Consider the following 356,132-nt stretch of genomic DNA (forward strand, 5'->3'; position numbering starts at 1 on the left):
GACTTTGCTTTGTATCCTTATGCTGTTCATAATGGTTGATATGCTGTTTATTGCCTTGCTAGAGTCATTCTTTGCAAAAAACTCTTGGAGTTCACCGATAATATATCTATTTTTGTTCATGGCTAAAGGGTGCTATATCGTTTGTTTGGCGACATTAATATAGTGATAATCATCGAATTATCAAACTCTTTAGCCTTTTTTATTACATTATTTGAGTACTTGCGAAACTTGAATATACAATAAATATATGAGTAGAATAAAAATTAAAAATTTCGGTCCGATAAAAGAGCCAAAGTCCGTAAAGGACGAATGGATAGATATAAAAAAAGTAACTGTATTTACCGGCAATCAAGGTAGCGGTAAAAGTACAGTTGCCAAATTAATTTCCACCTTTACATGGATGGAGAAGGTTTTAACACGAGGTGATTTCAAAGAAAAAGAATTTACTACCACCAAGTTTAAGAATAAATATTGTGGCTACCATCGTATTTCAAATTACTTTATAAAGGAACGTACTGAGATTATCTATGAAGGAAATGCATACAAATTTACTTACACTAAACAAGGTGAATTTATCATTGAAAAAAGAACAGATACATTTAACAGATATGTACTTCCACAAATTATGTATGTACCAGCTGAGAGAAATTTCATCAGTATGGTTAATAGACCTAATTTGATTAAAGACTTGCCAGATGCTTTACTGGTCTTCTTAACGGAATACAACAATGCCAAGCAACGTATTAAAGGAGGTCTTGAACTTCCTATAAATAATGCACAACTTGAATACAACAAACAAAATGATATAGTATCTGTAAAAGGAGAAGGTTACAAAGTTAAGCTCATGGAGGCATCCAGTGGGTTCCAATCAATCGTACCGCTGTATTTGGTTTCCTTGCATTTATCAGAGTCTGTAAAAAGTCAGGCAAATAATGCTCAAAAAATGAGTAGCGATGAAGCGAAACGGTTTGAAGCAGAAGTTGCTAATATATGGAATATGCCAAACTTGACAGACGAACAACGAAGAATAGCCCTTTCAGCTGTATCAGCCAGATTCAACAAATCAGCATTCATAAATATAGTAGAAGAACCTGAGCAAAATCTTTATCCGGAGTCTCAATGGATGATTATGAAACACCTGTTAGCATTTAACAATTCATTGGATGCCAACAAGTTGATTGTTACTACACATAGTCCATATCTTATTAACGGTTTGACTATCGCTATCAAAGCAGGGCTACTATTGAAAGATCATTCGCTATCAGACGAAATACGGGAAAAGATAGATTCTGTTTTCCCTATTAAGTCAGCTATACAGCCTGATGAAATAGCTATTTATGAATTCAATGAGGTGGAAGGAACAGTAGAAATATTAGATACATATAATGGACTTCCTTCAGATGATAATTTTCTCAACAATATGTTGGAAAGGACTAACGAAGATTTTGCTAATTTATTGGAAATACAACAGGAGTTATGATAAATTTTTTCCCTAAAGAACATATTACTTCATCGAGTAAACGTAAATTTGGTATATGCGACCGTCCGGCTCCTGCTGCTGAAAAGGCTTATATTGCTGAGAAGCAGGGGCAGGACTGGATTGCGGCTGTAGATAATTATCCTCAAATAAAAGTAAATTTCGTACCAGTTGACCATTGTATTGAATTGCGCAGAGCGGATGGAAATATGGACAATCGCTGTGACGGCTTTCTGTTTTATAAAGATACAATCATATTTGTGGAATTGAAACAGAGGAAGCTCAAGGGTAGTCAATGGATAAAGGATGGCGAGCAGCAATTACGATCTACAATTGGTTATTTTGAGCAACAGAAGGAGGCACAGAATTTTTCCATAAAGAAAGCCTACATAGCCAATAGCGAGAAGCCATATTTTCGAACAGGGCAAGCCGCACGTATGGATCGTTTCTTTTCAGATACGAATTATATCTTACGAATAGAAAACAGAATACCAATAGAATAATCGGTAGATCTTGCAATGATTTTGTCAAAACATAGAAATTAGATGCAGAAATTACCGCTTCTATTTATATTGTTAGTAATATCACGGTTTGCAGTACTGTAAGGATTTAGAAACTAAAGTACATGAAAAAAATCATAACTCAATAAAAGTGTTGTAATCTTTCATTATAGTTTTGGCATGACGGAGAATATTCAATTCTAAAATATTTATTGGGGAGTTTGAAGTTGATTGCTTATGTGATATATACAAGAAAAAGAAAATAAGTCTCTCAGACAATGAAAGGCAGCATACTTGGGGGGCGTTCTTTATTTATAACGGGAACAGAAAAAAAAGGAAAATCCGTAACACGACAGGGAAAGGCTGTACGTGCTACGGATTTTCTCTTTTCATCTGACCGTATATCCGGTTATCTGCCGCTGAGGAGGTATTGCAGTTCGGGGTCGGACTGTATGCGCTGCAACTCGTCGGCGACAATCTGCCGGACCTCGGCACGGATACGGTTGTAGTTATCCTGGATCATCTCCTTCATGCGGTCGTTGCCGCCGGCATCGGTAAAGTCGGTGATGACGGGTATGGGCCGGTAAGCCTGTTCCTCACGCTTCACTTTCTCGGCATCGACCACAATCTCGCAATGGAAAATCTTCTGTTCGATGCGCTCGTCGTAGTTGTCGGCGACGGCTCCCACGAACATGCCCTGCGTGAGCGTGGAAATCTTGCTTGCCGGAATCAGGCTCTCCATCTGCGTATTGATGGAAGTGGACTTGTCCTCGCGGTTGATGGTGATACTCTGCCGCCTCTGGAGAATCTTGCCGAAACGCTCGGAAAGGGTCTTGGCGGTCTCGCCCACGACCTGACCAGAAAAGATGTTGCCGACGGTGTTCATGACTACGGCGGCCTCCTTGTCGCCGTAGTCACGCTTGAGCTGGGAAAAGTCCTGAAAACCCAGCAGGGTGGAAACCTTGTTGCTTCGGGCGGTGGCAATCAGGTTGTCCAGCCCCTTGAAGTAAATCGTGGGCAGCTCGTCGATGATGATGGAGGACTTGAGCCTGCCCTTCCTGTTGACGAGCTTGACGATGCGCGAGTTGTACAGCCCCAACGCCGCCCCGTAGATATTCTGGCGGTCGGGATTGTTGCCGACACAGAGAATCTTCGGCTCGTCGGGGTTGTTGATGTCAAGCGTGAACTCACTGTCGGACATGACCCAGTAGAGTTGCGGGGAAATCATGCGCGAGAGCGGAATCTTTGCCGAGGCTATCTGACCGGCAAGCTGTTCCATCGCCCCGCCCTGCCAGGCGTCCATGAACGGGGAAAGGTAGTTCTCCAGTTCGGGATAGCTGGTGAGAATCGGGAACAGGTCCTCGTAACGGCGGTTGAGCAGCTCGATGGCATGGGGAAAGGTGCAGTATTTCCCGTCCTGATAGATGCGGAGGAACCATATCACGGCGGCGAACAGGATAATCGGAGACTCGACAAAGAAGTCGCCCTGCTTCTGCACCCAGGTCTTGTTCAAATTGAGCATTATCGTATAGGCACTCTCGTAGGCATCGGTGATGTCCTCCATGAAATCCGGATGGATGGGATTGCAGCGGTGCGAGCGCCGCGGATCGTCGAAGTTGATGACGTAGAACTTCGGCCTGACCCTGTATGCGTCCATGTGGTTCAGCAGGTGGTTGTAGGCGATGGTGGAAAGGTCGCTGAACTTGAAGTCGTAGATGTACATGGCAAAGCCCTTCTCAATCTGCTGTTTGATGAAGCTGTTCACCACGGCATAGGATTTTCCGCTGCCCGGCGTACCCAGTACGATGGTGGCACGGAAGGGGTTTACCACATTGATATAGCCATTGTTCCACTTCTTCCTATAATAGAAACGTGTGGGCAGATTGACGGAATACCCGTTCTCCATGAGGCGGGTTTCCTGCATGAAGCTCTCGTTCTCGACATTGAACACGTCTTCCATGAAGTTTGTACGCAAAAGACGGCTCATCCATGTGCCCGCCATGAGCAGGCAGACATAGCCTGCCGCCATCGAAGCGGTGTAGAGACCCGCAACCGCCTCCACCGTAAGCGGCAGGGAGAGCACCCACCAGTTGCCGAAGAACAGCACCAGCCCCGCGGCAAGTACCGCCCAGATCCGGCGCCAGGTGATTTTCTCCTCCTTGACACCCTTCGTGCCGAGGCACGAGAGCGCGAGCAGAAGAAGGGCAAAGAGCTTCGTGTAGAGAATGTGATGGAACAGCCCGGCGGTACGGTCGAAGTTCATCAGTACCCGGTCCACGACACCTATGCCGATGCCCCATAGCCTTACGGCTTCGTAACAATACCAGTAGAGGTGGATGACCACCAGAATAATGTTACGGCACGGAGAAAATCCATGATTTTCGCCAGTGCCCTCAAATCGTCTTCCTGTTGTGACATAATCTGTTTCTGTTTTCAAGTGAATGACTGAATTATAATCCCTGTCCCTTGCGGCGTTTTTTTCGCTTGCGCCTGAGGTCGCGCTCGAAGGCGGCTTCCTCGGCCTGTGCGCCCGAAGCGTCGCCGCCGAGCAAGCCCAAGCCGGAGGAATACCCCTCGTCGTATTCCACGGCGGGACGGGTGTCGGGCTGCTGCCCGTCCACGGCGATGGTGAACGGTATGGGCGGAGTGCCGGCATACGGCAGGGTGAAATGCTCCTGCAGGGCATTGGCGGAAAACTCCCTGCCCAAGCGCGAGCCGTTGAGCACACAGCCCGTGCGGTGGTCAATGAAGGTCGCCCCGTAGATGCGCCCTTCGTCGGTATGGCGGAACACCACATCCACACCTTTCGCTTTGAGCAGGGCGACAAACTCCTCGCGGCGGTATGTCCGGGCAAGCACAGCAGCGACGGTCTTGCGGGTTATCTCCGCCAGACGTTTATCCCGAATTTGTCCTTTGGAAAATTCAAACCTGCGCTGTACGGCTTCGTAGCCGACAGACTTGCCGATGCGGGAAGCCTTGAAGGGAGTGCCGGTCCTGTTGCCGGCATCGCCGGTGGCGGACGGGTTGCTGAACGATAGCGAAAAATAGACCAGTCCGTGGTACTTGCGCCCGTTCACGATGCCGTGGGCTTCCTCCACGGTGACGTTGTAAAGCGAGAGAAGGGCACGGTATTCGCCCATCGTCTGGAACCTGTAGCCTGCCATGACCGCCTTGACGACATTCGATACCTGCCGCCTGACATCGCCCTGCGATGTGTCCACCGGGCGGAGCGGATTGTCGGTACGGTGCTGCCGGCGGTCTGCCGGGTGCAGTCCGTATTTCTTTTCCAGCTCGGAGGTGATGCGCCTGCTGCGGCGGTGGATGAAATCGCGGTTGAGCCGCCGTCCCTGCCCGTCCACATTGACGGAGACGATGTGCAGGTGGTGGCGGCTGATGTCCTCGTGCTTGAACACGAGGTAAGGCTGGTCGCCGTAGCCCAGCCTGTCGAGATACTCGCGTGCGAGCTGTTCCAGCTCCACGTCGGTCAGGCGGTCGTCGGGGTGCGGATTGAGCGAAATATGGATGACCTTATTCCGAGTGCGCACCTGCTCCGGCATGAAGCGCATGAAGTCCTGCTCGGCACGGGCTATGTCCACATGTCCGCTGCCGTCGTCAAAAATCCGGTTTACGGCAAGGAGCCTGCCTTCGCCTTCGTTCACCTTCTGCCCGTTGTAGGCAAGCGCACCGTACAGTGACGTGCCTACGGTAATTTTCGCTATCATGACTTTTCCTCCTTTTCCGACAGCTTCTGCCGGAACTCGCGAGACAGTTCCATGACCTGCTGCGTCAGGGCGGCCAGCTCCCCGGTACACTTCTCCAGACGGTAGAGCAATGCCATCGCCTTCTTCTCCGAAAAATGACAGCGCAGCTCCCTGACCACCTGGTTGTAGTTGTTGCCTACCATGCGGTACTGCGCATGGAAAGCGGAGAGCTTCGTACAGTAATCCAGCAGCGTCCTGTCCGTGACCAGTACCCGGAAGGGCTGCCTGAAAAAATGTGCCTTGAGAAACACCGCCCTTGCATATACGCCGGACTTCTCGTGCATGGAGAGGAACTTCAGCCATTCCTCATTGTCGAAACGCACCATCACGCAGTGCGACTTGCGGCTTTCCTTGGGATGCCGCCCCCATTTGGAGCCTTCCGCTCCGTTTCCTTTACCATTTCTGTTCATCTTACATAAGGATTTAGTGGTTTGTATAAAAATGTGCCGGACGGCAGCATCCGCAGACACGGCGCAGCCGGGAGACAGGCTTCCCGACTTCGGAGAGGAAGCCCCTCCCCGCATGGGGCAAGGTCGTTTCCGGGAGTAACCGGAAACCCTTTGAGTTACTCAAAGGACACCTTGCTATTAGCGGTTGCTAATAAGAATCCGTCCGCGACGGATTGGAAAGCCAACCTGCCATCACCCACGGGACAGGGTACCGGCCAACCGGTACCCCGGAGCTGCCCAAAAGAGAAAACGGAAGCCCGGCATACACCAGAGGCGTCAGTCTGCCGTCGTGGGTGCAAAGTTAGGGTGCGGGACAGAGCCGCGGAACCGCCGGAAAAAGCCACAGACTTCCACATCGGCGCCAAATGCTGCCACGAAGACCCGAAGTGATACAGATACGGGAAAATGCCCCTTCCTTTGCGGACAGGAAAACCGGCACGCCCACCAGCCGGCACGCCGCATTGTCCGCCACACTGCCAGTATGCCTGCCTGCCGGCACGCAGGCATACCGGCGGGAACACGGACAGGCAGACCGGGGAACCGGCACGCCGGCAATGGTACACACAGGCTGACGGGCATGGAGACAGCCCGGCGTGCGCAAGGGCCGGCATCCCTGCCGCCAAGCGGACACGCCAGTGCGGACGCAGGGACGCCTGCCGGGAAAACAAACTGAAGTATAACGTACAAAAAGACAAGGAAGCATGAAGAAAGAACCCCTGTTCATCGCCTTCTCCACCCAGAAGGGAGGAGCCGGCAAAACGACACTCACCGTGCTGATGGCGAGTTACCTGTATTATGTGAAGGGATACGACGTGGCAGTCGTGGACTGCGACTATCCCCAGTTCAGCCTGAAAGACATGCGCGAGCGTGACCTGAAGAACATCGAACGCAACCCGCACCTGCGCAGGGCTGCCTACGAGCAGTTCAAACGCCTGGGCAAACGTGCGTACCCGATAGTCGGGAGCCGTCCGGACCATGCGGTGGAAGCGGCAAGGCCGTTTGTGGAATCGGAGACACCGCCCGACTTTGTATTCTTCGACCTGACGGGTACGGTAAACAACATGGGACTGATAAAGACGGTGGCGACGATGGACTACATATTCTGTCCCATAGCCGCCGACCGCTTTATCATGGAAAGCTCGCTGAAATATGCGGGCATACTGAACGACACGCTGGTGACGACGGGAAAGTCGAACATAAAGGGCATCCGCCTGCTGTGGAACATGGTGGACCGGCGCGAGAAGACCGACCTGTACGACATCTACGAGAAGGTAATCGCCGGAATGGGGCTTGAGGTGCTGAAGACGAGCCTGCCGGACAGCAAGCGTTTCCGCAAGGAAGGTGCCGAGGAAGGCGACCGCCCGCTGTTCCGCTCGACGCTGCTGCCTCCGGACAGGACACTGGCAAAGGGCAGCGGCATAGACGCGCTGGCGGAAGAGATACTGGAAATAGTAAACCGCTGAACGGATGGCAAAGAAACTCGATGTCGATATTGATCCCGGCAAGTTTCTGGACTCGTTCCGTCCGGAGATGCCCGCGTCCGCCCCCGAGGTGGAGGACAAGGCAGAAGCAAATGCAGGCGGAAAACCCGCAGCAGAGAGGACAAAGGCTCCACAGAAGACCCCAAGGACCGGAAAGGGAAAGGAAGAGGAATATCTGGAACGCTTCCTGAACGCCCCGAAAATTCCGGTATGCTCCGGCAAGACAGCCTATATACGCAAGAGCTACCACGAGCGGATACAGCGCATCGTGCAGGTCATTGGCAAGAACGGGCTTACCCTGTCGGTCTATGTGGACCGCGTACTGGAAGAGCACTTCCGCGAGTATGAGGAAGTGATACGCAAGCTCTACAAAAAGAGCTATGAGGACATTTACTGATTATTCATCCAAAAAGAAAGGAAAAGACAATGGGAAGATTTTTCAAGACAAACAGGAAAAAGGAGACACACGGCAGGCTCACGCTCCCCGTGCGTGCCCTGACCGGTGACGGCAGCACCACTGGCGGACAGAGAGGGAACATACCGGAAGAACACCCGCAGACATCCGGGGACGGGACCGCCTCCCTGATGTGCCGGGAAAAACCGCAACCGCTTTAGCTTATGGCGACACTGCTGATAGTGCTGCTGATGGCCTTCAACATGTGGATGGTCATCTACCTGACCTGGGAACGCAGGACGGGAGACACAACCCGAGAGAAGAACGGAAAGGACGGCGGGAACAGGACGGCGGCTTCCGAGATCGTGGGCAGAAGCCGCTTCAGGATGCCGGAAACGAAGCCACAGACTGCCACACCTGCGCCAAATGCCGCCACGGAAATACGAAGCGAAGAGGTGGACGAGAAGGACGTTACCTTTGCCGACGAAGCACAGGAGGACGGCACGGACGCACACCGCCGCCGGATACCGGACGAGGAGCTGGACGAGGTGTTTACGGACAGACGGGTGTCGGACATAGCCGGATATGACGGGGACGAAGAGCCGGATGCGGAACCGGATACTGCCGAAGGGTTCACGTTTGAGGACATCGACCTCGCCGTACGCACGGCGAAGAAAGCGGACGCCACTGGAGATGAACGGCGCCATGCAGGAATGGTATTCTGCGAAATGAAGGGCAACGAGCTGTTTGCCCTGATAGAACGCAGCTCGGAGGCGACACGCAGGAGACTGGACGAACTGATGGACTACTATCTGGACTCGATACCTGCCCCACCTGCCGCATCAACGGCAAGTGCCGCACTGAGAAGGCCGCCTGCCATGCCGGAGAGATTCGAGGATTTCAATATCCGCGACTATGTATAACAATGCAAAAAAACGTAACGAAGATGCGAAAAAAGAAAATTGACTACGGCTGAATCATCGGCTTGCCACCGAATCCACTAAATCCAGAAGCCGGCTTTATCCGAAGCCGCAAAAATTAAAGAAAAGTATCAACCGCCGAAGGGAATATCCCGCCCGGAGGCATAAAAACAAGAAAAGATTATGACAGAAACATCGAAGAAAAAACAAATCATTCTGGCAGTCCTTCTGACGGCTGCAAACATTTCCGCCTTTGCACAGGGCAACGGCATGGCGGGCATCACGGAGGCAACCAATCTTGTGACCTCGTATTTCGACCCGGCGACAAAGCTCATCTATGCCATCGGTGCGGTAGTGGGACTCATAGGAGGCATCAAGGTCTATGGCAAGTTCTCGTCCGGTGATCCGGACACGAGCAAGACCGCCGCAAGCTGGTTCGGAGCCTGTATCTTCCTGATTGTAAGCGCAACCATCCTGCGCTCGTTCTTCCTCTAAACAGGCGTTTCCCATATATAATAAGATAAAAGGACAATGGCTGAATACCCGGTAAACAAGGGCATCGGTCGTCCGGTGGAGTTCAAGGGACTGAAGGCGCAGTACCTGTTCGTGTTTGCGGGCGGGCTGCTTGCCGCCTTCCTCCTGTTTGTCATCCTGTACATGGCGGGCGTGAGCCAGTGGGTCTGCATCGGCCTGGGAGTCACGGCGGCTTCCGCCGTGGTATGGCTCACGTTCCGGCTGAACGCAAAGTACGGCCAGCACGGACTGATGAAGCTGGGCGCTGCACGGATGCGCCCGCGCTACCTGCTCCACCGCAGACGGGTGTCCCATCTGTTGAGACGAAAAAGGAAAGGAAGGAAAGAATGAGAAACGTAATGAAAGCCACCACACTGGAGAGCCGGTTCCCGCTGCTGGCGGTGGAACACGGGTGCATCATCTCGAAGGATGCCGACATCACCGCAGCCTTCGAAGTGGAGCTGCCGGAGGTCTATACCGTAACGGCGGAAGAATACGAGAGTATCCATGCCACGTGGTGCAAGGCAATCAAGGTACTGCCCGACCACTCGGTACTGCACAAGCAGGACTGGTATATAAAGGAGCTGTACCGCCCCGACTGGGAGAAGGAAGGTACGGGCTTCCTGGCACGGAGCAACGGGATGCACTTCAACGAGCGCCCGTATCTGAGCCACAGGAGCTACCTGTTCCTGACCAAGACGACGAAGGAACGCATGAGGCGGCAGAGCAACTGGAGCACGCTGTGCCGCGGACATATCATCCCGAAGGAGATACAGGACAGGGAGACGGCGCTGAAGTTCATGGAGGCGGTGGAACATTCGCCCGCATCCTGAACGATTCGGGACACGTCCGCCTGCGCCGCCTGAGGGACGATGAGATTACGGGAACGGAAAAGGAAACGGGTATCATAGGCAGATACCTGGCACTGACGACGGAGGATACGGCGTGTCTGGAAGACATCGCCATGAGCGCGGAAGAGATGCGCATCGGCGACAAGCGCCTGTGCCTGCACACGCTGTCGGACACGGAAGACCTGCCGGCTGCGGTAGCCACGGACAGCCGTTACGAACGGCTCTCGACCGACCGCTCGGACTGCCGCCTGTCGTTTGCCGCCCCGCTGGGACTGCTGCTTCCCTGCAACCATATCTACAACCAGTATGTGTTTGTCGGCAACAGCGACGAGGAGCTGCGCCGCTTCGAGAAGTCGGCAAGGAACATGCAATCGCTCTCGCGCTACAGCCGCCAGAACGCCATCAACTGCGAGTGGATAGAGGAATATCTGAACGAAGCCCACTCACAGGGGCTGAAGTCCGTCCGTGCCCACTTCAACGTGATGGCGTGGAGCGACGACACGGAGGAGCTGAAACGGATAAGGAACGACGTGGGGAGCCAGCTGGCTTCGATGGGATGCGTGCCCCGCCACAACACGACGGACTGCCCGACGCTGTTCTGGGCGGGCATACCGGGCAATGCGGCGGACTTCCCGGCAGAGGAATCGTTCCACACGTTTGTCGAGCAGGCAGTATGCCTGTTCGCCGGAGAGACCAACTACCGGGACTCGCCCTCGGCTTTCGGCATCCGCATGGCAGACCGTATCAGCGGCAAGCCGCTGCATATCGACATATCCGACCTGCCGATGAAGCGCGGCATCACGACCAACCGCAACAAGTTCGTGCTGGGACCGAGCGGAAGCGGCAAGTCGTTCTTCATGAACCACTTGGTCAGACAGTATTACGAGCAGGGCACGCACGTGGTACTGGTGGACACGGGAAACTCCTATCAGGGACTGTGCGAGATGATACACCGCCGCACGCACGGAAAGGACGGCATCTACTTCACCTATACGGAGGAGAAGCCCATCTCGTTCAACCCGTTCTATACGGATGACGGGGTGTTCGACGTGGAGAAAAAGGACAGCATCAAGACGCTGCTGCTGACGCTGTGGAAAAGCGAGAACGAACCCGCCACGAAAACGGAATCGGCGGAGCTGGGAAGCGCGGTGAACGCCTATATCCAGCTGCTCGGCCGGGACAAGGGCATCGTGCCGTCGTTCAACTCGTTCTACGAATACATGCGGGACGTGTACCGCAAGGAAATGGAGGAACGCTACATCAAGGTGGAGAAGTCGGACTTCAACATCGACAATTTCCTGACCACCCTGAGGCAGTACTACCGGGGCGGACGCTACGACTTCCTGCTCAACTCGGCGGAGAACATCGACCTGCTGCACAAGCGGTTCGTGGTTTTCGAGATTGACTCGATAAAGGACAATGCCGAGCTGTTTCCGGTGGTGACCATCATCATCATGGAGGCGTTCATCAACAAGATGCGCCGGTTGAAAGGCGTAAGGAAACAGCTGATTGTGGAAGAGGCATGGAAAGCCCTTTCATCGGCAAACATGGCTGACTACCTGCGCTACATGTACAAGACGGTGAGAAAGTATTTCGGGGAGGCGATTGTGGTGACACAGGAAGTGGACGACATCATCAGCTCGCCCATCGTGAAGGAAAGCATCATCAACAACTCGGACTGCAAAATCCTGCTGGACCAGCGCAAGTACATGAACAAGTTCGACCAGATACAGTCGCTGCTGGGTCTGACGGAAAAGGAGAAGTCGCAGATACTCTCGATCAACCAGTCCAACGACCCGTCGAGGCGGTACAAGGAGGTGTGGATAGGACTTGGGGGCACGCATTCGGCGGTATATGCCACGGAGGTGTCGATGCAAGAGTATCTCGCCTATACGACGGAGGAGACGGAGAAGATGGAAGTACGCGAACTGGCGGAGAAACTGGGAGGCGACATGGAAGCTGCCATCCGTCAGGTGGCGGAGCGACGGCTGGAGGAACGGACGGGACAGTGAACCGGCAGGAAATATACAGTAAATGAAAAATAAAAAATGATTTATGAACCAACAGACTGACAACATGTACATTGATGACCGATACAGCGATGAAGCGCTGCGGAAACGGGAGGAAATCCGGGAGCATATCTCATGGTTCCGTGAGTTCCTGACATTCGGGACTTCGCTACCGGAACATATCAGAAGGCGATACGGACTGGAAGAGGACTACCAGCGGTACAAGAAACTGGAAATACAGGTTCACCGGATGCCTGCTGAACCGGACTGCAGGGGATATGGGAAGGAGCAGCGCATGAAAGAACTGTGCGAGGCAGGAAGAGCCAAGGGAAAAATCACTCTTGCGGTGGAAAAGGCTTACGAAAGCATCTGCCCCGCTCCGGCACGGGACTATCTGGAAGAAAAATATCAGGAACTGCTCTATCTGAGAGGTATGGTGTACCGGAAAGACTATGACGACCCGATGTGGTACAAGCCGGAAATCCTGAACAAATACGGCATTGACCACAAGGGACCGCGCGAAACGGTACTCAAGCAGGTGGAAAAGGCATACCGGGAACTGGATGCCCGATTCTGCCGGATGACGGGCAAGAAGCCGGATGCGGACGAACTGTTCGGCAAACCCGCAGTACGGCAGTCGGTACCTGCACAGAAGGAGGCGCCGGAGAATGGCGCAAGGGAAAACCGCATGTGCAGGCGTAAAGGCAGAAGACCGGGATTCTGACGGAAAAGGAAACCGGGCGGACTCCGGATACGGAAAAGACGAAAAGAAAAAAGGATTGAAAAAAATGAAAGAACGAAACTTAAAGAAGACAAGAAAATGAACATCAAACTGACAAAGACCGAAAGGCTGCTGCTGTGCGGCGGTCTGATAGGCATGGCATCGCTGATGCTGCAAGCCTGTGATATAATGGCAAAAGAAGACAGCGACACCCGTGACAGAATCTGCGGAAACTGGGAAAACGCGGAAGCCGGTCCCGACATACTGGTGTACAGGGAGGGAGAATCATATAAGGTGACACTGTTCAGACGCAAGGGCGTACGCCGCGTACTGAGACCGGAAACCTATCTGCTGCAGAGGGAGGAGAACGGCAACCTGTATATGAACACGGGGTTCCGCATTGACGTGGCATACAACGATGAGACGGATGTGCTGACATTTTCGCCGGGCGGTGACTATGTCCGGGTGAACACGGATGCAGGTGACGGCGAAAGGACAAAGGAGAAAGAGAATATGCAATAGCAATTTAACGAACCACTAAATCCAAAAAAAGAATGAGACAGAAACTGAAAATACCGCTGATTGCGGTCTGCCTGTGCCTTGCGGGGACAGGCGGGGCAAATGCCCAATGGGTGGTGTCCGACCCCGGAAACCTTGCGCAGAGCATCATCAACTCCGCCAAGGAGATGGTAGAGACAGCCGGGACGAAGGCAAACACCCTGAACGGCTTTCTGGAAACGAAGAAGGTGTTCGAGCAGGGAAAGGCGTATTATGACGCACTGAAATCAGTGCACGACGTGGTAAAGGGCGGCGCGAAGGTGGCGAAAAGCATCTCTCTGGTAATGGAAATATCGGAAATCTATGTGGACAACTACCAGAAGATGCTCTCGGACGAGAACTACACGCCGGAGGAGCTTGCCGCCATCTCGTCGGGCTATGCGATGCTGATAGACGAAAGCTCGGACGTGCTGCAGGACCTGAAGAATGTGGTGAACGTGACGGGCATGTCACTGACGGATGCGGAAAGGCTCGCCATCATAGACAATGCCTACCGCAGCCTGATGAACTACCGCAACCTCGTGCGCTACTACACGAACAAGACCATATCGGTGTCGTACCTGCGGGCGAGAAAAAAGAACGACATGGACCGGGTGATGGCACTCTACGGGAACTCCAACGAAAAATACTGGTAGCCTATGGGAGAGTTTGACAACCTGCACCAGATACTCCTCTCGCTGTATGAGGAGATGATGCCGCTCTGCTCGGACATGGCAGGAGTGGCAAAGGGGCTTGCCGGACTGGGCGCCCTGTTCTATGTGGCGGTGCGCGTGTGGCAGTCGCTCGCCCGTGCCGAGGCGATAGATGTGTACCCGCTGCTGCGGCCGTTTGCCATCGGACTGTGCATCCTCTTCTTCCCGACCATCGTGCTGGGAACGATGAACTCCGTTCTGGGAGTAATCGTACAGGGGACGCACTCGATACTGGAGGAACAGACCTTTGACATGGAGAAGTACAGGGAACAGAAAGACAAGCTGGAATATGAGGCGATGATGCGCAACCCGGAGACCGCCTATCTCGCCTCGGACGAGGAGTTCGACCGCCAGATAGACGAGCTGGGCTGGTCGCCGTCGGACATGATCACCATGACGGGCATGTACATGGACCGTGCGGCGTACAACATCAAGAAGAGCGTGCGTGACTGGTTCCGCGAACTGCTGGAGCTGATGTTCGCAGCTGCCGCCCTTGTCATCGACACGCTCAGGACGTTCTTCCTGGTGGTGCTGTCGATACTGGGACCCGTCGCCTTCGCCTTCTCGGTATGGGACGGATTCCACTCCACACTTTCGGCATGGTTCAGCCGCTACATACAGATTTACCTGTGGCTGCCCGTCTCCGACCTGTTCAGCACGATACTGGCGAAGATACAGATACTGATGCTCCAGAATGACATCGAGGCGATGCAGGCAGACCCGAACTTCTCGGTAGAGGCGAGCAACGGGGTGTACATCGTGTTCCTCGTTATCGGCATCGTGGGATACTTCACCATCCCGACGGTAGCCGGATGGATAATCCAGGCCGGTGGCGGAGTGGGCAGCTACAACAAGAACATCGGCACTGCGGGCGCCCTTGGCGGCAGTCTGGCGGGTGCGGCAGCCGGGAACGTGGCGGGACGCACGGGCAAGTTTATCAGAAAACAGGCCGGACGGCTGCTGAAAAGGTAACAGCCGGAGAACCGGAAAATGATTTAACAAACCATAAAAAACAGAAAGAATGGAGTTCAAGAGCCTGAATAACATAGAAACGAGTTTCCGGCAGATACGTCTGTTCGGAATCATCTACACGGCGGTATGTGCCGCCATCGTCCTCTGCTCGGTGGTATGCGCCTTCCGCTTCGCCGAAGCGCAGAGGCAGAAGATATACGTACTTGACGGGGGAAAGAGCCTGATGCTCGCCCTCTCGCAGGACCTGTCGCAGAACCGCCCGGCGGAAGCAAGGGAGCATGTGCGCCGCTTCCACGAGCTGTTCTTCACCCTCTCGCCGGAGAAAAGCGCAATCGAGCACAACGTGAAGCGTGCGCTGCTGCTGGCGGACAGAAGCGCGTACAACTACTACGCCGATTTTGCGGAAAAGGGATTCTACAACCGCATCATCGCGGGGAACATCAACCAGGTGCTCCAGGTGGACAGCGTGGTCTGCAATTTCGACCGCTACCCCTACGAGGCACGCACCTACGCAAGGCAGATGATCATCAGGGAAAGCAACGTGACGGAGCGCACGCTGGTAACGACCTGCCGGCTGCTCAACGCGAGCCGCTCGGACGACAATCCGAACGGGTTCACCATAGAGGGATTCACGATACTGGAGAACAAGGACATCAGAAGCATGGAGAGATAGGCGTATGGGAAAGATGAATATTCTGACGGGAAAATGCGCTGTCGTTCTCAGGGAAAAACTGCACAGGAGACTGGACGCACTGTCGCCGAAGGCAAGGCTGGCGACGATGGCAGTGATGTCCGCCGCCTTTGCCGCAGGCTGTCTGTACATGACCGCCACCGCCATTGCCGGCTTCGGAAAAGGAAACGGGACGATGGAGATACGGCACATGAAGAAACCGGAACTGCCGCAAAAAGCGGATTTGCAGGAAGCGTATGAACATTATCATAAAAACAGGATGTATGGAAAAGGAACAGAAAAGGAATGAGACAAAAGAGAAAAGACCGCTGACGGAAGAACAGCGCCAGCGGAGAAAGAAGATGTTGGTCTATCCGCTGATGGTGCTGACCTTTCTGGGGTGCATGTGGCTCATCTTTGCCCCCTCGCAGAAGGACGGCGGAAAGGAACGGCAGGGACTGGGATTCAACACGGACATGCCCCTGCCGGAAAACTCCGGAATCATCGGCGACAAGGCGAAGGCATACGAACAGCAGCAGCTGGAGAACAGGAAGAAGGAACGCCGGGGCATGGTGGGCGACCTGTCCGCATTCTGGAACGACAGGACGGAAGGAACGGACACGGCAGACGGAACGGACGACTGCCGCCTGGCACAACCGGAAACATCGCCGAAGACGGGCGGAAGCGGAATACAGACAGGCATCCGCTCCTCGGCTGCCGCCAACGAGCGGCTGAACACCTCGCTGGGTACGTTCTATGAGCCGCCGAAGGAGGACGCCGAGAAGAAGGAGCTCAGGCAGCGCATCGACGAACTGGAACGCATGGTCATGGAACAGGAGAAACAGCCCGCAAGGATGGAGGAACAGGTCGCCCTGCTGGAGAAGTCGTACGAGCTGGCGGCGAAGTACCAGAACGGAGGAAACAATGCCGGGCAGACCACACGGACCGATGGGACGGAAATGAGGGAAAGCAATGCCGGCGAAAAGAAAATGAAGGCGGAACCAGTGAGCGGCGTGCGCCCGTCAACGGTGTCCGCCCTGCCGCAGCCCCTGACAGATTCCGCCTTTATAGCGGACTACGGGGGCGAAAGGAACTACGGGTTCCACACTGCCATCGGCAGTACGGAGGCACCGGGAAAGAACACCATAGCAGCCTGCGTGCAGGGCGACCAGACGGTAACGGACGGACAGACGGTAAGGCTGCGGCTGCTGGAGCCGATGCGGGTGTCTGGACGGACAATACCAAGGAATACGACCCTTGTGGGGACGGCACGCCTGCAGGGTGAGCGTCTGGAGATAGGCATCGGCTCGCTGGAACATCAGGGAAACATCATCCCGGTGGAACTGGCGGTGTACGATAGCGACGGACAGGCGGGCATCTTTGTGCCCGGCTCGATGGAAACGGACGCGGCAAAGGAAATCGGGGCGAACATGGGCAGTTCGCTCGGCAGCAGCATCAACATCTCGACCGATGCGGGGGCGCAGCTCGCCTCCGATCTGGGAAAGGGAGTGATACAGGGAGTCTCGCAGTATATATCGAAGAGGATGCGCACGGTAAGGGTGCATCTGAAATCGGGATACAGGGTGTTGCTGTATCAGGAAAAATAGACAGCAAGAGACGAAAGGAAAAAGAACATTCAAATTTTATCAACCACTAAATCCAACGTAAAAATGAGTATCAGAAAAGTAATGATGATGTTTGCCCTTATGACGGGCATTGTCTGTGCAGGACACGCACAGGAAGTGAAAAACGACAGCACCGCCACCACGAAGGCGGAGGAGCTGAAACTGGTAAAGGACGTCTATCCGCAGACGGAGGAGGACGGCGACCTGTATCACGGACTGACCAGAAAACTGATGTTTGACCGCATGATACCGCCGCACGGTCTGGAGGTCACGTATGACAAGACGGTGCATATCCTGTTTCCCTCGGCAGTGCGCTATGTGGACTTGGGCTCGCCCAACCTCATAGCGGGCAAGGCTGACGGTGCGGAGAACGTCATCCGCGTGAAGGCGACGGTAAGGAACTTCCGCACGGAGACGAACATGAGCGTCATCACGGAGGACGGGTCCTACTATTCGTTCAACGTGAAATACGCCGACGAACCGCTGCTGCTCAACGTGGAGATGAAGGACTTCATCCATGACGGCAGCACGGTGAACCGCCCAAACAACGCGCAGGAAATCTATCTGAAGGAACTGGGAAGCGAAAGCCCCATGCTGGTGCATCTCATCATGAAGTCGCTGCACAAGGAGAACAAGCGCAAGGTGAAGCACATCGGCTGCAAGCGTTTCGGCATCCAGTATCTGCTGAAAGGGATATATGTCCACAACGACCTGCTGTACCTGCACACGGAGATAAAGAACCAGAGCAACGTGCCGTTTGACGTGGACTACATCACGTTCAAGATTGTGGACAAGAAGGTGGCGAAACGAACCGCCATCCAGGAACAGGTGCTGTTTCCGCTCCGCGCGTACAACTATGCGGTGCGTGTGGCCGGGAAAAAGTCCGAGCGCACGGTGTTCTGCCTGCAGAAGTTCACCATCCCCGACGGCAAGCAGCTGGTGGTGGAAATGAACGAGAAGAACGGCGGGCGTCACCAGACGTTCACCGTGGAGAACGAAGACCTGGTACAGGCTGAAACCATCAACGAACTGCGTGTACGATGAAAGGCAAGGCGGTGTTTTTAGCAATGCTTCTGTCCGTCCTTCTTGCAGGACGGGCGGAAGCCCAGCGATGCCTGCCGAAGATGCGGGGCATTGAGATGAAAGCCGGGATGACCGGGGCGGACGGCTACTGGCTGGGAGCTGCACTGTCAAGCTATGCAAGGGGCGGCAACAAATGGGTGTACGGAGCAGAATACCTGCAGACCAATCATCCGTACAGGAGCGTGAATGTTCCCGTGGTACAGTTCACGGCGGAAGGCGGTTTCTACTACAACTTCCTGTCGGATGTGAAAAAGACGGTGTTCTTCTACGCGGGGGCGTCAGCCCTTGCCGGATACGAGACGGTAAACTGGGGAGAAAGGACGCTGTATGACGGAGCAAGGCTGAACAACAGGGCCGGCTTCGTCTATGGCTGCGCCGCTACGCTGGACATGGAGCTGTATCTTGCGGACTTCATCGCACTGACGGCTTCGGTAAGGGAGCGTTTCCTATGGGGCGGCAGTACGGGTGTGTGCCGCACGGAGTACGGGATAGGTATAAAGTTCATTATCAACTGACGGCAATCATGAAAAGGGAAGCGATAAAAAAGGAATGGCATGTACCGGAGAAGTACCATGCCCAGGTACGGGAAAAGCCGGAGACTTTCTATAACGTTCCGCACGAATACCGCAGCCCGCAGCTTTGTCTGGAGGCGGTGCGCGGATGGGGATACAATCTGGGAATAGTGCCGGAAGAAATGAAGACACGCGAGATGTGCCGGGAAGCGTTCAACGCCAATCCCGACCTCGATTACGGGCATTGCGCCATCATCGGCTTCATGCCTTTTGCGGACGTGGTACTCGAATGCCTGAAAGACTCCGCCGGAGGAACGGACATGACGGATCTTGCGGCAACTGTCCGTCCGGAAGTCATGGACAGGGAGATTGCCGGTTTTCTTGTCGGGAAGGACGGGCACTGCCTGCAGTATGTACCCGTGCACCTGCAGACGGAAGAGCTTGCGCTGATGGCAGTCAGGACATCGGGGAATGCGGTGCTGCTGCACCGCAGCGTACGTGAGGACATCAAAACGGAAAAGGTCTATATGGCAGGTATGGAAGAAGGCTGTTTCCAGTCGTTCCTGCATATCCCGCCGGACAGACGCACGCCGGAAATATGCCTCGTGGCGGAAAAGCTGTATCCGGACGTGGTACGGGCAAGGCCGGACTCCATACCGGAGGCGGTCAGGAACGGATGCAACATATATACGCTGGGGAATCTGCTGGAAAAGGCCTGCGGTGAGAGATTCGATGCAGGTACGGTAAAGCGGGTCTATGAAGGCAAGCCGCTGCGGGTGAAGCAGTTCACCACACCGACAGGAGTGATGAATGATACGGTTATCCGCTTCTCGAAGGAGAACAGCCGGTTCCAGTATGACCAGCCTCATAAGAACAGGATGATAAAACGGGGGATGAAGCCATGAGTACGGAAACGGAAATAGACAGAATGAAGAGGATACCGATTGAGGAGTTCCTCGCACGGCTGGGTCATTCGCCCGTGCAGCGCAGGACAAACGCGCTGTGGTACAAGGCTCCGTACAGGGAGGAACGCACGGCGTCGTTCAAGGTGAACATGGAGCGAAACCTGTGGTATGACTACGGGCTGGGCAAGGGCGGCAATATCTTCGCCCTTGCCGGGGAGTTCATCCATTGTGCCGATTTCCTCTCGCAGGTAAGGTATGTGGCGGAAGTGGCGGGTATGCCGCTGCCGGAAAAGAAGGTGTACCACCCATGCGAAGTGAGGCAGCCGGTAGAGCCGTCCTTCGAGGACGTGGAGCTGATGCCGCTCCAGAACCGGGCGCTGCTCAGCTACATGCAGGAAAGGGGCATATCGTCGGGGGTGGCCATCGGCGGATGCAGGGAGATACACTACACCACACACGGGAAGCGGTATTTTGCCGTGGCATTCGGTAACGGAGGGGGCGGCTATGAGATACGCAACCGCTTCTTCAAGGGATGCCTGCCGCCCAAGGATGTGACACTGCTGGCTTACGGTTCTGCAAGCTGCAACCTGTACGAGGGGTTCATGGACTATCTGTCGGCACGTGTGCTTGGAATTGGAAACGGTGAAGACCACCTCGTGCTGAACTCGGTGTCGAACCTGACGAAGGCATACAGGCATCTGGACGGTTACGGGAAGCTGCAATGTCACTTTGACAATGATGAAGCCGGACGGAGGACGCTGGAAGCCCTGCGTACACGGTACGGCGGAAAGGTGACGGACTGCTCCGGACTGTACGGCGGCTGCAAGGACCTGAACGACTATCTGCAAAAGACGCTTGCCGAAAGGCAGACATGGCGGGAAAACGAAAAGAAAGGAAAAAACAACGGAATAAAATTATAATGATTATGGACATGAACAGACTTAAAGATGGAATAAGAGAAAAGGTAAATACAGTAAAAATGCTGGCAGTCTTCTGCGCCGGACTGCTTTCTATCGGCATGACGGCCTGCGATGATGGGCTGGACGTGACGCAGGCTTATCCGTTTACGGTGGAAACGATGCCCGTACCGAAGGAGCTGGCAAAGGGTGAAACGGCGGAAATCCGCTGCGAACTGGTGCGTGAGGGCGAGTTTGACGGGGCGGTCTATACCATCCGATATTTCCAGTTTGACGGCAAAGGTACGCTGAAGCTCGACAACGGGCTGGTGTTCCAGCCCAACGACCGTTATCTGCTGGAGAACGAGAAGTTCCGCCTGTACTACACATCGGAGTGTGACGAGTCACAGAGCCTGACCATTACGGTGGAGGACAATTTCGGGAACTCTTTTGAATGGGAAACGGACTTCAACAACGATTCGGATGCGGAAGAGGCTCCCTCCGGAAACGATACGCTGAATACGGTGAAAGGAGGTGTCTATCAGTAAGGGGGTAATGAAAAGGCTGCTTGCCCCGGCGGTGCTGGCGGTTGCATTTTCCGCCAGCCTGCCGGCGCAGAATACGGGTACGGTTGGGACACCCGCCTCGTTCAAAGATGAAGCGAAGGCCGGGTTAGCCGTCGAGCTGATTAAGAAATACGAGGGACTCCATGACCGTTCTGATTATCCGTACTACGGTTACGGACATTGTAAACTTCCGGGAGAGGAACTGTCCTATGATATGACGGAGGCGGAAGCGGAAAAACTGCTGATAAGGGATTTGGAGAAGCGTTACAGGTTGTTCAGCAAGTATGGGAAAGATGCCCTGATCCTGACCGTACTCAGCTACAATGTGGGTCACGGAACTCTGCTCGGATATGGGAAACACCCGAAAAGCCGTCTGCTGAAAAAGCTGGAAGCCGGTGACAGGGACATCTATAAGGAGTATATATCCTACTGCCACTACAAGGGGCGGAAAATCCGCTCGATAGAGCGGCGACGGAAAATGGAGTTTTTGCTGCTGTATGAGAGATGAAAAAAGAAAGAATGACAGAGATTAAGCGTTTCTCTGTCGCTTTTTTCATATCTTTACGCCTTAAAAGAATATAAAATCAAAATCTATTTATAAATAATCAAAATGAACAATATTGTTAAACCATTTGAAGAAACATTCAAAAGTAAAGATGCATATGATTTAGTTGCTGATGCTGGAGATATAGCTATGGATGCTATTATTGATGATGGTGTATTAGATGGTGTACCTATAATAGGGGCAATAAAAGGACTGTACAAGGTAACTAAAAACTATCAAACTTTTCGGCTTATGAAAAAAATTCATAGGTTTATTTTTATTACTCATGATACCACTATAGAAGAGCGTATGAACTTCATATCTGAATATACTGAAAAAAATAAAGAAGATGGTTGTGAAGTATTATTAGCCTTATTAGACCGATTAGATAATACTAATAAAGTTAATATTTTAACTAATTTAATGAAAGCGAAAATTAAGGAAGAAATAAGTATAGAAGATTTTATTCGTTTATGTGCTGTGTTAGAGCGTATTCCATTTTCTGACATAAATGAACTGCAAAAATATAAAGAGGATTATTATGAAAATGGTTCTACTGATATTTTATTAAGTGCAGGTGTGTTATCTAACACTGTTATAGATGCCAATGATACAAATAAATATCGTCTTAATTCTTTGGGAGTTATGTTACTTAAACATGGATTGCAACAGGACGTTGATGTTGAGATTAAAGATTCAACTCATTTGTCCGATTTCGATTGGCATGAAATGTAAAAACAAATGCTATTCGAGAATATGGAACAGCGGTTTCTTTGCTACTTTCTTTGTCCGCCTTCTGCTCACCGAAAGAAAGTAGGGCGGCTCTCGCCGCCTCTGCCTAAAGTCGGGTGTAAAGTCCCGTTACATCCGTGAAAATCTGCTGGAGCATATCAAAGTACACTCCCTCGTATTTGGCTATCTCCTTGACCCTGATGTCCGCATACTTCGTCAGTGTCTGACGATAGAAATACATGGTGTATGTATCCGTGTCCTCATCCAATATGATTTTCAGTCTGTTGGCTGACGTCTTGTTCCTTGCAAGGCTCATTTGTAGTCCGTTGCCCAAATTGATATAGTTACGGCTTCCCGTCATGACGGTAAATCCATGACCGCCCAACTGCTGTAAGATTGTATTCGCTATCATCTGTATATGAATTTAAGTTATTGTCAATGGGTGGCTTTTGCCACCCGATTTTTTTATACGTTCATGCTCTGCCTTATATGTTCCAATGTGCGCTCGGCAATGGGTCGTGTTTCCTCCGTCCAAAGGTCATAGTCATGTACGGATATTCCCACACTCTGCAAGTCACGTATATAGCCGGACACATAATCTCCCGTAGGGAGGTAAACGAACTGCATCCATGTGTCCCTGCTGTCTGTCAATATAAAATAGTATTTCATGCTCTTTCTGTTTTATGGATTATCTGTTTCGGGTGCGGGCGGTATTGTGTACCGCCACACCTTTAGTATTCTTTCATTTCGGCAATGGGGGTATATTTTCTGAGCCATTCCACCACATGCACCATGTTGTATTCGGAAGTGATGACTGCCGTATGTTCGTTTATCGGGGTCATTCTTGTACTTTCGTAGCTCTCTATCCATTCCTTTAATGTTGCCACATCACAAGTATCGGTACACATCATATCCAAAATTCTGATAGGGTCGCTGAATGTCACAATCAAAGTATCATAGTATGCTGTCATAATCTGTCCTCCTTTCCTTTTATCCATTCGTCACGCAAGTGTCTGCACTCCTCCAATGTTGGTCTCACGCAGGAGAAAAGTTCTCCGTCCGTGTGTCGGTAGTCATACTGGAAAAGGGGTGTTCTTTTCCGTCTGATAATCGTTTGGTACTTTTCGTACTTTTCAGTACCTGCCGTCTGGCAGGTACTCACTCCGTTGATGGTCATTCTTGTTGTCATGGTAGTCATTTATTAAAATTCAACAATCAGCAGTCGGTTCTCCATTACCTTTTCGGGGTCGGTTATCATCCTTTGGGCTACCCAAAGGTGATGCGCTCCGAAGCCGTAGGCGAACAGCCTTCCGAAGTTCTCGTTTTCTGAAAGTTTCGCCATTGAATTGCGGATTTCCTTTTCACTGAAACTCAAGGACAAGGTGTTTATCAGACTGACAAAGATGTCGGTTACTTTCTCGTCCCATAATATCAGTATGTTTTCTATCTTTATTTCCATATCATGTATATTTTGAAGTCTATAAATCAAGCACTCATCCGCTTGCGGATAAGTTCGGCATTGCTCTCTACAAGGCTGATGATGCGGTCGTGGTATTCGGTATTGGAATTGCATACACCTCTGCTCTGTACCACCTTGAATGTTGTCAGTGAAACCTCCACCGTTTCAATGCGTTTGCCGTCAATGGTTGCAGATAGGATAAGAGAGTCTGTCCTCTTGTGATAGCTTCCCACACAATGGTGCATCAGTTTTCCTTCAAGTTGCATTTCTGCCACACTCTCAATGACCTTTACAAGAATAAGGTTGTCGGTAAACACAAGTCCGAAGAACTTGCCTTTGGACTTCAGATAATTTTTTTCGTCCTTGACCAACTGCTCCTTGCGTTGCTCAGCTCTTTCCCTTTCAATCTGTTCTTCGCGTTTTCTCACAAGTCGGTCATGTGCCTTTTTCAAGTCTGTCGGACAAACATATTTTGGGCAGTGGGTGTCTTTCCCGAAATGTCGGAGCAGTCTTACAAGGTCACACCACATGGAGGCATCTGCAATATGATAGCCGTTTCGGATACAGATTTTTATGGAGTTCCAATATTCATGTAAATTGATATTTGAAATGACGGCATATCTGAACATTTCTGTCTGTCCCACTTTAAGCAATGTTTCCTTTTTGCTGTCCGTCAGAATGGCGGTAAAAAATTCGTATGGGGTCAGTTCGTGGAATGCTCCCTTGAAGCCGTTTCGCCTTAATTCGGGAATGATGCGCATTGCCGGATAAGTCTTGTATGCGTCTATGTTGTATGCTTTCAGCATCTTGTTGCTGCGTAAATCCATATCGCTCCATTCAGTCCAAAGGTCATAGTACATCGTGTGCATGGCTCTCAGTCGGGCAATAACTTCAGTCTTTCCGTTTGGGGCAATCCACCATTGCACCACCTCCCGAATGGAATACTCTGCCTTCTGTCCCACCTTGTATGTTGCTCCTACCATAAAGTAGCGCAACACTTGATAGCCTTTTCGGGTCGTAATGATTTCATAATATGCGCTGTCCCTGAAAACTCTCTTTCGGGTATCAAGTATTTCAAGTTCCTTTCCGCAATGGGGACAGCTACAGCCACATATAGTTTCCGCAAGAGTGTGTCCGCCTTTCCAGCGGTGTCCACATTCCGAACAAGTGATAGTTCCGCCTTTTGTGCGGTAGGCATGATGCTTGAAGCAATGTTCAAAAGCGTATGCTTTCTGCTTGTCTGTCAGTTCGGGCAGTCCGCTTGACAAACGGACTACCTCTTTCTGTATGCGTGTTCTCGGTTTCATATCAAAAATCAAATAATGAGGGTTGGACTTGTGTTTCTTTTTTTGCTGTCGGCTTGTTGCGGTTCTGTAGCTTTTGGAGTTCCATCTGCTGATATTGGGCAACCGCCTTTCTCCTTGCTTCCTGCTTTTCCTCTTCTGTCAGTTCCACCACATGGTTTACAACTACTTGACATTGTATAGGCTTGCCTACTTCAATCTCGTTTTCATCGTAATAGTGAATGGCTTGTCCGTAAATCTCTCCGTCTGAAAAGCCGTTGCAACCGCTTTTCTGCACATAGTTCAGAATGTATGTGACACAATCGTCTATGTTCTTGGCTGGGTTGCGGTAGCTTTTGGAGAATAGTTCATCTTCCGCTGCTCTCTGCTCCAAAAACATCTGTATGGTTCGTTTGAAATGGTCTGTTCCTTTCATCATAATCTCAAATTTTAGTCGGGTTGTCGCTCAAATAAAGTATCTCGCAATCTTCCACTTCTGTGGGAAGTCCGAAAAGGGGATAATGGGTGAAATAAGGCTGTGCGTTCCCTTTTTCATCTGTGAGGGGTGAAACATCTTGTACTTGCCATTGCTTCATCCATCTGTCTATTGTTAGAACTTCATCGTCTGTGAGTGCGGTTGCATCGCCATTGATGATATAGGCTAAACTCCATGTGGGTATCTTTTCCGTTGTCCTGTTCATCTCCGTTTCTTTATGGGGTCAGACAATCTCTTGTAAAATCTCCGTGTGGTATTGTGGAGGGCATTCCACCAAAAGAAAACCGATAAAGTCCTTTCTCGCTTCCTTGTTGAGTTCGTGGTATAGCCTTCTTAGGGTTGAATGGTTGCCGTTGATGTAGGTTTCCACCATATACTCAAAGATGTTGTCCACCTCGTAAAACCTGCATTGCTGCGCTGCTGTCTTGCTGTATCGTTTCATGATGTTATACTTTATAAAGGTTGATAAATTCGATGTTGAGTTGCTCTGCCTGCCTTGCCGTATAGTACGTTCCACCTTTCAGCTCTCCGTCCCAGTAGGCTATAATCTTGTCAGACCGTTTAATCATGTAGTCATTTCTGCGGAAGAAACAACCTTTGAAGTAATTGTCAGAAATGAGTACCACTTCATCAGCCTTTTTCAGAAAATCTCTGTAAATGGCCTTGTCTGCTTCATCGTATCTTTCCGCCTGTTTCCTAAATGAGATAACTGCAATTAACTTGATGTCCTTGAAGTACCGTTTGACCGTCAAAACCGCTTCTGCTGCCATGAGGGCGCCCCCGTTTGCCATGCCATTGTAAAAGACCTTATAGCCTTGTGCGGAAAGGAGGGTTATATGAGCAATAATGTCAAGTCTGATTTGGCGAATGTCGCTTGTCTTGATGATGCGTTCTTTTCTGTGTCCCGAAAAGGATGCTGCGAGTTGTTTTTCTGTCTTGGTCATATCTTCAAAGTTTTTAGAGTGTGAACAGCCAAAGAAGGAACATAAGGAATACAATGAGGGTTAAAATGGCGCAAATGATGCTTAACGCTATCTGAACCACTCCCAGTACGATTTCACCTGTAAAACCTACAAGAAGTCCGCCTATACTTAATGCTATATTCAGAATTACCCTGAATACCGCCTTTACCATGTTTGCCAATTTTGTTTTCATATCCTTTTGTTTTTTGTTTTCGATGGGTGGCTGGTTCTTTCTTTTTTCGCCTCTCATCTGTCAACGCTATTATGCACCTTTCCTGGTTGCATCTGTCGTTTCGTTTCAGGGGCTTTTCAAAGGTTAGGGAGTAGGCATCAGAAAATTTTTTGAAATAAATACTACCCGAAGGCGTGGAGATTTTTTCAACAAAAATTTTCGTTCCTAATCCCGTCATTACCTTTGCTCCTGTAACGTAAACGATAGTCTGATGCAGCACCTGAAAGGTGTATAACGGCGACAGTTATGAGAGTGCGGAAAAGAAAGCAGGCTGACACTTGCGTGTCATAAGGTTAATAAAGTATTAGGATTTATAAATGAATGATGAAGAAGGAACTAAATTTGTCATGTATGGTTTATCTAGTGTGATTTGCAGATAAGTCTCATTTACTGTTTCTTATATGGATAAGTATATTGTATTTATGCTATATGAAATAAAAGTAGTATCTTTGTCAATTAAGAATAAGGTATAATTGGGGTGAAAGTCATTGAGTAAATATGGAGTACAAAATCTTAAGAAGTGATTCATACTTTCACTTGTTTTTCGATTGTATCGTATTTGAAAAGTAATTTGTTGTATGAATAGATATTCATACTTCGCATTTATGTAAAATACCGTTTTTAAATCTGTTTAATGGAACATAAAAATTAATTCTTAAATAATAAGTGTAAGATTTATTATGAAAATCAATTATAGAACTCTTCTAAATAAAAATATAGCTGATATTCTTATAGTAACAGCAACAGACATAGAAACTGAAATGCTTCACAAAGCTTTAGAACCTGTATGTACAGAAGGATTGCTTGAAATAGAAGATGAAGGACATTGTTATTTTGCAGGTATTCTTGGAGGTTATAATATAATTCATTGTCAGTGTGAGAAAATGGGAACTCAAGAAAAAGGTTCTTCTATACTTACAACGACTACAGCTCTTAAGACTTGGCCTTGTATAAAAGCTGTGATAATGTTAGGTATTGCTTTTGGAATGTATGAAAATGAAGGAGAAACTCCTCAACATTTTTCAGATGTACTTGTTGCTTGCAAAATTTTTCCTTATGAAAACCAACGTTTCAATCATGACGGAAGTGTAACTTACCGTGGGAAGGAGCATTGTGCTTCAATTCCTTTTATTGATGCTTTTACAGTTATAGCCCGAAATTGGCAATGGGAAAATGTTAAAGGAGAATCTACTCGGATAGAAATTTGTCCATTGCTCTCAGGAGAAAAACTAGTAGATGATATTACCAAACGTAATGAGCTAAAGTCCTATTTTAAAGAATATAGAGGTGGAGAAATGGAAGGTATTGGTCTTGCTGCTGTTTGTGAAGAACATGGAAAACCATGGATTCTACTAAAAGCTATTTGTGATTTTGCAGATGGAAATAAAGGATTAGATAAGAAGGAAAAACAAGCCGATGCGGCTAAAGCTGCTGTCCATGCTTGTACTCAAGCACTTCAGACTATTAATGTAAGTTCTCTTATAGATAATAAAACAAATTATTGGTATCGTCCTTCGGAACTTGATCTTAGTAAAGTCTTTTTTGTGCATTATGATACTGATTGTTCACCATATTATCTTGAGCGTAACGTAGATGTTGAGCTACAACCTTTTATAATGACAAAAAGTTGTTGGGTCTATGGAAATTCCGGAATGGGTAAATCTGAATTGCTAACAAGAACACTTATTCATAATAATGTAGAATATATTTATATAGATTTGTCTTTATGTTCTAAGAATAATGTATTGGATACTTTTGATACAATTTATGAATCCATATGTGCAAAGTTAAATAAGGAAACAGAAGAAATATCTTGTTTTGAAGATTATGTAAAAGAAATTTGTAAAATCTTAAATTCGGAAATTGTAACAAAACATATGTATTTGTTGATCGATGAGATTCCGTTTGAGCACAAAAGTATGATTTTTAGAGAATTTGTTGATAAGTTTTGTTCTATGATGAATTATTGCAGTAGAAACATAAAAGGTAAAACAATTCTTTTCATGGTATCATCTATAGCATCTCCATTAGAAGCAATAGATTCTGATGATTACAGAAATAAAATAGCTCAATATATAAAATTTCTAGAATTGAAAGATTGGACAATGGAAGAATGCACAAAATTGATAGATTTATTGACCAAAGTGGTATATTTAGACTGGAGCGACTTTAAAATAGAGGATTTCATAGAAAAATTTAAGTATTCACCGCGTCTAATAAAAAATGCATTAAAAGAATCTTGTTCATTGGGATATAGAAAAATTGATGATATTGTTATTAATCGGATAATAGTTGGATAAATATGACAAGAACAATAAATTCATCAGCACAAGTTCCTCGTGAAATGTATGTTGAGCGAGCCGCTGATATGCAAATAAAACGCATAATAGCAGAAATGGCACGTCCTGGTTATGTTCTGGTTGCAAGACAAATGGGAAAAACGAATTTGTTATTACATACAAAGGATTTGTTGCAAGACAATAAAAATATTTTTGTATATATAGATTTTTCTATAATGTCTAATTATACAGAAAGAGAATGTTTAAACACGCTTATAGATACAGCTATAGAAGTTAATTATGAATTATTCAATGAAGCAGAGGCTCAAATAGAGCAGATTCGTGAGAAATCTACCTACAATGCTTTGCGAATGTTTAATCGTGAATTACGTATTTTGTTAAAATATGTAGATAAAATAGTTTTCATTCTTGATGAAATAGACGCTTTACTTCGCACTGAATATTCTGATAGAATATTTTCTCTTATACGTGGACATTATTATGCTAATGCTAATTTCCCTGAATTAAAAAGAGCGACGTATATTATGTCTGGAGTAGTAGAGCCTAAGGATATTATAAAAGATCCCAATATTTCACCATTTAATATTGGTGAAAAGATTTACATGACGGATTTTACATATGAGGAATTTCTTTGTTTAACTAAAAAATCTGACTATCTATGTCATATTGATAGGAATATTATAGAAAGATTATATTATTGGACTAAAGGACAACCTCGTATGTCTTGGGATTTATGTGCCTCTGCAGAGCAACAACGAGTAACAAGCATAGAAGAAATAGACGATTTGGTAAAGAAGATGTATTTAACTACTTATGATCGAGCTCCTATAGATTCTATCCGGGAAAAAGTTAAATTAGATTCAGAATTATGTGATGCCTTAATACAATTATCAATTGACAAGGGTGATTCTCTATCTGATGATGTAAAAAGTAAATTATATCTAGCTGGTATTATCGATTATAAACAAACTATTCCTGAATTTAAAAATCCAATATTAGCCAAAAGTCTTACCTATGATTGGTTGTTAGCTATACATGACCAAGAATTAAATTATCTTTCTGTTGCAGATAAAAGTATACATTTAGAGCGTGATTATAAAAAAGCAATTGCCCATCTTAAAAAATTTTTTGATTCTAATCCAACAGATTTGGATGATATTGATAAAGCAAACTTCTTAATGGGAGAAGCTTATTTTAGAACTTATCGCACAGATGACTCTTTGAAATATCTTAATGAAATTATAAAAAGAGGAACAAAAACGAAATTCCATCATAGGAGTATGTTACTAAGGGGATATACTTTGGCTTCTGATGAGAATTTTAAAGAAGCTGAAAAATGTTTTCGTGATCTATTGCAAGATAATACAATCAGAAACACAGAGGTATATTTTAAAGCGATACTAGGTTTAGTAGATGTTTTAGTTTCACAAGATGATACAGCTCTGTGGAAAGAAGCGGAAGTATTGCTTAATGAACAAATTGAAAAGTCACAAATGGAATTGCTAAAGCAACATTTATTGGCAACTGTATTTTATTATTTAGCCTGTATAGAAGAGAAAAGAAAGAATAAAGATTTATGCGTCAGCTATATAGAAAGTGCGTTACAGTCATCACAACTTAATGAACGTCCTCAATTACTGTATATGAAATTGAGAAATGTTAAAAAAGAAACAAGGGATAGTACTGCTTATGAGTTATATAATAGCCTAGAAACAATCAAAGCTCGCCCTGAGCCAGAAGATTTTGATAATACGTTAGGATTTAATTTATTTTATGCGAGTCAAATTTTAGCATTGCTGATGTTAGAATATCCTCAATATGATATAACTAAATATTTGCGTTTTTTTCTATATGAGTCAAAGGAAAATGCTGTTATTTATATATATGAATTATTAGTTAAAAATGAAGATGAAAAAGCTAGTGATTTCTTTAAATTAATAGTGAAACTAGTACATACCCAAGAATGGTTATTTGATCTTTCTCAACGTTGTAAAATTGCATTACATCAATTAAGAGAATATAATAATCCAGATGAATGTTTGGATATTATTTTAAATTTAAATAACAGTCAGTTGTTGCAAGACTTTATTTGCGAGTTATTTTCAACATCAATATATTACTTTATAAGAAAAAGGGCCATCAGGGAGGCGGATCAGATAATAAAAAAATACCGATCTGTTGAGCGATATTTTGTAAGTAAACAATATGATAAGGATATTTTAATAGATTATTATGAGTGTTTTGTTTTATTCATTCGTAAGGATTATGCTGTTTTTTCAAAAAAGGGAGCTTTGTTACTTGAAAAAATGATTTCTTACAATAACCAAAAAGAGAATTTTAAAGAAGAACAACTCTCTATCAATGAGGTAAAAAGTATAACTGAAAATTTGAAGAAATGGCTACAAGCAACAGAGGAAACACTTCGAAAGATGGGGATTAAAGAAAAGAACACGACTTTAAGCAGAAATTCTAAAATTATAGTTCGTTATATTTCAAACAACAAAGAAATAGAAGGTAAATACAAACAGTTAGAAGCAGATCTGAATATGGGATTATGTATTGTTGTAAAGATAACCAAACTATAGATAGAATTATATGTCAGCAATAACTAAAGTCGGTCGATTTTAGGCACTATAAAAGATTTTGTGTAAATGGAAAATACGGGATTCAAGTTTGAGTCTCGTATTTTTTATTTTATAGATTTGCAAAATGAAGAAGATTATGAAAGAAAAGAATCAAGTAGTGCCCGATGAGGTGTTAAGCAAGGAGTTCCTTAGCCAGTTCAAGACAGAAGCTGATGTGAGCAAGTTTCTGAAACAGTTGCATGCCCTGGTGCTGGAGAAGATGCTTGAAGGCGAAATGGATGTCCATTTGGGTTATGAGAAGAATTCTGTGGCAGGAAACAACACCGGCAATTCACGTAACGGTAACTATCCGAAGAAAATCCAAACCGAACATGGGGAATCTGTCATTTCCATTCCGCGTGACCGTAACGGCCAGTTTGAACCGATAGCAGTGCCCAAACATGAAAGCCGTGGACTTTCAATAGAAAAGCTTGTTATCTCCCTATATGCCAAAGGAATGAGCGTTTCCGATATAGAGGAGGAGATGCGTGAAATTTATGAAATAGAGCTCTCGACATCAGCCATCTCCATCATTACAAACAAGGTAAATCAGGCAGCCTAGGAGTGGCAGAACCGCCCTTTAGATCCTGTTTATCTGATAGTCTGGTGGACGGTATCATCTTCAAGGTACGGATAACGGCAAAATCATAAACAAGACCGTTTATCTTTTCGTCAACCTGAAACAAAACGGTCTGAAGGAAGTCCTTGACATGTGGGTAGGCAAATCGGAAAGTTCTTCTTTCTGGATGGGTATACTGACTGATTTAAAGGTGCGTGGAGTACAGGATATACTGATTACCTGTACTGATAACCTGAATGGATTTACGGATACTATCCGCACCGTATTCCCTCAGTCATCCACTCAAATCTGTGTGGTGTATCAGATCAGAAACTCCAGTAAATATGTCGTTTATAAGGACAAGAAAGAGTTTACAGCGGATATGAAGAATATCTATAATGCACCCAACAAAGAAGTAGCAGCCACAGAACTTGACAATCTGGAAAAGAAATGGGGAGGAAATATCCTTATGCCATACTTTCATGGAGAAACAACTGGGATGATTTGACTGTTTTCTTCCAGTTCCCGCTGGAAATCAGAAAAATAATCTATACCACAAATCTCATTGAAAACCTGAACGGGAAAATCAGAAAGTACACGAAATCAAAGCTTTCATTCCCTTCGGATGATGCCGTCAAAAAGACCGTCTATCTTTCACTTATGGAGATTGAAAAGAAATGGACTATGCCTATTTCAAACTGGGGCTTGATTATGAACCAGTTTATGCTTATTTTTGAAAACAGAATCCAGATATAAGAAGAACTTACAACTGAATCCTGTTTCCATTTACATAAAATTTCGGACAGTGTCTTTAATATCGCCCTCTTGATCTTCTTAAAAATTTTAAATTATTATTATACGAACTTTTAGTACCACGATTAATTCTATTCTTTTTTAAAGAAATCATTCTGCAAAAATCTTTGCTAAGAAAAATGTTTCTTAATTCGTTTTCGTCAATAGATTTTGGCAATCCTAACTTATAAGAGTGGTCTTTAGTGAAATTAATATCAAAATGATACTGTGGATGTACGATGGATTTTTCCCCTTTAGCAGCCTGTTTATCGTAGTCATATCTGATATATGCAGGTTCCTCAAATAATAAATATTCGAACAAATGCTTTCCTTCTTCACTTGGGATATTCTCTAAATCATCAAATACTATATCATTGTATAATCCTGTCTTCTCTTGTGTTACTTGATTTAATATAGCAATGGCATCAGATATGTGCTTGGCATTAATTTCAATTTTTTTTGTATTTCCACTATCACTGTCGTCCTTTTTTATCAATATGAAGGCATCTATCTTATTTAGCTTTGCTTTTATTTTAAGGCCGAATCCAAAACTTATTATTTTATTGTTACTTTCAACAAATATCCGATGCAATTCATAATCTTCTACACACATATACGGAAATTTGCACATTTCCTGCTCATGACATCCATTCCATTGTGTTATTAGAAGTTCTAAGGCTGTAAGTTTCAGTTTAATGAAATCATAGACATTAGTGACTTCCGAAAACATATTCTCACGTCCTTTCGCATCTGTTAAGTTAATATAGAAATCATGCTTTGACATTTGTTTATTCTCCATATATTAGTATGAAAGAATCAAGTTTCTTTTGTAATTCATCTTCATCAAGATCCTGCCAGCCCATTCCAAGTGCAGTTTCTACCATTTTGTCAATCAGTTTTCCTTCTACACCCTTATTTTTCAGATAATCACGTATTTCATCTGCCAATGGTCGTCTATTTTTCAATTTCTTAAACCGAGTTTCTACCTGTTTTTGTTGTTCAATTGATAGTTTGTTAAACTTTAAAGCTTTTAATTCATTTATTACATCATAGTTATGTCTCAATTTTGTTGCATTTTCAGCTTGCTCTTCTGATATGATAAGGTAAGATTTTATGAAAGAACGAGTAAGCATTGTGTACAATGAATTTCTATAAGATTCACGTGGAACTAGTCCTTTTGTGATGCATATAACAAAGGGGAATTCCAATCCTTTCACATTATTTCTATTGCTTAATAGCAACCTGTCTTTAATGACTGTTTTTGTTTCATAAGCCTTATTGACTTCCCATCCCAGACGGACACTTATTTCATGTTCTATTTGATTTGCCCAGTTATAAATATAGTTATCATCATCCAGTAGAATAATACACAAATCATTGATTGATACATCTGAATTTTCACTTTGTATATCATTTATAACTTCCAATGTTGCGGAAGCAACATCTTCCTCCTTAAAGGTTCTGATTTCAATACTTTTGTAATCATCTTCCACATCAGAAAACCTTCTGACAGGTTCGCGTGTTAATGATATTTTACCATTATCTTCTGTATATATATATCCGCAAGCTTCCCAATCCTCCTTTCTTAGCCACCTTAGCTTTCGTTTTTCAAATAATCCTAAGCCTAAAGCATGTGCGAACATAAGAGTTCTTGGATCTGTTCGATAACATTTTGTAAGGAAATAATCTGCAGAATAATCTGAAATGACATGTTCTTCAAAAATACTTTGGAAAATATCGCCAGCTATGTATAACTTCTGAGACGTAACTTCTTCGCATAATTTAAAGAAACTTTCAGGAAAATCCTGACATTCATCAACTAATATATAGTCTAATGCATATTTTTTATCTGCTATTCCACGGATTTGGGATAACGCATTTTGGCATACATCATCAAATGATGTATATTTCCCGTAACTATGGTATACAATACCATAAAAATCACAAATGTATCTATATAAACCTGAATTTTCATCCCCGTATCTACCCCAAGCATTAGTACACCATAACCGTTCGTTCCAAGCAATCTGTTCTGATACCCTCATCAAATTAAAGAACGTTGGAATTTTCTTTGATAAAGAATCTGCTAATATCTTATTGTGGCATGTTACAAAAATCTTAGGTTTGCTATAGCTCGTATATAATTCTTTTAGTTTGTGAAGCAGTAACTCAGTCTTTCCTGTACCTGAAAGTCCCTGAATTTTCACCCTCTTGCTTTCGCCTTTATTTTGATAAATAAATCGAGTTTGGTCTGCATCAAACAATTGTATTTTCTGTTTCACTTTGTCAAGCAAGGTTATAGGCACTTCTGCCTTAACTCTTTCTATGTCATTGATGCTTCCTGTGCATAAAGAAATTATTATTGTTGCCCATTTATTATATTTAGGGTCTGCAATTCTAAGTCTGCGGAACAAGTCAGAGACATCAGATAAATCCCGTTTAGTCATAGAGAAATCTACGACATGGCTCCAGATAGTTTTAAAACGTCCTAATACTTTCTCATATTCATACGTTTTATACAAATGTGACACAGACATCTCTATATCATATTTATAATCATCAAATATATGGGTATCTGCTTCTAAATTAACTAGAGCTATTTTGTATCCAGGAGATAAAATCATAACACTTTGATAAGTAGTTTCTTCATTATCTCCTTTAGGTGTACGCAACAAATATATAGAGTGTTTGTTTTCACTAGCGAACCGTGATAACACATTCTCAATATCTCCCAAGTTAAGACTATCTGAATAAAAATATGATGTTTCCATATTCAATAGTTCGTTAAATATTCAATAAACAAAAATAAAACAAATCCTCTCTATATATTAAATGTTTCCTACATCTTTTTTAATGCTGATGAATAGAAACGAATTTGACTAATATATTGCGATAATAAACACCGTATTGCTTAATCGATGGTAAAGATAAACAAATAGTATGAGATATTTATGCTTGGAGTGCTACTTTATCTAAGTTCCCAAACGAATTATTTCTCTAGTTGCATCCTCGCGTATCGGTAATCTGCTTTGTTTAGTGGTGGTGGGATAGTCGAAAAAAGGATCTCTGGTATTGGAATCATTGATATGAGTTTTCATTTGGAGGCTATTTAAATGCTGCCAGCAAAAATATAATTCGGAATGAAGTATACTTTGATAATCTGATATTGGATAAACTAATTTTCTATTTTTGTTACATTACCCAATATCAATACAACAAAAACTCTGGAAAAGGGATTGTATTTTTAATAGCATCAGAAAAGTATTGTATCACAACATTTTTTCTCATGTAACGATTTATTTCCATTTCAAAAATTAAGCCTAACGAAGAAAATAAGCCAAAGCTATGGAAAGAATGGTCTGAAATTTGAGACTATTACTGCATGAGTGTTAATTTAATGTTTAACGAAATATTATTTTTATTCAATGAAGAATTTGTTATCTTTGTAACGTAATGTCTGAGCATAGACAAGCGAAAGTCTATGAGTGACACAAAAAGACGGTTTTCAGTTACTAAATCGTTACACTTGAAAAATTGAACTGAATTAAAACGATGATTTACATGGATTTAAGAGAGAAAGGTTCATAATCCTGTCTCTCCGCTGATAAAGGATGTAAATCAAGTAATTACGAGATTTACATCCTTTTTTTTATATCCAAGTTCAGTGATAATTAAGTATGATTATTCCTGATTCATTCATTTTTCAGAGAAAGCAGAGGAATAATGTACGACATTGTGTACATTATTCAGGCCATTGGGCTTCAGTTCGATGACCTGACGATATTCTGGAGATACGTCAAACGGGCACTCTATGTGGTGTTCTATTGTTTTGTAATAGCCGAATCGGGGATAATAGTCTTTGTGACCAAGCAGGACGGCTGGTTCATATCCAAGGATAGCAGCTCTTTGATGAGCCTCTTTCAGCAGAGTTTCTCCTATGCTTTTCTGTTGGAATTCCGGAAGTAAGTCAAGGGTGCTATAGCCAAAGAAGTTGTAACTCCATTTTCGGATACGATTTCTACTTTGGTCAGTAGATGAAAACCTGTAACAGGCTCTTACAATACGGCATTGAACAGGTATCCTAAGAAGATAATGAACAAGGTTATCAGACCGAAGAAGATACAGATTAGCCGCCAAGTCATGACTTTTTTCAATAATGTGGCTTCCGGTAGCGAAAGCCCTACGACTGCCATCATGAAGGAAATGGCCGTTCCTATTGGAATTCCTTTTGCTACAAAGACTTCTATCACCGGAACGATTCCGGCAGCATTGGCATACATCGGTACAGCAAGAATGACAGAAAGCGGAACAGCGAACCAGTTGTCCGTGGCCATATATTGTTCGAAAAAACCTTCCGGAACGTAGCCGTGCATCAATGCCCCTATGCCTATTCCGATGAGGATGTATAGTAATACTCCCCGGACAATGTTCCATGCCTCATGGATAATCTTGGGGAGGCGTTTGATGAAGGGGGTATTTCCGGTTTCCCATTTATCGGATTCGGCGGATGAGTGTTGTTGTATCTGTTGTACCCATCCGCTCAGATAAGGTTCCAGCTTCATTTTTCCCAAGACAAATCCACCTGCCATGCCCAGCAGGATACCGCTGATAACGTAGATGGCAGTTATACGGAGTCCGAAGGTTCCGATGAACATAGCCACTGCGACTTCATTCACCAAAGGTGAAGTAATCAGATAAGCAAAGGTTACGCCCAAGGGAATGCCACCTTTTACAAACCCGATGAACAGAGGGATGGAGGAGCAGGAACAGAATGGGGTAATAGCCCCAAACAGCGCAGCGAAGAAGTATTGTAATCCATACAGTTTACGCGAAGTCAGATAATTGCGTAAACGCTCTATCGGAAAATAGGCATTGATGATACCCATTATCAGACTGATAAAGAACAGTAGAACCAGAATCTTTATCGAATCATATAAGAAGAAGTTCACGGCTTCTCCGATAGGGGTAGTATCCTTCAGGCCGAAGATGTCATACACCAGCCAGTCCGCAAATTTTTGTATCATGATCTTGTCTAGTCTTGTTAGTTGTTGGTAGGCATACAGATAACCGCCAGGAAATCTTATCTGTAAGTTGAGTATTCCTATTGTTGCTGTTCCTTTATTTCAGTGAGATAAAATTTCGTGAATTCGTTCCTTATTTCATTGCGTACCCTGATAAATTCATTTCTGATGAATCCGGCTGTTCCTTTGGCTTCCGAGGGGTCATCGAATCCGATGTGTAACCGTTTCCAGACGTTGCCTGTAAAGGTGGGGCAGGTCTCTTGTGCGTTGTTGCATACGGTTATCACATAATCCCATGTTTTATCCAGATAGGTGTTTACATCGGTGGGGGTATGTCTGCTGATGTCTATGCCAATTTCTGCCATGACTTCAACAGCCAAAGGATTGACGTTGGGAGCCGGATGTGTTCCGGCAGAGAAGACTTGTATATCCTCGTCTAAGGATTGGAGGAAACCGTGCGCCATCTGGCTGCGGCAACTGTTCCCTGTACATAAAATCAGGATTTTCATACGGTTTCAGCCTATTGTTTGAAGAAATACTTCTTTCACTTCCTTAGCGGAAAGTTTGCCTTTTGCCACTACTTTACCGTCGATGACAAGGGTCGGAAGTGTCATTACATTGTATTCCATGATTTTCATCAGATCTTCTTCTTTGAGTACTACAGCTTCCAGACCTAATTCTTTGACTACTTGTCCCACTGTTTCATACAAGGCTCTGCAGCCGTCACAGCCTGTTCCTAATACTTTAATTTCCATTGTGGTTGGTTTTTATAGTTAAACGTATTTCGTAAAATAACGAACATTAAGGGTGAAAAATATTAAATGTTTCTTCCATCATCCGGAACGGTCTTAAAAGCCATTTGATTAACAGCATGTTCCTGACTGGCAGACACATTGGTTGAAGAAATCGTTGAAGAGCCTGCGGGCCAATTCCCAATTTTTACGGTTGATGCAATACTTTACTTTGGGAGTTTCTACTTCTCCTTGTATCAGTCCTGCATCTTTCAGCTCTTTCAAATGCTGGGATACAGTGGCCTTGGCAATAGGAAGCTCTTCATGAATGTCTCCGAAATAGCAGGTTGTCTGTTTGGCCAGAAAGTGCATAATGGCGATTCGGGCGGGATGGCCCAACGCTTTGGCAAATCTGGCCAACTGTTCCTGTGTAACCGTATATTCTTTCTTTTCTTCCATAATCTTGAATATTGTTCGCAAATATACGAACAACATTGGTGGTTGCCAACTATTTCATCAGGAATTTCATTGGATACATGGTTTTACCGGAGTCTTATCAGATCATTGCAGAAAGAAAGGCCAAAGATTCCATGTGAAAGACTTGTTCATCTCATAAAAATGCAGTACCTCTGAACCCGAAATCCAAGAAGGTGGCCCTCGCTCGGATACTGGAGTATCATGAGGCCTGGTTGTCTTTTCAAAGCCTTGCAGATGAGTCTGTTGGCTGACAAAGGTCAGAATAGTGCTTTCTTGTGGTTTGTTTTTTACTTGCAGAAAGGAGTATGAATGTATGGAAGATAAAAATAGGATAATTCGTGACCGGTATGCAAAATCGGTCGTAGTCATGAATTTTACCGGAGTGTATGATTATGAGTCTTTCCTCCGTAACCCGAAAATCAAATGGCTGGACTGCAGACATCTGAACGGAACAGAATGTTATTGCGATGAGGAAGGGGCATCGGCTTTGAAGCGGTTGATAAACGGTTATTCTCCCCAGGGAATCCATTTCATCGATTCGGGCGATTATCATTACGTTACAAAATTTTGGACGGATAAGTTGGATGTTCCGTTTGCCCTGATGGTTTTCGACCATCATCCCGATATGCAACCTCCGTTGTTCGAGCATATCTTGTCATGCGGAAGTTGGGTGAAAGATGTTCTTGATACCAATGTGAATTGTCGGAAGGTGATTGTTGTCGGCGCTTCAGACCGTCTGGTGCAGGAAGTGCCGGAGGAATATGGCAGCCGTGTCCGTTTCTACAGTGAATCTTCCTTCAATCAGGAGGCCGGTTGGAAGGCTTTTGCTGCCGAGCATGTTAGTGAACCGGTCTACATCTCCATTGACAAGGATGTGTTGAACCCGTCTTCGGCGGTCACCAACTGGGACCAAGGTTCCCTTAGTCTGCCTGAACTCGAACAGTTGCTGGCTGTGGTGCTCCGGCAGGAGCAGGTGATAGGGGTGGATATCTGTGGAGAATGTTCGGCTACTCTAGATCTGTTTGAAGAAGAGCGGGAAGCGGAGATTGACAATCGGGCCAATGGAGAGCTTTTGCGCTTCTTCTGTTCGTTCGAGGCGAAAGCTGAATGAGGTTTTATTAACAGTTTACAACCGCGCCGTATGCAGGACAATCTATGCGGCAGTACGAAAAATTGTAAAACGAGAGTAGGAAGAAAACCGTTTGTTTTCCTCCTACTCGATTCAACAGGTGTTATTTAAAATTGCTAGAGATAAGCCTGTCTTTACATAGGCATTCCATCAGATCAGTCAGAAAGCATAGCAGAATCCCAGTGTAGCCTCACGCAGCAGGCTGATGGTAAAAGATTTGCTTCCGGAATTATATCCCAATGAACCTAACGCGGTGATAAGGTACATTCTGTTGGAAAGAGAAATTGCCAGTTCGGGCGTATATCCGAAGGTAAAGGTAAATGTTTTTTCTAATACACCGAATCCCATGCCGACGGTATTCATCATCCCGATTGTTCTGTTGAACGGTACATAATAGCCTCCACTAGGTCCGATGGTAAACAGACTTGCCCCTCCCGGTGCTACAGACAATCCCAATCCTCCACCGATATACCAGTTGTCTGTAAGCATGTAGTTGATGGCGGGAGTAAGCGAAAAAGTCACGTCAACATCCGTACTGTTGGAAACGACTCCCCAACCGTTTACACTTTCCGATGAGCCGATGTCCAGTGTCAGACCGATGTTTCCTCCTATCAATAAATCACCTTTGCGCAGTTGTGCATTGGCTGTCGATACCATAACCAACAGGCCGATGAGCCACATAATCATTCGTTTCATAAGTCATTATTATTTAAGGGTTAAACAATTTTTATTCATTTCTTCTCCATCGGCATCACCGCAGCAGCTGCATCTCCTGATACTCGATGGTCGACCCGATGTTGGGATTGAAGAAATAGCTGTCCGACGAGAGGATGGTACTTGCGTCCGAGGTGCTCCACACCTGCGTGCCGCTGCCGATGGGTACGTCCACCACCGTTCCGTCGCTGCTCACGTACGGGTTCACTTCCCGTATGGCTTCGCTGTGCAGCTGTGTCACGCGGTCCTGCATGGCACTGGTACTCTCGTACATGGACATCTGTATGTCGCTGATTTCGGCGGCATTCTGCCGGATCTGCTCGCTGATGCGGGCGGCCTGCTGCTGGTTACGGATGATGCCCGCCCGCACATGCTGCTTGATTTGCTCGATTCTTCCCTGCTGCATGGAAACGATGGCTTGCGAATACTGGGGATTGAGCTGAATTGACCCTTTCATGCGTGCTGCCTCGCTACCGGCCAGGTCCAGGCTCTTTTCGTCGGTAGCGGTAAAAGTGGTCAGTTCAAGTACGTTCCACAGACGGCGGTCGATGGTGCGCATTGTGCCGTAAGGCATCCTCACGTCGAGGATGAAGAAGCAGGCCGTCGCCACGTGGTACACCTCCTTGCCATCTTCCAGCTTGATGACACAGACAATGGCCGCCGCATCTGCTTTGGCACCGCGTATCTGGGTAAAGCTACTGCCCATCACCGAGTTGGCCAGACCCTGTTGGAAATTCCGCAGGAGTATTTGGCCGTATTTGTCAGCGTATTGTCTCATCGCGTCCGGCAGTTTGTCATAAGTCTGCACCTCCTTCAGTTCGACGGACTGTGCATGGGGAAACTGTGTCCTTACCACATATTGCAGATAGTCCTCGGCAGTGGTGTAGGGCCGCTTCATGCTGCGCAGCAGAGGATGACGCTGCCCGGTGGCCACACCGTCGTTCTCGTCGTAGTAAGAGCGGATCGCCTCGGAGTAGAAGCCCAGCTTCCTCGCCCCGTCGCTCCCCTTGATTTGGGTGTTGACCGACCCGTTCGCCTGCTGGAACTCCTCCAAGTCCACCCGCCCCACCAGCTGCCAGCCGGGCAGGCAGTCGATGGTAAGCACTTGGGCATTCTGCATGTAGGGATCGTACAGGCTGACCTTCCTTGTTTCATCGTACACGGTGGCAGTGGGCTTGCGCTCGTCCGTCCCTGCCGGGGTCGTCCCCTCGGCAGCGCTTTCGCTTCCTCCTGCCCTTCCGCACCCGGCGGACAGGCAGGTGGCTAATATGAGTGTTGTATACATGATGCTTTTCATTCTGGTTAAGAGTTTAAAGGATAGTAAATGAGTTCTGTGTCAGCCTAACGGGTTCTCTTTACGTTTGTTCGGGTTCATTTTCTGATTCTGTTTGTACTCCATAGCTGCATCCTCCTGTTCTTTTAGTTAGACTTCGGTTAATTGGCTGTCCTCCATATTGTCCTTCATCAGTTATCCCTTCCAGAGGACTTCGGGATATGGTGATTTTTTTAGTTCTGGTGACTTAAAGATAGTGGATAAGTTTTTAATTTACAATAGGTTGTGAGTGTGCTTTACACGAATACCCCTACCGTTTACACGAACGGAGGACTGGCGTACATGAACGGGTGTTTTTTTGTAAGGGCTTGTAGGAGGATTGGAATAGTCGGCGGAAAAGAATATATTTGCAAGCAAAGCCTTTATAAATGTCCCATCCAGCATGAATACGAAACGTTACATTTTGCTTTGTCTGTTCGTCGTGTTGGCGTTCTTGATGCAGGATCGTTCCGTGACTGCTGCAGAGCCTGTCGCTGTCACTTCGGAATACGCTCATCGCCATTACACCACACAGGACGGTCTTCCTCAGATGCTCACCGAGTACATCTGGCAGGATGCGAAGGGCTATATTTGGATTGGCACACTGAGTGGATTCGTGCGCTATGACGGATTCGAGTTCACACCTTATCTGAAAGGAAAGCAGGAAAACATTCTTTCTTTCTGTCCAGGAGTGGATGGTAGTGTGTGGGCGCTTGGTTTCCGGCGTAAGCATGTGGTGGATAAGGAGGGTACGATACGGACGATACCGCTCACAAAGAGGGGACTGCTGCTGAACAACCTCAACACTTACTCGTTACCGCCAGGACTGGTTTTATTGGAAGATGAGCAGGAGCGTGGGCGTGAAATCTGCCGTCTGACCACCGAAGGGGTTGAAACTGTATTGAAATCGTCCGTACTGGACAGCATGGACTTTTGCCGTAGGGTCTATCTGGACAGCGTTTCGCAGACATTCTACATTCCCACCGCCAGCCATCTTTGTCGGATAAAGGCTGATGGTACCGTTCTGTCACCCATCCAGGTGACTGAACCTTATTCGCTTTTGAGAAACGGAACACAGCTTTTTCTTTTCGGAGCCGAAGGCATCTATGAAATAAACGGTGACAGTACACGCCTCGTGGCCCCCTGTCGCTTTCTGGCACCGGATTACGGTGTATCCGCCTGTGCCGACCGCAAGGGGAACATCTTCATACACGATGCCCATAACCTGTACCGCTTTTCGAAGGACGGCAGTGTCAGACGTATTGTAGACGGTATCAACCTCATCCGCCAGATGTGCATCGACCGTGAAGGAAACCTCTGGCTGGCCACTTACCAGGGTGTCTACAACTTCTTCCAGCTGAATTTCATGAATCACCGTTTGAACGACCGCAACGATATCTTGCGAGCCATTGACGAAGATGCGGAAGGAAGGCTATTGGCAGGTACTCTGAACGGATGCCTGCTGTGTGGACCAAATGCTGACGAACTGTGTCCCATTTCTTATCCTCGTGAGAAAGGCAACTATTTTTTGCCTCGCACGGCCCGAATAGGTCATACTAGCTATCTGCTGGGAATGGGTGACGTATTGGCCTGTAACGGTAATGAACGCCGTTGGCTGGGGTTACCGTGGCTCAATTACCAGTTTCTGGACGGCCATGACGATAGTCTGCTTGTGGCTACCCGCCAGGCACTTTACGTTACCGATGCCCGTGGACGCATTCTTCAGACTTACGAAGGTCTGCGCGGCGTCTTCTGCGCTTGCTCCGACGGGGACGGCAACCTTTACGTGGGTACTGCCTATGGTGCAATACGTTTACGTGGCGAAGAACGCCACGACATTGTTCAGCCGGATAGCAGCATCTCCTGTACGGCTATGACCGTTAATTCCTATGGTGAAATTTTCTTCGCCTCGGGCGAAAATCTTTACACCGTACGCAACGACTCCGCTGTGCTGGTTCAGAATTACGGCAGTCCGATACGTTCAGTTCACCAGACACGCGACAATTTTCTCATCGTAGCTGTTATCGATGGGCTTTACATCACCGACAACAAACTGCTGCAGACTATGTTCTTCAATCAGTATAACGGTTTTACAGGTATTGAGCCGTTAGCTGCCCATATTGCCGAGACGGATGACGGTACTGTCTGGATTCCTTGTGTGGATCAGACCGTCTCTTTTCATCCTCATGAGCTGGTCTATCAATACACCAGACCCAAGCTGGAACTCCTGTCTGTGCAGGCCTCGGCAGACAACGTCAACTGGCAGCGCGCCACGGCCGGCGCCGACGGGGTCATCCGCCTGGAACACGGCCTGCCCAACCTGCGCTTCTCCTACATCGCCATCTCCCACTCCGCCACCGACAACGTGCGCTACCGCTACCGCCTGAAAGGCTTCCAGGAGCAGTGGTCGCAGCCGCAGACGGGCCGCGAGGTGCAGTTCAGCAACCTGCCCCCCGGACGCTACCGGCTGGAGGTGTCGGCCCTGCTGGGCAACATCTCGTCGGACACCATCGGGGTGGACATCCTGCTCAAGCCCGCCTTCTGGCAGCACACGTGGTTCTGGCTGGCGGTCGCACTGGTGCTGGCCGGCGGCATCTGGACATTGGCCTACACCTACTACAAGCGGCGTGACCGCCGGAAGATGGACGAGCTGCAGCGCGAAATCAAGCTGAATAACCTGCTGGTGAAGTCCATCCGCCTGAAGTCCATCCCTCACTTCAATGCCAATGTGCTGGCGGGTATCGAATACTTCATCCTGAACCATTCTGTGGAGGAGGCCAACAAGTATCTCGCCCTGTACTCCCGCTTCACCAACTCTACGTTACTGGACGTAGACAAGCCATCACGCTCCCTTGAAAAGGAGCTGGAATACATTCGTCTTTACCTCTCGTTGGAGCAACTGCGTTATGGTGAAAGTCTTTCCTACCGCATCTGTGTGTCGCCTGATGTGGATACCCACATTCAAGTGCCGAACATGATATTGCATACTTACTGCGAGAATGCTGTAAAGCACGGGCTGCGTAACAAATCGGGGAACGGGCATATAGACATTGAAGTCACCGTCCGTTCCGGCGGTATCAATATTGCCGTTACCGACGATGGTGTAGGACGCGAAGCTGCCGCCACTTTCTCCACTTCCTCCACCAAGCAGGGACTCAGCATCATGGAACAGCAGATTGAACTGTATAACCAGCGTAACAACGTACCTATCGTGCAGACTGTGACAGACCTCAGGACACCGGAAGGCCGAGCATGCGGCACCCGTTTCGAGTTGTTTGTTCCCAGTCGTTATAACTATTTCTGATTTTACTTATCGCTTATGAAGAACTTCCGTGCCATTATTGTTGAAGACGAGCGGTTGCCACGCCTCTCGCTTCTCCAGAAATTGAAAACCTACCACCCCGACATTGAGGTGGTGGACTGTTGTGAATCTTACGAAGCTTCCCTTACCACCATTCTGCGCCACAGACCGGATATTCTTTTCCTCGATATTCAGTTGCAGGGACATACCAGCTTGGAATTGTTGCATGAACTGAAGGAAGCCATCCCTTTGCCTCACATCATCTTTACGACAGCATATAGTAACTCGGAGTATCTGTTGGAGGCTATTCGTTTCGCTGCCGCCGACTACTTGTTGAAACCTGTGGATGTATCGGACCTGGCAAAGGCCATCCGCCGCATTGAGGAGCGCGACGCGACGACTCCATCCTCAGCCTCACAGTCCCAAGCACAGTCAGGCAAGTTTACTTTCCGTACCCTCAACGGTACGCTCTATGTAAGCAAGGATGAGGTGGTCTACGTGCGTGCCAGTGGTAATTATTCCTACATCATGTTGGCCGAAGGTGAAGAAATCATACTGGAAAGACTTGGGATTATTGAAGGTAAATTGGGTAACAGTCACTTTATCCGTGCCGGACGTAATCTTCTGCTCAATCGTGATTTGATTTTTAAGGTTGACCGCAAGCACAAGTGCTGCATCTTGCGTACTCCTGCCGGGCGGGAGTACAGTGTGGAGCTGTCTGCCGGCGGGATGGAGGCAGTTGAGAAGCAGTGATTATCTGTTTTAAGTTCACGACTTTTGTGTGGATGCTTGGTATGATTCTACAGTGGATGGGCTTTGTTAAATTCCCTGACTTTATCGCTTAGTCATTTTGACTGAATACATAAACTGGCAAGAATTACGACAGGAAATCAGTGTGCAGTGGTGTCTTCCTTACCGCAGCCACTCCCAACGCTATCAGTTCTTTCCCCTTATCGAACTGAAAAATCGTAAACGGACGGGTTTCCGAGCGTATCACCATGTCGGGATGAAAACGGGCGATGGTGTGACTGATATTCTTCTGGACCAGAATGGTGGTAGGCTGGCTCATGAAGAAGTACCGGTCTGGTTTCAGTAAAAACGGTTTGTCATTGCTGTGTAGGCTATAGGCTACGGAAGCTACCAGCAGGTCATCTGCTTCCCTGTGTACATATTCTAGGGGTAGAGGAGCCGACAATCCTCCATCTACGAGAAAACTTCCGTTCCATTTGAAAGGTTGAAAGAGGTTCGGTAAGGAAATGGAGGCACGTACAGCGTCCAGCAGTTTCCCTTTACGGAACACTACTTCCTGCTCTGTCTGCAGGTCTGTAGCTACTGCGGTGAAGGGAATCTTCAGCTCTTCGATGCGTACATCGGGAATGATTTCAGCGATTCTCCGCATCAGTTTGTTGCCCTTTAGAAATCCGCTTCGGGATACGGTGATATCCATCAGTTTCAAGAGGGACGGTTTGTTCAGTGACAGAAGGGCTTCTTTGCAGGCCTGCAACCTTCCGGTAGCGTACGCCGCACCAATCAACGCTCCCATCGAACAACCGGCGATGGAAGTAATGTGATATCCTTGGCGTTCCAGTTCCTCGATAACACCGATGTGGGCAATTCCTCTGGCTCCCCCTGTGGAGAGTACCAAGGCTATGTTCTTTTTCTTATCCATGTCTGTATTGTTGGTTGGGAAGATACTGAATAGTCGTTGTTTCGTATTATATATCGTTTTTCTGCAGTCGTTGTTTACGTTCTTAATCCCCCGGATTTACGTTCCTGCAAGGCAGAACCTATGTCTTTCGTCGGAAGACCGTAGGTTCTGCGGATGGAGAGCAGTCTGTTCTTCTGCAGGTGACAAGGATTATTCGCAGGGGCGAGGGGAAATTTATCCGTTCTTGTCGGTATTCAGCGGGGTACTCCGCAACCGGATGGGGCGTTTGCTGGCTCTTTCTTCCCACATGTGTGCAGGAAGAATGGCTTTCAGGGTATCGAGAACAGCATTGACAGCCCGCTCACGGATGAAATCATCTTTAATCAGCAGGGAGACACAACGCTGTGCCGGTGGGTTGGTCTGTAGCGGCAGAACATTCTTTTTCTGGCTGTCTGTCAGGAAACCGATGTGCAGTTCCGGAATGATGGTATAACCTCCGTTCCGGTCGACGATACGTATCAGGGTTTCGATGCTGCCGGCTTCGTAGATGTGGTTTCCGATTTCCTTGTTCTTGCAGAAGTTGAGCGAACCGTTCGGTACGCAGTGCCCTTCTTTCAGAATCCACATCTGTTCGGCTGGCAGATTGTCGGTGGTAATCGCCCGGCAAGTCTGGTCACATTTCTCAGAGAAATAGGCTACAAAACGTTCGGTATAGACCGGTATCTCCAGCAGGTTTTTGGAATCTTCCGGAGGCGTAGTCAGTACGATATCCAGATTCCCGTACTCCAGTTCCTGAATCAGGGCCTTGTTGGCCCGTTCGTCGATGAAGAGACTGACGCCCGGATAAGTTTTCCGGAAATGATGGATGAAGTCCGGAACCAGGTACGGGGCGATGGTGGGCAGTACACCGATACGCAGGCTGCCGGTCATACTGCCGGTTTCGTCGGCCACCAGCTCTTTGATGCGTTGGGTCTCGTTCAGGGCTATCTGTGCCTGACGGATAATCTTTTCGCCGATGGGGGTGGGGGTGATGTTCTTCCGGTCGCGGTTGAATACTTTTACATCGAGTTCTTCTTCCAGTTTCTGAATCATGGCGCTCAGGGTAGGCTGAGTAACTCCGCATGCCTCGGCTGCCAGTACAAAGTGGCGGTACTTGTCCAGTGCCACGATATATTCCATTTGTTGCAGATTCATACCTTGATAGATTTTATCTATACGAAGATAGGAAAAATCTGTTGTACAACCCATCGGTTGGTACTACTTTTGTATCAGAAACCTAAAAACAGAAGCTATGGGTAATTTGTTGAATAATTGGGATATCTCCAGATGGATACGTCTAGTATCGGGAGTAGGGGTTACCTCTTACGGTTTGTATGCAGGCGATTATTTCCTGCTTATGCTGGGAATCTTATTTGCCGGATTGGCTGTCCTGAATAAAGGATGCTGTTGCGGCGGATGCAGTACTACTACAGAAACAAAGGCTATCTATAAGGATTTTGTAAAGCCTTATCAAGATAAAAAGAATTAAACAATAACATTAAAAAAGACATAGAAGATTATGAAAGCAACTCATTTGACCAAAGCGGATTTCTTGACTAAAGTAGCAAATTATGAAACCAACCCCAACGAATGGAAATTCTTGGGCGAACGTCCGGCACTGATTGATTTCTACGCTACCTGGTGTGGACCGTGCAAGATGCTGGCTCCTGTACTGGACGAACTGGCAGGCGAATATGAAGGCAAAGTGGACATCTATAAGATTGATGTGGATGCTGAAGAGGAATTGGCAGCCCTGTTTGGAATCCGTAGTGTTCCTTCGCTGCTGTTCGTTCCGATGGCAGGCGCTCCGCAGATGGCACAGGGGGCCATGCCTAAGTATGCGCTGAAAGACGCTATCCAGAAGGTACTGTTGAATGCATGATAGAACGGCTTCCGGTTTTCAGGACCGGAAGTCAACAAGAAAGACCGGTGAACTTGTGACAAGGGCATCCGGTCTTTTTTTGTCACTGTTTCCGGCTTTTTCGGGCGCATTCACTACAGATGCCTTTTACTACATAACTGACTTTTTTGGCAACGAATCCCTCCGGTAGTCGGATGGGAGGAATGCTGTCTTTATCCAGACAGTAAGTCTTCTGGCAGTGTTCGCAGTAAAAGTGACAATGTGCTTCTTCATTCAGGCAATGACCATGGTTGTGACAAAGACAGTATTTGTGTGATCCGCTTCCATCGTCTACTCCATGAATAAGATGGTGTTCATGGAAAAGTGTCAGTGTACGGAAGATGACCGACTTGTCTATGCTGGGAAGTAAATCTTCCAGGTTGCCTAAACTGAATGTATCGGTCAGTCCGGCAATGGTTCCGTAGATGAGCAATCGGGTGGCAGTAGGGCGGATACCTACTTCTTCAAGTATGATGCTGTATTGTTCTGTATGCATGGCACGCAAGGTTGGAAATTCTGATATGCAAAGGTAAATATCTGTTTCTGCAATTGGGTTGTAAATGTTTCCTTTTATTTGCGCTACAGCAAAAAAAAATCCCCCTGCACGATGCAGAGGGATTTCCGGATAGGTTATCAATGATGAAAATTAATGGATTTCAATCTGACGGCTTACTTTAGCCTTTTCTTCCGGTTGGCGTTTCGGCAGATCGATTGTCAGTACACCTTCAGAAACACTGGCACTGATATTGTCTTTTTCTACATCTTCCGGCAGGATGAGTGCCTGCTGGAATTTGGTATAAGAAAATTCGCGGCGCAAGTATTTCTTGTTTTCTTTGTCTTCTTCCTGATTTTCATTCTTCTTTTCCATCGTGATGACCAATTCGTTGTCTTCACTCAAATGGATGTTGAAATCATCTTTGGTCATACCTGGAGCAGCCACTTCTACCTTGTAGTCTTTTTCGCTCTCAATTACATTGATAGCCGGAGCGGTAGCATTAGTCTTTACCATCCAGTTGTTGTCGAAGAAATCATTGAAGATGCTTGGTAACCAATTCTGATTGTTGTATTTTCTAACAGGTATCATAGTAAAACCTCCTATTGATTAAATTATTATTTTCAATTTTAATTCCTTTGAGCCCCCCGCCTTTCGGTGGTCGGTTCGCTTAAGAATCTGCAAAGTATGTGCCTTCAGCCACACTGCCGCATGAAAGCGGCAGGCCGTTTAAACTTGTGCAAACCTTTTTAAAGGACAACCGGAGGTTTTTAAGGTATGTGAACCCAAATTTTCATTATCTGCCTCGGTTCTAGTGACAGAATGACAAAATACGGGACTTTCTGTCAGACTGTATATTTTTGGAGGATTGTAACATACGTGACAGAATATGTGGGTGGATTTACCGAACTTTGCATCATCGGAAAAAGAAAGTATCACTTATAAAAGACATATCGCTTTATGGAAAAGAAACAATGGAATGAGAATTGGGAGGTTGGTCAGATTGTAGCCACTGATTATGCGACAGCACGTGTATTTGCCGGTTACGGCATTGACTTCTGCTGTCACGGTGAGGTAGCGTTGGAAAAGGCTTGTGAGCAGGCCGGTGTCTCTGTAGCTGAGGTGCTGAAGGCACTGGATGCCCTTGAACCGAATAAGGAGGTTGCCGGTGGGTTTGCTGCCTGGCCGCTGGACCTGCTGATAGATTATGTCTTGAAAATCCATCACCGCTACATCCGTCGTCAAGGTCCGGCGACGCTGGCGCTGCTGGAGAAAGTGGAGGCTGTGCATGTAGAGGCACATCCGGAACTGCATGAGCTGCATGCGTTGTTTGTAGAATCGCTGCAGGAACTGGAAATGCATTTGCAGAAAGAGGAGAATGTATTGTTCCCTTACCTGCTGGAACTGTTCGACGCTTCCGAACAGGGCCGCTACATCGAACAGATGCATTGCGGAACGGTAGCGAATCCGATTCGGGTGATGCGGATGGAACACGAGGGCGAAGGAAACCGTTATCACCGTATCGCTGAACTGACCAACGGATTTACAGCTCCGGCAGACGGATGCAACAGCTATCGCCTGCTGATGCAGGAACTTGAAGACTTTGTACGTCACCTGTATGAGCACATTCACCTGGAAAACAACCTGATTTTTCCGATGGCGGTAGAGCTGGAAGAAAAGTGGGTGAGATAATAACCTCTGTCGTAGAAACAAAAAAAATGACTGTATGTCCTGATTTCAGGTTCATACAGTCATTTTTTTTATCATTTGATTTCGAACTCTTCCTTCATGTCGATTTCCTCGCCGAATACGTCGTAGAACTTGTATTGGAGGAAAGCCAGGTTCTGGTTCGGAATCACCTTGATACCGAATCCGTATTTCATCTGCCATTTCCGTTTCAGGGAAACGATTCCCTGATTGACATAAGCGGCTACATACGGATGTATATGCAAGGTAAATCTCTTCATCTTTAACTTGTTGACCAGGTAGTCAATCTTACTTTCCAGTGTATCTGTAAAAAGGATGGAAGGTTTAATCTTCCCTTTCCCGAAACAGGTCGGACAATCTTCATCGGTTGTGACGTCCATGGCCGGTCGTACCCGTTGGCGGGTAATCTGCATCAGACCGAATTTACTGAGTGGCAATATGTTATGCTTGGCACGGTCTTTCTGCATGTTTTGGCACATGCGTTCGTAAAGCTTCTGGCGGTTCTCAGCCAGGTTCATGTCGATGAAGTCCACTACGATGATACCTCCCATATCACGCAGGCGGAGCTGTCTGGCCAGCTCGTCGGCAGCACCTAAATTCACATCCAGCGCGTTGGCTTCCTGTCCGTTGCTTGCTTTGGAACGGTTTCCACTGTTCACATCGACCACATGCAGCGCTTCTGTGTGTTCGATGATGAGATAAGCACCGCTTTTGTAGGAAACGGTTTTCCCGAACGAGGATTTGATCTGTTTGGTGATACCGAAATTGTCGAAGATGGGAAGCTGACCCTTGTAGAACTTGACAATCTCCGTCCGTTCGGGAGCTATCAGTGCCACGTAATCTTTTACTTCGTTGTAAACGGTCGTATCGTTTACATAAATATTTTCATAAGAGGGGTTGAACAGGTCGCGCAGCATGGCTACTGTACGGCTGGTTTCCTCGTAGACCAATGAAGGCAGTTTGGTGGCCTTCTGTACTTTGGTGATGGTCTCTTCCCAATGTTTCAACAGGACTTTAAGCTCTGCGTCGAGTTCGGCGACCCGTTTCCCTTCGGCTACGGTGCGTACGATGACGCCGAAATTTTTCGGCTTGATACTCTGTAGCAGTTGTTTCAGACGGGCACGCTCTTCACTGGACTTGATTTTCTGGGAAACCGAAACCTTGTCATTGAAAGGTATCAGGACCAGATAACGTCCGGCAAATGAAAGTTCGCACGTCAGACGCGGTCCTTTGGTGGAGATGGGTTCCTTGACAATCTGTACGATGACCTCCTGTCCCTGCTGGAGCACATTCGAGATGGTGCCGTCCTTTTCGATGTCGGGAAGCATGGAAGCTTTCGAGATAGGATAGAGCTTTTTACGGTCGCTTAAAACCTGTTTCAGATACTTCTGATAAGAATGAAACTGTGGGCCTAAGTCTAAGTAATGAAGAAAAGCGTCTTTCTCGAAGCCTACATCTACGAAGCAGGCATTGAGTCCGGGCATCAGTTTTCTGACTTTGCCCACGTACATGTTCCCTACAGCGAACGAAAGGTTCCGTTCCTCTTTCTGAAATTCCACGAGATTCTTGTCTTCCAACAAGGCGATGGAGATTTCTTTGGGCTGTACATCTACTACTAATTCGCTTGTCACTTGTTACTTGTATGTTTAGACGTTTGGTTTATTCTTTTTATACCTCAATTTACAGAAAGAACAAACTTGGAAGACCATACAGTATCGCAAGTTTGTTCTTTCTAAAGTCAGACAGACTATTTATTTTTTGCTTTTATGTCTGTTCTTTCTCAATCTTTTTTTACGCTTGTGAGTAGACATTTTATGTCTTTTTCTTTTCTTTCCGCTTGGCATAGCTTCAAAATTTTATAGGGTTAATACTAATGTTAATTATTTTTTTACTGAAAGAGTAAAAGTTTTCGCTGGCTTGAAGGCCGGAATATTGTGTTCCGGGATAATGATTGTAGTATTCTTAGAGATGTTGCGTGCGGTCTTCTGCGCTCTCTTCTTTACAATAAAACTACCGAAACCTCTCAGGTAAACGTTTTCGTCATTCGACAAAGATTCCTTCACTGAATCCATAAAAGCCTCAACGGTAGTCAACACGGTCTGCTTGTCGATACCCGTATTCTTGGCTATTTCGTTTACGATATCTGCTTTAGTCATTTCACTGTTGGATTATAGTTATACGTTGTCTTAATTTTTTGGATTGCAAATATATACCTTTTCTTGTTTTTATAGAAATATATTCGCTATAAATTTTAGAAAAAGTGTGTTCGACACCTGTAAAAACCCTATTTTTGCGGAAAATTTGCTAGTTTGAAGTTCAAAGAAATAGAATTTTTATGAATCGGTTCGCTGAAAAATTGATTACATGGTACGAGGTGAATCAACGTAATTTGCCGTGGCGTGAGACGAAAGACCCTTATAAAATATGGATATCCGAAATCATTCTGCAACAGACCCGTGTGGCCCAGGGATATGACTACTATTGTCGTTTTATCCAACGGTTTCCGGATGTGTTTTCTTTGGCTGAGGCAGATGAGGATGAAGTGATGAAATACTGGCAAGGATTGGGGTACTATTCGCGGGCACGCAATCTGCACGCGGCTGCCCGTTCCATAGCAGGGATGGGAAAATTCCCGGAAACCTATGAGGAGGTCCGGAAACTGAAGGGGGTAGGCGATTATACGGCCGCCGCCATCTGTTCGTTTGCCTATGACTTGCCGTGTGCGGTAGTAGATGGAAACGTGTATCGGGTACTGTCGCGCTGGATGGGGATAGACGAACCGATAGACAGTACGAAGGGAAAGAAACTCTTTGCCGGATTGGCGGATGAATTGTTGGATAAGAAGCGTCCTGCGCTTTATAACCAGGCAATTATGGATTTTGGAGCGATACAGTGTGTCCCGTCTTCACCTTCGTGCCTGTTTTGTCCGTTGAACGACAGTTGTGTGGCACTGCAGACCGGAAAGGTGGATGCCCTTCCCTGTAAGCAGCATAAAACAAAAGTGATTCCCCGTTATTTTCATTATATATATGTACGTGCGGGAGAATATACTTATCTCCGGAAGAGACCGGCAGGTGATATCTGGCAGAACTTGTATGAATTTCCGTTGATTGAGACTTCGGAAGCGATGGAAGAGGAAAAATTATTCGCTTCGGATGATTTTTCTGCATTGTTGCAGGGAAATCCGATAAAAAACGTGCGTTTGATAGAGAAGAACGTGAAACATGTCTTGTCTCATCGGGTAATTCATGCCAATTGTTACGAGGTGACGCTGGAAGCCGATGGCTGTGAACTTCCAGGTTACCTGCGGGTCCGGGTCGATGATTTGCACAAATTTCCGGTGTCACGCTTGGTATCTCGTTTTTTTTCTCTAATTTTGAACCAAAATCGTTAGAATCATGTCATTGAATAAAGTACAGTTGATAGGTAATGTAGGGAGAGACCCCGAAGTACGTTACCTGGACAGCGGTGTAGCGGTAGCCACATTTCCTTTGGCTACTACCGACCGTGGATATACATTGGCCAATGGTACGCAGGTGCCTGAACGTACCGAATGGCACAACATCGTCTTGTGGAGAGGGCTTGCCGAAGTGGCAGAGAAATATGTCCGCAAGGGCGATAAACTTTACATAGAAGGAAAAATCAGAAGCCGTTCGTATGACGACCAGAATGGGGTGAAACGGTATGTGGTGGAAATCTTCGGCGATAATATGGAGATGCTGACCCGTGCGGTACAGCAACCTGCCGGTCAGCCGGTCGCTCCACAGCCGGCAGCAACTCAGCCGTCTGCTGCCCAGCCCCAGCCTGCAACATCCGAATCGGACGATTTGCCTTTTTAAGAAACACATGTTTAACTAAAATCATTTTCCTTGGACCCGGACTCGTATTTATGCCGCTTGGCGGATTTATGTGACGGAGTAACCGTCATGTCTCCTTCTATGGGGGCCATCATTGCATTGTGTTTGGTAGTAGTTCTGCTTTACGCTTCTGGATTTGTGTCTGCTTCGGAGATTGCTTTCTTTTCACTTTCTCCGTCTGACCTTAATTCCATCGAGGAGGAAGAACATCGTTCCGATAAGAAAATCAAAGCGTTGCTGAATGATTCGGAACGGTTGTTGGCTACCATCCTTATTTCAAATAATTTTGTGAATGTGACCATTATCATGCTCTGTAACTACTTCTTCGAAGAAGTGGTTGATTTTGGCTCTGCACAGATTCTGGAATTTCTGGTCATTACTGTCCTGCTTACTTTCTTGCTGTTGCTTTTCGGTGAGATTATGCCAAAAATCTTTTCAGCCCAGCACACGCTGGCTTTCTGTAGGAAGTCGGCGCCGGTCATTTATGTACTGCGCTCTGTTTTCCGCCCTGTTTCTTCATTATTGATGAAGTCTGGTTTCATTGTCAACAAATTGGCTCAACGGAAAAAGAAAGTTTCCAATATTTCCGTCGATGAGTTGTCTCATGCTTTGGAACTGACCGATAAGAATGAAATATCAGAGGAAAGCAACATGCTGGAAGGAATCATCCGTTTCGGTGGCGAGACAGCCAAAGAGGTGATGACTTCCCGACTGGATATGGTTGACCTGCCGATAGATACTACGTATCCGGATGTATTGAAGTGTATCGTAGAGAATGCGTATTCCCGTATTCCGGTATATGAAGATTCACGCGACAATATCAAAGGTATTCTTTATATCAAGGACTTGTTGCCATATCTGGATAAAGGACCCGATTTCAAATGGCAGAACCTTATCCGACCGGCATTCTTTGTTCCGGAAACTAAAATGATAGATGACCTGCTTCGGGATTTCCAGACCAATAAAGTGCATATCGCCATTGTGGTCGATGAATTTGGAGGTACTTCCGGTATGATTACCATGGAAGACATCATTGAGGAGATAGTAGGTGAAATCAATGATGAATATGATGATGAGGAACGGATGTATGTACGCTTGTCTGAGAATACTTACGTGTTTGAGGCCAAGACACTGCTGTCTGACTTCTATAAAATTATGAAGATTGATCCGGATGACTTCTCCGAAGCTGCCGGAGATGCTGATACGCTTGCGGGTCTGTTGCTGGAACTGAAAGGTGAGTTCCCTGCTTTGCATGAGGTGCTTACGTATGGAGATTATCGTTTCGAAGTATTGGAGATGGACGCACGCCGTATCTTGAAGATAAAGGTTATTGTAGTTCCTGTGGAATCGCTTCCGGTGGTAGAAGCAAAGAAAGAACCGTAATCATGCCTCTTTGGAAACAATGGTCGGCCGGAGGAGCCGTATGGGGAATCTGGAAAGTCACTGAATCGCCTTCAGAGCTTCGTGCTATGCTGGTGGAGCAGTTACCTTATGAGACTGAACTTGGCTCCTTGAAATCACCTTCTCGTAAACTGGAATATCTGGTGGTACGTGTGCTGCTGAAGGCTTTGGCAGGTGAGGAGTTTGACATTGCTCATTTACCGTCGGGGCAGCCTTATCTGAAACATGATTCTCGACGGATTACCATTTCACATACCAAGGGATATGTTGCTGTGGGAATTCATCCTTCCGCTTTGCCGGGTATCGATATCGAACAGGTAGCGGAAAGGGTGTTGAAAGTGACTTCCCGTTTCATCAGGTCCGATGAGTTTCCCGAAAAGGAACAACTTCCTGCTGAACTTCAGTTGAAAGGAGCTTTATTGCATTGGTCGGGAAAAGAAACGCTGTTCAAATTATTGGAAACTGACGGAGTTGATTTCCTGTCACATTTACAGATTTTCCCATTCGTGCCTCAAGAGTCCGGTACGATGGTGGCCCGAGAGTATCGGACCGGCACGGACCAACGTTTTATCTTATCATATCTGGTTACTTCTGATTTTGTCTGCACATGGGGAGTGAAATGAGGAAACCCTGTTTCAGGCTTCCTTATGCTTCTGAAGGGTGAAGATAAATTCCAGTCCTCCTTGTGGAGCTTTTTTGGCGAAGATGGTTCCTCCATGGAACAGAACAGCGTTCTTCACAATGGCCAGTCCCAATCCTGTACCTCCTAATTTGCGGGAACGTCCCTTGTCGACTCGGTAGAAGCGTTCGAACAAGCGGTTCAAATGGGTCTCCGCTACTCCGACTCCGTTGTCTGAGTAACTGAAATAATAGTATTTGTCATCTTCGCGGAAACAGTTGATGGTAATCTGTACTCCGGTTCCGGCATAGGCAATGGTATTGTCGGTCAGGTTTCGGAAGATGGAATAGACCAGTGAGTGGTTTCCCACCAGTATCAGGCGTGGAGGTAATAGGTTGATGACACGAATCTGTTTTTCTTCGAGTCCTAAAGCTACCTCGTTCAGCATGTCCTTTACGATCTTGCTGAGGTCAATGCTTTCCCGTTCCACCATATCAGGAGCTTCGTCCATACGGGTCAGTACGGAAATATCCCGAAGTAGTGTTGTCAACCGGTTGCTCTGTGCATAACTTCTTTCCAGGAAGGTATGCATGTTCTCCGGTGAAATATTCGGATTGCTGAGTATGGTTTCCAGGTATCCCTGAATACTGCTGACCGGGGTCTTCAGTTCGTGAGCAATATTTTGAGTCAATTGACGTTTCAGTCGCGCCTGTTCTTCTTCCTGGGTTACATCGTTGATGGAAATTTCAAAAGAAAGGTCTTGAAACAGGATGCATTCCAAAGAAAAGACTCTTCCGTTCTTGCTGATATGCAAGGATGTCCGCTTTTCCTCCTTGCTGTAATTGCTTTGATTCTTTTGCAGGAAATCAACAAACGGCTTGATTTCCGGAATAGAGAATATGTCGTTGGTCGAACGCAGATTCTGGTCGGATATGTTATTGAAATATTGGGTAAACAAGTCGTTTACCAGAATTTCTTTCCGTTCTTGGGTAAAGACCCCTAACCCTTCATGAGAGGTGCGCAAGTGAGATATCAATTTTTCGCGTTCGATATAAAGGGCTTCTTTGGCTCTATGTAGTCTTTTATAGATTTTAATGATGTGCTGTGAGATTTCCCCCAGCTCATTTTTGGGGAAAGTCTGTAGAATCTCCATGTCTATCGGTTCGTTCCGGTCTGCTTTCATGGCAAACTGTTGCAGCTTGGTGATGGACATTCCCAGCTTGTTGGTGAAACGGTAGAAGATGACTGCCAGTATCAGACTGACCACTAAGGTAAACCAGATGTAGTTGGAATCGGCTTTCAGATGCTCGGTCAGACTGAGGTTGTAAGGAAGGGCAGAACGGATAATCAGCCGATGGGAGGGGAAATAATGGGCCGAATAGAAATATTCCTCCCCTTGAATACTTTCCGAACGGCGGCTGATGGCATAGCCGCTTCCTTGCATCAAGGCATTCTGTATCTCTTTTCGGGAAGCATGGTTGGGAAATTGTTCCCACTTGTCGCTGGAATTGTCATAGATGACTTTTCCGTCCGGTTGGATGATGGTGACACGTAAGTTGGGAATCAAGTGTCTTTCCACATATTTCTGAAGCGAATCCATGTCCAGTCTTCCGCTGTCAGTCAGATAGTCATACAACTGGATGTTGTAATTCTGTAGCTGGGTATTGAGCAGTTCTGTCTTGAATGACTTTTCCCGTTGGTATTGGAAAATCATGAAACATACGGCAAAAGCGATGAACAGCAGAATGACAGAGATGAACAGCCGTTGGCTGAACGACAGGATGCGGAAGGTCAGTTTGGTCATGGTACAGTTCTCCTTCTTTATTCACATTCGAAACAGTAGCCATATCCCAGGCGGGTAACGATGTACTTTCCGTAATTGCCGATTTTCTTACGCAGACGGGTGATGTTGACATCGATGGTACGGTCGAGTACATAGACTTCATCGTGCCATACCTTGGTAAGGATGTCTTCGCGGGAGAATACACGTCCCTGATTCTGCAAGAGAAGCAGCAGAATTTCAAATTCCTTTTTGGTAAGCGGAACTTCGGTATCATCGATGGTAACCTTCTTCTTGGGAATATCGATGACTAATCCTCTGTATTGTAGTTGTTCGGGCTCTTTCTGTACAGTGCTGGTGCGGCGGAGAACAGCTTTTACCCGCACGATGACTTCACGCAGTGAAAACGGTTTGGAGATATAATCGTCTGCTCCCAGATTAAAGCCGGTGACAGTGTCGTTCTCTGTATCTTTGGCTGTAATGAAAATAATGGGGATTCCTGCCGTATCTTTGTTCTTCTTCAGCATGCTGGCCATCTTGAACCCGGATATTTCACCCATCATGACATCCAGTAACAACAGATTGTAGGAGGTCAGGTCCAACTTCAACGCTTCTTCTGCCGAGTTGGCCGTATCTACTGTATAGCCTTCCATCTCCAGATTGAATTTCAGAATCTCGCACAGATCTTCTTCATCATCTACCACTAAAATACGATAATCATTCATACTCATCCTTTTTATTAGTTACAAAAGTAACAGATTTATTTTCTTTCTGCAAAGGTGAGCATCGTTTGTTTCTCTCTTATGAAATAGATGTTACAATGACGTTACAATTCAGGACGTGTAAATTCTCCAGCCAGACAACGGGCCATTTCATTACGTACTTCGCGGGTCGTAAGTTTGTGGCCTAACAGGAACATCAGTTTGGTAAGTACACTTTCTACCGTAGCGTCGTAACCGCTGATGACTCCCGCATCCAGCAGGTGAAGTCCGGTTTCGTAACGGGCCATTTCCACCATACCGGTCTGACACTGGGAAATGTTGATGATGACGATACCCCGAGAGGTTGCGTCTTTCAGGAGTTGGATAAACCAAGGTTTCTGAGGAGCGTTACCAGAACCGTAGGTTTTCAGTACGACAGCTTTCAGTCCGGGTGTTTCCAATACATTGCGGATGATATTCTCCTGGATGCCAGGAAACAAGGTAAGAATGATGACATTCGTATCAAAGACATAATGGGCATGCAACGGCAGTTTAGGGTCAACCTTCCGGATACGGTCATATTCGTATTTGATGTGAATGCCAGCTGTAGCCAAAGCCGGATAATTGTAGGAACGGAATGCATTGAAATTCTCAGCATTGATTTTTGTAGTGCGGTTGCCACGTAGCAGGTGATTCTCAAAAAAGATGCAGACCTCTGGTACAACCGCTGTTCCGTCCGGATGTCTGGCAGCAGCTATTTCAATGGAAGTGATCAGGTTTTCCTTTCCGTCAGTTCTCAATACTCCGATAGGAAGTTGGCTTCCGGTCAGGATGACGGGTTTGGCCAGATTCTCCAGCATGAAACTCAGGGCAGAGGCCGTATAAGCCATGGTATCTGTTCCATGAAGGATGACGAAACCATCGAAACTGTCATAATTGTATTGGATGATTTTCACCAGTTTCGACCATAGAGCTGGTTCCATATCGGAGGAATCAATCGGTGAGCTGAACTGGTAGACCGAAATCCGGCAGTTGAAACGTTTCAGTTCGGGTACATTTTCTTGCAGCTGATTGAAATTAAATGCCTCTAAGGCACCTGTTTCTGGGTTTTCAATCATACCGATGGTTCCTCCGGTATATATCAATAGAACGGAAGGATAGTCTGATTTTATCATATTGTCTCTCGAGTTTTGCCACAAAGATAGTAATCTTCGCTCTTATATGCAATTCGGGCCCTGTTAAAATGACAAAATGGTTATTTTAAGGCTTCCAGAAGTCTGTCTACCGCCTTTCCGGCATCTCCTTGTTCTTCTTCCAATAAGGTAACGAACTTGCTTCCGATAATGCATCCGGCTGCGTGCGATACTGCGGCTTCGTATGTCTGTCGGTTGGAGATACCGAAACCGATCATTCGCGGATGCTGCAGATTCATGGCTTCGATACGTTTGAAATAAGCTTGTTTCTGTTCGTTGAAGTCTTTCTGGGCTCCCGTGATGGCTGCCGAAGAAACCATATAGATGAAGCCATCCGTGTGCCGGTCGATTTGCCGGATTCGTTCTTCGCTGGTTTCTGGAGTGATTAACATGATGACTTTGATATCGTATTTTTCGGCAATCGGACGATATTCCTGCTGATAGTCTTTGAACGGCAGGTCAGGGATAATCACGCCATCAATTCCACATGTTTGACAATCCTGACAGAAGCGTTCGAATCCGTATTGCATGATTGGATTCAGGTAACCCATGAACACCAATGGAATCCGGACGTCTTTACGGATATCTTTCAGCTGGCTCATCAGCAGTTTCAGCGTCATACCGTTTCGGAGGGCTTTGGTGGCCGCATCTTGGATGACGGGACCGTCTGCCATCGGGTCACTGAACGGGATTCCGATTTCTATCATATCGATGCCTTTCTTTTCCAGGGTCCGGATAACATCGGCAGTTCCGTTCAGGACCGGTGTTCCGGCACAAAAATACAAGGAGAGGACAGGTGTTTTCTTTTCGTTGAATAATTGGTTGATACGGTTCATAGTTGTAGCGTTTTGAATTGTTCGATAAATGTTTTTAGTGCAGCGGTATTCTTGCAGGCAGGTGCTGTTTCGAATTGGCTGTTCAGGTCGATACCTGCCCATGCCGGATGGTGGAAGGAGGCCAGTGCTTCCAGACTGTCTGGTCCGATTCCTCCACTTAACAGGAAAGGAGTCTTTCCCTGATAGTGCTGGAGCAGGTTCCAGTCAAAACTTTTTCCGGATCCTCCGTAGCCAATACAAGGTGTATCGAAGAGGAAATAGTCGCATGTGCCGGTATATGCTGCTGTCTGTTTTAAATCGTTGAGAGAACGGATGGCAAAGGCTTTGACAATTTCTACACCCAGTTGTTTCAGTTTCAGACAGGTTTCCGGTGATTCAGTCCCGTGCAGTTGGACGAGATGCAGTCCGAATTCCTGTATCTTTTCTGTCATGGTCTTGAAATCAGCGTCGACAAATACACCGACACGGCGGGCATGTACAGGCAGGTATTCCGGTCGGTCGGTTACGTTCCGGGCAGAGGGAGCGAAAAAGATGAATCCCATCCAGTCTGTCCCGCAGGCTTCCACTTCACGGATATTGTTGGCATCCCGCATGCCACATACTTTTATAAGCATACTTTCAGTTCATGAATGAAGTGAGACAATGTTTCTCCCGGTCGGGAATTTTTCATGAAAGCTTCTCCCATCAGGAATCCCCGGAATCCGGCTGTACGGAGACTGATGACTGTTTCCGGTCGGGAGATACCGCTTTCGGACACCAACAGGTAGTTATCCGGAAGTTTTTCTGCCAGGCGGAACGAATTTTCTACATCGGTATGGAAAGTACCTAGGTTACGGTTGTTGACTCCTACCATATCTATATAGTCATTTACATAAGCCAATTCAGCTTCCGTATGAATTTCCAATAGAACTTCCAGCTTCAGTTCATGGGCTGTACGGGCCAGGGACATACATTGTTGAGGTGTCAAGCAGGCAGCAATCAGCAGGATGGCATCCGCACCTATCAGCTTTGCCTGATACAACTGATATTCGCTGATGATAAAGTCTTTTCTAAGAATCGGTAGATTCACCAGAGGACGGGCAGTACGGATGTCTTTCAGTGTTCCGCCGAAGAAAGTTTCATCGGTCAGGATGGAAAGGGCAGAAGCTCCGTTAGTCTCGTAACTGGCAGGGATGATAGCGGCGTCGGCTTCAGCGTTTATCCAGCCTTTTGAAGGGGATTTCCGTTTGAATTCGGCGATGATTCCGTAGGGTGAAGAAGCCAATGAAGCCTTCATGCTGATACCGTCCGATGGGGTATCCAGTTGCTGGACAAGATGTGCCATGGGTACGGCCTCTTCCTGTGCTGCCAGTTCTATCCGTTTATGGGCGATGATGGTTTGCAGAATATCTTCTTTCATGGTGATTGACTTGTGTAAAGGTGATTAACTGTTCAGTTCAATGAATTTCCGGAAGGTAGCCAGTGCTTTTCCGCTTTCCAAGGTCTCGCGGGCTGTACCGATACAAGTTTCGATAGGCATCATCGGATTGATGGCCTGGATGGCAAAAGCGGCATTGATGATCACACAGTCTGTCTGGGCTTGGGTAGCCTGGTTGGTAAGGACATCATCGAATATTCGTGACGCCTCTTCCGGTGTATTTCCGCCGGAAAGAGCTTCCTGCGAGGCTATCTGTAATCCCAGTTTTTCCGGATAGTAGATGGTTTCGTAGTGGTTGGTCATGACCTTGAATTCATTGGTCAGTGAAATCTCGTCGTAACCGTCCAGGCTGTTGACTACTGCGAATCCGATACCCAGCTTCTGTAGGGTATTGGTGTAAAGACGCATTTGTTGCAAGTCGGCTACTCCCAACAACTGATAGGCCGGTAAGCAAGGATTCACCAGCGGTCCCAGCAGATTGAAGATGGTTCGTATCTGCAAGGCTTTCCGTACCGGAGCGACACTTTTCATGGCCGGATTGAAGAGGGGTGCGTGCATGTAGACCATGTTACACTCTTCCATGGAACGAATCAATTTGTCCGGGTCATTCGTGAATTTTACTCCGTGGGCTTCCATAACGTTGCTGGCACCACTGATGGACGTTGCTCCATAATTGCCGTGTTTGGCTACATGATATCCGGCTCCGGCTACGATGAAGCAGGCACAAGTGGAAATGTTGAACGTGTTTTTGCCGTCTCCTCCTGTTCCTACGATGTCAATCGGCTGATAAGCGCTCAGGTCTACTGGCAGGCGGGTGGACAGTAATGCGTCGCGGAAGCCGATGAGTTCATCTACTTTGATACCGCGCATCTGGAATACAGTGAGCAGGGAGGCTATCTGGATATCGCTGTAGCATCCACGGGTTATATTCTGTAACAAGTTACAGGCTTCTTCTCGGGTCAACTCTTCGTGGTTGAAGAGTCTTTTCAATATATCTTTCATATCGTTCTGTCTTTTCATACGTGATTCAACCAGTTGCTGATAATCTTTTTTCCGTCGGGAGTTAAGACCGATTCCGGATGGAACTGGATACCCTGTACATCGAAGTCCTTGTGCCGAAGTGCCATGATGTAACCTTCCTGGCTGACGGCCGTTATTTCCAGGGCATCGGGAAAGTTTTCCCGGTCTATTACCCATGAATGGTAACGGCCGACTAGTATTTCTTCGGGAAGCCCTTCGAACAGGTAGTTGGAGGCTGTGATACGGATAGGGCTCTGAATACCGTGATAAACTTCGCTCAGATTGGTAAGTTTTCCCCCGAATACTTCTCCAATAGCCTGTTCGCCCAAGCACACTCCAAAGATAGGTTTCTTTCCGGCGTAAGTACGGATGACTTCCAGCAATAAGCCGGCTTCTTTAGGAATACCTGGCCCGGGGGAGAGCAGAATCTTGTCGTATGTTTCCAGTTCTTCTATTGGGAAGCTGTCGTTGCGCAATACGGTGACTTCTGCACCTAGTTCCTTGACCAGGTGACTCAGGTTGTAGGTAAATGAGTCGTAATTATCAATGATGACTATTTTCATGATTGTAGCTTTTGTTAAAGTTGTTCGGCCAGGGTAATGGCTTTTTTCAGGGCACCCAGCTTGTTGTTGACTTCCTGTAATTCGTTCTCTTCATTGCTTTTGGCGACGATACCGCCTCCAGCCTGGAACCAAAGTTCATTGTTGCGGCTGACGAATGTACGGATGGTGATGGCTTGGTTTAGCGTACCGTTCAGTCCGATGAATCCGATGCAACCCCCGTAAGCGCCCCGGTTGTGAGGCTCATATTCGCTGATGAGCTGCATGGCTCTGACTTTCGGAGCGCCGCTTAATGTTCCGGCAGGGAACGTGTCGATGAATGTTTTGATGGGGTTGCTTCCGGCATTGAGTTTACCGCTGACACGGCTGACCAAGTGAATCACGTGACTGTAATATTGTGGTTCCTTGTAGAATTCTACTTTTACGTCGTGGCAGTTGCGGCTTAAATCATTGCGTGCCAGGTCGACGAGCATGACATGTTCCGCATTTTCTTTCGGGTCGGCCAACAGGGCGGCCGTCAGCTGGGCATCGGTTTCCTTGTTCCCGCTGCGTCGGGTAGTTCCGGCTATCGGGTCGATGGTGGCTCGCCCGTCTTCTATCTTGCAATGGGTTTCGGGTGAGGAACCGAAGATGCGGAAACCACCGAAATCGAAATAGAAAAGATAAGGCGACGGATTGATGCTTCTCAATGCCCGGTAAAGTTTGAAATCATCTCCCTGGTAGCGCTGGATGAAACGTCGTGAAAGGACAATCTGGAAAACATCCCCCCGCAGGCAATGGGCAATTCCCTTACGGATGTTGGCTTTATGTTCCTCGTCGGTCAGCGTGCTGACGGTGGGGCCTACTGCCCGAAAGTCAAAGGTCGTATAGTTCCGGTTACAGATGGCTTTTTCCACTTCGTCGATGTGGCTGGGTTCGTCGTCACTCTGCATTTCCAGCAAAACCATTTCGTGCTTGAAGTCATGGAAGACAATCAGGTATTTGTACAGGATATACAGCATGTCCGGTGCGTCATTGATGGTACTGATACTGTCTTTTACGGGAATGTGTTCAAAATAACGTACCGCATTGAAGGTGGTATAACCGTATAGGCCGCAATAGTGGGCATATTCGCCTTCTACTTGAAAGCGGGTCAGGAAATCGCTGATGGCCTGGTCTACCCGGTAGTGGTCATCGATGTCTCGGACTTCCTGGGTCCCGTCCGGAAATTTGGCAGTAGCTTTACCGTGACTGATGGAGATACTGGCTATCGGATTCAGTCCGATGAAGGAACGGTTGTTTTCTACTCCGTGATAATCCGAACTTTCCATCAGGACACTTTGCGGGAACAGGTCACGTACCTTCAGGTAAGTTGTTACCGGAGTGTGCAAATCACCTAACAGGGTTTTGTAGGCGGTGGTATAGGTATATTGTTTCATATTTTTCTGTTTTGAAGGTCAGTCCTGATACGGGTTATGGCTCAGGTAGGTATCGATGTCTTTGTCTCCCCGTCCGGAAACGGTCAGTACCACGATATCTGTCGGTCGGAAGGCCACCTTGGGTAATGCTCCCAAAGCATGTGCGGATTCTAAGGCCGGAATGATACCTTCCAGCAGTGTCAGTTCGTAGGCAGCCCGGATGGCTTCATCGTCGTTGATGGCCAGAACGGTGGCACGGTGTTCGTGGGCCAGGTTGGCATGCATGGGACCGATGCCGGGATAGTCCAGCCCTGCCGAAATGGAGTAAGGTTCCTGAATCTGTCCGTCTTCGTCCTGCATGACCAGGGTCTTTGAACCATGTATGATGCCCAGTTTCCCGAGGTGGATGGTAGCGGCCGACAGGTTGGTATCTATTCCCTTACCGCCGGCTTCTGCCAGAATGATTTTCACCCGTTCGTCGTCAATATAATGATAGATGGTTCCGGCGGCATTGCTTCCGCCACCCACACAAGCCATCAGATAATCCGGATAATCTCGTCCTTCGTGTTCCTGCAGCTGTTTCTTGATTTCTTCGCTGATGACCGATTGCAGGCGGGCTACCATATCGGGATATGGATGAGGTCCCACTGTGGAACCAATCACGTAATAGGTGTCGGCAGGGTGGCAGCACCAGTCTCGGATGGCTTCGTTGGTAGCGTCTTTCAGTGTCATGTTCCCTGAAGTGACAGCCACAACCTTGGCTCCTAACATCTTCATCCGTTCCACGTTGACGTGCTGGCGTTCCACATCAGTCTTTCCCATGTAGACTACGCATTCCATGTTCATCAAGGCACAGACAGTGGCTGTAGCTACTCCGTGTTGTCCTGCTCCGGTTTCGGCGATGATGCGTTTTTTCCCCATGCGTTTGGCAAGTAGTACCTGGCCGATGGCATTGTTGATTTTGTGGGCACCGGTGTGGTTCAGGTCTTCCCGTTTCAGGTAAATCTTGCAGCCGTATTTTTCGGAAAGGCGTTTGGCCAGGTAAAGAGGGGAGGGGCGTCCTACATAGTCGCGTAGCAGTTGGGCGAACTCCTCCTGGAAGTCCTGACTTTCCAATACCTTCAGATAGGCTTCTTTCAGTTCGGTGACACATCGGTGAAGGATTTCCGGGATATAGGCTCCTCCGAAATTACCATAATACCCTTCTTCGTTTACTTGATAAGTTTTCATATCGATAGCTGTTTTTTTGATTGTGATTAATTGCTGTTTTCGGAAATGAACAAAAAAAAGGCTGTCGTAAAGTACGACAGCCTTTCACGGTTATATCTTTTCTATGCAGGTATATACACACGACTGAGTTCCCTTACGACTTTTGGAGTTGTAAGAGGCGCCACCAGAAGAATGTATATGCCATAGATTGTTTCATTGTTGTTCTATATTTTTCTTGTTTCGTTGCAAATGTAACGATAAATTTGATAAGTGCAAGCAATTTGGCCGTTAAAAATAAAAATTAACATTTAGAACCGGAAACGGTCTGCTTACAGCATACCTTTGCTGGAAGGTACTTCATAGTGATAGACATCTCTCCGCACTGCCATTTTGAGGCTGCGTGCCAGAGCCTTGAAGATACCTTCTATCTTGTGATGTTCGTTCTGCCCTTCCGCCTTGATGTTCAGATTCATGCGGGCCGAGTCACTCAGCGACTTGAAGAAGTGCAGGAACATCTCGGTAGGCATGTCGCCAATCTTTTCGCGGTGGAAGTCTGCATCCCAAACCAGCCAGGGACGTCCTCCGAAGTCTAGGGCGACAGAACAGAGGCAATCATCCATAGGTAGACAGAAACCGTACCGTTCGATACCTCGCTTGTCGCCTAAGGCCTGACGGATACAGTCACCCAGAGCAATGGCGGTATCTTCGATGGTGTGGTGTTCGTCCACTTGCAGGTCTCCTTTTACCTGGATGGTCAGGTCGATGCCTCCGTGCTTGCCGATTTGTTCCAACATGTGGTCGAAGAATCCCAGTCCGGTATGGATGTCACAGGTCCCGTTGCCATCCAGGTCCAAACGGATATAGATATCGGTTTCGTTGGTCGTACGCCGCACTTCGGCAGTCCGCTCTCCGGCAAACAGGAATTCAGCGATACGGTCCCAGTCTGTCGTGGCCAATACGCAGGTCTCTTTCAATTCTTCCGTCAGTGAGGAACGGTCTGGTTGCAGCAGGATGGCTTTGCAGCCCAAGTTTCTGGCCAGTTCCACATCCGTTGCCCGGTCGCCGATGACGAAACTTCCCGTCAGGTCATATTCCGGGTTGTTCAGGTAGCGGGTCAACATGCCGGTCCGGGGCTTGCGGGTAGGTGCATTGTCCTCAGGAAAGCTCCGGTCGATGCAGATGTCATCGAAAACGATGCCTTCATTTTCAAAACTTTTCAGCATCAGGTTATGTACCGGCCAGAAGGTATCTTCCGGAAAGCTGTCGGTTCCCAGTCCGTCCTGGTTGGTGACCATGACAAATTCGAAATTCAGCTTCTGGCGGATGAAGTGCAGGTTTCGGAACACTTTCGGATAGAACTCCAGTTTTTCGAAAGCATCCAACTGATAATCGACAGGTGGCTCGATGACCAGTGTCCCGTCGCGGTCGATGAATAAAACTTTTTTCTTCATGGTGTTCATCCTTCAAAGTCCTTTAATGCTTCCAGCAGCATATCATTTTCCGGGCGGGTACCAATGGTGATACGCAGGCAGTCTTTACAGAGCGTCACGTTGGTTCGGTTGCGGACAATGATACCTTTACCGACCAGGTAATTGTATATTTTCTTTGCATCGGTCATACGGGTCAGGAAGAAGTTGGCATCCGACGGATAGATGTGTTTGCAGCACGGAAGTTTGCTGAATTCTTTCATCAGGTGTCCCCGTTCCTCCAGCAGAGATTCTACCCACCGCTGTATCTGATAATATTTCTGCATCATCTGGATGGCTTCCTGCTGGGTAAGCCGGTTCACATTGTATGGATATTTGATTTTGCTCAGCAGGCCGATGATTTCCGGTGAGGCGAATGCCATACCCAAGCGGATGGCGGCGCATCCCCACGCTTTGGAGAAGGTCTGGAGGACAATCAGGTTCGGATAACTATCCAGTTTCCGCAGGAAAGAGGGAGCCGAAGAGAAGTCTGAATAGGCTTCGTCCACGATTACGAGTCCCGGAAACTCCTGCAGCAGCTTTTCGATTTCCGGATGAGAAAGGTTGTTGCCGGTCGGGTTGTTGGGCGAGCAGAGGAAGATCAGTTTGGTGTTATCGTCCGATGCCTTCAACAAGTCATCGGCCTTGAACTGAAAGTCTGCATCCAGTACGACCTTGCGGTATTCCACATCGTTTACGTCGGCACATACCTGATACATGCCGTAGGTAGGTTCGATGGCCACTACATTATCGATTCCCGGTCGGCAGAAGGCACGATAAACCAGGTCGATGGCTTCATCGCTTCCGTTACCCAGAAAAATCTGTTCGCTTCTTACTTTCTTGATGGGAGCAATCAAATTCTTCAGTTCCCGTTGGAGCGGATCCGGATAACGGTTGTTCGGCTGGTTGTAGGGATTTTCGTTGGCATCCAGGAAGACGGATGCTTCCGCTCCGTTATATTCGTCGCGGGCCGAAGAGTAGGGTTTCAAGGCCCAGATGTTCGGCCGCGTAAGTTCTTGCAAAGGTTTCATATCAGCAAAGGGTTAAAGTTACATTTTCAGACGTACACTTACGGCGTTCTTGTGTGCGTCCAGGTATTCGTTGGCTGCCATGACTTCGATAGCCGGGCCGATGGTGGCGATACCTTCTTTGGTTATTTCCTGGAATGTGATTTTCCGGATGAAGCTGTCCAGGCTTACACCGCTGTAGGCTTTGGCATAACCGTTGGTCGGCAGGGTGTGGTTGGTTCCCGAGGCATAATCGCCCGCACTTTCCGGAGAATAGACTCCCAGGAATACCGAGCCGGCATTGACAATCTTCTCAGCCAGTTCGTGGTAGTTTTTGGTCTCGATAATCAGGTGTTCCGGTGCATAACGGTTCATCATCTCTACAGCCAGTTCCATGTTGTCTATCAGAATCAGTTTGCTGTGTTCCAGTGAGCGGGCTGCAATCTCCTTGCGGGGTAACTCTTCCAGCTGGCGTTCCACTTCTTCAGTTACGGCACGTATCAAGGTGGCCGAGGTGGTAATCAGCATGGACTGGCTGTCTACACCATGCTCTGCCTGTGAAAGCAGGTCGGATGCTACGAAGATAGGATTTGCCGTTTCATCGGCCAGTACGGCTACTTCCGAAGGACCTGCCGGCATGTCGATGGCGACATCGTGTAGAGACACTTCCTGTTTGGCAGCCATGACGTATTGGTTACCCGGACCGAATATCTTGTATACTTTGGGTACGCTGCTGGTGCCGTAGGCCATGGCGCCGATAGCTTGTACACCTCCGGCTTTGAATACCCGGCTTACACCGGCAATCTTGGCGGCATACAGAATAGCCGGATGGATTTTTCCTTCACGGTTAGGAGGGGTACAGAGTACAATCTCTTTGCATCCCGCAATCTGAGCCGGAGTAGCAAGCATCAGTACGGTGGAGAAAAGGGGAGCAGTTCCTCCCGGTACATACAGGCCGACTTTCTCGATGGCTACGGCTTTCTGCCAGCAGGTAACTCCCGGCAGGGTATTCACCGGTTTGCTTTCGAACTTCTGTGCTTCGTGAAATTTCTTGATGTTGTTGAAAGCCAGCATGATGGCAGCTTTCAGCTCGATGCTGACAGCCTTTTCTGCTTCGGCAAATTCCTCTTCAGACACGGTCAGGCTATCCAGGTGTACATGGTCGAATTTTTCTTCGTATTCGATGACGGCCTTGTCTCCTTCCGTGCGGACACGTTCCAACACTTCGAGGACGGTTTCACGCAAGGTTGCGGTATTGAGGGTGGGACGGCGCAGCAGGTCGTTCCATTGAGAACGTTCGGGGTAGGTGATAATGTTCATGGTTGTTCGGTTTTAAGGGTAAAACATGGATGCGACCGGTGGGTTTCAGAGAATCATTTTTTCAATCGGTAATACTAGGATACCTTGAGCACCGATGGCTTTCAGTTTCCCGATGATTTCCCAAAAACATTTCTGGTCGAGTACGGTGTGGATGCTGCTCCATCCTTCGGTAGCCAGTGGCATGATGGTCGGACTCTTGATACCTGGCAGGACTTCGATGATATCCTTGATTTTGTCCGTCGGTACGTTCATCAGCACGTATTTCTTGTCTTCTGCGGCTTTTACGGCATTCAGACGGAACAGAAGTTCCAGCAGCACTTCCTTCTTTTCGGCTGTCATATTCTTGTTGCCGATAAGCAAGGCTTCGCTTTTCATGATGACTTCCACTTCCTTCAGGTTGTTGCTGATGAGGGTAGAGCCGGAACTTACGATATCGAAGATGGCATCGGCCAGTCCGATACCCGGAGCAATTTCCACCGAACCGGTGATGACGTGGATGTCTGCCTGGATACCTTTTTCCTTGAGGAACCGTTTCAGGATACCCGGATAAGAAGTGGCGATCTTACGTCCGTTGAACCATTCCAGTCCGGGATAGTCGATTTCTTTGTGTATGGCGAGTGACAGCCGGCATTTGCTGAATCCCAAACGGTATACGACTTCTGCGTCTTCGTTCCGTTCTGCAAATTCGTTTTCTCCTACGATTCCCAGATCGGCTACACCGCTGGCTACACATTGGGGGATATCGTCGTCACGCAGGAACAGTACTTCCACCGGGAAGTTGGACGATTGAGTCAGCAGGGTACGTTTCGAAGTGGGCAATTTGATGTCGGCTTCAGCAAGCAAGGCCATGGTGTCTTCGAACAGACGGCCTTTGGATTGTACGGCAATTCTAAGCATAATGGTTATCGTTTTTAAATTTTTATTGTCTGAATGAATGAAAAAAGGCTTACCGTTGTACGGCAAGCCTTCCTATGGGGTGACCACACGACCATCCAGCCTACCGTCATTTACGTAGGTAATGATGAGGATGGTGATGTGCAGCTGTGTAAATCATATTCTGTTCTTTATTCTGTGGCAAAAATAAAGTGTGTGATTCAGAATTCCAAATAAATATCAGATTATTTTTCGTTTTCTGTGCAAATCGTCATCAGAATTCGTAATCTGTGCACGCACGTCCTTCCTTGGCGTCTTTCAGAAGGCCTGCCGCAGCCAGGTGTGCCGGATGCGTAGCGTATGCTTTCATATCTTCCAGGTTATCAAACTCGCTGTCCAGACAGATGTCCCATTGCTCTGCCGGATTGACATTGAATCCTACATGGATGTGACGGATGGTGGAAATGGTAGCCGGCAATGCCTCGATGGCAGCCTTGAAGCGGTTCATTACGTCTTGTTTCTCTGTAGCGCTGAGGCTTTCTTTCAGTTTGAATAAAACAATGTGTTTCAACATGGTTGTTTATTTTATGAATTATCGTATTTTTGTATGTACGATGCAAAAGTATAATTAATTATTGAATAAACGATATGATTATCATTGGAATTGCCGGAGGTACAGGCTCCGGAAAGACTACAGTAGTGAAAAGAATCATCGAAAGCCTTTCTGCCGATGAGGCAGCGGTACTCCCCTTGGATTCTTATTACAAGGACAGTAGCATGGTGCCGGTAGAAGAGCGCCAGAACATTAACTTCGATCATCCGAATGCTTTCGACTGGGAATTGTTGTCGAAACACATTGCCATGTTACGGAAAGGGCAGCCTATCGAACAGCCTGTCTATTCGTATCTTACCTGTACCCGTCAGAAGGAGACAGTACATGTTGAACCCCGGAAAGTGGTCATCATCGAAGGTATCTTGGCTTTGAGTGACCGGAAACTTTGCAAGCAGATGGACTTGCGTATCTTTGTGGATGCCGACCCCGATGAACGTCTGATTCGGGTGATTCAGCGTGATGTCCTGGAACGCGGACGTACTGCCGAAGCGGTTATGGAGCGTTATGTCAAGGTTTTGAAGCCGATGCATCTGGAATTTATCGAACCGGCCAAACGGGTGGCCGACCTGATTATCCCTCAGGGAGGACATAACGAAAAGGCCATTGAAATTCTGAAGATGTACATCGAAAAAATTGTCGGGCGATGAAACTCCGTCATCTCATCTGTTTCTGTCTGTTGCTTTGTGTCGGATTGTTTGCCTGCAAATCAAAGGGGGAACAGGCGGATGAGGCGGTTGCACACATTGATTTGCCTCAGATACAGGAGCAGGGGAAGTTGGTGGTGCTTACCATCAACAGTTCTACTTCGTACTTCAACTATCGGGGAGAGCCGATGGGATTCCAATATGAACTTGCCCAGCAGTTTGCCAAATCATTGGGACTGGAACTTGAAGTGAAGACAGCCAAGGATGAGGCGGAGCTGGTCCGGATGCTGCTGGATGGAGAAGGAGACCTGATTGCCTATAACCTGGCTGTTACGAATCATCGGAAGGACAGTCTGATTTATTGCGGTGAAGAAAACATTACGCATCAGGTTATCGTACAGCGGAAGGGGCGCGGAGCCTTGAAGGATGTGACGGAACTGGTGGGGAAGGAAGTCTACGTGAACCGTGGAAAATACCGGACCCGCCTGCAGAATCTGGACGAGGAACTGGGAGGTGGTATTCACATCCACGAAATAGATGCAGACAGTGTTTCGGCCGAGGATCTGATTACATGGGTCGCCGAAGGGAAAATCAATTATACGGTAGCTACCAACGAAGTGGCACGTATCAACCGTACCTATTACCCTAATCTGGACATCAGTCTGGAAATCAGTTTCGACCAACGTTCTTCGTGGGCGGTGCGGAAGACTTCTCCGCTGTTGGCCAAGGCTGCCGATTCCTGGCATCGGGAGAACATCAATTCGGCGGCTTTCAGGGCGAGTGCCCAACGTTACTTCGAACTGGAGAAACATACGGTCCATAGTGATTTTCTGTCGCTGAAGGACGGAAAGATTTCACACTTTGACGACCTCTTCCGGAAATATGCCAAAGAAATCGGCTGGGACTGGCGTCTGTTGGCTTCCCTGGCATATACGGAGTCTAATTTTGATCCGACGGTCGTATCGTGGGCGGGAGCCAAGGGATTGATGCAGCTGATGCCGGCTACAGCACGTGCTTTAGGAGTACCGGCCGGAAAGGAGCAGGATCCGGAAGAGAGTGTGAAGGCGGCTACCAAATACATTTCTAACCTGAAACAGATTTTCTCGAAGGTTGCGGATGCCGATGAACAGGTGAAGTTCGTATTGGCGGCATACAATGCAGGGGTCGGACATGTGACCGATGCCATGGCTTTGGCCGAGAAATACGGACATGACAAGTACCGATGGGAGCATCATGTGGCTCATTACATGTTACTGAAGAGCCATGAGGAATATTATCAGGATCCAGTCTGTAAGAACGGGTATTTCCGAGGCATGGAAACCTATAAGTTCGTGAATGAAGTCGTGGATCGGGCCAAGGCTTATCAGGAAAAGGTCCGGAAATGAACGGTTTCGTTTCATCGTTTGGGGCAGGCAAAGTCTTTGAATGATGGCTGGAAACTTTTCGTTCCTGATGGCAGAAACATACGTTCCCCAGATGAAGGAGATAGGTCCTTTGTCCGGGGAACGTATGTTTTGTGCAGGGAGGATGTGCTTTGTCCGGGTTGGCTTGGCTGAATCTGTGAGTAGCAGGAATTTGGCTTGTGCCCGTTTGGTAAATGTATGTAGCATAAAAAAAGACTGCTTCACGTTACAGAAAGCAGTCTTTTCAAGGATGTTATAAAAACAAATTATTTCTTGGCTGAACTTGGGTTGTAGCGTGCATTCAAGCCTTCTACAATTTCCTGAGTGATGTTATAAGCCGTATCAGCATACAGCAGGTTATCGAAACCGGTATTGCTGATGATGAGGCTATAGCCTTTTGTCTTGTTGTAGATTTTCAGGAAAGAGTTGATAGAGTCACGCAGCTGCAGGCTGTTCTTCTGGTTCTCAGTCTGCAAGTCGGCAGCCAGTTTTTCCTGCAACTGCTGCAGGTCACGCTGTTTCTGTGACAGACGCAGGTTTTCCTGTTCAGCACGTTCGCGGGTAGCAAAACCGTTGTTTTCCAGTTTACGCTGGAATTCTCTCATTTCTCTATCCAGTTCCTTGGCTTTTTCATTCAGTGTAGTACGGATGTTCTCTTCTTTCTGAATCATCAGTTCGTTCAGGTCGTTCCAGAAACGGTATTTTGTCAGCAGGGAATCGATTTCTACGTATGCAATTTTCATGTTGGTAGAACCGCCGACTGCTGTCGGAGTGGCTGTTTGAGAAGGGGTACTCTGGTTGTTGCTGCACTGAGCGAACAGCAGAATCATAGCCAGTGCCAAAAATCCATTCAGGATATACTTCATTTTTTTCATAATAGTTTGAATATCATATTTATAGTTAATTATTTTCCTCTTCTGTCAGACTCCTGCGTTCCGGTATGGCGTGTGGATTGGCCACTTGTGCTTCACGGTCCTGTGACTGTACACAACCGATACCCCGCTGGCGCATCGCTTTGCTTCCGCTTACATGGGTATTCGGGAAGCGTCCGTTTTTCTTGAACAGAATCTTTACAGATAATAGTGCTATGCAGATAGCAACTATTAACACTGTTATAAGGAGAGTCTTAAGCATTTCTTATTATTTTTGTGGTGCAAAGATATAGTTTTTGTTCCTATTCCGCTTTATTTTGAACCGAAAAAAGTGTTTATAAGGAAGTAAGCGAATGTATTTAACGAATTTTTGCAGGTAAAAATCAATCACTAAGAACAACGAACAATTATGGAAAAGAACGATTTGAAACCGGCTTCGGTTTTTCATTTTTTCGAAGAAGTGTGTCAAGTTCCTCGTCCGTCGAAGAAGGAGGAGAAAATCAGAGCCTTTCTCATTGGGTTCGCTCAGGAACGTGGTTTGGAGTATAAGACCGACGAGGCAGGGAACCTGCTGATCATGAAACCGGCAACTCCGGGGAAAGAAAATTTGAAGAAGGTCGTATTGCAGTCGCACATGGATATGGTGTGTGAAAAGAACAAGACAACCGAACATAATTTCGATACAGACCCGATCCGCACCTATGTAGACGGGGAGTGGCTGAAAGCTCAGGGGACAACATTGGGGGCCGACAACGGTATCGGTATCGCTACCGAACTGGCCGTACTCGACGCGAAGGATATCGCACATGGTCCGATAGAATGTCTGTTTACCGTAGACGAAGAAACCGGATTGACCGGTGCCTTCGCTTTGAAGGATGGTTTCATGAGCGGGGATATTCTGATCAACCTTGATTCGGAAGATGAAGGTGAACTCTTCATCGGATGTGCCGGTGGAGCTGGTACTACGGCCCAGTTCCCCTGTCCGATGGAAGCGGCTCCGGCTGGGTACTTCTTCTTCCGGGTAGCCGTGAAAGGATTGACTGGCGGGCATTCAGGTGATGATATCAATAAGGGACGTGCCAATGCCAACAAGGTGTTGAACCGTTATCTGGTACAGTTGATGAACCGCTATGACCTGCGTCTGTGCGAGATAGATGGAGGGAATCTGCATAATGCCATTCCGCGTGAAGCGCATGCCGTATGTGCCGTACCGATGGAATACAAAGAAGCTGTACGGGTAGACTTGAATGTCTTCCTGGCCGAAGTGGAGAATGAATATGCGGTTACTGAACCGAAACTGACGATGGAACTGGAATCGGAAACTCCTTGTGCGGAAGTGATGGAGAAGGAAGCCATGAAACGTTTCCTTTTGTCCATTTATGCAGTCCACAACGGGGTTTATGCCATGAGTCAGGATATGCCGGGACTGGTGGAGACATCGTCCAATCTGGCATCTATCAAGATGCGCGACGGGAAGATTATCGTAGGAACCAGTCAGCGCAGTTCCATCCTTTCTTCACGCAAGGATATGTCGCAGATGATCCGTGCCGCTTTCGAACTGGGTGGAGCGGAAACTACTACCGGCGACGGTTATCCGGGTTGGAAGCCGAATCCGTCGTCTGAAATATTGGGTGTAGCGGTAGAAAGTTACAAGCGCCTGTTCGGTGTAGAACCGAAAATCAAGGCTATCCATGCCGGATTGGAATGTGGTCTGTTCCTGGAGAAATACCCGTCGTTGGATATGGTCTCTTTCGGACCGACTTTGCGTGGGGTTCATTCTCCCGACGAACGGATGTTGATTCCTACCGTCGATAAGTTCTGGCGTCATTTGTTGGATGTATTGGCTTATATTCCGGTAAAGGCATGAAAGGTATAAAGTATAGATTCTGGGCGTTTCTTCTGGCTGCCGGTTGCTCGTTGGCTCCGGCTGTTGCTCAACAGAAATTCCGCGTGATGGAATACAATGTCGAAAATCTGTTCGACTGTGAGCATGATTCGCTGAAAAACGATTACGAGTTTTTGCCGGATAATCCCAAAGGATGGAGCCTGCCTCGTTTCTACGACAAGTTGAATAAGATAGGCAAGGTGATTCTGGCTGCCGGTGAGGACCAGGTACCCGACTTGGTCGGCTTGTGTGAAGTGGAGAACGAACACTGTGTCCAGCAGCTGGTGTCCAATTCGCCGTTGCGCGAAGCGGGTTACCAATATGCGATGACCGAATCGCCGGATGAGCGGGGAATCGATGTCGTCTTGCTGTATCAGCCGGAAACGTTCCGTCACCTCGGTACACAGACGGTCCGCATTCCTTCCGAAAAAATAGACAGAAAACCAACCCGTGATATCCTGCATGTGAGTGGTAAGGTGGTTTCCGGTGATACATTGGATGTTTTTGTCTGCCACATGCCTTCGCGTTCGGGAGGTGAAGCGAAGAGTGAGCCTTATCGCCTGTTTACAGCGGAGTATCTGCGGAAAACGGCCGATTCAGTCATGGCTGTCCGTCGTCGTCCGCATGTCATTATTATGGGCGATTTCAATGATTATCCGACCAACCGTTCCATAGCCGAGGTGCTGGGAGCTGTCAAGCCGGGTAAGAAGGTTCAGAAGGATAAGCTGTATAACCTGATGGATGGCCGTACGGACGGTACTTACCGTTATCGGGGAGAATGGGGGATACTCGACCAGATGATTGTAAACGGTTTTATGCTGAAGGGCAGCAAGAAGATCCGTGCCCGTTATGACAAGGTGGATATCCTGAAATTCCCGTTCCTGATGGAGGAAGACGACCGTTACGGAGGAGATACTCCTTTTCGTACGTATTGGGGCAAACGTTACCACGGCGGGTATAGTGATCACTTGCCGGTGCTGATGGAACTTGAAATCAAAGAATAGCCTGTTAAAGTGTCATTTCAGACTTCTTTTTGTGTCGTTCTAGACTAGTATACTGTCGACTTTGTGGATGCTTTTGGGATTCCCGTTTGAGAGGGAAATGACAATTCTTTTACTTTGGATGTGTAAATGTTACATTTTAGATGTGTGTATTGAAATGTTAGGACGGATGAATGAAAACAGATTTGTTTTTTATTCATCCGTCTAGATTTTTTATTGACTTAAAAATTATTTTTCAAATCTATTTGATTTGTTGTAGGATACTCGGGTCTTTTATCTTGTCATCCTGTGCAAAGAAGAGTACTTTGGTCAGTATCTCCGCTGTCTTGGGGTCTTCGTCCACAAAGGGCAGGAACAGGCGGCCACGGCTTTGTGAATGTACCGGCAAGACGGCAATCTGCGCACCACCTTCCTGATGGATTACACCACTACCCAAATGAATGTTGTAGTTGCCTAATTTGCCTGTGATGTGGGCAAAGTTACCCTTTACTGTTACGTTATTCAGGCGGAACAGCGGCAAAGTGAACTGTAGCAGAGCTGTGCGCATTTCGATAGTGGAGTGGCTGGTTTCGGGGTCAACACCTCCTGCATGAGCTATGCTGACAGCTAGGTCCACGTCGCGCATTACTTCCGAAAAGATGATGGGCGGTACTTCGTCAACTTTCATGGCTCGGTAGTCCTTGCGGCTATAGAAGCAGACATACTCCAGCGTGGGTGCTTCAATATCGGCTGGCGAGAACCAGTCGGCCATAGCATAGATGGTGGCAATAACATTTTCTTTGTAATAGACTTTTTGCAGGCCATCCTCATAGTCTGCCACCCAGCGGCGTTTCTTCAGTATGGCCACGGTCTTCTGCGGCTGAATTTGGTTGCCGGCATAACGCAGGGATTGAGTCGTTTCTCGTTCCTCTTCGGTGGGCACGTATAGTTCTCGGAACACTTGCTTGAAAGGTTGGCGGATAGCTTTGTCAAACAGGACTTTCTGGAAGGCATGCCATTGTCCGCTGTTGTACAAGTCTACAGGGTGGGCAATGCGCAGCAAGTCGTTGCTGGCTAAAGGTGATGAAAGGCTTTCGGCACCGAACAATGTGCTGTCGGCATAAAAGCCTATACGGGTGTTGTTGCTGTCCGTAAACACTAGTTTTTTGAGTAGGGGCCAGATGACAGGATTCTGCATTAAACGGTGCAGTTCTTGTTCTTCAAAGGTGGTACCGTCTTCCATGGCTTGTTCCAGCATGAAGCGTGAGCGGGTGTACTGGTCTTTCAGTTGTTTGTGCACCTCTTTCAGTTCTTCTACATACGGGTGTTTCTTCAGCTTGGCAGGAATGCTGTTTAGGTCTTTGCCTGCTTTACGTTGGTGTATTTCGGACTTGCCTTCGCCATTGATTTCCACCCACAACTCAACGCCTTCCACGTCGTGTGGCGTGAGGTAGGGCAGCAGACCTTTGATGAGTTCGGTTTCCATGTTCCAGGTCAGGCGGGTCACATCGCCGTAACCTGAGTTGCTTGCTAGGTTTTGTAGGGCAATGTTCACAGCCGCTTTCTCGCTGGTTTGGCGTTGAGCACCGAATTCTTTGCTTTCTTTCAGAAACTGTTGCAGGTAACAGTAACGTTCCAGCAGGTCCTTGTCCTTGTTTCGTCCCAAAGGGATTAGGCTATATGCCATCAGCAGGTCTTTGTTACGTTTGGCTATGATTTCTTTTTTTGTGTCGGCTACCTTGAACTTGCCGTTTGTTGCATCGGCAAATTTTCTCGCCCGGGTGTGTCCGTTACTAGACGAAATATACTTCGCGGCATCATACACCACTTCAAAGCGGGTTTTCCCTATGGTCTTGTAGGCTTCCTTGAACCAGTTGATGTCGAAAGCGCCTTCATGTAATTGTTCCGGATCAATGGGGGTATAGCGTGCGATGATGGCTTTCTCGCGGTCGTCGTAACTCTCGCTGGTATGGGCGCGGAAGTACCAGGCTGTGCTGGTCAGCCCTTTCCAGCCAATCGCTTTTTCTACCAGTTCCAACCATTGCGAGGCAAACATGGCGGCGGTCACCAGACGCTCGTCCTTGAGTCCGGCTTCTTTGGCCAGTTTCTTCAGCAGGGCAGGGGTGTCTTGGCGTAGCGGATGGCAGTTTTTCAGCAGGTAACTGAGTGTATCACGTTTGCTGCTGTCGTTGCGGTTCCAGCCATAGCCGTCGCGCACGAAAGCGTCTTTGCCAAAGGCTTGCAGGATGCGTATCAATACCTTTACTCCGTAAATGCGTCGCAGGCTGTTGGCTAGATCGGTTACTTCGGTGGCACTGTCGCCGCGATGCAGTTCGATTTCCAGAATGCGGTCTACGATACGTTGTGCCACGGGCTTGAAGGCGGAGAAGTCGAAACCTTCTAGGTCGGTGAACTCGTCGCGTTCTCGGGGATTACGGTAGCCGTTATACATCACCATTGTGATGCCTTCGATGCGGGCGTGCGAAGTGAGTCTTCCCATCATCTCGCGGTACACTTCGCCTTCGGGTATGAGTCCCAGCATCCAGGCACGGACAAAGTCCATGCTGCGTATGCATGGCTCGGCGCTTTCCAAAGGTGGTGTGTGTTCCATGTAGTTGGCCAGTTGGTAGAGGCGGTAACGAGTGAGGAAATATCGGGTGAAGAGAGTATCGTTAATGGGTTTACGGGGGGTGTCTAGCCAAAACTGTAGGTAATCGTCCTCGTGAATGGAGATATAGACAGTACCGTCTCCGTATCGCTGTTCCCCTATTAGCCAAGTGTTTTTCTTCTGTTGGCTGCAGACGATATTTTCCGGTGTAAGGTGGGGTAACAAGCGTTCCAATAGGGTAGCGGAAATGTGCTGGTACAGGGTATCGTCCCTATATTCGCTTTCCAGTGCCTCAACGATAGAGTTTATCTGTGCGGAGTAGGTCATATTCTTGATGCTACGTTGTAGACCACGGTAGGGAATGCCTTCGTACATGAGGTCGAAGAGGGGATAGAAACTGTTGGATTTGTCTTTCTCTTCTTTGTTGTTGTCTTCGGGAACACCCCGACTTTTCAGCATGAAACACATCATGAGCAGGTGGCTGTAGTTGCATATCTCCTGTTCGTAGAAGGCTGTCCACAGTTCGGGCAGTCCTAGTCGGTTAAGAGGGGAGCCGTCGTTGCGCCAGCCTTTTCTGACATTGTTACCTACCAGGCATACATTACCGTAGTCATCCTTGAATTCGTCGTCTTTGTGCAGGCTGATGTGGTCGTTCAGTTTCTCAAACACTTTCAGTGCTTCGCCTGAAGTGATAAAGGAGAACACCTGTCCGATGTTGACATTCGTGTCGGGTGGGATGGCGGGAAGTTCGAACGTAAGTGCAGGATTGTACAGTCCGAAGCCGTTGGTCTTGCTATACCGCTGCTCGGTATTGTCTTTGTCTGTAAGGGCGTCTATCATGATCTGTTCTTTGCCAGAAGGACGGACTATCTGCTGCACTAGTGGCAGCGTTTCGGCATACAAAGCTGCATAGCGTGGCTCGCGCTGTAATTTTTGCATGATGTCTAGTCCTGCCAGGCGGCGTTCAGCCACTTTGTCGGTGAGTAGGTGTTGCAAGCTAACCGACAGTGAGTCGTCTGTCTGCTTCATCAACACTTTGATGATTCCTACACGCACTTCACTGTACTTTAGGCGGAGCATTTCTTCCAGTGTACGGGTCTGTTCGGGCGTGAGAACCATTTTCTCCAATGTGTTGAGAGCAGCATTTCGTGTATCAATGGAGCGGTCGGCGAGCGATTGCAGTACAAATGCTTCCTGTCGTGGCGTGGACGGATGACCGATGACGCGAGTCAGGAAACTGTCGCGCGAGTAGCTGTCCAGCATACTTGGCACAAGGTCACAGAGGTCGTCCAGCAGGGCAGTGTCGTTCAGCATCCAGGCAATGAGTATCATTTTGTCTACTACATGCGATCGGGTCAGGATGCAGTAATCCCATGGGAAGATGAATGGCTCAAAACGTTTTTCTGTAGGCATGGACTGGCTGAGGGCTTTCAGCCACTTGTATTGTTGCCGGGCTTCTTCAGGACTGGCAAAGTGGTCTTCCCAACGGGGAACGTCCTGTTGGTAGTAATATCGGTTGTAGCTCAGTTTACTAAGATAAGAGGAAAGCAGGGCGGCCATGACAGATAGGTCGTCGTGCCAGTGTTCTAAGCCAAGGTTGCAGAGCCGTTGTGTTAGTAGGGGCGACTGGATGTTCCCAAGGTAGTAGAAAAGCGTTTGTGCCTGGTGGCGTTGTCCGTGGGTTATGATGTTGGACACTAGTGTTTCTATTTCATCAGTGTTGTAGAAGCCATTGCACCACAAGCCCATGTACAGTTCCACGCTATCTATGCTTTGCAGGGCTTTGCGAGCTAGGGCGCGGTCGTTCAGGAAGGTGTACATTTGCAGGACTATTTTGTCAAACACCCTGTTCTGTGTATTCATTTCGCCCATGCCTGTCCACACGGCGATGGCACGCTTTACGGAGGCAAAGCGCAGTAGGTTGTTGTTTATGATAATGGAAAGCATGTACAGATGGTTCTTGGCCGTACCTTCGTCAACGGTCTCCAGAATGGCCTGCCGCAATCCTTCTTGGAGTCGGGCGGCAAGGAGAAGTTTGCCTTCCAGTTCCAGAAGCTCGCAGTTGCCGCTTCGGGCAATGGCACCCAAGTGACAGCGTTGCAAGCGGTGGCTGTTGTCTTCGCAGGTCAGGGCCTTGCGGATGGCGTTTATCACTGACTCCGTACCGGCTGCTACATGGGCGGCCATCCATTCGGTACGGTCCATCTGCCAGTTATCCTTGAAAGCTTCCTGTAGTAGGGGGGTGCTTCCTCCTTCTGCAATTTCTTGGGTGGTGAGCCCTAGGGCGGCGAAACGCAGGAAGCGGGTCAGTACGTCGTCTATGTGGTCGAGGTGTAGGAAGACATTGGCTGAGCGCTGTGAGCGGCGATAGTATCCGCAGGTATAAGTACACTGTGCCTCCTGTTTCAAGTACTCGTTAAACAGCCGGGCGTTGACACTGCCAAGAAGGTAAGTTATCAACTTGTTGAGACGGGGACTTTCCATCATCTTCGCTGTGTCGGTGATTCCGTCTTCCTGAAGGATACGGCAGAAGGCAGGCCTCAGTTTGCCGTCCCGTACCTCCAGGCCGCCCGTGCCGCAGTGGTAGTCCATGAAGTCGGCACAAAGCTGTGCTGTTTCTTTGTCAAGGTTTTTTCCCATGTAGTCACAAATGCTTTGCAGGTAGCTGTTTGCCAGCTTGTTGAGCTCTTTTTGGGAGAATAGTGTTTTCATGGTTTTGTATGCAGTTTTTGATGATGTATAAAAATATGTTACTTACCACAGCCTGCCCGAAAGCATGGTTAAACGGACAAACGTCAGCCTGTCTCCTTCTTTTAGTGCGAGGGGACTGTCGGAAGCTCCGGCTTCTTCATCATTGATAAAAAGGCGGAAAATGCCGTCCTCGTACGATTGCAGAGCGTTTTTTACGGCTGCTTCTGCAGAGGCTTTTTTCCCGTTGTAGTTTACTCCAAAGCCCACCTTACCAGATTCGGCTCGGTTGTCTAAATCCTCTCGTGTGAGGTATTTCAACAATTCGTTCTCATCAGGACGTGCGTTGTACTCTTCTACTTGTCGGCGGACAATAGCGGTAATGAGACTTTGTACATTGTGGGGAATTTCACCTGTCAGCTCCACAGGCATGGGCTCAATAGTACATTTACGCTTACTCAGTTGCTTGAGTTGAATAGATAGTTTCATAGTAGATTTAATAAATGTTTGAGGGTAAAATTAAGAAAAAGGTGATAAGAGTTATGCTGTCCCATGAATTTTTTTAATGGCAGTATGTTGTATCTTCGATATTGCTACAAATAATGTCCTTGCCGGAAAATGGATTGTTTATAGGGGAATCATACAACAGTTATAAATTGTTCCATAAGTTTTTCAATCAACGGAACATAATACTCCTGTACCTCTTTTGGCGTGGGGGTGTGAGCGCCGGGAAAATGAAATACCTGGGAATAATGCTCCCGGAACAGCGGTTCATAATGGGCCAGGTGGTCGTTTTCGCCAAACAGTCCCCAGATCCGGTTTTGATTGGCGGGTGAACAGGCATCCCACTGATGAAGCTGGAGTCCGGTAAATTCGTCTATCAAGGCCGGGGTGATAGTGAATTGCTGATTGCCGTCTGCCCGTAGCGATTTATACGTGTGGGTGCCGATACGTTCGGACAGGAAACGTGTCATTTCAAAATGTGGATTTCCAAGGAGGGCAGGTAGTCCGCAAGCCGAAGCTGCCATCTGTGCCAGAAAGGAACCGTTGCTGTTTCCTACCAGTACATCCGGCCGTTCCTGTTCGCAGATTCGGTGGATGAATGCGAGGGCTTCTTGAGGATGTAGCGGCAGGTCGGGAGTCAGTACCTCGGCTTTACCTTCGAAACTTTGTTTCAAGGTGCAGGCCGGAATACATGCGCCTGAAGCGAAGAATCCGTGCAGGAAAAGGATTTTCTTTGTCATACGGTGAGGTTTAGGATGAAGAATAAGTCCATTGGTTTCAGCAACCGCTTCCATCCAGATTGCAGGTCGCTCCCTCACTGATGGGGCGTGACTGTAGTCCGGCTTCTTCGGGTGTCAATGTAACGGTACCGTCTTCCAATACGAAACAAGGAATACCGGCTGCTCCGCATCGCTTGGCTTCGTCGAATACCGGGTTATTGTCCCTGAGTTTCAGAAAGGCCTTGAGGTTCTTTACATGCAGGCCGATGTCGATGATTTCATAATTGTCGTTTCCTTTTACCTGCTCTTCTACATACGTGCAGTCGGGGCACGTTTCCATTCCGTATATCTTGATCATGATAAAGAGTTTTGATTGCTTTATCAGCGAAGGTAGGAAAAAATCGTTGTATGGACGAGTTTTCTTTCTTAACTTTGGCAGAAAAAGAAGACTTTCATGCCTATCATCGAAATAACATCTTTGGAATACCCCGGAGTGGAAATGTTCGGAACCTTGACAGATGCCCAGTTGCGTAACCGGATAAATGCTGAAAAAGGAATCTTGTGTTATGGCAGATTTGTAATCTGCCATGTATCTCCGTATATCTGCATACTTCCGTAGCTTATCATACCGCAGATTACAAATCTGCGGTAACGTAGGTCCGTATTCCGATGCACTACGGTGTCGATTCCTTGAATGTGGCAGCCGCTTCGGCGGTGGCGTTTTGGGAATTGCGATACAGAAAATAAAAAATCCCGGCTTTCCTTCATATTGTTTGGGAAAGACCGGGATGTGCAGTTTTGATACTGAAGTTAACTGAATAGTTTTCCGATTGCGTTCAGTAGATTAGTCACACTTTCCTTGTCCGGAACCGGAATGCGCAGCGTAGTCTGTCCGGTTTCTTTGTCTTCTTCAATCAGACTGTCTACCAGTTCACGGGTAGCCTTGGGCGATTGAAGTGTTTTGGCCAGTCCGCTGAGGAAAGAGACTCCTTGCTGGATGAGCTGTGCCGGAGCGGGCTTTTCCGATGAAACACAGGTGTCGGATATTCCTCCCATTTCTTCCAGGATTCCTTCATGTAGTTCTTCTTCTGTCTGGGGTTTTTCTTCCAGGGTGGCCTTTCTTTCTGACTCACTTTCTGTTTTTTCTTCTTCCGCTTCATTGGGAGAGTCGGTGGGTGCGGAGGTCTTTGGTTTTATCTCTTCCTGGTCGCCCGTCAAGATGACAGTTCCATCCTCTTTGTTCTTTTCTTTCGGCGTTGCGAACGACGAGGCGATGTTTTCCATAATCTTGTCGAGCTTGCTGCCTTCCAAGAAGATGCTGTCTTCACCGTTATCCAGAATACCTTCGAAAAGCGAAGTCTTGAAATTGAGGGTAGAAAGTATGCGTTCTTCCAATGACGACGGGGCAACTAGGTTGATGATCTGTATGTTCCGTTGCTGTCCGATGCGGTAGATGCGGGCGATGCGTTGTTCCAGAATGGCCGGGTTCCACGGCAGGTCGATGTTGATGAGGATGGAGGCCACCTGCAGGTTCAGTCCGGTACTTCCGGCATCAGTAGAAATGAATACACGGCTTTCAGGCAGCTCGGTGAAATTCTCCATCAGGACTTTCCGTTTTTCGGAAGGGACACCTCCGTGGAGGTATTCATATCGGATGCCCAGCTTATCCAGTTCGGCAGCGATGAGGCGGGTCATACGTTCCCATTGGCTGAAGATTACAACTTTTTCATCACTGCTTTCGAACACATTGTTCAGGATGTTCATCACTTCGTCTACCTTGGTATCGTAGCGGCTTTTCTGGTCCAGAATATAGGTACTGTCGCACACCATGCGCATCTGGCTCAGAAGCAGTAAAAGGCGTTTCTGGTCTTTCTCGCTCAGAAAGCGTTGGCGGTTCCATTTCATGACCAGTTGGGCAACGATACTTTGGCATTCGTCGTGCATGGCTTGTTGCTGTTCCGTCATGGGGACAAACAATATCTTGTCCATCCGTTCGGGGAGTTGCAATGCTACGTCCTTTTTACGGCGTCGGAGCAGAATATCATGCAGTTGCTCGCCTACGGCATTTAGACCCTTGTAACCGATTGTCTTGCCGGTATCCGATTTGATGATGGTCTGGTCTACGAACTGGTAATAAGGTCCTAAGGCATACTGGTCTACGAACTGGACAACCGAATACAGTTCCTCCAGTTTGTTTTCCAGGGGAGTACCTGAAAGTACGACGGCATACGCAGATTCGATGTGTCGGGCAGCTTTGGCTATCTGGGTGTTCCAGTTCTTGAGCCGTTGTACTTCGTCCATGATGAGCAAATCGGTGGTGAGTGAACGCATGACCTGGATATCCTTGCAGGCACTGTTGTAGGAAACAATCTTGTAGAATTCCTCCGCCTTGTACAGTTCTTTCCGTTTCAGGTGGTTGCCTTCTATCACGATGGCATCCGCATCGGTGAACTTTTCGATTTCCTTTTTCCATTGATATTTCAAGGAGGTAGGGCAGAGTATCAGTGCGGAAGAAACCAGTCCCTGTTTCCGCATCAGTTCGGCGGTTCCGATGGCTTGGATAGTCTTACCGAGACCCATTTCATCGGCTATAATGGATTTGCCTGCCCGGTAAGCGAAACGGATTCCTTCTTTCTGATAGGGGAATAGACGGGTCTTGAGCAGAGAATCGAAGATGGCATCGGTATTTTCTTCTTCCAGGAACTTTTCCCGGTTACGTTTGTCCCGTTTTTCGGCGATGAAGTCCCAGGCATCGTTGTACCATCGGAAACTGTTGTTCAGTTGGAAGGCCTTATGAAGAAATTCCGAAATCGTATCGAGGCTTTCCGGACGCATATCTCCTTCCGGAGTGAAGTAGGGTTGTGCCAGTTGACGGAACTCCTCGGCATTGTCTGTACCGATACGTAGGCAGACTTTCCGTTCCTTCCGGTAGGAGAGGTAGACCGATGTATAGGATGGTTGTTCCCGATGGATTCTTTTCCGTTTTTCGACTATCCATAGTTTTACGGCTTCCAGGTGTTTACAGGTTCCTAGCTGGCTGGTCTTGAAATCCATGCACGAGCAATAGTTCCATGGGCTTTCGTGGCCTCGGAACACCACTCGGTATTCATTGTGTGAAACCGGATTGGCTACCCGGTAATAACCGGGATATTCTTTCGCGTTCATTTCGCTGATGGCGAAATTCTCTTTCTGGGCGGCTTGCTGCCGCAAAGCAATCTGCCATTGTTCCAGTGTCAGGTTATCCGGTTTATAGTGGTAAGAAACTTTGGGTGGAGCCTTCTTGGTCTTTTTCGATTTTTGTTTCGGCTTAGATTTTGATGTCTTTTCCATAGTGCTTGACTTTAGTCCGGTAAAGTAAACGATAATTTTTTGTTTTTCAAAAAACTGTTTGTTTTTATCATTCAGATTTCAGTAATCAATGATGAAAAAGGATAGAGATATTCTTAAAGACTTTTAGGAGAATGAATACGTTTTACATTCTTTGCCTTCGAAACATAGGTTTTTAGGATGCGGAACGTATATTCTGCGAATGGAAGATATACGTTTTTCGCCTGAAGAATGTAGAAAACATCTCGATGGAAATTACAATTGCAGAAGTTTGTAAGGCTAAAAAAAACGGATGTCTGTTCCGTTTGAAACAAACACCCGTTCCGGATAAGATGGAAACGCTTCAAGAAGCATCTTCCTGAAATGTTACGGTTTTATATGACCGGTCATTTGCTGAATTCTTTGTGGAACTCTACCACCGCCTCGATACCTTTCCGGAAAATATCCAACCGGAAGTTTTCGTTCGGTGAATGGATGGCATCGCTCTCCAAGCCGAATCCCATCAGCACGGTCTTAATGCCCAGAATCTGTTCGAAATCGCTGATGATGGGGATGCTTCCTCCGCGGCGTACAGCCAGCGGTTTCTTACCGAAGGCCTTCTCGAAACCTTTCTCGGCTGCCTGATAGGCCGGCAAGGTAATGGGGCATACGTACCCTTCGCCTCCGTGCATCGGCGTAACTTTTACTTGCACGTATTCCGGAGCGATGGCACGGATGTAATCGATGAACAGCTGGGATATCTTTTCGTGCTGTTGGTGGGGAACCAGACGGCACGAAACCTTGGCGTAGGCTTTCGACGGGAGAACGGTTTTCGAACCCTCTCCGGTGTAACCGCCCCAGATGCCGCAGACATCAAACGATGGACGGCAGCTGTTACGTTCCAGGGTAGAGTAGCCTTTTTCTCCTTTCAGAGCTTTCACACCGATGGCATCCATGTATTGCTGTTCGTCGAAAGGAATGTGCGCTATCATGTCGCGTTCGGCAGCAGGAACTTCTTCTACGTCATCATAGAAATGCGGGATGGTGATGCGTCCGTCGGTATCGATCACCTGTGCCAGCAGGCTACACAAGGTATTGATGGGATTGGCTACCGCTCCGCCGAAATGGCCGGAATGAAGGTCGCGGTTCGGACCCGTCACTTCGATTTCCCAGTAGGCCAGTCCTCTCAGACCGGTGGTGAGGGAAGGCAGGTCGGCACCCAGCATGCTGGTGTCTGAAACCAGGATGACATCGGCCTTCAGCAGCTCCTTGTGCTCTTTCAGAAAAGCGTTCAGACTGGGCGAACCGATTTCTTCTTCTCCTTCGAAAATGAACTTCACGTTGTGTTTCAACAGGCCCTCACGTACCAGGTACTCGAAGGCTTTGGCCTGAATCATGGCTTGCCCCTTGTCGTCGTCGGCACCCCGGGCCCAAATACGGCCGTCACGGATTTCCGGTTCGAACGGTTGGCTTTTCCAAAGCTCCAGGGGTTCGGCCGGCATGACATCGTAATGAGCATAAACCAGTACAGTGGGGGCTTGCGGGTCTACTTGTTTCTCGGCATAAACCAACGGATTTCCCTGCGAAGGCATAATATAGGCTTCGTCGGCTCCGGCTTCCAGCAGCAGCTGACGCCAGCGTTCGGCGCAGGCCAGCATGTCTTCCTTGTGTTGTGGAAGGGCACTGATACTGGGAATCCGGATGAGGCTGAACAGTTCTTCCAGGAACCGGCCTTCATTTTCCTGTATGTATTGTCTGATTTCCATAATCTTGGGCTTGAATGGTTAAGGTTGCGTTTTTATAGGTGGCTGGCTTTGTCCAGCAGGTAATAGTCAAGAATCGTCATGGCAGCCATGGCTTCTACGATGGGGACTGCACGGGGTAATACACAAGGGTCGTGACGGCCTTTGGCTTTCAGTACCGTATCGTTTCCGTGGATGTCGACGGTAGGCTGTTCCATCAGAATGGTAGCTACCGGTTTGAAGGCCACCTTGAAATAGATGTCCTGGCCGTTGCTGATTCCACCCTGAATACCACCAGAACGGTTGGTACGGGTCTGGATGGTTCCGTTGTCGTTGTAGAAAATATCATTCTGCTGGCTTCCTTTCAGATTCATGCTACCAAAGCCTTGTCCGTATTCGAATCCTTTCACGGCATTGATGCTCAGCATGGCATTACCCAGGGCAGCATGCAGTTTCCCGAATACCGGTTGTCCCAGTCCGACAGGACAGCCTTTGATGACGCAGGAGATGACACCTCCGATGGTATCGCCTTCGCCTTTGATGTTGAAGATGTACTCTTCCATGACTTTGGCAAGTTCCATATCCGGACAACGGACCGGATTCTTTTCGATGTTGCCCAAATCGTATTGGGTGTAGTCTTTATCCAGCTGATAGATACCTACCTGCGAAGTAAAGGCAGTCACGCTGATACCGAGTTGTTTCAAGGCCAGTTTGGCCAGGGCGCCACCCACTACGCGGGCGATGGTCTCACGGGCAGAGGAGCGGCCGCCTCCCCGATGGTCGCGGAGTCCGTATTTCTGCGTATAGGTGTAATCGGCGTGTGAAGGACGGTAGATATCCTTCATGTTGTCGTAATCTGACGAATGCTGGTTGGTGTTCCACACCACGAAGCCGATGGGGCAACCGGTGGAAACACCTTCGTAGATGCCGGAAAGAAATTCTACGGCATCGGCTTCCTTGCGGGACGTGGTGATGGACGACTGTCCCGGCCGACGCCGGTTCAGTTCCTGTTGGATAAAGTCTTCGTCGATGTTGATTCCGGCCGGAAAACCGTCGATGACACCACCGATGGCTTTCCCGTGCGATTCACCGAAGCTGGTCAGACGGAAAATGTTTCCGAATGTATTGTTGTACATAAAGTCTGTTGCTGTTTTGAGATTAAACAATAAGTGATAGGGTGCGTCAGAATTTGCTTCCGGCACCTCCGCCTCCGAAGCTGCCTCCGCCGAAACTACCCCCGCTGAAGCCACCGCCTCCACCGCCGAAACCTCCGCCTCCCATGAAGATACCTCCACCTCCACGGTCGTTGAAGTCGTTTTCATGTACTTTGCGGATGCGTCTGCGGGTATGTCCGCAGTTGGTACAGCAGTCTACAATTTCTTCTGTGCGGATGCCGCCTATCCGGGATACGACACGGGTAGACAGTGTCTTCAACGTGTGTTTGTGGCACTTCGGACATTTGATGAGTCTTCTGTGACGAATCCATAGAAGGAGAGGCACACCGATGAAGCAACCTCCCAAAATCAGGAGGACAACTCCGAGGTTTTCTTCTTCGGAGTCACTGCCTTCGTTCTGCATGGAACCGTCCAGTTGTCGGCGCACGGCTTCTACACCGGCTACCATCCCTTCATTCCAGTTGTTTTCACGGAAATACGGATTCATATACCGTTCCTGGATGCGTTTGCAGATGGCGTCGGGCAGACTTCCTTCCAGTCCGTAGCCGGTGGCGAACTGGATGCACCGTTCGCCGGTGACCAACAGAATCACCAGTCCGTTGTCACGACCTTTCTGGCCGACCCCGTTTTCCTGTCCCAACTGGAAGGCGAAGTCGAAACAGTCGCCTCCTTCAATCTGTTCCACAGCGACCACCAATGTCTGGATGCCGGTCTGTCTTTCGAGGGCAAAGAGGGTAGTATCCATGACAGCTACCGCTTCGGGCGACAAGATACCGTCCGGATTGCTGACATACCTTCTGGCATCCTGCAGATGGACCAGCGGAATGTCTTTTACCTGGTATTCCTTTGCCTGCAAGGAAACGGTCAGCAGACAGCCCAGCAGCAGGCAAAGGGATAAGATTCGTTTCATGGAGCGTTAGAATTTTACTTCCGGCGCTTTTTCAGCACCTTCCTGTGCTTCGAAGTACGGACGCTTCTCGAAACCGAACATACCGGCTACCATCGAAGCCGGGAAGCGGCGGATTTTCGTATTATAAGTACGGGCAGCCTCGTTGAAGTTACGACGTTCTACACTGATGCGGTTTTCTGTACCTTCCAGCTGAGCCTGCAGCTCTTTGAAGTTTTCGTTGGCTTTCAGATCCGGATAGTTTTCTGTTACGGCCAGCAGACGGCTCAATGCGCTACCCACTTCACCTTGTGCACGCTGGTAAGCCTGCATCTTCTCCGGAGTCAGGTCGTCGATGCTGATGGTAGTCTGCGTAGCTTTGGCACGGGCGTCAACCACGGCCTGGAAAGTTTCCTTTTCATGGGCAGCATAGCCTTTCACGGTATTCACCAGGTTCGGAATCAAATCAGAACGGCGTTGATACTGGTTCTCTACGTTACTCCAGGCTGTTCCTACAGCCTCTTCCTGTGTTACCAGAGAGTTATAAGTTGACACACACCAGATCACCAATACGGCTACAATGGCAAGGATGATAATCCAAGTTTTTTTCATACGTTGTAAATGATTAAAAATGATTAGTTGTTTTATTTTGTTCTTTTTGCTTGACATTTTTGCTTCTTTTCGCAAGAATAAGCTGTTGCCTGACAGTTTTTTCAGTCGGAAAGGTACAAAGATGCCCGCTGATTGCAAATGTAGAATGAAATGGGGAGTGTGCCAAACTTTTGGGTAGAAATCTTTGGGGAAGGCTTCGGGTCAGCCTATCAGTTTATAGCCGATACCTCTTACGTTGACGATGCGGATACTTTCATCTTTGGCCAGTTTGTGGCGCAGTTTGGTGATGAATACATGCAGGCTGCGCTGGTTGAAGAAGGAATCGTCTCCCCAAAGGTCGAGCAGGATGTCTTGGGTATTCACTACGCAGTTCCGGTTCTGGCAGAGACGGTGGAGGATGGCGGTTTCCCGGTAGGAGAGTTCTTGGGTAATGCCGTTGTACAGGAGCACTTGTCGGCGGACATCCAGTTGATAGTTCCCGATTTCATAGAGGGATTGCTCCTCCTGAACGGGAGAGGTATACGAACAGGCACGACCTACTAGGGCTTTGATGCGCACAATCAGTTCCTGCATGCCGAAGGGTTTCTTCAGGTAGTCGTTGGCACCCAACTCGAATCCTTCCACTACATCGTTAACGGCTGAACGGGCTGTCAGGAAAAGAACGGGTGTCCGTTGGTCGGTCTGTCGGATACGTCGTACCATCTCGAAGCCGTTCATACGAGGCATCATTACATCGGCCACCAGTACGTCCGGACGGATGTCGAAGAAAAGGCGCAGTCCTTCTTCTCCGTTGGAAGCCGTATGGATGTTGAAGTCTTGTCCCTCCAGGGTGTCTTTGATGATGAGGGCGAGGTTGGTTTCATCCTCTACCAGTAATACGTTGATTCGTTCCATGGTCATGCTTTTTTGAATTGTAGGGTGAACCGGCTGCCTTTTCCCGGTTCGCTGGTCACATGTATTGTGCCTCCGTGCTTTTCAATCATCGTCTTTACATAAAACAGGCCCAGTCCATAACCTTTCACTTCGTGCCGGTTTCCTGTAGGTACCCGGTAGAATTTATCAAAGATGTGTGGCAGGCACTCACGGGCGATTCCAATACCGCAGTCGCTGACACAGATTTCGGTGTATGTTTCTTCATTTTCCTGACAGAGCCGGCAGGACACAGCGATGTCTGCGTGTTCAAGGGAATATTTCACAGCATTATCCAGCAGGTTGCTGAGCATGTTTGTCAGGTGGGTACGGTCGGCTGTGACGGTCAATTCTTCAGGAGTTATCTGCAAGGAAATACGGACCGGTTTGTCGGCTTTCAGTTTGTGCTGTTCGATGAGGGGAGGCAATATCTCTTTCAGTCGGACTTCTTCCAAGTGAAGCCGGAAGGTTTTACGGCGTTCCATGCTCATGGACAGAATCTGTTCCACCAGTCCGCTGAGGTGTTGAAGCTGTTCCTGGCAGATACGCAGGTAACGTTCGCGTTTCGTCGGGTTATCGGCCTGGTGAAAATTGAGCAAGGCATCGGTAGCCGCGTATGCCACGGCAATGGGAGTCTTCAGTTCATGGGTGATGTTGTTGGTGAAATCGCTTTTCATTTCTTCCAGTGTCTTTTGACGGAGAATGGTACGGATGAGGTACTAGAAAGAGAAGCCCAGAATCAGCAGGATAATCAGTGAGGTGGTTAATATACCCGCCATTTGCCGGAGGACGATACCGCCTAATGGTTCGGTAGTAAGTCGGTAGATTTCGTGTTTGGAGGCAGAAAACTCATATTGGTAGCTGACGGCATCGGAGGTAGGCACATAGCCAGATGTCCCGCCTGTAGCCACAGTATCGGTGTACTGCCAGCGGTCGTGGATGTCGTATCCCTCATGGAGGTATTGCAACCGGTAACGGATGGGAATATTCATTTCGAGCAGACGGGCATGAAGCAGACTGTCGTACACGGTGAACGAGGGATTCATCAGAATGTCCAGTCCTGAATGTAGTCCACGTTGCAGGTAAATGGCCATCCCAGCCATGGTGCTTTGGTTGCGGAGCAGCATATCGAGTCCTTCGCTTGCATGAAGCATGGCGTCGGGTTGTACGGTGTCTGTTTCTATTTTTCGGAAGGTGTCGTTTTGGGCGGTGAAACCTTGTAAGGTCGTGTCGGAAACCTGATGGAGTACGGTGCTGCTCTGTACGAACTGTTTGCCTTCGTCGTTGAATCCGGTGGAAATGGAGACTTCGCCGTGTTCTCTGTTTCTGTGTTGCAGACGTTCGATGCGTACTAGCATCTCGTTGTAGTCGCTGATACGCATGGCTTCTGTGATGTTTCGTTCCAGGTCGGTACGCATGGTGCGGTAGAGTCCTGTCAGCCAATAAGCCTGATAGCCGAAGATACCTGCCAATGAAAGGATGACAAGCAGGGCGATGTATTTTGAAGGCAGTTTCATGGTCTGAATTGTTTTTCGGGTACAAAGATAGAATCTTCTTCCGAAGGGGACGGATATGGTAAGACTAAATAACACTTCTTGTATGGAACGCTGGCTATTTTGCTTTACACACTCGATTGGATGTATTATCTTTGTCCTCGAATCAGAACCGTTGAATTATGAAACATATCATTGATGTAGAGACTTGGAGCCGGCGTGACAATTTCCGTTTTTTTGAAACTTTCGTCAGTTCATGGTATGCCGTGACGACCGAGATAGACTGTACCGAGGCCCGTGCGGCGGCCAAAGAACGGGGACAGTCCTTTTTCTTGTACTACCTTTATGCTGTGGTGCGTGCGGCTAATGAGGTGGATGAGCTTCGTTACCGGATTGACAAGCAGAAACAGGTGGTGTTTCACGACCGGGTGGACATTATTACCCCCATTGCCGTTCCGGGTCGTACCTTTTTTACCTTGCGCATCCCTTATCACGAAGATTTCATCCGTTTCTACGAAGAAGCTCACCGTATGATTACTCATATTCCGTCCGATGGCGACCCGTACGGTGCCGAGAAGACGCTGATGAGTCAGGGCGACTACGATGTGGTGCATCTGAGTGCCGTTCCCGGTATGTATTTTACATCCATCACCTATACATTGGCCGAAGCGGGTAACGCCTGCAACTACCCGTTGATGACCGCCGGAAAGGCCGTTGTTCGTGAAGGGCGTCTGGTGATGCCGTTGTCTATTTATGTGAACCATGCTTTTGTGGATGGCTCTCATCTGTCGGCATTCTTCCGGAAGGTCGAGCAGTATTTGAAGGAAATATCTGTAGGAAAGTGAGGTCCTGCTTCTGAAAAAAATTGTCTTTGATAACATTGGATAAGACTTCGTAAGCCTGCGGTAACGCGGGCTTTTTTCGTAACTGCTTACCTTTGCGGAGGTATGGGAAAGAACTCGTTTTAGGTTCCTTCCTTTGTAGAACGATATGAAAGTAAAACAACGAAGATGAAACGACATGCATGGTTATGGATGGGCTGTCTGTTCGGCGCTTTGCCGCTTCCTGCCCAAGAGAATGTGAAAGAAGAACATGTAGAGACCTTATCGGCCGATAGTCTGATTACGGGAGATGCCCGGATGGATAGCCTGTATCGGAATCTGCCCGAGGTGCTGGTGGTGGGTGAACGTCCTGTGGTCAAGGCTTCGGCAGGCAAGCTGGAATATGACCTGCCGCGGATGATTCGGGACCGCCCTGTGGATAATGTCTTTGAAGCGTTGAAGGAACTGCCTGGCGTGGTGGAACAGGACGGAGCGTTGACGCTGGGGATGCAAGGCGTTACCGTGGTATTGGACGGTAAGGTGACGAACATGAGTACCCAACAGCTTTATGCCTTGTTGAAGTCCTTGCCTGCAGACCGAATCGAGCGCGTGGAGGTGATGTATAATGCACCGGCCCGTTATCAGGTACGCGGAGCGATGATTAATGTTCGTTTGCGTCACCGTATCGGTGACCCCGGGGTAGTTCAGGGGGAACTTTATGGAAAGTATAACCAGGACCATGAAGCCTCGTTCGAAGAGCGTGCTTCCTTGCTGTACAACGGGAATAAGTTTTCTACCGACTTCCTGTATGTCCATACGCATGGAGACAGTTTCAATACGACCGATAAGGAAGCCCGCCACTGGCAGCAGGCCGACGGTTCGACGCATCTTGTCGACAATTACGAGGAGATGCGCGGGCGAAGCCATACGCATACTTTCCGTTTGGGTACGGATTATCATCTGGCAGAGAATCATTCATTGAGTTTCGTTTACAACGGTTCGTATATGACCGGCCACAACACACAGCACACGACGGGAACACAGACAGCCGACAGTCGGACCGACCAGACTTCGTGGTTGCACAACGGTCGTTTTGACTATCAGACACCTTTCGGATTGAAGGCCGGTGCAGAGTTTACGTGGTACAATGCGCCTGACAAGCAGTGGCTGGACAGTCGTATGGGGGAACAGTGTCTCGATTTCTATACCGAAGCCGGACAGCGCATCAATGCCTGGAAATTTTACCTTTCACAGGAACATTCGTTGAAGAACGGTTGGGGATTGAACTACGGAACGGTGTACACCACAAGTATAGACCATTCGTATCAGATGTATTACGGGAATGAAGAGCGAGAAATAGAACGTGAAGAATTACCGGATGATGTCCGGTCACGCCGTCGCGAGCAGACACTCAATCTGTATGCCGGATTCAGCAAATCATTCGGGAAAAAACTGATGACCGACTTCTCGTTGGCTGTGGAGCGTTACAAGACTCCCGTGTGGGACGAGTGGGATGTTTATCCAGTTCTCAACCTCACGTACTTGCCTGCTGACGGACACATCTTTCAGCTCAACTTCAGTAGCGACAAAAGCTATCCCGGTTATTGGGCCGTACAGGATGTCGTGTCCTATCTGGGTGGGGGGTATAGTGAGATTCAAGGTAATCCGTTCCTGAAACCAGAAATTGATTATTCAGCTTCGTTGACTTATATATTGAAATCGAAGTATGTTTTCCGTGCCTGGTTCAACCATACCAAGGACCGTGCCTTGCAGACATTGTATCAATCGTCCGATGAACTGTTGGAACTGTACAGGTATCTGAATTTTGACTTTGAGCAGCAGGCGGGTCTTCAGGCTTCCGTTCCTTTCAAGGCGGGGAGTTGGCTCAACTCGCGGCTTACCCTGATTGGAATGTGGATGCGTCAGAAAGATAGCGATTTTTACGACCTTCCCTTTGACCGACACCGGTTGTTGGGAATCGCTGTCTTGAACAATACCTTTACCTTGAGTCGCAAACCCGACTTGCGTTTAACCGTAGATGGACGTCTGCAAGGGCGTGCCATCCAGGGAATCTACGACATTCCTTCGTGTGGTGACCTGTCGGCTACACTCCGTTATACCTTCCTTGGTGGAAATGCCTTACTCACTGCCTGGTGTAGGGACATCCTCGAAACATCGATGCCCTGCCCGCAGATACGTTACGAGCATCAGTGGGTGACAAACGAGTATTCCAGTTTCCGCAGTGTAGGGCTTTCTTTCGCCTGGAAGTTCGGCGGTTATAAGGAAAAGAAGCGGGAAGCGGTGGATACCTCACGATTCAAATAATCGAGTGTAGTCTTGTAAGAGATTTTTGAGGTATATGGAGAATCTGTCCGGTGAGTAAGGTGTACGGTTTGGAAGACCTTACTTACCGGTAATTGTTTTCCATTCTCCGATGGTTCCGGTTTCAGAAGAGAAAACGGCGCCTATACGGAAGAGTTTTCGGAAATCAGTTGCATATTCCCGTGCATAGCCTTTGTCTTCAATTTGTTTTAAGGCTTCATCAGCCGTACCGTCCAGCTTGAATTCGAAGATGTAGATATATTGGGGCGTTTCCACGATACAGTCTACTCGCCCCTGGCTCTGTACCTTTTCCACATATGCTGTATAGACACTGATTAGCCGCATAATGAGGTAGAAAGTATACTGGAAGTAGCGTTCCTTCTCCGTTTCGTTCTCTTTACGGCGCATGGTGTAAGGGATGCTGGCTAGGAATGCGGTAAAGAGTGTGCATAAAGAGTCCGTTTCTCCAGCCTCCAATGCATCCACTACATCGTCAATCCAGTTGGAAAGTTGCTTCTTGGGTTGCAGGTATGACGCAACCAATGCGGTCAGAAAGCCGTTCTTGACTTCGTTGTTCGGAAAATCCAGCAGGAATCTGTTCCGTCGCATGTCGTAGTCCTTGATGGTCAGGTAACCGCTCTGGTAAATCATCGGCAATGGCCGTTCCACATCGGCCTTGTAGTCAATGAACTCTTCCGGTGGGTAATATTTGCCGGTGAGTTCATTCATGTTCTCCTTGAAGTGGGCAAGTAGGCGAATCAGATAGGTAGGTGTACCTGAACTGAACCAGTAATTCCTTACATCTGTACTGTCCAATGCATTGAGCAGGCTGAACGGATTGTATATGTCGGTCATCTTTTTGCTGAAATGGTAGCCGTCATATTGGAGTTTCAAACTTTGTCGCATCTCTTCCGGCGTACATTGGTTGGTTGCGGCCATTTCGGCTATTGGTCCGGCAAAGTAACTGTCCAGTTCTTCCTGTGTAATTCCACAGAGAGTTTCATACCGGGCATCCATACTGATGTCCTTGGGCTGGTTGAATCCGCTGAATACACTTACCTGTGAGAACTTGGTGACTCCTGTCAACAATACAAACTGCAGGTGAGCATCTGCTACCTTAAAGGCGGAATAGAAAGCTTTCAGTACGTTCCGGTGGCGGTCTTCCAATGTACTGTCCATATCCAGCACATCCAGTATCGGTTTGTCATACTCGTCGATAAGTACGACAGCTCTGCGTCCTGTTTGTTTATGGGCTGCTTCCAGTACATCCCGAAAGCGGAATCCGATTCCTAGGTCTTCATTCGTAGCCAATCCATATTCCTTCTCCCATCTTTCCATATATTCTTTCAAAGCGCCTTCCAGTTCGCTTGCATTCGTGAAGTTTCCTCCGTTGAAATCCACGTGGAATATGGGATGTACATTCCATTCCTTCTCCAGTTTTTCTATGGCCAGTCCCTTGAACAGTTCCTTGTGCCCCTGGTAATAGTTCTTTAAAGTGGATACCAGCAGACTCTTTCCGAACCGGCGCGGGCGGCTCAGGAAATAGATTTTACCTTCGTGTGTAAGACGATAAACCAGGTCAGTCTTATCGATGTAGATATAGCCGTCTTCGACAATCTGTTCGAAGCTCTGTATTCCGATGGGGTATTTCATGACACTTCAAGTTTTACTGTTCATAACTTATGCAGGGGATTGTCTGATGGTATGTGAGTGATGTAGACCCTGTATCTGCAAAGATAAGAAATATGTCGGGAGATTGATGCCAAAACTTTGTTTAATCATCATTCATAGAGCTGAAAAACATTTGATGATTGCTTAATAAACAGATTCACTCGCTGGTGGTAAGATGTATTTTTACCAGCGAGTGAATATTTATAGAAGATTGTTCCAATTTTTGTCCTTTTATTTCTTTCGGGCTGCGATGGCCAGTATGACACCTAATACGACTCCCAACAAGGCAGCGAACAAGACACGCGATTCACCCGGAAGCAGGAAGGTGATGGTATGGGCAGGATACCAGAAGAAGGGGATGGTCTTCTTGAAGACGAAGTTCCACTGTACATGCCAGTTCATGTTCTGCATGATGTCTCCCATCGGGATAGGAGTGAACAGCCCTCGGAGTGTACCTCCGGTAGCCAGGATATGCGTATCGGTTATCTTATGGAAAGTCATGAAGACCGGAGCGAAGATGCTGTTCAGACAGACTGAAATGGCCAGTGCCAGCAGGACTTTGGACAGGCAGACGGGACCGGCCATGATGCCGGCCGGGTCAGCTACACCCAGGTAAGCGGCAACAGCGGGAACACCTGTAGAGAAAATGATGAAGGCCATGTTGATACCCATACCGAAGATACCCCATACCACAGCCCGGGGAAGCACACCGAAGCCTGTACGGTAATAGTTTCCGGTACTGATGCGGAGTCCCAGCAGTTCCCCCAACGTAGAGAGGATGGCAAACTTGATAAAGCTCATGATCATGCCATGTTCGGCATTGAATGACTGGTAACCGGCGTAAAGGCTCTCGGATAAAAAGAATGGCGCGAACAATGCCACGACAATCAGCATGAAATAGAAATCTGTGCGTTTCATAGACAGGTTGTATTTGTAGTGTTTTTCATGGCGCGCAATGTAGTAATTAAATCGATTGAAACAAACTGTTTGTCACTGAAAATGCAGTTGTGAGAGAAAAAAGTGTGTTTTTCTATCCGATTCGTAAATTTTAGATGCACTTTTCCGTATAGATTAGGCCTATCTGTAGGGGGATAAAAGACAGCCTCCTGTTTCTTCATTTAGATATAATGAAACGGGAGGCTGTGTCTGTTATTTCAGATACTTTCTGAAGAAATCGGTAATCTTGTCGAAAGGAATCACATCCGTCCGGTCGTAGAGGTCGGTGTGGTTGGCTCCGGGGATAATCAGCAGTTCTTTGTTATTTCCTTTCAGCTTCTTGAACGCGTCTTCGCTGAAGTAGCGTGAGTGAGCTTTCTCGCCGTGGACGATAAGGACAGCCGAACGGATTTCATTGGCATAGGTCAGTAGCGGCATGTTCATGAACGATAGGGAAGAGGTAGCGTTCCAGGCTCCGTTGGAATTGATGGAACGTACATGAAAACCGCGGGAAGTCTTGTAATAGTTGAAGTAATCCTTGACGAATTGCGGCTCGTTTCCTTGCAGGCTGTCGGGTAATCCTCCTTGAGCGGGAGCGATGCTACCGGTTTTGGCATCTTGGGTACGCTGTGCGTTCAGTTGCTTGCGGAGTTCGTAGCGGGCGTCTGCATCCATGGCGTCGAAATAGCCGTTGGCATTCACCCGGCTCATGTCGTACATGGTTGAAGTGACTGTTGCCTTGATGCGTGTATCCATGGCTGCGGCATTCAGTCCCATACCGCCGAACCCACAGATACCGAGGATTCCGATGCGTTCACTGTCTACCTGGTCGAGGGTGCTCAGGAAATCTACGGCAGCACTGAAATCTTCGGTGTTGATGTCCGGTGAGGCAACGTGTCTCGGTTCACCGCTACTTTCTCCGGTGTAGGAGGGGTCGAAAGCCAGAGTCAGGAATCCTCGTTCTGCCAGGGTCTGGGCATACAGTCCTGATGCCTGTTCCTTGACGGCACCAAAGGGTCCGCTTACAGCGATGGCAGCCAGTTTTCCGTCGGCTGCGTTTCGGGGAATGTACATATCGGCAGCCAGGGTAAGGCCATAGCGGTTGGTAAAGGTGACTTTCCGGTGGTCTACCTTGTCACTTTGTGGGAAGATTTTGTCCCATTCATTGGTCAGTTTCATTGTTTCCATGTTTTCGTTAGAAATTATAGGGTTGTTTTCATGGTTTTTATAGCCTGTACAGGCTATGAAGTTCAGCGCTGCGGCCAGTGCTGTCAGTCTGAGGGCGATTCTTCGTGTCTGCATACGGGTTATCGGTTTGTTTTCTGGTGGCAAAGGTAAACGAAAAGCCCCACAGACGCATTGCTGTGAGGCTCAAAGGGTGTTTCTCAGAAGTTCATCGGAATATTTTACGATAGGGCGGCTGTGGGAGGAATGCCGTATTGTTTCTTGAAGGCGGTGGAGAAATGCGACGGATTCTTGAAACCGACTTCCGCATAGACATCCGCCACTTTCCTGCCTCCTTCCTTCATCAGTGAGTAGGCCACTTCCAGCCGTTTCCGTATCAGCCATTTCTCCGGGGTAAGTTCACTGATTTTCTTGAAATCTCGCTTGAAGGTGGCCAGGCTCCGTCCGGTGTAATGAGCCAATTCCTCCATCGTAAACTCATACATGTAGTTCCGGTTCATGAACTCCAGAATATCGATTTTCCACGGTTCGTTGAAATCGAACAATGCTGTGGCGAAGCGCGGGTCGATGTGCAGCAGAGCCAGCAAACCTTCCTGTAGCTTCAGGTCCATGAAATCGGCCTGTGGTTTGACTTCCGGGTCAAAGTAGGGTGTCATGGAAGCGAACAGGCTGGTGAGTTCCGCTGTTTTCGGCAGTTTGAGGACTCCCGGCGACCAGTTCGGCACTTGGGTCTGTTGCCTGTATTTATTGGTTTTCGTATACATTTCGCGCAGGAAGCTTCGGGTGAACATCAGAAAGATGCCACAATAGCGTTCACCGTTGCAGGGCCTTTTGTATAAGGTGATACGATGGTCTCGGGGTATGAAGACGCATTCTCCTTTTCCGACGTGAATTTCCTCCGAACCGTTGTCGAGCACCATTTCGCCGGAGTAGACATAATTCATGGCATACTCGTGTGAACGGTGGGTACAACTTTCTGTATCATCGTAGAAGAAGCTGAAAAATACATCGTTGTAGTTGAATATGACTTTCATCGGGTCAGTCTGTCTGTCGGTATGTTCTTTTCTCATAGTGATAGTCTGGATAGATTGTTTGTCGATTATTGGGTGGTTCCTTTCACTTCGGCGGCCATCCATATCTGATTATCGTCTTCCTTCAAGCGGTTTTGGGCCTTACTGACGCTTTTCCAGCAAATATACGGACAAACCGTAAGTTGACAAATTAAAATCCATTGATTATTTCTAAGAAGACACAGTTTGGGCTTCCATCTTCCGACATATTTCTTAACTTTGCAGATACAGGAACTTATGTCACAGGGAAAGTTCCTGTACAGATTATGAATCATCCAATTTGAAGTGCCATGAAATACCCCATCGGAATACAGAGCTTTGAACGCATCATCGAAGACGGCTATGTCTACGTTGACAAGACCCACTTGATTTACGACCTTACCCATTCAGGAAGTATCTATTTTCTGAGCCGTCCGCGCCGGTTCGGAAAGAGTCTGCTGGTATCTACCTTGGAAAACTATTACTTGGGGCATAAGGAACTGTTCAAAGGATTGGCCATGGAAAAGCTGGAGAAGGAATGGAATGTACATCCTGTATTCCATGTCGACTTTAACGGAGCGAATTTTACAAAGGAAGGTGTGCTGGAAACGATGCTGGAGGATTATGTAAATAAATGGGAAAAGCAATACGGACTGCATACAAACCGGGAACTTGAAACAGGACTTCGTTTCCGTGATGTCCTCAAGTCAGCCCATGAACAGACGGGCCACAGAGCTGTGGTACTCATCGACGAGTATGACAAGCCGATATTGGATGTGTTGGATATGGACAATGAATTGGAGGACCGTCACCGGAACGTACTGAAGGCTTTCTATTCCATATTCAAGGTAGCAGATGCCCATTTACAGTTTGTCTTGCTGACAGGAGTCACCAAGTTTTCGCAGGTAAGCGTATTCAGTGGATTCAACCAGCCCAAGGATATCAGTATGGATACCCGTTATGAAACGCTCTGCGGAATTACGCAAGAAGAGCTGGATCGTTATTTTGCCGAACCGATATCGGCCATGGCCATCAAATATCGTTGCTCTACAGAAGAGATGAAATCACTCTTACAGCAGAAATACGACGGATACCATTTCAGCGAATCTCTGACCGATGTGTACAACCCGTTCAGCCTGCTCAATGCACTGGACAGTCTTCAGATTCGTGATTACTGGTTCAGTTCGGGTACGCCGACTTATTTGATTCGCCTGCTTGCCCATTTCAAGGAGAACATGAACGAACTGACAGGAAAATATTACCCACCGGAAGAATTCATCGACTACAAGGCCGATGTGGAACGACCATTGCCGATGATTTACCAGAGCGGTTACCTGACCATCAAGGACTACGATATGGAATTCAATACTTTCCTGCTGGATTTCCCGAACAACGAAGTGAAAAACGGTTTCTTGACTGTATTAGCTGGTTCGTATCTAAGGCCATCGGAAGAAACGGGAGCATGGATACGTGATGTGATACGCACCCTGAGGGCGGGGGACACTGAAAAACTAGGTGCCTTGTTTACTGCTTTCTTGGCCAGTATTCCCTATACCATGCGCCGCAAAGAGAACGAGGCGGAAAAGGAACGTTATTTCCAGTATACCTTCTACCTCATCATGCGGCTAATCAGTGTCTATACGGTATATGTAGAAAAAGTACAGAGCCAGGGACGGGTGGACTGCATCGTAGAAACACCCCAATATATCTACATCTTCGAATTCAAGCTGGACGGAACTGCCGATGAAGCCCTGCAACAGATTGAGGACAAAGGTTATGCCCGGGAATATGTAGCCGATTCACGGAAACTCTTCCGGATAGGTGCCGTCTTCTCTTCGGAAACGGGCACTATCGGAGAATGGAAAACAAGATGACCGTATTGCCCGGAGCTTTATCGTTTCATAGGATTAGGTAGAAAAAAGAGAGGCGAAGCGCTTCCGGAACAGGTTCCGGGAAAGTCGCTTCGCTTGGAAACAATCAGAGTCTTCTTTTCGCAAAGAAGAGAGTATGGTCGGTTTATTCAGCGTTTTCGGACGGAATGTTTTTCCGGTGCTTCAACACCTGTGCATCGATGTAGAAGACCGTTTCTTCGGACAGGTTGTTGATATGGTCGCCGGCGCGTTCCAGCTTGCGGAAGATACCGGCAACTTCCAGACACAGACGGATGGATTCCGGGTGCTCGCTGGCGTATGCCGCCAAGGCATCCAGGGCGTTCTGGTTAAGCTGGTCGAGGGTCTCGTCTTTGTCGAATACCGATTTGGCCAGTCCGATGTCGTGTTTCTGGAGCGATTCGTACGTCGTGTTCAGCATGGACAGTACCATGTCGAACATTTCCTGAATCTGAAGTTCGTTGAAGAGTACCTTGTCCTCACTGTTCAATTTGGTGCGGATGACAAAGCGTGCGATACTGTCCGCATAGTCGCCGATACGTTCCAGGTTGTTGTTGATTTTAAGCATGGCCAGAGCGAAGCGCAGGTCGATGGCCACAGGGTTGTATAGGGCGATGAAATCTTCGATGTCACTGTCTATCTTCAGTTCGAAGGCGTTGACCCGTTTTTCACGAGCTACCACTTTATCGGCTAGACTTTGGTCCGCGTTCAGTACCGAGCGGTAAGCGTTTTCCAGTTGCTGGTAGACCAGTGTCCACATGTCGTTGATTTCCGTGCGTATAGTCTGAAGTTCGTTTTCTACAAATTTTACCATGATGATATTCGTTTGATGATTCTGGTGGATAAAGATAAGGATAGTATCGCAATCAGCCGAAACGTCCGGTGATGTAATTCTGGGTCGCTTCCTTGTCGGGATGCGTGAAGATTTTCTTGGTCGAATCGAATTCAATCATCTCTCCCAGGTAGAAGAAAGCCGTCTTGTGGCTTACGCGGGCCGCCTGCTGCATGCTGTGTGTCACGATGATGACCGTGGTCTGGTTGCTCAGTTCGCAGATAAGCTCTTCAATTTTGGCGGTCGAAATCGGGTCGAGGGCCGAAGCCGGTTCGTCCATCAGCAGGACAGAAGGTTCTACTGCCATGGCGCGGGCGATGCAGAGGCGTTGCTGCTGACCGCCGGAGAGGGCGTAGGCCGATTCTTTCAGCTTGTTCTTCACTTCTTCCCACAGGGCGGCACCTTTCAGGGCTGTTTCCACCCGGTGGCTGATGAATTCCTTGTCCTTGATGCCGTTCACCCGCAGGCCGTACGCCACATTTTCAAAAATACTTTTCGGGAACGGATTGGGGCGTTGGAATACCATGCCCACATTCTTTCTCAGCAGGTCTACATCCACCGACTTGTCGTAGATGTTTTTTCCGTCGATGTTGATTTCTCCGGTAAGCCGGGTACCCGGAATCAGGTCGTTCATGCGGTTGAAGAGACGCAGGAAAGTAGACTTTCCGCATCCTGAGGGGCCGATGAAGGCAACCACTTCATTCTGGGGAATGTTGATGCTGATGTTCTTCAATGCGTGAAAATTGCCGTAGTAGAAATCTACGTTCTTGGCTTCAATCTTATTCATGGATTTGTGAGAATTATTTCTGTTTCAGTTTGTTTTCAAAATATTTGCGGATGCCGTTGGCCAGCAGGTTCATGAAGAGTACGATGAGTATCAGCACGAAAGCGGTTCCGTAGGCTATCGGCATCTGGGCTTCGATGTCGGTACCGCTGGTAGCCACCACGTAAAGGTGGTAAGGAAGCGCCATGCACTGGTCGAAGATACTTTCCGGAAGCCGGGGCAGGAAGTAGGCCGCACAGGTGAAGAGGATAGGGGCAGTTTCGCCGGACACTCTTCCCAACGAAAGAATCAGACCGGTAATGATGCGGGGCATGGCCATGGGAAGCAGCACCTTCCAGATGGTCTGTACCTTGGTGGCTCCCAAAGCCAGACTTCCTTCACGGTACGAATTCGGAATATCCTTGAACGCCTCTTCGGTGGTGCGGATGACAATGGGCATGGACAGCAGACCCAAGGTGAACGAACCGGCCAGAATGCTGTCGCCGAAACTGAGGTAGTTGACGAAGAAAGCCATACCGAACAGACCGAACACGATGGACGGAATACCGGCCAGATTATTGGTCATCATGCGGATGAAACGGACCATTTTGCCTTGCGGGGCGTATTCGTTCATGTAGATGCCGCTCATCACACCGAGCGGGAAAGAGATGACGGCACTGCCTATCATCAGGTAGAAGGTACCTACGATGGCGGGGAAGATACCGCCGCTTGTCATACCGTCTTTCGGCGATTCGGTCAGGAATTCCCAGTTGATGACTCCGGCTCCTTTCACGATGATGAAGCCCAGAATGAAGAAGAGCAGCAGGGCTACGCTGTAGCTGAGCAGGCGGAAGCAGCCGAACATGAGCCGCTGCAAGGTGCGCTTGCGCTGCATATAGGCGGGATTGGTTTCGATAGCCATAACTTATTTCTTGAATTTGTTGCGGGCAGAGACGAACTCTACACACGAGTTGATGAATAAGGTGATGAAGAAGAGGATGACGCCCAGCAGGAACAGTGACTGATAGTGGGCACCTCCGGCCGGAGCTTCTCCCAGTTCGGCGGCGATGGTGGCCGGAATGGTACGCAGCGGTTCCAGGATGCTGGTGGGCAGTACGGCGGCATTTCCGGTAACCATGAGCACGGCCATGGTTTCACCCACGGCACGTCCGATACCCAGTACGACTCCCGAGGTGATACCCGAGATGGAGAACGGAATCACCACTTTGTAGATGGTCTGCCACTGGGTGGCTCCCAGGGCCAGGCTGGCCTCGCGCATGGAGCGGGGACAACTGCGTAACGCGTCTTCCGCTACGGTGATGATGGTGGGCAGAGCCATGATGGCCAGTACCAGACTTCCGGCCAGACCGGATTCACCGACAGGCAGGTGGAAGGTCTGTTGCAGGAAAGGTACGATGACAGCCAGACCAAAGAAACCGTAGACCACGGAAGGAATCCCGTTCAGCAGCTCGATGATGGGTTTCATGTATTTCCGTACGTTGGGACTCGCTACTTCGGCCAGGTAGATGGATACGGCCATTCCGAAAGGAAGGGCTATCAGGATGGCAAAGAAGCTTACCCACAATGTGCCGCCGATGAGGGGCAGAATACCGAATATCGGTGAGGGAGTAGCGGTAGGGAACCATTCGGTACCCAGCAGGACATCCTTCATGGGAATGGTACGGTCTGCTATCCGGTGGATGCCTTTCTCCTTTTCGATGAGTACTTCCGGTACGAAGGCTATCATGCCGGGATTGGCCTGAATCTGTTCGGCTATTTTCTGTCCGGCATGTTCGTATTCGGCTCCCAGCTCTTCTTCGGTATAAAGGTTATCCAGATCTTCCAGACGGAACACTTTGACCGGCTGCTCATTGCCGCCTACCTCTTTCCAGTTGTCGATTTCTTCATCGAACAGTTCTTTTATCTGATAAGCGCTCAGTTCCTTCACCGGATTGTCAGGATGGAGGGCGAGTACATAACCCTTGTCCACAATCGGATTACTGAACAGTCCGACGGCTTCCTTGAACAGGAAACCGATGATGAGCAGAATGACGATGCTGGTAGTAAAGCCGCTTACCGTAAAGATGCGTGCGGCGATTCTATCAATCCATTTTTTCATATTCTCTTGAAACTAGTTGGTTACGGATTAGCGGGGGATGAATCCTAAATCAAGGGTCTTTTCCCGTGCTTGAGGGGTATCAAGGTATTCCAGAAACGGCTGGACGGCCTTTTCGTTTGCCTTGTCGTAATAATAATAGAGCGGACGCACTACAGGGTATTCTTTCCGGATGGCACTCTCTATCGAGGGAGTGACGAATTTCTTGCCTCCGTCGTACGAAACGGCTACGGCCTTGACGTAGGGATTGAGGTATGCCAGTCCCACATACCCGATGGCGCCTTTGGTCTGGCGGACCGACTGGATGATGGCACCGGTGGCCGGCATGGAGAGGATACTGCTCATGTAGTTCTTGTTGTGCAGGACACTTTCCTTGAAGAATTCGTAGGTACCGGATGAGGTTTCGCGGGAGTAGACCACGATTTTGGCGTCTTCTCCACCCACTTCCTTCCAGTTGGTGATTTTTCCACGGAAAATGCCTTCCAGTTGTTCCCGGGTCAGGCGGTTGACCGGATTTTCCGGATTGACGATGACTGCCAGGGCATCGTAGGCTACCACGACTTCTTCGGGCTGGTGCTTGGCTTGTTTCATCTTCATCTTCTCGCTGAATTTGATGCGGCGGGAAGCCATGGCCAGGTCGGTCGTTCCTTCCATCAGGGCAGAGATACCTACGCCGCTTCCTCCACCGGTTACTGTGACGGATGCGGACGGATGTTCGTTCATGTACATTTCCGATAATGCCTGTGTGAGGGGAAGAACGGTATCACTTCCTTTGATTCGCTGGGCGTCTGCATAGGTGCATCCTAGCAGGGCCAGCAGGGGGAGCAAAAGCTTCTTCATACTTCTTTTCTACTGTTTTTTTAATGCTTAGTTTTCGTGGCGTAAAGATACGCTGAGCCGTTTGATAAAAGCGTTACAAAACTGTTACATCTCTGCGACAATCCGGGTACAAAAAACGAACGGACATTTTAATCAAAACGAACGGACGTTTTAATCAGAACGAACGGACGTTTGAAGTGAAACGAACGTTTGTTTTGAAAGTATCAGTATCTACCCGTGATGGTTGCCACCGGAAGGTAGGACAAACCTTTTTTCCCGGCTGAATTTGCGTAACCGCTTTTTTTGCTACTTTTGCAGGACGTAAAACAAACTATTCATGGAAGAATTCAGTCAAATGATAGCAGCTGCCATGAAGCTGCCTGTCCATCGCATTGAGAATACCCTCAAGTTATTAATAGGAGGAGCTACGATTCCTTTCATCAGCCGTTACCGCAAAGAAGCTACCGGAGAACTGGATGAAGTGCGGATCGGCGAAATCCAGTCCCGTTATGAAAAACTGTGTGAATTGTCCAAGCGGAAAGAAACCATTCTTTCCACCATCAGTGAACAGGGAAAACTGACGGAAGCTCTGAAGCAACGTATTGCCCAGTGTTGGGACAGTACCGAACTGGAAGATATCTACCTCCCCTTTAAACCGAAACGGAAGACCCGTGCTGAAGTGGCCCGACAAAAAGGGCTCGAACCGTTGGCTGTCCTGTTGATGATGCAGCAGGAGAATCACTTGGAGCAGCGTGTCCGTTCCTTCGTGAAGGGAGAAGTCAAGGATGAGGAGGATGCCTTGAAAGGGGCGCGTGATATCATAGCCGAGCAAGTGAACGAAGACGAACGGTCCCGTAACCAGGTCCGCAACCAGTTCTCCCGCCAGGCCATCATCACCGCCAAGGTTGTCAAGGGAAAGGAATCTGATGAGGCAGCCGCCAAATACCGCGATTATTTCGATTTCAGTGAACCCCTCAAGAAATGTACTTCTCACCGTCTGCTGGCTATCCGCCGTGGTGAATCGGAAGGCATTCTGAAAGTCAGCATTACTCCGGAAGACGACGGCCTCTGCACCGAACGGTTGGAGCGGCTGTATGTACGTGGAAACAATGCCTGTTCCGCTCAGGTGGCCGAAGCTGTGAACGATGCCTACAAGCGGTTGCTGAAACCGGCCATTGAAACCGAGTTTTCGGCCATGAGCAAGGATAAGGCAGACGAGGAAGCCATTCGGGTATTTGCCGAGAACTTACATCAGCTGTTGTTGGCTCCCCCTTTGGGACAGAAACGTGTGATGGGTATCGATCCGGGGTTCCGGACGGGCTGTAAGGTGGTCTGCCTCGATGCCCAGGGGGCCTTGCTTCACAACGAGGCTATTTATCCGCATCCGCCCAAATCGGAATACCAGCAGGCAGCCCGGAAGCTGACCAAGCTGGTGGAGCAGTATCAGATTGAGGCCATTGCCATCGGAAACGGTACAGCCAGTCGGGAAACGGAGCAGTTCGTCACTTCCCAGCGTTACGACCGGAATGTACAGGTATTCGTGGTCAGCGAAGACGGGGCTTCCATTTATTCGGCTTCGAAGACCGCACGCGAGGAATTCCCCGATTACGATGTGACTGTGCGTGGAGCGGTTTCCATCGGCCGGCGCCTCATGGACCCGCTGGCTGAGCTGGTAAAGATTGATGCCAAATCCATCGGTGTAGGCCAGTACCAACACGATGTGGACCAGACGAAACTGAAGGCTTCTCTGGACCAGACCGTGGAAAGTTGTGTCAACCTGGTAGGTGTCAATGTCAATACGGCCAGCAAGCACTTGTTGACATACGTTTCCGGATTGGGACCGACACTGGCTCAGAACATCGTGGATTACCGTACTGCCAACGGTCCGTTCCACTCTCGCAAGGAACTGCTGAAAGTTCCCCGGATGGGAGCCAAGGCTTTCGAACAGTGTGCCGGTTTCTTACGGATTCCCCAGGCGGAAAATCCGTTGGACAATTCTGCCGTGCATCCGGAAAGTTATCCGCTGGTCGAGAAGATGGCAAAAGACCTGCATTGTTCGGTAGCCGATCTGATTAAGCAAAAGGAACTTCGTAACCAGATTCAACTTCAACGCTATGTAACCGAGACGGTGGGGTTGCCTACGCTGACTGATATCCTTCAGGAACTGGACAAGCCAGGCCGGGACCCTCGCCAGCAGATACAGGTCTTTTCGTTCGATCCGAATATCCGTACGTTGGACGATTTGAAGGAAGGCATGGAGCTGCCGGGCATCGTTACCAACATTACCAATTTCGGTTGCTTTGTAGACATCGGTATCAAAGAAAACGGGCTGGTACACATCTCGCAACTGGCCGATAAGTTTGTCAGCGATCCGACTACCGTGGTGAGCATTCATCAGCATGTGCGGGTCAGAGTCCTGGGAGTTGACCATGAGCGGAAGCGGGTACAGCTTACCATGAAGGGACTGAACAAATAATTTGAAGAAAAAACTGATATACAGAACGTGATATGAAAAACGAACAGCAAATATCCGCCTGGTTTGTTTTTAACAGTGGACAGGTCCTGATAGAAAAACAAGCCGACGGTTATCACATACCCTATGGCACGGAGCCGCCTGTTCCGGTGCCAATAGGAAGTACCGTACACCTTTTAGGAGAACTGAACGGGCATCCGGCCAAAGCCTATGCCATCCACATGCCGGTATGTGGTAATGAAGACTCACCACGCATGATGAAGGATTTACGTGCTTCGTGGGATATACTTCCTTTGGAGGAATACAAATGGGCAGGGAAAGCTTCACAGATTCTGAATTGGGACAAGAACAGCCGGTATTGTCCCATGTGCGGGGTACCCACCGTGCAGATTTCACCGATAGCCAAGCAGTGTCCGGAATGCCGTCAGGAAATCTATCCGCGCATTTCGCCGGCCATTATTGTTCTCATCCGGAAAGGGGACAGCATTCTGCTGGTACATGCCCGTAATTTCCGGGGAACTTTCAAAGGACTTGTAGCCGGATTCCTGGAACCGGGAGAAACATTGGAGGAGTGTGTACACCGCGAGGTGATGGAAGAAACCGGACTGACCATCAAGAACCTGAAGTATTTCGGAAGTCAACCCTGGCCTTATCCCAGCGGTATCATGATAGGCTACACCGCGGAATACGAAAGCGGTACCATCAAGTTACAGGACGAAGAACTGAGTGCAGGCGCTTTCTACAGTCGGGACCACCTGCCGGAAATACCCAAGAAATTGAGTATTGCTCGTAAAATGATTGATGCCTGGTTGGCGGGAGAACTGCCTGATTAAAAAAATCCGGCCTCTGTTTCGATATTGTTTTGAAACGGAGGCCGGAATTTTTTCTGTCAATAAAAAGTAAAAGTGTCGTGGAAGATTAATGCCGGTAGAAATGCAGTTCATCTTCCAGCCGATGGACTTGTCTTTGTAAATTCTCCATACGTGTAAGCAGGTGACGGATGGCGTCGATACCTGCAACGTTGATGGAAAGGTCGTAATACAGATGAGCATAACGCTCTAGTTCAGCCAATTGGGACGCAGGGAAGCAGTTGGCATTGTTTCTCACTTCAATATCGATGAGTCCGTCTTCCCCCAACATCAGGACAAAGTCCGGCTCGATGTTGCAATGGCTGCAAAAATCGTTGAGGATAATTAGTTCGTTCTGCATAATCGTATGTTTAGGATGCTGCCTGCAACTGGCGGAAGAGTTCTTTCTGCTTTTCTGTCAGTTGGGTAGGAAGAGTTACCTGATAAGTTATAATCAAATCGCCGAAACTGCCTTCCTGTTTGTAGACCGGAAAGCCTTTTCCTTTCAGACGGGCCTTGTCGCCGTTCTGTGTACCCGGACGTACTTTCAGTTTTACTTGACCGTCCAAGGTATTGATGGTGGTTTCTCCACCCAGTACAGCGGTGTACAAGTCAATGTGTATATCGGCATACAAGTCATTGTCTTTCCGCTTGAATTGCGGGTCGTCGGCAATGACAAAGGTAATGTACAAGTCACCGTTCGGAGCTCCTTCGGCACCTTTACCGCCATGGCCGGCCAGTTTGATGACCTGTCCGTTGGCAACACCGGCCGGGACTGTTATCCGGAGATTCTCACCATTTATGCTGAAGGTTTGTTTATGGGTAGTGGCTGCTTCACGCAAGGTCAGAGGAAGTTCCGCCTGAATATCCTGTCCACGGAACGGACTTCTTCCTCTTCGGTTTCCGGTTCCCCGATGTCCGAAAAGTTCTTCGAAGAAATCAGAAAAACCTTCTGCATTTCCGGAGAATCCTTGTCCGTCACCGAAGTTACCGGTGAAGTGTTCACCGTCGGTAGAATACCAGTAAGTCTGCTGCCCGTTGGCTCCTTGCCGTGCCCGGTAGGCCTGCTGCTGGGCTTCGAACTCATCGGCATGTTTCCAGTGCTCGCCGTAAGCATCGTACTTCTTTCGTTTCTCCGGGTCACTCAATACCTCGTTGGCCTCGTTCAGCTGTTGGAATCGTTCCTTGGCCGAAGGGTCGTTCGGATTCAGGTCCGGATGATACTTTCTGGCTAGCTTACGGTATGCTTTCTTGATGTCGTCCTGGGTAGCGTTCTTGTCTACCCCAAGTACTTTGTAATAGTCTATGTAAGCCATATTGTCTGTTAGTTTTATTTACCGTTTATAACGCAAAGAATGTACCATCGGTTGGGTAGAGGACCTCTATTTTGTGTTCTTTTTATACTATTTTATTTTTCGAAATCATTCTTGAAACCCAAACTTCTTGTATCTTTGTCAAAGACCATATCTGCTTGGCTCTTTTAAATGGTTTGACACGTAAATAAACTAGCAAACTGGCAGATGGAAGGGGAGTATAGGTCTTCCGGCTATAACGGAGACTGTCAGATTGACCTGTATCTGTCTTAATATTTTTGTAATATCAAATCTTATGAAAAAAATTTTTTGTCTGCTGGCTATGGCCGGCCTGGTATGTATGCCTACCCATGCGGCGCCCGGAAAGGAAGTGACCCTGAAACTTCTTGAAACCAGTGATGTACACGGATGCTATTTCCCGTATGACTTCATCAAGCGTAAACCGATGCGGGGAAGTCTGGCCCGTGTCAGTTCTTTTGTCAAGGAACAGCGTGCAACGTATGGCGACCATCTTATCCTGATGGACAACGGGGATATTCTGCAAGGCCAACCTGTGGCTTATTATTACAATTTCATTGATACGGCTTCGGTACACGTGAATGCGGCTATGCTGAATTACATGGGGTATGACTTGGCTACCATCGGAAATCATGATGTGGAGACCGGTCACGATGTGTATGACCGTTGGATTGGCCAGTGTCAGTTCCCGATGTTGGGAGCAAACGTGGTTGATACACGGATAGATGAACCTTATCTGAAGCCTTATACGGTCATCGAACGGGATGGAGTGAAGGTTGCTGTGTTGGGAATGATTACTCCGGCTATCCCTTCGTGGCTTCCCGAACAGCTTTGGAAGAACCTCCGTTTTGAGGATATGGAAGCCTGCGCCCGCAAATGGGTGGAAGTTATCCGGGAGAAAGAACAGCCGGATGTCCTGGTGGGATTGTTCCATGCCGGTCCCGAAGGGAATATGCTGGATAATACGGTAGAGAACGGTTCGGCCAATGTGGCCAAGAACATCCCGGGATTCGATGTCGTTTTCATGGGGCATGACCACACACGCTATTGCGAGAAGATTGTGAATGTGGCCGGAGATTCGGTCCTGCTGATTAATCCCGCCAACATGGCCCGTGCGGTAGCCGATGTAACGGTGAAGGTAACCAAGAACGACGGAAAACTGGTGGGAAAATCTGTCAGTGGACAACTGACGGATATGGATGCTTATCCGGTGGATGAGGCATTTATGCAGACATTCGACAGCCAGTATCAGGCTACCCGTGAATTCGTTTCACGGAAAATAGGCAGTATCGACCGGACCATTACCACCAAAGATGCTTATTTTGGCCCTTCGGCCTTCATAGACTTGATTCATCAGTTGCAGCTGGATATTACAGGAGCGGATGTATCGTTCTGTGCGCCGTTGTCATTTGCCGCCGAAATCAAGGAAGGTGATATCTATATGAGTGATATGTTCAATCTTTATAAGTATGAGAACATGTTGTATGTGATGAGCCTTTCGGGGCAGGAAATCAAGGACTTTCTGGAAATGTCATACGCCATCTGGACCAACCAGATGAAATCGCCTGAAGACCACTTGTTGTTGCTGAATGAGAAGAATAACGGATTCGGTTATTTCAAGAACCCCAGTTTCAATTTCGATTCGGCTGCAGGAATCATTTATACGGTGGATGTGACGAAGCCGCAAGGGGAGAAGATAACCATCCAGTCGATGGCCGACGGTACTCCTTTCGACTTGCAGAAGCGGTATAAGGTGGCTGTCAATTCTTATCGTGGAAACGGCGGTGGTGACCTGTTGACCAAAGGGGCTGGTATACCGAAGGAGGAACTTTCCAAACGTATCCTGTCATCCACCGAAAAGGATTTGCGGTACTACCTGATGCAGCGGATAGAAGAAGTGAAGGTGCTGCATCCGCAACCGTTGAACCAATGGAAATTTATTCCAGAAGAATGGACGGTTCCGGCAGCAGCACGTGATTACCGCTTCCTGTTCGAGCGCAGCAAAGAGTAAAAATAGAAGAAGGAGCTGGCGATGATTACCGAACGTACCGATCTACGAAGGCTTTTACTTTTCGGGTATAAGTTTCTCGTTCATGCAGGTATGAGGTGGCATGGTCGGCTCCTTCCACAATCCAAAGTTGTTTGGGCTGTGGTTTGGCATTGTAGAGCTGATAGACCATCCAGGTTGGCACGAAGTCGTCCTTGTCGCCGTGGATGAAGAACATGGGTTGGTGGCAGCGGGCCACTTGTTTCAGGGCAGAGGCTTCTTGGAAGTTCCATCCGTTCTGCAACTGGCAAAGCCAACTGGCGGTGTACAGCAGTGGGAAAGCCGGAAGTCCGAACTGGCTTTTCAACTCTTTCTTGAACTGATCCCATACGCTGGTATAGCCGCAGTCTTCTACAAAACAGTCGATGTACGGAGGTAGCTGTTCGCCTGATACCATCATGGTAGTGGCTGCTCCCATGGAAATGCCATGAACTACCGCTTGCAGGGAGTCTCCGAAAAGGGCAGGTGCAGTATGTATCCATTGGATGACATCTTTCCGGTCCAGCCATCCCATCTGGAAAGCATCGCCTTCCGTCAGTCCGCTGTAACGGAGGTCGGGCAACAGAATGTTGAAATCCAGGTCCCGGTTGTATAAATAACCGATGTGCAGCATTCGGATGGCATTATCTGTATAGCCGTGAACGATGATGGCGGTTTTTCGGGTCGGATGGGAAGCGCGGGCGTAATAGGCGTGCATCCGGATGCCGTCAGGAGCCGTAATGAAGGTGTCACGCAAGGCATGCTGCTGTTGCAGGCTGTCCAGCCACGGACACAGGTGCGGATAGCGGGACCGCATGAATTCAAACGAAGTTTCCAGGTTCTTGCCCCGGTTTTCGGGACGTAACGAATAGTCTAGCATGTACAGGCTTCCGCCTATAAGGCTGGCTATCAGTATCAGCACGGCAATGCTGATACTGAGGGTCAGTTTCTTTTTCATAAACAGTAAGGAGATATTAGGAATGCAAATAATCAGCGGTTCCAGATGTCCCAGGCACCGAAGGCCTGCAGCAGAAGCATTTCCAGACCATTCTTGACAATGGCTCCATGATCGCTTCCTTTTTTCATGAACAGGGTCGTATTCGGGTTATACAGGAGATCGTACAACAGGTGTTCAGGGGTCAGGCATTCATAAGGGATGCGCGGGGCTTCATCGGCTTTCGGATACATGCCTACCGGTGTACAGTTGACGATGACTTTATACTCCTTCATGATTTCCGGTGTCAGGTCATCGTAAGTGATGGTGTTGTCGTTGCTTCGGGAACGTGATACGAACAGAGATTCCAGTCCCAATTGTTGCAATCCGTAGTGGATGGCTTTCGATGCTCCTCCTGTTCCCAGAATCAGCGCTTTCTTGTGATGAGGCTCCAGTAACGATTCGATGGATTGGGTAAAACCTATGACGTCGGAATTGTAACCGACGAGTCGGGTTTTTCCATGGTTGCGTTCGATACGGATGACGTTGACTGCCCCGATAGCAGCAGCTGCTTCATCCAGTTCGTCCAGGTATGAAATGACTTGTTCTTTGTAAGGGATGGTGACGTTCAGGCCCACCAGGTTCGGGTTGCCTGCAACGATACCGGGTAAATCGGAAATGTGGGGGATTTCGAAATTCACGTATTCGGCGTCAATGCCTTCGGAATGGAACTTTTCGTTGAAGTAGTTTTTGGAGAACGAGTGTCCGAGCGGATAACCGATTAAGCCATATTTTTTCATACCAGTCTTTAGTTTTATTATTTAGTTGCGAAATAAAGTGTACAGATGCCTAGAGTCAGACGTCTGAACTGTACCTGGCTGAATCCGGCCTTCCGGATGATGCCTTGCATGACTTCACCTTGCGGGAAAGCTTTGATGGATTGGGGCAGGTAGGTGTAGGCACTGCGGTCTTTAGAGAGCAATTTTCCCAATGTAGGAATGACCATTTTGGAATAAATCGCATAAAGTTGTTTCATGGGGAAGCTTTCCGGTTCGGAAAGTTCCAGAATAACCAGATGTCCTCCCGGAACCAGTACCCGGTACATTTCTTTCAGCCCCTTGTCCAAGTCTTCAAAATTCCGTATGCCGAATGCTACGGTAATGGCATCGAAGCTATTGTCGGGAAAGCTCAGGTAGGTGCAGTCTTCTTTGGCAAACGAGACCTGTTTGTCCAGTCCGGCTGCCTTCACTTTTTCGCGTCCTACATTCATCATCCCTTCCGAGATATCTATACCGATCAGTGCTTGGGGTTGGAGGGTCCGACAGGCTTGGATGGCGAAATCACCAGTTCCGGTAGCTACGTCCATCATGCGTTGCGGATGGAACGGTTTCAGGCAATGGATGGCTTTTTTCCGCCAACTTTTGTCGATGCCGAGCGAGAGCAAATGGTTCAGGTTGTCGTAGGAAGGAGCGATGTTGTCGAACATTTCTTCTACCTGTTTGGCTTTGCTTTCTTCGGTGTTATAGGGCTTGATGTTTTCTTGCGGATAGCGGGTCATAGATTGATGGGAGGTGTTTCCTGCAGGCAAAGGTTGAAAGCATCCTTCGAAAGAATGCTTTCAACCTTTGCCTGCTATGTTCAGAATTATTTTGTCAGGTAGTCTGTTACGTTCTTTTCGATACGTTCAGCGATGTGGTCTGTGTCGGCTTTTACGAAAGACTCACCGGTGATGTGTTCGAAGAGTTCGATGTAGCGGTCGCTGATGGAGTTGACGATTTCAGGAGTCATTTCCGGAACTGTCTGTCCTTCTTTACCCTGGAAACCATTAGCCATCAACCATTCGCGTACAAATTCTTTAGACAACTGTTTCTGAGGTTCTTCTTTTTCGAAGCGTTCCTGATAACCTTCTGCATAGAAATAACGGCTTGAGTCAGGTGTATGGATTTCGTCCATCAGGTAAATCTGACCGTTGTGCTTACCGAATTCGTATTTGGTGTCAACCAGAATCAGGCCACGTTCTGCAGCCATCTGAGTACCGCGTTCGAAGAGAGCCAATGTATATTTTTCGAGTGTCGCATATTCTTCCGGAGTAGCCAGACCTTTCGCCAGGATTTCTTCTTTCGAGATATCCTCGTCATGCATACCCATTTCAGCTTTCGTCGTCGGAGTGATGATCGGAGCAGGGAACTTTTCGTTTTCACGCATTCCTTCCGGCAGGCGTACACCACAGATTTCTCGTACACCGCTCTTATAGGCACGCCATGCACTTCCGCACAGGTAGCCGCGTACAATCATTTCTACGGGGAAACCTTCGCACATGACGCCTACAGTAACCATCGGGTCCGGAGTAGCCAGTTTCCAGTTGGGGCAAATGTCTGTAGTTGCATCCAGGAACTTGGCAGCAATCTGGTTCAGCATCTGTCCTTTGTAAGGGATTCCTTCAGGAAGTACAACATCGAATGCCGAGATTCGGTCTGTAGCGACCATGACCAGTTTTTCATCGTTGATGTTGTAAACATCACGTACTTTACCGTGGTACACGCTTTTCTGACCCGGAAAGTGATAGTCTGTTTTTGTTAATGCTTTACTCATTTTCGTTATGTTTTAAGAATGAATAGGTTTGTCTTGAGTTTCCGATTGTTCCTTGTCTGTCTTGTTCGTTCGGCGGGTCGCTCTTTTTTCCGTCTGTTCAGCCTTTTCTTTCTCTTCGTATTTTTCGTAGGCCTCTACGATGCGGGTGACCAGTTTATGGCGGACAATGTCTTTCTTGTTGAGTTCGATAAAACTGATGCCTTTGATACCTTTCAGAATCCGCATGGCCTGTATCAGGCCGGATGTCTGCGAGGCAGGAAGGTCTATCTGGGTCATATCGCCTGTGACAATCATTTTGGTATTCATACCCATACGGGTAAGGAACATCTTGATCTGTTGTGTAGTGGTATTCTGCGCTTCATCCAGAATGACGACCGCATCGTTCAGCGTACGTCCGCGCATGAAGGCCAACGGGGCTATCTGGATGATGTTCAGTTCCATGTATTCTTTCAGCTTGGCGGCAGGTATCATGTCCTGAAGTGCATCGTAAAGCGGCTGCAGGTAAGGATCTATCTTATCTTTCATGTCTCCCGGGAGGAAACCGAGTTTTTCGCCGGCTTCTACAGCCGGACGGCTCAGAATGATTTTCTTGATTTCTTTGTTCTTCAGAGCCTGTACAGCCAAGGCGATGGCCGTATAGGTCTTTCCGGTTCCTGCCGGACCGATGGCGAAAATCATATCGTTTTTCCGGAATTCCTGTACCAGTTTCCGTTGGTTCTCACTGCGTGGAAGAATGGGCTTGCCTGTCACACTGAAGACAATGGCTTCCCCCGTAGCTTCGGTGGCCGGACGGTTCCCTTTGACAATATCAAGTATGGATTCTTCGTTGAGTGAGTTGAACTGTGCACAGTGTTTCTCCAAAGCAATTATAGCATCTTCGAAAGCGCACATTTCTTCTTCGTCTCCCATGACCTTGATGACATTTCCTCGCGCCACAATTCTCAGTTTGGGAAACAGAGCTTTGATCATTTGTATATTGGTGTTGTTTACACCATAAAAGATGACCGGATCAATATCTTCTAAAACAATATGTTTTTCTATCATTCAGCTTAGTCGGATACACGATTTTTCTTATATTTTCTGCAAAAATAATCATTCCTTTTGATAGTAAGTGTACAGATACGAAAAAAACCGAGGATGGTCTTTCTAAAAAACCGAACTTTTCGTGTAATGTTACGTTGAGAAACCTGTGGAAAGTCTGTTTCTTTGAAGCGATGGTGAAGAGAACAGAAAGGATGGACCCTGTTTGAGGGGACTGAAAGTCGAACTCGTGTCTGATGGATAACATACGTTCGTTCAGAAAAGAACAAACTCATGTTTGAAGGAAAACGAACGTTTGTTTTCGATGGATGTTTCGAACGTCCGAAAAAAAGTGATTAGACTGTTGCTTGCATCCGGAAGGAAGTGGTTGTTTCGATTTTCCAGACAAAAGAATTTTAAACCGGAAATATGTTCCTCTTTTTGTCAGAATTTTCTATCTTTGCCCAAAGAATCTTTAAATTGTAAATGAAATGGAATCTTCTGCGAAACTTTATGCTTTGAAGTATACCAATGTGAATACCTATTTGTTCGCATTGTTGTTTATAGTCGGAAACATTCTGTTGCCGCAAGTGTGCCACTTGGCTTACTTGGGAGGACCTACCTGGCTCCCCATTTATTTCTTTACGCTGATTGGAGCCTATAAGTATGGTATGCGCGTAGGACTGCTTACAGCTCTTCTTTCGCCGGTCATCAACAGTTGGCTGTTTGGTATGCCTGCTTTGGCTGTGTTACCGGCTATTCTGGTGAAGTCTGTCTTGTTGGCTTTGGCGGCTGGTTTTATGGCACAACGTCTTAAACGTGTCACTTTGTGGTCGTTGCTTGCGGTTGTGTTGTCTTATCAGGTGGTAGGAAGCCTTGTAGAATGGGGGTTGGTACACGACTTTGTGGCAGCCATGCAGGATTTCAGAATCGGAATACCGGGTATGCTGCTTCAGGTATTCGGAGGCTATGGCCTGTTTAAGTGGATGGCAAAGAAGAATTGGTAATCAGAGGAGGTTGATGTAGCTTATGAATACTATATTATTGTTTATGGGAGTCGGAATGCAGGAACTGTTGTTCATCGTACTGATCGTATTGCTTCTGTTCGGTGGCAAGAAGATTCCGGAATTGATGAAAGGCCTAGGGAAAGGGGTGAAAAGTTTCAAGGACGGAATGAACGGGATAGAAGAGGAGACGGATTCCAAACCGAAGGAAGATAAAGATCCGACGAAGTGAAGGCAGATAGTGGAAATACACAGCTGACATTCTGGGACCATTTGGATGAGCTGCGTGGCGTGTTGGTACGTTGCATTATCCTGTTGGTACTCCTCACTTTGGTTGCATTTTGTTTCCGTGAGGAACTTTTCGGTATTGTTCTGGCACCGAAAAACCCTGATTTCTGTATTTACGGGCTTTTCTGTCGGATAGCAGAATGGATTCAGTTGCCTTCGTTGTGTCCGGATACTTTTTATGTCCGGCTTATCAATACCGAACTGGCAGGACAATTCCTGACCCACATGAGTGTGGCTTTTTATGCAGGATTGTTGTTGGCTTCTCCTTATATATTATACCAGCTTTTCCGCTTTGTCTCTCCGGCATTGTACGAGGATGAGCGGAAGTATTCCCTGCGCGTTGTAGTGTGGGGATATGTATTGTTTATGCTGGGTGTTTTGTTGAATTATTTCTTGATTTTCCCCTTGACGTTCCGCTTCCTGGCTTTGTATCAGGTGAGTGCGGAGGTAGAGAATACCATTGTCCTGACTTCGTACATCGATATGCTGATGATGCTGAGCCTGATGATGGGTATCGTGTTCGAAATACCCATCTTATGCTGGTTGTTCGCCCAATTGGGATTGTTGACGGCTTCGTTCATGCGTACCTACCGGAAGCATGCCATTGTTGTGGTACTGGTGATTGCGGCTGTCATTACGCCGACTTCGGATGTGTTTACCTTACTGATGGTGGCTTTCCCTATGGTCTTGCTGTATGAAGCAAGCATTCTGGTCGTTCGTCGGGTGGAGAAGAACAAACTGAAAACTGAAAGACAATCATGATAAGAAAAATGATAGGGCTGGTGCTGTCTCTGGTCATGGGGACCGGTATACAGGCTCAGCAGGTAGATGAAAATATATTTCGTTCCCCGTTTGATTTCCCGTTGCTGTTGAGTGCCAACTTCGGGGAACTCCGTCCGAACCATTTTCATAACGGTTTGGACATTAAGACACAGGGAGTGACCGGTAAGCCTATCCGTTGCATTGCCGACGGTTATGTTTCCCGGGTAATGGTACTTCACGGAGGATACGGGCAAGCCATTTTTGTGACTCATCCCAATGGATTGACTTCGGTGTATGGACATGTGGTTTCGTTTGCACCGGAAGTTCAGAAGTATGTCCGGGCGTATCAGTATGAGCATCAGACGTTCACATGCGATTTGAACTTCGAACCCGGTCAGTTCCCGATGAAACAGGGACAGTTGTTGGCGCTGAGCGGTAACGAGGGGGCTTCTGCCGGTCCTCATCTTCATCTGGAACTTCGGAAGACCGATACGGGAGAATATATTGATCCGATGCCGTATTTCAAGTCGATGTTGAAGGATACTAAGGCACCCGTAGCCAGTTTGGTAGGTTTTTATCCGGTACCGGGCGAAGGCGGGGTAGCCGGTTCTGTCCGGAAGAAACTGGTAGGGGTACAGGCTTTGAAACAGAAAGTGGCTGCTTGGGGTAAAATTTATACCGGTATCAGTGCCCGCGATTACATGGACGGGACTTCCAATTTTTATGGTGTACATTCTGTGACGTTGTTTGTCGATTCTGTACAGGTGTTCCGAAGTGTGACAGATAAAGTGGCACCCGAAGAAAACCGGATGATCAACGGATTTACGGATTACGATGAATTACGGCGGACCAAGCGCCTGATTATGCGTTCGTACATTGCACCCGGAAACCGGTTGCGTATCTTGCAGGCGGATACGGCACGTGGAGTTGTCCTTATAGACGAAGAACGTGATTATCGCTTCCGCTATGTACTGGAAGATAATTTCGGGAATAAGCGTACTTATTCCTTTGTTGTACAGGGGAAGAAAGAAAATATACCCGCTTATCAGCACAAAGGTAACCGGATGCTGTATTGGAACCGGACAAATGTAATTCAAGCTCCCGGGCTGGAATTTGTCGTACCTAAATATTATGTGTACGAAGATACCGGGTTGAGTGTATCGGTAGAAGGTGACAGTACAGGTATCGCATTCGATTATGTACTTGATGCCGGCAATACTCCATTGCAAAGCTATTGTCCGTTGTCGATTGGCATACGTCACTTGCCGGTTGCCGATACTACGAAATATTATGTCGTGCAGAAAGTCGGGCGTTGGCGTGCACCGGCAGGTGGAACGTTTGAAAACGGATGGATGAAGACCCGTGTTCGTGAGTTTGCTACCTATTCTGTGGCTGTCGATACCATTGCTCCCCGTATCATACCTGTGGGACAGTCTGGTTGGCGTGCTTCCCGGAATGTCCGGTTTAAAATATCGGATTCCGAAAGCGGCATCGGTACCTACAAGGTTTTTGTCGATGGTGAATTCGTGTTATTCGGCCTGAAAAAGGGAATACTTGTTATTCAGGATCCGGAAAAAATAAAGAAGGGGGTTCCCCACAAGGTAGAAGTTGTAGTGACGGACAACTGCAAGAATGAAACCCGTAAATTATTTCATTTTTAAAAATAAAAGACTAGATGTTTATGATGAAGAGAGTGCTGACAGCCGTTGTCTTGTTGACGGCTTTTGTGCTGAATGGCTGGACTTGTACCAATCTGATAGTGGGCAAGAAAGCTTCGGCAGACGGTTCTGTGATTGTTTCTTATTCGGCCGATTCATACGGCCTGTTCGGTTTTCTGTGTCATTATCCGGCTGCCAAACACCCGGATGGAGCCATGCGTTCCATTTATGACTGGGATTCAGGAAAGTACCTGGGGCAGATAAAGGAAGCAAAAGAAACTTATAATGTCATCGGAAATATGAACGAGTTTCAGGTGACGATCGGTGAAACGACTTTCGGCGGCCGTCCGGAACTGGTGGATACTACCGGTGTGATGGATTACGGAAGTCTGATTTACGTGGCTTTGCAGCGCTCCCGTTCTGCCAAAGAGGCTATTAAGGTTATGACTGATCTGGTGAAGGAATACGGATATTACAGTAGCGGGGAGTCTTTCTCAATAGCCGATCCGAATGAAGTATGGATTATGGAAATGATAGGGAAAGGTCCCGGTGTAAAAGGGGCTGTCTGGGTAGCTGTCCGCATTCCGGACGACTGTATTGCTGCTCATGCTAACCAGAGCCGTATCCATCAGTTCAATCTGAATGATAAGGAGAATTGCCTGTATGCGCCGGATGTGATTTCGTTTGCCCGTGAAAAAGGTTATTTCTCTGGAGCGAACAAGGATTTCAGCTTTGCCGATGCATACTGCCCGTTGGATTTCAGTGGCCTTCGTTTCTGCGAAGCCCGTGTATGGAGTTATTATAACATGTTCAGTAAAGCTACCGGTCAGGCATACCTTTCTTATATACAGGGAGAGAGTAAGGAGCCGATGCCGTTGTATGTAAAACCGGATCAGAAAGTGTCTGTCCGTGACATTCAGCGTGCTATGCGCGACCACTATGAAGGAACTGCTCTTGATATAACCAAAGATATGGGTGCCGGAGCCTTCAATATGCCGTATCGTCTTTCTCCATTGACTTTCAAGGTGGATAATGAAGAATATTTCAATGAGCGGCCGATTTCTACCCAGCAGACTGCCTTTACATTTGTGGCTCAGATGCGTGCCAACCTGCCGGATGTAGTAGGAGGTGTATTGTGGTTCGGACTTGACGATGCGAACATGACTGTCTTTACTCCGGTATACTGTAACACCAATCAGGTTCCGGATGTATATGCTGAAGGAAACGGTGACTGTGTGACATTCTCATGGAATTCGGCTTTCTGGGTCTATAACTGGGTAGCCGATATGATTCGTCCGCGTTATAGTCTGATGGTAGGCGATATGCAGCAGGTACAGACCGGATTGGAGGATATGTATGCCAATGCTCAGGAAGGAATTGAAGCTACGGCTATGAAACTGTATCAACAGGATCCGCTGAAAGCACGTGATTTTCTGACCCGTTATACCGCCATGGCTGCAAAGGATGCGGTAGACAGTTGGAAGAAACTTGGAGAGTTTTTGATTGTCCGTTACAATGATGGTGCAGTGAAACTTGTAAAGAACGGCCGTATTGTCGCTCCTGAAACAGGAAACTGCGCTCCATTGGACCGTCCGGGTTACAGTCAGGAGTTCCTGAAGGAACTGGTGAAGGCTACAGGCGACCGTTATAAGATGAAAGAACTGAAGTAAAAGAACGGATGTAACTTCTTTCGTTTCAGTTTTTTTACTGGAATCTTGAAAAGGTGTGTTTTTCAACTTTTTATTGAAAAACACACCTTTTTTATTAGGATATTTTAAAGTAATCTTTTATTTTTGCTATGAATAATACGAGAATAATCAAACTTAAATAATAATCTAACTTAATAATCATGGAAAACGAAGAATTGATTAAACAGTGTACAGAGAAAGCTCAAAAATGGTTAGCCCCTGAGTACGATGCTGAAACACAGGCTGAAGTAAAGCGTATGTTGGAAAACCCCGATAAGACCGATTTGATTGAGGCATTTTATAAAGACCTGGAATTCGGTACCGGTGGTCTGCGCGGTATCATGGGAGTCGGTTCCAACCGTATGAACATTTATACAGTGGGCGCGGCTACTCAGGGCTTGTCTAATTACCTGAACAAATGTTTCGCCGGTAAGGATAACATCTCTGTCGTTGTTGGTTATGACTGCCGTAACAACAGCCAGAAATTCGCAGAAATCTCTGCAAATATCTTCTCTGCAAACGGTATCAAAGTATACTTGTTCGAAGATATGCGTCCTACTCCGGAAATGTCTTTCGCTATCCGTCGTTTGGGATGTCAGAGCGGTATTATCTTGACTGCTTCGCATAATCCGAAGGAATATAACGGTTACAAGGCATATTGGGATGATGGCGCTCAGGTTTTGGCTCCGCATGACAAGGGTATCATCGACGAAGTGAATAAGATCAATTCGGCTGCCGATATCAAGTTTGAAGGCGACAAGGATTTGATTCAGGTTATCGGTAAGGAAGTGGATGATGATTACCTGAACCAGGTACATTCTATTTCTATCGATCCGGAAGTTATCAAGCGTCAGAAAGACTTGAAGATTGTGTATACTCCGATTCACGGTACAGGTATGATGTTGATTCCGCAGTCTCTGAAACTGTGGGGCTTCGAAAATGTTCATTGTGTGGCTGAACAGATGGTGAAGAGCGGTGATTTCCCGACAGTTGTATCTCCGAATCCGGAAAATGCTGAGGCTTTGACTTTGGCTATCAAACTGGCTAAGGAAATTGATGCCGACATCGTTATGGCTTCTGACCCGGATGCAGACCGTGTAGGTATGGCATGTAAAGACAGCAAGGGCGAATGGGTACTGGTTAACGGTAACCAGACTTGCTTGATTTTCTTGTACTACATCATCAAGAACCGCATTGCAATGGGTAAGATGAAAGGCAATGAATTCATCGTTAAGACCATTGTTACTACAGAACTGATCAAGAAGGTAGCCGATAAGAATAACATCGAAATGTATGACTGCTATACAGGTTTCAAATGGATTGCTCGTCAGATTCGTTTGAACGAAGGTATCAAACAGTACATCGGTGGTGGTGAAGAAAGCTACGGCTTCCTGGCTGAAGATTTCGTTCGTGACAAAGATGCTGTTTCTGCTTGTTCTTTGCTGGCTGAGATCTGTGCTTGGGCAAAAGACCAGGGCAAGACATTGTATGATATCCTGATGGAAATCTATGTAGAATATGGTTTCTCAAAAGAATTGACAGTGAATGTCGTGAAACCGGGTAAGAGCGGCGCCGATGAAATCAAGGCTATGATGGAAAACTTCCGTGCTTGTCCTCCGAAGGAACTGGGAGGTTCTCAGGTCGTTCTGGTAAAAGACTACAAGACTCTGAAAGCTACCGATGCGGCAGGCAATGCTACTGACATCGATATGCCGGAACCGTCTAACGTACTGCAGTTCTTTACAGCTGACGGAACAAAGGTGTCTGTACGTCCTTCAGGAACAGAACCGAAAATCAAGTTCTACATGGAAATCAAGGGCGAAATGGGATGTCCGAAGTGTTATGCCAGCGCTAATGCTACCGCTACAGAAAAGGCAGAAGCTGTCAAGAAATCTTTGGGTATCTGATAAAATCTGAAGATTTTTCTATCGCAATATGAGTGGGTCACGGATTCGGAAATGTGTATTTTCGGATTCGTGACTTTCTTTTTGTCTTATGGCTCTGATATAAAGGGGGTTGAATGGCTTTCAGCGCTACTGATCGCCTTTTTGCGGTGATGTTTCTGCAGAATCTTCTACCCTTTGCGTTATCGATATGTCTTCTGATAAACTGACAATAAAAGGCAATTATTTGTTACGAATAATAATTTATAAGAAAAAAAACTATCATTTTATTTGTAAGTTACAAAAAAGCCTTTACCTTTGTAGCCGTAAACAAGACAAGTAAAAACAAAAAATTATGATGGCAACTGATATTCGAATTAACCTGGCAGTCCTGCAGATTGTACGCGTCGTGGTGGAAGTACCAAGAGGTGAGAAAGGTTCGTGTATGTAGTTGTACGTAAAAGATATGTATGGAAGCCTTTCTCACCGGACGATGAGAGAGGCTTTTTAATTGATAAAGAAGGATTTTGATATGAAACACCAGTTACGCAGTTCGATGAGTACGGAAGGTCGCCGTATGGCAGGTGCAAGAGCACTCTGGGTGGCCAATGGTATGAAAAGAGAGATGATGGGTAAGCCGATCATTGCGATTGTGAATTCGTTTACACAGTTTGTTCCCGGACATACACATTTGCATGAAATCGGTCAGTTAGTGAAGGCTGAAATCGAAAAACTGGGTTGCTATGCAGCCGAGTTCAATACAATTGCCATCGACGATGGTATTGCAATGGGACACGATGGAATGCTTTATTCACTGCCTTCACGTGACTTGATTGCCGATAGCGTAGAATACATGGTGAACGCCCACAAGGCAGATGCCATGATCTGCATTTCGAACTGCGATAAGATTACTCCGGGTATGCTGATGGCTGCCATGCGTCTGAATATTCCGGCTGTATTCGTATCAGGTGGACCGATGGAAGCGCATAAGATAAACGGTGAAAATGCCGATTTGATTACTGCAATGATTAAAGCGGCCGATGCTTCCGTCAGCGATGAGGAAGTGACCCGTATCGAAAATTGCGCGTGTCCGGGTTGCGGCAGCTGTTCCGGAATGTTTACCGCCAACTCCATGAACTCGTTGACTGAAGCCATCGGACTTTCATTGCCGGGTAACGGTACTATTCTGGCTACGCATACCAACCGTATCCAGCTCTTCAAGGATGCTGCCCAGCTGATTGTCAAGAACGCGTTCAAGTATTATGAAGAGGGCGATGACAGTGTATTGCCCCGTAGCATCGCTACGCGTCAGGCTTTTATGAATGCAATGACCCTGGATATAGCGATGGGCGGTTCCACCAATACCATTCTGCACTTGCTGGCTATTGCCAACGAGGGTGGGGTAGACTTCAAAATGGCTGATATCGACCAATTGAGCCGTCGCGTTCCTTGTCTTTGTAAACTGGCTCCTAATACGCAGCGGTTTTCTATCCAGGAATGTAACCGTGCCGGCGGTATCCTGAATATCCTGGGAGAACTGAACAAAGGCGGATTGCTGGATACCACGTGCCGCCGTGTCAACGGACATACTTTGGCTGAGGATATCGAGGAATACAGCATCATGAAAGAAACGGTTTCTTCGGAAGCCAAGCGTATTTATTCGAGTGCGCCGGGAGGGGTCTTCAGTAATAAGATGGGCTCTCAAAGCAAGACCTACGATACGCTTGATACGGATCGTGCTGACGGTTGTATCCGCGACATCGAGCATGCGTACAGCAAAGATGGTGGTCTGGCCGTACTTTTCGGTAATATCGCTCAGAATGGCTGTGTGGTTAAGACAGCCGGTGTAGACGCCAGTATCTGGAAATTCTCCGGACCGGCGAAGGTCTTCGATTCTCAGGAAGCTGCCTGTGAAGGAGTCTTGGGTGGAAAAGTGGTCAGTGGTGACGTGGTGGTCATTACACACGAAGGACCGAAAGGCGGACCGGGCATGCAGGAAATGCTTTATCCCACTTCTTATATCAAATCAAAACATTTGGGAAAAGAATGTGCTTTGATTACGGACGGACGTTTCAGTGGAGGTACTTCCGGTTTGAGTATCGGACATATTTCTCCGGAAGCGGCAGCCGGTGGCAATATCGGTAAGATTGTGGACGGTGATATCATCGATATTGATATTCCGAACCGCAGCATCAATGTCAGACTGAGTGATGAAGAGCTGGCAGCCCGTCCGATGACGCCGGTAACCCGTAACCGTCAGGTATCGAAAGCATTGAAAGCTTACGCCAGCATGGTAAGTTCGGCCGATATGGGAGGCGTGAGAATTATTGATTAACTGGAAGAAAGAAGAGACTATGAGTAAAGAAAAAATAACAGGATCTGAAGCCTTGATGCGCTCGTTGGAACATGAAGGGGTAAAGACCATCTTCGGTTACCCCGGAGGAGCCATCATGCCGGTGTACGATGCGCTGTATGACCATCGGGATAAGTTGAACCATATACTAGTCCGTCATGAACAGGGAGCTGTACACGCGGCTCAAGGATTTGCCCGTGTTTCGGGTGAGGTCGGTGTCTGTCTGGTTACCAGCGGACCGGGAGCTACCAATACAATTACCGGTGTGGCCGATGCCATGATTGACAGTACGCCGATTGTAGTCATTGCTGGACAGGTGGGTGCCAGCCTGTTGGGTACCGATGCCTTTCAGGAAGTTGACCTGGTGGGTGTTACGCAGCCTATCTCCAAGTGGAGTTATCAGATTCGTCGGGCAGAAGATGTAGCTTGGGCCGTTTCACGGGCTTTCTATATTGCGCGTAGCGGTCGTCCGGGTCCGGTTGTCCTGGACTTCGCCAAGAATGCTCAGGTTGATTTGACTGAGTTCGAACCGATGATTACCGATTTCATCCGCAGTTATGACCCGGATCCGGAGACAGATCCGAAAGCTGTAGCCGAAGCAGTGGCTTTGATTAATGAGGCAAAGAGACCTTTGGTGCTGGTCGGACAAGGCGTTGAACTGGGAGGTGCTCAGCAGGAACTGAAGGCTTTTGTCGAAAAGGCTGATATTCCGTGCGGCTGTACGTTGCTGGGATTGTCTGCTTTACATTCCGATCATCCTTTGAACAAAGGAATGTTGGGTATGCACGGGAATCTTGGTCCGAACGTTAAGACCAACGAATGCGACGTATTGATTGCCGTCGGTATGCGTTTCGATGACCGTGTGACCGGCAAACTGGAAACCTATGCCAAGCAGGCAAAGGTTATCCACCTGGATATCGACCCTTCTGAAATCAGCAAGAATGTGAAGGCTGATGTCGCTATCTTGGGTAATTGTAAGCGTACCTTGGCTCTGCTTACCGAACTGATTCAGTCGCATAAGCATACAGAATGGATTGAAAGTTTCCAGTCGTACGCCGATAAGGAGTTCCAGGAGGTCATCGAGAAAGAAGTTTATCCGGGCGAAGGTCCTATCAATATGGGTGAGGTAGTGCATGCTGTAAGCGAAGCTACCCACAATGAAGCTATCCTTGTGACAGACGTAGGTCAGAATCAGATGTTTGCTTGCCGTTATTTCAAGTTTTCCAAGGATCGGAGCATCGTTACCTCCGGCGGTATGGGAACCATGGGATTCTGTTTGCCGGCAGCTATCGGCGCTACCTTCGGAAGACCGGACCGTACGGTCTGTGCCTTTATGGGCGATGGCGGTCTGCAGATGACGATGCAGGAATTGGGAACACTGATGGAACAGCGCTGTCCGGTCAAGATGATTCTGATGAATAACAATTACCTGGGTAATGTACGTCAGTGGCAGGCAATGTTCTTCAACCGCCGCTATTCATTTACTCCGATGATGAATCCGGATTATATGCAGATTGCTGCTGCATACGGTATTCCTTCACGTCGTGTAACCGAGCGTGAAGCATTGAATGACGGTATTCAGGAGATGCTGCAGACTTCCGGACCGTTCTTGTTGGAGGTTTGTGTGGTGGAAGAAGGCAATGTATTGCCGATGACTCCTCCGGGAAGTTCCGTCAATTACATGATGTTGAATTTGGATTGCTAAAAAGGAACTGGATTATGGAAAATAAGAAATTATATACGATTATCGTTCATTCGGAAAACATCGCAGGTATCCTGAACCAGATAACCGCCGTGTTTACCCGTCGTCAGATCAACATTGAAAGTCTGAATGTATCGGCTTCTTCCATCAAAGGAGTACACAAGTATACCATTACCTGCTGGACTACTCCGGATTCTATCGAGAAGGTAGTCCGTCAGATTGAAAAGAAGATGGATGTCATCCAGGCCCATTACTTTACAGACGATGAAATTTTCCAGCAGGAGGTAGCCATGTACAAGGTCTCTACACCGGAGTTTCAGGGAAATCCCGAAGCGTCAAAGGTCGTACGCCGTTACAGTGCCCACATCGTCGAGGTGAACCCTACTTTTTCGATTGTAGAGCTGACCGGTATGAGTGATGACATTACCTCGCTGTATCAGGAACTGAGAGGCTTGAAGTGTGTGCTTCAGTTTGTCCGTTCAGGACGCATCGCTGTTTCTACCAGCTGTTTCGAGCGGGTAAATGAATACCTGGCTCATCGGGAAGAAAGATATTTACAGGAAAAGAAATAATGTATCGGTATGACTGAAGAGAATAAAATAGGAACTTATTCATTTGTGGCAGAGCCTTTCCACGTTGACTTCACCGGAAGGCTCACCATGGGAGTCTTGGGAAACCATCTGCTGAACTGTGCCGGCTTTCATGCGACAGAGCGTGGCTTCGGTATCGCAACGTTGAATGAAAGTAACTATACGTGGGTCTTGTCCCGTCTGGCTATTGAGTTGGAAGAAATGCCTCTTCAGTACGAATCCTTCAGTGTACAGACGTGGATAGAAAACGTGTATCGCCTGTTTACTGACCGCAATTTCGCTATTCTGAACAAGGATGGGAAACCAATCGGTTATGCCCGTTCCATCTGGGCGATGATCAGCATGGATACCCGTAAACCAGCCGACTTGCTTTCCTTGCATAATGGAAGTATAGTCGATTACATCTGCCAGAAGGAATGTCCGATCGAAAAACCTGGAAGAATCAAGGTCAATCAGAAGGAACTGGCCGGTGAGGTGGTAACCAAGTACAGTGACATCGATATCAACGGACATGTAAACAGTATCCGGTATATCGAACATATTCTGGACCTTTTCCCGCTGGAGATTTTCCGGGAAAAGCGTATCCGCCGCTTCGAAATGGCTTACAATGCCGAAAGTTATTACGGCGATACACTGGCTTTCTATAAGGAGCAGGTGTCAGAAAACGAATACGATATAGAAGTCAAGAAGAACGGCCAGGAGGTCGTTGTTCGCAGCAAAGTGATATTTATTTAATTATTAATTACATGCAGCGGAAGCTGTGATAAAAAGATTGAAAAAATGGCAAAATTGAATTTTGGCGGTGTAATCGAAAATGTAGAGACCCGCGAAGAATTTCCATTGGAAAAAGCACGTGAAATCTTGAAAGATGAAACAATTGCTGTCATCGGTTATGGGGTACAGGGTCCAGGTCAGTCTTTGAACCTGCGCGACAACGGTTTCAATGTAATCGTTGGTCAACGTCAGGGCAAGACTTATGAAAAGGCTGTTGCCGACGGTTGGGTACCGGGTGAAACACTTTTCGATATTGAAACAGCTTGCGAAAAAGGTACTATCATTATGTGTCTGCTTTCAGACGCAGCTGTCATGTCTGTATGGCCTACCATCAAGAAATACCTGACTCCGGGTAAGGCTCTGTATTTCTCTCATGGTTTTGCTATCACTTGGAACGACCGTACCGGTGTAGTTCCTCCAGCAGACATCGATGTCATCATGGTGGCTCCGAAGGGTTCAGGTACTTCTTTGCGTACCATGTTCCTCGAAGGCCGTGGCTTGAACTCTTCATACGCAGTTTACCAGGATGCTACCGGTAAGGCAATGGACCGTACATTGGCCTTGGGTATCGGTATCGGTTCCGGTTACCTGTTCGAAACAACTTTCCAGCGTGAAGCTACTTCTGACTTGACCGGTGAACGCGGTTCTTTGATGGGAGCTATCCAGGGATTGCTGTTGGCACAGTACGAAGTTTTGCGTGAAAACGGTCACTCTCCTTCTGAAGCTTTCAATGAAACGGTAGAAGAGTTGACTCAGTCACTGATGCCGCTGTTCGCAAAGAACGGTATGGACTGGATGTACGCTAACTGCTCTACAACTGCTCAGCGTGGTGCTTTGGACTGGATGGGCCCGTTCCACGATGCTATCAAGCCGGTAGTACAGAAATTGTATGAAAGTGTGAAGAGCGGTAACGAAGCTCAGATTTCTATCGACTCCAACTCTCAGCCGGATTATCGTGAGAAACTGAATGCCGAACTGAAGGCATTGCGTGAAAGCGAAATGTGGCAGACTGCAGTTACAGTGCGTCAGCTTCGTCCTGAAAACAACTGATAATTGATAAATTCTGTATTGAAAAGCCTCAGCCCCTTTGGGTTTGGGGCTTTTTCTTACTTCATTAAATCGGAACATTATGGAAAAGAATGAATGTCTGGAAATCATCAAAACACGTCGCAGCTGTAGAAAGTACCGTCCGGAACAGATTACGGACGAAGAGTTGAAGCTGGTATTGGAGGCCGGTACCTTTGCTCCTACTTCCAGAGGCTTGCAGGCACCTTATATCGTGGCTGTACAGAACGACGGACAGAAGGCGCAACTGGCTGCCATGAATGCGGCAGTGATGGGAGTTACCTCGAATCCCTACTACGATGCGCCTACCTATGTACTTGTATTGGCTCCTGCTGACGCTCCTAATCCGGTTCAGGACGGAAGCTGTATTCTGGAGAATATGATGCTGGCAGCTCATGCCATCGGTCTGGGCAGTTGCTGGATTCACCGGGAGCGGGAAATATTCGAGAAACCCGAAGCCAAAGAATTGTTGGCTGCCTGGGGATTACCTCAGAATCTGGTAGGAATCGGCGCGTTGTCATTGGGCTATCCGGCTGGAGAACCGGCACCGGCTAAGCCTCGGAAAGCGGATTATTATCGAATCATCAAGTAATACAGGATTGGATGGTAAGACGGAAGGTGGGTCTTGTTACGGGAACGTAGCAGAACCCACCTTTTTCTTGATATGGGTCAATTATTTGTCAGATAAATTCAGATAGTCTGTTTTGCCGTAGCCGTCTTTCCTGTAAATTTGTATCTTTGCAATGTGAAAGCAAGATTGTTTAGATAGGATAAAGTTGAAGTTGAATACTCGTACATTGTGGCTAAATTAGACTTTTAATTATATATAGCTTTCTTTTTGTATGGAAAGCCTACATAGCTTCCTTATTGGAGTTATCGCATAGAAGAAAGGATAAACACGATGAAAAAGGTAGAAAGATTGTTACGATGGATTCGGATAAACTTAGACTGTACGGGCATTGTACCGTATGATGAGTCAAGATTTATCTCTGATTGCAGTGAAAAAGGTGAATTGTGCTGAGTTGCTTTCACAGAAGAAAAACTCGGCTGATTCAAAGTTTGAATGTCATGCGCTAGGGAAGTTTTCTCTAGCGTTTTTTTTGTTTGTATGGGTATGTTTAAAACGTCCGGACATTTTAATCGGAACGGGCGTTCGTTTGCATGAAAACGTCTAGACGAACAAGGGAAAACGAACGTTCGTTTTTCATGGGAGATGTTTTTCAGGCATATCGGTTGGGCGATACTTCTGCCGACACTTTTATTTTGTAAGGATATTTCGTTTTCTGTGCCAGCCGGAAAGAGCTTTCGGACTGTACCTGTCGGTCATCTTTCGGATAACCGGTAGGAGTACATTGTAAAGTAGGTCCGTAGGAATATCGGTAGATACATAAAAAAGATACTCCAGCCATTCTCTAATGGTTGGAGTATCACAACACAAAAACTAAACTAGACTTAACTAAACTATTCTAATAAGGAAATTTCACAACTTCCTGTCTTATTATGTACACCACAAATATAAGCCTTATATTTAGTCTGTCCAAAAAAATCAAGATAAAAGTTGGGATTAGTTGCAAAAAAAAACGTTGTATTTAAAACTTTCCTCAAATAATATGTTCGTTAACATAATTCTGAAGTTCTTGTTTGTAACTGTCGGAAACAGGAATGTACTCTTTGCCAAAAACGATTCGTCCCTTGTCGATGATTTTTATTTTCTGTTTCTGCACAATGTACGACCGATGGACGCGGATGAACCGGTTGGAAGGGAGTTTTTCTTCCATGGTTTTCATACTCGTCAGGGACAGGATGGGACGTGGATTGTCTTCTGTGTAGATTTTGATATAGTCCTTCAGTCCTTCGATGTATAAAATTTTATCCAACTCTATTTGTACAATTTTGTAATCACTTTTTACGTAAATATGATTTGAGTCGGTAGGTAGTGAGGTCTGGACACTATCCGGTGTTTCCGCTTTTTTCCTTAACTCGAACCATTGCAGCGCCTTGTTGACGGCTTCGATGAAATCATTGTAGCTGATAGGTTTCAGCAGGTAATCCAACGCATTGACCCGATAGCCGTCGATGGCGTATTGTTCGAATGCTGTGGTGAAGATAATCCGGGTATTGTCAGAGACCATGCGTGAGAATTCCAGGCCGTTCAGTTCCGGCATCTGGATATCCAAAAACAGGAGGTCTACCGGATGTTCCGGAAGGCTTTTCATGGCCTGGATGGCACTCGAATAGGAACCGCACAGTTCCAGACTGTCTGTTTTCCGTACATAACTTTCCAAAAGGCTCAGAGCCAACGGCTCATCGTCAACTAATGCGCAGCGTAAAATCATAGGTGGTTCTATTTAGTAGGGTGAATGATTAGGATATATTTATAAGGTGATGCGGATGAACGAACTGTATTCTTTCTTGTCGTCACTGAGCCGGATTTGCCATTCATAGCATCCGGGATAAACTAATTCCAGACGTTTGCGTACCTGTTCCAGTCCGATGCCAGAACCGCTTTTGTCGCTTTCCGACTTGGGAAAGTTGCTGTTCTTGATGGTGCAGCAGATTTCTTTGTCTCCTTCCGTTATCTCAATGTCTATGTAACTTGGTTCTGTAGGCGATATTCCGTGTTTGAACGCATTTTCTATCAGTGATATGAATAACAGTGGAGTGATGGGAGTCTGGCTCTTCGGCTTGATGTCGAACCGGGTGCGGATAGTCACTTGCGGAGAGACACGGATACGCATCAGTTCGATGTAGTTGCGGATAAAGTCTACTTCCTTCTGGAGCGGAACGAACATCTGTTGGTTGTCGTATAACACATAGCGAAGCAGTTTGCTCAGTTCCTGTACGGCCTGTTGGGCTTTTTCTGTATCGAAGCTGATCAGGGCATAGATGTTGTTCAGGGTGTTCAGCAGGAAGTGTGGGTTCAGCTGGTTGCGGAGGTTTCTCAATTCGGCTTCTGTCCGGCTTTTTACGGCCTCATTCCAGGCCTCTTCCGTTTCTTTCCAGCGGATACTCAGGCGGATGGCTACACATACACCGACCGTGAAGCACATGCTCGCAACATCACGCAGGTAGAAAAGGAAACGTGGAGGTAACGGACGGTCGGGACGAGGAACCGGCATGGGAAGCAGGTGTACCTCGTTGTACCAGCGTATTCCGAATCCGGCCATCAATATCAATATGAGATTGATGGCAAGAAATTTGGTCGTGTCTTTCTGGAAGAGATACCGGGGTATCAGAATAAAATAATTGATGTAGAAAAGCAGACACAGTATGGCCGGAATCAATGAATGGTGCATGAATGCGGACCAGTCGATACTGCCGTCGGAGCGTTGGGCGAAGACCAGGGGAAATCCTAAGAACATGCCCCAACAGATGATATGAATGAGTGAAACCAACGAGTGATAAGTCGGTTGTTTGATTGATTTCATAGGTAATACAGAGTGACTCATACGTTCTATAGGTTACAAAGATAATGATTTTACTGAAAAAGACCGGCTGTTCCGTTGCTATTGTTCGGAAGAACGGTAACAACAGGAGGCAGCCGGTCAGGAAACCAAAGTTATGAAGAACAAAGTAGTCTATTAAGACTCGAATTAAGTTTCCGGATGCCGTTATTCGTAGCGTAGCGCTTCTATCGGATCCAGATCGGCTGCTTTCTTGGCCGGATACCATCCGAAGAAAACACCGGTAAAGGTACATACGGCGAACGAAAGCAATACACTCCAGGGCTGGATAAATACCGGCCAGTGGGCGACAGATTTGATGATGAAGCTGGCTCCACAGCCCAGAATGACACCTATCAGACCTCCGGTGATACTGATAAGGATGGATTCTATCAGGAACTGCGAGAGGATGTCTATTCCTCGTGCTCCAACAGACATACGCAGACCGATTTCACGGGTACGTTCGGTTACACTTACATACATGATGTTCATGATACCGATACCTCCTACTACCAGAGAGATACCTGCGATACAGGCCAGCAGGGTGGTCATCAGGTCGGTGGTGGTATTCAGCATGGAGCTCAGTTCCTGCTGGGTACGGATGTCGAAGTCATCATCGTCCGTTTCTTTCAGCTTGTGTTCCCTGCGCAGGATTCCGCTGATTTCGTCTACAGCTTCTTCAGTCATGTCTTCTGTCAGGGCCGAAGCGAAGATTCCGCTCAGGTAGGTCTGTGCCAGCAGTCGTTTCATGACGGTGGAATAGGGGGCCAGTACGACATCATCCTGGTCCATACCCATGGAGTTGTATCCTTTGGATTCCAGTACTCCGATAACGCGGAGCGGAATCTTGTTGCAACGGATAATCTTGCCGATGGGGTCACTACCGTCCGGGAAGAGGTTGTCGACGATGGTCTTACCGATGACACAGACTTTGGCGGCTGTCCGTTCATCGTTTTCGGTGAACATTTCGCCTTGCTCCACCTTCAGCTGACGGATTTTCAGGTAGTCGATGCTGACACCAGTAACGGAAGAAGGGTAGTTGTTTGGGCCGGCAATCAATTGTCCGGAAGAAGATACATTCGGACTGATGGCCGACAGGTACATACATTCGTCACGGAGCTTTTCGTAGTTTTCCAGCTTCAGCGTTTGCATGGATGAGGCATCCTGGCGAACACCGCCTCGCATGTCACCACCCGGGTGAATCATGATCATGTTCGAACCCATCTCGGAAATCTGTTGCTGGATGCTCCGTTTGGAACCTTGACCGATGGCAAGCATGGAGATGACCGATGCCACACCGATGATGATACCCAACATGGTGAGGAAGGCACGCATTTTATTGTTGGCCAAGGCCCGTAAGGCTATTTTAAAAAGATTCGTTCCATTCATTGTGATTTGTTTTTTAGATGATTGACTGTACGGTCGTTTGCATCTTATTCATCATCGTTTTTCGGAAGGGCAGCCAGTGCTTCGGCGGCCGAAAGAATGTGAGGGTTGACGCAGTCTTCGATGACATGTCCGTCCCGTAACCGGATGTTCCGACTGCTGTATTGCGAAAGTTCCGGGTTGTGTGTCACGAAGATGATGGTTCTCCCTTCGGCATGCAGTTTCTGGAAAAGTACCAGAATCTCGAAAGAAGTCCGGGTATCCAGGTTACCGGTCGCCTCGTCCGCCAGAATGACTGCCGGGTTGTTGACCAGGGCACGGGCAATGGCCACACGCTGCATCTGTCCACCTGACATCTGGTTGGACTTGTGTTCCAGACGGTCGCCCAGTCCCACGGCTATCAGAGCTTCGGTGGCTCTGCGGCGACGCTCTGCGGCACTGACCGATGAATTGTACATCAGCGGCAGTTCCACGTTCTCTACTGCGGTCGTTTTCGGCAGCAGGTTGTAGTTCTGGAAAACGAAACCGATTTTCCGGTTGCGCAGTACGGCACGCTGAGGTTTCGACATGGTACGGACTGATACACCGTCCAGCAGATACTCTCCGCTGGTAGGGGTGTCCAGACATCCCAAGGTGTTCAGCAGGGTGGATTTTCCGGACCCGGAGGTTCCCATGATGGTCACAAATTCTCCTTCCTGTATGCTGAAGCTGATACCTCTCAGAGCATGTACCACTTCGTCGCCCACCAGAAAGTTCCGTTTGATATTCTGAAGTTCAATGACAGTCTTGCTCATAGTGTTCAAATTTAACCTCGGTTATTTTTTCTTGTTACGGTCAGGAGGACCAGGCATGAAAGGACTCCGTTCGCTTTCGCCTCCCGGCACGGCTTCACCCGTCATGACATCTTCGTTGCCTTTGATGACAGTCTCGGTCACAACAGCTGTTCCTTCATTGACGCCGCTCAGGATTTCTGTGTTCGTTCCGTCGCTCATACCTGTCTTGACCGGATGTGCTGTAAAGACATCATTTTCGAGTGTCCATACTTTGTGGCTGCCTTGACAGTCTTTGACGGTCCGTTTACCGATGATCTGTTTTTCCGGTGTGAAGCGGAGCGCTTTGTTAGGAACAACAAGTACATTCTCACGTACATCGGTGTAGATGGTCACGTTGGCAGTCAGACGAGGTTTCAGTTTCAGATCCGGATTGTCGGCGGTGATGACTACTTCGTAGGTTACGACTGTTTCTGTCGTTGTACTCGAGCTGCTGGAACTGCTGTTGGTACTTCCCAGACGGATTTGTTGTACAGTACCTTCGAATACATCGTTCGGATAGGCATCTACTGTAAAGGTACATTTGGAACCGTCTCTTACACCGGCAATGTCAGCCTCGTCAATGTCGGCTACTACCTGCATCTTGGTCAGGTCGGCGGCGATGGTGAAGAGGGTCGGAGTCTCGAAGCCGGAAGCTACGGTCTGTCCTTCTTCTACATCTTTACTGGTCACTACTCCGTCAATCGGCGAAGTGATGGTAGCGTATGACAGGTTACGTTCCGCCTTGGCCAATGCGGCCTGAGACTGGTTGTAGGTACTTTGGGCACGCTGGTAATTGTATACACATTCCTCGTAGTCCGTTTCACTGATCAACTGCTTTTCGTGCAGCTTCTGGTTCCGTTCATACAGTTTCTTCTGATATTCGTATTCGGCTTTGGCACCGTCAAAGGTAGCTTGTGCCGATTGTAGGTCGCTCAGCAGTGTCACTTTATCCATCTCGGCGATGATTTCACCTTTCTTTACGATAGAATTGTAATCGATATAAATCTTGTCAATGATACCGGACACCTGAGTACCGACCTCAACTTCGGTTACCGGTTCGATGGTACCTGTCGCGGTAATGGAGTTGCTGACGCTGCCTCGCTTGACAGGTTCGGTTGCGAAATCTACCTGGTTGTGGGCTTTGCTTCCACCGAAAGCCCAAATTCCGGCTGCTACAAGGATAATGACGGCAGCACTTCCGATAAGGATTTTCTTCTTGTTCATATGATGTATTTTTTAGATTTTAATGGGTTCTCCTGCATAGAAATCGAGCAGGGTACGATTCAGGATGGCCATGTATTTGGCCTGGATACGCTGCTGTTGGGCACTCAACAGGTTGTTCTTTTCTGTCAGCAGTTCTACGGTATTTTTCATGCCGAGGCTGAACTGTTCGTTTACCAGATCGAAACTGGTCTGGCTGCTTTTCAGTTTCGAATCGGCAGCTGCGAACTGCTGTTGGGCGTTCAGGGCATCCAGCCACAGGCTTTCGATGGTCTTATACAATTCTTTTTCCTGGTTGGTCAGTGACAGCAGACTGTTGTCGTATTGGATGCGTGCTTTCTGTACAGCTGTCTTGTTCTGTCGGTTGTCGAAGATGGGAATACTCAGGGTAACTCCCAGCATGTTGTTCCATCCGTACTTCATCTGTTCCGCCCAGTTGTTTTGGCTGGCATTGTTTGTCATACTGGAAGTGGAGGCTGATAAGCTGATTGTTGGAAGATAACCGGCTTTAGCCGATGAAATAGCCAGTTTGGCGTTTTCGATGCTGAGTTTGCTGCTTTGGATTTCCGGACGTTGTGCCAAAGCTGCCTGATAGATGTCCTGCTGGTTCGGCAGCAGCTGCATCACCTTCGTTTCATCCAGTGTAGGAATGACCAAATCCATTTCTGCCGTACCGTCCAGTTCCAGCAGTTGTTTCAATTGGAGCTTGTAGTCACGGAGTGAACTTTCCGAGGTAATCAGCTGGTATTCATCGTTGCTTACCTGAGCCTCCAGCTGAGCCAGATCGGCCTTTGAGATACTTCCTTCGTTGAACAATTCTTTGGCACGTTCGTAGGTCGCTTTGCTGACTTCCAATGTACCTTTGTTGATGGCAACCGATTCATCGGCATACAGAATTTGCAGATAAAGTTGGGTAATCTGTTCCTGTAGCGTATTGCTGGTGGTCGAAATGGCCAGTTCGGCAATGTCGCGGTTGGTCTGTTGTTGTTTGATGTTGTTCAACCGCTGACCACCGTTCCAGATAGTCCACTGGGCCCGCAAATCGTAGCTTCCGTTGTAGGTGGTCTTACTGTTACTGGTAATGATTTCCGTTCCGCTGACCGTAGCACTCTGTTCCTGGTAAGGGCGGTTTACCACGTTGTGACTGGTACTGAATGAGAGGCTGGGGAAGAGGGCTGCTTTGGCGCTTTTCACATCTTCTTCTGTTTCCTGGAGAGACAATCTGTTTTGCTGCAGCTGAATATTCTTTTCGAGTGCATAGGTTATACAGTCGTCCAGAGTCCACTGCTTCTTTTCTTGTGCACCAGCCTGCATGGCCAAGGCCATTGTGGCAATGAGAAATAAACTTCGCTGTTTCATAATCTGATTACTGTTTTTTGTTGTTACAAAAATAGGAACAACCCTAATCTTTCACAAAAGAGATAGATTGCTCCGCAATTAATCGGGACAAATCGTTGTTTTTTCCCGATAAATCGCTTTCTTTGTAATTATTATAAAAACGGTTTCAATGAAAAAACAGATTATTACCATTTTTCAATTTTATCGGGACGGTTTCCGTGAGATGACATGGGGACGGACATTGTGGTGGCTCATCCTGGTCAAGCTGTTTGTCATCTTCGTGATTCTGAAGCTTTTCTTTTTCCCTTCCTTCCTGAAAGGGAAGACCGAACAGGAAAAACAGGAATATGTAGGGACCGAACTGATAGACAGGGCGTTGGAAGAATCAAAAGAAATTCACTAATAATTAACTGTATCATTTAATTCTAAATTTTATGTTTGAAACGATTGACACATCGATGATTGATTGGTCTCGTGCACAGTTTGCACTGACGGCCATGTATCATTGGCTTTTTGTGCCTTTGACCCTGGGACTCGCTGTGGTGATGGGTACGATGGAGACCTTGTATGTTGTGACAGGTAAAGAGTTCTGGAAACGTACGGCCCAGTTCTGGATGAAGCTGTTCGGTATCAACTTCGCGGTGGGCGTAGCTACCGGACTGATTCTGGAGTTTGAGTTCGGAACGAACTGGAGTAATTATTCCTGGTTTGTAGGTGATATATTCGGAGCACCGCTGGCCATTGAGGGGATTCTGGCCTTTTTCATGGAAGCTACGTTCGTAGCTGTGATGTTTTTCGGGTGGAAGAAGGTGAGCAAAGGTTTTCACCTGGCTTCTACTTGGCTTACCGGACTGGGAGCTACCATTTCTGCGTGGTGGATTCTGGTGGCCAATGCCTGGATGCAGCATCCGGTAGGTATGGCTTTCAATCCGGATACCATGCGAAACGAGATGGTAGATTTCTTGGCAGTAGCTTTTTCACCGGTAGCTGTCATGAAGTTCCTGCATACGGTGTTGAGTAGTTGGGTGTTGGGGGCCGTTTTCGTAATAGGTATCAGTGCCTGGTACTTGCTCCGCAAGCGTGAGACCGAATTTGCTGTTGCCAGCATTAAGGTAGCTTCTTACATCGGGTTGTTCGCTGCTTTGGTGACAGCCGGTACAGGCGACAAGTCCGCTTATCAGGTGGCACACGTACAGCCGATGAAGCTGGCTGCTATGGAAGGCCTGTATGACGGAGGTTACAGAGAACCTCTCACAGTGGTGGGTTCTTTGAAGATTCCTTACATGCTTTCGTTCCTGGCTACTCACGATACGAACGGTTATGTTCCCGGTATCAACGATTTGTTGAACGGTGGGTACGAGCAGGCTGACGGTACAGTGGCTATCTCAGCCGAAGAGAAGATAGCCCGTGGAAAACTGGCTATTGAGGCATTGGGACAATACCGACAGGCCAAGCAGGCGGGCGATGAGGCTGCAGCAGGTATTTCGCGTCGTACTCTGGAAGAGAACATGCCTTATTTCGGCTATGGATACATCAAGGATCCGGCTACTTTGGTACCGCATGTGGGGCTGATGTTCTGGTCTTTCCGTATTATGGTAGGTTTAGGCTGTTATTTCATCCTCTTCTTTGCCGTGATGTTGTTCCTGGCTTACAAGAAGGAACTGGCCCGTTTCTCTTGGTTGCATCATATTGCCCTGTGGAGTATTCCGTTGGCTTACATTGCCAGTCAGGCCGGATGGATTGTAGCCGAAGTCGGTCGTCAGCCTTGGACCATTCAGGATATGCTTCCGGTGAATGCGGCTATTTCCCGTCTGGAAGCCGGTTCGGTACAGACTACCTTCTTCATCTTCCTGGTTATGTTTACCGTACTGATGATTGCTGAAATCGGTATCATGGTAAAGGCTATCCGGAAAGGTCCGGAACATGTATGATCGGGTATTATTCATTTAAATTTTAGGAAAATATGATGACTACAATCGATACAACCTATTTGTTTCTGCAGAACTACTGGTGGTTCCTGGTGTCTTTGTTGGGAGCGATTCTGGTGTTCCTGCTTTTTGTACAGGGAGGTAACTCCTTGTTGTTTAACTTGGGACGTTCGGAGATGGAACGTACCATGCTGGTCAATTCAACCGGCCGGAAATGGGAGTTTACCTTCACAACTTTGGTGACTTTCGGTGGAGCTTTCTTTGCTTCGTTTCCTTTGTTTTATAGTACCAGTTTCGGAGGTGCTTACTGGTTATGGATGATTATTCTGTTCAGCTTTGTCTTGCAGGCCGTTTCTTATGAGTTCCAGTCGAAGCTCGGTAACCTGTTGGGAAAGAAGACTTATCAGGTGTTTCTGGTTATCAACGGAGTTGTCGGTCCTGTGTTGTTGGGTGCGGCGGTAGCTACTTTTTTCAACGGTTCCAATTTCGTGATCAACAAAGGAAACCTGACCGATGAAATGATGCCTGTCATCAGCCTGTGGGCAAACGGTTGGCACGGACTTGACGCTTTCCTGGACCCGTGGAATCTGGTGTTGGGGCTGGCTGTCTTTTTCCTGGCCCGGCTGTTGGGTAACTTGTATTTCATCAACAATATTCGCAGTGAAGAACTGATTCCCCGATGCCGCCGGCAATTGATTTCGGATGCAGTTCCTTTCCTGATATTCTTCCTGGCTTTCGTTATCCGCACATTGTTGAAGGATGGATTCGCGGTGAATCCGGAAACAGGAGAAGTATATATGGAGCCTTACAAGTATTTCCAGAATCTGATACAGATGCCTTACCTGTTGGTATTGTTTCTGGTAGGAGTGGTAGGTGTACTGTATGGGTTAATCAGAAGTGTTTTCTGCAAGACGTTTACGAAAGGTATCTGGTTTGCCGGTATCGGTACTATACTTACTGTATTGGCTTTGCTGCTAAGCGTCGGTTACAACCATACGGCGTATTATCCTTCGTTGTCAGACCTGCAAAGTTCATTGACATTGGCCAACAGTTGCTCCAGTAAGTTTACGCTGGAAGTGATGGCTTATGTTTCTATTCTCGTACCGTTTGTGTTGGCTTACATCTTCTATGCCTGGAGGGCTATCGACCGTAAACCGATTACTCCGGAAGAAATGAGAAACGACGAGCATACGTATTGATAACAAGATTGTCTGATCATTTGCAAGAAATGGGCTGTGTCATCGCTTTGACACAGCCCATTTTGTGAATCAAGGTTTTGTCGGTGTTCCGAATATTCCTTATTGATGCAACTTCGTTCAAGTCGGCTATTGGTGGTGACGAGGGTTAGCGTACCCGTTCCAGTATTTCTTTGGCTGTTTTTCCGTCTACCAGTCCGTCTTCGCCGAAATGAACCTGACGTTCATTGAATCGCTTTTCGATTTCTTCAATAACCGTTGTACCGATGTTTTCTTCGTGCAGACGGGTGGTCAATCCCAGAGAGCGGAAGAAGGCTTCTGTCCTTTGAATGGTTTTTTCGATGCGTTCCTCTTCTGTGCCGGAGGTTATACCGAATACACGAGCTCCCAATTGGAGTAACTTACTTTTTTTCGGTTCCCGCAATACCCACATGGTACCCGGTAGAACGATTGCCAACGTATGTCCGTGGGTCAATCCTGTCAGAGCGGTGATTTCATGGCCTATCATGTGGGTAGACCAGTCTTCGGTTACTCCCAAAGCGATGAAACCGTTCAGTCCCATGGTGGCACACATCATGAAATCGGCCATCAACTGGTAGTCGTTTTTGTTTTCATGTATCTGTGGAGCGATTTCAACCAGTGTCTGAAGGATGCCTTCTGCCCAACGGTCCATTACACGGGATTCACCGGTTTTGGTCAGGTATTGCTCCATGACGTGTACGAATGTATCGGCCATGCCACAGGCTATTTGGTATGGTGGTAATGAGAAGGTGACTTCCGGATCCAAAATAGAGAACACAGGGAAATGAGCGTAGAAAGGATATTTCTCTTGGGTTTCTCGGCATGAGATAACTGCGCCATTGTTCATTTCAGAACCTGTTGCCGGCAAAGTCAATACGGTAGCTAAAGGAACGGTATGTGTAGCGCTTCCTTTCTGTACCAGTTCCCAGGCGTCACCTTCATACAGCAGACCGGCAGAAATCAGTTTTGTACCGTCAATGACGGAACCACCTCCTACAGCCAGCAGAAAATCTACGTTTTCTTCTTTACCCAAGGCAATGGCTTTCCGCAGGGTCTCGATGGCTGGATTGGGCTCTATTCCCCAGAATTCTACTGTCTGATAATCTTTTAAGGCAGCTTTCACCTGGTCGTATACTCCGTTTTTCTTGACACTACCACCCCCGAAGGTAATCATTACTTTTTTCCCGGCAGGGATTTCTTCGCTCAATCGGGCGATAGTACCTTTTCCCATAATCAGTCTTGTCAGGTTCTGGAAACTAAAGTTATTCATCATGATGTTATAAGTTTAAATGAATGTTGGATTTCTGAAAACAAAGACATGTTCCCATTTGTTTTCCTATAAGCAAAAATAAGGATTTTTTTGTATCCGCAGCAAGGATGTAATGCCTTTTATGATGTATCTTTGTGCAAATACGTGCCCCTGAATATACCTATAAGTGGGGATTGTATACGCTGATTGAATTTACTTATTTTGCACTCAAGAAAAATATGAATAGTGTATTGACCATGTTTAGACCAAGAACGTACAAGCCTATCGATAAGATGAGTGACCTCATCTGCGAAAATTATGTGATGCTCCAAGTGTTGAGCCGTTTCGGGCTTTCGTTAGGTTTTGGAGACAAGACGATACAGGAAGTATGCGAAGGAAATGGAGTTGATTACAAGACCTTTCTCATTGTCGTGAATTTCCTGCTCGAGGACAGTGACCGGATGCAGGATCATTTGAAGGACCTTTCCATTCCGGCGTTGATGAGTTACCTGAAGCAGGCGCATCATTATTTTCTGGACTTCCAGTTGCCGGCTATCCGTCGAAAATTGATAGAAGCCATCAGCGGTTCGCCGGAACAGCAGGTTGTCTTTCTGATTATCCAGTTTTACGATGCTTATGTGGCTGAGGTCCGTAAGCACATGGAATACGAGAATCAGAAGGTTTTTACTTATGTAGAGCAATTGCTTCAGGGGCAGAATCCGGACGCTTATAACATCGGAGTGTTTGCCCGCCATCATGATCAGATAAATGCCAAACTCACGGAATTGAAAAATATTATCATAAAATATTATCCGACCAACGGTGACAACCAACTGTTGAACGCGACTTTGTTCGACATATTCAGTTGCGAAGAGGATTTGGCCTCGCACAATCGGGTAGAAGATTACTTGTTTGTGCCTGCCATCATGGAGTTGGAAAAGGAGGTGAAATGAAATCTCAGGAAACAATACATATAGCTGTAGCCGATACTTCAATCATTGTCCGTAGCGGGCTGGTTGCGGTATTGAAGCGGTTGCCCGATTTGAATATTCAGACGATTGAAGTGACTTCCAAAGAAGGGTTGCAGCATTGTATGGATGCACATCGACCGGATTTGCTGATTGTCAGTCCTCAATTTGAAGGCTGGTTTGACTTGGACGGGTTTAAACAGACTTATGGAGTGCATGAACTGAAAGTCGTGGCATTGGTTTCGGTAGTAATGGATGCCAATCAGCTGAAGGATTATGATGAGCAGATTAATCTGTTCGACGATGTGGAAAAGTTGACTCAGAAAATCTCTTCGCTGATGAATGTTGCTGAAGAGGATGAGAATGAACTCGACACACTGAGTCAGCGGGAAAAGGAAATCATTGGATGCGTGGTAAGAGGAATGACCAATAAGGAAATTGCCGAAAAGCTGTTTATTTCGGTACATACTGTCATTACCCACCGCCGGAATATTACCCGGAAACTGCAGATTCATTCTGCTGCAGGTCTGACTATCTATGCTATCGTGAATAAGCTGGTAGAATTGGGGGAGGTCAAGATGAACCTTTGAATTTGATTCTGGCCACTGCCTTATCTGGATTGTTTCTAAATACCTAATTTTAGGTATTGCCTGATTGGCTGAAACCCGGTATCTTTGCAGTGTTAGTCATATAGAAATTACGTAAACCACAAAAGTAAAAGAAGTTAGTTATTAGTTGGGTGCGCCCTGCGAAGTGATTCGCGGGGCGCACGCATTTTAGGTTCTTGGAAAGGTTCTCTTTCTTTTTTCGGCAATCTCTTTTTTCATTCATGAATATCCTATAAATTTGTTGTTTGAAAACCAAAAACTGAAATACAATGAAAGTAGGATTGTTCATTCCCTGCTACATCAATGCAGTTTATCCTCAAGTAGGAGTAGCTTCATACAAGCTGCTGAAGAGTTTGGGCGTTGATGTGGACTATCCGCTTGACCAGACCTGTTGTGGACAGCCGATGGCCAATGCCGGATTTGAAGATGAAGCGGTGGAACTTGCCAAACGTTTCGACCGTCTGTTCGAGCATTATGATTATATCGTAGGGCCGTCGGCCAGTTGTGTGGTGTTTGTGCGCGACCATTATGGTAATTTACTGGCGAAAGAGCAGCACCGTTGTGCCAGTGAAGGGAAGATTTATGATATCTGTGAGTTCATTCATGATGTGGTGAAACCTACTTCTCTTGCAGCCTCTTTCCCACATAAAGTCAGTATACAGAACAGTTGCCACGGTGTACGCTTGATGCATTTGTCTGCTCCCAGTGAACTGAATATTCCTTATTACAACAAATTGCGTGATTTGCTTTCATTGGTAAAAGGCATTGAGATTGTGGAACCGGAACGTCCTGATGAATGTTGTGGATTCGGAGGTATGTTTGCCGTTGAGGAACATGCGGTTTCCGGTCGGATGGGGCGTGACAAAGTACAGCGTCATATCGATACCGGTGCTGAATATATTGTAGGTGCCGACAGTTCTTGTCTGATGCATCAGACCGGTATTATTAACCGTGATCACCTTCCAATCAAGACTATCCATATTGTTGAAATCTTAGCTTCCGGATTATGAGTACAAAACATTCCATTGCAGCCGAGAAATTCCAGGAAAACCGGGAATTGGCATCCTGGCATGACCAGACCTTGTGGATGGTACGTGCCAAACGAGATAAAATCAGTAAAGAAGTACCAGAGTGGGAGAAGCTCCGTGACATGTCCTGTGCCATCAAGCAATACAGTAACAGCCACTTGGACTTGTTGCTTCAGGAGTTCGAAAAGAATGCTATCGCCAATGGCGCCCATGTTTATTGGGCGAAAGATGCCGATGAATATTGTTCGATTATCCACCATATTCTGGAAGGACACCACGTCAAGCATTTCATCAAAAGCAAATCCATGCTGGCAGAGGAGTGCGGGCTGAATGAATATTTGGAGGAAAAGGGCATTGAGGTTGTGGAAAGTGATTTGGGTGAGCGTATTCTTCAATTGATGCATAAGCGGCCGAGTCATATCGTCATGCCTGCCATTCATATCAAGAAAGAGGAAATCGGTGAACTGTTTGTCAAGGAGATGGGGACTGAACCCGGAAACAATGACCAGACGTATCTGACCCATGCGGCCCGTAAGAACCTTCGTCATAAGTTTATTGAAGCCGAGGCTGCCATGACAGGAGCGAATTTTGCGGTTGCTTCGACCGGCGAATGTGTTGTCTGCACCAATGAAGGGAATGCGGACATGGGAACTTCACAGCCGAAGTTACAGATTACTGCTTTCGGAATGGAGAAGATTGTACCCGACCGTGACGCATTGGGTGTTTTTACCCGTCTGTTGGCCCGTTCGGGAACAGGGCAGCCGATTACCACCTATACTTCTCATTACCGGAAACCGCGTAAGGGTGGTGAGCTGCATATCATCATTGTAGATAATGGCCGTAGTCAGATTCTGGCCGATCCGGACCATGTGAAGACACTGAACTGTCTACGCTGTGGTGCCTGTATGAATACCTGTCCGGTTTATCGCCGGAGTGGGGGATATTCCTATACTTATTTCATTCCCGGACCGATTGGCATCAATTTAGGAATGCTGAAGGCTCCGTTGCATTATTATGATAATGTATCGGCTTGTTCGCTTTGTCATTCCTGTCAGAATGTTTGTCCTGCCAAGGTCGATTTGGCCGACCAGATTTACCGTTGGCGACAGAAGCTTCACGGTTTAGGTGTGGCCAGTTCTTCCAAGAAATATCTTTCCGGTGGAATGAAGATGCTGATGGAACATCCTCATCTCTTCAATCTGGCACTGAAGAGTGCGCCGATAGCCAATGCGTTACCTCATTGGATGGTATATAATGGACTGAACGACTGGGGCAAGGAGCATGAGATGCCGGAATTTGCCAAAGAGAGCTTTAATGAAATGTGGAAGAATAACAAAGTGAAGTGATCATGAGCAGTAGAGAAGATATTTTGCAGAGTATTCGTCGGAATACAAGAGTCCGTTATGAAAAACCGGATTATTTGCCGCTGGAGCAAGAAGCAATGACTTATCTCGATAAATTGGCCCGCTTTCAGGAAGTCATGACTCAAGTGGGTGGTCGTGCTGTCATCTTGCAGGAGGGCGAAGACTTGAATACAGTTATCCGGAAATTGTATCCGGAAGCGGTACGGGTGGCTGCCTATATGTCTGAAGTGACTTGTGGTACGGGAGTGCAGTGTCTGTCATGTGCTACTTTCCATCCGGACGATGTGGAGAAACCGGCTGATTTGGATGGAACGGATTTGGCCATTATACGGGGTAGTGTAGGGGTTTGCGAGAACGGTGCTGTGTGGATTTGTCAGGAAGTTGAGCAGCGTGCCGTTTATTTCATCTCGGAAGCGCTGGTGATTCTATTGGACCGGAAGAATCTGGTGAATAATATGCACGAGGCCTATAAACGAATCGATACCGGCGATTATGGATACGGAGTCTTTATCTCCGGTCCTTCCAAAACGGCCGATATCGAGCAGGCATTGGTAATGGGAGCTCATGGAGCCCGTGATGTTACCGTTATCCTGCTGTAATAGTCGATATAAAATATAAGGGCGATACCATTGGATTTGTCTTTGGTATCGCCCTGTATTGTTTCAGAATTTATCTTTTATTTAGAAGATACGTCCGCTTAGCCGGAGTTTCAATACCGGATAAACTGTCAATTTGTTGATGAGGTCTGTGTATTCATTATCAGCTTCATCTACCAGGTTACCTAAATCTCCTGTATCAGAATATACTTTGGGCGTTCCATGGAATTGAACACCTACTTCAAAAGCTACGTTGATTCTGTTTTTAGGTACGAGGCGTCCGATACCTAAACCCAAATAAGGACGGAAACCGGCAACCTTCAATCCACCGGATACATTACCGTTTTCATCTACCGGAATGGTATAGTCACCGATTTCGATACCATAGTCACCTCCATCCGGCAAATCATTGGTATGTCCTGTGAGCTGTACCAGTTTGCTTCCACCGAAATAAGCACCGGCTGCCACAAAGAAACTGGATGATTTGAACGGATAAACGTTCAATAACAAGTTTCCAGATGTTCTTTTTAAGGTTCCTTCTGCATTGAGGGTACCGTAATAAGGTGTACCATTAGCTTCACCGCTGACGTCTACATCTCCATTCATGGAGAAGCCAGGCATAAAGTCAACACCAGCTCTTAATGCCAGATAATTACCTATAGGAGTGGCCACATCAAAACCGATACCTGTAGTTCCTACATTCAACCCCACCGCAACAGAATTAAAATACCCATAATTGTGTTCTTGTGCATACAGCTTACTGCTTCCTATTCCAGCTAGCAGTAGCAAACAACTAAAAATAAATCTTTTCATATTCATTAAATATAGATGGTACAAATTTAATATTTATTTAACTTTCTTCCAAATGGATATCTTATAAATTGTATCTATGTGGTTGGATTTATATACTATACAGGTTTATTTGTTTGTTAAGTGGTTAGAATTAAATCAGTTTATGTATACAGTTTTAAAGAATTGTTGAAATAGCTTTCTGGCTTCCTCTAACTGTTCGGGCGTATTTTGTTTTACATCTTTCAGTTTGTATTCCAGGTTCATCGCTTCATACTTGTGGACTCCGAGTGTGTGGTATGGAAGAATTTCCACACGCTGTATCATCTGGTAATGCTGGAAATGTTGTCCCAAAGCTTCGATGTCTTCCTGGAAGAAACTATAGCCGGGCACCAGTACGTAACGCAGCCAGAACGGTTTCCCGTGTTCCTCCAGCCAGGCTGCAGTTTTCAGAGTCTGCTCGTTGCTGCGGCTGGTCAGCGCCTGATGGCGTTCGTTATTGAACTCCTTTACATCGAGTAAGACCAGGTCTGCCAGGGTGAAAAGCTCTTCTACGTCTTTGTTCCAGATGCCTCCATTGGTATCTACACAGATGTGGATACCGGCCTCTTTCAGTTGACGGAACAGTGGAACCAATGCCTTGGCCTGGAAAGTCGGTTCACCTCCACTGAAAGTGATTCCCCCTTTCTTGCCGAAGAACGGTTTCTGGCTCACAGCCATCCGTACGATTTCTTCGGGAGTGGTTTCTTTGCTTTCTCCTTTGGCATCGATGGTATCAGGGTTGGCACAATACAGGCAACGGAAGTTGCAGCCTTGCAGGAACACAACCAAGCGTATGCCCGGTCCGTCGTAAGTACCCAGTGATTCGTAGGAATGTACTCTAATCATAGTCATAATAATTGGAATGAAAAAATAAATGCCACTCAGGAGACAAAGCTCCTGAATGACATTTGTATCGATAAAGTAGGGATGATTACATGCGTTCGTGGAAACTGCGTGAAATCACTTCCAGCTGATGTTCACGGCTCAATTTGATGAAGTTCACGGCATAACCGGAAACACGGATAGTCAGCTGCGGATATTTTTCCGGATGTTCCATCGCGTCTTCCAGCATTTCACGGTTCAGTACGTTCACGTTCAAGTGGTGTGCGCCTTTCACAAAGTAACCGTCCATCATAGTCACCAGGTTCTCAATACGGCTTTCCTTGTCAACACCCAAGGATTTCGGAACGATGGAGAATGTATTACTGATACCGTCCTGAGAGTCACGGTAACGCAGTTTGGCTACCGAGCTCAGCGAAGCGATGGCACCGTTCTTGTCGCGTCCGTGCATCGGGTTGGCACCTGGTGCGAAAGCTACACCTTTGGCACGTCCGTCCGGAGTAGCACCAGTCTTCTTACCATACATTACGTTTGAAGTAATGGTCAGGATAGAAAGGGTCGGTTTGGCATTCTTGTAAACCGGAAGTTTCTTCAGTTCCTCGTCGAAGTAATAAATCAGGTCTACAGCCAAGTGGTCTACACGGTCATCGTCGTTACCGAAGCAAGGATATTCTCCTTCGATGTCGAATCCTTCAGTTAGACCGATATCGTTACGTTTGGCAGTTACTTTCGCATATTTGATGGCGGACAGAGAGTCGACTGCGATTGACATACCGGCTACACCGTAAGCCAGGTTGATGGCCGGGTCAGTATCTACGAAAGCCATCTGAGCCTTTTCGTAATAATACTTGTCGTGCATGTAGTGAATGATATTCATTGCCTCATTATATACACGGGCCATTTCCTTCAGTACCTTCTTATAGTTAGCCAACACTTCTTCGAAGTTAAGTTCGTCGCTGCTCAACATCGGGATATCCTTCACCATCAAAGTACCGGTATTTTCGCAACGTCCGCCGTTGATGGCCAGCAACAGAGCTTTGGCCAGGTTGCAACGTGCGCCGAAGAACTGGATGTGACGGCCGATATCCTGGTAAGATACACAGCAGGCGATACCATAGTCGTCCGAGTTACGTACTTCGCGCATCAGCTCATCGTTTTCGTACTGGATGGAAGAAGTGTCGATAGAAACCTGTGCGCAGAAATCCTTGAAACCTTCCGGCAGCTGCGGGCTCCACAGTACGGTCAAGTTCGGTTCCGGTGAGGGGCCGAGGTTGTACAGGGTCTGCAGGAAACGGAACGAAGTCTTGGTCACTTTGGTGCGTCCGTCATTGAAGCGTCCACCGATGGCTTCGGTCACCCAAGTCGGGTCGCCGGCAAAGATGTCGGTATAAGCCTGCATACGCAGGTGGCGTACCATACGCAATTTGATGACGAACTGGTCAATCAACTCCTGGGCATGCAGTTCGTCCAGACCGTTATGAGCCATATCGTATTCGATGTAGATATCCAGGAAAGAAGAAACGTTACCCAGTGACATGGCGGCACCGTCCTGCTCTTTTACAGCAGCCAGATAAGCCATGTATACCCATTGAACAGCTTCGCGGGCATTTGTTGCCGGACGGCTTAAATCCAGGCCGTACTGTTCGCCCATAATCTTGATTTCCTTCAGGGCCTTGATTTGTTCGGCTACTTCTTCACGCAAGCGGATGCGTGCATCAGTCATCGGTCCGGTCAGATGGCGGAGGTCGTTCTGCTTGGCTTCAATCAGACGGTCCAGACCATACAATGCCAGACGGCGGTAGTCACCGATGATACGTCCACGGGCGTAGTTGTCAGGAAGACCTGTCAGGAATCCCAGTGAACGGAATGAGCGGATTTCTTCAGTATATGCGTCGAAAACACCGTCGTTATGTGTTTTCCGATAATGTGTAAAGATATCTTTTACTTTAGGGTCGACTTCCACACCGTTTTCACGGCAGGCTTTTTCTACGACTTTGATGCCACCGAAAGGTTTGATGGCGCGTCGGAGCAGTTCATCGGTCTGAAGTCCGACAATCACTTCGTTCTCCTTGTCTATATAGCCGGGAGCAAAAGAAGTGATGGTTGATACGGTCGATGGGTCCAACGAGCGTACGCCGTTGTTTGCACGTTCTTCGGCCAACGCTTCCAGACATTTGTTCCATACTGCTTTTGTTCGTTCGGTCGGACCGGCCAGAAATGATGCATCGCCTTCGTAAGGAGTGATGTTCAGTTTTACGAAATCGGTTACATTGATTTCATGGTTCCAGCGTCCTTCTTTAAAGTTCATTGTCATAGGTGAAAAGTTAAGGGGTTTTCTATATCTGCTGCAAAGTTACATAATGCGTTTTGATTACACAATACCTAGAATTAGTTAGATTGTTAAATTGAAATAATTACAATTTAAAGATGCCGCTCTATCTTGGCGGAAGTATTAATCGCTTTACTATCAGATTCCTATTGAGGGGCTTGTTAAAAGCGGATAAAAAAAGTGTTCAAAATGTTTGCACATCTCGAAAAGTCCCTCTATATTTGCACCGCGTTTGAGAGAAAACGCAACCGAAACTTGGAGTTTTGGAAGTTTGGGTGAGTGGCTGAAACCAGCAGTTTGCTAAACTGCCGTACGGGTAACCGTACCGGGGGTTCGAATCCCCCAGCTTCCGCTTCGGTTTTTGAAACATGGCGCTTTCGTCTAGTGGCCTAGGACGCGGCCCTCTCACGGCTGAAACACGGGTTCGATTCCCGTATGCGCTACTTATTGGAAGTTTGGGTGAGTGGCTGAAACCAGCAGTTTGCTAAACTGCCGTACGGGTAACCGTACCGGGGGTTCGAATCCCCCAGCTTCCGCTTCCATTTCTAGAGATACTCCCGCAGATTCATTTCTGTCGGGAGTTTTTTATTGGGTATGTGCCTGTTTCCAGAGGCTTCCGCAGCCTTTTGGCCCCAGTAATTCTCATCTTACATTGATAATCGTTTGTTATTTTTCTCCGTTACATCCGCAGCATCCTTCTTCTCCACAGGTATGCCCTGTTCGTTCGCATTCGATGGTGCTGTGGTGGATACCCTTTTCACGCAGGGCATGTTTCAATGCATGTGTAACGGTTTCCAGTTCTTCCAGATCTTTCAGGACAATGTGTAGTGTAGCGGCATTCTCGGTAGTACTTACTGCCCACACATGCAGGTGATGCCAGCTTTCGATACCCGGTGTCTCATCGATGGCTGTTTCCACTTCTTTCATATCAATTCCTTCGGGTACTCCGTCCAGGGTAAGAAAAAGGCTTTCTTTCAGCAGATTCCAAGTAGAAAGCAGGATGATGAAAGCAATACTTAGTCCGATAATCGGGTCAATCCATTCCCATCCCGTATAACTGATAATCAGTCCTGAAATGACTACTCCTACAGATACCAGTGTATCCATGGCCATGTGGAGGTATGCACCTTTCACGTTCAGGTCATTTCCTTGTTGCTTCATGAGCAGCCAGGCTGTCAGTCCGTTTACTAGTATGCCGGCTCCGGCGACCCATGAAATCACTTCGCCCGATACCGGTTCCGGGTGTCGAAGTTTGTCAATACTTTCTATCAGGATGGCACCCACAGCTACCAGCAGGATAATGGCATTTACCAAAGATACCAGAATGGTACTCTTCTTATAGCCGTAGGTGAAATGTCGGTTGCTGCGATGCATGGCCATGCGGATGGCAAAGAGTGAAAGCAGCAGACTGAACACATCGCTGAGGTTATGTCCGGCATCAGAGAGGAGCCCCAAGGAGTTCGTGTAGAGGCCGGCGCCGGCTTCTACTGCTACAAACAGCAGATTAAGTATGATACAGGTGATGAAGATACCGCTCAGTGTAGTAGGAACGGCATGATGGTGATGATGGTGGTGATGTGCATGTCCGTGTGAATGTTGGTGCTGGTTTGTTTCCATGGTTTTTCGGCTTATTGTTATCTGCCACAAAGGTAGAAGTTTTTTCCGTGTGTTGAGCCGCTGAAGGTAGAATAACAACCCGGTTGCATCCGGAAACTCCGGTTACTAGAGAAGCAGGTTTGTATATAATCGGTAGCAGATTCCGGGAAATGACCGTTACGAAAGAAAGTAACCGATGAAATATCCGATAAATTTGTTTGCAGGAAATCAAAACTGTTTCTACATTTGTTGTAATTCATGGAAATCCTATTTTGTTATCAGATGAAGAAAATGTTATGTCCGCAGTGTAAGATAGCTGCCATGTATGTAAAGAACGAATCAGGAGAACGTAGATTGGTGTATGTCACCGACCAGGCTGAGGTGATACCGAAGAATCCCGATGAGACATTGGAAGGTTTCGACGTTTCGGAGGTCTTTTGTCTGGGATGTTCCTGGCACGGTTCTCCCAAGAAATTGGTCAGATATTGAAATGGGGGAGGTAAGCAATGAGGAAGTGTAGATTATGGATAGGGTGTATCGCCTGGTTGTGTCTGTCGGCTGGCTGTTCATCGGGTGGGGGGCAGGAAGATGTGGCCGAACCGGTTCAGGACGTCGTGTCGGCTCTGAACGATATCCCCAAACTGTATCTGGTAGAGGCCAAAGTAGATAAGGTACTTCTGATGAACGACCAGGAATGGTATACCATCGGTAACCGTAAGTGCATGATTCCGGTGACGGCACAGGTTAAGGCCGGCATTGATTTGAGTAAGCTGAAAGATATCCGGATAGAAGGAGAGGATGTATACCTTACGCTTCCGGCGCCTTTCATTGAGATAGAAAGCTCCGAAATCAAACACGATGAGGTGCAGACCTCCGTGGGATTGTTGCGCAGCAATTTCACGCAGGATGAGTTCTCGCAGTTCGCCAATCGCGGCCGCCGTTCCATCGAGCAGGCTTTGCCCGGCATGGGACTGGTGGAGCAGTGTCAGGACCAGGCGCGTACCATGCTGTCTCTGATGATTCGCAAGCTGGGTAAGAATCCGGTCATTGAGGTACCTCGATACAATACGGAAGAAGTGAAGAAAATGATTATCTATAAGGACAAGCAGAAATGAGTAAGAAGAATCTTTTTCGGATAGTGTTGCTGGTGGTAATCATCCTGGTTGCAGGGTTGGCAGGATATCGTTGGGCCTCGATGGAGGACGATGAAGTATCCCGTGAACCGGTAATGGAACCTACCGCTGTCATTGTTGACGAAGTACGTGCCATTGCCCAGTTGAGTGTGCTTACCTGCTACAAGGATATGGTGGTGAGCCGTGAAAAGAAAGTGCCCGGCATTCTGTTCGATTCAAAGTGCCGGATTACGGTGGTTTATCCTTGCCGTATGAATCTGGGAGCCGATTTGTCTGAACTCCGTAATGAGGATGTACAGATGGATGCTTCTACCGGTCGTATTACCGTGCAGCTTCCTCCGGTCCGGATGCTGAATAAGGACGGTAAGGTGGTAGACGAACTGGCACGGAAATCCATTTCGGACGGCGATACGAAGGTCTGGACACCTGTGGATATGAAATCCATGCGCGATGAGGCCGAACGTCGCTTCTTGGACCAGTGTAAACGTGAAGGCGTATATACTAAAGCCCGTCAGAAAGTAATTGATACGGTCGGGCGAATGTTGCAATCTATTGGATACCAGAATATTACTATTCTGTCTCCCGAAGACTGACAGCGACCGGTTTTCGATGGAAAAAACGTCCTCACGTTTTGATTGAAACGTCTAGACGGATGAAAGAAAACGAACGTTTGTTTCAAGGAAGACGAACGTTCGTTTTTTTGCTTACTTGAAACCGGAATGTTTCTATAACAACGACATGTCCCGTTCGTTCGTCAGGTTGGACTTCTGCCTACAAGAATAAGGATTAATCTGCCTATCCGCACAAACATTTCAATAAAAAGGTCGCCATCGGCTGTCTGTCAACAAAAAGCATCCACAAATACGCAGCGTTGCTTCTTTCTTTCGCTATTTTTAAATAAAATAGGATGCGGCTCGGCATAGTCAAACTGAAAAACTTTGTTTTTCGTTTGTCTCTGCTCTCGCCTTTCACTATTTTTGCAAAAACAATCACTTATCACAGAGAAGCCATGAGCAAGATTTATCCGGTAGGCATACAGAGTTTTGAAAAAATACGTGAAGGCGGTTATTGTTACATCGACAAGACTTCGCTTATTTACAGCCTGGTAAAATCCGGGCAATATTACTTCCTGAGTCGTCCACGCCGCTTCGGTAAGAGTCTGCTCATCTCTACACTGGAAGCTTACTTCCTGGGAAGGAAGGAACTCTTCAAGGGACTGGCTATGGAAGGATTGGAAAAGGACTGGACTGTACATCCTGTTTTGCATCTCGATTTGAACACACAGAGATATGATACACCCGAAGCACTGACCAACGTACTGGAAGAGAACCTGAGCTATTGGGAAAGCCTCTACGGTGCTTCGGAGAGTGAAATCGGAGTAGCCCGCCGCTTCAACGGCATCATCCGCCGTGCGGCAGAGAAGACAGGACGGAAAGTGGTGGTGTTGGTGGACGAATATGATAAGCCCATGCTCCAGGCTATCGGCAACGAACCGCTGCTTACCGACTACCGCAATACGCTGAAAGCCTTTTACGGCGCGCTGAAGTCTAATGACAACTACCTGCGTTTCGCCCTGCTGACGGGTGTGACGAAGTTCAGTAAGGTCAGCGTGTTCAGCGACCTGAATAACCTGATGGATATTTCCATCGACGACCGGTTTGCCAGTATCTGCGGCATCACGGAACACGAACTGCATACCGATTTCAAAGAAGATATCCTGACGCTGGCCCAGAAAAACCGGATGACAGAAGACGAAGCCAAACAGCAACTGAAAGAACAATACGACGGATACCATTTTGTAGAAGACAGCGAAGACATCTACAACCCGTTCAGCCTGCTCAACACATTTGCCAAGATGAAGTTCGGAAGCTACTGGTTCGAAACAGGCACGCCTACTTTCCTCGTGGAACTGCTCCAGCGCAGTAAGTACGACTTGCACCGTCTGACCGAAGAAATGGCTACTGCCGATTCTCTGGGCGGCATCGATACGATGGAAACCAATCCCGTCCCCATCCTTTACCAGAGCGGATACCTCACCATCAAGGGGTTCGACAACCGTTTCAGAACCTATACCTTAGGTTTCCCCAATCTGGAAGTGGAGGAAGGCTTTATCCGTTTCCTGCTACCTTTCTACTCCAACACTTCGAAGTCCGATTCGGCTTTCGAAATCGTTCACTTTGTCCGCGAAGTGGAAAGCGGTAACATCGATGCCTTTATGCGCCGCCTCCAGAGCTTCTTTGCCGACACGCCCTACGAGTTGGCGCGCGACTTGGAACGGCACTACCAGAACGTGCTCTTCATCGTCTTCAAGCTGCTGGGTTTCTACACCCAGGCAGAATACCGTACATCCAACGGTCGCATAGACATGGTGGTGAAGACCGACCGCTACATCTACGTCATGGAGTTCAAGCTGAATGGCAGTGCCGAAGAAGCCATCCGCCAAATCAATGAGAAAGGCTACGCTGCCCCCTTTGCCTCTGATGGCAGAACCCTTTATAAGATAGGTGTAAATTTCAGTAACGAAATCCGGGGGATAGAGGGATGGATTGTCGAAGAATAAACAGACACGGGAAAAAGTTCCTGACAATATCATCGTGAAAATCTTACGCCGACATCTGCTTTACACTTTCCTGTTGAGTACTCTTATTCTGGCCATAACTTAATGACAGACTGGTGAAGGAACTTGGAGAGAAATGCCGTGTTCTGGATGATATGGAAGGAGACTTTGGAAAAAATGTGTGAAAGTACGTACGGTAATTTCGTGAGCCGTCTTCAGGGTATCTGCCCGACACTGACCAAGCAGGAACTTCATCTTTGTATTTTGATCAAGCTCCGTTTCAGCAACGCACAGATGTCAGATATATTCGGTGTCAGTGTCTCTTCCGTATCCCAGAAGAAGTTCCGGCTGAAGAAGCATTTGAGTGATTCGTTGGAAGGCGTTCTTCCTGAGGAGATGACACTCGACAGATGGTTGGCAGAGTTCTGTAAAATACAAATTTCGAAACGGACGTTTCGTTGGCTAGCCTTAACAAAATGCGCACACTAATGTGTATAGTGCCGGAATATTTTTATTTTTGCCGGAAATTTTTGTGAAATGAAAAAGATAACCCACTATATACTGTACATTCTGATTGCTTGTACAGCCCTTTTGAATATTCAATGCAGCGGAAACGGCAAGGAGAAAACTCCGCTTCCGGAACTGGTTCATGCGGAGTCCGTGATGTTTGACCACCCGGACAGTGCGCTTCATATCCTGGAGGACATGCCGATGCCTTCAGCACGCCGGGATAAGGAGAACCATGCGCTGTGGTGTCTGTTGTTGACACAGGCGCAGTACAAACAGGTGATGAAAATCTCTTCTGATTCCCTTGTGAGGATAGCATACGATTATTACAAACCAACAAACAATGCCCGAAGAAAAGCGATAGCAGCCCTATATATGGGTTGTATAAATTATGATCTTGGGAATATAGAAGAAGCGATGCAGTATTATCTGGAGGGTAAAACGGAAGTGGATAAGACGGATGATTATAAGACCGGATATCTGATAATGTCTTCTTTGACAAATCTCTATTTATTCCGTGATTTTGCTGATTATGCACTTGATGCTTGTATGAAGACATACGATTATGCTGTGAAAGATTCTAACAGTCGCTATCAGATGACATCTTTAGGATTGTTGTCCAGATGTTATTGCATATCAAATGAATTTCCAAAAGCTATAGAAACCTATCAGAAAACTGCTGCAAAAGCCGTTGAACTCGGATTTGAAAACGATGAATATTATTATTCAATACAAAAAGAAATTGCTTTGGTTTATACGAACAGTTGGAAGTTTGAAAAGTCATTGGAAATTCTAAAAGCATTACCTAAGATGTATCAGCCATCATTGCTGATTGGTACAAATTATTTAATGCTAAATCAGTATGATTCTGCATATTTATATTTGAATAAGGACTTAAATACGGATAATGTTTATACCAAAAAATCTATATATAAAGCTCTGTATCAATTGGGTGATACACCTGAATACCGTAAATATCTGAAAACCTACTGTGATTCACTTCTTTTCTATACCGACTCTGTCATGTCCTTAGATAAAGGCAAGGAAATCATCGCCTACAAGGAGAAGTACGACCACCAGAAACTCATTACCGAACAGCAGCGTCTGAAGCTGGAGAAGGCAGATGCACAGCGTATGATGTTCATCATCACAATATGCCTGATTGTGGTTATAGCTGTTGTAGCATATTTTTACCAGAAACGTCTTGTCCGTAAGGAAACGACTATTCGCAAACAGTCTGAGCAGCTACAGGACTTCATGCTTCAACTTCACGAATACGAGACACGCCTCATGCAGAACAACCGCTATATGGAGGAACTGAGGGAACAGCTCTCCGGTCAGGAAATGAACTCTGAAGAACTGCATGAATACCGTGAACAGATAGACAGCCTTCAGGTTGAGAACAGCAGGCTGTCTGAAAAGATAAACTCTCTTCAACATCATATTAACGACTATTCTTCCAAACTGGATAAGGCCAGACGTGAGGCAGATAAGTTCCGCAACTTATCGGAAGAAAATCTCTACCTGAAGCAGCGTGAACGTGTGCTTACCGACTATGTGGTGGACAACGACAGACTGGTGAAGGAACTGAGAGAAAAATGCCGTGTTTTGGATGATATGGAATGGGAGACTTTGGAACAAATGTGTGAAAGTACTTACGGCAATTTCGTGAGCCGTCTTCAAAGTATCTGCCCGACACTGACTAAGCAGGAACTTCATCTTTGTATCCTAATCAAGCTCCGTTTCAGCAACAGTCAGATGTCGGAGATATTCGGTGTAAGTGTCTCTTCCGTATCCCAGAAGAAGTTCCGTCTGAAAAAGCATTTGAGTGATTCGTTGGAAGGCGTTCTTCCTGAGGATATGACACTCGACAGGTGGGTGGCAGAGTTCTAAAATAGAAAATGTAGAGATTGATATAATTGTATAATACGGCATAATGCACATATAATCAGTGTGTTATGCCGTATTTTGTTAATAGCTAAATGTAGAGATACTTTTTAAATGGTGTATTGTTATATGTTCTAATTTTGCATTCGGAGATATAAACCATGAGCAATAATAACCTAAAAAGTATCTTTATAATGAAAGCGATTAAAACTTTTTTATTTACATCTTTAATGGTCTTCTTGCCGGTAATTTTATCCGCACAGACCGTAAGCGGAAAATTGATTGACGAGAAGGAAAAACCACTGCCTTTTGCTAATGTTGTATTGCTGTCGCTACCGGATTCTGCATTTGTGAGCGGAACCATCAGCGGAGAGGACGGATCTTTCACTCTGGAGGCAACTTCGGAAAACCAGATAGTGAGAATATCCTCCATCGGATATAAGACCGTATTTAAGCCTGTATCTCCAGCCAATATTGGTACAGTTCAGCTCGTATCGGACGCACAACAATTAGGAGAAGTAGTGGTAAAGGCAGACTTGCCTAAAACACGTGTAAAAGGCAATGCTATGGTGACGACTGTGACAGGAAGTGTGCTTGAAAAAGCAGGAACGGGAAATGACCTGCTCGACAAGATACCTGGCTTATCGGCAAATAATGGCTCGGTTAACGTATTCGGAAGCGGAAAGGCTGAAATCTATATCAACGGAAGAAAAATGAGAAACAGCTCTGAGCTTGACCAACTGTCGTCCGAAAATATTAAAAGCGTAGAGGTCCTCCGCAATCCTGGTGCCAGATATGATGCTTCAGTGAAGGCTGTAGTGCGTATAATAACCAAAAAGCCACAGGGAGAAGGATTCGGTTTCAACAACCGTACATATTTGGGATACCAATATGACCTTGCTTTGCTCGACCAGTTCAACTTCAATTACCGCAAGGGAGGATTCGACCTCGGAGGAATGCTATTAGGAAGCGACTACAAGTTCGAAAACAACAAGATTATTACACAGAAAACATACCTGGATAAAGTCTGGACACAAAATTCAGATATGAAAAATCCGACTCATAGCCAGTACCTTTCTGCTATGCTTTCCTTCAATTACCAGTTCAATGAAAATCATGTGATGGGGGTAAGGTATGATTTTAGCAGAAGTCCTAAAATTGAGATGCGAGCGTATATGAACTCTTCCATTCATGTGGATAATCTACTTGAAGAAGAAAGCAAAAGTAAACTACATTCATTAACCACAAACAACAGTCATACTGTGAATGCCTACTATAATGGAAGTTTCAATGACTGGAAAGTGGATTTTAATGTGGATGGAATGTGGATAGATAACAATAATCCAACTGTTTCAGAAGAAAATGTCAAGAAACCGGACAATACTGAAGACAATCGCATTATCCATACATTAGGGAATAGTAGTAATGAACTTTACGCCGCCAAACTGATAATGGATCATCCATTATGGGGTGGTAGTTTCTCCATCGGTAGTGAATACACCTACAGCAACCGTATAGACAGATACGCAAACGATGAGAATATTATCCCTGACAACGAGAATAGAATCAGGGAAAATGCCATATCTGCATTTGCCATGTACGCACGCAGTTTCGGCCAGTTGCAAGCTCAGGCTGGTGTGAGATACGAGCATCTGGGTTCCGACTACTATGAGTTCGGCAAAAGAATGGATGAGCAAAGCCGTACATACGACAATGTATTTCCTTCAATATCCGTATCATATCCTATTGGTAAAGTCCAGATGATGCTGAGTTATTCAGGTAATATAGAACGACCAAGCTACAACAAACTGTCAAGTTCTATAATATACGCCAACAAATATACATACGAGAGTGGAAATCCGTTTCTGCGTTCTTCCATACTAAATACGTTGTCGTTCAACACTTCATGGAAATGGCTCTATTTCAGTATGAATTACAGCCATATCAAGGATATGCAGACACAGATAAGCCAGTCATATTCGGATGAAGATCCTTCCATCTCTCTGTTCACTCATACCAATGTCCCTAAAATGGACAAGCTGAATGCCACTTTATCTGCATCGCCTACGATAGGTATATGGTCACCGCAGTTCACAGCCATGTACAGCCAGCAATGGCTTGTGATGGACACACCGGACGGTCCAGAAAATCTTAATAATCCTATCGGATACTTCCAATGGAACAATACATTCAGCTTTCGCAAAGATTTCCAGTTCAGTATAGATCTGGAGACTTCAACACGAGGTGAAGACATCACCTACCGTACAATCAAGCCAGGAAGTTCGGTAAACCTTTCATTATATAAAGGATTCTTGGATGGAAAACTGGCCGTGCAACTGCAAGCTAACGACATTTTCAATACTTCATCTTCGGACTTACTGTTGTACAGCGGTAACCGCATTATGATATATAAGCCAGAATCTCGCCGTAGCTTTGGTATGACAGTACGATACAAGTTCAATGCAGCCAAGAGCAAGTACAAGGGTACCGGAGCCGGAGAAAGCCAGAAGAGCCGTATGTAGAAATTGTCTAAAATCCAAGAATGAACTTGAATAAATAATTTTATATTTTATATATGAGGAAGTTATTGTTTTTTATTTTCAGTGCTTTTACAGCCATTGCATTAAAGGCACAGACACCCTCTATTGAGGCGTTGCGTACATGCGCAGCTGAAAAGGGAATGTCTCCCAAAGAATACATATTCAAACAGTTTGAGAAATCGGATATAGTAGTGCTGGGCGAGCGCGACCACCGCGACACGGTACAATACGACCTGATTCACGACATTCTGGCCGATCCCCGTTTTGCTGAACAGATAGGATATGTTTATACCGAAGTAGGCTCGTACAACATGAACGATGATGTGAACCGCCTGCTGCAAGGCAGTTATCCAACGGAGGCGGCTTTCATGGACAGACTGTATGCCTATTATAGAAAGTCAGAGACCTTCTATCCGATTTGGGAGAAGTACAACCGCATTAAATTCCTGAAAGGTATATATGAAATAAACCGTACTTCTTCAAGGAAAATTAAGCTCGGACTAACCGACCGAGAGTTCTCATGGGATGAGATTCGTACTGTAGAAGACTACAAGAAATTCTGGGAATCTCGTACAGTGAACTATCGCGACAGTTTAATGGCTGCCCATATTTCGGAAATGTTTGCCCGCCAGACACCCTTGAACGGTAAGCGCAAGGCATTGGTGATAACCAGTCAGCCGCATGCCATCAACTATTCGATGATTCTCAAAAAGAAAAATACGGTTTATGGAACACAGGGATGGTGGATGAAGAAAATCTTTGGAGAAGAAAAAGTCAGAATCGTGATACTGAATTGGTTTGATTACAACCTGTTTGACGGAAGTAATTTCCCGATGACGGGCGAAGGACATTGGGATGCAGCCTTTGAACTGATGGAATGCCGCCCGTTCGCTATTGATTTGAAAAACACGCCATACGGAGAAACTGCATACAACGGTCACGTCGGAGGTACTACGATTAATGTAAAGAACAAGTCTTGGCAAGATGTGGCCGATGGGCTTATCTACTATGCACCCCTCTACGACCATGTTGCTGCATGGGGTATTGAAGGCCTTATAACCAAAGAGTTTGAACCTGAAATCAAACGCCGTCTGACCCTATTTTTCCAAGCAACACAACCCGGCGCAGAAATACCCATGGAGGCTGCCATAGAAGAATACAATGTTTTTCATGCCCATCCAGCTGCCATCAAAAGCAAAGAGGAAGTGAAGGAAATCATTCAGGAAGTACTGGAGAAGAATATTCGACAATAATGTAGTGGTATTGAATTATTAGCCCTACATTTATAGTCCAAGCAATCCTATTGACAACTACTTTTTAAACAGAACACACAATGAAAAGACTGAAAGGCATCAAACGCATCCTGACCTATATCCACAACAAGATACGCCACGACGGGCAGAACGGTAATCCGAAGGGTGGAAACAACTCCATCAACTTTGCTGAGGCCTGCAAGGACGGCAGCCGAGGTCTGAACTGCCGCGGACTGGCTACGGTGCTGAACGAGTGTTACCTGTCGATGGGTATTCCGTCGCGCGTCATCACCTGCATGCCAAAGACGTACATCAACGATTGCCACGTCATTAACGCTGTCTATTCGTCCACCCTCGGCAAGTGGCTTTGGATAGACCCTACGAACAACGCCTGGGTGACCGACGAACAGGGCAACCTGCTGAGCGTGCAGGAAGTGCGTGTACGTCTCAGGAGCGGCCAGCCCGTCCGGGTGAACGAAGAGGCCAACTGGAACAATGAAAAGAAGACCACGACGGAAGACTATCTGTACGAGTACATGGCCAAGAACCTGTTTTATCTGGAAAGTTGGACGCGCTACGGGTTCAATACGGAAAGCGACCGAGAGAACCTTATCAACTACATCTTTCTGCAACCCACCGGCTGCGACAGCGACCAACGGAACCCGGGGAACTTTTCTGTCAACGACGACCGGTACTTCTGGCAGGTTCCCTAGTAAGAGGTATCACATTTGTCAAGTAACTCAATTACATGATTTCTCCTGGCTACAAATTCTTTCAGAGAGTTGTTGAGTCTTCCTTTCAGAATGTTTTGCAGAAGATATGACGTTGGACCGGTAGCGGGCAGAGTATTGAAAATGCAATTGTAGAGATGATAATTTGTGGATATAATGGTAATGATCAGAAAATCAGATGAATATAAGTATATGCTATAAGCCGGCTTGTAGAGACGTTTTTCATTTTTGTTCCGATAATTCATTCTATCTTTGTCGGTGAAGAACTTACAACAGAAATACAAAATAATACATACAGCATGAAAACACTTAGGAAAACACTACTGCTACTATGCACTTTGGCATCTTCTTTCGGTTTGTCGGCACAGACCGTCAGTGGGAAGCTAGTAGACGAACAGAACCAACCGTTACCGTATGCAAACGTCGTATTATTGTCTCTTCCGGATTCAGCGTTTGTAAATGGAACTATCAGTGGTGAGGACGGAACATTCACTCTGGATGCAACATCGCAAAACCAGATAGTGAAAATATCCTCCATAGGATATAAAACAGTTTGTAAGCCGGTACCTCCGGCTGATATGGGTATCGTGCAGCTCGTATCGGATGCACAGATGCTTGGTGAAGTGGTGGTAAAAGCCGGTCTGCCACAATGGAACAGAACCCACAAAGCAGCCGCCAGCAAACAAGTAACGATAAAACGTAACCCGTTTGAAATGAGCGGTTCTTCATTATTCTGCCAGATGCAGGAAACGCAACGAAGTGCGGAATATTGAGCCATTTCAGTTACCAAGCCGTTAGCCGTCAGTTACCGAAGCAAGGACAGGTAACGCACGGAAAATGAAATTGTTGCAAGCCCGTGCCGATTGCGCCGATACACACCGTTCTGCAAATCAATGGACGCTTACTCATAAGTTAATTTTGCGACAAAAACAGTAAGCGTATGAAAGTGGAAAAATTCAAGGTGCTGCTCTACCTGAAAAAGAGCGGAACGGACAAGTCGGGCAAAGCCCCGATAATGGGAAGGATAACGGTGAACCGTACGATGGCGCAGTTCGGATGCAAGCTGTCGTGCAAGCCGGAGTTGTGGAACGCACGGGAAAGCCGTCTGGATGGCAAGAGCCGCGAGGCGGTGGAAACCAACGCGAAACTGGACAAGCTGCTGCTTGCGGTCAATGCGGCGTTTGATACGTTGGTGGAGCGTGGGCAGGACTTTGACGCTACGGCGGTCAAGGACTTGTTTCAGGGAAGCATGGACACGCAGATGACATTGCTGAGAATGACCGACCGCATCTGCGAGGACTTGAAGGCACGTATCGGCATCGACCGTGCCAAAGGAACCTATCCCGGCTATTACTACATGAGAAAGAGATTGGGCGAGTTCATCGAGTGGCAGTTCAAGACGAAGGACATTGCTTTCGGGCAGCTTTCCGAACAATTCATACACGATTACCAGAACTACGTTATGGACGTGAAAGGCTTGGCGGTGGATACCGTACGCCACTATCTCGCTATCTTGAAAAAAGTCTGCCGCATCGCCTACAAGGAGGGGTATGCCGAAAGATGCCATTTCGCCAATTTCACCTTACCGCAAAAGACAGAGCGTACACCAAGGGCGTTGAGCCGTGAGGACTTCGAGAAAATCCGTGACGTGGAGATACCCGCATGGCGCACCACGCACATCCTTGTGCGTGACCTCTTCCTATTTGCCTGTTATACGGGGACCGCCTATGCGGATGCGGTGAGCGTGACAAGGGACAATCTGTACGCCGATGACAAGGGATGCCTTTGGCTGAAATACAGCCGCCAGAAGAACGAGCTTCGGGCGAGCGTGAAACTGCTGCCGGAAGCCCTTGCCCTGATTGAGAAGTACCATGATGACAACCGCCCGACGCTGTTCCCGATGGTATACCATCCGAACCAACGAAATCTTTTTTAGCGAGCATGGATTGACCTCTACTTCGGCATCCCATCTGGCGGATATCGCACAAGAAGTCATAGCCGGTTGTGAGGCAAAACTGAAAAATTTGACCTTTGTCACTACAAAAGTCGATATTGTAGGCTCTGCTTCCGAATCGGGCAAGACCGTCAACATCGGCTATGATGAAAAAATGTTGGAGCAAGTGCGCCCGCTTTTGGAGGAAATTTCTTCTATGAACGCTTTCTGCGCTTGGATGAGGGAAGCGGTCAAAGCCAAAGACAAGGAACTGAAACGGATAGCCAACCAGACTTTTGAGGAATGGTGTACAGACAAAGGGATTGAACTCCCTTCCAAACCGAAATATCCGGAAGAAATCAAGGACGCGGATATAATTTCGCTGCTGAACATCAAAGAACGTAACCGCTATTTCCAACTGGAAGCCGTGGCCGCTACTATTGGCAAATACATTCATCCGGGTGGCGCGTTCTCTACAGCCCGTGAAGAATTGCAGAATAAAATGGTGAAACCTTATAGCACGGACGGCAATGGGAAAGACACGCTGATTTATGCACATACTCCATCCGTAAACCCGCAAAAGGTGGAAGACGTGTTCTTTGAACTTCAGAAATGGCATCGCCAAAATGAACGTGAGCTGAACAGGGTGAAGTTTGCCATCAAGAAACAAACGGAAAAGAAGACCTTGGAGGACATCCAGCAATTCAAGCAGGCATTGGAACAGGAGAAACAGCGTCACATGCAGCTTTTTACCCAATACAAAGAGTGGCAATTGGAAGAACGGGAACGTATTTCCCGCTTGAAGATTGTGGTGCCGGAAGCCTTGCAAGATACTTATGAGAGATTGAATAAATTGGAAGAATAAAACAAGGTGCTGTGAACCTGCTTCTCAATGGAAGCTAATCATGGCTTTGATGGAACGGAAGCTGTCAGTCCTATTGTGTGTGTAAAAAGTACGAAGGTACAAGGTATGTCTAATAAAAAAACGGCGGATGTAGCTAATGCCTGCATGATGCACATCCGGTCTGAGCCTTTGCCGTAGTCTTTGTCTGTGTCTTGATGTTCCGGAATGGACATCGTTCGGACAGCTCCGTTCCTAACTTGAAATATCTGGTCGTATATGGAATCATTAAGAAATGCGATACAACATCCCAAAGAACCATCCACTCTTGTTGAGAAAATTAAGATATGCCTGTTGTCTGTCTTTTTGTGTATAGGTCTGATGGCTCATATTTGTATGAGAATGTTAGGAATAAGAAAAACATCAGCTTGTCATCCAATGTCTCTTGCCAGATTGTTTGGGAATAAACGGAGGAATTAGTGTCATCCGTTATTCAGGTTGCCCGACTTCGGAGGAGCAACCAAGCGGCAAGGCTTTCGGGAGTAACCCGGAAGGTTTTGAGTAACTCGAAACATACCTTGCTGCTGCCACTTTTCGGCAGTAACCGAAAAGCCTTCGGGTAACCCGAAGGACACCTTGCTGATTTCTCGTGAAATCAATAATCCGTCAGCAAACGGTTTGGAATTTGTGCTGTTATTTCGGCTTTCAAAGCATCGTTTCCCGATGCCCAAGCTGCCCAAAAGAAGAAAGGGAATGAGGACGGTGTGCAAGCCTGCATCTTATTGAGATTACAGGAAACAAAGCCGGCTTAGAAACTGGCAATAGTGTCAATTCGATGTAAATATGTGCCAATCACAGCCAAAACTGACATTAGACTAATAAGGAAATGTTATTTTGAGCAAATATATCCTCGCTTGTTTACAAGCTCAGCGAACCAATGATTTGCTAAAACAATGAAGAACAGAACCCGACAACCAAGAAAGTAATTCAATGCAGATAGGAAGCAAGATAGTTTCAATGATATGCTGGTTTGCTGTCGTGCTGTTGTGCTGGTTTACAACAGCGAAACTTCAAATAAAGGTATCAGCAATGGAGTGCGGATTTAGAGGAGTAGAGTTCAGATGAAGTAAATCGGTGGTACAATGAGTTCGCCTTTCAATGTGGCGATATCAAAGGAATAATTGAAATGAAAACATCCTGAAGTTCTTTCTAATCCAAGAAAATGTGTATATTTGCAGATGTAATAATCTTGAATATGTGAAATATTAATTAGATAATAAAGGCAAATACGTGAATTATGAGAAGAAAGATATATGATAAACTGTTGGAATGGAAGAAGAACCATAAGGGTGATACTGCCCTTTTGATAGAAGGAGCCAGGCGTATAGGGAAAAGTTATATCGTGGAAGAATTTGCACGCAAAGAATACGAGTCTTACATTCTGGTGGACTTCAGCAAGGTAAATCCTCAGGTAATGGAGTTTTTCAATCTTTATTTGGATGACCTTGATATGCTTTTCATGAATCTGGAACTTTACTTCAGGCGGAAACTTACTCCACGCCAGACGAAAGGCGAGGAAGCCCGTTCCTTGGTCATATTCGACGAAGTACAGTTCTGCCCCCGTGCCCGTGCAGCCATCAAGCACTTGGTCGCAGACAGGCGTTATGACTATATTGAGACTGGCTCGCTTATTTCCATTAAGAAGAATGTCAAGGACATCATGTTGCCATCCGAAGAACATGCCATTGAAATGTTTCCGATGGACTTTGAGGAATTCCTGTGGGCAATGGGTGATGAAATGCTGATGCCTTACATCCGGATGCGGTTTGACAAACGTCTTCCGATGGAGGCTTTCCACCGCCGGGCAATGGACTATTTCCGGCAATATCTGATTGTCGGAGGAATGCCACAGGCTGTACAGAAATTTGTGGAAACGCGGGATTTTGAAAAGGTGGATGAGGTGAAGCGCGATATATTGGCTCTTTACCGCAATGACATTCACAAATATGCGGACAATCAGGAAACGAAAGTTGCCGCTATCTTTGAGGAGATTCCGGGGCAATTGCAGAAACACGAAAAGAAGTTTGTCTTATCCGCATTGCAGAGTGAAGCCCGTATGCGTGATTATTCGCAGGCTTTCTTTTGGCTGAGTGATGCTAAAATAATTAACTGTTGTTATAATTCGACCGAGCCGAGTATCGGCTTGAAACTGAATGAAGAACGTACAACGCTGAAATGCTATATGGGTGATACCGGGCTGCTCATCAGCCACGCCTTTGACGAACGTGGAATAGTAAGCGCAGACCTTTACCGGAAACTGATGTTCGGCAAGCTGGAAGTGAACGAGGGAATGTTGGTGGAGAATATCGTGGCGCAAATGCTTCGGGCGGCAGGACACAAACTCTACTTTTTCAGCAATAGTTCCCGGACATCAGCCGAAGACCGTATGGAAATTGACTTCCTGATAGCCAAACCTGTAACGACCAGCAGGCATAACATTTCACCTATTGAGGTAAAATCCGGACAGCGCTACACACTGAACTCATTGAGAAAATGTATCTCCAAATACGGCTCCCAGTTATCCACACCCTACGTGCTTCACGATAAGGATGTGAAAATCGAAGATGGAATCGCGTACCTGCCTTTATATATGACACCGTTGCTTTGAACGATATGGGAACACAGCTTACATATCAAGAACTATTGGCTGCATACAACAAACTTCTTAGGGTGAATGAGTTTCTTCATAAGGAGGTGGATAGGCTACAGGCATTACTAAACAACAAGGATATTCCTTTGGAACAACAAACCATAAAGCAACATTTGTCTTTGGAAGAAAAAGTGGATGTGTTCCGCAATCTGTTCAAGGGACGCGAGGATGTGTTTGCACGGAGATGGCACAGTAGGACAAGCGGAAAATCAGGTTACCAGCCTGTGTGTCGGAACGAATGGGACAGGCAATTGTGTAACAAGAAAAAGTATAAGTGCGCGGAATGTCCCAACAGGTTGTTCAAACCGTTGGAGTATGAGGATATATACCGGCATCTTGAAGGGAAAACCCCGGACGGGCAGGATGTAATCGGTGCCTATGCCATTCTTGCCGACAGCAACTGCAATTTTCTGTGTGCGGATTTCGATGACAAGTCTTGCGAACATGGATATAAGAAAGATGTGTTGGCATATGTCGGGGTCTGTAAAGATTGGGATATTCCTTGTTCCATCGAGCGCTCCCGCTCCGGAAACGGTGCACATGTATGGATATTCTTTGAACAGTCATTGCCTGCTTCCAAAGCGCGAAGACTTGGAAATACAATATTGACAGAAGCGATGGAAAGATACGGGCGGATGACTTTCAAATCATACGACCGCTTCTTCCCCAATCAAGACAGGTTGCCTGAAGGTGGTTTCGGGAATCTGGTAGCCTTGCCGTTACAAGGGAAAGCACGTAAAGAAGGGAACAGCGTATTTGTGGACGAGAATTTTATGGTTTATGAAGACCAATGGAACTATCTGCTTCAGATAAAACGGATTTCCGAAACAACGATTGACGTGATATTGGCTAAACATGGAACGGATTCCGAATTGGGCGAATTGTCCACTACCAGTGAATCCACACCGTGGGAGACCCCGGTACCTCAGAAAATCACTCCTAAGGATTTTCCTGCTAATCCTATTCTCATACGCTCCAATATGCTATACATCCCTTTGTCTGGGTTTTCCGCAAGAGCAATCAACCATCTGAAACGGATTGCCTCATTCAAGAATCCGGAGTTCCATGCCAGACAAGGCATGCACTTGTCCACCTACAACATACCCCGTATCATTTCATGTGCTGATATGGAAGCGGATTACATTGCCCTGCCTCGTGGATGTGAAGATGCGGTCGTTGCTTTTTGGAAAGACAATCAAACCGCATACCGAATAGAGGACAAGACCAATCACGGGAAGAACGTAACCGTAAGGTTTAAAGGCGAACTTCGTGAAGAGCAGAAAGCAGCCATAGCTGACTTGACGGCGCATGACAACGGGGTATTGAATGCTACTACCGCATTTGGCAAAACGGTCACGGCTATCGGTTTGATTGCTGAACGAAAAATAAACACGCTGATACTAGTACACACCAAAGCTTTGTTAGACCAATGGAAATCCCGCTTGGAAGAATTTCTAGAAATAGACTTTACGAAAGAAGACCTTCCAAAGAAACGTGGTCGTAAAAAAGACTTTTCGCCGTTCGGCACATTGGATTCGAAGGGAAATTCACTGCACGGGAGAATAGATATAGCCTTGATGCAATCCTGTTTGGAGGACAATGGGGTGAAACCTTTTGTGCGAAATTATGGAATGTTGATTGTGGACGAGTGCCACATGTATCAGCGGTAAATTTTGAGCGGATATTGAAGTATGCCAATGCCCGTTATGTCTATGGACTGACAGCCACTTCAATCCGCAAGGACGGACATCAGCCTATCATTTTCATGCAATGTGGACCTATCCGCTATTCAGCAGACGCAAAAGCTCAAATGGCATCCCAAACATTCGCACGTCTGCTTGTTCCCCGTTTCACTTCTTACAGGGAATTGACAGATGATAAGTTCACTTATGCCAGAATGATTCAAAAAATGGCTGAAGATGAAAATCGAAACAATCTTATCATAGACGATGTGCGCAAGGCATTAACAGAAGGACGTTCCCCCATTGTATTGACCAATCTTACCGCTCATGCCGAAACATTGGCAAATGCCTTGGCTCTCCATTGCAAGCATATCGTTACTCTCATCGGTTCTGAATCAGTAAGAGAAAAGCGGCAGAAAATGGAATTGCTACAAAATATTTCTCCTACAGAACCGCTTGTCATAGTGGCGACAGGAAAATATGTGGGCGAAGGTTTCGACTATCCACGGTTGGATACTCTGTTTTTAGCCTTGCCAGTTTCTTGGAAAGGTATTATCGCACAATATGCAGGGCGTTTGCATCGGGAATATCCGGGCAAGAAAGAAGTTCGGATTTACGATTACATCGACATTCGCGTATCGATGTGTGATGTCATGTACAAACGAAGACTACGAGGGTATGCTTCTGTAGGCTATCAAATAATGTCCAATGCACCAATGGATTTATTCAACGAAAGTCATAGCATTATTTTTAATGGGCATACATACCAAAATGAGTTCTTCAAAGATTTGTCCCAAGCGAAACATTCGGTGGTTATTTCTGCGACAAAACTTTGGTTTGCCAAACATTCGCCTACACTTGATATACTAAGGAATTTGTCGACGCGGGGCGTGGAGGTTATCGCATTAATCAAGAGTAACTTTGAAAAGGAAGAAAGGCTAAGAAAAATAGGAGTCAGTATCAAGATTAACGACGCATTGGCTATTGATGTTGCAATCATTGACAAATCCTTGATATGGTATGGCAGTGTCAACTATCTTGGTTACAACACTGATGAAAATAACGCCATACGCATTTATGATTCGGCATTGGCAGAGAATGTCTTAGAAGTACTTTATACTTAACGCAGATTTTTTTCGCTAATAGGGCTTATTATGTTGTGGGAGTGTAATTTTCGCTATTTTTCAGAGGAATAATTTTGGCAATGAGGGAGAAAAATACTACTTTTGCAAATGAGGAAAGCGTTCTTTTGATTGATGCAGAACATTGCAGAATAGAGAAGCCCGCTGGTTTCCAAATCGTTACCTGTCAAGCTGACAATCTTTGTAAGTTCTTTGTTTTCAATGAGTAAGAGAAAGTAATATGTCTTCCCAAGATGCAACTGAAAGGGGATGCTATGGTTACTACTGTACAGGGTAGCATCCTTGAAAAGGCAGGGACAGAGGAGGATTTGCTGGACAAGCTTCCAGGGGTATCAGCCGATGATGGAGAAGTCCGTGTGTTCGGTGCAGGCGCTCCGGAAATTTACATCAACGGTCGTAAGGTACGGGACAATTCTGAACTGAACCAGCTTTCTTCGGATAACATCAAAAGCGTGGAAGTGGTAAACAATCCCGGTTCACGCTATGACGCGATGGTGAATGCTGTTATCCGCATTCGTACTAAAAAACCGCAAGGCGAAGGTTTCGGATTCGACAACCGTTTCTATACCGAGTATCGTTATGATTGGACAGTACGCGATGTATTGGATTTCAATTACCGTAAAGGTGGCTTTGATTTGTCGGGTATGATTTCGGGTAATGACAGGCGTAGCGAAAACAACAAACATATCGAACAGGAAACTTTTCTGGACCGTACATGGACACAGAAATCGTATTTATATAACTGGAAACATATTCAGAACATGGCTGCCATGCTCTCCCTCAATTACCAGTTCAATGAGAACCATTCATTGGGGATGCGTTACAATTATGACCGCACTCCTAAATTTCACGATGATATTGATATGCAGACGGATGTAGCTCAGAACAATATCCCTTATGAGAAAAGCAGCAATGTGGGATGGCAAAATTATGAAAGTACCGGTCATACGCTGAATATGTATTATAACGGACAGGTGGGAAACTGGCATATTGACTTTAATGCAGACGGGATTTGGCAAAAGAACAGGATACCGCAGGAAATGCTGGAAGAAATACTTTCGGCAGACGGTGAACGGAAAGAACAGACTGTTACCAGTGAGAGCAAGGATAAAAATACGTTATATGCCGCAAAGCTAGTGGCAGAACATCCGTTGTGGAAAGGAAATTTTTCGTTAGGCGGTGAATATACGTATACCAACCGGCTGAACAATTTGTACCCGGCGGTCTGGAGAACTTCGATAATCCCATGGGTTCACTTACGTTTCGTAATCACTTCAGTTTGCCGCTCGGATTTGGTCTGGACATAGATTTGGGAGCGGATACTCCGGGGGATAATGAAAATGCGTATGTAGCTGAAGGTTGCTGGTATGCTAATGTAGGCTTCTATAAAAGTTTCTTTGATGAGCGTCTGAGTATCAGGCTTCAGGCTGATGATTTGTTTAATTCAAGCGCCGCAAAGGCTGTTTTGTATAGTGGAAACCGTGTTATGGCAGTAAACTAGGAAGTGCGTCGCAGCATAGCCTTGACTCTCCACTACAAGTTTAATGCCACGAAGAGCAAATACAAGGGTACCGGAGCAGGAGAAAGCCAGAAGAGCCGTATGTAAGAATAAGAGTCTCTAAAGGACAGCTTCGGAAAGAGTTGTCCTTTAGAAAAAGGAGGATTTATGGATTGCATGCTTCTGCAATGCGTTTGACAATTCCAGGTCCTTCGTAAATGAAAGCGGAATAAATCTGTACCAGGTGGGCACCGGCTTTCAGCATGGAAGTGGCTTCCAGCGGGGTAAGGATACCTCCGGCTCCGATAATCAACATTTCTTTGGGGGCGTGAGCCGACAAATATCTGACTACCTCTATGGATTTATGGATGACCGGTAAGCCGCTGATTCCACCGGCACCCGCCTGTTTGATTTCGGTTTCAGCAGAATGGATGAGCAGGGAACGGTCCTGAGTAGGTCCGGTAGCGATGAATCCGTCGATGTGATGCCGCCAGGCAAAACTGATGATCTCATCCAACTTGTCGATGGGGACATCGGCCGGTAGTTTCAAGAAGACAGGCTTGTGGTATATTTGTTTCTGATGCAGTATGGCAATGAGTACGGCACTCAGAATTTCATCAGATATACTTCCCCAGTTGATGGTATAATAGTCGGCATATTCGCTGAATGCCTGATAAAGGTCGGCCATTTCGGTTTGGGCCTGTTTCTCATCGTCCGGATGATTGGTGTTGATATTGATTCCCAGAATGTATTTGCCTTTTTGTTTCTGTTGCAGGTTTTTCAGGAAGATGTCTTTTCCCGGATTGTTGAAGCCGGTACGTGAAACCAATGCGTTATCTTTCGGTAATCGGAAAATGCGGGGTGAGGGATTTCCGGCCACTTTCTCGGGGGTGACTGTACCTACCTCGATGAAACCGAATCCCCAGTCACTCAGTTCGTCGAAACAGCTTGCTTCCTTGTCGAATCCGGCGGACAGGCCGACACGGTTCTTGAATGTCAGGTTCTCCCATTGGAACGCAGCGGCTTTGGGCTGATGGAGTATACGGGTCAGACTTCTAACCGGTGCCAGGTGGCGGTAAAGGTGAAGCAGGGTGATAATCTGGTTGTGGGCTTTTTCCGCATCGATACGGAACAGCCAAGGGCGGATAGATTGATACATGTGATGCAATGATTTTGATTCTCTACGGCAAAGGTACGATATCCGGACGAGATTCTGTCATAAAAAAAAGTTATCCCTCATTACTTATTAGGAAGAAATCTAGGTATCAGAGATGTATGTCTGAATCTGTTCAAGCCACAATCCACTTATCAATGCTCTTTGTCTCTTCACTGAAGTTTACACCCACCTTGATGACTTTCCTTCCGTCTGCCGCAAAAGGAGCGGCATAGCCTTTCTCTTCAATTTGCCTCATGGCTTCTTCGGCCGTTCCGTCCAGTTTGAACTCCATGACATAGATGTAGTCGGCGGTTTTCAATACAAGGTCCACCCGTCCCCGTGAGGTACGGTATTCCACCTCGGTATGGAATCCCATCAGCTTGAAAACGATGTACAGGATGTTCTGGTAATGCACTTCCCGGTAGCGTACCAGTTCGTATGGGGTATCGTCGAAGAAGGTGCGCAGGCGGTTCAGGAAACCGTCTACATCTCCTTGGCGGACTTCTCCCACGAAACGCTGTATCTCGTAAGGTGACCGGCTGGTACTTACCGAAGCGTAGTGGGGGAGCAGGAAGCGGAAGAATCCCTGTTCTATTTCACGGTTTGGGAATCCGAGGGTATAGTTCTCGAACTCGGCGTTGTAGTCCTTGATGGTGAGGTAGCCGCTCTGGTAGATGACCGGTACAGGGTCGGTGGAAGCCGCGTCGATGGAATCCAGCACAGGGCCGCTGGTGACGATGTGCTCTATCTCTTCCACGTTGTAGTGGTGCAGTTTCATGAGTTCCACCAGGTAGGTAGGCGTACCCGTCTCAAACCAGTAGCTTCCTATCTGTCTTTTAGCGAAGGTATTGAGCAAGCTGAAGGGATTGTACATTCCGGCTGATTTGTAACAGAAATGATAGCCGTCGTAGTTCACTTTCAGCAGTTCGCAGGCATGGGCATAGTCTGTACCGAGCTCATCTGCCAGTGCATGTATGTCCTCTTCAAAATACTTGTGTAGTTCCGCATCGCTTATGCCGCAAAGTTCCGCATACCGTCTGTCCATGGAAATGTCCATCAGGTTGTTCAGGTCGCTGAACACACTTACCTTGCTGAACTTCGTCACTCCGGTGAGCATGGCAAATCGTATGTAGCCGTCGCATGACTTGAGGGCACCATAGAACGCTTTCAGGGTATTCCGGTATTCGGTCTGTAATTCGGGTTTGGAGATGGTCTGGAGGATGGGCTTGTCGTATTCATCAATCAGGATTACCACATTGCATCCTGTCTTGAGAGCTGCTCGGCGGATAACTCCTTCAAACCGTGTTGCTACTGAATATTCATCGGGGTTGGAACCGTATTCTTCTTCCCATTGCTTCAAAGTCAGTTCCAGCTTGTGCTCCAGACTTTCCTCCGTATCATACTTCTCGGTGTTCAGGTCCATGTGCAGTACCGGATGTACAGTCCAGTCCTTCTCCAACTGCTCCATGTCAAGTCCTTTGAAGAGCTCACGTTTTCCGGTAAAATAAGCCTCAAGGGTAGAAATCGTCAGGCTTTTACCGAACCGTCGGGGGCGGCTCAGAAAATAGTATTGCCCTGTCTTTACCAACTGATAAAGTAATGCTGTCTTGTCGACATAGATATACCCGTTCTTTCTGATTTTTTCGAAATTCTGTATGCCTACCGGATAGAGTCTGTTCATGGCTGGTTCATTTTATTATGTTTCGCTTAAGCAAAGGTAGAATTTATTTGGCGCAATTCCTAATCAGTTAAACATTAAAATAGAGCTCCTTGGTGGCACTTGCGTATTCTTCCATAGGCGTTGAATGTGATTGGCAACTATGAAACGGAGTCAGGAAGGGTAGTCAGTAAGATGTCAGTGAAATGTCAGGGTCTTTGGGTGGATGCTTTCGGACGGGTATTGTATTTTTGTTGCCGGACAAGCACTGTAAGTCATGAAGAAAACGAATGTAGAATCTTTGAATCGGGAGATAAGCTGGAGCTTTCCTGAGGAATGCAGGATGAAAGGAGTGACCGATGCTTCAAGGTAGAAATGGCAACAGACATAGCATCGGTATGCGGCGGTTTATCTTCCTTTTTTTAGGAAGTATTGTGCTGGTCGCTTTCTTTATTTCACAGCATGAAGAGACGGAAACACCATTGCCGGTGAAGCTGGAGAAGGCCATGAATGTTACGAGCATGAATGTCTATCGAAACGAATTTTATGGCTATACGGTGTATTATCCTTCCTTTTTTGAGCAGGTACCCGATTCGCTCATAAATGAAACGGGATGTTGTCAGTTCCGTTTCTGGAATAAGGAAGAAATCGTACAGACGGCTTTCGTACTCTTGAATTCAGACAACCTTACGTTACGCCAGGGAATGGAGCGTTTTGCCCGGGAACTTTATGCTGATGACTGGCGTTATGGCAATGACTATTTTATCCTTTCTGGTCCGCTTTATATAGCAGGTCAGGCCATCAGGGGGCATCGTTTTCATGCCAAATACGTACAACGGCAGAAGCTTTGGTTTGTGCAGTATCTGACTTATCCGGAAAATTGTTCCCAGGCCGTTGCACGGCTTATCCGGTTGATAGATGGCTGGCAGGTATGGGAGAATGGAAAGGACGATATTCCTGAACCTCCTGTCCGGCGGTCTAGGCAGACGACCGGTAAGAAAAGGTCGGAACCGGTTTCACCCTGGATGCTGTTATCCAACTGAGTTCATCTGTACGGTTGGGTTTCTATGTTGTATACCGGATGATTGGACCGAAGCTGGCTGGTCAGGGATTATTTCAGAATTACTACCTCTTTGCCCTCCATACTGATTTTTCCTTCCGCTATCAGTTCCGCCAGTGTACGTGCCAATGAAGGACGGGCTACCCCCAGGATGAAGGCTACTTCCTGCTGGTTGCGGATACGTTTGTGGATTTGCAGATAGTTCAGCAGCCGTGATTTCAGGCTTTGCAGGGCAAATTCGTTCAGCTTCTTGCTCAGGAACTGGCTCCGGTCCGATATTTCACGCAGGAAGTTCTGCATCACTACCGGGTATTGGTGCATGAACTGCAGGAAGCGGTTCTTGTCCATCAGGAAAACCTCGCAAGGTTCTAAAGTCTCGATATGTACCGGAAAGCGGTTTTCGGCGGCATAAATAAATGCCGGTGCCAAGACTTCGGGCGCTTTCATGATTTCGATGGTAAGCAGTTTGCCTTCTGCGCTTTCCATCTGGGCGCGTACTGTTCCGCTGCATAAGATATAGAGGGAACGACAGGTGTCTCCCTGGCGGGCGATGAAGGTATCCGTCGGGTATCGGCGTACACTGTTGGGGGCTTCGGCCAGCAGTTGGCGGGCGGCTTCTTCGCTACATCCTTCAAATATCGGCAATCGGGTCAGGGTTCTTGCATCCATAGGCTTCTTTTTTAACAATCATTCAGAATCTCTGTCACATGGGTGACAGAATAGGGGAGCGGTTTTCTCCATCTTTGCACAAAGAAAATAGAAATCATTTTAAAATTCAACGAAATGGAAGGAAATATGTTTTGTTATCAATGTCAGGAAGCCGCCAAGGGAGTGGGATGTGTTCTGAAAGGTGTTTGTGGAAAGAATGCGTCTACAGCGTGCTCCATGGACCTGTTACTCTTTGTGGTTCGGGGTGTCTCGGTTGCCGCCACAGCATTGCGGAGACAGTCGGTAGACTTTGACCGGAATCGTGTGGATGTGTTTGTGACAGATGCGTTGTTCTGTACCATCACCAATGCGAACTTTGATGAGGAGAGCATTCTCCGTCGGGTAGAAGCCGGACTGGAGTTGCGGAATGAACTGGTGGCGCTGGCTGTCCAGGCAGGTATGGCATTGCCGCAGGTAGACGAACTGACGTGGAATGGTAGCCGTACTGATTTTTCCGATAAGGCGAAAACAGTGGGTGTCTTGCGGGAGCCGAATGTCGATGTGCGTTCGCTGAATGAACTGCTGGTGTACGGACTGAAAGGAATGGCGGCTTATCACGAACACGCTATGCGTTTGGGGCATTCCGACGAGTCGATACATACGTTCATGCAGGAAGCGCTGGCCCGCATCACGGCCGATTCGTTGTCGGCCGATGAACTGGTTGCTTTGGTGCTCCGTACCGGTGAGGTTGGGGTACAGACCATGGCTTTGCTGGACGCAGCCAATACGGGGCGTTACGGTCATCCGGAAATGACACGGGTAAATATCGGTGTAGGAAAACGGCCGGGTATCTTGATTAGCGGTCACGACCTGCGTGACCTGGAAGACTTGTTGGAACAGACAGAAGGTACCGGCATCGATGTCTATACGCACAGCGAGATGCTGCCGGCACATTATTACCCGGCTTTCAAGAAATACAAGCATTTTGTAGGGAACTATGGGAATGCCTGGTGGAAGCAGCGTGAAGAGTTTGCCGCATTCAACGGACCGATTGTCTTCACTACCAACTGTATTGTGCCGCCCTTGGAGAATGCTGCTTATAAGGAACGTATGTTTACCGGTAATTCAACCGGTTATCCGGGATGTCGTCACCTGGAAACAGATGCCAACGGACGCAAGGACTTCTCGGAGGTGATAGCACTGGCACATCAGTGTGAGCCCCCCACAGAACTGGAAACCGGTGAACTGATAGGTGGATTTGCGCACAATCAGGTGCTTCAATTGGCCGATGCGGTAGTCGGTGCGGTGAAAAGTGGAGCTATCCGTAAGTTTATCGTCATGGCTGGTTGTGACGGACGGATGAAAAGCCGTGATTACTATACTGAATTTGCCAAGGCGTTGCCACAGGATACGGTTATTCTGACAGCAGGTTGTGCCAAATACAAATACAACAAGTTGCCTTTGGGTGATATCAACGGTATCCCCCGGGTGTTGGATGCCGGACAGTGTAATGACAGTTACTCGTTGGCACTCATAGCCTTGAAGCTGAAGGAAGTGTTCGGCTTGAATGATATCAATGAGTTGCCTATCGTATACAACATTGCCTGGTATGAGCAGAAAGCAGTGATTGTACTGTTGGCTTTACTGAGTCTGGGGGTGAAGCAGATTCACCTGGGACCTACTTTGCCTGCTTTCCTTTCGCCGGGTGTTGTCAAGGTACTGGTCGAGAATTTCGGTATCGGTGGTATTACTTCGGCGGACGAAGACCTGGAAAAGTTCGGCCTGAAAGGTTGATAGCTTCAGAAAAGTCGGAATTTATTGCACATTTTTCGGAATTGTGTATACTTTTTTAAAATAAATAATCTTTTTGTGCGGAATTTTACTTAAATTTGTCTCGATATAAAGCATTTCGTTTATTTTAAGAGATAGATATGAGTAAAGTTATCATCAACTCGTACGAAGAGTTTGAAAAGCTAGTAGGCCAGCAAATCGGCATTTCTGATTGGTTGGAGATTCCGCAGGAACGCATCAACCTGTTTGCGGATGCAACTCTCGACCATCAGTGGATTCATGTGGATACGGAACGTGCCAAAGTAGAAAGTCCGTTCAAGAGTACCATTGTACACGGTTATCTTACCCTGTCACTTCTTCCTTACCTTTGGAATCAGATCATTGAAGTGAATAACCTGAAGATGATGGTGAACTACGGGATGGATAAGATGAAGTTCGGTCAGGCCGTCTTGTCGGGACAGAGCGTTCGTCTGACAGCCGATTTGCATTCGTTGGTCAACTTGCGTGGTGTAGCTAAAGCTGAAATCAAGTTCTCGATTGAAATCAAGGACCAGAAGAAAAAGGCTTTGGAAGGTATCGCTACATTCCTGTATTATTTCAATTGATTAAGCCTGCCCGGTTTGGGCTCCGGATAAAGAATAAAGCGTCTCTTGTGAGGCGCTTTATTTGTTTGTCTATGGTGAGAATGGAGCTTGTTTGAAACGAGTGCGGGATAACTAGAATTTCAGGGAAGCGTAGATTCCGCAGTGCCCGTCGCCGGCTATCGGGCTCAGGGTAAGGTCGTGTTTACGGGCGAAGGGACGGGTGAAGATGTATGAGCTGGCTGTACCGATAAGGGCACCGGTAGCTACATCTATCCAGTCGTGCTTTTTACCGTACACCCGGCTCCAGCCGACATACGTAGAGACTACATAAGCCGGAATTCCCCATTTCCATCCGTAACGTCGCTGGATGAAGGCGGCGGCAGTGAATGATACCGAGGTATGCATCGAAGGGAAAGAGTGGAAATCACTGTGGTCTGGCCGTTCCTTTTTGACCAGGTACTTCAACGCAAAAGTGACACCCAGCGTAGTCGCGCCGGAAAAGACCCCTTGTTTAAGACCTTCCCAGTCTTTTTCTATTAAAATGGCTGTTAGCCCGGCTACAGGCAGCAGGACAGCACCTACATCGCCCGAAGTGCGGACCGCTTTCCGACTACCGGATACTTGCAGTTCCTGACCGTAGACTGCGGAGCAGCAGCAACTGAAGATGATTAGCGACAATAACAGTTTCTTCATGTGGTAAGTTTATAGTGAAACCGGGAACAGTTTCGGTACAAAGATAATAAGTCCTACTACGGCCGCAGCGATGGCCAGTAGTAAGACAGCTCCTGAAGCCAGGTCTTTGGCCCGCTTAATGGCTTCGTCGTACGATTCATTCACACGGTCGGCCAGGGCTTCGATGGCAGAATTGAAGGCTTCGGCAGCCAGTACACTGCCGATGGCAAAAGTGACCGCTATCCATTCGGTGGCTGAAAGTCCGGTCAGACAACCGGCTACGATGACGCAAACCGCGGCGAAGGTATGAATCCAGGCATTGTGTTCGTAGCGTATAAGCAGTCCGATGCCGTGCCATGCATAGCGGAAACTCTTCAGACGTTTTTTCAAGGTGAAACCACTGTTCTTCATCGGATAGGAGGGAGGTTTAGAAATGAACCGTAACTTCTACCGGACAATGGTCGGAACCGAAGATTTCTGTGTGGATGCGTGCACCTTCCAGTTGAGGCTTCAGGCGTTCGGAAGCCAGAAAGTAATCGATACGCCATCCGGCATTCTTCTCGCGGGCCTTGAAGCGGTATGACCACCAGGAATAAATGCCTTCCTGGGTTGGATAGAAATGGCGGAAGGTGTCTACGAAGCCGGCATCCAGCAGTTGTTGGAATTTTCCGCGTTCCTGGTCGGTGAAGCCGGCATTCATCCGGTTGGTCTTCGGGTTCTTCAGGTCAATTTCCTGATGGGCTACGTTCAAGTCGCCGCATACCAGTACTGGCTTTTTCCGGTCCAGTTCCTGCAGGTAGTTGCGGAAATCATCGTCCCAGGTCATGCGGTAGTCCAGGCGTTTCAGGCCGTCCTGTGAGTTGGGGGTATAAACGGTTACCAGATAGAACTGTTCCATTTCCAGGGTGATGACACGTCCTTCGTGGTCGTGTTCATCGATTCCCAGACCGTAGCTTACAGATAGCGGTTGGTGACGTGTGAAGATGGCGGTTCCGGAATATCCTTTCTTTTCGGCATAATTCCAGTAGGATGAGTAGCCGTCGAACGCTAAATCCAGTTGGCCTTCCTGCATCTTAGTTTCCTGCAGGCAGAAAAAATCAGCATCGAGTGACAGAAAAGCGTCGCGGAAGCCTTTGTCGCAGCAGGCGCGCAGTCCGTTCACGTTCCAAGATATCAGTTTCATGTACTATAATTTGTTTTAAGTGGATGTTATTTTTTCAAGTCGAACAGGTAGGTCACACGTCCTGCGATGTAAGAGTGTCCGGAACGTTCGAAATAATCTTTCTTCGAGTTGTTGTAAAAATCGCTCAATCCGTAATAATAACGGGCTTCTATCAGGAAGTGTCCGATACCAGTCCGGATTTCTACACCTCCTCCGCCTACGATACCATAGTCGAGTTTCCGGTCGGCCATCTTCCCATATTGTTCACCGGTGCGTTCGGAGGCCCAGTTGAAAGTCTCTTTCTCGTTGAGCAGATAGCCGAACTGTGGTCCCAGGTTGACTATGAATCGCAGTCCGTTTCCTTCATCTTTGCCAAAGGCCAGGTGGGCAAGAATCGGAAGTTCCAGGTAGTTCATGGCACGGTGATAGGTATCTCCCGTTTCATCTTCGTATACTTCTTTCCATCCACGCTGGGAATAGTTCAGCTCCATCTGAATGCCACAAATCATGCTGAAATATTTTTCAGAGATATAGCGTGCTGTCAATCCGAAGGACGGGCCTATCTGTTTCCCCTCTCTGATGCGGGGCATGAAACTCACAGAACTGATGTTGACTCCACCATTCACGCCGATGGAAAAATTGTGGCGCTCATCCTGTAACTGAGCCATGACAGGTTGTACTGCCAGGCAAAGAAACAGTGTCAATCCTAAAAGGAGGTATTTTTTCATCATTCGAAATCCATTTTTATCAGTTCATAATCTTTGGTGAAGTGAACGAAGAACACTTTCTGGTTGATGAATCCGCCCCAGTTGTTTACCCGCTGGAACTTGAATCCGGTCTGTATCGGAGTAACTGATATCCGGTCGAGGTTGTCTTCCAGCTTGTTGCCTTGCTGAGCCAGTCCTTTCAGGAAGAAATAGGCAGTATCATATCCTAACATGCCATATTTGGGATAAGAGTTAGCCATTTCTTTTCCATACCAGTTACGGTAATTCTTGCTGAACTGTACGGCAGCAGGGAACAGATTGTTGGTATAGAATGAAGAATAAAAATAGGTATCCAGCTCGTAGAAGTTGGAGAGATATTCCTGTGTATAGGTCTGCCATTCTGGATAACCGAACAGATGCATCTGAATATTAGGATGACTGCGGCGTACCTGTAATAAGGTCGGGAAAATCTGAGCCAAAGCAGAGTTCTTTCCCGATACCGGAATAAAGATACTTTCGGAAAGGGTATCCATGGCTGCTATCAGTTTCTCGGGTGGCGTCTGGGTGTTGATGTTTACCTGACTGTAGGTGAAACGGTTGTCTTTCAGCTCCTTTTTCAATCCACTGATAAATTCATTCTTATCCTTGTCTCCGTTATTCGTATCGAGGAAAATGACATTCATTCCTTTGAATTTACGGATGAAATGTTCATAAGCTTCGGAATACAGATAAGACTGAGGGGTGTTGACCTGATAAATGTTCGGATTATTGAATACCTGATCTACTTTATTGGCAAACGGGACAACCAGTCGGATATTGTTTTTGGCGGCATAGTCGGCCAGCAACTTGATATTGGCAGTCCGTACACCTCCGATGATGATATCCATGTTCTTCAGTTCTCCTTTGTTCAGAATCCCATTGAGTGTAGCTGTGTTTCCTTTGGTGTCATACGTATAAAGGTCTACCGATACGTTCTGTGCTTTCAGTTCGTTAAGAGCAAGCAGCACTCCTTCATAATATTCGGTCATACGTTGTTGTTCGTCTTTGTTGTCTGTTCCAATCATGAAGGGGAGTAGTATGGCGGCTTTGATCGTATGAATGCTTTTCCGTTCGAACTGGCTTTCGCTGAATAGTTCTTCGTTGGTAGGAACTGTTGTAGGAGTAGCCGGTGTCTTTTCCTGTGTTTCGGTTTTCGGATAAGGAATAAACAGGAACATTCCTTTTTTCAGTTTCTGTGTACGGAGTTCAGGATTGGCCGCAATCAGTTCCTCTTGGGTGATACCGTATTCCTGGCTGATGCTGAAGATGGTTTCTTTCCGCTCTACCTTGTGCATTTCTTTCCAGGTCTGTTTCTTTTTATTCGTAGCCGACTGTTCCGGCGATGACTGTGCTGTCTCTGTCGTTGTGGAGCCGGCAGGAATAACGATTACCTGACCGATTCTGAAGTTGCTGGCACTCAGTCCGGGATTAGCGGCGCAGATGTCTTTGGCTGAGACTTTGTATTTGACGGTCAGCTGGTAAAGGGTTTCACCGGGTTGGATGGTGTGGAAGGACTTGGATCGGTCGGTACCTGCTGTCTTTTGTTTCTGTGGAATCTTCAGGGTTTGTCCGGTATTGATTTGGGAGTCGCTTCCCGGGTTCAAACGTACAATCTCATCTACCGTAGTGTCATACATGTTGGCGATGGAATAAAGGCTCTGGCCTTTGGAAACGGTATGTAGGAAATAGCTGTCCGCAGTCTGGGCAGATATTCCTGTATAAAATGAACTTGCCGATAAAATCAGCGAAAGACAAATCGTGTGAATGAATTTCATTTTTTATTCTTCCTCTTGGTTGAGTGGCAAAAGTACAAAAAAGCATTATCTTTGCAAAATATCAGTGATATATTAAGTTATGACAGAAGGAAAAGAAACCATAAACATACAGGGAGCACGTGTCCATAACCTGAAAAACATCGATGTAGAGATACCGCGTGACAGTCTGACGGTCATTACCGGACTGAGTGGAAGCGGAAAGTCTTCGTTGGCATTCGATACGATTTTTGCAGAGGGACAACGGCGGTATATCGAGACATTCTCGGCCTATGCCCGTAATTTCCTGGGCGGTATGGAACGTCCCGATGTAGACCAGATAACAGGGTTAAGCCCGGTCATTTCCATCGAGCAGAAAACCACGAATAAGAATCCACGGTCTACAGTAGGTACTACCACTGAAATTTATGACTACCTGCGTCTGCTTTTTGCCCGTGCCGGAGTGGCTTATTCGTATTTGTCCGGCGAGCGGATGGTGAAGTATACCGAAGATAAGATTCTGGAACTGATACATCGGGACTACAAAGGTCACCGTATCTATATCCTGGCTCCACTGGTACGTACCCGAAAGGGACATTACAAGGAGTTGTTCGAACAGGTACGGAAGAAAGGGTATCTGTATGTGCGGGTGGACGGTGAGATCCGTGAAATCGTACACGGCATGAAGCTGGACCGCTACAAGAATCACGACATTGAAGTGGTGATAGACAAGACAGTGGTGACCGAGAAGGAGGAGAAAAGGCTCAAGCAGAGTGTGGCGACAGCTATGACCCAAGGCGATGGCCTGCTGATGATACTGGATGCGCAGACAGAGAGTGTACGTCATTACAGCAAACGCCTTATGTGTCCGGTAACCGGACTTTCTTACCGTGAACCGGCTCCGCATAACTTCTCGTTTAACTCTCCTCAAGGGGCTTGTCCACGCTGCAAGGGATTGGGATATGTCAACCTGATTGATGTGGATAAGGTGATACCGGACCGGTCGCTATCGGTCTACGAAGGAGCGGTTGCTCCGTTGGGCAAGTATAAGAACTCCATGATATTCTGGCAGATTGATGCTTTGCTGGAGCGGTACGATGCCACCTTGAAGACTCCTGTAAGCGAGCTGCCGGAAGATGTCATCAACGAAATCCTGTACGGATGTGATGAACGGCTGAAAATCAAGAGCTCGTTAATTCATACGACTTCCGATTATTTTGTGACCTACGAAGGCATCGTGAAATATATTCAGCTGATGCAGGAGAAGGATGCTTCGGCAACGGCACAAAAATGGGCGGAACAGTTTGCCAAGACCGATGTCTGCCCGGAATGTAAAGGGGCGCGTCTGAATAAGGAGGCGCTTCATTTCCGTATACACGATAAGAATATCTATGAACTGGCTTCGATGGATATCAGCGAACTGTATGAGTGGTTGCAGCAAGTGGAGCCTCATCTGGAGGAGAAGCAGCGTCTCATCGCAACGGAAATCCTGAAGGAAATCCGTTCGCGGTTGAAGTTCCTGCTGGATGTGGGGCTGGATTATCTGTCTTTGAACCGTTCTTCAGTCAGTCTGTCGGGGGGGGAAAGCCAGCGTATCCGCCTGGCTACTCAGATAGGTTCGCAGCTGGTGAATGTGCTTTACATTCTGGATGAACCCAGCATCGGGTTGCATCAGCGGGACAATATCCGGCTCATCAACTCATTGAAGGAACTGCGTGATTTGGGTAATACGGTAATCGTGGTGGAACATGACAAGGACATGATGCTGGCCGCTGATTATGTGGTGGATATGGGGCCGAAAGCCGGCCGGTTGGGAGGAGAAGTGGTCTTCGCCGGAACGCCGGAAGAGATGTTACGGACCCATACGCTGACTTCGCAATACCTGAACGGGGAGATGAAAATTGAGATTCCGGCCGAACGCCGTCCGGGTAACGGACATTCACTGTGGTTGAAGGGGGCGAGAGGAAACAACTTGAAAGGAGTGGATGTAGAATTTCCGTTAGGTACGTTGATTTGTGTGACTGGAGTTTCCGGTAGTGGAAAATCAACGCTGATAAACGATACACTTCAGCCTATCCTGTCGCAGCATTTCTACCGTTCGCTACAGGACCCGTTGCCATACGACAGCATCGAGGGGTTGGAATACATCGATAAGGTTGTGAATGTGGACCAGTCTCCGTTGGGGCGTACTCCGCGTTCGAATCCGGCGACCTATACGGGCGTCTTCTCGGATATCCGGAATCTGTTTGTCGGATTGCCCGAGGCGAAAATCCGGGGTTACAAGCCGGGACGTTTCTCGTTCAATGTAGCGGGTGGACGCTGTGAAACCTGTGGCGGAAACGGTTACAAGGTGATTGAAATGAATTTTCTGCCGGATGTACTGGTGCCTTGTGAGGTGTGCCACGGAAAGCGTTACAACCGTGAGACACTGGAAGTGCGCTACAAAGGAAAATCCATTGCCGATGTACTGGATATGACCATCAACCGGGCTGTGGAGTTCTTCGAGAATGTACCGCAGATTCTGAACAAGATTAAGGTGTTGCAGGAAGTCGGATTGGGATACATCAAACTGGGACAGCCTTCTACGACATTGTCGGGTGGGGAAAGCCAACGTGTCAAACTGGCTACCGAATTGGCTAAGCGCGATACGGGCAAGACTGTCTATATCCTGGATGAGCCGACCACCGGACTTCATTTTGAAGATATCCGGGTCTTGATGAATGTACTGGAACGTCTGGTGGCCAAAGGAAATACGGTTATTGTCATCGAGCATAACCTGGATGTCATCAAGATGGCCGATTACATTATCGATATGGGGCCCGAAGGAGGAAAAGGCGGAGGTCGGTTGCTGGCTTGCGGAACTCCGGAACAGGTGGCGCAGTCTACGGAAGGCTATACCCCGAAGTTTGTCCGCGAAGAACTGGCTCAGTCCGGCAAATGAGGGTAAGGTGTCGGAAATTCAACAACAGATAAAGGATAAAAGGATTATGGCAAAAGAAAAGATTGCGAAGACCAATGCAGCACGGCTGCTGGACAAGGATAAGATAGCATACGAACTGGTTCCGTATGAGGTGGACGAAAATGATTTGAGTTGTGTACATGTGGCGGCCAGCCTGGGAGAGAATATCGAGCAGGTATTTAAGACGCTGGTCCTGCACGGCGACAAGTCCGGTTATTTTGTCTGTATCATACCGGGCGAACATGAAGTGGATTTGAAGATGGCATCCAAAGTTTCGGGCAACAAGAAATGTGACCTGATTCCGATGAAGGAACTGCTGCCGTTGACCGGATATATCCGTGGAGGCTGTTCTCCCATCGGCATGAAGAAACATTTCCCTACTTATATTCATCATACTTGTATGGATTTCCCGTTCATCTATGTCAGTGCCGGTGTGCGGGGACTGCAGGTCAAATTGGCTCCGGCCGATTTGATTCAGGTAAGCCAGGCTTCGGTCTGTACGTTATTCGGAGAGTAGGAAAAGGGAGTTATCGGTTCATGAAAAATCCGTATCGGGACGCTGGTATACAGGTTTCCGATACGGATTTTTTGTGTCAGTATTTGGCCTTGATTTCTGGCAGGGCCTTCTGGATGTCGCTGATTCGGCGGCTGTCACTGGGGTGTGTACTCATGAATTCCGGTACACTGCCTTGACCGTTGGCTGCCATCTTCTGCCAGAAAGTGACGGCCTTGTCCGGGTTGTATCCGGCAATGGTCATCAGTACCAGTCCCATGTAATCGGCTTCCGTCTCGTGTTTGCGGGAGAAGGGGAGTACAACACCGTATTGGGTACCGATGCCGTATACTTGTCCGGCAACGGTCTGGATGGCGGTACTTTTGTTTTCCAGGCCTTTGCTCAGCAATTGGGCACCGTATTGGGCCAGCAGTTGCTGGCTGATGCGTTCGTTGCTATGTTTGGCTACGGCATGGGCAATTTCATGTCCCAACACTACAGCCAGTTCATCGTCCGAGGACACCAGTTTCATCAGCCCTTCGTACACCACAATCTTGCCTCCCGGCATACAGAACGCATTCACTTCGTCATTCTTAACCAGATTGAATTCCCATGCGAAGTTGCTGATTTCGGAGGAAAGTCCGTTCTGCCTCAGATAAGTTTCGGTGGCTGCCGCAAGTTTTTTCCCTACTCGGGTGACCATGGCCGACTGAGTCGTGGAGGTAGAACGGGTAGCTTCCTGCATGTATTCCTTGTATTGAGTCAGACTGGAAGACAAAACGTCCTGGTCGGAAACCAGAAGCAGTTGTTGACGCCCGGTCAGGGGAACAGTGCCGCAACCTGCCAGGAAGAGGAGGACGGCCGTTGAGAGGATTCCAAGTCTTTTCATAGAAATAAGTGTTTCAGTTCATTGCTATAAATGTACGTTATTTTCGGGTAAGTTGTTCTTTTGTCTTGATTTTTCTTGCATAGAAACAATCGAGCGTTCCGATTTCTTTCCGGTTTCGGCTTATTTTAGATTTGTTATATGATTTTTAATGCAGTGCCAGTCGGTATAAACGAAAACATGCATGACCGTTTCCAGTCATGCATGTATTGAGAATGAAGAATGTTGTTGCTTATTTGCTGTATTTCTGAATCAGGCTTTCGGCTACGGTATCTCCCAGTTCCTTCGCCTTCTGAAGATTTGCCAGTCCTTCCTTTTTCTTGTTCTGTTGAACCTGGCAATAGCCTAGCATACGGTAGGCGGCAGCACTCTGGCTATCCAGCGTGAGGGCTTGTTGGAGTGCTTTGATGGCTTCGTCTATCTGATTGACACGCATGTGGACACCTCCTTTTTCCACCCAATATTCCACGTTCTTCGGTTCCAGTTCCACAGCTTTGTTGATGTCATTGATAGCTTGCTGGTACATGCGCCCCTGTACTTCAGACTGTTCGCGGATATAATAGAACTCGGCATTGACCTGTCCCAGCATGGCATCATAAAAAGCGGTATAGTCGGTTACGGCTTCGCGGTGTTTTCCGGCTGCAGCCTTGAAACGTCCACGTTCAAACAGGAAAGCAGCCGCTTCCTGACCGTAAGGCTGGTTGTATTTGGCTACGGCACTATCCATCAGGGCGATGATTTCTCCATAGTTTGGCTCCGGCATCAGCTCCTTGGCTTTGGCCGCAGAGTAATAGCTGGCAGCCGAGCCCACCGGTGTGCGGCTTAGGGCTTCATAACTGGCAGCTGCTTCGGCATATTTCTGCTGGGCAAAATAAATGTCTCCCTGTACCTGATAGTAGAGTCCCTGTGCATCCGAAGCGAGTGCCTGGTTGATCTCTTCCAAGGCTTTGTCCAGGTTCCAGTTGCTGTAACCCTGTTTGTCGCCTAAGCCAATGTTGTAGTTGTATAACAGTTTGGCAAAGTTATAATGAGCTTCTGCCTGGTTTTCGGATACTTCAAACATGCGTTTGATATCTTCTTCGGCCAACGGGGCTTTCGAAGCGTCTTCGGTGCCCAGGTAAAAAGTAGCCCGGCGCAGGTAACCTTCCGCATTGTTCGGGTACTGGCTGATGAAATCATTCAGCAGTGCCAGGTATTCTTCGGGTGTCTTTTGGGTAGAGGAAACATACAGGTAGACCAGTGCTTGGGATTCATCGGCTGGAAGTCCTTTCTTGATGCCGATACTGTTCAAGGTATAGTCGTTTCCGGAGAGCGCGTTGATGCTCAATCCCTGAGCGTAGCCGATTCCGATGGCATAACTTTCCTTGCTTTCCGCATCCGCATTCTTCTGGATGAGCCCGATGACTTCGCCGTTACCGTTCATGACCGGACAACTGACCGTCTTTTCGGTGGTCTGCATGTTCAGGGTGTAGTAGAACGAGTTATCGATGGTATCTACCCGGGCTACGGTACCGTTCTGTCCGGTAGCGGCTTTCTGGGTGGAATACGGAAGCAGGTAAACGGTTTCGCCTACCTTTGCTCCTTGTGAGGCAGGTTGAAGGGCTTCCGTCTTCTTGTCGACGGTAGTCTGGAATTTGATGACATCGTACATGTCGTTGGCTCCCAAAATGGAAGTGACGGGCAGTTCTTTACCGTCGGCAGTGACTATCACCGCATGGTCGGCTCCCTTGAAGAGGGAATAGTCGGATACGGCGGTTCCGTCGGTGTTGATATAGAATCCGTTTCCGGTATTCAGAATCTTGTTGTCTGCGCTGTATGTAATGACAGAAAATACGGATTTTTTGGCTTTACCGGCCCATTTGGGTAACTCCTGGGCCATACCAACCTGGAGAGCAAATCCGCAAGCGAGTAATAAAATGGTTCGTTTCATAGGAGTTCGTTGGTGTTGGGTTATTCTTCGTTGGAAAATCCACGTTGTTTGACTGCTTCATAAATCAGGATACCGGCAGCCACCGATACGTTCAGTGATTCAATGGTACTGAACAGTGGTATCTTTATCCATTCGTCGCAAAGCGCCAGGTGTTCGTAAGGAACGCCGGTGTCTTCGGCACCCATGATGATGCAGGTCGGTCCCTGATAGTCGGCCTTGGTGTAGTCGTAATCTCCTTTTTCGGTAGCAGCCACAATCTTGAATCCGCTGTCTTTCAGGAAACGGATAGTCTGTGTGATGTTGTTCTCGCGGCATACCGGCAGGGTATGGAGGGCACCGGCCGAGGTCTTGATGGCATCGGCGTTTACGCTTACACTGTTTTTGGAAGGCAGGATGATGGCATCTACACCGGCACATTCGCAGGTACGGGCGATGGCTCCGAAGTTACGTACATCGGTCACGCCGTCCAGCAGAATCAGCAACGGGTTCTTGCCCTGTTCAAACAGGAAAGGAACGATGTCTTCCGTGCGTTGGTAAGTAATCGGGGAGATGAACGCCACGACTCCCTGGTGATTTTTTTTAGTAATACGGTTGATGCGTTCTACGGGAACCCGCTGTACCGGGATGAAGGTATCTTTCAAGGTGGCGAACAGTTCTTTCGACAAATCGCTCTGGATGTCTTTCTTGACTAATACCTTGTCTATTTCTTTACCGGCCTGTATGGCTTCGATGACGGCTCTGACGCCGAATATCATTTCATTCTTTTCAAACATAATCTTTTTTTATTGGGGTTAAGATTGGGGCTGACTGTATCCTAACAGTGCCCGTGCATTGTTCATGGCGGCTTCGGTCAGGGTAGCTCCGCTCAGCATGTGGGCGATTTCCTGCACACGTTCTTCATCGGAAAGCCGTCGGATGTGGCTGTTTGTACCGGTTTCGGTATCTTCCTTGTATACCTTGTAGTGGGCAATACCCCGTGCGGCAATCTGCGGCAAATGGGTGATGCTGATGACCTGCCGGTTCTGGCGTCCCATGTCCTGCATGATGAGTGCCATCTTTTCGGCGATGGAGCCGGATACTCCGGTATCGATTTCATCGAAAATGATGGTAGGCAGTTTCACCGCTCCGGCTATCATGGCTTTCAGCGAGAGCATGACACGGGCGATTTCACCTCCCGAAGCGATGGAGGCCACGTTCTGGAGCGTGCCGTTCTTGTTGGCAGAGAACAGGAAAGTGACACTGTCCATACCTTTGGCATCGGGTTCCTTGCGTGGACTCAGTTCTACGGCGAAGCGTACATTGGGCATTCCCAGCGGTACCAGCAGCGATTCCATCTGGCTTTCAATGTAGCGGGCGCTTCGGGTACGGACTTCGGTCAGGACTTCCGCTTTCTGCAGTACAGTCTGATACAGTTCCTGCTGCCTGTTCCGTAGGGCGGCTATCCGTTCGTCGAAAGACGTGATGGCGTCCAGACGCATCCGATAGTCGGCTGTGAGGGCTATCAGTTCCTCTACAGACTTGACGTGGTGTTTCTGCTGCAGGGTATAGATGAGATTCAGTCGTTCGTTCACGAAATCCAGCCGGGCCGGATTGAACTCCACGGCTTCCTGGCTGCCGGAAATTTCGCGGGCCAGGTCCTTCAACTCGATGTAGCAACTGTCCAGACGTTCCAGCCATTCCTGGGCCGGAGGGTATACCTTCGATACGTTTTGTAAAGTCTGTATACATTCTTTGGTCAGGGCCAGCGTTCCGTTCTCGTCACCGTCCATCAGTTGTCCGGCCTTATATAGCCCGGCCAGGATGTCTTCCGCATGGCTGAGCGTTTCCGCCTCCTGTTCCAGCGAAACCTGTTCGCCGGCCTGCAGGTTGGCTTCTTCCAGTTGTTCCAGCTGGAAGCGGAGGTAATCTTCATCCTGCCGGCTCTTTTCGGCCTGAACAATAAAATCTTCCAGGTCGTGACATACCTGCCTGTATTCCCGGTAGCTTTTCTGATAGTCGGACAGTTCCTTTTCATCCTGCGCCAGGATGTCCAGAATGTTCAGCTGGAACCCTTCTTTGTTGAGCAGCAGGTTCTGGTGCTGACTGTGTACGTCAATCAGTTTTTCGCCCAGTATCTTCATCTGCGACAGCGAAGCCGGCGTATCATTGATGAAGGCGCGGCTTTTCCCGTTGGCAGATACTTCCCGCCGGATGATGCATTCCTCTTCGTCGTATTCGATGTCGTTCTCGGCAAAGAAGTCTTCCAGTCCGTAGGTCGCTATCCGGAACCGGGCTTCGACGATACACTTGGTCGCGCCGTTCTTGATGGCTTTTACGTCGGCCCGCTGGCCCAGCAGCAGTCCGATGGCTCCCAGAATGATGGATTTTCCGGCACCGGTCTCGCCGGTAATGACCGAAAAGCCCGGTGTAAAGTCAATGTCCAGTTTGTCAATCAGTGCGTAGTTCTGTATATAGATAGCCTGTAGCATAACTTTTTTCTTTGAATGTGTCTCAACTGAATAGGGTTGTCAACCGGTCGATGATGTCGCAAGCCACTTCCTTTTTCTCCTTCAGTGGGTAAGGGGTAGTTGCCTGACGGTCGATAATGGTGATTTTGTTGGTATCGCAACGGAATCCGGCTCCTTTGTCGTTCAGAGAGTTGAGCACGATGAAGTCGAAGTTCTTCCGGTTCAGCTTGTCCTGTGCGTGGGCTACCTCATCGGTAGTTTCCAAGGCGAAGCCTACCAGTTTCTGGTGCGCCTGTTTCTGTTTTCCCAGGGCGGCGGCGATGTCGTGGGTCGGTTTCAGCCGGAGTACCAGGTCGTCCTTCTCGCGCTTGATTTTCTGTCCGGCAACGGTTTCTGGGGTGAAATCGGCTACTGCCGCACAGAGAATACCGGCATCGGCGTCCGCATAGGCCGAAACGGCAGCTTCATACATCTGTTCCGCGCTTTCCACATCGATGCGGTGGATGTTCGGGTGGGTGACTTTCAGGTTGACCGGTCCGCTCACCAGAGTCACTTCGGCTCCCCGTTCGGCACAGACTTCGGCCAGGGCGTACCCCATTTTGCCGGAGGAGTAGTTGCCGATGAACCGTACCGGGTCAATCTTCTCATACGTGGGCCCGGCTGTAATCAGAATCTTCTTGCCGTTCAGTTGCTGTTGCCGTTCGAAAAAGGCTTCCAGTTCTTCGATGATTCTTTCCGGTTCCTCCATGCGTCCTTTTCCTACCAGGTGGCTTGCCAGTTCGCCCGATGCCGGTTCGATGATGTGGTTGCCATACGAGCGCAGGATATCGAGGTTATGCTGGGTAGCCGGGTGGGCGAACATGTCCAGGTCCATGGCCGGTGCGATGAAGACCGGCGCTTTCATGGAAAGGTAGGTGGTGATGAGCATGTTGTCGGCAATGCCGTGAGCCATCTTGCCGATGGTAGAGGCCGTGGCAGGAGCTATCAGCATGACATCTGCCCACAGGCCCAAATCCACGTGACTGTGCCACGTACCGTCCCGCTGGGCGAAGAATTCGCTGATGACCGGTTTGCTGGTCAGGGCAGAGAGGGTGACCGGCGTAATGAATTCCTTGCCTGCCGGTGTGATGACAATCTGCACTTCCGCTCCTTTCTTGATGAGGCCCCGTGTCAGTACAGCAGCCTTGTAGGCAGCTATACTGCCGGTAATCCCCAATACGATTTTCTTTCCTTTTATCATAGCTTATTTTACCAGGCTGCTTTCACGCAGTCTGATTTTTGTCAAAACATTTTTGGTATTCAGAGTAAAGTCGCCGTTCAGTATCCAGCCGTAATAACCCGGGTCCCGCTGGAGGACTTCCGATACAGGCATACCTTTGTATTTCCCGAAGTTGAAGACCTCCACTCCTTTTTCGTCGTATACGATACGTCCGGCGAAGTCCACGTTCTTGGAATAGCTGGAGTATTCGCAGAGGAAGTTGATGTCGTTTTCGAGCACATCCGGATAGTGGTCCAGCTGTGCTTTCAGTACCTCGTAGGTGGCGCGGGTGTCGGCTTCGGCGGTATGTGCGTCTTCCAGATTCTTGCCGCAGTAGAACTTATAGGCGGCAGAGAGTGTCCGTTGCTCCAGCTTGTGGTAAATCACCTGTACATCGACAAACTTGCGTCGGGTCAGGTCGATGTCGATGCCGGCACGCAGAAATTCTTCTACCAGGACAGGTACATCGAAACGGTTGGAATTGAATCCGGCGATGTCGGCGCCTTCCAGGTCCTTGGCTATGTCCTTGGCCACTTCCTTGAAGGTCGGGCAGTCGGCTACATCTTTGTCAAAGATGCCGTGGATGGCCGACGATGCTTCCGGAATGTGCATTTCCGGGTTGATGCGCATGGTCTTGCTTTCTTCGTTTCCGTTCGGGTAGACTTTCAGGTAACAGATTTCTACGATACGGTCTGTATTGATATTGGTTCCGGTAGTTTCCAGGTCGAAAAATACCAGTGGGTTCTTCAGATTCAGTTTCATGGTTTTTGTATATATGATTAATCGTTCAGCATCATCGGCATCAGCAACATCAGCAGGTCTTCGTTATCTTCCTGCTGTTCTGGTACGATGACACCGGCGCGTGACGGGTCTGCCAGTTCGATGATGACTTCTTGTGCGGCGATGTTGTTCAGGATGTCAATCAGGAAAGAAGACTTGAAGCCGATGCTCATGTTGGTTCCGTCGTATTGACAGGCCAGTGTTTCTTCGGCCGAGGTAGAGAAGTCGATGTCCTGGGCCGAAATCTTCATTTGGTTTTCAGACAGGCTCAACTTAATCAGGCTGCTGGCCTGTGACGAGAAGACAGATACACGGCGCAGGGCACTGATGAAGCTGCCCCGGTCTACGATCGCTTTGTGCGGGTTGTTCGAAGGAATCACGGAGTTGTAGTTCGGGTAGCGTCCTTCAATGAGTCGGCATACCATCCGGTAATTCTCCATCGTGAACATGGCATTCTTGTCGTCGAAGCCTATCTGTACGTCTCCTTCTTCTTTCGGGAGCAGGTTTTTCAGCAGGTTGGCCGGTTTTTTCGGCAGGATGAACGCCGCTTTCTCGTCTCCCCGGGCCATGAAAGTCTTGTTGCGTACCAGCTTATGTCCGTCCGAAGCTACCAGGGTGATGCTTTCGGTGGTGATGTCGAAGTAGATACCGTTCATTACCGGGCGGAGTTCATCGTCGGCTGTGGCGAAGATACAGCGGTTTACGCCGGCAAGCAGGGTGTCGGCAGCCATGGTCACCTGTACGGCGTTGTCGCCCAGCGAAGGAGCCTGCGGATATTCGTCGGCGTTTTGTCCCATCATGCTGTATTTACCGTTCAAATACTCGACCGTGATTTCCAGATTGTCCATGTTTATCTGGAAACTCAGCGGCTGTTCCGGAATTTCCTTCAGGGCTTCCAGCAGTGTTTTGGATGAAACGGCGAAACAGCCTTCGCCTTCGTAGTCGCTGACTTCGATGGAAGTAGACAGGGTCGTCTCGTTGTCGGAAGCGGTCATGGATAAGGTTCCGTCCTGCATTTCAATCAGGAAGCAATCCAGGATAGTCAATGAGTTTTTAGAATTGATGACACGACTGATAGCCTGTAGATGGCTGAATAACGATGTACTTGAAACTATAAACTTCATGGTTCTGATATATTAAAATTTTTCTCTTTTTAGTCTGCAAATGACGAATCTCTGCCCATCCGCAGAGGCTCTATTTAACTGCCAAAGTTACGAAAAGATTGTGGATGGGTTGCAAAAAAAGAATGAAAAATTAGTTTACTTCTTGAGAAAGCCGTAAATTCGTCACCAAATTAAAATAACAGCTTATGGAATTATCAGGTAGAGTAATTGCCGTTCTTGAGCCTCGTGGAGGTGTTTCACGGAACGGTAACGAATGGAAAGTACAAGAGTATGTCATCGAAACACACGACCAGTATCCGCGCAGAATGTGCTTTGATGTGTTTGGGGCAGACAAGATACAGCAGTTCAATATCCAGATGGGTGAAGAGTTGAATGTATCTTTCGATATTGATGCGCGCGAATGGCAGGGACGTTGGTTCAACAGTATCCGTGCCTGGCGGGTAGAACGTGTCAACCCGAACGCGCAGGCTGCGGGGGTTCCGCCGGTAGAGGCTCCGTTCCCGCCGATGAATGCGGCTCCGGCTCCTGATTTTTCGGCCGGCAACGAACAGGATGACCTTCCTTTCTGATTCTGCTGACACGAGGTGAAGGCATAAAAAAAGCTCCACGGGTTTCCGCGGAGCTTTTTTTATGCAATGTATCGACGAGCACTCGTTACGAGTTCATGCTCATCAGGAATTCTTCGTTGTTTTTGGTGCGTTCCAGCCGTTGTTTCACATCGGTCATGGCTTCTACCGGATTCATGTCCGACAGGTAGTTGCGCAGTACCCACATGCGGTCCAGCGTGGTCTTGTCCAGCAGCAGGTCGTCGCGGCGGGTGCTGGATGCCACGATGTTGACAGCCGGGAAGATACGCTTGTTGCTGAGGTTGCGGTCCAGTTGGAGTTCCATGTTACCGGTACCCTTGAATTCTTCGAAGATGACTTCGTCCATTTTTGAACCGGTGTCAATCAAGGCAGTAGCGATGATGGTCAGTGAACCTCCTCCTTCGATGTTACGGGCAGCTCCGAAGAAGCGTTTCGGTTTGTGCAGGGCGTTGGCGTCCACACCACCGGAAAGTACCTTGCCCGATGCCGGCGATACGGTGTTGTAGGCACGGGCCAGTCGGGTGATGGAGTCGAGGAAGATAACCACGTCGTGTCCGCATTCCACCATGCGTTTGGCCTTTTCGAGAACGATACCCGCAATCTTGACGTGGCGTTCTGCCGGTTCGTCGAAGGTAGAGGCGATAACTTCAGCATTGACGCTGCGGGCCATATCTGTTACTTCTTCCGGTCGTTCGTCAATCAGCAGCATAATCATGTACACCTCCGGGTGGTTGGCTGCGATGGCATTGGCGATGTCTTTCATCAGGATGGTCTTACCGGTTTTCGGCTGTGCTACAATCAGGGCACGCTGACCTTTACCGATGGGGGCGAACAGGTCTACGACACGGGCCGACAGGTTGTCGTTGAATCCCTTGCAGAGCTGGAATTTCTCATCCGGGAACAACGGAGTCAGGTGGTCGAACGGAATACGGTCGCGTACTACGGCCGGGTCCAGTCCGTTTATCTTGAATACTTTAACGAGCGGGAAATATTTTTCGCCTTCTTTCGGCGGGCGGATGGTTCCTTCCACTACATCGCCGGTCTTGAGACCGAATAGTTTGATTTGTGACTGCGATACGTAGATGTCGTCCGGCGAAGACAGGTAGTTGTAGTCGGAAGACCGGAGGAATCCGTATCCGTCGGGCATGATTTCCAGAACGCCGGTTCCTTTCAGGATGTCGTCAAACTCGTAAGGCTTTTCTGCCGGTTTGGCCGGTTCTGTTTCTGCCGGGGTCTGGGGCTGTGTGTAAGAGGCCTGGCTCTGGTTGTTCGAAGCGGTATACGGCTGGTTGTTCTGTCCCTGTTTGTTCCGGTTGTTTCCGGAGCGTTGCTGGCGCTGCTGGTATTTGTTGTTCTTGTTCTCCTTGGAAATAGGGTTCGGTATCGGATTTTCCTTTTTGGTAGCCTCGAATTTTCCGATCAGTTCCGAAGGTATCTCGAATTTTTCAGAAGGAAGGTCTTCGATGGGGATGAAATCGCCGCTGTTGGACAGGTCAAGAGGAGGGAGTTCCATATCGTCGTCGATGGGTACCGGAACCGGTTTTTCCGGTTTTTCCTGTTCCTCGTTCGCTGCTTTTTCCGAGGTTGTCTTGTTTTTCGAACCCGGTTTGCGGCCGCGTTTGGCTTTCGGCTTGTCTTCGGTAGCTTCGGCTGGTGCTGCAGCAGGTTCCTCGGCCGGTATGTTTTCAGGTTGTGGGGCTTCTGCCGGGTTGATTTCCTCTTTGAATACGGGGATTGGTGCCGGCAAGGCCGGTGTGTTTGCCTCTAATTTTTGTGCCTTGTCTTTAGTAGCTGTATAGACTTTGTCCCCTTCTTTCTTAACACTGATACGTGAGCGTTTGCGGGGCTCTTTGCGGTTGTCGTCGGATTTAGCTGCTACTGTTTTCTTGGTTGCCTCTACGATGGCTTGTTCATCCAGGATGCGGTAAACCAGTTCTTCCTTGCGCAGAGAATCTGTTTTTTCCAGGCCCAACTCTTTGGCTATCTGCTGCAATTCAGATAAATCCTTGTCATTTAGTTGAATGATGTTATACATAAGTATAATAATAATGTTGTAAAAAGATTATGTAATTGATTGGCGCACAGACAAGGTATGTACACGAACGTGCCGGGACAATGTCTGGTTATCCGTCAATAATTACAATATTTAATTTGATGTATTTTAAATTGAATTATTTGGAATGCGGTAAGGGAGCGTATCTGTCTCCGCTTTACCTTTGTGCGTACAAATATAGTGTTTTTTGGAATACTAAAACAGATTCTTCCGCTTTTTTTTCATAATTCTGTTTCTGTTTGAAAGAAAAGTGTTAATTTAGCCGTGCAAAAAGAATTCCATCAATTAAAATGACAGACATGAAAAAAGTAATCTTTACAGAAAAGGCTCCTGCTGCCATCGGACCTTACAGCCAGGCAGTTGAAGCGAATGGAATGGTGTTCCTTTCCGGCCAGATTCCCGTTAATCCGGCTACTGGCGAAGTGGTAGAAGGAGGCGTCAAGGAACAGACCACTCAGGTGTTCGAAAATATCAAGAATGTATTGGCTGAAGCCGGTCTGACTACAGCTCATATCGTGAAGACGACTGTCTTCCTGGCAGATATGTCTTTGTTCGCAGAAATGAATGCTGTATATGCCAATTATTTCGAAGGCGATTTCCCGGCTCGTTCGGCTGTGGCTGTAAAGGCTTTGCCGAAGGGTGTACTGGTAGAAATTGAAAGTATCGCTGTCAGATAACTGTCGGGTAAGAACAGACATTTGTAAGAGTTGGAAATAGGGAAAAGGTGCTGCCCGGCGGTACAGACTCCCTGTTTTCAACTTTTTATGTATCATCTAATCCATTTGTCATGAAACTGAACTTGACTGCGCTGATACCCGCCAGCCGGTGGAAACTGGTGTCGGCGGTGCTGGCGCTCATCATCATCCTGTGTGTGGGAACCTTTATATATAGGTATGAGCCGTTCGGTTCCCGGTTTGAAATCACCAACGAGTTGGGAGGGAACATATTTCCGGTGACCATCCTTTCCACGGCGACCACCGATGCCGATATCATTGTTCCGGCCGACACTACATACCTGGGGAATCCCAAGTCCTGCATTGCCATTAAGGTGAAGAATCGGGGGACGAACAGCAAACTCCGGATAGAGGTGGCCGAAACTCCTTTCTTCGCCCGTTCCGTATCGGAATTTATTCTTCCCGAAGCGGGGAAGGAGTATCTGGTGTTCCCGGATATCGTGTGGAATTACCAGGCCTTGCTCGATAATGTGCAGGCCATGCCCGTGGGAGTGTCTGTCCAGGCTACCCTGAACGGCCGTGAGCTGGGTAGCCGTGTACATACCTTTTCCATGCGGAGCATCAACGAGTGCCTGCTGGGTTACATAGACAGCCGCATGAAGTTCCACGATACCGGCAAGTTCTTTGCCGCATACGTGAATGAGGATAATCCGAAAATCAGTCAGGTGCTGCGCGAGGCTCTCGATTCGCGGATTGTCAACCGCTTCTGGGGGTATCAGAGCAAGGACCCGAAGCTGGTGGACAGACAGGTCTATGCTCTTTGGTATGTGCTGCAGAAACGCGGCTTCCGCTACAGCTCGATTTCCAACAGCAGCCTGTCATCGAACGTGGTCTTCACGCAGCGGGTACGTACCTTCGACGATGCTCTGGAGTCGGCACAGATCAATTGCGTAGATGGCAGTGCCCTGTTCGCTTCGCTGCTGAAGGCCATCAACATCAATCCTATCCTGGTGCGTGTACCGGGCCACATGTTTGTGGGTTATTACACGGACCGTTCTCACTCCAACATCCATTTCCTGGAGACATCCCTCATCGGTGACATCAACCTGGACGATTTCTTCCCGGAAGAGAAGCTGGACTCCACCATTGTGGGGCTCTCGCAGGAGAAGATTTCCGAAATCATGTTCGAGAAATCGAAGGAGTATGCTACCCATATCTATCAGGAGAATGAAGCACTGATTCATTCGGGAAAAGTGAATTACATGTTTCTGGAAATTGATAAGGTAACACGAGCCTACGTACAGCCTATCGGTAAATAAGCGTTTATGGAATTGATTTATTTGTATCACAGCGGCTTCGCCCTGCTGGGCGAAGGATGGACGGTAATCTTCGATTATTACGAGGATTCTGCTGCCGGGAACGAAGGAGTGTTGCACCGGGAGCTGTTGGAGCGTCCCGGATGTTTTTATGTTTTGGCCAGCCATGCCCATGCAGACCATTTCAACCGGCAGGTTCTGGCGTGGCGGGAGAAGCGTCCCGATATCGTTTATCTTTTTTCGACGGATATCTGCGTCGGAGAGATGCGGCAGGAGAAAGGAATTCATTGGTTGGCTCAGGGAGAGACCTGGCAGGACCGGCTGCTGCGGGTGAAGGCCTTCGGTTCGACGGATGTCGGTGTCTCGTTCCTGGTAGAGGTGGAAGGACGCCGCATCTTCCATGCCGGCGATCTGAACAACTGGCACTGGATGGAGGAAAGCGATGAAGCCGAATGGAAGGGGTATGAACGGCATTTCCAGCACGAGCTGGCCATACTGGCGGCAGAAGTTCCCTGCCTGGATGTCGCGATGTTTCCGGTCGACCCCCGGTTGGGGAAAGAGTATATGCGTGGCCCCCGGCAGTTTGTAGAACAGATAAAAACTACTATCTTTGTACCGATGCATTTCGATGAGGCCTATCAGGCTGCGGCGGCTTTCCGTCCTACGGCTCAGGCCTGTGGCGCGGAAAGTCTGTTGCTGGAACATCGGGGGCAGCGAGTGAATCTTTTTGAATAACCCTAAAAAACAAGTGTCATGAAAGTAAAAGGAAGGTTTGACCATTTCAATATTAATGTGACGGACCTGGAGCGTAGTATCCGGTTCTATGAGACCGCTTTGGGACTGCACGAGGCTTCGCGTAAGCAGGCTGCCGACGGTTCGTTTATTCTGGTGTATATGGCCGATGATTTCGGAAAGTTCCTGCTGGAACTGACCTGGCTGCGCGACCACACGGAAGCCTATGAACTGGGCGAGAACGAAAGCCATCTGTGCCTGCGTGTAGAAGGCGATTACGAGGAAGTCCGCCGGTTCCATAAGGAGATGGGATGTGTCTGCTTCGAGAACGAGCAGATGGGGCTTTATTTCATCAACGATCCGGATGACTATTGGATTGAAATACTTCCGGTTAACGAATAAAGGAGGAGGCTTATGATGAAATATATTGCGCCGGGTTCCTGGTTTTCGTTGGAATATCCTTCCGGCTGGCGGGAATTCGAAGATACAGAAGACAGTTTCCTGTTCTATAACCCCGATAAATGGGGAGGTAATTTCCGCATTTCCGCTTTTCGCGGGGAGAACCGTTCGTATGCCCGTGAATGTGTCGATTATGAACTGAAGCAGACCCAGGGCGCCCGGCTGGTGAAGGTAGGCGGCTGGGACTGTGCCTACAGTACCGAGAATTTCCAGGAGAACGGTTCCTGGTATACCACTCACCTGTGGGTGACCGGTAAGGACTCCATCTCGGTGGAATGTTCGTTTACGGTAACCAAGGGAGAGAGCATCAAGGTAGCCGAGTCCATCCTTGCCTCGCTGTGGGTACGTGGCGATGCCGACAAACCGCTGCACGAGGTGATTCCGGTGCGGGTACTCGAAATCGATGTCATCAACGAGTGTTTCGACTGGGCGGTATCTACCATCAAGAAGCAGCTGACAAAAGATTTCACCTCTTCCGAAGCCGATGTGCAGAGCATCCAGAAGGTGATAGACAGCGATAAGTTCAACCGCAGCCAGCGTCAGGCCTGGGAAAGTTTCGGCGTAGCTTTCGGCGCTATCCTGGTCAATGAAATGGATGGTATGGACTGGGTGACAGTCATCGACGGGCAGAAGGAATTCCCGGCCTTGCGTTTTGCCGATACGGATCTGATGGTGTATCCGCTGAGTCTGGTCTGGGAGAAAGTCCGTCGCGGAGAGGCGTGTGACCTCAAGGCGGAGTATGCCCGTATCCGTTCGGAGGTAGAGGCGTTGTTGTAATCGGTTAAGCATCGGAGTATGGTATCTTATTTACAAGTAGAGAATCTGACGAAATCTTTCGGCGATCTGGTCCTTTTCGAGGATTTGTCTTTCGGCGTGGCCGAAGGGCAGCGCATCGGTCTGATAGCGAAGAACGGTACCGGAAAAACCACCCTGCTCAATATCCTGGCCGGTAAAGAAGGGTATGATGAGGGGAAAATCACTTATCGCCGCGACCTGCGCGTGGGCTATCTGGAACAGCATCCGTATTATCCGGAGAACCTGACGGTGCTGGAGGCCTGTTTCTATCACGGGAATCCTACTACCCAGGTCATCAAGGAGTATGAAAAATGTATGGAAACCCCCGGAAATCCGGGATTAGAGGAGCTGTTGGGGAGAATGGAGCACGAGAAGGCCTGGGACTATGAACGCAGGGCCAAACAAATTCTCTCGCAGCTGAAGATCCGTGATTTCGACCAGCCTATCAGCCAGCTTTCGGGTGGACAGCTCAAGCGGGTGGCGCTGGCCAATGTACTGATTGTGGAACCGGATCTGCTCATCCTGGACGAGCCGACCAACCACCTGGATCTGGAAATGACCGAGTGGCTGGAAGAATACCTGAAGCGGGGAAGCCTGAGTCTGCTCATGGTGACACACGACCGCTATTTCCTGGACAGGGTCTGTTCGGAAATCATCGAGATTGACAACAGACAGTTGTATTCCTACAAGGGCAACTACAGCTATTACCTGGAGAAGCGGCAGGAACGCATCGACGCCACCAATGCCGAGATTGCCCGTGCCAACAACCTGTATCGTACGGAACTGGAGTGGATGCGGCGGATGCCGCAGGCCCGCGGACACAAGGCCCGATACCGTGAAGAAGCGTTCTATGACCTTGAGAAGGTAGCCAAACAGCACCGCTATGACCAGCAGGTGAAGCTGGATGTGAAGGCCTCGTACATCGGCTCAAAGATTTTTGAGGCAGACCATCTGTACAAGAGTTTCGGCGACCTGAAGATTCTGGATGATTTCTCCTACATCTTCGCCCGTTACGAGAAGATGGGTATCGTGGGAAACAACGGTACCGGTAAGTCTACCTTCATCAAGATTCTGATGGGGGAAGAGAAACCGGACAGCGGCAAGCTGGAAATCGGCGAGACCGTCCGTTTCGGCTATTACTCGCAGGAGGGGTTGAAATTCAATGAACAGATGAAGGTGATTGATGTCATAACCGACATTGCCGAAGTGATAGAGCTGGGCAACGGCAAGCGGTTGACCGCTTCGCAGTTCCTGCAGCATTTCCTGTTCACCCCCGAAACTCAGCACAGCTATGTCTATAAGCTGAGTGGTGGGGAACGCCGCCGCCTTTACCTCTGTACGGTGCTCATGCGGAATCCCAATTTCCTGGTGCTGGACGAGCCCACCAACGACCTGGACATCGTGACCCTGCAGGTGCTGGAGGAATACCTGCAGAACTTCAAGGGATGTGTCATTGTGGTGAGCCACGACCGTTACTTCATGGACAAGGTGGTAGACCACCTGCTCGTGTTCAAGGGACAAGGCGATATCCGCGATTTTCCGGGTAACTATTCCGATTACCGTGACTGGAAACTGACGCGTGAGGAGGTGGAGAAGGAGAAGGTGAAGCCGAAGGAGGAGAAGACGCAGCGTGTACGTCCCAGTGGAGGCAAGCGTAAGATGACGTTCAAGGAGAAGCAGGAGTTCGAAACTCTGGAAAAGGACATTGCCCTCCTTGAGGCTGAAAAGAAGACCATAGAAGAGGCCTTGTGTAGCGGTACATTGAGTGTAGACGAGCTGACGGAGAAATCAAAGCGTCTTCCTTTACTGGAAGAGGAACTGGATGAGAAGACTTTTCGTTGGCTGGAATTGAGTGAGATTGAAGGCTGAGGGGAAAAGTCGTGTCTGGATGTACGGCCTTATACTTTCGTGAGTGATGAATCGTTTTAAAAAAACGAGAAAAAGTTCTAATTTTTAAGCGTTGTATCAGGAAAAGATATACATTTGTATCCGTTGGGGGGAGGTTTTGTACAGAAAGTTCCCTCGAAACGCGAGATTAACTAACTAAGTCAAACTTAAATGTAAGATTATGAACGCTCAAAGTATTGGTGAATGTGCAGGCGTTGTATGGCGGTTGCTGTACGGCGATAAAAGACGATGGGAATACAAGGAAATCAAGGCTGCAACAGGGCTTTCCAACCGCGACTTGAACGCTGCGATAGGCTGGTTGGCCCGTGAAGGGAAAATTCAGTTTATCAATTTGCCGGATAGGGAAGAGGCATTATATATCGAACTGAACCTGTACATCGGCTGATGTCTGCCCATAAGGAACTTCCTTTCTGACCGGGAACCGGAAATCGGGTAACGGACAGAAAGGAGGTGTCATTTTCAGGGCTATCGGTTTTCTTTCAGCGAGCGGTTGATTTCTTCGATGTAGTCCAGCAGTTCCTGCCGGCCTGTCTTCTTTTCCGATGAGGTCACGAAGTAGGGCGGAAGTTCTTCCCACTGTTGCCGGAGGGTTTCCAGGTAGCGGGTCACGTTGGTTTTGGTCTTTCCTACACTCTGTTTGTCGGCTTTGGTGAAGACAATGGCGAACGGAATGCCGTTCTCTCCCAGCCATTCGATGAATTCCAGGTCTATCTTCTGCGGCTCCAGCCGGCTGTCCACCAGGACGAAGAGGCAGGTCATCTGTTCCCGTTCCAGTACATAGTATTCTATCAGTTTCTGTATTTTCTCCATCATTTTTTTCCCCCGTTGGGCATAGCCGTAGCCGGGTAAGTCCACCAGATACCATTCCTTGTTGATGAGGAAGTGGTTGATGAGCAGGGTCTTGCCGGGGGTGGCGGAGGTCATAGCCAGTTTGGGCTGGTTGGTCAGCATGTTGATGAGGCTGGACTTGCCCACGTTTGAGCGTCCGATGAAGGCATATTCCGGCAGGTCCGTTTTCGGGCACATGTCTGCACGGGAGTTGCTGATGATGAATTCGGCACTGGTAATTTCCATGATTTTTCTTGATTTATGTTTGTTTGTCGAGATACGGCAAAGGTACGAAAAAAAATGCAGATTACACGCCGTGTGTGGTCCGATTGCGTCCGATGCTGAGCAATGCCAGCCCTCCGAAGGTGAGCAGTCCGTTCAGCATCAGCATTTCGTAGCCGAAGCGGTAGCCTGTGGCCAGGAAGACGGCCCGGTCTGTCAGGTAGCAGACCACCGGCGAGGCGAGGGCGATGTACGGTACGCCTTTGTCGCGGGGGCGCATCCGGGTGAACAGACCGAAACAGAAAAGTCCCAGCAACGGCCCGTAGGTATACGAGGCCAATGTATAGATGGTGTCTATCACGCTGGGGCTTCCGATGGTCTCGAAGGCCAGAATGCAGAGGACAAAGACCGTTGCGATGAGCAGGTGCGAGCCCTTTCGTATGCGCTGTGCCCGCTGTTCCGGGTAGCGTTCGATGTTCAGGATGTCGATGCAGAAGCTGGTGGTCAGGGCAGCCAGGGCAGAGTCGGCACTGGAGAAGGCGGCAGCGATGATACCGATGGTGAAGAGTACCAGCACCGTATATCCCAGGTGACCTCCGGCGGCGAACATGGGCAGCAGGTCATCGCCCTTGGCCGGTACCTCGATGTGCAGTTGCGAGGCGGCCAGTATCAGCAGGATGCCCAGGCAGAGAAAGAGGTAGTTCACCGGCACGAAGGAGAGTCCGTAGCAGTACATGTTCTTCTGGGCTTCTTTCAGGTTGCGGCAGGACAGGTTCTTCTGCATCATGTCCTGGTCCAGTCCCGTCATTACGATGGTGATGAAGATACCGCTGAAGAACTGCTTGAAGAAGTTCTGTTTGGACTGCCAGTCGTCGAACACGAAGATGCGGCTGTGCCCGCTTTCCTGGATGGCGTTCCACACTCCTTTGAAGTCGGGGCTGACCAGCGTGGCCGTCTGGTACAGGATGAGGCCCAGTGCTAGCAGCAGGCAGAAGGTCTGCAGGCTGTCGGTCCATACGATGCTGCGGATGCCGCTCTTGCGGGTATAGAGCCAGATAAGCGCCACGGTGCCGATGGCGGTCACGGCGAACGGAATGTGATAGGCGTCGAATACGAAGTGCTGAAGGATGACGCATACCAGGTAGAGTCGGGCGGCGGCTCCCAGCGTCTTCGACAGCAGGAAGAACGAAGCTCCCGTCTTGTAGGAATACCGGCCGAGGCGTTTGCCCAGGTAGGTGTAGATGGAAGTCAGGTTCAGCCGGTAATAAAGGGGGAGCAGCACGTGGGCAATGATGAGGTAGCCGCAGAAGAAGCCCATGCAGGTCTGCATGTAGGTCATGTCGATGGTCTGCACCATGCCCGGTACCGACACGAAGGTTACGCCGGACAGGGAGGCCCCTATCATGCCGAACGATACGATGTACCAGGGGGATTCGCGGTTCCCGCGGAAAAAGGCGTCGTTGTCGGAATGGCGTTTGCCGGCCCACCGGGAAACCCAAAGCAGCAGGCCGAAATATAGTACGATGGTCAGCAGTATAAATATTCCGTTCATCTCTTAATCTCTTTTGAACGTGCAAATATACGTAGAGTTTTTGTACTTTTGCATCTTGAAACTGTAAACCGAATAGAATGAACCAACAATATCCTTCTGTCCTATTGGAAAAAGCGGTAGGAGAGTTTGCCAAACTTCCCGGTATCGGCCGGAAAACGGCTATGCGTCTGGTGCTGCACCTGCTGCGTCAGGATACGCAGAGTGTGGAAGCCTTCGGCAATGCCATGATTACCCTGAAGCACGAAGTGAAGTACTGCCGGGTGTGTCACAACATCTCCGATACGGATGTGTGCCGTATCTGCTCCGATGCCTCGCGCGATACGTCGGTGGTCTGTGTGGTAGAGAACATCCGCGACGTGATGGCGGTAGAGAACACCCAGCAGTACCGGGGACTGTATCATGTGTTGGGGGGAGTTATCTCGCCGATGGACGGTATCGGGCCGTCCGACTTGCAGATAGACAGTCTGGTGGACCGCGTCCGTGCGGGGGGGGTCAAGGAAGTGATTCTGGCGCTGAGCTCCACCATGGAGGGCGATACCACCAATTTCTATATCTTCCGGAAGTTGAGCGGTTTCGATGTGAAACTGACCGTCATTGCCCGCGGCATCTCCATCGGCGATGAGCTGGAGTATACGGACGAAGTGACACTGGGACGTTCCATTGTGAACCGGATTGCATTTACGGGTACCATGTAACTGATATAAATAAGATGAAGACAAGAATCAATCGATTGTTGAACCGGCTGAAAGTGGAATATGCCGTGTTCTGGGTGTTGTGTCTGCTGCTGGTAGGACTGTATGAGGCGGATGTCCTGCCGCAGGGTGTCTGGGCCGGTGATGCCCGCATGGAGTATATCTTCCAGACGGTGGGTATCCTGCTGGCCGTAGCCTTCATTCCCCTTTCGCTCCGGGTGTTCAGTCTGTCGCTCACCCGTTACGTGCGTGCGCTGCCGTTGGTAGAGGCACTGCAGAGTTACTGCCGCTGGAACGAGGTGCGGATGGCCATGCTACTGGTTCCGGCACTGTTCAATTTCTCGGTATATTACTGGACGTTGAACACCACCGGTCTGCTGTGCGGTATCATGGTGCTGGTAGCCTCGCTGTTTTGTGTGCCAGGCAGGAACCGGCTGTTGGCGGAGTTGGACCTGAGTGATTTGCCTGAAGCATGAATACCTATACCGAATCCCTGTTTCTGCGTGCTCCCGAGCCCGAAGACTTGGCAGTCATGTTGGCTATGGAGAACGATGCGGCTGCCTGGACGGTAGGTTCGGCTACCGGATATTATTCACGTTATCAGCTGAAACGGTACATTGCCGAGAATCAGAACGATATCTATACAGACCGGCAGCTGAGGCTGATGGTGGTCCATCCGCTGGACGGGGTGGTCGCCATGGTCGATTTGTGCAGTTTCCATCCGCGGCACAACCGGGCGGAAGTAGGGGTGGTGGTCCGGACAGACAGGCGCCGTCAGGGTGTAGGCCGGAGGGCCCTGCAGTTGCTGGAGGAGCATAGCTTCACCCGTCTGGGTATCCACCAGCTTTATGCCTACATTGCCGCCGACAATGTCTATAGCCTGTCCCTGTTCCGGCAGGAAGGTTTTGCCGAGTGCGGGTGTCTGCGCCAATGGCTGTATACACCTGTCGGTTATCAGGATGTGTATGTCTACCAGAAAATCCGCCCGTCAGTTGAATGAAGGGTAGAGCGGGTATTTCGCCCACAGGCGGTAAGGGTCTCCCAGTTCGCTCATACAGTATTCCCACATCTGGTTCGGCGGGGTTTCCAGCAGTTGTTTGCCGTCCGGAGAGCTGACTATCCAGGAGTCTTCGGCTATTTCATCAGTCAGTTGTCCTTTTCTCCATCCGGCATATCCGGCAAAGAACCGCATCTTCTCTGCTATCGGGTTTCCTTCCAGTATGTAAGCCTGTAGCGCTTCGAAGTTGCCGTTCAGGTAAAGGCCGTTCTTCAGGTCGAAGGCTCCTTCCAGGTCGGCCAGGGTATGGATGAAGAAGATGGTGTTCCGTTCCACCGGTCCTCCTTTGTATATCGGGATAACCGGCCCTTCGGCCAGTTCCGGAATCAGTTGGTTCAGGTAGAGTCGGTACCGGAAGTTCTTGTTGATGATAAGTCCCATGCTCTCTTCCTCAGAATGCGTAACCGTAAGGATGACTGTCCGTGCGAAGTGGTAGTCATGCAGGAGGGGAGAGGCCAACAGCAGGCTTCCCGTGGTGGGTGTACGCCTGTTCGATTTCACTTGAAAGATTTGCATGTTCATACTCGTAGCTGCTAATATCATCCTAAGATAATGAAATAATCGGTATCTGTGGGTATGATGTCGCTAAAATGTTTTTCCATTACCTCAGAATTACCGGTTTCGGACCTGAAATGCACAAAAAAGTGATTTTTTTTGAGAAAACGCTTGCAGGTTTCAGAAAAATGCCTACCTTTGCAATCGCAATCGAGAGAGAAAGCAACTATGCAAATATTCTGGTGCGTTAGTTCAGTTGGTTAGAATACATGCCTGTCACGCATGGGGTCACGGGTTCGAGTCCCGTACGCACCGCAGTAAACATTGGAAATCAATGTTTACAAATTAGACACCCAACTTTACACCCAAGAATGTAAAGTCGGGTGTTTTTGTTATTCTCCTACTTTTTTATAGTACATCAAGCAAATCGGACGGGGTATGGAATACATAATCTGCATCGATATCATTTTGTGTTGTTGAATTTCCCCATAATGCAATACCAAAAGCTACATTTGCGCCATTCGCGCATAAACTATCGTAAGCGGTATCGCCGACATAAAGTGCTTCCTTTGCACTAATCCCAGATAAGGACAGGTAAGTTATCAAAGGTGCAGGATTGGGTTTTGGGAAAGGGGCATCTTCCACACATATTACTCTGTCAAAATAATGCGTTGCGTCAAAGACTGATGCAAAATCTTCATTATACTCATTTCGATTCTTGGAAGTGACAATGCCCAATGAATATCCACCGACTTTTAACGAAGCCAATAAAGCAGGAATACCTTTGAAAAGTCTTATACTTGATTTATACCTCAACAAATACTCATTCCATTTACGATTTGCAGTCCTTGCATCGGATATGCCCAATCTGTGTAGTGTAACTTCGCCCGGTATGCCCAAAGCAAATTTCAATTCTTCCACAGGTATATCTTTCTGCAGTATCTCTGCAACAGTATCTTTCAGACTTTGCAGAATGGCAGATTCGGTATCAAGCAGAGTACCATCAATATCAAATATGATATGTCTGTATTTATTCATGGCTTCCATTATCAATCTGCTTTATTACCCTGCAAGGATTTCCTACCGCCACACAGCTTTCAGGAATCGAACGGGTCACCACGCTGCCCGCACCGATTACACTGTTCCGTCCGATAGTAACTCCCGGCAAAATAATCACACCACCTCCAATCCATACGCCATCTTCAATTTTTACAGGCAAAGCATAAGTACGGCAAATCTCTTGTCCTTCAGACCAGTCCTGCACCATGCGTTCATTTACTCTTATGGAATGGGTGGCCGTATATATCTGTACATTGGAAGCAATAAGCACATTGCTGCCAATATCAATGCGGTTGTTGTCTACGAAAGTGCAGTTCATATTAATAATCACTTTGTCGCCTATGAAAATATGCTTTCCATATTCACAATGGAAATCAATATCCACATGCACTCCTTTACCCATACTACCGAGCATGTCATGTAACAAGGCTTGCCTGCGTTCCATGTCAGCATAGTCCGTGGCATTGAACTGCGCCAATAGCCGCCTTGTGCGTAAAATCATTTCTACTATTTTCGGGTCTTTGCCTCCGATGAAAGGCTCACCCGCCATACATTTCTCATATTCCGTTTTCATTCTATCAGACCTTTCACTTAATCAAATTTTACTTGCCAATCTTCATCCCGGTATGCCGAGAAGCACATTTCTATTTGTTCCTTGTTATTCTTTTCTTCAGCTAGTACGGGAAGTTCATCCAGCCCGAAATAACGGCTCTCCACCGTTTCTATATTAGGTTGAAAATTTCCTCCTAAAACGTTGCAGAGTACAAAAACCTTGCATACATTATATGCATACGGAGGTTGGTTGTGTCTGTTTCTGTCTTGCAGGGCGATAATACGCACTGCTTCCACGTCCAATCCGGCTTCCTCCCGTACTTCCTTGACCGTATTTGATTTTATAGTTTGCATGACATCCACCCATCCGCCAGGCATAGACCATGTGCCATTCTTTTCCTTTACTAACAGGATTTTATTGTCAGCAAAGATGGCTGCACGTGTGTCCAATTTTGGAGTTTGGAAGCCTGTTTCGTTACAGAACAAGCCCTGCACCTGTTCCAAAGGTAGACCGCTTTGTAAGCTCATCATTTCTGCGGCTATTGCTCTGATACGTTCAAACCGTTCCTTGTCAAAATCGTCTTTTGTATAAGCTAATCCGACTTGAGCCAAGAACTGAAGTTCTTTAGCCCATTTCAACCATTTCAGATTACATTTATTATTATCCATTATGACAATGTGTTTAATCTCTTGCAAAAATATATTTTTCGCCATATTCAACCTAAACAATCGAATGAAAATTCAAATCTTAAGGTAAAACCTACTTGGAAACACTTTCTTTATAATCTAAACCTTCCTCTTTTTTTCGATTCATCAGGCGTTTTCTGGAAACCATGCCCTAACTTGCCAAACTGTTCTTTGAACCATTCGCCAATCGGTTGTCTGTTTATGGTCAGTACCAGTTTAGTGTCATCGGTCGGATTTTTCTCTACCTTGAAAATATCGTTTCTGATGTCAAACTTCCGCCTGTGTTCTTCGGAATAAATCCTGCCATTACACCTGATAGCCTCTTTCTTTGTCAGAAGGCTCTCTATCATTTCTTTGGTGAAGCCGATGGCAGCGCACAGCTTTTCCATTCGCAGCATTTCTTTGAGCATCGGGAACCATTTGAACGCCTTTTCAAGAATAGCATTCAGCCGTGATATTTCCTTGTCTTTGGCTTCAAGCTCCTGATTGTGTATTCCTTGCAGATTGCGTATCTGCTTGCCGTGCTGTTCCTGCATGTGTTGCATTTGGGCTTTCAAATCATCAATTCCCTTATCCCGTTTGGCAATTTCCTGACGCAATTCTTCATTGGATAGTTCCAGCTTCTTCATTTTCCCGCTGCCGAAAAGATAACCCACTCCGCTTACTATGACCGTAGCAGCATCGGTGGCTGCGCCTTTGAGCTTGTCCGTGCGTATCTCCGATTTCACCTGACGGAGTTCCTGTTCGGCAAGATTTATCTGTTCTTCTTTGCGCCGTTTTGCAGTATCCATGCGTTGCAGTTCGGCTTTCTGCTTCTCAATGATAAAATCGTTCCTCTCCAGATGTTTTTTGCCTGTTACGGCCTTTGACTGTCCACGCTCCATCAGCAGGATGTCGGATGCCAAACTCTGCATTTCGGTCATATCCTCGTCATTGAGTTTGCGGCTCTTGCCTGTATCGTGGTTCATCCAGTCAAATACGATATGGGCATGGTAATTCGGTTTGAACCACCTTTCGCCTACTTGGAAACTCTCCCTGTCATCCACTTCGGGCTGTCCGTTCAGCCAATGCCCCTCGTCCTTGTGCAGGAAGATTTGAAGCGGTGTGATGCCCCATCGCCTTTGGCACTCCTCGCCAAACCTACGCACATCTGCCAGCGTGGTGTCCGGTCTGATTAGCAAGACTCCCTCACGGATGGGCGAGCATCCCGCCACCTTGATAATTTTTCCGTTCTTCCCTTTGCGCTCACGCTCCTTTTCCTGCATGGCGCGTCCTGTCTTTTCCTTGACCATGCGTTTGATATTCTCATAGTGCGCCTGCAATTCGGAACTGCCGAAATCCGGATTTATCCATTGTTCATTATCAGCCGTAAGTTCGGGCACGATGTAGATTTTAGACTTGCCGATATTGCGCATATACTCGGCAGTCCTCCGGTTATGAGCCTCGCTTGATGCCACGTTGCAAGGCTTGATATGTATGCTTGATTTTGTTGCCATCTTTTCAAATTTTGATTCGGTTTTTGACTAATTTTGTTTGCTGCTTTCCGCTCATAACCGCAAGGGGTTCTTAGGGGTGCAACCCATGAGCGGAGTTTCCAAAGAGAGGGTCACTCTTTGGTCGGGTTGCATAGGGCTGAAAGCCCTTGCCGGGTTCTTAGGGCAGCGTCCTAAGCCCCTCGGGAGAGCCCACAACTACGCAAGCGAAGCGTGTAGTTATAGTGGGCTATAACCGGAAGCCTTTCGGTTTCTTGGATAGTGTGTCATTTCTCTTTCTGACGGATTGCATTTGCTCTTTTCCATCAGCCATGCGCTTCTGCAAATACTCGTTCAGGTCTTTGCATCCGCAGTAGATTTGGGAAGCGTCCCGTATATGCCGGGTGTTGTCGTATTCCTTTCGGATTTGCTGCAGGGCTTCCATTCCTGCACGGTCATTGTCAAAAAAGCAATGGATGCGCTCATATCTTCCCAACGGATAGAGTGCTTTGGAAACATTGGCAACAGAGTTCAGAACCATGTAGTCCTGCCTGTCGAAATCAGGGTATTGCGGACAGCTTTCGAGCCGTAGGGTCAGAAATGAGAGGTAGTCCATAAATCCCTCGAAAACGAAACACGTGCCCTTTGGCTCTCCCGACTGTCTGATGTGGGATATTTCCTTCGGTGCGATACAGCCCTTGAAATATCGGTTGCGGATTTCATAGCCGCCCGACATGTTGGGAAACGCAATGGCGAAGTACCGTTTGCCGTTGTGCGTAAACCGCGCTTCCTTACATTCTTTTTTCGCCAGTACCGGATTTATTCCCCTTTCCTGCAAGTAAGCGAGCAAGGCAGGAGAAGAAAGCGGCACGATTTCCAACTGTTGGAAACTCGGCTCTGTAAATGACTGCTTGCGAAAAGAGAAAGAAACGGGGCGCACGCGCGGTGCCTGTTCCTCTATGCGTTTCAAAAGGTACGGCACGCTGTCCGTTGCATAGAGGTGCGAAGCCAGCGCGATGATGTTGCCGCCCTTGCCGAGCGCAAAATCATACCATTGGTTCCGCTCGGTGTTCACCTTGAACGAGGCTTCGGTTTCTTCCCTGAACGGCGATTTGTACCAAAGATTGATGCCCTGCCGCTTCACCGGGCTATATCCCAAGCTGTGCAGGTATTCTTCCAGTCTGATTTGTTTTGCTGTCTGTATGTCCATAAATGATTGTCTTTATCGGTTATTGCTTGTTTTTCTTTTCGCCAGTACCTGTTTATAGGTTACTGGCTGTATAACCACTTCACTTTATTGTCGTATATATAGGATACGGCTTAAAGTGAAGCGGTTTGATGTGTCCCTGCAACCACTTCGCTTTATCCTAATATATAGACCCGGAGAATAAAGTGAAGTGATTGCAGGAAGCGTGTCAATAATGGAAATCCGGTTCGTACCTGTACTTCCTGCCGTTTTCCTGTACTATCATCCGCTTGTTCTTCAACACTGTGATGAGTTTGACCAGCTTGTTGTCGCTTAACGGAACACCCACCAAGGCATACGACTCTTTCAATGCTTTGCCCAGTTCCTTATATCCGTATTCGTCCTGCAACGAAAATGCTGCTTCCAGTGCTATCCGGTGTTGTTGCTCGGAAATATCCTTGCAGGCATCGAACCTTTCGCCTTGGGGTCTGCCGGGTGCTTTGAGTTCTGTCTGGTAATCCTCTATCAGTTCAGGCAGTGCCCTGTCATTGATGCGGAAGGCAAACGGCTCGAAATCCATCGCTCGGATGTGCATGGCGGAAACCTTGCTTATGTCCCCGTTGCTTTTGTCCTTTTCAACGAGCAGCACGGTTTCAGCCTTGTTGTTCAGTTCCGTGCCGATATGTCCCCTTGCGTTCTCATCCCCCTTGTTCTGGTGGAGTATCGTGTGGATATGTATCTGCCTGTCGTCCGTCCACTGCATCAGTTTCGATATGATGCGTGTCGATTCGCTGGGGCTGTTGATGTCATACACCATGTCACGGATACCGTCTATCACCATCAGACCAAGGTTCGGCGTATGGTAGATTGCCTGTTCGACAATCCTTATGCGCTGCTCCGGCGTGTATTTCCGCAGGGCAAGGAACTCAAGGTTCTCGTTGTCCCTGTCATCGGGCAGCCCTGCCATGCGCATGATGCGTTCCATCACATTCAGGCAGTGGTGAGGGCTTTGTTCCGTATCGACATACAGTACTTTCCGCTTGGCTTCGGGAAGTTCAGCCGCATACCGGAGTACCGTGCCGTTCTTCAATGCAGCAGCCACGATAGCCGACACATTGAATGTCTTCTTGCTTTTGGCCTTTCCGATGGATGCGCTGAAATTTCCCAGCGTGCCGATAACGGAATCTTTCACGCTGAGGATTTCGGGCGCTTTCTCGTATTTTCCCGACAGGCTCAACCGTGAGGCTTGCCAGAGGATTACCGCCTGTTCGTCCGATATTTCCCGGATGTCTTTCATATAGTCCATAGCAATGCCTCCCATTACTTGCGTCCACCAGTTTTCTTTCCTGCCAGTTCAAGGGCAAGTTCCGCATCCACGATAATCTTGCGTCCTATCTGGGTGATAGCCTTGTCTATCCTTCCGCTTTTCTTTATGCGGTTGGCGGTAGGCAGGCTGCACCCGAACAGTTTGGCTATGCCGAGTATTCCGTACACATATTTCCTGCTTGTGTCCGTTACGGGCTGCGGCTGCGCTTCCGGCTGACCGGATGCGTGCCTGCTTAACATGATGAACTCTTCGCCTGTCATCTGCCAGACGGGTTTGGATAATAACTCTTGTAGATTTTGCATGGTTCTACTTTTTTTGATTCAACAATCAGCCCTGCGCACTGGCTGTTATTTCTGTTCTCGAACGCTGCAAAATTAGGTAGGGTTATGGGTGGTAAGGATGGGGACGGTATAATCCGAATATCGCTGTATCTTATTGAATATCAGAAAATAAAAATACCACTCAAAAATAAATTTGAGTGGTAAAAGTGGAACTTTCGTAAAATATCAGGATATGTCACCGATTATCTGAATATATGTTCCATTTCTTTAGCGAATTTCTGGTTGCTGTCACTCGGAAAATCGGAAACAGGCTCCTTGTTACATCCAGTTGGGCTTCAATTTCAAAGGAATATCTTTCCATGTGTCGATAGCAAGCACGCTCTACGGCACTATCACTCAACGGGCACACCTCATAAGCCTGTATGCTCTTTTCTATTTCGGTTTTCAGGCTGTTGAGTATCAAGGTGTATTGTTCTTTTTGCCTGTCAAGCACCAGTTTAAGGATAGCAGCCTCAAAAGACTTCATGTCATTGTATTCCTGACAGAAATCGGAAATGAATTTTTGCCTGTCAAAAGAGAAAACGCGATTGTCTATATAGTCCCTGTATATTCTGTTGAGTTCCCCGTATTGGGGAATCATCGTCTGTATCTTGTCTGCCATAGGTGTCCTACTTTTGTCTGTTCTTTTCATTGTCAAGAAGCATGGTCAGTTCTTCTTCCACCTGTTCTATGCTCGGCAATGCCGATTTCAGGCTTTCCGGCACAGCCTTGCTGAGCTGGTAATCGCTGATGCCGATAGGCTGGTCATAGCCTGTCAGTGCATATTGCGCGACAATCTCATCCTTGCCCTTGCACAACAGCAGCCCGATGGTCTTGTTGTCATTCTCTCCCCTTAGTTTGTCATCCACCACATTGATGTAGAAGTTCAACTGTCCGGCGTATTCCGGTTTGAATGGGGTAGCTTTTAGTTCCACAACTACGTATGCATGGAGCTTTATGTTGTACAGAATCAGGTCGGCATAGAAATCGCTGTCGCCTATCTGGAAATGTTTCTGCCTTGCGACAAAGGCGAATCCGTTGCCCATCTCCAGCAGATAACGGGTGACGTGCTTCACCAGTTGTTCCTCTATGTCTCTTTCGTCCGCACGTTCTTTGGCTCCTGCCAAGTCGAAGATATACGGGTCTTTCAACAGGTAGTTGGCAAGGTCGCTTTGAGGTGCGGGAAGCGTGGCGGTAAAATTGTTGACCTTGCGACTGTTGATTTGCCGTTCATACAATTTGCTTTCAATCTGCATTTTAAGGACATTGCTGCTCCAGCCCATTTCCACGGATTGTTTCATATACCAGTACTCCACGCCCAACGGAAGCGAACTGTTGAGTATAATCACATGGCTTGCCCAATTGATTCTTGCGATAGGCGATGCCAGGAACAGCTTTTCTATGTCCTCAATCGGTATTTGGTAAGCGGCAGCGACTGTTTGAGCTACATCCTGAATTTGTGCAAGAGGTTCTTGCACAATTGCAATTTCCTTATTTTCTGAGGATTGAATTTGCGCAAGAGGTTCTTGCGTAAATGTCATATTGTTCAGGCTTTGAAGTTCATCCGTGATTTTCTGCACACTTGGAGTAAGTAATTTCGCATCGGTTTCTATAAAACTCCGTAATGCGCCCAATGGATAGGAGCGTGCGAACTGGCACATATAAGCCAAGTTTCTGACCGAATATCCTTTCTTTTCGGGATAACTGAACCGTATCGCCTGCGCCAGTTTCTTGATGACCTTACCGCCCCAGCCTTGTCGGTTCTGGTGGTACAATATATAATTACCCATTTTCCAGTAATGGAACAGCATCTGCGCATTGGCTGCACTGATGAGCCGGACTTGCGCCTGCTCTATCTCTGACCCGATGGCATTGACAAAAGCCTCGAAACTTCTTTTCTCTATATTGTTATCGTTGTTGCTCATTGTTGTATGTATTGAAAGTTACAAAGGTAAGCCGAATTACAGGCTTTCCATGAAACTTGATGATTGTTTTTTACAGTTGGTTGAATTTGCTCATCGCATTGGCTTTCACATCATCAGCGATGTCAATGTAAGGTTTCATCGCCTTGTAGTCGCTATGCCCCGTCCATTTCATGACCACCTGAGCCGGAATGCCGAGAGCCAGAGCGTTACAGATGAAAGTCCTTCTCCCGGCATGGGTGCCCAGCAATGCGTATTTGGGTGTAATGGTGTCTATACGGCTGCTTCCTTTGTAGTAGGTTTCACTTACAGGCTCGTTGATTTCGGCAAGCTCGCCCAACTCCTTCAAATAATCGTTCATCTTCTGGTTGCTGATGACAGGGAGAGCCTTATGCCCCTCAAATTCCACATCTTTATATTTATCCAGTATCGCCTTGCTGTGGTTGTTCAGCTCGATGATAAGCCTTTCGGCGGTCTTTACAGTGGTGATTTCTATATATCCGTCCCTGATGTCGCTTTTCTTCAGATTATGCACGTCCGAATACCGGAGTCCGGTAAAGCAACAGAACAGAAAGACATCCCTCACCCGTTCAAGATATTGCTTTGTGTCGGGTATCTGATAATTTTTGAGTTTGTTCAGTTCTTCCCAAGTGAGGAATATCACCTTTTTCGGTGTGCTTCGCAATTTGGGGTTGAAATCTTCATAGGCATTGTTCATGCAATACCCTTTCTTGGTACACCAGCGCAGAAACCATTTCAGATAAGCGACTTGTTTCATGATGGATGTGTTCCGCATATCTTCGGTGTCTTTCAGGAAATTCACATACTTTGTCAGTTTGGGCTCGTCCAACGATTCAAATGTCAGCCCCTTGTCAAATTTTTCAAGATGTTTCCTGACTGCGGCAAATTTCTCATAGGTGGCATCAGACCAGCCGTTTTGCGTACCGCACTCCTTGATGAACTCATCAAACACCTCCAAAGGCAGAAATACGACCGGAGCCTGTTCCTCATCTTCCTTTTTTCCATTGTGCAATCTGTTGAACGCGTCCTTTACCTGCTCGGTAGTCGGCATAAATCCCTGCACCTCGAACTCCTTAAAGATGTTCTGTATTTCGGTGTAGTATTTCAGCAAGTCCGCATTGATTTCCGATGCACTTTGCTTCAGCTTGTTGGTGCATCCGTTCTTCACACGCTGCTTGTCGGCATCCCATTTGGCAACATCAATGCGGTAGCCTGTTGTGAACTCGATGCGGTGGCTGTCAAAAACAACACGCATACGGATAGGGACATTCTCCACGATTGGCACTCCGTTCTTCTTGCGGCTTTCCAATGAAAAGATGATGTTTCTCTTGATGTTCATAGCTGGGTGTATTAAAATCAACACCCAAATATACACCCAATAATTGAAGCAGCAAAAGGTATTTAATGATATTTAGTAATATAGCCGATTTATAATAACTTGATTATTATCAGTATATTGCAGTTTTGTGAGATTTCTTGATTGTGTAAGTTAAAGTCCCGTACGCACCGCCTAAAGCCTTGATTCCTAGCGGAGTCAAGGCTTTTCTGTTTCCTCCAGTCGGACTGATAGTAAAATAAAAACCGTTTAATCGCAAGGATGATGACTTAAACGGTTTTATTTTTTGGAAGATACTCGGAACCAGCTGGCTGAGCTGATGGCTGTTACTTATCTGTTGGAAGATTGGTTTAACGGGAAAAACTGTAGCCTATTCCAGTTTGCTGAATGATAAAATAACATTTGTCCTGGAGTAAAATCCTTTTTTGTTCATTTTCCCAGTCTGCCTATTTCTTCACCCATCAGCAGATGATTCCACGCGCCCTTGTCATTCTTCGGAGCGGTAAGTTTGAAATTGGCATCTTTCTGGAAGACCAGTGCGAAGTCTGAACCGCCGAAGAGGAAGTAGCCCAACATATCACCTTTCTTGACTTTGGTACCGACTTGCAGTTCCGGTTCAAAATTGACCGAAGCCACCTGCGACATACCGATAGGCATGACTGCCACGAGCCCATAGTCTTCTGTGTCAAGGATGACCAGCCCTCTGGTCTCGATGCTCTGCCAACCTGGTACGGAGCAGTCTACGACGTATTGCTGAAGTTCAGGTTCCCAAGTGATGCTGCCTCCCAGCGCGTCGTCGCCGGGGATTACGCGTATCTCCTTGATAGTGCCGTCAAGCGGGAAATGGTAACGGTGGTAGTCGTTGACATTCAGGAAGGCGTGGTAGAACTTACCTCCGGCAAATGCCTCGCGATAGGGACTGTCCGGACCGATGAGGTTGCTGATGGAGTTGAATACGCGCGATTTCACAGCTATTTTTTCCGAACTGACGATATACGATTGGTCATCGATGTCCCAAACGCCTTGCGGCTCGCTGTCGCAGGGGGAGGCAACTACCGAATTGTCGTCTGGAGCAGCGATGGGGCGCTGGTCGGGTGACTTAAGTTTCCGGCTGAAAAAGTCATTGAAGGAGTGCCAGTTCGAAGGGTCTTCGTACCATCCCTTGGTCATTCCCAGTTCCTCCTGTTTCATCATGAGGTCTTCGTATTCCTTGTTCCAGGATTCGGCTGATGACAGATAGTTTCCCCAAGACTTGCAGTACTTGACCAGCCAGCTCCGATAGGGTTCGACGTACTGCACGGAGTTGGTGAAAAGGTTTTCTCCCTCGAGCGATTTCAGTGGCATACAGTTGATGAAGTAGCAGTAGCACAAGGCTTGATACATCCGTCCGAAGATGCTGGGCTGGCCGGGGCAGAGAATGACGTCCCACGGCATGGCTGTCTGCGAATGGTCGACAAACGCATAATATTCTTCCAGCGATTGTGCCGGGTTGGTATTCTTGTCCGGATTGATTTGCTTGCCTTTTTCGATGGCTTCTTCGAGTAAAGCCTTGATGCGGCTGTCTTTTTCTACGATACGAATCAATTCCTGAGTCGTTTCGTTGTAATTGCTGTGGTCTGTTTTGCTGTCGGAGGTGTTGCTCTTGCAGGATACCGACAATACCAGGATAACGGCCATGAATAGCCATCCGTAACAGGTTGATAGAGATTTCATCGTAATTTGTTTGTATGATAGGTTTGTAATGGGGCAAATGTATGAAAAAATCTCGAAAAACAGATAAAATATATTGACAAAATGTAATGCGAGGAGGGTTTGGACAGTTAACGTCCGGAAAACGTCCAGGCGTACGCATGAAAACGACCGGACGAATACAGGAAAATGCGAGCATGTTTTCGTGCATTCGTCCGGTCGTTTTTTTTAATTTAAAATTTAACAGTTTGGGCTATCCTCTGGATTCCTGCTTGGGGATAGGGGATAAAGTAGGGAAAGTTGTGGGTTAGCCGTTTTCGCCCTGTCGTTTCCGCTATTGGGTGGGTGAACAGTCATCCGCTAGTATAATGACTCCGATAGTCTGTACCGTTCTCTTGGGGAAGGCCAGCAGGACGATGGCAGATATCTGGGGAGGAGATTAAACTGATTTGACTCGTATTTTCCTCTTCAATCGGCAGGCCGTTCCTTTAAAATTTCTTATATTATTGGCTTTGGAAATGCCTGGTCTGACAAAAAAATACTTAATTTGTTCTGTCAGATATGGAATTCCATGAAAACTCCAGAATTTATAAGGTCCGTTTCATCTGCTGAAAATGGGCAATGATGCGGGGCACTATGCATGGGAGAGTGGATGAGGGGAATCTGGTACAGACAAACGGTTATATAGAATCAATTTTTTAATAAAATGAATAGTCGAATGAAACGGATTTTAAGCATTGTATGTATAATGTGGGCGGCTTTGGCGTCTTTCGGACAAACCACCCGATGGACAGATGTCACGTATGCCAATGATACGCTGGTGGGACATAAGCTCGATATCTATCTGCCAGACGGCAATCGGGAGAAGTATAAGGTCGTTGTGCTGATTTATGGAAGTGCCTGGTTCGGCAATAACATGAAGGAAGTGGCTTTCCAGACTATGGGCCGGCCGTTGCTTGACGCGGGTTTCGCTGTCGTGTGTGCCAATCACCGTTCCAGTGGAGATGCAAAGTTTCCGGCACAGATTAATGACGTGAAGGCGGCGATACGCTTTGTCCGGGCTCATGCCGGCGAATACAGACTGGATACTATGTTCGTGGGGATTACGGGGTATTCATCGGGAGGACATCTAGCTGCTTTGGCCGGGACCACCAACGATGTAGGCGTGTATCGAGTGGATGGTAGTGAGATGGATATTGAAGGAAAAGTGGGTGATTGCCTTGCTTTCAGCAGTCGGGTGGACGCCGTGGTTGATTGGTTTGGTCCGATAGATATGACTCGTATGGAGAACTGTTCTACGACCAAAGGCTCTGATTCTCCAGAAGCAGCTCTGATTGGAGGAAATCCGTCGGAGCATCTGGATATATTGGCACTACTGAATCCTATGACATATTTAGACAGTGCCGATCCGGAGTTCCTGGTCATTCATGGAGATGCCGATCCGGTGGTCCCTTATTGTCAGAGCTTGTTCTTTAAAGAAGCTTTGGATGAAAAAGGTAAATTGGCCGAATTTGTCACTGTTCCAAAGGGGGAACACGGACCTGTCACTTTCAATGAACAGACTTTCAAGAAGATGACAGATTTCTTTCGGATGCAGGCTGGCATGGATTGACCGTTTTTAGGCCTGATACCTGGAATGGAGTTATTGGTAATGTAAACGACTTTTCTTGTCATGTGCTGATTTTTCACTATTTTTGCGCTCTCTTAAACAGACTGAAAGAAATGAAAAAATTGTCTTTATGCCTGCTCGGCTGCCTGCTGGCGGTGGTGGCAGGAGCGCAGAACATCCAGCTGCATTACGACTTCGGCAGCGCCCTTTACCATTCCCTGGATACCCGTCCCAAAGTGACCACAACGGTGGAAATGTTCAAGCCCGACCGTTGGGGAAGCACCTATTTCTTTATCGACATGGACTATACGAAAAACGGTGTGGCAGGTGCTTATTGGGAGATATTCCGTGAGCTGAAATTCTGGGAACCGCCCTTTTCGGTGCACGTGGAGTATAACGGCGGACTGAACTATATCAACAACGCCTACCTGTTGGGAGCCACTTATACCTGGAACAATGCGACCTTCACCAAAGGGTTTACCTTTACTCCCATGTACAAGTATATTCAGAAAAATCCGTCGCCCAACAGTTTCCAGTTGACTGCCTCGTGGTACCTGCATTTCTGCCAAGGGAAATGTACCTTCAGCGGTTTTGCCGACTTCTGGCGGGAGGAACATACCGATGCCGAAGGCAACCGGCACGACTATGTGTTCCTGACTGAACCCCAATTTTGGGTGAACCTGAACAAGTTCAAAGGTATACCGGAGGACTTCAACCTGAGCTTGGGAACCGAATGGGAGATAACCTCGAATTTTGCGCTCATGGAAGGCTGGCACTGGCTGCCTACCCTGGCCATGAAATGGACTTTCTAAATTCAGGCGGATTATGTTGGAGAAACTTTTCGGATTCGACAGGAAGGTCACCTCGGTACGTACGGAGGTAATGGCCGGCATCATCACCTTCCTGACCATGGCCTATATCCTGGCCATCAATCCCAATGTACTCAGCGCTACGGGCATGGATAAAGGCGCGCTGTTTACCACAACAGTGATAGCTTCAGCCTTTTCTACCTTGCTGATGGCCTTTTATGCCAAGCTGCCTTTCAGCCTGGCTCCGGGGATGGGGCTGAGTACTTTCTTTGCCTATACGGTCTGCCTGACGATGGGGTATACCTGGCAGTTCGCGCTTACGGCCGTCTTGATAGAGGGAATCATCTTTATCCTGCTTACGGTTTCCAACTTGCGCGAAAAGATTGTCAATGCCATCCCGGAAACTTTAAAGCATGCCATCGGTGCGGGTATCGGTCTGTTCATCTCTTTCATCGGTCTGCAGAATGCCCGGATTATCGTGAACAATGACGTTACGCTGCTGGGACTGGGCGATATCACGTCCGGTCCGGCCCTGTTGGGTATCATCGGCCTGGTATTGACGGCTGTGCTGCTGGTCAGAAAGGTTAAAGGTGCCCTGCTTCTCGGGATATTGCTTACCACATTGATCGGTATACCGATGGGAATCACCCGGTTCGAAGGGGTGTTCAGTGCTCCTCCTTCCATCGAACCCATCTTCTGCCAGTTCGAATGGAAACAGATATTCACCAAAGAAATGCTCATCGTGGTGTTCACCTTCCTCTTTGTGGATATGTTCGATACCATCGGTACACTGGTAGGGGTGATTACCAAAGCCGGTATGGTGGATAAGGACGGGAAGATTCCTTGCCTGAAGCAGGCTTTCCTGGTTGACGCCATCGGTACCACGGTAGGAGCCATGCTGGGTACCAGTACCATCGTTACCTTGATAGAGAGTACTTCGGGCGTCGGCGAAGGAGGTCGGAGCGGTCTGACGGCCTTCGTTTCGGCCGTCTGTTTCCTGTTGGCCTTGTTCCTGGCTCCGTTTTTCCTGGCTGTGCCCGCTGCCGCTACGGCTCCGGTGCTGGTTCTGGTAGGATTGATGATGATGGGTGCAGTGCTGAAAATAGACTTTTCTGATTATTCGGAGGCTATTCCGGCTTTCATCTGCATCCTGTTTATGCCGTTGGCTTACAGCATTTCGGACGGTATCGTATTGGGAATGATCGGTTATGTGCTGATTAACCTGCTGACGGGCAAATACCGGAAACTGACTGTGGGGATGTATATCCTGGCGGCCATTTTTGTGCTGAAGTTTCTGATATAATATAGAAGGAATCTTAAGTGATTGAAGTAAAGCCGGTGGCGGATTTTCTCCATCGGCTTTTCTTGTGCGTGATGTGGAATCCCCGCATTTATGTCGGATGACAGGTATTCTGTTTTTAAACATTTGATTTTCTTTGGTTGAGCTAAATTAAATTTGTTCATTTGGAGCATGAAGTATTTAAAGATTTTGGATATATGCCTCCGGAATCTTTTATTTTAAATTATATCTCACCATGAAAAAATATCCGAAAATCGGGATTCGTCCCACCATTGACGGACGCCAGGGCGGTGTCCGTGAGAGTCTTGAAGAAAAGACCATGAATCTGGCCAAAGCCGTAGCCGAACTGATTTCCTCCAATCTGAAGAACGGTGACGGAAGTCCGGTGGAATGTGTCATTGCCGACTCTACCATCGGCCGTGTGGCAGAAAGCGCTGCCTGTGCCGAGAAATTCGAACGCGAAGGGGTAGGGGCTACCATTACCGTAACTTCCTGCTGGTGCTACGGTGCCGAGACCATGGATATGAACCCGTATTATCCGAAGGCTGTGTGGGGATTCAACGGAACCGAGCGTCCGGGAGCCGTTTACCTGGCAGCCGTATTGGCCGGTCATGCACAGAAAGGGCTTCCTGCTTTCGGTATCTATGGCCGTGACGTACAGGATCTGGATGACAACAGTATTCCGGCCGATGTAGCCGAAAAGATTCTGCGCTTTGCCCGTGCAGCTCAGGCTGTGGCTACTATGCGTGGCAAGTCGTACCTGTCAATGGGTAGCGTATCGATGGGAATTGCCGGTTCCATCGTCAATCCGGACTTCTTCCAGGAATACCTGGGCATGCGTAACGAATCGGTAGACCTGACGGAAATCATCCGCCGCATGACCGAAGGTATCTACGATAAGGAAGAATATGCCAAGGCAATGGCATGGACCGAAAAATACTGCAAGAAAAATGAGGGTAAGGATTTCAACGTACCTGCCAAGACCAAGACCCGTGAAGAAAAGGATGCCGACTGGGAATTCATCGTGAAGATGACCATCATCATGCGCGACCTGATGCAGGGAAATCCGAAACTCAAGGAAATGGGATTCAAGGAAGAGGCTTTGGGACACAATGCCATCGCCGCCGGTTTCCAGGGACAGCGCCAGTGGACGGACTTCTATCCGAACGGGGACTACTCCGAAGCATTGCTTAATACATCGTTCGACTGGAACGGTATCCGCGAAGCATACGTGGTGGCAACTGAAAACGACGCCTGCAACGGTGTGGCCATGCTCTTCGGCCATCTGCTGACCAACCGTGCCCAGATCTTCTCGGATGTACGTACTTACTGGAGCCCGGAAGCTGTGAAACGTGTTACCGGTAAGGAACTCACCGGTCTGGCAGCCAACGGTATCATCCACTTGATCAATTCCGGTGCAACTACCCTTGACGGTACCGGACAGCAGACTGATGAGGCGGGTAATCCGACCATGAAACCGTCTTGGGAAATTACCGAAGCCGAAGTGGAGAAATGTCTGGAGGCTACTACCTGGTATCCGGCCAACCGTGACTACTTCCGTGGCGGAGGTTTCTCTTCCAACTTCCTTTCAAAAGGTGGTATGCCTGTTACCATGAGTCGTCTGAACCTGATTAAGGGCTTGGGTCCGGTGCTGCAGATTGCCGAAGGATGGACCGTTGAGATTGATCCGGAAATCCACAAGCTGCTGGATGAACGTACTGACCGCACCTGGCCGACTACCTGGTTCGTGCCTCGCCTGTGTGACAAGCCGGCCTTCAAGGATGTGTATTCTGTGATGAACAACTGGGGTGCCAACCACGGTGCCATCAGTTACGGACACATCGGTCAGGATTTGATAACGATGGCTTCTATCCTCCGTATACCGGTATGTATGCACAATGTGGATGATGACAAGATTTTCCGTCCGGCTGCCTGGAATGCCTTCGGCATGGACAAGGAAGGTGCCGACTACCGTGCCTGCCAGAACTACGGTCCTATCTATAAATAAGTAACCATTAACCCTGATTGCTGTCCGGGCTCCGGATGTTTTCCGAATCCCGGACAGCATCTTTTTCATTTCTAACTACGTATGATTAACAGATTTGTCTTGAACGAAGTGTCGTACTTCGGACCCGGTGCCCGGGAAGTGCTTCCCAAAGAAATAACCAGACTCGGCTTGAAGAAGGCTTTTGTGGCTACCGACAAGGATTTGATCAAGTTCGGTGTCGCCGAAAAAGTGTTGTGTGTACTCCGTGAAGCAGGTATTCCTTATGAGATTTTCAGCGAAATCAAACCGAACCCTACGGTCTCTAACGTGAAAGCCGGGCTGGCTGCATACGCCGCTTCGGGAGCCGATTTCATCATCGCCATCGGCGGCGGTTCTTCCATGGATACGGCCAAGGCTATCGGTATCATCACCAACAATCCGGAATTCAGCGATGTCGTTTCACTGGAAGGGGTGGCCGATACCAAAAAGAAATCCGTACCTATCATCGCCTTGCCCACTACGGCCGGAACGGCTGCCGAGGTAACCATCAACTATGTGATTACGGACGAGGAGAACCATAAGAAGATGGTGTGTGTAGATCCGAACGACATTCCGGCCATCGCCATCGTGGATGCCGAACTGATGTATACCTTGCCGAAGAGCCTGACTGCGGCTACCGGACTGGATGCCTTGACCCATGCCATCGAAGGGCTAATCACGAAAGGTGCCTGGGAAATGAGTGACATGTTCGAAATCAAGGCCATCGAGATGATAGCCCGTTACCTGGAAACGGCAGTGAACGAACCCAGCAATGCCGAAGCCCGTAACGGTATGGCTGTGGCCCAGTACATTGCCGGTATGGCCTTCTCGAATGTGGGGCTGGGCGTGGTACACGGTATGGCTCATCCGATGGGAGCCATTTTCGATATTCCTCACGGTGTAGCCAACGCATTGCTGCTGCCTACCATCATGGAATTCAATGCTCCTGCCGCACTCGACAAGTATGTGGACATCGCCAAGGCCATGAACGTCTATACAGCCGGCATGACCAAGGAAGAAGCGGCAGATGCGGCAGTAAAAGCCGTAAAGGAACTTTCAGTACGGGTGGGCATCCCGCAGCATCTGTCTGAGTTGGGCATCAAGGAAGAAGACCTGCCTTGTCTGGCCAAAGCCGCTTATGCCGATGTATGTACACCGGGCAATCCGAGAGAAGTAACCGAAGAAATAATTTTAGATTTATATAAGAAAGTATTATGATAACGAACGAACATATCGAACAATTCATTGCACAGGCTCACCGGGTGGGTGATGCAGGTCTGACTGTATGCAGCAGTGGTAACATTTCATGGCGCGTGGGTGAGGAAGTCCTTTTGTCAGGTACGGGCTCGTGGGTGCCTTCCTTGCCGAAGGAAAAGGTGGCTATCTGTAAACTGGAAACCGGCGAAGTGCTGAACGGCGTGAAACCGTCGATGGAAAGCGGTTTCCATCTGGGCGTATTGAGAGAACGTCCGGATGTGAATGTAGTACTCCATTTCCAGTCGCAGTACGCTACAGCCGTAGCCTGTATGCTGGAACTGCCGAAGGATTTCAATGTAACGGCTGAAGTACCTTGTCACGTAGGCGCCGAAATTCCGGCTATCCCGTATTACCGTCCGGGTTCCAAGGAACTGGCCGAAGCTGTCATCGCGGCCATGAAGGACCATAACTCCGTACTGCTGCGCAAGCACGGCCAGGTGGTATGCGGCAAAGATTTCGACCAGGCTTTCGAACGGGCGATGTTCTTCGAGATGGCCTGCCGTATCATCATCCTTTCCGGCGGTAAGTACGATACGCTTACTCCGGCCGAGATTGCCGACCTGGAAACTTACGTGTTAGGGAAGAAGACCAAATGAAAGAAGTATATCTAGCCATAGATTTCGGAGGAGGCAGCGGGCGTGTCATGGCCGGCTACCCCTCCGGAGGTGAGCTCCAGCTGGAAACCATCTACCGCTTCCAGAACCGGCAGGTGCGGATGAACGGGCATATCTACTGGGATTTCCTTTCGCTGTTCGAGGACATGAAGAAAGGTATCCGTATGGCTGTAGACAAGGGATACCGCATCCGTAGCATCGGAATCGATACGTGGGGCGTGGACTTCGGGCTGATAGACAAGCTGGGAAATCTGGTGGGAAATCCGGTGTGTTACCGTGACAGCCGGACGGACGGAATGCCGGAGCAGGTGTTCGGCCGTATCGACCCTCGTACACACTATGCCGTGGCCGGTACGCAGGTGATGGCCATCAATACGCTGTTCCAGCTGTATGCCATGAAGCTGGAAGGAAATCCGCAGCTGGAAATCGCAGACAAGCTGCTGTTCATGCCGGATCTGTTCAGCTATTTCCTGACCGGTGTGGCGAATAACGAATACAGCATCGCTTCCACTTCGGAACTGATGGATATCCGGAATTGCCGGTGGAATTATCCGCTCATCCGTGAACTGGGACTGCCGGAACATCTTTTCTGCGACATCGTGATGCCGGGAGAAAGCCGGGGAGTGCTGAAACCGGAAGTGATGGAAGAACTGGGACTGGACTATGAGGTAGAAGTCATCGCCGTGGCTTCGCACGATACCGCCAGTGCGGTGTATGCCGTTCCGTCTGCTGATAACGGTGAAGTGACCGCTTTCCTGAGTTCGGGTACATGGTCGCTGCTTGGAGTGTTGACCGATGCTCCCATCCTGACAGAAGAGGCCCGGGTGAACGGATTCACGAACGAAGGAGGAGCCGAAGGGAAAATCTGTTTCCTGCAGAACATCACCGGCCTGTGGATTCTCCAGAAGCTGATGGGCGAATGGGCGGAAGCCGGACAATGCACGGATTATGATGTACTGATTCCTGCCGCGGAAGAGGCACAGTTCGCTTCCGTCATCGATGTGGACGACGCACAGTTCACCAGTCCGGTCAATATGGCCGATACCATCGTTTCCTATTGTCGGGAAAGCGGACAACAGGTGCCTCAGACACAGGGGGAATTCGTGAAATGTGTACTTCTCTCTCTGGCGGAACGGTACAAGAAGGGCATCGAAGGGTTGAACCGGCTGTTACCCCGTCCGGTAACGAAACTTCAGATTATCGGAGGCGGCTCGCAGAACAGGTATCTGAACCGGCTGACGGCCCAGGCTACCGGCCTGCAGGTGGCTGCGGGACCGGTGGAGGCTACTGCCATCGGCAACATACGTGCCCAGATGCAACTTGTTGCCCGTCCTTGAGAATCCTCATTCATCAACCTAAATCTGATTATTCATGAAAGAATCTATCGTAAGCAAAGACGGAGTCAGCTACCTGGGACCGTTTATCCTGATAACCGCATGTTTTGCCTTGTGGGGATTTGCCAACGACATCACCAATCCGATGGTCAAGGCTTTCTCGAAGATATTCCGGATGAGTGTGACCGACGGTACCCTGGTACAGGTGGCCTTCTACGGAGGTTATTTCGCGATGGCTTTTCCGGCAGCCATGTTTATCCGGAAATATACGTATAAGGCCGGGGTCTTGTTGGGTCTCGGACTGTATGCACTGGGTGCCCTGTCTTTTTTTCCGGCCAAACTGACGGGCGACTACCATCCGTTCCTGCTGGCCTATTTCATCATGACATGCGGGCTTTCGTTCCTGGAAACCAGCTGTAACCCGTACATCCTTTCCATGGGAACCGAAGAAACGGCTACCCGGCGCCTTAATCTGGCCCAGGCCTTCAATCCCATCGGTTCGCTGATGGGAATGTATGTGGCCATGAACTTCATCCAGAACAAGCTGCACCCTATGGATACGGCTGAACGGGCACAGCTTTCGCAGGCGGAATTCGAGGCGGTGAGGGATTCGGACCTGTCCGTACTGATAGCTCCGTATCTGGTTATTGGTGTGGTAATCTTTATCATGCTGCTGGTTATCCGGGCTACACGGATGCCGCGGAATGCCGATCAGTCCACTTCCATTGATTTTATACCGACTTTGAAGCGTATCTTCACTTTGAAACGTTACCGGTACGGGGTACTGACCCAGTTCTTCTATGTAGGGGCACAGATCATGTGCTGGACTTTCGTCATCCAGTACGGTACCCACCTGTTCACTTCGCAGGGTATGGAGGAACAGGCCGCCGAAGTTCTCTCGCAGAAATACAACATCGTGGCGATGATTATCTTCTGTGTGAGCCGGTTCATCTGTACATTTATTCTACGTTATGTGAAACCGGGTAAACTATTGATGGTGTTGGCTGTAGTTGCCTTGATTCTTACAGGAGGTGTCATCTTCTGTGTGGAAAGCATCTGGGGCATGTATTGTCTGGTGGGCGTATCGGCCTGTATGTCGCTGATGTTCCCTACCATCTACGGTATTGCCCTGAAGGGAATGGGCGATGATGCCAAATTCGGTGCGGCCGGTCTGATCATGGCCATTCTGGGAGGTTCGGTATTGCCGCCGCTGCAGGCTTTCATCATCGACTGCAAGACCTTGTTCGGCATGCCGGCCGTGAACGTGTCATTTATTCTTCCGTTCATTTGTTTTGTTGTCATTGTAATTTACGGATACAATATGCGCCGGGAGTCTTAGGATACTTTATAGTCTATTGGCTGAAAGTTCTTGTACTGTATAGAAAATTTTTGCTACATTTGTAACGGATGATGTGGGTGTGGTTTTTGACTATGCGTGAAAACCACACCCATTTGATTTGTTTCTAATTCAATTAAATCTAATGAATCTCTTATGAAAAAAACTGTTTTCAGCCTGATTTTCTGCTCTATGGCAATGGGAGCTTTTGCCCAACAACCCTTGGGCGGCTTCCTGTACGGCACGGAGGTTGCACCGATGGGGACTGAGTGGGAAGCCCCGGAAAAACTGTCGCTCAACAAAGAGCAGCCTCACGCTTATTTCTTCTCTTTCAACGATGTGGAAAGCGCTCTCAAAGTGCTTCCGCAGCACAGCCGCTATTGGCAGAATCTGAACGGAACCTGGAAATTCCATTGGGCACCGAATCCGGATGAACGTCCGAAAAGCTTTTATGAAACCGGTTTCGATGTGAGTGGCTGGGACGATATAACGGTTCCTTCCTGCTGGAATGTGGTAGGTATCCAGAAGGACGGTTCACTCAAGTACGGAGTACCTATTTACTGCAACCAGCCGGTTATTTTCAAGCATACCGTAGCGGTAGGCGACTGGAAAGGGGGTGTGATGCGTGAACCGAACAAGGACTGGACTACCTATAAATACCGGAACGAGGTGGGATCTTACCGCCGTACCTTCACCGTGGCCGACGACTGGAAAGACCGTCAGGTGTACATTAACTTCGACGGAGTGAACTCTTTCTTCTATCTTTGGGTGAACGGACAGTATGTGGGATTTTCGAAGAACTCCCGTAATACCGCCAGCTTCGATATCTCAAAGTATCTGGTAAAAGGAGAGAATACTGTGGCTGTAGAGGTTTACCGCAGTTCGGACGGTTCCTTCCTCGAGGCACAGGACATGTACCGCCTGCCAGGTATCTTCCGGAATACGTATCTGACCGCCACCTCGAAGGTGCAGGTACGCGATATGAAGATAGAAACCGAACTGAACGGAAACGGAGCTTCGGTATCTGTCAAGGCCATGCTTCGCAATCTGGATAAAAAGAAAATCAAGAACTATACCTTGTCTTACCGTATCTACGAAAACAAGTTGTATTCCGATGAGATTGTAGGCCAGGTGGGCGAACCGGTGGCTTCGGGCAAGTTTGAACTGGACAAGGGAGAGAATACGACGGTAGATACCCGTTTCGAACTGGCTGACGCCAAGCTGTGGTCGGCTGAAAGACCGAACCGCTATACGCTGGTGGCCGAACTGAAGGACCAGAAGGGACGGACCGTGGATGTGATTTCCACTTATTTCGGAGTCCGTCAGGTGGAAATCCGCGATACGGAGGCCAAGGACGATGAATTCGGGCTGAAGGGACGTTATTTCTATGTAAACAACCAGCCGGTGAAACTGAAAGGCGTGAACCGTCAGGAAATCAATCCGAATACCGGTAATGCCATCACTCCGGAACAGATGGAGATGGAAGTCATGCTGATGAAGCGCGGTAACATCAACCACGTGCGTAACTCACACTATTCCTGCAACCCGTACTGGTATTACCTGTGCGACAAGTACGGCATCTACCTGGAGGATGAGGCCAATCTGGAAAGCCATGAATATTATTACGGTGACGCGTCGCTGTCACACGTACCGGAATTCAAGGATGCGCATGTAGCCCGCGTGATGGAACTGGTGCATGCGCACGTCAACCATCCGTCTATTGTCATCTGGTCGTTGGGTAACGAGGCCGGTCCGGGCAAGAATTTCGTGGCTGCCTACGATGCCATCAAGGCGTATGATACGACCCGCCCGGTACAGTACGAACGGAACAACGACATCGTGGATATGGGCTCCAACCAGTATCCTTCCATCGCCTGGACACGCGAGGCCGTGAAGGGTACGTACGATATGAAGTATCCGTTCCACATCTCGGAATACGCGCACTCCATGGGTAATGCCGGCGGTAACCTGGAAGACTACTGGGAGGCTATCGAGTCGACCAACTTCTTCTGCGGAGCGGCCATCTGGGACTGGGTGGACCAGTCGCTGTACAACTACGACCCGAAGACGGGTGAGAAGTACCTGGCCTACGGAGGCGATTTCGGTGACAAGCCGAACGATGGTATGTTCTGTATGAACGGTATTCTCTTCCCGGGACATCAGCCGAAACCGGAATTCTTCGAAGTGAAGAAGGTGTATCAGAATGTGGGTGTCAAGGCGGTGGACATCACCAAAGGACAGATAGAGGTATTCAACAAGAATTATTTCGAACCGCTCACCGGTGTCGATATGGTTTGGTCTCTCTGGAAGGACGGAAAGAAGATTCAGGAAAGCAACGCCTTCCAGGGACCGCGGAACATCCTCGCTCCGCGCCAGAAGAGTGTTTATACCATCCCGTTCGATTTCAGCAAGCTGGAGGCGGACGGCGAATATTTCGTCAAGGTGCAGTTCCTGCTGGCTCAGGACATGCCTTGGGCCCCAAAAGGGTATGTGCAGATGGAAGAACAGCTCCCGGTGAAGGCGGCCGCTGCATTCCCGAGTGTAGCCGGTCAGACCGCCGACGGTAAACTGACCCTTACTACCGAAAATAACCTGAAGACCGTGCAAGGTACGGGCTTCGAAGTGAAGTTCGATGACGCGACAGGTACCATCTATAGCCTGACATACAACGGTAAACCGGTATTCGCCGAAGGCAACGGACCGAAACTGGACGCTTTCCGTGCCATGACCGATAACGATAACTGGGCATACCGCCAGTGGTTCGCCAAGGGATTGCACAACCTGCGGCACAAGGCGGTAGACGCTGCTGCCTATACCCGTGCCGACGGTGCGGTGGTTTTGGCCTATACCGTAGAGTCGCAGGCTCCTTACGGCTCGAACATCCGTGACCTGGGCATCAGTTCAGGGAGGTATAACATTACAAAGGGTAAGGAATTCGGTCCGGACGACTTCAAGTTTACTACCAGTCAGATTTGGACGGTCTATCCGGACGGTTCCATCGAACTGGAGGCCAGCTTTAGCTCGAACGAGCCAAGTCTGAGCCTGGCACGTCTGGGATATGTGATGAAGACTCCTTCGGCGCTGGAAAACTATACTTATTATGGACGTGGTCCGCAGAACAACTACAACGACCGCAAAAACGGCGCGTTCGTACAGCTGTATAACAGTACGGTGAAAGAACAGTTCGTGAACTTCCCGAAACCGCAGTCGATGGGTAACCGCGAGGATGTACGCTGGTGTGCCTTGACCGATGAGGCCGGTAACGGCGTACAGTTCGTTTCTACTTCTGCCTTCTCTGCATCTGCTTTGCCATGGTCGGCCATGCAGATGGTTCAGGCTCCGCATCCGTACCAGTTGCCTGAATCGGACGGGAATTACCTGCATCTGGATTTGAAGATGATGGGACTGGGTGGTAACAGCTGTGGCCAGGGTGGCCCGCTGGAAGAGGACCGCATCAAGGCCGGCAACCATTCGATGGGATTCATCATCCGTCCGGTAGGACAGGGTACTGACCTGACTGCACGTGCCAAGGTTTCGGCCGGCGGCGAAATGCCGATAAGCATCTCCCGGAATGTAACCGGCAAGGTGGCATTGGTTTCCGGAAAGCCGGGGGCAGTCATCTGCTACAGCCTGGGCCAGAGTAAGAAGGCGGTAACGTATACTGAACCTTTTGACTTGCGTAACGGAGGAACCCTGACAGTATGGTACAAGGATAACGACAAGCTGAAGACTACCCGCGATTTCGCCAAGATTGAGACAGTGCCCTTGGAGGTAATCTACGCCAGCAGTCAGGAGAGCGACGGTGGAGAAGCTTCGAATCTGGTGGACGACGACCCGAACACCATCTGGCATACCATGTACTCGGTGACTGTGGCCAAATATCCGCATTGGGTAGATTTGGATTGCGGTGAGGCGAAAGAAATCAAAGGTTTCACATACCTGCCTCGCCAGAACAGCCCGAACGGAAACATCAAGGAATATAAGTTCCAGGTGAGCGATGACGGTAAGACCTGGAGTGAACCGGTGGCTTCGGGTGCCTTTGAAAATAACCTGGAGCGGAAACGTATCCTGCTGGATAAGCCTGTCAAGGCCCGCTATGTACGCTTCACGGCACTGAGTTCGCAGAACGGTCAGGACTTCGCGTCCGGAGCCGAACTGGGCGTACTGGTAGATTAATCGGGTTCTCTGCCTGATTCTCCCAATAACAGGAATCGCTACAGCCTTCTGTAAAAGGAGGTTGTAGCGATTTTTTTGAGGGGCTTATCTTTCACGGTGAAACTTCATCTTTCACGGGAAAGGACTGGCCTACAGCTCGTTGTGTGGCTTGTGAAAGTATGAAACCAATAATGGGACTTTATTGATTGCCTGTGTTTTCCTAACGTCAGGTCGTTCGGTGAAGTGATTGGATTGAACATGCTGACGAATGAATGGCTGTGCTTTGGGTGGGAATTCTTTTTATGCCTAATAAAAAAAGGAAGTTGATAAATACCGGTTATCCGTATATTATCAACTTCCTTTCGTGTGATTCGGCCGAGATTCGAACTCGGGACCCACAGCTTAGAAGGCTGTTGCTCTATCCAGCTGAGCTACCGAACCATCCTTGTGTGAATGTAAAGCTTTCAGTGATTCCGCTGCGATTCGAACGCAGGACCCACGCCTTAGAAGGGCGTTGCTCTATCCAGCTGAGCTACGGAACCATCCTTAATTGCGCGGCAAAGGTAGTAAGTTTATTTGAAATATGCAAATTTTCCGTTGCTTTTTGTTCTTCCTGGAATGCGGGAAGCTTTTCCAGTCTCAGGAATAACGCCGGGGATACCGGAGAAAAATACTGAGTAGGGCAACAATCCCCAACGCCATCGGGTAATACAGGTAGCCGATGATATTCAGTGGAGAAAGTTGCGTCAGCTCGGCTGCAATCAGCATCTGCGCACCGTATGGGATGATACCTTGCACCACACAGGAGAACGTATCCAGAATGCTGGCGCTTTTTCGCTTGTCGACTCCGAATTTGTCTGCGATGTCGCTGGCCAACGGGCCTACGGTGATGATGGCGATGGTGTTGTTGGCAGTACAGAAATTGGCCAGGCTCACCAAGGCGGCAATGCTCAGCTCGGCTCCCCGTTTGCTTTTTACCCGTTGGGTCAGAGCCTGGATGATGTATGCCACTCCTCCGTTGAAACGTATCAGTTCCAGCATGCCTCCGGCCATCAGGGTGATGATGATGAGTTCTCCCATGCCGGTGATACCGGTCCCCATGGAACTGAACCATCCGAAGACATCGAAACTTCCGTACCATATACCGATGATACCGGTGGATAAAAGTCCCAACAGCAGGACCAGCGTAACGTTGATTCCGGCAATGGCTGTTCCCAGTACGACGAGGTAGGGGATAACCTTGGCCCAGGCTACGGGTCCTGCTTCGTGGACGACGGTAACCTGGCTGCCGTAAAAGACGTAATAGCCGAACACCAGCAGCGCGGCAGGCAAGGCGATGGCGATGTTGGCACGGAATTTATCGCGCATGACGCAGCCTTGGGTACGGGTAGCGGCAATCGTGGTATCCGAAATGAAAGAGAGGTTATCGCCGAAAAACGCTCCGCCGATGACCAGGGCTGTCATGAAAGGCAGGCTGAGCTCGGTCTTCTCGGCAATTCCGGCAGCTACCGGCGCCAATGCGACAATGGTTCCTACCGATGTCCCGATAGACAGGGAGATGAAGCAGGAGGCCAGAAAGATACCTGCTAGCAACAGGCTGTCGGGTAACAGCAGCAGTGTCAGGTTGACGGTCGCGTCGATGGCACCCATCGCTTTGGCCGATTGGGCGAAGGCACCTGCCAGGATGAATATCCAGATCATCAGCATGATGTTCTTGTTGGCGGCTCCTGCCGAGAATTGTAGGATACGGTCGTTCAGGCTCAACCCCTTGGTGATACATACGGCATAGATGGAAGATACCAGGAAGGCAACCGTAATGGGAACCTTATAGAAATCGTTCACCAGGATAGAGGTAACCAGATACAGGCAGAGGAATACCGCCAAGGGGGAAAGCGCCCATCCGTTAGGTTGCTTGGTGATAGGGGTCAGTTTGTTCAGATTCATGTCGTTATCGATTTGCGGCTGCAAAGATACGTCAGATTTTTGACAGAAGAGTAAGAAGCCCTTTAATTTTTCTGGAGGTCCTGATATATCAGGCTTTTCTCCGGCTCTTCGGGAGCCGTATGGCATTGCCGGGTAGGTTGCCGCTTCGCTTTCGGGCAGGTAAAGACCGGCTTTTTCTCCGTCGTGGAAGATAAAATGCTGGAGGTTTCTTAGCCTAATAAAAATTAAAGCAGGCGGAATAATCGCCTGAAATGTTTTTAGTGTATTTAATTTTCTTGTAAATTTGCACCCTAATTTTAGGACAGTTGTTCCTCTAGGCAAGCTATTGAAATAAAAATAACATAATTATGAGTAAGAAATTTACTGAATATTCACAACTTAACCTTTCTGATGTCAATAAGGAAGTACTGAAGAAATGGGACGAGAACGATGTTTTCTCCCGGAGTATGACAGAACGGGAAGGGCATCCTTCATTCGTGTTTTATGAAGGACCTCCCTCAGCCAACGGTATGCCGGGTATTCATCACGTCATGGCCCGTACCATCAAGGATACGTTCTGCCGTTTCAAGACCATGAAAGGTTATCAGGTAAAACGTAAAGCCGGATGGGATACACACGGTCTGCCGGTAGAGCTGGGCGTAGAAAAGGCGCTGGGAATTACCAAAGAGGATATCGGTAAAACCATTTCTGTAGCCGATTATAACAGACATTGCCGTACGGATGTGATGAAATTCACCAAAGAATGGACCGACCTGACCCATAAGATGGGCTATTGGGTGGACCTGGATAATCCGTACATCACCTACGATAACCGTTACATCGAAACCTTGTGGTGGCTGCTGAAGCAGTTGTACCAGAAAGGTCTCTTGTATAAAGGATATACAATCCAGCCGTATTCACCGGCTGCCGGTACAGGCTTGAGTTCGCACGAATTGAACCAGCCGGGATGTTACCGTGATGTGAAGGACCTGACCGTGGTGGGACAGTTCAAGATGAAGAACCCGAAACCGGAAATGGCGCAGTGGGGTACACCTTACTTCCTGGCATGGACCACTACACCGTGGACATTGCCATCAAATACCGCGCTTTGTGTCGGTCCGAAGATTGATTACGTAGCCGTACAGACTTATAACGGATATACGGGCGATAAGATGACGGTCGTTCTGGCCAAACCGTTGCTTTACATGCACTTCAACAAGAAGGCGGAAGGCATCGCGCTGGAAGACTACAAACCGGGCGACAAGCTGATTCCGTTCAAGGTAGTTGGCGAGTACAAGGGTACAGACCTGGTAGGTATGGAGTATGAACAGCTCATCCCGTGGGTGAAACCGGTGGAACTGGACGAAGACGGAAACTGGAAAGAGGCTTCTGCCAAGGCTTTCCGCGTGATTCCGGGTGATTATGTAACGACAGAAGACGGTACAGGTATCGTACACATCGCTCCGACCTTCGGTGCCGACGATGCGAATGTGGCACGTGCGGCTGGTATCCCTTCGCTGTTCATGATTAACAAGAAGGGTGAGACTCGTCCGATGGTCGACCTGACCGGTAAGTTCTATCTGATGGACGAACTGGACGAGAACTTCGTGAAGGAATGTATCGATGTCGATGCCTACAAGGAGTATCAGGGACGCTGGGTGAAGAACGCTTACGACCCGCAGTTTACTGTAGACGGCAAGTACGACGAGAAAGCCGCTCAGGCTGCCGAATCGCTTGACGTATACATCTGTATGATGATGAAGCAGGCTGGTCTGGCCTTCAAGATGGAAAAGCATGTACACAACTATCCGCACTGCTGGCGTACCGATAAACCGGTGCTCTATTATCCGTTGGACAGTTGGTTTATCCGCTCGACTGCCGCCAAGGAACGCATGATGGAACTGAACAAGACCATCAACTGGAAACCGGAATCTACCGGAACAGGCCGTTTCGGCAAATGGCTGGAGAACCTGAACGACTGGAACCTGAGCCGTTCACGCTACTGGGGTACTCCGCTTCCTATCTGGCGCAGTGAGGCCGGTGAGGAAATCTGCATCGGTTCGGTAGAAGAACTGTATAATGAAATCGAGAAATCGGTAGCTGCCGGATTCATGACCGAAAACCCATATAAGAAACTGGGCTTTGTGCCGGGCGACTACCAGAAAGCAAACTACGACAAGATTGACTTGCATCGTCCGTACGTGGACGACATCGTATTGGTGTCTGCCAGCGGTCAGCCGATGAAACGTGAAAGCGATCTGATTGACGTATGGTTCGATTCGGGTGCCATGCCGTATGCACAGCTTCACTATCCGTTCGAAAACAAGGAAATTGTAGATAACCGCTCATACTATCCGGCCGATTTCATCGCCGAAGGTGTGGACCAGACCCGTGGATGGTTCTTTACCCTGCATGCTATCGCTACAATGGTGTTCGACAGCGTGGCTTACAAGAACGTGATTTCAAACGGTCTGGTACTCGACAAGAACGGTAACAAGATGTCCAAACGTCTGGGCAACGCCGTTGACCCGTTCGGTACCATCGAAAAATACGGCTCCGACCCGTTGCGCTGGTACATGATTACCAATTCATCGCCGTGGGATAACCTGAAGTTCGATGTCGATGGAGTAGACGAGGTACGCCGTAAATTCTTCGGTACTTTATATAATACGTATTCGTTCTTCGCCCTGTATGCGAATGTAGACGGATTTACTTATGCGGAACCGGATGTCCCGATGACGGAACGTCCGGAAATTGACCGCTGGATTCTGTCGCTGCTCAATTCCCTGATTAAGGAAGTGGATGCCTGCTACAACGATTATGAACCGACAAAGGCCGGTCGTTTGATTACTGACTTCGTGAACGATAACCTGAGTAACTGGTACGTTCGTCTGAACCGTAAACGTTTCTGGGGTAGCGCGATGTCAACCGATAAGCTGTCAGCATACCAGACATTGTACACCTGCCTGGAAACCGTTGCCAAACTGATGGCTCCGATTGCTCCGTTCTATGCGGACCGTCTGTACATGGACCTGATTCAGGTAACCGGCCGTGACAACGTGGTATCAGTTCATCTGGCCGACTTCCCGGTTGCTGATGAGACACTCATCAACAAGGAACTGGAAGCTCGTCAGCAGATGGCACAGGATGTTACTTCTATGGTATTGGCATTGCGTCGTAAAGTCAATATCAAAGTACGTCAGCCGCTGTTGTGTATCATGATTCCGGTAGTGGATGAAGAACAGAAGCGTTACATCGAAGCGGTAGAAGACCTGATCCGCAGCGAGGTGAACGTGAAGGAAATCAAACTGGTGGACGGCGCATCCGGTATCCTGGTGAAGAAGGTGAAATGCGACTTCAAGAAGCTGGGCCCGAAATTCGGCAAACAGATGAAGGCCGTAGCCGCTGCTGTAGCCGAGATGTCGCAGGAAGCGATAGCCGAACTGGAAAAGAATGGAAGCTATACTTTCGACTTGAACGGTACACCGGCTGTTGTGGAAGCCGCAGATGTGGAAATCTTCAGCGAAGATATTCCGGGATGGCTGGTTGCCAACGAAGGTAAACTGACTGTAGCTCTGGAAGTTACTGTAACCGAAGAACTGCGTCGGGAAGGTATTGCCCGTGAACTGGTCAACCGTATCCAGAACATCCGGAAGAGCAGCGGATTCGAAATTACCGATAAGATTGCTATCGTTTTGTCGAAAAATCCGAACACAGACGAAGCGGTAAATGAATATAATACTTATATTTGCAACCAGGTACTGGCTAACTCGCTGGTATTGTCGGATGGACCGGTAGAAGGCACGGAACTCAATTTCGATGACTTCTCACTGTTTATCCAAGTAACCAAATTGTAATGTGACCCATCCATCCGGAATTTTCCGGATGGATACTACTTTTTATTTATAACTTTTAAAACCTTTAACACTATGGCTGAAAAGACAAGATACTCCGACGCTGAACTCGAGGAGTTTCGCGCCATTATTATGGAGAAGCTTCAGCTTGCTGAACGCGACTATGAGAAACTGAAAAGCAGTATCATGAACACAGATGGGAATGATACAGACGATACATCGCCTACATACAAGGTTTTGGAAGAAGGTGCGAATACCTTGTCCAAAGAAGAAACGACTCGTCTGGCTGCCCGTCAGTTGAAGTTCATTCAGAATCTGCAGGCCGCTTTGGTACGTATCGAAAACAAGACCTATGGTATCTGTCGTGAAACAGGAAAACTGATTCCGGCTGAGCGTTTACGTGCCGTACCTCATGCTACATTGAGCATTGAGGCCAAACAAGGAAAGAAATAAAAAGAGGTTGCCTGTGCAGACAGGGCTCTTTTGAAAATGAAGAGGCTGTTTCAGATTCAGAGATTCGTTTCCTTCCATACTTGGAAACAAGTCGATGGAAACCTGGATCAGCCCCTTCTGTTTTTTGGACAGAAGAATAAGCATTTTAGATAGAAGGAACAGAAAGTCTCTTCTATGGTTTTAACAGTAAAAAGTAATCGTATTATCAGGAAACAGTTATGAACAAATATCTCTCTCAAGGTCCGTTGGCCGCACTGATTGTGGCAACGGTACTTGTAATCGACCAGATTATCAAAATCAGTGTCAAGACCAGCATGTATCTGCATGAAAGTATCCGTATAACCGACTGGTTCTATATCTATTTCACAGAAAATAACGGGATGGCTTTCGGTATGGAGATTTTTGCCAAACTGTTTCTTACCTTGTTCCGGATTGCCGCTGTTATCCTGATTACGTGGTATCTGGTCAAACTGGTGCGACGTCCGGCGGCAGAACGGGTGAAGAACGGTTTCATCGTCTGTCTGTCACTGATTCTGGCAGGTGCCATCGGAAATATCATCGACTGTGTATTCTACGGCGAAGTCTTCAGTGCCAGTACCCCGATGTCTGTCGCGAAATGGGTCCCTTGGGGCGAAGGATATGAAACGCTGCTGCACGGAAAAGTGGTGGACATGTTCTATTTCCCCATCATCGATACCTATTGGCCTGACTGGATGCCGCTGGTGGGCGGAGACCATTTCATCTTCTTCAGTCCTATCTTCAACTTTGCCGATGCTTCCATCAGCTGCGGTATCATTGCCCTGCTTCTGTTTTACAGCCGGTATCTGAACGGGGGAGCACATGTACAGGATTCTTCGGACACAGACAAAAAGCAATCATGAAACGCCTTATGAAATATCCGTATCTGACACTGGTTTTACTGGCAGGAGGAATGTTCGCCTGTGGAAAGAAGATCCCGAGTGACATCATCCAGCCTGAGGCGATGGAGAATCTGCTGTATGATTATCATCTGGCCAGTACCTTAGGAAATAATCTTTCCGGCTCTGAGACCAAGAAGCGGAAAGCGTATTACGATTATGTCTTCCAGAAACACCAGGTGACGGAGGCGGAATTCGATTCGTCGATGGTCTGGTATACCCGCCATACGGAGGAGTTGTCGCAGATTTACGAGAACCTGCAGAAACGTTACGAAGCGGCCGAAAAGCTTGCCCGGAAGCAGGTGGACCGCCAGAGCGGACAAATCAGCGTTTCACAGTCCGGCGATACGGTGGATATCTGGCGCGACCGTTCCATCTATTGGCTGACAAATTCTCCGTTGACCAATAAGGCTGTCTTCAATTTCAAGGCGGATACGACATTCCGTCCGAAAGACATATTGGTGCTCGAAGCTGATTTCAACTTTATGCCTGCTCAAAATGCCGGAAAGGCTGTCATGGGATTGAACCTCATCTTCAAGAATGACAGTCTGCAAGGTCTTACCCGTGTAGTACGTCCTGGTAAACAGAGACTATATTTCAAGCCGGATTCGGCCTTTGAGTTCAAGGAGATTATCGGATTTATCTATTACGAACCTACCGAACCGGAGCAGCACGGACATGTATTGGCGAGCGATATCCACTTGTACCGTTATCATGTGAAAGAGGAAGCTGCCGATTCGTTGGCTGTGCAGAAGAATGATTCCTTGAAGGCGGATTCTGCCAAAGCGGATACCGTCGCACTGGATTCGGTCTCCAAGCGTTTGAAACGGGTGAAGGACCTGAAGCCGGTGAAAAGATAAGGAATCGGATAAATACCAAACGGATTCAGGAAAATGATTAGGCGGATAGCTGTACACCGGGTTTGGAATGTGCGTGAACGTAGTTGCCGCGACATGCAGGTCGTAGAGGTGGATGCTGCGACACACTGTGTGGAGCGGGTGTATCCGCTGGTGGAAGAAATCCGGAATACGGAGTGGTGGGGCGGACTGATGATTGTATCTCCCGTTCTTCCTTTACTTCCGGAGGCAGAAGAAGATTTTCAGGCTTATACCCGACGGATGAATGTGCCGGAAGGGGAGGATGAGGCCCGGGAGTATGCCTTCTATGTCGTTGGTTTCCGCCTGGCTGACAGCTGTTTCGGAGCTGCCAGCCGCATGACTCGTGTCTGACAGCTTATTACTGCATCCTGCGGCGGAATTCGGCGCAGACAACGGCAGTAGCTACCGCTACATTCAATGATTCGCTGGTTTCGCATCCGGCAGGATAGTTCGGGATGAGTATCCGCCGGTTGATTCGTTGGCGGATTTCGCTGCTGATTCCGTTTCCTTCATTTCCCATGACAATGATTCCCCGGTCGGCCAATTCCTGGGAATATAGATTCTCGCCGTCCAGGAAAGTTCCGAATACAGGAATGTCTTTATCAAGCGAACTCAGAAAATCGGCCAACGGGCAGTAATGGAGGCGTACCCGTGCCAAGGCTCCCATGGTGGCCTGTACACATTTCGGGTTATAGACATCGGCTGTCCCTGCGGAGCAGAAGATGTCATGAATACCGAACCAGTCAGCTATACGCACAATGGTCCCCAGATTTCCGGGGTCCTGTACATCGTCCAGTGCCAGACAGAGTGTCTGTGCCGGTAGGTCCGTATCTGTAGGGTATTCCGGAATCCGGAAGACAGCCAGTACTTCCTGCGGATGTTTCAGCAGGCTGGCACGGGTCAGTTCTTCTTCGGTCGCTTCAATCGTTTCTTCTGCGTGCGCTTCGGGGTGGGCAGCCAACCACGAGGGGAGGGCTACCAACAGTTGACACGCAAAATGTCCCAGCAAATCGCCGACCAGTTTGGGGCCTTCCGCCAGAAATACCTTTTCTTCTTTTCTGAATTTCTTCAGTTCCAGTGAACGGATGTATTTGATTTTGTTTTTACTCAGTGTCATAGATATGGAAAAACAGATTCGTACGGTATGTAATTAATTGGGGGTTTAGTTTACAAAGATAGGCATTCTTTTTGAGACGATGGTCAAGAAAGGCTGCAATCTTGTGTCCGTTCGCATTTTCAAGGACGGGTGATGGCAAGAAAAGAATATTCTTTATATTTTTGTTCCGGAAACGTGAGAACATGGCTTTCCTTCATGGCTCCAGACTCATAATACAGCTGCGTGGCAGATAGAGGAGGCTTGGCACTGATAGAACTTACACGACGATGATACAGATAAACTACAACATACGAAGAACATTTTGGGTAATCCTGTTATTTTCTCTTTCTGCTTGTTTTACCTGCTTACGGGCACAGGAAGAGATAACAAGAAAGATGAACAGTCTGATAGGCATGGCCGATTTTCAGGGAACCATTGACTATGCGAATGAAGTATTGCGTGAACCCTCGACCCCGAAAAATCCGTCGTTGCAGTTTTTTGCTTGTCTCATGCCGCTCAGAGCTATATCAAGACAGACTGGTCCGAAAAAGCTAAAGAGTACCTGGACAGTGCAGCGGCTGTTCATGCGGATATTCTACCGGAAGAACGGAATTCAGAACTGTATATCGAAGGCTTTTATACTTATTCCAATGCACAGGTGCTGTATTATGTCTATGACTCTGTGGATTACCACAAAGCGCTGACGTATGTGTCCGAAGCACTGGAACTTGCCGATTCCCGGGGGGACATCCGGCAGTCTGTTATCTTCGGCTTGAACCATGTCATTCTCAATACCATGCTTCAGGAGAGTTTCGCTTACGAGGGGGCTGAAGACTTGTATGCCAAGGCCGTGGAGCTGAAAGACAGTAAGCTGCTGTTCAATACGGCTCAGATTTGTGCCTGGCGGTTTAACTATTTGGGAGATTATGCCCGGGCAAAATCATACATTGAAATATCCATAGCCAATATGCCGGAGGGTTACATGGATGCGTCTACCGTTTATGCGGATTATGCCAAGACATTTCATCGCATGGGGCTGAACGACTGTGCCGGCTATTACTATGAACAAGCCTTGAAGCATTCGAGTAAAAAGACCTCTTCGTCCACCTTGCTGGTATACCTTTCTTATGCACAGTTTCTCAGCGATGTGCATGAAGAGGCTAGGGCGGAACAATTGTACAAGCAAGGCCTTGCGTTAGCAGATTCGGTTCAGACAGACTGGAATCGCAAGGAATTTTATGCCGGACTCTACAAGTTGTATCAGCGGCAGAAACGGTATGCAGAGTCTGTAAATTATATGGAAAAGTACATACAGGAGGCTGATAGCGCGGTTAAAAGAAGACAGAAGAAAGAAATTACCGAACTGCGAATCAAATATGAGACGGCTGTCAAAGAGAAAATCATAGCGAAGAATGAACAACAGATTGCGCAGCAGAACCGAAAATTCAGTCTGATTTTATCGGTTACCTTGCTACTGCTGGTGGTTCTGATTTTCCTGGTTGTTTTGTATTTGCAGAAACGGGCTTCTTATTTCACCTTGTTTAAACTTTATTCAGAGGTGCTGGCAGAGCGGAAGCAGACGCAGCATAAGGAGTTGAAGTCGGAGCCGACCGCCCGTACCGTACAGAATTTGGGGAATGCAAATGGATTGTTTGAGAATATCGACAAGAAAATGAAGGAGGAACGGATTTACCGGGATGCCGGACTGACGCTTGAAAAGGCTGCTGAGCTGATTGGTACCAACCGAACTTATTTGTCTGCTTCCATCAAACAACAGACGGGATTGTCCTTCAGTTATTATGTCAACTCTTACCGTATCCAGGAGGCTATTGAACTGCTTTCCGGTCCGGAAAATGACATTCTGCTTAAAGCGGTACTTGCTGATGTAGGCTTCAAATCACCTACTACCTTCTACAAACTTTTCCAGGCTACAACCGGTCAGACGCCTCAGAAATGGAGAGAAAACATTCGTCAAGAGTGTCTGGAAAGGCATTCATCCGACTAAATTATCCATATTCTACAATTTGTAAAATGTGGATAGGGATCCGGGATACATTCTTTAGGATTAGTGACTATTTTCGTCATCGAAACTTAAATGAAAACGTCATGAAAAAGAATGTATTATTTTTGACCATAGCTCTGTTTGCTATGTTTTTCGCGTCCTGCGACAATAATAATGAAGAAGAAATTACGTTGTTGGAGTATTCTTTGAAGGCAACTCCTACTTCTTTGACCTTCGCTCCTAAAGACGCGGAAGCGCAAGTCATTACTGTAGAAAGTGAAAACGTAACATGGTCTGCCATGAAGGAAGACGTTACTGCCGACTGGCTCTCCATTGAATCCAGCGATAATCAGGTAACCGTAAAGGTGGCAGACAATACTGAAACTGTTGAACGTTCCTCTCGCATCATGATTATGCCTACCAACTCTGAGAGCAATGTGGATGAAGTATATATCACCGTTACACAGGGTGCGGGCGAACCTCTTAAACCGGAACCCATTCAACTGAAAAATGTAGGCGCTATCACTTATTATACTCCCAATTATCTGTTCAATACCAACGACAACGATGAATTCCTGATTGAACTGTATACGGAAGAGACTGATGTAGAACTCAGTTTTGTAGAATTCGGTAAGACCGGATACTGGTCAGGAAGCTTTACATCGGGTAATCACCTCCTGTTGCACTTGTTCAATGAGCACTCGGATGATTTCTTCAATCCTTGCATCAAATCGGGTACTTATACGGCTTGCAGTGATTTGTCTCAACTGGCTCCGATGAACTTTGTGACCAGTGTACGCGTCATGGGTAACTCCTGGCCGGACGGTTCTTATATCGAAAACCGAACCATCAACAAGAACGGTATCACTGAAACTGAATTCATTGAGATTGTAGACGGTAAAATTGACTTGACTTATGACGGTACTTCCAACTATGAAATACACATTGAACTGATACTTCAGGACGGTACCGAAGTTGTTTATGAATATGCCGGAGAATTGAAGCTTAGCAATTTGGGAAAAGCTCCTTATGTGACCGACCTGACTGAAAACCTGACTGTAGGAAAAGATGTCTTTGGACAAGCACTGCTTGCCGGCTGTTATCCTCTTACAAACCCGGAGATAACCCAGTGGGACATCCAGTTTATTGACAAGAACATGGAAGCACTTCCGGATGGTACTATCGGCGGATTCGGACATCACGTAGGACTGACACTCTATTCGGCTACGAGCGACGGTACCGATAAGTTGCCGGCACAGGAATATGTTCTTTTCCAGCCGGAAACCGCATTGCAGGAGAACGAGCCTTATACGGCTATGGCAGGAAGCTATGACCCATGGATTGGCAAGGGTGGCTGCTACTGGGAACTGGTCAGTGAAGACGGTGAGAAATTTGCTCCGATGACAACCGGTAAAATTACTGTCAAGCACTTGGAAAATGACAGATACTCTTTTGTTATTCAAGCTGTAGACGATAACGGACATGAAATCACCATCGAGCATGAAGGTGAACTGATAAAAATGATTCCACAGTTATAATCAGATTGTTTTTTCATTTTGGGCAGCAGACCGCAATAAAGAGTCTGCTGCCACTTTTTACACACCTCGAATAACAATACTAAATTCGTAGTTGCTTTATGAAACACAAAATAGCAATGGCCGCATGCAGCCTGTTGTTCCTGGCCGCATGTATAGACGAAAGTACGGTGTATGTGACACCGGAATCCAATACGGAAAGTAACGGACCTGTGATGGTGAATGCTTCTTCCGATGCATTACCGAATGTAGTGCTTGTGAAGTTTCGGGAAGAAGTGACGGAACAGGTGGAGAACACGCTGCAAAGCGCACGGAGCCAATCGGCGCCAACCCGGTCCGGTATCAGCCGGTTCGACGGCTTCCTGAATGAAGTGGGGGCGGTTACCCTCAAACGTCTTTTCCCGGCAAACAAATTCGAAGAACGTACTCGCCGTTCGGGTTTGCACCGCTGGTATAAGGTGGAGTTTGATTCCTCCATTTCTCCCAAAGAGGTAGAGAACAGGTTGAAAGACATTTCAGAACTTTCTGTCGTACAGTTTGCTCTTCCTCTCACTGTGAATGATGACTATAAGACGATGGTTTTGCGTGGCAATGAAGTGCTGAGCCGCACTGAAAATACCGGGACTCCAATCACCAATGATACCTATTTCCCTTTGCAGTGGTCGTTCCTGAATGATGGTACTCTTATGGAAGGAGCCAAGCCCGGTGCTGATATCAATGTGGCCGGAGCTTGGGAACGCTGTACAGGCGACCCGAACGTGATAGTAGCTGTGCTCGACGAGGGAGTACAGGCTAAGCATCCGGATTTGGCTGCCAATATGTGGATTAATGAGGCGGAGCTGAATGGGGAACCGGGTGTGGATGACGACGGTAACGGATACATTGACGATATCTATGGAGCGAATTTTACTAGTGACAGCCCTGACATTACCCCGGGACAGCACGGAACGCATGTAGCAGGTACCATAGCGGCTGTCCGCAACAACAACCTGGGAGTAGCCGGTATAGCAGGTGGAGGTGATAAAGGTGCGGGGGTACGTATCATGACCTGCAGCATTTCGGATGCAAACGGTTCGAATCCCTTTGCCGCTGCCGAGGCGGCTAAATATGCCGCTGACAACGGTGCGGTCATTTGCCAGAACAGTTGGGGTTATGATGGTTACGTCGACTGGTTGAATGACCCTAGTGAGAATTTTACTGCTGAACGTGAGGCATTCCAATATTTCATTGACTATGCCGGTAAAGACGAAGAAGGAAATGTAACAGGCCCCATGAATGGGGGTATCGTTATTTTCGCTGCCGGAAACTACGGACACGTCTATGGTACCAATCCTTTCTGGCCGGCTGCCTATCCGGATTTTCTGAGTGTAGCCAACGTCGGTTCCGATTATAATCCTTCGTACAGTACCGGCCATGGAAAATGGGTGGACGTGTCGGCACCCGGTGGTGACATGGTTTTTATGCCCAATGACCAGGGTCTGGGAGGCATCATCAGTACCTGTATCGGAAATTCTCCCGATGAATATGTATTCGCATTCATGGCCGGAACATCCATGGCTTGTCCTCATGTATCCGGTGTCGCTGCGCTTACAGTATCGTATGCTTACCAGAAAGGACGTATACTGACTTCTACAGAATTGAAAAACTTGCTGCAGGAAGCTACTACACCTATTGACGAATATTTCTCCGGAATCAAAGAAGATAACGGGAACGTTACCGGCAATGTCTTTAGACTGGACATGGAAAGCTTCAAAGGCCGGATGGGTACTGGGCTGATTGATGCTTCACATGCCTTGGACAATGTAGAGATACTTTTGGGAGTTCCAGCTACACACGTAGCTCCAGCCCCGATAGAAAACCTGGAGTTCGTGGAATCAACCCCCTACACACTGACTGTGAAATGGAAGGTGACTGCCGACTGCGAGAACAATCCGCTTTCGCTTTATAAGGCATACATCGGCCTGATTCCCATTGAGTATAACGACCGCAATGATATCTCAAGTGCCAGCTATTACGGTCCGGAACTCATCAACACGTCCGGATTGAAGGTGGGAGATGAGGTGACATGGACAGCTTCTGATATTCTTCCGGGCAGGGAATATTACGTGGCTATTGTAGGGGTAGACCGCTGGCGGCAGGTTTCGGAACTCGTCAATTTCGGGACATACCCGACAGAACCTGAACCGAATATATCTCCGGTCATTACACCGGACGAAAGCCTCCCGGCAGAACTGGTAATCCAGTACTGGCAGAAAAAGACTCTGACTTTTACGGTAACGGATGAAGATGACAAAGAATGGGAAGCTGCACTGGACGACCCGACCGGTACCTGGAGCCTGAAAAGACAGGGAAAGGTATTGACCTTGACGTATGACAAGACAAAAGGTTATGTCGGAAGTGCTGTCCTGACACTGCGGGTGACTGACATCCGGGGTGCACAGACGGAACTCAAAATCCCTTTCAAGGTAGTAGCCAATGTAGCCCCTGTGCTTGGCAGTCCGATAAAAGACGTACACATACAGCGTGTAGGCGAAACGGTCACTGTCAATTTGAATGACTACTTCACCGATGCCAATGAAGAAACATTGCAATACCTGTGTACCACTCAGGGAACAGCCGCTGCAGCTACGGTGAAAGAGGGTATATTGACGCTGACAGGAAAACAGAACGGTCGGACCACTGTACGTGTACAGGCAAGAGACATCTGCGGAGAGCAGGTAGAGACTACGTTTACGGTCGTGGTAGGACAGAATGATTCCTCGTCAGGCCTTACGCTTTACCCCAATCCGGTGAGCGACGTATTGAACATTCGTGTAAATGCGGATATGAAAGAAGCGGCACAGGTACGGTTCTATGGTTCCACCGGTTCTCTTATGTTTGAAACGAAGGCTGATTTCTCCGGGAACCAGACAGTCCGTATGAATGTAGCTTCGTTGAATCCGGGAAGTTATATCGTGGAAGTACGTTCTCAGGGAGTGAGCTATAAAGGTAACATCATCAAGAAATAAAGCATGCTGAATATGAGAAAACTAATCTATACCCTTAGTCTGGTGGGCGGGCTGTTGTCCGCTTCTACCCTCCATGCACAAGGCATTTTTTCCACTGCTGAGCTGAGTAGAAGTTCCCGAAGCATTTCGATGGGAGGTATCACTTCGGTGTCGGGTCCCAATGCCTTCTCTGTTTATGAAAATGCATCGGCTGTCGCTTTCTCTGATAAAAAACTGGAAGCCGGAGCCATGTATACACCTTGGGCCAAACAGTCTACTCGCGATATGTCCCGGGATAATCTGCTTATCGATGCCGCGGCCTACTATTCGCTGGATGAAGAAAATAAACTGTTGCTCGGTGCCGGTTACTTTGCTCCCGGTGGAAACGACCTGTTTCAGATGGACCCTTCCGGTAATTTCATAGGCGATCGGGTAAAACCGAAGTATTTATCTGTCCAAGCAGGATATGCCCGGCGTTTATCTTCTGCATGGGGCGTATCGGCTGTGCTGGATTATGCCTACTGGAACCCTGGCATTACCGGTACCGCTCATGCTATCGGTATCGACCTTGGAGTAACTTACCGCCTGTTCTGGAAACCGGAAAACGGTTACCTGGATATTGCACTCAAAGCGGCAGGGTGGGGAGTTGCCATAGCCGACGAGGGTGACTACAAGCTTCCGGGACTGTTGGCTGTCGGTGCCTTGTGGCACAAACCTTTCGGTGAGAATCACCGGTTGAATCTGGAAGCGGAAGCAGGTTACCGTTGCATGGACGAGTCTGCGTTAAGAGCGGCAGTCGGGTGCGAATACAGCTATCGGGATTTCCTGTTTGTGCGTTGTGGTTATTCATATACTGACCTATACAGCAGCTTGAACAGCTACGGCACGGTGGGTGCAGGTGTCCGCGTTCTATCCCGGGTACAGTTGGACTTCAGCTATTTGCTGGCTAAAGGAGAAAGCCCATTTAAAGATACGTATGCAATAGGTTTCTGTAAGCAGCCTCTTCCCTTCCTGTAGGACTTTCCGGAAATTGTGATGCAATGGACGGAGCCAGACAGGGGGAAGAGGCTTTTTATTTTCTGACTCCCGGACAGGCGATATTATTCTTTCCAAATCTCTTCGTATTTGGGTGAGATTTTCTATATTTGCAGGTAAAATAGCTTGGAAGTCTTGCCTGTATATGAAAAAAACGATTCGATTCTGGGGGCTGTTGTCGGCCTTTTCTCTCTTGCTTTGCGGATGTTCGGTGAGTAAATTCATCCCCGAAGGTTCGTACTTGCTGGATGAGGTCAAGATTGAATCGGACAATAAAGAGGTGAAATCTTCCGAGATGAGTCTTTACGTACGCCAGACCCCGAATGCCAAATGGTTCAGCCTGGTGAAACTCCCCTTGTATATCTACAGTGCTTCCGGTACGGATTCTACGCACTGGATGAACCGGTTCCTGCGGAAGATAGGAGACGCTCCCCGCATCTACGATGCCGGTCTGGCAGAAGAGACCCGTAGCCAGATGCAGCAGGCTGTACAGAACAAGGGGTATATGGGTGCCCGGGTGGAGCTGAAGGAAGAAAAGAAAGGTAACCGGTTGAAGGCCATTTACCAGATTACCACGGGAGAGCCTTATACGGTTGAACATCTCAGCTTTGATATTCCCGATTTCAAGGTGCATGATTATTTGATGGCTGATTCCACACATTCGTTGCTGTCGGAAGGAATGATACTGGACGTGAATGTGCTGGATGCCGAACGGCAGCGGATGACGGATATCCTGCAGAACAGGGGGTATTACCGGTTCAACAAAGACTTCATCACTTATCAGGCAGATACGCTGTCTGGCAGTAAGAAGGTAGACTTGCAACTGAAGGTATTGCCTTACCAGCGGAAACGGGAGGATACTCCGAGCCCGCATCAGCAATATACCCTCCGTTCGGTGAATTACCTGCTGGACCCTAATCTGGGGACATCGCCGGCGGGGAGCTTGTTGGATATGGATTCCGTCCAGGTGGAAGGCATCAAACTGTTTTATCAGGGAACCCGTCCATTCTTGCGTCCGGGACTTGTCGCGGCTTCCAACAGGTTACGTGCAGGGGAGCTGTATCGTGCCCGGGGCGTGCAGAATACCTACTCTTCGTTCAGCCGTTTCAGTATCCTGAAATATACCAATATCCGTTTCCAGGAAGTGTTCGAGAATGATTCGGCTTATCTCGATGCGTATGTTACCCTCTCGAAAGGCAAGAACAAATCACTGGCCTTTGAAATAGAAGGAACGAACTCAGCCGGTGACCTGGGTGCTGCCGCTTCGGTCTCGTTCAGTCATCGGAACCTCTTCAAGGGGTCTGAGAACCTGACGTTGAAGGTCCGCGGCGCATACGAGGCGGTGACCGGTCTGGAAGGGTATGCCAACAGTAACTACATGGAGTATGGCGTAGAGGCCAACTTGAGCTTTCCGCAGTTCATGTTTCCTTTTCTGACTTCCGAATTCAAGCGCCGAAGCCGGGCTACTTCCGAAGTCAGTGTCAAATACAACTGGCAGATTCGTCCGGAATTTGAACGTACCGTGGCTTCTGCCGGCTGGAGTTACCGGTGGCAGAACCGACGGAACACCACCCATCGTTTCGATGTGCTGGATGTGAACTACATCTATATGCCTTACCGCTCTGAGACTTTTATAGATTACCTGAATTACATGGATGAAATCAATCCTTTGCTGCGCTACAGTTACGAGGACTTGCTGATAGTACGTCTGGGATATACGTATACGTACAACAGTTCGGGTGCTTCGGCCCAAAAGACGGCACAGCGTAACTCGTATTCTATCCGTGTCAATGTGGAAGAGGCAGGCAACCTGCTGTATGGCTTCTCGAAACTGTTTCATAAGCATCCGGCCAACGGAGAATCGTACCGGATGGCCAACATCGATTTCGCGCAATACATCAAGGGGGATTTCGATTTTGCCAAGAACTTCATGATTGACGAAAGAAATTCTTTGGTCTTCCATGTGGGTCTGGGTATCGCTTATCCGTACGGCAACTCCAAGAGTCTTCCTTTCGAGAAACTGTATTTCTCCGGCGGTGCGAACAGTGTCCGCGGATGGAGTGTCCGTTCTTTGGGACCCGGAGGCTATCGGGGTAATGAGAATACAATGGATTATGTCAATCATACCGGTGATATCAAACTGGATTTGAATGTGGAATATCGTACACACCTGTTCTGGAAGTTGAAAGGTGCGGCTTTCATCGATGCGGGTAACGTGTGGAATATCCGGAACCGCGAAAACCAGCCGGAAGGACTGTTTAAGTTCAACCGTTTCTACAAGCAGTTGGCGGTGGCATACGGATTGGGAATCCGTTTCGACCTGGACTTCCTGATTCTCCGCTTCGACGGCGGTATGAAGGCCATCAATCCGATGTATACGGGGAAGGACCGTTATCCGATTATCCATCCCGATTTCGGGCGTGATTTCGCCTTCCATTTTGCTGTAGGTTATCCTTTTTAATTGATGATATGACCATGAATATGAACGAACGAAAACTGTATACGAAAGAAGAACTGGAAGCATTGATTGCCTGGTTCGGAAATCTGCCTGACTGCCCGAAGGAAATTCAGGTTGACAAGGCCACGTATATTCCTAATCTGGCAGAAACCATCGACCGGTTGGCCGGTCAGGCCCGTATTTGTTACGAGAATCCGAAGATGCAGGGATGTATTCTTCTGATGGAGCGGATTAAGGAAGCTATCGAGAAAAAAGTATAGTTTCCCGGATGGCTGGAGATGGGTTTCTCCGAATGATTGCGGTGAAGAAAAAGACGGTTCCCGACGGATGGCAGTAGCTGTTTCGTCGGGAACCGTTCTTGTATGATAAATTCTATAGCTGCTGGTCGGAAATCAACCGGGCAATGCGGGTCTTGCTCTGCGCGCCTTTGGTGAGCAGGTACACGTGCTTGTAGGCTTCGCGGTTCAGTTCAGTGGGCGAACCGTTGATGAGGATGATGTTCCGGTCGTTGGCGAACTTCAGGATACCGTTTACGTTGTTGGGGTGCAGTTTCCCGATTTCGTCCATCATGCAGTGCAGCTTGAAGTCCTTGAACTTGTGTGAAGCCCCTTCCTTGAAGACGTACAGCAGCATGATGTTGATCATGGCTTTCACCAGAATGTCGGTTCCTTCCGAACCTACATTCGAAAGTTTTTCTACGAAGCCCGTATCGTTGTTGTTCTCTACGATGCGGAAGCGCAGTTCGAACGAATCGTACAGCCGGATGCTGTCATACCGGTAGGCGTGGATTTCCTTGATGAAATCGCGCAGCAGTGCGATTGCTTCCTGTTTCACCAGCTGTTCGTTTTCGGAAGAGAACAGGGTGGTGCCGGGTGCCAAATCGTACACGTGTTCGTTGTAATACTTTTGGATGGCCCGCAGGCTGTTCACTACCCGGTTGCTGCTTTCTTCCACTTTCATCTCGATACGCTGGATAACCCCCACAAAGTTGCAGGTCTGGAATCCCTTGTTCACCTTGTTGATGAGGTCGTGGATGTCGGCTTCCGAGGTTGTAAGCATACTGGTATCCATACTGATGCGCTTGAATACATCGGAGTGCTCGTTGTTGATGCGCTTGATGAATTCGCTGATACGGTTTTCGTCGATGAAGTCCTGCAGGTCTTCGGCGAAACGGGTGTATTCCCAGTTCTCGTTCAGTTTGGTCTGGAACTTGAAGGTATTGTCTTCGCCGAAATGACCGACAAACGCGTTGATATGCTGGTGCAGCTCCTTCTGCAAGTCATTGAACTGTTTGTTCAGCTTGGTCAGTTCTTCTATCAGTTCGGTACAACTGCGGGTAGTCGGTGAACCTCCTTCCGTATTTTCCTGCTTGAAGATGTCCTGATGAGGCCGGTACCATTCGTAGAATTCAATCTTGCGGTAGGCTTCCAGGTTCGTCAGCAGCTGGTGTACGTTGCGGTTGGCTTCCTGTACTTCCTTTTCCAGTTTTTCAATCTGGGTTTGCAGAATCTGTGCCTCCTTCTTCAGCGTTTCCTTTTCCTGCCGGAGCTGCTGTTCCTGTTCCTCTTTGCCCCGTTGCCATTCCGGTATGTGGTCAATGAGTTCCCGGCGGTCCTTCTGATATTCGATGAGCTGGGTCGCGTGGCCTTTGATGAACGTCAGCTCTTCTTCGATGGTATGCAGTTGGAGGGCATTCTGCTGCAGCTTTTCTGTATCGGCACCCTGTGAATGCAGTTCCTGCTTCATGGCCTGATTGTATGCTTCTTTTTCGTCGCCGATGCGGTTCCGTTCCTCCCGGTCCTCCTGTTCGATGGAGGCCAGTTGTTTCTCTTTTTCCGTCTTCAGTTGTTGCTGCTGGTCGGTCCAGTTCTTTTTCAGCAGGTCCAGCTTGTCTTTTTTCTCCCGATTCAGGTTCTGCAGTTTGTCGTCGATGCGTTGCAGTTCCAGTTGTAGCTTCTGTTCTTCCGCCTTCATCAGTTCCAGTTTGCCCTGGCGTTCGGTCTCCTCCTTCTTCTTCCAGGTGTCCAGGTCAAGCATGTCTTTCTGATACTGTCTTTCCAGTTTCTCCAGTTCATACTCCTGAGCCGCAATGATGTCCTTCTGTTCCTTGATACGTGGCTGGTAAGTCGCTTTCAGTCGTTCCTGCAACTGTTCTTTTTCCGTTTGCAGGTGCTGCATCAGGGTAGAGATTTCCCGGATGCGCTTTTCGCCGTTTTCCTTCTCCTGCTGGTAGTCGTCGATGGACTTGATGTGGCGTTCGATGCCGTCCAGGTCGATGGAGATGCCATAAAAGGTATAGCTGTTGTCCACTACCTGCGGTTTCAGGTTCGTTTGCCAGAGGATTCCTTCGTCACACAGTTTGCCGATGGTCTCCTCCCAGCCCTTCTTATGTTCCTTCAGCCATCCCTGCAGGGAATTCTTGTTGTTCCGCAGGAACGTATCCAATTCTTCCACGCGGGGACGGAGCACCTGCAGTTCCTGTTGCAACTGGCTTAGTCGGCTGTTGAACTCGTTGTTGCCGTCCTGCAGTTCCTTTTCCCATTGCAAGGTGATTTCCTTGATGATGAGCTGGCAGTTCTCTATCCGGTTCTTCTTGCTCATGTGCAGACCGGTGTACGACTGGATGCGGTGTTTCAGTTCCTCCTGCTCTTCGGCAAAGAAGCTTTCCTTCTGACAGAGCTGCATCCGGTAGTTTAGGGCCGTCAGTTCCGAATGAAGGCGGCTTTTTTCCGGATTCAATTGCTGCGACAGCATTTCATACTCTTGGTAAAGGGCTTCCGTCTCTGCTTCGCGCTGACGACCGGTTTCTTCCAGACGGAGGTTGAAAGCGTTGGTCACTTCTTCCCGTTGCTTGATTTTAGCCTCGTGAATCTTGTTCCATTGTTCGTCCAGGTTCTGGATAAGCGATTTGTATTTGGCCGAGATTTCGGTATATTGCGAGGTCAGGATGCGCTGTTCTTCCTGCAGGCTCTTGTAACGGCTTTCCCATTCGTCCTTCTTGGCCGAACGCTCCATAATCTCTTCGATGCGGATGCGGGCATATTCCTGGGCTTTCTTTTCCGCTTTCTGCAAGTCGTTGGTCAGAATAGCCAACGTCTCCTGAAGTTTTTCGCAACGCTGCTGTGATTCTTCCTGCAAGGCCTGTTTCCGTGCGCTCAGCTGGGCTTTCCCGGTTTCTGCCTCGCGTTGCTTTTCTTGCCACGACGGCAATTGTTCACTAGCCTGTCTGGCAGCCTGTCGGAGCTCCTTACAGTCCTGTACCAGGGCCGTCTGTTTCCGGTTCAGTTCCTGCGAGCATCGGGTGATTTCCTTGCAGAGTTTTTGGGTCTCCTTCTTTTGGAATTCCTCGATGTCGTGCAGGCGGGTCTCGAAGTTCTTCAAATGCTCCTTGTAGCTGTTCAGGTCGACCGCCGTTTCTTCCTCGTTGATGGAGGAAATGATGGTTTTCTTGATGAACTCAGCATCCAGTTTCGAATTGAGCAGCACGTTTTGGATGGTCCGCGGGATGTTCTGGTACTGTTTGCTCTCCATGAGCGAATACCTCTTCAGTTCGGCCTCCACGCCGTTTCCGTACAGGATGTTCCGGTATTCTTCGTACGTATAGATGATGCGCGAATAGTCCACCTCGTATTTGTCGAGAGCCATACGGATGCGTTCGGTACCGCTGAAGGCCGTACGGTTCTCGTCGATGAAGAATTCTTTCCGGTAGGGGGAATCGATGAACCGGTAGCAGATGCGGTTCATCGACTTGTATGTTAAGATACAGAAGGCGCCCTGTTCGGTAGCCACTTCGTAAACGATGTAGGAGTTGGAGTAGGGGAAGTAGTATTCGGCGTAGCTCTGTTTCTCTACCGGAATACCCAACTTCTGGGTATCGGCGTTGTAGAAGAACAGGATGGCGCGCAGGATAGTACTTTTTCCCACTCCCTGGGTACCGATGAAATGCACGTTTCCGTTCAGGTAGATGTCATCGGCGTAGGGTATGTTGGCACTGTTGATAAAAATGATTCTATTCAGGTTTCTCATCTTCTTCGGTCTCGTCGTAAATGTTGATACTTTCCACTAGTCTTTCCAGGTAATGCCAGGAACTCATTACCTTGTATACGTTGTTCTTTTCGTTCTCCAGCTCCAGGAAAGAGTCCTTCACCAGCTGGCGGATGATGTTGTCGAGCACGTCCTTGCGGATTTCCTTGTCGGAGGTGTGCTTGCGGATGCTGTCCAGCTTGTTCTGCAGCATGACGTTGATGTTTGCTTCCACCAGTATCTGTTCCGGCTGGAACCGGTACCCCGGTCCGAAGGTCTCGTTGAACGTCTTGAACAGGTCCAGGATGTCAATCCAGTAATAGGCGCGGGCTATCTTCTGTTCGAGGGTAATGCGGGGCTCGGTACGCGAAAAATAGAAATATTCGTTGCCCCGTTCCAGCGTATAGCCTATTTGGGCGAAATAGAGCGACAGGGCTTCGAGGTGGTCGTCTATTTCATCGTACATCTGGCGTATGTTTTCGTCACAGCTGTTCGAGTTGATGAACAGCCCTTTCTGCAGGTGGTCGAAGATATCGGCCGTATGTGCAGGTATCTGTATGTTCAGTTCCATATATTCAGGCAGGGTAGATTTTTACGTATTCATAATTCTTGTACACGCCGAAGTCTTCGCTGATGCGGAACATGTTCTCGTAGAGCGAAACCAGCTGGCAGAACAGGGTGGTCCGTTCCTGTTCGCTCACTTCCCGTTTGAAGGTATGGTGCATCAGGAAGGTGAACAGGTCTTCCGGTTCGGCATCCTTATCGTTCCATTGGCGTTGGGCCTGCAGTTGCAGGTAGCTTTCCAGTGTCTCGCCGAAGTCGATGAGTTCCTCGTACATGGAGGCCGTGGTCATGTCTTCTTCACTGAAGGCTCCGGCTTCGTTGCTTCGGATGATTTCTTTGTATTGCAGGTTTTTCCGTACCTTCAGGATGATGGGGCGTGCCTCGTCGGTGTTCAGGTAGGGGATGGACAGCTTGAACGAAGAGGGGGTATTGCCTTCCACCAGGACCGAATGGTCGTTCTCCATCACTTCGGCCAGGTTGCTCTTGGTCCGCAGTTCGAACTGGTCCATCAACTGTTTGACTTTCCGGATTTTCTCCACCAGGATAACCTGACTCTTTATCTGATTCAGGTAGTTGATGATGTCCTGCTGGGCACGTATCAGGCTGTGTGCCGACAGTTGGAGTTCGCTCCGCAGTTCCAGCAGGATGCGGTCCAGTTCCTCGTCGGTGGCCTGTTGGAAGAACAGACGTTCCTCGTGCAGAATCAGGTTTTCGGTACTGTCGATGAGGCGCTGGATGTTGATGCGTTTCTTGTCCAGGTTCTCCAGTTTGGCTATCTTAATCTGGTAAGTCGGTTCGTGCTTGAAGGCGCTGTCAATACTGGTCTGCAGGTTCATGATGTTCCGGATGGTAGTGCGCGCAATTTTCCGGAACGTAATCTTGATGTTCCGTACGTAGCTGTTTTTCCGTGCGGGTACCTTTTCTTTCAGGTAATAGTCCATCAGTTCGTGCAGGTATTCGATGTGTTCATCGATGATGGCCGTGTTGATTTCCTCGTTGGCTTCCAGCAGGAGCTCGAAAAAGTCCTGGAAACGGGCATCGAGTGCCACTTCGTTGCCGTTCTGATGAATCACCTCCTTTTCGATGAGCAGCTTGAGGCGGTTCTCGTCGTCTTTCAACAGGGCGAGTGCCTCCGAGTACTTGAAATTGACCGTCTTCCGTTTCTCGAACATTTCGGTCAGCAGGACTCTGGCTGCATTGACAGTGGTTACAATCTCGTGTATAGAGCGGAATATATACATATCTTTAGGGGATAAACGGTGCAAAGATAATGCAAAAAAATGAGATACCGATTATTCGTTGTTTTTTGTTATCTTTGCCGCCGAAAACAGAAAAACAAATAAACCACTAAACACAGAACTATGGGAACTACAGAGAAAATGATTATTTATCAAGTATTTACCCGACTGTTCGGAAGCAAAAACATCGGTTGCCGTCCGAATGGTACACTGGCCGAGAACGGCTGTGGAAAAATGGACGATTTTACTGAACAAGCCCTCCATAAGATCAAGGAACTGGGAGCGACCCACATCTGGTACACCGGTCTGATAGCTCATGCCACACAGACTGACTACTCGGCCTACGGCATTCCGAAAGACCATCCGTCGGTAGTCAAGGGAAAGGCAGGCTCTCCCTATGCCATCAAAGATTATTATGACATTGACCCGGACCTGGCGGTACACGTAGACAAACGCATGGAAGAGTTCGAGGCTCTGGTGAAACGTACACATATCTGCGGTATGAAAGTCATCATGGACTTTGTGCCGAACCACGTGGCCCGTCAGTATCATTCCCTTGCCCGTCCGGAAGGTGTGAAGGATTTGGGAGAGAACGATGACAGCAGTCTGGCTTTCAGTCCGAACAACAATTTTTACTACATACCGGGAGAAAAACTGCAGGGAGAAGTCGACCTGTACGATCCGGAATCTGGGGTAGCCTACGAGGAATTTCCGGCCAAAGCTACCGGAAACAACCGTTTTGACGCCTGGCCGAACCGGAACGACTGGTACGAGACTGTCAAGCTGAATTACGGTGTAGACTATATCCACAACACGGGCTGTCACTTCGACCCGATTCCGGACACCTGGCAGAAGATGAAGGACATCCTGCTCTTCTGGGCCGGCAAAGGCATCGACGGCTTCCGTTGCGATATGGCTGAAATGGTGCCCTGCGAATTCTGGGGATGGGCCATTCCTCAGGTCAAGAAGTCTTATCCGGACATCGTCTTTATAGCCGAAGTCTATAATCCGAACGAATATCGTAACTATATCCAGAACGGGCATTTCGATTATCTGTACGATAAGGTGGGACTGTACGATACCTTGCGTGCCATCACTTGTGGCTACGCGTCGGCTACTGCCATCACTTCCTGCTGGCAGAGCGTGAACGACATCCAGAGCCACATGCTCAACTTCCTGGAGAACCATGACGAACAGCGTATCGCCTCCGACTTCTTTGCCGGAAATGCGTTCAAGGCATTACCTGCTCTCATCGTATCGGCTTGTATGAACACCAACCCGATGATGATTTATTTCGGTCAGGAGTTTGGTGAACCGGGTATGGATTCCGAAGGATTCAGCGGACGAGACGGACGGACCACCATCTTCGATTACTGGACTGTCAATACCATCCGCCGCTGGAGCAACCACGGACGGTTCAACGGTCATCAGTTGAATGCCAAGGAAAAGGAACTGCAGAAATTCTATCAGAAACTGCTGAATCTTTGCAATGCGGAGAAGGCCATCAGCCAGGGTGAATTCTTTGATTTGATGTATGTCAATCAGGGTGGCTGGCAGATGAATGAGCACAAACAATATGCTTTCCTGCGTAAATACGGTAAAGAAGTGTTGCTGATTGTCGTCAACTTCGATGACATACCGGTACGGGTGGGTGTCAATATTCCGCCTCATGCATTCGAATACCTGCAGATGCCGGTACTTCCCCAATGTACGGCCAAAGAACTGCTCAGTGGAAAGGATAGCAAAGTTTCATTTACTCCCGACAAGGCTTTTGGAACAGAACTTCCTGCCAGAAACGGAAAGATCTTCAAGATTTCCCTAGGCAAATAGCGGGTAGGTAACCGAACAAAAACAGCAAGTATAGCCGGTCTGCATGAAGTGTAGACCGGGCATTAAAAAACGTCCGTTTGTTCTGATTGAAACAAACGGACGTTTGCGTAAAAACATCTGGACGTTTTATGTAAAATGTCCGTTCGTTTTCATCTAGTTTCCGAAGGACATGCTAGTTGACGTGTATCAAGCGATACCGTGAGCGTTGGCTTCCTTGTTGATTTTCTTGATAAGGCCTTGAAGTACAGCGCCCGGACCGCATTCAGTGAAGTCATCGGCACCGTCGGCAATCATGTTCTGTACCGTTTGTGTCCAGCGTACGGAAGCAGTCAGCTGAGCTACCAGGTTGGTCTTGATTTCAGTCGGGTCTGTATGCGGTTTAGCATCTACGTTCTGATAGATCGGGCATTTCGGAGTATGGAATTCCGTAGCGTTGATGGCGGCTTCCAGTTCTACTTTGGCTGGGTTCATCAGCGGAGAGTGGAAGGCACCGCCTACTTTGAGCGGCAAGGCACGTTTGGCACCGGCAGCCTTCATCAGTTCGCAAGCCTTGTTGATGCCTTCGATACTGCCAGAGATGACAATCTGTCCCGGGCAGTTGTAGTTGGCAGCTACACAGACTTCGCCTTCAGCAGCGACTGACGCACAGATTTCTTCTACCTTTTCATCCGGCAGTGCAATGATGGCTGCCATGGTAGACGGCTGCATTTCGCAAGCTTTCTGCATGGCCATGGCACGGGCGTATACCAGTTTCAAACCGTCTTCGAACGACAGTGCGCCTGCAGCTACCAAAGCCGAGAATTCGCCGAGTGAATGACCGGCTGTCATTTCCGGGCGGAAGTCTTCGCCCATGCACAGTGCTGAGATGACTGAATGCAGGAATACGGCAGGCTGGGTAACCTTGGTCTGGCGCAGGTCTTCGTCTGTTCCTTCGAACATGATATCTGTAATACGGTAACCTAAGATGTCATTGGCTTTTTCGAATAATTCTTTGGCAAGCGGTGAGCTTTCGTACAGGTCTTTGCCCATACCTACAAACTGGGCACCTTGTCCTGGAAATACAAATGCTTTCATAAATGTCTGTTTTGATTGTTTGATTAATATCTGCGTGCAAAGGTAATTAATCTTTTGACATATTACTCATTTTCCGTGAAAATGTGCATTGCCTGCGGGCTATGAAAATGATTTAGCGGTCCATGCCCTTCGCCGATATGTACATCTTTACCAGTCAGGATACCTTGCCAGACGTATTGTTTGGCTTTCTCTACGGCGGTTACCAGCGGGTTGCCCAATGCCAGATAGGTCGCAATAGCCGATGAGAGTGTACATCCGGTACCGTGGGTATTGGAGCTGTTCACCTTATCCGCAGCGAACAGGTGAGGCTCGGATTCGTTCCTCACTTGCAGCAGGTCGTACATACGGCCACCTTCCAGATGTCCTCCCTTTACCAATGCTGCCTGACTGCCCAGTTTTAGCAGTTCCTGAGCGGCGGCCTGCATGGACTGCCGGTCGTTGACGGTGATTCCGGTGAGTACTTGGGCTTCACTTAAATTAGGCGTGATGAGCGTAGCCAGTGGCATCAGCCGGGTGGTCAATGCCGTAATGGCATCGTCTTTAATCAGCTTGCATCCGCTGGTTGAAACCATAACAGGGTCGAATACGACAAAGCGCGGGCGGAATTTCTGTATCGCATCGGCAATGACCTCTACAATTTTCACGTCGTTGATCATACCGATTTTGACTGCTTGCGGGCGGATGTCTGTCATTACTGCTTCTATCTGTCCTTTTACGTACTCGGGGGGGACGGGGTGGATGCCTGTGACACCGAGGGTGTTTTGTACAGTGATGGCTGTAATGGCACTGGCTGCGTATGCTCCCAACGCAGAGATTGTTTTGATGTCGGCCTGGATACCGGCTCCACCGCTACAGTCGGAACCGGCAATCGTTAATATACTTGGATAAATTTTCATGATTTCTGTTCGGATAATATGTGGCAAAGATACAATTTTTTTTCGTTTATGCATGTCTGTGCTCAAGAAACGGAACTCTGGTTCCTGGTGATTTGAATAAATATCGTATGTTGTACAATAAGCTGTTTTTGATTATCGTATAAAATACGAAAACTATTTTATTGTAAAATAGTGTTTTATAACATGTAATTTTATCTATTTCTATGGTATATCGTATTGAAAAACAATCTATATTTGCAATATCAGAAATAAAATAACGAAAGAATGGCTACTGACGACAAGAATGCAGTGATTGATGTGCACGTATCTGTGGATTGTGTACTGATTGGCTTTGACGGTGAACAATTCCGGGTGCTGCTGGTTAGCCAGGTTGGTCGGCAGCCTGATGAAAACCTGAATATGTTGAAGTTACCGGGAAGTCTGATTTATGCAGATGAAGACCTGGATGAGGCTGCCAAACGAGTGTTGATGGAACTGACAGGCTTGAAGAATATCAAGATGGGACAGTTTAAGGCATACGGCTCGATAAACCGTACTTCTGATCCGAAGGATGTATTGTGGTTGGAGCGTTTCCATCGGATTACGGAGAATCGGGTGGGGCGGATTGTTACCATCGCTTATCTTTCGCTGCTGAAGATTGACCAGCATAGCCGGAACCTGACAACTACATACGATGCGTGCTGGAAACCGGTTTCGGAGGTGAAAACTTTGGCTTTCGACCACCTGCAGATACTGAAGGACGCATTGGCGTATGTCCGTCATTATGTAGAAAATACTCCTTCGGTCATGTTCGATCTGTTGCCCCGTAAATTTACGGCTGCCCAGTTGCGTATCTTGTATCAGCTGGTTTATGACAAAGCATTCGATGTGCGTAACTTCCACAAACGGATTGCTTTAATGCCATACGTGGTGCCTTTGGATGAAAAAGAAACCGGGGTAAGGCACCGTGCGGCGCGTTATTATAAGTTTGACAGATCCATTTATAATAAATTGAAAAAATAATAAAAAAAGAGTGTGTATGTATTTGCTTGGATACGATATCGGTAGTTCTTCGGTGAAGGCCAGTCTGGTAAATGCTGAAACCGGTAAATGTGTAGCTTCTGCTTTTTATCCGAAGACGGAAGCGGAGATTATTGCCGTTCATCCGGGATGGGCGGAACAGCATCCGGAAATGTGGTGGGATAATCTGAAACGGACTACAGAGGCGGTAATGGCGGAGAGTGGAGTAAAGAAGGATGAGATATCCGCTATCGGTATATCCTATCAAATGCATGGACTTGTCTGTGTGGATAAAAATCAGCGGGTTTTGCGTCCGGCCATTATCTGGTGTGACTCCCGTGCAGTTCCATACGGTGAAAAGGCTTTCCAGGCATTGGGCGATGAGCTCTGTCTGTCTCATTTGTTGAATTCTCCGGGGAATTTTACCGCTTCGAAACTGGCATGGGTGAAAGACAATGAACCGGAAGTATACGCACAGATCGATAAGATTATGTTACCGGGCGACTACATCGCCATGAAGCTGACCGGTGAAATCTGTACTACGGTTTCTGGTTTGTCTGAAGGCATGTTCTGGGATTTCCAACATAACGAGGTAGCCCGGTTCCTGATGAATTATTATGGTTTTGACGCTTCGTTGATTCCTCCTGTTCGCCCGACATTCTCGGAACAGGGGCGTGTTACGGCTGTGGCGGCTGCCGAATTGGGCCTGAAGGAAGGAATTCCGGTAACTTATCGTGCCGGTGACCAACCGAACAATGCGCTTTCGCTGAATGTATTCAATCCGGGGGAAATTGCTTCTACTGCCGGTACATCGGGGGTAGTATACGGAGTGAACGGTGCTGTCAACTATGATCCGAAATCACGGGTCAATACCTTTGCGCATGTCAACCATACGGTAGAGCAGACCCGTCTGGGTGTCTTGCTTTGCATTAACGGAACCGGTATTCTGAATTCCTGGATAAAGCGTACGGTGGTTCCGGAAGGGATTTCTTACGCTGCCATGAATGATTTGGCGGCCCAGGCGCCTATCGGTTCGGCTGGTATCAGTATCTTGCCTTTCGGTAACGGTGCAGAGCGAATGCTGCAGAACCGGGAGACGGGTTGTTCCATTCATGGTATTAATTTCAATATCCATACGCGTAACCACATCATCCGGGCGGCTCAAGAAGGTATTGTCTTTTCGTTTCGGTATGGTATCGATATCATGAAAGGGATGGGAATGGATGTGTGCAAGATTCATGCCGGTCATGCCAACATGTTCCTGAGCCCTGTTTTCCGTGACACACTGGCCGGTGTGACCGGAGCGATTATTGAGCTGTACGATACAGATGGTTCTGTAGGGGCAGCCAAGGGTGCAGGTATGGGGGCCGGTATATACCGGGATAATCATGAAGCGTTCGCTACTTTGGAAAAGTTGGCTGTCATTGAGCCGAAAGAGGCCGACAGGGCAGCTTACGAAGAGGCTTATCAGCGCTGGTTGTCCTGCATGAAGTAAGAAGAGAAGAATGAATCAACTATAAATCAACAAATAAAATAAAAAAATAAAGCTATGGCAACAAAAGAGTATTTTCCTGGAATCGGTAAAATCAAATTCGAAGGTGTAGAAAGCAAGAACCCGATGGCTTTCCGTTACTATGACGCAGAAAAGGTAGTAATGGGAAAGAAAATGAAGGATTGGTTGAAATTCGCAATGGCTTGGTGGCATACATTGTGTGCCGAAGGTAGTGACCAGTTCGGTGGCGGTACCAAGAAATTTCCTTGGAAAGGAAATCCGGATAAGGTTCAGGCTGCAAAAGACAAGATGGACGCAGGTTTCGAATTTATGCAGAAAATGGGTATCGAATACTATTGTTTCCATGATGTGGATTTGTGTGATGAAGCTGATACCATCGAAGAATATGAAGCAAATCTGAAAGAAATTGTGGCTTATGCCAAACAGAAACAGGCTGAAACAGGTATCAAACTGCTGTGGGGAACAGCCAATGTGTTCGGCCATGCACGTTATATGAACGGTGCCGCTACAAATCCGGATTTTGATGTAGTAGCCCGTGCTGCCGTTCAGATTAAGAACGCTATCGATGCGACTATTGAACTGGGTGGTACCAACTACGTATTCTGGGGCGGCCGTGAAGGTTACATGTCACTGCTGAATACAGACCAGAAACGTGAAAAGGAACATCTGGCACAGATGCTGACCATCGCCCGTGACTATGCACGTGCCAAGGGATTTACTGGTACGTTCCTGATTGAACCGAAACCGATGGAACCGACCAAGCATCAGTATGATGTGGATACAGAAACTGTCATCGGTTTCTTGAAGGCTCACAACCTGGATAAGGATTTCAAGGTAAACATCGAAGTGAACCATGCTACGTTGGCCGGACATACATTCGAACATGAACTGTGTGTCGCTGTAGATAACGGTATGTTGGGTTCTATCGATGCCAACCGTGGCGACTATCAGAACGGTTGGGATACAGACCAGTTCCCGATTGACAACTTCGAACTGATTCAGGCTATGATGCAGATTATCCGTAACGGTGGTCTGGGTAACGGTGGTACTAACTTTGATGCAAAGACCCGTCGTAATTCTACAGACCTGGAAGATATCTTCATCGCTCACATTGCCGGTATGGATGCTATGGCCCGTGCATTGCTGAATGCAGCGAAGCTGTTGGAAGAATCTCCGTACAAGAAGATGCTGGCCAACCGTTACGCTTCCTTCGATTCTGGCAAAGGCAAGGAATTCGAAGAAGGCAAGTTGACCCTGGAAGATGTGGTAGCGTATGCCAAAGTAACCGGCGAACCGAAACAGACCAGCGGTAAGCAGGAATTATATGAAGCTATTGTTAACATGTATTGCTGATAAACGTTTTCGACGAATGAGAAGGTCTCTGCTAAAATTTTAGGCAGAGACCTTTTTTTATTCCAATAATTATTTATCTTTGCATACGGACTTGAAATTAGAAGACTATGAATCCCTTAAATAATCATTTGGTCATTATGGCCGGTGGCATCGGAAGCCGATTCTGGCCCATGAGCACGACTGATCTGCCTAAACAGTTTATCGATGTATTAGGATGTGGACGTACGCTGATTCAGATGACAGTAGACCGTTTCAAAGATATTTGTCCTGCTGAGAATACGTGGATTTTGACTCAGATAAAATATAAGGATGTGGTCAAGGAGCAGTTGCCCGACATTCCGGATGACCATATCCTGTTGGAGCCGTGCCGGCGGAGTACTGCTCCCTGTATAGCGTATGCCAGCTGGAAAATCAAGGCAAAGAATCCGAAAGCGAATCTGGTTGTGACTCCCAGTGACCACCTTGTGATGGATACAAGGGAGTTTGCCCGCGTTATCCGTTCAGCCATGAGCTTTACAGCAGACTCGGATGCTATCGTGACGCTGGGTATGAAGGCTACTTATCCGGAAACGGGTTACGGATATATTGATATCGACCTGTCGATGGCTTGTCCTTCCAACAAGGAAATCTATCGGGTAGACGGGTTCAAGGAGAAGCCGAACCTGGAAACAGCCGAACGCTACCTGCGTAGGAATAATTTCTTCTGGAATTCCGGTATTTTTGTGTGGAACGTAAATACCATTGTCAATGCCATCCGTGTATACCAGCCGCCGATGGCCCGTATTTTCGAACGCTTGCTTCCCATCTATTATACGGATAAGGAGCAGGAGATGATCAATGAACTGTTCCCTACCTGTGAAAATATTTCGATTGATTATGCATTGATGGAAAAAGCGGATGAAATCTATGCGTTTCCGGCAAGTTTCGGCTGGAGTGACTTGGGCACATGGAGTTCCTTGTACCGGAATATGAAACGGGATGCACACAGTAACGTAAATATCGGTCCGGATATCAAGACGTATGAAACCCGGAACTGCATCATCCATACAACCCAGGAGAAACGGGTGGTCGTACAAGGCTTGGACGGATACATCGTAGCCGAACATGATGATATGCTGCTGGTATGCCGTCTGACTGAAGAGCAGCGCATCAAGGATTTCGTAGGGGATGCGGACTGAGCCACCTTTTTTAAATGACGGGAGTTCTTGTCAATAGAATATTTAAAAAGCCGGACCTTCGGAGAATATACGTTCCCGGGTCCGGCTTTTTTTATGTGGTTTTGTATAGGGTTGTCTAGTTTTTGTTATCCGATAGCTGCCAAAGCTGCTTCGTAGTTCGGTTCTTCCACGATTTCGGGAACCAACTGGGTATAGATAATCTTTCCTTCCGGATTGATGACTACTACGGCGCGGGCCAACAAACCACACAACGGCCCGTCTGTCATCAGTACACCGTATTTTTCACCAAAATCAGAGGTATAGCGATAATCGGACAAGGGAACTACGTTCTCAATGCCTTCTGCCGTACAGAAGCGTCCTTGTGCAAACGGAAGGTCTTTCGATACAGCCAGTACTACCGTGTTGTCTTTTCCGGCTGCCAGTTGATTGAACTTCCGTACTGATGCCGCGCATACTCCGGTATCCAGGCTTGGGAAAATATTCAGTACTGTGAATTTTCCTTTGCAGTCTGCCAACGTGTAATTTCCCAAATCTCCTTTAACGAGGGTAAAATCTGGAGCCTGTGCGCCTACCTGAATGAATTCTCCGGCCAATGAAACCGGATTTCCTTTAAAAGCTGTTTTTGCCATTATGGTTGTGTTTTAATTGTTTCTACGAATATAACAAATGAAAAGCAGAATGGTTCATCTTTATCCGGTAAGATTGGCTTTTTTTTATTTTTTTAGAATGGAAGGCCGGGAAATGTGGAATGGGAGTTTCATAACTTGTTTTTTTTCTGTTACTTTGCGCCATTAAAATCTGGAAGATAATTTATATATGGAACGTAAACTAAAGGATTATGCTTTTCTGACTCTGAAAGGCATGGCTATGGGAGCCGCTGATGTGGTTCCCGGGGTATCGGGAGGAACGATAGCCTTTATTGTAGGCATTTATGATGAACTGATCAACTCCATCAAGAGTATTAACGGGGAGAGTCTGAAACTTTTCTTCACGGGCAAATGGATTGCATTCTGCAAGCATATCAATGCCGCTTTCCTGTTTTCCATCATATTGGGTATCGGTATCAGTATTTTTTCATTGGCCAAAGTCATTACCTGGTTACTGACCGATCATCCGGTGCTGGTCTGGGCCTTTTTCTTCGGACTCGTGTTGGCCTCTACGTGGTTTGTGTCAAAAGATATCAAGGAATGGAACTGGAAGACGATTCTGGCATTTATTGTAGGAGCGGCCGTGGCCTATTATATAACGGTGGCTACGCCGGCAGAGACTCCCACCAATCTGTTGTTTATCTTCCTCTGCGGAGCGATTGCTATCTGTGCCATGATTTTACCGGGAATTTCCGGTAGCTTTATCTTGGTGCTGTTAGGAAAATACTTCTTCATTATGGAAGCGGTGAAGACCTTTAATATCAAGATTATCCTGGTATTTGCTGCGGGGGCGCTCATCGGTATCACTACTTTCTCGCATTTACTTTCGTTTGCCTTGAAGCATTTCCGGAACATCACTTTGTCGGTTCTTACCGGATTCATGTTAGGGTCGTTGAATAAGGTATGGCCGTGGAAAGAAACGGTTCAGACGTATGTCGACAGTCATGGGGTAGTAAAACCCCTGGTAGAAACCAATATCTTACCGAATGTCTATGTCTGGGAGGCTGCTGTCCTGATGGTGGTAGGTTTTCTTCTGGTATATCTGCTGGAGAAACTCTCGGCAAAATCGGCTAAAGAATAACAGGTATTTCCCCGTCTGATAAAAAAAGCATGTCGTAAAAGCTAGGTTTTCCTGCTTCTGCGACATGCTTCTTTTTTGAGGGGAGGAAGTAACGTCCGTTAAGGAAGTGGTTGTTCCGGTAAGTCAAAGTAATCTTCAGGATGGATACTTCCTTCTTCTATTTTGCAAAGGATTTCGTTTGCCAGTTTCATGAAATCTTCTGCTTCAGGCATCATGTCAGGTATTTGTAGCCGCTCATGTCCATCCTGGAACTGTTGGAGAAGGGTGTTGCCTCGTACCAGATATTTCATCAGGTTTGTTTCATCGTGAATGGCATAGCAGCAATAGGCCACACAGAAATAATATCTATCCATCTTTAGCGGGTACTTTTCTTCCAACTGTTGGAAGTAATTTAGGGCTTCCTGGAAATAGCAGGCCCGGAAGTAGGCTCTGAAAATCTGTTCCTCTATTTCTTTTTTGTCGGTCGCATAAGCTTCTGCGTGCGCAAATTCCTGTTCGGCAGCATGCTGATTGTCTTCGAACAGGTAATATTCTCCAAGCATCACATATAGTGGCGCAAATCCGTTATCGTATTCCAGTCCTTTGAGGGTACACTTCAAACAGTTGTCATAGTCGGAGAGGAGCAGGTAATGATTTGCCAGTTTCTGGTAACAGACAGCTTTTTCGAAATCAGAACAGGTAGGGTCTTCCAGCATCTTGTTCAGGTAGACGATGCTCTGTTCGTCATATCCCAAAGTGTCGCAGCATTTTTCCATGATTTGGTAGAGGCTTACCGTGTCTTCACAGTTCGGTAGAGCCCGCTCGAAATACTTGAGGGCCTCTTCCGCATTGAGACTTTGCAGGTAACAGTATCCCTTCAGTTCCAAAGCCTTGGAGTTGTTTTCATCGATGGCCAATGCGAAATCGATGGCATTGAAGGCCTGTTCGGTCTGGCCGTTTGCCAGATAGGCACGTGTCAGGTTCAACCAGTATCCCTGTTGATATGGGTCGATGTCCAGCAACTGGTTATATGTGTTGATGGCTTCCGGAAAGTGTCTGAAAGTCATGTAGAAATCTGAAGCTATTTCCAGTACAAGAGGTTCGCTCTTATCGTAATGTTCGAATAACAGGTCCAGCCATTTGCGTGCGTAGGTTTCATTGTTGGCATCCAAGAACAGGTTAATGATATCAACCATCATGTCAAGTTCATAATCTTCACTTTCCATTAGTGGAATCAGCAGGCTGTCTGTTTTTTCTTCCTGGCCTCGTTCCAGGCATATATTGACCCGGGCGTAGATAACCTCTTCATCTTGCTGGTCGGGCAATTTGTTCAGTAGCTGCTCGGCTTCATCCAATTTCCCTGATGCTATCAGGGAATTGCATTGGTATATCTGGAGTTCCAGGTTATCCGGATGAATGGTGAGCGCGTATTTGATAACGTCGTCGGATTCTTTGATTTTTTGTTGGGCGGCATAATATTCTGCCAGGAGAATCAAGTCGTTGCTTTCGAAGTAACAGGTACGGTGCTGACGGACCATCTCTTCATAGTTAGCCAATGTTTCCAGAAATTCGGGAGTCTGGAAAGAATGGGATAAATCGTCAGTGTTCATGTGAATAATATTTGAAAGGTCAATGATAAAAAAGGAACATTTGCCATGCTCAGAAGTTTTTACCAGTATGATTCCTGAGCCATGGCAAATGCTCCGTAGGGCTCCTTATGGATTTATTTGTTGATTTTGCTCCAGGTGTCTTTCAATGATACGGTACGGTTGAATACCAAATGGTCTGGAGTAGAATCTTTGTCTACGTTGAAGTAGCCGATGCGCTGGAACTGCAGGTAATCCAATGGTTTGGCATTTGCCAGATAGTTTTCCACATAGCACTCGGTCAATACCTTCAGTGAATCCGGGTTGATCATTTCCTGCATGGCTTCCAGGGCTGAGCAGTTCTTGGCTTCGCGGATAGCCGCCATTTCGTCACGCGGGTTCTCTACTTTCCACAAGCGGTCGTACAGACGGACTTCTGCCTTCAGGCAATGCTTGCAGCTTACCCAGTGCAGAGTTCCTTTTACACGACGGTTGGCTTCCGGCATACCGCTGCGTGTATTGGGGTCATATTCGGCATAGACTTCTACCACGTTTCCGTTCTCGTCTTTCTTGCAGCCTGTACATTTTACGATGTAGGCGTTTTTCAGACGGACTTCCTGCCCCGGAGTCATACGGAAGTATTTTTTCGGAGCGTCTTCCATGAAGTCTTCACGTTCCATCCACAGCTCACGGCTGAATTCGATGGTATGTGTCGGAGAATTCGGGTCTTCCGGGTTATTGATGGCAACCATTTCTTCTACCTGATCTTCCGGATAGTTGGTCAGTATCAGTTTGACCGGATTCAATACGGCTGAAACACGGGTTGCCCGTGCGTTCAAGTCTTCGCGGACGGCACTTTCCAACAGTGCGAAATCATTCAGCGCGTCGTAGGTGGTGTAACCAATCTTGTCGATAAACTTACGGATGGATTCCGGAGAATAACCGCGGCGACGGAATGCGCAGATAGTCGGCATACGGGGGTCATCCCATCCGTCTACCAGTCCTTCTTTTACCAGTGTGAGCAGGTTACGTTTACTCATCAGGGTGTAACTCAGGTTCAGTTTGTTGAACTCATACTGGTGCGGACGGTTGTCGTCCAGGTCTTTTCCTTCTTTGACCCAGTCGACAAACAAGTCATACAACGGGCGGTGTACCACAAATTCCAGTGTACAGAGTGAGTGGGTAACCCCTTCGAAGTAGTCGCTCTGTCCATGGGCAAAGTCATACATCGGGTAAGCTTTCCATTTATCGCCGGTGCGGTGATGAGGTGTTTTTACTACCCGGTAAATAATCGGGTCGCGGAAGTGCATGTTCGGATTGGCCATGTCAATCTTGGCACGGAGCACCATTTTTCCTTCTTCGATTTCGCCTCTGTTCATCTTTTCGAACAGCTCCAGGCTTTCTTCAATCGGACGGTTGCGGTAAGGGCTTTCTGTTCCGGGTTGGGTCGGTGTGCCTTTCTGAGCGGCGATTTCTTCTGAACTTTGTTCATCGATATATGCTTTGCCTTCTTTAATCAGTTTGATGGCAAAGTCCCACAGCTGCTGGAAATAATCGGATGCGTAATATTCGTTTCCCCATTGGAAACCAAGCCACTGGATATCTTCCTTGATGGCTTCAACGTATTCTACATCTTCTTTGGTAGGGTTTGTATCGTCGAAACGGAGGTTACATACACCGCCGTAACGCTGGGCAATCCCAAAGTCCATGCAGATGGCTTTTGCATGGCCGATATGCAGGTAGCCGTTCGGTTCTGGCGGGAAACGGGTCTGTATGCGTCCACCGTTCTTACCTTCTTTCAAGTCTTTTTCTACGATTTGTTCGATGAAGTTCAGGCTTTTCTTTTCTGAACTTTCAGTTGCATTCATTTCTGCCATAATACTTCTTGTTTTCTCTTCAATGTGCAAAAGTAATGATTCTTTTGAGATATACCTAATAGATAGGATTGGAAAGTTATCCGAAACTGACAGGATTCGTCTGAACATCTGATAAGAGGCAAAAAGTGGAGGACATTTGAAAAAAATGTGAAGTACTGAGGGATAATTTTATAAAATATGTTTATCTTTGTTTCTGCCAAAAGATGATGTTTTGGATGAACCGATTTTGTAAATTGAAAGGTCAAAATAGCAAAATATGTTATAAGACATGATTTTTTATTTGGTAGGTTCAAAAAAAGGCCTCATCTTTGTGGCGTTATCCTGAAAACAATCTTTTTACCTTAAAAAAAAACTAATACCTATTGAAAACTTAAAAAAGGTCCTTTGTGAAAAGGGCCTTTTTTATTTGTCCTTCCTCCTCCTTTTGTCGGGAGAAATGTTTAATTTTGTTTCGTGAATAAAAACGTGAAATATGGCACAACCTTTAGCGGAACGTATGCGTCCCAAAACGCTGGATGATTACATCGGTCAGAAACACCTGGTAGGTGAGGGGGCGATTCTGCGGAAAATGATTGATTCAGGCAGAATATCTTCCTTTATTTTATGGGGACCTCCCGGAGTGGGCAAGACTACCCTGGCACAGATTATTGCCAACAAGCTGGAAACTCCTTTTTATACATTGAGCGCTGTAACTTCTGGAGTAAAGGACGTACGCGATGTGATTGAGAAAGCACGCAGCAACCGTTTCTTCTCACAACAGAGCCCGATTCTGTTTATCGACGAAATACACCGGTTCAGTAAGTCACAACAAGATTCTTTATTAGGAGCTGTAGAAACAGGAACAGTAACCTTGATTGGAGCAACGACTGAGAATCCTTCGTTCGAGGTTATTCGTCCGTTGTTATCCCGTTGCCAGTTGTATGTTCTCAAATCGCTGGAGAAAGAGGACTTGTTGGAATTGTTGCATCATGCGCTGTCGAAAGATGTGGTATTGAAAGAGAAACGCATCGAATTGAAGGAAACGGATGCCATGTTGCGTTACTCGGGAGGAGATGCCCGGAAACTGCTGAACATTCTGGAACTGGTGGTGGAGGCGGATGGTGAGGATCCGGTGGTCATCACCGATGAAAAGGTGGTAAACCGTCTTCAGCAGAATCCGTTGGCCTATGATAAGGAAGGGGAAATACATTATGATATCATTTCGGCCTTCATCAAATCTATCCGTGGCAGTGACCCGGATGGGGCTCTTTATTGGTTGGCGAGGATGGTAGAAGGCGGTGAAGACCCGGCCTTCATTGCACGCCGGCTGGTGATTTCCGCTTCAGAAGACATCGGTCTGGCTAATCCGAATGCTTTGCTGTTGGCAAATGCGGCTTTTGATGCGGTAATGAAAATCGGATGGCCCGAAGGGAGGATTCCATTGGCTGAGGCTACTGTTTATCTGGCAACCAGTCCGAAAAGCAATTCTGCCTATGAGGGGATCAATTCCGCCTTGGAGCTGGTACGCCAGACCGGTAACCTGCCTGTACCTTTGCATTTGCGGAATGCGCCGACGAAGCTGATGAAGCAGTTGGGCTATGGTAAAGATTATAAATATGCACATGCCTATGCCGGTCATTTTGTAGAGCAGCAGTTCCTGCCTGATGAGTTAACGCAGACACGTATCTGGCATGCTCAGGAAAATCCGGCGGAGGCGAAACTAAAAGAACGGATGGTACACCTGTGGGGTGACCGCTTTAAAGAATAGGAGAGACTGGTAATGATGAAAGAAGACTTGAAGATTGTTGTCCTGGACGGCTATACGCTGAATCCGGGCGATTTGTCCTGGAAAGATTTGGAGGCTTTGGGGACAGTGAAGATATATGACCGTACCCGTCCGGGCGAGGTCGTAGAACGGGCAACCGGTGCCCAAGTTGTTCTGACCAATAAGACGGTGTTGGATGGAGAGGCATTGTCTCAATTGCCCGATTTGAAATACATCGGGGTTCTGGCAACCGGCTATAATGTTGTCAATCTGGAGGCTGCCCGCAGACAGGGGATTACGGTAACGAATATTCCGGCATACAGTACGGATTCGGTTGCCCAGATGGTATTTGCCCATTTGTTGAATATCACTCAGCGGGTGGGACATTATGCGGAAGAAGTGGCTTCGGGACATTGGACCAAGCAGGCAGATTTCAGTTATTGGAATACTCCGTTGGTAGAACTGGCCGGAAAGACTTTGGGAGTCATCGGCCTGGGACATACCGGGATGGCTACTGCCCGCATTGCTTTGGCTTTCGGTATGCAGGTACTGGCTTATACCAGCAAGTCTGCGGCAGAGCTTCCGGCAGGTATCCGGAAGGCTGATTCATTGGAGCAAGTCTTCAGTGACAGTAATGTGGTCAGTCTGCATTGCCCTTTGACGGAAACAACCAAGAATCTGGTCAATCTGGAGCGCTTGAAACTGATGAAGCGTGAGGCTGTTCTGATTAATACAGGGCGTGGTGGTTTGGTCAATGAGACTGACTTGGCCGAAGCACTGGAAAAAGGTTTGCTGGCTGCGGCAGGCGTTGATGTCTTGTCATCAGAACCTCCGGTTCCCGGTCATCCGTTGGTCGGCGTGAAGAATTGTTTCATTACGCCACATATTGCGTGGGCTACTTTTGAGGCGCGCCAGCGTCTGATGGGGCAGGCCGTCCGGAATATTGAAGCTTTTTTGAGTGGTCAACCAATCAATACCGTTATATCATGACAAAAGAAGAACGTATAGAGAAAGCTGTATCCTTGTTTAAGGAAGGATATAATTGTTCGCAGTCGGTCGTTGCGGCTTATGCGGATTTATATGGTTTTACCCGGGAACAGGCTTTACGGATGGCTGCTTCCTTTGGAGGAGGTATCGGCCGGATGCGTGAAACCTGCGGAGCCGCCTGTGGTATGTTCCTGTTGGCCGGTCTGGAACGGAGTGCGGTAGAGGGGGCAGACCGGGAAGGAAAGGCAGCCAACTATGCTTTGGTACAGCAGTTGGCAGAGAAATTCAAGGAAGAGAACGGTGCTTTACGATGTGCCGACTTGTTGGGACTCTCCAAGAAAGAGCCGATTGTATCTACTCCTGAAGCGCGTACCAGTCAGTATTATGCCAAACGCCCTTGTGCCAAAATGGTTGAAACTGCTGCCCGTATATTTGGTGATTTCCTTGAACAGGAACATAAATTGTAACCGAGAAAGCTTATTTCTGCCTGTAAAAACAAAGTTTTTCAGTTATTCAGGCATAACGAAACGAGTTTTTCTGTAATTTTGCCGCAGAAACACAGACTCATATAGGTATGACCTATTTATTTATGTACTAAAAGCGAATGATTATGTTAAAAGAAAAAGCAGGAGTACTTGCCGGTCAGATTTGGGAAGTACTTAATGGAAATGAAGGAAAAACTCAGAAGGAAATCAAGAAAGCTGCAAAAATCAAGGCAGACAAAGACTTGTTCCTCGGATTGGGTTGGTTGTTAAGAGAGGACAAAATTGAAGCAAGCGAAAAAAACGGAGAATTATTTTTTGTTCTGAAATAAAAAGCTTGGTCAAACAAAAAATGCGTCGGAATCCAATATCGGTTTCCGACGCATTTTTTATGGTTCAATGTTCAGGCTTATTCCATGGGAAGAGGAGCTTCTGGGATGGATGCGGCCGTTGAATCTGTAGCTTCAGGGGCCTGGTCAATCAAATCCATGAACTGGTCAAGTTTCGGAGTGATGATAATCTGGGTACGACGATTGCGCTGTTTGCCTAAAGCGGTAGTGTTGTCTGCAATCGGGTTGTACTCGCCACGTCCGGCAGCTGTCAGGCGTTGTGGGTCAACTCCATATTTGTTCTGCAGTTCCTGTACGACAGAAGATGCACGCAGGGTACTCAAATCCCAGTTGTTCCGGATATTCGGACGGGAAATCGGGTCTGTATCTGTATTTCCTTCTACCAGTACATCGTAGTCCTTGTAGTCTGTGATGATTTTGGCAATCTTGCTCAATGTTTCACCGGCACGTTCGTTGATTTCATAGCTTCCAGACTTATAAAGCATGTTGTCAGCCAAAGAAATGTAGACTACCCCTTTCAGCACTTTGATATCCACTTCCTGCAATTCGTCTTTGGTGAGTGAACGGGTCAGGTTGTTGGTCAATACCATGTTCAAGGAATCAGACTTGTCCTTGGCTTCCACCAGCTGTTTGATGAACCGGTTTGAGGCATTGATTTCATCTACCAGTTTGGAGATGTTGATGTTCCCTTGCTGGATACTTTTGTCCAAAGAACCTTGCAGGGATGCGTAGGATGCCTTCAAGTCGGCATTGTTCTGTTGGGCTTCGGCCAACCGTTCCTCCAGACTTTTGATGTTTGCGCGGTTCTCGGCCAATGTAACCTGAGCCTGTTGGTAGGATTTGGACAAGTCGCTGTTTTCTGTCTGTAACTGACGATAGCTGGTCTGTAATTCTGCAAACTGCTTTTTGCTGACACAACCGGTTGCCAGGAAACAGCTTACAACAATCGGAACTAAATAATTAGTGCGTTTCATACCTTTATATTGTTTAATAGGTTTTCTTTTTCTGTAGTTATATATTACGCTTATCGGACTGCAATATTCGGCAATTTTTCACAATTATCCAACAACTTTCTTTCCAAAAGATGGGTCAATGCGTAAAAGAGCGGTAACTCCGAAGGTTACTAGGGTGCAGAGCATAATCCAAACGAAAAAGAGTTGATAGCCTAACAGTTCTTGCAGCTTACCGGCTATCATTCCAGGAAGCATCATCCCCAATGCCATGAAAGCGGTACAGATGGCATAGTGGGCGGTCTTATGGAGACCATCGGCAAAATAAATCAGGTAGAGCATGTATGCCGTAAAGCCGAAACCGTATCCGAACTGCTCGATGAATATGCAGGCATTGATAATCCATAAATTCTGTGTCTGGAAATAACTGAGATAAACATAGACGGCATCCGGTAATGAAATGGCCCATACCATCGGCCAAAGCCAGCGTTTGAGCCCGTGACGGGCAACCGCTATACCTCCCGCTATACCTCCCAAGGTCAATCCGATGATACCGATGGTTCCTTGAACAAATCCTATCTGTTCGGTTGTCAATCCCAATCCTCCCTGTTCGATAGGGTCCAGCAGGAAGGGGATACCCATTTTAGCCAGTTGAGCTTCCGGCAGGCGGTAACAGAGCATGAACAGGATGGCGATTCCGGCCTGCTCTTTCTGGAAGAATGAACGGAAAGTGGATAGAAATTCCCCCAATATCCCTTGTATGGTAGTCTGACTTCCAGTCGGTTGGTCAGAGGATGGCCGTGGAAGTATGAATGTATGGTAAAGGTATAGAGCCAGAAAGAGTCCGGCCAATACGAAGAATGTGATACTCCAGGCATAGCTGATTCTTCCGGTGGTCTTTTCCAGATAACCGGCCAGCATAATCAGAACTCCTTGTCCGGCTATGGTGGCAATCCGATAGAATGTACTGCGGATACCCACATAGAATGCTTGCTCATGAGGTGTAAGTCCAAGCATGTAGAACCCGTCGGCAGCAATGTCATGAGTGGCCGAGCTGAAAGCCATCAGCCAGAAGATAGCCAGGGTGGTTTGAAAAAAATGGGAGGTCGGAATGGTAAAGGCAATTCCCGCCAATCCGGCTCCGATCAATAACTGGGTGCTGACTATCCACCAGCGCTTGGTCTTGAGCAGGTCGACGAAAGGGCTCCACAGTGGTTTGATGACCCAAGGCAAGTTCAGCCAACTGGTATACAAGGCTATATCCGTGTTTGAGATTCCCAAACGCTTGTACATGACGAGGGAAAGAATCATGACTGCTACATAGGGTAGCCCTTCGGCAAAGTATAGGGAAGGTACCCAGGTCCAAGGAGAATTCTTCTTCATCCGGTAATGTATTAATAGAGTTTGCGGATTTTCGCTTCTTTATAATAATGTAAGAGGATATCGTCGTAGGCATATCCTTTTTCTCCCATGACGGCAGCTCCTATCTGGCATAGTCCGACTCCGTGTCCCCATCCGGCACCGGTCAGCTCGAACCAGGAAGGAACTCCTCCTTCTTCAGGTCCTTTATCTACTACAAAGGCCGAGCTGAAAAGATGTGTTTCCGATAATGTTCGTCTGATTTCCAGTTCCTTGCCTATCGTAAATGTCTTCAGGGTCCCCACAATCTTCAATTTGCTGATACGGCCGGATTTTCCTCGTTCGACAGGTATCAGGTCGATAATCTGCCCATAATCACAATGGCTTCTGCTGCGTATCAGTTCTGTCAGTTCATCTTGGGTATACCGTACTTTCCAGCGGTAGAAATCGGTGGTTTCCTGATCGTAGTTGTTCAATATCTGCGAAAGGACATGTGCGTCTCTGGTATTGCAATAAGATTCAGGGGCTGTACGAATCCAGGCTTCTGCCTGCTTTTCGTCTGTCAGGTCTGGAATCGTCTGATCTTTTCCGCTGTCCCGTATGGCACTCAGGTAAGGAAAATCCTTGTTCTCCCAGCAGTAACTGAATTCTTCGGTCACGCCGCCACAGCATTTGGAGAAACGGGCATCGCAGATGGTATTTTCGTACATAAGTACCTGTCCGCGGGTGGCTTTCACAGCTTCTGCTACGGTCTGATTGGAGGCCTTGGTGATTCCTTGGTAACGCTGGCAATGGTCGTCTGCACATACGTCGAAGATGGTATGGTCTTCGCGGTCGTACCAACGGATGTATTCGGTTTCTGTTTTGGTAAAAGGGAAGAACCCGCTGTCTTTCTGGCTAAGGGCCTGTCTTTTTTCTATCTGGGCGAGCAACCAGCTGCGGGAGATGACAGCATGGGCTTTCAGAAATTCCAGTGAAGACGTAGCATTCATTTCGGAAGAAATGACACTGGTGAGGTAGGCCTCTACCGGAAGCTGGTTGATGGCTGTAATTTTACCTTCGTCCACAACCAGTTTCAATGTTCCTAGAAACGTCTGGGTTTCCTGGCGCTCCCAGTGGAAATGGATACCGATGGTGACATCCTCCAGCGCAAAAGATGCCTGTTCTTCCAAGGGGTGGAAGGTGAGTTCACGATAGACTTCTCCGTTCCAGAGGATACCTCCTTCGTGGAACGATACGCATTGTGGACCGGAAACGGTTGTTCCTTTGGCATGGTACAAGGCATGAAGGGTAAAATGTATTTCTTGGGCGTTGACGATGCCCACACTTATTTCGGGTTCTGTCATAATGATACTTCGTTATAAATCTGTAACAGTTGATTCTCGGAGATTTTATCGTAATCTTCTTTTCGTGGTACTACCAACAGTCCGCTCATATCCAATGCTCCGGGGCTGACCATGATACATTCGTCACCTTCGGCCGTATAGCAGGACGGACGATGGGCTGTCCGTGGAAAATACGCTGCTACGTAATTTCCTTGACGATCTGTCCAGGCAAAGAGATTGTACCTGGGCTCGGTTTCTCCCGGATAGAGTGGCAATGTCTCCAGAAATTCTTTCAACAGGCGGAGGCTCGTTTCTGCTTTTCCTTCGGTGATGAAAGCCTGGATAGGACAGATGAAATTGTCTATCCGGTAGCCTTTGCAGAGGGTGTTGTCGGCTTGTACTTCGTAGCCGGTCAGACAGGCGCTTTCCATCAGACGGTCCCATTGGCGGATGAAAGGAATGTCTTTTTGCTGTGCGGCCTGGAAATGGAAATGGTCGGGGGCTGAAGCTCCGCATTTTGCTCCGTTATAAAAAATGGTGTAGCCGGGTGCGAAATGTTCGTTGAACCAGGTGACCAATCGTCCAGGAAGCTGTCTCTCGTTTTTGTCTGCCAGTGTCTGCCACTGGTGCTTTTCGGAAGAAATCGTCAGATGGCCTGGAAGAATCGGATAAGGGTTGATGCGCACGTCGAAGGCTTCGTCCAGGTTGATACGGATACTTTCCTGTTCGGCTGGTTTGTTCTCCAGGCAAAGAAAACATGGGCGTGCCTCTAATGAAGCTTTGTCCAGTTTGGCAAGAGTCGAGATGGCTCGTGCCGGGTTGAACTGGATGATAAGGGTGTTTCCATCAATATGAAGTTCCCGGGTCTGCACTTGTTTCAGTGCTTCGTGGTTCTTGCGTGCCAATTCCCAAGAGGCAAGCTGACTTTGGATAAAGTCGGGGCCTGTCCAAGCCTGGTTGTCAGGTCTCGATTGCCGAAGCAGTTCTTGTCTTTTTTTGATTTCAAGGGTACGAAGACTGTCTTTGTAGCTGTTGTTCTGGTTGGTTTTTTCAATGCTGAGTGCAGCATCAGAATTCCCTTCCCAACGGCGGCAGAGATACAGCACATCATAGATTCTTCCGATTCGGTAAGTACGTGAAAATGCCAGTCCTAACGCATAATCTTCTCCATAGCTTGTGTTGGGCACGCGGATGTCTCTAAGTAGGGGAGTATAAAAGGCCCTGGGAGCTCCCAAGCCGTTGATGCGCAGAGCATTGTTGTGGCCGTTGGTATCGGTCCATTCCTTGTGGTCGATGATACCGGGAGGCAGGGTGTTCAATTGAAAATCTGTCATCCGGTAGGAACCGATGACCATGGCACACTTTTCCTGGTGGAATTTATCGACAATCCGTTGCAGGGTGTCAGGACCGCTGTACAAGTCATCGCTGTCCAACTGAATGGCAAAGCGTCCGCATGCCGGATGGTTGACAGCCAGGTTCCAGCATCCGCCGATACCTAAGTCAGTCTGTTCAGGAATCAAGTGGATCAGCTGTGGGTAACGGTTCGCATAATCGGCTATAATTTCACTGGTTCCGTCAGTAGAATGGTTGTCTGCGATAATCAGGTTGAAGGGGAATGAGGTCACCTGTTCCAGTACGGAGCGGATGGCATCTTCGATGGTACGGACACGGTTCCTTACCGGAATAATGACCGATGCTTCCGTTTCAAACTCATCCTGGAAATTGATTTCCCGGGTGACAGGAGGCAGGTAAGCGCCTATCTGCTTCAGGTGCCAGGTGAATGCAGCTTCCCGTTCTATTTGGGTCTCCCGGTTGCGTGGGTCTACGTAATCGAACTGTTTCTCGCCAGACTTACGGGTGTCTTCTTCGATTTCCGTATAAAGATATTCCCGGATATGAACAAGCCGGAACATGCGGCTGATGGACAAGCGTAAGGCATACAGGGCGGATCTGTTGTAGGAAGGTTGGGCTTCCAATTGATGGATGCCTTGCAGAAAGCGGTTGGTCGGGAACAATAACAATGAGCCGAAATCAAAATCATCGCGTACGCTACCCAGCTGGTAATCAATGACCGGATGTGCCTTCCGTTCACCCTTTATCCATTGGTAATGGTCGGCATACACCATGCCCGTATCGGGTGTGGAGGCGTAGTCAACGAGTCGCTCCAGAGCCATGTACCCCAATTCCAGGGATTGACTTTTGGTATAAAGTAACAGGAACGGGGTATCGGCGTGTGCGGCTATCTGGTGGAAAGTATGGGTGGAGAATAAATCTTCTACAACCAGTTGTGTGCATGGGGCTGGTATCTCTTCGTCATTTAACGGTGACTGTACCAACAGGTATATATGCGCAACCCGTGGGTGACGCATGAATGCCTCCAAAGTTCTATTGGGTTGACATTCATGGCTATATGGCATGAAACAAGTGATGTCTTTTTTCATATTTAATATATTTATACGGGCAAAGATAGGGATTTATATCTTTTTTTTGCCTAAATTTGTACGCTAAATTTGAATCGATAATGAGTACGACTAAAATTCCGTTGTTAGGAAAAACACTGGATGAACTGAAAACGTTGGTCGCAGAACTGGGAATGCCGAAATTTACAGCGAACCAGCTTGCTTCGTGGATGTATGAAAAGAAAGTAGCTTCGATAGATGAAATGACGAACCTGTCATTGAAGAACAGGGAGCTGTTGAAGGAAAATTACGAAGTGGGAGCTTCTGCACCCGTTCACGAGATGCGCTCGGTAGACGGTACTGTGAAATACCTTTTCCGTACTCCGGAAGGTGATTACATAGAATCTGTATATATCCCAGATGATGATAGGGCTACCTTGTGTGTGTCTTCGCAGGTAGGTTGTAAAATGAACTGCAAATTCTGTATGACAGGTAAGCAGGGCTATACTGCCAGTCTGACGGCTGCTCAGATATTGAATCAGATTTATTCCATTCCGGAGCGGGACACCTTGACCAATGTGGTTTTTATGGGAATGGGAGAGCCTTTCGATAATTTGGACGAAGTGTTGCGTGCCTTGACGGTGCTGACGGCCGATTATGGGTATCAGTGGAGTCCGAAGCGTATTACTGTTTCCTCAGTAGGCTTACGCAAGGGACTGGTTCGGTTCCTGGAAGAGAGTGACTGTCACCTGGCTATCAGTCTGCATTCTCCGTTCCCGGCGCAACGTCGCGAACTGATGCCGGCCGAAAAAGCTTTTTCCATTACGGAGATGGTAGAAATCCTCCGTCGGTACGATTTCAGCAAACAGCGTCGCCTCTCTTTTGAATACATTGTATTCAAGGGAGTAAATGACAGCCTGGTATATGCGAAAGAACTGGTCCGCCTTTTACGCGGTCTGGATTGCCGGATGAACCTGATTCGTTTCCATGCAATCCCGAATGTGGATTTGGAGGGGACAGACATGGATTCAATGATTGCTTTCCGCGATTATCTGACGGCTCATGGCCTGTTTGCTACTATCCGTGCTTCCCGTGGGGAAGATATTTTTGCTGCCTGCGGCATGTTGTCTACAGCCAAGCAACAGGCAGAGAAGAATGCAGATAATAACTAATTTTCAATACTTATGAAACGTTTTGCCTTTTATTTGAGCTTTGCATTGATGGTATTGGTGCTGGCTTCTTGTCACAAAGATGGTAAAAGTATTGTTACACCGGTATCCAGCGGCCGTCCTTATGAAGTGTTGGTGGTAGCTGATGATAAATGTTGGAACAGTCCAGACAGTGCTCTCTTTCATGTGCTCGATACAGATGTTCCGGGATTGCCGCAGCCGGAGCGTTCTTTCCGGATTTCCCGGGTGCGCCCTGACTATTTTGACCGTACGATGCGCTTGTTCCGTAACATCATTATTGTAGATATTCAGGATATCTATACGCAAACCAAGTTCAAATATACCCGTGACGCATATTCTTCTCCACAGATGATTATGACTATCCAGTCGCCGAGTCAGCAGGAGTTTGCCGAATATGTAGCTAAAAACGGACAAGTCATCATTGATTTCTTTACCCGTGCGGAAATGAATCGTGAAGTGAAGCTGTTGGAAAAGAAACATAATGAAACATTGTCTACTAAAGTACAAAGCCTGTTTGATTGTGATATCTGGATGCCGGTCGAGCTTTCCTCTTATAAGGTGGGACAACAGTTCTTGTGGGCTTCCAGCAATCTGAATGATTTGAACTTTGTGATTTACTCCTATCCGTATACCAGCAAAGAAACCTTTACAAAGGCATATTTTATTGAGAAACGAGACTCTGTGATGAAAGCAAATATTCCTGGATCCAAAGAAGGTATGTATATGGTTACTGCCGATTCAATCTTCGTGGATGCCCGTAACATTGCGGTGCAGGGGGATTATGCCTATGAAGTGCGTGGATTGTGGGAGATGGAGAACGATGCGATGGGCGGTCCGTTTGTATCACATGCCCGTGTAGACCGTGCCAATGGAAGGGTTATCGTGGTAGAAGGATTTGTCTATAATCCGGGAAAACTGAAACGTGACCAGATCCGCAAACTGAATGCTGCTCTTTATACCTTGAAATTACCTCAGGAAAAAGAAGTGGGTGAACTTCCGGTAGACAATCAGATAACGGAAGAGAATGTGGCTAAAGATAATGAACAACAGACAAACAAGGAAAAATAACTCATGGAAGAACGGAAGATAAGAGTAGGTATTACTCATGGAGATATAAATGGAGTGGGGTATGAGGTGATTCTGAAGGCATTCTCTGACCCTACCATGTTGGAGTTGTGTACACCTATTATATATGGCTCACCCAAGGTTGCCGCATATCATCGCAAGGCGATGGATATACAGACTACATTCAGTATTGTCAATTCGAGAGCAGACATACAGGATGGACGGGTGAATATCCTGAACTGTACGGAAGACGAGTTGAAGGTTGAACTGACCAAACCGACTGCAGAGGCCGGAAAGGCTGCACTCAGCGCACTGGAAAAAGCGTTGCAGGATTACCGGGAAGGCGTCTTTGATGTACTGGTAACAGCTCCTATCAACAAGCATACCATTCAGTCGGATACATTCCATTTCCCGGGACATACGGAATACATTGAGGAGCGCGTAGGAAAAGGTGAGAAGGCTTTGATGATTCTGTTGAAAGATGATTTCCGTGTTGCTTTGGTTACCGGTCATATTCCGGTCAGTGAAATTTCGAGAACCTTGACCAAAGAGCTGATTATGGAAAAAATGGCCATCTTCCATCGCTCCTTGAAGCAGGATTTCGGAATTGACAGTCCACGTATCGCTGTCTTGTCATTAAATCCGCATGCGGGTGATGAAGGATTGATTGGTACTGAAGAACAGACAGTAATCATTCCGGCCATGCAGGAAATGATGGCCAAGGGAGTACTGTGTTTCGGACCATATCCGGCAGACGGATTCATGGGTTCTGGTAATTATGCACATTTTGATGGCATTCTGGCGATGTATCACGACCAGGGACTGGCTCCGTTCAAGGCTTTGGCTATGGATGAAGGAGTCAACTTTACCGCGGGGCTGCCGATTGTCCGTACTTCGCCGGCTCATGGTACGGCTTATGATATAGCCGGACAAGGTATTGCTTCCGAAGATTCTTTCCGTCAGGCCATTTATGTTGCACTGGATGTGTTCCGTAACCGCCAGATTGAGCGTGAAATCAATGCCCGTCCGCTGCGTAAGCAGTATTATGAGAAACGTGATGACAGTGATAAATTGAAATTAGATATAGTAGAAGAATAAGACATGAAATTTGCGATTATATCTGCCGGGGAGGGCTCAAGGCTCTCCCAGGAAGGTGTTGCTTTGCCGAAACCGTTGGTACAGTTGAATGGAATGGCCATGATTGATCGCCTGGTCCATATTTTTGCCCAGAATGGGGCCGAGCAGGTGGTGATTATCATTAACAACGAGGTAGCGCTTACCAAGGAGCATGTAGCAGCATTGAAAGAGACAGCGGAAGTGCCGTTGGAAGTGATTGTGAAGACGACCCCAAGCTCAATGCACAGTTTCTATGAATTGAGCCGTTTCCTGAAAGGCGACAAGTTTTGTCTGACGACGGTCGATACGATTTTCCGCGAGGACGAATTCGCCGCGTTTATTGAAGCTTTCAAGGCTTCCGGCAAGGACGGAATGATGGCTGTAACCGATTACATAGACGACGAAAAGCCGTTGTATATCTCGACAGACGAGAAATTGAATATTACAGGATTCCATGATGCCGCTACACCGGATTGCCGTTATATATCAGGAGGAATCTATTGCTTGACGCCAAAGGCTATCGATACTTTGGAGAAATGTATGGAAAAAGGCATGTCGCGCATGCGTAATTTCCAGCGTCAGCTGGTGGCTGACGGTTTGCAGTTGGAGGCTTACCCGTTCAGTAAGATTCTGGATGTGGATCATGCCAGCGATATTGTAAAGGCTGAGGCCTTTTTAAATCATAAAGAATAATCATTAAAAGAAAGAGATGTTTGTAAAAGGAGAGAAGATTCGGATACTCGGTGTGAGCCGAGGTAACGAGTATTCACCGAATCATGTTGGAAACGACGCAGCTATTTTTCGTGGAGTAGCTGAAGCATTAGAGAAAAAGGGGATGGAAGTAACGGTGTATCCCGAAAAAGAGTTTGTAAGCGAACAACTTGAAGCCGATTTTATTTTTGATATGGCTCGTGACCGGGCAACGATTCAGCGATTGAAGCTTCTGGAGGACCGGGGAGCACTGGTTATCAATTCAGCGTATGGAATCGATAACTGTGTGCGGAAGGCTATGACTGAGTTGCTGATAGCCAACGGTGTACCTCATCCGAAGAGTTTTATCATTCCGAGTGACGGGCCCTTTACGCCGGATATTTTTCCGTGCTGGATTAAACGGGGAAATTCGCATGCCATGGTCAAGGAAGATGTGGTTTATGTTGAGTGTAAGGAAGAGGCCGAAAGAGTATTGGCTGATTTCCGGAAACGGGGAATTCCGGAGGCTGTTGTCAACGAACACTTGATAGGGGACTTGGTGAAGTTCTACGGAGTGCAGGGGACCGATTTCTTTTATGTGTTTTATCCGACTGAACAGTCGCATAGCAAATTCGGACTGGAGGCCATCAACGGGGAAAGCAGAGGCTATCCTTTCGACGCGAAACTGTTGCAGAAATATGGTAACCAGGCTGCAGAGGCATTGAATGTCCCGATTTACGGAGGAGACTGTGTAGTCTCTAAAACCGGTGAGATTCGTATCATCGATTTCAATGACTGGCCTAGTTTCGCCCGTTGTCGTGAAGAGGCGGCTCCTCAAATAGCCGAATGTATCTATCGTCGTATCATGTCAAAAATTGAAAACGAATGAGTACAGAAAAGAAAGGGCTTGAAGCTTCGTTCAAGTCGATGGATACCGAAGAGTTTCTGGATATCCATTTCAATCGTCCCATCGGATACGTATGGGCTTTGTTTTTTCAACGTCTAGGAGTCCATCCGAATGTTGTGACGATTTTGTCTATTATTCTGGGAGTAGCAGCTGGAATCATGTTCTATTATCCGGACATGAAACATACAATCATTGGTATTCTGTTGCTGATGTGGGCCAATCATTACGACAGTTGCGACGGACAGTTGGCCCGTATGACCGGTAAGAAAACCCGTTGGGGCCGCATGTTGGACGGTTTTGCGGGGGATATCTGGTTCTTTACCATTTATGCGGCTATCTGTTTGCGGTTGACCAACCAGCCTTTGCCTTTTGGTATCGGAGCCGACAGTCATCTTACCTGGGGAGTATCCATCTGGTTGATTGCAGTTTTCTCTGGAACCGTTTGTCATAGCAAACAGTGTACGTTGGCCGATTATTACCGGAACATCCATTTGCTCTTCCTGAAAGGAAAAGCCGGTAGCGAGTTGGATAATTTCAAGCAGCAGCGCGAGATTTTCTACAGTCTGCCTTGGAAGGGCAATTTCTGGTGGAAGTCTTTTCTGTATTTTTATGGAAACTATACCCGTCAGCAGGAGCAGATGACTCCTAATTTCCAGCGTTTCTATGCGATGGTACAGCAGCAATACGGTGATGCCATTCCGCAGGAATTGCGTGATGAGTTCCGGAAGGGTAGCTTGCCGCTGATGAAATATACGAATATCCTGACGTTCAATACACGTGCCATCGCTTTGTATATCAGCCTGCTGATTGGCGAACCATGGTTGTATTTCATTTTTGAGATCGTGGTCATGACCGCGTTGTTTGTTTATATGCGTCATCAGCACGAAGCACTCTGTGCACGTCTGTATGCTAAATATGCCCGCCGATGAAAGATAAGGTTCGGAATATATTCTGGTTCTTCGGTATCTTTGCCATTGTCGTGATGCTCTGTACGTTTGATATGGACTATCAGGAATTGTGGCAGAACCTGAGGAAAGCGGGCATCTGGTTTCCGGCAGTCATCCTGTTATGGCTGTTTATCTATTTGCTGAACGCGTTGTCCTGGTACATCATTATCAGAGACGGGAAGCATGCTCCAGTGCCTTTCTGGAAAGTGTATAAGCTGACGGTTTCCGGGTTTGCCCTGAATTATGCTACCCCGGTAGGATTGATGGGAGGTGAACCGTACCGCATCATGGAGCTGACACCGTATGTCGGCGGCAGTAAGGCGACTTCTTCTGTCATCCTGTATGTGATGATGCATATTTTTTCTCATTTCTGCTTCTGGATGTTTTCGGTGCTGCTTTATCTGGTACTGGAACCGTTGAATCTAGGAATGGGTATCGTTCTGGCAATTGTGGGCGTCTGCTGTCTGTTGGCCATTTACTTTTTCATGAAGGGATATAAGAATGGAATGGCGGTCAGAACCATCCGGTTGTTGTGCCATGTTCCATTTGCAAAGAAATGGGCCAACCGTTTTCTGGTTGAGCGGAAAGATGCTTTGGAAAGAGTCGATGCACAGATTGCCGAGTTGCACAGACAGCGTAAGACAACGTTCTATGCTTCGTTGGGACTGGAGTTCCTGGCTCGTATCGTGGGCTGTGTAGAAGTCTTGTTTATCTTGAATATTCTGACTTCCAATGTCAGTTTCTTGTCGTGTGTGCTGATTATGGCTTTTACTTCGTTGTTTGCCAATCTGTTCTTCTTTTCGCCCATGCAGTTGGGAGCACGTGAAGGAGGCTTCGCTTTGGCGACCGGCGGTCTGGCTATCCCGAGTGCTTTCGGTATCTATACCGGATTGATTACACGGGTGCGCGAGTTGATATGGATTGTGATAGGGGTGTTGCTGATGAAGGTCGGCAACAATACCGGTAAAATAGAGAAAAATGAGTAGAAAGTTCGATTTGAAAGGTATCATCTTCGATTATGGTGGTACCATAGATACCAATAGCCGCCATTGGGCGGAAGTCTTGTGGGAAAAGTATCAGCTTTTTCAGGTTCCTGTAACGAAGGAAGCGTTCCGTGAAGCATACGTTCATGGGGAGCGTACTTTGGCCCGGCAACCTTTGGTAAAGCCCGAACACAATTTTCTGGAGGTTCTTCAGATTAAGACACGTATCCAGATAGAGTATTTGGTGGAAAAAGGGCTGTTAGACCGTAATGATGCAGCGGAAAAGGCTTATGCTTCACACATCGCGGACAGCTGTTACCGCTATGTACTGGATGTTCTGGAGCGTACACGTCCTGTGGTTCGTGAACTGGCTTCACATTATCGCCTGGTATTGGTTTCTAATTTCTATGGAAATATCCAGACCATTCTGAAAGATTTTCAGTTGGCCGATTATTTTTCAGAAATTGTAGAGTCTTCCGTGGTCGGTGTACGTAAACCTGATCCTGCCATCTATCGGTTGGGGGTTGAAGCAATGGGGTTCCCTGCCGAGCAGGTCTTGGTTGTAGGTGACTCGTTCTCGAAAGATATGGTTCCGGCCAAGGCTGTAGGCTGCAAGGTCGCTTGGTTGAAAGGAGAAGGCTGGGGAAACGAAGAAATTGACGAGTCGCTGCCTGATATTATTCTGACCGATTTGCCGGATTTGTTATCTTATGTACTTTAAAGACAGGAGGAGACTTCCATATGAAGAAACAGCAAGCGACTTTGGTCGATAAAAGGTACTTGGTTCCGTTCGTATTATTGACTTCCCTGTTTTTCCTGTGGGGATTTGCACATGCTATCCTGGATGTTATGAATAAGCATTTTCAGGAATTGCTATCCATAACGAAAACGCATTCGGCCTTCATTCAGGCTACCATGTATCTGGGTTATTTCGTGATGGCTATTCCTGCGGGACTGTTCATCACCAAGTATGGATACCGGAGAGGAGTCGTGTTCGGATTGTTGTTGTATGGCATTGGTGCATTGTTGTTCATTCCCGGACAATATTGGTTGTCGTTCAACTTCTTTTTGTTCTCTCTGTTTGTGATTGGTTGCGGACTGACCTTTTTGGAGACTGCTGCCAATCCGTATGTTACGGAACTTGGCCCTCGCGAAACAGCGGCCAGCCGATTGAATTTTGCCCAGTCTTTCAATGGCTTGGGATGCATCTGCGCCCCTCTGTTGGCCGGCTTGATTCTTTTTTCGGAAGACGGTTCCATGGGAAGTGGAAACATTGCCATCCCCTATGCAGGGATGGGAATTGTCGTGCTTCTGGTAGCTGCTGTCTTTTCGAAGGTGCAATTGCCTGAAATCAAGCACGAGATAGAAATGGACGCAACGGGACATCAGGTAGGGCTTTGGTCTCACCGGTTGTTCGTGTTTGGTCTGATAGCCTTGTTCGCCTATGAGGTGAGTGAGATTTCCATCAATAGCTTCTTTATCAATTACGTCGTAGACCAGGGTTGGATGAGTGCCCGTGATGCTTCGCTGGCCTTGTCATTCGGCGGTCTGAGCTTTTTCATGGTCGGACGTTTCCTGGGAAGTTGGATTATGCGCCGTGTTCCTGCCGAGAAAATGTTGCTGGGATGTGCCGTCGGAACTGTCGTGACGACTTCAATTGTTATCCTTAATGCGGGATGGCTTTCTTTGGGTGCTTTGGTCTGTGGCTATGCATTCGAAGCCATTATGTTCCCTACCATCTTTGCCTTGGCATTGAGAGGGTTGGGGAATTATACGAAGCGTGCTTCGTCGTTCCTGATGATGTCGCCGGTGGGTGGTGTCGTAGGTCCGTTGCTGATGGGGTATGTAGCCGATTGTACTACAATAGCCTGGTCATTCCTGGTTCCTTGGGCCGGATATGTGGTTGTAGGTCTCTATGCCTGGAAGATGGTTTCTGTAGGTAAATCCTCCAACTGATTTTGGATAGATAAAAAGGCGGGACGGCAGATGTTGCTTTGGTACACATCTGCCGTCCCGTTGTTTTTCTATTTCAGGGAAATTCGGACGGTTAGATAACCTGAGGGTGTAGGTTACTGTTCCGGATAATGTTCCACACTTGCTCTTCAGTTCCGCTGAACGGACCGGATTTTTCCAGTTTGATGGTCGACATGGCAGCGGCGAAACATCCGGCTTCTTCGTATGAAGCCCCCTTGTTACGCATGTACAGGTATCCCATGGCATAAGTATCTCCGCATCCTGTCGCGTCCACCACTTCTTTAGGAGGGTATGCCGGAATCTGATGGAAGACACCTTCCGCATAAATCAGGGAACCTAGACTTCCCAATGTCAGCAACACTTCCTTTACTCCCCATTCTGCCAGTTGCAGAGCCGCTTGTTTGGCATCCTTGTATCCTGTCAGAACCTCGGCTTCGTGTTCATTTACTTTCAGGATGTCAATGTACTTCAGGGCTTCCCGTTTGTCTTTCCAATCAACAGGAAAAACCTTTTGTCCCCGTACTTCACGCAGATAACCTTGCGCATCGACTGCTAAAATACCTTTTCCGGAAAGTAATTTGACGACATCCAGCGAAAAGTCGTCCGATAGCAAACTTCCCAAATGGAAGATGCGGGCTTCTTCATTCTTCAATTCTTCTACCGTAAACGGGTCAGCTTTTGCCAGTACACGTTGGGTACGGTTATCCTGATTTTCTCCGTAAACGTTCTCGAAATATACCGTTTTTTTACTCGGAAGCACCTCTACCTGTATTCCGGCTGACCGCATTTCTTCGACAGCCTTGTATTCGCTGGGAGCCAATGCAGTCACCAGTTTGTAGTTGTCTTTGTCTTTCAGGTGCTTGATACCGTGTGAGAAATAATAAGAAGTTCCTCCCGGCATGTAGGTTGTTTGTTTAGGAGTCACTATCTTGTCCAGTGTGATGTGTCCTATGCAACAGATGTCATTCATAAAATATTGTTGACTAAATTCGGCCGCAAAATTACATATATTTTTTAAGATACGGTCGTAACTGTTCGACTTACTACTTTGTTTTAAATTATCTAAACATCTTTTAATATTGAAGGGTGTCTTCTAAATATCTCATCTTTAGAGGGATATGAGCGATAAAATGTTCCTTTTTAAAGAATTTCTGTCCCAAAAGTATCTTTTAGGGGCATATTTTAGGCTTTTTATTTTACAGTATGGCTTTATTTCCTATATTTGGGCAGTTTAATGTTTACCTGAGTTGTTCCCTCTTGGCAGGGAATATTTACACTAGATACTAGGAAAAGATTTTAAAAATGGAAAAGAAGAATGTAAAACCTGCAAGTGGTAAACTTGGGGTAATGTGTGTAGGTTTGGGAGCTGTAGCCACTACATTTATTACGGGAGTTCTGATGGTCAGAAAAGGTTTGTCAAAACCGGTTGGTTCCATGACCCAGTATGATAAGATTAGAGTAGGTAAGGGTGAGAACCAGAAATATCTGCCTTACAAGGAAATTGTGCCGATTGCCGATTTGAATGATATTGTATTCGGTGCCTGGGATGTATTTCCGGAAAATGCCTATCAGTCTGCCGTCCATTGTGAAGTTCTGAAGGAAAAAGATATCGAGCCGGTGAAGGATGAGCTGGTACGGATTGTACCGATGAAGGCCGCTTTCGACCGTAATTTTGCCAAGCGTCTGGACGGATCCAATGTGAAGGATGCTGCTACACGTTGGGACATGGTAGAACAGTTGCGTGAAGATATCCGCCGTTTCAAGGCCGAAAACAATTGTGAACGCATCGTCGTATTGTGGGCTGCATCCACAGAAATATATGTTCCTGTATGCGAAGAGGTTCATGGAACCTTGGCTGCTCTGGAGAAGGCGATGAAGGCCGATGACCGTGAGCATGTGGCTCCGTCCATGTGTTATGCGTATGCCGCTTTGGCAGAGGGCGCTCCGTTCATTATGGGTGCTCCGAATACGACCGTCGATATTCCTGCCATGTGGGAAATGGCGGAAAAAACGAAAATGCCGATTGCCGGTAAAGATTTCAAGACGGGTCAGACTTTGGTTAAGTCTGGTTTCGCTCCGATTATCGGAACCCGTTGCCTGGGATTGTCCGGTTGGTTCTCTACCAATATTTTGGGTAACCGTGACGGTCTGGTATTGGATGAACCGGCCAATTTCCATACGAAAGAGGTCAGCAAGCTTTCTACACTGGAATCTATTTTGGAACCGGAAAAGCAACCGGATTTGTATACCGACTACTATCACAAGGTACGTATCAACTATTATCCTCCCCGTAACGACAACAAGGAAGGCTGGGATAATATCGATATTTTCGGCTGGATGGGCTATCCGATGCAGATCAAGATTAACTTCTTGTGCCGTGATTCTATCCTGGCTGCTCCTTTGTGCCTGGATTTAGTGTTGCTGAGTGATTTGGCTGCCCGTGCCGGACGTTACGGTATCCAGCGCTTCCTGAGTTTCTTCCTGAAGAGTCCGATGCATGATTATACCCAGGGTGAGGTGCCTGTCAATCATTTGTTCCAGCAGTATGTGATGCTGAAGAATGCTATCCGCGAAATGGGTGGTTATGAGGCCGATGAAACAATCGATTAAGATTTGTTCTTTTGCGACATATCAAGGGGGAGTAGAGGCGTTCTACTCCCTTTTTTCATGGAAAGAATGGATTTTTTTATACTATTATTCATAAAAAAAGGTAAGAATTTCGTATTTCGGGGGCTTGGATTTGTGAAAACCCTTTACTCTGTGTAATTTTACTCCCTCAAAGTAAATTGACTAGGCTATTAATCGTTATATGATAAAGAGATTACTGCTGATTCTTATATTGTTTTTGGGATGTGTCAGGCTTTCTGCTCAGATTCAAGGTGTTGTTGTCGATGCTGATTCGGGAGACCCGCTTCCTTATCTGAATGTTTATTACGAAGGAAAGGGGGTTGGTACAATTACTGATATAGACGGTAACTATTCCATTTCGCCACATCCGGGATGGACAAAACTGACATTTTCGATGGTCGGTTATCGTACCCAGGTCATTACCGTGTCTTCGAAGACAACCCGACTGGATGTTAAGATGAAGCCGGATTTGGTTTTGGACGAAGTGGTCATCAAGCCTAAGAAGGAAAAATACTCGCGTAAAAATAATCCGGCGGTAGAATTGATGAAGAAGGTGGTGAACGCCAAGAAAGCGAATAACCTGGAAGAGAACGATTTCTATCATTATGACAAGTATCAGAAAATCACCTTTTCACTAAATAACATTACCCAGGATTCTCTGAAGGAATCAAGTCTTTTCAAGAAATATCCGTTCTTCCGCGACCAGGTGGAAGTGTGCGAAGTGACGGGAAAGAATATCCTGCCTATATCGGTAGATGAAACCGTATCGGAAAAGATTTACCGCAAGGACCCGCGTAGTGAAAAGACCATTATCAAGGGGTTGAATTCATCCGGGGTGAATGAACTGTTCAATACGGGAGACATGCTTTCTACCGTGTTGAAGGATGTGTTTCAGGACATCAATATCTATCAGGACCGTTTTCGGTTCCTGCAATATCCTTTTGACAGTCCAGTGTCGAATGCCGGTATCGGATTTTATCGGTACTACATCATGGATACGCTGATGGTGGAGCGCGACAAGTGCTTCCATTTGACTTTTGTGCCGAACAATTCACAGGACTTTGGCTTTACCGGTCATCTATACATATTGGCCGATTCTACCTATAGAGTGAAGAAATGTGTCATGAATCTGCCGAAGAAGAGCGATATTAACTTCGTCGACCACATGATTATCAATCAGGTGTTTACCGAACTTCCTACGGGCGAATGGGTGTTGTCGGAAGATGACATGCTCTGCGAACTTTCCTACCTGAAGAAACTGCTCGGTTCTTTCCAGGTAAGACGTACCACACGTTATTCCGATTTTGGCTTTGATGAAGTACCGGAACGTATCTTCAAACGGAAGGGTGACGAGATAAAGGACATCAATGCCATGATGCGTGACGATAAGTTCTGGGAGGAATACCGCCCTACGCAACTGACCAAATCGGAAAGCGAGATGGACCAGTTCGTAGACAACTTGTCGAAAATCAAAGGGTTCAAGTACATTATCTTCGTAGCGAAGGCATTTATCGAGAACTTTGTTGAAACCGGTTCGAAGGACCATCCCAGCAAAGTCGATATCGGACCTATCAATACCATGATATCCAGTAACTATATCGATGGCTTGCGTTTGCGTGCATCGGCTCAGACGACTGCCAATCTGAATCCTCACCTGTTCCTGCGGGGCTATTATGCATACGGATTCAAGGATGAGAAGTCGAAATACAAGGGCGAGGTGGAATATTCGTTTGTGAAGAAGGAATACCTTCCACGGGAATATCCTATCAATTCATTGACTTTCTCTTATTCATACGATAACATGTTGCCCAGCGATAAATTCATGGGTACGGACAAGGATAATGTCTTTACTTCGTTCAAGGTTTGTACCGTAGACCAGTATAACTATGAACGGACAGCAAGTGTCAAGTACGAGTTGGAACAGACAAACGGTCTGAAGACTACGTTCATGATAAAACATTCCAACTACGAGCCTTGTGGCAAATTGTTCTATCGGACCATGGAAGGGGAAGCTCAGCTTCAGCAGGATATACAGCAGGGCAGCCTTTCCGGTACCGAATGGATAGCTTCGCCTTATAATGTACACGACTTTTCGGTAGCCGAAGCTACGGTTGCTCTCCGCTATGCTCCCGGTGAAACATTTGTCAATACCAAGCAGCGCCGTTTGCCGGTCAATCTGGATGCTCCGGTATTTACTCTTCAGCATACATTGGGGCTGAAAGGTGTTCTGGGCTCTGACTATACTTATAATATGACGGAAGTGGGGCTGTACAAACGTTTCTGGATGAGTTCGTGGGGAAATATCGATGCCCATCTGAAAGGCGGAATCCAGTGGAATAAGGTGCCGTTCCCCTTGCTTATCATGCCGGCGGCAAACCTGTCTTACATCATTCAGGAGGAGACTTTCAGCCTGATCAATAACATGGAGTTCCTGAATGACCGGTATGCATCGCTGGATGTGTCGTGGAATATGCAGGGAAAGCTGTTCAACCGTATCCCTTTGCTGAAGAAGCTGAAATGGAGGGAGTTCATCGGAGTGAAGTGCCTGTGGGGGCAGTTGACGGACAAGAACAATCCGTTCCTGGCTCAGAACGCGAACGATCCGGACCTGATGTTGTTCCCCGGACATTATGATGCTGCCGGAGTCTATCATACGTCCAGTTACGTCATGGACCCGAAGAAGCCTTACGTTGAAATCAGTGCGGGTATACACAATATATTCAAGTTGTTGCATGTAGAGTACGTTCGTCGGTTGAATTACAACGAACTTCCTACCGCCAACAAATGGGGTATCCGTTTCATGATTCGTACGGTATTCTAACAGACTTTTTCTGCCAAATTTACTTGTTCCTACTAAAGTTTTTGTACTTTTGTCATGGTATAACAGAAATGTAGATTATGGTAAAATCAGAAATACAGAATGTCAAGTTGCGGTTCGGTATCATCGGTAATACCGATGGATTGAACCGTGCCATTGATATAGCCATGCAGGTGGCTCCTACCGACCTTTCAGTACTGGTAACCGGTGAGAGCGGTGTCGGTAAAGAGAGTTTTCCACAGATTATCCATCAGTTCAGCCGGCGGAAACACGGCCCTTACATAGCCGTGAACTGCGGTGCTATTCCGGAGGGGACCATTGATTCTGAATTGTTCGGCCATGAGAAAGGTGCGTTTACAGGTGCTATCAGTGACCGTAACGGCTACTTTGCCGAGGCCAATGGCGGGACGATTTTCCTGGATGAGGTAGGTGAACTGCCTTTGTCAACCCAGGCCCGTCTGTTGCGTGTGCTGGAATCAGGCGAATACATCAAGGTCGGTTCTTCGAAGGTCCAGAAGACCGATGTTCGCATCGTAGCGGCTACCAATGTCGATTTTACGGAAGCCATTGCGAACGGACGCTTCCGCGAAGACCTGTATTACCGGTTGAACACTGTTCCCATCAAGGTACCGCCTTTGCGCGAACGTCCCAATGACATAGCCTTGTTGTTCCGGAAGTTTGCGTCTGATTTTGCCGAGAAGTATCGCATGCCGGCCATACAGCTCACCGAAGATGCCAAGCAGGTACTGACCGCCTATAGCTGGCCGGGAAATATCCGTCAGCTGAAGAACATTACCGAGCAGATTTCCATTATCGAAACAAACCGTGACATTACTGCGGATATCCTCCGGAACTATCTCCCGGCACAAACAGAATCACGCCTGCCGGCATTGTTCGGAGTAAAACCCCAGGGAAATGGAAAAGGGTTCGAGAGTGAACGCGAGATCCTGTATCAGGTGTTGTTCGATATGCGCCGTGACGTCACGGAGCTGAAGAAGCTGGTGCACGACATCATGGCCGAACGGGGCAGTTCCGTCCCTGTAGGTGGAAGACCTTCCGATACAGACCTTCATTATATCCCGAATACGTCGGTCAGTCTGGTAAGCGATACGCAATCCGTGGTTATGCATACGGTCAGCAATGTGACGCCGGTGGCCAATGTAAATCCGGTGAAGATTTCATCGGGAGATGTGTCCGAAGTCCAGGATACGGAAGAATACATCGAAGAGAATCTCTCGCTGGATGATGTAGAGAAGGAGATGATCCGTAAGGCCTTGGAACGTCATCACGGCAAACGTAAGAACGCAGCAAACGATTTAAAAATTTCAGAACGTACCCTTTATCGGAAAATAAAAGAATATGGGCTTGATTAAAAAATATTTAGGTATGACTTTTGCGGTGGTATCGGTATCGCTGTGCGTACTGACCGCCTGTTCCATTTCGTATAAGTTCAACGGTTCTTCCATCAACTATGACAAGGTGAAGACGATTTCCTTCGAGAACTTCCCGAACCGTTCGCAGGCCTTCGTGTGGGGACCTATGGAATCGATGTTCAATACGGCTTTGCAGGATATTTTCATGCAGCAGACCCGTTTGCAGCAGGTGAAGCGTGACGGTGACTTGCAGCTTTCCGGTGAGATCACGAATTACGACGCATACAATAAAGGGGTAGGTTCCGACGGTTACTCTACGATGGCCGAACTGAAGATGACGGTAAATGTACGGTTCGTCAATAATTCCAACCATGCGGAAGATTTTGAGCAGCAGTTCTCTGCCAGCCGTGAATACAATGCCACTCAGCAGTTGTCTTCCGTACAGGAAGATTTGGTGAACCAGATGATTGATGAAATTGTCGATCAGATTTTTAATGCGACGGTAGCAAACTGGTAAGGGTATTATGATACAGCAACGGATAAGTGAATGGATTCAACATCCCGAATCTCTGGGAGAAGAAAGCCTGCAGGAGCTGCGTGCCTTATTGGAACGATATCCGTATTTCCAGACAGCCTGGGTCCTGTATCTGAAAAACCTGTATTTGCTGAAGGATGAGGCTTTCCGTGAGGAGTTGCGCCGGGGCGCGCTTTATGTGGCCGATCTGGGCGTATTGTTCTATTACATAGAAGGAGACCGCTTTGTCATCCAGAAACATGCGGAAGAGCGGCCGGCATCGGATGTCTCTGACCGTACATTGGATTTGATAGACCGTTTCCTGTCGGAAAGTACTGAGCCTTTGCAGACTCCGAAAGAGATTCCGCTCACGATGGAGGTGAATCTGGACTATACGTCCGTACTGATGAACTCGGAAGACGGAACTTCGGCTGATGGGACTGAAACTCCCCAGTTGCGGGGGCAGGAGCTGATAGACAGCTTTATCGCCCGCGACCGTGCCGGCGATGTATCTGCTGCCCAGCAGGAAATCTCCCGAACCCCGGATGAAGACGCGGAGATACTTCCGGATGCTCCGTCTGGTGAGGGGAAGGAGCCTGCTTCCGAAGACATGGATACACCGGATGAGGGGGAAGCCACAGAAGTGTCGGAAACGGCCGATGAAGATGAAGACGAAAGCTATTTTACAGAGACTTTGGCTAAAATCTACATCAAACAGCAGAGATATGACAAGGCATTGGAAATTATTAAAAAATTAAATTTGAAATATCCAAAAAAAAATATTTACTTTGCAGACCAAATTAGGTTTTTAGAGAAACTGATTATTAACGCTAAATCAAAATAAAAGAAAATGTATTTATTATTTGTTGTATTAATTGTGCTTGCAGCAATATTGATGTGTTTCGTAGTATTGGTGCAGAACTCTAAGGGCGGTGGCCTTTCTTCCAGCTTTGCTTCTTCCAATCAGATTATGGGGGTACGTAAAACAACAGACTTCATCGAAAAATTGACTTGGGGGCTGGCTATTTTCATGGTGGTTGTCAGTGTGGCTACTTCTTATGTGATTCCGACTGCTGCAACTGAATCATCAGTTATCATGGAACAGGCTGTTCAGGAACAGAAGACTAATCCGTTGAATGCTCCGGCAGGCTTTGCTGCACCTAAAACAGATGCTGCTAAAACAGACGCTGCTGCAACGGCTCCTGCTGCAGGTGATTCTACAGCAAATTAATATCAGGGAATACTGAAATTCAGATAGAGAAGGCTTCCGGCTTTTGCCGGGAGCCTTTTTACATATTGCCTCTTGCCTTGTCTGCCAGCGCTGGGCCGGAAAGTCTGTTCTGGTGGTACGGCTTCCGGAAGCGGCTTTCCGCATCCTTTATCACATATTTTCCAGTACTTTCCAGCTTCATTTCCTGGCTTGCCTATTTGACTCAGACGGCTCCCTTCGGTGTGTCGACAGGTGTTCTCTTTGTGGGCCATCTCCATGGTCGTCCGGTCCTCTCTGTATCTATCCTGACGGTCTTGGCGCTGGTTGCAAAATGTCTGGACGTTTGGTTCAGAACATCCGTTTGTTTGGAAGAAAACGTCCGTTCGTTTGATGTAAAACGAACGGACGTTTTTTCTCCCTCAAACAGAGGTTCCAAAAAAAGAGGGACGTCCCTGGTGGGCGTCCCTCCTGCAAGTTATGGTTGGATGGTTAGATTATTTCTTGAAATATCTGTTGTACAGACCTTCGAAACCTTTACCGTGACGAGCTTCGTCTTTAGCCATTTCGTGAACTGTATCGTGGATAGCATCCAGGTTCAAAGCTTTAGCACGTGTAGCGATACGTTTCTTGTCTTCGCAAGCACCACATTCAGCGTTCATACGTTTTTCCAGGTTAGTCTTAGTATCCCATACGCAGTCACCCAGCAATTCAGCGAATTTAGCAGCGTGTTCTGCTTCTTCCCAAGCATAGCGTTTGAAAGCTTCTGCTACTTCTGGATAACCTTCGCGGTCTGCCTGACGGCTCATAGCCAAGTACATACCAACTTCAGTACATTCGCCCATGAAGTGATTGTTCAAGTCCTTAATCATTTCATCGTCACAGCCTTTAGCTACACCGATAACGTGTTCGTCAACGAACTGCAAGCCACCTTCTGCTGTTTCTTCCATTTCTTTGAACTTAGAAGCAGGAGCTTTACACAACGGACACTTTTCAGGAGCTGTTTCACCTTCATGAATGTAACCACAAACTGTACAGATAAATTTTTTCATAACGTTTAAAAGTTTTTAGTTATTAGTTAATCAGTTATTTTTTTAGCTTGATAGCTGTCTGTTAATTAATTCCCTGTATTACCGGATTCGGCACAATGGGGACAGATGCCCTTGTAATAGCGGTGGGCTTCTTCAACCGCATATCCTTCTTTTTCCAGCAGCTTGATGGCGCTGGTAATCTCTTCCAACTGAATATCGTATATCTTACCGCAAACCTTGCATTGGAAATGGGCATGCATGGTAGTGTCAGCATCGAAACAGGCATTCCGTTCGTCAATTGTCAACATCTTGGCTGCTCCATGTTCCACAAACAACTTCAGTGTGTTGTATACAGTGGTTTTCGAGAGGGTAGGAATCTCGGAGCAGAGAGCCATGTAGATTTCGTCGATGCACGGATGGGTTCTATGCTTCAGCAGGTAATCCATGATGGCTATCCGTTGGACGGACGGCTTGATGCCGTAACTTAACAGGTATTCGTAAACGTTCATACTCTCTTTCAATTCTGTAATTGTTTCAATTTTATTTCGAAGGCAAAGGTACAAACATTTTTTGAATAAACAAATATCTTCGTTCCATTTTGTATTTTTTTGCTTTTAGGTGAAGATTGTTTATTTTTGCAAGGTCAATACCTATTATATAACATTGTAGTATGAAATTTGGTTTTGTAAAAGTGGCGGCTGCTGTTCCTTCAGTAAAGGTTGCCGATTGTAAGTTTAATGCCCAGCAGACCGAGAATCTGATTGCTGTGGCAGATGGAAAAGGTGTACAGATTCTGGTCTTTCCGGAGCTGAATCTGACAGGATACTCTTGTGCTGACTTGTTCGGCCAGCAGTTGCTGCTGGAACAGGCTGAGTTTGCTTTGATGCAGGTCATGAACAATACCCGTCAGTTGGATATCATTTCCATTGTGGGTATGCCGGTCATGGTGAATGCTACCTTGCTGAATTGTGCCGTGGCTTTCCAGAAGGGTAAAATTCTGGGTATTGTACCGAAAACTTATCTCCCTAATTACAAGGAGTTTTACGAGAAACGTTGGTTTGCCCCGTCTACCGCTTTCCCTGAGAATATGACGGTACGTCTGTGCGGACAGTTGGTGCCTTGCGGAAGGAATCTGCTTTTCGATACGCCCGATACCTGTTTCGGCATAGAAATCTGTGAAGATGTATGGGCTACGATTCCTCCCAGCTCTGAATTGGCGCTGAAGGGAGCTGAGATTATTTTCAATCTTTCGGCCGATACGGAGAATATCAGCAAGCACCAGTACCTGCGTTCGTTGCTGGCACAGCAGTCCGCCCGTTGTCTGTCGGGCTATGTCTTTGCTTCCTGCGGATTCGGAGAGTCTACTACCGATGTGGTCTTTGCCGGAAATGCGTTGATTTACGAAAACGGTACGTTGCTGGCCGCTTCCGAACGTTTCTCTTTCGAAGAGCAGCTGGTGGCTACGGAAATCGATGTGGAACGTCTGCGGGCCGAGCGTCAGGTGAACACTACGTTTGCGGGAAGCATGCGTAATTACAAGGACCTGCCGGTACATCGGATCGCGACGGAACTGGTGACGGGACGCGATTTGACATTGACCCGTCCGGTCGAAGCACACCCGTTTGTCCCTTCAGGGGGTAAGGTGCTGGATGAACGTTGTGAGGAAATCTTCTCCATTCAAGTGGCCGGACTGGCAAAACGCCTGGTACATACGGGTTGTAAGACCGTTGTGTTAGGAATTTCCGGAGGATTGGACTCTACGCTTGCGCTGCTGGTATGTGTGAAGACTTTCGACAAGCTGGGACTCCCGAGAAAAGGAATCGTGGGTATTACCATGCCGGGATTCGGTACCACCGACCGTACTTACAACAATGCCTTGTCACTGATGGGGTCGTTGCAGGTGACCACCGAGACCATCAGCATCAAGGATGCCTGTATCCAGCATTTCCAGGATATTGACCATGACATGTCCAAGCACGATGTGACCTATGAAAACGGACAGGCCCGTGAACGTACCCAGATTCTGATGGATTATGCCAATAAGATTGGAGGCTTGGTTATCGGTACGGGAGACCTTTCGGAACTGGCCTTGGGCTGGGCTACTTACAACGGTGACCACATGTCCATGTATGGCGTGAATGCCAGCATCCCGAAAACCTTGGTCCGTTATCTGGTAAATTGGGTGGCACAGACGGGAGTGGATGCGTTGTCGCGGAATACGTTGCTGGACATTATCGATACGCCTATCAGCCCTGAGCTGATTCCGGCAGACGAGAACGGCAACATCAAGCAGAAAACCGAGGATTTGGTTGGTCCTTACGAGCTGCATGACTTCTTCCTGTATCACTTCCTGCGTTACGGTTCGCGTCCGTCAAAGATTTTCTATCTGGCCGAAATAGCCTTTAAGGGTGTTTATGACAGTACGACCATCAAGAAGTGGCTGACCAATTTCTGCCGCCGGTTCTTCAACCAGCAGTTCAAGCGTTCCTGCTTGCCGGATGGACCGAAGGTGGGTTCCGTTTCCTTGAGTCCCCGTGGTGACTGGCGTATGCCTAGTGATGCCTGTGCTGCTCTTTGGCTCAAAGAGTGCGAAGATTTGCAAGGATGAGGTTATAATACCATAATACAGTAAAAAGAATCCCCTGGTTTCTCTCCATTCTTCTGCATGGAGTGAAATCAGGGGATTCTTGTGAGTGGGTATAAGAATACCCGATATGAAACGATTTTGAGGAATTATTCTTTCCAGCCTCCGCCTAAAGCCTTATACAGGTTGACCATGGAAATCTGTTTGTCGCGTACGGCATTGCTCAGGCTGATTTGTGCGTCCAGGTATCCACGCTGGGCATCCAGCAGGTCCATGTATCCGATGACACCGTTGATGTACTGAAGCTGGGCCAGGTCCAGTGCACTCTTGGACGCTTGTTCCAGGCGCAGACGGGTATCATAGATTTCTTTCGTCTTGTTGAAGGCCACGATGGCGTTGCGGGCATCTTTGAAGGCGTTCAGCACTGCTTTTTCGTAACTGTATACGGCTTGCTCGTAGGCAGCTTTCTTGGCTTTCAGGTTTGCCCGGTTCTTTCCCATGGCAAACAGCGGTTGGAGCAAGGTTCCGCTCAGCAGGTGATAAGGCGAGCTCAACAGGTCTTTCAGCTCTTCGCTCTCGGCTCCCAGGTGGGCGGTCAGGGTGATACGCGGAAACAGGTTGGTGAATGCCATTCCCACTTCGGCATTGGCCGCTATCAGCGACTGTTCGGCTGAGCGTACATCCGGACGGCGTTCCAGCAGGGCAGAGGGGAGTCCGATGGGCAGGCTGGCCGGTAGGATGACATCTTCCGGAAGGACGGCACGCTGAATGTCATGCGGGTATTCACCGGTAAGGAAGGCGATTTCGTTTTCCTTCAAGGCGATGGATTTCTCCAGGTCAGGAACCAGTGTAGCCGTACGCGCCAATTCCACCTGTGCCTGACGGAAAGCGGTTTCGTTGGTCAGACCTCCTTCGTAACGGATACGGGCCAGACGGAGGCTTTCTCTACGGGCATCGACGGTCTTCTTGACGATGGCCAGTTCGTTGTCCAGGGCCACCAGCTCGAAATAGGATTGTGCCAGTTGGGCTATCAGGCTCATCTTTAAGGCACGTTGGTTCTCGATGGAGCCCAGGAACTGAGCCATGCTCCGGTCTCGTGCCCACCGCAGGTTTCCCCACAGGTCAAGCTCCCAGCTGACGACACCTTTCAGGTCGAACTGGTTGTCGGGGTTGTATTTGTGACCACCATAATTGTCTGCTTCCTTTTCGGCATAGACTCTAGCGTTGATTTGAGGAAACATGTTGGCAAAATCAATCCGTTTGATGGCTGCCAGTTCCTTCACTCTGGCGGCAGCGATAAGCATGTCCTTGTTGTAAAGGAGGCTTTTGCGGATAAGGGCCTGCAGGGTTGTATCCTTATAAAGCTGTTCCCAGGGGTAGTCGGCTATCGAGGCGGTATCTACATTCTTGTCGTCCAGTTGTTCCGGCATGTGCAGGTCCGGACGTGTATAGTGTTTACCCAGCTGGCAGCTCCCTAAGAGTAGGGAGGCAGCCAGGATGAAGAGGAATGGGGTATGTAGAATTCTTTTCATGTGCGGGTTATTTAGCATGTTTGGTTTTAAGCTTGTTCGTCGCTTTATAAATCATCACGAAGAAGAACGGTACCAGAATGATACCGACGGTTACGGCAACTATCATTCCGAAGAATACACCGGTACCGATGGCCTGACGGCTGGCTGAACCCGGACCACTGGCGATTACCATCGGGACCATACCCAGGATGAAGGCCAGTGAGGTCATCAGGATCGGACGGAAACGCAGGTGGGCCGCATAGAGGGCAGCTTCTACGATGTCTTTTCCTTTATCTACTTCGTCTTTGGCAAACTCTACAATCAGGATGGCGTTCTTGGCGGCCAGACCAATCAGCATGACCAGACCAATCTGGAAGTAGGTATCGTTTTCCAGTCCGCAGACCGTAATACCCAGATAGGCTCCCAATACGGCCACCGGAAGTGAAATCAGTACGGCCACCGGGATGGTCCAGCTTTCATACAGAGCCGCCAGGAACAGGAACACGAACAGGAATACCAGTGCGATGATGATACCGGTCTGTCCGCCGGCCTGTTTTTCCTGGTAGGAGAGACCACTCCATTCTACGCCGATATTATCCGGCAATTTTTCGCGGACTATCTGTTCCAGTATTTCCATGGCCTGTCCGGAGCTGGCTCCGTTGGCGGTTGTTCCGCGGATGACGGAGGTGTTGAACATGTTGAATCGCTTGATGCTTCCCGGACCGGTCGTGTACTGGGTAGTACCGAGTGCCGTCAGCGGAATCATGCTGTCATCGCTTCCCTTGACGAAGAAGAGTCCGATGTTGTCACGGTGCTCGCGGTAGGGGGCTTCTGCCTGGATGTATACACGGTAGATACGGTTGAACATGTTGAAGTCATTGACGTATACGGAACCTGTATAGGCTTTCATGGTAGAGAATACATCGGCCATCGGCACGCCGGCCAGTTTCACCTGGTCACGGTCTACGTCGAAGTATAGCTGAGGTATTTCCGCCTGTAAGGAGCTGGACAGACCCGAGAATTCCTTACGCATGGAGGCGTAATGCATCAGGGTGTCGGTAGCCCGTACCAGATCGTCGTAAGTAGCGTCACCACGGGCTTCCAGCTGCATTTCGAAACCACCCGAGGTACCCAGACCCGGAACAACCGGTGGGGTAGACAGGTAGACCCTACACTCCGGATATTCTTTCAACTCGTTCTGGACAGACTCCATAATCTTGTTGATGGTCGTATTGTCACGTTCCTTCCATTCCTTCAGGATGACCGTCAGCTGGCTTCGTGCCTGGCTGGTACCCACACGCGGGCTGGTACCTGCTACATTCTGCACGTATTCGATGGCCGGGTCTTTCATCAGGAATTCTACGGCACGGTTGGTCACGTTACGGGTTCTTTCCAGGGTCGTACCTTCCGGAAGCTCAATTTCTACCGTGAAATAACCTTGGTCTTCGGTAGGAAGGAAGCTGGTAGGTACCGCCTTATGAAGGATGAAGATGAAAATCACGACCATACCGAATGCCGAGATGACGCGACGCGGGTGTTTGATTACCCGTTTGATGGCATCTACGTACCGGTTGTTCCCGATGCCCAGCCATTTGTTGATGGCCCTGAAGACACGGTTCTTCGGCTTGTTCGGGTCGGCCGGTTTCAGAATCAGCGAACACATCACCGGGCTCAGGGTCAAGGCAACTACCGTAGACAGGATAACTGATACGGCGATGGTCACACTGAACTGACGGTACAGCTGTCCGGTGATACCGGAAAGGAAGCTTACCGGAACGAATACGGCGGCCAGTACCAGTGAAGTGGCAATCAAGGCGCCGGTCAGTCCGTCCATCGCCTTCTTGGTCGCTTCATACGGGCTCAGGTGTTCCTCTTCCATCAGGTGTTCTACATTCTCTACCACGACGATGGCGTCGTCCACCACGATACCGATGGCCAGAATCAATCCCAGCAACGTCAGCATGTTGAGCGAGAAACCGAATATCAGCATGAAGCCGAAGGTTCCGATCAATGAAATCGGTACCGCTACCAGCGGGATGACCGTGGCTCTCCAGCTTTGCAGAGACAGGAATACCACCACGATAACCAGGAACAGTGCTTCGAACAAAGTCTTGTATACTTCGTGGATAGATTCCGAGATATATGTCGTCATATCGAAAGGAATCTCGTAGTGCATGCCTTCCGGGAAGTTCTTGCTGATTTCCTTCATCGCTTCCTTCACGTTTTCGGCTACTTCCATCGCGTTGGCTCCAGGAAGCATGTAGATACCCAGTACGGCAGCGTTTCCGCCGTTGATACTACTTTCCGTGCTGTAGGAAGAGGCCTCCAATGATACACGGGCCACATCGCGCATACGAATCATGGAACCGTCGGCATTGGCGCGGAGAACGATTTCCTCAAACTGGCTCACAGAAGACAGACGTCCCTGAGCGGTAATCGGAATGGTGATGTCCAGCCCTTCCACCGGTTGCTGTCCGAGGACACCGGCGGCCGACTCACGGTTCTGGTCCTTCAGTGCGTCCTGTACGTCTTTCACGGTCAGTCCGAAATTGGCCAGCTTGGCGGGGTCCACCCAAATCTGCATGGCATAATAGCGGCTACCGATGTTGGATACACGTCCTACGCCGGGAATACGGCGGAGCAAGTCGAGTACGTTGATGGTCGCAAAGTTACTCAGGTAGATTTCATCGAACTTCGGGTCTTCCGAGGTCAGACAGATGGTCATCAGCTGGCTGGCGGCCTGCTTTTCTACCGAGATACCGTTCTGGATTACTTCGGCCGGCAGACGGGATTCTGCCAGTTTCACACGGTTCTGGATTTCTACGGCCGACAGGTCGGCATCGGCCGAGATATCGAAGGTGACGGTAGCCGAGAATCCTCCGGAGTTGGAGCTGTTGGATTCCATGTAAAGCATTCCCGGTGTACCGTTCAATTCCTGTTCGATAGGAGTAGCTACTGCCTGCGATACGGTAACGGCACTGGCACCCGGGTAAGAGGCGCTGATTTTGACTACCGGCGGTGTAATTTGCGGATACTGGTCAATGGGGAGCATCATCAGACCGATGATACCCACAATGACAATCAATATGGAGATGACAGCCGAGAATACGGGTCTGTCAATGAAAAAACTTACTTTCATACGGATCGGAAATTAGTGGTTGGTGTGGTTATTCCTCTTTCTTGGCGGCTGGTTGTTCGGTCGCTACCCGGATTTTGATACCCGGAGTCAGTTTGTTATAACCTTCGCATACGATCTGCTCACCCGGTGCCAGACCTCGTTCCACTACGATGTTGTTCTGAAATTCCGGTCCCATTTCGATGAAACGTTTTTCTACGGTTGAGTCGCGGCGCATCACGTAAATATACGCACCTCCCTTTTCGATGATCAAGGCTTTCTGAGGAACAACCGTCGCTCCTTCGCGTACGTCCAGCAACAGTTTTACCTTGGTGAACTGGCCAGGCAACAGGACATGGTCCGGATTGGCCATTTCTGCACGTACCGAGAATGTACCGGTCTTGGGGTTAACCTGCGGTTCTGCAAAGTCGACCAACCCTTTGTGGTCGTACACGCTGTTGTCCGGAAGGGTGATGGTAACGGTAGGTTGCCAGGAACGGTTTTCCACCTGCTGACCGATCATGACGTTACGTTCCTTACTCTTCAGGTAGTCGAGTGCGGTCATGCTGAAGTCAACCAGTACGGTGTCGCTCTTGACGATTGTGGCGAGCAAAGACTTGCCCGATGTTCCGACCAGCGTACCCAGGTCGACGTGGCGTTCACTGATGTGTCCCGAAATCGGGGAGCGTACGATGGTGTAACCCAGCTGGAGTTCAGCCTGGTCCAGGTCGGCCTTACTCATACCTACACTGGCTACTGCCGATTCGTAGGCCGCAATGGCGTTGTCCAGGTCCAACTGGCTGGCTGCGTTCTGTTCATACAACGGGCGGATACGTTCCAGGTCGCGTTCTGCCTTGCGTGCCTGAGCCTCGTCTTTCTTCAATTGTGCCCGTACACGGTCGGCCTTTGCCTGGTACTGGTCCTGATTGATGATGAACAGCACCTGGTTACGTTTTACGTAGGAACCTTCTTCGAAAAGCATTTTTTCCAGATACCCTTCCACACGGGCTCTGACTTCGACGAATTGCTGGGCACGGATACGTCCGACGTACTCACCATAAATCTCTACATCTTGTTTCTGGACAGGCATGATACTTACTATCGGTGCTTCAGGAACTGTTTCTTTTTCTCTCGTGAAATAGAAGTACAAGCCAACGATGACGGCTACCCCGATGACTGCATAAATAGTTTGTTTCTTTTTTACCTTCAAGTCTTTCCTAGTTAAAAATCGTTTCATAATTCATATTAATTAGTTGGACGCCGGGGAAATCTATACAAGACCCGTGCCAGAATCCTAAAATTTTTACTACCGATTGAAAATCAGCTTGTAACAGAAAATTCTACCTGTAGAAACGGTGAGAAAACAAAGACTTCCGTGTGGAATTTTTCTACAATTCGTTGTGTGGAACCTGTTTCCCGGTAATCGTTCTATACAGGGTCTGTGTGTTACAGGGATAAAATCAGTGGAACTCTCTCCAAAGATGTCTGATGGCAGCTATCGGGTGATGGATGATCATTCGCGGTCCTGCGTATTTCATGACCGTCTGCATCTGCCTCCTCAGTTGAGGCTTGTAGCAATGGACGGTACACAGCCGACAGGTCTTTTTCTTTTCCTGAAAAGGACATCTGGACAATCGCTCTTGCGCATATTCCAACAACTGCCTGCATGATTCACATAGCTCCCTGTTGCCTTCCTTGTGGCGGCAATAGAGGCGTATCATCAGCTCTACGGTTTTCTTTTCTTCCTGTATGCGTAAAAGTTTATGCATATTTTCTTCAACTTCAATTTACAAAGGTATAAATAAAAAGGAATTTTTTCATAACTTTGCATGCCGAAAAAATCTTAAATGAATTATGATATCAAAGGAACATTTAGAGACAACTGCCAAGGTTCACGACCAACAGTTGCATCGTAGAGTGGATCTGCTGCTACGTACCGGTAAGGTATTGGTGGAAAGTATGGCTGATTCAAACCGTATTGTAAGAAACATGAAGCGTACAGCTGCTTATCTGGGAATCCCGGAAGACAAGCTGCACATCAATGTCAGTTTCACGATGTTGATGGTAAATGTCAGTGACGGCGACTATTCATTCACCAAATTCCAGCGGATCGATACCCACGGGGTGAATATGAATGCCATTACAGACATCAGTAAACTTTCATGGCGTGCCATCGAAAATGACTATTCGCTGGACCAGTATGAAGAGGAACTGGAAAAGATCCGGAGTAAGAAACGTAACTATACTCCGTGGCAGGTGGCTATCGGTGCAGGTTTTGCCTGTGGCGGTTTCTGTATCCAGTTCGGTTGTGACTGGATGGCTTTCCTGTATGCTTCCATCGCCGCTATCCTGGGTATGCGTCTGCGCGGGTTGTGTAACGAATCCGGGCTGAACCACTACATGGGAATTGCCATTGCCGCTTTTGTCTCTACAATGATTGCCTGGGCTTCGACATTGCTTCCGGACACATGGACCTCTACTCCGTGGCATCCACTTTTGGCTTGTGCGCTCTTTATTGTTCCTGGGGTACCGTTGATTAACTTTGTGGATGATATGCTGGACAATTACATCCAAGTAGGTATTGTGCGGGCCATGAATACCTTGCTGATGGTTACCGCCATGGCGTTCGGTATCGCCTTTGCCGTAAAACTCTGTAACATCGCCGACTTCTTCCCGACCATCAGCATGGTGCCTCACCATAATTATTTCGAATATGCCATTGCCGCTGCCATCTCAGCCATGGGATTCTCGATGATTTTCAACATCCAGCCGCGTTTGTTGTGGGTGGTTGCCATCGGAGGTATCATTGCGGTATGTACGCGTAACTTTGTGAACCTGGGTCCGTCTACCGATAATATCGGTCTGGATATGGGGCTGGTCATCGGTTCATTCGCTGGTGCTACTTTGGTCAGTCTGATTGCCATCAAGGCCGTCCATTGGTTCCATGTTCCTAACCACGTATTGACGATTCCTTCGGTAATCCCGATGATTCCCGGTGTGCTGATGTACCGTATGCTTTTCGGTCTCATCAACATCAACGTAAAGGGTGTGGATGAAATCACTCCGTTGATGAAGGCCATCGAAAGCGGTATCAATTCCGGTCTGGTCATCATGGTGATTGCCATCGGTGTTGCTATTCCGAATATCTTCGGTCGTCGTTACATTGCCCGTTCCAAGAACAAGCGTCTGGCTGAAATCCTGAAAGAACGCAAGGCGCGCGGAAAATTTATCGAATGGTAATCTGATTGTCATAATCTAATAGTTGAAGCGGAAGTTTGAGGGGATGTCCTCCTTGAACTTCCGTTTTTATTTGGTTACGTTGTTCGTTTTTCTTATTTTCGTGGAATGATAACAGATGTTATCCCGTCACGGCTTTCCGGCAGCAGGATTCCGTTCCTGTTCCAGAGAGGGCCGAAGGCGGTAGTTTATTTACTATTTACAATTTAAAACTTAAAAAGGTATGATTAGATTGAATGTATTTATTCAGGTAGACGAGAAGAATCATGATGCAGTAGTGGCTGCTGCCAAGGAACTGGTAGCGGCTTCATTGAAGGATCAGGGCTGTATCGCTTATGACTTGTTCCAGAGCGCAACCCGTCCGGATGTGCTGATGATTTGTGAAACATGGGCAGATGCCGCTTCTTTGTCGGCTCACGAAGCTGCTTCTCATTTCACCACACTGGTTCCCCGGATCCAGTCGCTGGCTGCCATGAAGCTGGAGAAATTCAATTTCTGATAGTTGGTTCAAACCATATTGGACGAAGCTCGTTTCGCATAGAAACGGGCTTTTTTTATAGACAGGCTGGGGGAGAGATTCCCGTGTACAAGGTCTCTTTCAGGGGTTGCTCACTTCAGTGCTATGGCTATGTGAAATACCCTTCAGGCGGATGCGGCCTTCGGTCGGGTACGGACATGAAAAAGGCTGCATACTCATCAAGGAATATGCAGCCTTTCAATTTATGTGAGTAGAAATATTAATTATTTCTTACCTTCCAACTGTTCTTTCAAAGCAGCCAGTGCGTCGATGTCACCCAGTGTAGTTGAAGCAGCCTGGTTCTGAATCATCGGAGTTTCTTCTTTCTTAGAAGATTTCTTTGCCTTCTTTTCTGCTTTTTCTTCTGCTTTAGCAGCATCTTCGAAGATACGGCTGTGAGACAGGATGATACGTTTTGCATCCTTGTTGAATTCGATTACCTTGAACGGCAATTTTTCTTCCAACTGAGCCTGTGAACCATCTTCTTTTACCAGGTGTTTCGGAGTAGCGAAACCTTCAACACCGTAAGGCAGAGCAACTACAGCACCCTTATCCAGCATTTCGATGATAGTACCTTCGTGAACTGAACCTACAGTAAATACAGTTTCGAATACATCCCAAGGATTTTCTTCCAACTGCTTGTGACCCAAGCTCAGACGACGGTTTTCCTTGTCGATTTCCAGAACTACTACTTCGATGTCGGCACCGATCTGAGTGAATTCTGACGGGTGTTTGATCTTCTTAGTCCAAGACAGGTCTGAGATGTGGATCAAACCGTCTACGCCTTCTTCGATTTCAACGAATACGCCGAAGTTAGTGAAGTTGCGTACTTTAGCAGTGTGCTTAGAACCTACCGGATATTTTTCTTCGATAGTTTCCCATGGGTCAGCCTTCAGCTGTTTGATACCCAAAGACATCTTGCGTTCGTCGCGGTCCAGAGTCAGGATAACAGCTTCTACTTCGTCACCTACTTTCATGAAGTCCTGTGCAGAACGCAGGTGCTGTGACCAAGACATTTCTGATACGTGGATCAGACCTTCTACGCCCGGAGCGATTTCGATGAATGCACCGTAGTCAGCCATAACGACTACTTTACCCTTCACGTGGTCGCCTACCTTCAAGTTAGGATCCAGTGCATCCCATGGGTGCGGAGTCAGCTGTTTCAGACCCAAAGCGATACGTTTCTTTTCGTCATCGAAGTCAAGGATAACTACGTTCAACTTCTGATCCAACTGAACAACTTCACGCGGATCGCTTACACGGCCCCAAGACAAGTCTGTGATGTGGATCAAACCGTCTACGCCGCCCAAGTCGATGAATACACCGTAAGATGTGATATTTTTAACAGTACCTTCCAGTACCTGACCTTTTTCAAGTTTGCTGATGATTTCTTTCTTCTGCTGTTCCAGTTCAGCTTCGATAAGAGCCTTGTGAGAAACAACAACGTTCTTGAATTCCTGGTTGATCTTAACAACCTTGAATTCCATAGTCTTGCCTACGAATACATCGTAGTCACGGATAGGTTTAACATCGATCTGAGAACCCGGCAAGAATGCTTCGATACCGAATACGTCAACGATCATACCACCCTTAGTGCGGCACTTGATGTAACCCTTGATGATTTCTTCGTTTTCAAGAGCAGCGTTTACACGATCCCAAGAACGAGTAGCACGTGCTTTCTTGTGGGACAGGATCAACTGACCTTTTTTGTCTTCCTGGTTTTCGATGTATACTTCTACAGTATCACCTACCTTCAAATCCGGATTGTAACGGAATTCGCTCAACGGAATGATACCGTCTGATTTGTAGCCGATGTTTACTACAACTTCGCGTTTGTTCATTGCGATTACAGTACCGTCTACAACCTCACGGTCGTTAACTTTGTTCAATGTGCTGTCATAAGCCTTTTCCAGGTCTTCTTTGCTTACATTGCTTACTGCATCACCGTTTTCATAAGCATCCCAGTTGAAATCTTCAATAGGAGCAATGTTCTTTAAGTTTTCCATTAATTGATAATTGATTTTAAATAACTAATTGTGTTAGACTTTATATAGTTTATCTAATTCGGGCGCAAAATTACAATAAATTTCTGATATAGAAAAGATATTGAGGCTTTTTTCTCCCGTACGGAAAAGAAAACGGTGGCCTTTCCCGCGAAAATACCGGAAAAGGCCACCGCAAAGGGAAGGGGCCGGACCTGTCATTCCTCGAGCAGGTAGTCGATGGTGGTCACTACCCGTACATTTTTGATATAGGGTGTGTTCGGGTCACGGTCGGAGATGCTGAACTGCCCTTGTGAGGCTTTCTTGATTTTTCCCAGACGGCTTTCAGAGTCCTTGGCGAACTTTTCCGCGGCCTCCCGGGCGTTTCGGGTCGCTTCTTCTATCATCTGCGGCTTGATTTTGTTCAGGCTGGTGTATTCGTAGACCACGTTGTAGCGGTAGTCGCCCGACGTGATGGCCACACCCCGCTTCAGCAGTTCCCCTTGTTCGGAAATCAGTTTCCTTACCAGGTTTGTCTTGTTGGAGTTGACCGTGATGACGCTCGTTACGTTGTACCGGTAGGACGAGTTCCGGTCGCCGCTATAGCGTTCGGCCTTCATGTCGATGATTTCCGGGGCGTTGACACTGATCTCCTTTTCGTCGATGCCCTGTTCTTTCAGGAACTGGACAATGGTCTGGTTATTCTGCTTGATGTCATCGTACAGGGTGTTCAGGTTATCACCCAGGTTCTTGTAGACCAGGGGCCAGATTACCTTGTCGGCCTGTACTTCCATTTCGGCCAGACCTTTTACCGTCACCGTCCGGTCCTTGGCGGCGAATGTGTTCAATCCCTGCTGGATAAAGAAGCCCAACAGAATCAGCCCCACCATGATGAGGGCGGCTTCAAGTCTTAGATTTTTCATGATACATAGGTTTTAAAAGTGATTAGTTCTTGTCTCCGGCGTGTTTCAACGCTTCCGCCACGTCCTTGTACGTCTGTAGAAGTTCCCGGGCTTCGGCATACGGCAGACCGGCTTTCTTCATGATGATGCTCGTCCCCCTTTCCCAAAGCTTCCGGTTGTTCAGCCGCATCTTTACCATGCTGTTCCCTTGAACCCTCCCCAGCTTGATCATCAGGGTCGAGCTGATCATGTTCAGGATCATCTTCTGGCCGGTACCGCTTTTCATGCGTGAGCTTCCCGTGATGAATTCGGGACCCACCATCATCTCTATGCCGATTTCGGCCGCTTCGGAAAGCGGTGAGTGGGGATTGCTGTAGATGCCGGCCGTAAGCAGGCCATGTTTCCGTGCCTGGGTGACGGCGCCCACCACATACGGCGTGGTGCCCGAGGCTGATATCCCGACCAGGCAATCGCATTCCGTTGGGCGGTAGGCGAGCAGGTCCTTCCAGCCCTCTTCGGGGTTGTCCTCCGCCTGTTCTACCGCCTGCCTGAGCGCCTTGTCTCCTCCGGCAATGAGGCCGATGACGGTATCTTCCGGCATTCCGAAAGTCGGAGGGATTTCCGACGCGTCCAGTACCCCCAGCCGTCCGCTGGTACCCGCACCGATGTAGAACAGCCGTCCGCCTTGCTGGATCCGGGGGAGAGCCCGTACCACGAAGGCTTCCACCTGGGGCAGGCAGGCTTCCACCGCGTCTGCTACCCGATGGTCCTCGCGGTTGATGTCGCGCAACAGGTCGCGTACCGGTTGTTGCTCCAGGTTGTCATACAGGGAATTTTCTTCGGTGACTTGTCGGAATTTCATGACGTTTCGGTGTTAAGGGTGAAAATGGTAGACAGATAGCTCGTCTATCGGATTCTTGACGAACCGGCCGATGGGGAGCTGAAGCTCCTTGGCGCTTTCCTGAATCTCTTGCTGGAAGTACCACGCGATGGAGCCGACAAAAGAGACAGGCCATGTCCGTTTGTAAAGCAGGACGTTCCGCTTGAAGAACTCCCTGAAGCAGTCCTTCAGAAATTCCTTGACCTCCGGAACTTCCCGTTGCTCATATATATATGGTGTCAGGCTTGCCAGGAAACGGTTGGCCTGAGGTTGCCGGTATACTTTCTCCAGCAGGTCGGGTAGGGTAAGCCCGTACCGTTCCATGAGGCCTTCGGCCAGGAAACCGGGGAGCTGGCGTTTCAGGCAATCGCCTACGAAGCGCTTGCCCAGATAGGCTCCGCTCCCTTCGTCGCCCAGGATATATCCCAAAGGAGAAATGTTGTCGATAATCTGTGTCCCGTCATACAGGCAGGAGTTGGAACCGGTACCCAGGATGCAGGCAATCCCCGGTTCTCGTTGGCAGAGGGCACGTGCGGCCCCCAGCAGGTCGGTAGAAACCTGTACTGAAGCATGAGGGAACCAATGCTCCAGGATGTGTACGATTCCTCCTGTCCGCTCCGGCAGGCATCCGGCTCCGTAGAAATGGATGGCCGTACACTCCGGTTGGAAGGAAGCAGGCAGTTGCGGAATCAGCTGATGGCGGATGATTTCCTCCATGTAAGTCTGGTCCATGTGAAACGGGTTGATTCCTTCTGTGTGGATGGTCTGTCGGTCGGAGAGGGTTGCGCCGAAGCACCAGTCTGTTTTTGTAGCTCCGCTATCCGCTATCAGTATCATAGGCATGTTTCAGTTTGTTGCGTTTAAACAAAGATAAAGAAAGGCGAGCGGAGAGGCAAACGAAAAACGAAGTTTTTCAGGTTTGACAATCCCGGATAAATAAAAATCACGGTACCTCCCGAGGGAAATGCCGTGATTCTATATCCTGTAGTGGAACCGGCAATTAATGGCAATGGCCGCATCCGCCGCCGCAGCATCCGTCTTCTTCCTGATGGTCGTGTCCGCCGCATCCGCCGCCGCAACCTTCGCAACCGCCGCCGCAACCTTCACCGCTCATGGCGTTTACCAGGCTTTCTATCTCCTTGTTGGTAGCATCGCGCATTTCGATGACGTTTCCTTCGAAAATCAGGTCCTTGCCGGCGTGTGGGTAGTTCAGGTCGAGCACTACCTTGTCATCAGTGATTTCGCCTACATTGGCATAGAATCTGTTGCCTTCCTGGTCGTTCAGCATGATGATGTTACCCGGGAAGATGTTTTCGCTATCGAAGTTGCCGTCCGGGTCGCAGAACATAGATTTCGGAACCTGACGTACACCGTCTTCGTCGCGTTCGCCGTATGCCTCGTTACAGGGGATAGTAAAGCTGAATGATGCGCCTTGTGTAAGGGCCAGGATTTCTTTTTCGAATCTTTCCAATGTATAGCCCAGGCCTGAAATGAACTGGAACGGATGGTTGGCCGGTGCTTCTTCCAGCATTTCTTTCTTTCCGTCTGTAATGGCATAAAGTTTATATGCTACTGTAATGTATTTATTCTCCATGTGATTAATAATGATAAATTAAATTCGGTGGCAAAGGTACAATTTTTCGTCGAGCTTACAAGCGTCGCCCTTGTTTTCTTCCCGGTCCCCCGTCCGTTTTTAGCAATTGTTTTCATTTTAAGAGGAGTGTCCTTTCGGTTTACCCGGGGGAGGCCGGAGCAGGGGTGTGTCGGACCCGTGGAGCCGGGAATGCCCGCCTTTGGGCTCTCTTCGTTGCAGATTGGCCATGCCTGCCGTCCTTTTCCTGCCATACGTCATTCGGGAGGATTGAGGATTGACAAAATGCTACTTTTTTATCTTTCTGTCGGCTTAATCTGTTTTTAAAAAATAAAGAAATCTTTATACTAAATAAGTTTCAATAATAAAATGATAGTTGTATCTTTGCCGTACATTTACAGAAAGCAGTAGGAATAACTTAAAATTTTTGATATATATGAAGACTACGAATGAATATCGTGTAGAGCATGACCTGTTGGGTAAACGTGAATTGCCTGTTGATGCATTGTATGGAATCCAGACCTTGCGTGGCGTAGAGAATTTCTCCATCAGCCGTTTCAGACTGGACCAGTATCCTTTGTTCATTAATGGTCTTGCCTATACGAAATGGGCGGCTGCTGAAGCCAACCATCAGCTGGGTCTGCTCACCGACGAGCAGTTCAACGCCATAAAGGCGGCTTGTGAGGATATCCTTGCCGGTAAGTACCACGACCAGTTCTTGGTAGATATGATTCAGGGTGGGGCAGGTACCAGTACGAATATGAACGCCAACGAAGTGATTGCCAACATCGCCCTGATGCACATGGGCCATCAGCCGGGCGAGTACGAATATTGCTCTCCGCACGACCAGGTGAACCGTTCCCAGTCTACCAACGATGCATACCCCACCGCTATCCATATCGGACTCTATGCCAGCCACCTGAAAATGTTGCCGCATCTGAAGGAGCTGATTGCCTCGTTGAAGAAGAAGGGAGACGAATTTGCCCATATCATCAAGATGGGACGTACCCAGTTGGAAGACGCGGTACCTATGACACTGGGACAGACCTTCCATGGATTTGCCAGCATCCTCGAGAACGAACTTCTTCACCTGGAAGAAGCCGCTACAGATTTCTTGACGGTCAATCTGGGTGCTACGGCCATCGGTACAGGTATCTGTTCAGAGCCGGGATATGCCGAAAAGGCGGTCGAAGCACTGGCACGTATCACCGGTTGGAAGGTGGTGCTTTCCGAGGATTGGGTAGGGGCCACCTCCGATACATCGTGCATGGTGGGTTACATGTCTGCCCTGAAGCGGGTGGCCGTGAAGTTGAGTAAAATCAGCAACGATTTGCGTCTGTTGTCCAGCGGTCCGCGTTGCGGTCTGGGCGAAATCAACCTTCCTGCCCGTCAGCCGGGGTCATCCATCATGCCGGGTAAGGTCAATCCGGTTATTCCGGAAGTGGTCAGCCAGGTAGCGTTCAAGGTGATGGGAAATGAATTGTGTACGACGATGGCCGGCGAGGCTGCCCAGATGGAGCTGAACGCGATGGAACCGGTGATGGCACAATGTTGCTTCGAATCCATCGACCTGCTGATTCATGCCTACGATACGTTACGTACGCTTTGCATCGATGGTATTACCGCCAATGAAGCCAAATGTGTAGAAGAAGTGCACAATAGCATCGGTGTGGTAACCGCCTTGAATCCTTATATCGGTTACGACCATGCCACCGCCATTGCCAAGAAGGCGCTGGAAACCGGTCAAAGTGTGTACAAGCTGGTTCTGGAAGAAGGCATTCTTACCAAGGAAGACTTGGACACTATTCTGAATCCGAAAAACATGGTTCGCCCGGTGAAACTCGATATTCATGCAAAGGGTTAAACTCTGAATATGGCTTAGAAAAAAACGAACGTTCGTGTCAGTTCGAACGAACGTTCGTTTACAATAAAACTTCCTCATGTTTTCATTCAGACGTGAGGAAGTTTTTTTAATGTGTCCGGAAACAGTCATCGTTTTCCGGAAAGTAGATGTCAATTATTGATGACCAGTCTGTTAGTTCTCCATGTCCTGCAGGTGGATTTCCAGGGCCTTGACCGAAATCTGGATTTCCCAGATGGAAAGTCCCAGCGAGGCGATGAGCAGCAGGATGGCGAAGCCGAACACGTACACCGACAAGGCATGCAGCCCGATGTAGATCAGAAACATGGTAATGACACAGAAGAACAGGCTGGAGATGCCCAATACCTGCATGTTGCGTGTCAGGTAGAGCCGTTTCCGCAGGTTGGCTATCTGTGCGGCGGTCACCTCGGAATGCTCTTTCACGTACTGTTCCTTCAGGGTACGTACCAGTTGGGCATACGAAAGGAAACGGTTGGTATAAGCCAGCAGAATCAGCGAGACGGCTGAAAAGAGAAGGGTAGGGGTCGTCAGGGTAAGTTCGTTCATATCTCGGGTATGGGTTTCTAACAATAACAAAGCGGCACCGGTTTTTGTCCGGCCGTCTGTCCTTTTTTTCAATAAGTTTCTTCCGGGTCCTTGCTTTCCAGCAGGTTGGAGGCCAGGCCGTCGGCAGCCTGGATGAGCGAACAGAGCGGACACAACCGTTTGGCCGTATCGAAATTCGCCTTCAGGTCCGGGCTCTGGAACGGCAGGTCCCATGCCGACATGTGCCAGCGGATGGCCATGATTTCATCGTCCGACAGGTCCAGCCCCATCCGTAGCAGGACGATGACCGATTTCTCGCCGTGTCCCAGCGGGAAGTCCGAGTAGTCCAGTTCGTACGTTTCGTAGTCCACCCATTGTCCCAGGCGGTCCTTCCGCTTCCGGATGCATTTCTGGTAGATGTCCGCCTTGCAGATGTCATGCAGCAGGGCGGCGATGATGACACTTTCCTTGTTCAGGCTTTCTTCCAGGTCGGGTTTCAGGGCCAGCATCTGTTCGCGCAGCATCAGACCCACCTTGCATACGTTCAGAGAGTGTTCCAGCAATCCCCCTTCGTGGTTGAGGTGGAATTTGCTGGAGGCCGGAGCCTGGAAAAATCCCAGTTCTTCCAGTTGGCCGATGACCTCGTCCATTCCTTCCCGTCCGGTTGAGTAAAGCAGTTCCACGAATTCACTTCTGTTCTGTTTCATCTGGAGATTCATACGACATTTGTTTTTATTGGAAGAGGCGTACCGATTTCCTGCCGTTATCCGGCATCATCGTACGCCTCCCGGGTTTTCTTTGGTTATCAGATCACTTCGATGCCCTGTTGCCGGCAAAGTTCCAGACTCAGCTCCTTCAGCTTGAACTTCTGGATCTTGCCGCTTCCGGTCATCGGGAATTCCTTCACGAAGAAGATGTATTTCGGAATCTTGTAGCGGGCTATCTTCCCTTCGCAGAATTCGCGCACGTCAAACTCGTTCATCGTGCATCCCTCGTGCAGGATGATGAAGGCACCTACGGCCTCCCCGTATTTCTTCGAAGGTACGCCGGCCACCTGTACATCCTTGATGCCTGGCATCTGGTACAGGAACTCCTCAATCTCGCGCGGATAGATGTTCTCGCCACCGCGGATAATCATGTCCTTGATACGTCCCGTGATGCGGTAGTTGCCGTTCTCGTCCTTCACGCCCAGGTCGCCCGAGTGCAGGAAGCCGTCCTTGTCTATCACCTCGGCCGTAGCCTGCGGGTTCTTGTAATACCCCTTCATGTTGTTGTATCCCCGGTTACACATTTCTCCCTGTACTCCCGGCGGACATTCCTCGCCCGTTTCAGGGTCGATGACCTTCACCTCGGTGAACTCGTAGTCGTGTCCCACCGTCGTGAAGCGTACCTCCTGCGGGTCGTCTATGCGGCTATGCGTCATTCCCGGCGAAGCCTCCGTCAGGCCATATACGCTGGTCACCTTCATGAACATCTTCTCTTCCACCTGCTTCATCAGTTCCACCGGACAAAGCGAGCCTGCCATGATACCCGTACGCAGGCAGGAGAGGTCGAACATGTCGAACATCGGATGGTTCAGTTCCGCGATGAACATCGTAGGCACCCCGTACAGGGCAGTACAGCGCTCCTTGTGTACCGAAGCCAGTACCAGCAGCGGGTCGAACCGTTCCACCATCACCTCCGTACATCCGTGGGTCAGGCAGTTCATGGTAGCCAGTACCACGCCGAAGCAGTGGAACAACGGCACGCAGACACACAACTTGTCGTCCTGGGTGAACTTCATGTGCTCGCCGGTAAGGAATCCGTTGTTCGCGATGTTGTAATGGGTCAGCATCACCCCTTTCGGGAAACCGGTGGTTCCGGAAGTGTATTGCATGTTCACGGTATCGTGGCAGTTCACCTTCTTCTTGGCCTCGTTCAGCACGTCATCGTCTACGTTGTTGCCCAGCAGCAGGATTTCCGCCGTGTTATACATCCCCCGGTATTTCTCCTGACCGATGTAGATCACGTTCCGCATGTAGGGGAAACGTTTGCTCTTCAGGTGTCCCCGTTCGAACGTCTTCAGCTCGGGCAGCATCGTGTAGGTCATTTCTACGAAGTTGCTGTCCCGTTCCCCGTCGACGATACAGAGGGTGTGCATGTCCGAGTTCTCGCACAGGTATTCCAGTTCCGCCTGTTTGTAGTTCGTGTTCACCGTAACGGCTACTGCCCCTATCTTGGCACAGGCATACAGGAAAGTCAGCCAGTCGGGCACATTCTTGGCCCAGATACCTACATGCGTACCGTGTTTTACACCGATGGCCAGCAGTCCCTTGGCCATGTTGTCTACGCGGCGGTTGAACTGCTTCCACGTGAAGCGCAGGTTCCGGTCCGAGTAGACGATGTATTCCTTGTCCGGCGTCTCGGCTGCCCAGTGTTCCAGCCAGTCGCCCAAAGTTCTTTCCGATAACTGTAGCATAGCCTTTCCTGTTTAGATGGGTGTATAGATTACTGCCAGAATGCGTGCCGCCTGTCCTTCGAAGGAGTGTACGTGGTGCGGTACGATGGAGTCGTAATAGATGGTATCGCCTTCTTCCAGCAGATAAGTGAATTTGCCGTAATTGATTTCGAGTGTACCCTTCAGCACCATGATGAATTCTTCGCCTTCGTGGGCCGAGAGGTTGAATTCATAGTTTTCGTTCGCGTCGATGTCGATGATGAACGGTTCCATGTGGCGGTCGGTCTTGCTCCGCGACAGGGAATGGTAGTGCATGTGCTGACGGGAGTCGATGGAATTGTTCGAGAAGCTGATGGTATCGTCGGCTTCCCCCTTGCGGCAGATGACAGGTCCCGTTTCGTCTGTCTGGTCGTCGAGGAATGTACCCAGACGCACCCCTAGCGCACGTGCCAGTTTTACGAGCGGTGCCAGCGAAGGGATGTCAATGTTTTCTTCGATGCGGGTTATCTGTTCCATGGCCAGACCTGTACGGTCTGCCAGTTCTTCCAGGCTTATTTCTTTGGCTGTTCTCAGCGCCTTTACTTTTTCTCCAATAACGTTTGTGCGGTCCATAGTATTTAAAGTTATTAGTTGTTAGCGAACATGCAACTTGTGGCAAGCTACCCTGTTCTGATGTGAAAGTACTTTCAAGTTGCTCATCTTACGGAAAGTAAGGTGAAATATCTCTGAAATGCGACAAAGGTAAACAATTTTCGGGTAATTCCAACTTATTTGTTCCATTTCTTCTGTAGGGCTCTTTCATCCTAAACCGCTTCTCTTCTTCCGCCCGCCGGCAGATTCGCTCCCGAGGAAGAGTATATGGCATTGATAATCACTACAGATGCTACCTTCCCGGAAGAGTCCCGGTCGTTTTCCCTTTCGTGTGTCCCAGTATCGGCCACGCATATTATCCGGAGCCGTATTTGACGTTATGTCATTTTTTTGTCTTATCTTTGGCTCATCATTCATTAAGACATCACCATCATGTATACACAAGATACTATCTGTGCCGTTGCTACAGCCCAGGGAGGAGCTATCGGCATTATCCGTGTGTCCGGTCCCGATGCCATTACGGTTGCCGACCGGATTTTTTCACCGGCCAGTCAGGACGGCCTGCCGCTTTCCGGCCGCAAGCCCTATACCCTCACTTTCGGGACCATCCGCGATGCAGGAGGCGAGGTTGTCGACGAAGTGTTGGTCAGCCTGTTCCGTGCGCCCCATTCCTATACGGGCGAAGATTCGGTCGAGATTTCCTGCCACGGTTCCTCGTACATCCTCCAGCAGGTCATGCAACTTCTCATCCGGAACGGATGTCGTGCCGCCGGTCCGGGAGAGTTTACCCAGCGTGCTTTCCTGAACGGGAAGATGGACCTGAGTCAGGCCGAAGCCGTGGCCGACCTGATAGCCTCTTCTTCGGCCGCTACCCACCGGCTGGCCATGAATCAGATGAAGGGAGGATTCAGCAAGGAGCTGGCCGCCTTGCGCGAGAAGCTGCTGCATCTCACCTCGCTGATGGAGCTGGAGCTCGACTTCAGCGACCACGAGGAACTGGAGTTTGCCGACCGTTCGGAGCTGAAGGCGATAGCCGCCCAGATCGAGCAGGTTATCGGTGGACTGGTGCGTTCCTTCAGTACAGGCAATGCCATCAAGAACGGAATCCCCGTGGCTATTATCGGTGAGACCAATGCCGGAAAATCCACCTTGCTCAATGCCTTGCTGAACGAGGAGCGTGCCATCGTGAGCGACATCCACGGTACTACCCGCGATGTGATAGAAGACACCATGAACATCGGCGGAGTGACCTTCCGTTTCATCGATACCGCGGGCATCCGCGAGACCTCCGATACCATCGAGAGTCTGGGCATTGAGCGCAGTTTCCAGAAACTGGAGCAGGCGGATATCGTCCTCTGGGTTATCGACCGTTCGGCACCGCATCCCGATTTTTCCCGATTGGCGGGCCAGATATTGCCCCGTTGTGCGGGCAAGCACCTCATTGTAGTCTGGAACAAAGCCGATTTAAGTGGTACCGATGCCACTGTATCGCTGAAGGAGATGTTTCCGCAGGCAGAGATGATATCCATTTCCGCCAAGGCCCGTACAGGCATCCGCGAGCTACAGGACATGCTTCTCCGGGCAGCCGATATTCCGGAAATCACCCAAAGCAATGTCATCGTGACCAACGTCCGCCATTACGAGGCCCTCAGCAAGGCATTGGAGGCCATTCACCGTGTGCAGGAGGGTATGGACATGGGCCTGTCTGGCGACCTGGTGAGCCAGGATTTGCGAGAATGCTTGTTCCACCTGGCGGAGATTGTCGGCGGTGAGATTACGACCGACGAGGTGCTGGGGAATATATTCAAACATTTTTGCATCGGTAAATAAAGTACTCTAAACAACTCAAAACATCTTCAAATAACTTATAATAAGTCCCTCATTTTGAGGGGCTTTTATTTTTTAACACTTCCGAGTAACTTTTTGTTGTTTCAAATTATTGCGACTATTTTTGTACCGTATTTGAACCGCGATGGAATTTAAAAGCGGTGCGATTACGACTAAATGACATTGAAGTCACTTCCTTGGGACACCCTGGGAAAATGCCAAAATGACATTGAGAGCACAAGCTGGGACACCCTGGGACGTGGTGGGACACCTTGGGACACTTTTGGGTGACTTCGTTGGCGAAATTATCACAAATATCAGAAACGGCAATGGAGATACAGAAACGATGTAAGTACTGCGGAAAGCTCTTTATTGCACATACATTGGCTACTCAGTATTGCTCACGTCAGTGTAATGGCAAAGACTACAAAAGAAAGATGCGAGAGAAGGAAATTTCAGACTATCTTGAATCAAATCCTCAGGATGTGCCTGCTGAAGTTTCCTCCCAGAAATCTGTTCTCGAACAAAAGAGATTCCTTACTCCGAGAGAGGCTGCCGCTTATCTGGGCATCGGAAAATCTTCGGTCTACAGAGAACTTGCCAGTGGGCTTATAAAAGCCGTTCAGATGAAAGGAAAGACTCTTATCAGACGGAAAGATATTGACGGTTTGTTCGATCGGGCAAAAGAATATCAGACACGAACAGGCAAGATTCATGAGAAACGGGAATATTACACAGTCAGCCAGATTGTAAATAAATTCCATACTACCCGTCGTGCTGTATGGAATCGTTGTGAGAAGTATGGCATTAAAAAAGTGTATCAAGGGAGAAACACCTTCTATGACAAAGCTCTTGTGGATATACACTTTGCAGAACTGATTGCTGAAGTGGATATGAATGACTATTACACAATAGATCAAATCATGGAAAAGTTCAGTATGAGCCATGCTGCTGTGCTTTCTTTCGTTCAAAGGAATGATATTCCCCGTATCACACAAGGACGTAAGGTTTACTACTCACGTGCGCATATTGATACCTTCAAAGGTGAAAGAGAGAATGTTGATCCGCTTTATTACACCTATAAGGATATACACGAAAAATATAAATTAAGTAAGGACCAGATCAATTATTATGTCCACAATTATAACATCCCAAACCATAAGCAAGGCCGATTGACAATCGTTGAACGAAATAGCTTTGACAGGATTATAAAAGAAAGAATGAGTACAAGCTTTCTTGATAAAGAAGTTGAGAAAAGAAAAAAACAGAAGAAGACCGATAAGGTTCCTGACGGCTATATCTCAATCAAACAGATTGCTGAACAATATGGTATTACAGAAAAAGCTGCCCAGGCGAAAACCCGTGAAGGGAAACTGGAAAAGCTATTCATCAAACATCGAAACTACTTTAATGCAAATGCCGTGGAACAGTTGTTCAACCGTGATCCAGAAAAGTTCGATGTTCCTGAAGACTATATAACTGCACAGAAGATTGCCGAACGGTTCAAGATAACAGTTCATCATGTACATGGTAGAACAAGGGAAGCCAAAGTTCCGAGAATAACTATCAAGCACATAAACTTCTACGAGTTAAAAGCTGTGGAAGAGTTATTTGGCCATCGTGTCCCTGTTTCAGAATCTGTTGAAGGAGATTCTATCGAATGGATTACAGGAGAACAGATTGAAGAGCTTTATGGCTTGTCTACTGCAGCCAGAAGAACTTTGGTTTCCCGTCACAAGATACTAAGTAAAAAGGTTCATGAAACTACATTTTATTCAAAAGCAGATGTTGAATATGCCAGAAATCCAGGACTCAAAGATCAGAAGGACTATTATACTGTTGAACAAATCAAAGAAAAGTTCGGATTAAGCCGAGAAGAAGTTTACAGTCTGGCCCGATACAAAAATATACAGAAGAAACGTGATGGAAGGTTTACTCTGTTCTTAAAGGAAGATGTCATCCGGGCTATCCATGAGCGTAAACAGTAAGCTTATTCTAACTTACTCTATAATTACTCTCTATTACCAGTAGTAAGCAGAGAATCATCTTGGATATTTGCCATTAAATAGAAACAAATTATAAATACCCACAGATATGCAGAATTGTAAGAAAGTAACATTAAGACTCCGCCATTGTAAGCATGGCAAAATGTCATACTATCTCGATTACTATCCACCTTATCGGGACAAAAAAACGATGAAAACCATACGTCATGAATATTTGGGTATATACATTTACGAGAACCCCAAGAATTCACATGAACTTGCTTTCAATAAAACTATGGAAGAAAAAGCAGAAATCATTCGATGCCGAAGATTTGAGGAAATCATCAATGAACGGTATAATCTTTATGACAAGCAACGCCTGAATGAAAGTTTCATAGATTATTATGAAAAAGAAGCCAAGAAGCATAATCAGAAGTGGATATATGTATGCAAACATTTCAAGAACTACGTCAACGGGAAATGTTCCTTTGGAGAAGTTGATGTGGAATTATGTCAAGGATTTGCAGAATATCTCTTAGAACATGCTCAAAGCATGCGAACTGGCGAACGACTTTCCAATAATTCGATTGCCGGATATTGGTCAACATTCAGAGGATTCCTTCGGATTGCATACAGGTCCAGATTGATCAATGAGAATATAAATGACTACCTCGATCGCATAGAATACGAAGATACATTAAAAGAAAGCCTAACTTTACAGGAGATTTACAAGCTCTACAACACAGATTGTAAAATAGATGTATTGAAACGGGCATGTTTGTTTTCTTGCTTTACTGGCCTGCGTTTCAGTGATGTGAATGCATTGACTTGGGAGATGGTGAAAGAATATGCTGACGGAAGTAAGTATCTTGATTTTCTGGCTGTAAAGACAACGAAACAGAATATTGTCCCCATTAATGATGACGCATTGCATCTGATGGGTAGAAAAGGAACTGGAAAGGTATTCAAAGGATTGTTTTACTATATGACTCAAAAAGTAATGCACGAATGGTTGAAGGCTGCTAAAATTAAAAAGCACATCACTTTCCATAGCTTCCGCCATACCTTTGCAACCCTTCAAGTTGAACTTGGAACAGATATCTACACCGTGCAGAACATGCTTGGACATGCCAACGTAACGACCACAGAGATTTACGCTCGACACGCAGATGCCAAATCCAAGGAAGCATCCCAGAAGCTCTCTCTTAGTCTGTTAAAAAGTGTTTCGACAAATAAGAAATCAAGTGAAAATAAGAACTCAAATAAAGAGAACAAAATAATAACAAGTGAAAAAAATGGAAACAAGAGAAAAGAAAACCACCTCCCAAAATATTGAATATCAATATATTAAAATAGTTAACTACTTGCATTTTCTTATAGATTCTTTCGAATTATTCATGCATTTCTCCCTATTTTTGTGTAGTAATTCTTAAATAAATTGAAGTAATTATGAAAACAAAACATAGGGAGAAATTCTTTTTAATCATGGTCAGTAGCCTTACAACTTTGGCTATATTCTTTCCATATACGACATTTTGCGTTAATAATCAAGCTGGCTCAGACAACTCAGTCACAAACACGATTATAATAGAAATCATTATTATTTCCATCATAATAGCATTGTTATTTACACAGATTAAAAGAAAAAATAAATCTCAAACAGCTGATGCAGATGCCTTGCCTATACCAGAAGAAGCAATCAGTCATTATCATGAAGTAAGAAAACAACGTGAAGATCAAGAGTATCAACTCAATCAGAAAAAATTTGCAGCTGTTTCTGCCTATGTGCAGCTTATGCTTTCTCCTTATATGAAAGAGTCTGATGTGAAAATAGTTTGTAATAATATAAAGTCTTGGATTACTAACGAGGATGCCGCTATTGTTTCAGTTAGTACGGATGGACGTCTTGGCTCAATTGATCTTCGCCATCTTGTCTGGAACATCGGTGAACGCTTTAACTGGAAAGGAGAAAAGCGGGCACTGTTTGCAAAAATGGTATTTCCCATTGAGCTCAGAGATATTGAAGTCTCAACAATCAGACGCAATCTTCGTCAACGTGGTACTTGCATTATAGACCTTGACATTCCTGAAAAAGGTGATTATAGATTCTCCTTTCAACTTATCTGAAATTACTTTCTATTACATTGAAATTATTCTGTATGATGTTATATCACCGTCAAATAAGCCGGTTCATTTGTGACATGAATTTTAAATATTTCAATTATGGATGTAAAAGAAGTAACATTTAATGACATGCCACAAGTAATTGGCAAAATATTCCAGAAAATAGAGCATGTTGAACAGATGCTCAATAATATGAAAGCCGAGCTCGACGATAAAAAAGACAACATCTCATCAGCAGACCACATTCCTATGACATTGGATGAAGCCTGTGAGTTCCTTCGTATGAAGAAATCTACTATGTACTATCATTTGTCCAAAGGAAACATTCCAGGAACTAAGAAAGGCAAAAACTACATTCTATATAAAGACGAGCTATTAAAATGGACAGAGTTGGGAAGGCTTGAAGTCGATTTAAGAACAGCCGAGGAGATAAATGAAGATTACCTTAAAACTATAAAGCGAAAACCGAATCGGAGAAAATAAACACAAAGAACAAAAGCACAATAAATAACGGGTATCAGCCATTTACAGACATATTCATTATCATTATGCAAGCATAACATACACATTATAATATTTTTGTAAACTAGTGTGAGAGAATAATATAATATTTACATCGAAATAACTGCATAAAAACTGTCTGCAATTATATGCAGATAGTTATCAATTACCAAAATATAAACTTTATACAAGAAGAATTATGAGTAAGATGAAAAAATCCTCTCTGCTCTCTCTTTTTGTGTATTCAATGTCCGGAACATTGTACAAAACAAGAGACTGTTACGTCCATAAATGAACTTTGGACAATTTTTCGTGCTGCTTATGAGCAGTACCAGTTGGAAATTCTTAATGATGAAAAGTTGTATGACCGGTACATAAACGATTTCATCAGTTATCACCTTCCTATCTTCTCTAACGTAGAAGAAGTAGTCCGTAATCATTTCCGAAATATCTTCTGTCTATACGAACTGCTTTCTACCAGAAAAGATTTGGTAGAAAAGTATTTTACCCGTACAGTTTTTGAGGAGGAAGACTTCAACGAAATGCTTTACTCGTTTAATCATTTAGATTGTAAGGTTACAAAATCTAAAATTCTAGCTTCATTTAATAAGGCCCAAATTCAACTAATTACACAATTTGCTAATGAATCGAATCTATTTGTAAATAGAGTTGATGAAAAGACTATAGATGACTTTTTCAAATGTAACCTTAATAATGGGTTGATTGTAACCAATATGGCTAGCATACTTCCATTGCTATATGAGCTTTCCAGACAAAAGATGATACCCTACAACTGGGTATCATTACTTGCTGATAACAAACTGCTTGTACCTAAGAAAACTATGAAGTCTTCCACACGTATAGCAATCAGTAGCAGGTTAACAGAACTGAAAGACTCTGTTGTTGATTTTCCAGGAAAAGCATACATAAACTTGGTGCAACAACTGAAAGAAATGATATAAAGTAAAGAAAGTACAACAACTGAAAGGAAATCCACCTAACACTCCTCCTAACGCTTTCATCTGTTAGGATAGGCTTCAGTTATTACTAAAATAATAGGGGTATTTTTACCGTCGAATCGATTCGTTCTCGGCGGTAAGCCTCTATTGTCTAATATAATAACTTTTAAAATATGGGAAGTAACAAACTTGAACTTAATATTCTTTTAAAAAGAATAGAACTTCTAGAAATGCAGGTCAAAGAGTTAAAAATAATGGAGCCAGAAGTCTTCAATGAACGAATGAGCAGAATTGAAGATAAATTATTTTCTGTCAAAGAAATGTTGACCACTACAGAAGTAGCCGAATACTTAGGCGTGACGCAATCCCAGATTTACAAACTCACAATGAATTTGGAGATACCTCATTTCAAGCCAAAAGGGAAATTAATCTATTTTGACAGGAAAGAACTTCTAAGGTGGATGCATAAAAACCATATAGTGCCAGCAAAACAAAAAAATGATAAATAGAATATTACAATGAAGAAGAAACATAATAAAAAGAAGGTTTATACAGATGCTCAACTGACTGCTTTACTGAAAAAGTCAGAAGTTGTCATAAGTTTCTCAAAAAATGATAATAAAAAAGAACTATGTCATGATAAGAAGGAAAAACAGTAATGATAAGGAATGTTCAGTGGAAAGCTCTCTTGAAGTCGGGATGCTGAGCAAGAGTACATTCAACGACCAGGAACTAGACAACTACCTGAGACAAGGAGAAATAAAAGCATGTGAAAAGCCTCCTGTTCCACCACAGATTTTATGGGTTGGAGATTGTACCATAGCAACCTTTGGTAATTTCAGCGCATCCACCGGTAAAGCAAAGAGCAAGAAAACCTTTAATATTACAGCAATGGTTGCAGCAGCAGTAAACAATTCAACGGTTCTTAAATACCGGGCCAGTCTTCCTGATGGTAAACGCAAAATCCTCTATTTCGATACAGAACAAAGTAGGTTTCACTGCCACAATGTGATAGAACGCATCTACCGCCTTGCAGGATTGAGTCTGACAAAGGAAGATAAACGCATCAAGTTTTATGGGCTAAGGGAGTTCACTCCTACTCTCCGTATTGCCCTCATAGATTATGCCCTAAGAACATTTGAGGGTGTAGGATTGGTCATTATCGACGGCTTACGAGATCTCATGTATGACATTAACAATGCCAAAGAATCAACCGATGTGATGACTATGCTCATGGCCTGGACAAGCAAGTACAATCTTCACATCCATTGCGTGCTGCATCTTAACAAGAATGACAATAACACCAGAGGTCATATTGGTACCGAACTTGAAAACAAGGCTGAAACAGTTCTGATAATCAGCAAGAACAAACAGGATTCCAACATCAGTGAAGTCAGGCCTATGCACATGCGAGACAAGGAGTTTTCTTCATGGGCATTTCACATTGACGACAACTCTCTTCCCGTCTTGGATGATGGCTATCATATTACAGTAGTCAAACCCAAAGATAAGCCCTTGACATCTCTGCCAGATGACTTACATGCCAAAGTACTTCACACTGTTTTTGAAGGTGAGAGTCCACAGAGGTATCTTGAACTGGTGAAAGCAATCAGCCAGGCTTACGCACAAGAAGGCTACAAGCGTGGGGACAATGCAGTTAAGGATATGCTTAAAATCTTCTGTGAGCGCAAACTGATTACCAAGGACAAAGACGGTTATCATTATCATCCTGCACTCCTGCCGTTAAAGTAAGTTTATGAGTTTAAGTTTAACAGGGTATATATATACTAAACTTATATAAGCCCAATTAGACATTATTGATATGCCATGACCATAGATGAAATAAAATCAGTCAGTATTGTACAGTTCCTTGAAACGGAAGGTTATCAGTTTGCCTATATCCATCGAGGTAATTACTGGTATCTATCTCCCTTTAGATCTGAATCGTCTCCATCTTTCAATGTCAGTCCTACAAAAAATCTTTGGAATGACTTTGGGGCCAGCTCAGGAGGAAACATTATAAATCTTGTTCAGAAGATGCACCCTTCATGGAATAATCATCAAGTCCTGACTTATCTTGAACAACAGATTAAGAACCATCACCTCAAATATGCTGAAGATTATGAAGCTATTACCAAAGAACAACTAAAAAGAAATACGTGGAATGAGAGCCATATAGCAGAAAGGGGGAATGAGAGAAAAAGTATTACTTTCGTTGATCGTATTAGCAAGCTCAGTCATCCCAATCTGAAAAGATATATTTTACAAAGACGTGTTGACTTCGAGGTTGCTCAGGAGTTCTGTAAGGAAATACATTATCATATCAACGATAAACATTACTATGCCATAGCCTTTGAAAATGTAGATGGTGGTATGGAAATCAGAAACAAATACTGCAAACGCAGTATCGGAAAGAAAACAATATCCGTAATAAAGCCCAACGGTAAATCACATTCAGAATGCTGCATATTTGAAGGTTTCTTTGATATGCTCACGTATGTAAGTATCAGAAAATGGATGATGGATATACAACTTTGTGTTGAAAACGACTGTGATTATATTGTTCTTAATTCAATCAGCAATATTAAAACTGCACTTCCATATCTCCAGGTATATGATGTAATACACTGCTATCTTGATAATGATGCTGCCGGTGCAGCGACCATAAAGAAAATCAAGGATGAATATTTAGACAAGGTAATTGATGAATCCATCAGATACCGTAATTTCAAGGATCTGAACGATGTTATCAATGGAATAGTAAAGGAGTAACAAAAATAATAAGTCTGTTCTATTAGTTTAAGGAGGTTCCCCACAGGAGAGCCTCCTTTTTTGTGATGTTTTTATTCTAATAGTATGATTTTTATCAGAATATCATACTTCTAAACAAATGTATGTTAATACTGAAATGCAAATCGGCATATTTTTATCGGAATACCATAAAACTCATTTCCTTTGTCATAACACAGGAGCAAATTGATTTTAAGTTTTGTCTTCTGAGTATGAAACTTTTTTATAATAACACATTAAAATCAGATTGAGAAATGCCAGGATTTGTAATATTCGTATTCGTCCTCACCTTTGCGTATGTGGTTTACTTTTCAGTAATGATTACACTTGACCTTCATAGTAAGAAAGATGAAAAGAAAACGAATGAAGAGACCATTGATGTCAGCAGCATGGATAATGAAGAAGTGCCGGTTTCCGTGGAAGAACATAATGATGGTCCTGAAGGTAGTGACATGACATACACAGAGCAAGTAACAGACGACGGCCTTCGGGTAGTCATTCCAACAGGCAATAAGCAGAGCAACAGTTCCCCTCCTGAAGAGGAAGAGTCAAAATCCACTCAACAGACTACTACAAGTGCAGAACTCAATAAAGAAAACGAAGAAAGCATGGAAGAGATAGAGGCAGTTCCTCAATACAGTTTTTATCCTGATGAGTTTATGCAAAATCTCAACGACAAACACAACAAAAGAAAAATAGAGAAAAGGAATGCAATCGATAAACTGTAAAATCAATCAACTGTTTTTTATTGCCTGTTTCGGCTTCATGTTCCTCCAGCCTCAGTCGGCATTTGCTAAATGCGGTGGTGTTGACTACAGCTGGGGTGCTGACGCATTGAGCAATGCCCATGATTTTACGGTCACAATGATGCTCTATGTAGTATATCTTCTGTATGCTATTGCATCCATAGTAGCAATTATCGGAGCTTTACAAATCTATATCAAAATGAATACCGGTGAAGGAGATGTGACCAAATCAATCATGATGCTGGTCGGAGCCTGCCTGTTTATGATTGGCGCAACTATCATTTTCCCAGCATTCTTTGGCTATAATATTGTATAAAACTAAGAATTTAAGAATCAAGCAAGTAAGGATAACATGTCTAATTTTTAACTGTAAAACAACAAAAAATGAAGAAAATCAAGAATTTAACCAAAAGGATTTTCAATGCTAAACGTGTTGGAACACTGGCCATGTTGCTCTTTTGCGGAGTAGCAGCCACTTATGCTCAGAATGCTGCCGGAGACTACACAGCCGGAACAAATGCGCTGACTACAGTTACGGAAGAAATAGCAAAGTACGTTCCATACGTGGTGAAGCTTTGTTATGCCATAGCCGGTGTTGTTGCCGTTGTCGGTGCCATCAGCGTTTACATTGCAATGAACAATGAAGAGCAGGACGTCAAGAATATCTTAGTCCTCCAAAATTGGTTGGAAAGGATAAGAAAGGAAGTGACAAATAAAGTGCTTAGTATCAAGCGAATAAGCGAATTTTTGAATTTTCCGATTCTTGCACAACCGACTCTTAAAAAGATATAATAAAATGATTTTTGTTTCTGATTTGTTTCTCATATATGGCTTGATTTTCATATCTTTGCACATGCTTTCAAGGGCATAATCACGATGCAGAAACGATATATCAGCATCCGAAAAGCCCAAACCTCGCAGACCCTCTGCAAAATTCATTTTCCCTTCTTTCGGGAGTAAGTTACCAATAAAAAATATACAAGCATGGCAAGACCAAAGAAACAAGTCAAACTGAAGGAGCCGATTAAGATTCGTCTCAAATCCCTCGCAGATGGCAACAAGAGTATCTATCTTGACATCTACTGGAAGGGAGTCAGGAAGTATGAGTATCTGAAACTCTACATCATTCCTGAGGTCAATCCACTCTGCAAGGAGCAGAACAAGGAAACGATGGCAGTCGCAGAACGTATCAAGGCAGAGCGCATCAAGGCTCTCCATGGTCACGGAGTGCAAGACTGGGAAACCGTCAAGCAGGGTTCACAACTCTTGACAGGATGGATCAAGAAGTATTGTGAAGGTGGAGTCAGCACCAAGAACTCAACCCTCCATTGTCGTGTTGAAATGCTTCACACCGTGGAGAAGTATCTTGAAGAGTCCAATCAGACCTTCATCACCCTTGAAGAGGTCAATGCTGATTTCTGCCGTGGGTATGTGAAGTTCCTTCGCACCTTCCCAAACTCACACTGCAAGTACATTGAGCCAAGACCTATCAGTCAGAACACGGCAAGCCGTTATCTCGGAATGTTCTCGACTACTCTCAACAATGCCGTCCGTCAAGGTATCATCCGTAACAATCCTATGAAGGAACTGGATGCCAAGGAGCGCATTCAGCCAAAGGATGGCAAGAAGGAATACCTTACCATTGAGGAACTTAAAGCCCTCATGGCAACCGACAGTTACCGCCCAGAGGTCAAGCAAGCCTTCATCTTTGCTTGTTTCACAGGATTGCGACTCAGTGACATGTACAAACTTGCACCGATTCACATCTTCAAGACTCCTGACGGAAAGGGCGAGTACATTGACATGGAAATGCAGAAGACTGAGAAACCTGTCATCATCCCACTCTCGGAAGAGGCAAAGCGTTGGTTACCAAAACCAAAGGGAATAACAACTCCCTTCTTTGATATACCAACTACTCAGACCGTCATAGGCAGAGCCCTTCGCAAATGGGCAGAGGCAGCAGGTGTAGAGAAGCACATCAGTTTCCACTGTTCTCGTCACACCTTCGGCACAATGATGCTGACACTTGGCGCAGACCTGTTCACAACAAGCAAGTTGATGGGTCACACCAACATTCAGACCACTGAAATCTATGCGAAAATCGTAGATAAGAAGAAGGAGGAAGCCATCAACCTCATTGATGGAATGTTCAAGTAAAGGAGGTGACTTGAAAGCACCCCCTTTGATAAACCAGGGTGGTGTTTCACCCCAGTGGTATAACCAATTATAACAATCATTGATATGACCATCACACTTCGACAAAAAGACCTCGAAAACGACAACAAGAGCCTGTATCTTGACATCTATGACAATGGCAAGCGCAAGTTTGAGTTCCTTTCCCTCTACCTAATCCCTGAGATTAACCAAGAGACAAAGGAACGCAACGAGGCTACCTTGAAACGTGCGCAGGAGATTCGTGCCGAGCGCATCCTTCATCCCGAGACCATTCCCGAGAAAGGTCACTTGATGGTCGTACCCGACATTCCAGATGATGATTCTCCCGAGGTCATTGACTGGATCCAGACCTACATGGAGTGGATGGACGGCAATCCCGAATATTCCAAGAGGACTGTCGAGCAGACTCAATACCTTCAAGAACGCATGAAGGAGTTCCTGAAGGCAAAGCGCAGACCTCACATCACTCTGATGAAGTTTGATAAGACATGGTTCAAGGCATTCTTTCTTTGGCTGAAGAATGACTATGTACCTCAGAAGTATGTGAGAGTCAAGGCAAAGCCGTTGAGCAATGCCAGTTTGCGGAACATGCAACAACGCATTGTCGCAGTATTCAACAAGGCTGTCAAGACTGGCAAGTTGAAGGCAAACCCCTTCTATCAGTTGGAGAAGGAAGACACTATCTCCAAGCCAAAGTCTGGTCACAAGCTGTACCTTACACCCGATGAACTCAAACTCTTCATGGCATCAGAAGAGACAAACGGAGTCAGGGAAACCCAGTTGGCATTTGGCTTTGCTTGCCTTACAGGACTACGCATCAGCGACATAAGGGCTTTGCGATGGTCAAACATCATGAGGAACGAGGCAACGAACACACTTGTAATCGTCCAGAAGAAGACCAAGGAACTCAATGCCGTTCCAATCTGCTCAACCGCAGAAGCATGGATGCCACCCAAGAAGGATGACAAGGTTTTCCACCTTCCTGCCCATGCCAATGTAGATGCAGCTCTCAAAAGAATAGCCAAGAAGGTAGGTATCACGAAGACAATCTCCTTCCATACCTCCCGACATACCTTTGGTACATTGATCCAAGCGGCTACTGGTGACATCGAGACCACCAAGAAACTCATGGGTCACAAGTCGCTCAAATCAACCGCAGTCTATGCAGACGTGCTGACTGAGGAAAAGGTCAAGGCTATCTCCAATACCAAGACGGTATTCAGGAGTCGCAAGCCACACACCGAGAACAAGAAGATTCCACGAACCAAGCGAACGGCAGCGACCAACACGCACCCTCGCAAGGTCATAGATATACAGGATAACGAATAACGGCTAACGAGCCGATTCAGGATAACAACCAGTTTCATTTCATCAAAAGCAGTGCCCTGATTCAAGGTAGTGGTTTCCGCTACCTTTAGGGGCTTGCTATCTCAAAACCAAGCATTCAGGATAACGTAAATAATTAAATATCAAGATTATGAATAAGACTATTGACAACGAGACTCTTCTTTTGAAGGTAGAGTCATTTGAGCATCGCATCGAGGTTCTGGAGAATACTCTCAGCGCAGCCAAGGAGGTATTGACACTTGAAGAAGCTGCCCTTTTCATGGGTATATCAAAGAGCAGTCTCTACAAGATGACCCATCGTCATGAGCTTCCTTTCTTCCGTCCAAACGGCAAACTTATCTACTTTGAGAAGACTGAACTTCTGAAGTGGATGCGTCAGAACCGCAGCATGTCCGAGGCTGAGACCAAGGAGGCAGCAGCCCAGAAGCTGAACGAACTCGCCAACCACTAATCAATGAGTATATGAATCAGGATTTCAACCAACAGCAGTACAACGACAAACTGGCTCAGGTAGCCAGCCTTGCCGTTACCTATGCCAAGGATGGCACAGGCTATCACAGTATGAAGGATGCCTTCAATGAACTGTGCGAGTTGTCTCATGCCAACAAGGGCATAGACCAAGAGAACACTATCGGCAGACGAACCCTGCTTGTGCAGAGTGTCTGCATCAAGGCTATCCATGCGCTCACTCCGTACCAGAACGAGCGACTTGAACAGCAGCTGAAGGACATTGCTTCGGACTATCCCGAGCATCGACACCTGCATTTCCGCAGATAGTTTCTTCTTTCCCTTTTGTCATATCATAGACATATCAATGAGAGTTACCGCTTACATACGTCAGAAAGATACATCGAAGAACGACCTCGACAGCCGTGCTTCGGTGTACTTCCGTGTCCGAGACAAAGGGCTTGATGTCAAGTGCGCAAGCGAACTTCAGATCAATCCCAATCACTGGAGCCAAGAACGACAGGGCTACAAGAGCCGTGTCAATCTTGTGGATGACGATACCAGAAACCTCTTTGACTCACAGGTCAAGGAGATTACAGGTATCATAACCAGGGAATACTATATCGGAGCAAACTCCGACTGGCTCAGACGACTGATATTTGCCTATCACCACCCCAATGCCTATTGCATGGGCAGTGGCATGGCGGTAAGCAAATCTCTTGTCATCTGGGCAGAGAGATACCTTCAGAACAAGCATTTTGCCAAGCATCAGGAGTGTAACACCCGATGCCTGATTGATAAGGTTACTCGCTTTGAGGATGAACACAAACACCCGATGAACATTGACAGCATGACTGCCGATGATCTTCGTGCGTTTGCGGATTTCCTGTCTTCTGACTATGACATATCTATGAATACCATCGTCACTAACATGACCATGTTACGAACCGTGTGCAACTGGGTTCGCAAGCAGGGAGTCACAAACAATGATCCCTTCTTTGGCTATGACATGCCCAAGGCTCTCTATGGCACTCCATATTTCCTGACCATTCAGGAGCGTGACCAAGTTCTGGGTGCAGACCTCACGGATGATGCAGAACTTGCTGAGTATCGTGATATGTTCGTGTTTCAGTGTATGGTCGGATGCCGTCATAGTGATCTTGTGACCTTCACCCCCAAGAACATTATTGACGGTGTTCTGGAATATATCCCCATCAAGACCAAGGGCAAGTCTGGTGACGTTGTAAGGGTTCCTCTTATCCCCAAGGCTATGGCTATCCTTGATGGCCATGACCATGGTGATGATGAACCAATCTTCCCCAAGCATTATAACTTCAAGTTCAACGATGCTATCCGTAGAATCTTGAAGCGTGCCAAGGTAAATCGTGTTGTCACTGTGATTAACCCTAAGACACGGCTTGAAGAGAAGAAGCCAATCTCAGATGTGGCTACATCTCATCTTGCACGAAGGACTTTTATCGGTAATCTTTACCGCATGGTCAAAGACCCTGATTTGGTTGCTTCTATGTCAGGTCATGCCAAAGGCAGCGTTGCTTTTGCCCGATACCGAGTCATTGATGATGACATGAAGAAATCCCTGGTTGAACTTATCCAGTGATTCTCTTCTTTTTGATGGCATATTCCTTTTCCCTTTATTAGGTTACATTTTTCAAATATCATAGACTATGGACGATAAAAAGTTACATCGTTGCTTCACCTTCTCAGAAGACCAGTTGAAGCATCTTCGAAGCAAGAAGTACAAGATTGACCGTATGGAATGCTTCATGTCGCTTGTGGATCTTGCCGAGCCAGTTCCAAAACTTGTGCAAATCAGCAAGACCAAGCAAGTTGAAATCTTGGCAGGTCAGGTTATGGTTGACAATACCCAACTTGCCAAACTCTGGGATAAAGACCGCAAGACGGTTCCAAAGCTGTTGGATGCTATGGAGGCTGTGGGCATTTTCTCTTCACAGGAAGTGGAAGATAACCGCATCTACACCCTTCATTGTCTTTCGGGTTGGTATGTGGATGCCAAGTTCGTGTCGAATGCCTTTGCCTTAAAGCGCAATAACGACAGTACGGCAATCATCCATGCGGAAGTTCCTGCCTCCAAGGTCATCATCACAGAGAATCCTGATGACAAGAAGAAGGACAAGGAAGGTTCCGCTTCTGCCGATGACAAATCCAAGGACTCTGCCGAGGGCAATAATCCTCAGACAACTGGCAATGTGTCGCACCAATCACCACAATCTAATGATAGTGGCAATGTGGGTAAGTCTGGAGCAGATGGCAACAAGTCACCATCACCTCCTGAAAACAATTCCCCTCAGTCTGCTGACAGCCCTTCGCCCCAAGGTGAAGCCGATGGCAAGCAGAATGAAGGGAAGCAGCATGAGCAGACTCCTTCTCAGCAGGGAGGACAGCAGCCACAGCAGCCTAACGGCAACCAAGGACAGCCTAACAACGGCTATCAGAAGCCCAACGGCTACTACCACCAGAACGGCAACAAATAGCCGTCTGAGGACTCAGGAATGCGACCTGCACCGCCAAACCATCCCAAAGGACGTTTACCGATACAGGACGATACGGCAAGCCGAAACGACCTTCTAAGCCCTGACGAGAACTTAGCAGGTAAAAGGACCGATTTTTAAGAGGTACTTTTCGAGAAATCCTTTTGTACTACATTATTTGTGACCAAATTTATGCAGTCCTAAAAGTTTCTCGGGCTACTCGCAGGCTCGCAGACCTATGTCCTTCTTTTTTACTGATTTATATTCATCCCTTTAATCATATTCAAAGATATGGCTAAGAAAAAGAAGATTATCAAGAAGACACCCACAAGGGTGCATTCCTTCCGCTGTACCGATAAGGACTGGAAGGAACTGAAAAAACTCGCTAAGGAATGTGGTATGAGCATAGGCAAGTATCTCGTTGAGACTGGCAAGAAGCATCACCCACGTCAGCGACTCACTCCAGAGGAAAGCAAAGCCCTGAACTCTCTGACTGAGGCACGTACCGACTTGATAAAAGTCCGCAGTAAGTTGCACGATGCTTCACCCGAGGAAAAGCAGAAGATGTTCAGATCTCCAAAGTTCATGAAGTGGTGGATTGAAGCCGTTGAACGACTCATCAAACACTGGTATAGCATTGAAGACAACCTTACTTCTCCTGTACTGACCAAAGTTCAAGAAGACGAATGATTATACTCGCAAGACCAGTAGCCTATGGCGGCAATGCCGCAAGGTACGCAATGGAGAAGGAGGATGCAACCGTGGTCAAGGTGAACCACATGCCTGACTATCTCGATGCCACCGAAATCTGGTATCGGATGAAGCATCACTGCCAGTTGCATCAACAGGACAGGACTGTTGGGCGAAAGTTGGAACGCTTCATGACCACGTTTGTACTCTCCCCATCCAAGGAAGAGTCAGAGAACTATACCTTGGATGACTGGGCAAACCTCGCTGATGAAGGATTGGAAGCTTTGGATTCAGTCGGACTTTTACCCAAAGGCTTTAAGGAGAAGGTCAAGACCAATTTCCGCAATTCTATGAGTGTTGCTGCCTTGCATCGGGATTCCAAGTCTGGAACCCTTCACCTGCATCTTGACTGTTGCCGTGTGGATAATGACGGCAAGACCAACGATGTTCACGATGTTCACATCAGAGCAATAAGGGCTGCGGAAATTATCAACGCAAGGCATGGTTGGGAGCAACCTCAGGAGGTTCGTGAAATGCGCCAACAAGATATAGCGGAGTTTTGCGAATATACCCTTCAGAAGATGGATAGTTTCGACATTGACCGTTACTTTGATATGCTTCGCATGAGAGGCTATGAGGTCAATCCAAGGTATGACACTACTAACTGCAAACTTGTGGGCTACACCATCGGCAAGAATGCCTCAGTGTTCAAGGCTTCTGCCATCGGTCGAAAGTTCATGGTATCACAGCTTGAAGCCACATGGAAGAAGATGCATCCTAAGCCTACTCAGGTCAAGATGCGACCTGCTTCACCTTCCGTTTCACCGGCTCGCCCTGCTCGCCCTGTTGCTCAGACAACGAAACCTACCCAGTCCAATTCTAAGCCATTGCCAGTTGCTACCAAGACTGCCTTCAATGTCAATGTTAGCGGTGAAATGAAGAGAATCTATATTCCGAACACGGTCAAGGACATCTTCCTCAATGAGGTTCAGGTTCCTGATTCTGATATGACTGCATCAAGAGAGGACATTTCTCATGTAGGTATGCTTCTCTTCCTTGATATGATTGATGCAGCAACAACCGTGTCCGAATCTTGTGGCGGTGGTGGTTCTGCTCCTTCCTCTGGTTGGGGTAAGGATGATGACGAAGACGAGCGTGAGCGGGCTCGCCGTTGCCTCCAGATGGCTCATGCCATGTGCAAGCCACCGCAGAAAAGACGTTCATTCCACCGTTAGACAAATCCTACATATCAATGAGAAGAACAAAACATGTAGAAGAACTCATCGAAGATGACGAGCAGAAGCCTGACTTCGATGACATGATGAACGAAGTCCAGGAAGAGATTGAAGAGCATGATGCCGAGGATGCTGTTGTCAGTCGTGCGCCTGAACTCAGGCAGTTGAGTGAGAACATTGACAAAGCGACCAACACTTGGATCAATGCAACTCTTCAACTGGAGTCTGCCATCCGTAAGTACAATTCAGCTCAGACTGCTCTTGGCAATGCCGTTGACACTATCAGTGGTAAGGTTGACACCATCAATACCCACATTGACAATGTTCTGAAGGATGCCCCAACCAAGTTGAAGGTTTCAGTCAGAGTCGATGATGTTGACTGGAAGAAGATTCAGGACATGTTCGACAAACAACATGAATGGATGACCACTCAGATGCAGAAGCATATCCGTGAGGTCAATCAAATGTTTTATGAAGAACGTAGAAGGGTTCAGGAAAGGTACAAGGAGTACGACGGAACCTACCTCGGACACTATGTGCAGTATTTCTTCTGGTTCTTCTTTGTCCTTGGACTCGTTATTTTCGGCTTGGCTATCTTCCTGATGCTCGACAGTCACTACCACTGGACGAAGTAATCTAATGTTTATACCCTCCAAAATCCCTACGAAACTTGGCATAGTCTAAGTTTGTAGGGATATTTTTTTTCTTGAAAACGTCATTTTCTTGAAAATGTGCACTATTGCCCGTTGTGGGAGCCAGATAGCATGAGTAACTTTGCACCGTCAAAATAAACGAGTGTAAACCTAATTGTTATAAAGTAAGCATTCCGTAAACCACGTATAGATGGTTATGGAATACTTTTTATATAGTCCGCTAAATGGGAATTTACAATTCTGATATACTTCAGATGTAGGTTGCCGTTTCTAAAGCAATATAAAGTTTGTTTAAACTATGGTTGGCATTGTTCAAGCCTTTGGCTTCATATCCATTTGTATCCAAAATGTCACCTGTTTCAAAAAAAGCATACAACTTCAAATTGTAGAAGTCGCACACAGATTGAACTCCAGCCAATTCCATTTCTACAGCGATGCACCCTTCTTCCATACGTTTGCGTACAAGTCCTTTTGTTTCTCTGATCATCGAATCTGTCGTCCATATTTTACCTGTAATATATGGTACAGATAATTTGTCGAAAATTATGGAAAGTTCCTTGCTTGCGGCTATATCAATATAGTCGGATGGTGCTGCAAAATAATATGAACACCCGTCCCCTCTGTAACTTTGTGTCGGTATGATAAATCTACCTTGTGTGGTTGTACGGTCAAGACTGCCACAGGAACCGAACATAATGAACTTTGATGCTCCAGTTAGCCAGCTTGCAAGATGACATTGAGAGGATGCTACTGCTGAACCTATTCCTGACAGGTAGAAAGTTATCGTAACTCCTTTATAAGTTGTTTTATAGATATGCGTATCGCCATTGCAAGCCGGCATAGTTGCAATAATTTCAGATTCGTAGGAATCAAGTAAATGCCGATGAATCTCCTTCGAGAATATTATCAGGCATATATCTGCAAAATCTCCACGTCTGCCGTAGAAATCAAACAGATTGATCATTGGTTCAGTTTCAATATCATAACTATCAGTAATCATAGCATATTGAATCAGATGTGAGTTTTATATTGCTCCGGTATCTCAAGATTGAAAGTTCTGCATAATAACAGGACGTCGTGGACATCATTTTCATCGTATTCATATCCAAGATGGAACTGTACCTGTGCCTCCGGGTTTATGCATGTTACCTCAATATTCCCGATATTTCCTTTACCTGAGAAAGTTTCGCTTGGGAAAGTGTATCCGTCATATAGAATTCCATCTTCGACATATTCGAAACAATGCAGATCGATTATTCTTCCGTTGTCATCTTTCCAGACAGTATGGCTATCGGTCGTATAGTCCATTACAACTTCTCTGTATCCCTTCCAGGTAATCACGGATATGGCCTTACCATAGTCTTTCTTCTCTACGAACAGATCGATGTCGTTATGTATTCTTGTTTCTCTGCCTATAAGTGCATCGACACCCCAACCGCCGTCCAGAAACACCTTTACAGATGCTTCAGACAGCATTTCAAGAATCTCACATGCATCAAAATAAGTGACCATAAAATTGCAATTTATCGGTGCAAATATAACGAATCCTTCAGAAAGAACCCCCTTGTTTGCTGTAAGAAGTCGAAGAACAATCGAAGAAACTCCGATTTCTACGACCATTATCGAAGAATCTCTGCGCTTTGTCCTTGAAACTCAAAGCTATCAGGGAAAGATTGTAGTCTTGCAGACTCTCTGATAGTTGGGATTCTATGAAACAGTGGGTGAAAATAATTGCTATGTGCATTTCCTGTATCAATAGTACAAGATTGAGTTCTGGGATCAAGTCTCTTGTATGCAGAAGAATGTCGGTTTTGACGATTAGTCGGCCACAATTCTGCTGGCACATTTTGCCAATTACCTCCCTGTGGGACATGCTTTATGCGGTCTTGAACCTTTTGTGCAGGATAGACAATATCTTGATCAAGAATAGAATTATCCTTTGTTCTTAAGAATTTTCGCAGTGGTGTATCTGCAGGTGTAGATATTTGCTTAACTCCGTCTGGACTTTGTTCAAAGCAATACAATTCCCCAATTGCATCTTCTACAGTTGTCTTTTCTTGCTTTTCTATTTTGCTGAAGTCGAATTTAATATCTTTGTAGTCTTTACGAACTCCTACAATAATTGCTCTCTTTCTATTTTGAGGGACACCGTATTCGGACGCATCGAGTACCTGATAAGTTATGTTATACTCTTCAGCACCTAATATCTCCTTGATACGCTCAATAGCGTAACCATTATCTCTTGTAAGAAGTCCTCTTACATTTTCGATCATGATTACTTTAGGATGTATCTTTTGAACAAATCGAATATATTCAAAGAACAACTTGTTTCGTGGATCCTCCATCTCCTTCTGCCAACGATTAGCTGACGAAAAACCTTGGCATGGAGGTCCACCAACAATTACATCAACATCACCATACTCTTCTTCGATTTGACTATCTGGGAAGGTTGTGATGTCTATGTTGTGAACTTTTGCCTTCTTGAAATTATGTTGGAAGGTAATGGTTGCATATTCATTGAAATCAATGCCACCTGCAATATCAAAGCCTGCAAGAGCATAGCCCTCGCTTATGCCTCCGCAACCACAAAATAGGTCTAACACCTTGTATTTTTTCTTTGCCATTTTATGCTACATTTATACCAAGAGCCGTTTGAAGCTCCTTCAATCCGATGGAGTAAATATCAACTCCTTCATTATCACATACTCTGAAACATTCGTCCATCAAGCGATTGTAAATAGCACATTCATCAATCGTAAAAGTATTGATGCCGCCCTCGCATGACACATAATCCTCGAACATATCATCAGGATGGAAATTCACCTTGCGTTCATAAACCAGGTGATGGAAAAATGTTTCAACATCCTTTGTTGACAGGATATGATTTTCTTTGCCGTAGATCATAATTCTTCGTTAGGCTCCTTAATCAAATCTGCAACTTTCACATTAAGACACTTGGCAATCAAAGCCAGTGTTTTTAGGTCTGGTTGTACTGTATTTCCGCACCATTTACTAACAGTGCACGCAGACTTCCCAACTTGCTCTGCCAACCATTTGCTTGTTTTCTCTTGCTCGGCAAGAACAGCTTTTATACGATTTAACTTAGCCATATTAGTCAATAAAAATAAACTTTGGTGCAAAGTTAATAAAATTCCGTGAGACTAAAGAGACTTATACGTAGAAAGTTAAACATACAACTGTATTTTCGCAGAAAATACTATAAAATGCCACCTGAAAAGCCCACTTTTCGTGCACATTTTTCCAACTAAAGCCATTTTTTCAACCTGATTGCTGAAACGACAATAAGGTTCACAATACCTGATTTTGCACCTTCAGGAACGCAGCACAAAATGATAGAAAATGAAAATTTCCGTTCATTTCCGTGTTAAGATATGTTAAGCAGATGTCTTCATTTTGGGGTTTTTGAAATTTTTGTTTCCAGTTTGTTTCTTTTGGTACTTTTTGCTTTTTGGGAGTGTTGATATTCAGCACTTTACAATTCGGAAGCAGATTCTCAAAAAAAAGATCATGATGGTTGTTGGTGCATGTATCTTCCTTGTAAAGAGTATGTAACAAAGAAGAAATCACATTGATTGTTTCCATTTAAAAAAAATCGCTATTCTTCTCCATATTCTTTAATGAAAAGAATCTCCTCAACAATATAGTGACAGATAATTGAGAACAGTGATTTTAAGAAGATAGATTTGCTAAAACTTGTTCGAAGGATTTTTGATATTCATCATAAAGTATACAGCTATATAGATATTAGTCGGGATACTTCCTCGTAAATCAATAATGTATGCTTCTTAACTGCACTTTACTATATTTGCCTAACGTCCATGCAACAAGCTTTATGCTGGTTGATATAGTTTACATTGTCTATGGTCATCTCAGATGGTCTGACGTTTGAACAACCCAATGAGATAGAAGCCAAATCCTTCAAGTATATGATAATCATGCTTTTTATTAGCTCATGATAACTATGTGTGATTTACAGTCTTGCGAAAGCCGAGATGATTAAGTATATTGGAGTGAGCCTCCAAGCTTAGACAGATGTCTATTTGCAAATCACACTCGGTCAACTGTCCAAACAGTCAACGAGGCAGATGAGAGTAGCTTTTGAGATTCTTGACATGTCGATCTCCTTTATATTATTTTACCAGTTTGTTAAACTGAAAGTGCAGTATAAACCTCATGACTTGGGAGAATATAAACTTTCCTTAATTCATAATCTTGATATTTTGGACAACAAGAATAATAAATCAATTTCAAATCAAAAAATCAATAATATAAATTGAATGTTAATATCATAATAATAGTGGATAGATTTTTATCGCTTCATTACTATTAGAGAAGATATGTTAATATATAATAAAAAACACCATCATTAAATGGAGTGATTGATAAAATTATTATATTTACATCAAACCATACGAGCGCGAAACTTGCAGGGGGTAGAGGAGTTAAAAAGAGTTATCACCCACCAAAGTAGCTTAGGTGTTAAAGCCGATATTCAAGTGTATAATTGACATCTTTATTTCGCAAAGGTATTGGCTTGACTTCTTAACTACAACTAATTAATAAACTTGCGCAAATTAAATATTTAACTTAATGGAAAAATATTGTGTAAATAAATCCATACATAAATATTGATCGGTTATTTAAAGTATTAACTAAAAATTTGAAACAATGAAAGAACAAGGAAATGAACTTCAATTTGAAGAACTTTTTTGCATTATTAAGCATTGCTCGAACAAAGAGGTGCGTGATTTATGCATAGGTGGTTGCGTGTCTAATTCTTGAATCTACAATTTTAAAACTTATAGTCTTTGTCTTAAGGATTTCTTGATACAAAGACTATTTTATATATGATGAAGAGATATTTCCTTAATCCTGACTACAAATTACGTAAAGACGGGGATAGATTCCTTTTATATTGTAGAAATGACAAAAAATATGATTCTGAAGAAGTAGAAACATTTATCCATCCATATCATGCTTGGATATTATCTCTTTTTTCAAAAGGTATCTCTTTAGAGGATGTTATTTGTCTGCTTGTAAAAAAAATAGGCATCTCAGCATCTAAAGCATCGGAGATTATATATCCATGGATTAAGAATTCAACTTCATTTATATTAAATATAAGAGGTGTTGAATTATTAATTCCTAAAAATATTATTATAGAGGAAAATACTATAATAGACTTTGATAATCTTACAAATTATGATATTGAATTACCTGAAAGCGTTCAATGGGTTGATTTGGAAACAAGAAGGCTAGAAGTTCCTTTGAATATAACATTTATGCTTACAAATAGATGTGTAACTAATTGTTATTATTGCTATGCTGATACAAAAACTCAGGTCAAGAAATTACTTCCTACAAAACGAATTAAAGAAATTATTCATCAAGCTAAGAATTTAGGTGTTAATAATATAAATTTAATTGGAGGGGAAGTTTTTCTTCATCCTTATTGGTATGATATACTCAAAGAATTAATAGATGCAGATTTTTGCCCTGATTCTATTTCAACAAAAGTTCCTTTAACTAAAAATATAATAAAACATTTAAAAGAAATAGGGTATAAAGGAAAAATTCAATTATCAATTGACTCGATAAATCCACAATTGACGCAATTGATATATAAAGTAAATACTCATTATATCGAATGTGTTAAAAAGGGTATTATGCTTCTTGAAGAGGCAAACATACCATATAAAATAGAAAGTGTTTTAACGAAAGATACAGCTTCGATTGAGAATATAATGTCTCTTTACTCTTTTTTTAAAGATAAGAAAAATTTATTGTTTTGGGAAATTCGAGAGGCGATGTTTTCCCATTTTATTAGAGAATGTGATTTTCAAGCATTAATGGCACCCAAAGAAGTATTGAAAAATATTAATACATACATAAAAAGTAATATTGAAAAAATAGCGCCATTTCCCATTATAACACGAAGATCAGAATCTTCAAGGAAATATTTTCAAACTAAGAATGGGTGTAGATTTTTTATAGGGAGACATTGTACAGCTCTAAATTCTCATTTTTTTGTTCTCCCTGATGGAAAATGCACTATTTGTGAGCAATTGTATTGGAATGCTAATTTTATTATTGGTGATTTAAACAATGATAATATTATGGATGTTTGGAATTCTCAACGGTCAAGAGAACTACTAATGATAAAGCAAGAAAACATTAATGTCAAAAGTGCTTGTCATGATTGTAAATTATTTAATGATTGTTTTATAATAACGAGAAATCGATGTTGGAGTGACATAATTAAAGCGTATGGGGCTAGCAATTGGGACTTCCCTGATCCACGTTGTTGTTATGCCCCCAAAATGAACACTAACATAACATATGATATATAAGAACATATCACTAGTGTCCACTAAAAAATTAGAGGACGAGTTAAAAAATATAATTATTAGATAAAATTGGTCCATCAAGACTGCTTTGTTCTTTGACATCATTGAATATAGTTTCGCTGAAGAGATCCCTAATGTAGTCTTGTCCGTCAGAGAAATGTAAGCTTCCAAAATTGGCGTATTGACTAGCATGTCTCTTTCGCATACCTTCGTGCTAAACTTAAAACTCGAAAGATTATGTTTAGCGAAAAAGA

At 47.4% G+C, this 356,132-nt stretch carries 313 protein-coding genes, 6 tRNA genes and 10 pseudogenes; 178 read left to right on the forward strand and 151 right to left on the reverse strand.

Going from position 1 to position 356,132, the window contains the following annotated elements:
* Nucleotides 1-247: 247 nt before the first annotated feature.
* Both C510_RS0102190 and C510_RS0102195 read left to right on the forward strand, forming a co-directional pair.
* Nucleotides 248-1,480 (forward strand): AAA family ATPase, encoded by a 1,233-nt coding sequence (locus tag C510_RS0102190; protein ID WP_018709703.1) that lies wholly within the window; start codon nt 248-250, stop codon nt 1,478-1,480.
* On the forward strand, nt 1,477-1,980 hold the full coding sequence (locus tag C510_RS0102195; protein WP_018709704.1) for a hypothetical protein: 504 nt from the start codon (nt 1,477-1,479) through the stop codon (nt 1,978-1,980). The genes C510_RS0102190 and C510_RS0102195 overlap by 4 nt, the downstream gene beginning before the upstream one ends.
* A gap of 406 nt (nt 1,981-2,386) precedes the next feature.
* On the opposite strand, the pseudogene mobC reads toward C510_RS0102195, so the two are convergent.
* From mobC to mobA, 3 genes and pseudogenes are all read right to left on the reverse strand, one after another.
* Nucleotides 2,387-4,395, reverse strand: a pseudogene (gene mobC / locus C510_RS15990) (conjugal transfer protein MobC).
* 32 nt (nt 4,396-4,427) lie between these two features.
* A complete protein-coding gene (gene mobB / locus C510_RS0102205; protein ID WP_018709706.1) occupies nt 4,428-5,699 on the reverse strand; it encodes a conjugal transfer protein MobB in 1,272 nt (423 codons plus the stop codon).
* Entirely contained in the window at nt 5,696-6,148 is a 453-nt protein-coding gene (mobA, locus tag C510_RS0102210) for a conjugal transfer protein MobA (RefSeq protein ID WP_022021322.1), read from the reverse strand. Before mobA ends, mobB begins: the two co-directional genes overlap by 4 nt.
* A 456-nt stretch (nt 6,149-6,604) precedes the next feature.
* On the opposite strand from mobA, the gene C510_RS0102215 reads away from it, so the two are divergent.
* From C510_RS0102215 to C510_RS0102320, 22 genes and pseudogenes are all read left to right on the forward strand, one after another.
* The gene (locus C510_RS0102215; RefSeq protein ID WP_154651935.1) at nt 6,605-6,892 is read left to right on the forward strand and encodes a hypothetical protein; all 288 of its coding nucleotides are present in this window, start codon (nt 6,605-6,607) and stop codon (nt 6,890-6,892) included.
* Nucleotides 6,889-7,650, forward strand: coding sequence for a ParA family protein (locus C510_RS0102220; RefSeq protein ID WP_018709709.1), 762 nt, complete (start codon nt 6,889-6,891; stop codon nt 7,648-7,650). The genes C510_RS0102215 and C510_RS0102220 overlap by 4 nt, the downstream gene beginning before the upstream one ends.
* A gap of 4 nt (nt 7,651-7,654) precedes the next feature.
* The gene (locus C510_RS0102225; protein WP_018709710.1) at nt 7,655-8,065 is read left to right on the forward strand and encodes a DUF3408 domain-containing protein; all 411 of its coding nucleotides are present in this window, start codon (nt 7,655-7,657) and stop codon (nt 8,063-8,065) included.
* 29 nt (nt 8,066-8,094) lie between these two features.
* The gene (locus C510_RS15995; protein ID WP_025892204.1) at nt 8,095-8,283 is read left to right on the forward strand and encodes a hypothetical protein; all 189 of its coding nucleotides are present in this window, start codon (nt 8,095-8,097) and stop codon (nt 8,281-8,283) included.
* A gap of 165 nt (nt 8,284-8,448) precedes the next feature.
* Nucleotides 8,449-8,985 carry a conjugal transfer protein TraD gene (locus tag C510_RS0102235; protein WP_244870443.1) on the forward strand — a complete coding sequence of 179 codons (537 nt, stop codon included), beginning with the start codon at nt 8,449-8,451 and terminating at the stop codon, nt 8,983-8,985.
* A gap of 180 nt (nt 8,986-9,165) precedes the next feature.
* A complete protein-coding gene (locus tag C510_RS0102240) occupies nt 9,166-9,477 on the forward strand; it encodes a DUF4134 domain-containing protein (protein WP_018709713.1) in 312 nt (103 codons plus the stop codon).
* A 36-nt stretch (nt 9,478-9,513) separates the two neighbouring features.
* The gene (locus C510_RS0102245) at nt 9,514-9,846 is read left to right on the forward strand and encodes a DUF4133 domain-containing protein (protein WP_018709714.1); all 333 of its coding nucleotides are present in this window, start codon (nt 9,514-9,516) and stop codon (nt 9,844-9,846) included.
* Nucleotides 9,843-12,358 (forward strand): annotated as a pseudogene (locus C510_RS16000) (TraG family conjugative transposon ATPase). The gene C510_RS0102245 and the pseudogene C510_RS16000 overlap by 4 nt, the downstream one beginning before the upstream one ends.
* A gap of 43 nt (nt 12,359-12,401) precedes the next feature.
* Nucleotides 12,402-13,079 carry a ferritin family protein gene (locus tag C510_RS0102255; RefSeq protein WP_018709716.1) on the forward strand — a complete coding sequence of 226 codons (678 nt, stop codon included), beginning with the start codon at nt 12,402-12,404 and terminating at the stop codon, nt 13,077-13,079.
* 96 nt (nt 13,080-13,175) lie between these two features.
* Nucleotides 13,176-13,598: a DUF3876 domain-containing protein gene (locus C510_RS0102260; protein WP_018709717.1), complete on the forward strand. Its 423-nt coding sequence runs from the start codon at nt 13,176-13,178 to the stop codon at nt 13,596-13,598.
* Nucleotides 13,599-13,630: 32 nt separating this feature from the next.
* Nucleotides 13,631-14,269 (forward strand): DUF4141 domain-containing protein, encoded by a 639-nt coding sequence (locus C510_RS0102265; RefSeq protein WP_005650203.1) that lies wholly within the window; start codon nt 13,631-13,633, stop codon nt 14,267-14,269.
* Between the two features lie 3 nt (nt 14,270-14,272).
* A complete protein-coding gene (gene traJ / locus C510_RS0102270) occupies nt 14,273-15,298 on the forward strand; it encodes a conjugative transposon protein TraJ (RefSeq protein WP_018709718.1) in 1,026 nt (341 codons plus the stop codon).
* A 49-nt stretch (nt 15,299-15,347) separates the two neighbouring features.
* Complete coding sequence (gene traK, locus C510_RS0102275) at nt 15,348-15,971, forward strand: conjugative transposon protein TraK (RefSeq protein ID WP_018709719.1); 624 nt, start codon at nt 15,348-15,350, stop codon at nt 15,969-15,971.
* Between the two features lie 4 nt (nt 15,972-15,975).
* Nucleotides 15,976-16,278, forward strand: a complete 303-nt coding sequence (locus C510_RS0102280; protein ID WP_018709720.1) for a TraL conjugative transposon family protein — start codon at nt 15,976-15,978, stop codon at nt 16,276-16,278.
* Complete coding sequence (traM, locus tag C510_RS0102285; protein WP_018709721.1) at nt 16,253-17,575, forward strand: conjugative transposon protein TraM; 1,323 nt, start codon at nt 16,253-16,255, stop codon at nt 17,573-17,575. The genes C510_RS0102280 and traM overlap by 26 nt, the downstream gene beginning before the upstream one ends.
* A gap of 69 nt (nt 17,576-17,644) precedes the next feature.
* On the forward strand, nt 17,645-18,637 hold the full coding sequence (gene traN, locus C510_RS0102290; protein ID WP_025892203.1) for a conjugative transposon protein TraN: 993 nt from the start codon (nt 17,645-17,647) through the stop codon (nt 18,635-18,637).
* Complete coding sequence (locus C510_RS0102295; RefSeq protein ID WP_018709723.1) at nt 18,634-19,191, forward strand: conjugal transfer protein TraO; 558 nt, start codon at nt 18,634-18,636, stop codon at nt 19,189-19,191. Before traN ends, C510_RS0102295 begins: the two co-directional genes overlap by 4 nt.
* A gap of 8 nt (nt 19,192-19,199) precedes the next feature.
* Nucleotides 19,200-20,093 carry a DUF4116 domain-containing protein gene (locus C510_RS0102300; protein ID WP_018709724.1) on the forward strand — a complete coding sequence of 298 codons (894 nt, stop codon included), beginning with the start codon at nt 19,200-19,202 and terminating at the stop codon, nt 20,091-20,093.
* Nucleotides 20,090-21,013 carry a toprim domain-containing protein gene (locus tag C510_RS0102305; RefSeq protein WP_018709725.1) on the forward strand — a complete coding sequence of 308 codons (924 nt, stop codon included), beginning with the start codon at nt 20,090-20,092 and terminating at the stop codon, nt 21,011-21,013. Before C510_RS0102300 ends, C510_RS0102305 begins: the two co-directional genes overlap by 4 nt.
* A 5-nt stretch (nt 21,014-21,018) precedes the next feature.
* Nucleotides 21,019-21,537, forward strand: a complete 519-nt coding sequence (locus C510_RS0102310; protein WP_025892202.1) for a DUF3872 domain-containing protein — start codon at nt 21,019-21,021, stop codon at nt 21,535-21,537.
* A 7-nt stretch (nt 21,538-21,544) separates the two neighbouring features.
* A complete protein-coding gene (locus C510_RS0102315) occupies nt 21,545-22,063 on the forward strand; it encodes a glycoside hydrolase family protein (RefSeq protein WP_018709727.1) in 519 nt (172 codons plus the stop codon).
* Between the two features lie 102 nt (nt 22,064-22,165).
* On the forward strand, nt 22,166-22,834 hold the full coding sequence (locus tag C510_RS0102320; RefSeq protein WP_018709728.1) for a hypothetical protein: 669 nt from the start codon (nt 22,166-22,168) through the stop codon (nt 22,832-22,834).
* 103 nt (nt 22,835-22,937) lie between these two features.
* On the opposite strand, the gene C510_RS0102325 is transcribed toward C510_RS0102320, so the two are convergent.
* The 11 genes from C510_RS0102325 to C510_RS0102370 all read right to left on the reverse strand — a co-directional run bounded on the left by C510_RS0102325 (nt 22,938) and on the right by C510_RS0102370 (nt 27,224).
* Nucleotides 22,938-23,243: a hypothetical protein gene (locus tag C510_RS0102325; RefSeq protein WP_018709729.1), complete on the reverse strand. Its 306-nt coding sequence runs from the start codon at nt 23,241-23,243 to the stop codon at nt 22,938-22,940.
* 53 nt (nt 23,244-23,296) lie between these two features.
* Nucleotides 23,297-23,500, reverse strand: coding sequence for a hypothetical protein (locus C510_RS16990; RefSeq protein ID WP_018709730.1), 204 nt, complete (start codon nt 23,498-23,500; stop codon nt 23,297-23,299).
* A 62-nt stretch (nt 23,501-23,562) separates the two neighbouring features.
* Nucleotides 23,563-23,802 (reverse strand): DUF6956 domain-containing protein, encoded by a 240-nt coding sequence (locus C510_RS0102335; protein WP_005650234.1) that lies wholly within the window; start codon nt 23,800-23,802, stop codon nt 23,563-23,565.
* Entirely contained in the window at nt 23,799-24,020 is a 222-nt protein-coding gene (locus tag C510_RS16995; RefSeq protein WP_081621812.1) for a DUF3873 domain-containing protein, read from the reverse strand. The genes C510_RS0102335 and C510_RS16995 overlap by 4 nt, the downstream gene beginning before the upstream one ends.
* A 12-nt stretch (nt 24,021-24,032) precedes the next feature.
* On the reverse strand, nt 24,033-24,290 hold the full coding sequence (locus tag C510_RS0102340) for a hypothetical protein (RefSeq protein WP_022232584.1): 258 nt from the start codon (nt 24,288-24,290) through the stop codon (nt 24,033-24,035).
* A gap of 26 nt (nt 24,291-24,316) precedes the next feature.
* Nucleotides 24,317-25,597, reverse strand: a complete 1,281-nt coding sequence (locus C510_RS0102345) for a PcfJ domain-containing protein (RefSeq protein WP_025892201.1) — start codon at nt 25,595-25,597, stop codon at nt 24,317-24,319.
* 1 nt (nt 25,598) lies between these two features.
* The gene (locus tag C510_RS0102350) at nt 25,599-26,009 is read right to left on the reverse strand and encodes a PcfK-like family protein (protein WP_025892200.1); all 411 of its coding nucleotides are present in this window, start codon (nt 26,007-26,009) and stop codon (nt 25,599-25,601) included.
* Nucleotides 26,010-26,016: 7 nt separating this feature from the next.
* Nucleotides 26,017-26,274, reverse strand: a complete 258-nt coding sequence (locus C510_RS0102355) for a DUF6926 domain-containing protein (RefSeq protein ID WP_018709735.1) — start codon at nt 26,272-26,274, stop codon at nt 26,017-26,019.
* 18 nt (nt 26,275-26,292) lie between these two features.
* The gene (locus C510_RS0102360) at nt 26,293-26,511 is read right to left on the reverse strand and encodes a hypothetical protein (protein WP_013619456.1); all 219 of its coding nucleotides are present in this window, start codon (nt 26,509-26,511) and stop codon (nt 26,293-26,295) included.
* A gap of 4 nt (nt 26,512-26,515) precedes the next feature.
* Nucleotides 26,516-27,013, reverse strand: a complete 498-nt coding sequence (locus C510_RS0102365; protein WP_018709736.1) for an SLOG family protein — start codon at nt 27,011-27,013, stop codon at nt 26,516-26,518.
* 13 nt (nt 27,014-27,026) lie between these two features.
* Nucleotides 27,027-27,224, reverse strand: coding sequence for a hypothetical protein (locus C510_RS0102370; RefSeq protein ID WP_154651936.1), 198 nt, complete (start codon nt 27,222-27,224; stop codon nt 27,027-27,029).
* Between the two features lie 719 nt (nt 27,225-27,943).
* Here C510_RS0102370 and C510_RS0102375 point away from each other — a divergent pair.
* The 3 genes and pseudogenes from C510_RS0102375 to C510_RS17000 all read left to right on the forward strand — a co-directional run bounded on the left by C510_RS0102375 (nt 27,944) and on the right by C510_RS17000 (nt 33,502).
* Nucleotides 27,944-29,563 carry a phosphorylase family protein gene (locus C510_RS0102375; RefSeq protein WP_018709738.1) on the forward strand — a complete coding sequence of 540 codons (1,620 nt, stop codon included), beginning with the start codon at nt 27,944-27,946 and terminating at the stop codon, nt 29,561-29,563.
* A 2-nt stretch (nt 29,564-29,565) separates the two neighbouring features.
* Entirely contained in the window at nt 29,566-32,148 is a 2,583-nt protein-coding gene (locus C510_RS0102380; RefSeq protein WP_040365896.1) for an AAA-like domain-containing protein, read from the forward strand.
* Nucleotides 32,149-32,284: 136 nt separating this feature from the next.
* A pseudogene (locus C510_RS17000) lies at nt 32,285-33,502 on the forward strand (IS256 family transposase).
* 55 nt (nt 33,503-33,557) lie between these two features.
* On the opposite strand, the gene C510_RS0102400 reads toward C510_RS17000, so the two are convergent.
* Both C510_RS0102400 and C510_RS0102405 read right to left on the reverse strand, forming a co-directional pair.
* Nucleotides 33,558-34,337, reverse strand: coding sequence for an STM2766 family helicase-associated protein (locus C510_RS0102400; protein ID WP_018709743.1), 780 nt, complete (start codon nt 34,335-34,337; stop codon nt 33,558-33,560).
* A complete protein-coding gene (locus C510_RS0102405; protein WP_025892196.1) occupies nt 34,327-36,309 on the reverse strand; it encodes an STM2767 family DEAD/DEAH box helicase in 1,983 nt (660 codons plus the stop codon). Before C510_RS0102405 ends, C510_RS0102400 begins: the two co-directional genes overlap by 11 nt.
* Nucleotides 36,310-37,261: 952 nt before the next feature.
* Between C510_RS0102405 and C510_RS0102410 the strand changes: the two genes are divergently transcribed.
* The gene (locus C510_RS0102410; RefSeq protein ID WP_018709745.1) at nt 37,262-37,504 is read left to right on the forward strand and encodes a hypothetical protein; all 243 of its coding nucleotides are present in this window, start codon (nt 37,262-37,264) and stop codon (nt 37,502-37,504) included.
* 89 nt (nt 37,505-37,593) lie between these two features.
* On the opposite strand, the gene C510_RS0102415 is transcribed toward C510_RS0102410, so the two are convergent.
* The 4 genes from C510_RS0102415 to C510_RS0102430 all read right to left on the reverse strand — a co-directional run bounded on the left by C510_RS0102415 (nt 37,594) and on the right by C510_RS0102430 (nt 39,749).
* On the reverse strand, nt 37,594-38,562 hold the full coding sequence (locus C510_RS0102415; protein ID WP_018709746.1) for a permease: 969 nt from the start codon (nt 38,560-38,562) through the stop codon (nt 37,594-37,596).
* A gap of 77 nt (nt 38,563-38,639) precedes the next feature.
* Nucleotides 38,640-39,068 (reverse strand): arsenate reductase ArsC, encoded by a 429-nt coding sequence (locus C510_RS0102420; protein ID WP_018709747.1) that lies wholly within the window; start codon nt 39,066-39,068, stop codon nt 38,640-38,642.
* Between the two features lie 6 nt (nt 39,069-39,074).
* Nucleotides 39,075-39,314, reverse strand: coding sequence for a thioredoxin family protein (locus C510_RS0102425; RefSeq protein ID WP_018709748.1), 240 nt, complete (start codon nt 39,312-39,314; stop codon nt 39,075-39,077).
* 108 nt (nt 39,315-39,422) lie between these two features.
* Complete coding sequence (locus C510_RS0102430) at nt 39,423-39,749, reverse strand: ArsR/SmtB family transcription factor (protein WP_022339767.1); 327 nt, start codon at nt 39,747-39,749, stop codon at nt 39,423-39,425.
* Between the two features lie 331 nt (nt 39,750-40,080).
* Here C510_RS0102430 and C510_RS0102440 point away from each other — a divergent pair, with 331 nt between their 5' ends.
* The gene (locus C510_RS0102440) at nt 40,081-40,878 is read left to right on the forward strand and encodes an arginase family protein (protein ID WP_025892195.1); all 798 of its coding nucleotides are present in this window, start codon (nt 40,081-40,083) and stop codon (nt 40,876-40,878) included.
* Nucleotides 40,879-41,055: 177 nt separating this feature from the next.
* On the opposite strand, the gene C510_RS0102445 is transcribed toward C510_RS0102440, so the two are convergent.
* On the reverse strand, nt 41,056-41,592 hold the full coding sequence (locus C510_RS0102445; protein ID WP_154651937.1) for a hypothetical protein: 537 nt from the start codon (nt 41,590-41,592) through the stop codon (nt 41,056-41,058).
* 55 nt (nt 41,593-41,647) lie between these two features.
* On the reverse strand, nt 41,648-42,388 hold the full coding sequence (locus C510_RS17285) for a hypothetical protein (protein ID WP_154651938.1): 741 nt from the start codon (nt 42,386-42,388) through the stop codon (nt 41,648-41,650).
* 937 nt (nt 42,389-43,325) lie between these two features.
* On the opposite strand from C510_RS17285, the gene C510_RS0102455 reads away from it, so the two are divergent.
* Together C510_RS0102455 and C510_RS16820 are read left to right on the forward strand one after the other, a co-directional pair.
* Nucleotides 43,326-46,226 carry a sensor histidine kinase gene (locus tag C510_RS0102455; protein WP_018709754.1) on the forward strand — a complete coding sequence of 967 codons (2,901 nt, stop codon included), beginning with the start codon at nt 43,326-43,328 and terminating at the stop codon, nt 46,224-46,226.
* Between the two features lie 15 nt (nt 46,227-46,241).
* Nucleotides 46,242-46,976 (forward strand): LytR/AlgR family response regulator transcription factor, encoded by a 735-nt coding sequence (locus C510_RS16820; RefSeq protein ID WP_018709755.1) that lies wholly within the window; start codon nt 46,242-46,244, stop codon nt 46,974-46,976.
* Nucleotides 46,977-47,100: 124 nt separating this feature from the next.
* Here C510_RS16820 and C510_RS0102465 read toward each other — a convergent pair whose 3' ends face one another.
* Nucleotides 47,101-47,892 carry a patatin-like phospholipase family protein gene (locus C510_RS0102465; protein WP_018709756.1) on the reverse strand — a complete coding sequence of 264 codons (792 nt, stop codon included), beginning with the start codon at nt 47,890-47,892 and terminating at the stop codon, nt 47,101-47,103.
* A 213-nt stretch (nt 47,893-48,105) separates the two neighbouring features.
* Nucleotides 48,106-49,065, reverse strand: coding sequence for a LysR family transcriptional regulator (locus C510_RS0102470; protein ID WP_025892191.1), 960 nt, complete (start codon nt 49,063-49,065; stop codon nt 48,106-48,108).
* A 97-nt stretch (nt 49,066-49,162) separates the two neighbouring features.
* Here C510_RS0102470 and C510_RS0102475 point away from each other — a divergent pair, with 97 nt between their 5' ends.
* Both C510_RS0102475 and trxA read left to right on the forward strand, forming a co-directional pair.
* Entirely contained in the window at nt 49,163-49,399 is a 237-nt protein-coding gene (locus C510_RS0102475) for a hypothetical protein (RefSeq protein WP_018709758.1), read from the forward strand.
* Between the two features lie 30 nt (nt 49,400-49,429).
* Nucleotides 49,430-49,792 (forward strand): thioredoxin, encoded by a 363-nt coding sequence (gene trxA, locus C510_RS0102480; RefSeq protein ID WP_018709759.1) that lies wholly within the window; start codon nt 49,430-49,432, stop codon nt 49,790-49,792.
* A gap of 82 nt (nt 49,793-49,874) precedes the next feature.
* Here trxA and C510_RS0102485 read toward each other — a convergent pair whose 3' ends face one another.
* Together C510_RS0102485 and C510_RS0102490 are read right to left on the reverse strand one after the other, a co-directional pair.
* Entirely contained in the window at nt 49,875-50,306 is a 432-nt protein-coding gene (locus tag C510_RS0102485; RefSeq protein ID WP_025892190.1) for a Fur family transcriptional regulator, read from the reverse strand.
* A 150-nt stretch (nt 50,307-50,456) separates the two neighbouring features.
* Nucleotides 50,457-50,894: an Hsp20/alpha crystallin family protein gene (locus C510_RS0102490; RefSeq protein ID WP_018709761.1), complete on the reverse strand. Its 438-nt coding sequence runs from the start codon at nt 50,892-50,894 to the stop codon at nt 50,457-50,459.
* A gap of 369 nt (nt 50,895-51,263) precedes the next feature.
* On the opposite strand from C510_RS0102490, the gene ric reads away from it, so the two are divergent.
* A complete protein-coding gene (gene ric / locus C510_RS0102495) occupies nt 51,264-51,995 on the forward strand; it encodes an iron-sulfur cluster repair di-iron protein (protein WP_018709762.1) in 732 nt (243 codons plus the stop codon).
* A 71-nt stretch (nt 51,996-52,066) separates the two neighbouring features.
* On the opposite strand, the gene C510_RS0102500 is transcribed toward ric, so the two are convergent.
* Together C510_RS0102500 and C510_RS0102505 are read right to left on the reverse strand one after the other, a co-directional pair.
* The gene (locus C510_RS0102500; protein WP_018709763.1) at nt 52,067-53,641 is read right to left on the reverse strand and encodes an Rne/Rng family ribonuclease; all 1,575 of its coding nucleotides are present in this window, start codon (nt 53,639-53,641) and stop codon (nt 52,067-52,069) included.
* A gap of 249 nt (nt 53,642-53,890) precedes the next feature.
* Nucleotides 53,891-54,166: an HU family DNA-binding protein gene (locus C510_RS0102505; RefSeq protein ID WP_018709764.1), complete on the reverse strand. Its 276-nt coding sequence runs from the start codon at nt 54,164-54,166 to the stop codon at nt 53,891-53,893.
* Nucleotides 54,167-54,345: 179 nt separating this feature from the next.
* On the opposite strand from C510_RS0102505, the gene mutY reads away from it, so the two are divergent.
* The 4 genes from mutY to C510_RS0102525 are packed head-to-tail and all read left to right on the forward strand — an operon-like array spanning nt 54,346 to nt 57,891.
* The gene (mutY, locus tag C510_RS0102510) at nt 54,346-55,404 is read left to right on the forward strand and encodes an A/G-specific adenine glycosylase (protein ID WP_018709765.1); all 1,059 of its coding nucleotides are present in this window, start codon (nt 54,346-54,348) and stop codon (nt 55,402-55,404) included.
* A gap of 4 nt (nt 55,405-55,408) precedes the next feature.
* Complete coding sequence (locus C510_RS0102515) at nt 55,409-55,849, forward strand: single-stranded DNA-binding protein (RefSeq protein ID WP_018709766.1); 441 nt, start codon at nt 55,409-55,411, stop codon at nt 55,847-55,849.
* A 30-nt stretch (nt 55,850-55,879) separates the two neighbouring features.
* Nucleotides 55,880-57,250, forward strand: a complete 1,371-nt coding sequence (gldE, locus tag C510_RS0102520; RefSeq protein ID WP_018709767.1) for a gliding motility-associated protein GldE — start codon at nt 55,880-55,882, stop codon at nt 57,248-57,250.
* Between the two features lie 2 nt (nt 57,251-57,252).
* Nucleotides 57,253-57,891, forward strand: coding sequence for a 4'-phosphopantetheinyl transferase family protein (locus C510_RS0102525; RefSeq protein ID WP_018709768.1), 639 nt, complete (start codon nt 57,253-57,255; stop codon nt 57,889-57,891).
* Nucleotides 57,892-57,903: 12 nt separating this feature from the next.
* Here C510_RS0102525 and C510_RS0102530 read toward each other — a convergent pair whose 3' ends face one another.
* The 15 genes from C510_RS0102530 to C510_RS0102605 all read right to left on the reverse strand — a co-directional run bounded on the left by C510_RS0102530 (nt 57,904) and on the right by C510_RS0102605 (nt 73,240).
* Entirely contained in the window at nt 57,904-59,691 is a 1,788-nt protein-coding gene (locus C510_RS0102530; RefSeq protein ID WP_018709769.1) for a two-component system sensor histidine kinase PhoR, read from the reverse strand.
* A gap of 17 nt (nt 59,692-59,708) precedes the next feature.
* On the reverse strand, nt 59,709-60,392 hold the full coding sequence (locus C510_RS0102535) for a two-component system response regulator PhoB (RefSeq protein WP_025892189.1): 684 nt from the start codon (nt 60,390-60,392) through the stop codon (nt 59,709-59,711).
* A gap of 101 nt (nt 60,393-60,493) precedes the next feature.
* The gene (locus tag C510_RS0102540; RefSeq protein ID WP_018709771.1) at nt 60,494-61,543 is read right to left on the reverse strand and encodes an asparaginase; all 1,050 of its coding nucleotides are present in this window, start codon (nt 61,541-61,543) and stop codon (nt 60,494-60,496) included.
* An 80-nt stretch (nt 61,544-61,623) separates the two neighbouring features.
* On the reverse strand, nt 61,624-62,397 hold the full coding sequence (gene trpA, locus C510_RS0102545; protein ID WP_018709772.1) for a tryptophan synthase subunit alpha: 774 nt from the start codon (nt 62,395-62,397) through the stop codon (nt 61,624-61,626).
* Nucleotides 62,394-63,011 (reverse strand): phosphoribosylanthranilate isomerase, encoded by a 618-nt coding sequence (locus tag C510_RS0102550; protein WP_018709773.1) that lies wholly within the window; start codon nt 63,009-63,011, stop codon nt 62,394-62,396. Before C510_RS0102550 ends, trpA begins: the two co-directional genes overlap by 4 nt.
* Nucleotides 63,002-63,796 (reverse strand): indole-3-glycerol phosphate synthase TrpC, encoded by a 795-nt coding sequence (gene trpC / locus C510_RS0102555; RefSeq protein ID WP_018709774.1) that lies wholly within the window; start codon nt 63,794-63,796, stop codon nt 63,002-63,004. The genes C510_RS0102550 and trpC overlap by 10 nt, the downstream gene beginning before the upstream one ends.
* 24 nt (nt 63,797-63,820) lie before the next feature.
* Nucleotides 63,821-64,816, reverse strand: coding sequence for an anthranilate phosphoribosyltransferase (gene trpD / locus C510_RS0102560; RefSeq protein WP_025892188.1), 996 nt, complete (start codon nt 64,814-64,816; stop codon nt 63,821-63,823).
* 14 nt (nt 64,817-64,830) lie between these two features.
* On the reverse strand, nt 64,831-65,397 hold the full coding sequence (locus C510_RS0102565; protein WP_018709776.1) for an anthranilate synthase component II: 567 nt from the start codon (nt 65,395-65,397) through the stop codon (nt 64,831-64,833).
* A 14-nt stretch (nt 65,398-65,411) separates the two neighbouring features.
* Nucleotides 65,412-66,812, reverse strand: a complete 1,401-nt coding sequence (locus tag C510_RS0102570; RefSeq protein WP_018709777.1) for an anthranilate synthase component I family protein — start codon at nt 66,810-66,812, stop codon at nt 65,412-65,414.
* Between the two features lie 18 nt (nt 66,813-66,830).
* Nucleotides 66,831-68,021 carry a tryptophan synthase subunit beta gene (gene trpB, locus C510_RS0102575; RefSeq protein WP_018709778.1) on the reverse strand — a complete coding sequence of 397 codons (1,191 nt, stop codon included), beginning with the start codon at nt 68,019-68,021 and terminating at the stop codon, nt 66,831-66,833.
* 308 nt (nt 68,022-68,329) lie between these two features.
* Nucleotides 68,330-69,451, reverse strand: coding sequence for a bifunctional histidinol-phosphatase/imidazoleglycerol-phosphate dehydratase HisB (gene hisB, locus C510_RS0102580; protein ID WP_040365911.1), 1,122 nt, complete (start codon nt 69,449-69,451; stop codon nt 68,330-68,332).
* A gap of 5 nt (nt 69,452-69,456) precedes the next feature.
* Nucleotides 69,457-70,497 (reverse strand): histidinol-phosphate transaminase, encoded by a 1,041-nt coding sequence (gene hisC / locus C510_RS0102585; protein ID WP_018709780.1) that lies wholly within the window; start codon nt 70,495-70,497, stop codon nt 69,457-69,459.
* Between the two features lie 18 nt (nt 70,498-70,515).
* Nucleotides 70,516-71,793 carry a histidinol dehydrogenase gene (gene hisD, locus C510_RS0102590; protein WP_018709781.1) on the reverse strand — a complete coding sequence of 426 codons (1,278 nt, stop codon included), beginning with the start codon at nt 71,791-71,793 and terminating at the stop codon, nt 70,516-70,518.
* Between the two features lie 45 nt (nt 71,794-71,838).
* Nucleotides 71,839-72,690: an ATP phosphoribosyltransferase gene (hisG, locus tag C510_RS0102595; RefSeq protein ID WP_018709782.1), complete on the reverse strand. Its 852-nt coding sequence runs from the start codon at nt 72,688-72,690 to the stop codon at nt 71,839-71,841.
* Between the two features lie 250 nt (nt 72,691-72,940).
* Nucleotides 72,941-73,240: a Dabb family protein gene (locus C510_RS0102605; protein WP_018709783.1), complete on the reverse strand. Its 300-nt coding sequence runs from the start codon at nt 73,238-73,240 to the stop codon at nt 72,941-72,943.
* Between the two features lie 74 nt (nt 73,241-73,314).
* Between C510_RS0102605 and udk the strand changes: the two genes are divergently transcribed.
* Both udk and C510_RS0102615 read left to right on the forward strand, forming a co-directional pair.
* Nucleotides 73,315-73,926 carry a uridine kinase gene (gene udk / locus C510_RS0102610; protein WP_018709784.1) on the forward strand — a complete coding sequence of 204 codons (612 nt, stop codon included), beginning with the start codon at nt 73,315-73,317 and terminating at the stop codon, nt 73,924-73,926.
* On the forward strand, nt 73,923-75,308 hold the full coding sequence (locus C510_RS0102615; RefSeq protein ID WP_018709785.1) for an MltF family protein: 1,386 nt from the start codon (nt 73,923-73,925) through the stop codon (nt 75,306-75,308). Before udk ends, C510_RS0102615 begins: the two co-directional genes overlap by 4 nt.
* A 284-nt stretch (nt 75,309-75,592) precedes the next feature.
* Here the strand turns inward: C510_RS0102615 and C510_RS0102620 are convergent, their stop codons facing one another.
* Both C510_RS0102620 and C510_RS0102625 read right to left on the reverse strand, forming a co-directional pair.
* Nucleotides 75,593-76,201: an OmpH/Skp family outer membrane protein gene (locus tag C510_RS0102620; protein WP_022339744.1), complete on the reverse strand. Its 609-nt coding sequence runs from the start codon at nt 76,199-76,201 to the stop codon at nt 75,593-75,595.
* 25 nt (nt 76,202-76,226) lie between these two features.
* The gene (locus C510_RS0102625; protein ID WP_018709787.1) at nt 76,227-76,460 is read right to left on the reverse strand and encodes a hypothetical protein; all 234 of its coding nucleotides are present in this window, start codon (nt 76,458-76,460) and stop codon (nt 76,227-76,229) included.
* Between the two features lie 147 nt (nt 76,461-76,607).
* Here C510_RS0102625 and C510_RS0102630 point away from each other — a divergent pair, with 147 nt between their 5' ends.
* Nucleotides 76,608-78,065, forward strand: a complete 1,458-nt coding sequence (locus C510_RS0102630) for an aminoacyl-histidine dipeptidase (RefSeq protein ID WP_018709788.1) — start codon at nt 76,608-76,610, stop codon at nt 78,063-78,065.
* Complete coding sequence (locus tag C510_RS0102635) at nt 78,062-79,087, forward strand: endonuclease/exonuclease/phosphatase family protein (RefSeq protein ID WP_018709789.1); 1,026 nt, start codon at nt 78,062-78,064, stop codon at nt 79,085-79,087. The genes C510_RS0102630 and C510_RS0102635 overlap by 4 nt, the downstream gene beginning before the upstream one ends.
* Before the next feature lie 238 nt (nt 79,088-79,325).
* Here C510_RS0102635 and C510_RS0102640 read toward each other — a convergent pair whose 3' ends face one another.
* From C510_RS0102640 to C510_RS0102655, 4 genes are all read right to left on the reverse strand, one after another.
* Entirely contained in the window at nt 79,326-84,383 is a 5,058-nt protein-coding gene (locus C510_RS0102640; protein ID WP_018709790.1) for a DUF4132 domain-containing protein, read from the reverse strand.
* Between the two features lie 42 nt (nt 84,384-84,425).
* Complete coding sequence (locus C510_RS0102645) at nt 84,426-84,848, reverse strand: hypothetical protein (protein WP_018709791.1); 423 nt, start codon at nt 84,846-84,848, stop codon at nt 84,426-84,428.
* Between the two features lie 149 nt (nt 84,849-84,997).
* Nucleotides 84,998-85,603: a YqiA/YcfP family alpha/beta fold hydrolase gene (locus C510_RS0102650; protein WP_018709792.1), complete on the reverse strand. Its 606-nt coding sequence runs from the start codon at nt 85,601-85,603 to the stop codon at nt 84,998-85,000.
* 37 nt (nt 85,604-85,640) lie between these two features.
* Nucleotides 85,641-85,940 carry a hypothetical protein gene (locus C510_RS0102655; RefSeq protein ID WP_018709793.1) on the reverse strand — a complete coding sequence of 100 codons (300 nt, stop codon included), beginning with the start codon at nt 85,938-85,940 and terminating at the stop codon, nt 85,641-85,643.
* Between the two features lie 96 nt (nt 85,941-86,036).
* Between C510_RS0102655 and C510_RS17890 the strand changes: the two genes are divergently transcribed.
* On the forward strand, nt 86,037-86,201 hold the full coding sequence (locus C510_RS17890; RefSeq protein WP_018709794.1) for a hypothetical protein: 165 nt from the start codon (nt 86,037-86,039) through the stop codon (nt 86,199-86,201).
* A 38-nt stretch (nt 86,202-86,239) separates the two neighbouring features.
* Nucleotides 86,240-86,329: pseudogene (locus C510_RS17895) on the forward strand (TrmH family RNA methyltransferase); the annotation flags it as partial.
* Between the two features lie 63 nt (nt 86,330-86,392).
* Here C510_RS17895 and C510_RS0102665 read toward each other — a convergent pair.
* The 7 genes and pseudogenes from C510_RS0102665 to C510_RS16020 form a co-directional block, all read right to left on the reverse strand.
* Complete coding sequence (locus C510_RS0102665) at nt 86,393-88,912, reverse strand: DEAD/DEAH box helicase (protein ID WP_018709795.1); 2,520 nt, start codon at nt 88,910-88,912, stop codon at nt 86,393-86,395.
* A 383-nt stretch (nt 88,913-89,295) separates the two neighbouring features.
* The gene (locus C510_RS0102675; protein WP_018709797.1) at nt 89,296-90,654 is read right to left on the reverse strand and encodes a dipeptidase; all 1,359 of its coding nucleotides are present in this window, start codon (nt 90,652-90,654) and stop codon (nt 89,296-89,298) included.
* 32 nt (nt 90,655-90,686) lie between these two features.
* On the reverse strand, nt 90,687-91,766 hold the full coding sequence (gene aroC, locus C510_RS0102680; RefSeq protein WP_018709798.1) for a chorismate synthase: 1,080 nt from the start codon (nt 91,764-91,766) through the stop codon (nt 90,687-90,689).
* 46 nt (nt 91,767-91,812) lie between these two features.
* Complete coding sequence (locus C510_RS0102685) at nt 91,813-92,715, reverse strand: TPM domain-containing protein (protein WP_018709799.1); 903 nt, start codon at nt 92,713-92,715, stop codon at nt 91,813-91,815.
* 6 nt (nt 92,716-92,721) lie between these two features.
* Nucleotides 92,722-93,303, reverse strand: a complete 582-nt coding sequence (locus C510_RS0102690; RefSeq protein WP_018709800.1) for a LemA family protein — start codon at nt 93,301-93,303, stop codon at nt 92,722-92,724.
* Between the two features lie 201 nt (nt 93,304-93,504).
* The gene (locus tag C510_RS0102695) at nt 93,505-94,197 is read right to left on the reverse strand and encodes a response regulator transcription factor (RefSeq protein WP_185095060.1); all 693 of its coding nucleotides are present in this window, start codon (nt 94,195-94,197) and stop codon (nt 93,505-93,507) included.
* Between the two features lie 2 nt (nt 94,198-94,199).
* A pseudogene (locus C510_RS16020) lies at nt 94,200-95,729 on the reverse strand (sensor histidine kinase).
* A gap of 158 nt (nt 95,730-95,887) precedes the next feature.
* On the opposite strand from C510_RS16020, the gene C510_RS0102705 reads away from it, so the two are divergent.
* Nucleotides 95,888-96,550 carry a chloramphenicol acetyltransferase gene (locus C510_RS0102705; RefSeq protein WP_018709804.1) on the forward strand — a complete coding sequence of 221 codons (663 nt, stop codon included), beginning with the start codon at nt 95,888-95,890 and terminating at the stop codon, nt 96,548-96,550.
* A 165-nt stretch (nt 96,551-96,715) separates the two neighbouring features.
* Nucleotides 96,716-98,851 carry an outer membrane beta-barrel protein gene (locus C510_RS0102710; RefSeq protein WP_025892187.1) on the forward strand — a complete coding sequence of 712 codons (2,136 nt, stop codon included), beginning with the start codon at nt 96,716-96,718 and terminating at the stop codon, nt 98,849-98,851.
* Between the two features lie 78 nt (nt 98,852-98,929).
* On the opposite strand, the gene C510_RS0102715 is transcribed toward C510_RS0102710, so the two are convergent.
* The 4 genes from C510_RS0102715 to C510_RS0102730 all read right to left on the reverse strand — a co-directional run bounded on the left by C510_RS0102715 (nt 98,930) and on the right by C510_RS0102730 (nt 103,674).
* Nucleotides 98,930-100,501, reverse strand: coding sequence for an ATP-binding protein (locus tag C510_RS0102715; RefSeq protein ID WP_018709806.1), 1,572 nt, complete (start codon nt 100,499-100,501; stop codon nt 98,930-98,932).
* Nucleotides 100,502-100,750: 249 nt separating this feature from the next.
* Nucleotides 100,751-101,437: a hypothetical protein gene (locus C510_RS0102720; RefSeq protein ID WP_018709807.1), complete on the reverse strand. Its 687-nt coding sequence runs from the start codon at nt 101,435-101,437 to the stop codon at nt 100,751-100,753.
* A gap of 231 nt (nt 101,438-101,668) precedes the next feature.
* Nucleotides 101,669-102,757: an alpha/beta hydrolase gene (locus C510_RS0102725; protein ID WP_018709808.1), complete on the reverse strand. Its 1,089-nt coding sequence runs from the start codon at nt 102,755-102,757 to the stop codon at nt 101,669-101,671.
* Between the two features lie 104 nt (nt 102,758-102,861).
* Nucleotides 102,862-103,674, reverse strand: coding sequence for an AraC family transcriptional regulator (locus C510_RS0102730; protein ID WP_154651943.1), 813 nt, complete (start codon nt 103,672-103,674; stop codon nt 102,862-102,864).
* Between the two features lie 326 nt (nt 103,675-104,000).
* On the opposite strand from C510_RS0102730, the gene C510_RS0102735 reads away from it, so the two are divergent.
* Nucleotides 104,001-105,563 carry an ATP-binding protein gene (locus tag C510_RS0102735; RefSeq protein WP_018709810.1) on the forward strand — a complete coding sequence of 521 codons (1,563 nt, stop codon included), beginning with the start codon at nt 104,001-104,003 and terminating at the stop codon, nt 105,561-105,563.
* 142 nt (nt 105,564-105,705) lie between these two features.
* Here C510_RS0102735 and phoU read toward each other — a convergent pair whose 3' ends face one another.
* From phoU to C510_RS0102760, 5 genes are read right to left on the reverse strand one after another with little or no spacing between them, the layout of a single operon-like run.
* The gene (gene phoU / locus C510_RS0102740; protein WP_018709811.1) at nt 105,706-106,392 is read right to left on the reverse strand and encodes a phosphate signaling complex protein PhoU; all 687 of its coding nucleotides are present in this window, start codon (nt 106,390-106,392) and stop codon (nt 105,706-105,708) included.
* A 52-nt stretch (nt 106,393-106,444) separates the two neighbouring features.
* Nucleotides 106,445-107,197: a phosphate ABC transporter ATP-binding protein PstB gene (gene pstB, locus C510_RS0102745; RefSeq protein WP_018709812.1), complete on the reverse strand. Its 753-nt coding sequence runs from the start codon at nt 107,195-107,197 to the stop codon at nt 106,445-106,447.
* A 13-nt stretch (nt 107,198-107,210) separates the two neighbouring features.
* A complete protein-coding gene (pstA, locus tag C510_RS0102750) occupies nt 107,211-108,095 on the reverse strand; it encodes a phosphate ABC transporter permease PstA (RefSeq protein WP_018709813.1) in 885 nt (294 codons plus the stop codon).
* A 3-nt stretch (nt 108,096-108,098) separates the two neighbouring features.
* Nucleotides 108,099-109,292, reverse strand: a complete 1,194-nt coding sequence (gene pstC, locus C510_RS0102755) for a phosphate ABC transporter permease subunit PstC (RefSeq protein WP_018709814.1) — start codon at nt 109,290-109,292, stop codon at nt 108,099-108,101.
* 27 nt (nt 109,293-109,319) lie between these two features.
* Entirely contained in the window at nt 109,320-110,129 is an 810-nt protein-coding gene (locus C510_RS0102760) for a PstS family phosphate ABC transporter substrate-binding protein (protein WP_018709815.1), read from the reverse strand.
* Nucleotides 110,130-110,445: 316 nt separating this feature from the next.
* Between C510_RS0102760 and C510_RS0102765 the strand changes: the two genes are divergently transcribed.
* Both C510_RS0102765 and nudC read left to right on the forward strand, forming a co-directional pair.
* The gene (locus tag C510_RS0102765) at nt 110,446-112,584 is read left to right on the forward strand and encodes a Tex family protein (protein WP_018709816.1); all 2,139 of its coding nucleotides are present in this window, start codon (nt 110,446-110,448) and stop codon (nt 112,582-112,584) included.
* Between the two features lie 32 nt (nt 112,585-112,616).
* Complete coding sequence (gene nudC, locus C510_RS0102770; protein ID WP_018709817.1) at nt 112,617-113,414, forward strand: NAD(+) diphosphatase; 798 nt, start codon at nt 112,617-112,619, stop codon at nt 113,412-113,414.
* An 85-nt stretch (nt 113,415-113,499) separates the two neighbouring features.
* Here nudC and C510_RS0102775 read toward each other — a convergent pair whose 3' ends face one another.
* Both C510_RS0102775 and C510_RS0102780 read right to left on the reverse strand, forming a co-directional pair.
* A complete protein-coding gene (locus tag C510_RS0102775; protein WP_018709818.1) occupies nt 113,500-113,790 on the reverse strand; it encodes a chaperone modulator CbpM in 291 nt (96 codons plus the stop codon).
* Between the two features lie 10 nt (nt 113,791-113,800).
* On the reverse strand, nt 113,801-114,745 hold the full coding sequence (locus tag C510_RS0102780; protein ID WP_018709819.1) for a DnaJ C-terminal domain-containing protein: 945 nt from the start codon (nt 114,743-114,745) through the stop codon (nt 113,801-113,803).
* Nucleotides 114,746-115,037: 292 nt separating this feature from the next.
* Between C510_RS0102780 and C510_RS0102785 the strand changes: the two genes are divergently transcribed.
* The gene (locus C510_RS0102785; RefSeq protein ID WP_025892185.1) at nt 115,038-116,771 is read left to right on the forward strand and encodes a bifunctional metallophosphatase/5'-nucleotidase; all 1,734 of its coding nucleotides are present in this window, start codon (nt 115,038-115,040) and stop codon (nt 116,769-116,771) included.
* A 25-nt stretch (nt 116,772-116,796) separates the two neighbouring features.
* On the opposite strand, the gene C510_RS0102790 is transcribed toward C510_RS0102785, so the two are convergent.
* The 5 genes from C510_RS0102790 to C510_RS0102810 all read right to left on the reverse strand — a co-directional run bounded on the left by C510_RS0102790 (nt 116,797) and on the right by C510_RS0102810 (nt 121,356).
* A complete protein-coding gene (locus C510_RS0102790; RefSeq protein WP_018709821.1) occupies nt 116,797-117,744 on the reverse strand; it encodes an alpha/beta hydrolase in 948 nt (315 codons plus the stop codon).
* 32 nt (nt 117,745-117,776) lie between these two features.
* Nucleotides 117,777-118,520, reverse strand: a complete 744-nt coding sequence (locus C510_RS0102795; RefSeq protein WP_018709822.1) for a shikimate dehydrogenase family protein — start codon at nt 118,518-118,520, stop codon at nt 117,777-117,779.
* A 17-nt stretch (nt 118,521-118,537) separates the two neighbouring features.
* Nucleotides 118,538-119,278 (reverse strand): bifunctional demethylmenaquinone methyltransferase/2-methoxy-6-polyprenyl-1,4-benzoquinol methylase UbiE, encoded by a 741-nt coding sequence (gene ubiE, locus C510_RS0102800; protein WP_018709823.1) that lies wholly within the window; start codon nt 119,276-119,278, stop codon nt 118,538-118,540.
* A gap of 86 nt (nt 119,279-119,364) precedes the next feature.
* Nucleotides 119,365-120,312, reverse strand: coding sequence for a phosphoribosylaminoimidazolesuccinocarboxamide synthase (locus tag C510_RS0102805; protein WP_018709824.1), 948 nt, complete (start codon nt 120,310-120,312; stop codon nt 119,365-119,367).
* Nucleotides 120,313-120,324: 12 nt separating this feature from the next.
* Nucleotides 120,325-121,356 (reverse strand): PhoH family protein, encoded by a 1,032-nt coding sequence (locus C510_RS0102810; protein ID WP_018709825.1) that lies wholly within the window; start codon nt 121,354-121,356, stop codon nt 120,325-120,327.
* A 467-nt stretch (nt 121,357-121,823) separates the two neighbouring features.
* On the opposite strand from C510_RS0102810, the gene C510_RS0102815 reads away from it, so the two are divergent.
* The 12 genes from C510_RS0102815 to C510_RS0102870 all read left to right on the forward strand — a co-directional run bounded on the left by C510_RS0102815 (nt 121,824) and on the right by C510_RS0102870 (nt 135,691).
* A complete protein-coding gene (locus tag C510_RS0102815; protein WP_018709826.1) occupies nt 121,824-122,339 on the forward strand; it encodes a hypothetical protein in 516 nt (171 codons plus the stop codon).
* A 22-nt stretch (nt 122,340-122,361) separates the two neighbouring features.
* Nucleotides 122,362-122,568: a Sec-independent protein translocase subunit TatA/TatB gene (locus tag C510_RS0102820; RefSeq protein ID WP_022339718.1), complete on the forward strand. Its 207-nt coding sequence runs from the start codon at nt 122,362-122,364 to the stop codon at nt 122,566-122,568.
* Nucleotides 122,565-123,386 (forward strand): twin-arginine translocase subunit TatC, encoded by an 822-nt coding sequence (gene tatC / locus C510_RS0102825; protein WP_018709828.1) that lies wholly within the window; start codon nt 122,565-122,567, stop codon nt 123,384-123,386. The genes C510_RS0102820 and tatC overlap by 4 nt, the downstream gene beginning before the upstream one ends.
* Complete coding sequence (locus C510_RS0102830; RefSeq protein WP_185095059.1) at nt 123,383-125,047, forward strand: M23 family metallopeptidase; 1,665 nt, start codon at nt 123,383-123,385, stop codon at nt 125,045-125,047. Before tatC ends, C510_RS0102830 begins: the two co-directional genes overlap by 4 nt.
* A gap of 23 nt (nt 125,048-125,070) precedes the next feature.
* A complete protein-coding gene (locus tag C510_RS0102835; RefSeq protein ID WP_162160978.1) occupies nt 125,071-126,714 on the forward strand; it encodes a C69 family dipeptidase in 1,644 nt (547 codons plus the stop codon).
* 179 nt (nt 126,715-126,893) lie between these two features.
* A complete protein-coding gene (locus C510_RS0102840) occupies nt 126,894-128,639 on the forward strand; it encodes a phospho-sugar mutase (protein ID WP_018709831.1) in 1,746 nt (581 codons plus the stop codon).
* A gap of 508 nt (nt 128,640-129,147) precedes the next feature.
* Nucleotides 129,148-130,950, forward strand: a complete 1,803-nt coding sequence (ilvD, locus tag C510_RS0102845) for a dihydroxy-acid dehydratase (protein ID WP_025892183.1) — start codon at nt 129,148-129,150, stop codon at nt 130,948-130,950.
* Between the two features lie 19 nt (nt 130,951-130,969).
* Nucleotides 130,970-132,673: a biosynthetic-type acetolactate synthase large subunit gene (gene ilvB / locus C510_RS0102850; protein WP_018709833.1), complete on the forward strand. Its 1,704-nt coding sequence runs from the start codon at nt 130,970-130,972 to the stop codon at nt 132,671-132,673.
* Between the two features lie 14 nt (nt 132,674-132,687).
* The gene (ilvN, locus tag C510_RS0102855) at nt 132,688-133,242 is read left to right on the forward strand and encodes an acetolactate synthase small subunit (RefSeq protein ID WP_018709834.1); all 555 of its coding nucleotides are present in this window, start codon (nt 132,688-132,690) and stop codon (nt 133,240-133,242) included.
* Nucleotides 133,243-133,251: 9 nt separating this feature from the next.
* A complete protein-coding gene (locus C510_RS0102860; RefSeq protein WP_018709835.1) occupies nt 133,252-133,995 on the forward strand; it encodes an acyl-[acyl-carrier-protein] thioesterase in 744 nt (247 codons plus the stop codon).
* A 45-nt stretch (nt 133,996-134,040) separates the two neighbouring features.
* Nucleotides 134,041-135,084, forward strand: a complete 1,044-nt coding sequence (gene ilvC, locus C510_RS0102865) for a ketol-acid reductoisomerase (RefSeq protein ID WP_018709836.1) — start codon at nt 134,041-134,043, stop codon at nt 135,082-135,084.
* Between the two features lie 79 nt (nt 135,085-135,163).
* Complete coding sequence (locus C510_RS0102870; protein ID WP_018709837.1) at nt 135,164-135,691, forward strand: nitroreductase family protein; 528 nt, start codon at nt 135,164-135,166, stop codon at nt 135,689-135,691.
* Nucleotides 135,692-136,319: 628 nt separating this feature from the next.
* Here C510_RS0102870 and C510_RS0102880 read toward each other — a convergent pair.
* From C510_RS0102880 to C510_RS0102910, 7 genes are all read right to left on the reverse strand, one after another.
* Nucleotides 136,320-136,508 carry a hypothetical protein gene (locus C510_RS0102880; RefSeq protein ID WP_018709839.1) on the reverse strand — a complete coding sequence of 63 codons (189 nt, stop codon included), beginning with the start codon at nt 136,506-136,508 and terminating at the stop codon, nt 136,320-136,322.
* Between the two features lie 192 nt (nt 136,509-136,700).
* On the reverse strand, nt 136,701-137,435 hold the full coding sequence (locus C510_RS0102885) for a LytR/AlgR family response regulator transcription factor (protein WP_018709840.1): 735 nt from the start codon (nt 137,433-137,435) through the stop codon (nt 136,701-136,703).
* Between the two features lie 39 nt (nt 137,436-137,474).
* A complete protein-coding gene (locus tag C510_RS0102890) occupies nt 137,475-138,527 on the reverse strand; it encodes a sensor histidine kinase (RefSeq protein WP_025892182.1) in 1,053 nt (350 codons plus the stop codon).
* Between the two features lie 183 nt (nt 138,528-138,710).
* On the reverse strand, nt 138,711-139,931 hold the full coding sequence (locus tag C510_RS0102895) for an ABC transporter permease (protein ID WP_018709842.1): 1,221 nt from the start codon (nt 139,929-139,931) through the stop codon (nt 138,711-138,713).
* A gap of 44 nt (nt 139,932-139,975) precedes the next feature.
* Nucleotides 139,976-140,722, reverse strand: coding sequence for an ABC transporter ATP-binding protein (locus C510_RS0102900; RefSeq protein ID WP_018709843.1), 747 nt, complete (start codon nt 140,720-140,722; stop codon nt 139,976-139,978).
* A 21-nt stretch (nt 140,723-140,743) separates the two neighbouring features.
* Nucleotides 140,744-141,964: an efflux RND transporter periplasmic adaptor subunit gene (locus C510_RS0102905; RefSeq protein ID WP_018709844.1), complete on the reverse strand. Its 1,221-nt coding sequence runs from the start codon at nt 141,962-141,964 to the stop codon at nt 140,744-140,746.
* Nucleotides 141,965-141,976: 12 nt separating this feature from the next.
* Nucleotides 141,977-143,320: a TolC family protein gene (locus tag C510_RS0102910; protein WP_022339709.1), complete on the reverse strand. Its 1,344-nt coding sequence runs from the start codon at nt 143,318-143,320 to the stop codon at nt 141,977-141,979.
* Nucleotides 143,321-143,468: 148 nt separating this feature from the next.
* Between C510_RS0102910 and C510_RS0102915 the strand changes: the two genes are divergently transcribed.
* From C510_RS0102915 to cydB, 3 genes are read left to right on the forward strand one after another with little or no spacing between them, the layout of a single operon-like run.
* The gene (locus tag C510_RS0102915) at nt 143,469-143,702 is read left to right on the forward strand and encodes a DUF4492 domain-containing protein (RefSeq protein ID WP_018709846.1); all 234 of its coding nucleotides are present in this window, start codon (nt 143,469-143,471) and stop codon (nt 143,700-143,702) included.
* A 31-nt stretch (nt 143,703-143,733) separates the two neighbouring features.
* Entirely contained in the window at nt 143,734-145,230 is a 1,497-nt protein-coding gene (locus C510_RS0102920) for a cytochrome ubiquinol oxidase subunit I (protein ID WP_026320077.1), read from the forward strand.
* A gap of 32 nt (nt 145,231-145,262) precedes the next feature.
* Complete coding sequence (cydB, locus tag C510_RS0102925; protein WP_018709848.1) at nt 145,263-146,426, forward strand: cytochrome d ubiquinol oxidase subunit II; 1,164 nt, start codon at nt 145,263-145,265, stop codon at nt 146,424-146,426.
* Between the two features lie 145 nt (nt 146,427-146,571).
* On the opposite strand, the gene C510_RS0102930 is transcribed toward cydB, so the two are convergent.
* The gene (locus C510_RS0102930) at nt 146,572-147,714 is read right to left on the reverse strand and encodes an iron-containing alcohol dehydrogenase (protein WP_025892181.1); all 1,143 of its coding nucleotides are present in this window, start codon (nt 147,712-147,714) and stop codon (nt 146,572-146,574) included.
* A gap of 236 nt (nt 147,715-147,950) precedes the next feature.
* Between C510_RS0102930 and C510_RS0102935 the strand changes: the two genes are divergently transcribed.
* The 5 genes from C510_RS0102935 to C510_RS0102955 all read left to right on the forward strand — a co-directional run bounded on the left by C510_RS0102935 (nt 147,951) and on the right by C510_RS0102955 (nt 152,260).
* The gene (locus C510_RS0102935; RefSeq protein WP_025892180.1) at nt 147,951-148,646 is read left to right on the forward strand and encodes a hemerythrin domain-containing protein; all 696 of its coding nucleotides are present in this window, start codon (nt 147,951-147,953) and stop codon (nt 148,644-148,646) included.
* Nucleotides 148,643-149,251: a response regulator transcription factor gene (locus tag C510_RS0102940; protein ID WP_018709851.1), complete on the forward strand. Its 609-nt coding sequence runs from the start codon at nt 148,643-148,645 to the stop codon at nt 149,249-149,251. Before C510_RS0102935 ends, C510_RS0102940 begins: the two co-directional genes overlap by 4 nt.
* Nucleotides 149,252-149,538: 287 nt before the next feature.
* Nucleotides 149,539-150,279 (forward strand): (Fe-S)-binding protein, encoded by a 741-nt coding sequence (locus C510_RS0102945; protein WP_018709852.1) that lies wholly within the window; start codon nt 149,539-149,541, stop codon nt 150,277-150,279.
* The gene (locus C510_RS0102950) at nt 150,276-151,643 is read left to right on the forward strand and encodes a lactate utilization protein B (RefSeq protein WP_018709853.1); all 1,368 of its coding nucleotides are present in this window, start codon (nt 150,276-150,278) and stop codon (nt 151,641-151,643) included. Before C510_RS0102945 ends, C510_RS0102950 begins: the two co-directional genes overlap by 4 nt.
* Nucleotides 151,644-151,645: 2 nt before the next feature.
* Nucleotides 151,646-152,260 carry a LutC/YkgG family protein gene (locus C510_RS0102955; protein ID WP_018709854.1) on the forward strand — a complete coding sequence of 205 codons (615 nt, stop codon included), beginning with the start codon at nt 151,646-151,648 and terminating at the stop codon, nt 152,258-152,260.
* A gap of 81 nt (nt 152,261-152,341) precedes the next feature.
* Here the strand turns inward: C510_RS0102955 and C510_RS0102960 are convergent, their stop codons facing one another.
* The 3 genes from C510_RS0102960 to pflB all read right to left on the reverse strand — a co-directional run bounded on the left by C510_RS0102960 (nt 152,342) and on the right by pflB (nt 156,242).
* Nucleotides 152,342-153,070 carry a hypothetical protein gene (locus tag C510_RS0102960; RefSeq protein WP_022339703.1) on the reverse strand — a complete coding sequence of 243 codons (729 nt, stop codon included), beginning with the start codon at nt 153,068-153,070 and terminating at the stop codon, nt 152,342-152,344.
* A gap of 135 nt (nt 153,071-153,205) precedes the next feature.
* Nucleotides 153,206-153,934, reverse strand: coding sequence for a pyruvate formate-lyase-activating protein (gene pflA / locus C510_RS0102965; protein ID WP_018709856.1), 729 nt, complete (start codon nt 153,932-153,934; stop codon nt 153,206-153,208).
* Between the two features lie 85 nt (nt 153,935-154,019).
* Complete coding sequence (gene pflB / locus C510_RS0102970; protein ID WP_018709857.1) at nt 154,020-156,242, reverse strand: formate C-acetyltransferase; 2,223 nt, start codon at nt 156,240-156,242, stop codon at nt 154,020-154,022.
* A 280-nt stretch (nt 156,243-156,522) separates the two neighbouring features.
* Here pflB and C510_RS0102975 point away from each other — a divergent pair.
* From C510_RS0102975 to C510_RS0102985, 3 genes are all read left to right on the forward strand, one after another.
* Nucleotides 156,523-156,609 (forward strand) — tRNA-Ser (locus C510_RS0102975).
* An 18-nt stretch (nt 156,610-156,627) separates the two neighbouring features.
* A tRNA-Glu gene (locus C510_RS0102980) sits at nt 156,628-156,700 on the forward strand.
* A gap of 6 nt (nt 156,701-156,706) precedes the next feature.
* Nucleotides 156,707-156,793: transfer RNA gene (locus C510_RS0102985), tRNA-Ser, on the forward strand.
* A 130-nt stretch (nt 156,794-156,923) separates the two neighbouring features.
* On the opposite strand, the gene C510_RS0102990 is transcribed toward C510_RS0102985, so the two are convergent.
* A complete protein-coding gene (locus C510_RS0102990; protein WP_018709858.1) occupies nt 156,924-157,874 on the reverse strand; it encodes a cation diffusion facilitator family transporter in 951 nt (316 codons plus the stop codon).
* Nucleotides 157,875-158,135: 261 nt separating this feature from the next.
* Here C510_RS0102990 and C510_RS0102995 point away from each other — a divergent pair, with 261 nt between their 5' ends.
* From C510_RS0102995 to C510_RS16055, 16 genes and pseudogenes are all read left to right on the forward strand, one after another.
* Nucleotides 158,136-158,342 carry a hypothetical protein gene (locus C510_RS0102995; RefSeq protein WP_025892179.1) on the forward strand — a complete coding sequence of 69 codons (207 nt, stop codon included), beginning with the start codon at nt 158,136-158,138 and terminating at the stop codon, nt 158,340-158,342.
* Between the two features lie 17 nt (nt 158,343-158,359).
* Nucleotides 158,360-158,968 carry a DUF4230 domain-containing protein gene (locus C510_RS16825; RefSeq protein WP_022339456.1) on the forward strand — a complete coding sequence of 203 codons (609 nt, stop codon included), beginning with the start codon at nt 158,360-158,362 and terminating at the stop codon, nt 158,966-158,968.
* Entirely contained in the window at nt 158,965-159,579 is a 615-nt protein-coding gene (locus tag C510_RS0103005; protein ID WP_018709861.1) for a DUF4230 domain-containing protein, read from the forward strand. The genes C510_RS16825 and C510_RS0103005 overlap by 4 nt, the downstream gene beginning before the upstream one ends.
* 416 nt (nt 159,580-159,995) lie before the next feature.
* Nucleotides 159,996-161,546, forward strand: a complete 1,551-nt coding sequence (locus C510_RS0103010) for an ATP-binding protein (protein ID WP_018709862.1) — start codon at nt 159,996-159,998, stop codon at nt 161,544-161,546.
* Nucleotides 161,547-161,693: 147 nt separating this feature from the next.
* Nucleotides 161,694-162,032 carry a helix-turn-helix transcriptional regulator gene (locus tag C510_RS16830; RefSeq protein WP_154651939.1) on the forward strand — a complete coding sequence of 113 codons (339 nt, stop codon included), beginning with the start codon at nt 161,694-161,696 and terminating at the stop codon, nt 162,030-162,032.
* Nucleotides 162,033-162,080: 48 nt separating this feature from the next.
* Nucleotides 162,081-163,943 carry a coiled-coil domain-containing protein gene (locus C510_RS0103020; protein ID WP_018709864.1) on the forward strand — a complete coding sequence of 621 codons (1,863 nt, stop codon included), beginning with the start codon at nt 162,081-162,083 and terminating at the stop codon, nt 163,941-163,943.
* A gap of 188 nt (nt 163,944-164,131) precedes the next feature.
* Nucleotides 164,132-166,459 carry a TonB-dependent receptor domain-containing protein gene (locus C510_RS0103025; RefSeq protein ID WP_040365900.1) on the forward strand — a complete coding sequence of 776 codons (2,328 nt, stop codon included), beginning with the start codon at nt 164,132-164,134 and terminating at the stop codon, nt 166,457-166,459.
* A gap of 53 nt (nt 166,460-166,512) precedes the next feature.
* Nucleotides 166,513-167,730: a hypothetical protein gene (locus C510_RS0103030; protein ID WP_025892177.1), complete on the forward strand. Its 1,218-nt coding sequence runs from the start codon at nt 166,513-166,515 to the stop codon at nt 167,728-167,730.
* A gap of 80 nt (nt 167,731-167,810) precedes the next feature.
* A complete protein-coding gene (locus tag C510_RS16035) occupies nt 167,811-168,443 on the forward strand; it encodes a transglutaminase-like domain-containing protein (protein WP_018709867.1) in 633 nt (210 codons plus the stop codon).
* A gap of 317 nt (nt 168,444-168,760) precedes the next feature.
* A pseudogene (locus C510_RS0103040) lies at nt 168,761-169,108 on the forward strand (carboxypeptidase-like regulatory domain-containing protein); the annotation flags it as partial.
* A gap of 293 nt (nt 169,109-169,401) precedes the next feature.
* Nucleotides 169,402-170,391, forward strand: a pseudogene (locus C510_RS16045) (phage integrase SAM-like domain-containing protein); the annotation flags it as partial.
* Nucleotides 170,333-171,259 carry a hypothetical protein gene (locus tag C510_RS0103050; RefSeq protein WP_244870444.1) on the forward strand — a complete coding sequence of 309 codons (927 nt, stop codon included), beginning with the start codon at nt 170,333-170,335 and terminating at the stop codon, nt 171,257-171,259. The pseudogene C510_RS16045 and the gene C510_RS0103050, both read left to right, overlap by 59 nt.
* Before the next feature lie 1,273 nt (nt 171,260-172,532).
* Complete coding sequence (locus tag C510_RS0103060; RefSeq protein ID WP_018709872.1) at nt 172,533-173,903, forward strand: ATP-binding protein; 1,371 nt, start codon at nt 172,533-172,535, stop codon at nt 173,901-173,903.
* Nucleotides 173,904-173,908: 5 nt separating this feature from the next.
* Nucleotides 173,909-176,751: pseudogene (locus C510_RS16050) on the forward strand (TOTE conflict system archaeo-eukaryotic primase domain-containing protein).
* Between the two features lie 251 nt (nt 176,752-177,002).
* On the forward strand, nt 177,003-178,076 hold the full coding sequence (locus tag C510_RS0103075; protein ID WP_018709874.1) for a TonB-dependent receptor: 1,074 nt from the start codon (nt 177,003-177,005) through the stop codon (nt 178,074-178,076).
* Nucleotides 178,016-178,270, forward strand: a complete 255-nt coding sequence (locus C510_RS16055) for an outer membrane beta-barrel protein (RefSeq protein WP_081621811.1) — start codon at nt 178,016-178,018, stop codon at nt 178,268-178,270. The genes C510_RS0103075 and C510_RS16055 overlap by 61 nt, the downstream gene beginning before the upstream one ends.
* A 163-nt stretch (nt 178,271-178,433) precedes the next feature.
* On the opposite strand, the gene C510_RS0103080 is transcribed toward C510_RS16055, so the two are convergent.
* The gene (locus tag C510_RS0103080; RefSeq protein ID WP_018709875.1) at nt 178,434-179,426 is read right to left on the reverse strand and encodes a quinone-dependent dihydroorotate dehydrogenase; all 993 of its coding nucleotides are present in this window, start codon (nt 179,424-179,426) and stop codon (nt 178,434-178,436) included.
* A 130-nt stretch (nt 179,427-179,556) separates the two neighbouring features.
* Nucleotides 179,557-181,104, reverse strand: coding sequence for an ATP-binding protein (locus C510_RS0103085; RefSeq protein WP_018709876.1), 1,548 nt, complete (start codon nt 181,102-181,104; stop codon nt 179,557-179,559).
* 335 nt (nt 181,105-181,439) lie between these two features.
* Here C510_RS0103085 and C510_RS0103090 point away from each other — a divergent pair, with 335 nt between their 5' ends.
* Nucleotides 181,440-182,123, forward strand: coding sequence for a hypothetical protein (locus C510_RS0103090; RefSeq protein ID WP_025892173.1), 684 nt, complete (start codon nt 181,440-181,442; stop codon nt 182,121-182,123).
* Nucleotides 182,124-182,191: 68 nt separating this feature from the next.
* Here the strand turns inward: C510_RS0103090 and C510_RS0103095 are convergent, their stop codons facing one another.
* The gene (locus C510_RS0103095; protein WP_018709878.1) at nt 182,192-182,809 is read right to left on the reverse strand and encodes a Crp/Fnr family transcriptional regulator; all 618 of its coding nucleotides are present in this window, start codon (nt 182,807-182,809) and stop codon (nt 182,192-182,194) included.
* Nucleotides 182,810-182,923: 114 nt separating this feature from the next.
* Between C510_RS0103095 and hcp the strand changes: the two genes are divergently transcribed.
* The gene (gene hcp, locus C510_RS0103100; RefSeq protein WP_018709879.1) at nt 182,924-184,582 is read left to right on the forward strand and encodes a hydroxylamine reductase; all 1,659 of its coding nucleotides are present in this window, start codon (nt 182,924-182,926) and stop codon (nt 184,580-184,582) included.
* 137 nt (nt 184,583-184,719) lie between these two features.
* A complete protein-coding gene (locus tag C510_RS0103105; protein WP_018709880.1) occupies nt 184,720-185,184 on the forward strand; it encodes a MaoC family dehydratase in 465 nt (154 codons plus the stop codon).
* A gap of 111 nt (nt 185,185-185,295) precedes the next feature.
* On the opposite strand, the gene C510_RS0103110 is transcribed toward C510_RS0103105, so the two are convergent.
* From C510_RS0103110 to C510_RS0103130, 5 genes are read right to left on the reverse strand one after another with little or no spacing between them, the layout of a single operon-like run.
* A complete protein-coding gene (locus C510_RS0103110) occupies nt 185,296-185,856 on the reverse strand; it encodes a phosphatase PAP2 family protein (protein WP_018709881.1) in 561 nt (186 codons plus the stop codon).
* Between the two features lie 9 nt (nt 185,857-185,865).
* Entirely contained in the window at nt 185,866-186,246 is a 381-nt protein-coding gene (locus tag C510_RS0103115) for a diacylglycerol kinase (protein WP_018709882.1), read from the reverse strand.
* Nucleotides 186,247-186,262: 16 nt separating this feature from the next.
* Nucleotides 186,263-187,018, reverse strand: a complete 756-nt coding sequence (locus C510_RS0103120; RefSeq protein ID WP_018709883.1) for an exodeoxyribonuclease III — start codon at nt 187,016-187,018, stop codon at nt 186,263-186,265.
* Nucleotides 187,019-187,044: 26 nt separating this feature from the next.
* Nucleotides 187,045-187,728, reverse strand: coding sequence for a porin family protein (locus C510_RS0103125; protein ID WP_018709884.1), 684 nt, complete (start codon nt 187,726-187,728; stop codon nt 187,045-187,047).
* Nucleotides 187,725-189,518, reverse strand: coding sequence for a PBP1 and LysM peptidoglycan-binding domain-containing protein (locus tag C510_RS0103130; RefSeq protein WP_018709885.1), 1,794 nt, complete (start codon nt 189,516-189,518; stop codon nt 187,725-187,727). The genes C510_RS0103125 and C510_RS0103130 overlap by 4 nt, the downstream gene beginning before the upstream one ends.
* A gap of 79 nt (nt 189,519-189,597) precedes the next feature.
* On the opposite strand from C510_RS0103130, the gene uvrA reads away from it, so the two are divergent.
* Both uvrA and ybaK read left to right on the forward strand, forming a co-directional pair.
* Nucleotides 189,598-192,435, forward strand: a complete 2,838-nt coding sequence (gene uvrA, locus C510_RS0103135; RefSeq protein ID WP_018709886.1) for an excinuclease ABC subunit UvrA — start codon at nt 189,598-189,600, stop codon at nt 192,433-192,435.
* Between the two features lie 46 nt (nt 192,436-192,481).
* Entirely contained in the window at nt 192,482-192,970 is a 489-nt protein-coding gene (gene ybaK, locus C510_RS0103140) for a Cys-tRNA(Pro) deacylase (RefSeq protein ID WP_018709887.1), read from the forward strand.
* Nucleotides 192,971-193,046: 76 nt separating this feature from the next.
* Here the strand turns inward: ybaK and C510_RS0103145 are convergent, their stop codons facing one another.
* From C510_RS0103145 to dnaN, 7 genes are all read right to left on the reverse strand, one after another.
* Nucleotides 193,047-193,835: a M48 family metallopeptidase gene (locus C510_RS0103145; RefSeq protein ID WP_018709888.1), complete on the reverse strand. Its 789-nt coding sequence runs from the start codon at nt 193,833-193,835 to the stop codon at nt 193,047-193,049.
* Nucleotides 193,836-194,064: 229 nt separating this feature from the next.
* Nucleotides 194,065-195,762 (reverse strand): tetratricopeptide repeat protein, encoded by a 1,698-nt coding sequence (locus C510_RS0103150; RefSeq protein WP_018709889.1) that lies wholly within the window; start codon nt 195,760-195,762, stop codon nt 194,065-194,067.
* A 20-nt stretch (nt 195,763-195,782) separates the two neighbouring features.
* On the reverse strand, nt 195,783-196,535 hold the full coding sequence (rlmB, locus tag C510_RS0103155; protein ID WP_018709890.1) for a 23S rRNA (guanosine(2251)-2'-O)-methyltransferase RlmB: 753 nt from the start codon (nt 196,533-196,535) through the stop codon (nt 195,783-195,785).
* Nucleotides 196,536-196,553: 18 nt separating this feature from the next.
* Nucleotides 196,554-198,230 carry a DNA repair protein RecN gene (recN, locus tag C510_RS0103160; protein WP_018709891.1) on the reverse strand — a complete coding sequence of 559 codons (1,677 nt, stop codon included), beginning with the start codon at nt 198,228-198,230 and terminating at the stop codon, nt 196,554-196,556.
* A 22-nt stretch (nt 198,231-198,252) separates the two neighbouring features.
* Nucleotides 198,253-199,449: a bifunctional phosphopantothenoylcysteine decarboxylase/phosphopantothenate--cysteine ligase CoaBC gene (coaBC, locus tag C510_RS0103165; RefSeq protein WP_018709892.1), complete on the reverse strand. Its 1,197-nt coding sequence runs from the start codon at nt 199,447-199,449 to the stop codon at nt 198,253-198,255.
* A 3-nt stretch (nt 199,450-199,452) separates the two neighbouring features.
* Complete coding sequence (locus tag C510_RS0103170; RefSeq protein ID WP_018709893.1) at nt 199,453-200,229, reverse strand: 3'-5' exonuclease; 777 nt, start codon at nt 200,227-200,229, stop codon at nt 199,453-199,455.
* 17 nt (nt 200,230-200,246) lie between these two features.
* Nucleotides 200,247-201,371: a DNA polymerase III subunit beta gene (gene dnaN, locus C510_RS0103175; RefSeq protein ID WP_018709894.1), complete on the reverse strand. Its 1,125-nt coding sequence runs from the start codon at nt 201,369-201,371 to the stop codon at nt 200,247-200,249.
* A 185-nt stretch (nt 201,372-201,556) separates the two neighbouring features.
* Between dnaN and C510_RS0103180 the strand changes: the two genes are divergently transcribed.
* The gene (locus C510_RS0103180; protein ID WP_025892171.1) at nt 201,557-201,940 is read left to right on the forward strand and encodes a DUF3127 domain-containing protein; all 384 of its coding nucleotides are present in this window, start codon (nt 201,557-201,559) and stop codon (nt 201,938-201,940) included.
* Between the two features lie 85 nt (nt 201,941-202,025).
* Here the strand turns inward: C510_RS0103180 and rho are convergent, their stop codons facing one another.
* On the reverse strand, nt 202,026-203,993 hold the full coding sequence (gene rho / locus C510_RS0103185) for a transcription termination factor Rho (protein WP_018709896.1): 1,968 nt from the start codon (nt 203,991-203,993) through the stop codon (nt 202,026-202,028).
* A 317-nt stretch (nt 203,994-204,310) separates the two neighbouring features.
* Between rho and C510_RS0103190 the strand changes: the two genes are divergently transcribed.
* The 7 genes from C510_RS0103190 (at nt 204,311) to C510_RS0103220 (ending at nt 210,280) form a co-directional block, all read left to right on the forward strand.
* The gene (locus tag C510_RS0103190) at nt 204,311-204,688 is read left to right on the forward strand and encodes a RidA family protein (protein ID WP_022339437.1); all 378 of its coding nucleotides are present in this window, start codon (nt 204,311-204,313) and stop codon (nt 204,686-204,688) included.
* A gap of 110 nt (nt 204,689-204,798) precedes the next feature.
* A complete protein-coding gene (locus C510_RS0103195; protein ID WP_022339436.1) occupies nt 204,799-206,004 on the forward strand; it encodes a hypothetical protein in 1,206 nt (401 codons plus the stop codon).
* 6 nt (nt 206,005-206,010) lie between these two features.
* Entirely contained in the window at nt 206,011-206,736 is a 726-nt protein-coding gene (locus tag C510_RS0103200; protein WP_018709899.1) for an MBL fold metallo-hydrolase, read from the forward strand.
* A gap of 18 nt (nt 206,737-206,754) precedes the next feature.
* The gene (locus C510_RS0103205) at nt 206,755-207,135 is read left to right on the forward strand and encodes a VOC family protein (RefSeq protein ID WP_018709900.1); all 381 of its coding nucleotides are present in this window, start codon (nt 206,755-206,757) and stop codon (nt 207,133-207,135) included.
* A gap of 15 nt (nt 207,136-207,150) precedes the next feature.
* Nucleotides 207,151-207,969, forward strand: a complete 819-nt coding sequence (locus C510_RS0103210) for a DUF3805 domain-containing protein (RefSeq protein WP_026320084.1) — start codon at nt 207,151-207,153, stop codon at nt 207,967-207,969.
* An 18-nt stretch (nt 207,970-207,987) separates the two neighbouring features.
* Nucleotides 207,988-209,856 (forward strand): ABC-F family ATP-binding cassette domain-containing protein, encoded by a 1,869-nt coding sequence (locus C510_RS0103215; protein WP_018709902.1) that lies wholly within the window; start codon nt 207,988-207,990, stop codon nt 209,854-209,856.
* 199 nt (nt 209,857-210,055) lie between these two features.
* Entirely contained in the window at nt 210,056-210,280 is a 225-nt protein-coding gene (locus C510_RS0103220; protein ID WP_018709903.1) for a winged helix-turn-helix domain-containing protein, read from the forward strand.
* Nucleotides 210,281-210,360: 80 nt separating this feature from the next.
* Here the strand turns inward: C510_RS0103220 and yihA are convergent, their stop codons facing one another.
* On the reverse strand, nt 210,361-210,969 hold the full coding sequence (yihA, locus tag C510_RS0103225; RefSeq protein WP_018709904.1) for a ribosome biogenesis GTP-binding protein YihA/YsxC: 609 nt from the start codon (nt 210,967-210,969) through the stop codon (nt 210,361-210,363).
* A 61-nt stretch (nt 210,970-211,030) separates the two neighbouring features.
* The gene (locus C510_RS0103230) at nt 211,031-212,497 is read right to left on the reverse strand and encodes a sodium:solute symporter (protein ID WP_018709905.1); all 1,467 of its coding nucleotides are present in this window, start codon (nt 212,495-212,497) and stop codon (nt 211,031-211,033) included.
* Between the two features lie 77 nt (nt 212,498-212,574).
* Here C510_RS0103230 and recR point away from each other — a divergent pair, with 77 nt between their 5' ends.
* Genes recR through C510_RS0103245 form a run of 3 tightly spaced genes read left to right on the forward strand, consistent with a single transcriptional unit; the run spans nt 212,575 to nt 214,189 of the window.
* Nucleotides 212,575-213,192, forward strand: a complete 618-nt coding sequence (gene recR / locus C510_RS0103235) for a recombination mediator RecR (RefSeq protein WP_018709906.1) — start codon at nt 212,575-212,577, stop codon at nt 213,190-213,192.
* A gap of 14 nt (nt 213,193-213,206) precedes the next feature.
* Nucleotides 213,207-213,665, forward strand: a complete 459-nt coding sequence (locus tag C510_RS0103240; RefSeq protein WP_022339431.1) for a hypothetical protein — start codon at nt 213,207-213,209, stop codon at nt 213,663-213,665.
* Nucleotides 213,662-214,189 (forward strand): GNAT family N-acetyltransferase, encoded by a 528-nt coding sequence (locus C510_RS0103245; protein ID WP_018709908.1) that lies wholly within the window; start codon nt 213,662-213,664, stop codon nt 214,187-214,189. The genes C510_RS0103240 and C510_RS0103245 overlap by 4 nt, the downstream gene beginning before the upstream one ends.
* Here the strand turns inward: C510_RS0103245 and C510_RS0103250 are convergent.
* Nucleotides 214,178-214,768, reverse strand: a complete 591-nt coding sequence (locus tag C510_RS0103250; protein ID WP_018709909.1) for a YqgE/AlgH family protein — start codon at nt 214,766-214,768, stop codon at nt 214,178-214,180. The genes C510_RS0103245 and C510_RS0103250 overlap by 12 nt on opposite strands.
* A 214-nt stretch (nt 214,769-214,982) precedes the next feature.
* Here C510_RS0103250 and C510_RS0103260 point away from each other — a divergent pair.
* Nucleotides 214,983-215,056 (forward strand) — tRNA-Asp (locus C510_RS0103260).
* 93 nt (nt 215,057-215,149) lie between these two features.
* On the opposite strand, the gene C510_RS0103265 is transcribed toward C510_RS0103260, so the two are convergent.
* The 11 genes and pseudogenes from C510_RS0103265 to C510_RS0103320 form a co-directional block, all read right to left on the reverse strand.
* Nucleotides 215,150-215,788, reverse strand: a complete 639-nt coding sequence (locus C510_RS0103265) for an HAD family hydrolase (protein ID WP_018709910.1) — start codon at nt 215,786-215,788, stop codon at nt 215,150-215,152.
* Nucleotides 215,772-216,374, reverse strand: a complete 603-nt coding sequence (locus tag C510_RS0103270) for a sugar O-acetyltransferase (RefSeq protein WP_018709911.1) — start codon at nt 216,372-216,374, stop codon at nt 215,772-215,774. The genes C510_RS0103265 and C510_RS0103270 overlap by 17 nt, the downstream gene beginning before the upstream one ends.
* A 17-nt stretch (nt 216,375-216,391) precedes the next feature.
* The gene (locus tag C510_RS0103275) at nt 216,392-217,021 is read right to left on the reverse strand and encodes an NUDIX hydrolase N-terminal domain-containing protein (RefSeq protein WP_025892170.1); all 630 of its coding nucleotides are present in this window, start codon (nt 217,019-217,021) and stop codon (nt 216,392-216,394) included.
* 110 nt (nt 217,022-217,131) lie between these two features.
* The gene (locus tag C510_RS0103280) at nt 217,132-218,535 is read right to left on the reverse strand and encodes a coiled-coil domain-containing protein (protein WP_025892169.1); all 1,404 of its coding nucleotides are present in this window, start codon (nt 218,533-218,535) and stop codon (nt 217,132-217,134) included.
* A 226-nt stretch (nt 218,536-218,761) separates the two neighbouring features.
* The gene (locus C510_RS0103285) at nt 218,762-219,721 is read right to left on the reverse strand and encodes a toprim domain-containing protein (RefSeq protein ID WP_018709914.1); all 960 of its coding nucleotides are present in this window, start codon (nt 219,719-219,721) and stop codon (nt 218,762-218,764) included.
* Between the two features lie 205 nt (nt 219,722-219,926).
* Complete coding sequence (locus tag C510_RS0103290) at nt 219,927-221,003, reverse strand: AAA family ATPase (protein WP_025892168.1); 1,077 nt, start codon at nt 221,001-221,003, stop codon at nt 219,927-219,929.
* Between the two features lie 14 nt (nt 221,004-221,017).
* The gene (locus C510_RS0103295) at nt 221,018-221,326 is read right to left on the reverse strand and encodes a DUF3853 family protein (protein WP_025892167.1); all 309 of its coding nucleotides are present in this window, start codon (nt 221,324-221,326) and stop codon (nt 221,018-221,020) included.
* A gap of 286 nt (nt 221,327-221,612) precedes the next feature.
* Nucleotides 221,613-221,966: pseudogene (locus C510_RS16065) on the reverse strand (hypothetical protein); the annotation flags it as partial.
* Between the two features lie 7 nt (nt 221,967-221,973).
* Nucleotides 221,974-223,269: a PDDEXK nuclease domain-containing protein gene (locus tag C510_RS0103310; RefSeq protein ID WP_018709919.1), complete on the reverse strand. Its 1,296-nt coding sequence runs from the start codon at nt 223,267-223,269 to the stop codon at nt 221,974-221,976.
* A 70-nt stretch (nt 223,270-223,339) separates the two neighbouring features.
* Nucleotides 223,340-224,681: pseudogene (locus tag C510_RS0103315) on the reverse strand (site-specific integrase).
* 371 nt (nt 224,682-225,052) lie between these two features.
* Complete coding sequence (locus C510_RS0103320; RefSeq protein WP_154651940.1) at nt 225,053-226,336, reverse strand: phosphatidylserine decarboxylase; 1,284 nt, start codon at nt 226,334-226,336, stop codon at nt 225,053-225,055.
* A gap of 694 nt (nt 226,337-227,030) precedes the next feature.
* Between C510_RS0103320 and C510_RS0103330 the strand changes: the two genes are divergently transcribed.
* From C510_RS0103330 to C510_RS0103370, 9 genes are all read left to right on the forward strand, one after another.
* Nucleotides 227,031-227,924 (forward strand): alpha/beta hydrolase, encoded by an 894-nt coding sequence (locus C510_RS0103330; protein WP_025892164.1) that lies wholly within the window; start codon nt 227,031-227,033, stop codon nt 227,922-227,924.
* Between the two features lie 110 nt (nt 227,925-228,034).
* Nucleotides 228,035-228,733: a nucleoside-specific channel-forming Tsx family protein gene (locus C510_RS0103335; protein WP_018709924.1), complete on the forward strand. Its 699-nt coding sequence runs from the start codon at nt 228,035-228,037 to the stop codon at nt 228,731-228,733.
* Nucleotides 228,734-228,746: 13 nt separating this feature from the next.
* Entirely contained in the window at nt 228,747-230,033 is a 1,287-nt protein-coding gene (locus C510_RS0103340) for an NCS2 family permease (protein ID WP_018709925.1), read from the forward strand.
* A gap of 232 nt (nt 230,034-230,265) precedes the next feature.
* Complete coding sequence (gene fucI / locus C510_RS0103345; protein WP_018709926.1) at nt 230,266-232,038, forward strand: L-fucose isomerase; 1,773 nt, start codon at nt 230,266-230,268, stop codon at nt 232,036-232,038.
* 81 nt (nt 232,039-232,119) lie between these two features.
* On the forward strand, nt 232,120-233,274 hold the full coding sequence (gene fucO, locus C510_RS0103350; protein WP_018709927.1) for a lactaldehyde reductase: 1,155 nt from the start codon (nt 232,120-232,122) through the stop codon (nt 233,272-233,274).
* Nucleotides 233,271-233,909 carry a class II aldolase/adducin family protein gene (locus C510_RS0103355; protein WP_018709928.1) on the forward strand — a complete coding sequence of 213 codons (639 nt, stop codon included), beginning with the start codon at nt 233,271-233,273 and terminating at the stop codon, nt 233,907-233,909. The genes fucO and C510_RS0103355 overlap by 4 nt, the downstream gene beginning before the upstream one ends.
* Nucleotides 233,906-235,264 (forward strand): rhamnulokinase, encoded by a 1,359-nt coding sequence (locus C510_RS0103360; protein ID WP_018709929.1) that lies wholly within the window; start codon nt 233,906-233,908, stop codon nt 235,262-235,264. Before C510_RS0103355 ends, C510_RS0103360 begins: the two co-directional genes overlap by 4 nt.
* A gap of 34 nt (nt 235,265-235,298) precedes the next feature.
* Nucleotides 235,299-236,600, forward strand: a complete 1,302-nt coding sequence (fucP, locus tag C510_RS0103365) for an L-fucose:H+ symporter permease (RefSeq protein WP_018709930.1) — start codon at nt 235,299-235,301, stop codon at nt 236,598-236,600.
* 153 nt (nt 236,601-236,753) lie between these two features.
* Nucleotides 236,754-240,773 carry a glycoside hydrolase family 2 TIM barrel-domain containing protein gene (locus C510_RS0103370; protein WP_025892163.1) on the forward strand — a complete coding sequence of 1,340 codons (4,020 nt, stop codon included), beginning with the start codon at nt 236,754-236,756 and terminating at the stop codon, nt 240,771-240,773.
* A gap of 346 nt (nt 240,774-241,119) precedes the next feature.
* On the opposite strand, the gene C510_RS0103375 is transcribed toward C510_RS0103370, so the two are convergent.
* From C510_RS0103375 to C510_RS0103385, 3 genes are all read right to left on the reverse strand, one after another.
* A tRNA-Arg gene (locus C510_RS0103375) sits at nt 241,120-241,193 on the reverse strand.
* Nucleotides 241,194-241,220: 27 nt separating this feature from the next.
* Nucleotides 241,221-241,294 (reverse strand) — tRNA-Arg (locus tag C510_RS0103380).
* 97 nt (nt 241,295-241,391) lie between these two features.
* Entirely contained in the window at nt 241,392-242,696 is a 1,305-nt protein-coding gene (locus C510_RS0103385; RefSeq protein ID WP_040365902.1) for a Na+/H+ antiporter NhaC family protein, read from the reverse strand.
* 347 nt (nt 242,697-243,043) lie between these two features.
* Here C510_RS0103385 and ileS point away from each other — a divergent pair, with 347 nt between their 5' ends.
* The 5 genes from ileS (at nt 243,044) to C510_RS0103415 (ending at nt 249,128) form a co-directional block, all read left to right on the forward strand.
* Nucleotides 243,044-246,532: an isoleucine--tRNA ligase gene (ileS, locus tag C510_RS0103390; protein ID WP_018709933.1), complete on the forward strand. Its 3,489-nt coding sequence runs from the start codon at nt 243,044-243,046 to the stop codon at nt 246,530-246,532.
* A 72-nt stretch (nt 246,533-246,604) separates the two neighbouring features.
* Nucleotides 246,605-246,982 (forward strand): TraR/DksA family transcriptional regulator, encoded by a 378-nt coding sequence (locus C510_RS0103395; RefSeq protein WP_018709934.1) that lies wholly within the window; start codon nt 246,605-246,607, stop codon nt 246,980-246,982.
* 218 nt (nt 246,983-247,200) lie between these two features.
* Complete coding sequence (locus C510_RS0103405; protein WP_018709936.1) at nt 247,201-247,863, forward strand: lipoprotein signal peptidase; 663 nt, start codon at nt 247,201-247,203, stop codon at nt 247,861-247,863.
* A gap of 8 nt (nt 247,864-247,871) precedes the next feature.
* Nucleotides 247,872-248,759 (forward strand): DUF4296 domain-containing protein, encoded by an 888-nt coding sequence (locus tag C510_RS16070; protein WP_235302602.1) that lies wholly within the window; start codon nt 247,872-247,874, stop codon nt 248,757-248,759.
* A 33-nt stretch (nt 248,760-248,792) separates the two neighbouring features.
* Nucleotides 248,793-249,128 carry a hypothetical protein gene (locus tag C510_RS0103415; protein WP_022340754.1) on the forward strand — a complete coding sequence of 112 codons (336 nt, stop codon included), beginning with the start codon at nt 248,793-248,795 and terminating at the stop codon, nt 249,126-249,128.
* Between the two features lie 7 nt (nt 249,129-249,135).
* Here the strand turns inward: C510_RS0103415 and C510_RS0103420 are convergent, their stop codons facing one another.
* A complete protein-coding gene (locus tag C510_RS0103420) occupies nt 249,136-249,894 on the reverse strand; it encodes an RNA methyltransferase (protein WP_018709939.1) in 759 nt (252 codons plus the stop codon).
* A gap of 481 nt (nt 249,895-250,375) precedes the next feature.
* Between C510_RS0103420 and C510_RS0103430 the strand changes: the two genes are divergently transcribed.
* From C510_RS0103430 to C510_RS0103455, 6 genes are all read left to right on the forward strand, one after another.
* The gene (locus C510_RS0103430; protein ID WP_018709941.1) at nt 250,376-251,878 is read left to right on the forward strand and encodes a helix-turn-helix domain-containing protein; all 1,503 of its coding nucleotides are present in this window, start codon (nt 250,376-250,378) and stop codon (nt 251,876-251,878) included.
* A 101-nt stretch (nt 251,879-251,979) separates the two neighbouring features.
* Entirely contained in the window at nt 251,980-253,413 is a 1,434-nt protein-coding gene (locus C510_RS0103435) for a BACON domain-containing protein (protein WP_018709942.1), read from the forward strand.
* Nucleotides 253,414-253,511: 98 nt separating this feature from the next.
* Nucleotides 253,512-256,418: a S8 family peptidase gene (locus tag C510_RS16835; RefSeq protein ID WP_025892159.1), complete on the forward strand. Its 2,907-nt coding sequence runs from the start codon at nt 253,512-253,514 to the stop codon at nt 256,416-256,418.
* Between the two features lie 12 nt (nt 256,419-256,430).
* Nucleotides 256,431-257,414, forward strand: a complete 984-nt coding sequence (locus C510_RS0103445; RefSeq protein WP_162160975.1) for a PorV/PorQ family protein — start codon at nt 256,431-256,433, stop codon at nt 257,412-257,414.
* A 163-nt stretch (nt 257,415-257,577) separates the two neighbouring features.
* Nucleotides 257,578-259,893, forward strand: coding sequence for a translocation and assembly module lipoprotein TamL (gene tamL / locus C510_RS0103450; RefSeq protein ID WP_025892158.1), 2,316 nt, complete (start codon nt 257,578-257,580; stop codon nt 259,891-259,893).
* 20 nt (nt 259,894-259,913) lie between these two features.
* Entirely contained in the window at nt 259,914-260,150 is a 237-nt protein-coding gene (locus tag C510_RS0103455; protein WP_051086600.1) for a DUF6965 family protein, read from the forward strand.
* 112 nt (nt 260,151-260,262) lie between these two features.
* On the opposite strand, the gene C510_RS0103460 is transcribed toward C510_RS0103455, so the two are convergent.
* Genes C510_RS0103460 through C510_RS0103470 form a run of 3 tightly spaced genes read right to left on the reverse strand, consistent with a single transcriptional unit; the run spans nt 260,263 to nt 265,718 of the window.
* Nucleotides 260,263-263,916, reverse strand: a complete 3,654-nt coding sequence (locus tag C510_RS0103460) for an ATP-binding protein (protein ID WP_018709947.1) — start codon at nt 263,914-263,916, stop codon at nt 260,263-260,265.
* Entirely contained in the window at nt 263,900-264,484 is a 585-nt protein-coding gene (locus C510_RS0103465; RefSeq protein ID WP_018709948.1) for a condensin complex protein MksE, read from the reverse strand. The genes C510_RS0103460 and C510_RS0103465 overlap by 17 nt, the downstream gene beginning before the upstream one ends.
* Before the next feature lie 4 nt (nt 264,485-264,488).
* Nucleotides 264,489-265,718, reverse strand: coding sequence for a hypothetical protein (locus tag C510_RS0103470; protein ID WP_018709949.1), 1,230 nt, complete (start codon nt 265,716-265,718; stop codon nt 264,489-264,491).
* A 120-nt stretch (nt 265,719-265,838) separates the two neighbouring features.
* Here C510_RS0103470 and C510_RS0103475 point away from each other — a divergent pair, with 120 nt between their 5' ends.
* Nucleotides 265,839-267,545, forward strand: coding sequence for an alpha-amylase family glycosyl hydrolase (locus C510_RS0103475; protein WP_018709950.1), 1,707 nt, complete (start codon nt 265,839-265,841; stop codon nt 267,543-267,545).
* A gap of 186 nt (nt 267,546-267,731) precedes the next feature.
* Here C510_RS0103475 and fabD read toward each other — a convergent pair whose 3' ends face one another.
* Complete coding sequence (fabD, locus tag C510_RS0103485; protein ID WP_018709952.1) at nt 267,732-268,619, reverse strand: ACP S-malonyltransferase; 888 nt, start codon at nt 268,617-268,619, stop codon at nt 267,732-267,734.
* Nucleotides 268,620-268,681: 62 nt separating this feature from the next.
* The gene (gene thiD, locus C510_RS0103490; RefSeq protein WP_025892157.1) at nt 268,682-269,515 is read right to left on the reverse strand and encodes a bifunctional hydroxymethylpyrimidine kinase/phosphomethylpyrimidine kinase; all 834 of its coding nucleotides are present in this window, start codon (nt 269,513-269,515) and stop codon (nt 268,682-268,684) included.
* 264 nt (nt 269,516-269,779) lie between these two features.
* On the opposite strand from thiD, the gene C510_RS0103495 reads away from it, so the two are divergent.
* The 4 genes from C510_RS0103495 to C510_RS0103510 all read left to right on the forward strand — a co-directional run bounded on the left by C510_RS0103495 (nt 269,780) and on the right by C510_RS0103510 (nt 274,558).
* Complete coding sequence (locus C510_RS0103495) at nt 269,780-270,517, forward strand: NrtR DNA-binding winged helix domain-containing protein (RefSeq protein WP_018709954.1); 738 nt, start codon at nt 269,780-269,782, stop codon at nt 270,515-270,517.
* A gap of 16 nt (nt 270,518-270,533) precedes the next feature.
* Nucleotides 270,534-272,009, forward strand: a complete 1,476-nt coding sequence (locus C510_RS0103500; RefSeq protein ID WP_018709955.1) for a xylulokinase — start codon at nt 270,534-270,536, stop codon at nt 272,007-272,009.
* 54 nt (nt 272,010-272,063) lie between these two features.
* Nucleotides 272,064-273,380, forward strand: a complete 1,317-nt coding sequence (xylA, locus tag C510_RS0103505; protein ID WP_018709956.1) for a xylose isomerase — start codon at nt 272,064-272,066, stop codon at nt 273,378-273,380.
* Nucleotides 273,381-273,487: 107 nt separating this feature from the next.
* Complete coding sequence (locus C510_RS0103510) at nt 273,488-274,558, forward strand: mannose-1-phosphate guanylyltransferase (RefSeq protein ID WP_025892156.1); 1,071 nt, start codon at nt 273,488-273,490, stop codon at nt 274,556-274,558.
* Between the two features lie 125 nt (nt 274,559-274,683).
* On the opposite strand, the gene tpx is transcribed toward C510_RS0103510, so the two are convergent.
* A complete protein-coding gene (tpx, locus tag C510_RS0103515; RefSeq protein WP_018709958.1) occupies nt 274,684-275,187 on the reverse strand; it encodes a thiol peroxidase in 504 nt (167 codons plus the stop codon).
* Nucleotides 275,188-275,374: 187 nt separating this feature from the next.
* On the opposite strand from tpx, the gene C510_RS0103520 reads away from it, so the two are divergent.
* The gene (locus tag C510_RS0103520) at nt 275,375-276,286 is read left to right on the forward strand and encodes a DUF368 domain-containing protein (protein WP_018709959.1); all 912 of its coding nucleotides are present in this window, start codon (nt 275,375-275,377) and stop codon (nt 276,284-276,286) included.
* Nucleotides 276,287-276,384: 98 nt separating this feature from the next.
* Here the strand turns inward: C510_RS0103520 and C510_RS0103525 are convergent, their stop codons facing one another.
* Nucleotides 276,385-277,875, reverse strand: a complete 1,491-nt coding sequence (locus C510_RS0103525) for a tetratricopeptide repeat protein (protein WP_018709960.1) — start codon at nt 277,873-277,875, stop codon at nt 276,385-276,387.
* A gap of 113 nt (nt 277,876-277,988) precedes the next feature.
* On the reverse strand, nt 277,989-279,728 hold the full coding sequence (locus C510_RS0103530) for a glutamine--tRNA ligase/YqeY domain fusion protein (protein WP_018709961.1): 1,740 nt from the start codon (nt 279,726-279,728) through the stop codon (nt 277,989-277,991).
* Between the two features lie 472 nt (nt 279,729-280,200).
* Here C510_RS0103530 and C510_RS0103535 point away from each other — a divergent pair, with 472 nt between their 5' ends.
* The 4 genes from C510_RS0103535 to C510_RS0103550 all read left to right on the forward strand — a co-directional run bounded on the left by C510_RS0103535 (nt 280,201) and on the right by C510_RS0103550 (nt 283,273).
* The gene (locus tag C510_RS0103535) at nt 280,201-281,475 is read left to right on the forward strand and encodes a replication-associated recombination protein A (protein ID WP_018709962.1); all 1,275 of its coding nucleotides are present in this window, start codon (nt 280,201-280,203) and stop codon (nt 281,473-281,475) included.
* 27 nt (nt 281,476-281,502) lie between these two features.
* Complete coding sequence (locus C510_RS0103540; protein ID WP_025892155.1) at nt 281,503-282,462, forward strand: D-2-hydroxyacid dehydrogenase; 960 nt, start codon at nt 281,503-281,505, stop codon at nt 282,460-282,462.
* On the forward strand, nt 282,459-282,926 hold the full coding sequence (locus tag C510_RS0103545; RefSeq protein ID WP_018709964.1) for a C-GCAxxG-C-C family protein: 468 nt from the start codon (nt 282,459-282,461) through the stop codon (nt 282,924-282,926). The genes C510_RS0103540 and C510_RS0103545 overlap by 4 nt, the downstream gene beginning before the upstream one ends.
* Before the next feature lie 143 nt (nt 282,927-283,069).
* Nucleotides 283,070-283,273, forward strand: a complete 204-nt coding sequence (locus tag C510_RS0103550) for a winged helix-turn-helix domain-containing protein (protein WP_018709965.1) — start codon at nt 283,070-283,072, stop codon at nt 283,271-283,273.
* A 77-nt stretch (nt 283,274-283,350) separates the two neighbouring features.
* Here the strand turns inward: C510_RS0103550 and C510_RS0103555 are convergent, their stop codons facing one another.
* The 4 genes from C510_RS0103555 to C510_RS0103570 form a co-directional block, all read right to left on the reverse strand.
* Entirely contained in the window at nt 283,351-284,265 is a 915-nt protein-coding gene (locus C510_RS0103555) for an OmpA/MotB family protein (protein WP_018709966.1), read from the reverse strand.
* Nucleotides 284,266-284,349: 84 nt separating this feature from the next.
* Entirely contained in the window at nt 284,350-285,624 is a 1,275-nt protein-coding gene (locus C510_RS0103560; protein WP_018709967.1) for an MFS transporter, read from the reverse strand.
* A gap of 11 nt (nt 285,625-285,635) precedes the next feature.
* Nucleotides 285,636-286,946 carry a SpoIID/LytB domain-containing protein gene (locus C510_RS0103565; protein WP_018709968.1) on the reverse strand — a complete coding sequence of 437 codons (1,311 nt, stop codon included), beginning with the start codon at nt 286,944-286,946 and terminating at the stop codon, nt 285,636-285,638.
* Nucleotides 286,943-289,366: a DUF4922 domain-containing protein gene (locus C510_RS0103570; protein WP_025892154.1), complete on the reverse strand. Its 2,424-nt coding sequence runs from the start codon at nt 289,364-289,366 to the stop codon at nt 286,943-286,945. The genes C510_RS0103565 and C510_RS0103570 overlap by 4 nt, the downstream gene beginning before the upstream one ends.
* An 80-nt stretch (nt 289,367-289,446) precedes the next feature.
* Between C510_RS0103570 and rlmN the strand changes: the two genes are divergently transcribed.
* Genes rlmN through C510_RS0103615 form a run of 9 tightly spaced genes read left to right on the forward strand, consistent with a single transcriptional unit; the run spans nt 289,447 to nt 298,178 of the window.
* Entirely contained in the window at nt 289,447-290,496 is a 1,050-nt protein-coding gene (rlmN, locus tag C510_RS0103575; protein ID WP_018709970.1) for a dual-specificity RNA methyltransferase RlmN, read from the forward strand.
* A gap of 12 nt (nt 290,497-290,508) precedes the next feature.
* Nucleotides 290,509-291,582, forward strand: a complete 1,074-nt coding sequence (locus tag C510_RS0103580) for a DUF4837 family protein (protein ID WP_018709971.1) — start codon at nt 290,509-290,511, stop codon at nt 291,580-291,582.
* 3 nt (nt 291,583-291,585) lie between these two features.
* Nucleotides 291,586-292,677 carry a 4-hydroxythreonine-4-phosphate dehydrogenase PdxA gene (gene pdxA, locus C510_RS0103585; protein ID WP_018709972.1) on the forward strand — a complete coding sequence of 364 codons (1,092 nt, stop codon included), beginning with the start codon at nt 291,586-291,588 and terminating at the stop codon, nt 292,675-292,677.
* Nucleotides 292,678-292,680: 3 nt separating this feature from the next.
* Nucleotides 292,681-293,388, forward strand: coding sequence for a nucleotidyltransferase family protein (locus tag C510_RS0103590; RefSeq protein ID WP_018709973.1), 708 nt, complete (start codon nt 292,681-292,683; stop codon nt 293,386-293,388).
* 16 nt (nt 293,389-293,404) lie between these two features.
* Nucleotides 293,405-294,274, forward strand: coding sequence for an ATP-grasp domain-containing protein (locus C510_RS0103595; protein ID WP_018709974.1), 870 nt, complete (start codon nt 293,405-293,407; stop codon nt 294,272-294,274).
* Nucleotides 294,271-295,221: a CDP-alcohol phosphatidyltransferase family protein gene (locus C510_RS0103600; protein WP_018709975.1), complete on the forward strand. Its 951-nt coding sequence runs from the start codon at nt 294,271-294,273 to the stop codon at nt 295,219-295,221. Before C510_RS0103595 ends, C510_RS0103600 begins: the two co-directional genes overlap by 4 nt.
* On the forward strand, nt 295,218-296,225 hold the full coding sequence (locus C510_RS0103605; protein WP_018709976.1) for a lysylphosphatidylglycerol synthase transmembrane domain-containing protein: 1,008 nt from the start codon (nt 295,218-295,220) through the stop codon (nt 296,223-296,225). Before C510_RS0103600 ends, C510_RS0103605 begins: the two co-directional genes overlap by 4 nt.
* A complete protein-coding gene (locus C510_RS0103610) occupies nt 296,218-296,943 on the forward strand; it encodes an HAD family hydrolase (RefSeq protein WP_018709977.1) in 726 nt (241 codons plus the stop codon). Before C510_RS0103605 ends, C510_RS0103610 begins: the two co-directional genes overlap by 8 nt.
* 20 nt (nt 296,944-296,963) lie before the next feature.
* Nucleotides 296,964-298,178, forward strand: a complete 1,215-nt coding sequence (locus tag C510_RS0103615; protein WP_022339330.1) for a sugar MFS transporter — start codon at nt 296,964-296,966, stop codon at nt 298,176-298,178.
* Nucleotides 298,179-298,269: 91 nt separating this feature from the next.
* Here the strand turns inward: C510_RS0103615 and C510_RS0103620 are convergent, their stop codons facing one another.
* Complete coding sequence (locus C510_RS0103620) at nt 298,270-299,166, reverse strand: PfkB family carbohydrate kinase (RefSeq protein ID WP_018709979.1); 897 nt, start codon at nt 299,164-299,166, stop codon at nt 298,270-298,272.
* 332 nt (nt 299,167-299,498) lie between these two features.
* Here C510_RS0103620 and C510_RS0103625 point away from each other — a divergent pair, with 332 nt between their 5' ends.
* From C510_RS0103625 to secG, 6 genes are all read left to right on the forward strand, one after another.
* Nucleotides 299,499-300,806 (forward strand): inositol-3-phosphate synthase, encoded by a 1,308-nt coding sequence (locus C510_RS0103625; RefSeq protein ID WP_018709980.1) that lies wholly within the window; start codon nt 299,499-299,501, stop codon nt 300,804-300,806.
* A 199-nt stretch (nt 300,807-301,005) separates the two neighbouring features.
* Entirely contained in the window at nt 301,006-303,645 is a 2,640-nt protein-coding gene (locus tag C510_RS0103630; protein ID WP_040365904.1) for a DUF5686 and carboxypeptidase-like regulatory domain-containing protein, read from the forward strand.
* A 77-nt stretch (nt 303,646-303,722) separates the two neighbouring features.
* Nucleotides 303,723-305,015, forward strand: a complete 1,293-nt coding sequence (locus tag C510_RS0103635) for a sigma-54 interaction domain-containing protein (RefSeq protein ID WP_018709982.1) — start codon at nt 303,723-303,725, stop codon at nt 305,013-305,015.
* A gap of 13 nt (nt 305,016-305,028) precedes the next feature.
* Nucleotides 305,029-305,532: an LptE family protein gene (locus C510_RS0103640; RefSeq protein ID WP_373690392.1), complete on the forward strand. Its 504-nt coding sequence runs from the start codon at nt 305,029-305,031 to the stop codon at nt 305,530-305,532.
* 7 nt (nt 305,533-305,539) lie between these two features.
* Nucleotides 305,540-306,373, forward strand: a complete 834-nt coding sequence (locus C510_RS0103645; RefSeq protein WP_018709984.1) for a hypothetical protein — start codon at nt 305,540-305,542, stop codon at nt 306,371-306,373.
* Nucleotides 306,374-306,379: 6 nt separating this feature from the next.
* The gene (secG, locus tag C510_RS0103650; RefSeq protein ID WP_022339324.1) at nt 306,380-306,760 is read left to right on the forward strand and encodes a preprotein translocase subunit SecG; all 381 of its coding nucleotides are present in this window, start codon (nt 306,380-306,382) and stop codon (nt 306,758-306,760) included.
* 473 nt (nt 306,761-307,233) lie between these two features.
* On the opposite strand, the gene C510_RS0103660 is transcribed toward secG, so the two are convergent.
* Together C510_RS0103660 and C510_RS0103665 are read right to left on the reverse strand one after the other, a co-directional pair.
* Nucleotides 307,234-307,788 carry an NADH peroxidase gene (locus C510_RS0103660; RefSeq protein WP_018709987.1) on the reverse strand — a complete coding sequence of 185 codons (555 nt, stop codon included), beginning with the start codon at nt 307,786-307,788 and terminating at the stop codon, nt 307,234-307,236.
* Between the two features lie 65 nt (nt 307,789-307,853).
* On the reverse strand, nt 307,854-308,276 hold the full coding sequence (locus C510_RS0103665) for a Fur family transcriptional regulator (protein WP_018709988.1): 423 nt from the start codon (nt 308,274-308,276) through the stop codon (nt 307,854-307,856).
* A 161-nt stretch (nt 308,277-308,437) separates the two neighbouring features.
* On the opposite strand from C510_RS0103665, the gene C510_RS0103670 reads away from it, so the two are divergent.
* Complete coding sequence (locus C510_RS0103670; protein WP_018709989.1) at nt 308,438-310,375, forward strand: NAD(+) synthase; 1,938 nt, start codon at nt 308,438-308,440, stop codon at nt 310,373-310,375.
* A gap of 125 nt (nt 310,376-310,500) precedes the next feature.
* Here the strand turns inward: C510_RS0103670 and C510_RS0103675 are convergent, their stop codons facing one another.
* The 4 genes from C510_RS0103675 to C510_RS0103690 all read right to left on the reverse strand — a co-directional run bounded on the left by C510_RS0103675 (nt 310,501) and on the right by C510_RS0103690 (nt 316,746).
* Nucleotides 310,501-311,883: an efflux transporter outer membrane subunit gene (locus tag C510_RS0103675; protein WP_018709990.1), complete on the reverse strand. Its 1,383-nt coding sequence runs from the start codon at nt 311,881-311,883 to the stop codon at nt 310,501-310,503.
* 7 nt (nt 311,884-311,890) lie between these two features.
* The gene (locus C510_RS0103680) at nt 311,891-315,001 is read right to left on the reverse strand and encodes an efflux RND transporter permease subunit (RefSeq protein ID WP_018709991.1); all 3,111 of its coding nucleotides are present in this window, start codon (nt 314,999-315,001) and stop codon (nt 311,891-311,893) included.
* A 28-nt stretch (nt 315,002-315,029) separates the two neighbouring features.
* Nucleotides 315,030-316,214 carry an efflux RND transporter periplasmic adaptor subunit gene (locus C510_RS0103685; RefSeq protein ID WP_025892151.1) on the reverse strand — a complete coding sequence of 395 codons (1,185 nt, stop codon included), beginning with the start codon at nt 316,212-316,214 and terminating at the stop codon, nt 315,030-315,032.
* A gap of 223 nt (nt 316,215-316,437) precedes the next feature.
* Nucleotides 316,438-316,746, reverse strand: a complete 309-nt coding sequence (locus C510_RS0103690) for a nitrous oxide-stimulated promoter family protein (RefSeq protein WP_018709993.1) — start codon at nt 316,744-316,746, stop codon at nt 316,438-316,440.
* Between the two features lie 85 nt (nt 316,747-316,831).
* On the opposite strand from C510_RS0103690, the gene C510_RS0103695 reads away from it, so the two are divergent.
* Nucleotides 316,832-318,217, forward strand: coding sequence for a threonine/serine exporter family protein (locus C510_RS0103695; RefSeq protein WP_018709994.1), 1,386 nt, complete (start codon nt 316,832-316,834; stop codon nt 318,215-318,217).
* Nucleotides 318,218-318,437: 220 nt separating this feature from the next.
* Nucleotides 318,438-318,713 (forward strand): putative quinol monooxygenase, encoded by a 276-nt coding sequence (locus tag C510_RS0103700; RefSeq protein ID WP_025892150.1) that lies wholly within the window; start codon nt 318,438-318,440, stop codon nt 318,711-318,713.
* 242 nt (nt 318,714-318,955) lie between these two features.
* Here the strand turns inward: C510_RS0103700 and rpsA are convergent, their stop codons facing one another.
* The 5 genes from rpsA to C510_RS0103725 all read right to left on the reverse strand — a co-directional run bounded on the left by rpsA (nt 318,956) and on the right by C510_RS0103725 (nt 324,089).
* Nucleotides 318,956-320,737, reverse strand: coding sequence for a 30S ribosomal protein S1 (rpsA, locus tag C510_RS0103705; protein WP_018709996.1), 1,782 nt, complete (start codon nt 320,735-320,737; stop codon nt 318,956-318,958).
* A 194-nt stretch (nt 320,738-320,931) separates the two neighbouring features.
* Nucleotides 320,932-321,636, reverse strand: a complete 705-nt coding sequence (locus tag C510_RS0103710) for an SIMPL domain-containing protein (protein ID WP_025892149.1) — start codon at nt 321,634-321,636, stop codon at nt 320,932-320,934.
* Nucleotides 321,637-321,658: 22 nt separating this feature from the next.
* Nucleotides 321,659-322,477 carry an N-acetylmuramic acid 6-phosphate etherase gene (locus tag C510_RS0103715; RefSeq protein WP_018709998.1) on the reverse strand — a complete coding sequence of 273 codons (819 nt, stop codon included), beginning with the start codon at nt 322,475-322,477 and terminating at the stop codon, nt 321,659-321,661.
* A 12-nt stretch (nt 322,478-322,489) separates the two neighbouring features.
* Complete coding sequence (locus C510_RS0103720; RefSeq protein WP_018709999.1) at nt 322,490-323,332, reverse strand: hypothetical protein; 843 nt, start codon at nt 323,330-323,332, stop codon at nt 322,490-322,492.
* A gap of 163 nt (nt 323,333-323,495) precedes the next feature.
* Nucleotides 323,496-324,089, reverse strand: coding sequence for an FKBP-type peptidyl-prolyl cis-trans isomerase (locus C510_RS0103725; protein WP_018710000.1), 594 nt, complete (start codon nt 324,087-324,089; stop codon nt 323,496-323,498).
* Between the two features lie 433 nt (nt 324,090-324,522).
* Between C510_RS0103725 and C510_RS0103730 the strand changes: the two genes are divergently transcribed.
* Nucleotides 324,523-325,950, forward strand: a complete 1,428-nt coding sequence (locus C510_RS0103730; protein WP_018710001.1) for an aspartate ammonia-lyase — start codon at nt 324,523-324,525, stop codon at nt 325,948-325,950.
* Between the two features lie 171 nt (nt 325,951-326,121).
* Here the strand turns inward: C510_RS0103730 and C510_RS0103735 are convergent, their stop codons facing one another.
* The 4 genes from C510_RS0103735 to C510_RS0103750 all read right to left on the reverse strand — a co-directional run bounded on the left by C510_RS0103735 (nt 326,122) and on the right by C510_RS0103750 (nt 329,542).
* Entirely contained in the window at nt 326,122-326,514 is a 393-nt protein-coding gene (locus C510_RS0103735; RefSeq protein WP_025892147.1) for a DUF2721 domain-containing protein, read from the reverse strand.
* Nucleotides 326,515-326,582: 68 nt separating this feature from the next.
* On the reverse strand, nt 326,583-327,212 hold the full coding sequence (locus C510_RS0103740; protein ID WP_018710003.1) for an HD domain-containing protein: 630 nt from the start codon (nt 327,210-327,212) through the stop codon (nt 326,583-326,585).
* Between the two features lie 86 nt (nt 327,213-327,298).
* Nucleotides 327,299-328,951 carry an AMP-binding protein gene (locus C510_RS0103745; RefSeq protein WP_022339686.1) on the reverse strand — a complete coding sequence of 551 codons (1,653 nt, stop codon included), beginning with the start codon at nt 328,949-328,951 and terminating at the stop codon, nt 327,299-327,301.
* A gap of 12 nt (nt 328,952-328,963) precedes the next feature.
* Nucleotides 328,964-329,542 (reverse strand): helix-turn-helix domain-containing protein, encoded by a 579-nt coding sequence (locus C510_RS0103750; protein ID WP_018710005.1) that lies wholly within the window; start codon nt 329,540-329,542, stop codon nt 328,964-328,966.
* 411 nt (nt 329,543-329,953) lie between these two features.
* Here C510_RS0103750 and mnmE point away from each other — a divergent pair, with 411 nt between their 5' ends.
* The 22 genes from mnmE to C510_RS0103860 all read left to right on the forward strand — a co-directional run bounded on the left by mnmE (nt 329,954) and on the right by C510_RS0103860 (nt 349,492).
* Nucleotides 329,954-331,351 carry a tRNA uridine-5-carboxymethylaminomethyl(34) synthesis GTPase MnmE gene (mnmE, locus tag C510_RS0103755; protein ID WP_018710006.1) on the forward strand — a complete coding sequence of 466 codons (1,398 nt, stop codon included), beginning with the start codon at nt 329,954-329,956 and terminating at the stop codon, nt 331,349-331,351.
* A gap of 326 nt (nt 331,352-331,677) precedes the next feature.
* Entirely contained in the window at nt 331,678-333,336 is a 1,659-nt protein-coding gene (locus C510_RS0103760) for a helix-turn-helix domain-containing protein (protein WP_018710007.1), read from the forward strand.
* A 106-nt stretch (nt 333,337-333,442) separates the two neighbouring features.
* Complete coding sequence (locus C510_RS0103765; RefSeq protein ID WP_018710008.1) at nt 333,443-334,669, forward strand: tyrosine-type recombinase/integrase; 1,227 nt, start codon at nt 333,443-333,445, stop codon at nt 334,667-334,669.
* Between the two features lie 113 nt (nt 334,670-334,782).
* Nucleotides 334,783-335,460: a hypothetical protein gene (locus C510_RS0103770; RefSeq protein ID WP_018710009.1), complete on the forward strand. Its 678-nt coding sequence runs from the start codon at nt 334,783-334,785 to the stop codon at nt 335,458-335,460.
* Between the two features lie 96 nt (nt 335,461-335,556).
* Complete coding sequence (locus C510_RS0103775) at nt 335,557-335,940, forward strand: helix-turn-helix domain-containing protein (protein WP_018710010.1); 384 nt, start codon at nt 335,557-335,559, stop codon at nt 335,938-335,940.
* 506 nt (nt 335,941-336,446) lie between these two features.
* Complete coding sequence (locus C510_RS0103780; protein WP_235557171.1) at nt 336,447-336,920, forward strand: hypothetical protein; 474 nt, start codon at nt 336,447-336,449, stop codon at nt 336,918-336,920.
* Between the two features lie 170 nt (nt 336,921-337,090).
* Nucleotides 337,091-337,426: a helix-turn-helix domain-containing protein gene (locus tag C510_RS0103785; RefSeq protein ID WP_018710012.1), complete on the forward strand. Its 336-nt coding sequence runs from the start codon at nt 337,091-337,093 to the stop codon at nt 337,424-337,426.
* A gap of 9 nt (nt 337,427-337,435) precedes the next feature.
* A complete protein-coding gene (locus C510_RS17475; RefSeq protein ID WP_018710013.1) occupies nt 337,436-337,576 on the forward strand; it encodes a hypothetical protein in 141 nt (46 codons plus the stop codon).
* A complete protein-coding gene (locus C510_RS0103795) occupies nt 337,554-338,669 on the forward strand; it encodes an AAA family ATPase (protein WP_018710014.1) in 1,116 nt (371 codons plus the stop codon). The genes C510_RS17475 and C510_RS0103795 overlap by 23 nt, the downstream gene beginning before the upstream one ends.
* Nucleotides 338,670-338,744: 75 nt before the next feature.
* Nucleotides 338,745-339,689 (forward strand): toprim domain-containing protein, encoded by a 945-nt coding sequence (locus tag C510_RS16080; RefSeq protein ID WP_025892146.1) that lies wholly within the window; start codon nt 338,745-338,747, stop codon nt 339,687-339,689.
* A gap of 272 nt (nt 339,690-339,961) precedes the next feature.
* Complete coding sequence (locus tag C510_RS0103805) at nt 339,962-340,435, forward strand: hypothetical protein (RefSeq protein WP_018710016.1); 474 nt, start codon at nt 339,962-339,964, stop codon at nt 340,433-340,435.
* Nucleotides 340,436-340,472: 37 nt separating this feature from the next.
* Entirely contained in the window at nt 340,473-340,769 is a 297-nt protein-coding gene (locus C510_RS0103810; RefSeq protein ID WP_050541679.1) for a DUF4134 domain-containing protein, read from the forward strand.
* Nucleotides 340,770-340,837: 68 nt separating this feature from the next.
* Nucleotides 340,838-341,245, forward strand: a complete 408-nt coding sequence (locus tag C510_RS0103815; protein ID WP_018710017.1) for a DUF4134 family protein — start codon at nt 340,838-340,840, stop codon at nt 341,243-341,245.
* 192 nt (nt 341,246-341,437) lie between these two features.
* Nucleotides 341,438-342,610 (forward strand): site-specific integrase, encoded by a 1,173-nt coding sequence (locus C510_RS0103820; protein WP_018710018.1) that lies wholly within the window; start codon nt 341,438-341,440, stop codon nt 342,608-342,610.
* Nucleotides 342,611-342,694: 84 nt separating this feature from the next.
* A complete protein-coding gene (locus C510_RS0103825; protein ID WP_018710019.1) occupies nt 342,695-343,957 on the forward strand; it encodes a site-specific integrase in 1,263 nt (420 codons plus the stop codon).
* 148 nt (nt 343,958-344,105) lie between these two features.
* Nucleotides 344,106-344,426 carry a helix-turn-helix domain-containing protein gene (locus C510_RS0103830; protein ID WP_018710020.1) on the forward strand — a complete coding sequence of 107 codons (321 nt, stop codon included), beginning with the start codon at nt 344,106-344,108 and terminating at the stop codon, nt 344,424-344,426.
* An 11-nt stretch (nt 344,427-344,437) separates the two neighbouring features.
* A complete protein-coding gene (locus C510_RS0103835; protein ID WP_018710021.1) occupies nt 344,438-344,752 on the forward strand; it encodes a hypothetical protein in 315 nt (104 codons plus the stop codon).
* Between the two features lie 37 nt (nt 344,753-344,789).
* Entirely contained in the window at nt 344,790-346,040 is a 1,251-nt protein-coding gene (locus C510_RS0103840; protein ID WP_025892145.1) for a site-specific integrase, read from the forward strand.
* Nucleotides 346,041-346,245: 205 nt separating this feature from the next.
* A complete protein-coding gene (locus C510_RS0103845; protein WP_244870445.1) occupies nt 346,246-346,935 on the forward strand; it encodes a hypothetical protein in 690 nt (229 codons plus the stop codon).
* 288 nt (nt 346,936-347,223) lie between these two features.
* Nucleotides 347,224-347,622, forward strand: a complete 399-nt coding sequence (locus C510_RS0103850; RefSeq protein ID WP_005812832.1) for a plasmid mobilization protein — start codon at nt 347,224-347,226, stop codon at nt 347,620-347,622.
* Entirely contained in the window at nt 347,619-348,857 is a 1,239-nt protein-coding gene (locus C510_RS0103855) for a hypothetical protein (protein WP_009317650.1), read from the forward strand. The genes C510_RS0103850 and C510_RS0103855 overlap by 4 nt, the downstream gene beginning before the upstream one ends.
* 17 nt (nt 348,858-348,874) lie before the next feature.
* Complete coding sequence (locus C510_RS0103860) at nt 348,875-349,492, forward strand: hypothetical protein (RefSeq protein WP_005812828.1); 618 nt, start codon at nt 348,875-348,877, stop codon at nt 349,490-349,492.
* 268 nt (nt 349,493-349,760) lie between these two features.
* Here C510_RS0103860 and C510_RS0103865 read toward each other — a convergent pair whose 3' ends face one another.
* The 5 genes from C510_RS0103865 to C510_RS0103885 all read right to left on the reverse strand — a co-directional run bounded on the left by C510_RS0103865 (nt 349,761) and on the right by C510_RS0103885 (nt 352,620).
* Nucleotides 349,761-350,510 carry a nucleoside phosphorylase gene (locus C510_RS0103865; RefSeq protein WP_006743466.1) on the reverse strand — a complete coding sequence of 250 codons (750 nt, stop codon included), beginning with the start codon at nt 350,508-350,510 and terminating at the stop codon, nt 349,761-349,763.
* An 11-nt stretch (nt 350,511-350,521) separates the two neighbouring features.
* Entirely contained in the window at nt 350,522-351,022 is a 501-nt protein-coding gene (locus C510_RS0103870; protein WP_006743465.1) for a nucleotidyltransferase domain-containing protein, read from the reverse strand.
* A gap of 107 nt (nt 351,023-351,129) precedes the next feature.
* Nucleotides 351,130-352,134, reverse strand: coding sequence for a DNA cytosine methyltransferase (locus C510_RS0103875; protein ID WP_009317652.1), 1,005 nt, complete (start codon nt 352,132-352,134; stop codon nt 351,130-351,132).
* Between the two features lies 1 nt (nt 352,135).
* Nucleotides 352,136-352,414, reverse strand: a complete 279-nt coding sequence (locus tag C510_RS0103880) for a hypothetical protein (RefSeq protein WP_005816035.1) — start codon at nt 352,412-352,414, stop codon at nt 352,136-352,138.
* Nucleotides 352,411-352,620 (reverse strand): helix-turn-helix domain-containing protein, encoded by a 210-nt coding sequence (locus C510_RS0103885; RefSeq protein WP_005816033.1) that lies wholly within the window; start codon nt 352,618-352,620, stop codon nt 352,411-352,413. The genes C510_RS0103880 and C510_RS0103885 overlap by 4 nt, the downstream gene beginning before the upstream one ends.
* Nucleotides 352,621-354,378: 1,758 nt before the next feature.
* Between C510_RS0103885 and C510_RS0103900 the strand changes: the two genes are divergently transcribed.
* On the forward strand, nt 354,379-355,881 hold the full coding sequence (locus C510_RS0103900) for a radical SAM protein (protein WP_018710026.1): 1,503 nt from the start codon (nt 354,379-354,381) through the stop codon (nt 355,879-355,881).
* The last annotated feature ends 251 nt before the right edge of the window (nt 355,882-356,132 follow it).

The sequence above is a fragment of the Phocaeicola barnesiae DSM 18169 = JCM 13652 genome, assembly GCF_000374585.1.
Lineage (GTDB): Bacteria > Bacteroidota > Bacteroidia > Bacteroidales > Bacteroidaceae > Phocaeicola > Phocaeicola barnesiae.

Coding starts and splice junctions, on each gene's coding strand:
- C510_RS0102630 (WP_018709788.1), top strand. CDS start 76,608: ATGGAAAAGAACGATTTGAAACCGGCTTCGGTTTTTCATTTTTTCGAA.
- C510_RS0103295 (WP_025892167.1), bottom strand. CDS start 221,326: ATGCAAAATCTACAAGAGTTATTATCCAAACCCGTCTGGCAGATGACA.
- C510_RS0102960 (WP_022339703.1), bottom strand. CDS start 153,070: ATGAAAAGATTTATTTTTAGTTGTTTGCTACTGCTAGCTGGAATAGGA.
- C510_RS0102795 (WP_018709822.1), bottom strand. CDS start 118,520: ATGAAAAAATATGGCTTAATCGGTTATCCGCTCGGACACTCGTTCTCC.
- C510_RS0103465 (WP_018709948.1), bottom strand. CDS start 264,484: ATGGAACTGAACATACAGATACCTGCACATACGGCCGATATCTTCGAC.
- C510_RS0103495 (WP_018709954.1), top strand. CDS start 269,780: ATGGCTACTGACGACAAGAATGCAGTGATTGATGTGCACGTATCTGTG.
- C510_RS0102550 (WP_018709773.1), bottom strand. CDS start 63,011: ATGCTTATAAAAGTATGTGGCATGCGGGATGCCAACAATATCCGTGAA.
- C510_RS0103805 (WP_018710016.1), top strand. CDS start 339,962: ATGCCAGGATTTGTAATATTCGTATTCGTCCTCACCTTTGCGTATGTG.
- C510_RS0103420 (WP_018709939.1), bottom strand. CDS start 249,894: ATGACACTGAGTAAAAACAAAATCAAATACATCCGTTCACTGGAACTG.
- C510_RS0103050 (WP_244870444.1), top strand. CDS start 170,333: ATGATGACAACCGCCCGACGCTGTTCCCGATGGTATACCATCCGAACC.
- pflA (WP_018709856.1), bottom strand. CDS start 153,934: ATGATTAGAGTACATTCCTACGAATCACTGGGTACTTACGACGGACCG.
- C510_RS0103795 (WP_018710014.1), top strand. CDS start 337,554: ATGATAAGAAGGAAAAACAGTAATGATAAGGAATGTTCAGTGGAAAGC.
- C510_RS0103095 (WP_018709878.1), bottom strand. CDS start 182,809: ATGGATGCAAGAACCCTGACCCGATTGCCGATATTTGAAGGATGTAGC.
- nudC (WP_018709817.1), top strand. CDS start 112,617: ATGAAAAACGAACAGCAAATATCCGCCTGGTTTGTTTTTAACAGTGGA.
- aroC (WP_018709798.1), bottom strand. CDS start 91,766: ATGTACAACAATACATTCGGAAACATTTTCCGTCTGACCAGCTTCGGT.
- C510_RS16820 (WP_018709755.1), top strand. CDS start 46,242: ATGAAGAACTTCCGTGCCATTATTGTTGAAGACGAGCGGTTGCCACGC.
- C510_RS0103470 (WP_018709949.1), bottom strand. CDS start 265,718: ATGTATATATTCCGCTCTATACACGAGATTGTAACCACTGTCAATGCA.
- C510_RS0103320 (WP_154651940.1), bottom strand. CDS start 226,336: ATGAAATCTCTATCAACCTGTTACGGATGGCTATTCATGGCCGTTATC.
- C510_RS0103110 (WP_018709881.1), bottom strand. CDS start 185,856: ATGAAGAAACTGTTATTGTCGCTAATCATCTTCAGTTGCTGCTGCTCC.
- yihA (WP_018709904.1), bottom strand. CDS start 210,969: ATGGAAATTACCAGTGCCGAATTCATCATCAGCAACTCCCGTGCAGAC.
- C510_RS0102760 (WP_018709815.1), bottom strand. CDS start 110,129: ATGAAGAAGCTTTTGCTCCCCCTGCTGGCCCTGCTAGGATGCACCTAT.
- C510_RS0103025 (WP_040365900.1), top strand. CDS start 164,132: ATGAAAGCGATTAAAACTTTTTTATTTACATCTTTAATGGTCTTCTTG.
- C510_RS0103690 (WP_018709993.1), bottom strand. CDS start 316,746: ATGCATAAACTTTTACGCATACAGGAAGAAAAGAAAACCGTAGAGCTG.
- C510_RS0103130 (WP_018709885.1), bottom strand. CDS start 189,518: ATGAAATTCATTCACACGATTTGTCTTTCGCTGATTTTATCGGCAAGT.
- udk (WP_018709784.1), top strand. CDS start 73,315: ATGATTATCATTGGAATTGCCGGAGGTACAGGCTCCGGAAAGACTACA.
- C510_RS0103875 (WP_009317652.1), bottom strand. CDS start 352,134: ATGGCAAAGAAAAAATACAAGGTGTTAGACCTATTTTGTGGTTGCGGA.
- secG (WP_022339324.1), top strand. CDS start 306,380: ATGTATTTATTATTTGTTGTATTAATTGTGCTTGCAGCAATATTGATG.
- C510_RS0102540 (WP_018709771.1), bottom strand. CDS start 61,543: ATGATAAAATCAGACTATCCTTCCGTTCTATTGATATATACCGGAGGA.
- C510_RS0103625 (WP_018709980.1), top strand. CDS start 299,499: ATGGAAAAGAAGAATGTAAAACCTGCAAGTGGTAAACTTGGGGTAATG.
- C510_RS0103335 (WP_018709924.1), top strand. CDS start 228,035: ATGAAAAAATTGTCTTTATGCCTGCTCGGCTGCCTGCTGGCGGTGGTG.
- C510_RS0103785 (WP_018710012.1), top strand. CDS start 337,091: ATGGGAAGTAACAAACTTGAACTTAATATTCTTTTAAAAAGAATAGAA.
- C510_RS0103725 (WP_018710000.1), bottom strand. CDS start 324,089: ATGGAGAATAAATACATTACAGTAGCATATAAACTTTATGCCATTACA.
- C510_RS0103250 (WP_018709909.1), bottom strand. CDS start 214,768: ATGAACATGCAAATCTTTCAAGTGAAATCGAACAGGCGTACACCCACC.
- C510_RS0103435 (WP_018709942.1), top strand. CDS start 251,980: ATGAAAAAGAATGTATTATTTTTGACCATAGCTCTGTTTGCTATGTTT.
- C510_RS0103740 (WP_018710003.1), bottom strand. CDS start 327,212: ATGAATCTCCAGATGAAACAGAACAGAAGTGAATTCGTGGAACTGCTT.
- C510_RS0103265 (WP_018709910.1), bottom strand. CDS start 215,788: ATGGAAGCCATGAATAAATACAGACATATCATATTTGATATTGATGGT.
- pstC (WP_018709814.1), bottom strand. CDS start 109,292: ATGAAAAAATGGATTGATAGAATCGCCGCACGCATCTTTACGGTAAGC.
- C510_RS0102860 (WP_018709835.1), top strand. CDS start 133,252: ATGACTGAAGAGAATAAAATAGGAACTTATTCATTTGTGGCAGAGCCT.
- C510_RS0102820 (WP_022339718.1), top strand. CDS start 122,362: ATGAATACTATATTATTGTTTATGGGAGTCGGAATGCAGGAACTGTTG.
- C510_RS17285 (WP_154651938.1), bottom strand. CDS start 42,388: ATGAGACAATACGCTGACAAATACGGCCAAATACTCCTGCGGAATTTC.
- mnmE (WP_018710006.1), top strand. CDS start 329,954: ATGTATACACAAGATACTATCTGTGCCGTTGCTACAGCCCAGGGAGGA.
- C510_RS0102430 (WP_022339767.1), bottom strand. CDS start 39,749: ATGGAAGAAAAGAAAGAATATACGGTTACACAGGAACAGTTGGCCAGA.
- C510_RS0103590 (WP_018709973.1), top strand. CDS start 292,681: ATGAAATTTGCGATTATATCTGCCGGGGAGGGCTCAAGGCTCTCCCAG.
- hisB (WP_040365911.1), bottom strand. CDS start 69,451: ATGAAGAAAAAAGTTTTATTCATCGACCGCGACGGGACACTGGTCATC.
- C510_RS0102695 (WP_185095060.1), bottom strand. CDS start 94,197: ATGGAACGAATCAACGTATTACTGGTAGAGGATGAAACCAACCTCGCC.
- C510_RS0103670 (WP_018709989.1), top strand. CDS start 308,438: ATGAAATTTGGTTTTGTAAAAGTGGCGGCTGCTGTTCCTTCAGTAAAG.
- C510_RS0102220 (WP_018709709.1), top strand. CDS start 6,889: ATGAAGAAAGAACCCCTGTTCATCGCCTTCTCCACCCAGAAGGGAGGA.
- C510_RS0102880 (WP_018709839.1), bottom strand. CDS start 136,508: ATGGCTGGAGTATCTTTTTTATGTATCTACCGATATTCCTACGGACCT.
- C510_RS0102570 (WP_018709777.1), bottom strand. CDS start 66,812: ATGAAACAATATACCTATACCACCGCCTACAAAACCCTGTTAGGTGAT.
- C510_RS0103565 (WP_018709968.1), bottom strand. CDS start 286,946: ATGACAGAACCCGAAATAAGTGTGGGCATCGTCAACGCCCAAGAAATA.
- C510_RS0103760 (WP_018710007.1), top strand. CDS start 331,678: ATGGAGATACAGAAACGATGTAAGTACTGCGGAAAGCTCTTTATTGCA.
- C510_RS0102265 (WP_005650203.1), top strand. CDS start 13,631: ATGAGACAGAAACTGAAAATACCGCTGATTGCGGTCTGCCTGTGCCTT.
- C510_RS0102470 (WP_025892191.1), bottom strand. CDS start 49,065: ATGAATCTGCAACAAATGGAATATATCGTGGCACTGGACAAGTACCGC.
- rlmB (WP_018709890.1), bottom strand. CDS start 196,535: ATGTTTGAAAAGAATGAAATGATATTCGGCGTCAGAGCCGTCATCGAA.
- C510_RS0103770 (WP_018710009.1), top strand. CDS start 334,783: ATGAAAACAAAACATAGGGAGAAATTCTTTTTAATCATGGTCAGTAGC.
- C510_RS0102240 (WP_018709713.1), top strand. CDS start 9,166: ATGACAGAAACATCGAAGAAAAAACAAATCATTCTGGCAGTCCTTCTG.
- C510_RS0103825 (WP_018710019.1), top strand. CDS start 342,695: ATGACCATCACACTTCGACAAAAAGACCTCGAAAACGACAACAAGAGC.
- C510_RS0103215 (WP_018709902.1), top strand. CDS start 207,988: ATGGTATCTTATTTACAAGTAGAGAATCTGACGAAATCTTTCGGCGAT.
- C510_RS0102515 (WP_018709766.1), top strand. CDS start 55,409: ATGTCATTGAATAAAGTACAGTTGATAGGTAATGTAGGGAGAGACCCC.
- C510_RS0102350 (WP_025892200.1), bottom strand. CDS start 26,009: ATGAAAGGAACAGACCATTTCAAACGAACCATACAGATGTTTTTGGAG.
- C510_RS0102365 (WP_018709736.1), bottom strand. CDS start 27,013: ATGACCAAGACAGAAAAACAACTCGCAGCATCCTTTTCGGGACACAGA.
- C510_RS0103205 (WP_018709900.1), top strand. CDS start 206,755: ATGAAAGTAAAAGGAAGGTTTGACCATTTCAATATTAATGTGACGGAC.
- traJ (WP_018709718.1), top strand. CDS start 14,273: ATGGGAGAGTTTGACAACCTGCACCAGATACTCCTCTCGCTGTATGAG.
- C510_RS0103385 (WP_040365902.1), bottom strand. CDS start 242,696: ATGAATCTGAACAAACTGACCCCTATCACCAAGCAACCTAACGGATGG.
- C510_RS0103850 (WP_005812832.1), top strand. CDS start 347,224: ATGGCTAAGAAAAAGAAGATTATCAAGAAGACACCCACAAGGGTGCAT.
- C510_RS0102325 (WP_018709729.1), bottom strand. CDS start 23,243: ATGATAGCGAATACAATCTTACAGCAGTTGGGCGGTCATGGATTTACC.
- C510_RS0102465 (WP_018709756.1), bottom strand. CDS start 47,892: ATGGATAAGAAAAAGAACATAGCCTTGGTACTCTCCACAGGGGGAGCC.
- C510_RS0103150 (WP_018709889.1), bottom strand. CDS start 195,762: ATGAAACGAACCATTTTATTACTCGCTTGCGGATTTGCTCTCCAGGTT.
- C510_RS0103530 (WP_018709961.1), bottom strand. CDS start 279,728: ATGGCAGAAATGAATGCAACTGAAAGTTCAGAAAAGAAAAGCCTGAAC.
- C510_RS0102945 (WP_018709852.1), top strand. CDS start 149,539: ATGAAAGTAGGATTGTTCATTCCCTGCTACATCAATGCAGTTTATCCT.
- pflB (WP_018709857.1), bottom strand. CDS start 156,242: ATGACAATGAACTTTAAAGAAGGACGCTGGAACCATGAAATCAATGTA.
- C510_RS0103500 (WP_018709955.1), top strand. CDS start 270,534: ATGTATTTGCTTGGATACGATATCGGTAGTTCTTCGGTGAAGGCCAGT.
- C510_RS0103005 (WP_018709861.1), top strand. CDS start 158,965: ATGAGTAAGAAGAATCTTTTTCGGATAGTGTTGCTGGTGGTAATCATC.
- C510_RS0102380 (WP_040365896.1), top strand. CDS start 29,566: ATGACAAGAACAATAAATTCATCAGCACAAGTTCCTCGTGAAATGTAT.
- C510_RS0102620 (WP_022339744.1), bottom strand. CDS start 76,201: ATGAAAAAAATGAAGTATATCCTGAATGGATTTTTGGCACTGGCTATG.
- C510_RS0102355 (WP_018709735.1), bottom strand. CDS start 26,274: ATGAACAGGACAACGGAAAAGATACCCACATGGAGTTTAGCCTATATC.
- C510_RS0102635 (WP_018709789.1), top strand. CDS start 78,062: ATGAAAGGTATAAAGTATAGATTCTGGGCGTTTCTTCTGGCTGCCGGT.
- C510_RS0102370 (WP_154651936.1), bottom strand. CDS start 27,224: ATGAAAACAAAATTGGCAAACATGGTAAAGGCGGTATTCAGGGTAATT.
- C510_RS0102920 (WP_026320077.1), top strand. CDS start 143,734: ATGTTTGAAACGATTGACACATCGATGATTGATTGGTCTCGTGCACAG.
- C510_RS0103745 (WP_022339686.1), bottom strand. CDS start 328,951: ATGCTACAGTTATCGGAAAGAACTTTGGGCGACTGGCTGGAACACTGG.
- C510_RS0102225 (WP_018709710.1), top strand. CDS start 7,655: ATGGCAAAGAAACTCGATGTCGATATTGATCCCGGCAAGTTTCTGGAC.
- C510_RS0102645 (WP_018709791.1), bottom strand. CDS start 84,848: ATGAAACTATCTATTCAACTCAAGCAACTGAGTAAGCGTAAATGTACT.
- ilvC (WP_018709836.1), top strand. CDS start 134,041: ATGGCAAAATTGAATTTTGGCGGTGTAATCGAAAATGTAGAGACCCGC.
- C510_RS0102950 (WP_018709853.1), top strand. CDS start 150,276: ATGAGTACAAAACATTCCATTGCAGCCGAGAAATTCCAGGAAAACCGG.
- C510_RS0103550 (WP_018709965.1), top strand. CDS start 283,070: ATGTTAAAAGAAAAAGCAGGAGTACTTGCCGGTCAGATTTGGGAAGTA.
- ileS (WP_018709933.1), top strand. CDS start 243,044: ATGAGTAAGAAATTTACTGAATATTCACAACTTAACCTTTCTGATGTC.
- C510_RS0103710 (WP_025892149.1), bottom strand. CDS start 321,636: ATGAAAAATCTAAGACTTGAAGCCGCCCTCATCATGGTGGGGCTGATT.
- C510_RS0103010 (WP_018709862.1), top strand. CDS start 159,996: ATGAGCAAGATTTATCCGGTAGGCATACAGAGTTTTGAAAAAATACGT.
- C510_RS0103700 (WP_025892150.1), top strand. CDS start 318,438: ATGATTAGATTGAATGTATTTATTCAGGTAGACGAGAAGAATCATGAT.
- C510_RS0103200 (WP_018709899.1), top strand. CDS start 206,011: ATGGAATTGATTTATTTGTATCACAGCGGCTTCGCCCTGCTGGGCGAA.
- C510_RS16995 (WP_081621812.1), bottom strand. CDS start 24,020: ATGACAACAAGAATGACCATCAACGGAGTGAGTACCTGCCAGACGGCA.
- C510_RS0103775 (WP_018710010.1), top strand. CDS start 335,557: ATGGATGTAAAAGAAGTAACATTTAATGACATGCCACAAGTAATTGGC.
- C510_RS0102840 (WP_018709831.1), top strand. CDS start 126,894: ATGGAAAACGAAGAATTGATTAAACAGTGTACAGAGAAAGCTCAAAAA.
- C510_RS0102615 (WP_018709785.1), top strand. CDS start 73,923: ATGAAACTCCGTCATCTCATCTGTTTCTGTCTGTTGCTTTGTGTCGGA.
- C510_RS0102710 (WP_025892187.1), top strand. CDS start 96,716: ATGAAACGACATGCATGGTTATGGATGGGCTGTCTGTTCGGCGCTTTG.
- C510_RS0102790 (WP_018709821.1), bottom strand. CDS start 117,744: ATGAAAAAGAAACTGACCCTCAGTATCAGCATTGCCGTGCTGATACTG.
- C510_RS0102445 (WP_154651937.1), bottom strand. CDS start 41,592: ATGAAACGAATGATTATGTGGCTCATCGGCCTGTTGGTTATGGTATCG.
- C510_RS0103355 (WP_018709928.1), top strand. CDS start 233,271: ATGATAACGAACGAACATATCGAACAATTCATTGCACAGGCTCACCGG.
- C510_RS0102415 (WP_018709746.1), bottom strand. CDS start 38,562: ATGATACAAAAATTTGCGGACTGGCTGGTGTATGACATCTTCGGCCTG.
- C510_RS0102625 (WP_018709787.1), bottom strand. CDS start 76,460: ATGCTTAAGACTCTCCTTATAACAGTGTTAATAGTTGCTATCTGCATA.
- C510_RS16070 (WP_235302602.1), top strand. CDS start 247,872: ATGAAATATCCGTATCTGACACTGGTTTTACTGGCAGGAGGAATGTTC.
- traK (WP_018709719.1), top strand. CDS start 15,348: ATGGAGTTCAAGAGCCTGAATAACATAGAAACGAGTTTCCGGCAGATA.
- C510_RS0102830 (WP_185095059.1), top strand. CDS start 123,383: ATGATAAGAAAAATGATAGGGCTGGTGCTGTCTCTGGTCATGGGGACC.
- C510_RS0103460 (WP_018709947.1), bottom strand. CDS start 263,916: ATGAGAAACCTGAATAGAATCATTTTTATCAACAGTGCCAACATACCC.
- C510_RS0102535 (WP_025892189.1), bottom strand. CDS start 60,392: ATGAATGATTATCGTATTTTAGTGGTAGATGATGAAGAAGATCTGTGC.
- C510_RS0103170 (WP_018709893.1), bottom strand. CDS start 200,229: ATGAAACTGAATCTGAAGAACCCACTGGTATTTTTCGACCTGGAAACT.
- C510_RS0102940 (WP_018709851.1), top strand. CDS start 148,643: ATGAAATCTCAGGAAACAATACATATAGCTGTAGCCGATACTTCAATC.
- rpsA (WP_018709996.1), bottom strand. CDS start 320,737: ATGGAAAACTTAAAGAACATTGCTCCTATTGAAGATTTCAACTGGGAT.
- C510_RS0102655 (WP_018709793.1), bottom strand. CDS start 85,940: ATGATCAAGATATACGGAATGGAAACGTGCCCCGACTGCACGTATGTA.
- C510_RS0102930 (WP_025892181.1), bottom strand. CDS start 147,714: ATGAATAACTTTAGTTTCCAGAACCTGACAAGACTGATTATGGGAAAA.
- C510_RS0102310 (WP_025892202.1), top strand. CDS start 21,019: ATGGACATGAACAGACTTAAAGATGGAATAAGAGAAAAGGTAAATACA.
- C510_RS16080 (WP_025892146.1), top strand. CDS start 338,745: ATGACCATAGATGAAATAAAATCAGTCAGTATTGTACAGTTCCTTGAA.
- ilvB (WP_018709833.1), top strand. CDS start 130,970: ATGAGTAAAGAAAAAATAACAGGATCTGAAGCCTTGATGCGCTCGTTG.
- C510_RS0103610 (WP_018709977.1), top strand. CDS start 296,218: ATGAGTAGAAAGTTCGATTTGAAAGGTATCATCTTCGATTATGGTGGT.
- C510_RS0102805 (WP_018709824.1), bottom strand. CDS start 120,312: ATGAGTAAAGCATTAACAAAAACAGACTATCACTTTCCGGGTCAGAAA.
- C510_RS0102485 (WP_025892190.1), bottom strand. CDS start 50,306: ATGCATACAGAACAATACAGCATCATACTTGAAGAAGTAGGTATCCGC.
- C510_RS0102530 (WP_018709769.1), bottom strand. CDS start 59,691: ATGACCAAACTGACCTTCCGCATCCTGTCGTTCAGCCAACGGCTGTTC.
- C510_RS0102650 (WP_018709792.1), bottom strand. CDS start 85,603: ATGACAAAGAAAATCCTTTTCCTGCACGGATTCTTCGCTTCAGGCGCA.
- pstA (WP_018709813.1), bottom strand. CDS start 108,095: ATGGCTATCGAAACCAATCCCGCCTATATGCAGCGCAAGCGCACCTTG.
- C510_RS0102195 (WP_018709704.1), top strand. CDS start 1,477: ATGATAAATTTTTTCCCTAAAGAACATATTACTTCATCGAGTAAACGT.
- C510_RS0102280 (WP_018709720.1), top strand. CDS start 15,976: ATGGGAAAGATGAATATTCTGACGGGAAAATGCGCTGTCGTTCTCAGG.
- tamL (WP_025892158.1), top strand. CDS start 257,578: ATGAAAAAAACGATTCGATTCTGGGGGCTGTTGTCGGCCTTTTCTCTC.
- C510_RS0103640 (WP_373690392.1), top strand. CDS start 305,029: ATGACTTTTGCGGTGGTATCGGTATCGCTGTGCGTACTGACCGCCTGT.
- C510_RS0102810 (WP_018709825.1), bottom strand. CDS start 121,356: ATGATAGAAAAACATATTGTTTTAGAAGATATTGATCCGGTCATCTTT.
- C510_RS0103360 (WP_018709929.1), top strand. CDS start 233,906: ATGAAAGAAGTATATCTAGCCATAGATTTCGGAGGAGGCAGCGGGCGT.
- ubiE (WP_018709823.1), bottom strand. CDS start 119,278: ATGACCCGCTATCCGCAAGAAAACATCAAGCCCTATAACACCGAAGAA.
- C510_RS16835 (WP_025892159.1), top strand. CDS start 253,512: ATGAAACACAAAATAGCAATGGCCGCATGCAGCCTGTTGTTCCTGGCC.
- C510_RS0103520 (WP_018709959.1), top strand. CDS start 275,375: ATGGAACGTAAACTAAAGGATTATGCTTTTCTGACTCTGAAAGGCATG.
- C510_RS0102525 (WP_018709768.1), top strand. CDS start 57,253: ATGCCTCTTTGGAAACAATGGTCGGCCGGAGGAGCCGTATGGGGAATC.
- C510_RS0102455 (WP_018709754.1), top strand. CDS start 43,326: ATGAATACGAAACGTTACATTTTGCTTTGTCTGTTCGTCGTGTTGGCG.
- C510_RS0102425 (WP_018709748.1), bottom strand. CDS start 39,314: ATGGAAATTAAAGTATTAGGAACAGGCTGTGACGGCTGCAGAGCCTTG.
- C510_RS0102260 (WP_018709717.1), top strand. CDS start 13,176: ATGAACATCAAACTGACAAAGACCGAAAGGCTGCTGCTGTGCGGCGGT.
- mobB (WP_018709706.1), bottom strand. CDS start 5,699: ATGATAGCGAAAATTACCGTAGGCACGTCACTGTACGGTGCGCTTGCC.
- trpA (WP_018709772.1), bottom strand. CDS start 62,397: ATGAACCGTATCAACCAATTATTCAACGAAAAGAAAACACCTGTCCTC.
- C510_RS16825 (WP_022339456.1), top strand. CDS start 158,360: ATGAGGAAGTGTAGATTATGGATAGGGTGTATCGCCTGGTTGTGTCTG.
- C510_RS0103630 (WP_040365904.1), top strand. CDS start 301,006: ATGATAAAGAGATTACTGCTGATTCTTATATTGTTTTTGGGATGTGTC.
- C510_RS0102785 (WP_025892185.1), top strand. CDS start 115,038: ATGAAAAAAATTTTTTGTCTGCTGGCTATGGCCGGCCTGGTATGTATG.
- C510_RS0103075 (WP_018709874.1), top strand. CDS start 177,003: ATGCAACTGAAAGGGGATGCTATGGTTACTACTGTACAGGGTAGCATC.
- C510_RS0103870 (WP_006743465.1), bottom strand. CDS start 351,022: ATGGTCACTTATTTTGATGCATGTGAGATTCTTGAAATGCTGTCTGAA.
- C510_RS0102775 (WP_018709818.1), bottom strand. CDS start 113,790: ATGCAGAACGAACTAATTATCCTCAACGATTTTTGCAGCCATTGCAAC.
- C510_RS0103555 (WP_018709966.1), bottom strand. CDS start 284,265: ATGAAACGCACTAATTATTTAGTTCCGATTGTTGTAAGCTGTTTCCTG.
- C510_RS0102505 (WP_018709764.1), bottom strand. CDS start 54,166: ATGACTAAAGCAGATATCGTAAACGAAATAGCCAAGAATACGGGTATC.
- C510_RS0102705 (WP_018709804.1), top strand. CDS start 95,888: ATGAAACATATCATTGATGTAGAGACTTGGAGCCGGCGTGACAATTTC.
- C510_RS0102725 (WP_018709808.1), bottom strand. CDS start 102,757: ATGCAGACACGAAGAATCGCCCTCAGACTGACAGCACTGGCCGCAGCG.
- hisD (WP_018709781.1), bottom strand. CDS start 71,793: ATGAACATTATCACCTACCCCGAACGTTCTCAATGGAACGACCTGCTG.
- C510_RS0102375 (WP_018709738.1), top strand. CDS start 27,944: ATGAAAATCAATTATAGAACTCTTCTAAATAAAAATATAGCTGATATT.
- C510_RS0102905 (WP_018709844.1), bottom strand. CDS start 141,964: ATGAACAAGAAGAAAATCCTTATCGGAAGTGCTGCCGTCATTATCCTT.
- recR (WP_018709906.1), top strand. CDS start 212,575: ATGAACCAACAATATCCTTCTGTCCTATTGGAAAAAGCGGTAGGAGAG.
- tpx (WP_018709958.1), bottom strand. CDS start 275,187: ATGGCAAAAACAGCTTTTAAAGGAAATCCGGTTTCATTGGCCGGAGAA.
- C510_RS0102255 (WP_018709716.1), top strand. CDS start 12,402: ATGAACCAACAGACTGACAACATGTACATTGATGACCGATACAGCGAT.
- recN (WP_018709891.1), bottom strand. CDS start 198,230: ATGCTACAGGCTATCTATATACAGAACTACGCACTGATTGACAAACTG.
- C510_RS0103735 (WP_025892147.1), bottom strand. CDS start 326,514: ATGAACGAACTTACCCTGACGACCCCTACCCTTCTCTTTTCAGCCGTC.
- C510_RS0103085 (WP_018709876.1), bottom strand. CDS start 181,104: ATGAACAGACTCTATCCGGTAGGCATACAGAATTTCGAAAAAATCAGA.
- hisC (WP_018709780.1), bottom strand. CDS start 70,497: ATGAAACCTTTGCAAGAACTTACGCGGCCGAACATCTGGGCCTTGAAA.
- C510_RS0102420 (WP_018709747.1), bottom strand. CDS start 39,068: ATGAAAATCCTGATTTTATGTACAGGGAACAGTTGCCGCAGCCAGATG.
- hisG (WP_018709782.1), bottom strand. CDS start 72,690: ATGCTTAGAATTGCCGTACAATCCAAAGGCCGTCTGTTCGAAGACACC.
- C510_RS0103510 (WP_025892156.1), top strand. CDS start 273,488: ATGAATCCCTTAAATAATCATTTGGTCATTATGGCCGGTGGCATCGGA.
- xylA (WP_018709956.1), top strand. CDS start 272,064: ATGGCAACAAAAGAGTATTTTCCTGGAATCGGTAAAATCAAATTCGAA.
- phoU (WP_018709811.1), bottom strand. CDS start 106,392: ATGGTAAAATTTGTAGAAAACGAACTTCAGACTATACGCACGGAAATC.
- C510_RS0103115 (WP_018709882.1), bottom strand. CDS start 186,246: ATGAAGAACAGTGGTTTCACCTTGAAAAAACGTCTGAAGAGTTTCCGC.
- uvrA (WP_018709886.1), top strand. CDS start 189,598: ATGACAGAAGGAAAAGAAACCATAAACATACAGGGAGCACGTGTCCAT.
- C510_RS0102685 (WP_018709799.1), bottom strand. CDS start 92,715: ATGAAACGAATCTTATCCCTTTGCCTGCTGCTGGGCTGTCTGCTGACC.
- C510_RS0103120 (WP_018709883.1), bottom strand. CDS start 187,018: ATGAAACTGATATCTTGGAACGTGAACGGACTGCGCGCCTGCTGCGAC.
- C510_RS0102490 (WP_018709761.1), bottom strand. CDS start 50,894: ATGATACCTGTTAGAAAATACAACAATCAGAATTGGTTACCAAGCATC.
- C510_RS0103645 (WP_018709984.1), top strand. CDS start 305,540: ATGATACAGCAACGGATAAGTGAATGGATTCAACATCCCGAATCTCTG.
- C510_RS0102780 (WP_018709819.1), bottom strand. CDS start 114,745: ATGGCTTACATAGACTATTACAAAGTACTTGGGGTAGACAAGAACGCT.
- C510_RS0103675 (WP_018709990.1), bottom strand. CDS start 311,883: ATGAAAAGAATTCTACATACCCCATTCCTCTTCATCCTGGCTGCCTCC.
- C510_RS0103615 (WP_022339330.1), top strand. CDS start 296,964: ATGAAGAAACAGCAAGCGACTTTGGTCGATAAAAGGTACTTGGTTCCG.
- C510_RS0103880 (WP_005816035.1), bottom strand. CDS start 352,414: ATGATCTACGGCAAAGAAAATCATATCCTGTCAACAAAGGATGTTGAA.
- C510_RS0103600 (WP_018709975.1), top strand. CDS start 294,271: ATGAGTACAGAAAAGAAAGGGCTTGAAGCTTCGTTCAAGTCGATGGAT.
- C510_RS0102690 (WP_018709800.1), bottom strand. CDS start 93,303: ATGAAAAAAACTTGGATTATCATCCTTGCCATTGTAGCCGTATTGGTG.
- C510_RS0103665 (WP_018709988.1), bottom strand. CDS start 308,276: ATGAACGTTTACGAATACCTGTTAAGTTACGGCATCAAGCCGTCCGTC.
- C510_RS0102345 (WP_025892201.1), bottom strand. CDS start 25,597: ATGAAACCGAGAACACGCATACAGAAAGAGGTAGTCCGTTTGTCAAGC.
- C510_RS0102340 (WP_022232584.1), bottom strand. CDS start 24,290: ATGGAAATAAAGATAGAAAACATACTGATATTATGGGACGAGAAAGTA.
- C510_RS0103190 (WP_022339437.1), top strand. CDS start 204,311: ATGAAAAAAGTAATCTTTACAGAAAAGGCTCCTGCTGCCATCGGACCT.
- C510_RS0103370 (WP_025892163.1), top strand. CDS start 236,754: ATGAAAAAAACTGTTTTCAGCCTGATTTTCTGCTCTATGGCAATGGGA.
- C510_RS0103765 (WP_018710008.1), top strand. CDS start 333,443: ATGCAGAATTGTAAGAAAGTAACATTAAGACTCCGCCATTGTAAGCAT.
- C510_RS0103715 (WP_018709998.1), bottom strand. CDS start 322,477: ATGAAATTCCGACAAGTCACCGAAGAAAATTCCCTGTATGACAACCTG.
- C510_RS0103280 (WP_025892169.1), bottom strand. CDS start 218,535: ATGGCAACAAAATCAAGCATACATATCAAGCCTTGCAACGTGGCATCA.
- mobA (WP_022021322.1), bottom strand. CDS start 6,148: ATGAACAGAAATGGTAAAGGAAACGGAGCGGAAGGCTCCAAATGGGGG.
- rlmN (WP_018709970.1), top strand. CDS start 289,447: ATGAGTACGACTAAAATTCCGTTGTTAGGAAAAACACTGGATGAACTG.
- C510_RS0103060 (WP_018709872.1), top strand. CDS start 172,533: ATGAGAAGAAAGATATATGATAAACTGTTGGAATGGAAGAAGAACCAT.
- C510_RS0103105 (WP_018709880.1), top strand. CDS start 184,720: ATGAGTAAAGTTATCATCAACTCGTACGAAGAGTTTGAAAAGCTAGTA.
- hcp (WP_018709879.1), top strand. CDS start 182,924: ATGGAAGGAAATATGTTTTGTTATCAATGTCAGGAAGCCGCCAAGGGA.
- rho (WP_018709896.1), bottom strand. CDS start 203,993: ATGTATAACATCATTCAACTAAATGACAAGGATTTATCTGAATTGCAG.
- C510_RS0102235 (WP_244870443.1), top strand. CDS start 8,449: ATGCCGGAAACGAAGCCACAGACTGCCACACCTGCGCCAAATGCCGCC.
- C510_RS0102885 (WP_018709840.1), bottom strand. CDS start 137,435: ATGATTTTACGCTGCGCATTAGTTGACGATGAGCCGTTGGCTCTGAGC.
- traM (WP_018709721.1), top strand. CDS start 16,253: ATGGAAAAGGAACAGAAAAGGAATGAGACAAAAGAGAAAAGACCGCTG.
- dnaN (WP_018709894.1), bottom strand. CDS start 201,371: ATGAAGTTTATAGTTTCAAGTACATCGTTATTCAGCCATCTACAGGCT.
- C510_RS0102935 (WP_025892180.1), top strand. CDS start 147,951: ATGTTTAGACCAAGAACGTACAAGCCTATCGATAAGATGAGTGACCTC.
- C510_RS0102475 (WP_018709758.1), top strand. CDS start 49,163: ATGGGTAATTTGTTGAATAATTGGGATATCTCCAGATGGATACGTCTA.
- C510_RS0102565 (WP_018709776.1), bottom strand. CDS start 65,397: ATGAAAATAGTCATCATTGATAATTACGACTCATTTACCTACAACCTG.
- trpD (WP_025892188.1), bottom strand. CDS start 64,816: ATGAAAGATATATTGAAAAGACTCTTCAACCACGAAGAGTTGACCCGA.
- C510_RS0103445 (WP_162160975.1), top strand. CDS start 256,431: ATGAGAAAACTAATCTATACCCTTAGTCTGGTGGGCGGGCTGTTGTCC.
- C510_RS0103455 (WP_051086600.1), top strand. CDS start 259,914: ATGAACGAACGAAAACTGTATACGAAAGAAGAACTGGAAGCATTGATT.
- C510_RS0102835 (WP_162160978.1), top strand. CDS start 125,071: ATGAAGAGAGTGCTGACAGCCGTTGTCTTGTTGACGGCTTTTGTGCTG.
- ric (WP_018709762.1), top strand. CDS start 51,264: ATGGAAAAGAAACAATGGAATGAGAATTGGGAGGTTGGTCAGATTGTA.
- C510_RS0102730 (WP_154651943.1), bottom strand. CDS start 103,674: ATGAAAGTCATATTCAACTACAACGATGTATTTTTCAGCTTCTTCTAC.
- trpC (WP_018709774.1), bottom strand. CDS start 63,796: ATGAAAGAAGATATTCTGCAAACCATCATCGCCCATAAACGGATAGAA.
- C510_RS16035 (WP_018709867.1), top strand. CDS start 167,811: ATGAAAAGACTGAAAGGCATCAAACGCATCCTGACCTATATCCACAAC.
- C510_RS0102895 (WP_018709842.1), bottom strand. CDS start 139,931: ATGAATGGAACGAATCTTTTTAAAATAGCCTTACGGGCCTTGGCCAAC.
- C510_RS0102305 (WP_018709725.1), top strand. CDS start 20,090: ATGAGTACGGAAACGGAAATAGACAGAATGAAGAGGATACCGATTGAG.
- trpB (WP_018709778.1), bottom strand. CDS start 68,021: ATGAAAACTTATCAAGTAAACGAAGAAGGGTATTATGGTAATTTCGGA.
- C510_RS0102915 (WP_018709846.1), top strand. CDS start 143,469: ATGAAAAAACAGATTATTACCATTTTTCAATTTTATCGGGACGGTTTC.
- C510_RS0103405 (WP_018709936.1), top strand. CDS start 247,201: ATGAACAAATATCTCTCTCAAGGTCCGTTGGCCGCACTGATTGTGGCA.
- C510_RS0103730 (WP_018710001.1), top strand. CDS start 324,523: ATGAAGACTACGAATGAATATCGTGTAGAGCATGACCTGTTGGGTAAA.
- fabD (WP_018709952.1), bottom strand. CDS start 268,619: ATGAAAGCATTTGTATTTCCAGGACAAGGTGCCCAGTTTGTAGGTATG.
- C510_RS0102335 (WP_005650234.1), bottom strand. CDS start 23,802: ATGACAGCATACTATGATACTTTGATTGTGACATTCAGCGACCCTATC.
- C510_RS0103560 (WP_018709967.1), bottom strand. CDS start 285,624: ATGAAGAAGAATTCTCCTTGGACCTGGGTACCTTCCCTATACTTTGCC.
- C510_RS0103840 (WP_025892145.1), top strand. CDS start 344,790: ATGAGAGTTACCGCTTACATACGTCAGAAAGATACATCGAAGAACGAC.
- C510_RS15995 (WP_025892204.1), top strand. CDS start 8,095: ATGGGAAGATTTTTCAAGACAAACAGGAAAAAGGAGACACACGGCAGG.
- C510_RS17475 (WP_018710013.1), top strand. CDS start 337,436: ATGAAGAAGAAACATAATAAAAAGAAGGTTTATACAGATGCTCAACTG.
- C510_RS0103855 (WP_009317650.1), top strand. CDS start 347,619: ATGATTATACTCGCAAGACCAGTAGCCTATGGCGGCAATGCCGCAAGG.
- C510_RS0103145 (WP_018709888.1), bottom strand. CDS start 193,835: ATGAAAAGACTTGGAATCCTCTCAACGGCCGTCCTCCTCTTCCTGGCA.
- C510_RS0102245 (WP_018709714.1), top strand. CDS start 9,514: ATGGCTGAATACCCGGTAAACAAGGGCATCGGTCGTCCGGTGGAGTTC.
- C510_RS0102440 (WP_025892195.1), top strand. CDS start 40,081: ATGGAAGATAAAAATAGGATAATTCGTGACCGGTATGCAAAATCGGTC.
- C510_RS0103475 (WP_018709950.1), top strand. CDS start 265,839: ATGGGAACTACAGAGAAAATGATTATTTATCAAGTATTTACCCGACTG.
- C510_RS0103680 (WP_018709991.1), bottom strand. CDS start 315,001: ATGAAAGTAAGTTTTTTCATTGACAGACCCGTATTCTCGGCTGTCATC.
- C510_RS0103030 (WP_025892177.1), top strand. CDS start 166,513: ATGAGGAAGTTATTGTTTTTTATTTTCAGTGCTTTTACAGCCATTGCA.
- C510_RS0103240 (WP_022339431.1), top strand. CDS start 213,207: ATGAAGACAAGAATCAATCGATTGTTGAACCGGCTGAAAGTGGAATAT.
- C510_RS0102910 (WP_022339709.1), bottom strand. CDS start 143,320: ATGAAACAGCGAAGTTTATTTCTCATTGCCACAATGGCCTTGGCCATG.
- C510_RS0102900 (WP_018709843.1), bottom strand. CDS start 140,722: ATGAGCAAGACTGTCATTGAACTTCAGAATATCAAACGGAACTTTCTG.
- C510_RS0102400 (WP_018709743.1), bottom strand. CDS start 34,337: ATGGAGAATAAACAAATGTCAAAGCATGATTTCTATATTAACTTAACA.
- C510_RS0103340 (WP_018709925.1), top strand. CDS start 228,747: ATGTTGGAGAAACTTTTCGGATTCGACAGGAAGGTCACCTCGGTACGT.
- ilvD (WP_025892183.1), top strand. CDS start 129,148: ATGAAACACCAGTTACGCAGTTCGATGAGTACGGAAGGTCGCCGTATG.
- C510_RS0102315 (WP_018709727.1), top strand. CDS start 21,545: ATGAAAAGGCTGCTTGCCCCGGCGGTGCTGGCGGTTGCATTTTCCGCC.
- C510_RS0103720 (WP_018709999.1), bottom strand. CDS start 323,332: ATGATACTGATAGCGGATAGCGGAGCTACAAAAACAGACTGGTGCTTC.
- C510_RS0103330 (WP_025892164.1), top strand. CDS start 227,031: ATGAAACGGATTTTAAGCATTGTATGTATAATGTGGGCGGCTTTGGCG.
- pdxA (WP_018709972.1), top strand. CDS start 291,586: ATGGAAGAACGGAAGATAAGAGTAGGTATTACTCATGGAGATATAAAT.
- C510_RS0103580 (WP_018709971.1), top strand. CDS start 290,509: ATGAAACGTTTTGCCTTTTATTTGAGCTTTGCATTGATGGTATTGGTG.
- C510_RS0102410 (WP_018709745.1), top strand. CDS start 37,262: ATGTACGACATTGTGTACATTATTCAGGCCATTGGGCTTCAGTTCGAT.
- C510_RS0103180 (WP_025892171.1), top strand. CDS start 201,557: ATGGAATTATCAGGTAGAGTAATTGCCGTTCTTGAGCCTCGTGGAGGT.
- C510_RS0103220 (WP_018709903.1), top strand. CDS start 210,056: ATGAACGCTCAAAGTATTGGTGAATGTGCAGGCGTTGTATGGCGGTTG.
- C510_RS0103685 (WP_025892151.1), bottom strand. CDS start 316,214: ATGAAACGATTTTTAACTAGGAAAGACTTGAAGGTAAAAAAGAAACAA.
- C510_RS16990 (WP_018709730.1), bottom strand. CDS start 23,500: ATGAAATACTATTTTATATTGACAGACAGCAGGGACACATGGATGCAG.
- C510_RS0103570 (WP_025892154.1), bottom strand. CDS start 289,366: ATGAAAAAAGACATCACTTGTTTCATGCCATATAGCCATGAATGTCAA.
- C510_RS0102815 (WP_018709826.1), top strand. CDS start 121,824: ATGGAATCTTCTGCGAAACTTTATGCTTTGAAGTATACCAATGTGAAT.
- mutY (WP_018709765.1), top strand. CDS start 54,346: ATGAATCGGTTCGCTGAAAAATTGATTACATGGTACGAGGTGAATCAA.
- C510_RS0103210 (WP_026320084.1), top strand. CDS start 207,151: ATGAAATATATTGCGCCGGGTTCCTGGTTTTCGTTGGAATATCCTTCC.
- C510_RS0103620 (WP_018709979.1), bottom strand. CDS start 299,166: ATGAATGACATCTGTTGCATAGGACACATCACACTGGACAAGATAGTG.
- C510_RS0103860 (WP_005812828.1), top strand. CDS start 348,875: ATGAGAAGAACAAAACATGTAGAAGAACTCATCGAAGATGACGAGCAG.
- C510_RS0102300 (WP_018709724.1), top strand. CDS start 19,200: ATGAAAAGGGAAGCGATAAAAAAGGAATGGCATGTACCGGAGAAGTAC.
- C510_RS0102870 (WP_018709837.1), top strand. CDS start 135,164: ATGGAAAAGAATGAATGTCTGGAAATCATCAAAACACGTCGCAGCTGT.
- C510_RS0103750 (WP_018710005.1), bottom strand. CDS start 329,542: ATGGACCGCACAAACGTTATTGGAGAAAAAGTAAAGGCGCTGAGAACA.
- C510_RS0102405 (WP_025892196.1), bottom strand. CDS start 36,309: ATGGAAACATCATATTTTTATTCAGATAGTCTTAACTTGGGAGATATT.
- C510_RS0103125 (WP_018709884.1), bottom strand. CDS start 187,728: ATGATGAAAAAATACCTCCTTTTAGGATTGACACTGTTTCTTTGCCTG.
- cydB (WP_018709848.1), top strand. CDS start 145,263: ATGATGACTACAATCGATACAACCTATTTGTTTCTGCAGAACTACTGG.
- C510_RS0103535 (WP_018709962.1), top strand. CDS start 280,201: ATGGCACAACCTTTAGCGGAACGTATGCGTCCCAAAACGCTGGATGAT.
- C510_RS0102295 (WP_018709723.1), top strand. CDS start 18,634: ATGAAAGGCAAGGCGGTGTTTTTAGCAATGCTTCTGTCCGTCCTTCTT.
- C510_RS0102715 (WP_018709806.1), bottom strand. CDS start 100,501: ATGAAATACCCCATCGGAATACAGAGCTTCGAACAGATTGTCGAAGAC.
- C510_RS0102765 (WP_018709816.1), top strand. CDS start 110,446: ATGGAAGAATTCAGTCAAATGATAGCAGCTGCCATGAAGCTGCCTGTC.
- fucO (WP_018709927.1), top strand. CDS start 232,120: ATGATTAACAGATTTGTCTTGAACGAAGTGTCGTACTTCGGACCCGGT.
- C510_RS0103415 (WP_022340754.1), top strand. CDS start 248,793: ATGATTAGGCGGATAGCTGTACACCGGGTTTGGAATGTGCGTGAACGT.
- C510_RS0103195 (WP_022339436.1), top strand. CDS start 204,799: ATGAAACTGAACTTGACTGCGCTGATACCCGCCAGCCGGTGGAAACTG.
- C510_RS0102735 (WP_018709810.1), top strand. CDS start 104,001: ATGAAATACCCCATCGGAATACAGAGCTTTGAACGCATCATCGAAGAC.
- C510_RS0102720 (WP_018709807.1), bottom strand. CDS start 101,437: ATGAAACGCACAGATTTCTATTTCATGCTGATTGTCGTGGCATTGTTC.
- C510_RS0102955 (WP_018709854.1), top strand. CDS start 151,646: ATGAGCAGTAGAGAAGATATTTTGCAGAGTATTCGTCGGAATACAAGA.
- trxA (WP_018709759.1), top strand. CDS start 49,430: ATGAAAGCAACTCATTTGACCAAAGCGGATTTCTTGACTAAAGTAGCA.
- ilvN (WP_018709834.1), top strand. CDS start 132,688: ATGGAAAATAAGAAATTATATACGATTATCGTTCATTCGGAAAACATC.
- C510_RS0102320 (WP_018709728.1), top strand. CDS start 22,166: ATGAACAATATTGTTAAACCATTTGAAGAAACATTCAAAAGTAAAGAT.
- C510_RS0102605 (WP_018709783.1), bottom strand. CDS start 73,240: ATGTTGAAACACATTGTTTTATTCAAACTGAAAGAAAGCCTCAGCGCT.
- C510_RS0103885 (WP_005816033.1), bottom strand. CDS start 352,620: ATGGCTAAGTTAAATCGTATAAAAGCTGTTCTTGCCGAGCAAGAGAAA.
- C510_RS0103865 (WP_006743466.1), bottom strand. CDS start 350,510: ATGATTACTGATAGTTATGATATTGAAACTGAACCAATGATCAATCTG.
- C510_RS0102360 (WP_013619456.1), bottom strand. CDS start 26,511: ATGAAACGATACAGCAAGACAGCAGCGCAGCAATGCAGGTTTTACGAG.
- C510_RS0103275 (WP_025892170.1), bottom strand. CDS start 217,021: ATGGATAATAATAAATGTAATCTGAAATGGTTGAAATGGGCTAAAGAA.
- thiD (WP_025892157.1), bottom strand. CDS start 269,515: ATGAAAATTTATCCAAGTATATTAACGATTGCCGGTTCCGACTGTAGC.
- C510_RS0103285 (WP_018709914.1), bottom strand. CDS start 219,721: ATGGACATACAGACAGCAAAACAAATCAGACTGGAAGAATACCTGCAC.
- C510_RS0103820 (WP_018710018.1), top strand. CDS start 341,438: ATGGCAAGACCAAAGAAACAAGTCAAACTGAAGGAGCCGATTAAGATT.
- coaBC (WP_018709892.1), bottom strand. CDS start 199,449: ATGATAAAAGGAAAGAAAATCGTATTGGGGATTACCGGCAGTATAGCT.
- C510_RS0102665 (WP_018709795.1), bottom strand. CDS start 88,912: ATGGAAAAGACATCAAAATCTAAGCCGAAACAAAAATCGAAAAAGACC.
- C510_RS16830 (WP_154651939.1), top strand. CDS start 161,694: ATGATATGGAAGGAGACTTTGGAAAAAATGTGTGAAAGTACGTACGGT.
- C510_RS0103290 (WP_025892168.1), bottom strand. CDS start 221,003: ATGGACTATATGAAAGACATCCGGGAAATATCGGACGAACAGGCGGTA.
- C510_RS0103230 (WP_018709905.1), bottom strand. CDS start 212,497: ATGAACGGAATATTTATACTGCTGACCATCGTACTATATTTCGGCCTG.
- C510_RS0103395 (WP_018709934.1), top strand. CDS start 246,605: ATGGCTGAAAAGACAAGATACTCCGACGCTGAACTCGAGGAGTTTCGC.
- C510_RS0103090 (WP_025892173.1), top strand. CDS start 181,440: ATGCTTCAAGGTAGAAATGGCAACAGACATAGCATCGGTATGCGGCGG.
- fucI (WP_018709926.1), top strand. CDS start 230,266: ATGAAAAAATATCCGAAAATCGGGATTCGTCCCACCATTGACGGACGC.
- C510_RS0102995 (WP_025892179.1), top strand. CDS start 158,136: ATGAAGAAAATGTTATGTCCGCAGTGTAAGATAGCTGCCATGTATGTA.
- C510_RS0103270 (WP_018709911.1), bottom strand. CDS start 216,374: ATGAAAACGGAATATGAGAAATGTATGGCGGGTGAGCCTTTCATCGGA.
- fucP (WP_018709930.1), top strand. CDS start 235,299: ATGAAAGAATCTATCGTAAGCAAAGACGGAGTCAGCTACCTGGGACCG.
- pstB (WP_018709812.1), bottom strand. CDS start 107,197: ATGAATAAGATTGAAGCCAAGAACGTAGATTTCTACTACGGCAATTTT.
- C510_RS0103545 (WP_018709964.1), top strand. CDS start 282,459: ATGACAAAAGAAGAACGTATAGAGAAAGCTGTATCCTTGTTTAAGGAA.
- C510_RS0103810 (WP_050541679.1), top strand. CDS start 340,473: ATGTTCCTCCAGCCTCAGTCGGCATTTGCTAAATGCGGTGGTGTTGAC.
- C510_RS0103660 (WP_018709987.1), bottom strand. CDS start 307,788: ATGAAAAAATTTATCTGTACAGTTTGTGGTTACATTCATGAAGGTGAA.
- C510_RS16055 (WP_081621811.1), top strand. CDS start 178,016: ATGGGTTCACTTACGTTTCGTAATCACTTCAGTTTGCCGCTCGGATTT.
- ybaK (WP_018709887.1), top strand. CDS start 192,482: ATGGCAAAAGAAAAGATTGCGAAGACCAATGCAGCACGGCTGCTGGAC.
- C510_RS0103900 (WP_018710026.1), top strand. CDS start 354,379: ATGATGAAGAGATATTTCCTTAATCCTGACTACAAATTACGTAAAGAC.
- C510_RS0103080 (WP_018709875.1), bottom strand. CDS start 179,426: ATGTATCAATCTATCCGCCCTTGGCTGTTCCGTATCGATGCGGAAAAA.
- C510_RS0102190 (WP_018709703.1), top strand. CDS start 248: ATGAGTAGAATAAAAATTAAAAATTTCGGTCCGATAAAAGAGCCAAAG.
- C510_RS0103635 (WP_018709982.1), top strand. CDS start 303,723: ATGGTAAAATCAGAAATACAGAATGTCAAGTTGCGGTTCGGTATCATC.
- C510_RS0102675 (WP_018709797.1), bottom strand. CDS start 90,654: ATGGAAATCAGACAATACATACAGGAAAATGAAGGCCGGTTCCTGGAA.
- C510_RS0103020 (WP_018709864.1), top strand. CDS start 162,081: ATGAAAAAGATAACCCACTATATACTGTACATTCTGATTGCTTGTACA.
- C510_RS0103245 (WP_018709908.1), top strand. CDS start 213,662: ATGAATACCTATACCGAATCCCTGTTTCTGCGTGCTCCCGAGCCCGAA.
- C510_RS0102990 (WP_018709858.1), bottom strand. CDS start 157,874: ATGGAAACAAACCAGCACCAACATTCACACGGACATGCACATCACCAC.
- C510_RS0103830 (WP_018710020.1), top strand. CDS start 344,106: ATGAATAAGACTATTGACAACGAGACTCTTCTTTTGAAGGTAGAGTCA.
- C510_RS0103525 (WP_018709960.1), bottom strand. CDS start 277,875: ATGAACACTGACGATTTATCCCATTCTTTCCAGACTCCCGAATTTCTG.
- C510_RS0103605 (WP_018709976.1), top strand. CDS start 295,218: ATGAAAGATAAGGTTCGGAATATATTCTGGTTCTTCGGTATCTTTGCC.
- C510_RS0103695 (WP_018709994.1), top strand. CDS start 316,832: ATGATATCAAAGGAACATTTAGAGACAACTGCCAAGGTTCACGACCAA.
- C510_RS0103310 (WP_018709919.1), bottom strand. CDS start 223,269: ATGAGCAACAACGATAACAATATAGAGAAAAGAAGTTTCGAGGCTTTT.
- C510_RS0102890 (WP_025892182.1), bottom strand. CDS start 138,527: ATGAAATCAATCAAACAACCGACTTATCACTCGTTGGTTTCACTCATT.
- C510_RS0103835 (WP_018710021.1), top strand. CDS start 344,438: ATGAATCAGGATTTCAACCAACAGCAGTACAACGACAAACTGGCTCAG.
- C510_RS17890 (WP_018709794.1), top strand. CDS start 86,037: ATGCCTATCATCGAAATAACATCTTTGGAATACCCCGGAGTGGAAATG.
- C510_RS0103815 (WP_018710017.1), top strand. CDS start 340,838: ATGAAGAAAATCAAGAATTTAACCAAAAGGATTTTCAATGCTAAACGT.
- C510_RS0102640 (WP_018709790.1), bottom strand. CDS start 84,383: ATGAAAACACTATTCTCCCAAAAAGAGCTCAACAAGCTGGCAAACAGC.
- C510_RS0103595 (WP_018709974.1), top strand. CDS start 293,405: ATGTTTGTAAAAGGAGAGAAGATTCGGATACTCGGTGTGAGCCGAGGT.